The organism is Stenotrophomonas sp. YJH_SMC_101-4, from assembly GCF_059370395.1.
On the sequence record NZ_JCAFTP010000002.1, the window covers coordinates 54,771 to 503,817 of the forward strand.

General features: G+C 66.1%; 407 protein-coding genes, 15 tRNA genes, 1 other RNA gene and 3 pseudogenes (2 of these 426 only partly in view). 207 read left to right on the plus strand and 219 right to left on the minus strand.

Annotated elements, in window-relative coordinates; all coding sequences use genetic code 11:
• Positions 1 to 143: the 5' end (the start) of a T6SS phospholipase effector Tle1-like catalytic domain-containing protein gene (locus tag AC5P8D_RS06395; RefSeq protein ID WP_329761165.1), read on the minus strand. Its footprint begins 1,315 nt before the window's first position; 143 of the gene's 1,458 nt are visible here — the first part of the coding sequence; it begins with the start codon at positions 141 to 143; the stop codon falls past the left edge of the window.
• A 225-nt stretch (positions 144 to 368) separates the two neighbouring features.
• Between AC5P8D_RS06395 and AC5P8D_RS06400 the strand changes: the two genes are divergently transcribed.
• Positions 369 to 1,622 (plus strand): zinc-dependent metalloprotease, encoded by a 1,254-nt coding sequence (locus AC5P8D_RS06400; RefSeq protein WP_010483932.1) that lies wholly within the window; start codon positions 369 to 371, stop codon positions 1,620 to 1,622.
• Positions 1,623 to 1,709: 87 nt separating this feature from the next.
• Here the strand turns inward: AC5P8D_RS06400 and lpxH are convergent, their stop codons facing one another.
• The 8 genes from lpxH to AC5P8D_RS06440 all read right to left on the minus strand — a co-directional run bounded on the left by lpxH (position 1,710) and on the right by AC5P8D_RS06440 (position 12,229).
• Positions 1,710 to 2,456, minus strand: a complete 747-nt coding sequence (gene lpxH / locus AC5P8D_RS06405; RefSeq protein ID WP_010483930.1) for a UDP-2,3-diacylglucosamine diphosphatase — start codon at positions 2,454 to 2,456, stop codon at positions 1,710 to 1,712.
• A 65-nt stretch (positions 2,457 to 2,521) separates the two neighbouring features.
• Positions 2,522 to 3,061: a phosphatase PAP2 family protein gene (locus AC5P8D_RS06410; protein WP_010483928.1), complete on the minus strand. Its 540-nt coding sequence runs from the start codon at positions 3,059 to 3,061 to the stop codon at positions 2,522 to 2,524.
• Complete coding sequence (locus tag AC5P8D_RS06415; protein ID WP_010483926.1) at positions 3,042 to 4,187, minus strand: glycosyltransferase family 4 protein; 1,146 nt, start codon at positions 4,185 to 4,187, stop codon at positions 3,042 to 3,044. Before AC5P8D_RS06415 ends, AC5P8D_RS06410 begins: the two co-directional genes overlap by 20 nt.
• 223 nt (positions 4,188 to 4,410) lie before the next feature.
• Positions 4,411 to 5,937, minus strand: a complete 1,527-nt coding sequence (gene ppx, locus AC5P8D_RS06420) for an exopolyphosphatase (protein WP_010483920.1) — start codon at positions 5,935 to 5,937, stop codon at positions 4,411 to 4,413.
• A 309-nt stretch (positions 5,938 to 6,246) separates the two neighbouring features.
• Positions 6,247 to 8,334 (minus strand): polyphosphate kinase 1, encoded by a 2,088-nt coding sequence (gene ppk1, locus AC5P8D_RS06425; protein ID WP_019337026.1) that lies wholly within the window; start codon positions 8,332 to 8,334, stop codon positions 6,247 to 6,249.
• A gap of 4 nt (positions 8,335 to 8,338) precedes the next feature.
• Positions 8,339 to 9,670: a phosphate regulon sensor histidine kinase PhoR gene (gene phoR / locus AC5P8D_RS06430; RefSeq protein ID WP_005415460.1), complete on the minus strand. Its 1,332-nt coding sequence runs from the start codon at positions 9,668 to 9,670 to the stop codon at positions 8,339 to 8,341.
• Between the two features lie 106 nt (positions 9,671 to 9,776).
• Entirely contained in the window at positions 9,777 to 10,466 is a 690-nt protein-coding gene (phoB, locus tag AC5P8D_RS06435; RefSeq protein ID WP_005408258.1) for a phosphate regulon transcriptional regulator PhoB, read from the minus strand.
• A 116-nt stretch (positions 10,467 to 10,582) separates the two neighbouring features.
• Positions 10,583 to 12,229, minus strand: a complete 1,647-nt coding sequence (locus tag AC5P8D_RS06440) for a M48 family metalloprotease (protein ID WP_010483915.1) — start codon at positions 12,227 to 12,229, stop codon at positions 10,583 to 10,585.
• 142 nt (positions 12,230 to 12,371) lie between these two features.
• Between AC5P8D_RS06440 and grxC the strand changes: the two genes are divergently transcribed.
• The 6 genes from grxC to AC5P8D_RS06470 all read left to right on the plus strand — a co-directional run bounded on the left by grxC (position 12,372) and on the right by AC5P8D_RS06470 (position 17,054).
• The gene (gene grxC, locus AC5P8D_RS06445; RefSeq protein WP_010483913.1) at positions 12,372 to 12,662 is read left to right on the plus strand and encodes a glutaredoxin 3; all 291 of its coding nucleotides are present in this window, start codon (positions 12,372 to 12,374) and stop codon (positions 12,660 to 12,662) included.
• Positions 12,659 to 13,051: a carboxymuconolactone decarboxylase family protein gene (locus AC5P8D_RS06450; protein WP_004154542.1), complete on the plus strand. Its 393-nt coding sequence runs from the start codon at positions 12,659 to 12,661 to the stop codon at positions 13,049 to 13,051. The genes grxC and AC5P8D_RS06450 overlap by 4 nt, the downstream gene beginning before the upstream one ends.
• Positions 13,052 to 13,369: 318 nt before the next feature.
• Complete coding sequence (locus tag AC5P8D_RS06455) at positions 13,370 to 14,374, plus strand: isocitrate dehydrogenase (RefSeq protein WP_019659534.1); 1,005 nt, start codon at positions 13,370 to 13,372, stop codon at positions 14,372 to 14,374.
• 199 nt (positions 14,375 to 14,573) lie between these two features.
• Positions 14,574 to 15,317 (plus strand): cysteine hydrolase family protein, encoded by a 744-nt coding sequence (locus AC5P8D_RS06460; RefSeq protein WP_100447814.1) that lies wholly within the window; start codon positions 14,574 to 14,576, stop codon positions 15,315 to 15,317.
• A 53-nt stretch (positions 15,318 to 15,370) separates the two neighbouring features.
• Positions 15,371 to 16,279, plus strand: a complete 909-nt coding sequence (locus AC5P8D_RS06465) for a LysR family transcriptional regulator (RefSeq protein ID WP_241876895.1) — start codon at positions 15,371 to 15,373, stop codon at positions 16,277 to 16,279.
• A gap of 25 nt (positions 16,280 to 16,304) precedes the next feature.
• Entirely contained in the window at positions 16,305 to 17,054 is a 750-nt protein-coding gene (locus AC5P8D_RS06470; protein WP_049412689.1) for a sulfite exporter TauE/SafE family protein, read from the plus strand.
• Between the two features lie 60 nt (positions 17,055 to 17,114).
• Here the strand turns inward: AC5P8D_RS06470 and AC5P8D_RS06475 are convergent, their stop codons facing one another.
• Positions 17,115 to 17,873: a Bax inhibitor-1/YccA family protein gene (locus AC5P8D_RS06475; RefSeq protein WP_010483901.1), complete on the minus strand. Its 759-nt coding sequence runs from the start codon at positions 17,871 to 17,873 to the stop codon at positions 17,115 to 17,117.
• A gap of 180 nt (positions 17,874 to 18,053) precedes the next feature.
• On the opposite strand from AC5P8D_RS06475, the gene AC5P8D_RS06480 reads away from it, so the two are divergent.
• Together AC5P8D_RS06480 and AC5P8D_RS06485 are read left to right on the plus strand one after the other, a co-directional pair.
• Positions 18,054 to 18,130, plus strand: a tRNA-Pro gene (locus AC5P8D_RS06480).
• Between the two features lie 39 nt (positions 18,131 to 18,169).
• Positions 18,170 to 18,246 (plus strand) — tRNA-Arg (locus tag AC5P8D_RS06485).
• A gap of 326 nt (positions 18,247 to 18,572) precedes the next feature.
• Here AC5P8D_RS06485 and AC5P8D_RS06490 read toward each other — a convergent pair.
• Both AC5P8D_RS06490 and AC5P8D_RS06495 read right to left on the minus strand, forming a co-directional pair.
• A complete protein-coding gene (locus AC5P8D_RS06490; protein WP_065427980.1) occupies positions 18,573 to 18,995 on the minus strand; it encodes a hypothetical protein in 423 nt (140 codons plus the stop codon).
• Positions 18,996 to 19,070: 75 nt separating this feature from the next.
• Positions 19,071 to 19,991: a hypothetical protein gene (locus AC5P8D_RS06495; protein WP_049454898.1), complete on the minus strand. Its 921-nt coding sequence runs from the start codon at positions 19,989 to 19,991 to the stop codon at positions 19,071 to 19,073.
• 529 nt (positions 19,992 to 20,520) lie between these two features.
• Between AC5P8D_RS06495 and AC5P8D_RS06500 the strand changes: the two genes are divergently transcribed.
• The 17 genes from AC5P8D_RS06500 to AC5P8D_RS06580 all read left to right on the plus strand — a co-directional run bounded on the left by AC5P8D_RS06500 (position 20,521) and on the right by AC5P8D_RS06580 (position 31,805).
• A complete protein-coding gene (locus AC5P8D_RS06500; protein WP_256202542.1) occupies positions 20,521 to 20,652 on the plus strand; it encodes a hypothetical protein in 132 nt (43 codons plus the stop codon).
• A 168-nt stretch (positions 20,653 to 20,820) separates the two neighbouring features.
• Positions 20,821 to 20,897, plus strand: a tRNA-His gene (locus AC5P8D_RS06505).
• Positions 20,898 to 20,976: 79 nt separating this feature from the next.
• A tRNA-Lys gene (locus tag AC5P8D_RS06510) sits at positions 20,977 to 21,052 on the plus strand.
• Positions 21,053 to 21,249: 197 nt separating this feature from the next.
• Positions 21,250 to 21,325: transfer RNA gene (locus AC5P8D_RS06515), tRNA-Lys, on the plus strand.
• A gap of 420 nt (positions 21,326 to 21,745) precedes the next feature.
• Complete coding sequence (locus tag AC5P8D_RS06520; protein WP_057502917.1) at positions 21,746 to 22,054, plus strand: hypothetical protein; 309 nt, start codon at positions 21,746 to 21,748, stop codon at positions 22,052 to 22,054.
• Positions 22,055 to 22,195: 141 nt separating this feature from the next.
• Positions 22,196 to 22,280: transfer RNA gene (locus tag AC5P8D_RS06525), tRNA-Leu, on the plus strand.
• A 189-nt stretch (positions 22,281 to 22,469) separates the two neighbouring features.
• The gene (gene tig / locus AC5P8D_RS06530) at positions 22,470 to 23,765 is read left to right on the plus strand and encodes a trigger factor (RefSeq protein ID WP_010483893.1); all 1,296 of its coding nucleotides are present in this window, start codon (positions 22,470 to 22,472) and stop codon (positions 23,763 to 23,765) included.
• A 78-nt stretch (positions 23,766 to 23,843) separates the two neighbouring features.
• A complete protein-coding gene (gene clpP, locus AC5P8D_RS06535) occupies positions 23,844 to 24,470 on the plus strand; it encodes an ATP-dependent Clp endopeptidase proteolytic subunit ClpP (RefSeq protein ID WP_004146318.1) in 627 nt (208 codons plus the stop codon).
• Positions 24,471 to 24,596: 126 nt separating this feature from the next.
• Positions 24,597 to 25,886 (plus strand): ATP-dependent Clp protease ATP-binding subunit ClpX, encoded by a 1,290-nt coding sequence (gene clpX / locus AC5P8D_RS06540; protein WP_019336555.1) that lies wholly within the window; start codon positions 24,597 to 24,599, stop codon positions 25,884 to 25,886.
• A 142-nt stretch (positions 25,887 to 26,028) separates the two neighbouring features.
• The gene (gene lon / locus AC5P8D_RS06545; RefSeq protein ID WP_053442573.1) at positions 26,029 to 28,482 is read left to right on the plus strand and encodes an endopeptidase La; all 2,454 of its coding nucleotides are present in this window, start codon (positions 26,029 to 26,031) and stop codon (positions 28,480 to 28,482) included.
• Between the two features lie 217 nt (positions 28,483 to 28,699).
• On the plus strand, positions 28,700 to 28,972 hold the full coding sequence (locus AC5P8D_RS06550; protein ID WP_004146343.1) for an HU family DNA-binding protein: 273 nt from the start codon (positions 28,700 to 28,702) through the stop codon (positions 28,970 to 28,972).
• Between the two features lie 11 nt (positions 28,973 to 28,983).
• A tRNA-Val gene (locus AC5P8D_RS06555) sits at positions 28,984 to 29,058 on the plus strand.
• 26 nt (positions 29,059 to 29,084) lie between these two features.
• Positions 29,085 to 29,161: transfer RNA gene (locus AC5P8D_RS06560), tRNA-Asp, on the plus strand.
• A gap of 83 nt (positions 29,162 to 29,244) precedes the next feature.
• Positions 29,245 to 29,321: transfer RNA gene (locus AC5P8D_RS06565), tRNA-Asp, on the plus strand.
• 87 nt (positions 29,322 to 29,408) lie between these two features.
• A tRNA-Asp gene (locus AC5P8D_RS06570) sits at positions 29,409 to 29,485 on the plus strand.
• Positions 29,486 to 29,591: 106 nt separating this feature from the next.
• A tRNA-Asp gene (locus AC5P8D_RS06575) sits at positions 29,592 to 29,668 on the plus strand.
• Between the two features lie 181 nt (positions 29,669 to 29,849).
• Entirely contained in the window at positions 29,850 to 31,805 is a 1,956-nt protein-coding gene (locus tag AC5P8D_RS06580; RefSeq protein ID WP_010483883.1) for a peptidyl-prolyl cis-trans isomerase, read from the plus strand.
• Between the two features lie 197 nt (positions 31,806 to 32,002).
• Here the strand turns inward: AC5P8D_RS06580 and AC5P8D_RS06585 are convergent, their stop codons facing one another.
• Together AC5P8D_RS06585 and gloB are read right to left on the minus strand one after the other, a co-directional pair.
• The gene (locus AC5P8D_RS06585) at positions 32,003 to 33,202 is read right to left on the minus strand and encodes a lytic transglycosylase domain-containing protein (protein WP_010483881.1); all 1,200 of its coding nucleotides are present in this window, start codon (positions 33,200 to 33,202) and stop codon (positions 32,003 to 32,005) included.
• Positions 33,199 to 33,963 carry a hydroxyacylglutathione hydrolase gene (gloB, locus tag AC5P8D_RS06590; RefSeq protein WP_043398189.1) on the minus strand — a complete coding sequence of 255 codons (765 nt, stop codon included), beginning with the start codon at positions 33,961 to 33,963 and terminating at the stop codon, positions 33,199 to 33,201. The genes AC5P8D_RS06585 and gloB overlap by 4 nt, the downstream gene beginning before the upstream one ends.
• Positions 33,964 to 33,974: 11 nt before the next feature.
• On the opposite strand from gloB, the gene AC5P8D_RS06595 reads away from it, so the two are divergent.
• Genes AC5P8D_RS06595 through dnaQ form a run of 3 tightly spaced genes read left to right on the plus strand, consistent with a single transcriptional unit; the run spans position 33,975 to position 35,821 of the window.
• Complete coding sequence (locus AC5P8D_RS06595; RefSeq protein WP_010483877.1) at positions 33,975 to 34,619, plus strand: methyltransferase domain-containing protein; 645 nt, start codon at positions 33,975 to 33,977, stop codon at positions 34,617 to 34,619.
• A 13-nt stretch (positions 34,620 to 34,632) separates the two neighbouring features.
• Positions 34,633 to 35,085 carry a ribonuclease HI gene (gene rnhA, locus AC5P8D_RS06600; protein WP_010483875.1) on the plus strand — a complete coding sequence of 151 codons (453 nt, stop codon included), beginning with the start codon at positions 34,633 to 34,635 and terminating at the stop codon, positions 35,083 to 35,085.
• A gap of 4 nt (positions 35,086 to 35,089) precedes the next feature.
• Positions 35,090 to 35,821 (plus strand): DNA polymerase III subunit epsilon, encoded by a 732-nt coding sequence (gene dnaQ, locus AC5P8D_RS06605; RefSeq protein WP_010483873.1) that lies wholly within the window; start codon positions 35,090 to 35,092, stop codon positions 35,819 to 35,821.
• Positions 35,822 to 35,883: 62 nt separating this feature from the next.
• On the opposite strand, the gene AC5P8D_RS06610 is transcribed toward dnaQ, so the two are convergent.
• Positions 35,884 to 36,588, minus strand: a complete 705-nt coding sequence (locus tag AC5P8D_RS06610; RefSeq protein ID WP_049453595.1) for a protein phosphatase 2C domain-containing protein — start codon at positions 36,586 to 36,588, stop codon at positions 35,884 to 35,886.
• A 165-nt stretch (positions 36,589 to 36,753) separates the two neighbouring features.
• On the opposite strand from AC5P8D_RS06610, the gene AC5P8D_RS06615 reads away from it, so the two are divergent.
• Positions 36,754 to 36,844 (plus strand) — tRNA-Ser (locus AC5P8D_RS06615).
• A gap of 239 nt (positions 36,845 to 37,083) precedes the next feature.
• Positions 37,084 to 37,488 carry a DUF6165 family protein gene (locus AC5P8D_RS06620; protein ID WP_010483869.1) on the plus strand — a complete coding sequence of 135 codons (405 nt, stop codon included), beginning with the start codon at positions 37,084 to 37,086 and terminating at the stop codon, positions 37,486 to 37,488.
• Positions 37,489 to 37,506: 18 nt separating this feature from the next.
• Here the strand turns inward: AC5P8D_RS06620 and AC5P8D_RS06625 are convergent, their stop codons facing one another.
• On the minus strand, positions 37,507 to 38,553 hold the full coding sequence (locus AC5P8D_RS06625; RefSeq protein WP_010483867.1) for a glycosyltransferase family 9 protein: 1,047 nt from the start codon (positions 38,551 to 38,553) through the stop codon (positions 37,507 to 37,509).
• Between the two features lie 20 nt (positions 38,554 to 38,573).
• Between AC5P8D_RS06625 and AC5P8D_RS06630 the strand changes: the two genes are divergently transcribed.
• The 3 genes from AC5P8D_RS06630 to AC5P8D_RS06640 are packed head-to-tail and all read left to right on the plus strand — an operon-like array spanning position 38,574 to position 40,476.
• Positions 38,574 to 39,323, plus strand: a complete 750-nt coding sequence (locus tag AC5P8D_RS06630; protein WP_414614337.1) for a 3-deoxy-D-manno-octulosonic acid kinase — start codon at positions 38,574 to 38,576, stop codon at positions 39,321 to 39,323.
• The gene (locus tag AC5P8D_RS06635; protein ID WP_010483863.1) at positions 39,323 to 40,090 is read left to right on the plus strand and encodes an MBL fold metallo-hydrolase; all 768 of its coding nucleotides are present in this window, start codon (positions 39,323 to 39,325) and stop codon (positions 40,088 to 40,090) included. The genes AC5P8D_RS06630 and AC5P8D_RS06635 overlap by 1 nt, the downstream gene beginning before the upstream one ends.
• The gene (locus tag AC5P8D_RS06640) at positions 40,087 to 40,476 is read left to right on the plus strand and encodes a nuclear transport factor 2 family protein (protein ID WP_010483861.1); all 390 of its coding nucleotides are present in this window, start codon (positions 40,087 to 40,089) and stop codon (positions 40,474 to 40,476) included. Before AC5P8D_RS06635 ends, AC5P8D_RS06640 begins: the two co-directional genes overlap by 4 nt.
• Before the next feature lie 77 nt (positions 40,477 to 40,553).
• On the opposite strand, the gene ffs is transcribed toward AC5P8D_RS06640, so the two are convergent.
• Positions 40,554 to 40,650, minus strand: an RNA gene (gene ffs / locus AC5P8D_RS06645) — signal recognition particle sRNA small type.
• A gap of 300 nt (positions 40,651 to 40,950) precedes the next feature.
• Here ffs and AC5P8D_RS06650 point away from each other — a divergent pair.
• Both AC5P8D_RS06650 and AC5P8D_RS06655 read left to right on the plus strand, forming a co-directional pair.
• Positions 40,951 to 41,268, plus strand: coding sequence for a DMT family transporter (locus tag AC5P8D_RS06650; protein ID WP_010483859.1), 318 nt, complete (start codon positions 40,951 to 40,953; stop codon positions 41,266 to 41,268).
• 357 nt (positions 41,269 to 41,625) lie between these two features.
• Entirely contained in the window at positions 41,626 to 52,530 is a 10,905-nt protein-coding gene (locus AC5P8D_RS06655; protein ID WP_414614338.1) for an autotransporter-associated beta strand repeat-containing protein, read from the plus strand.
• A 57-nt stretch (positions 52,531 to 52,587) separates the two neighbouring features.
• On the opposite strand, the gene AC5P8D_RS06660 is transcribed toward AC5P8D_RS06655, so the two are convergent.
• Both AC5P8D_RS06660 and AC5P8D_RS06665 read right to left on the minus strand, forming a co-directional pair.
• On the minus strand, positions 52,588 to 53,031 hold the full coding sequence (locus AC5P8D_RS06660) for a GNAT family N-acetyltransferase (protein ID WP_049434303.1): 444 nt from the start codon (positions 53,029 to 53,031) through the stop codon (positions 52,588 to 52,590).
• A gap of 75 nt (positions 53,032 to 53,106) precedes the next feature.
• Positions 53,107 to 54,216, minus strand: a complete 1,110-nt coding sequence (locus AC5P8D_RS06665) for a DUF3667 domain-containing protein (RefSeq protein WP_053442576.1) — start codon at positions 54,214 to 54,216, stop codon at positions 53,107 to 53,109.
• Between the two features lie 683 nt (positions 54,217 to 54,899).
• On the opposite strand from AC5P8D_RS06665, the gene AC5P8D_RS06670 reads away from it, so the two are divergent.
• Positions 54,900 to 56,135 carry a tyrosine-type recombinase/integrase gene (locus AC5P8D_RS06670; RefSeq protein WP_231914951.1) on the plus strand — a complete coding sequence of 412 codons (1,236 nt, stop codon included), beginning with the start codon at positions 54,900 to 54,902 and terminating at the stop codon, positions 56,133 to 56,135.
• An 8-nt stretch (positions 56,136 to 56,143) separates the two neighbouring features.
• A complete protein-coding gene (locus AC5P8D_RS06675; protein WP_495203185.1) occupies positions 56,144 to 57,283 on the plus strand; it encodes a hypothetical protein in 1,140 nt (379 codons plus the stop codon).
• Positions 57,284 to 57,631: 348 nt separating this feature from the next.
• Here AC5P8D_RS06675 and AC5P8D_RS06680 read toward each other — a convergent pair whose 3' ends face one another.
• Positions 57,632 to 59,854, minus strand: a complete 2,223-nt coding sequence (locus AC5P8D_RS06680) for an AAA family ATPase (RefSeq protein ID WP_070426737.1) — start codon at positions 59,852 to 59,854, stop codon at positions 57,632 to 57,634.
• 68 nt (positions 59,855 to 59,922) lie between these two features.
• Between AC5P8D_RS06680 and AC5P8D_RS06685 the strand changes: the two genes are divergently transcribed.
• Both AC5P8D_RS06685 and AC5P8D_RS06690 read left to right on the plus strand, forming a co-directional pair.
• A complete protein-coding gene (locus AC5P8D_RS06685) occupies positions 59,923 to 61,629 on the plus strand; it encodes a DUF4113 domain-containing protein (protein WP_495203186.1) in 1,707 nt (568 codons plus the stop codon).
• Positions 61,630 to 61,884: 255 nt separating this feature from the next.
• The gene (locus AC5P8D_RS06690) at positions 61,885 to 62,634 is read left to right on the plus strand and encodes a MobA/MobL family protein (protein WP_004146441.1); all 750 of its coding nucleotides are present in this window, start codon (positions 61,885 to 61,887) and stop codon (positions 62,632 to 62,634) included.
• 102 nt (positions 62,635 to 62,736) lie between these two features.
• On the opposite strand, the gene AC5P8D_RS06695 is transcribed toward AC5P8D_RS06690, so the two are convergent.
• From AC5P8D_RS06695 to AC5P8D_RS06790, 20 genes are all read right to left on the minus strand, one after another.
• The gene (locus tag AC5P8D_RS06695; protein WP_004146440.1) at positions 62,737 to 64,194 is read right to left on the minus strand and encodes a YfjI family protein; all 1,458 of its coding nucleotides are present in this window, start codon (positions 64,192 to 64,194) and stop codon (positions 62,737 to 62,739) included.
• A complete protein-coding gene (locus AC5P8D_RS06700) occupies positions 64,191 to 64,535 on the minus strand; it encodes a hypothetical protein (RefSeq protein WP_070426734.1) in 345 nt (114 codons plus the stop codon). The genes AC5P8D_RS06695 and AC5P8D_RS06700 overlap by 4 nt, the downstream gene beginning before the upstream one ends.
• Positions 64,535 to 64,840: a helix-turn-helix transcriptional regulator gene (locus AC5P8D_RS06705; RefSeq protein ID WP_004146436.1), complete on the minus strand. Its 306-nt coding sequence runs from the start codon at positions 64,838 to 64,840 to the stop codon at positions 64,535 to 64,537. Before AC5P8D_RS06705 ends, AC5P8D_RS06700 begins: the two co-directional genes overlap by 1 nt.
• Before the next feature lie 319 nt (positions 64,841 to 65,159).
• Positions 65,160 to 66,047: a recombination directionality factor gene (locus tag AC5P8D_RS06710; protein ID WP_004146434.1), complete on the minus strand. Its 888-nt coding sequence runs from the start codon at positions 66,045 to 66,047 to the stop codon at positions 65,160 to 65,162.
• A complete protein-coding gene (locus AC5P8D_RS06715) occupies positions 66,041 to 67,030 on the minus strand; it encodes a YqaJ viral recombinase family nuclease (protein ID WP_049450097.1) in 990 nt (329 codons plus the stop codon). Before AC5P8D_RS06715 ends, AC5P8D_RS06710 begins: the two co-directional genes overlap by 7 nt.
• 122 nt (positions 67,031 to 67,152) lie before the next feature.
• A complete protein-coding gene (locus tag AC5P8D_RS06720; protein WP_004146430.1) occupies positions 67,153 to 67,662 on the minus strand; it encodes a JAB domain-containing protein in 510 nt (169 codons plus the stop codon).
• Positions 67,662 to 68,618, minus strand: a complete 957-nt coding sequence (locus tag AC5P8D_RS06725) for a DUF932 domain-containing protein (RefSeq protein ID WP_049450099.1) — start codon at positions 68,616 to 68,618, stop codon at positions 67,662 to 67,664. The genes AC5P8D_RS06720 and AC5P8D_RS06725 overlap by 1 nt, the downstream gene beginning before the upstream one ends.
• A gap of 341 nt (positions 68,619 to 68,959) precedes the next feature.
• Positions 68,960 to 71,068 (minus strand): BREX system Lon protease-like protein BrxL, encoded by a 2,109-nt coding sequence (brxL, locus tag AC5P8D_RS06730; RefSeq protein WP_032968948.1) that lies wholly within the window; start codon positions 71,066 to 71,068, stop codon positions 68,960 to 68,962.
• 5 nt (positions 71,069 to 71,073) lie between these two features.
• Positions 71,074 to 73,599 (minus strand): PglZ domain-containing protein, encoded by a 2,526-nt coding sequence (locus AC5P8D_RS06735; protein ID WP_004146427.1) that lies wholly within the window; start codon positions 73,597 to 73,599, stop codon positions 71,074 to 71,076.
• Positions 73,596 to 75,404 (minus strand): DUF262 domain-containing protein, encoded by a 1,809-nt coding sequence (locus AC5P8D_RS06740; protein WP_004146426.1) that lies wholly within the window; start codon positions 75,402 to 75,404, stop codon positions 73,596 to 73,598. Before AC5P8D_RS06740 ends, AC5P8D_RS06735 begins: the two co-directional genes overlap by 4 nt.
• Positions 75,401 to 77,290, minus strand: coding sequence for a BREX-1 system adenine-specific DNA-methyltransferase PglX (locus AC5P8D_RS06745; RefSeq protein ID WP_032968946.1), 1,890 nt, complete (start codon positions 77,288 to 77,290; stop codon positions 75,401 to 75,403). Before AC5P8D_RS06745 ends, AC5P8D_RS06740 begins: the two co-directional genes overlap by 4 nt.
• Positions 77,287 to 79,179, minus strand: a complete 1,893-nt coding sequence (locus AC5P8D_RS06750; protein WP_062607677.1) for an Eco57I restriction-modification methylase domain-containing protein — start codon at positions 79,177 to 79,179, stop codon at positions 77,287 to 77,289. Before AC5P8D_RS06750 ends, AC5P8D_RS06745 begins: the two co-directional genes overlap by 4 nt.
• A gap of 3 nt (positions 79,180 to 79,182) precedes the next feature.
• Positions 79,183 to 79,668, minus strand: a complete 486-nt coding sequence (locus AC5P8D_RS06755) for a hypothetical protein (protein WP_032968944.1) — start codon at positions 79,666 to 79,668, stop codon at positions 79,183 to 79,185.
• Entirely contained in the window at positions 79,661 to 80,992 is a 1,332-nt protein-coding gene (locus tag AC5P8D_RS06760; protein ID WP_004146423.1) for an AAA family ATPase, read from the minus strand. Before AC5P8D_RS06760 ends, AC5P8D_RS06755 begins: the two co-directional genes overlap by 8 nt.
• Before the next feature lie 2 nt (positions 80,993 to 80,994).
• Positions 80,995 to 84,618 carry a BREX system P-loop protein BrxC gene (gene brxC / locus AC5P8D_RS06765; protein ID WP_004146422.1) on the minus strand — a complete coding sequence of 1,208 codons (3,624 nt, stop codon included), beginning with the start codon at positions 84,616 to 84,618 and terminating at the stop codon, positions 80,995 to 80,997.
• A 29-nt stretch (positions 84,619 to 84,647) separates the two neighbouring features.
• Complete coding sequence (locus AC5P8D_RS06770; protein ID WP_004146420.1) at positions 84,648 to 85,223, minus strand: BREX protein BrxB domain-containing protein; 576 nt, start codon at positions 85,221 to 85,223, stop codon at positions 84,648 to 84,650.
• Positions 85,204 to 85,992 carry a DUF1819 family protein gene (locus AC5P8D_RS06775; protein ID WP_004146418.1) on the minus strand — a complete coding sequence of 263 codons (789 nt, stop codon included), beginning with the start codon at positions 85,990 to 85,992 and terminating at the stop codon, positions 85,204 to 85,206. Before AC5P8D_RS06775 ends, AC5P8D_RS06770 begins: the two co-directional genes overlap by 20 nt.
• Positions 85,993 to 85,994: 2 nt before the next feature.
• A complete protein-coding gene (locus tag AC5P8D_RS06780; RefSeq protein WP_032968954.1) occupies positions 85,995 to 86,495 on the minus strand; it encodes a BrxE family protein in 501 nt (166 codons plus the stop codon).
• Between the two features lie 62 nt (positions 86,496 to 86,557).
• Positions 86,558 to 87,469, minus strand: a complete 912-nt coding sequence (locus AC5P8D_RS06785) for a BrxR family transcriptional regulator (RefSeq protein WP_223224815.1) — start codon at positions 87,467 to 87,469, stop codon at positions 86,558 to 86,560.
• Between the two features lie 391 nt (positions 87,470 to 87,860).
• Positions 87,861 to 87,953: transfer RNA gene (locus AC5P8D_RS06790), tRNA-Ser, on the minus strand.
• Positions 87,954 to 88,097: 144 nt separating this feature from the next.
• On the opposite strand from AC5P8D_RS06790, the gene dnaX reads away from it, so the two are divergent.
• The 4 genes from dnaX (at position 88,098) to AC5P8D_RS06810 (ending at position 91,593) form a co-directional block, all read left to right on the plus strand.
• Positions 88,098 to 90,158, plus strand: a complete 2,061-nt coding sequence (gene dnaX / locus AC5P8D_RS06795; RefSeq protein ID WP_495203187.1) for a DNA polymerase III subunit gamma/tau — start codon at positions 88,098 to 88,100, stop codon at positions 90,156 to 90,158.
• Between the two features lie 6 nt (positions 90,159 to 90,164).
• Positions 90,165 to 90,485, plus strand: a complete 321-nt coding sequence (locus tag AC5P8D_RS06800; protein ID WP_010483846.1) for a YbaB/EbfC family nucleoid-associated protein — start codon at positions 90,165 to 90,167, stop codon at positions 90,483 to 90,485.
• Between the two features lie 82 nt (positions 90,486 to 90,567).
• Positions 90,568 to 91,167: a recombination mediator RecR gene (recR, locus tag AC5P8D_RS06805; RefSeq protein WP_032127775.1), complete on the plus strand. Its 600-nt coding sequence runs from the start codon at positions 90,568 to 90,570 to the stop codon at positions 91,165 to 91,167.
• Between the two features lie 66 nt (positions 91,168 to 91,233).
• Positions 91,234 to 91,593 (plus strand): histidine triad nucleotide-binding protein, encoded by a 360-nt coding sequence (locus tag AC5P8D_RS06810; RefSeq protein ID WP_014646179.1) that lies wholly within the window; start codon positions 91,234 to 91,236, stop codon positions 91,591 to 91,593.
• Positions 91,594 to 91,673: 80 nt separating this feature from the next.
• Here AC5P8D_RS06810 and AC5P8D_RS06815 read toward each other — a convergent pair whose 3' ends face one another.
• Genes AC5P8D_RS06815 through AC5P8D_RS06830 form a run of 4 tightly spaced genes read right to left on the minus strand, consistent with a single transcriptional unit; the run spans position 91,674 to position 96,040 of the window.
• Positions 91,674 to 92,201 carry a Slp family lipoprotein gene (locus AC5P8D_RS06815; protein WP_032127773.1) on the minus strand — a complete coding sequence of 176 codons (528 nt, stop codon included), beginning with the start codon at positions 92,199 to 92,201 and terminating at the stop codon, positions 91,674 to 91,676.
• The gene (locus AC5P8D_RS06820) at positions 92,198 to 94,147 is read right to left on the minus strand and encodes a transglutaminase TgpA family protein (RefSeq protein ID WP_312392000.1); all 1,950 of its coding nucleotides are present in this window, start codon (positions 94,145 to 94,147) and stop codon (positions 92,198 to 92,200) included. Before AC5P8D_RS06820 ends, AC5P8D_RS06815 begins: the two co-directional genes overlap by 4 nt.
• Positions 94,140 to 95,063: a DUF58 domain-containing protein gene (locus AC5P8D_RS06825; RefSeq protein ID WP_032952475.1), complete on the minus strand. Its 924-nt coding sequence runs from the start codon at positions 95,061 to 95,063 to the stop codon at positions 94,140 to 94,142. Before AC5P8D_RS06825 ends, AC5P8D_RS06820 begins: the two co-directional genes overlap by 8 nt.
• 23 nt (positions 95,064 to 95,086) lie before the next feature.
• Positions 95,087 to 96,040, minus strand: a complete 954-nt coding sequence (locus tag AC5P8D_RS06830; RefSeq protein WP_043398214.1) for an AAA family ATPase — start codon at positions 96,038 to 96,040, stop codon at positions 95,087 to 95,089.
• Positions 96,041 to 96,082: 42 nt separating this feature from the next.
• Here AC5P8D_RS06830 and AC5P8D_RS06835 point away from each other — a divergent pair, with 42 nt between their 5' ends.
• Positions 96,083 to 97,918, plus strand: coding sequence for a glycosyltransferase family 39 protein (locus tag AC5P8D_RS06835; protein WP_495203188.1), 1,836 nt, complete (start codon positions 96,083 to 96,085; stop codon positions 97,916 to 97,918).
• A 113-nt stretch (positions 97,919 to 98,031) separates the two neighbouring features.
• Here AC5P8D_RS06835 and AC5P8D_RS06840 read toward each other — a convergent pair whose 3' ends face one another.
• Positions 98,032 to 98,601, minus strand: a complete 570-nt coding sequence (locus tag AC5P8D_RS06840; protein WP_495203189.1) for a Maf family protein — start codon at positions 98,599 to 98,601, stop codon at positions 98,032 to 98,034.
• Positions 98,602 to 98,714: 113 nt separating this feature from the next.
• Here AC5P8D_RS06840 and AC5P8D_RS06845 point away from each other — a divergent pair, with 113 nt between their 5' ends.
• From AC5P8D_RS06845 to AC5P8D_RS06910, 14 genes are all read left to right on the plus strand, one after another.
• Positions 98,715 to 99,224: a YceD family protein gene (locus tag AC5P8D_RS06845; RefSeq protein ID WP_010483828.1), complete on the plus strand. Its 510-nt coding sequence runs from the start codon at positions 98,715 to 98,717 to the stop codon at positions 99,222 to 99,224.
• A 107-nt stretch (positions 99,225 to 99,331) separates the two neighbouring features.
• Entirely contained in the window at positions 99,332 to 99,526 is a 195-nt protein-coding gene (gene rpmF / locus AC5P8D_RS06850; RefSeq protein WP_005408308.1) for a 50S ribosomal protein L32, read from the plus strand.
• A gap of 91 nt (positions 99,527 to 99,617) precedes the next feature.
• Entirely contained in the window at positions 99,618 to 100,595 is a 978-nt protein-coding gene (locus tag AC5P8D_RS06855) for a beta-ketoacyl-ACP synthase III (protein WP_248854390.1), read from the plus strand.
• Between the two features lie 77 nt (positions 100,596 to 100,672).
• On the plus strand, positions 100,673 to 101,455 hold the full coding sequence (locus tag AC5P8D_RS06860) for a BUD32 family EKC/KEOPS complex subunit (protein WP_010483824.1): 783 nt from the start codon (positions 100,673 to 100,675) through the stop codon (positions 101,453 to 101,455).
• A gap of 168 nt (positions 101,456 to 101,623) precedes the next feature.
• Positions 101,624 to 102,568, plus strand: a complete 945-nt coding sequence (fabD, locus tag AC5P8D_RS06865) for an ACP S-malonyltransferase (RefSeq protein WP_010483822.1) — start codon at positions 101,624 to 101,626, stop codon at positions 102,566 to 102,568.
• An 81-nt stretch (positions 102,569 to 102,649) separates the two neighbouring features.
• Positions 102,650 to 103,393, plus strand: a complete 744-nt coding sequence (gene fabG, locus AC5P8D_RS06870) for a 3-oxoacyl-ACP reductase FabG (protein WP_005408312.1) — start codon at positions 102,650 to 102,652, stop codon at positions 103,391 to 103,393.
• Positions 103,394 to 103,545: 152 nt separating this feature from the next.
• Positions 103,546 to 103,785 (plus strand): acyl carrier protein, encoded by a 240-nt coding sequence (gene acpP, locus AC5P8D_RS06875; RefSeq protein WP_005415509.1) that lies wholly within the window; start codon positions 103,546 to 103,548, stop codon positions 103,783 to 103,785.
• 143 nt (positions 103,786 to 103,928) lie between these two features.
• Positions 103,929 to 105,191 (plus strand): beta-ketoacyl-ACP synthase II, encoded by a 1,263-nt coding sequence (fabF, locus tag AC5P8D_RS06880; protein WP_019338749.1) that lies wholly within the window; start codon positions 103,929 to 103,931, stop codon positions 105,189 to 105,191.
• Between the two features lie 92 nt (positions 105,192 to 105,283).
• Complete coding sequence (locus AC5P8D_RS06885; RefSeq protein ID WP_495203190.1) at positions 105,284 to 106,648, plus strand: aminodeoxychorismate synthase component I; 1,365 nt, start codon at positions 105,284 to 105,286, stop codon at positions 106,646 to 106,648.
• A gap of 164 nt (positions 106,649 to 106,812) precedes the next feature.
• On the plus strand, positions 106,813 to 107,874 hold the full coding sequence (mltG, locus tag AC5P8D_RS06890) for an endolytic transglycosylase MltG (protein WP_100447854.1): 1,062 nt from the start codon (positions 106,813 to 106,815) through the stop codon (positions 107,872 to 107,874).
• Complete coding sequence (tmk, locus tag AC5P8D_RS06895) at positions 107,871 to 108,536, plus strand: dTMP kinase (RefSeq protein ID WP_495203191.1); 666 nt, start codon at positions 107,871 to 107,873, stop codon at positions 108,534 to 108,536. Before mltG ends, tmk begins: the two co-directional genes overlap by 4 nt.
• Positions 108,533 to 109,489, plus strand: a complete 957-nt coding sequence (locus AC5P8D_RS06900) for a DNA polymerase III subunit delta' (protein WP_134958057.1) — start codon at positions 108,533 to 108,535, stop codon at positions 109,487 to 109,489. The genes tmk and AC5P8D_RS06900 overlap by 4 nt, the downstream gene beginning before the upstream one ends.
• Positions 109,486 to 109,839, plus strand: a complete 354-nt coding sequence (locus AC5P8D_RS06905; protein ID WP_005412452.1) for a PilZ domain-containing protein — start codon at positions 109,486 to 109,488, stop codon at positions 109,837 to 109,839. The genes AC5P8D_RS06900 and AC5P8D_RS06905 overlap by 4 nt, the downstream gene beginning before the upstream one ends.
• Positions 109,840 to 110,011: 172 nt before the next feature.
• Positions 110,012 to 110,086: transfer RNA gene (locus AC5P8D_RS06910), tRNA-Val, on the plus strand.
• A gap of 151 nt (positions 110,087 to 110,237) precedes the next feature.
• Here the strand turns inward: AC5P8D_RS06910 and AC5P8D_RS06915 are convergent.
• From AC5P8D_RS06915 to AC5P8D_RS06925, 3 genes are all read right to left on the minus strand, one after another.
• On the minus strand, positions 110,238 to 111,839 hold the full coding sequence (locus AC5P8D_RS06915) for an AAA family ATPase (RefSeq protein ID WP_197653889.1): 1,602 nt from the start codon (positions 111,837 to 111,839) through the stop codon (positions 110,238 to 110,240).
• 241 nt (positions 111,840 to 112,080) lie between these two features.
• The gene (locus AC5P8D_RS06920) at positions 112,081 to 112,644 is read right to left on the minus strand and encodes a hypothetical protein (RefSeq protein ID WP_495203192.1); all 564 of its coding nucleotides are present in this window, start codon (positions 112,642 to 112,644) and stop codon (positions 112,081 to 112,083) included.
• A 52-nt stretch (positions 112,645 to 112,696) separates the two neighbouring features.
• The gene (locus tag AC5P8D_RS06925) at positions 112,697 to 113,104 is read right to left on the minus strand and encodes a hypothetical protein (protein ID WP_329765852.1); all 408 of its coding nucleotides are present in this window, start codon (positions 113,102 to 113,104) and stop codon (positions 112,697 to 112,699) included.
• A 562-nt stretch (positions 113,105 to 113,666) separates the two neighbouring features.
• Between AC5P8D_RS06925 and AC5P8D_RS06930 the strand changes: the two genes are divergently transcribed.
• From AC5P8D_RS06930 to AC5P8D_RS06945, 4 genes are all read left to right on the plus strand, one after another.
• Positions 113,667 to 114,047 (plus strand): tautomerase family protein, encoded by a 381-nt coding sequence (locus AC5P8D_RS06930; protein ID WP_495203193.1) that lies wholly within the window; start codon positions 113,667 to 113,669, stop codon positions 114,045 to 114,047.
• A 140-nt stretch (positions 114,048 to 114,187) separates the two neighbouring features.
• Positions 114,188 to 114,607, plus strand: a complete 420-nt coding sequence (locus AC5P8D_RS06935) for a DUF2946 family protein (RefSeq protein WP_331271035.1) — start codon at positions 114,188 to 114,190, stop codon at positions 114,605 to 114,607.
• 129 nt (positions 114,608 to 114,736) lie between these two features.
• Entirely contained in the window at positions 114,737 to 116,875 is a 2,139-nt protein-coding gene (locus tag AC5P8D_RS06940; protein WP_495203194.1) for a TonB-dependent receptor, read from the plus strand.
• Between the two features lie 11 nt (positions 116,876 to 116,886).
• Positions 116,887 to 118,392 (plus strand): PepSY domain-containing protein, encoded by a 1,506-nt coding sequence (locus AC5P8D_RS06945; protein WP_495203195.1) that lies wholly within the window; start codon positions 116,887 to 116,889, stop codon positions 118,390 to 118,392.
• Positions 118,393 to 118,401: 9 nt separating this feature from the next.
• Here AC5P8D_RS06945 and AC5P8D_RS06950 read toward each other — a convergent pair whose 3' ends face one another.
• Positions 118,402 to 119,535: an MFS transporter gene (locus tag AC5P8D_RS06950; protein WP_495203196.1), complete on the minus strand. Its 1,134-nt coding sequence runs from the start codon at positions 119,533 to 119,535 to the stop codon at positions 118,402 to 118,404.
• 11 nt (positions 119,536 to 119,546) lie between these two features.
• Positions 119,547 to 120,323: a DeoR/GlpR family DNA-binding transcription regulator gene (locus AC5P8D_RS06955; protein ID WP_010483744.1), complete on the minus strand. Its 777-nt coding sequence runs from the start codon at positions 120,321 to 120,323 to the stop codon at positions 119,547 to 119,549.
• 160 nt (positions 120,324 to 120,483) lie between these two features.
• On the opposite strand from AC5P8D_RS06955, the gene smqnr reads away from it, so the two are divergent.
• A complete protein-coding gene (gene smqnr / locus AC5P8D_RS06960) occupies positions 120,484 to 121,131 on the plus strand; it encodes a SmQnr family pentapeptide repeat protein (protein WP_010483741.1) in 648 nt (215 codons plus the stop codon).
• A gap of 3 nt (positions 121,132 to 121,134) precedes the next feature.
• On the opposite strand, the gene AC5P8D_RS06965 is transcribed toward smqnr, so the two are convergent.
• Together AC5P8D_RS06965 and AC5P8D_RS06970 are read right to left on the minus strand one after the other, a co-directional pair.
• On the minus strand, positions 121,135 to 121,809 hold the full coding sequence (locus AC5P8D_RS06965) for a class I SAM-dependent methyltransferase (protein ID WP_019336923.1): 675 nt from the start codon (positions 121,807 to 121,809) through the stop codon (positions 121,135 to 121,137).
• An 86-nt stretch (positions 121,810 to 121,895) separates the two neighbouring features.
• A complete protein-coding gene (locus tag AC5P8D_RS06970; RefSeq protein WP_495203197.1) occupies positions 121,896 to 122,594 on the minus strand; it encodes a glutathione S-transferase family protein in 699 nt (232 codons plus the stop codon).
• A 115-nt stretch (positions 122,595 to 122,709) separates the two neighbouring features.
• Between AC5P8D_RS06970 and AC5P8D_RS06975 the strand changes: the two genes are divergently transcribed.
• On the plus strand, positions 122,710 to 123,654 hold the full coding sequence (locus tag AC5P8D_RS06975) for a LysR substrate-binding domain-containing protein (RefSeq protein ID WP_043398268.1): 945 nt from the start codon (positions 122,710 to 122,712) through the stop codon (positions 123,652 to 123,654).
• On the opposite strand, the gene AC5P8D_RS06980 is transcribed toward AC5P8D_RS06975, so the two are convergent.
• A complete protein-coding gene (locus tag AC5P8D_RS06980; protein WP_329831563.1) occupies positions 123,593 to 124,972 on the minus strand; it encodes an aminotransferase-like domain-containing protein in 1,380 nt (459 codons plus the stop codon). The two genes, AC5P8D_RS06975 and AC5P8D_RS06980, sit on opposite strands and share 62 nt — an antisense overlap.
• A 132-nt stretch (positions 124,973 to 125,104) precedes the next feature.
• On the opposite strand from AC5P8D_RS06980, the gene AC5P8D_RS06985 reads away from it, so the two are divergent.
• The 3 genes from AC5P8D_RS06985 to AC5P8D_RS06995 all read left to right on the plus strand — a co-directional run bounded on the left by AC5P8D_RS06985 (position 125,105) and on the right by AC5P8D_RS06995 (position 127,934).
• Positions 125,105 to 125,968 (plus strand): DMT family transporter, encoded by an 864-nt coding sequence (locus AC5P8D_RS06985; RefSeq protein ID WP_053442598.1) that lies wholly within the window; start codon positions 125,105 to 125,107, stop codon positions 125,966 to 125,968.
• A 167-nt stretch (positions 125,969 to 126,135) separates the two neighbouring features.
• Entirely contained in the window at positions 126,136 to 127,008 is an 873-nt protein-coding gene (locus tag AC5P8D_RS06990) for an SDR family NAD(P)-dependent oxidoreductase (RefSeq protein WP_495203198.1), read from the plus strand.
• Between the two features lie 38 nt (positions 127,009 to 127,046).
• Entirely contained in the window at positions 127,047 to 127,934 is an 888-nt protein-coding gene (locus AC5P8D_RS06995; protein ID WP_109814089.1) for a LysR family transcriptional regulator, read from the plus strand.
• A 44-nt stretch (positions 127,935 to 127,978) separates the two neighbouring features.
• Here the strand turns inward: AC5P8D_RS06995 and AC5P8D_RS07000 are convergent, their stop codons facing one another.
• From AC5P8D_RS07000 to AC5P8D_RS07010, 3 genes are all read right to left on the minus strand, one after another.
• Positions 127,979 to 130,072, minus strand: coding sequence for a TonB-dependent siderophore receptor (locus AC5P8D_RS07000; RefSeq protein ID WP_495203199.1), 2,094 nt, complete (start codon positions 130,070 to 130,072; stop codon positions 127,979 to 127,981).
• A gap of 98 nt (positions 130,073 to 130,170) precedes the next feature.
• Positions 130,171 to 131,547: a sensor histidine kinase gene (locus AC5P8D_RS07005; protein WP_495203310.1), complete on the minus strand. Its 1,377-nt coding sequence runs from the start codon at positions 131,545 to 131,547 to the stop codon at positions 130,171 to 130,173.
• Positions 131,534 to 132,217 (minus strand): response regulator transcription factor, encoded by a 684-nt coding sequence (locus tag AC5P8D_RS07010; protein ID WP_241876916.1) that lies wholly within the window; start codon positions 132,215 to 132,217, stop codon positions 131,534 to 131,536. The genes AC5P8D_RS07005 and AC5P8D_RS07010 overlap by 14 nt, the downstream gene beginning before the upstream one ends.
• Before the next feature lie 156 nt (positions 132,218 to 132,373).
• On the opposite strand from AC5P8D_RS07010, the gene AC5P8D_RS07015 reads away from it, so the two are divergent.
• Both AC5P8D_RS07015 and AC5P8D_RS07020 read left to right on the plus strand, forming a co-directional pair.
• A complete protein-coding gene (locus tag AC5P8D_RS07015; protein WP_495203200.1) occupies positions 132,374 to 133,549 on the plus strand; it encodes an efflux RND transporter periplasmic adaptor subunit in 1,176 nt (391 codons plus the stop codon).
• 4 nt (positions 133,550 to 133,553) lie between these two features.
• On the plus strand, positions 133,554 to 136,655 hold the full coding sequence (locus tag AC5P8D_RS07020; protein ID WP_495203201.1) for an efflux RND transporter permease subunit: 3,102 nt from the start codon (positions 133,554 to 133,556) through the stop codon (positions 136,653 to 136,655).
• Between the two features lie 274 nt (positions 136,656 to 136,929).
• On the opposite strand, the gene AC5P8D_RS07025 is transcribed toward AC5P8D_RS07020, so the two are convergent.
• Positions 136,930 to 137,334 carry a GFA family protein gene (locus tag AC5P8D_RS07025; protein WP_019336934.1) on the minus strand — a complete coding sequence of 135 codons (405 nt, stop codon included), beginning with the start codon at positions 137,332 to 137,334 and terminating at the stop codon, positions 136,930 to 136,932.
• A gap of 171 nt (positions 137,335 to 137,505) precedes the next feature.
• Here AC5P8D_RS07025 and AC5P8D_RS07030 point away from each other — a divergent pair, with 171 nt between their 5' ends.
• On the plus strand, positions 137,506 to 138,480 hold the full coding sequence (locus AC5P8D_RS07030; protein WP_495203202.1) for an Lnb N-terminal periplasmic domain-containing protein: 975 nt from the start codon (positions 137,506 to 137,508) through the stop codon (positions 138,478 to 138,480).
• Entirely contained in the window at positions 138,480 to 140,501 is a 2,022-nt protein-coding gene (locus AC5P8D_RS07035; protein ID WP_495203203.1) for an esterase/lipase family protein, read from the plus strand. The genes AC5P8D_RS07030 and AC5P8D_RS07035 overlap by 1 nt, the downstream gene beginning before the upstream one ends.
• A gap of 38 nt (positions 140,502 to 140,539) precedes the next feature.
• On the opposite strand, the gene AC5P8D_RS07040 is transcribed toward AC5P8D_RS07035, so the two are convergent.
• Positions 140,540 to 141,961, minus strand: coding sequence for an MFS transporter (locus AC5P8D_RS07040; protein ID WP_495203204.1), 1,422 nt, complete (start codon positions 141,959 to 141,961; stop codon positions 140,540 to 140,542).
• Positions 141,962 to 141,990: 29 nt separating this feature from the next.
• On the opposite strand from AC5P8D_RS07040, the gene soxR reads away from it, so the two are divergent.
• Entirely contained in the window at positions 141,991 to 142,425 is a 435-nt protein-coding gene (gene soxR, locus AC5P8D_RS07045) for a redox-sensitive transcriptional activator SoxR (protein WP_019336938.1), read from the plus strand.
• Between the two features lie 73 nt (positions 142,426 to 142,498).
• Here the strand turns inward: soxR and AC5P8D_RS07050 are convergent.
• Positions 142,499 to 143,125 (minus strand): annotated as a pseudogene (locus AC5P8D_RS07050) (short chain dehydrogenase); the annotation flags it as partial.
• Positions 143,126 to 143,199: 74 nt separating this feature from the next.
• On the opposite strand from AC5P8D_RS07050, the gene AC5P8D_RS07055 reads away from it, so the two are divergent.
• Positions 143,200 to 144,075 carry a LysR family transcriptional regulator gene (locus tag AC5P8D_RS07055; RefSeq protein ID WP_495203205.1) on the plus strand — a complete coding sequence of 292 codons (876 nt, stop codon included), beginning with the start codon at positions 143,200 to 143,202 and terminating at the stop codon, positions 144,073 to 144,075.
• Positions 144,076 to 144,134: 59 nt separating this feature from the next.
• Here AC5P8D_RS07055 and proC read toward each other — a convergent pair whose 3' ends face one another.
• Together proC and AC5P8D_RS07065 are read right to left on the minus strand one after the other, a co-directional pair.
• Entirely contained in the window at positions 144,135 to 144,956 is an 822-nt protein-coding gene (gene proC, locus AC5P8D_RS07060; protein WP_495203206.1) for a pyrroline-5-carboxylate reductase, read from the minus strand.
• A gap of 18 nt (positions 144,957 to 144,974) precedes the next feature.
• Complete coding sequence (locus AC5P8D_RS07065; protein ID WP_495203207.1) at positions 144,975 to 145,652, minus strand: YggS family pyridoxal phosphate-dependent enzyme; 678 nt, start codon at positions 145,650 to 145,652, stop codon at positions 144,975 to 144,977.
• Between the two features lie 87 nt (positions 145,653 to 145,739).
• Here AC5P8D_RS07065 and AC5P8D_RS07070 point away from each other — a divergent pair, with 87 nt between their 5' ends.
• From AC5P8D_RS07070 to AC5P8D_RS07080, 3 genes are all read left to right on the plus strand, one after another.
• Entirely contained in the window at positions 145,740 to 146,777 is a 1,038-nt protein-coding gene (locus tag AC5P8D_RS07070; RefSeq protein WP_006422551.1) for a type IV pilus twitching motility protein PilT, read from the plus strand.
• A gap of 99 nt (positions 146,778 to 146,876) precedes the next feature.
• Positions 146,877 to 148,019, plus strand: coding sequence for a PilT/PilU family type 4a pilus ATPase (locus AC5P8D_RS07075; protein ID WP_006422552.1), 1,143 nt, complete (start codon positions 146,877 to 146,879; stop codon positions 148,017 to 148,019).
• Between the two features lie 149 nt (positions 148,020 to 148,168).
• Entirely contained in the window at positions 148,169 to 149,152 is a 984-nt protein-coding gene (locus AC5P8D_RS07080) for an aldo/keto reductase (RefSeq protein WP_495203208.1), read from the plus strand.
• A 42-nt stretch (positions 149,153 to 149,194) separates the two neighbouring features.
• On the opposite strand, the gene AC5P8D_RS07085 is transcribed toward AC5P8D_RS07080, so the two are convergent.
• Complete coding sequence (locus tag AC5P8D_RS07085) at positions 149,195 to 150,091, minus strand: LysR family transcriptional regulator (protein WP_495203209.1); 897 nt, start codon at positions 150,089 to 150,091, stop codon at positions 149,195 to 149,197.
• A 380-nt stretch (positions 150,092 to 150,471) separates the two neighbouring features.
• Here AC5P8D_RS07085 and AC5P8D_RS07090 point away from each other — a divergent pair, with 380 nt between their 5' ends.
• Both AC5P8D_RS07090 and AC5P8D_RS07095 read left to right on the plus strand, forming a co-directional pair.
• Positions 150,472 to 150,684, plus strand: coding sequence for a DUF4287 domain-containing protein (locus AC5P8D_RS07090; RefSeq protein WP_014646220.1), 213 nt, complete (start codon positions 150,472 to 150,474; stop codon positions 150,682 to 150,684).
• A gap of 109 nt (positions 150,685 to 150,793) precedes the next feature.
• On the plus strand, positions 150,794 to 151,501 hold the full coding sequence (locus AC5P8D_RS07095) for a YitT family protein (RefSeq protein ID WP_029379885.1): 708 nt from the start codon (positions 150,794 to 150,796) through the stop codon (positions 151,499 to 151,501).
• Between the two features lie 85 nt (positions 151,502 to 151,586).
• Here the strand turns inward: AC5P8D_RS07095 and AC5P8D_RS07100 are convergent, their stop codons facing one another.
• Together AC5P8D_RS07100 and AC5P8D_RS07105 are read right to left on the minus strand one after the other, a co-directional pair.
• Positions 151,587 to 152,132 carry a DNA-3-methyladenine glycosylase I gene (locus AC5P8D_RS07100; RefSeq protein WP_043398320.1) on the minus strand — a complete coding sequence of 182 codons (546 nt, stop codon included), beginning with the start codon at positions 152,130 to 152,132 and terminating at the stop codon, positions 151,587 to 151,589.
• Complete coding sequence (locus tag AC5P8D_RS07105) at positions 152,129 to 153,916, minus strand: DUF4153 domain-containing protein (protein WP_235651984.1); 1,788 nt, start codon at positions 153,914 to 153,916, stop codon at positions 152,129 to 152,131. Before AC5P8D_RS07105 ends, AC5P8D_RS07100 begins: the two co-directional genes overlap by 4 nt.
• Before the next feature lie 91 nt (positions 153,917 to 154,007).
• On the opposite strand from AC5P8D_RS07105, the gene AC5P8D_RS07110 reads away from it, so the two are divergent.
• The 4 genes from AC5P8D_RS07110 (at position 154,008) to AC5P8D_RS07125 (ending at position 156,719) form a co-directional block, all read left to right on the plus strand.
• Positions 154,008 to 154,574 (plus strand): YqgE/AlgH family protein, encoded by a 567-nt coding sequence (locus AC5P8D_RS07110; RefSeq protein WP_005408377.1) that lies wholly within the window; start codon positions 154,008 to 154,010, stop codon positions 154,572 to 154,574.
• Positions 154,567 to 155,061, plus strand: a complete 495-nt coding sequence (gene ruvX / locus AC5P8D_RS07115) for a Holliday junction resolvase RuvX (RefSeq protein WP_312384445.1) — start codon at positions 154,567 to 154,569, stop codon at positions 155,059 to 155,061. Before AC5P8D_RS07110 ends, ruvX begins: the two co-directional genes overlap by 8 nt.
• A gap of 15 nt (positions 155,062 to 155,076) precedes the next feature.
• Positions 155,077 to 156,027, plus strand: a complete 951-nt coding sequence (locus AC5P8D_RS07120) for an aspartate carbamoyltransferase catalytic subunit (RefSeq protein ID WP_010483671.1) — start codon at positions 155,077 to 155,079, stop codon at positions 156,025 to 156,027.
• Positions 156,028 to 156,230: 203 nt separating this feature from the next.
• Positions 156,231 to 156,719 (plus strand): REP-associated tyrosine transposase, encoded by a 489-nt coding sequence (locus AC5P8D_RS07125; protein WP_495203210.1) that lies wholly within the window; start codon positions 156,231 to 156,233, stop codon positions 156,717 to 156,719.
• Positions 156,720 to 156,821: 102 nt separating this feature from the next.
• Here the strand turns inward: AC5P8D_RS07125 and AC5P8D_RS07130 are convergent, their stop codons facing one another.
• The 16 genes from AC5P8D_RS07130 to AC5P8D_RS07205 all read right to left on the minus strand — a co-directional run bounded on the left by AC5P8D_RS07130 (position 156,822) and on the right by AC5P8D_RS07205 (position 170,160).
• A complete protein-coding gene (locus tag AC5P8D_RS07130) occupies positions 156,822 to 157,619 on the minus strand; it encodes a carboxylesterase family protein (RefSeq protein WP_495203211.1) in 798 nt (265 codons plus the stop codon).
• Between the two features lie 71 nt (positions 157,620 to 157,690).
• Positions 157,691 to 157,957 (minus strand): hypothetical protein, encoded by a 267-nt coding sequence (locus AC5P8D_RS07135; protein WP_010483664.1) that lies wholly within the window; start codon positions 157,955 to 157,957, stop codon positions 157,691 to 157,693.
• 59 nt (positions 157,958 to 158,016) lie between these two features.
• Positions 158,017 to 159,378, minus strand: a complete 1,362-nt coding sequence (gene mgtE / locus AC5P8D_RS07140) for a magnesium transporter (protein WP_010483662.1) — start codon at positions 159,376 to 159,378, stop codon at positions 158,017 to 158,019.
• Between the two features lie 203 nt (positions 159,379 to 159,581).
• Positions 159,582 to 161,351, minus strand: coding sequence for a phosphoenolpyruvate--protein phosphotransferase (ptsP, locus tag AC5P8D_RS07145; RefSeq protein WP_010483659.1), 1,770 nt, complete (start codon positions 161,349 to 161,351; stop codon positions 159,582 to 159,584).
• Positions 161,352 to 161,353: 2 nt separating this feature from the next.
• The gene (locus tag AC5P8D_RS07150; RefSeq protein ID WP_005408385.1) at positions 161,354 to 161,623 is read right to left on the minus strand and encodes an HPr family phosphocarrier protein; all 270 of its coding nucleotides are present in this window, start codon (positions 161,621 to 161,623) and stop codon (positions 161,354 to 161,356) included.
• The gene (locus AC5P8D_RS07155) at positions 161,616 to 162,008 is read right to left on the minus strand and encodes a PTS sugar transporter subunit IIA (RefSeq protein WP_010483657.1); all 393 of its coding nucleotides are present in this window, start codon (positions 162,006 to 162,008) and stop codon (positions 161,616 to 161,618) included. The genes AC5P8D_RS07150 and AC5P8D_RS07155 overlap by 8 nt, the downstream gene beginning before the upstream one ends.
• 414 nt (positions 162,009 to 162,422) lie before the next feature.
• A complete protein-coding gene (gene rapZ / locus AC5P8D_RS07160) occupies positions 162,423 to 163,307 on the minus strand; it encodes an RNase adapter RapZ (protein WP_010483655.1) in 885 nt (294 codons plus the stop codon).
• 27 nt (positions 163,308 to 163,334) lie between these two features.
• The gene (gene hprK, locus AC5P8D_RS07165; RefSeq protein ID WP_005408388.1) at positions 163,335 to 164,285 is read right to left on the minus strand and encodes an HPr(Ser) kinase/phosphatase; all 951 of its coding nucleotides are present in this window, start codon (positions 164,283 to 164,285) and stop codon (positions 163,335 to 163,337) included.
• The gene (locus tag AC5P8D_RS07170; protein WP_010483653.1) at positions 164,282 to 164,734 is read right to left on the minus strand and encodes a PTS sugar transporter subunit IIA; all 453 of its coding nucleotides are present in this window, start codon (positions 164,732 to 164,734) and stop codon (positions 164,282 to 164,284) included. The genes hprK and AC5P8D_RS07170 overlap by 4 nt, the downstream gene beginning before the upstream one ends.
• Before the next feature lie 21 nt (positions 164,735 to 164,755).
• Positions 164,756 to 165,073 (minus strand): ribosome hibernation-promoting factor, HPF/YfiA family, encoded by a 318-nt coding sequence (hpf, locus tag AC5P8D_RS07175; protein WP_004147311.1) that lies wholly within the window; start codon positions 165,071 to 165,073, stop codon positions 164,756 to 164,758.
• A 58-nt stretch (positions 165,074 to 165,131) separates the two neighbouring features.
• On the minus strand, positions 165,132 to 166,556 hold the full coding sequence (locus AC5P8D_RS07180) for an RNA polymerase factor sigma-54 (RefSeq protein WP_010483648.1): 1,425 nt from the start codon (positions 166,554 to 166,556) through the stop codon (positions 165,132 to 165,134).
• Between the two features lie 40 nt (positions 166,557 to 166,596).
• Positions 166,597 to 167,316 carry an LPS export ABC transporter ATP-binding protein gene (lptB, locus tag AC5P8D_RS07185; protein ID WP_010483646.1) on the minus strand — a complete coding sequence of 240 codons (720 nt, stop codon included), beginning with the start codon at positions 167,314 to 167,316 and terminating at the stop codon, positions 166,597 to 166,599.
• Positions 167,316 to 167,867, minus strand: a complete 552-nt coding sequence (gene lptA / locus AC5P8D_RS07190) for a lipopolysaccharide transport periplasmic protein LptA (protein WP_049455548.1) — start codon at positions 167,865 to 167,867, stop codon at positions 167,316 to 167,318. Before lptA ends, lptB begins: the two co-directional genes overlap by 1 nt.
• 104 nt (positions 167,868 to 167,971) lie before the next feature.
• A complete protein-coding gene (lptC, locus tag AC5P8D_RS07195) occupies positions 167,972 to 168,547 on the minus strand; it encodes an LPS export ABC transporter periplasmic protein LptC (protein WP_478411950.1) in 576 nt (191 codons plus the stop codon).
• The gene (locus AC5P8D_RS07200; RefSeq protein WP_010483642.1) at positions 168,544 to 169,092 is read right to left on the minus strand and encodes a KdsC family phosphatase; all 549 of its coding nucleotides are present in this window, start codon (positions 169,090 to 169,092) and stop codon (positions 168,544 to 168,546) included. The genes lptC and AC5P8D_RS07200 overlap by 4 nt, the downstream gene beginning before the upstream one ends.
• 66 nt (positions 169,093 to 169,158) lie before the next feature.
• Positions 169,159 to 170,160, minus strand: coding sequence for a KpsF/GutQ family sugar-phosphate isomerase (locus AC5P8D_RS07205; protein WP_010483640.1), 1,002 nt, complete (start codon positions 170,158 to 170,160; stop codon positions 169,159 to 169,161).
• Between the two features lie 54 nt (positions 170,161 to 170,214).
• Here AC5P8D_RS07205 and AC5P8D_RS07210 point away from each other — a divergent pair, with 54 nt between their 5' ends.
• The 3 genes from AC5P8D_RS07210 to AC5P8D_RS07220 are packed head-to-tail and all read left to right on the plus strand — an operon-like array spanning position 170,215 to position 172,061.
• A complete protein-coding gene (locus AC5P8D_RS07210; protein WP_005408396.1) occupies positions 170,215 to 170,445 on the plus strand; it encodes a BolA family protein in 231 nt (76 codons plus the stop codon).
• A gap of 21 nt (positions 170,446 to 170,466) precedes the next feature.
• Entirely contained in the window at positions 170,467 to 171,738 is a 1,272-nt protein-coding gene (gene murA / locus AC5P8D_RS07215; protein ID WP_010483637.1) for a UDP-N-acetylglucosamine 1-carboxyvinyltransferase, read from the plus strand.
• A complete protein-coding gene (locus AC5P8D_RS07220) occupies positions 171,735 to 172,061 on the plus strand; it encodes a hypothetical protein (RefSeq protein WP_010483634.1) in 327 nt (108 codons plus the stop codon). Before murA ends, AC5P8D_RS07220 begins: the two co-directional genes overlap by 4 nt.
• A gap of 77 nt (positions 172,062 to 172,138) precedes the next feature.
• Here AC5P8D_RS07220 and AC5P8D_RS07225 read toward each other — a convergent pair whose 3' ends face one another.
• From AC5P8D_RS07225 to purM, 7 genes are all read right to left on the minus strand, one after another.
• A complete protein-coding gene (locus AC5P8D_RS07225) occupies positions 172,139 to 172,822 on the minus strand; it encodes a DUF3108 domain-containing protein (RefSeq protein WP_010483632.1) in 684 nt (227 codons plus the stop codon).
• A 2-nt stretch (positions 172,823 to 172,824) separates the two neighbouring features.
• Entirely contained in the window at positions 172,825 to 173,649 is an 825-nt protein-coding gene (locus AC5P8D_RS07230) for a DUF3108 domain-containing protein (protein WP_010483630.1), read from the minus strand.
• 68 nt (positions 173,650 to 173,717) lie between these two features.
• Complete coding sequence (gene purN / locus AC5P8D_RS07235) at positions 173,718 to 174,377, minus strand: phosphoribosylglycinamide formyltransferase (RefSeq protein WP_019336868.1); 660 nt, start codon at positions 174,375 to 174,377, stop codon at positions 173,718 to 173,720.
• Complete coding sequence (locus AC5P8D_RS07240; protein WP_010483625.1) at positions 174,374 to 175,036, minus strand: DUF2238 domain-containing protein; 663 nt, start codon at positions 175,034 to 175,036, stop codon at positions 174,374 to 174,376. Before AC5P8D_RS07240 ends, purN begins: the two co-directional genes overlap by 4 nt.
• A 41-nt stretch (positions 175,037 to 175,077) precedes the next feature.
• Entirely contained in the window at positions 175,078 to 175,500 is a 423-nt protein-coding gene (locus AC5P8D_RS07245; protein ID WP_478411952.1) for a hypothetical protein, read from the minus strand.
• Positions 175,497 to 175,985 carry a hypothetical protein gene (locus AC5P8D_RS07250; RefSeq protein WP_019336866.1) on the minus strand — a complete coding sequence of 163 codons (489 nt, stop codon included), beginning with the start codon at positions 175,983 to 175,985 and terminating at the stop codon, positions 175,497 to 175,499. The genes AC5P8D_RS07245 and AC5P8D_RS07250 overlap by 4 nt, the downstream gene beginning before the upstream one ends.
• Positions 175,986 to 176,007: 22 nt before the next feature.
• On the minus strand, positions 176,008 to 177,066 hold the full coding sequence (gene purM / locus AC5P8D_RS07255; RefSeq protein ID WP_049434457.1) for a phosphoribosylformylglycinamidine cyclo-ligase: 1,059 nt from the start codon (positions 177,064 to 177,066) through the stop codon (positions 176,008 to 176,010).
• 99 nt (positions 177,067 to 177,165) lie between these two features.
• Between purM and AC5P8D_RS07260 the strand changes: the two genes are divergently transcribed.
• The 3 genes from AC5P8D_RS07260 to hda are packed head-to-tail and all read left to right on the plus strand — an operon-like array spanning position 177,166 to position 180,178.
• On the plus strand, positions 177,166 to 178,305 hold the full coding sequence (locus tag AC5P8D_RS07260) for a DUF2066 domain-containing protein (protein WP_071306288.1): 1,140 nt from the start codon (positions 177,166 to 177,168) through the stop codon (positions 178,303 to 178,305).
• A complete protein-coding gene (locus AC5P8D_RS07265; protein ID WP_010483616.1) occupies positions 178,302 to 179,471 on the plus strand; it encodes an AI-2E family transporter in 1,170 nt (389 codons plus the stop codon). Before AC5P8D_RS07260 ends, AC5P8D_RS07265 begins: the two co-directional genes overlap by 4 nt.
• A complete protein-coding gene (gene hda / locus AC5P8D_RS07270; RefSeq protein ID WP_010483615.1) occupies positions 179,471 to 180,178 on the plus strand; it encodes a DnaA regulatory inactivator Hda in 708 nt (235 codons plus the stop codon). The genes AC5P8D_RS07265 and hda overlap by 1 nt, the downstream gene beginning before the upstream one ends.
• Positions 180,179 to 180,665: 487 nt before the next feature.
• On the opposite strand, the gene murU is transcribed toward hda, so the two are convergent.
• The 4 genes from murU to AC5P8D_RS07290 form a co-directional block, all read right to left on the minus strand.
• A complete protein-coding gene (gene murU, locus AC5P8D_RS07275; RefSeq protein WP_143994278.1) occupies positions 180,666 to 181,376 on the minus strand; it encodes an N-acetylmuramate alpha-1-phosphate uridylyltransferase MurU in 711 nt (236 codons plus the stop codon).
• On the minus strand, positions 181,373 to 182,398 hold the full coding sequence (locus tag AC5P8D_RS07280; protein WP_043398403.1) for an aminoglycoside phosphotransferase family protein: 1,026 nt from the start codon (positions 182,396 to 182,398) through the stop codon (positions 181,373 to 181,375). Before AC5P8D_RS07280 ends, murU begins: the two co-directional genes overlap by 4 nt.
• A 64-nt stretch (positions 182,399 to 182,462) precedes the next feature.
• Positions 182,463 to 182,732: a GlsB/YeaQ/YmgE family stress response membrane protein gene (locus AC5P8D_RS07285; RefSeq protein ID WP_010483608.1), complete on the minus strand. Its 270-nt coding sequence runs from the start codon at positions 182,730 to 182,732 to the stop codon at positions 182,463 to 182,465.
• A 70-nt stretch (positions 182,733 to 182,802) separates the two neighbouring features.
• A complete protein-coding gene (locus tag AC5P8D_RS07290) occupies positions 182,803 to 184,296 on the minus strand; it encodes a M20 family metallopeptidase (RefSeq protein ID WP_010483606.1) in 1,494 nt (497 codons plus the stop codon).
• Between the two features lie 216 nt (positions 184,297 to 184,512).
• On the opposite strand from AC5P8D_RS07290, the gene AC5P8D_RS07295 reads away from it, so the two are divergent.
• The 4 genes from AC5P8D_RS07295 to AC5P8D_RS07310 all read left to right on the plus strand — a co-directional run bounded on the left by AC5P8D_RS07295 (position 184,513) and on the right by AC5P8D_RS07310 (position 187,648).
• The gene (locus AC5P8D_RS07295) at positions 184,513 to 184,824 is read left to right on the plus strand and encodes a ComEA family DNA-binding protein (protein WP_224329378.1); all 312 of its coding nucleotides are present in this window, start codon (positions 184,513 to 184,515) and stop codon (positions 184,822 to 184,824) included.
• A 352-nt stretch (positions 184,825 to 185,176) separates the two neighbouring features.
• Complete coding sequence (locus AC5P8D_RS07300) at positions 185,177 to 186,262, plus strand: L,D-transpeptidase (protein ID WP_019337110.1); 1,086 nt, start codon at positions 185,177 to 185,179, stop codon at positions 186,260 to 186,262.
• A gap of 17 nt (positions 186,263 to 186,279) precedes the next feature.
• Complete coding sequence (locus AC5P8D_RS07305; RefSeq protein WP_197576696.1) at positions 186,280 to 187,005, plus strand: murein L,D-transpeptidase catalytic domain family protein; 726 nt, start codon at positions 186,280 to 186,282, stop codon at positions 187,003 to 187,005.
• Between the two features lie 34 nt (positions 187,006 to 187,039).
• Positions 187,040 to 187,648 carry a HutD/Ves family protein gene (locus AC5P8D_RS07310; RefSeq protein ID WP_260364170.1) on the plus strand — a complete coding sequence of 203 codons (609 nt, stop codon included), beginning with the start codon at positions 187,040 to 187,042 and terminating at the stop codon, positions 187,646 to 187,648.
• A gap of 213 nt (positions 187,649 to 187,861) precedes the next feature.
• Here the strand turns inward: AC5P8D_RS07310 and AC5P8D_RS07315 are convergent, their stop codons facing one another.
• The 13 genes from AC5P8D_RS07315 to AC5P8D_RS07375 form a co-directional block, all read right to left on the minus strand.
• Positions 187,862 to 189,466, minus strand: a complete 1,605-nt coding sequence (locus AC5P8D_RS07315) for a sulfite reductase subunit alpha (RefSeq protein WP_433897300.1) — start codon at positions 189,464 to 189,466, stop codon at positions 187,862 to 187,864.
• Positions 189,463 to 190,434 (minus strand): FAD:protein FMN transferase, encoded by a 972-nt coding sequence (locus AC5P8D_RS07320; protein WP_241885410.1) that lies wholly within the window; start codon positions 190,432 to 190,434, stop codon positions 189,463 to 189,465. Before AC5P8D_RS07320 ends, AC5P8D_RS07315 begins: the two co-directional genes overlap by 4 nt.
• A 54-nt stretch (positions 190,435 to 190,488) precedes the next feature.
• On the minus strand, positions 190,489 to 191,292 hold the full coding sequence (locus AC5P8D_RS07325) for a DUF4198 domain-containing protein (RefSeq protein ID WP_010483590.1): 804 nt from the start codon (positions 191,290 to 191,292) through the stop codon (positions 190,489 to 190,491).
• Positions 191,293 to 191,365: 73 nt separating this feature from the next.
• On the minus strand, positions 191,366 to 191,884 hold the full coding sequence (locus AC5P8D_RS07330) for a DUF2271 domain-containing protein (RefSeq protein WP_004147429.1): 519 nt from the start codon (positions 191,882 to 191,884) through the stop codon (positions 191,366 to 191,368).
• A 26-nt stretch (positions 191,885 to 191,910) separates the two neighbouring features.
• Positions 191,911 to 192,549 (minus strand): PepSY-associated TM helix domain-containing protein, encoded by a 639-nt coding sequence (locus tag AC5P8D_RS07335; protein WP_224329088.1) that lies wholly within the window; start codon positions 192,547 to 192,549, stop codon positions 191,911 to 191,913.
• Positions 192,550 to 192,828: 279 nt separating this feature from the next.
• Positions 192,829 to 195,249 carry a TonB-dependent receptor domain-containing protein gene (locus AC5P8D_RS07340; RefSeq protein ID WP_241885412.1) on the minus strand — a complete coding sequence of 807 codons (2,421 nt, stop codon included), beginning with the start codon at positions 195,247 to 195,249 and terminating at the stop codon, positions 192,829 to 192,831.
• A gap of 146 nt (positions 195,250 to 195,395) precedes the next feature.
• A complete protein-coding gene (locus AC5P8D_RS07345; RefSeq protein WP_049413405.1) occupies positions 195,396 to 195,806 on the minus strand; it encodes a hypothetical protein in 411 nt (136 codons plus the stop codon).
• Positions 195,807 to 195,969: 163 nt separating this feature from the next.
• Positions 195,970 to 196,647: a Fe2+-dependent dioxygenase gene (locus tag AC5P8D_RS07350; RefSeq protein ID WP_019336499.1), complete on the minus strand. Its 678-nt coding sequence runs from the start codon at positions 196,645 to 196,647 to the stop codon at positions 195,970 to 195,972.
• Between the two features lie 10 nt (positions 196,648 to 196,657).
• Entirely contained in the window at positions 196,658 to 197,377 is a 720-nt protein-coding gene (locus AC5P8D_RS07355; protein ID WP_495203212.1) for a tetratricopeptide repeat protein, read from the minus strand.
• 68 nt (positions 197,378 to 197,445) lie between these two features.
• Positions 197,446 to 199,752: a TonB-dependent receptor gene (locus AC5P8D_RS07360; RefSeq protein WP_159359873.1), complete on the minus strand. Its 2,307-nt coding sequence runs from the start codon at positions 199,750 to 199,752 to the stop codon at positions 197,446 to 197,448.
• A 150-nt stretch (positions 199,753 to 199,902) separates the two neighbouring features.
• Positions 199,903 to 200,307, minus strand: coding sequence for a hypothetical protein (locus tag AC5P8D_RS07365; RefSeq protein ID WP_004147497.1), 405 nt, complete (start codon positions 200,305 to 200,307; stop codon positions 199,903 to 199,905).
• Positions 200,308 to 200,510: 203 nt separating this feature from the next.
• Positions 200,511 to 200,843, minus strand: a complete 333-nt coding sequence (locus AC5P8D_RS07370; RefSeq protein ID WP_043398428.1) for a non-heme iron oxygenase ferredoxin subunit — start codon at positions 200,841 to 200,843, stop codon at positions 200,511 to 200,513.
• The gene (locus AC5P8D_RS07375) at positions 200,840 to 201,379 is read right to left on the minus strand and encodes a GNAT family N-acetyltransferase (protein WP_260364175.1); all 540 of its coding nucleotides are present in this window, start codon (positions 201,377 to 201,379) and stop codon (positions 200,840 to 200,842) included. The genes AC5P8D_RS07370 and AC5P8D_RS07375 overlap by 4 nt, the downstream gene beginning before the upstream one ends.
• 206 nt (positions 201,380 to 201,585) lie before the next feature.
• On the opposite strand from AC5P8D_RS07375, the gene AC5P8D_RS07380 reads away from it, so the two are divergent.
• Together AC5P8D_RS07380 and AC5P8D_RS07385 are read left to right on the plus strand one after the other, a co-directional pair.
• Positions 201,586 to 201,900 (plus strand): transposase, encoded by a 315-nt coding sequence (locus AC5P8D_RS07380; protein WP_495203213.1) that lies wholly within the window; start codon positions 201,586 to 201,588, stop codon positions 201,898 to 201,900.
• Positions 201,901 to 201,924: 24 nt separating this feature from the next.
• Complete coding sequence (locus AC5P8D_RS07385) at positions 201,925 to 202,236, plus strand: hypothetical protein (protein WP_227199488.1); 312 nt, start codon at positions 201,925 to 201,927, stop codon at positions 202,234 to 202,236.
• A 15-nt stretch (positions 202,237 to 202,251) separates the two neighbouring features.
• Here the strand turns inward: AC5P8D_RS07385 and AC5P8D_RS07390 are convergent, their stop codons facing one another.
• The 5 genes from AC5P8D_RS07390 to AC5P8D_RS07410 form a co-directional block, all read right to left on the minus strand.
• A complete protein-coding gene (locus tag AC5P8D_RS07390; RefSeq protein ID WP_010483557.1) occupies positions 202,252 to 203,508 on the minus strand; it encodes a cysteine desulfurase in 1,257 nt (418 codons plus the stop codon).
• Positions 203,505 to 204,767, minus strand: coding sequence for a Fe-S cluster assembly protein SufD (gene sufD, locus AC5P8D_RS07395; protein WP_495203214.1), 1,263 nt, complete (start codon positions 204,765 to 204,767; stop codon positions 203,505 to 203,507). Before sufD ends, AC5P8D_RS07390 begins: the two co-directional genes overlap by 4 nt.
• Positions 204,767 to 205,531, minus strand: coding sequence for a Fe-S cluster assembly ATPase SufC (sufC, locus tag AC5P8D_RS07400; RefSeq protein WP_032129235.1), 765 nt, complete (start codon positions 205,529 to 205,531; stop codon positions 204,767 to 204,769). The genes sufD and sufC overlap by 1 nt, the downstream gene beginning before the upstream one ends.
• Positions 205,532 to 205,605: 74 nt before the next feature.
• Positions 205,606 to 207,081: a Fe-S cluster assembly protein SufB gene (gene sufB / locus AC5P8D_RS07405; protein ID WP_043396952.1), complete on the minus strand. Its 1,476-nt coding sequence runs from the start codon at positions 207,079 to 207,081 to the stop codon at positions 205,606 to 205,608.
• 16 nt (positions 207,082 to 207,097) lie between these two features.
• Positions 207,098 to 207,553, minus strand: coding sequence for an SUF system Fe-S cluster assembly regulator (locus AC5P8D_RS07410; RefSeq protein WP_495203215.1), 456 nt, complete (start codon positions 207,551 to 207,553; stop codon positions 207,098 to 207,100).
• A gap of 209 nt (positions 207,554 to 207,762) precedes the next feature.
• On the opposite strand from AC5P8D_RS07410, the gene AC5P8D_RS07415 reads away from it, so the two are divergent.
• Together AC5P8D_RS07415 and AC5P8D_RS07420 are read left to right on the plus strand one after the other, a co-directional pair.
• A complete protein-coding gene (locus AC5P8D_RS07415; protein ID WP_010483549.1) occupies positions 207,763 to 208,230 on the plus strand; it encodes an SET domain-containing protein in 468 nt (155 codons plus the stop codon).
• A gap of 129 nt (positions 208,231 to 208,359) precedes the next feature.
• Positions 208,360 to 208,902, plus strand: coding sequence for a type 1 glutamine amidotransferase domain-containing protein (locus AC5P8D_RS07420; RefSeq protein WP_010483547.1), 543 nt, complete (start codon positions 208,360 to 208,362; stop codon positions 208,900 to 208,902).
• Between the two features lie 38 nt (positions 208,903 to 208,940).
• On the opposite strand, the gene AC5P8D_RS07425 is transcribed toward AC5P8D_RS07420, so the two are convergent.
• The 4 genes from AC5P8D_RS07425 to AC5P8D_RS07440 all read right to left on the minus strand — a co-directional run bounded on the left by AC5P8D_RS07425 (position 208,941) and on the right by AC5P8D_RS07440 (position 211,185).
• The gene (locus AC5P8D_RS07425; RefSeq protein ID WP_049413438.1) at positions 208,941 to 209,537 is read right to left on the minus strand and encodes a YceB family lipoprotein; all 597 of its coding nucleotides are present in this window, start codon (positions 209,535 to 209,537) and stop codon (positions 208,941 to 208,943) included.
• 82 nt (positions 209,538 to 209,619) lie between these two features.
• Complete coding sequence (locus AC5P8D_RS07430) at positions 209,620 to 210,168, minus strand: hypothetical protein (protein WP_049480150.1); 549 nt, start codon at positions 210,166 to 210,168, stop codon at positions 209,620 to 209,622.
• Positions 210,169 to 210,223: 55 nt separating this feature from the next.
• Positions 210,224 to 210,532 (minus strand): DUF3861 family protein, encoded by a 309-nt coding sequence (locus tag AC5P8D_RS07435; protein WP_010483541.1) that lies wholly within the window; start codon positions 210,530 to 210,532, stop codon positions 210,224 to 210,226.
• 254 nt (positions 210,533 to 210,786) lie between these two features.
• Complete coding sequence (locus AC5P8D_RS07440) at positions 210,787 to 211,185, minus strand: HU family DNA-binding protein (RefSeq protein ID WP_010483539.1); 399 nt, start codon at positions 211,183 to 211,185, stop codon at positions 210,787 to 210,789.
• A 372-nt stretch (positions 211,186 to 211,557) separates the two neighbouring features.
• On the opposite strand from AC5P8D_RS07440, the gene AC5P8D_RS07445 reads away from it, so the two are divergent.
• Positions 211,558 to 211,989 carry an OsmC family protein gene (locus AC5P8D_RS07445; protein ID WP_005408443.1) on the plus strand — a complete coding sequence of 144 codons (432 nt, stop codon included), beginning with the start codon at positions 211,558 to 211,560 and terminating at the stop codon, positions 211,987 to 211,989.
• Positions 211,990 to 212,088: 99 nt separating this feature from the next.
• Here the strand turns inward: AC5P8D_RS07445 and AC5P8D_RS07450 are convergent, their stop codons facing one another.
• Entirely contained in the window at positions 212,089 to 212,967 is an 879-nt protein-coding gene (locus AC5P8D_RS07450) for a PhzF family phenazine biosynthesis isomerase (protein ID WP_217015353.1), read from the minus strand.
• Positions 212,968 to 213,058: 91 nt separating this feature from the next.
• The gene (locus AC5P8D_RS07455) at positions 213,059 to 213,931 is read right to left on the minus strand and encodes a PhzF family phenazine biosynthesis protein (RefSeq protein ID WP_217015355.1); all 873 of its coding nucleotides are present in this window, start codon (positions 213,929 to 213,931) and stop codon (positions 213,059 to 213,061) included.
• A gap of 75 nt (positions 213,932 to 214,006) precedes the next feature.
• Between AC5P8D_RS07455 and AC5P8D_RS07460 the strand changes: the two genes are divergently transcribed.
• The 3 genes from AC5P8D_RS07460 (at position 214,007) to murD (ending at position 219,420) form a co-directional block, all read left to right on the plus strand.
• On the plus strand, positions 214,007 to 216,601 hold the full coding sequence (locus tag AC5P8D_RS07460) for a bifunctional aspartate kinase/diaminopimelate decarboxylase (RefSeq protein ID WP_495203216.1): 2,595 nt from the start codon (positions 214,007 to 214,009) through the stop codon (positions 216,599 to 216,601).
• Positions 216,602 to 216,677: 76 nt separating this feature from the next.
• Positions 216,678 to 218,030, plus strand: a complete 1,353-nt coding sequence (gene murL / locus AC5P8D_RS07465) for a UDP-N-acetyl-alpha-D-muramoyl-L-alanyl-L-glutamate epimerase (protein ID WP_313412030.1) — start codon at positions 216,678 to 216,680, stop codon at positions 218,028 to 218,030.
• On the plus strand, positions 218,011 to 219,420 hold the full coding sequence (gene murD, locus AC5P8D_RS07470; RefSeq protein WP_495203217.1) for a UDP-N-acetylmuramoyl-L-alanine--D-glutamate ligase: 1,410 nt from the start codon (positions 218,011 to 218,013) through the stop codon (positions 219,418 to 219,420). The genes murL and murD overlap by 20 nt, the downstream gene beginning before the upstream one ends.
• Before the next feature lie 60 nt (positions 219,421 to 219,480).
• On the opposite strand, the gene AC5P8D_RS07475 is transcribed toward murD, so the two are convergent.
• Positions 219,481 to 220,074 carry an SMI1/KNR4 family protein gene (locus AC5P8D_RS07475; protein WP_019337089.1) on the minus strand — a complete coding sequence of 198 codons (594 nt, stop codon included), beginning with the start codon at positions 220,072 to 220,074 and terminating at the stop codon, positions 219,481 to 219,483.
• A 133-nt stretch (positions 220,075 to 220,207) separates the two neighbouring features.
• On the opposite strand from AC5P8D_RS07475, the gene AC5P8D_RS07480 reads away from it, so the two are divergent.
• The gene (locus AC5P8D_RS07480; protein WP_049434513.1) at positions 220,208 to 220,993 is read left to right on the plus strand and encodes a dienelactone hydrolase family protein; all 786 of its coding nucleotides are present in this window, start codon (positions 220,208 to 220,210) and stop codon (positions 220,991 to 220,993) included.
• 114 nt (positions 220,994 to 221,107) lie between these two features.
• On the opposite strand, the gene AC5P8D_RS07485 is transcribed toward AC5P8D_RS07480, so the two are convergent.
• Positions 221,108 to 222,106 carry a polyprenyl synthetase family protein gene (locus AC5P8D_RS07485; RefSeq protein WP_495203218.1) on the minus strand — a complete coding sequence of 333 codons (999 nt, stop codon included), beginning with the start codon at positions 222,104 to 222,106 and terminating at the stop codon, positions 221,108 to 221,110.
• A 215-nt stretch (positions 222,107 to 222,321) separates the two neighbouring features.
• Here AC5P8D_RS07485 and AC5P8D_RS07490 point away from each other — a divergent pair, with 215 nt between their 5' ends.
• The gene (locus tag AC5P8D_RS07490) at positions 222,322 to 223,935 is read left to right on the plus strand and encodes an alpha-glucosidase family protein (protein WP_010483519.1); all 1,614 of its coding nucleotides are present in this window, start codon (positions 222,322 to 222,324) and stop codon (positions 223,933 to 223,935) included.
• A 183-nt stretch (positions 223,936 to 224,118) separates the two neighbouring features.
• Here AC5P8D_RS07490 and AC5P8D_RS07495 read toward each other — a convergent pair whose 3' ends face one another.
• Entirely contained in the window at positions 224,119 to 226,887 is a 2,769-nt protein-coding gene (locus tag AC5P8D_RS07495; RefSeq protein WP_049413531.1) for a TonB-dependent receptor, read from the minus strand.
• A 277-nt stretch (positions 226,888 to 227,164) separates the two neighbouring features.
• Entirely contained in the window at positions 227,165 to 229,231 is a 2,067-nt protein-coding gene (locus tag AC5P8D_RS07500) for a glycoside hydrolase family 97 protein (RefSeq protein ID WP_495203311.1), read from the minus strand.
• A 237-nt stretch (positions 229,232 to 229,468) separates the two neighbouring features.
• Here AC5P8D_RS07500 and AC5P8D_RS07505 point away from each other — a divergent pair, with 237 nt between their 5' ends.
• The 5 genes from AC5P8D_RS07505 to AC5P8D_RS07525 all read left to right on the plus strand — a co-directional run bounded on the left by AC5P8D_RS07505 (position 229,469) and on the right by AC5P8D_RS07525 (position 235,828).
• Positions 229,469 to 231,661, plus strand: coding sequence for a glucosidase family protein (locus AC5P8D_RS07505; RefSeq protein ID WP_495203219.1), 2,193 nt, complete (start codon positions 229,469 to 229,471; stop codon positions 231,659 to 231,661).
• Positions 231,658 to 233,145, plus strand: coding sequence for an MFS transporter (locus tag AC5P8D_RS07510; RefSeq protein WP_049455570.1), 1,488 nt, complete (start codon positions 231,658 to 231,660; stop codon positions 233,143 to 233,145). Before AC5P8D_RS07505 ends, AC5P8D_RS07510 begins: the two co-directional genes overlap by 4 nt.
• Positions 233,145 to 234,857: an alpha-amylase family glycosyl hydrolase gene (locus AC5P8D_RS07515; protein ID WP_495203220.1), complete on the plus strand. Its 1,713-nt coding sequence runs from the start codon at positions 233,145 to 233,147 to the stop codon at positions 234,855 to 234,857. Before AC5P8D_RS07510 ends, AC5P8D_RS07515 begins: the two co-directional genes overlap by 1 nt.
• Before the next feature lie 125 nt (positions 234,858 to 234,982).
• Complete coding sequence (locus AC5P8D_RS07520; RefSeq protein ID WP_010483507.1) at positions 234,983 to 235,369, plus strand: SseB family protein; 387 nt, start codon at positions 234,983 to 234,985, stop codon at positions 235,367 to 235,369.
• A gap of 141 nt (positions 235,370 to 235,510) precedes the next feature.
• On the plus strand, positions 235,511 to 235,828 hold the full coding sequence (locus tag AC5P8D_RS07525; RefSeq protein WP_010483505.1) for a hypothetical protein: 318 nt from the start codon (positions 235,511 to 235,513) through the stop codon (positions 235,826 to 235,828).
• A 133-nt stretch (positions 235,829 to 235,961) separates the two neighbouring features.
• Here AC5P8D_RS07525 and AC5P8D_RS07530 read toward each other — a convergent pair whose 3' ends face one another.
• From AC5P8D_RS07530 to AC5P8D_RS07540, 3 genes are all read right to left on the minus strand, one after another.
• Entirely contained in the window at positions 235,962 to 239,546 is a 3,585-nt protein-coding gene (locus AC5P8D_RS07530) for an ABC transporter permease/M1 family aminopeptidase (protein WP_495203221.1), read from the minus strand.
• Positions 239,547 to 239,558: 12 nt separating this feature from the next.
• Positions 239,559 to 240,461 (minus strand): ABC transporter ATP-binding protein, encoded by a 903-nt coding sequence (locus AC5P8D_RS07535; RefSeq protein WP_010483501.1) that lies wholly within the window; start codon positions 240,459 to 240,461, stop codon positions 239,559 to 239,561.
• A 131-nt stretch (positions 240,462 to 240,592) separates the two neighbouring features.
• Positions 240,593 to 241,624 (minus strand): LacI family DNA-binding transcriptional regulator, encoded by a 1,032-nt coding sequence (locus AC5P8D_RS07540; protein ID WP_019337078.1) that lies wholly within the window; start codon positions 241,622 to 241,624, stop codon positions 240,593 to 240,595.
• Between the two features lie 138 nt (positions 241,625 to 241,762).
• Between AC5P8D_RS07540 and AC5P8D_RS07545 the strand changes: the two genes are divergently transcribed.
• Together AC5P8D_RS07545 and AC5P8D_RS07550 are read left to right on the plus strand one after the other, a co-directional pair.
• Positions 241,763 to 242,158, plus strand: a complete 396-nt coding sequence (locus AC5P8D_RS07545) for a hypothetical protein (protein WP_171954000.1) — start codon at positions 241,763 to 241,765, stop codon at positions 242,156 to 242,158.
• Between the two features lie 170 nt (positions 242,159 to 242,328).
• Entirely contained in the window at positions 242,329 to 242,904 is a 576-nt protein-coding gene (locus AC5P8D_RS07550; RefSeq protein WP_010483495.1) for a single-stranded DNA-binding protein, read from the plus strand.
• A gap of 123 nt (positions 242,905 to 243,027) precedes the next feature.
• Here the strand turns inward: AC5P8D_RS07550 and AC5P8D_RS07555 are convergent, their stop codons facing one another.
• On the minus strand, positions 243,028 to 243,981 hold the full coding sequence (locus AC5P8D_RS07555; RefSeq protein WP_224329103.1) for a LysR family transcriptional regulator: 954 nt from the start codon (positions 243,979 to 243,981) through the stop codon (positions 243,028 to 243,030).
• A 57-nt stretch (positions 243,982 to 244,038) separates the two neighbouring features.
• On the opposite strand from AC5P8D_RS07555, the gene AC5P8D_RS07560 reads away from it, so the two are divergent.
• The 6 genes from AC5P8D_RS07560 (at position 244,039) to AC5P8D_RS07585 (ending at position 249,314) form a co-directional block, all read left to right on the plus strand.
• Positions 244,039 to 244,365, plus strand: a complete 327-nt coding sequence (locus AC5P8D_RS07560; RefSeq protein ID WP_049413474.1) for a nuclear transport factor 2 family protein — start codon at positions 244,039 to 244,041, stop codon at positions 244,363 to 244,365.
• A complete protein-coding gene (locus AC5P8D_RS07565; RefSeq protein ID WP_010483490.1) occupies positions 244,362 to 245,144 on the plus strand; it encodes an SDR family oxidoreductase in 783 nt (260 codons plus the stop codon). Before AC5P8D_RS07560 ends, AC5P8D_RS07565 begins: the two co-directional genes overlap by 4 nt.
• A gap of 212 nt (positions 245,145 to 245,356) precedes the next feature.
• Positions 245,357 to 246,262 (plus strand): hydroxypyruvate isomerase family protein, encoded by a 906-nt coding sequence (locus tag AC5P8D_RS07570; protein ID WP_049413475.1) that lies wholly within the window; start codon positions 245,357 to 245,359, stop codon positions 246,260 to 246,262.
• A 27-nt stretch (positions 246,263 to 246,289) separates the two neighbouring features.
• Positions 246,290 to 247,975 (plus strand): GMC oxidoreductase, encoded by a 1,686-nt coding sequence (locus tag AC5P8D_RS07575; protein ID WP_010483487.1) that lies wholly within the window; start codon positions 246,290 to 246,292, stop codon positions 247,973 to 247,975.
• On the plus strand, positions 247,975 to 248,556 hold the full coding sequence (locus AC5P8D_RS07580; RefSeq protein ID WP_197579143.1) for a gluconate 2-dehydrogenase subunit 3 family protein: 582 nt from the start codon (positions 247,975 to 247,977) through the stop codon (positions 248,554 to 248,556). The genes AC5P8D_RS07575 and AC5P8D_RS07580 overlap by 1 nt, the downstream gene beginning before the upstream one ends.
• Positions 248,556 to 249,314, plus strand: a complete 759-nt coding sequence (locus tag AC5P8D_RS07585; RefSeq protein WP_241885501.1) for a 3-keto-disaccharide hydrolase — start codon at positions 248,556 to 248,558, stop codon at positions 249,312 to 249,314. The genes AC5P8D_RS07580 and AC5P8D_RS07585 overlap by 1 nt, the downstream gene beginning before the upstream one ends.
• A gap of 10 nt (positions 249,315 to 249,324) precedes the next feature.
• Here AC5P8D_RS07585 and AC5P8D_RS07590 read toward each other — a convergent pair whose 3' ends face one another.
• The 5 genes from AC5P8D_RS07590 to AC5P8D_RS07610 form a co-directional block, all read right to left on the minus strand.
• Entirely contained in the window at positions 249,325 to 249,579 is a 255-nt protein-coding gene (locus AC5P8D_RS07590; protein ID WP_049413537.1) for a c-type cytochrome, read from the minus strand.
• Positions 249,580 to 249,649: 70 nt separating this feature from the next.
• Positions 249,650 to 250,513, minus strand: a complete 864-nt coding sequence (locus tag AC5P8D_RS07595; protein WP_197644082.1) for a sugar phosphate isomerase/epimerase family protein — start codon at positions 250,511 to 250,513, stop codon at positions 249,650 to 249,652.
• A gap of 19 nt (positions 250,514 to 250,532) precedes the next feature.
• The gene (locus tag AC5P8D_RS07600; protein ID WP_191862940.1) at positions 250,533 to 251,657 is read right to left on the minus strand and encodes a Gfo/Idh/MocA family protein; all 1,125 of its coding nucleotides are present in this window, start codon (positions 251,655 to 251,657) and stop codon (positions 250,533 to 250,535) included.
• Between the two features lie 12 nt (positions 251,658 to 251,669).
• Positions 251,670 to 252,887, minus strand: coding sequence for an MFS transporter (locus AC5P8D_RS07605; RefSeq protein ID WP_019337061.1), 1,218 nt, complete (start codon positions 252,885 to 252,887; stop codon positions 251,670 to 251,672).
• 27 nt (positions 252,888 to 252,914) lie between these two features.
• Complete coding sequence (locus AC5P8D_RS07610; RefSeq protein WP_331600736.1) at positions 252,915 to 253,967, minus strand: sugar phosphate isomerase/epimerase family protein; 1,053 nt, start codon at positions 253,965 to 253,967, stop codon at positions 252,915 to 252,917.
• 95 nt (positions 253,968 to 254,062) lie between these two features.
• Here AC5P8D_RS07610 and AC5P8D_RS07615 point away from each other — a divergent pair, with 95 nt between their 5' ends.
• The 10 genes from AC5P8D_RS07615 (at position 254,063) to AC5P8D_RS07660 (ending at position 264,376) form a co-directional block, all read left to right on the plus strand.
• Complete coding sequence (locus AC5P8D_RS07615) at positions 254,063 to 255,070, plus strand: LacI family DNA-binding transcriptional regulator (protein WP_143994044.1); 1,008 nt, start codon at positions 254,063 to 254,065, stop codon at positions 255,068 to 255,070.
• Positions 255,071 to 255,215: 145 nt separating this feature from the next.
• On the plus strand, positions 255,216 to 256,268 hold the full coding sequence (locus AC5P8D_RS07620; protein ID WP_495203222.1) for a sensor domain-containing diguanylate cyclase: 1,053 nt from the start codon (positions 255,216 to 255,218) through the stop codon (positions 256,266 to 256,268).
• 118 nt (positions 256,269 to 256,386) lie between these two features.
• Positions 256,387 to 257,412 carry an AI-2E family transporter gene (locus AC5P8D_RS07625; protein WP_143994045.1) on the plus strand — a complete coding sequence of 342 codons (1,026 nt, stop codon included), beginning with the start codon at positions 256,387 to 256,389 and terminating at the stop codon, positions 257,410 to 257,412.
• Positions 257,413 to 257,574: 162 nt separating this feature from the next.
• A complete protein-coding gene (locus tag AC5P8D_RS07630; protein ID WP_043396815.1) occupies positions 257,575 to 259,317 on the plus strand; it encodes a GGDEF domain-containing protein in 1,743 nt (580 codons plus the stop codon).
• Between the two features lie 229 nt (positions 259,318 to 259,546).
• A complete protein-coding gene (locus tag AC5P8D_RS07635; RefSeq protein WP_029379872.1) occupies positions 259,547 to 259,978 on the plus strand; it encodes a pyridoxamine 5'-phosphate oxidase family protein in 432 nt (143 codons plus the stop codon).
• Positions 259,979 to 260,072: 94 nt separating this feature from the next.
• Positions 260,073 to 260,657 (plus strand): NMCC_0638 family (lipo)protein, encoded by a 585-nt coding sequence (locus tag AC5P8D_RS07640; protein WP_010483462.1) that lies wholly within the window; start codon positions 260,073 to 260,075, stop codon positions 260,655 to 260,657.
• A 184-nt stretch (positions 260,658 to 260,841) separates the two neighbouring features.
• Positions 260,842 to 261,309, plus strand: coding sequence for a DUF2975 domain-containing protein (locus tag AC5P8D_RS07645; RefSeq protein WP_010483460.1), 468 nt, complete (start codon positions 260,842 to 260,844; stop codon positions 261,307 to 261,309).
• A complete protein-coding gene (locus AC5P8D_RS07650; RefSeq protein WP_010483459.1) occupies positions 261,309 to 261,533 on the plus strand; it encodes a helix-turn-helix domain-containing protein in 225 nt (74 codons plus the stop codon). The genes AC5P8D_RS07645 and AC5P8D_RS07650 overlap by 1 nt, the downstream gene beginning before the upstream one ends.
• A gap of 43 nt (positions 261,534 to 261,576) precedes the next feature.
• A complete protein-coding gene (locus AC5P8D_RS07655; RefSeq protein WP_029379871.1) occupies positions 261,577 to 263,118 on the plus strand; it encodes a TerC family protein in 1,542 nt (513 codons plus the stop codon).
• Positions 263,119 to 263,239: 121 nt separating this feature from the next.
• Positions 263,240 to 264,376, plus strand: coding sequence for a metallophosphoesterase (locus tag AC5P8D_RS07660; protein ID WP_032952464.1), 1,137 nt, complete (start codon positions 263,240 to 263,242; stop codon positions 264,374 to 264,376).
• A gap of 136 nt (positions 264,377 to 264,512) precedes the next feature.
• On the opposite strand, the gene AC5P8D_RS07665 is transcribed toward AC5P8D_RS07660, so the two are convergent.
• From AC5P8D_RS07665 to AC5P8D_RS07685, 5 genes are all read right to left on the minus strand, one after another.
• Positions 264,513 to 265,151 (minus strand): ferric reductase-like transmembrane domain-containing protein, encoded by a 639-nt coding sequence (locus tag AC5P8D_RS07665; protein WP_049413541.1) that lies wholly within the window; start codon positions 265,149 to 265,151, stop codon positions 264,513 to 264,515.
• Between the two features lie 83 nt (positions 265,152 to 265,234).
• Positions 265,235 to 265,969 (minus strand): HvfC family RiPP maturation protein, encoded by a 735-nt coding sequence (locus AC5P8D_RS07670; protein ID WP_495203223.1) that lies wholly within the window; start codon positions 265,967 to 265,969, stop codon positions 265,235 to 265,237.
• On the minus strand, positions 265,962 to 266,807 hold the full coding sequence (locus tag AC5P8D_RS07675) for an HvfB family MNIO-type RiPP peptide maturase (RefSeq protein ID WP_010483448.1): 846 nt from the start codon (positions 266,805 to 266,807) through the stop codon (positions 265,962 to 265,964). Before AC5P8D_RS07675 ends, AC5P8D_RS07670 begins: the two co-directional genes overlap by 8 nt.
• 52 nt (positions 266,808 to 266,859) lie before the next feature.
• On the minus strand, positions 266,860 to 267,336 hold the full coding sequence (locus tag AC5P8D_RS07680; RefSeq protein ID WP_010483445.1) for an HvfA family oxazolone/thioamide-modified RiPP metallophore: 477 nt from the start codon (positions 267,334 to 267,336) through the stop codon (positions 266,860 to 266,862).
• A gap of 99 nt (positions 267,337 to 267,435) precedes the next feature.
• Entirely contained in the window at positions 267,436 to 268,080 is a 645-nt protein-coding gene (locus tag AC5P8D_RS07685; protein ID WP_159359895.1) for an HvfX family Cu-binding RiPP maturation protein, read from the minus strand.
• 294 nt (positions 268,081 to 268,374) lie between these two features.
• Between AC5P8D_RS07685 and AC5P8D_RS07690 the strand changes: the two genes are divergently transcribed.
• The 5 genes from AC5P8D_RS07690 (at position 268,375) to AC5P8D_RS07710 (ending at position 273,270) form a co-directional block, all read left to right on the plus strand.
• Complete coding sequence (locus AC5P8D_RS07690) at positions 268,375 to 269,169, plus strand: alpha/beta fold hydrolase (RefSeq protein ID WP_010483441.1); 795 nt, start codon at positions 268,375 to 268,377, stop codon at positions 269,167 to 269,169.
• A gap of 3 nt (positions 269,170 to 269,172) precedes the next feature.
• A complete protein-coding gene (locus tag AC5P8D_RS07695) occupies positions 269,173 to 269,718 on the plus strand; it encodes a redoxin domain-containing protein (protein WP_159359896.1) in 546 nt (181 codons plus the stop codon).
• A 57-nt stretch (positions 269,719 to 269,775) separates the two neighbouring features.
• On the plus strand, positions 269,776 to 270,516 hold the full coding sequence (locus AC5P8D_RS07700) for a response regulator (RefSeq protein WP_010483437.1): 741 nt from the start codon (positions 269,776 to 269,778) through the stop codon (positions 270,514 to 270,516).
• Positions 270,513 to 271,826, plus strand: a complete 1,314-nt coding sequence (locus AC5P8D_RS07705; protein WP_053442656.1) for a sensor histidine kinase — start codon at positions 270,513 to 270,515, stop codon at positions 271,824 to 271,826. Before AC5P8D_RS07700 ends, AC5P8D_RS07705 begins: the two co-directional genes overlap by 4 nt.
• Before the next feature lie 184 nt (positions 271,827 to 272,010).
• Positions 272,011 to 273,270: an MFS transporter gene (locus tag AC5P8D_RS07710; protein ID WP_010483431.1), complete on the plus strand. Its 1,260-nt coding sequence runs from the start codon at positions 272,011 to 272,013 to the stop codon at positions 273,268 to 273,270.
• A 4-nt stretch (positions 273,271 to 273,274) separates the two neighbouring features.
• On the opposite strand, the gene AC5P8D_RS07715 is transcribed toward AC5P8D_RS07710, so the two are convergent.
• Positions 273,275 to 274,222, minus strand: coding sequence for a nucleoside hydrolase (locus tag AC5P8D_RS07715; RefSeq protein ID WP_010483429.1), 948 nt, complete (start codon positions 274,220 to 274,222; stop codon positions 273,275 to 273,277).
• A gap of 151 nt (positions 274,223 to 274,373) precedes the next feature.
• On the opposite strand from AC5P8D_RS07715, the gene AC5P8D_RS07720 reads away from it, so the two are divergent.
• A complete protein-coding gene (locus AC5P8D_RS07720) occupies positions 274,374 to 274,706 on the plus strand; it encodes a hypothetical protein (protein WP_312386324.1) in 333 nt (110 codons plus the stop codon).
• A 110-nt stretch (positions 274,707 to 274,816) separates the two neighbouring features.
• Here the strand turns inward: AC5P8D_RS07720 and AC5P8D_RS07725 are convergent, their stop codons facing one another.
• The 13 genes from AC5P8D_RS07725 to AC5P8D_RS07785 form a co-directional block, all read right to left on the minus strand.
• The gene (locus AC5P8D_RS07725; RefSeq protein WP_019336976.1) at positions 274,817 to 275,536 is read right to left on the minus strand and encodes a GntR family transcriptional regulator; all 720 of its coding nucleotides are present in this window, start codon (positions 275,534 to 275,536) and stop codon (positions 274,817 to 274,819) included.
• A gap of 56 nt (positions 275,537 to 275,592) precedes the next feature.
• Entirely contained in the window at positions 275,593 to 276,960 is a 1,368-nt protein-coding gene (locus AC5P8D_RS07730) for an SLC13 family permease (RefSeq protein WP_049455593.1), read from the minus strand.
• Positions 276,961 to 277,057: 97 nt separating this feature from the next.
• Entirely contained in the window at positions 277,058 to 277,978 is a 921-nt protein-coding gene (gene mdcH, locus AC5P8D_RS07735) for a malonate decarboxylase subunit epsilon (protein ID WP_495203224.1), read from the minus strand.
• A complete protein-coding gene (gene mdcB, locus AC5P8D_RS07740; RefSeq protein ID WP_217015410.1) occupies positions 277,975 to 278,832 on the minus strand; it encodes a triphosphoribosyl-dephospho-CoA synthase MdcB in 858 nt (285 codons plus the stop codon). Before mdcB ends, mdcH begins: the two co-directional genes overlap by 4 nt.
• Positions 278,829 to 279,470: a malonate decarboxylase holo-[acyl-carrier-protein] synthase gene (gene mdcG, locus AC5P8D_RS07745; protein ID WP_043396789.1), complete on the minus strand. Its 642-nt coding sequence runs from the start codon at positions 279,468 to 279,470 to the stop codon at positions 278,829 to 278,831. The genes mdcB and mdcG overlap by 4 nt, the downstream gene beginning before the upstream one ends.
• Positions 279,463 to 280,167 (minus strand): biotin-independent malonate decarboxylase subunit gamma, encoded by a 705-nt coding sequence (gene mdcE / locus AC5P8D_RS07750; RefSeq protein WP_049413545.1) that lies wholly within the window; start codon positions 280,165 to 280,167, stop codon positions 279,463 to 279,465. The genes mdcG and mdcE overlap by 8 nt, the downstream gene beginning before the upstream one ends.
• Positions 280,168 to 280,169: 2 nt before the next feature.
• Positions 280,170 to 281,078, minus strand: coding sequence for a biotin-independent malonate decarboxylase subunit beta (locus AC5P8D_RS07755; protein WP_329921596.1), 909 nt, complete (start codon positions 281,076 to 281,078; stop codon positions 280,170 to 280,172).
• Positions 281,075 to 281,395, minus strand: a complete 321-nt coding sequence (gene mdcC / locus AC5P8D_RS07760; protein ID WP_043396784.1) for a malonate decarboxylase acyl carrier protein — start codon at positions 281,393 to 281,395, stop codon at positions 281,075 to 281,077. The genes AC5P8D_RS07755 and mdcC overlap by 4 nt, the downstream gene beginning before the upstream one ends.
• A gap of 10 nt (positions 281,396 to 281,405) precedes the next feature.
• Complete coding sequence (gene mdcA, locus AC5P8D_RS07765; RefSeq protein ID WP_049455598.1) at positions 281,406 to 283,049, minus strand: malonate decarboxylase subunit alpha; 1,644 nt, start codon at positions 283,047 to 283,049, stop codon at positions 281,406 to 281,408.
• A gap of 156 nt (positions 283,050 to 283,205) precedes the next feature.
• On the minus strand, positions 283,206 to 285,398 hold the full coding sequence (locus tag AC5P8D_RS07770; RefSeq protein WP_053442664.1) for a TonB-dependent siderophore receptor: 2,193 nt from the start codon (positions 285,396 to 285,398) through the stop codon (positions 283,206 to 283,208).
• A gap of 325 nt (positions 285,399 to 285,723) precedes the next feature.
• Positions 285,724 to 287,418 carry a malate dehydrogenase (quinone) gene (gene mqo, locus AC5P8D_RS07775; protein WP_010483404.1) on the minus strand — a complete coding sequence of 565 codons (1,695 nt, stop codon included), beginning with the start codon at positions 287,416 to 287,418 and terminating at the stop codon, positions 285,724 to 285,726.
• A 192-nt stretch (positions 287,419 to 287,610) separates the two neighbouring features.
• Positions 287,611 to 288,057, minus strand: coding sequence for a GNAT family N-acetyltransferase (locus AC5P8D_RS07780; RefSeq protein WP_019336987.1), 447 nt, complete (start codon positions 288,055 to 288,057; stop codon positions 287,611 to 287,613).
• 169 nt (positions 288,058 to 288,226) lie between these two features.
• Positions 288,227 to 289,132, minus strand: a complete 906-nt coding sequence (locus AC5P8D_RS07785; protein WP_010483397.1) for a LysR family transcriptional regulator ArgP — start codon at positions 289,130 to 289,132, stop codon at positions 288,227 to 288,229.
• 138 nt (positions 289,133 to 289,270) lie between these two features.
• On the opposite strand from AC5P8D_RS07785, the gene AC5P8D_RS07790 reads away from it, so the two are divergent.
• The gene (locus AC5P8D_RS07790) at positions 289,271 to 289,906 is read left to right on the plus strand and encodes a LysE/ArgO family amino acid transporter (RefSeq protein WP_005408523.1); all 636 of its coding nucleotides are present in this window, start codon (positions 289,271 to 289,273) and stop codon (positions 289,904 to 289,906) included.
• A 167-nt stretch (positions 289,907 to 290,073) separates the two neighbouring features.
• Positions 290,074 to 292,057: pseudogene (locus tag AC5P8D_RS07795) on the plus strand (alpha/beta hydrolase family protein).
• A 57-nt stretch (positions 292,058 to 292,114) separates the two neighbouring features.
• On the opposite strand, the gene AC5P8D_RS07800 reads toward AC5P8D_RS07795, so the two are convergent.
• Positions 292,115 to 293,869 carry a peptide MFS transporter gene (locus tag AC5P8D_RS07800; RefSeq protein ID WP_329763834.1) on the minus strand — a complete coding sequence of 585 codons (1,755 nt, stop codon included), beginning with the start codon at positions 293,867 to 293,869 and terminating at the stop codon, positions 292,115 to 292,117.
• 7 nt (positions 293,870 to 293,876) lie between these two features.
• Positions 293,877 to 295,049 carry an acetyltransferase domain-containing protein gene (locus tag AC5P8D_RS07805; protein ID WP_197602071.1) on the minus strand — a complete coding sequence of 391 codons (1,173 nt, stop codon included), beginning with the start codon at positions 295,047 to 295,049 and terminating at the stop codon, positions 293,877 to 293,879.
• Positions 295,050 to 295,249: 200 nt separating this feature from the next.
• Here AC5P8D_RS07805 and AC5P8D_RS07810 point away from each other — a divergent pair, with 200 nt between their 5' ends.
• The 3 genes from AC5P8D_RS07810 to AC5P8D_RS07820 all read left to right on the plus strand — a co-directional run bounded on the left by AC5P8D_RS07810 (position 295,250) and on the right by AC5P8D_RS07820 (position 300,897).
• Positions 295,250 to 297,214 carry an OPT family oligopeptide transporter gene (locus AC5P8D_RS07810; protein WP_010483387.1) on the plus strand — a complete coding sequence of 655 codons (1,965 nt, stop codon included), beginning with the start codon at positions 295,250 to 295,252 and terminating at the stop codon, positions 297,212 to 297,214.
• 233 nt (positions 297,215 to 297,447) lie between these two features.
• Positions 297,448 to 299,526 (plus strand): alpha/beta hydrolase family protein, encoded by a 2,079-nt coding sequence (locus AC5P8D_RS07815; RefSeq protein ID WP_019336622.1) that lies wholly within the window; start codon positions 297,448 to 297,450, stop codon positions 299,524 to 299,526.
• A gap of 141 nt (positions 299,527 to 299,667) precedes the next feature.
• Positions 299,668 to 300,897 carry a DUF819 family protein gene (locus AC5P8D_RS07820; RefSeq protein ID WP_495203225.1) on the plus strand — a complete coding sequence of 410 codons (1,230 nt, stop codon included), beginning with the start codon at positions 299,668 to 299,670 and terminating at the stop codon, positions 300,895 to 300,897.
• Positions 300,898 to 301,017: 120 nt separating this feature from the next.
• On the opposite strand, the gene AC5P8D_RS07825 is transcribed toward AC5P8D_RS07820, so the two are convergent.
• From AC5P8D_RS07825 to AC5P8D_RS07845, 5 genes are read right to left on the minus strand one after another with little or no spacing between them, the layout of a single operon-like run.
• Positions 301,018 to 301,500 (minus strand): hypothetical protein, encoded by a 483-nt coding sequence (locus AC5P8D_RS07825; protein WP_057502711.1) that lies wholly within the window; start codon positions 301,498 to 301,500, stop codon positions 301,018 to 301,020.
• 46 nt (positions 301,501 to 301,546) lie between these two features.
• Positions 301,547 to 301,807 (minus strand): cell division topological specificity factor MinE, encoded by a 261-nt coding sequence (gene minE / locus AC5P8D_RS07830; RefSeq protein WP_004148073.1) that lies wholly within the window; start codon positions 301,805 to 301,807, stop codon positions 301,547 to 301,549.
• Between the two features lie 2 nt (positions 301,808 to 301,809).
• Positions 301,810 to 302,619, minus strand: coding sequence for a septum site-determining protein MinD (gene minD, locus AC5P8D_RS07835; protein ID WP_010483375.1), 810 nt, complete (start codon positions 302,617 to 302,619; stop codon positions 301,810 to 301,812).
• 37 nt (positions 302,620 to 302,656) lie between these two features.
• Positions 302,657 to 303,502, minus strand: coding sequence for a septum site-determining protein MinC (gene minC, locus AC5P8D_RS07840; protein ID WP_049455603.1), 846 nt, complete (start codon positions 303,500 to 303,502; stop codon positions 302,657 to 302,659).
• The gene (locus AC5P8D_RS07845) at positions 303,448 to 304,044 is read right to left on the minus strand and encodes a GNAT family N-acetyltransferase (RefSeq protein ID WP_010483371.1); all 597 of its coding nucleotides are present in this window, start codon (positions 304,042 to 304,044) and stop codon (positions 303,448 to 303,450) included. Before AC5P8D_RS07845 ends, minC begins: the two co-directional genes overlap by 55 nt.
• Positions 304,045 to 304,197: 153 nt before the next feature.
• Here AC5P8D_RS07845 and AC5P8D_RS07850 point away from each other — a divergent pair, with 153 nt between their 5' ends.
• The 4 genes from AC5P8D_RS07850 (at position 304,198) to AC5P8D_RS07865 (ending at position 307,824) form a co-directional block, all read left to right on the plus strand.
• Positions 304,198 to 305,400, plus strand: a complete 1,203-nt coding sequence (locus AC5P8D_RS07850; RefSeq protein ID WP_043396763.1) for a sensor histidine kinase — start codon at positions 304,198 to 304,200, stop codon at positions 305,398 to 305,400.
• Positions 305,400 to 306,041: a response regulator gene (locus tag AC5P8D_RS07855; protein ID WP_005408537.1), complete on the plus strand. Its 642-nt coding sequence runs from the start codon at positions 305,400 to 305,402 to the stop codon at positions 306,039 to 306,041. The genes AC5P8D_RS07850 and AC5P8D_RS07855 overlap by 1 nt, the downstream gene beginning before the upstream one ends.
• Before the next feature lie 234 nt (positions 306,042 to 306,275).
• Positions 306,276 to 307,349 carry a polyketide cyclase gene (locus AC5P8D_RS07860; protein WP_021203110.1) on the plus strand — a complete coding sequence of 358 codons (1,074 nt, stop codon included), beginning with the start codon at positions 306,276 to 306,278 and terminating at the stop codon, positions 307,347 to 307,349.
• 103 nt (positions 307,350 to 307,452) lie between these two features.
• Positions 307,453 to 307,824, plus strand: a complete 372-nt coding sequence (locus AC5P8D_RS07865) for a DUF423 domain-containing protein (RefSeq protein WP_010483366.1) — start codon at positions 307,453 to 307,455, stop codon at positions 307,822 to 307,824.
• A gap of 159 nt (positions 307,825 to 307,983) precedes the next feature.
• Here the strand turns inward: AC5P8D_RS07865 and AC5P8D_RS07870 are convergent, their stop codons facing one another.
• Genes AC5P8D_RS07870 through AC5P8D_RS07890 form a run of 5 tightly spaced genes read right to left on the minus strand, consistent with a single transcriptional unit; the run spans position 307,984 to position 310,682 of the window.
• Positions 307,984 to 308,793, minus strand: a complete 810-nt coding sequence (locus AC5P8D_RS07870; RefSeq protein WP_478406887.1) for a M15 family metallopeptidase — start codon at positions 308,791 to 308,793, stop codon at positions 307,984 to 307,986.
• A gap of 9 nt (positions 308,794 to 308,802) precedes the next feature.
• Positions 308,803 to 309,396 carry a PH domain-containing protein gene (locus AC5P8D_RS07875; protein ID WP_049434606.1) on the minus strand — a complete coding sequence of 198 codons (594 nt, stop codon included), beginning with the start codon at positions 309,394 to 309,396 and terminating at the stop codon, positions 308,803 to 308,805.
• A 3-nt stretch (positions 309,397 to 309,399) separates the two neighbouring features.
• Complete coding sequence (locus AC5P8D_RS07880; protein WP_010483360.1) at positions 309,400 to 309,579, minus strand: DUF4177 domain-containing protein; 180 nt, start codon at positions 309,577 to 309,579, stop codon at positions 309,400 to 309,402.
• Complete coding sequence (locus AC5P8D_RS07885) at positions 309,576 to 309,755, minus strand: type II toxin-antitoxin system antitoxin (protein ID WP_010483358.1); 180 nt, start codon at positions 309,753 to 309,755, stop codon at positions 309,576 to 309,578. The genes AC5P8D_RS07880 and AC5P8D_RS07885 overlap by 4 nt, the downstream gene beginning before the upstream one ends.
• Before the next feature lie 45 nt (positions 309,756 to 309,800).
• A complete protein-coding gene (locus AC5P8D_RS07890; RefSeq protein WP_043396748.1) occupies positions 309,801 to 310,682 on the minus strand; it encodes an SPFH domain-containing protein in 882 nt (293 codons plus the stop codon).
• Positions 310,683 to 310,819: 137 nt separating this feature from the next.
• On the opposite strand from AC5P8D_RS07890, the gene purT reads away from it, so the two are divergent.
• Positions 310,820 to 312,007, plus strand: a complete 1,188-nt coding sequence (gene purT, locus AC5P8D_RS07895) for a formate-dependent phosphoribosylglycinamide formyltransferase (protein WP_329921603.1) — start codon at positions 310,820 to 310,822, stop codon at positions 312,005 to 312,007.
• Positions 312,008 to 312,153: 146 nt separating this feature from the next.
• Here the strand turns inward: purT and AC5P8D_RS07900 are convergent, their stop codons facing one another.
• Together AC5P8D_RS07900 and AC5P8D_RS07905 are read right to left on the minus strand one after the other, a co-directional pair.
• Entirely contained in the window at positions 312,154 to 313,371 is a 1,218-nt protein-coding gene (locus AC5P8D_RS07900) for an endonuclease/exonuclease/phosphatase family protein (protein WP_053442671.1), read from the minus strand.
• 38 nt (positions 313,372 to 313,409) lie between these two features.
• Positions 313,410 to 314,165 (minus strand): arginyltransferase, encoded by a 756-nt coding sequence (locus AC5P8D_RS07905; protein WP_495203226.1) that lies wholly within the window; start codon positions 314,163 to 314,165, stop codon positions 313,410 to 313,412.
• Between the two features lie 156 nt (positions 314,166 to 314,321).
• Between AC5P8D_RS07905 and AC5P8D_RS07910 the strand changes: the two genes are divergently transcribed.
• On the plus strand, positions 314,322 to 314,882 hold the full coding sequence (locus AC5P8D_RS07910) for an EF-hand domain-containing protein (protein WP_191850874.1): 561 nt from the start codon (positions 314,322 to 314,324) through the stop codon (positions 314,880 to 314,882).
• A 51-nt stretch (positions 314,883 to 314,933) separates the two neighbouring features.
• Here AC5P8D_RS07910 and AC5P8D_RS07915 read toward each other — a convergent pair whose 3' ends face one another.
• The 4 genes from AC5P8D_RS07915 to AC5P8D_RS07930 all read right to left on the minus strand — a co-directional run bounded on the left by AC5P8D_RS07915 (position 314,934) and on the right by AC5P8D_RS07930 (position 318,674).
• A complete protein-coding gene (locus tag AC5P8D_RS07915; RefSeq protein ID WP_043396739.1) occupies positions 314,934 to 316,151 on the minus strand; it encodes an RNA polymerase sigma factor in 1,218 nt (405 codons plus the stop codon).
• Positions 316,152 to 316,375: 224 nt separating this feature from the next.
• A complete protein-coding gene (locus AC5P8D_RS07920; protein ID WP_099560427.1) occupies positions 316,376 to 316,885 on the minus strand; it encodes a pathogenicity-like protein in 510 nt (169 codons plus the stop codon).
• Positions 316,886 to 316,889: 4 nt separating this feature from the next.
• Positions 316,890 to 317,810 carry an acyl-CoA thioesterase II gene (gene tesB, locus AC5P8D_RS07925; RefSeq protein WP_005408551.1) on the minus strand — a complete coding sequence of 307 codons (921 nt, stop codon included), beginning with the start codon at positions 317,808 to 317,810 and terminating at the stop codon, positions 316,890 to 316,892.
• Between the two features lie 87 nt (positions 317,811 to 317,897).
• Positions 317,898 to 318,674 carry an enoyl-CoA hydratase/isomerase family protein gene (locus tag AC5P8D_RS07930; RefSeq protein ID WP_010483336.1) on the minus strand — a complete coding sequence of 259 codons (777 nt, stop codon included), beginning with the start codon at positions 318,672 to 318,674 and terminating at the stop codon, positions 317,898 to 317,900.
• 34 nt (positions 318,675 to 318,708) lie between these two features.
• On the opposite strand from AC5P8D_RS07930, the gene AC5P8D_RS07935 reads away from it, so the two are divergent.
• Positions 318,709 to 319,155, plus strand: a complete 447-nt coding sequence (locus AC5P8D_RS07935) for a copper chaperone PCu(A)C (protein ID WP_010483333.1) — start codon at positions 318,709 to 318,711, stop codon at positions 319,153 to 319,155.
• Positions 319,156 to 319,247: 92 nt separating this feature from the next.
• On the opposite strand, the gene AC5P8D_RS07940 is transcribed toward AC5P8D_RS07935, so the two are convergent.
• Both AC5P8D_RS07940 and gstA read right to left on the minus strand, forming a co-directional pair.
• The gene (locus AC5P8D_RS07940; protein WP_414614371.1) at positions 319,248 to 319,973 is read right to left on the minus strand and encodes an enolase; all 726 of its coding nucleotides are present in this window, start codon (positions 319,971 to 319,973) and stop codon (positions 319,248 to 319,250) included.
• A 111-nt stretch (positions 319,974 to 320,084) separates the two neighbouring features.
• A complete protein-coding gene (gstA, locus tag AC5P8D_RS07945; protein WP_049434626.1) occupies positions 320,085 to 320,687 on the minus strand; it encodes a glutathione transferase GstA in 603 nt (200 codons plus the stop codon).
• A 122-nt stretch (positions 320,688 to 320,809) separates the two neighbouring features.
• On the opposite strand from gstA, the gene AC5P8D_RS07950 reads away from it, so the two are divergent.
• A complete protein-coding gene (locus tag AC5P8D_RS07950) occupies positions 320,810 to 321,166 on the plus strand; it encodes a winged helix-turn-helix transcriptional regulator (protein WP_049434627.1) in 357 nt (118 codons plus the stop codon).
• Positions 321,167 to 321,237: 71 nt separating this feature from the next.
• On the opposite strand, the gene AC5P8D_RS07955 is transcribed toward AC5P8D_RS07950, so the two are convergent.
• Together AC5P8D_RS07955 and uvrA are read right to left on the minus strand one after the other, a co-directional pair.
• Positions 321,238 to 321,645 carry an acyl-CoA thioesterase gene (locus AC5P8D_RS07955; RefSeq protein WP_049434629.1) on the minus strand — a complete coding sequence of 136 codons (408 nt, stop codon included), beginning with the start codon at positions 321,643 to 321,645 and terminating at the stop codon, positions 321,238 to 321,240.
• Positions 321,645 to 324,638: an excinuclease ABC subunit UvrA gene (gene uvrA, locus AC5P8D_RS07960; RefSeq protein ID WP_414614372.1), complete on the minus strand. Its 2,994-nt coding sequence runs from the start codon at positions 324,636 to 324,638 to the stop codon at positions 321,645 to 321,647. Before uvrA ends, AC5P8D_RS07955 begins: the two co-directional genes overlap by 1 nt.
• Positions 324,639 to 324,975: 337 nt before the next feature.
• Between uvrA and rplU the strand changes: the two genes are divergently transcribed.
• The 3 genes from rplU (at position 324,976) to cgtA (ending at position 326,796) form a co-directional block, all read left to right on the plus strand.
• Positions 324,976 to 325,284, plus strand: a complete 309-nt coding sequence (gene rplU / locus AC5P8D_RS07965) for a 50S ribosomal protein L21 (RefSeq protein ID WP_005408557.1) — start codon at positions 324,976 to 324,978, stop codon at positions 325,282 to 325,284.
• An 18-nt stretch (positions 325,285 to 325,302) separates the two neighbouring features.
• Positions 325,303 to 325,566, plus strand: coding sequence for a 50S ribosomal protein L27 (gene rpmA / locus AC5P8D_RS07970; protein WP_005415704.1), 264 nt, complete (start codon positions 325,303 to 325,305; stop codon positions 325,564 to 325,566).
• Positions 325,567 to 325,743: 177 nt separating this feature from the next.
• On the plus strand, positions 325,744 to 326,796 hold the full coding sequence (cgtA, locus tag AC5P8D_RS07975) for an Obg family GTPase CgtA (RefSeq protein ID WP_495203227.1): 1,053 nt from the start codon (positions 325,744 to 325,746) through the stop codon (positions 326,794 to 326,796).
• A 216-nt stretch (positions 326,797 to 327,012) separates the two neighbouring features.
• Here cgtA and rpsT read toward each other — a convergent pair whose 3' ends face one another.
• Entirely contained in the window at positions 327,013 to 327,282 is a 270-nt protein-coding gene (rpsT, locus tag AC5P8D_RS07980) for a 30S ribosomal protein S20 (protein WP_005408560.1), read from the minus strand.
• Positions 327,283 to 327,399: 117 nt separating this feature from the next.
• Between rpsT and murJ the strand changes: the two genes are divergently transcribed.
• The 7 genes from murJ to AC5P8D_RS08015 all read left to right on the plus strand — a co-directional run bounded on the left by murJ (position 327,400) and on the right by AC5P8D_RS08015 (position 337,085).
• Positions 327,400 to 329,004 (plus strand): murein biosynthesis integral membrane protein MurJ, encoded by a 1,605-nt coding sequence (gene murJ, locus AC5P8D_RS07985; protein ID WP_029379866.1) that lies wholly within the window; start codon positions 327,400 to 327,402, stop codon positions 329,002 to 329,004.
• A gap of 75 nt (positions 329,005 to 329,079) precedes the next feature.
• Positions 329,080 to 330,027 (plus strand): bifunctional riboflavin kinase/FAD synthetase, encoded by a 948-nt coding sequence (locus tag AC5P8D_RS07990; RefSeq protein WP_010483316.1) that lies wholly within the window; start codon positions 329,080 to 329,082, stop codon positions 330,025 to 330,027.
• Positions 330,024 to 332,855, plus strand: coding sequence for an isoleucine--tRNA ligase (gene ileS, locus AC5P8D_RS07995; RefSeq protein WP_433897311.1), 2,832 nt, complete (start codon positions 330,024 to 330,026; stop codon positions 332,853 to 332,855). The genes AC5P8D_RS07990 and ileS overlap by 4 nt, the downstream gene beginning before the upstream one ends.
• Entirely contained in the window at positions 332,855 to 333,379 is a 525-nt protein-coding gene (gene lspA / locus AC5P8D_RS08000; RefSeq protein ID WP_010483311.1) for a signal peptidase II, read from the plus strand. The genes ileS and lspA overlap by 1 nt, the downstream gene beginning before the upstream one ends.
• A gap of 27 nt (positions 333,380 to 333,406) precedes the next feature.
• The gene (ispH, locus tag AC5P8D_RS08005; RefSeq protein ID WP_010483308.1) at positions 333,407 to 334,357 is read left to right on the plus strand and encodes a 4-hydroxy-3-methylbut-2-enyl diphosphate reductase; all 951 of its coding nucleotides are present in this window, start codon (positions 333,407 to 333,409) and stop codon (positions 334,355 to 334,357) included.
• A gap of 182 nt (positions 334,358 to 334,539) precedes the next feature.
• Positions 334,540 to 336,423 (plus strand): M61 family metallopeptidase, encoded by a 1,884-nt coding sequence (locus AC5P8D_RS08010; protein WP_049455612.1) that lies wholly within the window; start codon positions 334,540 to 334,542, stop codon positions 336,421 to 336,423.
• On the plus strand, positions 336,420 to 337,085 hold the full coding sequence (locus AC5P8D_RS08015) for a lysoplasmalogenase (protein WP_495203228.1): 666 nt from the start codon (positions 336,420 to 336,422) through the stop codon (positions 337,083 to 337,085). Before AC5P8D_RS08010 ends, AC5P8D_RS08015 begins: the two co-directional genes overlap by 4 nt.
• A gap of 82 nt (positions 337,086 to 337,167) precedes the next feature.
• On the opposite strand, the gene AC5P8D_RS08020 is transcribed toward AC5P8D_RS08015, so the two are convergent.
• The 5 genes from AC5P8D_RS08020 to AC5P8D_RS08040 are packed head-to-tail and all read right to left on the minus strand — an operon-like array spanning position 337,168 to position 343,213.
• Positions 337,168 to 337,887 (minus strand): hypothetical protein, encoded by a 720-nt coding sequence (locus tag AC5P8D_RS08020; RefSeq protein ID WP_049434649.1) that lies wholly within the window; start codon positions 337,885 to 337,887, stop codon positions 337,168 to 337,170.
• The gene (locus AC5P8D_RS08025) at positions 337,884 to 338,840 is read right to left on the minus strand and encodes a hypothetical protein (RefSeq protein WP_049434650.1); all 957 of its coding nucleotides are present in this window, start codon (positions 338,838 to 338,840) and stop codon (positions 337,884 to 337,886) included. The genes AC5P8D_RS08020 and AC5P8D_RS08025 overlap by 4 nt, the downstream gene beginning before the upstream one ends.
• 46 nt (positions 338,841 to 338,886) lie before the next feature.
• Positions 338,887 to 341,685 carry a TonB-dependent receptor plug domain-containing protein gene (locus AC5P8D_RS08030; protein ID WP_495203229.1) on the minus strand — a complete coding sequence of 933 codons (2,799 nt, stop codon included), beginning with the start codon at positions 341,683 to 341,685 and terminating at the stop codon, positions 338,887 to 338,889.
• 11 nt (positions 341,686 to 341,696) lie between these two features.
• Positions 341,697 to 342,665 carry a DUF4880 domain-containing protein gene (locus AC5P8D_RS08035; RefSeq protein WP_049482715.1) on the minus strand — a complete coding sequence of 323 codons (969 nt, stop codon included), beginning with the start codon at positions 342,663 to 342,665 and terminating at the stop codon, positions 341,697 to 341,699.
• Positions 342,662 to 343,213, minus strand: coding sequence for an RNA polymerase sigma factor (locus tag AC5P8D_RS08040; protein WP_265351262.1), 552 nt, complete (start codon positions 343,211 to 343,213; stop codon positions 342,662 to 342,664). Before AC5P8D_RS08040 ends, AC5P8D_RS08035 begins: the two co-directional genes overlap by 4 nt.
• Before the next feature lie 212 nt (positions 343,214 to 343,425).
• Between AC5P8D_RS08040 and AC5P8D_RS08045 the strand changes: the two genes are divergently transcribed.
• From AC5P8D_RS08045 to AC5P8D_RS08060, 4 genes are all read left to right on the plus strand, one after another.
• Positions 343,426 to 346,296 carry an autotransporter family protein gene (locus AC5P8D_RS08045; RefSeq protein WP_495203230.1) on the plus strand — a complete coding sequence of 957 codons (2,871 nt, stop codon included), beginning with the start codon at positions 343,426 to 343,428 and terminating at the stop codon, positions 346,294 to 346,296.
• A gap of 97 nt (positions 346,297 to 346,393) precedes the next feature.
• Positions 346,394 to 347,398, plus strand: coding sequence for a 2-hydroxyacid dehydrogenase (locus AC5P8D_RS08050; RefSeq protein WP_159359911.1), 1,005 nt, complete (start codon positions 346,394 to 346,396; stop codon positions 347,396 to 347,398).
• A gap of 50 nt (positions 347,399 to 347,448) precedes the next feature.
• Positions 347,449 to 347,524, plus strand: a tRNA-Thr gene (locus tag AC5P8D_RS08055).
• A 194-nt stretch (positions 347,525 to 347,718) separates the two neighbouring features.
• Entirely contained in the window at positions 347,719 to 348,153 is a 435-nt protein-coding gene (locus AC5P8D_RS08060) for a putative periplasmic lipoprotein (protein WP_100448047.1), read from the plus strand.
• A gap of 118 nt (positions 348,154 to 348,271) precedes the next feature.
• Here AC5P8D_RS08060 and AC5P8D_RS08065 read toward each other — a convergent pair whose 3' ends face one another.
• Complete coding sequence (locus AC5P8D_RS08065; protein ID WP_043396699.1) at positions 348,272 to 348,607, minus strand: hypothetical protein; 336 nt, start codon at positions 348,605 to 348,607, stop codon at positions 348,272 to 348,274.
• Positions 348,608 to 348,620: 13 nt separating this feature from the next.
• Positions 348,621 to 349,256: a GyrI-like domain-containing protein gene (locus AC5P8D_RS08070; RefSeq protein ID WP_043396696.1), complete on the minus strand. Its 636-nt coding sequence runs from the start codon at positions 349,254 to 349,256 to the stop codon at positions 348,621 to 348,623.
• A gap of 351 nt (positions 349,257 to 349,607) precedes the next feature.
• Here AC5P8D_RS08070 and cyoA point away from each other — a divergent pair, with 351 nt between their 5' ends.
• From cyoA to cyoD, 4 genes are read left to right on the plus strand one after another with little or no spacing between them, the layout of a single operon-like run.
• A complete protein-coding gene (gene cyoA, locus AC5P8D_RS08075) occupies positions 349,608 to 350,648 on the plus strand; it encodes a ubiquinol oxidase subunit II (RefSeq protein WP_049482726.1) in 1,041 nt (346 codons plus the stop codon).
• A gap of 2 nt (positions 350,649 to 350,650) precedes the next feature.
• Entirely contained in the window at positions 350,651 to 352,648 is a 1,998-nt protein-coding gene (gene cyoB / locus AC5P8D_RS08080) for a cytochrome o ubiquinol oxidase subunit I (RefSeq protein WP_329764292.1), read from the plus strand.
• Complete coding sequence (cyoC, locus tag AC5P8D_RS08085; RefSeq protein ID WP_005408583.1) at positions 352,645 to 353,283, plus strand: cytochrome o ubiquinol oxidase subunit III; 639 nt, start codon at positions 352,645 to 352,647, stop codon at positions 353,281 to 353,283. Before cyoB ends, cyoC begins: the two co-directional genes overlap by 4 nt.
• Positions 353,283 to 353,624 (plus strand): cytochrome o ubiquinol oxidase subunit IV, encoded by a 342-nt coding sequence (gene cyoD, locus AC5P8D_RS08090; protein WP_005408584.1) that lies wholly within the window; start codon positions 353,283 to 353,285, stop codon positions 353,622 to 353,624. Before cyoC ends, cyoD begins: the two co-directional genes overlap by 1 nt.
• 138 nt (positions 353,625 to 353,762) lie before the next feature.
• On the opposite strand, the gene AC5P8D_RS08095 is transcribed toward cyoD, so the two are convergent.
• Positions 353,763 to 355,820 carry a putative bifunctional diguanylate cyclase/phosphodiesterase gene (locus AC5P8D_RS08095; protein WP_099560448.1) on the minus strand — a complete coding sequence of 686 codons (2,058 nt, stop codon included), beginning with the start codon at positions 355,818 to 355,820 and terminating at the stop codon, positions 353,763 to 353,765.
• Positions 355,821 to 355,969: 149 nt separating this feature from the next.
• On the opposite strand from AC5P8D_RS08095, the gene radA reads away from it, so the two are divergent.
• The 4 genes from radA to AC5P8D_RS08115 all read left to right on the plus strand — a co-directional run bounded on the left by radA (position 355,970) and on the right by AC5P8D_RS08115 (position 362,350).
• The gene (gene radA / locus AC5P8D_RS08100; protein WP_049482731.1) at positions 355,970 to 357,346 is read left to right on the plus strand and encodes a DNA repair protein RadA; all 1,377 of its coding nucleotides are present in this window, start codon (positions 355,970 to 355,972) and stop codon (positions 357,344 to 357,346) included.
• A 239-nt stretch (positions 357,347 to 357,585) separates the two neighbouring features.
• Positions 357,586 to 359,442 carry an ATP-binding protein gene (locus AC5P8D_RS08105; RefSeq protein WP_049411354.1) on the plus strand — a complete coding sequence of 619 codons (1,857 nt, stop codon included), beginning with the start codon at positions 357,586 to 357,588 and terminating at the stop codon, positions 359,440 to 359,442.
• 48 nt (positions 359,443 to 359,490) lie between these two features.
• Positions 359,491 to 361,797, plus strand: a complete 2,307-nt coding sequence (locus tag AC5P8D_RS08110) for a tetratricopeptide repeat protein (RefSeq protein WP_043396683.1) — start codon at positions 359,491 to 359,493, stop codon at positions 361,795 to 361,797.
• Between the two features lie 94 nt (positions 361,798 to 361,891).
• Positions 361,892 to 362,350, plus strand: coding sequence for a YqhG/Tai3 family protein (locus AC5P8D_RS08115; protein WP_043396681.1), 459 nt, complete (start codon positions 361,892 to 361,894; stop codon positions 362,348 to 362,350).
• A 41-nt stretch (positions 362,351 to 362,391) separates the two neighbouring features.
• Here the strand turns inward: AC5P8D_RS08115 and AC5P8D_RS08120 are convergent, their stop codons facing one another.
• Complete coding sequence (locus AC5P8D_RS08120; protein ID WP_010483269.1) at positions 362,392 to 363,186, minus strand: cytochrome C assembly family protein; 795 nt, start codon at positions 363,184 to 363,186, stop codon at positions 362,392 to 362,394.
• 122 nt (positions 363,187 to 363,308) lie between these two features.
• Between AC5P8D_RS08120 and ffh the strand changes: the two genes are divergently transcribed.
• The 10 genes from ffh to AC5P8D_RS08170 all read left to right on the plus strand — a co-directional run bounded on the left by ffh (position 363,309) and on the right by AC5P8D_RS08170 (position 370,379).
• Positions 363,309 to 364,685: a signal recognition particle protein gene (gene ffh / locus AC5P8D_RS08125; RefSeq protein WP_010483267.1), complete on the plus strand. Its 1,377-nt coding sequence runs from the start codon at positions 363,309 to 363,311 to the stop codon at positions 364,683 to 364,685.
• Between the two features lie 144 nt (positions 364,686 to 364,829).
• Positions 364,830 to 365,906, plus strand: a complete 1,077-nt coding sequence (locus tag AC5P8D_RS08130) for an NAD(P)H-dependent flavin oxidoreductase (protein WP_057502589.1) — start codon at positions 364,830 to 364,832, stop codon at positions 365,904 to 365,906.
• Positions 365,903 to 366,685 carry an aminotransferase class IV family protein gene (locus AC5P8D_RS08135; protein WP_057502588.1) on the plus strand — a complete coding sequence of 261 codons (783 nt, stop codon included), beginning with the start codon at positions 365,903 to 365,905 and terminating at the stop codon, positions 366,683 to 366,685. Before AC5P8D_RS08130 ends, AC5P8D_RS08135 begins: the two co-directional genes overlap by 4 nt.
• Positions 366,686 to 366,815: 130 nt before the next feature.
• Positions 366,816 to 367,076 carry a 30S ribosomal protein S16 gene (gene rpsP / locus AC5P8D_RS08140; RefSeq protein ID WP_005415733.1) on the plus strand — a complete coding sequence of 87 codons (261 nt, stop codon included), beginning with the start codon at positions 366,816 to 366,818 and terminating at the stop codon, positions 367,074 to 367,076.
• 44 nt (positions 367,077 to 367,120) lie between these two features.
• Complete coding sequence (gene rimM / locus AC5P8D_RS08145; protein ID WP_043396669.1) at positions 367,121 to 367,633, plus strand: ribosome maturation factor RimM; 513 nt, start codon at positions 367,121 to 367,123, stop codon at positions 367,631 to 367,633.
• Positions 367,634 to 367,641: 8 nt separating this feature from the next.
• Positions 367,642 to 368,400 (plus strand): tRNA (guanosine(37)-N1)-methyltransferase TrmD, encoded by a 759-nt coding sequence (gene trmD, locus AC5P8D_RS08150; RefSeq protein WP_043396666.1) that lies wholly within the window; start codon positions 367,642 to 367,644, stop codon positions 368,398 to 368,400.
• Between the two features lie 154 nt (positions 368,401 to 368,554).
• On the plus strand, positions 368,555 to 368,956 hold the full coding sequence (rplS, locus tag AC5P8D_RS08155) for a 50S ribosomal protein L19 (RefSeq protein WP_005415736.1): 402 nt from the start codon (positions 368,555 to 368,557) through the stop codon (positions 368,954 to 368,956).
• An 82-nt stretch (positions 368,957 to 369,038) separates the two neighbouring features.
• Complete coding sequence (locus tag AC5P8D_RS08160; protein ID WP_099560464.1) at positions 369,039 to 369,419, plus strand: DUF6404 family protein; 381 nt, start codon at positions 369,039 to 369,041, stop codon at positions 369,417 to 369,419.
• Between the two features lie 79 nt (positions 369,420 to 369,498).
• Positions 369,499 to 369,933 (plus strand): DUF1801 domain-containing protein, encoded by a 435-nt coding sequence (locus AC5P8D_RS08165; RefSeq protein WP_043396661.1) that lies wholly within the window; start codon positions 369,499 to 369,501, stop codon positions 369,931 to 369,933.
• A 38-nt stretch (positions 369,934 to 369,971) separates the two neighbouring features.
• Positions 369,972 to 370,379 (plus strand): DUF1801 domain-containing protein, encoded by a 408-nt coding sequence (locus AC5P8D_RS08170; RefSeq protein WP_159359914.1) that lies wholly within the window; start codon positions 369,972 to 369,974, stop codon positions 370,377 to 370,379.
• 74 nt (positions 370,380 to 370,453) lie between these two features.
• Here AC5P8D_RS08170 and AC5P8D_RS08175 read toward each other — a convergent pair whose 3' ends face one another.
• Positions 370,454 to 371,914 (minus strand): MATE family efflux transporter, encoded by a 1,461-nt coding sequence (locus AC5P8D_RS08175; protein WP_159359915.1) that lies wholly within the window; start codon positions 371,912 to 371,914, stop codon positions 370,454 to 370,456.
• Between the two features lie 62 nt (positions 371,915 to 371,976).
• On the opposite strand from AC5P8D_RS08175, the gene AC5P8D_RS08180 reads away from it, so the two are divergent.
• From AC5P8D_RS08180 to AC5P8D_RS08190, 3 genes are all read left to right on the plus strand, one after another.
• The gene (locus AC5P8D_RS08180) at positions 371,977 to 372,216 is read left to right on the plus strand and encodes a hypothetical protein (protein ID WP_159359916.1); all 240 of its coding nucleotides are present in this window, start codon (positions 371,977 to 371,979) and stop codon (positions 372,214 to 372,216) included.
• 9 nt (positions 372,217 to 372,225) lie between these two features.
• Positions 372,226 to 372,633, plus strand: a complete 408-nt coding sequence (locus AC5P8D_RS08185; RefSeq protein WP_010483238.1) for an RNA-binding S4 domain-containing protein — start codon at positions 372,226 to 372,228, stop codon at positions 372,631 to 372,633.
• A 113-nt stretch (positions 372,634 to 372,746) separates the two neighbouring features.
• Entirely contained in the window at positions 372,747 to 373,934 is a 1,188-nt protein-coding gene (locus tag AC5P8D_RS08190) for a glycoside hydrolase family 5 protein (protein WP_159359917.1), read from the plus strand.
• A 72-nt stretch (positions 373,935 to 374,006) separates the two neighbouring features.
• Here the strand turns inward: AC5P8D_RS08190 and AC5P8D_RS08195 are convergent, their stop codons facing one another.
• The 3 genes from AC5P8D_RS08195 to mutS all read right to left on the minus strand — a co-directional run bounded on the left by AC5P8D_RS08195 (position 374,007) and on the right by mutS (position 379,103).
• Positions 374,007 to 374,609 carry a DUF937 domain-containing protein gene (locus tag AC5P8D_RS08195; RefSeq protein WP_010483234.1) on the minus strand — a complete coding sequence of 201 codons (603 nt, stop codon included), beginning with the start codon at positions 374,607 to 374,609 and terminating at the stop codon, positions 374,007 to 374,009.
• A gap of 108 nt (positions 374,610 to 374,717) precedes the next feature.
• A complete protein-coding gene (locus AC5P8D_RS08200; protein ID WP_425518135.1) occupies positions 374,718 to 376,361 on the minus strand; it encodes a catalase in 1,644 nt (547 codons plus the stop codon).
• Between the two features lie 186 nt (positions 376,362 to 376,547).
• Positions 376,548 to 379,103 carry a DNA mismatch repair protein MutS gene (gene mutS / locus AC5P8D_RS08205; protein ID WP_201448463.1) on the minus strand — a complete coding sequence of 852 codons (2,556 nt, stop codon included), beginning with the start codon at positions 379,101 to 379,103 and terminating at the stop codon, positions 376,548 to 376,550.
• Positions 379,104 to 379,455: 352 nt separating this feature from the next.
• Between mutS and AC5P8D_RS08210 the strand changes: the two genes are divergently transcribed.
• Together AC5P8D_RS08210 and AC5P8D_RS08215 are read left to right on the plus strand one after the other, a co-directional pair.
• Positions 379,456 to 380,718, plus strand: coding sequence for an O-antigen ligase family protein (locus AC5P8D_RS08210; RefSeq protein WP_235303970.1), 1,263 nt, complete (start codon positions 379,456 to 379,458; stop codon positions 380,716 to 380,718).
• On the plus strand, positions 380,718 to 381,710 hold the full coding sequence (locus AC5P8D_RS08215; RefSeq protein ID WP_143994541.1) for a glycosyltransferase: 993 nt from the start codon (positions 380,718 to 380,720) through the stop codon (positions 381,708 to 381,710). Before AC5P8D_RS08210 ends, AC5P8D_RS08215 begins: the two co-directional genes overlap by 1 nt.
• Before the next feature lie 30 nt (positions 381,711 to 381,740).
• Here the strand turns inward: AC5P8D_RS08215 and AC5P8D_RS08220 are convergent, their stop codons facing one another.
• Positions 381,741 to 382,133: a barstar family protein gene (locus AC5P8D_RS08220; protein ID WP_049451902.1), complete on the minus strand. Its 393-nt coding sequence runs from the start codon at positions 382,131 to 382,133 to the stop codon at positions 381,741 to 381,743.
• 282 nt (positions 382,134 to 382,415) lie between these two features.
• Between AC5P8D_RS08220 and AC5P8D_RS08225 the strand changes: the two genes are divergently transcribed.
• The 3 genes from AC5P8D_RS08225 (at position 382,416) to AC5P8D_RS08235 (ending at position 386,695) form a co-directional block, all read left to right on the plus strand.
• Entirely contained in the window at positions 382,416 to 384,638 is a 2,223-nt protein-coding gene (locus AC5P8D_RS08225) for a methyl-accepting chemotaxis protein (protein WP_029379860.1), read from the plus strand.
• A 166-nt stretch (positions 384,639 to 384,804) separates the two neighbouring features.
• Positions 384,805 to 385,173, plus strand: a complete 369-nt coding sequence (locus AC5P8D_RS08230) for a glycine zipper 2TM domain-containing protein (protein WP_005415760.1) — start codon at positions 384,805 to 384,807, stop codon at positions 385,171 to 385,173.
• Between the two features lie 145 nt (positions 385,174 to 385,318).
• The gene (locus tag AC5P8D_RS08235; RefSeq protein WP_329765903.1) at positions 385,319 to 386,695 is read left to right on the plus strand and encodes a hypothetical protein; all 1,377 of its coding nucleotides are present in this window, start codon (positions 385,319 to 385,321) and stop codon (positions 386,693 to 386,695) included.
• A 44-nt stretch (positions 386,696 to 386,739) separates the two neighbouring features.
• Here the strand turns inward: AC5P8D_RS08235 and AC5P8D_RS08240 are convergent.
• The 5 genes and pseudogenes from AC5P8D_RS08240 to AC5P8D_RS08260 form a co-directional block, all read right to left on the minus strand.
• A pseudogene (locus tag AC5P8D_RS08240) lies at positions 386,740 to 387,865 on the minus strand (ABC transporter permease).
• Entirely contained in the window at positions 387,862 to 389,049 is a 1,188-nt protein-coding gene (locus tag AC5P8D_RS08245) for an ABC transporter permease (RefSeq protein ID WP_495203231.1), read from the minus strand. Before AC5P8D_RS08245 ends, AC5P8D_RS08240 begins: the two are co-directional and overlap by 4 nt.
• On the minus strand, positions 389,034 to 390,047 hold the full coding sequence (locus AC5P8D_RS08250; RefSeq protein ID WP_495203232.1) for an HlyD family secretion protein: 1,014 nt from the start codon (positions 390,045 to 390,047) through the stop codon (positions 389,034 to 389,036). Before AC5P8D_RS08250 ends, AC5P8D_RS08245 begins: the two co-directional genes overlap by 16 nt.
• Complete coding sequence (locus AC5P8D_RS08255; RefSeq protein WP_241873788.1) at positions 390,040 to 391,446, minus strand: TolC family protein; 1,407 nt, start codon at positions 391,444 to 391,446, stop codon at positions 390,040 to 390,042. The genes AC5P8D_RS08250 and AC5P8D_RS08255 overlap by 8 nt, the downstream gene beginning before the upstream one ends.
• A gap of 78 nt (positions 391,447 to 391,524) precedes the next feature.
• Complete coding sequence (locus AC5P8D_RS08260) at positions 391,525 to 392,418, minus strand: LysR family transcriptional regulator ArgP (protein ID WP_329921653.1); 894 nt, start codon at positions 392,416 to 392,418, stop codon at positions 391,525 to 391,527.
• Between the two features lie 104 nt (positions 392,419 to 392,522).
• On the opposite strand from AC5P8D_RS08260, the gene AC5P8D_RS08265 reads away from it, so the two are divergent.
• Positions 392,523 to 393,143 carry a LysE/ArgO family amino acid transporter gene (locus AC5P8D_RS08265; RefSeq protein WP_019337575.1) on the plus strand — a complete coding sequence of 207 codons (621 nt, stop codon included), beginning with the start codon at positions 392,523 to 392,525 and terminating at the stop codon, positions 393,141 to 393,143.
• A gap of 175 nt (positions 393,144 to 393,318) precedes the next feature.
• Positions 393,319 to 393,987, plus strand: a complete 669-nt coding sequence (locus AC5P8D_RS08270) for a hypothetical protein (protein ID WP_197576684.1) — start codon at positions 393,319 to 393,321, stop codon at positions 393,985 to 393,987.
• Here AC5P8D_RS08270 and map read toward each other — a convergent pair.
• The 15 genes from map to AC5P8D_RS08345 all read right to left on the minus strand — a co-directional run bounded on the left by map (position 393,984) and on the right by AC5P8D_RS08345 (position 406,639).
• Entirely contained in the window at positions 393,984 to 394,766 is a 783-nt protein-coding gene (gene map / locus AC5P8D_RS08275) for a type I methionyl aminopeptidase (RefSeq protein WP_329921871.1), read from the minus strand. The two genes, AC5P8D_RS08270 and map, sit on opposite strands and share 4 nt — an antisense overlap.
• Before the next feature lie 10 nt (positions 394,767 to 394,776).
• Positions 394,777 to 394,989, minus strand: a complete 213-nt coding sequence (locus AC5P8D_RS08280; RefSeq protein WP_005412680.1) for a ParD-like family protein — start codon at positions 394,987 to 394,989, stop codon at positions 394,777 to 394,779.
• Positions 394,990 to 395,057: 68 nt separating this feature from the next.
• The gene (locus tag AC5P8D_RS08285; RefSeq protein WP_329921655.1) at positions 395,058 to 395,417 is read right to left on the minus strand and encodes a bleomycin resistance protein; all 360 of its coding nucleotides are present in this window, start codon (positions 395,415 to 395,417) and stop codon (positions 395,058 to 395,060) included.
• Positions 395,418 to 395,589: 172 nt separating this feature from the next.
• Complete coding sequence (locus AC5P8D_RS08290; RefSeq protein ID WP_010483195.1) at positions 395,590 to 396,474, minus strand: arginase family protein; 885 nt, start codon at positions 396,472 to 396,474, stop codon at positions 395,590 to 395,592.
• A gap of 3 nt (positions 396,475 to 396,477) precedes the next feature.
• Entirely contained in the window at positions 396,478 to 397,542 is a 1,065-nt protein-coding gene (locus AC5P8D_RS08295; protein ID WP_322547822.1) for a GNAT family N-acetyltransferase, read from the minus strand.
• A 28-nt stretch (positions 397,543 to 397,570) separates the two neighbouring features.
• Positions 397,571 to 398,971, minus strand: a complete 1,401-nt coding sequence (locus AC5P8D_RS08300; RefSeq protein ID WP_005408663.1) for an aspartate aminotransferase family protein — start codon at positions 398,969 to 398,971, stop codon at positions 397,571 to 397,573.
• 48 nt (positions 398,972 to 399,019) lie between these two features.
• Positions 399,020 to 399,736, minus strand: a complete 717-nt coding sequence (locus AC5P8D_RS08305; protein ID WP_049455638.1) for an MtnX-like HAD-IB family phosphatase — start codon at positions 399,734 to 399,736, stop codon at positions 399,020 to 399,022.
• 174 nt (positions 399,737 to 399,910) lie between these two features.
• Complete coding sequence (locus AC5P8D_RS08310) at positions 399,911 to 401,113, minus strand: DegT/DnrJ/EryC1/StrS family aminotransferase (protein ID WP_414614609.1); 1,203 nt, start codon at positions 401,111 to 401,113, stop codon at positions 399,911 to 399,913.
• Between the two features lie 10 nt (positions 401,114 to 401,123).
• Positions 401,124 to 401,522, minus strand: a complete 399-nt coding sequence (locus AC5P8D_RS08315; RefSeq protein ID WP_019337581.1) for a DMT family transporter — start codon at positions 401,520 to 401,522, stop codon at positions 401,124 to 401,126.
• Entirely contained in the window at positions 401,519 to 401,878 is a 360-nt protein-coding gene (locus tag AC5P8D_RS08320; RefSeq protein WP_012479558.1) for an EamA family transporter, read from the minus strand. Before AC5P8D_RS08320 ends, AC5P8D_RS08315 begins: the two co-directional genes overlap by 4 nt.
• 1 nt (position 401,879) lies before the next feature.
• The gene (locus tag AC5P8D_RS08325) at positions 401,880 to 402,716 is read right to left on the minus strand and encodes an alpha/beta hydrolase (RefSeq protein WP_049455640.1); all 837 of its coding nucleotides are present in this window, start codon (positions 402,714 to 402,716) and stop codon (positions 401,880 to 401,882) included.
• Between the two features lie 79 nt (positions 402,717 to 402,795).
• On the minus strand, positions 402,796 to 404,175 hold the full coding sequence (locus tag AC5P8D_RS08330) for a sensor histidine kinase (RefSeq protein ID WP_010483178.1): 1,380 nt from the start codon (positions 404,173 to 404,175) through the stop codon (positions 402,796 to 402,798).
• Positions 404,172 to 404,855 carry a response regulator gene (locus tag AC5P8D_RS08335; protein WP_019337583.1) on the minus strand — a complete coding sequence of 228 codons (684 nt, stop codon included), beginning with the start codon at positions 404,853 to 404,855 and terminating at the stop codon, positions 404,172 to 404,174. The genes AC5P8D_RS08330 and AC5P8D_RS08335 overlap by 4 nt, the downstream gene beginning before the upstream one ends.
• Before the next feature lie 133 nt (positions 404,856 to 404,988).
• Positions 404,989 to 406,116 (minus strand): metallophosphoesterase, encoded by a 1,128-nt coding sequence (locus AC5P8D_RS08340; RefSeq protein WP_495203233.1) that lies wholly within the window; start codon positions 406,114 to 406,116, stop codon positions 404,989 to 404,991.
• A 73-nt stretch (positions 406,117 to 406,189) separates the two neighbouring features.
• Entirely contained in the window at positions 406,190 to 406,639 is a 450-nt protein-coding gene (locus AC5P8D_RS08345; RefSeq protein WP_164191035.1) for a winged helix-turn-helix transcriptional regulator, read from the minus strand.
• A gap of 78 nt (positions 406,640 to 406,717) precedes the next feature.
• Between AC5P8D_RS08345 and AC5P8D_RS08350 the strand changes: the two genes are divergently transcribed.
• Positions 406,718 to 407,935, plus strand: coding sequence for an MFS transporter (locus tag AC5P8D_RS08350; protein ID WP_159359926.1), 1,218 nt, complete (start codon positions 406,718 to 406,720; stop codon positions 407,933 to 407,935).
• Between the two features lie 107 nt (positions 407,936 to 408,042).
• On the opposite strand, the gene AC5P8D_RS08355 is transcribed toward AC5P8D_RS08350, so the two are convergent.
• Complete coding sequence (locus AC5P8D_RS08355; RefSeq protein ID WP_329921664.1) at positions 408,043 to 409,458, minus strand: GGDEF domain-containing protein; 1,416 nt, start codon at positions 409,456 to 409,458, stop codon at positions 408,043 to 408,045.
• A gap of 286 nt (positions 409,459 to 409,744) precedes the next feature.
• On the opposite strand from AC5P8D_RS08355, the gene AC5P8D_RS08360 reads away from it, so the two are divergent.
• On the plus strand, positions 409,745 to 411,994 hold the full coding sequence (locus tag AC5P8D_RS08360; protein WP_171954044.1) for a FepA family TonB-dependent siderophore receptor: 2,250 nt from the start codon (positions 409,745 to 409,747) through the stop codon (positions 411,992 to 411,994).
• A gap of 142 nt (positions 411,995 to 412,136) precedes the next feature.
• Positions 412,137 to 413,117, plus strand: coding sequence for a cation diffusion facilitator family transporter (locus tag AC5P8D_RS08365; RefSeq protein WP_171954045.1), 981 nt, complete (start codon positions 412,137 to 412,139; stop codon positions 413,115 to 413,117).
• A 38-nt stretch (positions 413,118 to 413,155) separates the two neighbouring features.
• Here the strand turns inward: AC5P8D_RS08365 and nfi are convergent, their stop codons facing one another.
• Complete coding sequence (nfi, locus tag AC5P8D_RS08370) at positions 413,156 to 413,830, minus strand: deoxyribonuclease V (protein ID WP_019337588.1); 675 nt, start codon at positions 413,828 to 413,830, stop codon at positions 413,156 to 413,158.
• A gap of 94 nt (positions 413,831 to 413,924) precedes the next feature.
• Between nfi and gpmA the strand changes: the two genes are divergently transcribed.
• Positions 413,925 to 414,674 carry a 2,3-diphosphoglycerate-dependent phosphoglycerate mutase gene (gene gpmA, locus AC5P8D_RS08375; protein ID WP_004150217.1) on the plus strand — a complete coding sequence of 250 codons (750 nt, stop codon included), beginning with the start codon at positions 413,925 to 413,927 and terminating at the stop codon, positions 414,672 to 414,674.
• Between the two features lie 110 nt (positions 414,675 to 414,784).
• On the opposite strand, the gene AC5P8D_RS08380 is transcribed toward gpmA, so the two are convergent.
• Positions 414,785 to 415,246, minus strand: coding sequence for a hypothetical protein (locus tag AC5P8D_RS08380; protein ID WP_191863955.1), 462 nt, complete (start codon positions 415,244 to 415,246; stop codon positions 414,785 to 414,787).
• 137 nt (positions 415,247 to 415,383) lie between these two features.
• On the opposite strand from AC5P8D_RS08380, the gene AC5P8D_RS08385 reads away from it, so the two are divergent.
• On the plus strand, positions 415,384 to 417,477 hold the full coding sequence (locus tag AC5P8D_RS08385) for a M13 family metallopeptidase (protein WP_414614612.1): 2,094 nt from the start codon (positions 415,384 to 415,386) through the stop codon (positions 417,475 to 417,477).
• 199 nt (positions 417,478 to 417,676) lie between these two features.
• Here AC5P8D_RS08385 and AC5P8D_RS08390 read toward each other — a convergent pair whose 3' ends face one another.
• The 4 genes from AC5P8D_RS08390 to AC5P8D_RS08405 all read right to left on the minus strand — a co-directional run bounded on the left by AC5P8D_RS08390 (position 417,677) and on the right by AC5P8D_RS08405 (position 423,431).
• Entirely contained in the window at positions 417,677 to 418,294 is a 618-nt protein-coding gene (locus AC5P8D_RS08390; protein WP_495203234.1) for an HD-GYP domain-containing protein, read from the minus strand.
• Positions 418,295 to 418,340: 46 nt separating this feature from the next.
• A complete protein-coding gene (gene mfd / locus AC5P8D_RS08395) occupies positions 418,341 to 421,805 on the minus strand; it encodes a transcription-repair coupling factor (protein WP_414614613.1) in 3,465 nt (1,154 codons plus the stop codon).
• A gap of 127 nt (positions 421,806 to 421,932) precedes the next feature.
• Positions 421,933 to 422,478: a GNAT family N-acetyltransferase gene (locus AC5P8D_RS08400; protein ID WP_004150340.1), complete on the minus strand. Its 546-nt coding sequence runs from the start codon at positions 422,476 to 422,478 to the stop codon at positions 421,933 to 421,935.
• A 95-nt stretch (positions 422,479 to 422,573) separates the two neighbouring features.
• Positions 422,574 to 423,431, minus strand: coding sequence for a 23S rRNA (adenine(2030)-N(6))-methyltransferase RlmJ (locus AC5P8D_RS08405; RefSeq protein WP_049482780.1), 858 nt, complete (start codon positions 423,429 to 423,431; stop codon positions 422,574 to 422,576).
• A 35-nt stretch (positions 423,432 to 423,466) separates the two neighbouring features.
• Here AC5P8D_RS08405 and creB point away from each other — a divergent pair, with 35 nt between their 5' ends.
• The 7 genes from creB to AC5P8D_RS08440 all read left to right on the plus strand — a co-directional run bounded on the left by creB (position 423,467) and on the right by AC5P8D_RS08440 (position 431,289).
• Positions 423,467 to 424,192 (plus strand): two-component system response regulator CreB, encoded by a 726-nt coding sequence (gene creB, locus AC5P8D_RS08410; RefSeq protein WP_414614614.1) that lies wholly within the window; start codon positions 423,467 to 423,469, stop codon positions 424,190 to 424,192.
• A 3-nt stretch (positions 424,193 to 424,195) separates the two neighbouring features.
• On the plus strand, positions 424,196 to 425,656 hold the full coding sequence (gene creC / locus AC5P8D_RS08415) for a two-component system sensor histidine kinase CreC (RefSeq protein WP_329760806.1): 1,461 nt from the start codon (positions 424,196 to 424,198) through the stop codon (positions 425,654 to 425,656).
• 81 nt (positions 425,657 to 425,737) lie between these two features.
• Positions 425,738 to 427,057 carry a cell envelope integrity protein CreD gene (creD, locus tag AC5P8D_RS08420; protein WP_049455649.1) on the plus strand — a complete coding sequence of 440 codons (1,320 nt, stop codon included), beginning with the start codon at positions 425,738 to 425,740 and terminating at the stop codon, positions 427,055 to 427,057.
• A gap of 10 nt (positions 427,058 to 427,067) precedes the next feature.
• Complete coding sequence (locus AC5P8D_RS08425; protein ID WP_049482784.1) at positions 427,068 to 427,478, plus strand: hypothetical protein; 411 nt, start codon at positions 427,068 to 427,070, stop codon at positions 427,476 to 427,478.
• Between the two features lie 196 nt (positions 427,479 to 427,674).
• The gene (locus tag AC5P8D_RS08430) at positions 427,675 to 429,267 is read left to right on the plus strand and encodes a M28 family metallopeptidase (RefSeq protein WP_111189515.1); all 1,593 of its coding nucleotides are present in this window, start codon (positions 427,675 to 427,677) and stop codon (positions 429,265 to 429,267) included.
• A 92-nt stretch (positions 429,268 to 429,359) separates the two neighbouring features.
• Positions 429,360 to 430,763: a glutamate--tRNA ligase gene (gene gltX, locus AC5P8D_RS08435; protein WP_010483126.1), complete on the plus strand. Its 1,404-nt coding sequence runs from the start codon at positions 429,360 to 429,362 to the stop codon at positions 430,761 to 430,763.
• A 34-nt stretch (positions 430,764 to 430,797) separates the two neighbouring features.
• Entirely contained in the window at positions 430,798 to 431,289 is a 492-nt protein-coding gene (locus tag AC5P8D_RS08440; protein WP_004150412.1) for a Fur family transcriptional regulator, read from the plus strand.
• Between the two features lie 70 nt (positions 431,290 to 431,359).
• On the opposite strand, the gene AC5P8D_RS08445 is transcribed toward AC5P8D_RS08440, so the two are convergent.
• The 4 genes from AC5P8D_RS08445 to AC5P8D_RS08460 all read right to left on the minus strand — a co-directional run bounded on the left by AC5P8D_RS08445 (position 431,360) and on the right by AC5P8D_RS08460 (position 437,126).
• Positions 431,360 to 432,508, minus strand: a complete 1,149-nt coding sequence (locus tag AC5P8D_RS08445) for an HlyD family secretion protein (RefSeq protein WP_019659169.1) — start codon at positions 432,506 to 432,508, stop codon at positions 431,360 to 431,362.
• 10 nt (positions 432,509 to 432,518) lie between these two features.
• Positions 432,519 to 434,192 carry an MFS transporter gene (locus tag AC5P8D_RS08450; protein WP_495203235.1) on the minus strand — a complete coding sequence of 558 codons (1,674 nt, stop codon included), beginning with the start codon at positions 434,190 to 434,192 and terminating at the stop codon, positions 432,519 to 432,521.
• A complete protein-coding gene (locus AC5P8D_RS08455) occupies positions 434,192 to 434,758 on the minus strand; it encodes a TetR/AcrR family transcriptional regulator (protein WP_135272812.1) in 567 nt (188 codons plus the stop codon). The genes AC5P8D_RS08450 and AC5P8D_RS08455 overlap by 1 nt, the downstream gene beginning before the upstream one ends.
• Positions 434,759 to 434,921: 163 nt before the next feature.
• Complete coding sequence (locus AC5P8D_RS08460) at positions 434,922 to 437,126, minus strand: TonB-dependent receptor (RefSeq protein ID WP_495203236.1); 2,205 nt, start codon at positions 437,124 to 437,126, stop codon at positions 434,922 to 434,924.
• Positions 437,127 to 437,261: 135 nt separating this feature from the next.
• Here AC5P8D_RS08460 and AC5P8D_RS08465 point away from each other — a divergent pair, with 135 nt between their 5' ends.
• Positions 437,262 to 437,675 (plus strand): MerC domain-containing protein, encoded by a 414-nt coding sequence (locus AC5P8D_RS08465; protein ID WP_019338435.1) that lies wholly within the window; start codon positions 437,262 to 437,264, stop codon positions 437,673 to 437,675.
• A gap of 110 nt (positions 437,676 to 437,785) precedes the next feature.
• Positions 437,786 to 437,965 carry a 30S ribosomal protein THX gene (locus tag AC5P8D_RS08470; RefSeq protein WP_010483110.1) on the plus strand — a complete coding sequence of 60 codons (180 nt, stop codon included), beginning with the start codon at positions 437,786 to 437,788 and terminating at the stop codon, positions 437,963 to 437,965.
• 129 nt (positions 437,966 to 438,094) lie between these two features.
• On the opposite strand, the gene AC5P8D_RS08475 is transcribed toward AC5P8D_RS08470, so the two are convergent.
• From AC5P8D_RS08475 to AC5P8D_RS08485, 3 genes are all read right to left on the minus strand, one after another.
• A complete protein-coding gene (locus AC5P8D_RS08475) occupies positions 438,095 to 439,345 on the minus strand; it encodes an alkaline phosphatase family protein (protein WP_329840726.1) in 1,251 nt (416 codons plus the stop codon).
• 499 nt (positions 439,346 to 439,844) lie between these two features.
• Positions 439,845 to 440,336 carry a methylated-DNA--[protein]-cysteine S-methyltransferase gene (locus AC5P8D_RS08480; RefSeq protein ID WP_049455655.1) on the minus strand — a complete coding sequence of 164 codons (492 nt, stop codon included), beginning with the start codon at positions 440,334 to 440,336 and terminating at the stop codon, positions 439,845 to 439,847.
• Positions 440,333 to 441,811 (minus strand): DNA-3-methyladenine glycosylase 2, encoded by a 1,479-nt coding sequence (locus AC5P8D_RS08485; protein WP_049455656.1) that lies wholly within the window; start codon positions 441,809 to 441,811, stop codon positions 440,333 to 440,335. Before AC5P8D_RS08485 ends, AC5P8D_RS08480 begins: the two co-directional genes overlap by 4 nt.
• Positions 441,812 to 442,214: 403 nt before the next feature.
• Between AC5P8D_RS08485 and AC5P8D_RS08490 the strand changes: the two genes are divergently transcribed.
• The 4 genes from AC5P8D_RS08490 to ubiM all read left to right on the plus strand — a co-directional run bounded on the left by AC5P8D_RS08490 (position 442,215) and on the right by ubiM (position 445,642).
• Positions 442,215 to 443,378, plus strand: coding sequence for a COG3904 family protein (locus tag AC5P8D_RS08490; protein ID WP_010486407.1), 1,164 nt, complete (start codon positions 442,215 to 442,217; stop codon positions 443,376 to 443,378).
• Positions 443,379 to 443,436: 58 nt separating this feature from the next.
• Positions 443,437 to 443,982 (plus strand): DUF4019 domain-containing protein, encoded by a 546-nt coding sequence (locus tag AC5P8D_RS08495; RefSeq protein WP_143994054.1) that lies wholly within the window; start codon positions 443,437 to 443,439, stop codon positions 443,980 to 443,982.
• Positions 443,983 to 443,993: 11 nt separating this feature from the next.
• Entirely contained in the window at positions 443,994 to 444,383 is a 390-nt protein-coding gene (locus tag AC5P8D_RS08500) for an MAPEG family protein (RefSeq protein WP_010486403.1), read from the plus strand.
• Positions 444,384 to 444,463: 80 nt separating this feature from the next.
• On the plus strand, positions 444,464 to 445,642 hold the full coding sequence (gene ubiM / locus AC5P8D_RS08505) for a 5-demethoxyubiquinol-8 5-hydroxylase UbiM (protein WP_049455657.1): 1,179 nt from the start codon (positions 444,464 to 444,466) through the stop codon (positions 445,640 to 445,642).
• Between the two features lie 11 nt (positions 445,643 to 445,653).
• Here ubiM and AC5P8D_RS08510 read toward each other — a convergent pair whose 3' ends face one another.
• Entirely contained in the window at positions 445,654 to 445,875 is a 222-nt protein-coding gene (locus tag AC5P8D_RS08510) for an RNA-binding S4 domain-containing protein (protein ID WP_010486399.1), read from the minus strand.
• A 267-nt stretch (positions 445,876 to 446,142) separates the two neighbouring features.
• Here AC5P8D_RS08510 and AC5P8D_RS08515 point away from each other — a divergent pair, with 267 nt between their 5' ends.
• Together AC5P8D_RS08515 and AC5P8D_RS08520 are read left to right on the plus strand one after the other, a co-directional pair.
• Positions 446,143 to 448,077, plus strand: coding sequence for a DEAD/DEAH box helicase (locus tag AC5P8D_RS08515; protein WP_235652093.1), 1,935 nt, complete (start codon positions 446,143 to 446,145; stop codon positions 448,075 to 448,077).
• A 218-nt stretch (positions 448,078 to 448,295) separates the two neighbouring features.
• Positions 448,296 to 449,047 carry the start of a putative bifunctional diguanylate cyclase/phosphodiesterase gene (locus tag AC5P8D_RS08520; protein ID WP_495203237.1) on the plus strand. The gene runs 1,672 nt beyond the window's last position, so only the first 752 of its 2,424 coding nucleotides appear in the window; it begins with the start codon at positions 448,296 to 448,298; its stop codon lies beyond the right edge, outside the window.

Below are 449,047 nucleotides of genomic sequence, written 5' to 3' on the forward strand. Positions count from 1 at the left end.
TCCGCGCGCAGCTGTGCCGGGCGTGGCTGCGGAACCTGTGGGCGACCGCGTGCCAGGTTGTGTGCGTTGTTGCGGGTGCCATCGAAGAACAGGCCAATCCGCAGCATGCCGACATCTTCATCCGTGTCCTGCGATGGTGCCATGTGCATGTCCCGTCGTGACTGCGTCACGGTAGCGCGAAAGCGGTGTATTGACGAAGTGTAGTGACGCTTTTGACCTTACTTAACGCAGATGCGGTCGATCACAGTTCCTGATTTTCATTCCCATCTTCTATTGAATTCACACGACCCGCGCAGGCCATATGGCCAGACCCGGCAAACCCGGGCGTGCTGCATCAACGCTGTTCACATCATTCAAGGAGCGACGCAATGTTGTCCAGATCGATTGGCAAAGCGGCAGGTGGCCTGGTGTTGGGTTTGTCGGTGGCAGCGGCCGCGCATGCGGCACCGTTGTTCGAGCCGGTGACGGTCATCAGCCGGGCATCGGCAAACAGTGAGCCCGCGCTGGGCAAGCTGCTGGCCACCCCGTCCACCGCGACGGTACAGGAAGTGCGTGTCGACGCTGCTGCCACCGCGCAGCCGCAACTGGAGTTCGAACTGCTTGGCCAGCGCGTGCAGGCGGTGCGCAGCAAGGTGGAGGCCCTGCCCGATGGCGGCAGCATCTGGTACGGCCAGTTGCGCTCGCCGTCCGATCGGCTGACTGCCGCCACTTCGAACGGTCAGGATGATCCTGGCAATTCAGTGATCCTGGTGCGTTCGGGCAACACCCTCACCGGCTCGATCCGCAAGGACGGCAAGCTTTACCGGCTGCGTCCGCTGGGCAACCGCCATGTACTGGTGGAAGTGGATGAATCGCGGATGCCGGCGGATCATCCGGCCGACTACAACCAGCTGCCGAAAATCCCGATGGGCAACAATGACCGCATCGGCATCGCGCAGGCCTCGTCCGGCACCCCAGCCACCATCCGCGTGCTGGTGGTGGCGACCAATGCAGCGGTAACGGCCTATGGCGGCAACATGCAGTCGCTGGTGCAGCTGGCGGTGGCCGAATCCAACCAGGGTTACGTCAACAGCAACGTTGGCATCACCCTGCAGCTGGCCGGCTATGAAACCACCAACTACACCGAGTCCGGCAACTTCACCACCGACCTGACCCGCTTCCGCAACACCAGCGACGGCTACATGGACAGCATCCACACCAGCCGCAACAACACCGCGGCCGATGTCGGCGTCCTGCTGATCAACAACACGAGCTACTGCGGGTTGGCCTCGGGCATCGGCTCGACGGCATCGACGGCCTTCGCGGCGGTGTACTGGGATTGCGCGACCGGCTACTACTCCTTCGCGCATGAGATCGGCCATCTGCAGAGTGCGCGGCACGATATCGCCAGTGATCCCAGCACGTCGCCCTATGCCTATGGGCACGGCTATCGCTACGAGCCGTCCTCCGGTTCGCGCTGGCGCACGATCATGGCCTATGACTGCTCGGCCGGTTGCCCGCGCCTGAACTACTGGTCCAACCCGAACATCAGCTACAACGGCATCCCGATGGGCAATGCCAGTACCGCCGACAACCAGCGCGTGCTGGTCAATACCAAGGCCACCATCGCGGCCTTCCGCTGAAGCCAGTCGCCGACCGGGGTCGGCGTCTACCCGGGTGCGTGCACCTGCCCTGGTAGATGCCAACCTTGGTTGGCACCCTGCGATCCATCATTCGCGCGCGAGCGTATCCAGCGACCAGCCGCCGGCATCCACGCGCAGTACCGATCCCTGTTCGTACCAGTCGCCCAGCACGATGCGGTTGCAGGTGCGGCCACCGGCCTGCAGCGTGTGCACCGCCGGACGATGGGTGTGGCCGTGGATCATGGTGTCCACGCCATGGCGCACGAAGGTGGCGTCGACTTCGGCCGGAGCCACATCGGTCACGGTCTCGAACTGCGCACGATCGCCCTGCTTCATTTCCGACTGGCGGGCCTGGCTGGCGTCGCGTGCCTTCTGCGCGAACGCGATGCGTGCGGCCAGCGGCTGCGACAGGAACTGCGCCTGGAATGCCGGGTCGCGCGTCTGTGCACGGAACTGCTGGTAGGGGATGTCGTCCGTGCACAGCAGGTCACCGTGCTGCAGCAGCACCGGGCGACCGTACAGCTCGATCACGCACGGGTCGGGCAGGATGCGCAGGCCGGCACGGCGCGCATAGTCTTCGCCGAGCAGGAAGTCGCGGTTGCCGCGGATGAAATACACCGGCACGCCGCTGTCGGAGAGCACCTTCAGCGCGTCGGCCACTGCATCGGCGGCGGGCGAGGGCGTGTCGTCGCCGATCCAGGCTTCGAACAGGTCGCCGAGGATGTACAGCGCATCGGCGCCGGGCGCCTGTTCGCGCAGGAAGCGCAGGAACAGGTCGGTGATCTCCGGACGACTGGGGTCCAGGTGCAGGTCGGAAATGAACAGCGTGGTCATGCCTGCATTCTAGGCCATCAACGATGGCGGTAGCGCCGGGCCATGCGTGGCCGGCGCGGCGGCCATCACACCGGCAGCGGCAACCAGGCCAGGCTGGCCGATGCCAGCAGGATGGCAATGCCGGTGGCGGCCAGTACATCGGACGGGTAGTGCAGGCCCAGCACCACCCGCGACAGCGCGACGCCGAAGGTGAACGGGACCAGCAGCGGTGCCAGCCACGGGTAGTAGGCCAACGCGACGATGGTGAACGACACCGCGTGCAGGGTGTGCCCGGAGGGGAAGCTGAACTCGTCCAGCGGTGCCACCCAGGCACGGATGCGCAGATCGGCCGCATACGGGCGGGGACGCCGGGTCCAGCGCTTGAGGCCCTTGTAGAGCAGCAGCGCGGCCAGACCGGTGGCGGCCATGTGCACGGAGGCGCGCAGTCCGTCGAAGCCGTCGAGCAGCACCAGCGCGCCCATCAGCACGTACCAGAACACGCCATCGCCGAGACGGCTGATGACCGAGAACAGGCGACGCACGCGGCGACGCCGGCAGTAGTGGTTGGCCCGGCGGCAGAGCCGCGCCTCGCGGCCGGCCAGCAGCTCAAGCGGCGTGGTGCGCATGGCCGCTCCTCCGCGACTGGGCCAGCTCGGACAGCAGCGCATCGAACTCGGCAACCACCTGCTGTGGATGCAGGCGCTTCATCGCACGCGCGGCGCTGCTGCCGAATTCGCGGCGCCGTGCATCATCGGCGGCCAGCTGCACGGCTGCCTCGATGAACTGCTCATCGTTTTCCACGGCCGCGCCGTTCTCGCCATTACGCAGGTATTCGCGGGCCGCACCGTAGTCGAATGCGACGGTGGCCAGGCCGCTGGCCATGCTTTCCAGGGTCACGTTGCCAAAGGTCTCGCTGCGGCTGGGGAACAGGAACAGGTCACCGCTGGCGAAATGCCGCGCCAGGGCCTCGCCGCGCTGGATGCCGCAGAAGATGAAATCCGGGTTTTCATGTGCCAGTTTTTCGCGGGCCGGACCATCACCTACCCAGACGAAGCGGGCTTTGGGCCGGATCTGCTGCAGGCGCCGGAAGGCTTTCACCGCCAGGCCAAGGTTCTTTTCCGCGGCGATGCGGCCGACATGGATCGCGACCAGGCCATTGCCGTCCACGCCCCATTCCTCGCGCAGCCCCGGGTCGCGCCGGCCCGGATCGAACTGCTGGCTGTCGACCGCACGTGCCAGCAGGCGTACACGTTCGAAACCCTGTTCGCCGAGGAACTGCTGCAGTTCGCGGGTGGGTACCAGCGTTGCGTCGGCCTGGTTGTGGAACCGGCGCATCCAGCGCATCGCAGCGGCCTGCAGCCAGGCGACGCCGTAGTCGGGCAGGTACTCGTCGAAGCGGGTGTGGAAACCACTGGCGACTGGAATGCCAAGGCGGCGCGCGGTGCGCAGCGCCGACCAGCCCAGCGGGCCTTCGGTGGCGATGTAGACCGCATCGGGACGCTGCTGCTGCCAGTGGCGGTTGAGCCGGATCGGTGCAGGCAGGCCGAAGCGCAGGCCGGGGTAGCGCGGCAATGCGGCACCCGGAACCAGCAGCGTGCCTGGCGCCGAGTCCAGCGCTTCGCTGGTCTGGCGTGGCCGGATCAGGTCGATGTCATGGCCGGAAGTGCGCAGTCCCTGCTCCAGGCCCTGCACGGTCAGGGCAACGCCGTTCACTTCCGGCGGGTAGGTCTCGGTGACGATGGCATAGCGCATGGCGGGCCTCCGGGTTTCCGGCATGCTCGGGCCTGGCGATGTAGCGGATATGACCGCTTTGCGACCACGGGATGACGGCGGTCCGGTTCCCGTGGAGCCACGGCCCCGAAGGGCCGTGGCAGTGGTCCAGGAAGCGCGGTGGATCAGAAGCGCTGCTGGTATTTCATGTAGATGAAACGACCGATGTCGAAGCCACCGTAGTAGGAGAACAACGAGTTCAGCCTCAGGCCACGAACGGCCGGAACTGGATGCCCAGCCCGGCGATGCCGTCGGTCTCGCCGATCAGATCGGCGCGCAGCAGCGGCCGGGCATCGATGAAGGCCTGCGGCACGATCAGCGACAGGCGGTTGTCGTCGGCGGTCAGTTCCAGCGCGGGCAGTGGATCGTCCTCATGGGCACGATTGAGCAGCACCGCCAGGCGCAGCAGGGCGGCCAGCCGGCGAGCGGTCAGCAGCAGGCGCTCGGGCAGGGCGTCGAAGGCGGTCTTGGTCACGCTGCGGCGATGGCTGCGCACCAGCGCGGCCAGCATCTGCTGTTCCTGCCGCGAGAAGCCGGCGATATCCGAGTGTTCCAATACGTAACTGCCATGCACGTGGTAGCCGCTGTGCGCGATCATCAGGCCCAGCTCGTGCAGGCGCGCGGCCCAGCCGAGCATCCGCGCGTCGTCGGCATCGAGCCGCCAGCGTTCCTGCACCTGTTCCAGCAGTGACAGCGCGGTGTCCTGCACGCGATCGGCCTGCACGGTATCGATGCCGTAGCGCTGGCTGAGTGCGGACACCGATTCATCGCGCAGGTCGTTTTCGCCGGCGCGGCCGACGATGTCGTACAGGATGCCTTCGCGCATCGCCGCCTTGCTGACCAGCAGCTTCTGCAGGCCCAGTGCCTGGAAGGCGGCCTCCAGCACCAGGATGCCGCCGGCGATGATCGGGCGGCGGTCGCTGGACAGGCCCGGCAACTGGATGTCGTCGATCTTCTTGGCCTTCAGCAGTTCGTCGCGCAGCTGGGGCAGGGCCTCGGCGGTGATCGCGCCCTTGCTCAGCTTCATCGTGGCGCAGATCTCGCTGATCGCCTTGTGCGTGCCCGAAGAACCCAGTGCTTCCTGCCAGCCCAGCGCGCGGTACTTGCTGGCGAAGGGCTGGAACTCGCGGCCGATCTCGGCCAGCGCGTCCTTCCAGCGCTTCTTGCTCAGCTTGCCGCCGGGGAAGAAGCGCCGGGTGCTGGCGATGCAGCCGGCCTGCAGGCTTTCGCGCTCCAGGGTCTGCATGCCCATGCCGATGATGAACTCGGTGGAGCCGCCGCCGATGTCGATCACCAGCCGGCGCTGGCCGGGCTTGGGCGGTTGCGCGTGGGCCACGCCCAGGTAGATCAGGCGCGCTTCTTCGCGGCCGCTGACCACTTCGATGGCATGCCCAAGCGCGGTTTCGGCGGGAACCAGGAACGACTGCGGAGAGCGCAGCTGGCGCACGGTGTTGGTGGCCAGTGCGCGCACCCGGTGCGGCGGCACGTTGCGGATGCGCTGGCCGAAGCGGGCCAGGCATTCCAGCGCGCGCTGCCGCGCAGCGGAGGAGAGCCCACCTTTGCCATCCAGGCCATCGGCCATGCGCACGGTCTCGCGCAGGCGGTCGATCACCCGCAGCTGGCCGAGCGTGTAGCGCGCGATGACCATGTGGAAACTATTGGAGCCAAGGTCGATGGCGGCCAGCAGGTCGCCATCCTGCAATGCGGGCGGAGTCGTGGTGGTATGCGGCATGGACGAATGTTAGCCGAAGGGGCGGTGTGCTCGTCACCGCGCGGCCTTCACATTTTGGAAGAGGGGAGTGCGGCAGGGCTGCGCCCTGCACCCGCCGAATCAACGGCAACGGCTAAAGCAAAAGCAAAAGCAAAAGCGGGCTATCTGTAGGATGGCGGGGTGGGTCCGATGGCAGGGGACGCCGTTAACCCGTCCATGGGGGCTTGGTCGCCGCATCCATGCGGCTCACACCCCTGCCACCGGACCCACCCCGCCTTCGACAGAATTCCGCTGCTGTTGGTAGGTGTCGACCTTGGTCGACACACCGGGTTACAGCCCCTGCATCAATGCCATCTGCGCAGAATGCGGGGCTTCGTCGTGCGCCGGGGCACGCTTGTGGTAGATGCCGTCGGCATCCAGTTCCCAGGCGTTGAGGTTGTCGTCCAGGTAGTTCTGCAGGACTTCGCGGTACACGCGCTTGGCCAGCTCCGGGTCGAGGATCGGGAAGCACGTCTCGACACGGCGCAGCAGGTTGCGTTCCAGCCAGTCGGCGCTGGCGCAGTACATCTCCGGTGCGCCGTCGTTGCCGAACCAGTAGACGCGGCTGTGCTCCAGGAAGCGGCCGACGATCGAGCGCACGCGGATGTTGTCCGAGATGCCCGGTACGCCCGGGCGCAGGGTGCAGGCGCCGCGGATGATCAGGTCGATCTGCACGCCTGCCTGCGAGGCGGCGTACAGCGCGCGCACCACCTGCGGTTCGTTCAGTGCGTTCATCTTGGCGATGATCCGCGCCGGGCGGCCGGCGGCGGCGATGCGCGTTTCGCGCTCGATGCGGCCGAGGATGCCGGTGTGCAGGGTGAAGGGCGACTGCAGCAGGCGCTTGAGCTTCATCTTCGAGGCCAGCCCGGACAGCTGCTGGAACAGCAGGTGCACGTCGTTGCCGATGTCCGCATCGGCAGTGATCAGGCTGATGTCGGTGTACGCGCGGGCGGTGCCGCTGTGGTAGTTGCCGGTGCCCAGGTGCACGTAGCGGCGCAGTTTGCGGCCCTCGCGGCGCACGATCAGCAGCATCTTGGCGTGGGTCTTGTAGCCGACCACGCCGTACACCACCTGCACGCCAGCTTCCTGCAGGCGATCGGCCAGGCCCAGGTTGGCCTCTTCGTCGAAACGTGCGCGCAGTTCAACCACCACGGTCACGTCCTTGCCGTTGCGCGCGGCCTGGATCAGCGCGTCGACGATCAGCGAATCCTTGCCGGTGCGGTACAGGGTCTGCTTGATCGCCAGTACGTTGGGGTCGATCGCCGCCTGCCGGATCAGGTCCAGCACGGCGGTGAAGGCATCGAACGGGTGGTGCAGCAGCAGGTCCTGGCGCGCCGCCGTCTCGAAGATGCCGTCGCTGTCGCGCAGCGTGCGCGGGGTCATCGGCGGGTACTTCAGGTCCGGCTGCGCGATCAGGTCGTACAGCTGGATGATGCGGTTGAGGTTGACCGGGCCGTCGATGCGGTACACCGCGTTCTCGGTCAGGCCGAAATTCTGCAGCAGGGTGCGCACGATGTCGCGTGGCATGTCCTGCGCGATTTCCAGGCGCACCGCCGGCCGGTAGCCGCGGTCGACCAGTTCGTCGCGCAGTGCCAGCGCCAGGTTCTCCACTTCCTCCTCGTCCACCACCAGCTCGGAGTTGCGGGTAACGCGGAACTGGTAGGCCCCCTGCACTTCCATGCCGGGGAACAGCTCATCGACGAAGGTGGACAGCACCGACGACAGGAACACGAAGTTCTGCGATCCGCCGAGCTTCTCCGGCAGCTGGATGATGCGCGGCAGCGAGCGCGGCGCACGCACGATGGCCAGATGGCCGGCGCGGCCGAACGCGTCGGTGCCCTTCAGCACCACCACGATGTTCAGCGACTTGTTGAGGATCTTCGGGAACGGATGCACCGGGTCCAGGCCCAGCGGCGACAGCACCGGCATGATCTCGTTGCGGAAGTAGGCGCGCAGCCAGCGCTTCTGGCGGTCGGTCCAGGAATGGCGGCCGAGCACGCCGATGCCGGCCTCCATCAGCGCCGGGCGCAGCGTCTCGTTCCAGCAGCGGTACTGCTGGTCCACCAGTTCCGCGGCGCGGTCGTGGATGGCATTGAGGATGGCCTGCGGGCTCATCCCGTCCGGCGCCGGCGGCAGGCCGAATTCCTGCGCGTGGCGCACGGCGGCGGCGCGGATCTCGAAGAACTCGTCCAGGTTGGTGCAGGAGATGCACATGAAGCGCAGCCGCTCCAGCAGCGGCACCTGCGGGTCCATCGCCTGGGCCAGCACGCGGAAATTGAAATCCAGCTGCGACAGTTCGCGGTTGATGTAGAGCGCCGGGTCACGCAGCGGATCGTTGTCCGGGCTCACGGGGAGGGGGAGGGATCCGAGGCTGCTCATGGCGTCATTCTTCGATGGAAGTCAGGGGGGCGGACTCGCGCGGGCGCACGTGGTCGGCATCGAAATGGCAGGAAAACACCGAGCCCTTGCCAACCTCGCTTTCAATCTCCAGCCGCGCATGGTGCAGGCCGAGGATGTGCTTGACGATGGACAGGCCCAGGCCGGTACCACCGCTTTCGCGGGAGCGGCTGCTGGAGACACGGTAGAAACGTTCGGTCAGGCGCGGCAGGTGGGTGGCCGGGATGCCGTAGCCGGAATCGCGCACTGCCAGCACGGCGCCGTCGCCTTCGCGGCGGAATTCCACGGCGATGCGGCCACCGGCCGGCGTATAGCGCACCGCGTTGGTGACCAGGTTGGAGAAGGCGCTGTGCAGTTCCTTGGTCGAGCCCTGCAGGTCAACGCCGGCAAGATCGTCGATGCTGATCTGGTGGCGGCCCTGGCTGTGCGCTTCGGCTTCGCGGCGCAGGGTGGCCAGCATCGGCTGCATGGCCACGGTCTCTTCCTCGCTGTGTTCCTGCGACTCGAGGCGCGACAGCGTCAGCAGGTCTTCCACCAGCTGGGCCATGCGCTGGCTCTGCTTGCGCATTTCTTCCAGCATCGGACCGGTTCCCGGGAAATCCTCCGGGTCCATCATGTCCAGATAGCCGTGGACCACGGTGAGCGGCGTGCGCAGCTCGTGTGAAACGTTGGCGACGAAGTCGCGGCGCACCTGCTCCAGGCGCAGCAGCTTGCTGACATCGCGGGCGATCAGCAGCCAGTAATCGGAGGAATAGGGAATCAGGCGCAGGTTCAGGCGGATCGCCGGGTCGACCGGCGAGGGCACGTCCAGGATCGGCTCGGCATTGCGGCCACCAGCGAGCCAATGCGCCAGCGGCATCGGTTGCAGGCGTTCGACCAGGGCCTCGCCGAGGTCGCCCGGATGATGCAGGCCGAGCAGGGCGGTGGCCGCTTCGTTGAACCACTGCACACGCTGGCTGTTGCGATCCAGCACCACCACGGCATCGGGCAGCGCGGCGGCGGCGGCGCGGTAGCTGCGCAGCATGTCCAGCAGGCGGCGCTTGCGCACGCGCATTTCCACCTGGTTGCGGTACAGCAGGCGGTCCAGCTCGTTCCAGACGCCGGTGCCTTCTTCGGCGGTGTCCCAGCGCTGGCGCGCGGTCAGCCGGCGCAGCACGCTGCGCAGGCGCCAGTAATGCCATGCCAGCGTGGCCAGTGCGCCCAGTGCGATGCACAACCACAGATGGCCCGTGAACCACCCCACCAATCCGGCGAACAGCAGTACCGCGGCAACGGTGGCCAGGGTCTTCAACCAGGCAGAGCGGATGTGGCGGGGCATTGCGATCTCGTCGTTGAGGTGCGGCGGTTCACTGGGGTGAACCGAGGGTTATAGCAGAGTTGCCGGCGCCGGCACCCGCAGGTGCGTGGCGCCGGCACGACGAGACTCAGGTAGCAGTGGAGAAGCGGTAGCCGGCGCCGCGCACGGTCTGCACCATGTTTTCGGCGTTGAACGGTTCCAGCGTCTTGCGCAGGCGGCGGATGTGCACGTCGATGGTGCGCTCCTCCACGTACACGCTGCCGCCCCAGACATGGTCCAGCAGCTGGGCGCGGGTGTAGACGCGCTCGGGGTGGGTCATGAAGAAGTGCAGCAGGCGGTATTCGGTGGGGCCGATCGGCACCGGCTGGTCGTTGGCGAACACGCGATGGGCGGCACCGTCGATGCGGATCGGGCCGACGGCCACGCTGCCGTCCTCGTCATCTTCGCGGGCGCGGCGCATCACCGCACGGATGCGGGCCAGCAGTTCGCGCGCCGAGAACGGCTTGACCACATAGTCGTCGACGCCAGCTTCAAGGCCACCGACGCGATCGTTCTCTTCGCCGCGGGCAGTCAGCATGATGATCGGCACTTCGCGGGTCAGGGTTTCCTTGCGCCAGCGGCGGGCCAGGTCCAGGCCGCTGGTGCCGGGCAGCATCCAGTCCAGCAGGATCAGGTCGGGGACGCGGTCGGCGATGGCGGTCTGGGCCTCACGGGCGTCGCCGGCGTGGACCGGTTCGTAATCGCCCTTGCGCAGGGCGAAGGCGACCATTTCACGGATCGCGGGCTCGTCATCGACGATCAGGATGCGTTTCTGCACGAGGACACCGTAGGGCTCGGTTACTGGAGTGGTGCCAGTAGACTACGGTTTGATGACATGTTTGTGACTGCCTGGCCGGAACCGGCCTGGATTGCCATCGGCCGGTCATGCAGCGCTCAGCGGCGGTCCAGATCCGGGTCCTGCACGCCCTGGCGGCGCAGCTCCAGCACGGTGGGGGTGATCGCCTCGATGCGCGCATCCACCCGTGCCCGGCCGACATAGTCCAGCGCCGGGTTGCGCTTGAGCGCCTGCAGCTGCATCAGCGACTGCTCCGGGCGGCCGCTGAGGAAGGCCGCCTCGGCGTAGGCCTCGCTGGCACGCACGCTGTCGCCGGCCAGTTCGCTGGCGCGGGCGTACCGCTGCTGGAAGACCGGATCGTTACCGCTTTGCGACAGCAGGGGCCGCAGCATGGCCTGCGCGCGCTGGCCGGCCTCGCGGCTGCCCTGTTCGTTCAGGATCTCGGCATAGGTCAGCGCCACCGGACGGCTGTTGGGGTGCTGGCGCAGCAGCTGCTCGAAGCGGCTGTTGGCCTGGGCGGTCTGGCCCGCACGCGATTCGGCCTCGCCCAGCCCCAGTGCCAGCCACAGATTGTCCGGGCGGGTCTGCAGCAGGCCTGCCAGGGTCTGCCGGGCCTGGGCGGCGCCGGCGCGACCGCTGCGCATCACCGCCAGCGCCTGGCCATAGCGCTGGGCATCGTTGAGGCCGTCCTTCTGGCGCTTGGCCAGATCGGCGTACTCGCGTTCCAGCTCGGGGGTGGAGTCCGCGCTGAGCACGCGCAGGCGCTCGCGCGCCCAGTCGAAGTCGCCACTGGCGCCGCGGCTGAGCTGGCCCATCGGGATGCGCAGCACGCTGCTGGGCAGCAGCGGGTTGTTTCCGCGCAACAGGGGTTCGGCCAGGCTGGGATCGGTCGGGTCCACGCGCTCCCTGCGCTCGCCACTGGGGGTAGTGGTGGTCAGCAGCACCGTGTCCTTCTTCATCTGCTCGGCGCGGGCCTTGGCCTCGCTGATGCGGGTGATGTTGACCGGGTGAGTGCGCAGGAACTCGGGCACGCTGTAGCCGCCCTCGTTGCCGCGCATCGCCGATGCCATCCGCTCGAAGAAGCCGGCCATGGCATCCACGTCGTAGCCACTGCGCGACAGGGTGCGGATGCCGAGGCGGTCGGCCTCGGACTCGTTGGAGCGGGTGTAGTTGATCTGCCGCTGCTGCATCAGGCCCATGCCGGAACTGATCGCGGCCATCGTCGCGTTGCCGGAGGAGGTGCTGTTGCTGGCTTGCGCGGCCACCACCGCCGCCAGCATGCCGAGCAGGATCGGGATCTGGTCGCGCTGGGCGCGCTCTACCCCGCGCAGCACGTGCTGCTGGGTGACGTGGGCGATTTCGTGCGACAGCACCGCGGCCACCTCGTCCTCGCGCTCGGCGGTCAGCACCAGGCCGGCATTGACCCCGATATAGCCGCCCAGCGTGGCGAAGGCGTTGATCTGGCGGTCCTTCATCACGAAGAACGTGTAAGGCTGGCGCGGCTGGTCGCTGTTGGAGCCGAGGCGGGTGCCCATGGTCTGCAGCCAGTCGTTGACCAGCGGGTCGTCCAGCAGGTAGCCGTAGTTGCGCAGCTCGCGCAGCATCATCGCGCCGTACTCGGCCTGACGGGCCGGGGTCAGCAGCTCGCCGGCCGACGAGCCGATGTCGGGCAGTTTCTCCTGGGCCTGGGCCAGCGGCGTGGCCAGGGCCAGGGTGACGGCGGTAGTCAGCAGCAGGGCTCGCAAGCAGGAGGTCCTCGGGCGGGGCGCGCCAAGCGTGGCAGGGCAGGGGGCAACCATTCGTTAATCCACAGTGTTGCGGCCGTGGCGTGGAATTTCCAGCGCACCGGTACCATATGTAGACCGTCGATCCATCGTGGAGTTTCCCGTGACAGCCCAGACCGCCGGCGGTGCCCCCGCCATCACCATCTATTCCACCGCCGTCTGCCCGTACTGCGTGGCCGCCAAGAACTTCCTGAAGAGCAAGGGCCAGCAATGGACCGAGGTCCGCATCGACCTGGACCCGGTCGAGCGCGAGAAGATGATGGCCAAGACCCGCCGTACCAGCGTGCCGCAGATCTTCGTCGGCGACGTCCATGTGGGCGGCTACGACGACATGATGGCCCTGCACCGTGAAGGCAAGCTCGAGCCGCTGCTGGCCGGGCAGGGCCAGGCATGAGCGCGGCCGACGACGGCAGCAAGGACCGCATCGCCGAGTTCACCGAGTTCCGCAAGCGCATGAACGAGCGCATCCTGGGCGAGCCGAACCAGGTGGTGCGGCGCTTCTTCGCGCTGGACACGCAGACCTACCAGGCCGGTGCGCTGGACGTGAAGACCAAGGAACTGCTGGGCCTGGTGGCCTCGATGGTGCTGCGCTGCGACGACTGCATCAGCTACCACGTGGCCCAGTGCAAGGACGCCGGGGTGACCCGCGAGGAGTTCTTCGAGACCTTCTCGGTCGGCCTGGTGGTGGGCGGCTCGATCGTGATCCCGCACCTGCGCCGCGCGGTTGACTTCCTCGACCAGCTCGAAGGCGGCGCCGCCGCCCCGGCAGCGCACGAGCACTGAGGTAGCACCGGGCCATGCCCGGCGGAGACCTGAACGAAAAGCCGCCGGGCATGGCCCGGCGCTACCGGATCACGGCCGCGCGCCGGGGCATTTCCCGCGATCCAACCGCCCAAGAGCCCCTTCTTGTTGAAGGGGCGCGCCGACAGGCGGGGGTAGAGGAGGAATGCGCGGGCAATTATGCCTTTGCCGGGGTCAGGACCATGGTCTACTTGGGTAGCCGGGCCCGGCTAAGGCATAATTGCCGGTGAAACTTCCTTTGCGCCGGCGTTTCCGGGCACGTCCGGACGGCGTTTTTCCCCCTGTTCGGAACATCGATCAATGACGCAGAAAATTACGGTCATCCGCGGCGACGGCATTGGCCCGGAAATCATGGACGCCACCCTGTTCGTGCTCGACCAGCTCAAGACTGGCCTGGAGTACGAAGACGCCGACGCCGGCCTGGTGGCCCTGGAAAAGCACGGCGACCTGATGCCGGCGGTGACCCTGGAATCGATCGCGCGCAACAAGGTCGCGCTGAAGAGCCCGCTGACCACCCCGGTCGGTGGTGGTTTCACCTCGATCAACGTCAGCCTGCGCCGTCACTTCGACCTGTACGCCAACGTGCGTCCGGCCCACACCTTCCCGAACACCAAGTCGCGTTTCGACAACGTCGACCTGATCACCGTTCGTGAGAACACCGAAGGTGCGTACCTGGCCGAAGGCCAGGAAGTGTCGGCCGACGGCGAGACCGCCTTCTCCGGCACCCGCATCACCCGCAAGGGCTCCGAGCGCATCGTGCGCTACGCCTTCGAGCTGGCCAAGAGCACCGGCCGCAAGAAGGTCACCGCCGTGCACAAGGCCAACATCATCAAGTCGACCTCGGGCCTGTTCCTGAATGTCGCCCGTGAAGTGGCCGCGCAGTACCCGGACATCGAATTCCAGGAAATGATCGTCGACAACTGCTGCATGCAGCTGGTGATGCGTCCGGAACAGTTCGACGTGATCGTCACCACCAACCTGTTCGGCGACATCATCTCCGACCTGTGCGCCGGCCTCGTCGGCGGCCTGGGCCTGGCCCCGGGTGCCAACATCGGCAAGGATGCGGCGATCTTCGAAGCCGTGCACGGCACCGCGCCGGACATCGCCGGCCAGGGCAAGGCCAATCCGTGTGCGCTGCTGCTGGCAGCCGCGCAGATGCTGGACCACGTCGGCCAGCCGGAAAACGCCGAGCGCCTGCGCAAGGCCATCGTGGCGACCATGGAAGCCAAGGACTCGCTGACCGGCGACCTGGGCGGCACCGGCACCACCATGAGCTTCGCCAAGGCCATCGCCAGCCGCCTGTAAGCGGCCGGTCGGCCTCGGTTGGATCCCAGCGGGGCGCCTTCGGGCGCCCCGTTGCGTTTGCGGTAGATCCACGCCATGCGTGGATGACGGAATGATCGGTTGTGCGGTTTTCGCACAGGTCATGTGCCCCCGCACGGCTGGTTCGTGCGCCAATCGCTCCGCATCCTGTGCCCCACACCCACCGCACAGGAACCCTCCCATGAACCTCACCGCCTTCGGCCTGGCCAGCCTGATCGGCATGGCCGCCACCGCCCCGGTCGCTGCCGCCGAACCGTCCCATCCCACCATCCGCCACATGGCCGGCGCGCCGGTCGCGGCCTCGCTGGATGCAGCGAAGACCGCCGTGCTGGTGATCGACTTCCAGAACGAATACTTCGATGCCAGCGCCGCGCCCGGCTTTGCTGGTGGCCGCATGGTCATTCCCGATGGCGTGGCCGCACTGCGCCAGGCCAGGCGGGTGGTCGAGTTCGCCGATACTCACGGCATCCGCGTGATCCACGTGCAGCATGTGTTGCCGGCCGGTGCACCGCTGTTCGCGCAGGGCAGCGTCAATGCCGCCTTCCATCGCGACCTGAAGCCGCGCAAGGGTGAGACCGTGGTGCAGAAGGACAATGTCAGCGTGTTCGCTGGCAACTCGGCCGCGGTGCTCGACACGGTGCTGAAGGATGCCGGCATCGACACGCTGATCGTCACCGGCCTGCAGACCCATGCCTGTGTGGCCGGTGCTGCGCGCGACGCGGCGGCGGCACCGCGCGGCTACCGGGTGATCGTATCGTCCGATGCCAGCGCCAGTCGCGACCTGGACCTGGCCGGTGGCCAGCGCATCGATCATCGCGCGCTGCATGACGCCTCGCTGGCGCAGATCGAAGACGCCTTCGGTGATGTCATGAGCACCGACGCGATCCTGGCGCTGCCGGTGCGCAAGGCCGGCGACGGCGCTTGATAAGCTGGTGGGGCCCGCATGCCGTGGGCCCCGTCACCTGGAGTCGCTCGCCGATGGATCACTTCGCCGCCCTGCGTGCGCTGCGCGCCATCGTCGACGCAGGCAGCTTCACTGCTGCTGCCGAGCGCCTGGGGACCACCCACTCGGCGATGTCACGGCAACTGCGGCAGCTGGAAGAGCATCTGCAGGTGCGACTGCTCGATCGCAACAGTCGGCGGCTGTCGTTGACCGAAGCCGGGCGCGACTATCACCGGGAGGCCGGCGTGCTGCTCGATCGCCTGCAGGAAGCGGACGACCGCGCGCGCGCCGGGCAGGCGCAGCCCAGTGGCGCCGTACGCATCAGCGTGCCGCAGGTGGTCGCCAGCCAGGAGCTGCCCCAGTGGCTGCCGTCGTTCCTGCAGCGCTACCCGCAGGTCTCGCTGGACCTGTCGGCCGATGATCAACTGGTCGACGTGGTGGGGGGCGGTTTCGACCTGGCTCTTCGCATCGCGCCCTCGTTGCCGGACAGCCAGCTAGTCGCGCGCGAACTGGCCAGCTGCCCGCGCATCCTGGTTGCTGCGCCGGCCTATCTGGCACGTCGTGGTCTGCCGCGACAGGCTGCAGATCTCGAACAACATACGCTGCTGGGATTCAGTCCCACGCCGTCAATGCCGCCCTGGCAGCTGCAGGGGCCGCGCGGTGCCAGCGTGAGCATCGAGGCCGGCCAGCGCCTGCGCGTGGATGCCACGCCCGCGCTGTATGCCGCGGCGTTGGCCGGAATGGGCATCAGCCTGTTCACCGCACTGACCGTACAGGAGGACCTGCGCGCCGGTCGTCTGATCCGCGTGTTGCCGGCCTGGCATGCCGGGCAGCGCCGCTACTTCGCGCTGTATCCGCATGCACGTGCGCTGGCGCCGAAAGTGCGTGCGCTGGTCGAGCACCTCGCGGCGCACTACGCTGCACAGGTGGGCGCGGCAGGATAGTCGCGCGGCTGCAACCGAGGTGGTGATGGAGTCGGTGTATCTGCTGGTCGCGCTGGGCGCGATCGTCGCCGGATTCGTGCAGGGCCTGTCCGGCTTCGCCTTTGGCATGGTGGCGATGTCGTTCTGGGCATGGGGACTGGAGCCGCGGCTGGCGGCGACGCTGTCGGTGTTTGGTGCGCTGGTCGGTCAGCTGGTGGCTGTGTTCACCGTGCGCCGTGGATTCAACCTGCGCCTGTTGCTGCCCTTCGTGCTGGGCGGGCTGGCCGGCATTCCGCTGGGCGTGATGGTGCTGCCACAGCTGGACATGGACTGGTTCAAGGCGCTGCTGGGCGGCTTCCTGGCGCTGTGGTGCCCGGTCATGCTGATGGCGCGCTCGTTGCCTCCGGTCCGCGTCGGCGGCCGTATCGGTGATGCGATCGCTGGCATGGCCGGTGGCGTGCTCAGTGGCATTGGCGGCTTTGCCGGGCCGGTGCCGACGTTGTGGAGCACCCTGCGAGGCTTCGGCAAGGACGAACAGCGCGCGGTCATCCAGAACTTCAACCTGGCGATGCTGGCGGTGACCATGGCCACCTATGTCGGCAGCGGCCTGGTCAGCCGGCAGATGCTGCCGTATTTCGCCATCGTGGCACCGGCCATGCTCGTGCCGACCCTGCTGGGTGCAAGGGTCTACATCGGCATCAGCGAGGCGCGCTTCCGGCAGCTCGTGCTGGGCCTGCTGACCGCGTCAGGCATCGCGTTGCTGGCATCGTCGCTGCCGGTGCTGCTGGCGCGCTGAGGGAGGAACGACAAAGGGCGCCACGAAGGGCGCCCTTTGTCGTCTATTGCATGTTGCGGCTCAGCGCTGCTGGATTTTCGACAGCAGGCGCAGGAATTCAACGTACAGCCAGACCAGGGTCACCATCAGGCCGAATGCGCCATACCACTCCATGTACTTCGGTGCACGCTGGGCGACACCGGTCTCGATGAAGTCGAAGTCCAGCACCAGATTCAGCGCGGCCACGACCACCACGAACAGGCTGAAGGCGATGCCCAGCCAGCTGGAGTCATGGATCACCGGCACGTCGATGTTGAAGAAGCCCAGCACGAACGACGCCAGGTAGAGCAGGGCGATGCCGCCAGTGGCCGCGACCACGCCCATCTTGAAGTTCTCGGTGGCCTTGATCAGGCCGCTGCGGTACGCGAACAGCAGCGCGAACAGAGTGCCGAAGGTCAGCAGTACGGCCTGGAACACGATGCCCGGGAACTTGGCGTTGAACACGGCCGAGATGGCGCCGAGGAACAGGCCTTCCACCAGCGCGTACATCGGCGCGGTGACCGGCGACCATTCCTTCTTGAAGACGGTGATCAGCGCCAGCACCAGGCCGCCGATGGCGCCGCCCATGGCATACAGCCTGGCACCAGGCAAAACCTGACCGTAGTCGCCGATGGTCTGGTTCCAGGCGAAAGCGGCCGTCAGCACGGTCAACAGCAGCAGGAAACCGGTCTTGTTGACGGTGCCGTTGAGGGTCATTGCCTGGTCGGGGCTGGTCACCACCGAGCCGCTGGCGAGGTCGAGGAAGGTGGACTCGGAAAGAGCCGGGTTGCCGCTGCGCATGCGCGTTCTCCGTGCGAATGAGGGTCTGGACGGCCATCCGGCCGATGGGCGTGAGCATAGCCGATGACTGCTTTCGGCGTTGTGGCAGGCGCCGGATCTGCACATCCTGCGTTGACAGTTCCCAATGCGCTTGGCGACAATGGCCAACTCCCCGGGCATGGCCCGAGGGGATTGCAAGACCGGGGTATAGCGCAGTCTGGTAGCGCGCCTGCTTTGGGAGCAGGATGTCGGGGGTTCGAATCCCTCTACCCCGACCAATCCCACATCACGTCGGATTGGACACCGTTCCGGTTCGGGCGCCCGTAGCTCAACTGGATAGAGCACCGGCCTTCTAAGCCGGCGGTTACAGGTTCGATTCCTGTCGGGCGCGCCATTGGAATCAATGGTTTATGAACTCACGCCCGCGAACATCGGTTCCCATTCGATGGCTGGGCAATCCTGGGTGGCGAGCATTCCACCTTCCTCTTTTCCGATGAAAGATGCCCTTTGCCTGGGGGGCAGTCGCACGGCGTGATGCCAAGCGGGTTGCGGTGAACCTGCGTCTGGCGATGATCGGCTCACTCCGCAGGTGCTTGAGCAGCGCCGCCTGGGTTGGGGCAATGTGCCCGGCAACGAAAAAAAGCCAGCGCTATGCGCTGGCCTTTCCCAAGTCGCGATGGTCGCGATGGACGCACTCTGGTCGAGTGCGCCCTGGATGGATCACATCTGTTCCAGTTCGCCCACCCGGACCTTGCCGCCACCGCAGTTGCCGTGGCAGCCGCCGCTGATCGGACCGCTGCCACCGCCGCCGCCGCCACCACCACCGCCGCCACCACCACCGCCCCGGGAGTTGGGCGGGAGGACGGTCGAAATCACTTCGCCGGAGTCGAAACCTGCACCTCGCCACGTGTAGTTGACGCAGGAAATACCGTTGCAGACGGTCAGGACATCGCCGGTCTGGACTCGCGTCTGGGCTGTCCAGACGGTGGTCCGGCCGTCATTGAGCTTCTGGACCTCTTGGGAAAGCTGCTGGTTGGTCACCGGATCGGGATACGGGGTTGTCAGCGTGCATCCGGCGGTGCAGTTGATGACGCCAGGAAGCTTTTTCGCTTGAAGGCTCCCGGCTGCCATGAACAGCAGCACGCCTGCAATGGCGGGAATGGAGTTTCTACCAAGCGAAGGGATAATCCCAATCAGTCTAGCTTTCACAATAGGTCCTTATCGTGGGATGCAACAGTTCTTGAAGATTTCGTTCGATGAAATGCGGGCTTTCTCTTTCTCTTGGCTGCTCAGGTTTTTCTCATGGTTGGCAATGTCAGTGGTGGTGGCAAAACGTGGGTCCAGCCGGTTGAGGACGCGGGTGTACGCCAGGGCGGCAACGGGATCCGCAGGAACGATGCCGCCATACGTGTAGGCCATCGCCATGTCGCTGATGACATTGACGTTCCCTTGTGATTCCAGTTCGCGCAGATATCCGGTGGCGGTGTCCTTCCACGCCTCGAGCGCCGCGGGATCACGGATTGCGTCATCGAGCGAACCGATGACTTTCTCCGGCGATCGCGAGTAAGCGCGCATCGCTTCCTGCGAGCCCATGGCGGCGGCCTTCGAAAGCCAATCGGCGTGATAGATGTCCTGATCCAGAGCCAGCGACTCGCACTCTTTGAGGATTCGTTCCGATCGCTCCAGGAACCAGTTGCCGGACCCGACCGTGGTGGCTGAATCCGCCAGCTTGTCAGCGCGATCCGAGATGAAGGTCTGGCATTGCTCGATGGTTCGATAGATTTCGTAGGTTGCCGTGGCATCTCCGGATTCGGAGCGCAGCATCAGTTGCTTGACGTGGGCGAGCGCGTCACCGGGAGGCCGGAACTCATTGCCTCTTACGATCTCGTAGGCTTTGGGGCCCACCGCCTTGTACGAGCCCGGCGGGATCTTGTTGTCCCGCTCCAGCCTCTGCGCGGCCGCCGCACCTGACGCCGGAAGCTGCCTTCCCTGGTCGGGCCTTTCATCAAGGCTGCCACTGTTCCCGGATTCCTCTGCCGTGGCATCGGCAGCTGGCTGCTGCCGGTAGCCGTACATTGCAACGGCTGCCACTGCCAGCACCGCTGCCAGCGTGACGAATCCGATTAGCCGCTTGCTCATCTATTGATCTCACCTTCATTGCAGGAACCGGCATGGTTGCAAACGTGCGCCTCGCGTTCCATGTCCTGCAGCTAACGTTGTATGAATGGATCTCCCCCCATTCCCGTTTGAGATTCATTCACGATTTGTTCACCAATCATTCACGCTGTCGGGAGTGCGTCCGACCATGGCGAGCTGTTTGCCTGCGCCTGACCTTCGGCGCAGGCGGCACGCACCTTCTGGCGCTCGGCATGAGATGCAGTTTGGAAAGGCGCGGGAGAGGTAGAGCAGGTGCTGGCCGAAGTGCATCGTCTGCGCAGTTGCCAACGGCGGCTTACCCTGTACTGCGGCGGTGTCACCTCGCTGGCGTTGACTGGCCTGCTGACGGGGGCGACGGACCAACGCAGTGCGTCGATCGACGTGATCGAAACGATGTTGCCGATGGACAGCGGCGGCCGATGTTCTCGGCCGAAGATGAGCGCTTGCACGCGCAGGTGTGCAAGCCATTGCCCGTCGTGTGTTTCCTGGCAGGACGCAGTCGCACAATGCGATGTTTCAGCTGCTCGACGGAGCGGGCCAGTCGCGCCAGCAGTTGCAGGTCACGCCGAAGGGGGAGGCCACGCTGTCATTCCTGGACGAGCACGGGGACGCCGTGCGTGTGATCTCGGCCGAGCAGCTCTGATCTCCTGTTCCGGCCCCTGCACATCAATGTGAAGAAGTGCTTGCAATTCCTTCGCGACTCCCGGAAAATGCCGGACTCGCTTCGGGGGACGGACTTCTGGTTCCGCCCGGTAGCAAAGCATCAAGTTCCAACGTCAGCCTCATCGGCGGTGGAGCGAAAGTTTCAGTGGTGGCTGTAGCTCAGTTGGTTAGAGTACCGGATTGTGATTCCGGTGGTCGGGGGTTCGAATCCCCTCAGCCACCCCACTGATTCAACCGCATCGGCGCAGCCGAAACGGTATTGCAATAAACAGAAAGCACGCTACAATGTGCGTCTGAGTTTCACGGGCCGTTAGCTCAGTTGGTAGAGCAGTTGACTCTTAATCAATAGGTCCAAGGTTCGAATCCTTGACGGCCCACCAAGACAGAAGCCACCTGGTACCCCAGGTGGCTTTTTTCTTATAGGTGTGACTCCCATCGTTTCGATGGGTCACGCGTTGCAGAACCCGCTCGGCGCGGATCTGCAGCAGCAGCGGGACCGCAGTGCTGGTTTCAACCACGTTGAAAAAAGTGCTTGCACCCACCGAGCGGATCGGGTCATAATTCGCGCCCCGATTTCGGGCTGTTAGCTCAGTTGGTAGAGCAGTTGACTCTTAATCAATAGGTCCAAGGTTCGAATCCTTGACAGCCCACCAGACGAAAGCCACTTGGTTCGCCAAGTGGCTTTTTTCTTGCCTGTTCGCCGGGTGGCGTCTGCAGATACCAGCGGTGCTGGCTGGAGTGGAGCCCCCTTGAGTCAAGGGGGCGCGGCGAAGCCGCGGGGATGTGGGGGCTGGTGAAGTGGGGCCCGCACTTTGCCATGCAAAGCGTGGGGCTGCGGCGCGAATGCGCAGCAGCTTCCCCTTGGTTCGCCAAGTGGCTTTTTTCTTGCCTGTTCGCCGGGTGGCGTTTCATCCGCGCATGGCGTGGATCTACTGAAGCGATGCTGAAATCAGGGGCATACGCGTCATCAGTGTTTTCAATGCTGTGCGCTGCTTCTCACCGCGCTGCGCCCTTCATCGCACCCAATGGATCTTCCGCGCCGAGAGCGCATGCATGTACGAAGGAAGATCCTGATGGCCGATATGAAACGACTGCGCCGGGGGCTGTGGGTTTCATTTGCGTTGCTGGTGTTGGTGGCCTGCGCGCCGGAACGTGATCCGGCGCAGACCGTGGAGCGCGATGCAGGTACAGGGGCGGTTCCGGCGCGCCCGGTCGGTGACACCATGCAGATGCAGCCGGCGCAGCCGGTGGAGGGTGAGGCTGCGCCGGAGGCGATGGGGCTGCGTCGCACCGACAAGGGTGGCGTGGACATCCGCAAGGTGGATGTGGCGGCCGGGCAGGGCGCTGACGCACCTGCGTCCCCTGCCGAGGCGAAGCACTGAGTCGCCGCCGTCCCGAACGGTCGCACGACCTTCGGGGCGGCCTTTGGCGCGGGCAATGAGCGCGTGGCTGTCATGTTCAGTTTTGTGCAGGCCTTCCGATTCCCGCCGTCGCCTGCGACAATGAATGCCTGAGCCGGCCACGCGAAAGTGGCGGAATTGGTAGACGCCCTGGATTTAGGTTCCAGTGCCGCAAGGCGTGGGGGTTCGAGTCCCCCCTTTCGCACCAGTGCCGGCCTGTCCCCGCCCTGATCGGGCCATCGACGCCCACTTGACCGGCACGCGCTGGCAGTGCAGGCCGAATTGGGCGAAACTAAAGGGCTGCGGCAAGCAGGCGCGTCCCAGACGTCGTGTCCTTACAACCGTTTCATCCCAATCATCGAGCCGGGGGCGTGGGCCACCGGTGGCAGGAGTCAACATGCAAGCTTCGATCGAATCCACCGGCAACCTGGAACGCCGCCTGAGCTTCTCGCTGCCGGAAGAGCGTCTGCAGAGCCACATCGTCGGCCGCCTGGGCGAAATCGCCCGTACCACCCGCATCAAGGGTTTCCGTCCGGGCAAGGTGCCGGCCAAGGTGATCGAGCAGCGCTTCGGCGCGCAGGTCCGTGGCGAGGCGCTGGACGGCCTGCTGCGCGAAACCTTCGACGCGGCCGTGCGCGAGCACGACCTGCGCATCGTCGGCAGCCCGCGCATCGACAAGGGCGACGAGGGTGAGTTCTCCTTCGTGGCCACCGTGGAGGTGGTGCCGGACTTCGGCGACATCGACGTCAGCAAGCTGACCGTCGTGCGCCATACCGCCGAGATCACCGACGCCGACATCGACCAGATGATCGAGAACCTGCAGAACCAGCGTCGTACCTGGGCCCCGGTCAGCCGTGGCGCGCAGGACGGTGACCTGGTCGCGGTGGAAACCTGGTCGCAGGCCGGCGAAGAGCGCCTGCCGGCCGAAGGCACCGAGAAGGGTTCGATCGTGCTCGGCCAGGGCATGATGTTCGAGACCATCGAAAAGGGCCTGGTCGGCCTGGCCAAGGGTGAAGAGAAGACCCTGGACGTCGAGTTCCCGGCTGACTGGCGCGTGCCGGTGCTGGCCGGCAAGACCGTGCAGGTCACCGTCAAGGTTGCCGAAGTCTCCGAGCCGGTCGTGCCGGCGGTCGACGAAGCCTTCATCAAGAGCTTCGGCGTGAAGGGCGGCGACGTGGAGCAGTTCCGCAGCGACATCCGCGCCAACCTGGAGCGCGAGCTGAAGGGTGCCCTGATGAACCGCCTGCGCCGCGAGGTCGGCGAGCAGCTGATCGCCGCCTATTCCTCGGTGGAAATGCCGCCGCGCCTGGTCGAGAACGAAGCCCGCGCCATGCTGGCCCAGCAGGTCGAGCAGATCCGCCGCAACGGCCAGAACGTTGGCGAGATCCCGGCCGATGCCCACGAAGGCTTCAAGGAAGCGGCCGCCAAGCGCGTGCTGGTCGGCCTGCTGGTCGGTGAAGTGGCCCGCATCAACGACCTGCGCCTGGAAGCCAAGCGCCTGAACGAAACGATGCGTCTGATCGCTTCGACCTACGAAGAGCCGGAGCAGGTCATTGAGATGTACCGCAATGACCCCCAGCTGATGTCTGGCCTGCAGAACCGTGTGATGGAAGAGCAGGTGATCGACTGGATCGCCGAGCGTGCCCAGCACACCGAAGAGAAGCTGTCGTTCCAGGACGCGATCCGCCAGTAAGCCCGGGCGGATCACCGGATGCCTCGCGCCTTTGCCGGCGCGGGGTTGTTGCCCCCCCCAAGATAGGTACCTCACGTAATGGACAACCGAACCAAAGCCCTGAACCTGGTTCCGATGGTGGTCGAGCAGACCAGCCGCGGCGAGCGTGCCTACGACATCTATTCGCGCCTGTTGAAGGAGCGCCTGATCTTCCTCGTGGGCCCGATCGACGATCACATGGCCAACGTGGTGGTGGCGCAGTTGCTGTTCCTGGAATCGGAGAACCCGGAAAAGGACATCAACATCTACATCAACTCGCCGGGTGGCGTGGTCACCGCCGGCATGGCGATCTACGACACCATGCAGTACATCAAGCCGAATGTGAGCACCACCTGCATCGGCCAGGCTGCCTCGATGGGTGCCCTGCTGCTGGCCGCGGGCGAGGCCGGCAAGCGCTATGCGCTGCCGAACTCGCGCGTGATGATCCACCAGCCGCTGGGCGGCTACCAGGGCCAGGCCACCGACATCGACATCCACGCGCGTGAGATCCTGACCCTGCGTTCGCGCCTGAACGAGGTGCTGGCCAAGCACACCGGCCAGTCGCTGGAGACGATCGCCCGTGACACCGAGCGCGACAACTTCAAGAGCGCCTTCGAGGCGCAGGCCTACGGTCTGGTCGACCAGGTCCTGGAGCGTCGTCCGGATGAGTCGATCCAGGCCGGCTGACCGGCCTTCACGGGGCCATGGAGGCCCCGTTCCTGCAGGGTCGGGCGGGACTGGTGTCCCCTCGGCCCTGTGCTATTCTCGAATCGAACCCCCGTTCAGCGGGTGGGGTAACTGGGTAAGCGAAGCATGAGCGAAGACCGCCAAGGTCGTTCCACGGACACCGGCAAGATCCTCTACTGCTCTTTCTGCGGCAAGAGCCAGCATGAAGTGCGCAAGCTGATTGCGGGTCCGAGCGTGTTCATCTGTGATGAATGCGTGGAGCTGTGCAACGACATCATCCGCGAGGAACTTGAGGAAAAGGCGCAGTCGGCGCGCAGTTCGCTGCCGAAGCCGCGCGAGATCCTCGAGGTGCTCGACCAGTACGTGATCGGCCAGAACCGCGCCAAGCGCACCCTGGCCGTGGCCGTGTACAACCACTACAAGCGCATCGAGAGCCGGCAGAAGAACGACGACGTCGAACTGGCGAAGTCGAACATCCTGCTGGTCGGCCCGACCGGTTCGGGCAAGACGCTGCTGGCCGAGACCCTGGCCCGCCTGCTCAACGTGCCGTTCACCATGGCCGACGCCACCACGCTGACCGAAGCCGGTTACGTGGGCGAGGACGTGGAGAACATCATCCAGAAGCTGCTGCAGAAGTGCGACTACGACGTCGAGAAGGCGCAGCAGGGCATCGTCTACATCGATGAAATCGACAAGATCTCGCGCAAGAGCGAGAACCCGTCGATCACCCGCGATGTGTCCGGCGAAGGCGTGCAGCAGGCCCTGCTGAAGCTGATCGAAGGTACCGTGGCCAGCGTTCCGCCGCAGGGCGGCCGCAAGCATCCGCAGCAGGAATTCCTGCAGGTGGACACCAAGAACATCCTGTTCATCTGCGGCGGCGCGTTCGCCGGGCTGGACAAGGTGATCCAGGCCCGTTCCACCGACGTGGGCAGCATCGGCTTCGGCGCCAAGGTGAAGAGCAGCGAGCGCAAGCAGGAAGTGGGCAAGGTGCTGGCCGAAGTCGAGCCGGAAGACCTGATCAAGTTCGGCCTGATCCCCGAGTTCGTCGGCCGCCTGCCGGTGGTGGCGACCCTGGAGGAGCTGGACGAGCCGGCCCTGATCAGGATCCTGACCGAGCCGAAGAACGCCATCACCAAGCAGTTCAAGAAGCTGTTCGAGATGGAGAGCGTCGAACTGGAGTTCCGTCCGGACGCGTTGTCGGCCATCGCCCGCAAGGCGCTCAAGCGCAAGACCGGCGCCCGTGGCCTGCGCACCATCGTCGAATCGGTCCTGCTGGACACCATGTACGACCTGCCGTCGCAGGAAAACGTCAGCAAGGTGGTGGTGGACGAATCGGTGATCGAGCACAAGTCCGAGCCGTACCTGATCTACCAGACCCCGGCGGCCCCTGAACAGAAGGCCGCAGGCGCTGAGTGATCCTTCCAGGTTGTTGATTGGAAAGGATTTTCAAGGAATGCCTTGCATCTGAAAGCCGATGGCCCCATAACGGGGCCATCGGCTTTTTTTGTCTCCGGAAGATGCCCTCCCGGAGGCGGTTTTCCCCTTCCCTGGAGCCCCCATGGCCCGTTCCCCAAGTGAAACCCTCGACCTGCCGGTCCTGCCGCTGCGCGACGTAGTGGTGTTCCCGCACATGGTCATCCCGCTGTTCGTCGGCCGTGACAAGTCCATGCACGCGCTCGAACAGGCAATGGAGGCGGACAAGCGCATCCTGCTGCTGGCGCAGAAGTCGGCCGAGACCGATGACCCGCATGCGGCCGACCTCTACCAGGTCGGTACGCTGGCGCAGGTGCTGCAACTGCTGAAGCTGCCCGACGGCACCATCAAGGTGCTGGTCGAAGGCCTGTCGCGCGTGCAGGTCACCCACGTCGACGAGCGCAACGGCTCGCTGCATGGGCAGGCGGTGGAAATCGACGCCACCGACGAGCGCGAAGCGCGCGAGGTCGAGGCGATTGCCCGCTCGCTGATGTCGCTGTTCGAGCAGTACGTCAAGACCAATCGCAAGCTGCCGCCGGAACTGCTGCAGACGCTGTCGGGCATCGATGAGCCGGCGCGCCTGGCCGACACCATCGCCGCGCACATCAGCGTGCGCCTGGCCGACAAGCAGCGCCTGCTGGAAACGCTGGCCGTCGGCGATCGCCTGGAGATGCTGGTCGGCCTGGTCGATGGCGAGATCGACGTGCAGCAGATGGAAAAGCGCATCCGCGGCCGCGTGAAGTCGCAGATGGAGAAGAGCCAGCGCGAGTACTACCTCAACGAACAGATGAAGGCCATCCAGAAGGAACTGGGTGACCTGGACGACGCGCCGGGCGAGCTGGAAGAGCTGGCCCGCAAGATCGCCGAAGCCGGCATGCCGAAGGCCGTTGAAGCCAAGGCACGCAACGAACTGAACAAGCTCAAGCAGATGTCGCCGATGTCGGCCGAAGCCGCGGTCGTGCGCAACTACCTGGAGTGGCTGCTGGGCGTGCCGTGGAAGAAGCGCAGCAAGGTGCGCAAGGACCTGAAGGTGGCGCAGGACACGCTCGATGCCGATCACTACGGCCTGGAGAAGGTCAAGGAGCGCATCCTTGAGTACCTGGCGGTGCAGTCGCGCGTGAAGCAGATGAAGGGCCCGATCCTGTGCCTGGTCGGGCCGCCGGGCGTGGGCAAGACCTCGCTGGGCCAGTCCATCGCCAAGGCCACCAACCGCAAGTTCGTGCGCATGTCGCTGGGCGGCGTGCGTGACGAGGCCGAGATCCGTGGCCACCGTCGTACCTACGTCGGTTCGATGCCGGGCCGCATCGTGCAGAACCTCAACAAGGTCGGCAGCAAGAACCCGTTGTTCGTGCTCGACGAGATCGACAAGATGTCGATGGACTTCCGTGGCGATCCGTCTTCGGCGCTGCTGGAAGTGCTCGACCCGGAGCAGAACAACGCGTTCAACGACCACTATCTGGAAGTGGACCTGGACCTGTCCGAAGTGATGTTCGTGGCCACCTCGAACTCGCTCAATATTCCGGGCCCGTTGCTGGACCGCATGGAAGTGATCCGCATCCCCGGCTACACCGAGGATGAGAAGCTCAACATCGCCACCCGCTACCTGGTGCCCAAGCAGATCAAGGCCAACGGCCTGCAGCCGGAAGAGCTGGAGATCGGCAGTGATGCCATCCAGGACATCGTGCGCTACTACACGCGCGAATCGGGCGTGCGCAACCTGGAACGCGAGATCGCCAAGATCTGCCGCAAGGTAGTGAAGGAGATAGCACTGGCCGGCCCGCAGCCGGCGGTGAAGGCGAAGAAGGGCACGAAGAAGTCCAAGGCGCTGGTGAGCGTGTCCAGCAAGAACCTGGACAAGTACCTGGGCGTGCGTCGCTTCGACTTCGGCCGTGCCGAGGAAGAAAACGAGATCGGCCTGGTCACCGGCCTGGCGTGGACCGAAGTCGGTGGCGATCTGCTGCAGATCGAATCGACGCTGGTGCCGGGCAAGGGCCAGTTGATCCTGACCGGCCAGCTCGGCAACGTGATGAAGGAATCAGCGTCGGCGGCACTGTCGGTGGTGCGTTCGCGCGCCGTGGGCTTCGGCATCGACAGCGACTTCCTGCAGAAGCACGACGTGCATCTGCACGTGCCCGATGGCGCCACGCCGAAGGACGGCCCGAGTGCCGGTGCGGCAATGGTCACCTCGCTGGTGTCGATGCTGACCAAGGTGCCGGTGCGTGCCGACGTGGCGATGACCGGCGAGATCACCCTGCGTGGTCGTGTCACCGCCATCGGTGGCTTGAAGGAGAAGCTGCTGGCCGCACTGCGGGGCGGCATCCGCACGGTCATCATCCCGGAAGAGAACCGCAAGGACCTTGCAGACATTCCGGCCAACGTCACCCGCGATCTGGAGATCGTGCCGGTGAAGTACATCGAAGAAGTCCTGGACCTGGCGCTGGAGCGTCCGCTGGCACCGAAGAAGGCGCGCAAGAGTGCGCAGCGTGTCACGGTGCGCAGCAAGGCCAAACCGAGTGGAAGCGCGCGCGTCAAGCATTGACGCGCGCTGTCCGATGGCCCGAAACCCGCGTCGTTGCTGGCTTTCCAGCTTGCGTGGGGGTAGGGCCACTGGTATAAAAGCAGCACTCGCGAATGAGTGATCGCTGTCAGCGATGACTGAATCGGCGAACCGTTTCCACATGGCGGCCGCATGCAGAAGGCGTGCGGTTGCTTCCCTGTCGAATAAGCGGAACCCACCGCCAAAGGAGTTGTAGAGAATGAACAAGACCGAATTGATCGATGCCGTTGCTGAAGCTGCCGACCTGACCAAGGCCGAGTCCAGCCGCGCTGTCGATGCCGTCGTTGCTGCCGTCACCAAGGCGCTGAAGGACGGCGATGCGGTCACCCTGGTTGGCTTCGGTACCTTCCAGGTCCGCGACCGTGCTGCCCGCACCGGCCGCAACCCGAAGACCGGCGACACCATCAAGATCGCTGCTTCGAAGAATCCGTCGTTCAAGGCTGGTAAGGCCCTGAAGGATGCTGTAAACTAAGCGGCTCGCTGGGGTGCTTAGCTCAGCGGTAGAGCGTCTCCTTTACACGGAGAGGGTCGGGGGTTCGAAACCCTCAGCACCCACCACAGCACCGCGGTAAAAGTTTGAGTGTGGAGCGGTAGTTCAGCTGGTTAGAATGCTGGCCTGTCACGCCGGAGGTCGCGGGTTCGAGTCCCGTCCGCTCCGCCATTCAACGAGGCCTCCGGCCAAAAGCTGGAGGCTTTGTTTTCTCCCCGGTCCAGGCCAGTGGGAAAACAAAAAAGCAACAATGCGGAGCGGTAGTTCAGCTGGTTAGAATGCTGGCCTGTCACGCCGGAGGTCGCGGGTTCGAGTCCCGTCCGCTCCGCCACTACATCAAGGCCCCCGGCCCGAAGCCGGGGGCCTTGTCTTCTCACCGACAGGTTCGGGAAGAAGGCGAAAAGGTTTTTGCAAGAACGGAGCGGTAGTTCAGCTGGTTAGAATGCTGGCCTGTCACGCCGGAGGTCGCGGGTTCGAGTCCCGTCCGCTCCGCCATTGCAGAATTCTTAAGTCCCTGTGAAAAAACTTTGAAAAAAGTGTTCATCGGGCTGGGTTTCCAGGGAGTCTTCGGATATACTGGGCGCCTGCAAAGTTTCAGCGCGGAGCGGTAGTTCAGCTGGTTAGAATGCTGGCCTGTCACGCCGGAGGTCGCGGGTTCGAGTCCCGTCCGCTCCGCCAACTTTAAAAGCCCTCGGCGCAAGCCGGGGGCTTTTTCTTTGGGCCGTGCCGCAGGCCTGCCGATGTGCTGATGGTGCAGGTCCACGAAGATCGGCGCAGGCCGCGCCGGCGCTGCTTTTGGTCCCTGCGGCGAAGCGGGTTACACTGCCGGGCTCGCCAATCAGGCCTTGTGATTCTCACCATGCTGCAGAAACTCCGCGACAAGACCTCAGGCTGGATCGTCACCGTGATCCTGGGGCTGCTGATGATTCCGTTCCTGTTCGTGATCGACAACAGCTACCTCGGTGGCGTTGGCGCACAGAACGTGGCCAAGGTTTCCGCGCCGCCGACCTGGTGGCGTTCGGCGCCGTCGTGGTGGCCGGTACGCATGCTGTGGCAGCACCACGAGATCAGTGCGCAGGATTTCCGCACCCGCTTCGAGCAGGAGCGCATGCGCGAGCGCCAGCAGCAGGGTGAGAACTTCGACCCGCGCGCGTTCGAAAGCACTGAAAACAAGATGGCCGTGCTCGATCAGCTGATCGACGAGCAGGTCGTGCGCCTGGTGGGCGAGCAGGCCGGTGTCGTGGTGGGCGACGGTGCGGTGCGCGAGTACATCGCCACCATCCCGGCCTTCCTCGATTCGAACGGCAAGTTCAACGAGAACAACTATCGCCTGGCCCTGGCCGGTGGCAATCCGCCGCGTACGCCCACGCAGTTCCAGGAGCTGGTGCGCGAGAGCCTGCAGCAGTCGGTGATTCCGTCGGGCCTGCAGAACTCGGGCTTCGTCACCCAGGCCGAGACCGAGCGCCTGCTGAAGCTGCTGGGTGAAACCCGCGACGTCGAGTTGGCCGCGCTGCCGGAAGTGCCGGCCGATACCGCGCCGGTCACCGACGCCCAGATCAAGCAGTGGTACGACAGCCACGGCAAGGATTTCCGCCAGGCCGAGAGCGTCTCGCTGGAGTATGTCGAGATCAACGGCGCGAACCTGCCGGCACCGACCGCGGCCGACGAAGCGACCCTGCGCAAGCGCTATGAAGACGAGAAGGCGAAGTTCACCTCGCCGGAACAGCGCCAGGCTGCCCATATCCTGATCACCGGTGACGGCGCCGAAGCCAAGGCGAACAAGATCGCTGCCGAAGCCAAGGCGGCCGGTGCCGACTTCGCTGCACTGGCCAAGGCCAACTCGGAAGACCCGGGCTCGAAGGGGCAGGGCGGTGACCTGGGTTGGGTCGAACGCGGCGCGATGGTCAAGCCGTTCGAAGATGCGCTGTTCGCCGCCAAGGCCGGTGACGTGATTGGCCCGGTCAAGACCGAGTTCGGCTACCACATCATCAAGGTCGCCGCGGTGCGCGGTGGCGAAGGCAAGTCCTTCGAGGAAGTGCGTGACACGCTGGCTGCCGAGCAGCTGAAGGCCGACGGCGAGCGCGGCTTCAACGAACTGGCCGGCAAGCTGGTCGACGCCATCAACAAGAGCCCGAGCGATCTGGCTGCTGCGGCCAAGGAAGTGAACCTGCCGCTGCAGACCCTGGGCCCGATCACCCGTGCCACTGCCAGTGGCATCGCCGCTGACCCGGCCGTGCTGCGTGCCGCGTTCTCCGACGTGCTGGTGCAGGACGGGACCGCCAGCGACCCGATCGCCCTGGGCGGCGCGACCAACCACAGTGTGGTCATCCGCGTGGCCGCGCACACTCCGGAACAGGCCATGCCGCTGGACAAGGCGCGCGAACAGGTGATCGCCGCGATCCGCGCCGACCGCCAGCGCCAGGCCAGCGACAAGGCCGCCGACGCCGTGCTGGCCAAGCTGAAGGCCGGTGCCACCCTGCAGTCGCTGGCTGCCAGCGAGAAGCTGCAGCTGAGCCCGATGCCAGGCCTGCCGCGTAGCCAGCCGGTGCCGACTCCGGAAATCAACCGCGCGATCTTCAGCGCGCCGGTGCCGGCCGAGGGCAAGCCGAGCTACGGCAAGGTGGATGTCAACGGCCACGCGCTGCTGTTCGCGGTGAACAAGGTCAACCCGGGCGACATCAAGGAAGTGACTGCCGAGCAGCAGAAGCAGCTCAAGGACCAGCTCAGCCAGATCGATGGCATGGCCGCAGCCAAGGCCTACGTCGAGGCGATGCGCAAGAAGTTCGTGATCCAGACCACCGAAGAGAACCTGTAAGCCTCGCGGCGGGCAGGACGAGAAAGGCCCGGCAATGCCGGGCCTTTTTTATTGGGAGCGATGCTGGAAATTGAACTGTAGAGCCGAGCCCATGCTCGGCCTGTCATGAACCCCGGCAGGGCGCGAACATGAAAAAGCCGAGCATGGGCTCGGCTCTACAGGAAGCAGGGCAGGGCGCGGCCGGAACCGCGCCTGCTTCAATCCTCGACGCGCAGTACCGCGCCCGGCTTCAGCACGCTGCTGCCGCTCAGGCCGTTCAGTGACAGCAGCGCCTTCACCGGCATGCCGTAGCGACGGGCGATGGTCCATGCCGACTCGCCATCACGCACGGTGTGGCGGCGGCTGCGCGGGCGGTCGGCGATCGCGGCGACGGTCTTGGCCACCTGCGGCGTCGGCGTGGTCGTGGCAACCGGTGCGGTGCTGGCCACCAGTGTGGTCGCGGTTTCCGTCACAGTCGCATTGGCAGCCGAGACCGGGGCCAGCACCCGGGTGGTTCCAGAGGCGCGGTTGCCGGCGGCCAGGGCCGGGTTGAGGCGGGCGATCCTGGCAGGGTCCAGCGCGCGCTGTGCGGCCCACTGCTGGACGCTGGTGCCGGCCGGCAGGGTGTGGTCCTTCAGCACCGGCACGGTGCGGTCCAGCGAGGCCATCACGCCCGGCTGGTCTTCCACGTCTTCCAGCACGCAGGCCAGGGCATGCAGCTTCTCGACATAGGCATGGGTGACCGGCGACAGGCCCGGCAGGGCTGCCGGCTTGGCGTTCTGCGCGTTCATGCCAGCCTTGCGCATGGACTGCAGTACCCGGTACTCGCCGGCGTTGTAGGCCATGGTGGCCAGGCGCCAGTCGCCGCCGAACATGCCATGCAGGGTCTTCAGGTAGCGCACCGCGGCCTGGGTGGAATCAACCGCCGACAGGCGGCCGTCATAGCCGTTGGCCATCGGCACACGGTGGTTGCGCGCGGTGGTGGCGATGAACTGCCACAGGCCGGTCGGGCCGCTGCCGTTGCGGGCATTGGGCCGATAGCCGCTTTCCACGAACGGAATCAGCGCGAATTCGGTGGGCAGGTTGGCCTTGCGCAGCTCTTCGACCACATAGCCGAACAGCACCAGCGCATCGTCATCCTGGTTGGCCAGGCGCGAGGGGGCGTGGGCGAACTGCTTCTGCCAGCGCGGGCTGGTGGCCTCGGCATCGCAGCTGGGCTCGGCCAGGCCGTCGCGGAAGCTGGTGAAGATCTCCTGGCCGTTGCGCACCGAAGCGGCGGGCAGCGCTGAAGCGTCCAGCGGCAGGGCCGCAGCAGCGGTCAGGTTCTGGCTGATGCCGGCACCCAGCGACTGTGCGCCCGCGGTTCCGGCCAGCCCCAGGGCAAGGCCCAGGGCCAGCGGCAGACTTCGGCGCATCATGCGCGGAAGCCGTCTTTCCAGTGCCGGAGACCGGCCATCACGTCGACGTCGTCCACGACGTCACGGCCCAGGTGTGCCGATACCGACGCACGGATCGGTGCAGCGTGCACACGCAGGAAGGGATTGCAGTCGAATTCGTTGGCCAGGGTTACCGGCAGGGTGGAACGGTCATCGCGGCGCATGGCCAAAGCCTCCTCTTGGCGCTGCCACAAGGCAGCGTTGGCGGGGTCGACATGCCGCGCGAAGACGGCATTTGACACGGTGTACTCATGAGCGCAACAAAGCAGCAGTTGCGCGGGCAGGGCACCCAGCTTGCGCATCGACGCCAGCAGCTGGGACGGCGTACCTTCGAACAGGCGTCCACAGCCCAGGCTGAACAACGAATCTCCGCTGAAAAGATGTTCAGCAGTGTGAAACGCGATGTGGCTGCGGGTATGCCCGGGCACGGATAGTACGTGGAACGTCTGGCCCAATGCCTGAACGCGTTCACCTTCACCGACCCGCTCGGTCGCCGTGGGAATGCGCTCCTCGGCCGGCGCGACGACCCGCACGCCGGGGAATCGCGCCTGCAATGGCGGCACGCCACCGATGTGATCGTCGTGGTGATGGGTGAGCAGGATCGTGTCCACGCGCAGGCCCTGATCGGCCAGCGCGAGCACGGGCGCGGCATCACCGGGGTCGACGACCACGGCAGCACCCTCGTCGTCGATCAGCGTCCAGATGTAGTTATCCGCAAATGCGGGCAGGGCAGTCAGTCGCATAGAATTGGACCATGCCCGCGCTGCAGAGTACCCGTCAAGCGAGCCAGACCCCGTGGTTCGACAGTGAACCGGCGGAGGCCTTGCGCGTGCTGGAGCGACAGTTGCTGCTGCCGCAGCTGTCGGTGCTGCCGGCGCAGCCCTGGCTGTGGATCGCGCCGAGTGCGGCCTGGCTGGAGGATGCGCAGCTGGGTGGGCGCGGCCTGCGCCTGTATCGACAGGGGCCGGGCTATGCCGGCGACACCCGCTGCGCGCTGCCGTTGCCGCTGGCCAATGAAAGCGTCAATGCGATCGTGCTGCAGCATGTCACCGCGGCCGACGCTGATCGGCTGCTCGACGAGTGCGAGCGCGTGCTGATGCCGGGCGGCCACCTGTGGCTGAGCAGCCTCAATCCGTTCAGCCCGTACCGCACGCGCTGGCGCCAGCATGGGCTGGTGGTGCGCACGCCGCAGCGGATCCGCCTGCTGCTCGGCCGTCATGGGCTGGAGTGCGACGATATGCGTTACCTGGGCCCGCTCTGGCGCGGTGCGGGCAGCCGTCGTCCCGGAGGTTGGGCACCGCTGCGTGCGGCCTGCCTGTTCCATGCGGAAAAACGCACGCTGGCCCTGCCCGGGCCGAAACCGCTGCCGGTGCGCTGGCACGGCACCGTAGCTACCTGATTCTGGAGTTGTATTGAAAACCATCGAAATCCACACCGACGGTTCCTGCCTTGGCAATCCCGGCCCCGGCGGCTGGGCTGCGCTGCTGCGCTACAAGGGCCACGAGCGTGAGCTGAGCGGTGGCGAGGCGCACACCACCAACAACCGGATGGAGCTGATGGCGGCCATTTCCGGGCTGGAGTCGCTGACCGAGCCGTGCAGCATCGTGCTCTATACCGATTCGCAGTACGTTAGGCAGGGCCTGACCCAGTGGATGCCGGGCTGGATCCGCAAGAACTGGAAGACCGCCGGTGGCGATCCGGTGAAAAACCGCGAGCTGTGGGAGCGCCTGCAGGCGGCCACGCTGCGGCATCAGATCGACTGGCGGTGGGTGAAGGGGCACTCCGGCGACCCCGACAATGAGCGGGTGGATACCCTGGCCCGCAACGCGGCGATCCAGATCCGCGACGCCAGCCCGGTAAACTGAGCCCATGCGTCAGATCATCCTCGATACCGAAACCACCGGCCTGGAGTGGAAGAAGGGCAACCGCATTGTCGAAATCGGCTGCGTGGAGCTGTTCAAGCGCCGCCCGACCGGCAACAACTACCACCAGTACATCAAGCCGGACTGTGAGTTCGAACAGGGCGCGCAGGAAGTCACCGGCCTGACCCTGGAGTTCCTCGATGACAAGCCGGACTTCGCGCAGATCGCCGACGAGTTCCTGGCCTTCATCGATGGCGCCGAACTGATCATCCATAACGCGGCGTTCGACCTCGGCTTCCTCGACAACGAGCTGTCGCTGCTGGGGCCGCAGTACGGGAAGATCACCGACCGCTGCACCGTGATCGATACCCTGGTGATGGCGCGCGAGCGCTTCCCGGGCCAGCGCAATTCGCTGGATGCGCTGTGCAAGCGGCTGGGCGTGGACAACTCGCACCGTGCACTGCACGGCGGCCTGCTCGATGCGCAGATCCTGGGCGACGTCTACATCGCGCTGACCTCGGGCCAGGAGGAAATCGGCTTCGGCCTGGGCGATGACGATGGCGGTGGTGCCGGTGCGGCGCTGCAGGCCTTCGACACCAGCAAGCTGCTGCCGCGCCCGCGCGTGGTGGCCACGCCGTCGGAACTGGAAGCGCATGCCGCGCGGCTGGAGCGGCTGCGCAAGAAGGCTGGCCACGCGCTGTGGGATGGCCCGAAGGTGGAAGAGCCCGCCAGCGCATAAACATCCACGCGTGGCGTGGATCTACTGTAGAGCCGAGCCCATGCTCGGCTCATGCACCAGGTTCAGTGGCAGCGCACCAGGATGACGCTGATGTTGTCGCGGCCACCGCCGTCGAGCGCGGCCGCGACCAGCGTATCCACGCACTCCTGCGCGCTGGCATCGTCGAGGGCGAGGGTGCGGGCGATGCCGCGGTCGTCCACTTCCTCGGTCAGTCCGTCACTGCACAGCAGCAGCTGCATGCCCGGGCGCAGTTCACCGCTGGTGGTGGCCACGTTCAGATGCGCCGGATCGGTCACGCCCAGCGCCTGGGTGACCACGTTGCGATGCGGATGTGCGCGCGCCTGTTCGGCGGTCAGGTTGCCCTGCGCGACCAGTTCCTGCACCACGCTGTGGTCCTGGCTGAGCTGCGCAAGTTGGCCGTCGCGCCACAGGTAGGCGCGGCTGTCGCCGACCCATGCCACTTCATAGCGATTGCCCTGCACGCGCGCGGCAACCACGGTGGTGCCCATCGGCAGCGTGTCGTTGCGTCGGCGCGAGGCGCGGATGATCTCTTCGTCGGCGGTGCGGATGGCCTGCGCCAGCGGCGCGCCGCGGCGGATCTCGCGCACGATGGTCTCGCGTGCCAGCGCGCTTGCCACTTCGCCGCAGGCGGGTCCGCCCATGCCGTCGGCCACCAGCCACAAGGCCAGCTCGCTGTCACCGTAGTAGGTGTCCTCGTTGAGCTCGCGGCGCATGCCGGGGTGGGTGAGGTGTCCGAATTCGATCATGGGGGGCTGGGGCGGGGTGTTGCTGGGGAGACAGGCATCATCGGGTGACGGCACGCATCCGGCAAGGCATGCGCTCAGGAAATTTTCACTTCGTTGGCCGGAATGACTTGTCGTCGGCCTCACTTCCTCGTATGATGCGCGTCCCCGGTCCGCCGGGGACCACCCGGAGAGGTGGCAGAGTGGTTGAATGTACCTGACTCGAAATCAGGCAGGCGTTTATAGCGCCTCGGGGGTTCGAATCCCCCCCTCTCCGCCAGATAAAGAAAAAGGGCTGCCGAAAGGCGGCCCTTTTTCTTTATCTGGCGCGGGACGCGACGCGCGTTGCGCGTCGCCCCACGCGTTGCTGTGCAACGCGTGGGCCCTCCCTTTGCCGGCCTCTCCCCGCCCTGTCGGGGCAGCCCCTCAACAGAGGGGCTTGTTCCTCCAGATGGATCTACCTGTCCCATCGCGAGCTGCGGGTTAAACTGCACGCATCACCTGCTGGAGCTTTTCCCCATGACCGCTGAAATCCTCGTCCCCGTTTCTTTCGGCGAGCTGCTGGACAAGATCTCGATCCTGCAGATCAAGTCCGAGCGCATCAGCGACGAGGGCAAGCTGGCCAATGTGCGCAAGGAGCTGTCGGCGCTGGAGCAGACCTGGATGGCACACCCGGCGGCGGTGAAGGACATCGCCAAGCTGCGTGCCGAGCTGAAGACGGTCAACGAGCAGCTGTGGGACATCGAGGACGACATCCGCCTGAAGGAGAAGGCGCAGGCGTTCGATCAGGGCTTCATCGACCTGGCGCGCAGTGTCTACCTGCGCAACGACGAACGCGCGCGCATCAAGAAGGCGATCAACCTGGCGCTGGGTTCGGCGTACGTGGAAGAGAAGTCCTACCAGGATTACGCGCAGCGCGCGTAATCCCCGGCAGCCTGCCGCTCACCCCAGGTGGTCGGCGACGTAGCGTTCGAACGCAGCGATACCGTCTTCGACAGTGATCAGTTCCATCACATCGTCGAACTCGATCTTGGTGCCCCACTTCAGATCCGCGGCCTGCTTGGCCAGGTACTTGCGCGCCGCATCATCGTAGCGGTCCACGCAGTAGCGGCGGTCGGAATAGGGACCGCTGCGGTTCGGATTGCTGGCCGCATGCAGGCCCAGTACCTTGGCGCCCATCGCGTTGGCGATGTGCATCGGGCCCGAGTCCGGGGTCATCACCAGATTGGCGCGGGCCAGCAGTGCCGGCAGCTGCTTCAAGGTGTCCTTGCCGACCAGGTCCAGTGCCGGCGTGTGCAGCTGGGCCTGGATGGCATCGGCCATGCTGCGCTCCAGCTCGCTGCGGCCACCACACAGCACCACCCGCCAACCGCGCTGTGCGGCATGGTTGGCCACGGCTGCATAGCGGTCTGCATACCAGTTACGGCGCACGTGGCTGGAACAGGGCGAGATCATCAGCACCGGTCGGCCATCGTCCTGCCATTGCGCGGCGGCCCACTCATACGCGGACTGCGGCACCGCCAGGTCCCAGCTGACCTCGGCCTGGCGCAGGCCAAGGGGTTCACAGAAGCTGCCGATGGCGTCCAGCACATGGATGCCGGGGCGGTCGGGGATGCGCTCGTTGATGAAGAGACCGTGCAGATCCTTCGATCGGCTGCGGTCGTAGCCGATGCGACGCTCTGCTGGAATGAAGGCCGACAGCAGGTTGGCGCGGAACGCCACCTGCATCTGCAGCAGCGCTTCAAAGCGCCCCGGTGGCAGCTGCCTGCGCAGTTCCTTGACCCCGGCCATGCCGCTCTTCTTGTCGTAGGCATGGAAGGTGACGCCAGGCAGGCCGTCGAGCAGCTTGTGGCCGGCCTTGTCGATGATCCAGTGGATCGGCGTGTCCGGACGCGCAGCCTGCAGGGTGCGCACCAGGGGCACCACGTGGGTGACATCGCCGAGTGCGGACAGGCGCAGGAGGCACAAGGAGGAGGACGCTGATGCCATGTGTTGTTAGACTCAATGAAATGGTCGCATTCGACGCCAATGAAGCGCTGACGCCATGCCGCGAGGGTCGCGGCATCGGGGCCATTCTGTTCGACCGCGAGCGGCTGCGGCAAGCCGAGATCGGCCTGTTCTCGCCCCAGCACTGGGGAAGCAGGGCCCGGCCGGTGGGTGAGGGCGGCCGTGGCAGCGCTTGGTTGGTCGATGCGCCGTTCGGCCCCAGCGTGCTGCGCCACTACCTGCGCGGTGGCCTGGCGGCGAAGATCAGCCATGACCAGTACTTCTGGCGCGGCGCGGACCGCACCCGCAGTTTCGCCGAATTCCGGCTGATGCGCGCGCTGCGCGAGAAGAAGCTGCCGGTGCCACGGCCGATCGCCGCGTTCTACATGCGCGAGGGCCTGCGCTACCGGGCCGCGATCCTGATGGAGCGGATCGAGGGTGTCCGTTCGCTGGCCGACCGTGCGCTGGTCGCTGGCCGGGGCGCACCGTGGGAGGAAACCGGGCGGCTGATCGCGCGCTTCCACCGTGCCGGCCTGGACCATGCCGACCTCAATGCGCACAACATCCTGTTCGACGGCAATGGCCATGGCTGGCTGATCGACTTCGACCGCGGGGTGATCCGCATCCCGGCGACCGCCTGGCGCGAACGCAATCTCAAGCGCCTGCTGCGCTCGCTGATCAAGCTGCGCGGCGAGCGCAGCATGGAAGACGTGCGGAAGGACTTCGCGCGGCTGCGCCGCGCCTATGACATGGCCTGGAACCGGGGCACCTGATGGACTGGTCGTTGCGTTTCCTCGGCGTCGGCAATGCGTCGGCGGTCGAGCTGGGGTCGCCGATGTCGGTGATCGAGCGGGACGGGCGTCCGTGGCTGACCATCGACTGCGGCGGTGAAGGCCTGACCGCGTTCAAGGCGCACTACGGCCACATGCCGCAGGCGTTGTTCGTCACCCATGTGCACCTGGACCACGTGGCGGGCTTCGAGCGCCTGTTCGTCGATACCTTCTTCAATGCGCACCGGCGCGGCAAGGTGCGCCTGTATGTGCCTGCCACGGTGGTGCCGCTGCTGCACAAGCGCATCGGGGACTACCCGAACGTGCTGGCCGAGGGCGGCGCCAACTTCTGGGATGCGTTCCAGCTGATCGTGGTGGGTGAGGCGTTCTGGCATGAAGGCGTGCGCCTGGAGGTGTTCCCGGTGCGCCACCATTGGCCGGAGACGGCCTATGGCTTGCGTCTGCAGGGCGCGCTGACCTGGAGCGGCGATACCCGGCCGATTCCGGAGATGCTGGCCCGTTTCGCCAACGACAACGAACTGATCGCGCACGACTGCGGCCTGCACGGCAACCCGTCGCATACCGGTGTGGACGACCTGGAGCGCGAGTACAGCGCCGAGCTGCAGTCCCGGATGATGCTCTACCACTACGCCAGCGTGGCTGACGGTGCGGCGCTGGCCGCGCGCGGTCACCGCGTCGCCCAGCCGGGGCAGTGCGTGCGGTTGGCGAGCCCGACGGCGCCGCACGTGCTGGCGCAGGATCCGCCGTGAGCGGTGTTGGCCAGCCTGCCGACGCGGCGCTGGCGGCCGAACTGGAGGCGCTGGAACGCGCGCTGCATGCGCCGCAGGTGCGGGGGGATCGCGAGTCCCTTGCGGCCCTGCTGGACGAGGATTTCAGCGAGATCGGCAGTTCCGGCCGCTGTTACGACCGTGCAGCTGCGCTGGCGGAGATCCCGCTGGAACGGGCGCAGGTGCGGATCGAATCGGAGCAGTACGCGGTCTCGCTGCTGACGCAAGACCTGGCCCAGGTGCGTTATCGCAGCCGCTACTACCTGGATGGCCAGCCGCAAGGCTGGGTACTGCGCAGTTCGCTGTGGCGCCGGCATGGGGACGGATGGCGCATGGTGTTCCACCAGGGTACGCCGGAAGCGCAGTAGCGCGGGGCCATGCCCGGCAAAGGGCGCCAACCAAGGTTGGCATCTACCAGAGGCGGGCGTCGCCGGAAAAGGCGATGGCCCCGCCGGCTGACCTCGGCGCCCGCGTCGATCGATACCGTTGCTGCCTTCCGGCCCTGGCGGGATTTTCGACCTAGCGTCGCGAGGGGCCGACGGGGCCACCATAGAGACGTTGGCCGCCCAGTGGGCGGCCGGTTCACCGATCAGGGGAAGCAGCGCGCGATGCGCCGGAGACCACAGCCGGACTGCACATCGGCTGGCCGATGGCAGAACGCAACTATAGCGCAGGCAGGTACATCGACGCCAGCTTCGTGCACTGAATCGGCTGTAACCCGCGTCTGCTGGCAACGCCCCGGCGCGACCGGCGTTGCTAGAATGCCGGCCAGGAGGAACGACCTCCCCCACATCGGGAATCAATGACCAGGACGGCCTGGCCCTACCAAGAGGAGGGCTGTCATGGCCTGGATCTATCTGTTGTTCGCCGGCCTGCTGGAAATCGTCTGGGCCGTGTCCATGAAGCAGTCCGAAGGCTTCACCAAGCTCACCCCCACCGTGGTCACGATCATCGGCATGATCGCCAGCTTCTGGCTGCTGGCGGTGGCCATGCGCAGCCTGCCATTGGGTACCGCCTATACGATCTGGACCGGCATCGGTGCGGTAGGCGCGTTCGTGGTCGGCATCGTGTTCCTCGGTGAGCAGGTCAGCCCGATGCGGATCGGTGCAGCGGTCTTGATCGTGTCCGGGCTGGTGCTGATGAAACTCTCCAGCAGCTGAATGCATTTAGTTGAGCGGGGAATGGATTCCCCGCGTCCTGCAGGTATATGCATTTTCGGCAAAGCCATTTTGTCCGCTCGTTTTATTTGACGCACGTCATGAAAATAACGAGCGTGATTCACATGCCGCTGGCGCCATCGGACGCACAGTGCCGCCATTCGTCATGCGAAACCGGGGAGTTTTCGCCTTGACGGACACGCCGGCGCACCTTTTCCAGGGGGCGTCGCGTGAAGATGTGAAGATTTTCAGGAGTTAATGCCGCCAGGCCTTGTTCCCGTATCGGGAGCCGGGATGGACCGCATCGTCTTCAAAAAACCTGCCCGCAGTGCCATCCGGTCTTTTCATGGAGATTTACCGATGAACCGCATTTACCGTCTGGTTTTCAATCGTGCCCTCGGCGTAATGCAGGTTGCCTCGGAGGTCGCCCAGAATCCCGGCGGAAGTGCGATTACCGCGAAGCGGCCACCGCGATTGCGGGCGCATCAGCTGGCGGTCGCACTGGCAGCCACGCTGGCCAGTGGATCGGCATTCGCGGCGTGCACTACCGCAGGTACGACGGTTACCTGCGCCACCGGCTCCAATACCAATTCTCTGGCCAACAGCATCAATGGCGTGACGCTGGATATCCAGACCGGCGCCGAGCTCAGCGTGCCGCCGATCGTTGGCGGAAGTGCAGTGAATTTGAGTGGTAACGGCATCACCGTGAACAACCAGGGCACGGTCGATCCCACCATCAACGGTGGCCTGAGCCTGGCGGCGTCGGGCATGGTGCTGGGCAACAACACCGTTGGTGGAAACACCATCAGCGTCAACAATCAGGCAGGCGGGGCGATCAAAGGCCTGGTCAACATCGGTTCCATCTTCGGTTTCGGCGGACAGGCGCTGGTGGTGCAGAATGCTTCCGGCGGTGTCAGCAACATCGTCAACGCCGGTAGTGTGGACATGTCGATCTTTGGTGTAGGCCTGTTGACCACGGCTGATGCGGCATCGATCGTCAGCTACGGTGGTGCGCAGACCACTCTCGACAACACCGGCACCATTACCGGCCGCATAGGGTTCCAGGGTTCGGCCACGGCGGGGGCCGGCAATACCTTCCTCAACGCAGGAACCATCAACGGCAGTGTGAACCTGGGCAGTTCGGTCACCGGCAACACCTTCACCGCCGTGTCTGGTTCCAGCGTCAATACCGCCGGTATCGGCGTGGCCGGGCAGGTCGGCGCGCTTGCGGTGAATCTGGCCGCGGCCGGCATCGTCGACGGTGGTTCGGCGTCCAACAACAGCCTGGTGCTGCAGAACAGCGCCACCGGCCCGGGCAGCGGTACCGGTGGGGCGGTGACCACGCTGGGCTGGAACCAGTACATCAACTTCCAGAGGCTCACCGTCAACAGCGGTACCTGGAACCTGCAGGGTGCGTGGGCTGGTGCAGGCACGACCACGCTCAATGATGGCCTGGTCAATTTCAATAATGCCGGTTCCTTCGGCACAGGGCTGTTCACCGCCAACGGCGGTGCCATCGCCTCCTCCACGGCCGGTCTGAATCTGGCCAACGCTTTCAGCCTTGGTGGCAATCTGTCACTGGCGGGGACCAATGCGTTCAGCCTGGGGGGCGTGCTGTCCGGTACTGGCGGGCTGACGGTCAACAACACCGGCATCGTTACTCTCGGCGGCGCAAACCTGTTCTCCGGCGGCGTCAACCTCAATGCCGGCGGCCTGGTACTGGGGAATGCCGGTGCACTGGGCAGCGGCAACCTGACCGTGGGTGGCAGCGCTTCACTGGATACGACGGCGGGCTTCACCCTGGGCAACAATCTGGTGATCAATGGCGGGGGCTCGCTGAACCTGCTGGGCAGCAATGCGTTGTCATTGAACGGTTCGATCTCCGGTGCCGGCAACCTGACCAAGAACGGCGCCGGCACTCTCACCTTGAACGGCGCCAATGCGCTGACCGGCAGTTTCAACCTGGCCGGAGGCGCGTTGGCGCTGGGCGCGGGCGGCAGCCTGTCACCCACCGGTGCGATGACGCTGAGCGTTGGCACCACGCTGGACCTGACGGCAGCGGCCAACCAGACCATCGGCTCGTTGGCCGGCCTCGGCGGCTCGGTCAACCTGGGCAGCCACACGCTCACCCTCGCTGGGCTGGGCAATACCAGCTACAGCGGTACGTTCGGCGCCGGCACGGGTGGCCTCATCAAGCAGGGCATCGGTGTGCAGACACTGTCCGGCGTCAACAACCTCAGCGGCGGCGTTGCACTCAACGCCGGCGGACTGCTGCTGGGCAACGTGGCAGCGTTGGGCAGCGGCTCGCTGTCTGTTGGCGGCAATGCCACGCTGGATGGCACGACCGGGTTGGCGTTGACCAATGCCGTCGACCTCGGTACCGGGGCCAACCTCAATCTGCTTGGCGGCCAGGCGCTGACGTTCAACGGGGTGATCAGCGGCGCGGGTGGCCTGATCAAGGATGGCGCATCGTCACTGACCCTCAACGGCGCCAATACGTTCGGCGGCGGTCTGGCGCTCAACGCCGGCAGCCTGGTGCTGGGCAATGGCGGTGCACTGGGAACCGGGGCACTGAACGTGGGCGGTGCGGTATCGCTCGACGCCAGCGCCGGCCTCACCGTGGGCAATGGCATCACGCTTGGTGCCGGTGGTTCGCTCACTGTGCTGGGCTCGAATGCGCTGACGCTGGGCGGTGTCATCGGCGGGAGCGGCAGCCTGGTCAAGAACGGCGCCTCCACGCTGACGCTGGGCGGCGCGAACACGTTCACCGGTGGGCTGGCGGTGAATGCCGGAACGGTGTCATTGGCCAGTGGTGGCAGCCTGGCGGCGACCGGCGCGGTCAGTCTGGCCGGCGCGGGCAGCACACTGGATATCTCGCTGGGGGGCAACCAGACCATCGGTGCGTTGTCCGGCGTGGCTGACAGCACCCTGGCGCTGGGCAGCAGCACGCTGACCTTCGGTGATGCCACCAACCAGACCTTCGCCGGCGTGATCGGCGGCACCGGTGGCCTGATCAAGCAGGGCACCGGCGTGCAGACGCTGACCAGCGCCAACACCTTCAGCGGTGGGGTAAATCTTGCCGCCGGTGGCCTGGTGCTGGGCAACGCCGGTGCGCTGGGAAGCGGTGCGCTGACCGTAAGTGGCAACGGTTCGCTGGACGCCACTGCTGCGCTGAACCTGGGCAATGCGATCAACCTCGGCGCGGCGTTGACCCTGCCGGGCAGCCAGAACCTGACCCTGGCCGGCAACATCACCGGCGCCGGCAGCCTGGTCAAGAACGGTGCGTCGACATTGACCTTGAACGGTACCAACACCTTCAGCGGTGGACTCAACGCGAACGCGGGCAGCCTGCTGCTGGGCAACAGCGGCGCGCTCGGTACGGGAGTATTGGGCATTGGCGGTAGCGTCACGCTCGATGGCGGCGCCCCGCTGAACCTGGTCAACAATGTGTCCCTGGGCGCGGGTGCCGCACTGTCGCTGCCGGGCTCGCAGGCGATCACGCTGGGTGGCGTGGTGTCCGGTGCCGGCAGGCTGGTGAAGAACGGTGCCAGCACGTTGACCCTCAACGGCGCCAACAGCTTCGGTGGTGGGCTGACCGCCAACGGCGGCGGCGTGTACTTGGGGAACATCAGCGCATTGGGCACCGGTGCACTGTCGGTGGGTGCCAATACCACGCTGGACAGTTCGGTAGCGTTGAACCTCGCCAACAACCTCAACCTCGGGGCAGGCGCAGCGCTGGATCTGCTGGGCAGCCAGAACGTGTCGCTGGGCGGTCTCATCAGCGGCACTGGCAGCCTGGTCAAGAACGGTACGGCCACGCTGGCATTGAATGGACCCAATACGTTCAGCGGAGGGATCGGCCTCAACGCGGGCCTGTTGCAGCTGGGCAATGCGCAGGCACTGGGTACCGGCCAGCTGGACGTAGGCGGTAGCGCTTCGCTGGATGCGACGACAGCGATTGCGGTAGGCAACACAATCGGCCTTGCCGCCGGTGCCAACCTCTCCGTGCTGGGCAGCAATGACCTGACGCTCACCGGTCCGGTATTCGGTGCTGGCGGGCTGATCAAGGACGGTGCCGCGCGTCTCACGCTGTCCGGCGCCAACGTCTACACTGGTGGCACCACCATCAACGCCGGCACGCTGGCGCTGGGGGCAGGCGGCAGTCTTGCCGCGGCCGGTGCGGTGGATCTTGCTGGTGCCGGTGCGACGCTGGACATCTCCGCAGCCGGTGCAGCGCAGACCATCGGCGCGTTGAACGGCGTGGCGGGCAGCCAACTTGCACTGGGCGCGCAATCGCTGACCTTTGGCGGCGCCAGCAATGGCAGCTTTGCCGGCGTGATCGGCGGCACCGGCGGCCTGGTCAAGGCCGGTGCAGGCGTGCAGACGCTGTCCGGTGCCAATACCTTCAGTGGTGGCCTTGCGCTCAATGCGGGTGGCCTGATTCTCGGCAACGCCAGCGCGCTTGGTACGGGTGTGCTCGGTATTGGCGGCACCACCACGCTCGACAGCACCGTGGCGCTGAACCTGGCCAATGCGGTGAACTTCGGTGCCGGTACGCAGCTGACGCTGGGGGGCAGCACTGATGTCACCCTCGGTGGCGTGGTGGCCGGCAATGGCAGCCTGATCAAGAATGGTGCGGGCCTGCTGACCCTCAACAACACCAATACATTCGGTGGCGGCCTGACTTTGAATGGCGGCGGCCTGGTGGTTGGCGCGAATGATGCGCTGGGTACCGGCACGCTGGCGGTGAATGCCAGCACCACCCTGGATGCGGGCGCTGCGGTGACGCTGGGCAACGCCGTGAACCTGGGATCGGGCGTGGCACTGACCCTGCCGGGCAGCAACGCGCTGACCCTGGGCGGCATCGTGGCCGGCAATGGCAGCCTGATCAAGAATGGTGCCACCACGCTGACGCTGTCCGGTGCCAATACCTACTCCGGCGGTACCACCATCAACGCCGGTACGCTGGCGCTGGGCATGGGCGGCAGTCTTGCCGCAGCGGGTGATATCACGCTGGGCGCAGGTGCTGGCTTCGATATCTCCGGTGCCGGCAGCAGCCAGACCATCGGCGCGCTCAACGGTGCGGGCGGAAGCACGCTGACACTGGGCGGCAATTCGTTGACCTTCGGCACGACCGGCAATGCCGCGTTCGACGGCGTGATCAGTGGCGGTGGCGGTCTGATCAAGGTGGGCGCGGGCGTACAGACGTTGTCCGGCGCCAACACCTTTAGCGGCGGCGTGACACTCAACGCAGGCGGGCTGGTCCTGGGCAATGACGCGGCGCTGGGCAGCGGCGCATTGACCGTTGGTGGTGCCGCCACGCTGGATACCACCGGCCTGGCAGCGCTGACCAACAACATCGCGCTCAACGCCGGGCTGACCGTGCTCGGGACCAATGCACTGACGCTCAACGGCGTCCTGTCCGGGGCCGGCAGCCTGACCAAGAATGGCAGCGCGACGCTGACCTTGAATGGCATCAACACCTACACCGGTGGCACCAACATCAACGCCGGCACGCTGGCGCTGGGGGCCGGTGCCAGCCTGGCGGCGAGCGGTACCGTGAACCTCGCCACCGGCGCCACGCTGGATCTGTCTGCCGGCAGTGGCACGCAGCAGTTCGGCACGCTGGTCGGCAACGGTACGGTGAACCTCGGTGCCAACTCGATCGAGGTCGGTGGCGCCACCAATGGCACCTTCAGCGGCTCGATCGCAGGCACGGGTGGCCTGACCAAGGTCGGTGCCGGTATCGAGACGCTGACCGGTGCCAATACCTACACCGGCGGGACCTTCATCAATGCCGGCACGCTGGCGATTGGTCCGGGCGGCAGCCTGGCCGCCAGCGGCGCTGTGACGCTGAGCGCTGCAGGCACCGGCTTCGATATCTCCACGGCAGGGGCCAGCCAGACCATCGGGTCGTTGAATGGCGTGGCGGGCTCGACGGTGAGCCTGGGGGCACAGACGCTGACACTCGGTGGTGTTGGCAACAGCCTCTTCGATGGCGCGATTTCCGGCACCGGTGGCCTGGTCAAGAATGGCGCCGGCATCCTCACGCTGGGCGGCGCCAATCTGTTCAGTGGTGGCGTTGCACTCAACGGCGGTGGACTGGTGGTCGGCAACAACGCTGCGCTCGGCAGCGGTGCGTTGACGGTCGGAAGCAACGCGACACTGGATGCATCGACCGGCGTCAACCTGGCCAACAACATCAACCTCGCATCGGGTGCCAACCTTGATCTGCTCGGCAGCCAGGCGCTGGCGCTGGGCGGCGTGATCTCGGGCACGGGTGGGTTGATCAAGGACGGTGCGGCCACCGTAACCCTGAGCGGTGCCAACACCTACACCGGTGGTACCACCATCAACAGCGGCACGCTGGCGATCGGTGCCGGTGGCAGCCTCGCCGCGACCGGCGCGGTGAACCTGGCCGGCACCGGCACGCTCGACATCTCGGCGGGCAACCAGGCCATCGGTTCGCTGGCCGGCGTGGCCGGCAGCACGGTGGCACTGGGCGGCAGCACGCTGACCCTGGGTGGTACCGTGGACAGCACCTTCAACGGTGCGATCAGCGGCAATGGCGGCCTGATCAAGAACGGCGCAGGCGTGCAGACGCTCAATGGCGCCAGCACCTTCAGCGGTGGCGTGGCGCTCAACGCAGGTGGCCTGGTGGTCGGCAACAACGCTGCGCTGGGCACCGGTGCGGTGACGGTTGGAGGCGCGGCTACGCTCGATTCGAACACCGCGGTGACGCTGGCCAACAACTTCATCCTCAACAACGGATTGACCGTACTCGGCAGCAACAACCTCACCCTCAACGGCAACCTGAGTGGTACCGGCAGCCTGACCAAGGAGGGAGCAGCGACGCTGACCTTGAACGGCACCAATACCTATACCGGTGGCACCAACATCAACGCCGGTACGTTGGCACTGGGCGCCGGCGCGAGCCTGCACGCCAGTGGCATCGTCAACCTGGCCTCGGGTGCGACCTTCGATCTGTCGGCGGGTAGCGGCACGCAGCAGTTCGGTACCCTGATCGGCAGCGGTACGGTGAATCTGGGCGCCAACACGCTGACGATCGGAGGCGCCACCAATGGCACCTTCAGTGGTTCGGTGGCGGGCTCCGGTGGCCTGGTCAAGGAAGGTTCGGGCACCCAGACGTTGACCGGCACCAATACCTTCACCGGTGGCACCACCATCAACGCTGGTACGCTGGCGATCGGCGCCGGTGGCAGCCTGGCTGCCACGGGTGCGGTGAATCTGGCCAACGCCGGTACCGCCTTTGACATCAGCGCGGGTGGCCCGCAGGCCATCGGCTCGCTGGCAGGCGTGGCCGGCAGCACCGTGGCGCTGGGTGGCAGCACGCTGACACTCAATGGCGTGGGCAACACTACGTTCGCTGGTGACATCACCGGCACCGGCGGCCTGGTGAAGAACGGCGCTGGCATCCAGGGCCTGACCGGCAGCAATACCTTCAGTGGCGGCGTGGCACTCAACGCCGGTGGCCTTGCCTTGGGCAACAACGGTGCACTGGGAACCGGCACGCTGACCGTGGGCGGCAATGCCAGCCTGGACGGCACCACCGCGCTGACCCTGGCCAACACCGTGCAGCTGGCCAGCGGCACGCTGACCCTGGCCGGCAGCAACGCGCTGACCTTGAACGGCCCGATCAGCGGTGCTGGCGGCCTGCTGAAGGATGGCGCAGCAACGGTCACCCTGGGCGGTGCCAGCACCTATACCGGTACCACCACCCTCAACAGCGGCACGCTGGCGGTGGCGGCTGGTGGCAGCCTGTCCGGTGCCAGCACGGTGAACCTGGCCGGCGCCGGCACGTTGGACATCAGTGCCGGTGGCAGCCAGAGCATCGGAGGCCTGGCCGGCGTGACCGGATCCAGCGTGGTGCTGGGGGGGGCGACCCTGACCACCGGCGGCAACAACGGCAGCACCACCTTCGGCGGTGTGCTCAGTGGCACCGGCGGTCTGGTGCAGAGCGGTACCGGCACGCTGACCCTGAGCGGCGACAACACCTATACCGGTGGCACCACCATCAACGGTGGTAGCACGCTGCAGATCGGCAACGGCGGCAGCACCGGTTCGGTGCTGGGCGACATCACCAACAATGGCAGCCTGGTCTACAACCTCGGCACCACGGCAACCGTGGGCGGCGTGGTCAGCGGCAGCGGCGGCCTCACCCAGGCTGGCAGCGGCACACTGGTGTTGACCGGCAACAACACCTACACCGGCGGTACCACCATCAATGCCGGTGGCACGCTGCAGATCGGCAATGGCGGTGCGACCGGTGCGATCGTCGGTGACATCACCAACAACGGTGTGCTGGTGTCCAGCGTGGCCGGCAACACCACGCTGGGCGGCACCATCAGCGGCGCTGGTGGCCTGACCCAGGCCGGTGCCGGCACGCTGACCCTGACCGGCAACAACACCTATACCGGCGGCACCACCATCAATACCGGTGGCACGCTGCAGGTCGGCAATGGCGGTGCGACCGGCGCGATCACCGGCAACGTCGCCAACAACGGCAGCCTGGTGTTCAATGTCGGTGGCAACACCACCGTCGGCGGTGCGATCAGTGGCAGTGGCGCGCTGACCCAGGCCGGTGCCGGCGTGCTGACCCTGGTCGGCAACAACAGCTACACCGGCGGCACCACCATCAATGCCGGTGGCACGCTGCAGGTCGGCAACGGCGGCGCCACAGGTTCGCTTGCCGGTGACATCACCAACAATGGTGCGTTGATTTCCAACGTGGCCGGCAATACCGCGCTGGGCGGCACCATCAGCGGTACGGGTGGCCTGACCCAAGCGGGCAGTGGGTCGCTGGTGCTGACCGGCACCAACACCTACACCGGCGGTACCACCATCAATGCCGGTGGCACGCTGCAGCTTGGCAACGGCGGTGCGACCGGCTCGATCGTCGGCGACGTCACCAACAACGGCACGCTGGTGTCCAACGTGGCGGGCAACACCACGCTGGGCGGCACCATCAGCGGCAGCGGCGGCCTGACCCAGGCCGGCAGCGGCACGCTGACCGTGACCGGCAACAACACCTATACCGGCCCGACCACCATCACTGCCGGTGGCACCCTGCAGGTGGGCAATGGCGGCGCGACCGGTGCGATTGGCGGCAGCGTCACCAACAACGGCAGCCTGGTGTTCAACGTGGGTGGCAACACCACCGTCGGCGGTGCCATCAGCGGCAGCGGTGGCCTGACCCAGGCCGGCACCGGCACGCTGATCCTGGGCGGCAACAACACCTATACCGGCGGCACCACCATCAACACCGGCGGCACGCTGCAGGTTGGCAACGGCGGCGCGAGCGGATCGATTGCCGGCAACGTCAGCAACAACGGCAGCCTGGTGTTCAACGTAGGTGGCAACACCACCGTTGGCGGCACCATCAGTGGCAGCGGTGGCCTGACCCAGGCCGGCAACGGCACCATCACGCTGACCGGCAACAACACCTACACCGGCGGCACCACCATCAATGCGGGTGGCACGGTGCAGGTCGGCAACGGCGGGGCCAGCGGTTCCATCACCGGCAACATCACCAACAACGGTGGCCTGGTGATCAACACCGGTGGCACCACCACGCTGGGCGGCACCATCAGCGGTGGCGGCAGCATTGTGCAGGCCGGTCCGGGCGGTCTGAACCTCGGCGGCAACAGCGGTGGTTTCAGCGGTACCGGCCAGGTCACCGGCGGTGGCCTGAATGTCACCGGCAACATCGGCGGCCAGTGGACCATCGGCAGCGGCACCACGCTGTCCGGCACCGGCACCATCGGTGGCACCGGCGGTGGCGTGACTGTATCCAGCGGCGGTGTGCTGTCGCCGGGCAATGGTCCGGGCAACGGCAGCGGTGCGGGCAATGGCACCGGCACGATCACGGTGGGGGGCAACCTGACCCTGTCGCCGGGCAGCACGCTGGGCATCGATCTGGGTGCCACCGGCAGCGACACGGTGCAGGTGGGCGGCAGTGCCAACGTGGCTGGGAGCACCGTGCAGGTGAACACCATCTCGCCGAGCACCAGCTACCAGCAGGGCCAGCAGTACACCGTGGTCAACGCGGGCGGTGGGGTGAGCGGGCAGTTCGCCTCGGCCACCACGCCGTCGGCCTTCCTGACCATCACCCCGGTCTACACCGCGAACACGGCCAATCTGCAGATCGACGTGGCGCAGACCGCGGCATTCACCACGGCGGCGAAGACGCGCAACCAGTACAACACCGCCGCAGCGCTGGACAGCCTGCCGCAGAGTGGTTCGGCACTGGGCCTGTACAACACGCTGCTGATGTATGACGCGGGTACCGCGCGCGCTGCCTTCGACCAGCTGTCCGGTGAAGTGCATGCGGCCAGCCGCGCGGTGCTGCTGTACGACAATTACCTGGAAGAGGGTATCCGCCAGCGCCTGGGCAGTGAGCTGCCGACCGTGCGTGGTGAGCGTGCTTCGGCGTGGCTGGCCGGCAGTGGCAAGGTGTTCCGCCAGGACGGTGACGGCAATGGCGATGACATCCGCTCCAACCGCAATGCGCTGATGGCGGGCGTGGACTGGCAGCTGGGCGAGCACGTGGTGCTGGGTGCGGCCGCAGGCAACGAGCGGCTGGATACGCGCCTGTACGATCGCAGTTCGCGGGCCCGCCTGCGTGGCAACACGTTCGGCCTGTATGCACAGGGCCAGTGGAACAACGGCTTCGCGGTGGGGGGCAGCGTATCGCGCGGCGACTACCGTACGCGCACCACGCGTGAGGTGCCGCTGCTGGGCCAGACCTTGTACAGCCGCCAGGACTCGGACGTGACCATCGCGCAGGTGGAGGGCAGCTGGACCTGGACACATGGCAGGACCCAGCTGCAGCCGTACGTGCAGTTCACCAAGCACTGGGTCGACAGCGATCGCGCAGTAGAGCAGGGTGGCACTGCTGCACTGGAGCTGGAAGGCGGCAAGGACACGCTCAATGTCAGCACCGTGGGAGTGCGTGGACGTTGGGATGTGGGCAGCGGCGAGCGCTTCCCGGCACAGCTGACGGTCGGCCTCGGCTGGCAGCACGCCTCGGGTGACACCGATGTGGCCAGCCGCAACCGCTTCGCCGTCGGTGGCAACGCGTTCGACGTCTACAGCGCGGTGATGGCACGCAATGCGCTGGTCAGTCAGGTGGGCGTGGCGGTTGGGCTCGGCCGCAACAGCCAGCTGTCGATGTTCGTGCAGGGCCAGCACGGCGATGGCCGCCGCGATGTTGGCGGGCAGATCAACCTGCGCGTGGGCTTCTGAGGGGAGCGGGCCAGCGGTAGATCCACGCCCTGCGTGGATGGGGCCGGGGCGGGAGCGCTAGAGTTCCCGCTCCATTTCCACGGCGTCGATCCCGGCGCCGTGCCCATCGGGCACGATCCGCGTCACCTGGAAGCCCAGCCCGGCATAGAAGCCCTGGGTGTGCTGGCTGGTACTGAGCGCGATGCGCTTGATCGAGGGATCCGCTTCGGCCTGGCACAGGCGTGCCAGTGCCAGTTCGCGTCCCAGCCCCTGCCGGTGCAGCGCGCGCTGCACCATCCCCCAGCAGAAACCGGCACTGCCGTCGCCGCGTCGCGACAGGCCGCCACAGGCCACGATGCTGCCATCGCGCTCGATGACCTGGAATGCACAGTCCGTGGCTTGTTCGCGCAGGAAGCGTTCAAAGTCGCTGCGCTCTTCGGGCGCGAAGTAGGTGGGTACGTTGCTGTCGAAAATCGACAGGCAGGCGCTGGCATCTGTGGGGTAGTAGAGGCGGAGGTTCATGGGCCCACGATAGACGATCGCCAGTAGATCCACGCCATGCGTGGATTCATGGGCGTGATGCCGTGCGTGTATCCCTCAGGCCGAGATTCCCGCCAGCACCGCATACATCACCACGAAGCTCACCAGAAACAGGTAGACGCCGCCGATGGCCAGGTAGCGCAGTACGGTCAGCGCCTTGTTGCCGCCGTACACGCGTTGCTGCATCCACAGCAGATAGACCGGTACTGCCAGCCACAACAGTGCATACAGCCATTGGCTGACGGCGGCGAATGCGGGTGATGCGAGCGCGCTGCTGATGCCGGCGATGAGGAAGGTTGCCAGCAGCACCGTCATCAGCCAGCAATGGCTGTACAGCGCCACCACCAGGTGTTCCAGATAGCCCATCGCCCGCGGAATGTAGGCGACGCGCAGTACCAGTGCGAACACCGGCATCAGGAAGAACAGGGCGCCGGGCAATGCGGTCAGGATCGCCTGCATGTACAGATCGGTCTTGCCCCCCATGCGCTGGATGTTGGCGTTGCCGTTGTGCAGGCGCTTGTTGAGCCAGTTGTTGGCGAACCGGGGCCAGCCGGCCATCACGATGGGGTTGGTGTCAGCGTCCCACGGTTTGCCGTTGACGGTGTGGTTGAAGAAAGTGCCGTTTTCCGTCGTGGCGGCCTCCTTGCCGGCACCGGTGAGCTCGGCTTTGCGCTGCGCGGCTGCGGCATTCACTGCGGCCCTGGCCATGGCGAAGCCGGCGTTGCCGGTGCCGGGTGAGTTGGCCTGTTGTTGGTCGATCAACGCCAGCTGCGCCGCGCGGGCGGCTTCGACCTGCTCCACTGTCGTGGTCTTGGCGTACACAGAGTTGGTGCCACCGCCGATGCTGAAATCGTCGACGTGCACGAAGAGCTTGCCGACGAAGAACGTAAACAGGGTGAGGATGACGAACAGCCGCAGAGGCTGCACGTATCCGACCCGGCGGCCCTTGAGGTAGTTCAGCGCGATGCGGCCCGGCACCCAGAGATCGCGCAGCGTGCGGAAGATACGCCCATCGAGATGCCAGAAGGATTCGAACACTTCTTCGATGGCATGACCCACATGCTTGAGCGGGTTGTGCGCCGATTGCCCGCAGCGATGGCAGTAGTGGCCGTGCAGGGCGGTGTCGCAGTTTTCGCAGGCGGCGTGAGCGCTGTCGATCGAGCTCATGGGCAATGGGCCAAGCGTCGGTTGAAGGCGCCTACGATAGCGAATTTTCAGGATTCGTTCAGGTTTGTTTTGGGGTGCTATCGAGCGTGCGTAAGGCGATCAAACGCATCCACGCATGGCGTGGATCTACTGATGGATCTGGAGGAGCAAGCTCCTCTGTTGAGGGGCTGCCCCGACAGGGGCGGGGAGAGGCAGGCAAAGGGAGGGGCCCAAACGTTGCGCAGCAACGATTGGCGCGAAGCGCGCGCAGCGCACTTCGCGTCCCGCGCCAGCGTGTTTGAGGAGCATGTGGGGAAGCAGGGGGGGGCGCGCGAAGAGCATCCACGCATGGCGTGGATCTACCGACGTCTCTGGAGGAACAAGCCCCTCTGTTGAGGGGCTGCCCCGACAGGGGCGGGGAGAGGCAGGCAAAGGGAGGGGCCCAAACGTTGCGCAGCAACGATTGGGGCGAAGCGCGCGCAGCGCACTTCGCGTCCCGCGCCAGATAACTGAAAAAGGCTGCCCTTTCAGGCAGCCTTTTTCAGTTATCTGGCGGAGAGAGGGACTGCCATAGATCCGTCCAAGGAAATCCAGGGGAATCGATAAGTTCATATATTTGCCGTTTACTTTCAATGACTTGCATGAAACATATCCAGCACTGTCCAGCAACACCCATCATCACCCAACGCGAAATGGCATACTAGATGGCATACCAGATGGCATACCAGGCACGCATGGCACTGCTAACCGACATCAAAGCTCGAAGCATCACTCCCGGAAGCGCAGCACTGCCACACGGCGGAGTTACTGGCCTGAGTCTGCTTCCTTCACGCACAAAGAAGGGCCAAGGCAAGTGGGTCTTGCGCTACGTAAGCCCTGTCACTGGCAAGCGGCGCAACGCCGGCCTAGGCAGCTACCCGCACGTGGGCGTCGCTCTTGCCGGCAAGCTGGCTCGCGAGATGCGCGAAGAGATTGCATTGGGGCAAGACCCCCTGGAGATCAAGGAGACACCTGTAGCCGCGCCGGTGATGCCATCCTTCCAAGAGGCAGCAAAACAGGTACACGCCGAACTGAAGCCAGGCTGGAAGAACGCCAAGCACGCGCAGCAGTGGATCAACACACTTACCGAATACGTTTTCCCCAAGATCGGCTCCCTACCGATGGATCAACTTCAGCCTCGTCATATGGCCGATGTCTTGCGCCCGATCTGGCTGGAAAAAGCGGAGACCGCTTCCAGGGTAAAGCAGCGTTTGCATGCCGTGATGGCCTGGGGCTGGGCACACGGGTTCAACCAAGCCAACCCCGTGGATGTAGTCACACATCTGTTGCCGGTACAACCCAGCAAGACGGTCAGACAAGAGCATCAACCGGCCATGCCGTGGACCGACATCCCCGCATTTGTCAAAACCAGACTGGTGGATACAAACGAGCTAGATGTCACCAAACGTGCGCTGCTGTTTTTGATCTTGACCGCCGCGCGCTCTGGCGAAGTCAGGGGAATGACTTGGGATGAGGTCAATTTGCGCAACAAAGTCTGGATCATTCCTGCCGATCGCATGAAAGCCAGCCAGACCCATCGAGTCCCACTCTCTGAGCAAGCCATCACTTTGCTGCAGGTACAGGCAGGCAAGCACGATCATCTGGTCTTCCCATCGATCCAATCCCGAACAGTCCTCTCGGACATGACCCTAACTGCACTATTGCGCCGCTTGAAGGCCCACAGCGATAGCGATAAGCGGATAGCCACCGCGCACGGCTTCCGGTCAAGCTTTCGCGACTGGTGCAGCGAGGAAGGCTATGCCCGGGATCTTGCTGAACGCGCGCTGGCCCACACTGTCAAAAACAAGGTCGAAGCTGCCTATCACCGTACGGATCTGCTGGAGCAGCGACGCCCCATGATGCAGGCGTGGGCTGATTTCGTCCTTCCAGCAACAGCATGAGATAGGCAATGCTCTTCGCACTCCACATCGAAGTTGCTCACAAACTCGTTGGCATGGCCCCCGCAGCGTTCTTCGAATACGCGACGGGGCTGAGCCACATGAACTATCGACGAGGCCGCGGCTATACAGCTCTCATGGCCAAGCGTGAGCAAGTCGAAGCGCATTCGGATTCACTACTCCTGCGCATGCTCCAGAAACGAGGCATCCCAGACGCCGAATTTCGAGGATTCAAAGAGGATATCCCCCAAGGACATTCGGCGATCATGCTCTATGGGCTAGGTTTGCTCAACGAGCACACGTCCCCAGCAACCAGAGAACTGGTCGCCATGTTCGATGCGTCAGACAAACGACTTTGTAAGCTTTCAGACACTGACGTATACGGCTTTCTCGACGAGATCGGGCCACGGTCCCAACTGGGGCCAGCCTACTGCACCCCCCTGACGGTGGCAGACATTAGAGATCCCTCGCTGGAGCTGAAGCTGGAACTGACCGAACCGGAGCGCACCGCCATCAATCTTGCCCTAAACCGCCGTGCCAACATGGCGCTGTCATTCTTGGCAGCCGTAGATCACGAAATTGGGCATTGGATTGGACGGACCGGGGTACCAGATGCCTTTGCAGGCCTCCCAAGATTTGCCGTGCTGCTGGCACCACCTGGGCCTACTAATCGGCACCGCCATACCCCGGCTGACCCTACCGCGCGCCTCGTAGATTTCATCGGCGCCGTCGGCCACTACTTGCGAGAGGGCAGCTGGCCTCAGCGCCCGCTCCCTATCGCGGACATGGGCACCCAGGCAGATCTATCAGGGACACGGCTTGGCGAGGGCAATCGGTTCGTTCGCGGCTTGAGAAGTGGCAAGGCCCGGCTAACTCGAAAGTCATTCAGAACACTGGTCCACACCCAACTCTGGACCCCCAAAGCGAAGGCGTCTGATCTCGATGGCCAAGCGGACCTGCTTGAAACCTACCTGGTGGCCGCACTCTTGTTGAGCCTGCTCCTGCCAGACCACCCAACCACCGCGGGCCACATGGACCGCACGGGCTGGCGGGAGGCATATCTGGGATGGTGGGAGCGGCATAGACACCGCTACCCACCCCAGGCCCCGTCGACAGGCCCACTGCCCCCAGCTTGGCTGATCGATCCGTAATCAGCGCTTCGCAGGGGCGTTGGTGCGGTTGCCGCCAGACGGCATCCCAGGCTTGGTCGACGGCCACCCAGCGGGGCCTCGAGCGCCGCCAGCAGTCGAGCCGCCCTTCGAGCCACCACCTGCCTTCCCAGCCGATCCGCCATTAACCTTTGCCATGTTCCTCTCCTTGTTAGCCCCCACACGGGGCAAGGAAAGCTTGAACGTTAACGCGCTCCGATTAAGCCCTGAAAGTTCACAGGTGGAAGTTGCGCTGGTGAGACTGCCCAGCTTCACCAGGCTCAAAGCTCAGCATGGGTGAAGCTGTGCTCCGTTATCGCCAAGTACTCGGAAAGCGTCGCTAGTCGTGCATCAGGCATGTACTGGCTCCAAGGCATCCTCACCTATCTTCATGATGTAGTGTGGCTCTTGGCCGATGGCATTGAACATCGCGCGGAACTTGCCCAATAGATAGGACACGTCGTATTCGGTCCAGTCAATTGGCGGACCATTGATTGCATCTCGGTGGGAACCTCGATCGACGAAACGATCCAGCGCTGCGTACTTACTGGATGTATCTGCGTCGGCCAATTGCTGGACTGCCACGGGGAAGTCAGAAGACCCGGTGGTGAAGGTGAAGAATTGCTCCAGAATGTTACGCATGGCGTTGGGCACGATCTGGGTCGGGATCTTCCCGTCCTTGGCATCCCTGAGGATCTGCCACCACACGTCGTAATCATTTAATAGCTTGGTGGGATCCAGCGCTTCGACTTCCGAATACACGTTCTTGACCACGCGCAGCAATCCGCAGTGGTTGTGCGCCTTGGGCAGACTCACCTTGTGCTGACGGAGCAGCTCATGGAAGAAGTACAGGTTGTGCGTCAGGACGATCACCTGCTTCACGAGCTGGGGCCGTCCGTCTGGCTTGGCCAGCTCGCGGTGGATCATCGTGGCGATGTCATACACATAATTCTGGGACAGGCTGGAGATCGGATCGTCGATGACGGCGATAGTGCGGCGAGGATCCACATTCTCGTTTTCATCTTGCGACCCCTTGAGCGACTCCATGAAGTAGAGAAACGCGATCAGCGTTTTCTCACCCTCGCTCAATGACTTGGTCTCGCTGCTGGCTACCCCTGGGCGCGCCAGGCAGTACACGCGATCCTCGTCTACCTTCCGATCGATGCTAAACGCCGTGATCCCCAAGCTGCGGAGTCGATCGTTGATCGCATCGATTGAGGCATCAACGCCTTTCTGAAGCCGGCGCAGCTCACGTAATTCGGTGTTGAGGCCATCTCGCTCCTGCCTCTTCGCTTGCAGGCCTGCCTTTGCCTGTGTTTCGGCTTGCTGCAGCGGTCCGAGTAACGCATCATGGTGCGCGTAGGCGTCCATACGCTCGACATGCATGACCTGGAAAAACATGGCCTTGATCCGCTCACGCTCGCCCCTGCGATCCCGGATGCGCGCATTGAAGTCAGCGATCAGAGCGTTGAGCTTGGCCAATGCTTCGACCAATGCGTCTACATTGACAGGGGAGATGGACACCGCCTCCCCCGGCTGCGCTTCTTTCCGACGCAACGCCGTCAGTGTGTCGTGGAATGCCCCCCGAGCTTGGGTCCAGGCAAGCTCCACCCCTGCCTCTCTTGCGTCGGGGTCGGTCAAAATGGCCTGGGTACGCTGCTCTAACGCGTCGAGCTGGACGGCGTAGCTCTGAACCAGCAGCGAGATCCTGTCGACCTTCGCCTTGCGCTCGCCTTCCAGGAGTCTCGCCAACTCTTCGCGGAAATCGTGGGGCAACCCCTGCTGGCAAAACGGACATCGATCCTTATGCGTGTAAGCCTGTCCACGCGCGACCCAGTCCGCGTTGCCCAGTTCGGCAACGAATGGTGCTAGGCGACTCGAGGTCGACACCTCCACGACCTCACCCCAAATAGGGTCATTCTCGATCCGACTCAGCACACTGGTATCCAGGGACACCAATGCACGCTCACTTTCGATGCCAGAGACATCGGCCCAGCGCCTTTCAAGTCGCTCGATCGTGTCCAGCTGCCCATTCTCGGGCAGGGCATGTGTGCGCAGGTCGGTGAAGAATTTTTCCTTGTTCCGGCCGTAGCCCTCAAGCAAGGAAGCCAGTGCCGTCTTCTTGCCCCAGTCGTGGGCCTTCCAGATCTCGTCTTTGGCCCGCACCAGCTCCATGGCAAGGTTGCTTTCGGCTGCCTTGACACTTGTGGTGGCGTCGGCGATCAGAACGTCCAACTCGCCGTTTCGGGTCTCGATGTCCTGGATACGTTGCTGGCGGACAGTGTCGACTTCGCCGACAGTGAAGATGCCCTGGATGGGCTGGCCGATCAGGCGTTCAACGTAGTGGTGGTTGTAGACCAAGTATCGGTAGCGCGCATTGTCGGTTGTCTCGATCCTGCAGTGCGCAAAGGCGGGATCGTTGCGTGCCAGCCCGTCGACCACTTCACCGATAGAAGACTTTCCTGCTCCGTTGAGACCGTAGACGTAAGTCGCAGGTTTGTTCGGGATCTGGACCGAATGCGCGTTGGTGGGATGAAAGCTCTTGTGACGATGGATTGTGATTGTTCGGATCATGCTCACTGCCCCCCTATGTACTCTCTTTGTACCAGAGCATCAGGTCCGTTGAGAACGCAGAACGGGCCATGGCCGTACTGGACCAGATCAACACGAAATTCGGCAGAGGCACTGTGGGAGTAGACAGCGCGGGCTGGCGGGTTGGTGGAGCAAGGCCGGGGGAGAGGCTCCATGGTGCATGGCAACGCCCAATGGCGAGCAAAATTGCATTATTTGTCACCAAGCTATACAACGAAGTGGAGCAGCCTTCTGCAGGCACGCTGACAAAGATCTTTGAAATAGCAAACATCAAACACTATACACAACCAAAAGGATGGCGGTTGAAGATGGAAGAAAGCAACATCGAATCAGGAAAGTACAAACCGCGCTTCGATTTCGATAAAGATCACAACAAAGATCGTTCCGAGACTGGAACCATCAATGAGCTTTTGCAAGAGCTCAATTACGAGATGGCGCGCACAGAAAATGGCAAAGAAGCCGAACACTCCAATGCCTCAGGAAAAACAATAACCCGCAAGGAACTTAATGGAGTCATTGACTTCATCAACTCCACATTGGGACAAGAGATTCCTACCGGGAACTGCACACTTCCAATCTCCACCCTAAAAACAATCAAGCTCCTTTACCTCAAGAACGACTCCAGCGACACTCAGTTACTCCAAAGAATCTCGAAACCAGGAACCATCAAGGCCACTTTCGAGCACTGGACAGAACGCAACACCCCAAGAAATGAAAAGACCATAAAAGCAGCCTCCTATCTCATGTCCACGCTTGAGCTTGAGATCGACGAGGAGATACTTAAGCACATCCACATCAACAGACTCACACCATCGAAACTCCTTGAATACTACGCCAGACACATAAAGGAGCTTATAGAACCTATCTACATGGCTTTCGTCGGCAATGATGAAGCCATTGCAAGCGCCTTTATGTTTGGCGCACATCAAATAGAAAGCTATCAACCCTCAAATGCCTTACCCAGCAAAGAAGGCGCCCCCGTACACGAAAGGCTATACATCTATTTGCTGACTCTCCCATTCCTGCACTTCGTTGGAGAGTGTCAGCAGGTTGTCGAATCAGAAAACGACGAGTTGAGCAAATACAAGATAGAGCCACTCTTCGCTCACGCCATCTCCTCACCGACGGAGTGCGATGCCCTATTGCGACCTGTCACATCTCTCGCAGCTATTCACTCCTTCCTGCAAACCAATGCAAATGAGCTGGCACGCTTGGTTCACCAAGCCACTGGTTATGAGTTGAGATCCAGCGAGATCACAAACATAGCCGACGAAACGCAGAAGGTTCTGCATGCCTATGTCTTCCACGAATGGCACAGAACAGATCATGACGTCGTCAACATTTCAATGGCCGACTGCGTTGCAGCCCTTTCAGCCATTAAGATACAAAAGAAGATCAAAACGAAGTACACGCCCTACTGGAAAGGGCAGAGCTCAAGCGAGAAAGCTGTATCTCGCCTACTGAGTCACCTGGACACATCAAGAGACATCGAAGAGCTATATGAAGAGGATTACATCCCGCAAGGTGCGATGCTCACCCTCTATCATCGATATTGCATCGCCTACGCATTACTTTTCGGGCGCAGCAACCGCATGGAAGCATTTATGAGATTCCAGATCTCATATCTGAAGCACATGACCATAGCTCACTCTCATTTCGATCTTGAAGCAGGCAACGAATACGAGACAAAGATCAACATTTTTTGCGAAGACCTTATTCAATACATCGAAGATCAAGCCACTTCGCATTCAGTGTAATTTTTAACTTGCATCACCCTTATACATATGTAGAAACTCACTCACGTCCTTCGAAGCAGCAACACGAAGAACGAAAGGCATCGAAGGAAATAGAAATCAAATAGAACTGACGATAGATTACAGGCAGGGTGTGGTACGCGCACTTACCCTTTCTATCTAATCACAACACTCTTCGATCATGAGTATCTACCGGTAGCCGACAAGAATCACTCTTGTCGGCTTTTTTATTCTCCTTAGAGAAAGGGTGATACAGCAATGGCAAGCTTCCATTACAGCATCAAAAGTGGAAAGAAAGGCAGCGCACGCAGGCACGCCAACTATATCGATCGTAAAGGATCTCATAGTGACAAGAAGGACCTTATCCAAACAGGACATGGGAACATGCCCGAATGGGCAGGAGATGATCCGAAACGGTTCTGGAGCGTTGCTGACAAGCATGAGCGTGCCAACGGAGCAGTGTACCGAGAACACGAAATCACTCTTCCGAGTGAGCTCAGTACTGAACAGCAGGTCGAACTTGCCGACCGGCTTGCAAAGAATCTCGCAGGGATCAAACCCTACCAGTACGCGCTCCATGCACCTGAAGGAAAACTCGGTGGGGATCCCAACCCGCACATCCATCTGATGTGCTCGGACAGACTGCCTGATGGCATCCCCCGTACACCTGAACAGACCTTCGCCCGCTACAACGCCAAGAATCCTTCCGCAGGCGGATGCCGCAAGGATAGTGGCGGAAAGAGCCCAATGGAGTTGAAGCAGCAGGTGACTGCACAGCGAAAACTTGTAGCGGACACCCAGAATCAGTTCCTTGAAGAAAACGGTTATTCAACCCGCGTAGACCACCGCAGCTTGCGTGATCAAGGCATTGCCAGGCCCCCAGAGCGCCACCTCGGCCAACGCTTCGTCAAGGAGATGGCAGATGCAGAGAAGTCGCAGTATGCACAATGTCGTAAAGCCGTGAAGGCAGCTTCATCAGTTGAAAATCTGGGAGAGGTAAGTGCCTAACCCAGCGATTCTGCGACAAAGTCGCAGAATCGCAATGGCACCTACTGACCACAGCAGAAAAGCCCCGGCATATCGCCGGGGCCCCCTTGGCATCAAGACCGCTTACAGTGCCCTCCGGTCAAAGTAGTGATTCATCAAGCGCAGATACATCCTCTTGTCCCGGTACCCACTGCAGACCTGAATTGCTCCCTGACCTTCAAGAATCGAGATAGCTGCATTCAGCCTTGCTCGGTCACGTACAGGTCCATAGCGCAAAACCTGGTTCTTGGGAACGTACGTATCCGAATAAATCCCTTTCCACCACTTGGCATACAGATACCGATCCAAAGCTTGAGCATCGACCTGATCCTGCGATACCACGAACGCTGGTGAGAACAGATGCTTGTACTCATCAACATGCCACCGAACGATGTCGAAGGCACGATTGATCGTATCGAGGGTGATGTCACCTCCCTCTCCACTGAAGTACTGCATCGATGCAGCGAGTCGTGCCACGATCTCCATGATCTTTGCCGCGAAGTCATTGATATCACTCAAGTACTCCCCGTCGCGCAGCAAAGACTCAGTTTCTGATGCCAACTCTACCCAGCGTGCCCTGGCATCGATGGAGAAGGACACCACTTCACGAGCAATGGCGCCCGAGGCTGACCGCTCCTTGTACTTGAACAACAGCTCCGCGATTCGCTCATGGAATGCCGGCAAATGCTCCCACACCGGTTCTACGTCCTCGATTCGCCGGTAGCCCATCATGGAGCGAGGCCACGCAACCAAATAGCGTGCCCAGTGTCCACTCCCCTTTGCAACAGAGCCTCGCCTATTGAGGAACTGCTTGAACGGTTCGTACTGGGTCATGATGCTCACAGAAACGCGCGGATTCATCGCAATCAGATGCTCGTTCTCCGCACGATCCAACGGCATCATTCCTGGCGAATCCCAGAGACGATTGAGCAGGCCCACATTCGCCATTGCCTCGCTCTTGAACAGCATATGACCTTCGTCAGTCGTGATGGCGATGGACTCACCATCACCCTGAACGGCCTCCATGATGGCCTTGGCCGTGATGTCCTGCCTCAGGAAGCAACGCAGGCGGGGCTGCAGAGGTTTCTTTTCTGAAAACTCCTTCAGCTGTGCCTCGAGTGCTTCGACAGACTTGCCAGCAGCAACTGCTTTACTGATCGCGCTCCTCAGCCCCTTCATCTTGGCCGTCCAGAGTCCATAGTCGATCTCATAAGCCTCAGTCTGCTGCTTGAACGCAGCCATCTCCTTCGTGTCTGCATCGCGGAAAGGCGCCTGCAGTAGCTCGAACACCGTGGACTTGCGCTCACCAGACTCAGCCACAAGCATCAAGTTCTGGGTTACAGGCTTGATCTGTCCGGTCGGCAACTTGACATCAATCAGACCTTGGCACGCCATCGAAATGGCATTGATAAGACCCATGCCAACCATGGCGTCGGGAACTTGAACGTTGCGAAGGAGCTCAAGGCCTGCCTCACGAGCAACATGGTGAAAGGTTTCCAGGGGATATTTGGGGGCATAACGCTGCCAATTGGTTGTCATCATGCATCCTCCTCTGTCGAGCCAACCGCGGTCTGTTCTTCAACCTCAACCAACAGATGGCCACAGCTCTGGCACCGAGCAGCATCGCCCTCCGCATGGCGACGAAAACGCTCCTCCTTGAGCAGCTTGCGGAACTGAATCAGGTTCAGATCATGCTTGTACGCAGCATTGAACTGCTCTACCAAGATCTTCTTGCTCATCTTCTTTGCGATGTGCTGTTCCAGGATCGGATAGGCCTGCCTGAAGTCCTGCTCCAGCTTGCCCTTCCCCTTGGTCGACTGTTCACTCAAAGCGTGCGTGAGCGCGTCAAGCGGCGAAGAGTGGACTGCAAAATTAGCCATCATCACTTCTCCTCCTTCGCACGACGGAACTTCACTGCACGGCCTTCTACCCATGCCATTGCCTCATGCGTCCAGTAGAACTTCGGGGACAGTTCGCTGTCATAGAGCGGAATGCCCTTCGGGAAGTCCGGATCGGTCTTCATCAGCTCGTATGCCTTGCTCCTGCTGACGCGGAGCAGCTTGATCAGCTCCTTCAGACGCAGCGTCGGACTATCCGGCCAACCTGCTTTCCCAGCACTGTTGTTCTCTTCGGCCAAAGTCATGCTTTTGTCTACGCCCTGGCGCAGACTGGACGTCATGTGCTTCATTTGTTGATTCCTTCGTTGTGTTGAACGTTTCAGGAAGGAATCCGGCCGGTTTCCTATCGAAGGTGATTGGCCTCCGACGTGATCAGTGTCGATATGCTGCTGTTGGGGGTACAGGGAAAAAAAATCCAGGTTTTTTCCAGGGACGCGCACAACCGACCAGATCAAAGAAAAATCAAACACTTACATACCAGGGAGCTTTCGCTCCCTGGCATGTCTCGTCCTTTGCGCCCACAAACCGGTCCGTTCCATCCGATGTCCGCTCAGGACCTGAACTGCCTCTTGTCCGTACCTGATACAGATCCGTACCGGTACGGCTCTCCTACGACACCAACCGAGACGCTTGCGCTTTCAGTCTGTCCTTGAGACTTCCGTTCGCTGATACCTGCACAACTTCACCCTGGCCTGATGGATAGAACTCCTCGACCACGGCCGGCACGTCTTCGTCCAGGTCCTCGAAGGCCCCGTTAGCGAAGCCCTGTCTCGCCGCCTCATCCAGTGCAGCTTGGTCGATCCCCGCTGCAGCTCTTGTTGCGTGTCGCTCAATCGCCTCTGCGACAGCCTGTTCGAGCGTCAGCCCGCTCCGAACCACCAGATCGACGTAGTAGATCGCTGATCGGTAGCTCATCGTCGTGGACTTGCCCCGCAGCTTCAGCTCGAGCGGCAGACAAGACAGCCTTCCGCCCGACACTGCACTGAGGTAGTGCAGCCGTGCTGCCAGTGTGCGGATGGTGTTGTAGGAGGTGGTGCGCAGAACAAAGCTACCCATCACATCCCCCGCCCCGTCCCCAATGACCACATTCAAGCGGGCATAGGCTTTGCAGCCCCCACTGGCAAACTGACACCCATCCGGACCAGGACAAGGCAACGTCTCCATGCCTTCAGGCCCAGCACGCCGGCAGGTGTCTCCATTGCCTACACACAGCGGTCTTCCGTTCTCGCGATTGAACAGCGAATAGTCAGCCCGGAGGTTCAGGGTTGGATCGTCGAAGAGCAGGCGCACCGGGATGGATCGCAGCTTGTTACCCTCCGATGCCTTCCGCAGCTCTTCATCCAGCGGGTGCAGCACCCAGCCATCACGGTTCTGTACCTGGCTGGTGAGGGTGAACTGGTCGTCCTTTTCGGGCAGCCGCTTGCCATTGCGCTCTACTACCCGGCCGATGGAAATACGCCCAATCACGGGCGGCGTTATGGCCAGTCCCTTCAGCATGATGTGACCTCTTTGATCGTGGTGTTGATCCGGAATCGGCGCGACCCCGGACGGACTGCCGTGTAGGCCGCAGCGATCTCCGGGTGCTCGGCTGCGAGCCGCTTGGTATCCAGTGACGTGCCATCCTTACTACGGCGGTAGATGACTTCTCCCAGTGAGCCGAACCGGGCAATGGAAGCGTCCCCCATGGCTTGCTGCAGTGTCTGCTTGAGCAGTTCTACCTGCTGTTCCTGCTCTGCAACTGCCTCAGTGAACGAGACAAGGTTGGTGAAGGTCTCGACCAATTCCGGGTCCTGACTGAAATCGACAACGGTGTCCTTGCCTGGGTACAAGCTCCGCAACGCCCTGGCCGCTGACTCCGAGCCATCGGCTGGTGGCTCGATGTCATTGATGACGTGCTCCCAGAACCGGACCTCCAATACCACCAAGCGGCTGATGATCTCTTCGTCTCGCTCAATACGGTGGATCCTCAGCGCCTGGCCACACAGCAGCACTGCCACATCTGCTGCCTGCTTCCCCGTCACTGCCAACTGATGCTGTACCTGCAGCTGCACGTACTCGGGAACCCCGTCTTTCCACAACCGAGAGCCGAACTCCCCTGCTGTCTTGCACTCAAGGATTTGGACCCCCGGGGAACCAATTACCTCTCGATCGAGGTTGGCCAGCATGTGCGGAAAGGTCGGGTGCTGCAGAACGGCGTTGACCCGACGTACCCGGTTCCCCGTGCGCTCCTGGTAGGCCGTGGCCACCATGGGTTCGAGCAGGGTTCCCCAGTAGCGGGGATCCTCTTGTCCAGGGGGGATCTCTTCCATTGGCTTGCGGCCCGTCTTCTCCTGCCACAGCTCCAGCTGGCTCTTGTAGGGGTTCAACCCGACGGCGGTGGCAGCATCCGAACTACCGATGCCGCCATTGCGGACCTCCAGCCACTGCTGGCGATCCAGTGAACGCGTATCAACCAAACGCAACGCGGTGTGCTTGCTCATTGGCAATCTCCGGAATAGAAAAGGCCGCCTTGATGGGCGGCCTTGGTCAGGTCTTTCATTTCAAGCTATCGATGTGGGCAAGATGAATGGGCGAAGCGACAGCACTGATCGCTGCAGCTCTGTCAGACCATGCCTTGAGAGGCCATCGAGACCACCTCATGGCTGGTGACAACGAAATGGTCCAACAGCCTCACGTCCACGGTGTCCAAGGCAGCCTTCAGCCGCGCCGTGACTGCCCGATCTGACGCAGAGGGCTGCAAGCTACCGCTTGGATGGTTGTGAGCCATGAGTACCGCCGATGCATTGTGGGCAAGTGCCCTCTGAACCACGATCCGAGGATGGACCTCGGCTGCATCAATCGTCCCTGAGAAAAGCCGCTCAACTGCGATGAGCTGGAACTGCGTGTTGAGAAAGGCAACCTCGAAATGCTCGCGGTTTTCGCCTCCCAGACGTAGCCGGAAGAACAATGCACCCTGGGTTGCTCCTCCCAGCACCTCCCCTGGCAACGATGCCCGTTTCTGCAGGATCTGCAGCGCCCTCGCAATCGTCCTGTCCTCACGTACCCGGATCCTGCTCTCCTCCTCATTGGATCCGGCCCCTAATGTGGTCATGTGATAGGCCTGCGCTTCCATCAGGCCACCAACTTCATCACTTCATCCCACGCGCGCTGCTTGAGCTGAGCTCCAGCACCGAACCATGCCGCATCACGGCGGTGATCATCGCTACGAGCTCGTCGGTGGTGGTCAACGTACTCCGTGACGCTGTTGAGTACGCCCCAGGCCGTTGCACGGCTGGAAGGCAACAACGCGCCTCGACCGCCGCCCTCATACAGGGCACGGACACTGGCCAGCGCCTGCTCGTTGACGACCTCAGCGGTGGTGCCCTGGCCTTGGTAGGTAAGCACCCGTCGCAACAGACCATCGACCGTATCGGGGTCAACTGGACGGTCACAGATGGCTTTCATGCGAGACACGAAGTTGTCCCAGGTCGAGACGGTGATCCCCAACTGGCGCTTCACAGCATCCGGGTCGAACTGACTGCGGTGCGGGACCTTGATGGCTCCGCTGCTGTCTCCCAGAGCGATCTGTAAGGTGTTGTTGCACACCACCCGCACCGAGGTGAACTGCGCCGTGGTGGCCAACGTGCCGTCACAGGCAGTAGCAAGCAAAAGATAGCCATCCACCCGGTCACGCCCCTTCAGCGACGTGCTCTGGCCCGTACGAGCCATGGCCCAGAACTTCTTGCCACCCTTGAGCACACCCGCCGTCTCCAGTTCAAAGCCACTGTGCTGCGTCAGATTACGGTAGAACTCCAGGATCTCTCCCGGCTGGACCACCTTGAACCGCTTGGAGACGACTGCCAACGGCTCCCTGGTATCGGAGCGATAGAGCACTTTCTGCTCCGGGAAGGAGTGGATGGCACCGATGGCATTGCTACCCGTGATGAAGCGGACCTCGGAGTCCTCGATCTGCCAATCCATGCCTGCCTGACGCTTCCAGACCTCAATGGGCTGTTGCTGTTCAAGCTTATTGCCCAGACCGTGCCACGGCTTAGCACCGGCATAGGCCATTGTTTCAACCAGATGCATCGTATTTTCCTCGCTTCTTACGGCACAAACGCACAAGGCCCGGACGATGCCGGGCCTTGTGCGTATGCCAATGCAGTATCAATTAAAAGGGTCGATGTCTTCACTGCCCGAAGACAGAGCACATCGAGCAACCGCAGCGATGATGGATGCTGCGACGACCAAAACACAGTACAGACAATCGGATCTTTCTTTCATACAGCCATATCCAAAGCAGATGCATCATCGCGGAGCATCTACACGCGAAGCCAGCAGCCGCCAGCCTCATCAAAATGATATGTGCTTGAGATTTTTTACAATCATATTAATAAAATTAAACTGAATTTCTTTTATGGAAAATCAGGTCAAATATTTATTCCAACCCTGAATATATCAACCTTGGTCTCAAGACATTTACGCAAACTGAGATCATTTACGCCTACCTCGAACCACCCTCCGGGCTTTTGGAAGAAGTCCAACCCCCGGCCAATCTTGATCACCCAGCCGTTGTCGATACGAATCTCTCGGTCGTGCATGTTCGGGTTCAACTTCACTTCCAGCTCGACATCCAATTCCAGCAGGCTCTGCTTCAACTCATCGAGCTTCTCAGCGATGTCGGCCAACTGGGTCTTATCGTCGTAGCCGGTGATCAGGCTGATCTTCTTCACGGTTCCAGCCTTCAGCACCGTTTCGCAGAAGCGCACGAAATTCTGAATCTGGTGTTGCAGACGAATGTACGGATCTTCGATCACGACAGACTTCGCGCCTTGGAGGTAGGGGCCGAGGATCGACTCATAGCTGTACCCGGTGTCGCCATAGAGGATGGTGAAGTGCTGTTCCTTGAGCTCGATCGGTGACGGCCCAACCGCAATCGAAGCCGGGGCCGGTGATACCGGGGTCGGGCCCGCTGGAGTCTCCAGTGCAGCAGGTGCCGCTTGTGCAGTGGGTTGCACTTCGACTGCCTCAGTCGGCTGCCCATCCGCCTGATTCAAGCGACGGCGAGCTGGCTCCTGTGTTGCCGATGCATCTTTGGACTCAGGGCAGAAGACCACCACCTCCTCACCGCTGGCCTTGAAGTAAGACAGATTGATCCGGGCAAACTCGTCATCCGGTTTGCGCTTGTTCATCTGCTCCTTGACGCGGCGGCGGCACTCCGTGGCATAGGCCACGTATTCCTCGAACTCCTCATCCGTCGGCGGCCCGTTGGGGTGCAGCACCTTCAAGAATGCACAGACGGTCTTCTTGATACCTTTCTCGTCGCGCCCCTCGATTGATTTACCGAGCCGAATGCGCTTGCTCACTTCCTCATACCGATTCGTGTGCTTGAACTGGTAGTGGAAGGCCTCGGCCAAATAATCAGTGATGAAGCCGTAGTTGCTGGTCAGGAACTCGCTGCTGTTCTTCGGCATCTCCCAGCCTGGAATGTACGCGGCGAAACGGTCCATCACGGCCAAGTCGAGCTCTGGCGGCAACGGCTGGAAAAGATCGTGCTCGTTAGAGTTGACCACCTGCTGCACGGACACGTCGATGTTGCCAACGAAGCTCAAACTGGCATCAGCAATAACCTCAGCCCCGCGCGAAAAGCGCCCGTTGGCCATGAAGTCCTTCATGATCTGGATGGTGTCCGGATCGCGCACTTTGATCCCGCCAACCTCGTCAAAGGCAACCGTGTCCCAGAAGCCAACCAAGCCCACCTTGCGGCGCGCGTTGTTGTAGAACAGCGTTGCCTTGGTCGCTTGGCCGCCCGAGATCAAGGTGGCGTAGGGCGAGAATTCACTGAAGAAATAGGACTTGCCGGTGCCGCGTGGTCCCAGCTCGATGTAGTTGTAGTTGGGCTCAACCAGCGCAGCCAACCTGGCGATGAAGTGCATCTGCACGCGCTTCGAGAGCTTGCTGGGTTCCAGTCCCACAGAGCGTAACACCGCCGCGAGCCACTCATCACGCGTGAATGCCCCGCGCCCCTCTGCATAACGGTCGAAGTCAAAACGAGTCAGCTGGATCGGCCGCAGATCCTCAATGGAAAACGCATAGTCGTCTTCATCTATGTCGTTGTGCGCCAGGGTCACCTCCGCCCAAATGCCACCTTCCAGCAACCTGTCGTTGTCGCGGTAGAATTTTTCACCAATCGCGATGCGTTGCGAGTTGAAGTTCTCCAGCGATGCCCAGTGGCGCTTTTCTTTTTCGACGTAACGGACATGGACCTTGTCGATGAAGCGATGCTTGCCCTTGGTGGCGACCTTGGACTGCGCGGCGTTGGCCTCGTCCGGCCTAACGTAGTTCTCCTGCAGTGACGACAGCACGGCCTCCATGCCAGCATCCATCTCTGCCTGGTCATTGCTGGCGCAATACTTGGCAAGGAGGAACTCCAGGACGAACGTCGGGACGTTGGTGCCTTTTTTGATTCGATGCAGCAGGTCTTTGCGAAGCACCTTGCCGTCGAATGTGGCGTTTAGTTTTTGGTCGAGTTCGTCCATAGGGCTCATTCCGTATAGTCGGTTTCAAGCGCCAGATTGCTGTAGGCAGCCAGAGTCGTTGGGTTCAGCGCTTTGACCGAGAACTTGCCTCTGAACTCATCATCCATTCGCAGCGCAATCTGCTTGCGCTGGCCTGGCATCAGGGTCAAAGTTCTGGTCGCGGGGTTCACATCGCCACCTGGGCGCGGCTCTCCCACCACATTGCCCTTGCTGTCTTGCGCTTCCAGCAAGATCTCCACGCTCATGTCTTGCGAGAACATGTCGTCGGCCACCAGTATCACTTCGATGACCGGCAATCGCGTAGTTATTCGTTTGGCGCCGTTCTTGTAGCTCAACTCCACCACCACCTTGCGCAGTTCCGCATGAGCAGCGGTATCCAACCTGGCCACCAACACCGGCACAACGGCCTCGGCCAGGGATGCTCCGCCGTGGAAATACAGGTGCCCTGAGCGATAAGGCGCCATGCTGCGCGGTAGTGCCACTTGGGTGAAATCACCGCGAATGCCGACCTTCTCTGCACTGACAACCAAGCTGTGACCATCCGCTGTGCCGTCGCCCAGCATCATGCGGTCATGGGCATTCACCGGCCACTTGCCTTGCGGTTTCACGCATACATCGCCAGCTTCTGCTTGCGCGTTCAGGAAGAAGCCGTGGTCGGTGACGATGACCGCCTCTTTGAAGCCCATGCCACGCAGCTTATGCAGTGCCACGCGGATCAGCTTCAGCGTGCCAGGGATCAGCCCGAGCGTTGTCTCGGGGTTGCTTTCCAGTTGGCTGTCGATTTCCGTGGAGCGCAGCACCAGCAGGTCGACGGTTTCGGCAATCTTTGGCTTACCGCGAACAAAGTCGTTCAGCGGCATTTCCGCGAAGCGGTCGCCATACAGCTTGGCCAGCACACCCATGCGTTGCGGGACATTGCTCACCGGCGCGCCCGCCAGCTTGGGCACCAGGGAATCGTTCTCCAGTGATAGGGTCAGCCCCGTGCGTGCGCCAGGCAGCAAGCTCGCCATGCCCACCAGGGTGATGGTCGGAAGCTGCGCATAGGCCGCTTGCAGTTCGACGGGACCGTCTTCCGCCAGCAGCTTTTCGAGGGCCACGCCCAACTCGTAACGCAGGGCGTCCACCATCAGGTAGGCCACTTTGCGTCCGCTTTCCTTGAGTCGATCAGCCACCAGCCGATCAAAGGCATCGGCATTGGCCAGGCGCCCAGTGGGTGGCCAACCGGCGGACTCAACGTGCTTCACAAACACGCCCTGAACCTTCTCTGCCAAACGGCGATAACGCGCCCGAGCTTGGCTGATCACTTCATGCATCAAGCCATGCGGGTCGAGGAAGTCGCCCGCCGCTTGTTCGAACTCGCGCTGCAGACGATCTGCTTCACGCAGGCTGCCCAGGTAGAAGTCGATCAGCTCCGCTTGCGAGCGGGCGTGATCCGGTAGCTGGCGCTCAAAATCGTCGCAGGCCTCAACCAGGCTCAAGCCAGACCGCACCAGCTCCCACTGGGCCTGGCTTTCGCCCTTGCCGAGCCATACCGAACTCTTGTGGCGGGTCAGCACACGGCGCGTGGCATCGGTGTCACCGCTGATAATGCCCTTGATCGCAGTGCGCAGGAAGGTCCGCTCTTCGAAGGGGAAGGTGTCGCGCTCGCCCAGGTCTTCAATCGCACCGCACAGATCGGTCAGGTTGAGCTCCGCCTCGGTGGTCTCGGCGCGCTCGATGTATATCGCGCGTGACTTCGGGTCGCTGCGCAGACGGTCGCACACATCCTCGACGATGGGTTTGGCTTCCATCGGTGCGTGCGGCACCCCCTTCAAGGTGTCCGGCAATGCCACCGGCAAATCAAACACGAACTCGCTGAACAGCACGTAGCGCCACAGCTCATCCGCCAGGGCGGACCAGGTCTTGCCGCGCGTTTTCACGCTCAGGCCCAGAGTGGCTCGGAGGAAATCACGCGCCTCTTGCACCCAGCCTTCCTGCCCCTTGAGCGCCTCGGATTGACTGGCACTCGGGGCCAGCAATGCGGCCAGAATCTCGCGGCCGGACTCCACCCGCAGAGTGGCTCGCAACTGGGGCCAACTCACACCGCCGCCAATGGCGTCAATCACCGCATACTGCGGTCGTGGTTCGCGCACAAATAGGCTTCGAATTTCTGTCGCGTAATCTGGCTTAGCACGCAGGCACAGGCTCAGGTACTCGTCGCCATCGTCTTGCGGGAACACCGCGCCGCATTCTGCGTACAGCGCGAATGGATCAGCTTGCTTTTGCTCGTCTGTCTCTGGCCGCTTGGAGGGAACATAGATCAACACACCTTCCAAGGGCGCCTTGGGCTGTCCTACATCGCGCAGCGCCAGCAGCGCTGCCTCGCGGCTTTCGATGCTGCTTTCAGACGCATCTACCACCCGCACCTTGTCAGCCGCCAAGTCGAAACACAGCTCGCGGTAGCGCTTGTCGGCGTCATACACCACCAAGGCGCCAGCTTGCTTCAGACGCGGCCGCAGTACGCTTTCTCGAATGAATTCTGCAATCGTCATTTGTCACCCCGCAGGCTCAGGATGGACATCACCTCCTTGAGCATCTTGTCTGTTCGCGCCGTAATGGCGGCCTCGTTCCAATCATCTCGGCTGGCCAAGTCGGCATTCAGGTACAAGCCGTTGCGGTAGCCAATGAAATCACCCTGATCGTTCTTGCGATCGCGCTTCTTCAAGAATTCCATCGTGCCGAGCTTGGAGTTGTAGCCACTCAGGGTCAGGTTGCCGAGCTGGTGCGCACAGCGCTCGCGAATGGCAGCCGCAGTGCCTTTCTGGTTCCCTTCGAGCATCGTCACCCAGCCCGGCCCCAAGTTTTCGGTCTTCGGCAGGATGTGTTCGACGGTAAAAACGGGGCGATCATTGGCGTCATGCACCCCCAGGTCGCGTTTGTTTTCACGGGTTTGGTGTGTCTCTTCCAGCTTGCAGAGCATGAACCGCGTGGCGTCGTAATTCTCCAGGTACACATCGCCCTTGAGGCGCGACTCGCAAACATCCTGCGGGGCTGCCCGTCCCAGCAACCAATTACTGCTCTGCTGGATGAAGCCGTCCAGCGCCGTGATCTCGCAACTGCGAATCTGCGTCAGCAGGTGGCTGACCAGTTCCATGAACATCGGGTCGAGTTCACGGGTCGGCGGCATATCGGTGAGGTTCCGCCAAAAGAACCACTTGGTGAGCAAAGCGGCCAAGCGGCTCAATGCGTCGCCCTCATTCCACTTCTGGCTCTGCGCGACCTGGCTGGCCCACAACAAGAATGCGTAAGCCGGCGCGGCTCCTAGGCGCTGCAGGTCTTGCAAGGCCGCTGCGGCAGCGTCGCCCCATTCCGCGCGTGCAACCATGGGATTGAGCAGCGCCGAGTAGGTTTTGCCCTTGGCCTGAAGCGCACCGAACAGCCAGACCGGTCGCTTGCGCAGCAGGGTGTCGTAGATGGTGATCAGGTTCGAGCGCGTGGCGCGGGTACAACCTTTGACCTCGACCCGCTTGAGGTACTTGAACATGTTGTAAAGCTGGCGCAGGAAGCGCTCCTGCACCGCCGGGTCGGGCAACAGGTCGATCAGGTCTTTCCACTCGTCAAATGCCCGGTCGATGCCATAGTCCGGACGCTTGTCCAACTCGGCCAGCAGGTTGTTCTTGATGATGTCGATGGCCGAGAGCGGGATACCCCGGTTGTTAATCGACTCGAACAACATGAATGCGTCGGAATGGCTGCGCACCTCGATCTTGACCAGCATGGCCGCTTTGAGCTTTTCCAGCAGGGCCAGTGCGCTGTCCTGGCTCAGCCCTTCCAGTCGCTCACAGAAGTAGCGGTAGGCGCGCGCAATGCGGCGGTTTCCGAAATTGCTCAAGCCCTTCGGCGCTTTCACCTGCTTGGGAAACAGATCGCTCAGCACCTTCTGGAAATCTGTCTTGTTCTGCGCTTGCTCGCTGGGCTCCAGACGCCACTGGCCAGAAGTGCGGACGAAGATGCGGCTTTCCAGGTTGTCCAGCTCCACCAGCAGACGGCGATCCGGATTCGGAATGGCATTCAGCTTGTCGTAGAACGCACAGAACAACAGGCTGATGGTGGTAAACCGCTGCTGGCCGTCGATCAGCTCAAGTCGGCCACCGGCCATGCCATCTTGCTGGGTGTTCACGCAGATGATGGAGCCCAGAAAGTGCCCACTTGGCGACTCCTCCAGGTCGTTGAACAGCGCGTCCCAGTTCTTGCCGCCCCATACATACTCGCGTTGGTACTTGGGAATGAAGAACGACGTGGTCCCATCGGGGCTGAAGTAGAAGCTGACCGGCAGCGCTTTGACGTCCTGAATCATTCATCGCCTCCGGTCTTCTTTCTGCCGCGCGTCTTCTTCGGCGCTACCTCGGGCTCGATGTACAAATCCTCCAGGCCATGCGCGATGGCGAGCGACTTGTCGGTCTTGCACTTCTCGCGAACGCGCTCGGGCCAGTAGTTCATGGCGAGCATCGCCCAGTCGTAGTCGCCTTTTTCCAGCTTGGCCCAGGTGTCTTTGAGCACCTTCTGCCAGGGCTTGTGGCGGAACAGCGGCCACAGCGGCGCGGCGCTGATCTGCACGCCATCATCGTGATTGGGCTTGTAGGTTGGCGCGAGCTTGAGCAGGGTGTCACGTAGCTCGATCAACTCCAGCTCGAAAGCTTGCAACGTCTCGAACTGCTTTTCGTCGTCACGGGTCCGAGCAGAACCCTTGTTGCGCAGAGCCGTCACGTCAGCGCCGACTTGTTTGAGCTTGGGTTCGACGAAGTCGTTGATCGCCGTATACAGTGTCTGGCTGCTGAGGCTGGGGTAATAAACCCACAGCGTGTAGCTGCCAGATGCGGTGGACAGCGGCCAGTAGATAGGCGCTTTGCGGCGGCTCTTGGTGTAGCGCTGCAGGTGGAAAGCAAAGAAATCCCGTTGCAGCCAGCGACGCACGTCTTCCGGCACCGCGATATCCACGCGAGCCAATACCTCCTCCACCAGACGCGCGAGGTCATGCGGGTGCCCTTGGTCGTCCACCAGGATGCCTTCGTGCACATGGAAGGGCGCGGCCCCGCCCGGCAGCATGCCTGGGCTCTTGGCAGGCAGTGGCTCGAAGGGTTCCGGCTCGGCAGGTGCGGCGCGCTCGCCGATGGCCAAGCGCCAGTCGAAACGGCCAAATGCCACGCCGACAGTCCAACTTAACAGGCCCGCCGTGTGGTCGCCCGGCGCTACGCGGTCTTCGTCGTCGGCCTCCTCGTCGAGGAGTTCGTCCGCTGCGCTCGCCGCCCCCTGGCTGGCCTGTACGGCGGTGCGGTCGGTATCGGAAAAGCCATAGAGGTCGAAGGCGATGGCGTCGATCTCAGCCTGAATGCGGGCAAGCTCTGCTTCAATAGCGGGAGGGTCGTAATCGCCCAGGCGAGAGCGCAGCGCGGCAGGCAGCGCAAACGCATGAGAGGTCTCTTCGATGGTGTCCAATGTGCGCTTGAGGGACCAGGCGCGGCACGACAATCTTGCCAGCTGAGATGATTGTGCATCTCCAATCGAGGGCCAGGGAAGCAACTGCAAAATACCGACGATAAACTCGGGGAACCCAAAGCGACCTAGAGCAACCTTAAAGAGATAATCAAAGGCTTGACTATTAAATAACGCCAGCGCTATCAATTCATCTCCCTCTGGGAAGAATGCGCAGTATCCACGGGCTGAAAAGCTACTTGCGCTCGCCAGTGCTTGAGGTGAAAAGCTTCGCGATCGCAGCGGCCACGTCAACCCCTTGCGACCGAAATACTCATTACCGTCAAGCCGTGTGCCAGCGATCGCCTTTGTTTGATAGCCAGCCCGCAACTCGCCCCCTTCATCCACCCATTTCAGGAGGAGCTGTTGGTCCGCATAGTAAGGTGAATGACTGCCGCCTTTTGCAAACGGCAACCACCCATCAGGGTTCATAGATTCCCACCATGCCCGCAGGAAACGATCGTCGTTTCCAGTCGTAAGCCCGTGTTTTACAAACCGGCCATCACACTCAAATCTGTCAAATTGGCTGAACTTTTCACGTACCTCTCCGCTCACCCAATAAGCGAATGGCGAGCCCGGTACTGCCCGGAACGATTCCGGCGCCACCTGAAATGACCGCGCATCACTCTGTCCTGTACGCAAGGCGCTGCAACTGGCCAGCAAATTAGTGGCTTTATCTTTATCCGCTAGCAGGCGTAGAAAGATTGTCATGCCTGTTTCTCCAATACATAGGCAGCAGCCTCGACCATTGCATCGTCCATTACTCCAAGCCCAAGGTCGGCCATCACTTCGGGGCGGGCAACGCCCAGCACCACATCCTCCCGCCACTTCTGAAAACTAGAGAGGAAGAAGCAAGTGCGCGATGTAATGGCGCCAATGCGCCCTCCAGAGCGCAGCAGTTCCAGGCCACGCTCGACCATGATGGCCAGCAGGTCGTTCTTGCTGCGCGGGTAGGCTTTGGCGAGCTGGTTCTTTGTGTTGGCAGCCAGTGCGCCAAAAGGCGGATTCATCACCACGACATCGAACACTTCACGGCATAGATCGATGAGCCGGAGACCTTGCAATGCGTCCTGTGCAAAAAGCCGCCCTTGGTAGGTGGATTTCGCCGCCTGGGCAAACTCGGTCAGCGCCTCACGCAGGCGCGCCTCCGCTTGCTGCCAGTTCTCTTGCTCCTGCGCAGCAAACAGGCCGGTGCCTTTGCCGACATAGACCTGGCGAATCAAGTTCGGCAGTTCGCGCTCGACCTGGAGCAGCACACCCAGCTCCGGCAGGCCCTTGAGCAGTTGCAGCGTCTTCTCGAATAGCTCGGCGTCGCGCTGATCGAGGTTGGCCGCAAACTGCTGGCGCAACTCACGCTCTGCCGGCGGCGCAATGGCGGCCACCACATGGCCCCGCCCGATCAGCGGGCGGTCTTTGGCCTTCACTCCTGCGTCGTGCCAAGCACGTTGCGCCCGCAGCCACAGCGCCAGCGAGGCGATCTGCGCGGCGCGCGGGTCGATGTCCACGCCATAGATATTGTGCTCGATGATCAGGCGCGGCACGTCGCACAGGAATGCCGCTTCGTCCTCATAGGTCTGGCTCAGTGGTTTGAGCGCAGCCTGGGGCTGGGTCGAGACTTCCAGCGAGCCCGGCCCGTGCTGTTGTTCCCAGGCCCAGGCCTCGCGATAGATCTCGGCAAAGAGATCGAAGGCATACAGGCCGAAGTGCATGGAGCCGCAGGCCGGGTCCAGCAGTTTGAGGGTGCGCGGGTCGCGCAGCTTGGTGGCTGCTTGAAGCGTTTCGTCGGGCTTGACCAGCAGGTACTGGCAGCGCTCCCGAAGGCCGGTGACCCCACCGGTCGCGTTGAACCAGAGACGCCCGAGGGTGTTGTCCACCAGAAACTCCACCACGTAGCGCGGAGTAAAGAACTGGTTGCGCACGGCCAATTCGCGGCTGTTGCGCGGCGCCTGGCTGGCATCGCGCATGGCTTTGCGCTCTTCTTTGGAGTTGAAGTACTGGTAGATCCAGCCGATGGTTTCGTCCTCGCTCCACAGTGGGGCGATGTCGGCATCGTTGATCAGGTTCAGCACTTGCAGCAGTGCCGCCTCGCGCGGGAACAGGCGGCCCTGCGGTGAGTAGCGGTCGAACAGGCCCGGCAGGTCTTGCGCGAGTTCATCAAACACACTGAACAGGTACACACGGTAGGCATCGCCGGTTTCACCCAGGCCGGTGCCGGCCAGTCGCGCATAGAGCTGAAAGCCCTTGGCCTGGAAGCCGTTGCCCACCGACTCGATCAGCAGCCCCCGCGCTTCCGCCATGCGCAGCGCTGCCAGGCGGTTGAGCACGGTAAAGGCCTGCTCGCGCACGATGCGATCCAGCCCCTGCATGGCGTTCATGTCGCCGCTGGCTGTGTAGTGCGCCAGGGTGTCGCGCAGGATGCGGGCAGTTTCGCGCTGCGCGTCGTTGATATGGCGCAGGCTGGCTAGCTCCGCCACGGTGCCCGCGTTGGGGTCCATGCCGTAGTCGTTCTGCAGCTGGCGGGTGAATTCCTCTTCCAGCACGCGGCGCGCGTCGTTGACGAAGCGCTGGAGGCGGTTTCTTGTTGTTTGGTCGAAGGCCATGGATTAGCGCGCTCCAGTATCGTAGGCGGCGAGATCTCGATCCAGCGACCAAATCAACACACGCGACATGGCATGGCGGTCGCGAGTTTGCTCCCATTCTTTGATGATGGAGAGGTCACTGAGGCTGACGCCTTCACGAGTTTGACGGTCTGACTTATTGCGTTGCGCATAGCCAGGGAAATCGCCAAGCCAGCGTAGAAAGACTTCGCTATCGGGAAAATAAGTTGTTCTAAAGGGCGCCTTGTTATTGAACGCCTGTGTAACTTGCTCGACGAGTGACTGAGCAAACTGGCGACGCAGACGGCCATCGACCAGGTCGGCAATATGATCACCAGTCTCCCAAATGGTAGCCATTGGCAAAAGGAAATAATCGCCTTGCTCAACCCGGACTACAAATTCGTCCAAGATGTTGCCTCGATCTTGATTGAAGCCTGGCACGTCCAAAACATTCAGATACACCGACGTATCCAGCAAGACGATGTCACTCATTGCTGGCTCCCGAACGCATCTTGGCCAGCCAATCCAGCGCACGCTGTTTGCGTGCATCACCCGTTGGGTGATACTTGACGAAGCGCTCCAACGCACCAGAGGTCATCAGGTGGCCCAGGGTGCCTTGAGCTATCAGTTCTGGATAGTCAGGAACATCGGCCAGGCGCACCAGGCGGCTGGCGCCGTCTTCAGGGTGGCGATAGCAAAAAACCACATCAGGTACAGCACTGTCCGGCAACGCATCCAGCATGGCTGGATTGTGGGTAGAGAGCAGTACGCGCAGGTTGCGCTGGCTAGCGATGTTTTGAATTTGTTGCAGCAGGTGGTGAGCCCGGCTGGGGTGTACGCCATTGTCGATTTCTTCGATCACCACCAGACTGCCTTCCGGGGCTGACAACATCGCAGCGGCAATAGCCAGAACGCGCAAGGTGCCATCGGAGAGCAAAGAAGCATCTCGCTGATCTGTCCTGCCACCAAAGGTCTCGGTGAGCTGAACCATCACGCCACCGCGCGGCTCCTCTAGGAAGGACAGGCCGGCGATATCTTGCTCGGGCAAGCTCTGAATGAAACTTAGAATGGCGACACGGTTGCTGGCATGAGGCTCATTCTGAGCTTGTTCCTCACGCCCCCACAGATTGAATAACACCGCCGAGACGTTGCGGCCGTTGCCTTGCAAGTCTTTGTCAGAGGGAAACGCATACTCACGCATTTGTGCTGGCACGGGATCGAGAAAAAGAATGGCAGCAAGCAATTGCTCCAAGTCTTTAGTAATCGGAGGAATTCGCTCTCGCGATGTTTTGTGCGCCGCGTCGAAAGTAGCTGGGCTCGTTAGCTGCGTGAATATTGCCGCTTGGTCAGTGCACGTCACACGTGGCTTTCTGCCGCCTTTTGCGAAGTTGTTGTACGCCACTCTGGCGTCAGTGCCCTGGCCATTTGAGGGTTGATCCATTGTGTACAGCGGCACAGAAGCACCTGTGTGAGTCAGGGTTTCCTCTGTGATATGCAGACCATCCGTGCGGCGGCCAATTCGCATACTGAGCTGATTCCACTCGGTGGCATTCGTATACGCGCCCAAACCAAAGGACTCGCCACGGTGATAAGCCAAATCCTCAAGCTTACCGCGCACGACTTGATCACCGCTTTGCACAGCAAACCGGATAGCCGAAAGTTTTTGCCCTTGAGCCAGCCAGGACAAGAGTCGCAAGCATTCGATGACATTGCTCTTACCTGAGGCATTAGCACCGATCAGTACCGTCAGTGCAGACAGCGGTAATGTTGCCTGTCGGTAGCTTTTGAAGTCTTCCAAAGTGATGGCCGTGAGCATGGTCACTCTCCTTTGAGCGCAAATGACACTTCGATCTCGGCATACAGCGCGAGCTGAGCCTTGATCTCGTGGAGCTGTTGAATCAGCGCGTCGATGTCTGCCGCAGAGGTCATCTTCACCGGCACGGCAATTGACTTGGTGAGCTTGACCGGTCCTTTTCCGCCGGTCTTGGCGCGCTCTTCTTCCATGCGCTGGCGAAGCCGTTCCTGACCCTGGCGTTGAATGAAGCGCTTAAGGTCTTCGAGAGTGCTGTTGATGTCGTAGTCGCGGGCCAGTAGCTTCTTGAGTCCGGCCAGATCCTGTGTAGCAGCCAGGGCGAGTCCGTCCAGCCGGTTCACGGCGTTGCCGCGCTCCTCCTGGGTGAGCTCTTCCCACTCGGGGATGCGCTGCAGATCCTCGACACCTTCCTTCAAACGCAGTTTTTGCTGGTCGGAGAGCGTGATGACCGCATCGCGCACGCGGCCCTTCAGATGGGTGAGCTGCGAATTGAAGTCGGCGGTGTGTTTGTAGAAGTCTTCTTTGCCCAGGCGCTCTGACAGGGTTCCCAGATCTTCGGCAAGTTCGCGGCGCAGCTCCCCTGGCACACCGGTATCCGGCAATGCCTCGATGTCGCGGCGATGAGCTTGCAAATCACGTAGGGTGGCGTCGAGCCCGTTGTCGAGCACCCGCTTCACTTCGAGGGCCCACTTGAGATTGTCGTAAATGGCGGAGGTTTCGGCACCCAGGCGCTGCGGGGCGTCGGAGGCATCGGTGAACAGGACATCGGCAATGTCCTGGTTCAAAGTACGGATGCGTTCGCTACCCGCCAGCCCAAGGCCGCTGAGCTTTTCAGCCAAGGAGCCGTAATCGTGCTGGAAGCGCGGGAAGTGCTTGGCCGCCGCCTTGCTGATCTCTTGCTCAAGCGGGATCACCATGTCACCGACCAGTTCAGTGAGCCGCTCTGCCGCCCGACCGAGCATTTCGATGGACGGGCGCTCGTCGCGCAGGGCCACGCCGATCTGCTTGAAGGAGTTGTTGGTCTTCAGGGCATCGATGGCCTGTTGCCCAGCGGCCGTGACTTCGCGTCCCGAGACCTTGAGCTTGATCTCTCCAGCCATAAGCATGGCCGCGACTATGTACCGCGTGGTGTCCGGCGACCACCCGAACGGGGCGCTGCTGAAGTCGTCGAGCAGGCGCTTGCCATCGACCGTGCCGCGCTTGTCGATGTAGTCGCGGATGCTGATCATCGCTTTATGGTCGGTTTTGAACGAGGCACGACCGGCCACGGTTTGCACCAAACCGAGCGGGTCCAGTGCACTGCTGATGGCTGCGGGGTTGGCGACTTTCAGGAACTTCTCGGCGGTGTCGGTTCCGGCGCGTACTGGGGCTTCGACATAGCGGTCGAAGACTTGGTCGGCCACATCGGAGAGCAGCTTCTTGGCGGCCTCCAACAGATCAGCATCCAGCGCCGATACCGCCGTAGCCTGGCCCCGGAAGACAAACGAGCCCGCTTGCAGGGTTTGCTTGATCTTGCTCTGCAGTTGGGTCGCTAGCTTGGCGGCGCGGTCGAGCTGGCCGGTGCAGTAGTCCTTGACCTCTTGGTCGGGCTCGTTGCGGTGCAGTTCGGCGATGCGCTGGCAGCGATAGATTTCGTTTGCCAGATCGTCGAGTTCGGAATTGGCGCGAGCCAAGAGCCCGATGACATTCCGGCCCGCGCGGCTGCGGGAGTCATCCAGCATCCGGTTCTTGGCGGTCTCGTAGTCGCTGGCAGGCACCAACTCGACAACGGTCTGGATGGTGCTCTGATCACCGGCCAGACTGGTGATGGCGCTGCCGGCCTGGACCTTCAGGCCCGTTGCGACGGCCATCGTGCCGTGGAGGGTGACACGGGGCAGCGGATCGAAGGTCTCACGCAGTGCATCGTTGAAGATGCGTTTCACGTCGACAGTGCGCAGTGCAATGGCGCCGCGCTCCTGTTCGATATCTCGCAGCTTCTCGCTGAGGAATACCAGGCTGCCATCCTTTTCGCCCAGCGGCACATGCACGTCGCCCAGCATTTCTTCAACGGCCTTCTTGACCGTGTCGAGCTGCGAAGCTGCTGTGACGGAGGGATGCATCAGGCTGGCGACGTTCTGCACTGACACCGGCAGGTTGCCCAGAATCTGCAGCACGGCGACGGACTTGGCGATGTCCTGATGGAGCTGCGAATCCGGGAAGCGAATCTGGACCTTGCCAACCGCTTGATGAATAGACGTGAAGGCGCGGCGGATATCCTTTTCCAGCTCGTCGTACAGGGTGACCGTGGTGGCGAGCCAGCCCACGGGCTGATCGGCCATGGCCTTGGAGCCGCCTTCACCCTTGAGGACATCCTGGATCACCTTGATCGCAGAGCGCAGGCCGATACCGCCAGTGGACTTGGCCAGTGCACCCAGCAGGTGCAGCAGGATGTCGAAGTGAGCCGGCAGGAATGGGTAGAGATTGGTGAAGCTCTCTTTGCTGAAGTCCGCGTCGTAATACTTGGCGTCTTGCAGCTTGGTGTTGTGCCGCAGCGCCTGGCCGTGGGCTTCGAACAGCTTGCCCAGCTCAGTCTCGCCAGCCGGTGATTTGCCGAGCAGACGTCGGTAGCAGATCTCTTTGATGTCGCTCGATTCCAGGTCGATCTGAATCGGAAAGCGGTCTTTCAGCTTATAGAGCTTGTCCGAGTTCAGCGCTGCGCGAGGATCGTCCTCAGTAAGGGTCTGCTGCGCAGTGGAGATGATCCAGGCCTTGCCATCGCCCAGCCTCTTGAGGTTCTTGGCCAGACCATCGAGGTTTAGGATCAGGTTGTCGCGCGAGGCTACGTACTGCCCAACTTCGTCGACGATGAAGATGATGTTCTGCTTGCCGCTCTTCTCGCGGACGATGTCGATCATCTCTTGCACGCGCTGGTCTTCGAACTGGAAGAAGCCTTCGGTGCTGGACGAGAATGACTTGGCCTCCGGGAAGAGTGCCGGGTACATCTCATGGGCGATCTTCGGGATCAAGCCATCGATGGCCAGTGGGTTGTTCTGCACGCGAGCCCAGGTGGCACCTGGTAGCGCCTGGGCGATGCGCTCATGGAGTTCGGGCGTGCGGCCGTCCTTCTCGACCATACGCTCAAAAGCGGCAACCTTCAGGTTGCGCGAGTAGCCGGCCCACTGCAGCACCTTGAAGTAGAGGACGGTGGAGACGTCTTCCATGGTGGCGCCGGCGAGCATTTCACTGGCCAGGTCCAGCATGACCACGGCGGCCGGGAAGCGCTGCGCCACGGTGCTGAGGAGAGCCTTGGTCTGCGGCTTGTGCAGGCGGTCCTGCAGGTATTTGATGAACGGAGTGCCGTCGATGGTGCGCTGATCATCAAACGCCAAGCCGAGGTACTTGGTAAACGAGCTCTTACCGGAGCCGTAAAAGCCCGAGACCCAAACGCCCACCTCATTCTCGCCACCGGACTCCATCGCGAGCTGCATGCGATCGAGGAGCTTGCGAAACTGCTCCTCAATGCTCTCGGTGACCACGTACTCGGAGATCTCAGCCTTGAGGCGGCCTTCTTGCGAGGCGCCATAGGTGATGACCTTCTCGATGGTCCGGTAGATGTCCTTGCTTGGGTCGAAGAGTGAGCGAATGGTCATATGGTTTGTCCCAGGGTTCTTTTGTCTGTTCAGCCGCCGACGTGAACGGAGCGGTAATTGCCGTCTTCCGGGTAGAAGCCGAGAAACTTCAGGCGTGTCTTGCCGGTTCGCACGCCGGGGTACAGAAAAATCGTCGGCACGTGAAACTTGCCCTGGAGCTGGCTTTCGATGGCGCCGATGCGCATAAACGGATGCAGTGCCTCAAGATCCGTTACCAACAGCAGCGCGTTCTGCTGGCCTTCGAGCGGCTGCAGGGCATCCTCCAGCCGCTTCAGCAGGCCGTTATCCGCCGTCAGGATGTCCGCCAGCGCCTTGTTGGTACGTGGCCAATCCAAGGGCGCTGACTTGTCCTCCATCACGCACAGCGACCAGAACGGGTCGTCTTTCAGTAGGGCCCAGATCTGTTCAGCGATGGAGAACGTGTGCACATCCCAGCCTTCCTGGTGCAGCTTGGCCACCCAAGCGGGCGTTTGCCGCTTCACCTCGAGGATTTGTTCTGGCGGGAAGACGAGGTAATAGATCGGTTCGAAGCTCGCATGACCGAGCTCACGCCCGTGGCGGATGCGCTCGCGCAACTCGTCGAAATCAGCTTTGAGTGAGGACATCGCAGAGCGCCTCCATGTCTTGTTGTTTCCAGCTGATGCGAATCACGTCGCCAGCAGCCTGGACGATGAGCAACCCCTTCAGCGAGAGCCGTTTGATTTCCTCCAGCACGTCTTCGCGCGCCAAGCCAAATAACTGCCAGTCTTCGTGAGTCAGCAGGGCGTTATCACCGACACAGGAAAAATGCAGTTCGTAGGCCAAGTACGCGGCCACGGCTGGCGAAATACGGAACGGCAGGATGCGACGGCTTGAGCGCAGTCCACGTTCGAGCATTCCGTAGTCGGCGCAGCATCCGGTCAGATAGGCGGAGACACGCCGTACAGTGGTTTCCGACCAGCGCTTGATGGTCTTGCCGTCATCAATGCCGCGCTCGACAAAGGTCCGCGCGTCTTCATTGGTGATCTGTGTGTATCCACCGGCGTATCGAGCCCAGTAAACATGGCGCACGAAGTCGCCAAGGATCGGGTTGGCCCGACTCGTAAAAACGAGCATGAGCTGCGTCAGGTCAGCCGTGGATATCGTTGCGGACAGCCGCTTGAGATGTGCTGCTGGTGCACCACCTGCCACGAGATAGCGTGGAGCGAAGCATTCGACGACGATGTTGCGAAGTCGGCGCGCGGTAACGGTGGGGAATCGACCCGATTCCAGTGCGACCTGATGCAACTGGTTCGCCGACATGCCAGGCGACCACAGGTCGAGCAGCGTCTTGGTTTCGTTGACGAGCCCAAGGCCTGCTTGCAACTGAGTCGTGTAGGGCGTGTTGTCGGCCACGATCACCCCACCAGATACGGATAAGTTTTGGCGTTCTGTGTGAACGCCGATAGATAGGCCGCAGCGATAGCCTTCAGTGTGTCGGTGGAATCGAGATCCTTGATGCCCCCGACCGCCGTTGGACCCACGCTGGAAGTGCCGCCCGTGGCAGCCAATCGCTTCAACGCATCAAGCGCAGCCTCTTTGCTTTGTGGCGCCTGGCTGGCGAGTTCTTCTCCCACGCTACTTTGCACGGTCGCGTGCAGGTCTTGCTCGACCTCTTCGGGCAACCGGAACAGGTGGTAGCTACCCACGCTCAAATGCTCGTCGTGCAATCGTCTGGCTGCTTCCAGCACACCGTGGTACTGAGCGAGGCGAGACGTTTTCGAGAAGACCGGCTCCAGGAAGAGCTTGTTTGATGCCTCATAGAACGCCGTTGGCCACCAGGCGTACTGAGCACGCTCGCCAAGGAAGCCGACAAGCATCCTCATCTGCAGCAATGTCGGTAGGTAGGATTCTTTCATCTCAATTCTCGTCATTCGTTTGTTCTACCGACGCGACCGGCGCCGGCAGTGGTAGCTATTGTTCAGTCACATTCCGCTCCTGCTCGGGCCGCATCCAAGGGTGCATACCCTGGTGCCAGCACGGCGTTCTTGACGCCGTACAAGGCCAAGTGGTCCTTCAGCCATAGTCTGTACTCCGGCCCACGAAGGCTGTGGTCTGCGGTGCAGTCGACGCTCCACTTGCGCAGGATGTAGCCGGCAGTCGCTGCCCGAAGCTTCATCTTCACCATGCCGCCAGTCATGCCGTAATCCATCTCCGCGATCTCGGGACGGGGTTGATTGGGGTGCGGCACCAACTCCAGTTCCACGATCCTGGTCCACTGGATGTCCTGATCACTCATCTCGTGGGGCGCCACTAGCTGCGCCTTAAGCGCCACGGGGCACTTGATCCGGTTAATGACGAAATCCCGGAATTCCTGCGATTTGCGGTCGAAGGCGCGGACGAGCCAGCGCAAGCCGTTGTCGATCAACGCGAACGGGACGATCTCCCGCTCGGTGCGACCACTGGAGATGGAGCAGTACTCAATGCCGAGCGGACACTCCTGGTGGATCGCCCGGGTCACGCTCGCTAGCACGTCCAGATCCGGATGCGCGAGCCGTGACGGGCTCTCGCTCATCACCCATGCCTTGAGCCGCATAGGCTCACCGTCGCCAAAGCCCTGGGTCAACCACGACAGCACCCGCTCCGGAGGGAAGTCGAAGATGGGCTGGAAGTCCGGCCCCAATACGTAGGACTTGACCTTGGAGTCGTAGTCGATGTTGCCCGAGGCCAACTCCTTGTACAGCGCCAAGTCCCTGGATGCGGCGGCGGACTGGATGCCAAACCGCGTGACCAAGTCCTGACGGCGTATCTCCCCGATGAAGCGCACGCGCAATTCCACGAACGCGAGACGATCGCGCTGTGGCTGGGTCAAATCTGTGAAGCGTTCGTTCATCATCCGTGTGCACCCGGAAAGATCGCACATCCGGGTCAGCAATTCCTTGTGGATCCATCGGTGAAAGCCTGCTATCCATCAGCAACTACCCGGACACTAGCATGATGATCGCACAAGGGTTGCATTTTGATAACCATCTTCCTTCGAAGCCCATCTCTACCTGAATAAGCTCGACTAGCGGCCATCAGGCCACAACAGGTATCAAGATTAGCTGCCATAAGCACTGGCATGCGAACGCTTTGACCAGCAAGGCCGATGCGCGCCGCTTATAGGCTCCAAGATGTCCAGAATGGTCCAGCAGCAGCCAGCTTCCCATGGCATACCAGATGGCATACTAGCTAAGCCAGAAATGAAAAAAGCCCTTGAAACTCAAGGGCTTAGTTCAATTATCTGGCGGAGAGAGGGGGATTCGAACCCCCGAAGCGCGGTTTAGACGCTTACACACTTTCCAGGCGTGCTCCTTCAACCACTCGGACACCTCTCCGGATCCCTGCCGTCGGCAAACGCCTCAGCAGGGGCGCAGATTCTAGCGGGCTGCGCGGCACTTCACAAGCACCCCAGCCAGGAGCCTGCGAAGGACGTGCCGGAGGCGAGGGGGCTGGACAGGCATGGCACAATGGAACATCCGATGGAAAACGGTGGCCTGATGTCCTACCTCGTCCTTGCCCGCAAGTGGCGTCCGAAGCGTTTTGCCGAGCTGGTGGGCCAGGAACACGTGGTCCGTGCGCTCAGCAACGCGCTGGACAGCGGCCGGGTCCACCACGCGTTCCTGTTCACCGGCACCCGCGGCGTGGGCAAGACCACCATCGCGCGCATCTTCGCCAAGTCGCTGAACTGCGAGCAGGGCACCAGCGCTGATCCGTGTGGCCAGTGTGCGGCCTGCCTGGACATTGACGCCGGCCGCTACATCGACCTGCTGGAAATCGACGCCGCGTCCAACACCGGTGTGGATGACGTGCGTGAGGTGATCGAGAATGCGCAGTACATGCCCTCGCGTGGCAAGTACAAGGTCTACCTGATCGACGAAGTGCACATGCTGTCCAAGGCGGCGTTCAACGCGCTGCTGAAGACGCTGGAAGAACCGCCGGAGCACGTGAAGTTCCTGCTGGCCACCACCGACCCGCAGAAGCTGCCGGTCACCGTGCTCAGCCGCTGCCTGCAGTTCAATCTCAAGCGCCTGGACGAGGACCAGATCCAGGGCCAGATGACCCGCATCCTGGCGGCAGAAGAGATCGAGGCTGACGGCAGCGCCATCGTGCAGCTGGCCAAGGCCGCTGATGGCAGCCTGCGTGACGGCCTGTCGCTGCTGGACCAAGCGATCGCCTACGCCGGCGGCGCGCTGCGCGAGGACGTGGTGCGCACCATGCTGGGCACGGTCGACCGCACCCAGGTGGCAGCGATGCTCGATGCGCTGGCCGAGGGTGATGGCCCGCGCCTGCTGCAGGTGGTGGCCGCGCTGGCCGAATTCTCGCCCGACTGGAGTGGCGTGCTGGAAGCATTGGCCGAAGGCCTGCATCGCATCCAGGTGCAGCAGCTGGTACCGGGTGCCTCAGCGGCCGCTGAAGGCCTGGACGCGACGGTGTTCGCCGAACGCCTGCGCCCGGAAGTGGTGCAGCTCTGGTACCAGATGGCCTTGAATGGCCGCCGCGATCTGCCGTTGGCGCCGAGTCCGCGCGCGGGCTTTGAAATGGCCGTGCTGCGCATGCTGGCGTTCCGTCCGGCTGGGGCAGTACCGCCAGTGCCGAAGTCGGTGGACGGTGCAGGCAATGCGCCGGGCGGCAATGCTGCCGGGGGCGGCAGCGGTGCGGGTACCCACGAAGCGGCGCCGGCGACTGCCGCCGCTTCGGCAAGCCCGACCGTGGCAGCGCAGGTTGCCGCTCCGGTGCAGGCCGCGCCGCGCGAACCTGAACCCGAACCGGAGCCGGTCCCGGTCCCGCAACCCGACCCTGAGCCGACGCCGGAGCCCGAGCCGGTTCCGGTGGAGGAGCCGGTGTCGCCGCCGCCGGTGAAGGCCGAAGCAGCGGCGCCGCCATCCGTTGAAGCAGAAGCGGGCGACGACCTGCCGCCGTGGGCCACCGACGAAGCAGAGGCGCGTGACGAGGCGCTGGCGGCCGAGATGGCTGGGCCGGACGCCGCCATGGTGGCGCCCTGGCATGAACCGCCAGCTCCCGTCGCGGCTCCCGGCGAGCCTGCGCCGTCCGAGCGCCCGTTCCGCACTGAAGGCATTGCCATCGCGCCGGCCGAGCCCGCGCCAGTGCAGGGGACCGCGCCGCTGGAAGGTGTCAGCGACCTGGCCAGCGCCGAGGACTGGCTGGATCTGGTTGCCAACAGCGGCCTGAGCGGCCCGTCGCGGCAGCTGGCGGCCAACGCTGCCTTCATCAGTTGCCAGCACGGGACCTTGAAACTGGGCCTTTCGCCCGGATTTGAATACCTGCGCTCGGAGCGCGCGCTGGCCGCCCTGGGCGAGATACTGGAGAAGGCCCTCGGCCAGGCGCCGAAGATCGTGGTCGAGACCGTGGAAACCGAACACGTTCCGGCCGAGACCCTGCACCAGCGTGCCGATCGCCAGCGTGGCGAGCGGCAGCAGGTGGCAGAGGCTGTTTTCATGGACGATCCGGAAGTGCAGGTGCTGATCCAGCAGCACGGCGCCCGGGTTGTTTCCGATTCCATCCGTTCTTTTGACGAGTAAGACACTATGCGCGGCAACATCGCCCAACTGATGCAGCAGGCCCAGAAGATGCAGGAAAACCTGCAGAAGGCCCAGGAAGAAATCGCCAGGATCGAAGTGACCGGCAGCGCCGGTGGCGGCATGGTCAGCGTGACCCTGACCGGTGCCAAGGAATGCCGCAAGGTGCGCATCGACCCGTCGCTGGCCAGCGACCCGGAGATGCTGGAAGACCTGATCGCCGCCGCCTTCAACGATGCCTCGAACAAGATCGATGCCGAGTCGAAGTCGAAGATGGGGTCGGCCACCGCTGGCATGCAGCTGCCGCCGGGCATGAAGCTGCCGTTCTGATTTTCAGCGTGGCACCCGTGTAACCGGGTGCCACGGACCCTGTAGCCGTCGAGCCTGCTCGACGCAATGAAAGCCTGTCGCCGTGTCCGCACCCCTGCTTGAACAATTGATCGACGCGTTGCGGGTGCTGCCTGGCGTCGGCCAGAAGACGGCGCAGCGCATGGCCTACCACCTGCTCGAACGCGAGCGCGAAGGTGGCCAGCGCCTGGCCGAAACCCTGGCGCTGGCGGTGGAACGCATCGGCCACTGCGCGCAGTGCCGCGATTTCAGCGAAACCGAGCTGTGCCCGACCTGTGCCAACAGCAGCCGCGAGCGCAGCCAACTGTGTGTGGTCGAATCGCCGGCCGACCGCCTGGCCATCGAAAACGCCACCGGCTTCCGCGGTGTCTACTTCGTGCTGCAGGGCCGCCTATCGCCGCTTGATGGCATCGGCCCGCGCGAGCTGGGCCTGGAGCAGCTGGAGCGACGGCTGGCCGAAGGCGAGGTGCAGGAGCTGATCATCGCCACCAGCGCCACTGTCGAGGGCGAGGCCACCGCGCATTACCTCGCGCAGCTGGCGCGCGCACGCAAGGTGCAGCCCAGCCGCCTGGCGCAGGGCCTGCCGCTGGGCGGCGAACTGGAATACGTCGATCGTGGCACGCTGTCGCACGCGTTCGGGACGCGCAGCGAATTCCGCGATTGAGCAACGGCCGGCATGGCCGGGCGTGAGCGGCCTACAATGCGGGAGACATCCCCGCCGAGGCCGACCATGAGCAACGAAACCCTCTTCAGCAAGATCATCCGTCGCGAGATCCCGGCCACCATCGTCTACGAGGATGACGAGGTGCTGGGCTTCAAGGACATCGCACCGCAGGCGCCGGTGCACGTGCTGTTCATTCCGAAGAACGAGATCATTCCGACCCTGGATGACCTGCAGCCGTCGCAGGCGCACCTGATCGGGAAGCTGGCGCTGGCTGCCGCCGAGTACGCGCGCCGCGAAGGCTTCGCACAGGACGGCTACCGCATCGTGATGAACTGCCGCGAGGATGCTGGGCAGACCGTGTTCCATATCCACATGCATCTGCTGGCCGGTGCGCCGCTGGGGCACTTCGGTACCCCGGGACGTTGAGCGCCCGGTATCCACGCCGCGCGTGGATGAAAAAAGGCCGCCCGAGGGCGGCCTTTTCCGTCATGCCTGTGCGGTGATGATCACCACCAGCCCCAGCGACCATAGCCGCCCCAGTATGGGCCATACGGGCTCGGGCCCCACGGGCCATAGGGGTAGGGCACCACGTCGACCTGGCGCTGTTCCGGCCACAGGTAGATCACATCGGCCGACAGCTTCGGCAGGCGGTAGTCGTACTCGCCGATGCGGGTGTTCTGGTAGCCGTCGATCTTGCCGATGAAGGTCACGTCACGACCGGCTTCGAACACCGCCGGGTCGTAGAAGCCGGCACGGCAGGCAATGAAGCGGCCGTCGCTGGCGTCGGACGAGGTGGTGTTCGGGCGGCCACTGCCATTGAGCGGGCGCGAGATGATCTGGAAGCAGGTCTCGCCCTGGCCGGGCTTGGTTTCGATGATGCGACCGCCCCAACGGACCGGCGTGCCGACCTGCTGGGTAGCGACCGAGTCGCGAGGGGAGACCAGGCTGAACTGTCCCTGCAGCGGCTTGGGGGCCGTGGCGCAGGCCGACAGGGCCAGCGTGGCCACAGCGGTGAGAAGGAACTTGGTGTTCATGGGGAGGCTCCGGAAGTCGGGCGATGCCTGCGCAGGTCCCGCAATAATGAAGCGAGGTCGGTGCAAGTTCCAGCGTAGCGCGCGTCGGCGAAACGCTGGCTGAGTGCGAGCAGGACCGGGTCGGGGCGCTGCCGGTGTACCCGCTGTGCCCAGTCCTGTGCGGTTTCGTGCGGTTCGCGGGCCAGGCCGAGGCGGGCGTAGCGCCGTCCGAGCCGGTGCCAGGCGCGCAGCAGCGGGTCGCGTTCGCGCTCGCCACGGGCCAGCAGCCAGGCCATCCACGCCAGCGCCAGCAGTGCGGCCACCACGAAGCCAGCGACCAGCTGCCCGGGGCCCAGATCGTCCAGCCCGAACGGCTTGAGCAGCTGCTGCTGGCGGCGCGCATCGAAGGACAGCACCAGATCGTTCCAGCCGCGGCGCAGCCAGTCGCCCATCTGGCCCAGCTGCAGCCAACGCTGCTGCAGTGGTGTGTCCGTGCCGGCCTGCAGGCGGTCATCCAGGGTGTCCAGGATGCGTTCCGGTGCCACGGCTGCGGTCGGGTCAACCCGGACCCAGCCGCGCTGCGGCAGCCACACCTCGGCCCAGGCGTGGGCATCCATCCGCCGCACCACCCAGTAGTCGCCGATGCGGTTGCGGGTGCCACCAGCGAAACCGGTCACCACCCGTGCCGGGACGCCGGCGTTGCGCATCAGCACCACGAAGGCCGAGCTGAAGTGTTCACAGAAGCCGGCCTTGTAGCCGAACAGGAACTCGTCGATCGGGTCGCGCCCTGCCGCAGGGGTATCCAGCGTGTACGAGAAATCGGTGGTGATCCACTGCAGCGCGCGGCGCACGATGGCCTCGTCATCGCTGCCAGCGTCCTGCCGCCATTGCTGCGCCAACGTGGCAGTGCGCGGGTTGAAGCCGGCCGGCAGCTGCAACGTCGCGCGGCGCAGATAGGGCGACAGCGTGCTGTCGAAGCGCAGTGGCGGGGCCGAATGCAACCGCCAGCGGCTGAGCGAGGCCAGCGGGCGTTCGCTGCTCAGGCTCATGTCCGCATCCAGCCTGCTGCCCGCAGGTGCGCGGCTGGGCAGGTCCAGCGCCACCAGCTGGCGGCGGTCGGTGGGCTCGTAGTCGATCTGGTAGTCCCAGCCCTGTGTACCCGCTGCAACCGCTGCAGCAGGTCGCCGCGCGCTGGCACGGTCGCGTGTCCAGCGCCGTCCATCGAAGGCGGTCAGTACAGGGCCACGCCAGTAGCGCTGCGCGGGCTCGGGCGGAGCGCCGAAGAACTGCACGCGCAGCGCCGGGGTGTCGTCGGCCATCAGGTCCAGCCACTGGCCGGGTTCCATGCTGTCGGACAGCCCCGGTGTACCCACGGCGCGTTCGGGAATACCCCACAGTGGCGTGGCCAGTCGGGGGAACAGCCAGAAGCAGGCCAGTGCCAGCGGCAGGCCGATCGCCAGCAGGCGGCCGACACCACGCAGCTGCCCACGCAATGGCAGGCGGCCAGCATGGCCTTCATCCTGCGCCAGGCGTTGCAGTGCGATCAGTGCGCTGCCCCCGGCCAGCGCGGCCAGCGCTGTTGTCAGCGGCCCCTGGTCGAGCAGGAATGCTGCAAAGGGCGAGAACAGCGCGAAGCCGAGCAGGCTGCGGGCATCACGCAGGCTGCGCAGCTCGCTGGACTTGATCGCCAGCATCGCGGCCAGCAGCGCGCAACCGGTATCGCGTCCTGGGCGCACCACGCCCATCTGCCAGACGATGGCGCCGAGCATGCCCAGCACCAGCAGCAGGCGTACCGGCATCGGCAACACTGTCCGCCACGACAGGGCGGCAGTGATGATCGCTGCCAGCGCGATCACGCCCGCCAGCAGTGGTGGCAGCTGCAGCAGCAACGGCAACAGTGCCAGCGCCGCGCTGGCCAGGGTCCAGTTGCGGGCATTGCGGTCGAGCAGGGCCGGGGTCTCAGTCATGCGGCATCAGCGCCAGCGCGCGCAGGCACAGGTGATGATGGCTGGCGCCCTGGCCGGGCCCGAACGGCGGGTGCGCAGGCAGCAGCAGGGTGTAGCGGCGGCCCTCGCGTTCGGCCACATCCACCCAGCGCGCCAATCGAGCGATGCGTGCTTCATGGCCCAGCGGCGCCAATGAGCGCCAGTCGAGGATCACTTCGATGCCGACCGGCTTTTCGTACTCTCGCACCAGCAGGCTGTCGCGGCGCGCCGAGTGCTTCCAGGAAATGCTGCGCGGCGCATCGCCCGCCCGGTAGGGGCGCAGCTGATGCAGCTCCTCGCCGCTGGCATGGGCACGGGTATGCAGCGGATCGCTGCCGCTCTCCGGCAGTGCAGGCGCCACGGCCTCGGCCAGCGGGTAAACCAGCAGCGGCTGTTCCGGCCACACCCACGACCATGCCCGCACCAGGCCCAGCGGCTGGGTGGTGGACAGGCGGATACGCGGCAGTTCCAGCCAGCCCCGGCGTTCGCTGGGAACGTCCAGTTCCACTTCGCCACGGCCGTGCGCAGGCAGCGAGGTCCAGGCGTTGCTGTCACCCAGCTGCAGATGAAGGCCGTGCCGCGCACGCGGATCACGCAGTGAGAGGTCTACGCGCAGGCGCAACGGTTGCCCGGCCGGTACCGGCTCGGCCGAGATCGCATCGATCTGCACGCCGGACAACTGGAGATGCGCGGCAATGGCACTGGCGATGGCCGCTGCCGCAAGCAGCAGGGCCAGCAGCAGCGCCGGATTGTTGTTGTAGTTCAGTGCGCCCAGCAGCATGGCCACCAGCAGGGTGGCAACGAACAGGCCGAAGCGGGTGGGCAGCACATAGATGCGATGGCGGTCCAGCCGCTTCGGCAAGGCTTCGGGCCTGCGTGGCCGTGCCAGCAGCTGCATGCGTGCCCAGCGTGTGGCCACGCTCAATCCACCGCGACGGTCTGCAGGATCGCGCGCGCCAGTGCCGGTCCCGAACTGGATTCGGCTTCCGCCACCAGCCGGTGACCAGCCACTGCGACGAACAGCGTCTGCACGTCCTCGGGCACGACATGCCCGCGACCCAGCAGCAGGGCATGTGCCCTGGCCGCACGCAGCAATGCCAGGCCGGCGCGTGGTGACAGGCCGACGCGCACGCCGGCGTGCTGGCGGCTGCGGGTCAGCAGGGCCTGCACATAGTCGATCAGCGCGTCGCTGGCATGCACCTGGTTCACCGCGTCGCGCAGCGCGCGCACCTGGGTGTCATCCAGTTTCGGTACGGCGCGCGCGATCAGGTCGCGGCGGTCGCTGCCACGCAGCAGTTCGCGTTCGGCCTGGGCACTGGGGTAGCCCATCGCCAGCCGCAGCAGGAAACGATCCAGCTGCGAATCCGGCAGCGGGAAGGTGCCGGACAGGTCCACCGGGTTCTGCGTGGCGATCACGAAGAACGGGTCGGGCAGTGGATGCGTCTGTCCGTCCAGGGTGACCTGTTGTTCGGCCATCGCTTCCAGCAACGCGCTCTGCGTGCGCGGTGGTGCACGGTTGATCTCGTCGGCCAGCAGTACGTGGGTGAACACCGGGCCTGGGTGGAACTGGAACTGGCGGCTGCCGGCTTCATACACCGACACGCCCAGCACATCGGCCGGCAACAGGTCGGAGGTGAACTGCACGCGCTGGAAGCTGAGGCCGAGGCTGCTGGCCAGCGCATGCGCCAGCGTGGTCTTGCCCAGGCCGGGCAGATCTTCGATCAGCAGGTGGCCGCCGGACAGCAATGCGACGAACGCCAGCCTGACTTCCGGCACCTTGCCCAGTACCAGTGCGTTCACCTGATCCTGTGCCTCCCGCAGGGCCTGACGCAATTGATCGGTTAGCATGCTGGGATTGGGGGACGAAGCTGGCATGATCGTCTCAGATCTGGAATCCACTCGATTATCCATAGAGCAATGCAAGGCGAACAGCGCGCACGGACGATATTTCTCTGGTTATGGACGCTGGTCACAGCGGCCAAGCTGATCGTTGCCGCGCGCCTGCCGCTGTTCGTCGACGAAGCGTTCTATTGGCAGGAAGGCCAGCATCTGGCCGCGGCCTATTCGGATCTGCCCGGGCTGACCGCCTGGCTGGCCCGCCTGGGCGTGGAGATCGGCGGCCATCACGTGCTCGCGCTGCGCCTGCCGTTCCTGGCCATCGGTGCGCTGCTGCCGCTGCTGGTGGTGCGCACGGCCACGCGCTGGTTCGGCAATGTGGCCGGTTGGCAGGCGGGCAGCCTCACGCTGTTGATGCCGTTGTCGGCGACGCTGGGCCTGCTGGCGGTACCGGACGTGCCGATGGCGTTGGCGGCAGTGATCTGCCTGCACGCCGGTGCGCGCCTGCTGCACAACGTGGATGCCTCCTCGGCGATGAAGCTGGCGCTGGGCCTGCTGATCGGTGCACTCAGCCACTACCGTTTCATCGGTGTCATCGGCGTCGGTTTCATCGCGTTGCTGGCATTGCCGCAGGGACGTCGCATGCTGGCCGATCCGCGCGTGTGGGTGGCATTGGCGGTGGGCGTGCTGGCATGGCTGCCACTGCTGGCGTGGAATGCGGACAACCACGATGCCGGCCTGAAATTCCAGGTGATCGAGCGTCATCCCTGGGCGTTTGAATGGGGCGGGCTGTGGTTCCTGGTGATCCAGCCGATGCTGGTCACGCCGATCCTGTGCATGGCGATGTGGAAGGTGGCGCTGGCAGGAACCCGGAGCGGCGGCGGTGCGCGCGTGCAGTGGCGCTATTTCGGCCTGGTGGGCGGCGTATCCACGCTGGGCATTTTCGTGCTCGGCTTCTTCACTGACGTCGAGCGGATCAGCTTCCACTGGCCGCTGCCGGGCTACCTCGCATTGCTGGTGGCGGTGCCGGTGGTGCTCAACGGCTGGCCGCGCTGGCTGCGCCGCACCGGCTGGTGGCTGGCCGGCGCGGGCATGGTGCTGGCCTTCGGCTACTACCTGATGGCATCCACGCCGGCACTGCGCGAGCAGATGGCCGGCAGCAAGTACTATCCGCGCAATTTCGCCGGCTGGCAGCCACTGGCAGTTGCGGTCCATGAAGAGCTGCGGCAGATGCCGGAAGGAACGCGCGTGCTGGCCGGCAACTTCAAGGTTGGCGCCGAGCTGGGTTTCCAGCTGGGCAATGGCAACATCGAGGTACTGCCGCATCCGCTCAATGACAAGCATGGCCGCACCGCGCAGCTGGCGCAGTGGGGCCTGCTGCATGAGGGCGAGCGCACGGTGCCGATGCTGCTGGTGCTGTCACCCAGCGATCAGCGCTATCGCGAACTGCTGGCGCGCTATCACGCCATCTGCAATCAGGTGGGGCCGATGCCTGCGCCACGCGTGGTCAGCAGTGATCACGGGTTCCAGCGCTTCCTGCTGTTCCGGCTGCCGGTGCAGCGCGCAGAAGGGCCGTGCGTGACGCCGGCGATGGCGTGGCTGGATGCGCCGTCCAATGGCGAGAAGGTGTCCGGCACGCTCGCAATCAAGGGCTGGGCGTTCAAGGATGGTGTCGGCCTGGCGCGCGTCGAAGTGCTGGTCGATGGTCGCTCGATCGGTGACGCCCGCTATGGGCGTGTGTTCGACGTGCGCCACACCTGGCCGGACAGTACCGATCCGCAGCATCCGGCGGTGGGCTTTGATGCGTCGCTGGATACCGCCACGCTGGCTCCGGGCAAGCACTGGCTCGGGCTGCGCCTGCATGGCCGCGATGGCAGTGTGGAGGCGTGGCAGGAGCAGCCGTTCGAGGTTCGTTGAGGTCCTCTGGTCCTGTAGAGCCGAGCCGATGCTCGGCTGCTTCTGCTTCTGCTTCTGCTTCAGATGCAGGCAGCCTCGAAAAAAGCAACCGAGCATGGGCTCGGCTCTACAGTTCAGGGCACCGCGAAACCGGCCCTGCGCAGCAATCCGCATACCGCGATCAGCGGCAGGCCGACCAGCGCGGTCGGGTCGCGGTTGTCGATGGCGTCGAACAGGCTGATGCCCAGGCCCTCGCATTTGAAGCTGCCGGCGCAGTCCAGCGGTTGCTCGGTGGCCACGTAGCGGGCGATTTCGTCTGGCTCCAGTGCGCGGAAGCAGACTTCGGTCAGATCGACGGCCGTGAATGATTCTCCGTCACGGCTGAGACAGACGGCGGTGTGGAAGCGGACGGTCTGCCCCGACATCGCTGCCAGCTGCGCACAGGCGGCCTCGACCGTACCCGGTTTGCCCAGTGGCTGGCCGTTCAGGTCCGCGACCTGGTCCGAACCGATCACCCACGCGCCGGGGTGGCGGGACGCAACCTCGGCCGCTTTGGCGGCGGCCAGGCGGGTGGCCAGGGCCAGCGGAGCCTCCCCGTTCATGGGAGTCTCATCCACGTCCGGACGTGCGCAGTCGAAGGGCAGGCCCAGCCGTTCCAGCAGCTCGCGACGGTAGCGGGAGGTGGAGGCCAGGACCAGTGACATGCGAGAATACCGGGGCAGGGCATGGCAGTCTGGCGTGTCCGCAGCGCCAGCAGCAAGTCCTGTATGGCGGGCATTTGACAGTCGCCGCCCGGATCCTTAGTATTCAGCGGCTTATGTCCGCGAACGTGCCCGAAACGCTGGATGCTTGGCGGATGGTTGTAGCGCGAAGGCGCTTCGACGGTCAGGTGTCTCTGGCTGAATTGACCCGCCTGCAGGGGTTGGTCGCAGATACCGACGGTGAGTGCAATTACTCGCTTGAATTCGGTCGCGACGACGTCTTGCGGGTATCCTATGTGGAATTGACCATCGACACCGCGCTGCCGCTGACCTGTCAGCGCAGCATGCAGCGATTCCTGTTGCCGGTGAAGGTGACCCAGAGGCTTGGCCTGATCCGCGACGAGGACGAGGAATCGTCCCTGCCGGAGGAATACGAGGCGTTGCTGGTGCCGGAAGATGGCCAGCTGAAGCCGCTGGATCTGGTCGAGGACGAACTGGTGCTGGCGGTGCCGGTGGTACCGCTGTCGCCCGACGGTGAAGCAGTCGACAAGGACTGGGCGCCGAGCGAAGAAGAAACGAAGAAGGCCAACCCGTTTGCGGCGTTGGCGGCATTGAAGAAACAATAGCAGCCGGTTGTCGTCGGCGGCTGCGGCGAAAGCGAAAAGTGTGCTGGGCGCTGGCGTCCTGTGCGACGAAACGACGAAGCAAAACGAACCGAGTTTGGAGCAATCCCATGGCTGTCCAGAAATCCCGTGTTACCCCGTCCCGCCGCGGCCAGCGCCGTTCGCATGACGCCCTGAGCGCCAAGCAGCTGTCGACCGACCCGACCACCGGCGAAGTGCACCTGCGTCACCACATCACTGCCGATGGTTTCTACCGCGGCAAGAAGGTCATCCAGACCAAGACCTCGGCCGTCGAAGAAGATTGATGTGCCGGGAAGGCCGCTGCCTCCGGGCAGCGGCCTTTGCCTTCTTCCCCGGGTGTGCCGGTGATCGGCGGCCCGCGCAACAGGAAACATGATGAGCAAGCGGATCTACTCGAGGATCGCGGGCACCGGTAGCTATTTGCCGGAAAAAGTCCTGACCAACGCCGACCTGGAAAAAATGGTCGAAACCTCGGATGAGTGGATCCAGTCGCGCACCGGAATTCGTGAACGGCACATCGCGGCCGAAGGCGAAACCACCAGCGACCTCGGCTACAACGCCGCCCTGCGCGCGCTTGAAGCCGCAGGCATCGATGCCTCGCAGCTCGACATGATCGTGGTCGGCACGACCACCCCTGATCTCATTTTCCCGTCCACCGCGTGCCTGATCCAGGCCAAGCTCGGTGTTGCGGGGTGCCCTGCCTTTGACGTCAACGCAGCCTGCTCGGGCTTCGTGTTCGCGCTGGGCGTGGCCGACAAATTCATCCGTTCCGGTGACTGCAGGCATGTGCTGGTGATCGGCACCGAAACGCTGACCCGCATGGTTGACTGGAACGATCGCACCACCTGCGTGCTGTTCGGCGATGGCGCTGGCGCCGTCGTGCTCAAGGCCGATGAAGAGACCGGCATCCTCAGTACCCACCTGCATGCCGATGGCAGCAAGAAGGAGCTGTTGTGGAACCCGGTCGGTGTCTCGACCGGCTTCAAGGACGGCGCCAATGGCGGCGGCACCATCAACATGAAGGGCAACGACGTGTTCAAGTACGCCGTCAAGGCGCTGGACTCGGTCGTGGACGAGACCCTGGCCGCCAACGGCCTGGACAAGTCCGACCTGGATTGGCTGATTCCGCACCAGGCCAACCTGCGCATCATCGAAGCCACCGCCAAGCGCCTGGACATGTCGATGGACCAGGTCGTGGTGACCGTCGACAAGCACGGCAATACCTCGTCCGGCTCGGTGCCGCTGGCGCTGGACGCCGCCGTGCGTTCGGGCAGGGTCGAACGTGGCCAGCTGCTGCTGCTGGAAGCCTTCGGCGGCGGCTTCACGTGGGGTTCGGCTCTGCTGCGCTATTGATAGTGCAAGTTACGACAACGTGAAGCTTTGTCGTTGCGGCCCCTCTGGGGCCGTAACGCGTTTAAGGAGGACCTGTCATGGTTGAGCCCATCGTCATCGAAGGGCAACGTGCCTGGCTGAAGCAGTACGGCAAGGGAAGCCGGGCGCTGGCCCTTGGCCTGCTCAATTTTGTTGCCCGTCGTTTTCATCTGGACGCCCTGCGCCCGCCGCCGCACCGTGGCGGCGACGCCGCACGCGAAACCGAAGCCCGTCGCCTTGCAGAACTGCAGGCGCAGGGTGTGAACGTGCCCGACGTGCTGGGCACCGGCCATGCCGCGCTGGTGATCGGCGACAACGGCAGTTCGTTCAATACCTGCCTGCGCGAAGCCGACGACGCAGGTCGCGACCGACTGGTGATGGCGGCGATGCTGGCCATTGCCGCAGCGCATGCGCGCGGCGCCTATTTCGGCCAGCCGTTGCCGCGCAATCTCACCTGGGATGGCGAGAACGTCGGTTTCATCGACTTCGAGGAAGATCCGCTGGAAGTGATGGATCTGTCCGAAGCGCAGGCCCGCGACTGGCTGATGTTCGGCTATGGCGTGGCCAAGTACTACGCCGACCGCCCCGAGCACCTGCAGGCGATGATGGCCGAGGCGATGGGCGATGCCCAGGCGCCGGTGCGCGAGCACGTGCACGCGGTCAGCGGCCGCCTGCGCAGCCTGGCCCGGGTCTGCATGAAGCTGGGCCGCTCAGCGCGCGCGCTGGCCCACTCCATTTTCATCGCCCATGGCGCCAGCACCGCTGGCGTGCTGATGCTGGTGGGCCTGTGCGTGGATTTCCTCGCCGACGGCGACCTGGACGTCCTGCAGCTGTTCTGCTGATCAGCGGCTGGGGCCGGATCCCTTTTTTCCATGGAGAGGCATCCGGCCCCGGATCTCCAGCGTGTTGCGACAGCCATTCACCATACGCGTGCATACGCGCACGTACAGACGACACGGCATGTTCCCCCTTATCATGGCCCGCTTCGATTGCAACAAGCGGATGACCGCGTGACCCTATCCACCCTCGCTTTTGTCTTCCCCGGCCAGGGCTCGCAGTCTGTGGGCATGGTGGCCGAGCTGGCCGAACTGCACCCGCAGGTGCGTGACGCCTTCACCGAGGCATCCGATGGTGCCGGCGTCGACCTGTGGGCGCTGTCCCAGGGCGGCCCGGAGGAAATGCTCAACCGCACCGAATACACCCAGCCGGCCCTGCTGGCTGCAAGCATCGGCGTGTGGCGCGCCTGGAACGCCGTGGGCGGTCCGCGCCCGTCGGTGCTGGCCGGTCACAGTCTGGGCGAGTACACCGCCCTGGTTGCCGCTGGCGCGCTGAGCCTGCATGACGGTGCGCACCTGGTGCGCCTGCGCGGCCAGCTGATGCAGGAAGCCGCGCCGGCCGGTGTCGGCGCCATGGCCGCCGTGCTCGGCGCCGAAGACCAGCTGGTGCTGGACGTCTGCGCTGAAGCGGCAGGCAGCCAGGTGGTGGTGCCGGCCAACTTCAATTCGCCGGGCCAGATCGTGATTGGTGGCGACGCCGATGCGGTCGACCGCGCGCTGGCGCTGCTGGCCGAGAAGGGCGTGCGCAAGGCGGTCAAGCTGGCCGTGAGCGTGCCCTCGCACACCCCGCTGATGCGCGAAGCCGCCAACCGCCTGGCCGAAGTGATGGCCGGCCTGGCCTGGCAGGCGCCGCAGCTGCCGGTGGTGCAGAACGTCGACGCCAAGGTGCATGACGGCATCGACGCGATCCGTACCGCGCTGGTCCAGCAGCTGTACCAGCCGGTGCAGTGGACCGGCTGCGTGCAGGCGCTGGCTGGCCGTGGCGTCACCCAGATCGCCGAGTGCGGCCCGGGCAAGGTGCTGACCGGCCTGGTCAAGCGCATCGACAAGGCCATCGACGGCCGTTCGCTGGCCACGCCGGGCGACTTCGAAGCTGCCCGCGAGGCATGGTCGGCCTGATCCCCCTGTTCCTGCCGACCGTACCAGTGGCCGCTGCACGCGGCACGGGTGCGGCGGCCGCCCCAGCCTGAGGAAAACATCATGAGCAAGCCCCTGCAGGGTGAAATCGCACTGGTCACCGGCGCCAGCCGTGGCATTGGTGCCGCCATCGCCGATCTGCTGGCCGCCCAAGGCGCCACCGTCATCGGCACCGCCACCACCGAATCCGGCGCTGCCGCGATCGGTGAGCGCCTGGCCGCCCACGGTGGTCATGGCCGCGCGCTGAATGTCACCGACGCGGCTGCACTGGACAGCGTGCTGGACGGCATCGCCAAGGAATTCGGCCCGATCTCGATCCTGGTCAACAATGCCGGCATCACCCGCGACAACCTGCTGATGCGCATGAAGGACGAGGACTGGGCGTCGATCATCGACACCAACCTGACCAGCGTGTTCCGCACCAGCAAGGCCGTCATGCGCGGCATGATGAAGGCGCGCAAGGGCCGCATCATCAACATCGCATCGGTGGTGGGCGTGACCGGCAACGCCGGCCAGGCCAACTACGCTGCCGCCAAGGCCGGCATCATCGGCTTCAGCAAGTCGCTGGCCAAGGAAATCGGTTCGCGCGGTGTCACCGTCAATGTTGTCGCACCTGGCTTCATCGACACCGACATGACCAAGGCGTTGCCGGAAGAAGCGCGTACCGCGCTGATCAACGACATCGCCCTCGAACGCCTGGGTTCGCCGGAAGACATCGCCCATGCGGTGGCCTTCCTGGCCAGCCCGGCTGCCGGTTACATCACCGGCGAAACCCTCCATGTGAACGGTGGCATGTACATGCCGTAAGCAAGGGGCGCAGGGATTGCGCCGCAAGTGATTGATCTGCTGAGGTTTTTGCTGCGATGCAAGGCCGCGCCGGTTTCCACTACACTATCCCACGGCCATCGCCTTTGATGGCGACCACTTTTGAACCACAACTCCATCTGGAGCGAGATCCCATGAGCACCATCGAAGAACGCGTCAAGAAAATCGTCGTCGAACAGCTTGGCGTCAAGGAAGAAGAAGTCACCAACAGCGCATCGTTCGTCGATGACCTGGGCGCTGACTCGCTGGACACCGTCGAGCTGGTGATGGCCCTGGAAGAAGAATTCGAGTGCGAGATCCCGGACGAAGAAGCCGAGAAGATCAGCACCGTGCAGGCCGCCATCGACTACATCAAGGCCCACGTCAAGGCCTGATGTCAGACGGCAGTGCGCGCGCGGGTTCACGCTCGCCGCGCACCGCACCCCATGGGGCCGCTGTTGCGGCCCCGTGTGTTTGAGCATCACACCGAAGCAAACCGAGTTGCCCGTTGAAACCATCCGGGCCAGGAGAATCAGCAATGAAGCGTCGCGTCGTCGTAACCGGCCTGGGTATCGTCTCGCCGTTGGGCAATGATCTGGCCAGCAGCTGGGAAGGCATCACCCATGGTCGTTCGGGCATCGGTCCGCTGACCAACGTTTCTGATGCCTATCTGGATCGGTTCACCACCAAGATTGCAGGTGAGGTCAAGGGATTCGACATCACCGCCGACAATGAACTGTTCGGCAAATTCCGGGTCAGCGGCAAGGATGCCAAGAAGATGGACCCGTTCATCCATTACGGCCTCGGTGCCTCGTTCATGGCCCTGCACGACTCGGGCCTGGAGATCACCGACGCCAATGCCGAACGCATCGGCGCCATCGTCGGCGCCGGCATCGGCGGCCTGCTCGGCATCGAAGAGCAGACCATCGAGTTCCACGAGGGCAAGAAGATCTCGCCCTTCTACGTGCCCAAGACCATCATCAACATGCTGCCGGGCCAGCTGAGCATCATCACCGGCCTGAAGGGCCCGTCGTTCTCGGCGGTGTCGGCGTGCGCGACCTCGAACCACTCGATCGGCACCGCGATGCGCATGATCCAGTACGGCGATGCCGACGTGATGGTGGTCGGTGGTGCCGAGCGTGGCTCGTCGCCGACCGCGCTGGGCGGCTTCTGCGCGATGAAGGCCATGAGCACCCGCAACGATGCCCCCGAACAGGCCTCGCGCCCGTGGGACAAGGACCGTGACGGCTTCGTGCTGGGCGACGGCGCCGGCATCCTGATCCTGGAAGAGTACGAGCACGCCAGGGCGCGTGGCGCGAAGATCTACTGCGAGCTGGCCGGTTTCGGCGCCAGCTCCGATGCGTACCACATGACCGCACCGAGCGAGAACGGCGAAGGTGCCGCCCGCTGCATGGCCATGGCCATGAAGGACGCCGGCGTGACCCCGGAGCAGGTCGGCTACCTCAACGCGCACGGCACCTCCACGCCACTGGGCGACCTGGGCGAGACCATGGCGATGAAGACCGCCTTCGGCGACCACGCCTACAAGATGATGGTCAGCTCCACCAAGTCGATGACCGGCCATCTGCTGGGCGCTGCCGGCGGCGTGGAAGCGATCTTCTCGGTGATGGCGCTGCAGGACAACGTCATTCCGCCGACCATCAACCTGCAGCAGCCGGGCGAAGGCTGCGACCTGGACTACGTGCCCAACGAAGCACGCCAGGCCAAGGTGGACGTGGTGATGTCGAATGGTTTTGGCTTCGGCGGCACCAACGGCACGCTGGTCTTCAAGCGCGTCTGACCGGGTTGTAGCGTCGAGCCATGCTCGACTCCGCGTTCCATGGAGCCGCCGCAAGGCGGCTTCCGTGCATCTGATACCCCGAACTGGCTGCCATGACCCACGCACCGCTGATTCACCCGTTGCCGCATCCGATCGATCTGCTGGCCCTGCAGCAGCATGACCCGGCGCGCTTCCCGCTGCTGATGGAATCCACTGCCTCGGGCACCGCCCAGGGCCGCTGGAGCCTGCTGCTGGCCACGCAGGGCGAGGGCCTGCGGCTGGACGCCGATGGCCAGGTGCGCGACCTGCAGGGTGCCGTGCAGCCCGGCACGTTCCTGCAGGCGCTGGATCGCGCCTGGCAGCACGAACGTCTGCCGCACGACGGCAGCCACAGCCTGCCGTTCCGTGGCGGCTGGGCGCTGATGCTGGACTACGAAGTGGCCAGCCAGATCGAACCGGTGCTGCCGGCGCGCGCGCGCGCGGACGGCCGCCCGACCGCGCTGGCGCTGCGCTGCCCGGCCGCGGTGCTGCACGACCATCACAACGATGCCAGCTTCGTCATCGCCGAAGCCGGCGAGCAGGCGCTGCTGGACGCGCTGGTGGCACTGGCTTCGGCCGCGATGCCCGAAGCCGGGCAAGGCTGGCAACCGCCGCAGTCGGTCGGCGAGGATGCGCCACAGCGCTTCACCGATGGCGTGCGCCGGGTGATCGACTACCTGCGTGCCGGCGATGTGTTCCAGGTGAACCTGTCGCGGCGCTGGAGCGCGCAGTTCGCCGCGCCGGTCAGCCCGCAGGCGCTGTACGCGCAGCTGCGCCGTGCCAACCCCGCACCGTTCGCCGGCCTGTTCAGCGCGCATGGCCGGCACGTGGTCAGTTCCTCGCCGGAGCGGCTGGTGTCGGTGCATGCCGGCCATGCGCAGACCCGTCCGATTGCTGGCACGCGTCCGCGCTTCGAGGGCGACGATGATGCCGCGCGCATCCAGGAGCTGGTCGGCCACCCCAAGGAGCGTGCCGAGCACGTGATGCTGATCGACCTGGAACGCAACGACCTGGGCCGCATCTGCCTGCCCGGCACCGTGGTGGTCGACGAGCTGATGACCGTGGAGAGCTACGCCCATGTGCACCACATCGTCAGCAACGTCAGTGGCCATCTGCGCCCGGAGGTCACGCCCGGCGAGGTGATCGCCGCCACGTTCCCGGGCGGCACCATCACCGGCTGCCCCAAGGTGCGCTGCATGCAGATCATCAGCGAACTGGAGCAGGTGCCGCGCGGTGCCTATACCGGTGCCTTCGGCTGGCTGAACCGCGATGGCGACCTGGACCTGAACATCCTGATCCGCACCGCCGAAGTGGATGGCCACGAGGTGAGCTTCCGCACCGGCGCCGGCATCGTGGTGGATTCGGACCCGGACAAGGAACTGGACGAGACCCGCGCCAAGGCCCGCGGCCTGCTGCGCGCGCTGGGCCAGCAGGGCTGATTGACCGCCCCCGCCGGGCATGGCCCGGCGCTACCGACGCATCACCCTCCCGGTAGCGCCGGGCCATGCCCGGCGAGCGAAGCGGGGTTGGGTGCCACCCCGGTCATGACCCCACACCACCAGCACGGTATCCTGCACGACGGAATCGAGTTCAGAGGTAGTCCATGGCGGGAGCCAAGCGCGGGTGTCTGTTCGTGGTAACGCTGGTGGTGGTGCTGGCCGCTGTCGTGGCTGGCGCGGGCGCGTGGTTCTTCTACCAGCAGACCCGGTTCGCCGATGCCCCGATCACCCCGACTGCCGAGAGCATGGTCATCGCCAGCGGCGATGGCATGAACAGCGTGCTGCGCAAGCTGCGCGATGCCGGCGTGGACGAGGGCCAGGACACCCAGTGGCAGTTGCTGGCGCGCCAGCTCGATGCCGCCGGCAAGCTGAAGGTGGGCGAGTACGCGCTCAGTGGCGACCTGACCCCGCGCGAGCTGCTGTTGCGCATGCGTGCCGGCAAGGTGCTGCAGCACCGTGTCACCATCATCGAAGGCTGGAACATCCGCCAGCTGCGTGCCGCGCTCAAGCGCGCCGAGCCGCTGCTGCACACCACCGACAATCTTGATGACGCCGCGCTGATGCAGCGCCTCGGCTTCGGTGGCCAGCATCCGGAAGGCCGCTTCCTGCCGGAGACCTACGTCTACCAGCGCGGCGACAGTGATCTGGACGTGCTCAAGCGCGCCCACGCCGCGATGGAAAAGGCGCTGGATGAAGCCTGGGAAAGCCGCGCGCCGGACCTGCCGATCAACACGCCCTACGAACTGCTGACGATGGCCTCGATCATCGAGAAGGAAACCGCGTTGGCCAGCGAGCGCCCGCAGATTGCCGGCGTGTTCATGCGTCGCCTGAAGATCGGCATGCGCCTGCAGACCGACCCGACCGTGATCTACGGCATCGGTGCCGCGTATGACGGCAACATCCGCCGCCGCGACCTGACCACCGATACGCCCTACAACACCTATACACGTGCGGGCCTGACCCCGACCCCGATCGCCATGCCCAGCCGCGATGCACTGATGGCCGCCGCGCAACCCGCAGCGGGCGACGCGCTGTATTTCGTCGCCGTGGGCGATGGCAGCGGCGCGCACGTGTTCTCGCCCAGCCTGGACCAGCACAACGCCGCAGTGGCCCGCTACCTGCAGCAGCTGCGCCAGCAACGTACCAAGGAGACCTCGGCGCAATGAGTCCCGCGCTGCTTCGCCACCCGCGTTTCGTCAGCCTGGAAGGCGGCGAGGGCGCAGGCAAGACCACCGCCATCAACGCCATCCGTGACTGCCTGCGCAGCCACGGCCACGAGGTGGTGCTGACCCGCGAGCCGGGCGGCACGCCGCTGGCCGAGCGCATCCGCGGCCTGGTGCTGAAGCCCGATGCCGAGATCGCCGCCGAACCGCTCAGCGCCGAAGCCGAGCTGCTGCTGGTGTTCGCCGCACGCGCGCAGCATGTGCGCCAGGTGATCCAGCCGGCGCTGCAGCGCGGCGCCTATGTGCTGAGCGATCGCTTCACCGATTCCAGCTATGCCTACCAGGGCGGTGGCCGTGGCCTCGATCCGCAGTGGATTGCCGATCTGGAACGACGCGCGGTGGGCCTGCTGCCGGGCCTGACCCTGCTGCTGGACGTGGACGTGGCGGTGGGCCGCGCACGCGCCAATGGCCGCGACCTGTGGCCGGACCGCATCGAGAGCGAGCAGGACGATTTCTTCCAGCGCGTGCGCGAAGTGTTCCGCAGCCGCGCACAGCAGGATCCGCAGCGCTTCGCGCTGGTCGACGCTGGCCAGGTGCAGGAACGCGTGGCGGCCGACGTGGTCGCGCGTGTCGAGCGCTGGCTGCAGGACGGGGAGGGCGCATGAGCACGTTCTCGCCCTGGCAGCAGCGCGCGTTCGACCAGACCGTGGCCGCGTTGGATGCCGACCGGCTGGGCCATGGCCTGCTGATCTGCGGGCCGGCCGGGCTGGGCAAGCGCGAGGTGGCGCTGGCATTGGCCGATCACGTGCTGGCGCGCGGTGATGCCGCGCATGCCACGCGCACGCGCCAGCTGATCGCCGCCGGTACCCATCCGGACCTGCAGCTGGTCAGCTTCATCCCGAACAAGAGCGGCGACAAGCTGCGCACCGAGATCGTCATCGAGCAGGTGCGCGAGATCACCGACACGCTGGCGCTGACCCCGCAGTACGGCGTGGCGCAGGTGGTGATCGTCGACCCGGCCGATGCGATCAACCGCTCGGCGGCCAACGCGCTGCTGAAGACCCTGGAAGAGCCGCAGCCCGGCCGCTACCTGTGGCTGATCAGCAGCGACCCGGCACGCCTGCCGCAGACCATCCGCAGCCGTTGCCAGCGCCTGGAATTCAAGCTGCCGCCGCAGCATGAAGCACTGGCCTGGCTGCAGCAGCAGGGACACAGCGAGGCGTCGGCGCGCGAAGCGCTGGAGGCTGCACGCGGCCATCCCGGCCAGGCCGACAACTGGCTGCGCGAAGATGGCCTGAGCCTGCGCCGCGAGGTTGGCCGCGAGCTGGAACAGCTGGCCGCCGGCAAGACCGGTGCGGTGGAGCTGGCGCAGAAGTGGTGCGGCGACGACAACGCAGCGCTGCGCCTGCGCTTTGCCGCCGACCTGGCGCTGGCCCAGGCCAGCACCGATGCCTTGACCACGCCGGAGCGATTGCACAAGCTTGCAGCCTGGTTCGATGCGGCCAACCGCACCCGCGACCTGCTGCGCACCACGGTGCGCGCAGACCTTGCGGTGGTCGAGTTGCTGCTGGCCTGGAACAAGGTGAACGAGCGGCCTGCCGCAAGGGGAAATCGATGAGTGCCAGCAACGCCCGCCAGGGCATCCTGTCCCTGGCCGTGAAGGACAAAGCCGCGCTGTACAGCGCGTACATGCCGTTCGTGAAGAATGGCGGCATCTTCGTGCCCACCCCCAAGCGCTACTTCCTGGGCGACGAGGTGTTCCTGTTGCTGACCCTGCCCGATTCCAGCGAGCGCCTGCCGGTGGCCGGCAAGGTGATCTGGGTGACCCCGGCCGGCGCGCAGGGCAACCGCACCGCCGGTATCGGCGTGCAGCTGGCCGACGGTGCCGAAGGCGAGGGCGTGCGCCACAAGATCGAGACCCTGCTGGCCGGACTTACCGGCTCGGACAAGCCGACCCATACGATGTGATTCCGGTAGCGCCGGGCCATGCTCGGCGGAACCACCGAAACACGCGTACCCCGCTGTTCTGTAGAGCCGAGCCATGCTCGGCTGCACATCCCGAGACACCCGTGAACACGAATGTGAAAAAGTGTTGACGGCCTCTGAAAAGCCCCTATAATGAGCGGCTCAGCAACACACCGGGCGGTTAGCTCAGCGGTAGAGCATTGCCTTCACACGGCAAGGGTCACAGGTTCGATCCCTGTACCGCCCACCAAATAGAACCCTGATCTTTCAGGTGTTATGAAGAAGCCGGCCTTGAGCCGGCTTTTTCGTATGTGCAGAAGCGGCGAGCTGAGCTCGTCGCTTCCCGCGCCGCTACCCGAAGTGTGCGGGTATTCAATTGAAGTGCGCTTTCTGCCTTGTCCTCAACGTGCGGCACTCCAGGCTTTCAATAGCGCTTCGTGTAGTTTCGGCATGGCCTCAAATGCTTCTTTTGAAACGCGATCCCCAACTTCTTTGGCGAGGGATCGCTTTTCGCTTCCCTTCATGCCCGCCACTTCTTCAGATGTTCTCTTCCATCCCATTTGGTCGGGATAGCTTTCCTCTAGACTTCCAGTTGGCAGCACCATGATGTGACCTAGGTTCTGAAGATGAGCATGGGCTTGCAGGAAATTATCAAATCCGCGCCGCTTCTCTTCACTAGGGCTGTCGCAGAGAACCACGGACCTGTCTCGATAGAGCGACTCGCCCATGACAGAGTAGGCTTTCGCCACTGCATCAATCGTGCGCTTACTCTGCGACACGTCTCCATTGGCGGCGATGATCTGGATTGTGGGTTGATTAGAGTAAAAGCGCTTTATCACCCGAGTCAGAAGATCGACTTCGCTTGGGCCCTCAACGATAAGGAAGGAGCGAGGCAGCAACAGATCGGCGGGGCTTCCTCCGAGAAGGTCGTAAATGATGTACGGCCTGTCGAGGAGATGGGTGGCTGACAGCTCAGTCCTACCCTCAGTCTTCTCGCACTTGAGGATGGATTCGCTTGGCTCCGAGTCTGCGAGGAATACGGAAGAGTGGGTGCTAATCACCACCTGATCCAAAGTGGAACTCAGCTCGAGAAGAACCTGCTTAAGTCGGCGTTGCGCGGTCGGATGAAGATGTAGTTCTGCCTCATCTATGAAGAAAAGGAAAGATTTTCCTTGGTCATCACGAGCCCTTCTATAATCGGCGTACGCTTGAATTATGGCGAGCATAAGGGCACGTTGCATTCCGTCTCCCTTTTCACTCGCGTACGTCTCAATTCCATCATCAACAACTGTCTCGAATTTCTTCAGTAGGTCGCTGAATTCTGGCGAAAGCACCTCAAACTGGACCATAGAGCATTCGGAAAATTGCTTTTCGAGGTGCTTTCGTACGCTTTGTCCAATAGCTTTGAAGTGATTCCCTACTGCTGAATCCTCTGCGTTAAAAAGCGCCTCAAAGTTCTGCATGAAAGATCTATACGTAGGATCATCCATGAGGATTGCTTCGATGACAGAAGATAGCATTACGCCAACGGCGCTCTTCTGGTTGTATTTTGCGAATTCCTCGTAGAATTGCCGCGTATGAATGTACTCGAATTTTGGCAGGAAATCGTTTAGTGCTGTATCGAATCCCGTTGGGTTCTTTCTATCGGCGCCGTCTACTTGGACTGTCCGCTTTCTAGCGTCGGAGCTACGTCGAGTGACCGAGATGACGTCACTATCACCCAGGACGCTTAGAATTTTTGCCTTGTTGCCTTCGTTCAACATGTTGTTGGCGCCCTGCTGGGCGCCTGTGAAGTGGATTGTAACCACCACTTCCAAAGTCGAATCTTTACGGTACTTCATGGAATCAGCGGCGGTTGATCCTGAATAAAACCATGAGATGGCTTCGAAAAAATTAGTCTTCCCTGTGTTGTTTTGTCCAACAATAATGTTGAAGTCACTAAAGGAAACATCACAGGTCTCAATGGATCTGAAATTTTCGATATGTACTCTGCTGATTTTCACTACGCCCCCCCCGGATGTGATTTGCCAGCCTTACGTGGCGCCCCACTTTCACATGATTATTTAGCGTCGTGTATAGGGGAAATCTGACGCTAGATCGTCTCGCGCGTATTGGCTAGGACGCACAAATGCCAATGCTGAGATGGCCGGGCGTAGTTCGTGGTCGAACGGATGAGTCGCCGCCACCCAACTACGACTCAACTACACTGGATTCATGCGCGACAGAGCGCTCGCCTTGTAGAACTCAGCTGGGATTCGCCAACAGGCTCCGCGCGATCATCGCGGTCCCGTCCAGCAGGTCGTGGCCGCTACCGGCCTGCACTACTACCGCCAGAAGTTGGCAGCCCACCTCGGCATTGCCGCCGCGCAGTTCCATCTCCCCCTCGAAGCAAAGATCGCCCAGCCATTCGTGCGCCTGCGGCAGACCGCGCTTGCGGGCGCGGCGGAATTCCGCGAGCAGCTTCGCCTGGCCCGCTTCATGTTCGCCATCGGCAAGCAGGCCGATGGCACCGCCATGCGCCGCGCGCCAGATGGCCGGCAGTGGCCGGCCTTTTTCATCCAGCACGTCCAGTGCGAACTGTGCGCAGTACATCTCGTAGCGCTTGCCCGCCGTGCTGGCGGGCACGATGCCTGCCTCGGCCAGCAGGCGTTCGGCTTCATCTAGCTGATTGAACTTCAACCGCAGCAGCGCAGGGCGGCTCAACTGCTGCGAAAGCGCCTGCTGGTTGGCGGCAAACCACACGTTCCAGCCGATGGTTGCGCGGCCTTCCAGTGCGGCCTTGAAGTACTCCAGGTGTTCGGCGTCCATTGCGGCCTCCTGCGTTCCCTGCGCGATTGTAGCGGGAGCGTATCCGGGCCGGTCAGGCATCGCCGCCGGAGAGACAGTGATGCGCCTCGCGCACCAGTTGTCGCGCGGCCACGATCAGTCCATCAGTGTGGAAGGCGCCCAACTGCTGGTCCGAGCCACCCTCGGCGCGCGCTCGATCGCCCGCCTGCAGCAGATCGAGCAATGCACTGAGCCCGGACAGCGAGCGGCGGAGCGAGGCGTGATTGCTGGCGCAAAGGGTGAGGCTGCTGCACGGTTGTCCGTCATCGCCGTCGGCGCGGTTGATGGCATTGAGGCAAGTGAAGAAGGCAGGCGACTGCACGGGGAGATTCTGTTCGTGCAAGGCGCACTCGATCTCGCGTGCGACGCCTTCGGGCACGTCGGCGGCGATGTCGCCGATCAGGGCGAACAGGCGGGGATGGACGGCGGTGCGGTTGGTCATGGCGAAACCCTCACTGGCGTGGAGCCACCTTCCAGAGTGAAGGTGGCGGACGGTGCGGGTTGGCGTACCAAGGCACGAAAGCTCACTGGGAGAAAAAGCCTGGCGGATCTCGCGATCCCCACGCACCGCCCGCCATGGAAGGCAGTCGGTGCATTCTCTTTGCTGCGATCAGGATCGCAACTTCCAGTAGCTTGTTCGTTTATTCGAGACGCCAATCCCGACCAAGGCAACCTGCCTCGGCAAGGCGATCATCGATTCGTGCAAACACGGAAGTCAGTGAGGAAAGTTGCAAGTGCGCCCGGCAGGAGCCCGCGTTTCCGGATCTGTGCAGCTCAGCACTCGCTCCATGTGCGCCCCATCGTCCATGGCACAACCCGCCGCCCGCGCCTGAACCGGATTGCGCCGCTCCACGGTCGTCTCCACGTGGCAATCACGTCATCTGGCGTGGCCCTGCCGAATGTGCCATCCATGAGAGCAGACGTTCCATCCCTGCGCTGTCCCGCCGCCCCGGGCAGGCGTAGTCTCAGCCCGTTGCCGTGCCCATCCACTCTGGAGTGCCGCCATGCCGCTCGCCCGCATCGACCTTCGCAAAGGTAAATCCGCCGACTACCTGCAACGCGTCGGCGAAACCATCTACCAGGCCATGCGCGCGGTGGGTGTGCCGGAAAACGATCACTTCCAGATCTTCCAGGAACACGCGCCCGGCACGCTGATCTACGATCCCGGCTACCTGGGCGTGGACCGCACCGACGACTTCATCTGCATCCAGATCACCTGGAACGAAGGGCGCACGCTGGAGCAGAAAAAGGCGCTGTACGCCGGCATCGCCGATGGACTGCATGCGGCGGTGGGCATCCGCCGCGAAGACGTGTTCATTAATCTGGTGGAAGTGAAGCGGGAAAATTGGTCGTTTGGTAATGGTGTGGCCCAGTACGTGAGTTGATGGGCAAAAAGCATCCACGCATGGCGTGGATCTACTGGATGGAGGGCGTGCGCGGGGGAGGACAGTCCTGCGTCACCGTGTCGCAGGGGGCAAACCCTGAACTCGGTCCAAGGTTGGCCATCGCCCCGTAGAATGGTGGCGTGCGTCGTTCTGTCCTCCACCGCCGGTTCCAGGTCCTGGCATGGCTTGCCATGCTGCTGGTGCTGCTCGCCCCGCTGGTGAGCCGCTGGCTGGCGCATGACCACGTTGCGGCCACCGCACCGGTGGCAGCCTTGAATCACGCGATGCACGCAGAGCATGCACAGCACGCGATGGCAATGCAGAACGGGGAATCGACACCGAAGCCGGCTGCCGATCCACACGCCGACCATGAGATGGGTGTGGACTGCGATTACTGCCTGATCGCTGCACGGCTGATCACCCTGCTGGTGGCGGCAGTGTTGCTGTTGGCGCCGATGGCACCGGTGTGCCGCGCGCTGCGCGGTGCGGTGCAGACGTTGCCGCAACGGATCAGCGGCACATTGGGAGCGCGTGGGCCGCCGGCCTTGATGGCCGTCTGAGCCGCACGCGTGTTGCACTGAACGTTCTTCCATGAGGTTGCCGGCCACGGCCGGTGCCCGCACGCGCGTGTTTGCCCCTTTCTGATTGCTGCCCTGCCATTGCGGGGTGGCCTTGCATGCCGTGAACAAATGAAAACCAACCCCAACTCCGCGCGCCTGCGCAGGGCGACACTGCCTGCGCTGTGCATGTCCCTGTTGTACGCCGTGCCCGCCCTTGCCGCCGATGCGCCACCTCCGACCACGCTGGATACCGTGCGCGTGGTCGACACCCGCAGCGGTGAACTGTCTTCCACCGCCAGCGCCGGGTCTGCGCTGGGCCTGAGCGTGCTGCAGACACCGGCCAGCCTGACCGTGATCTCGCGCGAACAACTGGAACAGCGGGGCGACACCAACCTCAATGATGCGATCAGCCGGGCAGGCGCGATCAGTGCGATGCCGCACCCAGGCAACGGCCTGAGTGCGTTGTCCAGCCGTGGCTTCACCGATGGCGCCTCGGTGATGCGCCTGTACGACGGGCTTCGCCAGTACGGCGGCGTGGGCATCACCTTCCCGTTCGATACCTGGTCGACCGAACGCATCGAAGTACTGCGCGGCCCGGCGTCGGTCATCCATGGTGATGGCGCCATTGGCGGGGTCATCAACATCGTGCCCAAGAAGCCCTCGCGTAGCGCCATCGAGAACGAGATCAGCGTGACCGTCGGCAGCGAGGATACTGCGCGCCTGGGCTTCGGCAGCGGCGGTGCGTTGACCCCGGACCTGGCCTATCGGCTGGACGTGAGTGGCAACTACAGCGGTGGATGGGTCGATCGCGGGCGCAACAGGGACGCGACCTTCTCCGGTGCCTTGCTGTGGCAGCCGCGCACGGATCTGCAGCTGACGCTCACCCATGCGCAGGGCTACCAGAAACCGATGCGCTACTTCGGCACGCCGCTGGTGGATGGCCACCAGCTGGAAGCACTTCGCCATCGCAACTACAACGTGGAAGACAGCGACATCCGTTATCGCGACCGCTGGACCCAACTTGATGCGCTGTGGACGCCGACCTCGAACGTGGAATGGCGCACCCGCGTCTACCAGATCGACAGCCAGCGCGACTGGCGCAATGCCGAGGCCTATGTCTACAACCGCGCCACCGGTTTGATCGATCGCTCCGGCAACACCGAGATCACCCACAACCAGGACCAGACCGGATTGACCTCGACACTGCGGGTACAAGGAAACATCGCGGGCCTGACCAACCGCTTTGCCGTGGGCCTCGATGCCAATCGTGCGCACTTCAAGCACACCAACAACACCTATGCCGGCAGCTCGGGCCCGGTCGATCCGTTCGATCCGGAGCCAGGCCGGTTCGCCAGCGATGCGCCCAACCTGCCGCGCTATCGCAACCGCGCCGAGCAGTACGCGCTGTTCGTGGAGGACCGGCTGGCGTTGAGCGAACGCTGGTCGGTACTGGGTGGACTGCGCCACGACCGCGCGCGCATCGATCGCACCGATCTGATCAGTGGCCAGAACGCGTTCTCGAAGACCTACAGCAGCACCGGCTGGCGTGCAGGTACCGTATTCGCGCTGCAGCCGACGCTGAGCCTCTACGCGCAGTACTCACAGGCGGCGGACCCGGTCAGTGGACTGCTGATGATCAGCCCAGCCAACGGTGCCTTCGATCTGGCGAAGGGCCGGCAGATCGAGGTGGGCCTGAAGCAGGCCTTCGATGGCGGCGAGTGGACGCTGGCGGCGTATCGCATCCGCAAGACCGGTCTGCTCAGCCGTGATCCGCTGGTGCCGGATCGCCGGGTGCAGGTGGGTGCGCAGACCTCGCGCGGTATTGAAGCGTCCTTGAACTGGAACTTCGCGCCGCACTGGTCGCTCGATGCCAACGCGACGGTGCTGAAGGCCGAGTTCGAGGACTTCCTGGAAACCACGGGTTCGCCGGCGGTGCTGGTGTCGCGTGATGGCAACGTACCGCCGAACGTGGCCGAGCGCTTGGCCAACGCATGGTTGAGCTGGCAGTTCCTGCCGGACTGGAGCGCAGCGGCGGGTGTTCGCTATGTCGGCAAGCGCTACGCCGACAATGCCAACGCGTTGGAACTTCCCGGCTACAGCACCACCGACCTGGCGCTGACCTGGCAGGCGGCACCGCGCACGCGGCTGTCCGCGCGGTTGTTCAACGTGTTCGACAAGGCGTACTACGCCACCGCGTACTACACCAGCACGCAATGGCTGCTGGGTGCGGACCGGCGCGTCGAACTCACCGTCGACCATCGCTTCTGAGGAGGCCGGCCATGACGCTGCGATCCACCGCCAGGCGCTGGACCTACCTGGTGCATCGCTGGCTGGGCATTGGTGGGTGCCTGTTGATGCTGCTGTGGTTCGTGAGTGGCATGGTGATGCTGTTCATCGGCTACCCGAAGCTGACGCCGGGTGAGCGGCTGGCGGCGTTGCCGGTGCTGGGGGATGCCCGCGGCTGGCAGGGGCTGTCGGCATTGCCGGCCGCCGTGCAGGCCGAGCCGGAGGCCGTGGCACTGACGACGCTGCGCGGCGAGCCAGCGTATGTGGTGCGAAGCGGCGGCAACGTGGGCGCCTGGTCTGCGCGCACCGGCCAGGTTCTGCTGCCGGTGTCGGCACAGCGTGCCGAAGCATCCGCTGCGCAGTTTGCTGGCGGCCAGGCGTTCGTCGGCGCGATGCGCGTGGATGAGGATCGCTGGACGCACTCGCGCGCGCTGGACGCGCACCGGCCGCTGTACCGGGTGGAGGTAGGGGGCGCGCAGCCGGGTGACCTGTATGTGTCCTCGCACACCGGCGAAGTGGTGCTGGACGCACCGCATGTGCAGCAGCGTTGGAACTATGTGGGTGCCTGGCTGCACTGGCTGTACTTCCTGCGCATGCAGTCGGTGGACCCGGTGTGGACGTGGGTGGTGATCGTGTTGTCCGCGCTGTGCACGGTGGCCGCAGTCAGCGGCATCGTGGTCGGTGTGTGGCGCTGGCGTTTCCGTGGACACTACCGTTCGGGTGCGAAGACGCCATACGTCGAACCATGGATGCGCTGGCACCATCTGATCGGGCTGGTGGCTGCAGCGTTTGTGTTCACCTGGATCTTCAGCGGGCTGATGTCGATGAACCCGTTGGGCGTCTTGAGCAGTACGCGCGAGGCGATCGACAGCGGACGTTATCGCGGTGGTCCGGTGGTGGTGGATGGCGCACTGGGCGAACCGGCGGCGCTGCTGACGGCCGTCGAGGCCGAGCGGTTCAAGCCCGTGGAGATCCAGTGGCGACGCATCGGTGGCGAGCTGTTCGCGGTGCTGCTGGACGGACAGGGCGAGACCCGTATCGTGTCCGGCAGCAATGGGCATCTGCAGGTTGCGCGGTTGCTGCCGGCCGGGTGGCTGCAGCAGAAGGTGCGGGCGCTGTCGGATGCGCCCATGCAGGGGTACTGGGTCCAGCATGCAGCGGATGCGTACTTCTACCCACGTGCACCGGAAGCCATGAACGGCGCAGCGGTTCGCCGCTTCCCGGTGGCGGTGGTGGACTTCGGCGATGCCGAGGCGACGCGCGTCTACCTCGACCTGGCCACCGGCGATCCATTGCTGACGATGGGGTATCGCGAGCGGGTGGGGCGCTGGCTGTTCTACTTCCTGCACAGCTGGGACCTGCCTGCGATGCTGCGCTTCGACACCGCCCGGTTGGCTGTTCTGCTGCTGTTTAGCGTTGCGGGCACTGCGTTGTGTGCAACGGCCACGGTGATCGGCTACCGCCGGTTGCGGATGAAGCTGCGGCGCAGGCGGCGTTGATGCCTTGGGCTACACCCGCAGCCAACGCGTGGACATCGCCACCAGCAACAAGGCCGTGGCAACGCCGATGAATGCGGCGATCAGGCCGAAATGGTTGGCGGCGAAGCCGATCAGCGCCGGTCCGGCAAGGATGCCGGCGAAGCCCAGCGTGGAAACGGCGGTGATCGCCAGCGCACCCGGCATGCGGGTCTGATGGCCGGCCAGCGAGAACAGCGCCGGCGCGATGTTGGCGCAGCCAAGGCCGACCAGCACATAGCCCGCCAGCGACGCCTGCCATGGCGTGACCAGGGTCAGCACCAGCACGCCAGCGGCAGCAAGCAGAGCGCCGAGAACGATCGCGCGCTGGCGGCCCACGCGCGCCACCAGTGCATCGCCGAACAGGCGGGCGATGGTCATGGTCAGGGTGAAGGTCACATAGCCGATACCGGCGAGGCTGGCATCGACGCGACGCACATCGCTGAGGAACACCGCGCTCCAATCCAGCATCGCACCTTCGCCGAGGAACGCAACGAACGCCAGTACGCCGATGAACAGCACGATGCCGTGTGGCAGGGCCAGCATCGGTGTGTCGTGCGGCATCCGTTCGCTGTGCCAGTACGCCGCTGACAGCAGCAACGCCAGCAGCATGGCGCCGACGCCGATCAGCACCGACGCTATCGGCGGCAATTGCGCGGACAGCAGCACGGTCATGGTGGCCGCGCCGAGGAAGCCGCCGATGCTGAAGAAGGCATGGAAGCCGGACATCATCACGCGCCGTGCTTCGCGCTCGACGATGACGGCCTGTACGTTCATCGTGCAGTCCATCGCGCCCACGGCGGCACCGAACACGAACAGCACCAGTCCCAGCGTCCAGGCCGAACCGGCCAGTGCCAGGCCGGGCACCGTCAGGCAGATCAGCAGGCAGCTGGCCACCATCACCCGGCGGCAGCCGAGGCGCGCGGCCAGCACGCCGGACAAGGGCATCGCCAGCAGCGAACCGGCACCGAGGCAGAGCAGTACCAGGCCCAGCGTCGCGTCATTGATCTCGGTACGTGCCTTGGCGAAGGGCACCAGCGTGGCCCACAGCGCGGTGGCGAAGCCGGGAATGAAGAATGCAGCGCGGGTCGCGTGCTGTTCGGCACGCGCGCGGTTGGCGAGGGACATGAGCGGTACGGTCAGGGAGGAGTGGGGTGCACCGCAATACCGGCGGCGCGGAAGCGAGCTGCCAGTGCGGGCGGTGCGGTGGTGGTCAGCACCAGATCGTCGATCTCGTCGAGGCTGGCGATCTGCCAGTGGCCGCGGGCGCCGAGCTTTTCCGTGGTGGCGGCGACGATGATGCGACTGCTGCAGGCCACCATCGCGCGCTTGAGCGTGGCTTCCTCGGCATCCATCGCCCACACGCCGGTGTCGCCGTCCACCGCGCAGGGGCCGGGCAGGTACACGTCGGCACGCAGGCGTTGCACCTGGGCCAACGCTTCGGCACCGACCGCACCGCCGCCGCTGGCCAGGCGGCCGCCGATCAGCTGCACCAGGGTGCCTTCAAGCATGCTGGCGGCGGTGGCGATCTGCGGGGCATTGGTGATCACCGTCAGCCCGAGAGCGGTCGGCAGCTGCTGGGCGATCGCCAGGTTGGTCGAACCGGCATCAAGCAGTACGACCTGGCCGGGTTGCAGCAGCGCGCAGACGCGGGCGGCCAGCTCGGCCTTGTCGCTGCGGTCGCGGGTGAGCCGCTCGCGCAGCGGGCGCTCCTTCGGCGGTGGCAGCACGGCGCCGCCGTAGACACGCTGGCACAGGCCCTGTGCGGCCAGCTCGCGCAGGTCTCGGCGGATCGAGTCTTCGGAGACGGCATAGCGGCGCGCCAGTTCGGCGGCGACCACGCGGCCCTGCTGGCGCAGTTCCTCAAGGATCTGCCGGGTGCGCTGGGCGGGGAGGGGGCTGGGATCTGAGCTCATGCTGCAAGTCTGCACATTCGTGCATTAACGTGCAACAACGTGCAATGGGTGGAAGTGGACACAGGGTGGCTGGACTGCCGGTGAACCCGCCGGCGCCTGGGGTCTATGGATCGCCCTCGCGGCCCGGCATCATGGCGGGGCACCTGGCATGGAATCCCTGATGTCCCCCACCGTTCACCGCGAGCTGCGCATCGGCGCAGACCAGTACACCGGCCAGAAGGTGGTCGACCAGCAGTTCCACAAGTGCGATTTCTCCGGCGCGGACCTGACCGGCACCGAGTTCATCAACTGCAGTTTCTACGATGCCGACAGCCGTGCCGGCTGTCGCTTCAACGGCGCCACGCTGAAGGAAGCCAGCTTCCGCAGCTGCGACATCAGCATGTGCCACTTCAACTTCATCAAGGCACTGGGCCTGGAGATCAGCGAGTGCCGCGCGCAGGGCGCGGATTTCAGCAACGCCAGCTTCATGAACCAGATCACCACGCGGAGCTGGTTCTGCAGTGCCTTCATCAAGAAGTCGAACCTGCGCTACGCGAACTTCTCGCGGGTGACGCTGGAGAAGTGCGAGCTTTGGGAAAACCGTTGGGACGGTGCGAACGTGAGTGGCGCCAGCTTCGCCGGCTCGGACCTGTCCGGCGGCCAGTTCGAGGGCATCGACTGGAACAGCGCCAACTTCACCGACTGCGATCTGACCAACTCCGAGCTGGGCGAGCTGGACCTGCGCAGGACCAACCTGCGCGGCGCCACGCTGGACGTGCAGCAGGTGGCGCTGTTGATGCAGCGCATCGGCATCACCGTGGTGCCGTAGGCATCACCTGGCGTACGCCACCCAGCCCTTGAAGCTGAAGCCGGCATAGAACAGCTCCACGTCGTCGAAGCCGGCCTCCTGCAGCAGGGCGACCTCCTGCTCGGGCGCCAGCAGCGGCAGCCGCTCGGCAATGGCCTCGATCGCGCGCTGCGCATCGGCGCGGGCAACCCCCGAGGCTTCGGCGAACGCCGCGTAGCGCTGCAACCAGCGCAGCTTGCCGGCCGGATCCTGCGGCACGCTGTGGTGCGCCACCACCAGCGGCGCGCCGGGCTGCAGGCGCCGGTGCAGCTCGCGCAACGTGTGCAGGCGCTGCGCGGCGTCGAGGAAGTGCAGGGTCAACAGGCAGCTGGCACCGTCGAAGCGCAGATCGGGCGCATCGTCGATGTAGCCTTCCAGCAGCTGCACGCGCGACTTCAGCGGACCCAGTGTCTGTTCGGCCAGGGCCAGCATCGGTGCGGCCGGATCCACGCCGAGCAACTGCCAGCCCGGCTGTGCCTCGGCGAAGGCCTTCAGCTCAAGCCCGCCACCGGCACCGAGTACCAGCACGCGGCCCTGTGCGGGAACGCGTTCGGCCAGCAGCAGGCGGCTCATCTGCTGCAACGCGAGGAAACCGGGCACCTGGCGCAGCGGTGCTTCGGCATAGCGGGCCACCGCCTGCGGGTCGGAGAACGTGGACATGTGCGGATTCCTTCGACGGGGACAGACCACTGTAGCGCGGCGCGCAAGAGGCATTGCGCGCCGCTGCCGCAGAGACAGCACAGGGCTCAGGCCGCTGCGGCCTCAAGCACGTCTTCCAGCCTCACCTCGCCGAGGAAGCCACCACTGCTGGTTGCCGGCTGCTGCGCTTCGATGGCGTGGGCGAACTGCACGCCCGCGTCGTCCTGCAGGCGTTCGAACAGCTGCTGCACCCTGGGGAACTCGCGGCGGTCGACCACCTGGTGATAGTCGTTCCAGCGCGCGATGCCGGCGAAGTAGGCATCGGCGAAGCTGCGCTGTTCGCCCAGCAGCCACGGGCCCGTACCGATCATCTGCTCCAGCGCCTGGTGGGCGTGGCGCACCTTGGTCGTGCCATAGGCACCCAGCACCTCGGCTTCATCACCTTCCGCATGCTCCAGTGCGTGCCAGAGCGGCGCGTAGGCACCGAAGAAGCTGGTGTTGAGATAGGCCAGCCGGTGGTTGAGGCGATCGAAGCCAGCCGTGCCCTGTGCGAAGCCCAGCCCCTGCGCGATGCCCTTCGCGGCCAGGTGGTTGAGAATGGCCAGGCTCTCGCTGAGCAGCTCGCCCTGCGCGGTTCGCAGGGTCGGGGTTTCGCCCAGTGGATTGAGGCGGCGGTAGTCTTCGCCCTGCACTTGGCCGGGCATGTCGATGCGGCACAGCTGGTAAGGCTGGCGCAGCCACTCCAGTGCAACGATGGAGCCGAACGAGCAGCCCGAGGGCACGCCGTAGAAGAGGATCGGGGTCATGGCAGATTTCCGGTTCGAGCCGCGATGCGGCGGGTGAGGAAAGCGTGCCAGCATGGACATTGCCGCTGAAGCCGTCCGAATGGCATCCTGAAGTCCACACGTGTGGACGTTGCGCATGCTCAACCTCAATGATCTGGCCCTGTTCGTGACCGCAGTGGAGCAGGGTGGTTTCGCCGCAGGTGGGCGCCATCTGGGCCTGCCGCGCTCGACCCTTAGCAAGCGCGTGGCGCTGCTGGAAGAACACCTCGAAGTGCGGCTGCTGCAACGCAGTTCGCGCCGCTTCGCGCTGACCGAGGTCGGCCAAGAGTTCTTCGAACGCGCACGCGCGGCGTTGTCGGAGGTAGAGGCTGCGGAGGCCATTGTCCGCGACCGCCAGGCCGAACCCAGCGGCACCGTGCGCATCAGCGCTTCGATTCCGGTGGTGCAGGGCGAGCTCGCCGCGTGCCTGCCCGCGTTGGCCCGCCGCTATCCGCGGCTGCGCATCGAAGTTGAAGTGAGTGATCGTTTCATCGATCTGGCGCAGGAGGGCATTGACATCGCCCTGCGCAGCCACTTCGGTCCGCTGCCGGATTCCGGGTTGGTGCAGCGAATGCTCGGTAGCGAACGCATCGTGCTGGTGGCGTCCCCTGGTTATCTGGCAGCCGCGCCGGCAGTGGACACGCCCGAGCAGCTACGCGCGCATGCCGGCCTGCTGACCGCGCGCCATGCAACGCGCTGGACGCTGCACAGCGCCGACGCCGGCACCGTGCAGGTGGAGCCGCAGGTGGCGCTGGTCGGCAATGAATCGCAGCTGCTGATCGCGGCGGCAGAAGCGGGTCTTGGCATCACCGTGCTGCCCTGCAGCCTGTGTGCGGCGGCCATCGCTGCGGGCCGCCTGCAGCAGGTCCTGCCGGCGTGGCATGCCGGCGAAGTCACCACCAGCGTGCTGCTGCCGCATCGTCGCGGCCAGCTGCCGGGCGTGCGCGTGGTGGTGGATGCGCTGGTCGCGCATTACCAGCTCAACGCAGCGCGCGTGCCAGTACCTGCCAGATCCTCGGGTCCTGGCACTGCGAGACGTTGAAACGCACATAGTCGGCCGCGCGCTGCGATTGGCTGAACGCGTTGCCCGGGGCCAGCACGATGCCTTCGCGCAGGCACTGCCGTGCCAGCGCAGCAGCATCGCGGCCATCGGGAAGCTGGCACCAGAGGAACAGGCCGGCTTCCGGTTGCAGCCACGGCGTGATGCCCAGCGTGTGCAGCTTCCGCAGTGTGTGGCGGCGCGCATCGGCCAGGCGCGAGCGCACCGATTGCATGTGTCGGCGATAGCCACTGTCGGTCAGCGCGATGTGCATCAACTGCATCGCAAGATGGCCGCCGCCGAAGCTGGTGGCCAGCTTCAGGTCGGTCAGCGCTTCGATCCAGTCGTGGCGTGCAGCGATGTAGCCACAGCGCGAAGCGGCTGACAGGGTCTTGGAGAAGCTGCCGACGTGGATCACCCGAGACAGCCCATCCAGCGCAGCAAGGCGCGGTGCCGGCTGCAGTTCGAAGTCGGCGAAGATGTCGTCCTCGACGATGATCAGTTCGCTGCGTTCGGCCAGCCCCAGCAGCCGATGCGCGGTGCTGGCCGAGAGCACCGCGCCGGTCGGGTTGTGCAGGCCCGAGTTGGTGATGTACAGCCGTGGCGAATGCGCCTGAAGTGCTTGCGCGAACGCCTCCAGGTTCGGGCCGCTGTGCGTGTACGGCACGCCGATGGCCTGCACCTGGTGCGCCTTCAGCAGCGCGTGGTAGTTGAAGTAGCTCGGATCATCCACCAGCACGCAGTCGCCGGGCTTGAGCAGGAAACGGCAGAGCAGATCGACCGCGTGCGTACCGGATTCGGTCAGCAGGATCTGCTCAATCGGTGCATCAATGCCCAGCGCCGCGCAGCGCCGTTGCAGCAGCTGGCGCAATGCGGGCAGCCCGAGCGGACCGGCGTAGTCGACCAGCTGCATGGCATCGGCACGCGCCAGTCGACGCAGGCCTCGGCGCACGCCGTCGTGATACAGCCAATCACTGGGCATCCAGCCGCAGCCCGGCTTGAGGTGCCCGGGCGGCGTTTCCAGCGATTGCCGCGACACCCACAGCGGGTCCACCGCGCGGTCCAGTCGCGGTTCCATTTCGGCCAGAGCGAGCGGTGCGGGCGGTCCGCTGACATAGAAGCCGGAACCGGCACGGGCGCTGATCAGCCCTTCGGCGGCGAGGCGCTCGTAGGCCTCGACCACGGTGGAGACCGACACGCCCATCGCCGCCGCCTGCGCGCGTACCGAGGGCAGGCGTGAGCCGGGGCCATCCACCCGCGCGCCGATGCGGGTACGGACGGCCTGGATGACCGATTCGATGCGGGTAAGCGGGCGCGTCATGGCGAAAGTGTGCTGTAAGTGTGGGCAGTACAGTTATTTGAAACTGTACTGGATTGTAGCTGGGGGGCGCGGGCCGCAGGTGCTTCCATGGAGATCCCGCCGGGCACCGCCCGGCACCCCGGGAGTACAGACGTGGAACGGTCGGCGAGTGGTTGGATCAATGGCTTCATCGGTGTGGTGATCTTTGCCGGCTCGTTGCCGGCCACCCGCCTGGCCGTGCTGCAGCTGGACGCCGGGTTCGTTACCGCCGCGCGCGCCACCATCGCCGCCATACTCGGCCTGGGCCTGTTGCTGCTGTTGCGCCAACCCTTTCCGCGACGCAGCGACCTGCCCGGGCTGGCGGTGGTCAGCCTTGGCGTGGTGGTCGGCTTCCCGCTGCTGACCGCGCTTGCCCTGCGCCACGCCTCATCAGCGCACACCATCGTGTTCCTCGGCCTGTTGCCGCTGAGCACTGCGGTGTTCGGCGTACTGCGCGCTGGCGATCGGCCGCGCCCGGCGTTCTGGCTGTTCTCGCTGCTGGGCAGCGCCTGCGTGGTCGGCTATGCCGCGCGCAACGGCATCGAGGCCTCGTTGCAGGCCGACCTGCTGATGCTGGCGGCGATCGTGGTGTGTGGACTGGGCTACGCGGAAGGCGGTCGGCTTGCCCGTCATCTCGGCGGCTGGCAGGTGATCAGCTGGGCGCTGCTGCTGGCACTACCGGTGATGCTGCCGCTGACGGTGCTGATGCGCCCGCCCTCGTTCGTCGAAGTGGGGGCATCCGCGTGGTGGGCGCTGGGCTACGTGGCGGTGTTCAGCATGCTGCTCGGGTTCCTGTTCTGGTATCGCGGGCTGGCCCAGGGTGGAATCGCCGCGGTCGGCCAGCTACAGCTGCTGCAACCGTTCTTCGGCCTGGCGCTGGCTGCGCTGTTGCTGCATGAAGCGGTCAGCCTCAGCATGGTGCTGGTGACCGTGGTCGCGGTGATCTGCGTCGCCGGCGCGCGCCGCTTCAGCCGCTGAGCGAAAAAGGGGACGGAAGGGATTAAGTCGTAACTGGCCCTGCTGTGCCTGAAACGACTTAATCCCCTCCGTCCCCTTTTCCGGTGATAGCGAGGGCGTATCGTGGGCGGTGGTCAACGGTATTGGCCGGGGCGGTGAGCTTGGCTGAAGCTGTGCGTATGAAGCCGATGTCGCGTATTTCCTTCGAGGGTCAGGTGGGCCTGGTGACCGGTGCCGCGGGTGGGTTGGGCCTGGCCTACAGCCGCCTGCTGGCCGAGCGCGGTGCGCAGGTGGTGATGCATGACGTCGGTGCCGGTACCGATGGCCGCGGCGCCGATCCGCAGCGCATCGTTCGCAGCGTGGAAGTGCTGCAGGGGCAGGGTCTGCCGGTGCAGGCCGCAAGCGGTCCCATCGACCATCGCTCGGGTTGCCACGCGCTGGTGCAGGATCTGTTGCAGCAACATGGCCGCATCGATTTCCTGATCCACAACGCGGGCTGGGTCGAGTACCAGCCGCTGGAAGCGATCGAGGACGAGGCGCTGGATCAGACGCTGTGCCTGGCGGCGAAGACGCCGCTGTGGCTGGCGCAGGCGGTGTGGCCGGCGATGCGCGCGGCGGGCGGGGGCCGCATCGTCATCACCACCTCCGATCGCGCGCTGTATCCGCAGTACGCACAGCGCGGACTGTCTGCCTATGCGATGGGCAAGCTGGCCGCGCTTGGCCTGGTCAATGTGCTGGCCCTGGAAGGCGCCGAGCACGGCATCGTGGTCAATGCGGTTTCGCCGGTAGCGAAGACGCGCATGTGGGGCATCGAAGGCGAACCCGACGAACTGCATCCGGACGCCGTTGCGCAAGGAGTGGCCTATCTGGCATCCACGCGCTGCCAGGAGGGTGGGTGGGCACTGCGTGCCAGCAACGGGCAGTTCCATGCACTGCGCCTGCAGGAGGCCGAGCACGTGGCGTATCCGCGCGATCTGCGTGCGGTCAGTGCCGACAGCATCGAGTCGGTGGCGCTGCAGTGGCCGGCCATTGCCCGCGCCAGCGTGGACGCGCGCGGCTGAGGGCGTACCCTAGGCAGGTTTTCACTGCCTGCTCCCAGATGATCGATCTGCGCCTGCTTCGCCAGTTCGTGGCCGTGGCCGAAGAACTGCATTTCCACCGCGCTGCGGCCCGCCTGCACATGTCGCAGCCACCGCTGACGGCGGCAATACGTCGGCTGGAAGACGAACTCGGAAGTGAATTGATCGTGCGCGGCAACCGCACCCTGGGTCTGACCGTGGCCGGGCAGACGTTGCTGGTGGAGGCACGTGCAACGCTGCGGCAGGCTGAGCAGGCGTTGCAGCGCACGCGCGAGGCGGCAAGCGGACAGTCTGGCTGCCTGCGCGTAGGCTATGTCGGCAGTGCGCTGTATGGCCGCCTGCCAGGTTTGATCCGCCGCTTCCGCCAGCAGTACCCGCAGGTGCAGTTGCACCTGCAGGAAGCCACCTCGCGCCAGCAGCAGTTGTGGCTGCGTGAGCAGCGCATCGACGTAGGCGTGCTGATTCCACCGATTCCCGCCGCCGAGCTGGTGCTGCACGACTTCGACCACGACCGCCTGGCGATTGCGCTGCCGCGTGCACATGCGTTGGCCGATGCGGCGGAGGCCAGTGTGGCGATGCTGGCTGATGAACCGTTCGTTTCGTGGCCGGCGGGCGAGGGCATCGGCTTCCATGCGCAGGTGCTGGGCCTGTGTACCGCAGCGGGATTCACCCCACGTGTGGTGCAGGAAGCGCAGGGCATGCACGCGGTGTTGTCACTGGTGGCGGTGGACGCCGGCGTGGCGATCGTGCCGGCCAGCATGGCCAGCTTCCGCCCGCAGGAGATCGTCTATCGCGTGCTGGAGGGCGAAGCCGCCCGTTTCGCCCTGCAGTTCTGTATGCGCCCGGAACCACCGTCACCGGTGCTTGGCAATTTCCTGGACGTGGCGAAGCTGCCTGCCCGCGGCTGAGCCGCGGGTTCACCTGCTGAATCGGCGGCCAGCGTGATCCTCGGTCAGAACCGATAGCTGATGGTGCCGGTGACCACGCGCGGGTAGCCGGCGAAGCAGTCGCCAAACGTGCGGCACGGGGCGTAGTAGCGCTTGTCGGTGAGGTTGGTGATGTTCAATGCCATCGTCCAGTCGGTCACCTGCACTTCCACCAATGCATCGGCCAGCGTGTAGCTGGGCGTGATGATGCGCCCGCCATTGCCCAGCGATACGGTGTTGCCGACGTGGCGCACGCCCAGGCCCAGGCGCAGGCGTGCGGCATCGTCAAGCTGGAAGCCCTTGGATACCCAGGCCGAGGCCAGGTCCTGTGGGGTGTCGTTGAGGCGCTGGCCCACTTCCAGCGCGAAGTTGCTGCGGCTGACTTCGGCCTCGTTGCGGGCCACCGCGGCGGTGATGGTGAGGTCGTTGGCGAACTGGAACTGCCCTTCCAGCTCGATACCCTTGGAGCGGATCTGCCCGGTCTGCACCACGTTCAGCACGTTGTCCGGGTCGTTGGTCTGCCGGTTGGTTTCGGTGATGCGGTACGCCGCCATCGTCAGCAGCAGGTTGCGTGCCGGCTGCCACTTGATGCCGGCCTCGCTCTGGCGGCCACGCATCGGCTTGAAGGCCTGGCCGAACAGGTCCTGGCCAGTCACCGGCAGGAACGATTCGCTGTAGCTCAGGTAGGGCGATACTCCGGCGCCGAGGTCGCCGATCAGGCCGGCGCGGTAGGTGGTGGCGTTGTCGGTCTGGCTGGGTTGGCCTTCGGTCTTCGAGCGCGCATGGTCGCGGCGCGCGCCCAGCACCAGCGAGACGCGGTCGGCCCAGCGGATCTGGTCCTGCACATAGACACCCAGCTGGGTGGAGGTCTGGTCCGGCTGACGATCCCAGCCACGCACGATCGGTGCGACCGATACCGGGGTGTAGATGTCGATCGGCGTGCCGGTGGCATCCAGCCGCTGCAGCTGCTCCCTGTACTGGCTGTAGTCCACCCCGGCCAGCAGCAGGTGCTGGAAGGCACCGGTGGCGAAGTCGAACTGCAGCGCATTGTCGGCGCTGAAGATCTGCACGTCGGGGCGGGTGCCGTAGGCGGTGCGGTTGACCACGCGGTGGTCGGCATCGATGTAGGGATCTGCCGGATTGCTGTAGCTGTCCACGTACATCTGCTGCAGGGTGGTCCTGCCATCGATGTAGCGCACCGCCGAGCGCAGGCTGAGCACGTCATTGAAGCTGTGGTCGAACAGCGCGGTCAGGCTGTAGACGCGCGAATCGATGCGATCAAAGCCGGGGTGGCCGATGAAGGTGGAGGTGTCCAGGCGACGGTCTGGCGGCGCCAGCAGGGTCGCGGCCAGCGGCAGGAACTGCTGGCTGGAGCCGGTCCTGTCGTGCTGGTAGCCGGCCAGCAGGGTCAGCGTGCTGCGTTCGCCGCGCCAGCTGATCGAGGGCGCCAGGTAGATGCGGTCATCGTTGAGTACATCGGTCTGCATGTTCGATTCACGCACCAGCCCGACAAAGCGACCGGCAACCGTACCGGCATCGTTCAAGGCGCCGCCAATGTCACCCTGAAGCTGCCTGCGGTCGAAGCTGCCGAACTGCGCGCCGACCTCGCCCGTGAGGGCGCCGAAGGTCGGGCGCTTGCTCATCGCATTGATGATGCCGCCGGTGGCGCCGGCACCGTACAGCACCGAGGACGGGCCGCGCAGCACTTCTACCCGTTCCAGGCCGTAGATCTCCGGGCGGGCGAGCGGGCTGAACCCGTAGCTGCGGCGCAGGCCATCCTGGTACTGCACGGGGTCCAGCCCGCGCACCGAGGTCGCGTCGTTGCGGGTATCCAGGCCCCAGGCATCGGCGGTGACGCCGGCGCTGTAGCGCAGCACTTCCTGCAGGTTGTGCGCGCCGCGATCGGTGAACAGCTGCTGGGTGACCACGCTGATCGCCTGCGGCGTCTCGGTCAGGGCGGTGTCGGTCTTGGTCGCGGTGCTGGCCCGCTCGGCCACCACGGTCACCTTGTCCAGGGTGCGTGCCGCCGGGCCGTCCTGGGCCTGGGCGATGGCCGAGGCCAGCAGGGTGGGCAGGGCAAGCGTGTACAGCAGCGGGCGGCGCGGCGACAGGGCGGGCATCGTCAGGAATCCGGGAAGGCGGTGACGGCGGATTATCCGGATGCTCGACTGCAAATACAAATGATTCCCAAATGCGATTGAATCGCTCGGGACAGGCGTCAGGGCAGGCCGTCCGAGGCGCCGCGGATGCTCAGCCAGGCGCCACCGCCCGGGGCACTGCCTGCGCGCAGCCGGAAGCCGTGCAGGCCGGCAATGGCGGCCACGATCGACAGGCCCAAGCCGAATCCAGGTCCCTGGCCGGCACTGCTGCTGCCGCGGAAGAAGCGCTGGTAGATCAGTGTGCGATCCTGCGGCGGGATGCCGGGTCCATTGTCGATCACATCGATCCTCGGCGCGCCGTGATCATCGACCGCACGCAGCAGGATGCGGCCGTGCGCAGGGGTGAACTGCAGGGCGTTGGACAGCAGGTTCGCCACCGCTTCGAACAACAGCTCACGGTCGCCGCGCAGCAGGCCGGCCTGTGGATCCACCTGCAGCTCCAGCAACTGCTGCTTCTCTTCGGCCAGTGGCAGGTAGAACTGGTGCAGTTCCTGCAGCAGCTCGGTGACGTCGACCGCGTCGAAGGCCGAACGTCGCTGGTGGCTCTCCAGCTCCGACACCCGCAGCAGCGCGGCGAAGCGCGCCATCAGCATGTCGGTCTCGGCCAGCGCCTTGTCCAGAGGATCGGCATGCGGGTTCTGTTCGTCCAGGCCCACGCGCATGCGGTACAGGTGGGCACGCAGGCGGGTCAGAGGCGTGCGCAGGTCGTGGGCAATGCTGTCGCACACGCCCTTGACCTCGGTCATCAACTGCTCGATGCGCTCCAGCATGGCGTTGACGATGCTCGACAGCCGGTCGATCTCGTCGCGGCGGCTGGAGACCGGCAGGCGCTGGCCGAGGTCGCCGGCAACGATGCGGTTGGTGGCGGCTTCGATCTGCTGGATCCGTTTCAACGGCCGCCGGCGGAGCAGATGCCAGCCCACCAGGCCGGGAATGACGGTCAGCGACACACCCCACAGCAGTGCATCGAGAATGATGCTGTTGACCGCCATGAGCTTGCCGTTCTGGCGCACGAACACCAGCGTCCGCCCATCCCGGGTCGCTACGCCAAGCGCGCTGCCGCCGCTCTCGTGCTTTCCATCGACCAATGTCCAGCCTTCCACCGGATGCGAGCTGCCATCCAGCGGCAGTCCCGATGGGATGGCGGTCAGCGGTCCAGCCAATGGCGCGCCGTCGCCGCTGAACAATCCGTAGGTGTAGACCTGGTGCAGGTCGAAGCGCTGGCTGTCGCGCAGCGCGTCATCCAGCGCAGGACCGTCGAAGCTCATGAACAGATGTGCGCGCTGCTGCAGGCCCGACTCGGTCAGGTCACTCAGGTAATCGGAGATGCGCCAGTACATCACGCCCAGCAGCAGGCTCGACCAGGCCACGAACAGGATGCAGTACAACCCGAGCAGGCGGCTGCTGGATGAGCGCCACTGGTCAGGATTGCGCATCGAAGACATAGCCGGTTCCACGTACGGTGGTGATGGGTTGCGGGCGGCCCGGCTGCTCGATGCGCTTGCGCACGCGGCCGATATGCACATCGATCAGGTTGGTGCCCGGATCGAAGTGGTAGCCCCAGACTTCCTGGAACAGCATGCTGCGGGTGACCACCTGGCCGGCGTTGCGGACCAGGAATTCGAGCAGTTTGAACTCGGTCGGCAGCAGGCTGATCTCCTGCCCGCCACGCCGGGCCGAACGGGTCATCAGATCCAGTTCGAGGTCGCCGGCGCGCAGGACATTGTCAGCAGGGCCGGCCTGGCTCTGGCGACGGATCAATACCTCCACGCGGGCCGCCATCTCATCGGAGGCGAACGGCTTGGTCAGGTAGTCGTCGCCGCCCGCACGCAGGCCACGCACGCGCTCGTCCACGTCCGACAGCGCGCTGATCATCAGTACGGGGGTGACGATTCCTTCGCGCCGCAGCGCAGTGACCAGCGCCAGGCCATCAATGCCGGGCAGCATGCGGTCCAGGGTGATCACCGCGTAGTCGCCCGCACGCGCCAATGCGAGGCCGGCAGTGCCATCAACGGCAACGTCGACCTCGAAGCCATGGCTGCGCAGCTCGGTTGCGATTTCCTCCGCAGTGACAAGATCGTCCTCGATGGTGAGTACGCGCGGCATGGGCCAGTGTGCAGGTTGGATGGCTGCCATCCTCGCAACCGCTCGCGGTGACTGCAAATGAAAAATGTTTCATGCACGATTCGCAGGATTCCGCGCACGGGTCTTCTATATTCGGCGCCGAGCGTCTCCCCCCGGCGCGCGGAACCCCGGCACCCGATGAACCTCCTGCCCACCCCGTTGCCACACCACGCCCGGCCACCGCGGCTCCGACGGCCGCTGCTGCTTGCGCTCGTTCTGCTCGGCCTGCTGTCGGCCTGCGGCAAGGATGCGCCCAAGCCGGCCGGCAGGCTTCACGAGGTGGAGGTGCTGACCCTGCAGGAAAGGCCGCTGGCGATGGAACAGGAGCTGCCGGGGCGAACCATCGCATCGCAGGAGTCGGATGTGCGCCCGCAGGTGGATGGCGTGCTGGTGAAACGCCTGTTCGAGGAGGGCGAAACCGTGCGTGCCGGGCAGCCTTTGTTCCAGATCGAACCGGCCCTGTACCAGGCGGCGCTGAATCAGGCTCAGGCCAACCTGAAAACCGCCGAAGCGGCGGCAGTCACCGCACGCCTGCGCGCGCAACGGATGCAAGCGCTGGGCGGCGAGCAGCTGGCCGCGCGCCAGGACGTGGATGACGCCATCGCCAGTGGGCAGCAGGCCGCAGCCGCGGTGCAGGCGGCACAGGCGAGCCTGGATACCGCACGTACGCGGCTTGGTTTCGCCACGGTGACCGCGCCGATTGCCGGGCGCATCGGCCGTGCGCTGTTCACACCGGGGGCGCTGGTCACCTCTGGCCAGGCCGACCCGCTGGCGCGGATCCAGCAGGTCGACCCGATGAACGTGGACATCGCCCAGTCCAGCAACGAGTACCTGGCCTTGCGCCGCGCCATCGCCGACGGTGGCGTGCAGGCCACCACCGCTGCGGTGCGGCTGAGGCTGTCCGATGGCAGCGCGTATCCGTTGCCCGGCACTCTGGAATTTGCCGATATCGACGTGCAGCAGGAAACCGGCAGCATCACCCTGCGTGCACGTTTTCCCAATCCCGCCGGGCAGCTGCTGCCAGGCATGTACGTGCGCGCGCTGGTGGGGCAGGGCACCCGCCAGCAGGCGCTGCTGGTGCCACAGGCTGCGGTCGACCGCAGCCCGAAGGGCGAGGCGCAGGTGTGGGTGGTGGATGAGGGCGGCAAGGCGAAGCTGCGCCTGTTCCGCACCGCGCGTGCGGTGGGCGATCAGTGGCTGGTGCTCGATGGCCTGGCCGCCGGTGAACAGGTGGTGGTGGCCGGCACGCAGGGCCTGGCCGATGGCATGGCGGTACGGGTGAAGTCTGCGCCGGCACCGGCCGGGAAGGACTGAGCAGATGCTGCCGCGCTTCTTCATCCATCGCCCGGTGTTCGCCTGGGTGCTGGCGATCTGCATCATGGCGTTTGGCGCGATCGCCGTCAGCCAGCTGCCGGTCGAACAGTACCCGGACATCGCACCGCCACAGGTCAACATCACCGCGAACTACACCGGCGCCTCGGCGCAGACGGTGGAAGACAGCGTCACCCAGGTGATCGAACAGCAGATCAAAGGCATCGATCACCTGTTGTATTTCTCGTCGACCAGTTCGTCATCGGGGCAGGCGCGCATCACGGTCACATTCGACCAGAGCGCCAACCCGGACATTGCCCAGGTCCAGGTGCAGAACAGCGTCAACCAGGCCATCAACCGGCTGCCGCAGGAAGTGCAGCAGCAGGGCGTGACGGTCGCCAAGTCGCAGGGCGACTCGCTGATGGTGGTCTCGCTGTATGACACCAGCCGGCGCATGGAACGGGTGGATGTTTCCGACTTCCTGGTCAGCAACGTGCAGGATCCGATCAGCCGCATTCCGGGTGTCGGCGAGATCAATGTGTTCGGCTCGGCGTATGCGATGCGCGTGTGGCTGGACCCGCACAAGCTGCGCGCCTACGACCTGATGCCGGCCGACGTGCGCACGGCCATCCAGGCCCAGAACACCCAGGTCACGGCCGGCGAACTGGGCGCATTGCCATCCAGCGCAACGCAGAGCCTGAATGCCACCGTCACTGCCCAGTCGCGGCTGCAGACGCCCGAACAGTTCCGCGCGATCATCCTGCGCACGCTTCCCAGCGGCGCTGCAGTGCACCTGGGCGACGTGGCACGGGTGGAGATCGGTGCCGAGAACTACCAGACCAGCAGCTATCTCAATGGCTATCCGGCGGCGGGTTTCTCGGTCACGCTGGCCTCCGGGGCCAACGCGCTGGCCACCGCGGATGCGGTCCGTGAGGAGATCGAACGCCTGCGACCAACGTTCCCGCCCGGGCTGCAGGTCGCCTATCCGCGCGACAGCACACCGTTCGTGCGGGTCTCGATCGAGGGTGTCATCCATACCCTCATCGAGGCCATCGTGCTGGTGGTCGTGGTGATGTTCCTGTTCCTGCAGAACCTGCGTGCTACGTTGATCCCCGCGATCACGGTGCCGGTGGTGCTGCTGGGCACGTTCGGCGTGCTGGCGGTCGCCGGATTCACGATCAACACGCTCACCTTGTTTGCGATGGTTCTGGCGATCGGCCTGCTGGTCGACGACGCGATCGTGGTGGTGGAGAACGTGGAGCGCATCATCCACGACGAGCACCTGCCGCCACGCGAGGCCACCGAAAAATCGATGGGCGAGATCACCGGCGCGCTGATCGGCATCACCGTGGTGCTGGGCGCGGTGTTCCTGCCGATGGCCCTGTTCGGTGGTTCCACCGGCATCATCTACCGCCAGTTCTCGATCACCATTGCATCTGCGATGGCGCTGTCGGCGCTTGTCGCGCTGACGCTGACCCCGGCGCTGTGCGCGACCCTGCTCAAGCCATCTTCGGCGCAGAAACCGCAGGGCCGCTTCTTCAGGACCTTCAACCGGGGTGTCGAGCGCAGCCAGTTGGCCTATCAGGGAAAGCTCGGTGGCGTGGTCGCCCGGCCGCGGCGCTGGATGGCGTTCTACCTGCTGGTGGTGGTCGCCATGATTGCGCTGTACGCGCGCATGCCCACCGGCTTCCTGCCGGTGGAAGACCAGGGCCAGGTGACCTTCCAGTTCTCCACGCCGGAGGGCACGCCGATGGCGCGTACCGAAGCGCTGGGCGAGCAGATCAGCCGCTACTTCATGGAGCACGAGAAGCAGAACCTGGACGTGGTGTTCGTGGTGGTTGGCCGCAACAATGCCGGCACCGGCCAGAACGCCGGACAGGGCTTCCTCGCACTGAAACCCTGGGATGAGCGTACCGGCGACAACACCGCTGCGGCGATCATCACGCGTGCCAATGCCTACTTCCGCGGGTTGCCCGACGCCAGGGTCAATGTGCTTGCACCGCCGGCGGTGCGTGGACTGGGCCAGTCCAGTGGCTTCGAACTGTGGATGCAGGACACCAGCGCCGCCGGGCGCGTGGCCCTGCAGGCAGCGCAGGAACAGGTGGTGCGTGCGGCCGGCGAAGACGATGGGCTCACCTCGGTGCGCCTGAACGGCCTCGGCGACAAGGCCGAGCTGCGGCTGGACATCGACCATGCGCAGGCCAGCGCGCTGGGGTTGTCCCAGGCCGACATCAATTCCACCCTGTCCGCGGCCTGGGGCGGCAGCTACATCAACGATTTCCTCGACCGTGGCCGGGTCAAGCGGGTCTACATGCAGGGTGACCAGCCCTACCGCAGCGTGCCCGACGACATCGGTCAGTGGTATGTGCGCGGTGGCAACGGCCAGATGGCGTCGTTCGCCAGCTTCGCCAGCAGCCACTGGGCGCGCGGGCCCCAGCTGCAGCAGCGCTTCAACGGTCTGCCGGCGATGCAGATCCAGGGCAGTGCCGCCGAAGGACGCAGTTCGGGCGAGGCGATGCAGCGCATGCAGGCGCTGATTGCGGACCAGGCGGGATTCGACCTGCAGTGGAGTGGCCTGTCCTACCAGGAGCGGTTGGCCAGCAACCAGACGCTGTGGCTTTACCTGGCCTCGATTGCTTTCATCTTCCTGTGCCTGGCTGCGCTCTATGAAAGCTGGACGGTGCCGGTGGCCGTGGTACTGGTGATTCCCTTGGGCGTGATCGGTACCGTGCTGGCGACCACCGCGGCGGGCTTCGTCAACGACATCTACTTCCAGGTCGGTCTGCTGACCACCATCGGCCTGTCGGCGAAGAATGCGATCCTGATCGTGGAGTTCGCCGAGGCTCGCTATCGCGCGGGCAGTTCAGCGGTGGAGGCAGCGCTGCAGGGCGCACGCCTGCGCCTGCGGCCGATCGTGATGACGTCGTTGGCCTTCGTGGCCGGCGTGATTCCGTTGGCGTTGGCCACCGGTGCCGGTGCGGTCAGTCGCCGTGAGATCGGCATGAGCGTGATCGGCGGCATGGTCTCCGGCACGGTGCTGGCGGTGGTGCTGGTGCCATTGTTCTTCGTGCTGGTGCGCCGCCTCGGCCGGTCACGGCCGCAGGACTGAGGGGGGCGCGGCTGTCATCTGGCTGCCGCAGCACCATCACCCGTCCTTTGCCCAGGTGTCGCTAGCGTAGGTCGTCCCCGTCCCCCACGGAGACCTGCCATGTGGCTGCTCGATCATCTCTGGCCCGGCCGCAGACCTGTCCCTCCCCCGGTCGCTGCCGAACCACAGGCGACGCCCCGTCGGCCCTGGCTGAAACGCCCGGTGCGGGCCGGCCGCAGTGGCATGGCGCCGTGGCAGAAGGTCGCCGCACCGCCACGGCGGACGCGCCACTAGGCTAGTCGCCGCGGTCGGCCGGGTGGTTGACCCCGTCGTTGACCGGAATGATGCCCAGTGCGAACGGGTCGATGCCCTCCAGGCAGGCCACGTTGTAGCCGTACTGGTCCGGGTTGGAACGACGCCGGTGGTGGGTGTAGATGCCGCACACGCCGCAGAAATAGTGCTCGGCCACATGCGTGTTGAACTGGTACAGCTGCAGGTGGTTCTGCCCGCGCACCACCTGCAGGCCCGCGCGTGCGACGCTGGCGGCGATGGCGCCACGGCGGCGGCACATCGAGCAGTCACAGCGGCGCGGGTCGACGATGCCATCAGGCAGGTCCAGCAGCAGTTCGACCGTGCCGCAGTGGCAGGTGGCGCGATGCCGGGGTTGGACCGGAACGCCGGCCACGGAAGTGATGCCCATCGTTGCTCCTGTGAGGTGAATCTGGCCGCAGAGGCCGCCGCCGACGGTGCACCGGCCTGCCTGAACGGGCCGTAGATGCCACGGTGAACCCGCTTGTGGCTAACTATGCGGCTTCAAGACCGCGACAGGATGCCAGTGAACGCCGCAGGACGTTGGATGACAGGAAGTGCCATGGCGCTGCTGGCGCTGTGGGTGACCGGGCTGCTGGCCTATCAGTTGCCGGGGCCGGGCTGGCTGGCCACCGGCGTCGCCGGGCTGTGGCTGCTGGTTGCGCTGTGGGCGTCGTGGCGGGTCGCGCGGGGCCGTGCCTCGCGCCGCCTGGGTCTGGCGTTCGGGGCATCGCTGGCGCTGGCCGGCCTGTGGTGGCTGCTGCTGACCCCGCGCCAGGACCGGTTGTGGGCCGATGACGTGGCGCAGCGCCTGCACGTGGTGTCCTTCGATGGCCGCCACGTCGTGCTGGACAATGTGCGTGACTTCAGTTGGCGCACCGAAACCGACTACGACGCACACTGGGTGCGCCGCGAGTACGACCTGGACCAGCTGCGCTCGGCCGACCTGGTGCTGTCGTACTGGATGGGCCCGGCCATCGCCCACACCCTGATCTCGTTCGGCTTCGAGGACGGTCGCCACGTGGTGTTCTCGCTGGAGATCCGCAAGGAGCGCGGTGAGTCGTTCTCGGCGCTGGGCGGCTTCTTCCGCAAGTTCGAGATGACCCTGGTGGCGTCGGAGGAGACCGACATCATCCGCACACGCACCAACGCGCGTGGCGAGGATGTCTACCTGTACCGCCTGCATGGTATGGACCGCACGCAGCTGAAGGAACTGTTCGCTGCGTACATCGCGCAGGCCCGCGAACTGGATGCGAAGCCCGGCTTCTACAACACGCTGACCAGCAACTGCACCACCATCGTCTTCGACCTGGCCCGCCACATCGCACCGCGCCTGCCGCTGGATTACCGCCTGCTGCTGTCCGGTTACCTGGCCGAGTACGCGCAGGAGGTCGGTGCGCTCACTCCGGGGGTGCCGTACACCGAGCTGCATGCCAAGGGCCGCATCACCCGGCGTGCGCTGGACCTGGGCGATGGCCCGCACTTCTCCACCGTGATCCGCCAGGGCGTGCCCGGCACCGAGCAGGACCCACAGTAATGACCCAACTCTTTCTGACCCGCTGGCAGCGCATGCTGCCGGCGCTGCTTGCGGCCTTCCTGCTGCTGGGCAGCAGCGGCTGTGCGATGGTGACCGTCAAGCAGGTCAAATCCAGCGATTCGCTGGTCAACAAGCGCGCGGATGTGCTCAACACCGGCAAGCTCAGCCCAGCCGCGCGCGAGACGCTCAGCGCGGCGGGCCTGGACGAGTCGCAGTGCGAGAAGGACTTTCTGGTCTGCCGCAGCACGCTGCTGATGACCGATGACCTCAATGTCGAGCAGCGGCTGTCGGCGCTGTCCGAATTGTGGGTGAAGGCCGCGCTGGCGCTGACGCCGAAGAAGACCGCAGCGGGTGATCCGCCGATGAGCGATGCGGCACTGGATGCCTGGCTGGAAGCGGCGCGTTACGCGTATGCGTATCTGTTCTACAGCGGCAGGTCCCCATCCGACCGTGCCTTCGAGGACCGCCAGACGCAGGTGCGCGACTACTACAACTACGCGGCCGAGAAAGCAGCGGTGGTGCTGTTCGTGCGTGCGCGTGCGGCGGCACTTGCCGGCGAGGACTACACGAAGCCGGTCTCGGTCGGCAGCTGGTCGCTGGCCTCCAACTACCAGCAGTTGAACCTGAAGAGCATCCCGGCGCAGCTGGTGCCGGCCGGTACCGTCAGTTTCGTCGGCCTGCGCAGCACCTATCGCCGCGATGGTTTCGGCGCCGAGCTGGTGATGGTGATGGATCCGCCGAAGCTGGTCGCGCCGGTGATCGCAGCCGATGGCCCCAAGGCCGAGGCGCCGCAGGAGGATGAGGACGACGCACGCCGTGGCCGCCGCCATCGCCATGACGACTCGGTGCCTGAGTTCAGCGAGATGTCCTCGATCAACGTCACAGCGCTGCTGCGCTTCGAGGGCAGCAGCCTGGAAGACGTGATGCGCACACGCCGGGTCGAGCTGGATGCCTATTCGCCGGAAGCCACCGAGCGCATCACCCTGCACGGTGAGCAGGTACCGCTGGCCGGCAACTTCACCGCGGCCTATGGCCTGTGGCTGGCGCAGAGTGGCTTCGCCCGGCAGTCGCTGCGCACCCTGTTCGGCATGAGCGAGGGCATCGGCGAGCCGCACATCTACCTGATGCAGCCGTGGGACCCCAACCGCCGCATCATCTTCATGTTGCACGGCCTGGCCAGCAGCCCGGAAGCCTGGGTGAACCTGGCCAATGAGATCATGGGCGATCCCGAGCTGCGCCAGCAGTTCCAGGTGTGGCAGGTCTATTACCCGACCAATGCGCCGATCGCACTGAACCGCTACGAGATCGCCAATGCGTTCAACGACACGCTGAAGCATTTCGACCCCAACGGCAGCACGCGTGCATCGAAGGACATGGTCTACATCGGCCACAGCATGGGCGGTGTACTGGCGCGGCTGCTGGTGAGCGACTCGGGCGACGTGCTGTGGAATGACCTGCTGGCCAACTACGACCTGAAGGGTGAACGGCTGAAGCGGGTGCAGAACAAGCTGGGGCCGCTGCTGCATTTCAAGGCACAGCCGAACGTGGAACGCGCGATCTTCATCGCCGCACCGCACCAGGGTACCGACATCGCCGGCAACAAGGTCGGCCGCCTGATCGGTCGCCTGGTGCGCCTGCCGCTGACCATTCTCGGCAAGTTCGAGGACGTGTTCATGGCACTGGCGCAGGCCGAGCAGCAGGTCGATGGCACCGCCAAGCCGAAGATCCCGAACAGCATCGACAACCTCAAGGCCAGCGATCCGTTCGTGAAGGCCGCCGCACAGCTGCCGATCGAAGCGGGCCTGAAGTACCACTCGATCATCGCCCAGCGCAAACCGGAACTGCGGGTGGAGAAGTCCGATGACGGGCTGGTGCCGTACTGGAGCGCACACCTGCCGGGCGCATTGTCGGAGAAGGTGATCATTTCCGGCCACAGCGTGCAGGAGACCCCGCAGGCGGTGCTGGAGGTGCGGCGCATCCTGCACCGGGATATTGATGACATGGGGACTGGCACCCGGTAGTGCCGGCCGCTGGCCGGCAATCCCGCAATGCAGCGGCGTTACACCCGCCGCGCGATCACCGTGGCCAGCAGCGCCAGGCCGAAGGTGATCGCCAGGCACAGCACGTAACCGGTGTGGGGTGCGCTTTGCACGAACAGCGCGAACAGCGCGCCGGAAACCGCCAGCGCGGTGGTCACCGACAGGGCCTCGCTCAGCTGCAGTGCCGAGGTGTTGGCACCCTGCTCCTGCGGCGCCGACAACGACAGCGTCAGCACCGACAGGCTTGCGTAGATCATGCCCATGCCGAAGCCGGTCACGGCCCAGCCGAGCAGCGACACCGGCAGTGGCACCACGTTGAACAGCACCGCCAGCGTTGCGGCGATGCCGACCGTCATCATCGTCGTGCCCACCCGCAACAGCTGCTGGCGCGACCAGCCACGCTGCTGGTGACCCTGCAGCCATGAACCGGCGAACCAGCCCAGTGCGCCAAGACTGAGCGCGGCACCGGCCCAGCTGGGCGAGAGCCCGCGTTCGCGCTGCAGCAGCAGCGGCAGGTAGGCCTCGCAGGCGAAGAAGGCGGCCGCCGCGACGCCGCGCAGCGCGATCACGCTGGGCAGGCCACGGCGCAGGATCAGTGTTCCGGGCGGAAGCAGTCGATGCACGCAGAACAGCAGCGCCAGCATCGCCACGCCGATGCAGAGCAAGGCAGGCAGGCCCTGTTGCTGACCGCCGAAGTAGAGCAGCAGCGCCGCCAGCGAGGCACCACTGGCCCAGCGCACAACGTTGCCTCGCCCATCGTCGGCGAGGCCGCCATCGGTGGGCTGCATGCGCGTGAGTGCCGGGCGCAGCAGCAGCGCGGCCGGAATGGCCAGCAGTGGCACGGCCAGGAACACCCAGCGCCAGCCGAGATGCTGCACGATCAGCCCGCTCAGCGCGGGGCCGATCATGGACGGCACCACCCAACCGGCCGAGAAGGCGGCGAATACCTTCGGCCGCAGGTGCTCGGGGTAGCTGCGGCCGACCATCACATACAGCGAAACCGAGATCGCGCCCGCGCCGAGGCCCTGCAGCAGCCGCCCCGCCACCAGCATGCCCATGCGCATCGCGAAGCCGGCCAGCAGCAGGCCCAGCACGAAGCAGCCCAGGCCGTACCACAGCGGCCTGGCGGGCCCGTGGCGGTCGGCCCAGCGCCCGGCCAGGGTCATGCCGATCACGCTGGTGGCCAGGGTGCCGCCGAAGGCGAGGGCGTACAGGCGCAGGCCATCCAGCGCCTCGGCCACGGTCGGCATGGCGGCCGCTACCGCCAGGGCTTCGAAGGCATGCAGCGCCACCAACGCCACCATGCCGATGGTGGTGGCGCGGTAGCGCGGGGACAGGATCGACGTATCCGCCGGTGTACTGGCGTTGGCGGGGGCGAGCGTGGGGGTCATACGGGTCAGATGCGGGCCGCGCTTGTCAACTGGCGGCGAAGATAGCAGCATGACACCTCAACTGCAGTTGAGGTCAAGCAATGGTGTCCCAGGAACTGAGCGTTGGCGAAGTCTCCCAGCGCAGTGGCGTGGCGGTTTCCGCGCTGCATTTCTACGAGCGCAAGGGGCTGATCAGCAGCCTGCGCACCTCCGGCAACCAGCGTCGCTACAGCCGTGACGTGCTGCGACGGTTGGCCGTGATCCGTGTCGCGCAACGGGTGGGCATGCCACTGGAAGCCGTCGGCCGTGCCTTCGAAAGCCTGCCCGAGGGCCGCGCACCGACCAAGGCCGACTGGGCCAAGCTGTCCGCGCGCTGGCGCACCGAGCTGGAGGAGCGCATCCATATGCTGGAACTGCTGCGCGACGAACTGACCGGCTGCATCGGCTGTGGCTGCCTGTCGCTGCAGCGTTGCCGCCTGGCCAACCCCGGTGACGTCCTCGGCGAACGCGGCGACGGCCCGATGCGCTGGGAGTGACCCGCGAAAAGGGGACGGAGGGGATTATGTCGTTTGTGCATTAACGACTTAATCCCCTCCGTCCCCTTTTTTCTTACCAGACCGTGATCGTCTCGCCGCTCTGGATGCCCTCCACTGCACGCTGGAAGGCCAGCGCCGCGCGTTGCGCGCTTACCGCTTCAAAGCCCGGGAAGTAGGGGCCGTACGCCGCCATCGATTCGATCAGCACGTTCGGGCTGACCACGTTGATGCGCAGGCCACGTGGCAGCAGCTCCAGTGCTGCCGCACGCACGAAGCCTTCCAGTGCGGCGTTCACGGCGGTGGCATTGACGCCATCGCGGATCGGTTGGGCGCTGATGATGCCGCTGGTCAGGGTGATCGAACCGCCGGCGTTGAGGTGGTGCTGGGCGGCCAGTGCCAGCCGCACCTGCCCCAGCAGCTTGTCCTGCAGCCCGATGTTGAACTGTGCTGGCGTCATCTGCTGCAACGGTCCGAAGTGCACCGAGCCGGTGGTGGAGATCACCGCATCGACCGGGCCGGTACGCGCGAACAGTTCGGCGACGCTGGCGTCATCGGTCAGGTCCACGCGCAGTTCGCCGCTGCTGCGGCCGGCGGCGAGAATCTGATGCTGCTGGCCGAGCTGGTGGGCGACTGCCTGGCCGAGCGTGCCGCTGGCACCGACGAGGAGGATCTTCATGGCCGTTCCTTGGGTGAGGGGGTGAGCGCAGTCTGCGCCGTCACAGTGGAGTTAGGTAAGCGGCGTATGCTTCGCAGATTCCTAATTCTGGATTAGTAATGGATACCCTTCGCTGCATGCAGGCCTTCGTTGCCGTGGCCGAGCGCGGGAGCTTCGCCGGCGCCGCCGAACAGCTGCAGGTCTCGGCGGTGATGGTCGGCAAGTACATCCAGCAGCTGGAGGCGCACCTGGGCACCGCGTTGCTGCAACGGAACACCCGCCGCCAGCGCCTGACCGAAGCCGGCAGTGCCTACCTGGCCGGGTGCCGGCAAGTGCTGGAGCAGGTGCAGCAGGCCGAGGCCGATGTGGCCGGCCTGCAGATACAGCCACGCGGGCTGCTGCGGGTCAGCGCACCCACCACCTGGGGCAGCTGCGTGCTGGCGCCACAACTGGCCGGCCTGCTGCGCGCGCAGCCGCAGTTGAACATCGAACTGGATCTGAGCAACCGCCGTGTGGACCTGATCGAGGACGGCTTCGACGTTGCGATCCGGGTCGGGCCACTGCCGTCGCAGGAGGTGGTGGCGCGGCCGCTGCCACCGTATGCGATGAGCCTGTGTGCGGCACCGTCCTACCTGCGCCGGCGCGGCACGCCGCGTACGCCCGCGGATCTGCAGGGGCATGATTGCCTGAGCCACCTGGCCTGGCGCGGCGGGCATGGTTGGCAGCTGGCCAACGGCGAATACGTGGACTGGGAGGCGCGGCTCACCTGCAACGATGGTGTCGCGCTGCGCGAAGCCGCGGTGGCCGGCGCGGGGCTGGTGTTGCAGCCGACCGCACTGCTGGCGGCGGAGATCGCAGCAGGTCGGTTGAAGCCGCTGCTGCGCGACTACCTGCCCGAACCACGGCCGATGCACCTGATCTACCTGCCCGACCGCAGGCCGCGCCCGCGGTTGCAGTGCTTCGTCGATTTCGTCATGACCACATTGGGGCAATGAGCATCCACGCCAGGCGTGGATGACGGGGGGTGCCGACCGTTGGTCGGCACGCATCGGGATCAATCATTCGCCGCAGACAGTTCCTGCCCACGCACCTGTGCGGCACGCAGTGCGGTGTCCACCAGGGCCTCGAAGCCACCGGCCTGGAAGCTCTCGATCGCGGCCTGGGTGGTGCCATTCGGCGAGGTCACGCGGCGGCGAAGCTCGGCCGGGCTCTCACCGGCTTCATCAAGCATGCGCGAGGCACCCAGCAGGGTCTGCACCACCAGCGTGCGCGCGGCGTCGGCTGGCAGGCCCTGGGCAATACCCGCCGCTTCCATCGCTTCGGCCAGCAGGAACACATAGGCCGGGCCACTGCCGGATACGGCAGTCACTGAATCCATCAGCGCCTCGCTGTCGATCCACACCGTGCGCCCGGCACTGGCCAGCACCTTCTCGGCCTGTGCGTGCTGCTGCGTGTCCACCGACGGTGTGGCGAACAGGCCGGTCACACCGGCGCCGAGCAGGGCCGGGGTGTTGGGCATCGCGCGCACTACCGGCAGGTTGCCGCCCAGCCAGCGTTCCAGCTGCGCGCTGGTGATACCGGCGGCAATCGACACCACCAACGGCTGGTTTGCCTGGGCCAGTGCCCGCAGCGACTGGCAGACCTCACGCAGCACCTGCGGCTTCACCGCCAGCAGCCAGGTGCTGCCCTGCGCGGCGGCATCTGAGGCGTTGTCATGCACCTGCACACCGAAGTCGGCGGCCAGCGCCTGGCGCAGTTCGGCCACCGGTTCGGCGACGTGGATGTGCGCGGCGGGTGTGCCCTGGCGGATCAGGCCGGCGATCAGGCTGCGCGCCATGTTGCCGCCGCCGATGAAAGTGATGGAATCAGCTGCCATGGAAAGCTCCTTGGAAAGTCAGGCTGGGCGCGGGCGCGCGCCGAACAGTGCGGTACCGATCCGCACCAGGGTGGCACCCTCGGCGATGGCTTCGGCGTAGTCGCTGCTCATGCCCATCGACAGCGTGTCGATCTGCGTGTGCTGGGCAGCCAGCGACTGGAAAAGTGTGCGCATGCGCACGAATGCATCCCGACGGCGCTCGGCCTCGGGCCATGGCGCGGGAATCGCCATCAGTCCGCGCAGGCGCAGGGTGGGTTCGGCGGCAATTGCGGCGGCGAGTACGTCCACTTCCTCCGGTGCACAGCCATGCTTGCTGGATTCGTCGTCGATGTTGACCTGGATCAGCACGTTCAGCGGGCCGCGCGCGGCCGGGCGATGGCGCGCAAGCGCCGTTACCAGCTTGGGCCGGTCCAAGCTCTGCACCCAGTCGAAGTGGCTGGCCACGGCATCGGCCTTGTTCGACTGCAGGTGGCCGATCAGGTGCCACTCCAGCGCCAGGTGCTGCAGCGCCTGCATCTTGGCCAGCGCTTCCTGCACATAGTTTTCGCCGAAGGCATGCTGGCCCTGTGCGGCCAGCGCGGCCACGGCCTCGGCCGGCTGGGTCTTGGACACCGCCAGCAGGCGTGGATCGGGCCTGCCCGCGGTCTCGGCGGCGGCATGCAGGTTGCTCAGGATCTGGGGCAGGGGAGTGGCCACGTAACGCGTTCCGTTGAATCAGGAGGCTATACTGCCGCTCGGGGAAAGATCCTTCCAGTCGAAGCCGTTATTGGGGAGTAGCCGCTCATGGATATCGCCGAGCTGTTGGCGTTTTCCGTAAAGAACAAAGCGTCCGACCTGCACCTGTCCGCAGGCCTGCCGCCGATGATCCGCGTGGACGGCGACGTTCGCCGGATCAACATCCCAGCCCTGGACCACAAGCAGGTCCATGCGCTGGTGTACGACATCATGTCCGACAAGCAGCGCCGCGATTACGAGGAATTCCTCGAAGTGGACTTCTCCTTCGAGATTCCGTCGCTGGCGCGCTTCCGTGTGAACGCGTTCAACCAGAACCGCGGTGCCGGTGCGGTGTTCCGTACCATTCCGTCCGAGGTGCTCACCCTCGAGGACCTGGCCTGCCCGCCGCTGTTCCGCGAAGTGATCCAGCAGCCGCAGGGCCTGATCCTGGTGACCGGTCCGACCGGCTCGGGCAAGTCGACCACGCTGGCGGCGATGATCGACTACATCAACAAGAACGAATACGGCCACATCCTCACCGTCGAGGATCCGATCGAATTCGTGCACACCTCGCAGAAGTGCCTGATCAACCAGCGCGAAGTGCACCGTGACACGCATGGCTTCAACGAAGCGCTGCGCTCGGCGCTGCGTGAGGACCCGGACATCATCCTGGTCGGCGAACTTCGTGACCTGGAAACCATCCGCCTGGCACTGACCGCCGCGGAAACCGGCCACCTGGTGTTCGGCACCCTGCATACCAGCTCGGCGGCCAAGACCATCGACCGCATCATCGACGTGTTCCCGGCCGGCGAAAAGCCGATGGTGCGCTCGATGCTGTCCGAATCGCTGCGTGCGGTGATCTCGCAGGCGCTGCTGAAGAAGGTTGGTGGCGGTCGTACCGCTGCGTGGGAAATCATGGTCGGCACCCCGGCCATCCGCAACCTGATCCGTGAGGACAAGGTGGCGCAGATGTACTCGGCCATCCAGACCGGCCAGCAGTACGGCATGATGACCCTGGACCAGCACCTGCAGGACCTGGTCAAGCGCAGCCTGATCACCCGCAACCAGGCCCGCGACTACGCCAAGGACAAGCGCCTGTTCGAGTAAGGCGGGGCAGCCACGGGCGACGCGTGCAATGGCGCGGCCGCTCCGTGTTGTTTCCTCCACCGACCGTTACCTGGTAAACCGCTTTTCCGGGAGCCTGCTGTGAACACCACCGCGACCACCATCGATTTCACTTCGTTCCTCAAGCTGATGGCGCACCAGCGCGCCTCGGACCTGTTCATCACTGCGGGCATGCCGCCGGCGATGAAGGTCAACGGCAAGATCTCGCCGATCACGCAGACCCCGCTCACGCCGCAGCAGAGCCGCGACCTGGTGCTCAACGTGATGACCCCGGCGCAGCGCGAGGAATTCGAGAAGACCCACGAATGCAACTTCGCCATCGGCCTGTCCGGTGTCGGTCGTTTCCGCGTGAGCTGCTTCTACCAGCGCAACCAGGTGGGCATGGTGCTGCGTCGCATCGAGACGCGCATTCCGACCGTGGAAGAGTTGAGTCTGCCGCCGATCATCAAGACGCTGGCGATGACCAAGCGCGGCATCATCCTGTTCGTCGGTGCCACCGGCACCGGTAAGTCAACGTCGCTGGCGGCGATGATCGGTTACCGCAACCAGAACTCGACCGGCCACATCATCACCATCGAAGACCCGATCGAATTCGTGCACAAGCACGAGGGCTGCATCATCACCCAGCGTGAAGTCGGCATCGATACCGACAGCTGGGAAGCGGCGCTGAAGAACACCCTGCGCCAGGCGCCGGACGTGATCATGATTGGCGAAGTGCGTACCCGCGAAGGCATGGACCATGCCATCGCGTTCGCCGAAACCGGCCACCTGGTGCTGTGCACCCTGCATGCCAACAACGCCAACCAGGCGATGGACCGCATCGTCAACTTCTTCCCGGAAGACCGCCGCAACCAGCTGCTGATGGACCTGTCGCTGAATCTCAAAGGCGTGGTCGCGCAGCAGCTGATTCCTTCGCCCGATGGCCGCTCGCGCAAGGTGGCGATGGAGATCCTGCTGGGCACGCCGCTGGTGCAGGACTACATCCGCGATGGCGAGATTCACAAGCTGAAGGAAGTGATGAAGGACTCGGTCCAGCTGGGCATGAAGACCTTCGACCAGAGCCTGTTCGAGCTGTACCAGGCCGGTGAGATCAGCTACGAGGACGCACTGCGTTACGCCGATTCGCAGAACGAGGTGCGCCTGCGCATCAAGCTCAGCCAGGGCGGCGACGCGCGTACCCTGTCGCAGGGGCTGGATGGCGTGGAGATCTCCGAGATCCGGTGACCTGGCGATGTGTAAAGTCGACTGACAGTCGACTCTACCGGGCGCGCGGGCGATTGATGAATTCCGGTCATGACCGACTGCCGTCCAGCCGGTTCAATCCATCGCCAATGCAGGCGTATCGTCAGCGCTCCCCTCTCTGGAGCACGACGATGCAGACACGTGAACTCGGCCGCAGCGGCCTGAAGGTTTCCGCCCTGGGCCTGGGCTGCATGGGCCTGACCCATGCCTACGGCCAACCGGTCGAAACGGGCCAGGGCATTGCCCTGCTGCACGCCGCCGTCGAGCGCGGCGTGACCTTCTTCGACACCGCCGAGGTGTACGGCCCGTACACCAACGAAGACCTGCTCGGCCAGGCCCTGGCACCCTACCGCGACAGGCTGGTGATCGCCACCAAGTTCGGCTTCAAGGATGCGCGCACCGATGCTGGCCTGGACAGCCGCCCGGAGAACATCCGTGCCGTGGCCGAAGCCAGCCTCAAGCGCCTGCGTACCAACCATATCGACCTGTTCTACCAGCACCGCGTCGACCCGAACGTGCCGATCGAGGATGTGGCCGGCACCGTGCGTGACCTGATCGCCGAGGGCAAGGTCGGTCACTTCGGCCTGTCCGAGGCCAGCGCCGCCACCGTGCGCCGCGCGCATGCGGTGCAGCCGGTGGCCGCCGTGCAGAGCGAGTACTCGCTGTGGTGGCGCGAACCGGAGCGCGAACTGCTGCCGACGCTGCAGGAACTGGGCATCGGCTTCGTGCCGTTCAGCCCGCTCGGCCGCGGCTTCCTGACCGGCGCGATCAACGCCGATACCACTTTCGACGCCAACGACTTCCGCAACACCGTGCCGCGTTTCGAAGTGGAGGCACGCCGCGCCAACCAGGCGCTGGTGGATCGCATCAGTACGATTGCTGCGGCACGTGGCGCGACCCCGGCGCAGGTGGCGCTGGCCTGGCTGCTGGCGCAGGCGCCGTGGATCGTGCCGATTCCGGGCACCACCAAGATCCATCGCCTGGAAGAGAACCTGGGCGCGGCCGACCTGCAGCTGGCGCCGGAGGAACTGCAGCGCATCGCACAGGCGCTGGATGAAGTGTCGATCGTCGGCGAGCGCTACAACGCGCAGCGTGCGGCGCAGGCCAAGGGCTGACCACCCGGCGGGTGCGGACCGTTGGTCCGCACTCCTTGAGCCTCACCCCATCGGCCCACGCAGCGCATCAAGCACCGTGCGCATCGCCACGGTGACGTGGCGGCGCGACGGGTAGTACGCGTAGTAGCCATCGAAGTGGGGGCACCAGTCGTCCAGCACCGACTGCAGCCGGCCATCGTCCAGCATCGGCTGCACCTGGTCTTCCGGCAGCCAGGCCAATCCGCTGCCGGCCAGCGCAGCGGCGCGGGTCATGCCCATGGTGTTGAAGGTCCACTGGCCGGTGACGCGCACGCTCAGTTCGTTGCCATCCTGGCCGAAATCCCACGGCATCAGCCCGCCATGCGTGGGCAGGCGCAGGGTCACGCAGTTGTGGTCTGCCAGCTCGTCCGGATGCCGTGGCACCACATGCTGGCGGAAGTAGCTGGGCGCGCCGACCACGCGCATGCGCAGCGGCGGGCTGATCGGCACAGCGACCATGTCGCGCGCCAGCCGCTCGCCGAGGCGGATGCCGATGTCATAGCGCTCGGCCACGATGTCGGCCAGCCCGTAGTCGGCGGCCAGTTCCACCTTCAAATCCGGATACTGCTGCAGCAGCGGCGCCAGCCGTGGCCATGCGATGTACTCGGCGGCGTGGCCGGTGGCATTGATGCGGATGGTGCCGGCCGGGCGTTCGCGGTACTCGGCCAGCGCGGCCAACCCATCCTCGATCTCGGCCAGGCGTGGGCCCAGGGTATCGAGCAGGCGGGCCCCGGCTTCGGTGGTGGAGACGCTGCGGGTGGTGCGGGTCAGCAGGCGCACGCCGAGGCGCTGTTCCAGGCCGCGCATTGCATGGCTGAGCGCGGACTGGGATATGCCCAGCTGGGCGGCGGCCTTGGTGAAGCTGCCCTCGCGGGCAACGTGGACGAAGGCCTGCAGGTCGTTGAGATTTTCACGGGGCATGACGGGATGATACGGCCGGGCTGCGCCCGGCACCTGCCGAATCAACGTCAACGGCAACGTCAAAAGCTGGCTTCCCGTGGGAGGCGAGGTGGCTCAGGTTGCGGGGGACGGCGCAAGTACGTCCATGTAGCCTCGGTCGCGCTTGCTCGTGTGCGCTGTCCTGCGCACACGGCAAGACCGGGGTTGGGCGTCCTGCCCAACCCGCCCGAGGCATGCCTCGGGCCCATGGCGCTCACGCCCCCGCAACCTGAGCCACCCCGCCTTTGACAGTTTCCCGCGAGCTGTTGGAACGGCTTCGACCCCATTCTGTGTAGGCGTGTGGGGATGTCGATTTCAGGGACTGTGGTTCGTCGAATGAATGACTTCAACGGGAGCTGCACATGAGCACTGACACCAAGCCGAAAGGCCCGGCCTCGTATTTCCCCTCCATCGAGAAGACCTACGGGCAGCCGGTGGCGCACTGGTTCGGCCTGCTGGCGGGGAAGAAGGGCCTGAAACACATGGAGCTGGTCAGCTTCCTGAAAAGTGAGCATGGGCTGGGCCATGGCCATGCCAACGCGTTGGTGGCACATCATCTGGCCGGCAAGGGCTGAGCAGGGGCGGGCCGGGGCAGGGCAAGTCGCATTCAGCTGAACGATTTCATCTGCAACTGTCATGCAGATCGTGTCTAATACCGCTCCCCACCTGCTGTTCCCCACCCGTATGTCCCTTCCCTCCCATGGCCCCGCGCCGTGCGACGACGCTGACGGCCACCTGGTCACCGCCGGCCCGCTGACCCCGCCGCCCGATAGCGCCGGCACCACCGCCGACGAAAAAGCGCTGCGCCACTCGATCGCCGAGGATGTGCAGGGCATGGTGCTGGCCACGATGGTGGCCTCGCTGGGCCTGGCCATCTTCGCCAAGAGTGGGCTGATGATCGGCGGCATGGCCGGCATGGCGTTCCTGCTGCATTACGCGCTGGACTGGAACTTCGGCGTGGTGTTCGTGCTGGTCAATCTGCCGTTCTACTGGGTGGCGGTGCGGCGCATGGGCTGGGAATTCACCCTGAAGACCTTCGCCGCGGTCACCGCCTGCGGCGTGCTGACCGACCTGCTGCCGCGCTGGATCGACTTCTCGCACATCCACCCGCTGTATTCGGCGATCGTCGGTGGCGCATTGTCCGGCCTGGGCATCCTGTTCTTCATCCGTCACCGTGCCAGCCTCGGCGGTATCGGCATCCTGGCGGTGTACCTGCAGCGCACCCGTGGCTGGAGCGCGGGCAAGGTGCAGATGTCCTACGACGCCTGCCTGATGGTGGCCGCGTTCTTCGTGCTGTCGCCTTCCAAGGTGCTGTATTCGGCCATCGGCGCGGTGGTGCTCAGCCTGGTGCTGATGTTCAACCACCGCCCCGGCCGCTACATGGGCGTGTGATCGCGCTCTCCGCGTTCGCCGGGCATGGCCCGGCGCTACTACGTGGCGGTTCCGGTAGCGCCGGGCCATGCCCGGCGGCCGTCCTTCAACGTACGGCGGCCTGCAGCCACGGCGGCGACAGCGTCAGCAGCCGCGCATGCACCGGGCAATCCTCGGCGTGCGCGCCGGGCAGGTAGCCCAGGCTCATCAGGAATTCGCCGGTGATCTCGCCGCCGGTGAAGCGGAAGGTCTTCTTGAACAGCTTCACCCAGTCGGCCTTGCTGCGCGGGTGATGCGCATCCAGCCACGCCGCGAAGCTGCCATGGCTGGCCCGCAGCTGCTGGATCACCTGCGCGTTGTGGATCGCCGCCAGTACCTTCAGCCGGTTGCGGATGATGCCCGCGTCCGACAGCAGGCGTTCGATGTCCTGCTCGGCATACGCTGCCACGCGGTCCACATCGAAGCCGTCATAGGCCGCGCGGAAACCCTCGCGCTTCTTCAGGATCGTTTCCCAGCTCAGCCCGGCCTGGTTGATCTCCAGTACCAGCCGCTCGAACAGTTCGCGCTCGTCACGCTGCGGGAAGCCGTACTCGTTGGCGTGGTAGTAGTCGTGCACCGGATGGCCCGGGGCGATGAGGCAGTAGCCGCTCATGGGGAAGACTCGTTGGATTCGGGTTCGGGATCGATGGCCAGCGCAGGGCGCCCGCCGATGGACAGCATCGGCCAGCGCGGCGGTTCGAGAGTGAGTTCGCCATCGCGCAGGGCCTGGTTGATCGCCTCGGCCTGGCCGCTGACGGTGCCGAACAGCGAGCCGGCCCGGCGCCACTGGGCATCCCTGCCACGTGCGTACAGCACGCAGTCGGGGCCACGGTGGGTGTACAGCTCGCACAGCAGCACTTCGCCGGTGCCGTCGCCGTCCAGGTCGCGATGCACGATCAGGCAGTCGCGCTCGCTCTGGGCGCAGGATTCACCATTGATCGAACGTGTGGCCAGTGCCTGCCACCAATCCTCCGGTGGCGAGCTGGATCCCTTGGCCAGCTTCAGCGCGCGCTGCAGGGCGACGACGTCCTGCGGCCCCTTGTCGAGGCGCTGTCCGTCGTCCCAGCGTGACGTACGTGCCAGCGCGGCCGCGATCACCTGTGGCGCATTGGCATCGGCGGTGATGGCCGGATCACGCTGCAGCTCGCGCAGCGCCTGCACGCCACGGCGCCCAAGATCGAAGCGCAGCACGTTGACGTCGCTGCTGGTGATTGCCGGCGGGTCCGCGCGCAGCCGCGCCAGCTGGCTGGACAGGGTCAGCCGCACCGGGTCCAGCAGCGGCGAGTTGCCCAGCAATGCCAGTGCCAGCACCGCCCAGCACATCCAGCGGTTGACCGGCTCCAACATCTGCAACCAGCGCCCCTGCCGGCGCAGCACCGCCAGCGCGTAGCCCACGGCATAACCGGCCACGGCCAACGCGACGAGTACTGCCCAGAACCGGTCCACGGTCCAGCCGTACTGCACCACGCGCAGGCCCAGCGCGTACAGTGCCAGCGCCGCGTAGACCGGCAGCGCCAGCAGGCTGGCTTCAACAAGGCGGCGCAGCAGCAGGGGGTAGGGGGCGCTGTCTTCCCCCTGCTGGTAGACCGCATTGGTGAACGTCACCAGCAACAGCGACAGCACCAGCAGCAGGCTGGCCGCCGAACGGGTCTTCCACAAGGGTTCCAGCCCGGTAAGCGGCAGGCTCAGCACGAACAGCACGGCGATGAACGACAGCAGCGGCAGCAGCCCGCGGCAGATCGCGAACAGCACCTGGCGGGTGATCTGGATCGCGCGGTGCTGGGTGCGCCCGATCAGCACGCCGAACCCGGTCAGGCTGCCGGTGGCCAGCGCGATGAACGCGTCCTGCCGGAACAGGTCGCGGAAGAACGTCACCTCCAGCAGCTGGAACAGCGCCGCCCACAGCCACAGCAGCAGCCAGGTCAGCCCGGTGAACAGTGCGGCGAGAGCCAGGGTCAAACCGTTCTGCCAGGCGCGCTCGAACAACTCGGGGTAGCTGGCACGCCAATGCCCGTGCTGCAGCTGGAACTGCCACCAGGGCAGGGCCACGAACACCGCCACGGCCATGCCCAGGGTCAGCGGGAACTGCAGCGCGCCCGATTCCAGTGCGGTCTCGCCATTGAGGTTCCAGCCGATCCAGGCGGCCAGCGCCAGCACCACCGCCGAGCCGAGCGCGGCCTGCAGCCACAGGCGGCGCTGGCCCAGCTCGACCAGGCTCAGCGCCACCGCGCTGGGAATGGCCAGCACCCAGGCGTACCAGCAGTAGCGCCAGCCGATATCGCGGAAGGGCCAAGCATCGGACAGCTCCTGCGCGGCGTACAGCATCAGGCCCTGCAGCAGGGCGATCAGGACGATGGCGCTGCGTGCCGGCAGGCTCAGGGGCGAAGAGGGCTGCATCGATGACCTTCCATGGCAAAGCACCATCCTAGCCCATCGCTGCACGCGCCCATCGCGCGACCATATCGGCCCCAGCAGGTAGAATGGGGCCATGCCTGTAACGCCGACCTCCCTTGCCGATCACCTGCTCGTCGCGCTGCCGTCGCTGCTCGACGCGACCTTTGCCCGCAGCGTCGCGCTGATCTGCCAGCACGACGAGAACGGGGCGATGGGCGTGCTGGTCAACCAGCCTTCCGAGTACACGCTGGGTGAAGTGCTTGCACAGATGGACATCACCACCGGTGATGGCGACCTGCAGGCGCGCATGGTGCTCAACGGCGGCCCGGTGCATCCGGAGCGCGGCTTCGTCATCCATGACGACGCGCGGGCGTGGGATTCCAGCCTGACCGTGGGCGACGGCCTGTACCTGACCACCTCGCGCGACATCCTCGAAGCGATGGCGCGCGGCGAAGGCCCGGCCAATGCCGTGGTCACCCTTGGCTGTGCCGGTTGGGGCGCAGGGCAGCTGGAAAGCGAGCTGTCCGAGAACAGCTGGCTGACGGTGCCGGCCGATGCCGAACTGGTGTTCCAGCTGCCGCTGGAGCAGCGCTGGCAGGGGGCGGCCTCGCGTATCGGCGTGGACCTGTTCCGGCTGACGGATTACAGCGGCCATGTCTGAGCCGGTCGCGCCCGCACCGGTTCCTGCTGTCCCGGCGATCCGCCGTGATGGCACCGTTCTGGGTTTCGATGTCGGCTCGCGACGGATCGGCGTGGCTATCGGCAGTGCCTTCGCCGCGCATGCGCGCGCGGTGGCCGTGGTCGATGTGCACGGCAACGGCCCGGACTGGACCGCGATCGAGCGCCTGCTCAAGGAATGGAAGCCCGATGGCCTGGTGGTCGGCGACCCGCTGACCCTGGACGGCCAGGACCAGCCCAACCGCAAGCGTGCGCAGGGCTTCGCCCGCCAGCTGCGGGAACGTTTCAAACTGCCGGTGGTGATGATCGACGAGCGTTCCAGCTCGGTCGAGGCCGCCCGCCGCTTCGCCGTCGAGCGCGCCGAAGGGCGCAAGCGCCGCCGTGATGCGGCCGCCCTCGATGCCGTGGCCGCGGCGGTGATCATCGACCGCTGGCTGTCGTCCCCCGACGACGCCACCCCCATTCCCTGACTGCCCGACACCGCCATGACCGCCCAGCAAATCGATGCCTCCGGACGCCTGCGCCACCTGCTGACCCTGGAGGGCCTGCCGCGCGAGACCCTGCTGCAGCTGCTCGATCGGGCAGGGCAGATCCGCGATGCCGCAGTCGGCCGCGTCGGCAACAAGCGCCACGTATTGGCCGGTTCGGCGGTGTGCACGCTGTTCTTCGAACCGTCCACGCGCACCCGCAGCTCGTTCCAGCTGGCCGCACAGCGGCTGGGCGCCGACGTACTGAATTTTGATGCCTCGACCTCGTCCACGCGCAAGGGCGAAACCGCCTGCGACACGCTGCGCAACCTGGAAGCGATGGGCGTGCGCGGTTTCGTGGTGCGCCACCCGGATGATGGCGCCGTGGCCGCACTGGCCGACGCTGCGGGCGAGGGCACCGCACTGATCAACGCCGGCGACGGCCGCAGTTCGCACCCGACCCAGGGCCTGCTGGACATGCTGACCCTGCGCCAGGCCAAGGGCCCGGATTTCTCGAAGCTGAAGGTAGTGATCGTCGGCGACGTGAAGCACTCGCGCGTGGCCCGCACCGACCTGCATGCGCTGCGCACGCTGGGCGTGGGCGAGATCCGCGTCTGCGGCCCGCAGTCGCTGCTGCCGGACGACGAGACCCTGAAGGGCTGCGTGGTCGGCGATGATTTCGACGCGATGCTGGAAGGCGTCGACGCGCTGATGATGCTGCGCCTGCAGCGCGAGCGCATGGAAGAAGGCCTGGTGCCGTCGCTGGAGCAGTATCACACGCAGTACGGCCTGACCACCGAGCGCCTGGCCCGCGCCGGCAAGGATGCGGCGGTGCTGCACCCGGGCCCGATCAACCGCGGCGTGGAAGTGACCGACGAGGTGGCCGATGGCCCGCAGTCGTGGGTGCTGCGCCAGGTCGCCAACGGCGTCGCCGTGCGCATGGCCGTGCTGGAAACCCTGCTGGGCTGATCCCCGCTTGGTAGGTGTCAACCTAGGTTGGCACCCACTGCTTTGGTAGATGCCAACCTTGGTTGGTACTGCTGCTGTGGTAGGCGCCAACCTTGGTTGGCGCTGTTGTTCTGGTGGGTGCCAACCTTGGTTGGCACTGCCCTACCCGGGCGAAGGTGATTTCCCGATATTCAGGGAACATGCGCCCGTCCATGCTCTTCTGCATGAACAGCGCCCGCCTCCTGCTGGGCCGTCACTCCACTATTGGCCAGAGCTACATCCTCACAACGAACGTGCATGGCCGGGCGGCACTGTTCGCCAACGACGCCGTTGCGGATACCGCCATGCAGGAGTTCCGGCGTCTGGATCTGGAAGGTCTGACCCATTCGATTGCCTACGTGGTCATGCCGGATCACATCCACTGGTTGATGCAACTGCGCGCGGCATCGCTCGACGTTGTCATGAAGCGCTTCAAGTCGCGTACGGCCGTGCACGCAAACAGGGTACTGGGCAGGATGGGGCGCTTCTGGCAGTCCTGCTATCACGATCATGCAGTCCGCTCTGATGAATCGCTGTTCCGGCACGCGATGTATGTGATGGCGAATCCGATCAGGGTGGGGCTGGCAACGCAGCTTGGCCAGTACCCGCATGCGTGGTGTCAGTGGGAACTCGAAGGTTCTGCCAAGGCGGAGTTCATGGGGGCGGACAGATAGTGCCAACCAAGGTTGGCACCCACCGAAACCAGGATCCAACCAGGATAGACAGCCACTGGAGCCAGGATCCAACCCTGGTGGGCAGCTACCGGAAGCCGCGACTCACCGCTTCTGCGCGAACAGCCATTCCCACATTGCCGGGTCCGCATAGGTGGCATCCCAGGCGTTGTGGTTGCCGTCGGGGTACTCGGTGTAGCGCACGTCGCGTGCGCTGGCGCCCTGGAAGGCGGCGTGCAGCCTGCGGTCGTCGTCCGGCGGCACCACGTCGTCCAGCGCGCCGTGGAAGATCCAGATCGGCGTGTGCCGCAGGCGCTGCGCGATCACGGCATACGGATCGGTTTCCTGGGCGACCTGCTCGACGAACAGGGTCGGGCGCTTCGCGCGTGGTGCAAGTACCGCGCCGCAGACGGGGACGATCGCGGCAAAGCGGCGCGGGTCGTCCAGCGCGATGTTCCAGCTGCCGTAGCCGCCCATCGACATGCCGGTCAGGTACTGCCGTGCCGGGTCGGCGCCGAATTCGGCGATCGTGGCGTCCAGTGCGGCCACTGCCGCACGGTTGTTGCGGCCGCTCCACTCCTCATGGCCCGGTACCTGTGGGAACACCACCAGGGCGGGGAAGTCGGGATGCTCGCGCAGGTAAGGCCCCAGCCCGGCGTAGGTCTGCTTGACGCCATCGGCACCGCGCTCGCCGGAGCCGTGCAGGAACAGGATGACCGGGAGGTGGGTGGGAGCGGCGGCCTGCACGCCGGCCGGAATGAACACCTGATAGTAGGCGGTCTCCCCCTCCACCTTCACCGCACGTGCTTCGAAGCGACCACGCGCGCTGTCCGGCAGCGAAGTGCAACCGCTCATCATCAGAAGGGCCAGCAGCGGCAGCCAGCGCGACATCGAACGGACCATGGGGATTCCCGAGGCGGCAGGTATGACCGCATCGTAGTCCGCCACACGTCAATGCGGCATCGTGCGCCGCGTCACTGCGGGCGCGGGAAACTGGCGATGATGTCCAACTGCTCCTGTGCCTCGGCGTTGCCTTCGGCGGCAGCTGCCTGCACCTGTGCCATGTCCGGATGCAGCACCACCAGCAGCGGGTTCTCGCAGACCGGGCAGTCGTACTCGGTGGCGTCCTCGTCCAGCTCCATCTCCATGGCACGCGAGCTGCCCTTCCATTCGCAGGCCGGGCAGGTGTGCTGCTGGTCGCGCCAGCCGGGCTGGAAATAGTTTTCGATCGTTGTTGCCATGGGTGTTCCAGTTGGGTGGGGTCAGCGCCCCGCGTGGCGGGGGCCGATCCTCGATGCGGTCAGTGCAGCAGCACCAGCGTGGCCAGGCCGAGGAAAGTGAAGAAGCCCATCGAGTCGGTCACGGCGGTCAGGAAGATGCCACTGGCCAGCGCCGGATCGAAGCCGAAGCGCTTCAGTGTGAGCGGCACCAGCACGCCGGCCAGCGCTGCGAACAGCAGGTTGCAGGTCAGCGCGATGGCGATCACCGCAGACAGACCGGGTGAATGGAACCAGGCCAATACGATCAGGCCCAGCACCGAGCCGAGCATCACGCCGTTCAACAGCGCAACCCGGACCTCCTTCCACAACAGGGTGCGCGCGTTGGAGGCGCCCACCTGGCCCAGCGCCAGGCCGCGCACCATCAGCGCCAGCACCTGGGTACCGGCGTTGCCACCGAGGCCGGCAACGATCGGCATCAGCACCGCCAGCGCCACCAGCTTGTCGATGGTGCCCTCGAAGTGGCCGACCACGCTGGAGGCCAGGAACGCCGTGCACAGGTTGACCGACAGCCACATCAAGCGGCGGCGCATGGCGCGCCAGACCGGGCTGAACAGATCTTCGTCCTCGTCCAGGCCGGCGGCGCCCAGCGCCTGGTGCTCGGCCTGTCCACGGATGATGTCGACCACGTCATCGATGGTGATGCGGCCGACCAGGATGTTGTTGTCGTCCACCACCGGCGCGGAGATCCAGTCATGGTCGGAGAACTGGCGGGCGACCTCCTGGTCGCTTTCGCCGACATCGATCGCCGGCTGCTCGTCGTCGATCAGGCGGTTGATCGGGGTGGTGTCCTCGTGGGTCACCAGTGCCGCCAGCGACACCCGGCCGAGGTATTGATGGCGCCGGCTGACCACGAACAGGTGGTCGGTGTGGTCGGGCAGTTCGCCTCGCAGGCGCAGGTAGCGCAGCACCACGTCGACGTTGACGTCGGCGCGCACGGTCACCACGTCCGGGTTCATCAGGCGCCCGGCACTGTCCTCGGGGTAGGACAGCACCTGCTCCAGGCGCTCGCGGTTCTCGCGGTCCATCGACTTGAGGACTTCGTCGATGACCGTGTCCGGCAGGTCTTCGACCAGGTCGGCCAGGTCGTCGATGTCCAGGTCTTCGACCGCGGCGATGATTTCGTCCGGGTCCATGTCCGCGAGCAGGCTCTCGCGCACGTCGTCGCCGACGTGGACCAGCACCTCGCCGTCATCTTCCGGATCGACCAGGCCCCACACCACCTCGCGCTTGCCCGGCGGCAACGATTCGAGCAGGTTGCCGATCTCGGCCGGGGCCAGGGTGTTGACCAGGCGGCGCACCGGGCCCAGCCGACCGCTGTCCAGTGCGTCGGACAGCATCCGCAGTTGGCGTGCAGTCTTGTCGTGGCGTACAGCTTCAGCCATCGCAGCTCCCGCGGGATAAGAAAAGCCGCGATCCCGGCAAGGATGCGGCAACAGGGGTGTTCAGCGCGTCATTATCGCAAGGGGATGTTTCAACGCATAGCCGCCACGCATGGCGGCCGATGGTAGTGCCGGCCGCTGGCCGGCAACCTCACGGACCTCGATGGCGGCGATTGCCGGCCAGCGGCCGGCACTGCCCTTGGCGCTCAGGCCGTTTCGGCCACCAGCGCCAGCCAGCGCTCGATGGCGCGGCGGTCGCGTGCGGCCAGCAGCTTCGGTGCGCGCGCACGCAGCGTGGCCAGGTCGGCCTCGCGGATCGCGCGGCGCACCTCCAGCAGTGTGCCGGGGTGCAGGCTGAACTCGCTCAGGCCCAGCGCCAGCAGCAGCGGCGTCATCCGCGCATCACCGGCCATCTCACCGCAGACCGCCACCGGGATGCGATGCCGCGCACCGGTCTCGATCACCATCTGCAGCAGCCGCAGCACGGCCGGATGCAGTGGCGAATACAGCTCGCCCAGTGCCTCGTTGTTGCGGTCGGCGGCCAGCAGGTACTGCACCAGGTCGTTGGTGCCGATCGACAGGAAGTCGACCAGGTCGATGAAGCTCTCCAGTGCCAACGCCGCAGCGGGCACCTCGATCATCGCCCCCAGTGGCACATGGTCGGACACCATGTGACCTTCGCCACGCAGCTGTTCGGTCAGCTTGAGCATGCGCCGGCGCACCGCCAGCAGTTCCTCGCGGGTGCTGACCATCGGCACCAGCACGCGCAGCTTGCCGTAGGCCGAGGCCCGCAGGATCGCGCGCAGCTGGGTGTCGGCCACCTTCGGCCGTGCCAGCGACAGGCGCACGCCGCGCAGTCCCAAGGCCGGGTTCTCTTCATTGCTCAGGGTCAGGCCGGTACGGTCGGCCTTGTCCGCGCCCAGATCGAGCGTGCGGATGGTGACCGGTCGCCCGCTCATGCCCAATGCGGCATCGCGGTAGGTCTGGAACTGTTCTTCTTCGTCCGGCAGCTCGTTGCGCTGCAGGAACAGGAATTCGGTGCGGTACAGGCCCAGTCCCTGCGCGCCCAGCGCATGTGCCTGGGTGACGTCCTCCAGCGATTCGGCATTGGCCAGCAGCGCGATGTCGACCTGGTCGCGGGTACGGCTGGGCTTGCTGCGCAGGCGGCCGAGCTCGCGCTGCTCGCGCGCATGCTCTTTCAGGCGCGCGCGGTAGTCGCGCAGGTTGTCGGCCTGCGGGTTGGCGGTGATGCTGCCGTCGGCGCCATCGATGATCAGCACGTCGCCATCGGCGATGCGGCTGAGCAGCTGCGGCACGTTGACGATCAGGGGCAGGTGCAGGCTGCGCGCCAGGATGGCGCTGTGCGACAGCGCGCTGCCGGCGGCGGTGACGATGCCGACCACGCCCTGCGCCTGCAGCTGCGCCAGCTCGGACGGGGCGATGTTGTCGCAGACCAGGATCTCCCCGGCCAGGCCCTTCATCACCGGCGGCCGTTCGGGCTGCAGGAAGGCGTGGATGCGGCCGATCACATGGTCCAGGTCGTCCATGCGGCTCTTCAGATAGGCATCGTCCATGCCATCGAAGACCTTGGCCAGGCGGTCACGCTGCAGGCGCAGTGCATAGCCGGCGCTGTAGGGGCCGCTGCGGATCAGTTCGTCCAGCCCGAACAACAGCTCGGGATCGTCCAGCAGCAGGGCATGCAGGTCGAGGAACTCGCCCACTTCCTGGTTCAAGGCGCCATGCAGGCGCTGGCGCAGCTCGTGCATTTCCGTGCGCGCGGCATCCACCGCCCGGTGCAGGCGGGCCAGTTCGGCCTCGATCTGATGGGCGGCGATGCGCTGCTCGGCCACTTCCAGCGCATGCGGCAGGCGCACCCGTGCCCGGCCCATCGCCGCGCCACGGGCAGCACCGTGCCCGGCCAGCAGCTGTACCGGCCGCTGGCTGGAAGGGACCTGGGCGGCACGCGCGCGTGGCACGCTCAGCTGTCCTCGTCGAAGCGGCGTTCGAACAGGCCGACCACCGCTTCCATCGCGGCGGCTTCGTCCTCGCCGTTGATGCGCACCGTGACCGGGGTGCCCTGGCCGGCGGCCAGCAGCATCACGCCCATGATGCTCTTGGCGTTGATCTCACGGCCCTTGGCGGCCATGGTCACGTTGCAGCGGAACGGCGCCAGGGTCTGCACCAGCTTGGCGGTGGCCCGGGCATGCAGGCCCAGGCGGTTGCTCACGGTGAGTTCTCGTTCAAGCATCGTCGACTATCGCTCCATTACGGGTACCCGCCGCGGCTGTGGCGGGCAGTTGATCCAGTCCCTGTTCCGGATAATTCATCACCCGCAGCAACATCGGCAGGCTCAGCGCCGACACCCGGCGAACCGGGGTCCCCAGACGGGCCAGCTGCCCGGCAAGGTTGGCGGGGCTGGCGCCGTACAGGTCGGTCAGGATCAGCACACCTTCACCGCCATCGACCCGCCGCAGAGCGGCCGAGGCAAGCGGGAGAAGAGCATCCAGGTCTGCGTCGAACGGTACTTCGAAAGCTTCGGTTTTCAGCGGCAACTGCCGCAGGAGCCGGGTCGCCACGTCAAGCAGGGCGGTGCCGACCCCGGGATGTGTTACGAGGAGAATGCCACAGGTCATTACTGCACGTTAACAGGTCAAGGTGAATTGGCGATAGCAGCAGGAGAGGGGCACTGTGTCCCGTATTCAGTGTTGCCAGGGTCAGAGCCCTTTTCCCCTGGAAAAGGGATCCGACCCCATGCGTTTTTCTATGCCTGACCGAGATTCATCCACGCATGGCGTGGATCGTGTCGACCAAGGTCGACACCCACCAACAGCACACGGAATCTGTCAGAGGCGGGGCGGTGTGGGTAGGCAGGACCGTTGGCGCCATGGATGGCGCCATCGAGCCCCCAGGGAGGGGTTCACGGCGTGTCCTGCCTGCCCACATCGCCCCGCCATCCCACGGAATGCCGCTTTTGCTTTTGCTGTTGCTGTTGCCGGCCAGCGGCCGGCACTACCGGCGGGTGCCGGGCGCAGCCCGGCCGACCACCCTCAATCCTGTTCGCGGTGGTACGTGGCCACGTCTTCCCAGCCCATCTCGCGGGCATGCCGGGCCAGGCGCTCGGCGAGGAACACCGAACGGTGCTTGCCACCGGTGCAGCCGAACGCCACGGTCACGTAGCTGCGGGTGCCATCCCCCAGCTTCGGCAGCCAGGTATCGAGGAAATCCATCAGTTGGGCCAGGTAGCGCTGCACGTCCGGCTGCGCTTCCAGGTAGTCACGCACGCCAGGCTCACGGCCGCTGAGCGCGCGCAGGTCCGGGTCCCAGTGTGGATTGGGCAGCACCCGCGCGTCGAACACGAAGTCCGCTTCGGCCGGCACGCCGCGCTTGTAGGCAAACGATTCGAACAGCAGCGACAGGCCGGTGGCATGGTCCATCGTGAACTCGGTGATGATCCGCCGCCGCAGCTGATGCACGTTGAGGTTGCTGGTATCGATCACCGCATCGGCCTCGCGGCGCAGCGGTGCGGTCAGCTCGCGCTCGCGGGCGATCGCTTCGGGCAGCGACAGGCCCAGCTGGCTCAGCGGATGGCGACGGCGGGTGTCGGCATAGCGCTTGAGCACCGTTTCATCGCTGGCCTCGAAGAACAGCACCTTCACTTCCACGCCGGCGTCGGTGGCCAGCTGCCGCCAGTCGCCCAGCTGGCTCAGGTCGGCCTGGCCGCGCACGTCGATGCCCACCGCCAGCCGACGCGGCGCGCTGCCGTCGTGGTTGGCCAGCAGGCTGCGCACGAAGTCAGGCAGCAGGTGGATCGGCAGGTTGTCCGAGCAGTAGTAGTCCTGGTCCTCGAAGGTCTTCAGGGCGACGGATTTACCCGAGCCGGACAGGCCGCTGACGATGATCAGGGTCGGGGCGGAGGGGGTTGCGGTGCTCATGGACAGGCTCTTCGAAGGGCAGGGGAATCAGGGCGTTCGCCGTTCCAGCAGGTTGCTGTGGCGGGCGATGAACATCGCCGCCGGGTCGATGCCCTTGGTACGCAGGATATGCAGGCGGGTGGCGGCTTCGGTCAGCACGGCCAGGTTACGGCCAGGCATCACCGGCAGGGTGATCAGCGGAACATCCAGGTCCAGCACATGGCGGGTGCCCGAGTCGCCGGTCAGGCGCTCGTAGCCATGCGGGGTGGGTTCGGTCATCGGCTTGGTCAGGTGGACGATCAGCCGAAGGTACTTGTTCTTCTTTACAGCTGTGTCGCCGAACATCTCGCGCACGTTCAGTACGCCCAGGCCGCGCACTTCCAGCAGGTCCTGCAGCAGCTCGGGGCAGGTGCCGTCGAGTACGTCGGGCGCGATCTGGGTGAATTCGGGGGCATCGTCTGCGACCAAGCGATGGCCACGGCTGAGCAGTTCCAGCGCCAACTCGCTCTTGCCCGATCCAGCCTCGCCGGTGATCAGCACGCCGATCGAGTAGATCTCCATGAACACGCCATGCAGGATCACCCGCGGCGCCAGCGTACGCGCCAGGTGGTAGGACAGGTGGTTGAGCAGTTCGTGGCCGCGCTTGGGCGACAGCCACAGCGGCGTGCCGGATTCATCGGCGGCGGCGCGCAGGTCTTCCGGGCAGGCCTGGTTGCGGGTCAGCACCAGCGCCAGCGGGTGCGACTGCATGATCTTTTCGATGGTCTCCCAGCGCTGGCGCGGTTCCAGCGCATCCAGCCAGGACAGTTCCTCGGTGCCCAGGATCTGCACCTTGTTGGGATAGATGGCGTTGAGGTAGCCGGCCAGCGAGGGGCGCCGCGAGACCGTGTTGCCGGCCTCCAGCTCGCGCTTCTCGCCGGACTTGCCGGCAGCCCAGCGCAGCCCCAGCCGCTCGCGCTGCTGTTCGAACAGTTCACGGGCGGTGATGCTGGTATTCATGCGGCGCTCGCAGGTGGGGTCATGTCCAGCGCCTCGCGCAGGGCCCGGGCATCGCCCGCTTCGCGCAGGGCCTGGCGGATGTCCGGCGCGGAGAACAGCTCGGCCAGCTCGGACAGCAGCATCAGGTGCTGGTGGGTGTAGTGGGCGGGGACGGCCATGGCGAACACCAGGTCCACCGGCTCGTCGCCGCCGAAGTCGACCGGGGTGGCCAACCGCAGCAGGGCGCCGCGGGGGCGGTCCAGGGTTGGCGCGCGGCCGTGGGGAATGGCGATGCCGTGACCGATCACGGTGCTGCCCAGCGCTTCGCGCTGGCACAGGTTCAGATAGATCTGTTCGGCGTTGGCCTGGCGGCAGGCCAGCAACCCGGCGGCGGCCTGCAGGACGCTGTCGCGGTCGGTGGCCGTGCAGAGCTGGGTCTGCACGGCCGCCAGGAGGTCAGTCAGGGGCATGTCTGCGGGGAACGGTGGCGATCAGCCACCATTGTCGCCCACCGGCAGCGGCGCGTGCTGCTGTTTTTTCTCCTTGTGCTTGATCACCAGGCGGTCAAGCTTGTCCGCAAGCAGGTCGATCGCGGCATACATGGTCTGGGCATTGGCCTCGGCGTGCAGGGTCTGGCCGGGAATGTTGAGGCTGGCGTCGACGTGGTGTTCGGTCTTCTGCAGCTTGAGGGTCACCCGCGCTTCGCAGTGCTGGTCGAAGTGTTTGCCGATCCGGGCCAGCTTTTCCTCTACATAGGACTGCAGGGCCGGGGTGACTTCGACATCTTTGCCAAACGTTTCGATGCGCATCGGGTTTCTCCTGTGTTCGGATGTGCCAATGAACCTCTCCGCCGGGCGCGGCGGCGCGTCAAGCGATTCTGACCCTTTCGTGCGAGGCGGAAATGTTCATGGCTTCACGATACTTCGCCACGGTGCGCCGCGCTACTGGAATTCCCGATGATTTGAGCAGGTCAGCCAGCTTGGCGTCAGAAAGCGGCTTGCGCGGGTTCTCGTCGTCGATCAGGCGCCGGATCATCGCCTGGATGGCGGTGCTGGACGCCTCGCCACCGCCCTCGGTATCAATGCCGGAGGCAAAGAAGGCGCGCAGCGGCAGGGTGCCTCGCGGGGTACGCACGTGCTTGCGGGCGATCGCGCGCGAGACCGTGGATTCGTGCAGGCCGAGCTCGGCGGCGATCTCGCGCAGGGTCAGTGGACGCAGCGCCTGCTCACCGAATTCAAGGAAGCCGGCCTGCTGCAGGATCAGGCTGCGCACGACGCGCAGCAGGGTTTCGCCACGCTGCTGCAGCCCTTTCAGCAGCCAGCGCGCTTCCTGCAGCTGGGCACGCAGGTAGCCGGCATCGGCGTCGCCACAGCGTCGGATCAGCTGTTCGTAGCCGCGGTGGATCACCACCTTCGGCCCGGCATGCGCGGCCAGCGCCGCGCGCCACACGCCGTTCTGCCGCCACACCACCACGTCCGGCACCACATAGGTGTCCTGCGACAGCGGTGCGATCTGCGTGCCTGGGCGCGGGTCCAGCGAGCGCAGCAGCGCCACGGCAGTCTCGACCTCGTCCAGCGGCTGCTTCAACTCATGGGCAAGCCCGGCGACGCCGCTGCGCGGCAACCGTTCCAAGGGGCCTGCGGCAATCTGCCGCGCCAGGATCAGGCCGGGCGTGTCGCCGGCCAGCACATCCAGCTGCAGCAGCAGGCATTCGCCCAGCGTGCGTGCAGCCACACCCACCGGATCGAAGCGCTGGATGCGATGCAGCACGGCGAGGATCTCGTCCTCGTCGGCGTGGATCGCCGGCAACAGGGTTTCAGCGATGGTGGCCAGCGGCTCGCGCAGGTACCCGTCGTCGTCCAATGCATCGATCAGTGCCGCGCCGATGCTGCGATCACGCGAGGACAGATGCGACAGATGCAGCTGCCACAGCAGATGGTCGGCCAGTGTTTCGGTTTCGGCTACGCGCTCGGCAGCGCTGCCGTTGTCGTCGTCATCGTCGAAGCTGCCACCGCTGCCGGCCGCGCTCCAGTCCAGTTCGGCCGGCGCCCAATCGTCACCGGCATCGGTGCGTTCTGCGGGGGCATCACTGTCGTTGCCATCGCCGGCTTCGTTGGCGGTACTGCTGCTGTCACTGCTGTCGGCCCAGTCCAGCAGTGGATTGCTTTCCACCGCCTGCGCGATTTCCAGCTCCAGCTCGGTGGTGGACATCTGCAGCAGCTTGATCGCCTGCTGCAACTGGGGCGTGAGCACCAGGTGCTGTCCCAACGATGTCTGCAGCCGAGTCTTCATGCCTGTGCCGAAAGGAAGGAAAGGGACCCGGCGACCGCAGTCACAGCTTGAAGGAATCCCCAAGGTAGACCCGACGCACGTCGGCATTGTCCAGGATCGCCTCCGGCGAACCCTGGGCCAGCACGCTGCCCTCGGCGAGGATATACGCGCGGTCGCAGATACCCAAGGTCTCGCGCACATTGTGGTCGGTGATCAACACGCCGATGCCACGCTGCTTGAGATGGGTGACGATGCGCTGGATCTCGCCGACCGAAATCGGGTCGACACCGGCGAACGGTTCGTCGAGCAGGATCAGGCGCGGCTGCGCGGCCAGTGCGCGGGCGATCTCGCAGCGGCGACGTTCGCCACCGGACAGGCTGGCACCGAGCTGGTCAGCGACGTGGCCCAGCTGCAGTTCGTCGAGCAGGCTGTTCAATTCGCGTTCGCGGCCCTTCGAATCGAGGTCCTCGCGCAGTTCCAGCACCAGGCGGATGTTGTCGGCCACGGTCAGCTTGCGGAACACCGACGGTTCCTGCGGCAGATAGCCCACGCCCTGCTTGGCGCGGGTGTACATCGGGTCACCGGTGATGTCCTTGCCATCGAGCACGATGCTGCCAGCGTCAGCCGCAACCAGGCCGACGATCATGTAGAAGCAGGTGGTCTTGCCGGCGCCGTTGGGGCCGAGCAGGCCGACCACTTCACCGGCGTCGAGGGTCAGCCCGAAGTCCTTGACCACTTCGCGCTGCTTGTACTTCTTGCGCAGGCCCTTGGCGACGAGCATTACTTCCTGCTCCCGGCCGGCTGCGCCGGCGTGGTGGCCCTGGGCTGTGCCGCAGGCGCGGCCGGGGTCTTGTTCTTCGGCGGGATGACGGTGCGCACGCGGCTGCCGTCGCCACCGGAGTTCATCTCGCCGGTGCGGGTGTTGTAGACCATGCGCTGGCCGGCATTGGTGCCGCGGGCGCTGGTGACCTTGTAGTTGCCGGTCAGGGTGATGATCTCGGTCTTGATGTCGTAATCGATGCGATCAGCCAGCGCGTCCATCCAGGTGCCGTCATCGAGCTGCTGCTTCATCTTGGCCTGCTTGCCGGTGAACACCACGCGCACGGCCTCGCCGTCCTTGAGGTAGATCTCGGCCTCGGACGAGCGCAGGTCCAGCGTGCCCTGGGTGATGATCACGCCCTGCGACAGCACGGTCTTGCCGTCGCCGGTGAGCATGCCCGACTGGGCGCCGGAATCGATGTGCATGTCTTCGTTGCGGTCGGTGGACTTGGCGAAGGCGGCGCTGGGGACAAGAAGACCGAGCGCGAGTACGGCGGCAAAGGGAATCTTCATCGGGGTCCGTTCTACCGGTGGAGGCCGCCCGGGCGGGCCGGGGGCGGGCGGATGGGGCTGCCGGCCCTGCGCCTGTCCGGAGACGTCGCAGGCTGGCGGCGGAATCAGTGCTTGGGCGTGTAGCGGCCCTTGGACTGGCTGAGGAAATGATACGTGTTGTTCTTCGAATCCACTTCGAAGCCGACGCCGGACTGTTCCATGCCCGGGCGGGTCATGGTCACCAGGGCGTCGGTGTGGGCGCGGTTTTCCTTCGGGAACACGTCCAGATGATCGGTGCGGAAGGTGGTCGGCACCGTGCCCGGGCCGGCCGGGCTGTCGCCGGCGACATTGCCGCGCAGCTTCATCTCGTCGCCCTTGGCACTGAGCCAGCCGGTCTCGGCACGCAGGGTCCAGTGCTTGCCATCCTTGTCCGGCATCTCGAACAGCGGCGTGGCGATGTTGATGGTCTGGTCACCGCGCTGGCGCTCCAGCAGCGGCGCACGCAGGGTGGTCGATTCCTTGCCCTGCTCATCCAGGGCGACGATCTGGAAGTCATGCAGGACGTAATCCACGCCGACTTCCTGGCCGCCACTGGCCGGGCCCTTGTCACGGTTGCGCAGCGCCGCCCAACTGCTCAGCAGGGCGGCCAGCAGCAGGCCGATGCCGAGCACGGTGCGCCAGTTCAGGGTGGGCAGGTTCATGCGCCGAACCTCGCCAGCACGGCGTCCACATGGCCCTGGGCGGCCAGCAGGATGTCGCACAGCTCACGTGCGGCGCCCAGCCCGCCCTCGGCACGGGTCTGCCAGTGCACGCGCTCGGCGATCCACGGATGGGCGTTGGCCGGGGCCACCGCCAGGCCGACAGCACCCAGTGGCGCCAGGTCGGGCAGGTCATCGCCCATGAACGCCACCTGTTCCAGGCCGATGCCGTGCTGCGCGCACAACGCCTGCACGCTGGCCAGCTTGTCGCCCACGGCGATCTGGGTGTCGATGCCGAGGTCGGCGCCGCGCTTGAGCGCGGACTGGCTGTTGCGCGCGGTGATCAGCACGGGGTGGATACCGTGCTGCTGCAGCAGTTTCAGGCCCAGGCCATCCTGCACGAAGTACGCCTTGCTCTCGTTGCCGTCCTTGTCGTAGTACAGCCGACCGTCGGTGAGGGTGCCGTCCACGTCGAAGCAGGCCAGGCGGATACGGGCCGCGGCGGCATGCAGGTGGGCGGGGAAGGCGGGCAGGGGGGACCAGGGCATCAGGGCGGCAGACTCGTTGGGGGCAGGTGCGGCGTTACAGACTGAATGGGGTTGATGGACTCTCGGTTAAACCACCCGGGCCCGCAACAGGTCATGAATGTTCAGGGCGCCGACCGCGCGGCCCTGGCCATCGACCACGATCAGGCCATTGATTTTCTGGGTTTCCATCTGCCGGGCCGCCTCGACCGCGAGCTGGTCAGCACCGATGGTGCGCGGGTTGCGGGTCATCACATCGGCGATCTTTGCGGTGCGCACGTCCAGCGCGCTGTCCAGCGCACGGCGCAGGTCACCGTCGGTGAACAGGCCGATCAGCACGCCGTCGGCATCGACCACGGCGGTCATGCCCAACCGTTTGCGGCTCATTTCCATCAGCGCTTCGCTGAGGCTGGCGTCGGCGCCCACGCTGGGCAGGTCCTCGCCGGTGTGCATCACGTCGGTGATGTGCAGCAACAGGCGGCGGCCGAGGCTGCCGGCCGGGTGCGAGCGGGCGAAGTCATCGGCGGTGAAGCCGCGTGCGTCGAGCAGGGCCACAGCCAGCGCATCGCCCATCGCCAGCGAGGCGGTGGTACTGGAGGTCGGCGCCAGCGCCAGCGGGCAGGCCTCGGCCGGCACACTCACATCCAGATGGATGTCGGCGGCGGTGGCGAGGCTGGACTGCGGGCGGCCGGTCATGGAAATCAGCACGTTGCCCTGGCGCTTGAGTACCGGCAGCAGCATCAGCACCTCGTCGGACTCGCCCGAATAGGACAGGGCCAGCACCACGTCGTCTTCGGTGATCATGCCCAGGTCGCCGTGGCCGGCTTCACCGGGATGCACGTAGAACGCCGGCGTACCGGTGGACGCCAGGGTGGCGGCGATCTTGCGGGCGATATGCCCGGACTTGCCCATGCCGGTGGCGACCACCCGCCCGTGGCTGGCCAGGATCGCCTGGCAGGCCTGCTGGAAGGCCTCGCCAAGGCGGTCGGCCACGGCATCCAGCGCCTGCCGCTCGATCTCGAAGACGCGGCGGCCGCTGGCGACCAGGCCGGCAGGGTCGACGGAACGGGGGGGCAACAGGGATTCGGCCATGCGGACGCCACGCAGCGGAAGTAGAATGGACGCACATTTTATTAGGAAAGCCCGTTGGACGCCGACACCATCCGCAATCTGATCGAAACCGGCCTGCCTGGCGCCCGCGCCGACGTGCAGGGCGACGATGGCGTGCATTTCGAAGCGACCGTGGTCTGCGAGGCCTTCGCCGGCAAGATGCCGCTGGCCCGCCACCGCATGGTGTATGCCACGCTGGGCGACCTGATGGGGGGCGCGATCCACGCGCTGGCGCTGAAAACCGTGACCCCGGCCGAAGCCGGCTGAACCGCAGAAGATCCCGAATACATGGCCAAGATCGTTGTGACCGGCGGCGCTGCGCTGCACGGTGAAGTGAGCATCTCCGGCGCCAAGAACGCCGTCCTCCCCATCCTCTGCGCGACCCTGCTGGCCGATGCGCCGGTGGAGATCACCAACGTGCCGCACCTGCACGACGTGGTCACCACGGTGAAGCTGCTGGGCGAGCTGGGCGCCAAGGTCACCATCGACCAGGGCACGCTGTCGCGCGGCAGCGCGATCGTGGTCGACCCGCGCTCGGTCAACCAGCACGTGGCACCCTACGAGCTGGTCAAGACCATGCGCGCTTCGATCCTGGTGCTGGGCCCGCTGCTGGCCCGCTTCGGCGCGGCCGAAGTGTCGCTGCCCGGCGGCTGCGCGATCGGTTCGCGTCCGGTCGACCAGCACATCAAGGGCCTGCAGGCGCTGGGTGCCGAGATCGTGGTCGAAAACGGCTTCATCAAGGCCACCGCCAAGCGCCTGAAGGGCGGCCATTTCACCTTCGACATGGTCAGCGTCACCGGCACCGAGAACGTGCTGATGGGTGCGGTGCTGGCTGAAGGCACCACCATCCTCGACAACTGCGCGATGGAACCGGAAGTGACCGATCTGGCGCACTGCCTGATCGCGCTGGGCGCGAAGATCGAAGGCCTGGGCACCGCCCGCCTGGTGATCGAAGGCGTCGAGCGCCTGTCCGGTGGCCGCCATGAAGTGCTGCCCGACCGCATCGAGACCGGCACCTTCCTGGTCGCCGCAGCGATGACCGGTGGCAAGGTCACGGTCAACCGTGCGCGCCCGAACACCATGGACGCGGTGCTGTCCAAGCTGGTCGAGGCCGGTGCGAAGATCGAGACCACCGACGACACCATCACCCTGGACATGCAGGGCAAGCGGCCGAAAGCGGTCAACCTGACCACCGCGCCGTACCCGGCATTCCCGACCGACATGCAGGCGCAGTTCATGGCGCTCAACTGCGTGGCCGACGGCGTGGGCGTGATCAACGAAACGATCTTCGAGAACCGTTTCATGCACGTCAACGAACTGCTGCGCCTGGGCGCGGACATCCAGGTCGAAGGCCACACCGCCATCGTGCGTGGCAGCGAGCACCTGAGCGGTGCACCGGTGATGGCCACCGACCTGCGTGCGTCGGCGTCGCTGATCCTGGCCGGCCTGATGGCCAGCGGCGACACCACCATCGACCGCATCTACCACCTTGACCGTGGCTACGAGAACATCGAAGAGAAGCTGTCTTCGCTCGGCGCCACCATCCGGCGCGTGCCATGATCCTGCGCGGCAAGTTCAGCCCGCGTCGCAAGGCGCTGCTGGCCCTGGTGCTGATCGTGCTGGCGTGGCTGGGCTATGCCTGGTACGCCAACATCGCCATCACCCGGGGCATCGAGCAGAAGGACATGGACTGGAATGGCGATGGCACGGTCTCGCGTGATGAAATCATCGAGTCGTTCTATGCGGTCGCAGTGAACGACAGCCAGGACGGCAACCGTCATTGCCGCACCTTCGTCTGGCGCAGCACCGGTGAGCAGATCCGCGTGGACTGCCGCACCGAGTTCAAGGCGGCCGAAGACAAACCGGCCGAAGCGAAGAAATAAGAAAACGCCCGCGAAAGCGGGCGTTTCTTTTTGGGATACACCCATCCGCGCCATGCGTGGATGACGTGGATCTCCGGTCAGTTCATCGCCTTGATGGTCAGGTCCAGCGCATCGCGGCCGCTCTCACGCTGCAGCATGCGCGCCGGCACCGGAAACTCCGGCACGATCCAGGCGATCAGTTCCTTGTTGCCGTCGGCACGCGAGACCTTGGTGGCCTCGTAGCTCTTGCCGCCCACGGTGATCGATTCCTTGCCGATCACGCGGTATGTCATGTTCTTGATGCGGCCTTCGTCGACCATGCGATAGGTCAGCGGCTTGCCGGCGGCCAGGTCACGGGCGATCGCCAGGTTGATCAGCAGCGCGTCCATGTCGCCCGCCTTCAGCGCGATGGGGCCCGCACGGTCCGGCTTGATGTCGCCGGTCCAGGTGGCCTGGTTGCTGGTCCAGTTGTAGTTGGCCTGCACGTTGCGCTTCTTCACCAGCAGCGCCGAACGGTCCTGGCTGCTGAGCGGGCGCAGCTGGCCACGGACTTCCTCGAACACCGTGCTCTGGCTGAGGTCGGCCAGCTGGTTCTTCACCTGCAGGCTGTAGCGCCACTTGTTGCTGCCTTCGCTGGCCAGGGTCATGGTGCCGTTGGCCTGCATGCCCATGTAGCTGGCCAGGTAATCCGCCTTGAACGGTTCCAGGGCCATGGCCGGCAGGCTGGCCACGGTCAGGGCAGCGGCTGCGATCCAGGTGAGGGGGCGGGTCAGGGTGTTCATGCTCAGACTCCTTGGTATTCGATCAGGCGCAGATCGACGCGATCTTCGCCGTCTTCGCGTTGCAGGATGCGCACCGGGGTGGGGACACCGTTGGCGATCCAGAGAATGGTTTCGTTTCTGCCGCCGTTGGTCCGGTAGACCCGCAGCGCGTTGTAGGACAGGTCGCCGACCTCGACGTTCTCGGTCTGCGGCGCGGCCTGGTAGTCGTGTTCGCGGACCTTGCCCATGTCCACGTAGCGGTAGTGCATGGCGGCGCCCGGGCGGGCATCGCGCATGATCGCCAGATTGATCAGCAGCGCGCTCTGGTCGCCCGCCTGCAGCGGGATCGGCTGCGCGCGTTCCTTCTTGACGTCACCGGTCCATTGCGCGGTGCCGGCCTGCCAGTTGTAGGTACCGACCGCCTTCTTGCCCAGGAACAGGCCCTTGCGCACCGTGCTCTGGCTGAGCGGCGCATACACGCCGCTGCGCTCCTCGAACACTGTGCTCTGTTCGATGTTCAGGCCCAGCACGCTGGCAAAGCCGCGGCGGCCGACCACCTGCATGTCCACCCGCCACTGGCTGCCGCCGGTGTGGGTGACCTGCATGCTGGCATCGCCCGCTTCCTTGCCCTTGTAGAAGGCCTGGTAGGTGGCGCTGAACGGCTGCAGCGGCGGTGGCTCCCAGGCCAGTGCCGGTGGCATCGGTACGACCGGCGCCTCGGCAGGCGGCTGCGCTGCGGGCACCGGTGCCGGCGGGGTTGCGGGCGCCGGTGCCTGTCCCCAGCCCACGCCGGGGAACACGGCAAGCGACAGCAGCAATGAAGTGGACAGCAGGGTCGTGGTCTTCATGGAGGACAGGGACCGCAGGAGGGGGGCAGGATGCCAGCCCCGCAGTCAGCAGGGCGTGTGCAAGGGCGTTACCGGTTCAGGTTTCCGGCGGAATCTAGGGCCAAGGGGCTAAACAGGGGGTGACCGTCCAGCCAGGGCTGACCCTCCCGTTCAGCCAGGCGGCCCTCGCACAACAGCTGCAGGGTGGCGATCAGCAGCGGATGCTCCACCGCCAGCACGCGCTCGGCCAGGCTGTGCGCGTCATCACCTGGCTGCACCGGTACACGTACCTGCGCCAGCACGGCTCCGGCATCCAGCTCCGGCACCACCAGGTGCACGCTGGCGCCGTGCTCGGCATCGCCGGCCTGCAGCGCCCGGGCATGGGTGTCCAGGCCCTTGTGCAGCGGTAGCAGCGACGGATGGATATTGACCAGCCGGCCATCGAAGCGCTGTACGAAGGCCGCGCCGAGGATGCGCATGTAGCCTGCACAGACGATCCAGTCCGGCTGTACTGCGGCAAGCGCATCGCCCAGTGCCTGCTCGTAGCTGGCGCGGTCACTGAAGGACTTCGGTGCGTGTGCCCAGCGCAGGTTCGGTGCGACGCGCTGCAGGGCCTCCGCGGCGGGGCGGTCGGAAAACACGCCGACCACCTCGGCCGGCAGGCGGCCGCTGCCGATCGCGTCGAGGATGGCCTGCAGGTTGCTGCCGCGGCCCGAGGCGAGCACGGCGATGCGGGTTGGGGCGGTCATTGCAGGGAACTCCGGCGGATCAGTGGCCACGTCAGCAGGCTGCCGACGGTCGCCATCAGCATGTCGGCATGCGCATCCCACATGTCACCCTGCTGGCCGTTGTAGGCCTCGGCGGCATCCGGCGACAGCGCCAGCGCGATGGCCCACTCGAACCATTCGTAGACCAGGCTGGCACACATCACCGTCATCACCGCCAGGGTGAAGGCCTGGCCCAGGCGCAGCGCGGGCCACGCATGGCGCGCCAGCTGCAGCAGCGCGGGAGTGAAGCAGACGCCGAACAGGAAGTGGATGAGGCGGTCGAAGTGATTGCGCTGCCAGCCGAAGGCCGCATTCGGCGACCAGCCGGTCAGCGCCTGCGCCCAAGCGTCGTAGGGCACGTTGGAATACAGCCAGCGCGCCGCCACGCAGTGCAGCGCGATGAAGCCACAGATGGCGATGAAGGCGCCGTTGCCCAGCCAGCCGCCGCGACGGTCGACCCACAGCAGCGCGGCCAGCCCGATCACGGTCAGGGTGCTGTGCAGGGCCTGTTCGGTAGGCCACAGCGGGTGGACCCAGCTGATTGCGAACACCGCCAGTACGGTGGCAAAGGCCAGCTTCTTGGGCCCCGAGAAGCGGTGGGTGGTGGGTGAAGTGGACGTCGGGAGGGCAGGCGCGGACATGGGAAATCGATCAGGAAAGGACGGGGCGTCTGCCGGCAGGTTCAGACACTGAGGTGGTCGCCGCGGTCGAACAGCGCGGCCATTTCAGGCTTGGACAGGAACACCCAGGCATAGGCGGCCAAGGCCATGCCCAGCGGGCCGGCCAGCACGCCCAGCCAGGCCGCGCGCTGGCACCAGGCCAGCCCCGTGCGATGTGACAGCTGGCGCGCGGTGTGCAGCTGCACGAACCCCAGCACGGCGGCCAGCAGGGCGATGGAGGCATAGATCGAGGTCAGCATCCAGGCGTCGTCCAGCCCGCGTGAGTGGGCCACCCATCCACTGAGGCCAAGGAACGCCACTGCGGCGACCCAGTGGAAACAGGCCAGTGCATGGAACAGCACTCTCAGTGTCTGCAGATGGCTGGTCAGCTGCAGCTGCGCCAGGGTCTGATGCGGCAGCGGCGGCGGATTGCCGGAGGCAGTCATGCGGTCGTGGCGGGAAGGTCGAAGGCGGCCTTGACCTGCGGGCGCAGCAGGGTGATCAGGCTGAACACCCCCAGTGCGGTGCCGATCGGCGTGAACAGGCAGGCCAAGCCGGCCACGATCAGGCACAGCAGGTAGCGGCGGCGACGGGTCAGGCAGCGGCCGGCGTAGGCCACGAACGCGCCCAGGGTCACGCCGCCGAACACGATGACGCAGCCGACGATGGTGAACATCCAGCCGAACAGGCGTTCCTCGGCCGGCGATGACGGCTGGCCGCCGGAATTCATCGGCAGGTTGCCGGTGAGCGCGGTGATGCCCAGCACGATGTGGATGATGAAGATCAGCGAGAACAGCGCGATCAGGGCGCCGACCACGTAGTGCGCGATGGCCAGCATGCGCAGGTGATCGGCATCCTGCGCGCTGAACACCGGTACCGTCGCCAGCGGCGGCGGCACGGGGGCGGGCGACAAGGGGGGCGTTGCGTCCATGCGGGCTCCTGGGTTGCCGGGATCAGCCGATGTGGACGCGCTCGGCGCCTTCGGCGGTGACCACCTGGCCGATGGTCCAGTGCTCCAGGCCCTGCGCCTTGACCGCGTCGGACACTGCAGCCACCTGGTCCGGCGCCACGATCAGCACGAAGCCGATGCCGCAGTTGAAGGTGCGCCACATTTCACTGTCGGCCACCGCGCCTTCCTTCTGCAGCCACTGGAACACCGGCGGCAGGGTCCACGACGAGGCCTGGATGTCCAGGCCCAGGCCTTCGGGCACCACACGGATGATGTTCTCGGTCAGGCCGCCACCGGTGATGTGGGCCATGCCATGGATGGCCTCGCCGTGCGACTTCAGCAGCGACAGGATCGGCTTGACGTACAGGCGGGTCGGCGCCATCAGCGCATCGACCAGCTTCACGCCGCCTTCCAGCTCCAGATCGGCCGGGCGACCGGCGCGGTCGTAGATGCGGCGCACCAGTGAGTAACCGTTGGAGTGCGGGCCGGACGAGGCGATGCCGATCAGCACGTCGCCGGCGGCCACGCTGGCGCCGTCCTTCAGCTCGCTCTTCTCGACCGCAGCGACCGTGAAGCCGGCCAGGTCGTACTCGCCCGGGGCATACATGTCGGGCATTTCAGCGGTTTCGCCGCCGATCAGCGCGCAGCCGGCCTCGGTGCAGCCGTTGGCGATGCCGCCCACGACCGCCGCGGCGGTGTCGATGTCCAGCTTGCCGGTAGCGAAGTAGTCCAGGAAGAACAGCGGTTCGGCACCCTGCACCAGCACGTCGTTCACGCACATGGCGACCAGGTCGATGCCGATCGTATCGTGGCGGTTCAGCTGGTGGGCCAGCTTCAGCTTGGTGCCCACGCCGTCGGTACCGGACACCAGCACCGGCTCGCGGTACTTGTTGGACAGGTCGAACAGGGCGCCGAAGCCACCCAGGCCACCCATCACTTCCGGGCGGAAGCTGCGCTTGACCAGGGGCTTGATCCGCTCGACCAGCGCGTTGCCGGCGTCGATGTCGACACCCGCGTCACGATAGGTGAGGGGGGAGGGGGCGGAAGACGGGGTGTTGGTCACGGGCGTCGGCGCTGGCAGGGGTTGAACGGGCGATTTTAACAGGCCGCATTGGCGCAAAGGCCGTATTCGGGCAACAATTCCCCCGGATACGTCGAGCCAATGGATGTCCTGATGCGCCGCAGCCTGATTCTGACCCTGCTCCTTGCGCTGAGCCTGCCGGTGGCCACGATGGCCCAGAGCGGCCTGCGCACCGAGGGTGATGTTGCCACCGCCACTGGCGCGTACGAGGCCGAAGTGCCCGTCAACAGCCAAGCCGAAGCCGACCGCAACGGCGCCCTGGCCCGCGCCTTGAGCGTTGTACTGGGCAAATTGTCCGGCGATCGCAGCGTGATGTCGCGCCCTGGCGTGGCGCAGGCGCTGCGCAATGCCAAGGATTACGTGGCCAGCTACGACTACAAGCAGGACCAGAGCGTGAGCGCCAGTGGCGCCCCCAGCTTCCGTACCCTGCTGGTGGCCCGCTTCCGCGAGGACGATGTCGATTCGCTGGTGTCGGCGCTGGGCCTGCCGCTGTGGCCGCAGCCGCGCCCGAAGCCGGTGCTGTGGCTGGCCGTCGACGACGGCAGTGGTCCGCGCCTGGTCAGCGTGCAGCAGGCCAACGCCGCCCGGCCGTTGCTGAACCGCGCCATCGAGCGCGGCTACAAGCTGGGCCTGCCCAGCGGTGGTGCCGCCGAACAGGCACTGGCCGGTGCCATCTGGCGTCAGGACAGCGCCGCCGTGGCCCGCGCCTCTTCGCGCTACTCGCCGCCGATGCAGCTGATCGGCAAGCTCTACCGCGCCAACGGTGGCTGGCAGGCGGACTGGGTGTTCGTCGACAACGGCCGTGAGCTGAACAAGTGGACCAGCAAGGACGCCAACGCCATGCGTGCGATGGCCGCCGGTGCCGATGGTGCCGCCGATGCGCTGGTCAAGCGCTATGCCAAGGCGGGCGCCGCCGTCGGCCAGGCCGGCACCTACCGTGTAGTGGTCACCGGCATCAACAGTGCCGATGACTACCTGCGCCTGGCTGCCGGCCTGCGCGAGGTGCCGGTGGTGCGCAACGTCACCCCGCTGCACGCCTCGGCCGGCCAGCTGGAGCTGAGCCTGGAGATGACCACCGGCCTGGCCGGCTTCAACCGCATGCTGGGCGACAACGGTGTGGTGGTGCCGAGCGCACCGCTGCCGGCCCTGCCGACGCCGATCGATGACACCACCGGTACTCCGGTGGCCGCCCCGGTCAGCAACGAGTACCGCCTGCGATGACTCTGACCCCGGAAGCGGAAATCGCGCAGTTCCTGCGCCGCCTGAAGTACATCCTGTTCGCCGGCCTGGTCGGCTGGGTGGTGTGGCTGCTGGCGCCGATCCTGACTCCCTTCGTGCTGGCGCTGGCGCTGGCCTGGCTGGGCGATCCGCTGGTGGACCGCATCGAGGCCACCGGCCGCTCGCGCATGACCGGCGTGGTGCTGGTGTTCGCCGCGATGGTGCTGGTGATCGTGGCGCTGCTGCTGGTGCTGGTGCCGATGATCGAGCGCCAGATCACCACCCTGATCGCGGTCGCGCCGCAGGCACAGGCGTGGTTGATGGAAAAGGGCATTCCCTGGTTCGAGCAGAAGACCGGCCTGGAAGTGATGCAGTGGCTGGACCCGGACCGCCTGATCGAATGGGTGCGCAGCCACTGGCAGCAGGCCGGCGGCTTCGCCACCACGTTCATGGGCTACGTCTCGCGCTCGGGCTTCGCGATGGTGACCTGGGTGGTCAACATCCTGCTGCTGCCGATCCTGGCGTTCTACTTCCTGCGTGACTGGGACAAGCTGGTCGAGCGGGTCGCGTCGGTGATTCCGCGCAACCAGATCGGCACCATCAGCGCGCTGGCGCGCGAATCCAACGAGGTGCTGGGCGCGTTCATCCGCGGCCAGTTCCTGGTGATGCTGGCGCTGGGCGTGATCTATGCCGGTGGCCTGTCGCTGGTTGGCCTGAAGCTGGGCCTGCTGATCGGCCTGATTGCCGGCCTCATCAGCTTCATCCCTTACCTGGGCGCGACCACCGGCATCCTGATGGCGATCATCGCCGCACTGGTGCAGGCGCAGGGCTTCGACCTGAAGCTGCTGATCCTGGTCGGCGTGGTGTTCACCGTGGGCCAGCTGCTGGAAAGCTACGTGCTGACCCCGCGCATCGTCGGCGACAAGATCGGCCTGCACCCGGTGGCGGTGATCTTCGCGGTGATGGCCGGCGGCCAGCTGTTCGGCTTCCTCGGCATGCTGCTGGCGCTGCCGGTGGCGGCGGTGACCAACGTGCTGCTGCGCTACGCGCACCAGCGCTACCGCCAGAGCGAGCTGTACGTGGGCGAGAAGCCGGCGATCGTGCTTGATGGCGTGGTCGATGCCCCCCATATCATCATTCCGAACGACAAGGGCCCCGACCTGAAGTGATGGGTGTGCCGCAACTGCCGCTGGCCCTGCATTACCCGCGGGACCAGCGCCTGGAGACCTTCATCGGCGCGCCGGATGGCGCGCTGGCGCAGCTGCGCGCGATCGCGGTGGGCGCCAGCCACGACTGGGTCTACCTGGAAGGGGCGGCGGGCACCGGCAAGACCCATCAGGCGCTGGCGATGTGTTCCAGCGCCGAGCAGGCCGGCCGCCTGCCGACCTACGTGCCGCTGGCCAGCGCCGCCGGTCGCGTGCGCGCGGCGCTGGATGGGCTGGAGGTGCGCGAACTGGTGGCGCTGGATGGCCTGGACGAGGTTGCCGGCAACCGCGAGGACGAGATCGCGCTGTTCGATTTCCACAACCGTGCGCGCGCTGCGGGCGTTACCGTGTTGTACACGGCGCAGAAGGCGCCGGAAGAGCTGGGCCTGGTACTGCCCGACCTGCGCTCGCGCCTGGGCCAGTGCGTGCGCGTGCTGCTGCAGCCGTTGGATGAGGAAGGTCGCGCGGCGGTGCTGCGTGAGCGTGCACTGCGGCGTGGGCTGGCGATCGACGAGGCGGCCATCGAGTGGCTGCTGTCGCACACCGGGCGCGAGCTGGGTGGATTGATCACGCTGCTGGACTGGCTGGACCGCGAGTCACTGGCGGCGAAGCGGCGGATCACCGTGCCGTTCCTGCGCCAGGTGCTGGAAGAAGGCCGGCCTCGTTACTGAGGGTGGGGTTTGTTTGCAGGGCTGCGCCCTGCACCCGCAGAAGCAACGTCAACGTCAAAAGCTGGCTATCCGTGGGATGGCGGGGTGGGTCCGGTTGCGGGGGACGCTGCAAGTACGTCCATGTAAGCTCGGTCGCCGCATCCATGCGGCTCACGCCCCCGCAACCGGACCCACCCCGCCTTCGACAGGTTCCCGCGATCTGCCGGGACTGCGTACTGCACTACTGACGGCTGTTGGTGGGTGTCGACCTTGGTCGACACCAGAGCAAGCGCAGCGAAGCGACCCGCTTTTGCTCTTCTTTCTTTTCTTCCGTGGCTGGACGCGCAAGGAAACTGTCAGAGGCCGGGCGGGGTGGGCTGCGCAGGGGCGTGAGCCGCATGGATGCGGCGACCGAGCTTACATGGACGTACTTGCAGCGTCCCCTGCGCAGCCCACCCCGACCGGCCAAGCACGGCTTCTGCTTTCAATGAGTCCAGCCACGAGGGGCTCAGCCGTTCGCCGCCAACTCAACATCCAGCGCGCGCAGGCGATCCACGGTACCCACGTCGGTCCAACGCCCGCGATGGTGCTGCCCCGTCATCAACCCCTGCGCCATGAAATGCTTCTGCAGCGGCACCACCGAGAACTTCGGCGGAACACGCTCGCTACCCGGCGCATCGCCGATCACCGTGCGCCAGTCGGCCACGATCGAAGGGCGGTAGATACCGATGCCGGCATAGGTCAGGCACGGTCCTTCGCGGTCGTGATGCAGCAGCCCCTGCGCATCGAGGCGGTAGTCACCTTCGGGGTGTTGCGCCGGGTTGTCGACCAGCACCAGGTGCGCCTGGCCCTGTGGTTCGCGCGGCAGCGTGGCGAAATCGAAGTCAGTCCAGATGTCACCGTTCACCACCAGGAACGGGGCGTCGCCCAGCACCGGTAGCGCGTTGAGGATGCCGCCGCCGGTTTCCAGCGGGGTCTGCCCTTCGTACATGAAATGCAGGCGCAGGCCCCATTGGCTGCCATCGCCCAGCATCGTCGGGAACTGCTCGGCCAGCCATGCGGTGTTGATCACCACCTCGCGCACGCCAAGCGCGGCCAGGCGTTCCAGGTGCCAGACGATCAGCGGCTTGCCAGCCACTTCCAGCAGCGGCTTGGGCGTGTGCAGGGTCAGCGGGCGCATGCGCTCGCCGAGGCCAGCGGCAAAGACCAGCGCCTTCATCGGGCCACGCGCAGCGGTGCGGCCAACTCGGCCAGTGCTGGCTTGATGCGGTCGTCCAGCAACCGCTGCAGCGGCGCCAGTTCGCGATAGCGCGGCAGCACTTCATCCAGATAGGTGATGAAGCGCGGCGCATCGTCCAGGTAATGGCCCTTGTTGTCGCGGTAGCGCAGGCGGCAGAACAGGCCGAGGATCTTCACGTGGCGCTGGACACCCATCCAGTCGGCGTCGCGCAGGAAGGTGGCGCGGTCGGGCACCGGCAGGCCGGCATCGCGCGCGCGCTCGTGGTACTGCGCGAGCCACTCGTCCACGCGCTGCAGCGGCCAGCTCAGGAAGGCGTCCTTGAACAGGCTCACCGCGTCGTAGGCGATCGGGCCGCGCACCAGGTCCTGGAAATCCAGCACGGCGGGACCGTCGTCGACCGGCATCAGGTTGCGTGGCATGTAGTCGCGGTGGGTCATCAACTGGGCCTGGCCCAGCGCGTTGTCCATCAACCGGCGATGCACCAGCTGCAGCCCTTCAATCTCGCCGCAGTCCAGTTCCAGGTTCAGGTGGCGCTGCAGGAACCATTCGTCGAACAGGCCGGCATCACGCTGCAGCAGCGCTTCGCCGAACTGGCCGAAGTCGGCCGGCACCGGAATCGCCTGCAGGCGCAGCAGCTGTTCGATCGAACGGCCGAACCATTCGTCAGCGTTGCGCTCGTCGAGGATCTTCGCCAGGGTCGGGCCGCCGAGGTCTTCCAGCAGCAGGAAGCCGGCCTCCAGATCCTGTGCCAGCAGCGCGGGCACACGCAGGCCGTTGTCGTGCAGCAGGCCGCGCATGCGCAGCCACGGCCGCGGATCTTCCAGCCCCGGCGGGGCATCCATCACGATGTGGCTGCCACCGGTGCTGGTGGTGCGCCAGTAGCTGCGCATGCCGGCATCGACCGAGGCGCGTTCGACCACCGCGCTGGCATCATCGAGCTGGGTACGGGCCCACCGCAGGCGCTGCGCGCTGCGCTGGGGATCGGAGGCGGGTTCGGTCATGCAGGCATATCCGGGCGCGCCGGGCGCGCCAACGTCGGGAACAGGAAGGGAAGGGGATGCGCGCTCAGCGGCGGCCGCTGAACAGGCGCAGGACGGCCAGCACGGCCACCGCGCCCACCACCGCACCGAGGAAACCGGCCGGCTCACCGGGGGCGTACCAGCCCATGTACTGGCCAAACCAGCCGGCCAGCAGCGCACCGAGGATGCCCAGCACGATGGTCAGCAGGCAGCCCATGCGGTTGTTGCCGGGCATGAAGAAACGCCCGAGCAGGCCGACGAAGAAGCCGACCAGGATGATGTAGAGCCAGCTGCTGCTGCCGAACAGACCATTCATGCGCGCGATTTCCAGCAAGGGTGGACGCAGCCTAGCAAGGCCAGACTGCGTCCGTCACGGTGTGACGTAATCAGCAGCAGCCGTGGTCGCCGTGGCGGGTGCCACTGTCGGCAGCCACCGGCGAACCGCTGGTCTCGCCGCGCAGGCTGGCGGCGTAGTGCTCGCTGATCACCTTGGACACGCAGGCGGTGACCTTCTTGCCCATCGGGATGTGCAGGAACTCGTTCGGGCCGTGCGCGTTGGAGTGCGGGCCAAGCACGCCGGTGATCATGAACTGGGCGCCCGGGAACTTCTCGCCCAGCATGCCCATGAACGGGATCGAGCCGCCTTCGCCCATGTACATCGCCGGCTTGCCGAAGAAGGCCTGGCTGGCGTCGTCGATGGCCTGGGTCAGCCACGGCGCCATGGCCGGGGCGTTCCAGCCGGTGGAGGCCTTTTCCAGATCCAGGGTGACCTGCGCGCCGTTCGGCGGGTCGCGCAGCAGCGCTTCCTTCAGCAGCTCACCGCAGGTCTTGCCATCGGCGGTCGGCGGCAGGCGCAGCGACAGCTTCACCGAGGTCTGCGGGCGCAGCACGTTGCCGGCCGATTCCAACGCCGGCATGCCACCGACGCCGGTGACCGACAGCGCCGGGCGCCAGGTGCGGTTGAGCACCAGCTCGGTCAGGTCCTCGTTCATCGGACGCAGGCCGTCGACCATCGGGAACTTCTCGAAGATTTCGGTATCGACCACTTCGGCGGCGCGCTTGGCCTGTTCCTGGCGCTCGGCCGGAATTTCAACGTTCATGCCGTCGATCAGGATGCGGCCGGTGTCCTGGTCCTCGATGCGCGACAGCAGCTGGCGCAGCAGGCGGAAGCTGGACGGCACCACGCCGGAGGCATCGCCGGAATGCACGCCTTCGTTGAGCACCTTCACGGTGAAGTTGCCGCCGGTCAGGCCGCGCAGCGAGGTGGTGCACCACAGCTGGTCGTAGTTGGCGCAGCCCGAATCCAGGCAGACCACCAGCGACGGCTTGCCGATGCGGTCGGCCAGGTGGTCGACGTAGGCTGGCAGGTCGTAGCTGCCCGATTCTTCACAGGCTTCGATCAGCACCACGCAGCGGGCGTGCGGCAGGCCCTGGGCCTGCAGCGCCAGTACGGCGGCCAGCGAGCCGAAGATGGCGTAACCGTCGTCGGCGCCGCCGCGGCCATACAGCTTGTCGCCGCGCAGGACCGGGGTCCACGGGCCGAGGTCGTCGTCCCAGCCGGTCATTTCCGGCTGCTTGTCCAGGTGGCCGTAGAGCAGGATGGTGTCGTCGCCGGTTTCGGCGCCGGTAGCCGGAATTTCCAGGAAGATCAGCGGGGTACGGCCTTCCAGGCGCACCACTTCAACCTTCAGGCCGGGCAGCTGCTGGGCCTTGGCCCAGTTCTCCATCAGCGTGACCGCCTGTTCCATGTAGCCGTTCTGCACCCAATTGGCGTCGAACATCGGCGACTTGTTGGGAATGCGGATGTAGTCGACCAACTGCGGGACGATCTCGCTGTCCCACTTGTCATTGACGAATTGGCCGAGCTTGGCGCTGTCCATCTGAAACTCCGATTGCATGGGCTGTGATCGCGACATTCTACGCCTGTGCCGTGGGTAGGGTTTTTCCTACATCACGTCGGGTATTTGGCTGGCTTTTAGAAATCCAGGAAACCGATAGGCTGTGTGCATGTGGTGACGGACACTGTTCCTACCGACGGGATTGCCGGTCGGGACGGTCAGAACCACAAGGAGATACACGTCGTGCCTTGGAGTGTCGTGTTGAGGGCACTGGTGCTGGTCGTGTGGATCGCTGGGGCGCATGCCGCCGAACCGATCGACATCAACCGCGCCGATGCCCAGGCGCTGCAGCAGGGATTGACGATGGTCGGAGCCGCCAAGGCCGAGGCGATCGTCGAGCACCGACGCAGACACGGCCCGTTTCATCGCGTCGAGGACCTGGCGCAGGTGAAGGGGATAGGGAAAGCAATCGTCGAACGGAATCGACAGCGGATCACCGTAGGCAACAGGTTGTTGCCGGCGGATCCGGTACCCGGATCGGTACCGGTGCGAACCGTACCGAGGCGCTGACAGCAGGAATCGTCGGAACCGGCAGGAGGCTGGTTCACCGGTCACGGACAGGAAGGCCGTGACCACCGACCGCCGCAGGACGCGGCACCACTCACCAGGATGGTGGCATCACAGACCTGTGGAAGGGGCTGAGATACAAACAGGACAGACGCGGCCGCGTGCAGGATGCAACGCTACCCCCACAGCGCAGGATGCGAGGGGGCGGCAGCAGGCCGACAAGGACGTAACGATTGCCCGGTACGACACATGGCTGTGTCGCCGGGCAGTTTCATTTCCGGCGCCTGGTTTTGCCGCGGCCACCACGGGCCGATGGTGTACGGTGGCCGCTCCGCATGGAAAGGACCCCCGCTGGATGCTTCCGCACCGCCCCACGACCCTGATGCTCGCCCTTGCACTGGCCCTGCCGCTGCTGGCCCATGCCGCTGCGCCTACGCCGGCCGCCAAGCCTGCAGCTGCCGCTGCGGCCACCGCCGAGGTACGCGGACCGACCGACCTCAAGCCGGGCGAATACCTGTGGCATCCGGAAATCTCGCCGACCGGCCCGATCGTGCTGGTGGTCAGCCTTGATGAGCAGCGCGCCTATGTCTACCGCAACGGTATCGCCATCGGCCTGACCACGATCAGCTCGGGCAAGGCCGGGCACGAGACGCCGACCGGTGTGTTCACCATCCTGCAGAAGGACAAGGACCACAAGTCCAACCTCTACAACAGCGCGCCGATGCCGTACATGCAGCGGCTGACCTGGGACGGCATCGCCCTGCATGGCGGCAGCCTGCCCGGGCATCCGGCCTCGCACGGCTGCGTGCGCCTGCCGCAGGCCTTCGCGCAGAAGCTGTTCAGTGAAACCCAGCGCGGCGATACCGTGGTCGTGGCCGATGCCAAGAGCTCGCCGATGACCCTGGCCTATCCGTCGGTGCTGGCGCCGGTGAACGCGCGCGGCCAGGCCCTGCCGGAGACCGAGGGCGGAGCCCCGGCACAGGCCTGGTGGGACGACGCCGCGGCGCCGGCCGGGCAGGTCGGCATCCTGGTCAGCCTGCACGACCAGCGCCTGTACGTGCTGCGCGACGGCGTGATGATTGGCGAGTCGCCGCTGAAGGCCGACGCCTTGCCGGCCTTCCAGGGCACCACCCTGTTCGTGATGGGGCAGGGTTACAGCGATACCCCCAGCCCGCTGGACGTGAACCAGCGCCTGCACCAGTGGACGGCCTACCCGTTGCTGGGCCAGGACCGCGCCCAGGCCACGCCGGACCTGCTGGCCACGCCCTCGCTGCCGATGGCGCTGCCGACCGATTTCGCTCGCCAGCTGTACCAGGTGCTGGTGCCGGGCACGACCCTGCTGGTCACCTCGCTGCCGGCGGTCCGCCCAAGCCCGGCTGAATCCGGAATGCAGCCGGTCTTGGAATCCGAGCCGCCAGGGTCCACCCTCAAGGGCAACTGAGTCCCCTCGTTGTGCCCATGACTGCATCCCGCCTGTGCCGGCTGGCCGCGTTCGGCCTGCTGGCGACCTCGGCCAGCGCCCCGGCGCTGGCACAGACGCCCGCCCTCGCCACCTCTGCCGATGATCTGGCTGCCCTGCTGTCGCGCAGTGCGCCCAAGGCCGACCGCCGCGTGCTGCAGCTGGCGGCGCACGCCATGCGCTGTGCGTTGCAGCGGCCGGAACTGGGCATCAATGGTGATCGCCTCAGCGTGATCGATTACTCGCGCCCGTCCACCGAGCCGCGGCTGTGGGTGTTCGACCTGGCCCATCAGCGCCTGTTGTTCGAGGAATGGGTGGCGCATGGCCGCAACAGCGGCGAGAACCGCACCGAGCACTTCTCCAACCGCGACGGCAGTTTCATGTCCAGTCTCGGCGCGTTCACCGCGCAGGAGACCTACATGGGCGGCAATGGATATTCGCTGCGCCTGGCCGGCCTGGAACCGGGCTTCAATGACCGCGCGCGTGACCGAGCGATCGTCATCCATGGTGCGCCGTACGTGAACCCGGCTACCGCGCAGCTGCAGGGGCGGCTGGGACGCAGCCTGGGTTGCCCGGCGGTGCGGCTGTCGGTGGCCAAGCCGCTGATCGATGCGTTGCGTGGTGGCACGATGGTGTTTGCTTACTACCCCGACCAGGATTGGCTGAAGCACTCGCAGCTGCTGGCCGGCGGGTGCGGTGGCCAGGGCACGCTCGCCACGCGGTGATGCACGACGGCGCGCGGCATGATGCAATGCGCGGATGAACATCGACTCCCTGCTGCACACTCCGAGCCAGGTCATTTCCAGCCTGGACTATCGCCGCGAGCGCTGGCGGAATGGACTTGGCTGGACCCGCGAGATCCTGCGCCTGCCTGCGCAGGGGGATGACTGGGCGCTGCGCCTGTCGGTGGCCGAGATCGAGCGGGACGCCGCGTTCTCCGCCTTCCCCGGCGTGGAGCGCGAGTTGGTGCTGCTGCAGGGCAATGGTGTGCGCCTGCGCTTCGACGATGGCCGTGTGGCCGAGGTGCTGCCGCCGCATGGACGGGTGCGCTTTGCCGGCGAGGAAACCCTGCACGGTGAACTGGTCGATGGCACCACCCACGACTTCAACCTGATGTGGAAGCGCGAGCTGCTGCAGGCCGAACTGCTGCACCGGCCACTGGTCGGCGCGATGTTCTTCTTCTGCGAACCGGGCGTGGCCTGGGCGCTGCATCTGCTGTCCGGTCAGGCAGAGTTCGGTGCCGACAGCGGCCTGCCCGCGCTACGGGCCGGCGATACCGCGTGGTTGGCGGCCGGCGAACGTCAGCGGCACGCGTTGCAGGGCGGTGGCGAGTTGTTGGCGATACGGGTCAGTGCAGCAGCGGGATGATTCCTGGGCGCCGGTGGCTCAATCCACGCATGGCGTGGATCTACTGGGGTGTAGTTGCCATGCCTGGACACGCCGCGCAGTAGATCCACGCCATGCGTCGATACGGCCGCCAATGCTGCGTCATGGTGCGAACCAAGGTTCGCACCCACCAGATGGCGGTTCGCAGGCGTCGGTGCGTTCAGTAGATCCACGCCATGCGTGGATGCGGCAACCTCAATACACATCGCGCCGGTAGCGACCGGCCAGCAACAGCGCTTCCTTGCCCGCAACACCCAGCACCTGTTCGATCACCGCATCCACCGCCGGGGCCATGCCCTGCAGGCTGCCGCAGACCAGGATCGTGGCGCCTTCATCCACCCACTGCCGCAGCGTTGCCGCTTCGGCCAGCAGCCGGTCCTGCACATAGCGATGCGCGCCGCCGTCGCGGCTGAACACGGCATCCAACCGTGCCAGTGAGCCGTCGGCCAGCATTGCCTGCAGTTCTTCACCGAAGTGGAAGTCGTGGGCGGCGGTGCGCTCACCGAACAGCAGCCAGGTACGGCGTGCGCCACGCTGGGCACGTTCGTGCAGATGTGCGCGCAGGCCGGCGATGCCGGTGCCGTTGCCGATCAGCAGCAGCGGTACATCGAAGGGGACGCCATGGAAATTGTCGTTGCGGCGCAGGCGCAGCTGCACCGGTTCGCCGATGGCCGCGTGGTCGCACAGCCAGCCGCTGCCGATGCCAGGCGTGCCGTCCGCGCGCAGCTGTCGGCGCAGCAGCAGCTCGACCGCACCGTCGGCCATCACCGAGGCAATCGAGTACTCGCGATGGGGCAGCGGTTGCAGGGTCGCCAGCAATGCGGGCAGATCACCCGGGGGAACCAATGAGGGCAGGTGCGAGCGCGCGACGCGTGCCAGCAACGTCTGCCCGTCATCCAGCACGGTATCCGCATCGAAGCGTTGTGCGTCCAGCCAGGCACGCGCGGTGTGCGGTGCGTGCTGCGGGCCGATCTCGGCGATGTCACCGGCCTGCCACTGCGCATCTGCATCGGCCGGGGGCTGCAGGCGCAACCAATACACGGGGCCGCCGGGGCTGCCCGGGTTCAGATGCTCACGTTGCAGCAGCGTCCACGGCTGGTACTCGGCCGGGCTCCAGTCGGGCAGTTCGCTGGCGCCGCCGCCGAGCTGGCCCAGCAACTGCTGCCAATGGCGCAGCGCGGCCGGATCGGCGTTGTCGACGTCGATCGCATCGAACAGCGGATGCGCACCGTGCTGGCGCAGCCACTGGTCGAGCTGGTGGCCGAATCCGCAGAAGTGGCCGTAACTGCGGTCGCCCAGTGCGAGCACGCCGTACTGCAGGTGCTGCAGCGCAGGCGGTGAGGTCATCACGCCGCGCAGGAACGGCAGCGCATGATCGGGTGGGTCGCCTTCGCCAGTGGTGCTGGCGATGAACAATGCACGCTGGCTGTCGGCCAGCAGCGTGGCGTCGACCTCATGCAGGCCGCGCACACGCACCGGCACGCCGGCACCGCGCAATGCCTCGGCACTGCGTTCGGCCAGTTCGCGGGCAAAACCGGTCTGGCTGGACCAGACCATCAGGATCGGTGCGACGTCGCCACAGGCAGCATCGTCGCGCGGTCGCCCACGCCACCACAGTGCGGCGCAGGCCAGCGCATACAGCGCGGTGGCGATGATCGCAATCTGCGTTCGCCGTGCCGGCGGCGCGCCCTGCCACCAGGCTTCGCCGAGATGCAGTCGCAGCAGCGCCCAGGCGATCAGCGCCAGCAGGAGCAGGGCCAGTGCGTTGCCGAGCCACGCGCGCGATGGACGTGAGCTCATGCGTCCTGCTCGTCGAGCAGGCGCTGGAAGGCGCTGCTGAGAAATTCCCGCGGGCCGGCTGCTGCACGCTGCAGGTAGCGTGCAGCCAGGCCTTCGCGTTCGGCCAGCGCCATGCCCTGTTCGTGGCCGAGCACGGTCAGTGCGGTGGCCCAGGCATCGGCGTGCATGGCGTCGTCGGCGACCACGGTGACCGCTGCGGCGACCTGGCGTACCGGTCTGCCAGAGCGCGGGTCCAGGCTGTGACTGTAAGCCTCGCCATCGGCCTGGTACTGGTGCCAGCGATCACCGGAGGTGGCCACCGCCTTGTCCTCCAGTGCCAGCACCCGCGGTGGTGTTTCGGTGTGCGCGTCTTCTTCCGGTGCGGACTCCACCAGCACGCGCCACGGCTGGCCGTCCGGTTTTCGGCCGTAGCCGGCCAGTTCGCCACCGACCTCGATCAGTGCAGCAGCGATGCCCTGATCGCGCAGCCAGGCGGCCACGTGATCGACGCCGAACCCCTTGGCGATCGCAGAGAGATCCAGTTCCAGTCCTCCCGGTTGCAGCAGCGCATCGCTGCGCCATTGCAGGCGCTGCCAACCGCAGCGCTCGCGCGTGGCCTGCACGGTGGCGGCGTCGGGTTGGCGGCGTTCGCCGGCATGTGCACCGAAACCCCACAGTGCCACCAACGGGCCGACGGTGGGATCGAATGCACCATCGCTGGCGGCGGCGATGGCCTGTGCGCAGGCCACAACGTGGCGGGTCTCGGCCGGCAGCACGCACCATTGGCCCGCGTCGGCGCGGTTGTAGCGGCTCAGGTCCGAGCCGGGCTCCCAGGTGCTCATCTGCGCGACCACCTCGTCCAGCCGCGCCTGGATGCCGGCATGCAGCGGGTGCAGGTCGCGCTGGCGCGGCGCGACCAGCGACACGCTCCAGGTGGTGCCCATGGTGGTGCCACCGAGGCGGGCGATGTCGAGCAGGGGATCGGTCATGGTGGTGTGCTGCAGATGCGATGCCGGGGCTGCCCGGCATCGCGGTCCACGTCATTACTGCGGCAGCACTTCCAGCGTGGCCACGTAGCTCAGGCGGCGCTTGGCGGCCTGCTTCACCGAGGTCTTGTTGTCCTCGGTGCCGGTTTCCAGCCAGTACATGCCAGCTTCCGGCCAGGTCACCTTGATCTCGCCCTTGGCATCGCTGGTGACCTTCAGTTCGTCCTGCGCGTTGCGGTAGCGGGTGGCGCCACGCACGATCTCGAATTCCAGGCCGGTGGCCGGCTTGCCGTCGACCAGCACGCGGAAGGTGGCTTCCTCGCCGGCGAACAGGTCGTTCGGGTGGCCGACGGCGACCAGCTCGATGCCACGGTTGGTGGGCTTCAGCGCGGTGTCGTTCGGCGCACCGTTGGTGACGAAGGTCTCCACGCGGCCGACCGACTGGCTCACTTCCAGCTTCTTCGCATCCTTGGGCAGCTCGCCGAAGGTGGCGACGCTGCCGCGCCAGCGCTTGCGCTCGCCGTTCTGCTCGTAGGTGGCGAACAGGCCGTCATTGACCGACGCGATGCGGTAGGTGCCCGGCTGCTTCAGTTCGATGTCGAACACGCTGCGGTACTTGCCGGTGGAGGCGTTCTGCGGCTGCACGGTGCTGCCGTCCGGCGCGGTGATCACCAGCGATTCCAGGCGCAGCGGCACGTGGTTGAAATAGAACAGGTCGTTGGAGACCGCACCGTCGACAGTGATCCACGGCGCGTTGCCGGCGATCACGGTCTGCGAGGGCAGCAGCCAGGCCTTGTGGGCCAGGGCGGAGAAGGGAAGGGCAGCGGCCAGGGCGGCGGCGAGGACGAGCGTGCGCTTCATGCGGAGGACTCCAGTGGATGCGGGTGATGCGGCAAGGAAGAGGGGGCTACGACTTGATCCCCTCCGTCCCCTCTCAGGGTTTGACGGCGAGGGTGACCTGGCCCAGTTCGGTGGCGCCCTGCGCCTTGCCGTTCTGTGCGGCGGTGGCCGGCCAGGTGAAGGGAATCTTCAGCAGTTCACGGCCGCCGACTTCGCGCACCGCTTCCACCACCAGGGTGTAGTTGCCCGGGGCCAGCTGCTTCAGTGCCGGCTGCTTGTCGTTGAACGACAGCGCGTGCTTGCCGGCCGGGCGGGTCGGGCCGGTCACGCCGTCCACCGGCACCTGCAGGGTGCGGCCGCTCTTGCGCCACCACTGGCGCAGGTCGGGCAGCCACTTGGTGCCATGGCCTTCGCTGTTGCTGGTCTGCTGGTACCAGACCGACAGGTTGGCCGCGACCTTCTGGTCGGCGCCTTCCAGCCACACCGCCACGTACGGGCGGTGGTACTCGGCGACGTTGAGCTTGGGCACTTCGACGTTGATGTCGAGCGTGGTGGCATAGGCCGGCGAAGTGGCCAGCAGGCCGCTGAGGGCGATGGTCAGGGTGACGCGCATGGGGCGGCTCCAGGAACGAAGGAAAGTCAGTGGATCAGCAGCAGGGCGATCAGCAGCGGGATCATCAGGCCGAGGCCGACCAGCGGCCAGGTCATGCGCCGCTGCCGCGCATGCAGGTGCAGCAGGAACAGGCCGGTGATGCAGAACACCAGGCAGGCCACGGCGAACAGGTCCAGGAACCAGCCCCACGCCGGGCCGGCATTGCGGCCCTTGTGCAGGTCGTTGAGGTAGGACACCGCGCCGCGCGAGGTTGATTCGTATTCCACTGCGCCGGTCTCGCGATCGATGCTCAGCCAGGCATCGCCACCGGGGCGCGGCAGCGACAGGTAGATCTCTTCGGCCGACCATTCGGCCGGGCGGCCGCCAATGGCGATGCCCAGCTGCGTATCCAGCCATTGCCGCGCCGGGCGCGGGATCGGCGCGTTGCCGTCTTCGCGGGTGCCCAGTTGGCCCAGCAGTTCGGCCGGCAGCTCCAGATGCTGGTTCTGCACCTCGGGCTTGGCCTCGATCTTCGCGGCATGGTTGAGGGTCAGGCCGGTCACCGCGAACAGCAGCATGCCGATCAGGCACACCGCCGAGCTGATCCAGTGCCACTGGTGCAGCGTCCGCAGCCAGAAGCCACGGTTCTGTTGCTGCTGCACGGTGGAAGAGGCAGGACGGCTCACGGCACGGTTCGGGGCGGACGGGGACTGCCCATTACATCATTGATGAGAATAGCTCGCAATTGCGTGTCGTTCTGTATCCCGGAGGGGGTGTTACCGGCTGCCGGCCGGCGGCAGGCACTACCGCTACCGCGGGTCGGTAGATCCACGCCATGCGTGGATGAAGCGGTGCCGACCAAGGTTGGCACCCACCAGAGCAGGGCGGTGCCGACCCAGGTCGGCCCTCACCAGATCAGGGCGGTGCCAACCAAGGTTGGCACCCACCAAGGCGGTGCGCGGCGATCAGAACTTCGCGTTGAGCGAGATCCAGTAGCTGCGGCGCTGGTCCTTGGTCGCATAGTCGTCCACGCAGTTGAATTCGCTCTGGCTGATCAACAGGCACGACTGCGAGACGAAATCCTTGTCGAGCAGGTTGTTGACCCGTGCGTTCACCGTCAGCCAGGGCGTGGCCTTCCAGCTGCCACCGAGATGGAAGATCGTGTAGTCCTCGTAGTAGCGGGTGTGGCTGGCGCCGCTGGCATCCAGCAGCGTGTCGCGGTAGCGGTCGTAGCGGCCCTCACCGATCAGCGACAGGCTGACCGCTTCATTGATCTGCCAGTTGAGGCTGGCGTTGGCCATGTGTTTTGCCGGCATGGTGCCGCTGATCGGCAGCCCCTTCTGTGCGCCACTGGTCTGCTCACTCTTCGTCCAGGTGTAGTTGCCGCGCAGCTGCAGGGTGTCGAGCAGGTCGACATGACCGGCCAGCTCGGCACCGCGGGTCTCGGCCTTGTCGATGTTCACGCTCTGGGTGAAGGTGCTGTAGCCCAGTGCTGCCCAGCCTGGGCCGATGCCCACGCAGTAGCCGCTGCCGGCGCGGGCCACTTCGCAGTTGGGGAAGGTGCCGCCGCTGGCGATCTTGTCCTCGAATTTGTTGAAGAAGCCGGTCACGTTGAAGCCCCAGCGCTGGCCCTCGTAGTAGGCGGCCAACTCGTAGTTGGTGCTGGTTTCAGGCTTCAGGTTCGGCGAACCCACCAGCGGCAGCACGCCCTGGCCACCGAAGCCGGTGATGCCCGGGAACAGCTGGTCCGGACGCGGGGTCTTGTAGCCGGTGCTGACGCCGCCCTTGAAGGTCCACGCGTCGCTGGCGTTCCACACCAGGTAGCCGCGCGGGCTGACGTGGCTGCCGAACACGTTGTGGTCGTCGTAGCGCAGGCCGAAGGTGGCGGTGAGGGTATTGGTCAGCGCCCAGTTGTCCTCGGCGAACAGGGCCCACATGCGGTGCTTCTGCTTGGTGTTGCTGCGGTAACCGGCGCCATCCATGCCGAACACGCCATCGATCATGTCGGTGTCGTTGTACTGGCCGCCGACGGTCAGCTTGTGCGCGCCGAAGTCGAGGTCGAGCATCGTGTCGAGCACGTAGCCTTCCAGTTCCATCGTGCGCAGCGGGCGCGGCAGGAACGCCTGCAGGCGCGCCATCTCGCTGGGATTGAGTGCGGTCAGCGCATTGCCGCGGCCGGCCGCACAGTTGTTGGCGGCACCGGTGCGGCGGCAGACGTCATTCCACAGCGTCTGCAGGTTGGCGCGCTCGTCCAGGGTCAGCGGCAGCGAGCGGCCGAGGTTGCTGCTCTTGCTGTGGGTCAGCGAGGTCTGCCAGGTGCCGAAGCTGTAACGGCCCTGGTGGGTCAGCGACAACTGATCGCGCTCGTAGCGCTGGTAGGCGGTGTAGCCGACGCGCGGCTGCACCACGCGGCGGGTGACGGTGCCGCTGCCGTTCGGGTTGGGGATGACCGCGTTGCCGACGCGCCAGAGGCTGGCCAGGCTGTCCAGCGTGCCGGTCTGTCCTTCGCTGTTGTCGTACTTCTGCCGCGACACGTCGTAGTCCAGCCACAGTTCGTGATCATCGTTGACGCGGAAGTCCAGTCGTACGCCGGTGTTCCAGTTGGTGTTGGCCACCGACTTGCCACCGCCGCCGAAGCCGATGCTGCGCTCCCACAGGCTGCCGTCGGGCAGGGTCAGTGCATCCCACTCCGGATTGGAGGCCTTGGCGTCGTAGTAGCTGCCGCGCACCGCCAGGCTGAGGCGGTCCTTCAGCAGCGGGCCGCTGAGGTACAGGTCGGTGGTGCGTGCATCACCGAACTGGTCATCCTGCTGCACGGTGAAGCCCTGGGTCACGGCGCCGTGCCAGCTGTCCTGGTTGCGTCGGGTGATGATGTTGATGACGCCGCCCATCGCATCCGAGCCGTACAGCGTGGACATCGGGCCGCGCACCACTTCGATGCGTTCGATCGCGTCCAGCGGCGGCAGGTAGGCGAACTGGCCGCCACCGAAGTTGTTCGGGTACAGCTGGCCGACATTGCTCTGGCGGCGGCCGTCGATCAGCACCAGCGTGTACTCGGACGGCAGGCCGCGCATGGAGATGGTGGCACGACCGTTCTTGTCGCTGGCTTCCAGGCCGACATCGATGCCTTCGACGTCGCGCAGCGCGTCGACCAGGTTGGTGTAGGGGCGCTTGCTCAGTTCTTCGCGACTGACCACGCTGATGCTGGCCGGTGCATCGACCACCTTCTGCTCGAAGCCGGAGGCGGTGACCACCACCTTGTCCAGCGTCTGCGGCGCGCCGGAAGCGTCACCGTGGGCGAGGGCAGGGGCGGTCATGGCCGCCAGCACGGCGCTGGTCAGCAGGGTACGGGACAGGGATGAACGGACACGATGGCGCTGGGCCATGGCAGTAACCTCGAAGGATGCAGGGTGGTGCAATGCCAGGCGCGAGTGGCGCGGCATGCACGGGGAGGCCCGGTCAGGGGCGGCAGGGAGGAAGCAGGCAGCGGCGTGCTGACGCGACCGCGCAGGCGGTCACGCGGGGCCGTGGATCAGGCGAGCGGCGGCGCCTGGCCGCGTTGCTGGCGGCGCCCGGGCGCGTCGGCCCAGGGCGTGTCCGGAGCGGCCAGCGGCCAATCCGGGCGCACACCGGGCATGGCCGGCGTGGCGGGTACGAGTTCACGTTCGGTACGCAGCCACTGGCTGGCCAGCAGCAGCGGCGGGTGTGCCTTCTCGGCTGATTTCACCGGCGCGGCAGCACAGCGACGCAGCTTGGCCGGGGCTTCTTCCTGCAGCGGGGCTTCGCCGCCACGCTCTTCCAGCGGCGGCTGCACTGCCTGCGCGGCGTTGCCGGCGTGGGCCTCTGGGAGCAGCGGCAGAGTACCCATCAGCAGTACCAGCATCGCCACCCACGCCAGCAGGCTGGCCAGCGCAGGACGCTGGCCGCGCATGGCGGTGCCCATCTTGCGATGGATGAGTGGGCGAGGGCGAAGCGGGCGCAGCAAGCAGGGGTCCCCAGGGGTCTGCCGGCAGCGGCCGGCATCAACGGGGCGTGATTGTAATGAGAGCTGTTAGCTGTTGCAAATGAGAATGATTGCCAAAACGTCTCAAGCTGGCCATTGGGGCTCAGACCTCGCTCCAGCGCCGCAGCAGGTTGTGGTACACGCCGGTCAGCTGCAGCACCGCCTCGGCGTCGCCGCCGGTCTGCCGCAGGCGCTCGATCGAGCCGTCCATTTCCCACAGCAGGCGGCGCTGCACATCGTCGCGGACCATGCTCTGCACCCAGAAGAACGAGGCCACGCGCGCACCTCGGGTCACCGGCCGCACCTGGTGCAGGCTGCTGGACGGGTAGACGATCAGGTCGCCCGCCGGCAGCTTCACTTCATGCTCGCCGTAGGTGTCGCTGATGATCAGTTCGCCGCCCTCGTACTCGTCCGGCGCCGAGAGGAACAGGGTGCAGGAGATGTCCGAACGCAGCTGTTCGCCGTTGGCCAGGTTCATCACCGCGCCGTCGACGTGGAAACCATAGGTGCCGCCGCCGCTGTAGCGGTTGAAGCGCGGTGGCAGGTACTTCAGTGGCAGCGCGGCGCTGAAGAACAGCGGATGCCGGGCCAGCGCGACGAGGATGATCTCGCCCAGTTCGCGGCGCAGCGGTGAGGCCTCGGGCAGCTGCTGGTTGTGCTTGGCCTGCGCGCCCAGATGGCCGACGGTCTCGCGGCCATCGGTCCAGTCGGCGGCATCCAGCCGGCGGCGGAAGTCGGCCACCTGGTCGGCGCTGAGAATGTCGGGGATGTGCAGCAGCATGCGGGACTCCTCAGAGGGACGGCGGTGCGACCAGGGCGCGCACCTGTGGATGCGGCGATGCGGCCAGTTCCGGCACGAGGTGCGCCATGAACGCCGGGCTGCCGTGGGCCAGTGCAAGCCGCAGCCAGTGCACGGCCTGCTCGACCTGGCCGGCCTGCAGCAGGATCGAGGCGTAGTTGGCCTGGCCGCGGAAATCACCGGCCTCGGCCGCGCGCTGGTACCAGTCCAGCGCCGCCTGCGGATCGCGCTCGATCTCCAGTCCGTCTTCGAGGTGGCGGGCCAGCAGGTTCATCGATTTGGCGTGGCCCAGGTGCGCGGCGCGCGTGTACAGCGCCAGCGCCTGCGCGCGGTCCAGCGGCACGCCGCGGCCGGTGGCCAGCAGGTTGGCCAGGTTGTAGAGACCCCAGTCCAGGCCGGTATCGGCGGCGCGCCGGTACCAGACGGCTGCCAGCGTCGGGTCGGCGACGGTGCCCTGGCCCAGTTCGTGGCAGCGGCCCAGCATGTTCATCGCCATCGGCGCGCCGTTGTTGGCGGCGGTTTCGTACCAGAGCAGTGCCGCCGAGGCGTCCTGCGCGGTGCCTTTGCCTTCCATGTGCATCTGCGCGAGCAGCAGTTGTGCCTCGACCTGCCCGGCCTGCGCAGCGTCGCGCACGCGTGCGAACGCGGCTGCCGGGTCGTGCTGCAGCAGTTCGGCCAGGGCGTCGCTGTCGATGGGGGTAAGGGTCGCCATGGGGTGAGTATCGCCGGAAACAAAAACGGCGGCAGGAGAGCCTGCCGCCGTGGTGGAGCGAAGTTACATCAGAACTTCACGTTCAGTGCCAGGGTGGCCGAGCGACCCGGGGCGATGCTCGCGTAGTGCGAGGCATAGGCCTTGGTGAAGTAGGTCTTGTCGGTCAGGTTCTGCACGTTGAGCTGCAGGCTGATGTTGTCCTGGATCGCGTAGCTGGCCATCGCGTCGAAGCGGGTGTAGCTGGCAATCCACTTGGTGTTGGCCACATCACCGTACTGCTTGTCCGAGTAGAACGCACCAGCGCCGATGGTCAGGCCGATCGGGAAGCGGTAGGTGGTCCACAGGTTGGCGCTGTGCTTGGCGGTGTTCGGGAACACGTTGCCGTTGTTCGGCGACGGCACGTAGACGTTGGACGGGCAGGTGCGGCCCACCGGTGCGCCACAGACAAAGCCATTGTCCTTCAGCTCGGAATCGAGGTAGGTGTAGCCGCCGTACAGGCTCCAGGCGTCGGTCAACTGGCCGTTGAAGCCCAGCTCGAAACCGTTGATCTCTTTCTTGCCGGCGTTCTGGCTGGTGCCGTTGTCGACGGTCACGCGCGCGTTGTTCATCACGGTGTGGAAGATCGCAGCAGTCAGGTTCAGGCGGTTGTCCAGCAGGTCCCACTTGGTGCCCAGTTCGAGGTTCTTCGTGTCCTGCGGCTTGAGGTCGGCAACGGCCGCGCTCAGGCCGTCCGAACCGTCACCACCGTCCATGCCCGGCGGAGTCGAGGAGGTGCCCCAGGACAGGTAGATGCTGCCGTTGGTGGCCGGCTTGAACACGACGCCGGCCTGGTAGTTCAGGAAGTCGTTGCTGTTGCGTACGCGGGTCGGTGCCTTGCCGGCCACCGGAGTGGTCAGGGTGGTACGGAAGTCGTCGTAGCGCAGGCCGAGGTTGATCATCCACTGCTCATTGAGCTCGATGGTGTCGAACACGTAGGCCGAGGTGGTCTTGGTGCGCTGCTCGACGTCCAGCGCCTTGTCGCTGCGATAGACGATCTGACCGGCCGCCCACGGATCGTTCGGGTTCGGATTGTTGAAGTCGGTGCAGTTGTAGCCGGTGGCCGCGCCGGACACCTGGCAGCGAGTGCTGTTGGCGCTGTTTTCAAGGGGATTGGCGGTGCCCGGCGACATCAGGTAGCTGCCACGGGTCATCTTCTCGTCGCTGTACTCCACGCCCGCGCTGTAGCTGTGCTTGAGCGCGCCGGTCTGGAAGGCGCCGGTCAGGCCCAGCTGGTCCGCGAAGCTCTTGACGTCGACGGCGCGGCTGTTGGTGCGGCGCCACAGGGTGCCGTAGTTGTTCGGGTTGCCCTTGCTGTCGTCGGGCTGGGTCCACAGGTAGTCGTTGCTGGTGTTGCCCAGGCGCGCGATGTTGCGCAGCTTGTGGCCGCCGAAATCGTAGCTGGCGTCCAGGGTGCTGATATCGGCGCGGGTACGCTGGAAATCACGGTCGACCAGGCCGTAGTAGTTGTTGCGGTCCGGCACCATCGGGCGGCCGTCGCCGTTCTTGGCCACGTTCGGGCCGCTGGTGAACGGGTTGTTGTACGGGAAACCACCCGCGTCCGGCAGGTCATCGCTCTGCATGTGGTAGTGGCTGGCGATCAGCTGCGCCGGGCCGTTCAGGCCGAACGCGATCGACGGCGCGATGCCCCAGCGGCTGACGTTGGCGGCGTCGCGGCCGGCGATGTCCGATTCGTGCTTCATCAGGTTCAGGCGGGCGGCGATGCCATCGCCCAGCACGTAGTTGGCGTCCACGGTGCCGCGTGCGTAGCTGTCGGTACCGATGCCCATGCTGGCGCTGGTCTCGTTCTTCAGCTTCGGCGTCTTGCTCACCAGGTTCAGGCTGCCACCACCGGAGTCACGGCCGCCGTAGGCCGAGCTCGGGCCCTTGACCACTTCCACCTGCTCCAGGTCGAAGATCTCGCGGGTCTGCGAGCCGACGTCGCGCAGGCCGTCGACGAAGACGTTGCTCTGCGAATCGAAGCCACGGATGAAGGGGCGGTCACCGGTCGGGTTGCCGCCTTCGCCGGCACCGAAGGTGATACCCGGGACCATGCGCAGCGCATCCTGCAGGTTGGTCGCACCGGTTTCGGCGATCAGCTTTTCCGACACGATCGACACCGACTTCGGGGTGTCCAGCAGCTCGGCGGTGAACTTCGGCGAGGACGGATTGAACCAGCTGCCGCGCACCTGCACCTTGTCCAGGTCGGTGGCGTTGCGGGAGCTGGCATCGGCGCTGTCGGCGGCCTGTGCGGCCAGCGGTGCGAAGCCGGCGGCCAGGGTGGCGGTAGCGAGCAGGGAAACGCGCGGGGCGTGCTTGCGGGACGTGATGTGGGTCATGGTCTGGGTGGCGGTGGCTTGGATCAGAAAAGGGCACGGGCCGAAGCGCAGGCAGCGCGACGGCATGTAGAAGGCGATATCTGTAGAGCCGAGCCGACGCTCGGCTGGCAGGAAACGTAAACAGGCGCACGGCAAAAGCCGCAGGGCGCCTCAGCTGGCGTGCGGTGCGGGCGGTGCGTGGCCGGGGTTCAACCGCAGTGCGGGATCGTGCAGCTGCCAGCGCAGGGCGTTGGAGCGCCACAGCGGAACATGCGCGACCAGGACGGCGCGCGGGGGAGCCAGTCCGGTACAGGGCGTGGTGCCCTCGCCATCCAGCGGCGGCTCCGGTGCTGGCGCGGCATGGTGCGGGCACTCGTCCGCCGGCGGGGCCGGCATCGGCATGACCTGCTGCAGATCTTCAGCCTGTGCCTGCCAGCCGTGGGCAGCAGGGCCGTTGTCGCGTCCTTCGTGCAGTGCCGACCAGCCCAGCAGCAGCGTCAGCAGCACGGCCACAAGCAGCGGCCACCCTTGACGGGCAAGCTGGCACAGCGTGGCGGTGGGCGCGGGCGAAGCCATGGCGCGGAGGCGGAGTCGTTACGAAGATGTTACGTAGAATAACATCAACGATAATGATTCGCATGTGCGGGGCGTGGCGGCCTCCCGAGGCGGCCACGGGGCGCCCTGGAAGGGGCCTCATGGCCTTCCGGTAGATCCACCCCATGGGTTGATGCTCTCTGGCGGGGCGCCCCGTGGATGATCTCTCCGGGCGGAGCGCTGCCTCAATCCCGGTCGTCGCGGGTCCAGACAGCGTCGTGCTCGCGCTTCACCGGAAACTTGGGCACAGGGCTGTAGGCCGGCGCGCACAGCGCGCGCCCGTCACGCACGTCGAAGCGCGCGCCGTGCAGCACGCACTCCACGCTGCCTTCGGTCGTGTTGAACTCGCCGGAGGACAGTTCGAACTCTTCATGCGTGCACTGGTCTTCCAGGGCGTACAGCTCGCCGTCGAGGTTGAACACCACGATCGGCGTGCCGGTCACCTCGTCGAACACACTCTTCATTTCACCCGGCAACAGCTCGGCGCCGGCACAGACAAAGGTCCAGGCCTCGCTCACGCGACGGCTCCGGTCAGCGGCTTTTCCAGGATCTCGAAGCGCAGGTCGTCGCGCTTTGGAATGCCGAAACGCTCGTCGCCATACGGGAACGGCTTCTTGATGCCGGTGCGGCTGTAGCCGCGACGCTCGTAGAAGGCGATCAGCTCGTCGCGCACGTCGATCACCGTCATCTGCATCACCGGCACCTTCCATTCGCGTGCGGCGTGCGCTTCGGCGGCGTCCATCAGCTGCTTGCCAACGCCGCCACCCTGTTGGGCCGGGTCGACCGAGAACATGCCGAAGTAGCCCTTGCCGTCGACATCGGCGACATGGGCGCAGGCCACCAGCTGATCCCCGCGCTCGGCCAGCAGAATGGTGGAGCGCGGGCGGTCCAGGTCGGCCTGGATGCCTTCGGCGTCGATGCGGGCGCCGTCCAGCAGGTCGGCTTCGGTGGTCCAGCCGACGCGGCTGGCATCGCCGCGGTAGGCCGAGGTGACGAGGGCAATAAGGGCGGGGATGTCGGCCGGCGTGGCGGCGCGGAAGGTCAGGGTGCTCATGGGGACATTTTAGTTGGGCCGTGGGTGGGCGCAAATGGGGGAGGAGGCAGATCCCTTTCGCAACGCGGAGGAGCTCTGCCCCCGGTGTCTACCGACTCAACGGAAGGCCATGGACCGACTGGCACAGGCGCGGAATCGGCAGATGCTCGGGGTCAGATTCCTTTGCGCAGCGAAGGGCTCTGACCCCCTGCTACCAGGTGCAGCCCATGCCGAGGCCACGACGGGTCGATGCGCCCGGATATCCGCAACATGTCGTCCAGCGCGGCAACAATCGTCAGCCCGTATTCTTTACGGATGGAGACCGCGCCGCCTACCTGCGCCTGCTGTGTCATCACGCGGACCAGCAGTATTGCCGGGTTCACGCCTATGTGTTGATGAGCAATCACATTCACCTGCTGGTGACGCCTGATGCATCCGGCGGGTTGTCCCGGATGATGCAGGCAGTAAATCGCGCCTACGTTCGGCGGGTGAATGAACGACAGCAACGTTCGGGAACCCTGTGGGAAGGGCGTTTCCATTGAACGCTGGTCGACACCGATCGGTACGTGCTTGCCTGCCAGCGCTACATTGAACTCAACCCGGTCCGTGCGGGAATAGTGGCGCGCCCAGGGGACTATCGCTGGTCGAGCTATCGGGCCAATGCGTGTGGCAAACCCAATGCGCTGCTCGAGCCGCACTCGGCATTTGAGCTGATGGCTTCTGATGCTGATGAACGGCGTAGGCGCTATGTGGAGTTCATCAAGACGGGTATTCCGGCGGGCGATCTGCTGGCGATCCGGCGGGCATTGCAGTCGCAACGGCGGCTTTCGGGAATGCTGATGGGGTCAGAGCCCTTTCGCGATGCGAAAGGGCTCTGACCCCGATGTGCTGTGTTACCCCAGCAGCTTCCGTACCTTGGTCAGCGCGGTCATGAACCGCTCGATCTCGGCATGCGTGTTGTAGAACGCCAGCGAGGCACGGCAGGTAGCCGCGACGCCGAAGTACTGCAGCAGCGGATGCGCGCAGTGCTGCCCAGAGCGCACGGCCACGCCTTCCAGATCCAGAAGGGTGGCCAGGTCGTGCGCATGCGCGCCATCGATCAGGAACGAGACCACGGCGGCCTTCTCCGGCGCTTCGCCGATGATGCGCAGACCGTCGACGCGGCGCAGCTCTTCGGTGAAGTGCGCCAGCAGTTCGGCTTCGCGGGCTTCCACGTTCTCCTGGCCAAGCTGCTGCAGGTAGTCGGCAGCCACACCCAGGCCGATGAAACCGGCGATGTTCGGGGTGCCGGCTTCGAATTTGTGCGGGGCATCGTTGAACACGGTGCCGTCGAAGCTGACTTCCTTGATCATTTCGCCGCCGCCGAGGAACGGCGGCATCGCATCCAGATGCTCGCGGCGCGCCCACAGTGCGCCGGTACCGGTCGGGCCGCACATCTTGTGGCCGGTGATGGCGTAGAAATCGCAGCCGATCGCGGCGACATCGACCTTGCGGTGCGGTACCGCTTGCGAGCCATCGACCACGGTGATGATGCCGCGCTTGCGCGCTTCGCGGCAGATCTCGCGCACCGGATTGACCGTGCCCAGCACGTTGGAGACGTGGGTGACGGCCAGCAGCTTGACCTCCGGGGTCATCGCCGCGCGCAGCGCATCCAGATCGAGTGCGCCGTCAGGCGTGATCTCGGCCACGCGGATGGTGGCGCCGGTACGCTGCGCGACCAGCTGCCACGGCACGATGTTGGCGTGGTGCTCCATGCGCGTGATCAGGATCACGTCACCGGCCTTCAGCCGCGGCAGCGCCCACGAATAGGCCACCAGGTTGATGGCGAAGGTGGTGCCACTGCACAGCACCAGGTCGCTGGGGCGCACGTTGAGGAAGCGGGCCAGCGTGTTGCGCGCACCCTCGTAGGCGTCGGTGGCTTCGCTGCCCAGTGCATGCACCGCGCGGCTGACGTTGGCGTTGTAGCGGCGGTAGAACTCGTCCACCGCGCCGATCACCTGCACCGGCTTCTGGCCGGTGTTGGCATTGTCGAAATAGACCAGCGGCTTGCCGTGCACTTCACGCATCAGCAGCGGGAAGTCGAGGCGGACGCGGTCCCAGTCGGGGGCGCCGGTGCGTTCTTCGATCGGGCGCGGCGTGGACAGGTTCATGCCACACCCGCCTCGGCGAGGGCCTTGTCCAGGCGGCGTGCCAGCTGCGCACGCAGAGCGTCCGGCAGAATCTTCAACGGCTCGTGGCAGAACGCGGCGCTCAGCAGTGCCTGCGCCTGTGCCTGCGGCAGGCCGCGCGAGCGCAGGTAGAACAGCGCGTTGGCATCGAGCTGGCCGACAGTCGCACCGTGCGCGGCCTTCACTTCATCGGCGTCGATCACCAGCGTCGGCTGGGTGTCGATCTCGGCATCGGCCGACAGCAGCAGGTTCTTGTTGGACAGGTTCGCGTCGGTGCCATCGGCGCCTTCGCGGATCTGGATGCCACCATGGAACACCACGCGGCTGCGGTTGGCGGCGACGCCGCGCCACAGCAGTTCGCAGGCGGTATCGCGTGCGATGTGGTCGATGCCCAGGCGGGTTTCGACGTGGCGGCGGCCATTGCCAAGCAGCACGCCGTTGGCGGTCAGCTGGGCGTTGTCACCTTCCAGGCGCACGTTCAGTTCATGGCGGCTGAGCGCGGCGCCCAGTTCCAGGTCCACGCGGTGGTACTGCGCGTCGCGGGCCAGCACCGCGTCGGTGCGCAGGAAGCTGGTCTGGCGCGCGCTGCCGGCCTGCACGCGGGCGTGCTTGAGCACGGCATCGCGGGCGACATGGGCATGCAGCACGGTATTGTCCAGGTGGGCGGAGTCGCCCACGCTGAAGCGATGCTCGACCACGCCCAGGCTGGCGCCGGCACGCAGTTCGATCAGGTGGCGGTGATGCCAGGCCAGGTCGGTGTCACCGGCGACGCTGGCGAACACCAGCTGCAGCGGCACGTCGACCTGCACGCCTTCATCCACGCGCAACACCACGCCTTCATCGGCCAGCGCGGCATTCAGGCGGGCGAAGATCTCCTCGCTGCGCTCGTAGCGGCGGCCAAGGAAACGCACGGCATCTTCGCCGGAGGCCAGTGCGGCCGACAGTGGCTGCAGCTGCACGCCGGCCGGCAAGGCCTGCACGTCGCTCAGCGCGGCGTCCAGGCGGCCGTTGACGAACACCAGGCGCGGTGCCGGGATGTCCTCCAGCAGGGCGGCGTCCAGCGCCGGGCCCTGCGGCGGTGCCGCCGCGAACGCACGGCGTTCCAGCTGGCGCAGCGAGGTGTACTTCCAGGCTTCGTTGCGGGCGGCCGGCAGGCCGTCACGCAGGGCCGCATCCAGCACTTCGCGGCGCGCATCGCTGCCGCAGAAGGCTTGGGCCATCGAATCAAGCAGGGCGCTCATCAGACCGCCGCCTCGGGCACGACCCGGTCCTTCAGGAAATCATAGCCGTGCGCTTCCAGCTCCAGTGCCAGCTCCGGGCCGCCACTTTTGACGATGCGGCCATCGGCCAGCACGTGCACCACGTCCGGCTTGATGTAGTCCAGCAGGCGCTGGTAGTGGGTGATGACCAGGAACGAGCGATCAGCAGCGCGCAGTGCGTTGACACCATCGGCCACGCTCTTCAGTGCATCGATGTCCAGGCCCGAGTCGGTTTCGTCCAGGATCGCCAGCTTCGGTTCCAGCACGGCCAGCTGGAAGATCTCGTTGCGCTTCTTCTCGCCACCGGAGAAGCCTTCGTTGACGCCACGGTGCAGCAGTTCGTCCTTCAGGTGCAGCACGGCCAGCTTCTGGCGCACCAGCTTGAGGAACTGCATGGAATCGAGTTCCTCCTCACCGCGCGCCTTGCGCTGGGCGTTCAGTGCCGCGCGCAGGAAGTAGGTGTTGTTCACGCCCGGGATTTCCACCGGGTACTGGAACGCCAGGAACAGGCCGGCAGCGGCGCGCGCTTCCGGGTCCTGCTCCAGCAGGTCGACGCCGTCGAACTGCACGCTGCCTTCGGTGACTTCATAGCCGTCGCGGCCTGCCAGGACATTGCCCAGGGTGGACTTGCCGGCGCCGTTCGGGCCCATGATGGCGTGCACCTGGCCGGGCTTAACATCCAGCGACAGGCCCTTGAGGATTTCCTTGTCGCCGATGCGGGCGTGGAGGTTTTCGATCTTCAGCATGGTGGGGGTTTCCGTGGGGCGGGCCGCGGCCCGCCGGTAAAGAGAATGCGTTTGCGAGGGGCGGGGGCGGGCGGTCAGCCCACCGAACCTTCCAGCGAGACTTCCAGCAGCTTCTTGGCTTCCACCGCGAACTCCATCGGCAGTTCGCGGAACACCTGCTTGCAGAAGCCGTCGACGATCATCGACACCGCGTCTTCCTGGCTGATGCCACGGGCGCGGCAGTAGAACAGCTGGTCGTCGGAGATCTTGGAGGTGGTGGCCTCGTGCTCGACGGTGGCGCCCGGGTTCTTCACCTCGATGTAGGGGAAGGTGTGCGCGCCGCACTGCTTGCCGATCAGCAGCGAATCGCACTGGGTGTAGTTGCGCGCGCCATCGGCATTGCGGTCCACACGCACCAGGCCGCGGTAGGTGTTCTGGCCGCGGCCGGCGCTGATGCCCTTGCTGACGATCTTGCTCTTGGTGCGCTTGCCAACGTGGATCATCTTGGTGCCGGTGTCGGCCTGCTGGCGGTGATGGGTCAGCGCCACCGAGTGGAACTCGCCCACCGAGTCGTCGCCCAGCAGCACGCAGGACGGGTACTTCCAGGTGATCGCCGAGCCGGTTTCGACCTGGGTCCAGGTGACCTTGCTGCGCGCGCCACGGCATTCGGCACGCTTGGTGACGAAGTTGTAGATGCCGCCGACCCCGTTCTCGTCGCCCGGGTACCAGTTCTGCACGGTGGAATACTTGATCTCCGCATCTTCCAGCGCGACCAGCTCGACCACGGCGGCGTGCAGCTGGTTCTCGTCGCGCATCGGCGCGGTGCAGCCTTCCAGGTAGGACACGTAGGCCTTGTCCTCGCACACGATCAGGGTGCGCTCGAACTGGCCGGTATGGCCGGCATTGATGCGGAAGTACGTGCTCAGTTCCATCGGGCAGCGCACGCCCTTGGGAATGAACACGAAGCTGCCATCGGAGAACACTGCCGAGTTGAGCGCGGCGAAGTAGTTGTCGCCGACCGGCACCACGGTGCCCAGGTACTGGCGCACCAGCTCCGGGTGTTCCTTGATGGCCTCGGACATCGAGCAGAAGATGATGCCCTTCTCGGCCAGTTCCTTGCGGAAGGTGGTACCGACCGACACCGAGTCGAACACCGCATCCACCGCCACGCCGGCCAGCTTGGCGCGCTCGTGCAGCGGCACGCCCAGCTTGTCGTAGGTGTCCAGAAGCTCCTTGGGCACGTCATCCAGCGAGGCGTACTTCGGGCCCTTCGGCGCGGAGTAGTAGCTGAGCGCCTGCAGATCGATCGGCGCGATCTCCAGCTTGGCCCAGTCCGGCATCGGCATGGTCAGGAAGTGGCGGTAGGCGTCCAGGCGCCACTGCGTCATCCACTCCGGCTCTTCCTTCTTGGCCGACAGGGCACGGATGGTGTCCTCGTCCAGGCCCGGCGGCAGGGAGTCCGATTCGATCTCGGTGATGAAGCCGGCCGAATACTTGCGGCCGAGCTGCTCGTGGATCTCGCGGTTGGGGGTGTCGTCGTGGGCGACGTTTTCGATGGTTTCGGTGGCCATGGGGGCTGCCTACGGATCAGGAGACGACGTCGACAGCGATGGTGCGGCGCTGTTCGTCATCGGCAAGGGGGCGAGGGGGCAGGATCTGGGCGAGGGTGACATCGCGCAGGGCCTCGGAGACCACGTCGTTGATCAGCCGCCAGCTGCTGCGCGCGCCGCACTTGGGCGCCATGCCGCACTGGTGGTGGTCGTGGCTGCATTCGGTCAGGGCCAGCGGCCCTTCCATCGCTTCGACCACTTCGAACAGCGAGATCTCGATGGCCGGGCGGGTCAGGCGGTAGCCGCCACGCACGCCGCGCAGGCCTTCAACCAGGCCGGCCTGGGCCAGCGGCTTGAGTACCTTGCTGACGGTGGGCGGCTCCAGACCGGTGAATTCGGCCAGCTCGGTGGCACTGAGCACCTCGCCCGGACGGGCGGCGAGCACGGTCAGTACGACGGTGGCGTAATCGGTGAGTTTGGTGACGCGCAACATGGGGATGCGAGTGGTTCTTAAAGCGGACTGAAATTGTACGCTTTTCTTCGCCGCCATCCAACCCGGGCATTCAGCCGGCGCTGGGGCCGGGCCGGGAGAACACACCGGGGCCGTTGCCAGGGCGCAATGCTGCGCCAACGGGGTGATTTTCGCAATCACCCGGAATGGGCGAGAATCAACGTTCCTTTCGCTGCAGACTTCCCTTGCCGATGCCCAAGAAGATCCAAGCCCGCAAGTCCGCCATCCACGGCAACGGTGTGTTTTCCGTGGCCCCGATCAAGCAGGGCGAGCGCGTGATCCAGTACAAGGGCCTGCTGCGCAGCCACGGCGACGTTGATGCCGATGACAGCGGCGACGTTGAAAGTGGCCATACCTTCCTGTTCACCCTCAATGACGACTGGGTGATCGATGCCAACTACAAGGGCAACGACGCGCGCTGGATCAACCACAGCTGCGACCCGAACTGCGAGGCAGTGATCGAGGAAGACGAGGACGGCGACAGCCGTGGCGACAAGGTGTTCATCGAGGCGCTGCGCGATATCAAGGCCGGTGAGGAACTGACCTACAACTACGGCATCACCCTGGCCGAGCGTCATACCGCCAAGCTGAAGAAGATCTGGGAGTGCCGCTGCGGCTCGCCCAAGTGCACCGGCACCATGCTGCAGCCCAAGCGCTGACCGGTACCGGGGACTGCCGGCCACTGGCCGGCACTACCCGGAGGCTCTCCACCTGCCGTGCACGGCAGGGTCACCGCCGTGCAAGGGCCGTTCTTCCATTCTGTCGGCTCCCCCAACCGGAGTGCACCCATGGCAGAGCGATTGAAGGGCAAGCAGATTGCCATCCTGGCCACCCACGGCTTCGAACAGTCCGAATTGACCGAACCCAAGCGGCTGCTGGAAGCCGAGGGCGCGCGCGTCAGCGTGGTGTCGCCCGCAAAGGAGGCGACGATCAAGGGCTGGAAGGAGAAGAACTGGGGCGACGCCGTCGCGGTGGACATTCCGCTGGATGAAGCGGATCCGGCACGCTTCGATGCCTTGGTCCTGCCCGGAGGCGTCATCAATCCGGACACGCTGCGTACCGACGAGGTTGTACTCGGCTTCATCCGGGCAGTGGATGAAGCCGGCAAGCCTGTGGCGGCCATCTGCCACGGCCCGTGGTTGCTGATCAACAGCGGCCTTGCTGAGGGGCGCGACGTGACGTCCTGGCCGTCCCTGCAGCAGGATCTGGTCAACGCAGGTGCGAAATGGCGCGATACCGCGGTTGTGATCGATGGAAACCTGATCACCAGCCGCAAGCCGGACGACATTCCCGCCTTCAGTGAGGCGGTGGTCAAGGCACTTGCCGCCTGATGCGCTACGGGTAGTGCCGGCCAGCGGCCGGCACTACCTCATTTACCCAGCACGCCTGCCGGCACCAGGTTGCCCAGGTTCTGGTTGAAGGTGACCACCAGCTTGCCGTTCTTCACCTGTGCCGACTGCACCTGCAGTGCGCCGAGCAGGCCGGCCACGGCCGGGTCCAGCTTGTAGATCGGTTCGCGCTGGGCGTAGTCGCTCAGCCAGGCATTGAGCAGGCCGCGGGTGCGCGAATCGAGGCGACCGCCCTGGTTGGCCGGGGTGAAGTCATCCACGCTCGGCTGCTGCAGGTGGAAGCCCTGGGTCTGCGCGTCGTAGCGCAGGCCGCTGCTGAGCTTCACCGTTCCCAGCTTGGACGGGTTGCCACCGGCGGTGGCCAGTGCGACGTCCATGCCCAGGTTCAACCGTTCGCCGGCCGGAAGGCTCAGCTGCGGATGGCTCATGGTCAGGGCGATCAGGCCCCCCAGGGCGTCCTGGGTGCGCGGGAAGCTGCCATCGAGGTACTGCTGCACGTCGCTGGCACCGACCGACAGTTCGCGGCCGGAAATGGAAGGGGCGGCCTGGGCGCCGATCGCAGCAGCGATCAGCACGGTGGAGGCCGCGAGGCGGGTCATCAGGGAACGCAGGCGCATGGCGGTGACCGGTGAATGCGGAATGGATGGACCAAAGAGTAGCCTTGCCGGCTGAATCGCGCGTGCATGCCGCTGCAACGGTTCAGTCCAGCGATGGCCGCAGTTGCGCCGACTGGATCTGCCACGCACGGCCATCGGGGCTGGGCTGCACGCGGTACCAGCCGCCGAAGCGGAAGGTGCCCTCAGCGGTCACCGCGCGGATCTGCACCGGAACCTCCAGCAGCTGCGGCGGCTGGTGACCGTCGCGCGCGACTGGCAGTTCGCTGGTCAGGCGCAGGCTGCGCACGTCCGTGAGCTGGCGCAATGCGGCATCGTCGGCGTGTCGTGCATCGCTGGGCGGGAAGGTCCATGCGGCGTCGATGGCCTTGCGATCGCGATTGAGCAGGGCCATGACATAGGCATTGAGCATTCCCGCTGGCAGCTCGGCCTCTGCCGCGACGGCGGCAAACAGGGGATCGACATCGATGGCCTGCACGGCCGCTGCATCGCCTTCTGCGGCGGCCTGTGGCTTCGCGCGGGCAGCCGCCTCGGTCGTGGCCGGCGGAGCGGCATCCGCAGGATGAGGTTGCGATGGCGGCCGGGAACAGGCCAGCAGCACCAGCGGTGCGATCAGTATCAGGAACCTGCGCATGTCTGCCTCCTCCCCGAGGCGAACGGAAGGAGGCAGTGTATCGGCTGTGCCGCGATCAGCGGGAGGAGGGCAGCTGTTCCAGTGCATCCAGCGCCGGCAGCACCTGCGCGGCGATGGCGGCCAGGGCATGGCCTTCGGTTTCGGCGTGGCGCTGCACGATGTCGCGCAGCAGCTGGGTGGCGATCACCAGGGTCGCGCGCTCGTCGCCGCTGATGCCTGCGGTGCGCGGCGCCGCTTCCAGCAGGCGCATCAGGTCGCGGCTGGCGCGATGTTCCAGTTCGATGGTGCAGCGCCCGGTGCACTGCAACCCGTCCTTTTCGATGGGGGTCACCGAGATCCGGTAGCGGGTGGAGGGGCTGGCCATGAGGGGACGCTCGCCGTAGCTGTGGAGGATGTGCCCACCTTAGGCAAGGCCGTGCCCGGCGGCGATGGCCGGGGCTGCACGCAGTGTTCCACCCGGTACGTTCCGGGGCCGCAACGGACCACGGCCAGCCAATGGCGACGGGCCTGTACGCGCATTCCCGGGGATGCGGCAACGCTGTGTTGCGGACTGTGGTTGGGACAAAAAAAACGGGACGGCCAGAGCCGTCCCGTCGGAATCCGCGTTGGGGCGCGCGCTTACAGCGCGGCGTCCTTCAGCTTCTTCAGCGGACGCACCTTCAGCTTGGTGGTGGCCGGCTTGGCAGCGAACCACTGCTCTTCCTTGGTGAACGGGTTGATGCCCTTGCGCTTCGGCTTGGCCGGCACATTGACGGTGGTGATCTTCAGCAGGCCCGGCAGGGTGAACGAGCCAGCGCCCTTCTTGTGCACCGAGGAGGCGACGGCGCTTTCCAGCGAGGCCAGCACAGCGCGGACGTCCTTGGCGATGACGCCGGAGGCTTCAGCGATGTGTGCAACCAGGCCGGACTTGGTCAGCACTTCCTTGATCGGCTTCGGAGCGGCCGGCTTGGCGGCTGCCTTCGTCGCGACTTTCTTCACTGCCTTCTTCGGGGCAGCCTTCTTAGCGGTCTTTGCCATGGTTTCCTGTTCCGTGAACGGTTGGTTGTTTGGTCGGCGCCGAACCCCGTCGGCAAGCGCAATGTAGGGCAACTCTCGGGCGCCGCCAATAGCCCGAAGCGCGGAAAGTGCATGTTTTTTCATATCCAGGCCGATTCAGTACATGGCCGGCAGTGGGGGATGGGGGTGTGGCAGCGCGCGCGATGGCCCGCGCCCGCCCATCGTCGGAATGCGCGAAACCACTGAAAACAAGAGGGAAATGCGTTTCCGGTTGGCGAGGAAGTGTCCACGCGCCGGGTTCGGAAGACGACCTCCAGCGTGCGTCGGAGCGACGCAGGGCTAACGCCTCCCGTGCGAGGGTGACCGTTCATCACCGTCACGCAGGAGCAGCACATGGGAATCTCGCGACACGCCACCGCGCACTGGGAAGGCGATCTGAAGTCGGGCAAGGGGCAGTTGAGCACGCCGCAGAGTGGCCTGCTGGACAAGACCCGCTACGGCTTCAACAGCCGTTTCGGCGACGAAAAGGGCACCAATCCGGAAGAGCTGATCGCTGCCGCGCACGCCGGTTGTTTCACCATGGCGCTGTCGGCCAAGCTCGGCGAAGCCGGCTTTACCCCGACCTCGCTGGATACCGAAGCCAAGGTCGATCTGTCGCTGGAAGGCGGCCCGCAGCTGTCGCAGATCCGGCTGAAGGTGAAGGCGGTGGTGCCGGGCATCGACGCCACGCAGTTCCGTGCGATTGCCGATGACGCCAAGCAGAACTGCCCGGTGTCCAAGGCACTGAGCGCCGTGCCGATCAGCCTGGAAGCCGAGCTGGGCTGAGCCGGCGCATCTGTAGAGCCGAGCCCATGCTCGGCTTCTGCAGGTCCCGTGATCTGGCCGAAGAGCAGCCGAGCGTGGGCTCGGCTCTACAGTGTCCCTTTACCAATCGATGGTGCCGGTGATGACGGTCTGCACCTGGCCGCCCGACCAGACCTCGCCGTCCTCGTCGACCAGCAGCGTCAGGCGCGCATCGTGGCCCACTTCGCGGCCCTGGCTGACTTCGAACGGTGCGCGGCCGCGCGGCAGCGCATCGCGCAGGTCCAGCCATGCGGCCAGCACGGCGTTGGCGGCGCCGGAGGCGGCGTCTTCGAAGCGGCGTCCATTGCCGACGAAGGCACGTACCGCCAGGTCGAAGCCCTCGCTGCCATCGCTGAAGGCATAGGCGAACACGCCCATGCTGTCGGTGGTCTCGGCCAGTGCGGCCACCGCATCCCAGTCCGGCTGCAGCGCGCGCAATGCGGCCTCATCGGCCACCTGCACCACCCACCAGCTGCGCCCGCCCTGCATGCGTGCCGGTGGCAGCGTGCCCAGCGGCCAGCCCTTCAGTGCGGCCTGCAGGCGAGGATCGGTCGCCTCGGCAGTCTCGGCCAGCTGCGCGCGCGGGGTGCGGATGGCGATGCGCTGCTGCGCGCCTTCACCGCTGACGCGCAGCGGCAGAGCACCGGCAATGCCGTCCTGCACCAGCACGCCCTCGACTGGTGTGGCGAGGCCCTTCTGAAGCACCGCATGCGCGGTACCGACGCTGGGGTGGCCGGCGAACGGCACTTCCTTCTGCGGGCTGAACATGCGCAGCCGGTAGCTGGCACCGGGTGCCTGCGGCGGAAACACGAAGGTGGTTTCGGGCAGCCGCGTCCAGCGGGCGATGGCCTGCATGCTGGTGTCATCCAGGCCCTCGGCATCGAGTACCACGGCCAGCGGGTTGCCGGCGCCGGCGCGCGGGGAGAACACGTCCAGCTGCAGGAAACGGCGGGTGGTCATAGGGGGCAAACTCCGTAAAACGAGAGGGGATACGGTAGCGCCGGGCCATGCCCGGCGTCCGTGTGCGGCGTTCGCCGGGCGTGGCCCGACGCTACCAACGGATGCTGCCGTCGATCACGCACTGCACCTGGCCGCCGATCCACACCGTGCCCTGCGCGTCGACCTGCACCTGCACGCGGCCATCGCGGCCCACTTCGCGGCCCTGGCTGGCCACGTAGCGGCCTTCTCGGCCGGGCAGGGCATCGCGCTGCCGCAGCCAGGCGCCGATCAGCGCATTGGCGCTGCCGGTCACCGGGTCTTCGGGTACGGCGGCCGCGTCAGCGGGGCAGAAGGCGCGCACCACGCGGGCGTGGTCGTCGCCGGGCTCGTCGGCGAACACGGCCAAGCCAGTAGCGTCGGTGGCCAGGCTCCAGTCGCGCAGGGCCGCCATGTCTGGCGCCAGTCCGCGCACGGCGGCGGCGTCGCGCAGCGGCAGCAGCCACCAGCGTGCACCGTTGTCCCACAGTTCGGGTACGTGCCCACAGGCAGCCAGCGCCAGCAGCTCCTTCGGCGCGGCGTCCGCGCTGGTGTCCAGTTGCCGCGCCGGGGGGCTGGCCAGCTGGATCTGCAGTGCCACGGCCGGACCGCTCACCCGTACCGGCAGCAACCCCGCCGCGCATTGCTGCAACAGGGCGCCGTCGCGCGGTTGCGCCAAGCCGCAGGTCACCGCCGCCCAGGCGGCGCCGACGCTGGGGTGGCCGGCAAACGCCAGCTCGCGGGTCGGGGTGAAAATGCGGATGTGGTAGTCTGCGCCCGGCGTGCTGGGGCGCAGGAAGAACACCGTCTCGGACAGGTTCAGCCAAGCGGCAAGGGCCTGCATCTGGCTACTTGAGAGCCCGTCGGCGTCCAGGATGACGCCCAGTGGGTTGCCGGTGCCGGGGCGGGGGGCGAAGACATCGAGCTGCAGGTAACGGAGGACGGCCATCTACGGTGATATTGCGCTTAGAATCAAAGGTTCCGCCCCCGAGGGCGGCTTCCCCACATTCTACATAGCCAATCCATGTCAGCTTCCCCCCTTGTCGATCGTTGGATCGTACTGAAGTTCGGCGGCACCTCGGTGTCGCGTCGTCATCGCTGGGACACGATCGGGAAGCTGGCGAAAAAACGTGCGGAAGAGACCGGCTCGCGCGTGCTGGTAGTGGTGTCGGCGCTGTCCGGGGTCACCAACGAACTGACCGCGATCGCCGATGGCGCGCCGGACAGCCGTGATCGCGTGGCGGCGCTGGTCGAGCGCCACGAGGGCTTCCTGGTTGAACTGGGCCTGGGCCGCGAAGTGCTGGCCGAGCGCCTGGCGGCGCTGCAGGGCCTGCTGGACGACGCGCGTGCGGCCACCCGTCCGCTGGACTGGCAGGCCGACGTGCTGGGCCAGGGCGAGCTGTTGTCCTCCACCCTGGGCGCGGCCTACCTGCACGCCTCGGGCTTGGACATGGGCTGGATGGATGCCCGCCAGTGGCTGGATGCGATGCCGCCGCAGCCGAACCAGAGCGACTGGTCGCAGCGCCTGTCGGTGAACTGCCAGTGGCGTGCCGATGCGGAGTGGATGCAGCGCTTCCGCGCGCAGCCGACCCGCCTGCTGATCACCCAGGGCTTCATTTCGCGGCATGCCGATGGCGGCACCGCCATCCTCGGCCGCGGTGGCTCGGATACCTCGGCGGCGTACTTCGGTGCGCTGCTCGGCGCCAGCCGCGTGGAGATCTGGACCGATGTGCCGGGCATGTTCAGCGCCAACCCGAAGGATGTGCCGGACGCGCGCCTGCTGACCCGCCTGGACTATTACGAAGCACAGGAAATCGCCACCACCGGCGCCAAGGTGCTGCACCCGCGCTCGATCAAGCCGTGCCGCGATGCCGGCGTGCCGATGGCCATCCTCGATACCGAGCGCCCGGAACTGCCGGGTACCAGCATCGACGGCAGCGCCGCACCGGTGCCGGGGGTGAAGGCGATCAGCCGCCGCAACGGCATCGTGCTGGTGTCGATGGAAGGCATCGGCATGTGGCAGCAGGTCGGCTTCCTGGCCGATGTGTTCAACCTGTTCAAGAAGCATGGCCTGTCGGTGGACCTGATCGGTTCGGCCGAGACCAACGTCACCGTGTCGCTGGACCCGTCCGAGAACCTGGTCAACACCGATGTGCTGGCCGCGCTGTCGGCCGACCTGTCGCAGATCTGCAAGGTGAAGGTGATCGTGCCGTGCGCGGCGATCACCCTGGTCGGCCGTGGCATGCGCTCGCTGCTGCACAAGCTGTCGGACGTGTGGGCCACCTTCGGCCGCGAGCGCGTGCACATGATCTCGCAGTCGTCCAACGACCTGAACCTGACCTTCGTCATCGACGAAGCCGATGCCGATGGCCTGTTGCCGGTGCTGCACGCCGAGCTGATCGACAGCGGTGCGATGCCGGTGGAAGAGACCGAGGTGTTCGGCCCGCGCTGGCGCGAAATCGCCGGCACCGTGCGCCCGCGTGGCACGCCGTGGTGGCGGGGCCAGCGTGCCCACCTGTTGCAGCTGGCTGATGCCGGTACGCCGCGCTACGTCTACCACCTGCCGACGGTGCGCGCCCGCGCCCGCGCGCTGGCCGCGATCAAGCCGATCGACCAGCGCTACTACGCGATCAAGGCCAACAGCCACCCGGCCATCCTGCAGCTGCTGGAAGCCGAAGGCTTCGGCCTGGAGTGCGTGTCGCACGGCGAGCTGAAGCATGTGTTCCAGCACCTGCCGGAACTGTCGCCCAAGCGCGTGCTGTTCACCCCCAGCTTCTGCCCGCGCAGCGAGTACGAGGCGGCGTTTGCGCTGGGCGTGACCGTGACCGTCGACAACGTGGAAGCGCTGCAGCGCTGGCCGGACCTGTTCCGTAACCGCGAGCTGTGGCTGCGCGTCGATCTGGGCCGGGGCGAGGGCCACCACGCCAAGGTCCGCACCGGTGGCAAGGAGTCCAAGTTCGGCCTGCCGATCGCCCGCGTCGACGAGTTCGTGCGCGCGGCCACCGAACTGGGCAGCCGCGTGGTGGGCCTGCATGCGCACCTGGGCAGCGGCGTGGAAACCGCGCAGCACTGGCGCCTGATGTGCGATGAGCTGGCCGGTTTCGCCCGCCGCATCGGCAGCGTGCAGACCATCGATATCGGTGGCGGCCTGCCGATTCCGTACAGCGACGAAGACGAACCCTTCGACCTGGACGCCTGGGCCGAGGGCCTGGCCGAGGTAAAGGGACTGCACCCGGCATTCCGCCTGGCGATCGAGCCGGGCCGCTACCTGGTGGCCGAATCGGGCGTGCTGCTGACCCATGCCACCCAGGTGGTGGAAAAGGACGGCGTGCGCCGTGTCGGCCTGGACGCCGGCATGAACGCACTGATGCGCCCGGCGCTGTACGACGCCTGGCACGACATCGAGAACCTCAGCCGCCAGGGCGGTTATGCCGAAGCGGCGTTCGATGTGGTCGGCCCGATCTGCGAATCCAGCGATGTGTTCGGCAAGCGCCGCAAGCTGCCGGTGTCGACTGCGCCGGATGACGTGATGCTGATCGCCGATGCCGGCGCCTACGGCTATTCGATGGCCAACACCTACAACCAGCGGATGCTGCCGCGCGAAGACGTGATCGAATGATCGCCGCGCGCGCCCTGCACCCGCCCACCGACACGCCCCGCGCCCTCGCGCGGGCCCGTGCCTGACCGGATACACCATGACTGCTTTCGACAAACACCAGGTTTCCCGCTTCCGCTTCGTCCGCTGCGAATTCGCTGCGGAAACCGGCGTGGCCAAGCTGGTCTACGCCTTCGATGACGGCCCGGAGATGGTGGAAACCATCACCGTGCCGGGCGCCCCGTTCGTGCTTGACGAGGCGCGTACCGCCGCCGTGCAGCGCGCGCTGCAGCTGCTGCACCTGATCGCCGGTGTCAGCTACTACAAGGCGGGCGTGCCGGAGACGGTCAGCATCGACAGCTACGCCATCGATGCCGATACCGCGGCGCTGGTGGAGACGGTCTACCTCAACGGCCTGGGCGAGTTCGCCTACCGCAACGGTCTGAACCTGCGCGGGCGCTTCCGCCTGCCGGTACAGGGCGAAGCGGCGCAGGCGCCGGTGCTGGGCCTGCAGGCGCATGCGCTGGTGGCCATCGGTGGCGGCAAGGATTCGCTGGTCAGCATCGAAGCGCTGCGGCGTGCCGGCGTGGACGAAACAGTGACCTGGATCGGTGGTTCGCAGCTGATCCGCGCCTGTGCCGAGCGCACCGGCCTGCCGACGCTGAACCTGGGCCGCGCGCTGGCGCCGGAACTGTTCGAGCTCAACCGCCAGGGCGCGTGGAACGGGCATATCCCGGTTACCGCGGTGAACTCGGCGATCATGGTGCTGGCCGCGCTGTTGCAGGGTGTGGATCAGGTGGTGTTCTCCAACGAGCGTTCGGCCAGCTACGGCAGCCAGATTCCGGGCACCGGCGAAGTGAACCACCAGTGGTCCAAGGGCTGGGCGTTCGAGCAGGCGTTCGGCAGCCACGTGCAGAAGCACGTCGCGGCAGACCTGCAGTACTACTCGCTGCTGCGCCCGATGTCGGAGCTGGCGGTGGCCCGCCAGTTCGCCAAGACCGATTTCTACGACGCGCATTTCTCCAGCTGCAACCGCAACTTCCACATCCTCGGCGAGCGCCCGGTGAACCGCTGGTGCGGCGTCTGCCCGAAGTGCCATTTCGTGTTCCTGGCGCTGGCCCCGTTCATGCCCAAGACGCGCCTGGTGCGCATCTTCGGCCGCAACCTGCTGGACGATGCCGAGCAGGCCGGTGGCTTCGATGCGCTGCTGGAGTTCCAGGACCACAAGCCGTTCGAGTGCGTGGGCGAAGGCCGCGAATCGCGTGCGGCGATGGCGACCCTGGCGCAGCGCCCGGAGTGGAAGGAAGACGTGCTGGTGAAGCGCTTCTGCAACGAGATCCAGCCGCAGCTGGATGCCGCCGAACTGGAACTGGCGCCGCTGCTGCAGCTGCAGGGCGAGCACCGCGTTCCGGCTGCGCTGTGGGAACGGGTGCGTGAAGATTTCGAAGCTTGAGGGAAAGCGCGTTGCGCTGTGGGGCTGGGGCCGTGAGGGCCGCGCCGCGTTTGCGGTGCTGCGTGAGCGCCTGCCAACGCTTGGCCTGAGCCTGTTCTGCCCGGCCGCTGAAGCCGAAGCCGCGCGTGCGGAAACGCAGGGCGCGCTGCAGGTGCTTGGCGAACCCTCGGCCGAAGCGCTGGCCGCGTTCGATGTGGTGATCAAGTCGCCCGGCATCAGCCCTTACCAGCCGATCGCGCTGGCGGCGGCAGAGCAGGGCACCACCTTCATCGGCGGCACCGCGCTGTGGTTTGCCGAACACGCGGCCGACGACGGCATCGTGCACGACACCGTGTGCGTGACCGGTACCAAGGGCAAGAGCACCACCACCGCCTTGGTCGCGCACCTGCTGCGTGCCGCCGGCCATCGCACCGGCCTGGTCGGCAACATCGGCCTGCCGCTGCTGGAAGTGCTGGATCCGAAGCCGGCACCCGAGTATTGGGCGGTGGAACTGTCCAGTTACCAGACCGGTGAAGTGGCGCGCAGTGGCGCTCATCCGCAGGTGGCGGTGGTACTGAACCTGTTCCCCGAACACCTGGACTGGCACGGCAGCGAACAACGTTACATCGAAGACAAGCTGCGGCTGGTGACTGAAGCTGCGCCGCGCATCGCCGTGCTCAATGCCGCCGATCCGCATCTGGCCGCGCTGTCGTTGCCCGACAGTGAGGTGGTCTGGTTCAACCAGCCGCAGGGGTGGCACATGCGCGCTGACATCGTGCATCGCGGCGAACAGGCGGTGTTCGATACCCGCAACACGCCGCTGCCGGGCCGCCACAACCGCGGCAACCTGTGCGCGGTGCTGGCTGCACTGGAAGCGCTGGGCCTGGACGCGGTGGCGCTGGCACCGGCGGTGCAGGATTTCCGCCCGCTGCCGAACCGCCTGCAGCGGATTGGCGTGGCCGATGGCCTGACCTACGTCAACGATTCGATCAGCACCACGCCGCATGCCAGCCTGGCCGCGCTGGAATGCTTCGCCGGGCAGCGCATCGCGCTGCTGGTGGGCGGGCACGACCGTGGCCTGGACTGGACCGACTTCCTGCAGCACATGGCGCACGATGTGCCGCCGGTGGAGATCGTGACCATGGGCAGCAACGGCCCGCGCATCCACGCGATGCTGCAGCCGCTGGCCGACGCCGGCCGCTTCGGCCTGCACGCTGCGGGCGATCTTGCCGAGGCGATGGCGTTGGCGCGCACGGCGCTGGGCGCGCAGGGCGGGGTGGTGCTGCTGTCGCCGGGTGCGCCGAGCTTTGGTGCTTACCGCGACTACGTGGCGCGTGGCCGCCATTTCGCCGAACTGGCCGGGTTCGATCCGGACAGCATCAGCGCGATTCCGGGGTTGGGCATCGCCTGAGGGTAGTGCCGGCCGCTGGCCGGCAACCCAGCGGGGAATTCATCCACCCATGGCGTGGATCTACTGGTCTTCGTCGATGAACGCGTAATCGCCATCGATCAGCTGCTGCAGGTACGCATCGAAGCTCGGTGCGATCACCGCGTAGCTGTCCGGATCGTGCAGGTAGCGCACCACCTGGCCGACGGTGCCGCCCGGTGCCGGATCGAAATCCAGATACAGCATCGAGGTGCCACCGTTGTTCATGCAGTGCGAGAAACACAGCCGGCGGCTCATCGGCAGATCCGCATCGATGCCCTCGCCGAGAATCTCCGGCTCGTCATCCAGCCACTCTTCGTAGATGGAACGGATGCTGTCGTCCCACCGCTGCTGGTCCTCGAAGATCTGCGCGACCGATCGCAGGTAGTACGGATAGCCGCCGTCCTCGACATCCGAGCCGAGCATCAGCACGCAGACCTTGCCCGCGGGGTACTCCCGGTAGTGGGTGCCATCCACGCGCGACAGCAGCTCCACCAGGCTGCCCGGCACCTGCGGCCACTGCACACGCAGGCGCTGCAGGTCTTCGGCGCTGGCGCCCTGGACATGTGCCCACTGCGGGGCATCCTCGGCAGGCAAACGCGGGATCAGGCCAGACAGAAAGCGATCAACAAGATTCATGCGAAAAAAGGGGACGGAGGGGATTAAGTCGTATCCAACCACACCTGCGTCACGCCGCCAATGCAGAATGCGACGCGGGAGGGGCGATTACGGCTTAATCCCCTCCGTCCCCTTTTTCTTGCGGAGCAGGCGCATGAATCGTTGGCGATGCGGTGTGGCGGTGATCCTGGGGCTGGCGGCGATGCCGGCGTGGGCGGCGATGAAGACGCAGCCGGTGGAATGGAAACACCAGGGCACGACCTTCAGTGGCGTGCTGGTCTATGACGACGGCGAGCATGACAAGCGCCCTGGCCTGGTGATGGTGCCGAACTGGAAGGGCGTGAACGAATCGGCCATCGAGAAGGCCAAGCAGCTGGCCGGTGACGACTACGTGGTGCTGGTGGCCGATGTCTACGGCAAGGGTGTGCGGCCGAAGACCGATGCCGAGGCCGGGCCGGTGGCGACCAAGCTGCGCAACGACCGGCCGTTGCTGCGTGCCCGCGCGCTGGAGGCGGTGAACGTGCTCAAGGCGCAGGCCGGCAAGGTGCCGCTGGATGCCAGCCGGATCGGCGCGGTGGGCTTCTGTTTTGGCGGCACCACGGTGCTGGAGCTGGCCCGGGCCGGTGCGCCGCTGGCCGGTGTGGTGAGCCTGCACGGTGGATTGGGCTCGCCGTTGCCGGCGCAGGCCGGTGGCAGCCATCCGTCGGTGCTGGTGCTCAATGGCGCCGACGACAAGAGCGTGACCGCCGAGGACATCGCCGGTTTCCAGAAGGAAATGAACGCGGCCAAGGTCGATTGGGAGTTCACCAACTACAGTGGTGCGGTGCACTGCTTTGCCGAGCGCGATGCCAACAGTCCGCCGGGCTGCCAGTACAACGAACGGGCGGCCAAGCGCGCGTGGAAGGCGCTGGATGAGTTCTTCGAGGAGCGGTTCCGGTAAACAAAGGCGTGCCGACCAAGGTTGGCACCCACCGATGTTCCAGTGCCGACCAATGGTCGGCATCCACCCACAGCCACGGTAGGTGCCGACCGTTGGTCGGCACACCTCAACCGATCAATGCGAGCGCTGCACCGCGTAGCGGGCCAGGCCGCGCAGGGCGGCGACCGCGTCGTTGTCGCCCAGACCATCGAGCGCGCGCTCGGCGGCTTCGGCATATTCCTCGGCACGCGCGCGGCTGTACTCCAGGCCGCCGGTAGCACGGATCGCAGCCAGCACTTCCGGCATCGCCGAGGCATCACCGTCCTGCACGATGGTGCGCAGGCGCTCACGGGTGGCGTCGTCGGAGTTCGCCATCGCGTGGATCAGCGGCAGCGTCGCCTTGCCTTCGGCCAGATCATCGCCCAGGTTCTTGCCCAGCTCGTCGGCGTTGGCCGAGTAGTCCAGCACGTCATCGGCGATCTGGAATGCGTAGCCCAGGTGCATGCCGTAGTCGAACAGGGCCTGTTGCTTGGCTTCGTCCACGCCACTGGCCAGCGCGCCCAGGCGGGTGCCGGCGGCGAACAGCACCGCGGTCTTGCGCTCGATCACGCGGAGGTACGCGGCTTCGTCGGTATCGGGGTTGTGCACGTGCAGCAGCTGCAACACCTCACCCTCAGCGATGCGGTTGGTGGCATCGGCCAGGATCTGCATCACCGACATGCGCTCCAGTTCGACCATCAGCTGGAAGCTGCGCGAGTACAGGAAGTCGCCGACCAGCACGCTCGGTGCATTGCCCCACAGCGCGTTGGCGGTGCTGCGGCCACGGCGCAGGCTGGATTCGTCCACCACGTCGTCATGCAGCAGGGTGGAGGTGTGGATGAACTCGATGATTGCCGCCAGCTGGTGGTGATCCGGGCCGGCCTGGCCGACCGCATGGCCGGCCAGCATGACCAGCATCGGGCGCAGGCGCTTGCCGCCGGCGGAAATGATGTGATCGGCGATCTGGTTGATCAGCACGACGTCCGAGGACAGCCGGCGCCGGATCAGGGCGTCGACGGCGGCCATGTCGGCCGCAGCAAGCGACTGGATCTGGGGCAGGCCCAGGGCGGGACGGGTGTCTTCGGTGATGGTCATGCGATCAGGCTTTCAGGCTCGCCGTTGATTATAGGCGTTGCCCGTGAACTCCGGGCGCAAACCGGACTGGCACGCCGCTGCGGCGCGGTCACGCCAGCGGCCAGCGTGAATACGTATGCAGGCTGCGCCATGCCCCGGAGGCCACCGCTAAGCTTGCCTGAACAGGATTTCGGCCCGCTTCCGGTGGGCCCTGCATGCCCGGAGGGGGGCTGTCGATGTCGCACTATCCATGGTGGCGCGGAGCCGTCATCTACCAGATCTACCCGCGCAGCTACCTCGATGCCAACGGCGACGGGGTGGGTGACCTGCCGGGCATCATCGAGCGGCTGGACCACATCGCCGCGCTGGGCGTGGACGCGATCTGGATTTCGCCGTTCTTCAAGTCCCCCATGGCTGACTTCGGCTACGACATCGCCGACTACCGCGACGTCGACCCGCTGTTCGGCAGCCTGGACGACTTCGACCGGCTGCTGGCCAAGGCCCACGGCCTGGGCCTGAAGGTGATGATCGACCAGGTGCTGAGCCATACCTCGATCGAGCACGCCTGGTTCCGCGAGAGCCGCCAGGACCGCAGCAATCCGAAGGCCGACTGGTACGTGTGGGCCGACCCGCGCGAGGACGGCACCCCGCCCAACAACTGGCTGTCGCTGTTCGGCGGCGGCGCCTGGCAGTGGGAGCCGCGCCGTGAGCAGTACTACCTGCACAACTTCCTGGTCGACCAGCCGGACCTGAACTTCCACCACCCGGACGTGCAGCAGGCCACCCTGGACAACGTGCGCTTCTGGCTGGACCGCGGCGTGGACGGCTTCCGCCTGGACGCCATCAATTTCTGCTTCCACGACGCGCAGCTGCGCGACAACCCGCCAAAGCCCGCCGACAAGCGCGTGGGCCGCGGCTTCAGCCCGGACAACCCGTACGCGTACCAGTACCACTACTACAACAACACCCAGCCGGAGAACCTGCCCTTCCTGGAGCGCCTGCGCGCGCTGCTGGACGAGTACCCGGGCGCGGTGAGCCTGGGCGAGATCTCCTCGGAGGACTCGCTGGCCACCACCGCCGAGTACACCCGGGACGGCCGCCTGCACATGGGCTACAGCTTCGAGCTGCTGGTGGACGACTACAGCGCGGCCTACATCCGCGACACGGTCTCCCGCCTGGAAGCGGCGATGACCGAAGGCTGGCCGTGCTGGGCGGTTTCGAATCACGACGTGGAGCGGGCGGTCAGCCGTTGGGGCGGGCACCCGGCCGACCCGCGGCTGGCGCGGATGCTGGTGGCGCTGCTGTGCTCGCTGCGCGGCTCGGTGTGCCTGTACCAGGGCGAGGAGCTGGGCCTGGCCGAGGCCGAGGTGCCGTTCGAGGCCCTGCAGGACCCCTACGGCATCACCTTCTGGCCGAACTTCAAGGGCCGTGATGGTTGCCGCACGCCGATGCCGTGGACCGATGCGCCGCTGGCCGGTTTCACTTCCGGCCAGCCGTGGCTGCCGATCCCGGCCGAGCACCGCGCCGCGGCCGTGGCGGTGCAGGAGCGCGACCCGGACTCGGTCCTGGCCGCGTTCCGGGGGTTCCTGGCCTGGCGGCATAGCCAGCCGGCGCTCCTGCATGGCAGCATCCGATTCATCGAAAGTGCCGAGCCAGTGCTGCTGTTCGAGCGTATGCTTGCAGATGAAACCCTCCTGCTGGCCTTCAACCTGTCGGCCGAGGCGGTGAGCCATCCGCTGCCGCCGGGCAACTGGCAGCAGGTGACGGTACCGGGCCCGGATGCGGGCACGGTGCAGGGCAATGAACTCCAGCTGCCGCCGCGCGCGGTGTATTGCGCCCGACGCAGCTGACCGTTTTCTCCGGTGGCGGTACTTGCGGGGACGGGGCCGAAGCGCCCCGTCCCTTTTTTGTGGGTGGGCCTGGCCGACCAACGGCCGGCATCCGCGCAGAAGAAAACCCGCTGCCTGCGCAGCGGGTTTCCGGTCCTGCTCCCCATGGGTTGCCGGCCAGCGGCCGGCACTACCCGGTCGTGATCAGAACTTGTAGTTCACGCCCAGCATGTAGGTGCGGCCCCACTCGATGTACTCCAGCGGGCGGTCCTTGCTGCCGGCATAGGTGCGGTACGGCTCGTTGGTCAGGTTGCTGCCCTGCAGCAGCAGGGTCAGCCCGCGCAGGCTGCTGCTGTCGCTGAAGGTGTAGCTGACCTGTGCATCGGTTACGTTCTCGCCCACCACGTAACGCAGCGTGCGGTTGCCGTTGAAGTTGCCGATCTCACCAATGAAGTCCGAGCGGCGGCGCTGGCTCACGCGTGCTTCAAAGCCACTGCGCTCGTAGTAGGCGGTGAAGTTGTAGACACGCTTGGACAGGCCGGGAAGGCTGATCGGGTCACTGCCCACGCTGGAGGCGCTTTCCGGATCCAGAATGGTGATGTCGCTCTTGTTGAAGGTCGCGCTGGCCTGCACGCCGAAGCCGCGCAGGCTGTCGGTCAGCATCTCCAGCGGGAACGACCCGGTCAGCTCCAGCCCCTTCAACGTGCCGCCCTTGCCGTTCTGCGGCGTGGAGAAAGTACCGGTGGTCAGCACCGGTGCGGTCATGCCCGGCGGCGGCACGTAATTGCCCAGCAGGCCGCTGAAGTCATAGTTGTCCACCGACTGCGTGTAGACGTAGCTCTTCAGATCCTTGTAGAAGATCGCCGCAGCCACGTAGGCCTTCTCGCCGAAGTACTTCTCGTAGGACAGGTCCAGCGCGGTCGCGCGCCACGGATCCAGCAGCGGATTGCCGCCGCTGCCACCGGGGCGGCCGTTGTTGGTATCCACACCGAATTCCAGGCCGGCACGCATCTGGTCCACGCGCGGGCGCGCGACCTGCTTGGCGGCGGCGAAGCGCAGCGTCTGCTGGTGCGGGAACATGAACACCAGGTTCAAGCTCGGCAGCCAATCCTTGTAGGTCTTGCCGGCAGAGAAGGGCTGGATGTTGCTGCCCGCCGGCTGCGAGCTGTCCCAGTAGCGCGAATCCGAGCTCTGGTCGGTGTGCTGCATCTGCACGCCGATATTGCCGCGCACGCCGACCACGCCGATGTCGGTGTTGATGTTCAGGCGTGCCCACGCGGTGGTGATCTTCTCCTCGACCGTCCACGACTTGGGAATCAGGTAGTCCAGATTGTCGACCGGGTTGAAGGTCATGTAGCGACCCACCGCTGCCGGAACGTTCCACGACGGGATGTAGCCGATGCCGGCGAAGCCGAGGTTGACCGGGCGGTACTGCAGGTCCGGGGCGATGGTGGATTCGCCTTGGGCGCCGAGCAGGATGTTGCCTTCGGCCTGGGCCTTCTGCTTGCGGCGGTCGGCATAGTTCACGCCCACGTCCACATCCGAGAACCAGCTGGACATGGCCTCGGGAACCGGCAGCGTCGCCGCCAGCTTGGCGCCCTTCAAGCGGTCTTCAACTTCCGGCACCTTGCCGTAGCCGGAACCATAGATCGTATTGGTCAGGAACAGGCTGTCCGGATTGGAATAGTCGCGCCCCGGCGTGATCTGCGAGAAGCTGTTGTTGTTCACCACCAGGCCGATCGTGTCGAACTGCGGGCGCGGCACCAGCTGCAGGTTGTTTTCCAGGTTGATCTCGCGGCGGGTCGCCTTCGAGTAGTTCAGGTCGGCGACCAGCTTCACGCCACCGACGTTGAACTCGTTGTTCCAGCCGAACGCGTCGATCTTGTCCTTGCGCTTGTTGTACATGCCGCGGACCAGCGGATACGCATTGCTGATCGTGCCACCGGTGAAGCTGCCATCGGCATTGCGGCCGACATTGCTGAACACCGGCAGGATCGCGTTGGGATTGTTGCTGTCCTCGCCATTGCCACTGAGGCTCAGCTCGAACTGGTTGGCGGTGTCGATCTGCTCGGCTTCGGTGTGGAATGCGTCGAAGGTGCTGGTCCAACTGTTGCTCGGGCGGAACTGGATCGTCGCCATCACGCCGTCGCGCTTGTTGTTGCCGGTACGGCGCAGCGCCTTGATGCCATCGGTGAAGTAGGTGCCTGGTGCGATTCCGCGACGCTCGCCTTTGTCGGTGTGTTCGGTGGTCCACGGCTCGTACAGGCCGACCTGGTTCTCCTGGATCGGCATGTCGCTGTGCGCGTAACCGATGGCGATGCCCAGGGTGTTGTCGAAGAACTGGTCGATGTAGCTGGCACTGAAACGATTGCCGTACGGATCGATGTTGGCGGCGCGGCCCAGGGAGCTCTTCTGGTAGCGGCCGCTGACCGCGATCACGCGCTCGCCGAAGCTGAGCGGGCGTGCGGTCTGCATGTCGATGGTACCCGACAGGCCCTGGCCGACCAGGGCCGCGTCCGGGGTCTTGTAGACGGTCACGCCGTTGACCAGCTCGGACGGGTACTGGTCGAACTCGACACCGCGGTTGTCGCCGGTGCTGACCACTTCACGGCCATTGAGCAGGGTGGTGGCGAAGTCGGGTGACAGGCCGCGCACGCTGATCACCTGCGCACGGCCGGCAACGCGCTGGGCGGCCAGGCCGGGAAGGCGCGAGATGGATTCGGCGATGCTGACGTCGGGCAGCTTGCCGATGTCTTCGGCGGAAATCGCCTCGACCACCGAGGTGGCGTCCTGCTTGATCGCGATCGCGTTTTCGATGCCGCGGCGGATGCCGGTGACCTGCACCGTATCCAGGTTGGTGGCGGCGGTGGCGGCCGGCGTGGTGGTGCTCTGCGTGGACTGTGCAGACGCCAGCGTCGGCGCCAGGACAACGGCCAGCGCGATGCTCAGCGCGCTGCGCTTGTGGTTCAACATTTTCCCCTCCCAGGCAATGTTGCAGATCGATTCGTGAACGTCCCGGAGTGACCGTGGACGTGCGACGCGGTGGCCGCTGTCGTCGCCGCTATGGTAGGCAGCGCGTTCTTCGCGGGAATCACCCTGCATACGTATTCAATGCCGTTTGCAGGGGTGTAATCGCTTTCAGGTGCATCGTTCTGTAGAGCCGAGCCCATGCTCGGCTGCGTTCCGGTGCTGCGCACCGCCGCCCGAGCGTGGTCTCGGGCGCTACAGCGGCGCGCAGGCAGGAAGACGTTCAACGGATAGGCGTGAAGCGAATGGCCTGCCCACCGCCCGGTGCCAGTACCAGCGTCACTGCATCGGCACTGGTCACCTCGCGGGTTTCGCGTGCGAACGCGAACGGGTTGCTGCGGAAATCAGCGCCCTCGCCATCGCGGTAGATCTCGGCGCGATAGCGCACGCCGGGTTCCAGGAAGCCCAGCGACACCGGCAGCACGCGGCCGTGTTCATCGGTGATGCTTCCGAGGAACCAGTCGCGGCTGTTGCGGTCGCGGCGCACGATCGTCACGTAGTCGCCCACCTCGCCATCGAGCACGCGGCTCTGCTCCCAGTCCACCGCCACGTCTTCGATGAAGCGGAACGCCTCGCGATGCTGCAGGTAGTGCTCGGGCAGGTCGGCGGCCATCTGGATCGGGCTGTACAGCACCACGTACAGCGCCAGCTGGCGCGCCAGCGTGCTGGGAATGGCCTGGCCGTGGCGGCCCTTCAGGCTGAGGATGCCGGGGGTGTAATCCATCGGCCCGGCCAGCATCCGGGTGAACACCAGGTTGACCTCGTGCTCCGGCGGGTTCGGCGGCTGGCCCCAGGCGTTGTACTCCATGCCGCGTGCGCCTTCGCGCGAGATCCAGTTGGGGTAGGTGCGGCGCAGGCCGGTGTCCTTGATCGGCTCATGCGGGTTCACCGACAGGTGCCGGCGCGCGGCCTCCTGCACCACCTTCAGGTGATGGCGGGCCATGAACTGCCCGTCGTGCCACTCGCGCCAGAGCGAGCCGCCAGCCGGATTTCGCCGGTCGACCTGGCCATCGTCGCAGACGTAGCCGGTCTTGAACTGGTCCACCCCCAGCCGTGCGTACAGGTCCAGCGCGGCGCCCAACTGATCCTCGTAGTGCTCGATTGCACAGCCGGTTTCGTGGTGGCCGATCAGGTGCACGCCCTTTTTCAGGCCATACGCCGACAGCGCTTCGATATCGAAATCGGGCGTGGCGCGGGTGAAATCAAAGTTGTAGCCATTACCCACCCACATGCCGTCCCAGCCCGGATTCCAACCTTCCACCAGCACGCCGCGGAAGCCGTGCGCAGCAGCGAAGTCGATCACCTTCTTCGTCTTGGCGGTGGTGGCCGCATGCTTCGGCCCGGTCGCCCAGCTCTCGTTGTCCAGGTGCATCGACCACCACACCCCGAGGTACTTGGCGGGCTTCACCCAGCTCACGTCGCCCAGCGCATTGGGTTCGTTGAGGTTGAGGATCAGGTCCGATTCGATCAGGCCACCCGCGCGGTCAGCAACCTGCAGCGTGCGCCAGGGTGTGGCGAAGGGGAGGGCACGGCGCACCTTCCAGCCTTCGGCCGAGGGCGAGAGCTGCGCGCGCAGGCGCTGGCCCTCGGTGCGGCGCAGCCACATGCCGGCGTAGTCCACCAGCGCAGCCTCGTGGATCGCCACGTGCAGGCCATCGCGGCTGCGCAGGGTCATCGGCGTATGCACCTGCGGCACTTCGCGCAGCGGGGTACGCTGGTACAGGTACTCGTAATGGATCGGTTCGCCGGCGGGAATCCACCAGGCGGTGGAATCCTGTGCGATGGCAAACTCGGTCAGCTCGTCATCGATGATCGCTTCGCGCAGGTTCGGCTGCTCGGGGAACACGTAGCGGAAGCCGAGGCCGTCGTCGTAGACGCGGAACACCACATCCAGCCGCCGCTTGCTGCCCGTGGTCTCGGCCAGCTGCACGGTCAGCTCGTTGAAGTGGTTGCGGGTGAGCCGGCGCTCGCCCCACGGCTGCTCCCAACTGTCGTCGACGCTGCGCCGCTGCTGGCCGAGCAGGGCGAAATCGCGGTCCAGGCGGCCATCGCGCAGGGCGAAGCCGAGCTTTGAATCCTCCACCACGGGCTCGCCGAAACGCTCGACGCGGTAGCGGGCGGTGCCGCCGTCCAGCACCAGGCTGACCTTCAGCACCTTGCCGGGTGATTCGATGCTGGCGACCTGTGGCGCGACCTGTGGCGCGGCCTGTGCCAGCGTGGCCCAGGCCAGCAGGGCCAGGCCGAGCAGGTGCGCGATTGCCGCGCGTACAGCAGTGGGTGACATCGGCAGTTCCCCTCCCAAGGCGCCGTTGGCAGACCCGGACCATAAGCCAGCGCGGCAGGCGCGCTACCGCGTGACGCCATGAATACGTATGCAGCTGGACGCAGCCGACAGCCCCGCGTCTACCATGGGGCCAAGGCACCTTGAGGGAGGGGCCGTGCCCGCCCGCCGGCAACGACGGTGCGGACCTACAACGCGTGCAGAGAGGGAGGGAGGCCGACGGGCGCAAGCCGGTCCGCCGCTTCGATGCTGAAGATCATTTGCCTGACCGCTGCCCTCGGGGCAGCGCTGGGATCGACCGCGCAGGCGGCCGACCTGCAATTCGACGGCCGCCAAGCGCGCGCCGAAGCCGCTGCCAACGGCAGCTTCGTGCTGCATGCGCCGAAAGGTGAGGTGCGTATCGCGCCCATGCCGATGCGCAGCCAGACCGGCAGCGTGATGTTCGACGCGTTGTTCGCGCTGGCCCAGCAGGAGATGGACCAGGACCGTGTGGACGCGATTCGCGATCCCGCGTTCGACGAAGGCCGGCCGGTGCCGTGCGAGTGCTTCCAGACCGGCGCGCGCTGGCCCTATGTGTGGACCCGCGATGTCAGCTTCGCTGCCGATCTGGCGCTGGCGCGGCTGGACCCGCAGCGCACCCGGCAGTCGCTGCAGTTCAAGCTGTCGGCGGCGCGCGACGGGCACACGCCCGGCCTGTTCGTGGCGCAGGACACCGGGTCCGGCGGCAGCTGGCCGATCAGCAGCGACCGCGTGGTGTGGTTCCTGGCCGCGCGCCACCTGCTGGAGGACCTCGCGTTTGCCGAGCAGGTCTGGCAGGCGCTGCAGGGCACGCTGGCGCAGGACCGCGCGATGGTGTTCGACGCGCAGATGGGCCTGTACCGCGGTGAGACCTCGTTCCTGGACTGGCGCGAGCAGACCTATCCGGACTGGACCCGCGAGGACGTGCGCTTCATCGGTGATTCCTACGCGCTATCCACCAACGTACTGCACTACCAGGCGCTGCGCCTGGCCGAACGCCTGGCCGGCCAGCGCGGCGATGCCCGCGCGGACGAGTACAAGGCGTGGGCCGATGCGTTGGCGCAGCAGATCGATGCGCGCTTCTGGCGGGAGGACATGGGCCAGTACATGAGCTACGTCGGCGAAGCGGCGCACCCGGTGCCGTACGCCAAGGTCGATCTGCTGGGCCTGTCGCTGGGTATCCTGGCCGACGTGCTGCCGACCGGGCGTGCGCGCCGTGCGCTGGCGGCGTACCCGATCGGGCCGGCCGGCAGTCCGGTGGTCTGGCCGCAGGAAGGGCAGCAGCCGATCTATCACAACCGCGCGATCTGGCCGTTCGTCAGTGCCTACTCGCTGCGTGCGGCGCGGCAGCTGGACGATGCGCCGCGCATCGCCGCAGAGATCCGCTCGTTGATGCAGGGCGCCGCGCTGGCCGGTTCCAACATGGAGAACTACGAGCTGGTCAGCCAGGCAGTGCATGTCGAGGAAGGCGCACTGAGCGGACCGGTGGTCAATTCCGAACGGCAGCTGTGGTCGGTGGCGGGGTACCTGTCGATGGTGGTCGAAGGTGTATTCGGCGTGCAGGACGATGGCCGCGTGCAGCCCAAGCTGCCGGCAGTGCTGGTGCCAGAACTGTTCGGCACGCATCCCCGCATCACGTTGGAAGCCAACGGCAAGCGCTATGTGCTGGAGCGCCCGCAGAACGTGGGCGATGGCCTGCTGGTGGCCGGCAGAACCACCACGCGTGGCAGCACCACGACGGTGCAGCTGGTCGCCGCCCCGGCAGCAACCGGTTTCGCTGCCACGACTGCGGATGCCAACGCGCGTGCGCCGGCCACGCCGGTGGCACCGCAGGCCCTGCGCAAGGGCGCGGGTTGGAACGTTGCGGTGGCAGCCGATCAGGTGCTGTGGAAGGACGGCAAGGCGGTCACCGACAGCAACGGCGTGGCGCGCATCAGCGACGATGGCCTGCAGCATTGCCTCAGCCTGACCCGGCGCGAAGGCACGTTGGAATCGCTGCACAGCCCGATGCTCTGCGTCGGTCCGCAGCAGGTGCTGAAGGGCGAGGATCGCTGGCAGTTCACCTCGGCCAAGGCCGGGCAGGTGCGCCTGCGCCTGCAGTACCGCAACCCGAACGGGCCGATCAACACCGGCGTCACGGCTGCGGTCAAGCAGCTGGCACTGCAGTGCCCGGGCCAGCCATTGCAGCGGCATACGGTTGCGATGCCGCACAGCGTGGCCGTGCAGGACTCGACCTCGGCAACGTTCGCTGTGCCCAAGGGGCCGTGCACGGTCGCGCTTGAAGAAGGCTTCAACATGAGCGCGCTGCAGCATTTCGCGCACTACACCGGCGGAAAGGGCGGGCGCGACGGCGTGCTCAACCAGGCGCAGGTGCAAGCGTTGAAGGTGACGCAGGTGGCGGCGGAAGAGGACGCACGATGAATCGTCCCGCCAAGCCACAACTGTCGTTCTGGCAGATCTGGAACATGTGTTTCGGCTTCCTCGGTATCCAGTTCGGATTCGCCCTGCAGAACGCCAACGCCAGCCGCATCTTCGAGACGCTGGGCGCGGACATCGACGCGGTACCTGGATTGTGGATCGCCGCGCCGCTGACCGGCCTGCTGGTGCAGCCGGTGATCGGTTACCTGTCCGACCGCACCTGGACCCGCTGGGGGCGCCGTCGTCCATACTTCATGATCGGTGCGGTGCTGACCACGCTGGCCCTGCTGGTGATGCCGAATTCGCCGACGCTGTGGATCGCCGCCGGTACGCTGTGGGTGCTGGATGCCTCGATCAACGTATCGATGGAGCCGTTCCGCGCCTTCGTCGGCGACCAGCTGGCGCCACGCCAGCGCCCCACCGGCTATGCCATGCAGAGCTTCTTCATCGGCGTGGGCGCCATCGTCGCCAGCTTCCTGCCGTTCATCCTGGCCCACTTCGGCGTCGCCAATACGGCCGCCGCAGGTGAAGTGCCGGACACCGTGCGCTATGCGTTCTACTTCGGCGCGGTGGTGCTGCTGGCGGCGATCACCTGGACGGTGGTCAGCACCCGCGAATATTCACCGGCGGAGCTGGCCGGGTTCGATGATGCCGAGCCGCCGGCACATTACGCGGCGGCGACGATCAGCGGTCCGGCGCCCTGGACGCAGGTGGCCGTATGGCTGGGGCTGGGCGTGCTGCTGGCGCTGCTGATCGCGTGGCGGCAGGGCGACCGGATGCTGTACGTGCTGGCCGGCCTGTGTGCCGGCTACGGCCTGCTGCTGGCCGTGGCCCGCGCGTTGCCTGGCACGCATATGCTGGCCGCCATCGTGGGCGACCTGCGGGCGATGCCGGTCACGATGCGGCGGTTGGCCTGGGTGCAGTTCTTCTCGTGGTTCGCGCTGTTCGCCATGTGGATCTACACCACTGCCGCAGTGGCCGGTGTCCACTTCGGTTCGGACGACCCGAAGACGGCGGCCTACAACGAGGGCGCCAACTGGGTGGGCGTACTGTTCGGCGCCTACAACGGCTTCGCTGCGCTGGCCGCGGTACTGATTCCACCGATGGTGCGTGCCATCGGCCTGCGCTGGAGCCACCTGCTCAACCTGTGGTTGGGTGGCGCCGGTCTGGTCTCGCTGATGTTCATCCGCGACCCGCACTGGCTGCTGCTGTCGATGGTCGGCGTCGGCTTCGCCTGGGCGTCGATCCTCTCACTGCCCTACGCACTGCTGTCCGACAGCGTGCCGGCGTCGAAGATGGGCGTGTACATGGGCATCTTCAATTTCTTCATCGTGATCCCGCAGCTGGTCGCGGCCAGCGCGCTCGGCTTTGCCCTGCGCGCCTGGCTGGGTGGTCAACCGATGCATGTGCTGGTGCTGGGCGGCTGCAGCCTGTTCGTCGCCGGCCTGTGCGTGCTGCGGGTTCCGTCCCGTCCGGAGGTGGTGTGATGCGTGGTGCGCTGTCTGTTGCTGTTTCCCTGGTGCTGGCTGGTCAGGCGGTGGCCGCGCCGCGTCCGGACTACGTCGGTACCACCGAACCGTTCGCCAGTGATGCGGTGTATTTCGTGGTCACCGACCGCTTCGTCAACGGCGATCCGTCCAACGATCACCGCGACCAGGGCGGCAAGCACCGCACCTTCGATATCCCGGTGCCGTGCCCGGACAAGGTGGATGGCAACATCGGCTACCTGGGCGGTGACTTCCGCGGCGTGCTGGACAACGCGCAGTACATCCGCAACCTGGGCTTCGGCGCGGTGTGGATCACGCCGATCGTGGACAACCCGGACGAAGCCTTTACCGGCAGCAAGCCGATCAGCTGCACCAGCACGCTGACCGACCGTGGCAAGACCGGCTACCACGGCTACTGGGGCATCAACTTCTACAGACTCGATGAGCACCTGCCCAGCAGGGACCTGGACTTCGCCGGACTGACCAAGGGCCTACACGGTGCCGGCTTGAAGGTGGTGCTGGACATCGTCGGCAACCACGGTTCGCCGGCCTGGACCATGCCGACACGGCAACCGCAGTTCGGTCAGATCTTCGACAAGGATGGAAAGTTGATCGCCGACCACCAGAACCTGCCGCCGCAGAAGCTGGACCCGAAGCACAACCCGCTGCACGCGTTCTACAACAACATCGGTCCGGTCGACAGCAAGGACGGCTCGATCTTCGACGGCAATCTGGCCGAGCTGTCCGACTTCAACCAGGACAATCCGGCGGTAATGGACTACCTGGTGGGTGCCTACCTGCAATGGACCGCGCAGGGCGTGGACGCGCTGCGCATCGACACCATCGGCTGGCTGCCGCACCCGTGGTGGCATGAATTCGTCAAGCGCATCCGCGCCGAGCATCCGGGCATGTTCATGTTTGGCGAAGCCTTCGACTACAACGCGGCGACCATTGCCGAGCACACCTGGCCGGCCAACGCCAATGTCAGCGTGCTCGACTTCCCGCTGCGCGGTGCACTGGAGCAGACCTTCGGCACCGCCGGCAAGGGCTTTGAAACGCTGACCGAGCCGCTGCACCTGAGCGGGGGGCCGTACGCCAACCCGTACGAGCTGATGAGCTTCTACGACAACCACGACATGCCGCGCCTGCAGGCCAGCGACAGCGGCTTCATCGATGCGCACAACTGGCTGTTCACCGCGCGCGGCATTCCGGTGGTCTATTACGGCTCGGAGACCGGTTTCATGCGTGGCCGCGCCGAGCACGCCGGCAACCGCGCCTACTTCGGCCAGCCACGTGTGGATGCTGCGCCGAAGAGCCCCATCTACGCGCCGCTGCAGCGCATCGCACGACTGCGCGAAGCCACCCCGGCGCTGCAGCGCGGCCTGCAGGTGAACGAGCGGCTGAAGGGTGATGAGGCGGTGTTCTTCCGCGTGCTGCAGCAGGGCGAGGTGGCGCAGACCGCGCTGGTGCTGCTGAACAAGGGCGACCAGGCCAGGAGCTTCACCGTGGCGCGTTACGTCCAGGCTGGCCGCTGGCGTGATGCGCTGGACGGCGGTTCGTTGCAGGTGGATGCCTCCCTGAAGGCCGAAGTGCCCGCGCATGGCGTGAAGGTGTACGTGCTGGATGCCGCCGTGCAGCAGCCAGCGCTGCAGGCCGAGCTGGACAAGGCGATGACCGACCAGAAGGCTCGGGACCAGCGTCTGGGACGGTGAGGGCGCCGCCGGGCATGGCCCGGCGCTACCGCTCTGGTGGGTGCCAACCTCGGTTGGCACGCTCTTCGAGCAGTCCAGCAGGCTCGACCCTACAATAGGCCCCCCTCACGCCCTGCCGTACCGCCATGACCGACCTCGCTCCGCAGACCCCGATCGAAACCCTGCTGAAGGCGGCGATGGACGGGGCGGTGCCGATCCGCGCCTTCATGGAGGCCTTCGTCGCTTCCGAGGTCGTGCTGCTGACCGGCAGCCTGGTCACGCCCGACGGCAGCGGCTTCGACCCGCTGCTGTTCGACAAGCAGGGCATCCTGCACGTGGCCGTGTTCACCGATCCATCGCGGGTGGGCATCTACAGCCAGCAGGCCCAACACCAGATCCGCTGGTTGATGCTGGACGTTCTGCGCCGCGTGCCGGGGGGCTACGGCGTGGTGATCAACCCAGGCACTCCGCTGGGCTTCGAGATCTCGCCCAGCGGCGTCGGCGAGATCCTGAAGGACTTCGCCCAGGGCTGATTGTCCTGTAGAGCCGAGCCCATGCTCGGCTGCCGTTCGCGCAATGCCGGATCAGTCGAGCACGGCCCGACCCTACAGAACGCTTCCCTTCGGGTGCCGTACGTGATCCCCTTTGGTTGACACCAGGATCGAGGCTCTGCCATGGAATTGAGGGAACTACCTGCCGGCTCACCAGCACGATCACGCCATTCCCGCTCCGCACTGATCTTCCTGATCTCAGCGATCGTTGCCGCGCTGGTGTCCATGCCCCTGCTGCGCGCGGTAGGCATGGTGCTGTGGCCGGTGTTCGTCATTGCCTGGCTGATCAACCTGGGCGCGGCCTGGCATCTGGCCCAGTGGGCGCGCCAGCAGGGCCGTTCGGCGTGGGCGTTCGGGTTGCCGGCAGCGTTCGGCACCGTCGCCTCGATCGTGGTCTATGTGCTGCTGGCATTGTTGGGGCCGAAGGCCGCGGTGCACTGAGTTTTCGCGGCTGCCGTGGACAATGTGCCGAGCATGGCTCGGCACTACAGCAGGGCCAAGCCAAACAGAAAGGCCGAGCCAAGCCCGCACGTGTTGCGTGGAGCGCCGGCGCACAGGCCGGCGCCCCGTTGCCTCACATCGTCACCTTGCGCCGGTTGTCGTCGCTCACCCGGTCGATCAACTTGTTATACGGATCGAAGCCCGCTTCATCCGGCTTTTCATCCACGGTCACCGTGATCTTCGGATCGGCGCTGGTGATGTGATGACGCTGCAGGTACAGCACTCTCTGGTCGCGTTCCTTGCCTGAAGGCCCGTTGGCGAACACGCCGATCTCGATCCAGTCATCCATCTTCCCGTCGCTTTCCTGGCCCTTGCCGTTGGCATATTGCTTGGCAGCATGCAGGTCCAGGGTCACGTCGTAGCGGCCGTCATCGCGCTGGCGGGCGCTGGCGGCCATCACCCGGTTGTCGTAGAAGCTGATCTTCTCGAACAGGTCGGTAACCAGCTGCTGGCGGTCGGCCGGGGTCTCGGCGCGGATGTAGGCCAGCAATTCGCGCGAGGTGGTGTAGGGCGGTTGCTGGTAACCCTTGTCCTGCAGGAAACGCTTCAATGCCCGGTTAAGCGCCTGCTCGCCGATCTCCTCGCGCAGCCGGTAGAACACCAGCGAACCCTTCTGGTAGTGGATGTACTGCTGGTTCTCCACACGTTCCAGCGGCTGTTCCTCGATGGCCTCGCCACCGCGCCCGGACAGGTAGCCGTCCAGCTCGCGCTTGAGGAACTGGCGCATGTGCTGGCGTCCGTACTCCTGCTCCATCACCATCAGTGCCGAATACTGCGACAGTGATTCGGACAGCACCGTGGCGCCCTGTACGTTGGCGCCGATCACCTGGTGCGCCCACCACTGGTGCGCGATCTCGTGTGCGGTCACATAGAACACGTAGTCCACCTTGTCCGGGTCACGCAGGTCGGCGATGAAACCGATGGCCTCGGAGTAGGGGATGGTGTTGGCGAACGACTGCGCGAAGCGCGCATAGCCCGGGAACTCGATGATGCGTACCTGGCGGTGCTGGTACGGGGTGAAGTTCGCTTCGTAGTAGGCCAGCGACTTCTGCACCGCCTCGATCATCCGGTCCACGTTGTAGCCGTGCGCCGGGTCGAAGTAGACCTCGATCGGGATGTCCTTGTACTTTGCCTTGCGCACCTCCCAGCGTGCCGACAGATAGGCGTAGAAGTTCAGCATCGGCCGGTCCATGGCATAGCTGAAGCAGCGCCGGCCGTTGACCGTGGTCTCATGCTGGAGGTAACCCGGGGCCAGCGCCACCTGGTCCGGTGCCGTGCAGACCGTGGTGCGGAAGTCGAGCCAGTCGGCATCGTTGGCTATGTACGTGTTGGCACGCGCGGCTTCGTCTTCCAGCTTGGGCATGCGCCGCGGCTCACCCAGGTCGCGCTTGCGGCGTTCGTTGCGGTCGCTGATCTCGGCGCCTTCGTTGTAGCCGAAGGAAGGCAGCACGCGGCTGTTGAAGAACGTGCCGTTGTCCACGATGTTGCTCGGCGCCTGGCCGGCGGTGATGCCATTAGGCTTCTGCACCACCCGGAAATGCACGCTGCGGTTTTCACCCGGTTGCAGCGGTTTCTGCAGGCGGTAGATGCGGTAGCCGAGATCGGCGTCATGCATCGACAGGGTCTGTCCGCCCAGATCGAGCGCAACCAGCTGTTTGTCATCACCCATCGAGACGTGCACGTCCTGGATCGGTGTGGCGTGGGTGTTTCGCACCGTCCAATTCGCATCGATCACCATCGACTGCGATTCCGGGAACAGGTCCACGCGGTTGTCCACGGCGACAATGCGTGGTTGCGGCAGGTTGCGGTATTTCGACAGCTCGCGCTCGTAGCGGGCCTGCAGATCCAGCTGCTGGTCCGGAGAAAGGAACTCGTTGCGGATGTTGGTGCTCCAGTACAGCCAGCTCCCCACGCCGACGAACGCCAGCGCGGCCACCGCGGCAAAGGCGCCGGTCGGACCGCGCAGGCGGCGGCCGGCCAGGGCCAGGCGCTGGCGCAGGCCCTGGCTGACACCCCGTACCCAGAAGGCCGACGCCAGGCACATCAAGGTCAGCAGGAACAGCGCCCAGTAGCCCTGGAATGCCAGTTGCCCGGTCAGGAAGTGGCCGTAGCCGTTCATGTCCGAATAGGGTGCGTTGGGCCAGCTGCCGAAGTTGTACAGGTTCTGCGTGTAGTCGAGCATGCCCAGCACACCCTGACCGATCATCACCACGATCAGCAATGCGTAACCGACGAACTTGTTGTTGGTGAGCACCTGCAGCACCAGCGCCAGGCCCCCCATGAGGATGTAGACCACCGAATCCAGCGCCAGGCTGCGCAGGTACAGCAGCGGCTCCAGATGCGTGTAGCCCTTGGCCAGCTGCACGCCCATCGCCGCCAGCGCGCCGGCGGCCTGGAAACAGACGATCACGGCCAGCAGTGCGGTGAACTTGGCCAGCAGCGGCACCCAGTTCGGCACCGGCATGGCATCGGTCACTTCATTGATGCGCGCGCTGCGTTCCTTCCAGACCAGCTCACCGGCGAAGAACAACACGATGATCACCAGCAGCCAGCTGAAGGCGCCCTGCAGCCCCATGATCATCTGCGAGGTGACCGGCCAGATCGAGGTGCCGTACAGGGTCTGCCGGAACAGCGCGCTGGGCAGGAAGTTGGCCAGGCCCAGTACCAGCAGCACGATGAACGGCACGCTGCGCAGGACGCCGCGTGTATCGAAGCGGACCTGGCGCAGGAACTGCTGCCACGCGGTGGTGGCAGTGAACGCCGGTACCACGCGCGGCAGTGTCGCGCGGCTGGGGCGGATGCCGGTGGCATCGGCAACCGGTTGCGCCTGCCTGCGGCCCCAGCGCCGACGGCCACTGCCGCTGCGTTCGGTGCGGAACAACGCGAAGGTGGCGGCGAACAGTACGGCAGCCACACCCAACCACAGGGCGCGGTTGGCCAGCAGGTAACCGGCCAGCTCGGGGATCCCGTTGTTGCGTTCGGCGGTGGACCAGTAGCGGATCGTGCGGCCCAGTGCGCGCATGCCCAGCGGCTCGCTCAGCACCGCGATCCAGGTGTTGTCGATGTCGCGCAGCAGGGCCGCGCTGGCGCCGTACAGCACCAGGTAGGCCACCAGGCCGATGTAGACCCACAGGATCGAGCGGGTCAGCGCCGCCAGCAGCGACAGCAGCGCGGTGGTGAACAACAGGTTGGGAATGACGATGACTGCGAACGTCCACGCATAGCCCTGCCAGCTGATCGGGCCCATGCGTTCGGGATCGACCCACGGCATGAACGGTGCCAGCCATAGGCCGAACGCGATCAACACGTAGACCAGCAAGCCTGCCGCCAGGGCGGCGGCGATGCGTCCGGCCAGGTAGTCGCGGCGTTTCACCGGGCTGGCGAAGATCAGTTCGGCGGTGCCGAGTTCGAAGTCACGCAACAGCGCGTTGCTGACGAACAGTGCGGTGACCAGCATGCCGAGCAGGGTGAAGATGCCCAGCATCTGTGCGATCACGGTGGGCGCGTTGCTGTGCACGTTGCCGGCGCCACCGCCGATCTGCACCGCGTCGCTGGACGCGGCGGCGAAGGCGAGCAGGGCGAACAGCCCGGCCAGCAGCCACAACAGCGGGGAGCGCAGCTGCTCGCGCAGCTCGAAGCGGAAGAAGTTGAGGATCATGGTGTGCTCCGCTCAGGCTGCCGCGCGGGCACGGGCCTGCAGGCGCAGGCGCTGGAAGTACACGTCCTCGAGGTCGGGGGCTACGGCGGCGAAGCCGTCGCCGGGGTCATTGGCGCTGTGTACGTGAATCACCGGGCGACCACCGACCAGGCGGGTGGACAGCACCACGTAGCGTGCCTCGTGGTCGGCCAGTTCCGAAGGATCGACCTGCTTGCGCCAGACCTGGTGCTGCAACGCGTCGATGGCCTCGGTAGGCCGACCGGTCAGCAGCACCTGGCCCTTGTTCATGATCGCCATCGTCGGGCACAGATCGGTCACGTCCTCGACGATATGGGTGGACAGGATGACCGCCACGTTCTCGCCGATGGCCGCCAGCAGGTTGAGGAAGCGGTTGCGTTCTTCCGGGTCGAGGCCGGCGGTGGGTTCATCGACGATCACCAGCCGCGGGTCACCCAGCAGCGCCTGGGCAATGCCGAAGCGCTGGCGCATGCCGCCGGAGTACGTGCCGAGCTTGCGCTTGCGGGCGTCCCACAGGTTCACCTGCTGCAGCAGCCCATCGACCACCTCGCGGCGCTGCGCGCGCTGGGTCAGGCCCTTGAGCACCGCGAAATGTTCCAGCAGGTCCAGCGCGCTGACTTTCGGGTACACGCCGAAATCCTGCGGCAGGTAGCCCAGCCGGCGGCGCACCGCGTCCTTGTCGCGCAGTACGTCGATCGGCGCCTCGCCTGGAATGGTGAGGGTGGCCGTGCCGCTGTCGGCTTCCTGCAGGGTGGACAGCGTGCGCATCAGCGACGACTTGCCGGCGCCGTTCGGACCGAGCAGGCCGAACATGCCGCGCGGGATGTCCAGGGTGACGTTGTTGAGGGCATGCACGCCGTTGGCGTACGTCTTGGACAGCGAATCGATCTTCAGCATGCGACGTACACCTTTCCATGGGCGATGTCTGCGCGTTATCCGCGCATCGGCTTCCGTGCGCATCCGCCGTTGGTCATGGGGGGAGAATTCCGCCGTCGCACGTTGAGGCGTGGCGGGAGGTCTGGTGGCGCTTACCGGCGCAGCGACGATTCCCGCACCACCAGCTTCACCGGGATGCTCTGGCCCTCCACCGGTTGCCGGCCGATCAGCGTCAGCAGGCGCTCCACCAGCAGCTGGCCGGCCTGCTTGGTGTCCTGCTGGACCGTGGTCAGCGCCGGAGACACCGAGGCCGCCAGCGGGATGTCGTCGAAGCCGGTCACCGCCACGTCCTGCGGCACCCGTAGCCCGGCCTCGCGCAGGGCGCGCATCGCACCGATGGCGATCAGGTCGCTGGCGGCGCAGATCGCATCGATCGGTTCGCCGCGCGCCAGCAGCGCCTGGCAGGCCTCCTGGCCGGAAGCCTCGGTGGTGATCGCATCGTGCTGCAGCGCCGGTTCGGCGGCCAGGCCGTGGTCCTGCAGGGCCGTGACATGGCCGCGGTAGCGCTCCTGGAATTCGGGGTAATGGCTGGAGGCATGGCCGAGGAAGGCGATGCGGCGGCAGCCCTGCTGCAGCAGGTGGGTGGTGATGTCATGCCCGCCCTGGAAGTTGTCGCTGCCGATCGAGACACCGGGCTGGCCGGGCAGGGCGGCGCCCCAGCGCACGAAGTGCGTGCCCTGTTCGACCAGCCGCTGCAGGCGGTCGCGCGATTCGTGGTAGTCGCCGTAGCCGAGCAGGATGATGCCGTCGGCCTTGTTGCTGTCCTCGTAATCGGCCTGCCAGTCGGTGGACAGTTGCTGGAACGAGACCAGCAGGTCCTGCCCGTGCAGCGCGCAGGCGCGGGTGATCGAGCCCAGCATCGAATGGAAGAACGGGTTGATCAGCGAGTCGTCGTTGGTCGGGTCCTCGAAGAACAGCAGGGCCAGGGTGCCGGCGTTGCGCAGGCGCAGGCTGGAGGCGTTCTTGTCGACCTTGTAGTTCAGCTCGCGGGCGATGCGCAGGATGCGCTCGCGGGTCTCGGCATTGACCATCGGGCTGCCACGGAGCGCCCGCGACACGGTCGGCTGGGAGACCCCGGCCAGATGGGCGATGTCCAGGGAGGTGGCTTTGCCTTTGATCGTCATGGGCGCGCGGAAGGGGCTGGGGAAAAGGTGCCTGGGCATGATGCCATGGGGGGGCTGCAGGCAGTCCCGCCCGATGCTGCTTGTGGTCAAGGTCGCAGGCATGCGACGGTCAGTGCCACAGCCTGATGGAGCCAAGCGGTGTCTTTTCGCCTGTACCCGGATGTTCCGGATGATTTCGAGGCGCGGATCCGTATCCTCGCGCCGGAGGAGGGCGGGCGGCGCAGCCCGGCCCGGAACGGTATCCGCTGGGACTTCGCCTACGCCGCTGACGCCGGGGCGCCAGAGCTGTTCATGATCTGGCCTGACTTCCGGCACGCCGAGGGCGACAGCTGGGCGACCGAGCTGCCGCTGCCGGTGGGCGAGCCCCTGTTGGCCGGGCTGACCGTGGTCAATGAGGTGCTGAGGGCTGGGCTGCACCGGGAGCGTATCCGGCCGGGCGTGCGCTTCCACTGCCATGAAGGGCCCAAGGTGGTGGCGGTGGGGGAGGTCACGCGGGTCACCGGCCTGCTGCTGGATCGCCCCCTGCTTCGTTGAGGTCGGTTCCGACCCGGATCGGCCGGATTCCCGACGGGCCGGGGGCGAAGGGAATGGTAAGATGCCTCGTTCCGATATCCCCCATTCGCAACCGTGGGAGGTCCAGCGTATCGGCACCCCGTCGGGTGTGCTATCACTGGTCCAGCCCCGGACAACGGAAGAATCCATCTATGGCGCGCGGCATCAACAAAGTCATCCTGGTCGGCAACCTCGGCAACGACCCGGACGTGAAGTACACCCAGAGCGGCATGGCGATCACCCGCATCAGCCTGGCTACCACCAGCGTCCGCAAGGACAAGGATGGCAACCAGCAGGAACGTACCGAATGGCACCGCGTGGTGTTCTTCGGCAAGCTCGGCGAGATCGCCGGCGAGTACCTGCGCAAGGGCAGCTCGGTCTACGTCGAAGGCAGCCTGCGCTACGACAAGTACACCGGCCAGGACGGCGTGGAGAAGTACTCCACCGACATCGTTGCAGATGAAATGCAGATGCTGGGCGGCCGCGGTGAAGGCGGTGGCGGTGGCGGTGGTGGCAACTACGGCGGCGATCGCCCGCAGCGTCAGCAGGCGCCGCGCCAGGAGTACGGCGGCGGTGGCGGTGGCCAGCGTGGCGGCCAGGGCGGTGGCTATGGCAACCAGGGCGGCAACCAGGGCGGCGGTTACGGCAACCAGGGTGGCAACCAGCGCCCGCAGCCGCAGCAGGCTCCGCCGATGGACGACTTCGCTGACGACGATATTCCGTTCTAAGCGCACCTTCGGTGCATCCCGACAAGGGCTCCTGGCATGCCTGCCTGGGGCCCTTGTCGTTTTTGAGGCCCTGCCGGGATCCTGTTGTCCGACGGCCGCCGATGCAGACGTTCCTCGATGTTGTCACCGATTGCCGAACACGCCCTGGTCCAGCAGGCAATCAATGAACGCCCCCAGCAGGGCGGGGCGATGCCGCCTGTTCGGGTAGTAGAGAAAAAGCCCGGGGCGCGAGACCGACCAATCCGCCAGTACCCGCACCAGCAATCCCTGGGCCAGCAGTTCCCCCACGCGATCCTGCTCGAAGTGATAGGCGATTCCAAGGCCGGCCAGTGCCGCCGCAATCCCGACGTCAGCGTGATTGGTGACGACAGGACCGTCCACGGCGACCTCCAGGTGGCGACCTCGCTTCTTGAACTCCCATCGGTACTGCCTGCCGTCACTCTGCAGCCGCCAGTTGATGCAGGCATGGTCCTGCAGTTCCGTTGGAGATCGCGGCGTTCCACGGCGTGCGACGTAATCCGGTGACGCCACGGCGACCATGTTCAGGTCGGGAGTGAGGCGGATGGCCACCATGTCCTTCTCGAGCTGCCCGCCCACGCGGATGCCTGCATCAAACCGCCCACTGACGATGTCGCTGAGCGCGTCGTCGACCACGATGTCGACAACGACATCAGGGTAGGCTTGGTGGAAGCGGGCAAGCCGCGGGGCAATCAGTGTTCTCGCGGCGATGCCCAGCGTATTGATGCGCAGCGTCCCATTCACCCGCCCGGTCGCCTCGCGGGTTTCAGCGACCGCTACGGCCAACTCCTCGAACAGCGGCGCTATGCGCGCGTACAGTCGCCCGCCACTTGCTGATGGCGCGACGCTTCGGGTCGTGCGATTGAGCAGGCGGGTGCCGAGGCGGCCTTCCAGTTGGCGGATGGTCTGGCTCAGCGCCGAGGGCGATACCCCCAGATGTTCCGCAGCCCGCGCGAAGCTCTGGCGTTCCACCACCGCCACGAAAGCCTTCAGTTCAGTGAACTCGGATCCGCGCATTAGGTAGACTTTTCGACATAACCCATTCGGATTATAGGGCATTCACTTAACTGGCCTGCGTGCACATCCTGAGCGCCTCACCACTGCAGGAGCCCAGCAATGAATGCACTGACCCTCCCAGAGCCCATTGCCGCGTACTTCGCGGCCGAGCATGACCCCGAAGCCCTCGGGCGTTGCTTCACCACCAAGGCGATCCTCAAGGACGACGGGCACACGCTCACCGGCGTCAACGCGATCAAGGCCTTCCTGGCCGAGGCATCGGCCAAGTACCGTGCTACCAGCGTGCCATGCGCCATCGCGCGGCAGGAACACTGTCACGTTGTCCGCGCCACTGTCAGCGGCAATTTTCCAGGCAGCCCGATCCTGCTGACCTACCGTTTCGAACTGCAACGAGGCCTGATTGCAGCGCTGGAGATCACTGCATGAGCTTCGATCTTCAACTCGGTGGCCTGCGGGCCGTGGTAACCGGCGGCACGTTGGGTGTGGGGGCTGCGGTGGTCAGGACCCTGGCCGAGGCCGGGGCCCGGGTGATGACGTCTGCGCGCAGCTTGCCGGCACGGCCGGTCGAAGGGGTCGCGTACGTGGCAGCCGATCTGTCGACGGCCGAGGGCACCGGCATCTTCGCCCAGGCCGTTCTGCAGGCGTGGGACGGTGCCGACATCCTGATCAATGTGCTTGGGGGATCAAAGACACCAGGCGGCGGCTTCGCGGCGATCAGTGATGCGCATTGGTTTGCCGAGCTGAACCTCAATCTGATGCCGGCGGTTCGTCTGGATCGCGCCTTGCTGCCGGCCATGCTCGCGCAGCGCGCTGGCGTGATCATCCATGTCAGTTCGATCCAGCGCATGCTGCCTCTGCCGGAGTCCACCACCGCGTACGCCGCGGCCAAAGCGGCACTTACGACGTACAGCAAGTCGCTTTCAAGAGAGGTCACCGCCAAGGGCGTGCGCGTGCTGAGCGTTGCGCCGGGCTGGATCGAGACAGAGGCTTCCCGGGAATTTGCAGAACGGATCGCGGCAGAAGCAGGAACCGATTATGAAGGGGGCAAGAGGCTGGTCATGGACTGGCTTGGGGGGATCCCGGTGGGGCGCCCCGCGGCACCGCAGGAGGTGGCCGATCTGATCACGTTCCTGGCGTCTCCCCGGTCTGCCTCGATTTCCGGAACGGAGTATCGGATCGACGGCGGCACGGTCTCGACCCTGTAGCCAACAGGCGTCGTCCCGCTGCCACCGCCCAGAAAGAAAGCCCCGCTCATGCGGAGGCTTTCCTTTGTCCGCGATTCCTGCGGAGTTGTGCCCCGCAGCATCAGCTTTCGTGCACCGCGACTTGCAAACAGACAATTTCCTCCCCTATGGTGCAATCGATTGCATTGCAGTGAATCGTTGCGTTTGATACCGGTTGGGAGGCCGGCAGGTGGATGTCCGTCCATTCGATCAGACCGGCCCCGCCGACGGGGCTCACGCGGCGCGATGCGCTGCGCATCGCAGTTGCCGGCAGCATTGGCCTGGGGGCCGCGACAATCGCGGGCACGCTGCCCGCATCCGCCGCCACCGCGCCGCTCAAAGGCAACCTGAAGCACTCCGTCGCCCGCTGGACCTTCCCGCAGCTGTCCGTCGCCCAGCTCTGCGCGACGGTGAAGGACATCGGCTTCGCCGCGATCGACCTGGTCGGCCCGGAAGACTGGCCGACGTTGAAGGCCCATGGTGTGTACAGCTCGATGTGCAACGGCGCGGAGCTGGGCCTGACCAAGGGCTTTGCCGGGCGCCAGTTCCATGACCAGTTGGTGGAGCGCTACACGCGGCACATCGATCTGGTCGCCGATGCCGGCTATCGAAACCTCATCTGCTTTTCCGGCAACCGCAACGGCATGGACCCCGCCGAAGGCATGGCCAATGCCGAGGCTGGCCTCAAGCGCATCCTCGGGCATGCCGAGAAGCGTGGCGTGGTGCTGGTGATGGAGCTGCTCAACTCCAGGGTCGATCACCACGACTACCTGTGCGACCACTCTGCCTGGGGCGTGGAGCTGTGCCAGCGGCTCGGCTCGGACAACTTCGGCCTGCTCTACGACATCTACCACATGCAGATCATGGAAGGCGACATCATCGCCACCATTGGAAAACACCACGCCTGCTTCAAGCATTACCACACCGCAGGCGTGCCAGGCCGGAACGAGATTGGAGACCAGCAGGAGCTCCACTATCCGGCCATCTGTCGCGCGATCCGCGACACTGGTTTCAAGGGGTATCTGGCGCAGGAGTTCACGCCTGCAGCGCCCGATCCCGTTGCCTCATTGCGCGAGGCGATCCGCCTCTGCGACGTCTGAAACGATATCCACCCAGGTGAGAAACCCATGGCAGATAATCACTACGACGCCATTGTTGTTGGCTCGGGAATCAGTGGCGGTTGGGCGGCGAAGGAGCTGACTGAAAAGGGCCTGAAGGTCCTGATGCTGGAACGTGGCCGTAACATCGAGCACGTCAAGGACTACGTCAACGCGATGAAGGAGGCGTGGGACTTCCCGCACCGCAATCGGCCAACGCAGGCGATGAAGGCCGACTTCCCGGTGCTGATGCGCGATTACGGCCTGGCCGAAAATCTGGAAGGAATGTGGGCCAACGAACAGGACTCGCCCTACATCGAGACCAAACGTTTCGACTGGTTCCGTGGCTATCACGTCGGCGGCCGCTCGCTGCTGTGGGGGCGGCAGAGTTATCGCTTCTCCGATCTGGATTTCGAGGCGAACCTCAAGGATGGCATCGCTGCTGACTGGCCGATCCGCTACGCCGACATCGCGCCGTGGTACGACCATGTGGAGAAGTTCGCCGGCATCGCCGGCACGCGCGAAGGACTGGACGTGCTGCCGGACGGTGAGTTCCTGCCGCCGGTTCCCTTGAACATCGTCGAGAAGGATGTGGCCGCGCGTATCAAGAAGGCCTTCGGCGGAACGCGCCATATGATCCACTCGCGCACTGCAAACATCACCCAGCCGATGCCCGAGCAGGGGCGCGTCAACTGCCAGTACCGCAACAAGTGCATCCTGGGCTGTCCCTTCGGTGCCTACTTCTCGACCCAGGCGGCGACGCTGCCAGCGGCGATGAAGACCGGCAACCTGACCTTGCGTCCGTTCTCGATCGTCAAGGAAGTGCTCTATGACAAGGATCGCAAGCGTGCGCGTGGCGTGGAGGTCATCGACGCCGAAACCGGCCAGACCTACCAGTACACCGCCAAGGTGATCTTCCTCAATGCGTCGTCGTTCAACTCGACGTGGCTGCTGATGAATTCGGCGACCGATGTATGGGACGGCGGGCTGGGCTCTTCGTCCGGTGAGTTGGGGCACAACGTGATGGATCATCATTTCGGTGCGGGTGCCTCGGGCCGGGTCGAGGGCTACGAAGACAAGTACTACTTCGGCCGCCGTCCCTGCGGTTTCTACATTCCGCGCTTCCGCAACGTCGCAGCCGACAAGCGTGGCTACCTGCGCGGGTTCGGCTACCAGGGCGGTGCCAGCCGAAACGGCTGGTCGCGCGAGATCGCCGAGCTGAACATCGGCGCCGACCTGAAGGAAGCGCTGACCGTGCCGGGTGACTGGCGCATCGGCATGACCGGGTTCGGTGAAATGCTGCCGCACCACGACAATACAATCCGCCTGGACCACGACCGCAAGGACAAGTGGGGGCTGCCGGTGCTGGCGATGGACGTTGCCATGCGTGCCAACGAACTGGCGATGCGCAAGGACATGGCCGCCGATGCTGCCGAGATGCTGGAGGCGGCCGGCGTCAAGGACGTGAAGATGCACGACAACGACTATGCCCCGGGCAAGGGCATCCACGAGATGGGGACCGCGCGCATGGGACGTGATCGCAAGAGCTCGGTACTGAACCAGCACAACCAGGTCTGGGATGCTCCCAACGTCTATGTGACCGACGGTGCCTGCATGACCTCCAGCGCCTGCGTGAATCCCTCGCTGACCTACATGGCGCTGACCGCGCGCGCGGCCGACCACGCGGTACGCGAACTGAAAGCGGGGAACCTCTGATGGATCGTCGCGAACTGCTGAAGATGATCGTCGCCGCCACCGGCGCGGCCATGGTTGGATTGCCTGCGCTTGTGCAGGGGCAGGCACCGGCACCGGCGGGCGCCACGAAGATCCATTTCTCCGATGCCGATGTCGGCACGCTGGACGAGATCGCCGAGACCATCCTGCCGCGGACCCGGACACCTGGCGCGAAGGACGCCGGTGCCGGGTTGTTCATGGCGACATTCGTCAGCGATTGCTACACCGCCCGGCAGCAGGCGGCGTTTCGTGCCGGCCTGGCCGACATCGACAAACGCGCAGGTGGCCGCTTCGTATCGCTCACACCGGAAGCCCGCACCGGGTTGCTGCGAACGCTGGACGCCGAAGCCAAGGCACGCCCTGCCGATGTGACCGAAACCGGCACGCCTGAAGAGGGCGAGGCGATGCCGCATTACTTCACGATGATCAAGCAGCTGGCCATCTTCGGCTTCTTCACCTCCAAGGTCGGCGCGACCGGGGTGCTGCAGTACGTCGCCGTGCCGGGGCGCTACGACGGCGACCTGGCCTATGTTCCCGGCACGCCTGCGTGGGGGACCAATTGATGGACACCACCCTGATGATCCGTCCTGCGTTGATCACCGCCAGCCTGCTGGCCGCTGCAACTGCATTCGCCCAGGACAGTGCCGACGCTGCGCGTGACCCGAAGAAGACCGAGGTGTGGACGCCGGTGCCTGCAGTCGTGGCAACGCCCGCGGGCAAGGCGCCGTCCGACGCCATCGTGCTGTTCGATGGCAAGGATGTCTCGGCGTGGGAGGCAGAGCAGGGCGGGCGCGTGCCCTGGACCGTCGCCGATGGCGCGATGACCGTGGTGCCGGGCAGCAAAGGCATCCGCACCCGACAGCGCTTCTGCGATGTCCAGCTGCATGTCGAATGGCGTACCCCCACCGAGACGAAGGGCTTCGACGGCCAGAACCGCGGCAACAGCGGTATCTTCCTGCAGGAACTGTATGAGCTGCAGGTGCTCGACAGTTACAACAACCCCACGTATGCCAACGGCCAGGCGGGTTCGATCTACAAGCAGGCCATGCCACGGGTGAACGCCTCGCGTGCACCGGGCCAGTGGCAGGTTTACGACATCATCTGGAAGGCGCCGCGCTTCTCGCAGGGCAGCGGCCTGACCTCGCCCGCGCGCATCACCGTGCTGCATAACGGCGTGCTGGTACAGGACGACACCGTGCTGGCAGGCAAGACCGAGTACATCGGTGCGCCTTCGTACGCGCCCCATGCGTGCGCGCCGCTCTATCTGCAGGAGCATGACTCCAAGGTCAGCTACCGCAACATCTGGGTGCGCGAACTGTAGCGCCCACCCGCTATTTCGCCAGGTAGCTGGCGATGTCATCGATTTCCTGTTGCGACAGCTGCGCGAAGGGCGGCATCAATCCGCCGCCCTTTCTGATCTTGTCCTTGATCTGCGCGGGCTGCAGCCGCTTGCTGATGTCGGTGAGCGCAGGAAACGCGCCCGGCATGCCAGCGCGATCGGCACCGTGGCAGGCCGTGCAGTTTGCGCTGTAGAGCTTCGCACCGGCCGCAGGGTCGTCCTTGCACCAGGCCGTGGTCGCAAGCATCGCGCCGCACAGGACCGCGGTCAGGGTGAAGCTCAATTTCAGGCGAGTGTTCAAGCGAGGCTCCTTCGCATCAGCGCGGTGCGCGAGCAGGTTGGTCGATGGCCAGGTGTTCACGCAGGTAGTCCGCGCCGGTCTGGATGACCTTGGCCGGGTTGCGCGGCTGGTCGTGCTCGATGATGTACCAGTGCACGCCCGCGGCGGCCGCGGCTGGCAGGATCGCGTTCCAGTCCAGTACGCCCTGGCCGACGGCGGCGAATCCGCCTTCGTCTTCAGCCTGGCCCTTGGGCGCATTGTCCTTGGCGTGCACCGCGAACACGCGATCACGGAATTTTCCCAGCATCACCGCCGGGTCCAGGCCCGCACGTGCGACCCAGGCAAGGTCCAGCTCGGTCTGCAGGTCGGGGCCGGCCGCTGCGAACAGCAGCTCCAGTCCGGTGCTGCCATCGAAGTCGACCAGTTCGAAGTCGTGGTTGTGATAGGCCAGGTGCATGCCCTTGGTTCGTACCTGTTTCGCGATCCTGCCCAGCTCCTGGCCCAGTGCGGTCCAGCCCGCGGCGTCTGTCGGCCGATCCTTCGCATCCAGGTACGGCACCACCAGCGTGGTGTTGCCGATCGACCGGTTGAAGGTCACCACCCCATCCAGATTGCTGCGCAGCTCGGCCAGCGGCACATGCGATGAAATGGCCTTGATCGAGTACCGGTCCAGCAGCTGCTTGAGTTCGGCGGCGCTGGTGTTCTGCGTACCGACTGTTTCCACCGCGTGGACGCCCGCGTCGTGGACGATCTTCAGCTGCTGGTCGAGCGACCCGGCGTTGCGCAGGGTATACATCTGCACCGCGATCGGTTTCTGCGTGCTGGCGGCTTCGTCTGCGAAACCCGGCAGGGCAGCGAACAGCAGGATGAGGCTTGCACTTCTACGGAAAAGGGCTTTCATCAACAGATCCTCCCGGGTTTCAACCGATGACGGTCCAGGCACGCGACCTGGCCGATGCAATGACACGGTCAACGATCTGCGCCGAGCGCAGGCCGTCTTCGAAGGTGGGCAGGCCCTGCGGCCGCTCGCCTTCAATGGCGCGATAGGTGTCGGCGACAAACGCCTCGAAGCACTGGGCGTAGCCCTGTGCATGCCCGGCCGGCAGCACGGAAAGGCGGCGTTGTTCGGCACTGCCGGCGGCTGGCCCGCGCACGAAGATCTCCTCGCGCTGGTCGGGTCTTCCGATCCACAGCCGTTCGGCATCCTCCTGGTTGAAGGCCACGCTGGCCTTTGCGCCATCGATCTCGAACCAGAGGCGGTTGTGGCGTCCGGCCGAGACCTGGCTGACCGTCAGTGACGCCAGCGTGCCGGCGCCGGTCCTGAACATCGCCGCGGCCACGTCCTCGCTCGTGACGGCCTGCATCGTGCTGGCGGCCGTTGGCGTGCTGAAGCTCTGTCCGCTGACGGCGCCGCGCTCGGCGATTACCGTGGAGAACGCCGCGCTGACCTCGGCGAAACGCTCGCCGCTGATCCACTCCACCAGGTCGCACCAGTGCGAGCCGATGTCGGCGAACACACGCGAAGTGCCTCCCAGCGCGGGGTCCACGCGCCAGTTGTTGCTGGCCGGGTCCAACAACCAGTCCTGCAGGTAGCTACCGTGGATGAGGTGCAACGGCCCCAGTTCACCGTGGGCGATACGGGCGCGCGCCTCGCGCACCACCGGGTGGTAGCGGTAGACGAAGGGCACCGTGGCCACAAGGCCACGCGAGGCCGCCAGCGCAGCCAACGCCTGTGCATCTTCCAGCGAGGTGGCCAGCGGCTTCTCGCAGATCACGTGCTTGCCGGCTTCCAGCGCAGCCTGGGCCATCGCGCGGTGCAGGTGATTGGGCGTGCACACGTGCACGACCTGCACCTGCGGGTCGGCGATGACCTCCTCGATATCCCGATAGGCACGCGCGACATTCCAGGACTGCGCTGCCTCATGTGAACGCTGCGGTGACGAGGCGGCCACGCCGCGTACCTCGGCACCCGCCAGCAGTGCCGCACGACGATGCACTGCGCCGATCATGCCGGCGCCGACGATGGCGATTCCAAGCTTGGGCATCGACTGGGATCCTCAGGGCGTGGAGGGCGCGGCCGTGGCCGCCGGCCGGTCGCGGAACAGCAGCAGGAAGGCGACCAGCACCACCAGTGCAACGCCTGCCGGGAACAGCCAGATCTGCTGCCAGTCGGGGCCGGCCGCAGTGGTGAAGTGCTCCACCACCGCGCCGGACAGGAAGGTGCCGATCAGCATGCCCACGCCGTAGGTGGCCAGGGTGATGAACCCCTGCGCGCTGCTGCGCGCGGCGGGACCGGCATGTGCATCGGTGTAGATCTGGCCGGTGACGAAGAAGAAGTCGTAGCAGATGCCGTGCAGCACGATGCCGATCACCAGCAGGGAGAAACCGCCGCCCGCATCGCCGAAGGCAAACATGGCGTAGCGCACCACCCACGCGGCCATGCCCACCGCCAGCATCGTCTTCACCCCCAGCCGGACGAACAGGAACGGCATGGCCAGCATCAGCAGCACTTCGGAGACCTGGCCCAGCGACTGCAGGCCCGCGGCGCCGCGCACGCCCAGGTCGTTGAGGTACGGGTTGGTGAAGTTGTAATAGAACGACAGCGGGATACAGATGGCGATGGATGCCAGGAAGAACACCAGATAGGCGCGCGACTTCAGCAGCCGCAGCGAATCCAGGCCGAGGATCTGCCCGAGGCCGGCATCGCGCTGCTGCGCCAGCGGCGGCGTGTGCGGCAGGGTGAAGGCATACAGGCCCAGCAGCAGTGATGCCAGCGCCGCCATCCGGAACGTCAGTTCAAGCCGATGCGCCTGTTCCCAGCCCAGCCAGCCGATCAGCACACCGGCCACGATCCAGCCGACGCTGCCGGCCACGCGCACCAGCGGGAACTGCTTCTCCGGCGACTGCATGTGCCGCATCGCCACGCTGTTGGCCAGTGCCAGCGTCGGCATGAACAGCAGCATGTAGCCCATCACGCAGGCGGAGAACGTGCTGAAGCTGTCTGCTGTGGAGGCCAGCCACAGCAGCACCGCACCGGCCAGGTGCAGCACCGCCAGGATGCGCTGCGCGGCGAAGTAGCGATCCGCGATCAGGCCGACCAGGAACGGCGCGACGATGGCGCCGATGGACTGGCTGAGGAACGCCGTCGCCACCTGGCTGGCGCTGGCCTGCAGCGGGCCCTGCACCAGATAGGTACCCAGGGTGACGAACCACGCCCCCCAGATGAAGAACTGTAGAAACATCATCGCGCCCAGGCGCGACATGGCGTGCGTCATGGCTTGCCCTCCCGGGGCGGTGTCGGCTCAGATTCCCAGCATGCGGTGCAGTGATCCGGCGTCCGTGCCGCTGTCGGCAAAGTCGTCGAAGGCGCGCTCGGTCACGCGGATGATGTGGTCGCGGATGAAGGCGGCGCCCTCGCGTGCGCCGTCTTCCGGGTGCTTCAGGCAGCACTCCCATTCCAGTACCGCCCATCCGGGGAAGTCGTACTGGGCGAACTTGGAGAAGATCGCCTTGAAGTCGATCTGGCCGTCGCCGAGTGAACGGAACCGGCCCGGGCGATCGATCCAGTCCTGGTAGCCGCCATACACGCCACTGCAGGCGCTGGCGCGGTACTCCGCGTCCTTGACGTGGAAGATGCCGATGCGCGCGTGGTAGCGATCGATGAACCCCAGATAGTCCATCTGCTGCAGCAGCAGGTGGCTGGGGTCGTACAGGATCTTCGCGCGCGGGTGGTGATCGACCACGTCGAGGAAGCGTTCGAAGGTCGCACCGTCGTGCAGGTCCTCCCCCGGGTGGATCTCGAAGCACAGGTCCACGCCGCAGGCGTCATACGCATCGAGGATGGGGCGCCAGCGGCGGCCGAGTTCGGCGAAGGCTTCTTCCACCAGGCCGGGCGGGCGCTGCGGCCAGGGATAGAAATAGGGCCACGCCAATGCGCCGGAGAACGTGGCATGCGCGGTCAGCCCCAGGCGCTGGCTGGCCTTGGCCGCCAGCAGCAGCTGCTCCACTGCCCAGGCCTGGCGCGCGGCGGGGTCGCCGCGCTTGTCCGCTGGCGCGAAGCCGTCGAACAGGCCGTCGTACGCCGGATGGACCGCGACCAGCTGCCCCTGCAGATGGGTGGACAGCTCGGTGACCTGCACGCCATGCCCGGCCAGCATGCCGGCAAGGTCGTCGCAGTACGCCTGGCTGCGTGCGGCCTCGGCCAGGTCGAACAGGTGGGGCGCGCTGGTCGGCACTTGTACGCCAGAATAGCCCAGGCCTGCGGCCCAGCCGGCCAGCGTGTCCAGCCGATCAAAAGGAGCTGTGTCGCCGATGAACTGCGCCAGGAACAGCGCTGGACCCTTGAGCGTCTTCAACGTGATTCGCCCTCGATGCAATCGATTGCATTATCCTAGCAGGGGCTCACGCAGGACCTGTTGTGCAGTGCACAGCGGGCAGGAGATCTAACGCCATGGCCACCATCTACGACATCGCAAAGCACGTCGGCGTCTCCGCAGGCACAGTGTCGCGGGCGCTTTCGCGGCCGGACAAAGTCCTGCCGGCGACCCGCGCGCGTATCGAGCAGGCTGCCGCCGCGCTGGGCTATGTGCCCAACACGGTGGCCCGCACGCTCAAGACCCAGCGCAGCGGCAAGATCCTGGTCACCGTCCCGGACATCGCCAATCCGTTCTTCGCCCAGATCCTGCAGGGTGCGGAGGACGCCGCGCAGGCCGTTGGCTACGCGGTCCTGCTGGGCGATACCCAGCATCAACCGGATCGCGAGGAGCGCTATGCGCAGATGCTCCGGCGCAACGAGGCCGACGGCATGATCGTGCTGGGCCATCGGCTGCCACCGACGGCGCGCGAGATTGTCCAGCAGAGGGGGGCTGCTGCGCCGGTGGTCAACGGCTGCGAGTTCGATCCTTCGCTGGGCATCCCCAGCGTCCACATCGACAATGCCGCCGCCGCGCGCGCGGTGATGGAACACCTGTATGGGCTGGGACACGAACGCATTGCGGTGGTCGGTGGCCCCCCCGACAATCCGCTGCACCAGCAACGGCTGGAAGGGGTGCGGGCAGCCGGCAAGGCGCGTGGACGCCTGCGCCAGCTGAGCATCGTGCCGGGTGACTTTTCGGTGGAGTCCGGCCATGCCGCCGCGATGGCGATGTTGGCCGCCGCGCCGGTACCGACTGCGGTCTTCTGTTTCAGCGACCAGATGGCGCTGGGCACCCTGGCGGCCTGTCGGGAGCTGGGCCTCCGAGTGCCGGAGGATCTGTCCATCGTCGGCTTTGACGACCTGGCCTCCTCGCGCTACCTCACGCCGCCACTGACGACGATCAGACAGCCGATGCGGGAGATTGGTGAGCGCGCGGTCAACCTGCTGCTTGCCATCATCGAACACGTGGATGTGCCGCTGCAGCAGACGCTGGATTTCAGCCTGATGCTGCGGGGTTCGACGGCTGCACCCAGGGCCGGGTGAGGGCAGGGCAGAGCTCGCTGCCTCATGAGTGTCGCCAGATGGCTTCTGCAACCTTGATCCCGAATTGACGCAAAGCTGTCAGACTCACCGCAGGCAGCCCGGCAAGGGCCTTGGTGGCAGCTGCGATCGCTCAAGGGGGTCGGCAATGCCGTTCTTGACGGACTCGACCGAGGTCTCGGTCGAAGGCATCGGCGCGGCACGGCGCATCGGCTGGATGCGTTTCGTGGGCAACGGGTTGGGGGCGATCCCCATTGCTTCGATCATGCTCGAACGCCAGGACGGTGCGCTGGCGTGGAGCCTGCTGCTGCTCAATGCGCTGGCTTGGCCGGCGCTCGCCCTCGTGCTGACCCATCGCTCACGGCAGCCCGCGGTGGTCCAGTTCCGCTGCATGGTGATCGATTCCTTCTTTGGCGGTGGCTGGATCGCCTTCATGGGGCTCAGCGTGGTGCCCAGTGCGTTGTTCGCCGCGCTGCTGGTCGCCGACAAGATCGCCGCCGGCGGGGTGAAGCTGGCGGTACGGGCCACACTGGCGCTGGCAGTGGGGTTCGCGCTCACCTGGTGGGGACTCGGGTTTCCCTATCAGCCGGTGTCATCGCAGCGCACGATCGTACTCAGTGTGCCGTTCCTGTTCGTCTACGGCATCGGCCTCAGCATCCTCAGCTGGCAGCTGGCGCGGCGGGTGAAATCGCAGAACCGCCAGTTGAAGCGGCTGAGCCGGATGGACCCGCTGGTGGAGCTGGCCAACCGCGGCTTCCTGATCGTCCGCGCGCAGCAGGCCCTGGACAAGGCGCAGGGGCAGGGTGGTTTCGCCTGCCTGCTGATGCTTGATGTGGATGACTTCAAGCGCATCAATGACTCGCATGGTCATCGTGCCGGGGACGAAGTGCTGCGCCATATCGCCTCCACCTTGCGCGCCTTCGCCCGGCCCGGCGATACCCCTGCGCGGCTGGGAGGCGACGAGTTCGTCGTGCTGCTGCAGGACTGTGCGCCCATCGATGCGATGCATGTGGCAGAGCGGGTTCGTCTGCAACTTCTGGAAGCAGCACGGCAGGTAACGCCGGGCATCGAGTTCAGCGTCAGCATCGGCATTGCTGCCACCCCGCGCGGCGGCAGCGTCGAGGACTGGCTGGCATTGGCCGACCGCGCGCTCTACCACGCCAAGCGCCAGGGCAAGAACAACGCCAGCTATGGCGAATGAGTCGGCGCGGGCTGCAGCAGTGCTGTCGCAGCACGAGGCCTGATGCCCGTTCATCCTGCACCCGGAATCGTCGTCGCCAATCCTCTACCATGGGCCACCCCGCCCGGACGCGCCGCCCATGCAAGACGCCCTCGTTGCCCAGCCCAAGCCCCCCGTTCCGAGGATCGCGGCCTGGCTGATGATGCTGCTGGGCATGTGGCTGGCGTTGAAGCTGGGCCTGGTGGTGACCCTGCTGTCGGGGCTGCTGGTGTTCCAGCTGACCCACGTGCTGGCGTCGACCGTGGAAGGCAGGCTGCCGCCGGGAAGGGCGCGGGCAATCGCGGTGATCGTGCTGTCGGCGATCATCATCAGCGGACTGGTGCTGGCCGGCATTGGCGTGGCGTCGTTCTTCCGCAACGAGACCGGCGGGCCGGACGCGCTGCTGGCGCGGCTGATGGACATCCTCAATTCTTCGCGCCACCAGGTACCGGCGCTGCTGCAGCCGTATATCCCCGAAGACATGCCGGCGCTGCGTGCGGCGCTGAATGACTGGGCCGCCGAACACCAGCGCCAGCTGGGCGTGGCCGGCACGTCGGTGGTGCAGGTGGGCGTGCGCGTACTGATCGGCATGGTGCTGGGGGCGATGATCGCGCTGTACGACGAACTTCCGCTGCCGAAAATGGGGCCGCTGGCGCAGGAACTGATCGGGCGCACCAGCCGCCTGGCCACCGCGTTCCGCCAGGTGGTGTTCGCGCAGGTGAAGATCTCGCTGCTCAACACCGTGTTCACCGCCATCTTCCTGCTGGGCGTGCTGCCGCTGTTCGGCGTGCATCTGCCGCTGTCCAAGACGCTGGTACTGATCACCTTCATCGCCGGCCTGCTGCCAGTGGTGGGCAACATCATCTCCAACACGATCATCACCATCGTCGCGCTGTCAGTCTCGTTCTACGTGGCCGTGGCCGCGCTGCTGTACCTGATCTTGATCCACAAACTGGAATACTTCCTCAACGCGCGCATCGTCGGCGGTGAAATCCAGGCCCGCGCATGGGAGCTGCTGCTGGCCATGCTGGTGATGGAAGCGGCGTTCGGCCTGCCCGGGCTGGTGGCGGCACCGGTATTCTACGCTTACGTGAAACGCGAACTGGTCGACCAGCGCTGGATCTGACCCGGCGTCACCTGTCTCATCTGACCGGCTGGACGGGGGGCGCTGGCGTTGTCGGCGCGTTCGCGCGCGCTGCGCTATATCCACCCCGGCGGATCGTACGGCGCTGGCTTGGCGCCGCCGGAGCCGCTCGCTACAGTGAGCCGCACTTCAGGGGAATTCTGCATGGCCGGCAAGGCATCGCCCATCAGGTTGCGGACCTGGGTCTGGATCCTGGCTGGGCTGTTCGTGGTGTGCACGCTGCCGTTGATGGCCATCGCCCTGGTCCAGGGCACGCTGCGCTACACCGGCGCCGAAGACAACCTGGCCAGCCTGCGCCAGCTGCGGCAGACCTTCGATCTCGCCAACCTGGCTTCGGCCGAGCGCGGTCCGGCCAACAGCCTGCTGGGGGCTGACCCGGCCGACGCCGCCGAACAGGCGCGGCTGGCCGCGCAGCTGGCGGCCGCGCGCAAGCGGGTCGACACCGCCATGCTGCAGCTGGAGACCGTGTTCAAGAACGACCCGGGCGTGCTGGATGAGCGTGGCCTGCTGGCCGACGCGCAACGTCGCCTGCAGTCGGCGCGGGCTGCGGTGGACCGGGTGGTGGCGCAACCGCACGATGCGCGCCGGGTGGAGGCGGTGGAGCGTGCGATCAGTGGCATGTTCGCCGTGGTTGATCGCCTGCACCTGCTGACCTCGGCACAGATCAACGTGCTGGTCAGCGCCGACCGTGAAGCGGCGATTCCGGCGATGCAGGGCCAGGTGCTGATCGATCTTCGCGAACATGGCGGCCGCCTGGCCTCGAACGTGATGGCGCCGGTCGCGGTACCGGGGGCATGGCGCGAGGAGCAGGTACGCGCTGCACTGCAGACCGAGGGCCGCCTGCTGGAGCTGTGGCGGTTGGCGGGTAGCCATGAGTCGGTGTTCCGCAGCGACCCGGAACTGTCATGGCACTGGGACATGGCACGACGGCAGTTCTTCGGCGAATCGCTGCCGATGATCGAGCAGTTGATCGAGGATGGCCGCCGTGGTGTACCACCGCCGTGGACCGCTGCCGAGTTCACCACGCGCTACGTGCCTACCCTGCAGTCGCTGGAAGCCCTGCGTGATGGCTACCTGAGCGTGTCCATCGCCCGCTACGAACGCACCCGCAACCGCGAGGCCATGCGCCTGGCTGTGCTGGTGGCGACCGCGCTGGGCACGCTGGTGGTGCTGGGCGTGGCCCTGCGCATCGCCCACCTGCAGATCCTGCAGCCACTGCTGCAGGCGCAGAAGCAGGTGATCCAGCTCGCCACGGATGCACCTGGCCCGGAGCAGCATGTCACCCATCCGCTGGCCGAGATGCAGCGCCTGTTCGACGCCATCGAAGTACTGCGTGAGAAATCGCGCGAGCGCTCGGCACTGACCAGCGAGCTGCGCCAGCTCGCCGGCACCGACGAGCTGACCGGACTGTTGAACCGGCGCGCGCTGGATGAGGTGGTGCAGCAGAGGCACGCCGGAGGCGATGCAAGCGCCGTGGTGATCCTGCTGGATGTGGATCGCTTCAAGGCGATCAACGATGGCCATGGCCATGAAGCTGGCGACGAAGTGCTGGTGCAGGTGGCGCAGTTGCTGCAGCGCCACCTGCGCCGCAGCGACAGCATCGCCCGCTATGGTGGTGAGGAGTTCCTGGTGCTGCTGGCCGACGGTGATCTGGCCGGTGGCCGCCAGCTGGCCGAGTCATTGCGATTGGCCCTGCAGCAGATGGACATCGAGCTGGCCGGTGGCACCGTGCTGCGGGTGACCGCCAGTTTCGGCGTGGCCGAGGGCGGCACCGACGCGCTCGGCTGGCGCACCCTGCTGCGTGCCGCCGATGCGGCCATGTACCGGGCCAAGGCGCAGGGGCGCGATCGGGTACGGGTGGCGGGGGGCGGTCGCATCACGCGCTGATGGCACGCGTCAGCCAATGCGTGCATGCACCCGTCGCAGCGTCTGCTGGATCGCCCGGCGCGCGATGGGGCGTGCAGCTGCTGCAAACGCAGGTGGGGTGGTGAGCAGCGCGTCACGCACGCGCCACGCGCCCTATCTCGCTTTCTGTGAAGAAGCCGACATTGACCTTCCACGCTTCGGTCACCACTCTGCGCAGACGCTGGGATTCCACTTGATGAAGGACGACACCATGACCCAGCTCACACTGCCCGAACTGGCCAAGAAGATGGCCGACATCGATTTCACCATGCTGCAGACCCGCGCCGGCGGAGAAATTGCCGGTCGTCCGATGAGCAACAACGGTGACGTGGACTACGACGGTGACAGCTGGTTCTTCACCACAGAAGACACCGACATGGTGCACGAGATTGAGGCTGACCCCGCCGTTGCGCTGGGTTTTTCCGGCAGCAGGTCACTGCTGGGCAAGCCGCCGTTGTTCGTGCACGTGCAGGGAAGGGCGGCGCTGGTGCGCGATCGCGCTGTGATGCGCGAGCACTGGGTGAAGGATCTTGAGCGCTGGTTCGAGCAGGGCGTGGATACACCGGGGCTGGTACTGATTCACGTGCGCGCCAGCCGCATCCACTATTGGGATGGCGAGGACCAGGGCGAAATGGCAGTCTGACCCGGCAGCGGGAGGCTGGTGGCCATCGCGGCCATTGCGCGGCGCGCCAGGCCTTTGCCATCCTCCCTGCTGTTTTCCGTAGCGTGGAATCCCGATGCGTCCTGCGTTCTTCTGGCTGGCTTTGGCCCTGCTGCCCACCCTGGCGGTGGCGCAACCCGCGCGTACGCCCAAGGCCAAGGCCCCGGCGCAGGATCCCTTCAGCGAGCTGTTCGACACCGCCTGCATGCAGCACATCGGTGCGCCGGCGCGGTTGCAGTCGTTGATGGAATCCAACGGGTTGTCGCCGCTGCAGCCCGCCGAAGCCGCCACGCTGTTGCAGGGGCAATCGGGCGTGGCGTGGATGGTGCCTCTGGCCAGTGGCCGCTATGCGGTGAGCTGGGCTGACGATGGCACGTGTACGGTCTACGCCGAAAAGGCCGACGCGGCGGTCGTGCAGAAGGGATTCGCCCGGTTGGTGCAGGCCGCACCCAAACCGTTGCAGGTGCGATCGCTGCCAGGGCGTGGGCCACTGTCGGCCGATCAGGTGGCCATCCAGTACGGCTGGGCCACGCCGGGGCAGGGCAAGCTGCAGGTGCGCTTCCGCCTGGTCACGCGGCAGGCGGCCGATGCAGGCGTGCAGGCGATGGCCTCGGCGGCCCCGGGCGAAGCGATGCTGGAGCAGGGCGCGCCTGGGCCCTGACAGGGGCCACGCGCGCGATTCAGCCTTTCACGTGGCGTGTGGTATATCGTTTATCGATAAATCCACTCCGGGGCGGCGAGGCCACCCCAATGCCGGAGGCCGCTTGACCGCTCGTCCCGCCCGCGCCAGTCCCGCGCGAGGCCTGTTCACCCTGGCCCAGGCCGCCGTACAGGCCGTCCGGGCGATGTGCTGGCTGGGCATCCTGGCCGCACTGCTGGCCGTGCCGCTGGTCGCCCATGACCGCCGCTGGCTACTCGACAGCGTCCATGATGCCGGTGCTGTTGCCGCGCACGGCAACGACCTGTTCCTGCACTTCTGCCTCGGCCTGGGCGCGATCGTCGCGCTGCTGGTGCTGTGCCTGCTGTTCCTGCGCCATCTGCTGCGGCTGCTGAAGTCGGCGGCGCGCGAGCGGCCGTTCACCCACGCCAACGCGCAGCGCCTGCAACGCATGGCGTGGTTGATGCTGGCGATGGAGCTGCTGTCGATCCTGATCGGCGCTTATGCGGCCTGGATGGGGCCCGACTTCACTTGGATGGAGGTGGGCGGCGGCATGTCGATCACCGGCCTGGTGGCGGTGCTGATGCTGTTCGTGCTGGCGCGCGTGTTCGCCGTGGGCGCAGCGATGCGCGATGACCTCGATGGTGTCATCTGATGGCGATTGTCATCACCCTGGACCGCATGCTGCAGGAACGGGGCATGACCCTGTCCGAGCTGGCCGGGCGCATCGACATCACCCTGGCCAATCTGTCGATCCTGAAAACCGGCAAGGCGCGTGCCATCCGCTTTTCCACCCTGGATGCGATCTGCCGTGAGCTGCAGTGCACGCCCGGTGATCTGCTCGGGCATGACCCGACGCAGGCGCAGGACGCTGACTGAGTGCTTTCCCTTTTTCCCTACCTACTGACGAAACGGACCTGAAATGGAATGGTTGGCTGACCCCTCGATATGGATGGGCCTTGCAACCCTGGTCGTGCTGGAGATCGTTCTCGGCATCGACAACCTGGTGTTCATCGCGATCCTTGCCGACAAGCTTCCGCCGCACCAGCGTGACCGCGCGCGGGTGATCGGCCTGGCGCTGGCCCTGCTGATGCGGCTGGTGCTGCTGGCCGCGCTGGCCTGGATCATGAAGCTGACCGAGCCGCTGTTGACGCTGTTCGACCACAGTTTCTCCGGACGCGACCTGATCCTGCTGGGTGGCGGCCTGTTCCTGCTGTTCAAGGGCACCATGGAACTGCATGAGCGGCTGGAAGGCCGCCAGCACGAGGACAATGGCAAGAAGGTCTACGCCAGCTTCGCGATGGTCGTGGCACAGATCGTGGTACTCGACGCGGTGTTCTCGCTGGACTCGGTGATCACTGCGGTCGGCATGGTCGACAACCTGGGCGTGATGTACGCCGCGGTGACCATCGCGATGGCATTGATGCTGGTGGCCAGCAAGCCGCTGACCCGCTTCGTCAACAAGCATCCCACGGTGGTGGTGCTGTGCCTGGGCTTCCTGCTGATGATCGGTTTCAGCCTGGTGGCCGAGGGCCTGGGCTACAAGATCCCGAAGGGCTACCTGTACGCGGCCATCGCTTTCTCGATCCTGGTCGAGGCATTCAACCAGTGGGTACGTTTCAACCGCGAGCGCAACGAGCGCCGCCAGCCGTTCCGCCAACGTACTGCGGATGCGGTGCTGCGCATGCTGGGCGCGCGCCCGACCAATGGCCACGACGACGAAAGTGCTGACGAACACGTCGATGCCGAAGAGCGCCTGCAGCCGGCCGAGCACGAGATGATCCGCAGCGTGCTGGGGCTGGCGGATCGCCCGGTGTCGAGCGTGATGACTGTGCGCGCCGACGTGCAGTGGATCGACCTGGCGCGTGGACAGGACGACGTGGTGGCACGCCTGGTGGCATCGCCGCACACCCGCCTGCTGGTCGGCGACGGCGACCTGGACAGCCTGCGAGGCGTGGTGCAGAGCCGCGACCTGCTGGCCGACCTGCTGCAGGGCAAGCCGCTGCAGCTGGAAGGCAACCTGCGTGAGCCGCAGTACGTGCTGTCCAGCGCCAGTGCGCTGCAGGCGCTGGAACTGATCCGCCAGCACCCGGTGCCGCTGGCGGTGGCGGTGGACGAGTACGGCAGCGTGGAAGGCCTGGTGACCGCCAACGACCTGTTGGCGGCCATTGCCGGTGACCTGGTCGACACCCAGGACGAGCGCTATGGCGTGGTCATGCAGGGGGAAGGCCAGTGGGAGGCCGACGGTGCGCTGACCCTGGACGATCTGCAGCGCCTGGCGGGCGTATCGCTGCCGCGCAGTGCCGACTACATGACCATCTCCGGCCTGGTGCTGGAGCGCCTGGGACGCCTGCCGGACATCGGTGACGCAGTGGAGATCGCGGATGTACGCATCACCGTACTGGCGATGGAGAAGCGTCGCATTGCCCGCCTGCGCGTGCAGCGCCTCGACGGAATGGCCTGACCCGCCTGTTGATGTAGAGCCGAGCCCATGCTCGGCTGCATGTTGAGAAGCCGAGCATGGGCTCGGCTCTACACAACACGGCCCGCAACCGTCACCATGGCGGGCCCGCTTTCTGTCATGGATGGTTGCAGTGCTGAGTACGATCGGTTTGTTGATGGGCCTGTATGTGGCCTGGCGCCTGTTCTGGCCACTGCGCATGCCCACCTGGATGAAAGTCGTGCTGTCACTGCTGTTGGTGGGCGTTGCCGTGCAGCTGCGCATCGTCGCCATGTTCTGGGGCACGATGGCCTCGCCCGAGATTCCGAAACTGGCCATCGCCACGCTGGCCACCGGCTCCACGGCGGTGTTGCTGCTGGCGTTGCTGATGCTGGCGCTGGACGTGAGCCTGCTTGCTTCCCGCCTGCTGCGCTGGCCACGCGCGGTAGCCGCATTGCGCACGCGGAGTCTGCGACCGGCGGCCGGCTTGCTGGCCCTGCTGGTCAGTGGTTATGGCATCAGCCAGGGCATGGCGGTGCCCCAGCCTCGGCAGATCGACGTGGCGATCAAGGATCTGCCGGCCGCGTTCGACGGCTATCGCGTGCTGCAGCTGACCGACATCCACGCCAGCCGCCTGCTGACCGGTGACTGGGTGCGCAGGGTGGTGGACCAGAGCAACGCACTGACGCCGGACCTGATCGTGATCACCGGCGACCTGATCGACGGCAGTGTCGAGGCCCGCCGTGACGACGCGCGTCCACTCGTGGACCTGCGGGCGCCGGACGGCGTCGTCGCCATCACCGGCAACCACGAGTATTACGCGCAGTACCAGGCGTGGATGCAGGCGTTTCGCGCGCTGCACATGCAGGTGCTGGAGAACAGCCACATGCAGGTGCGGCGTGGCGATGCGGCGCTGACCATCGCCGGTGTCACCGACCCGGTGGCGGCACGCTACGGCCTGCCGCTGCCGGATATGGACGCTGCATTGGCTGGCGCCGATCCCTCCGCGCCGGTGATCCTGCTCGATCATCGCCCACGCAATGCGCGTGAGGCCGCTGCGCGCGGTGTGAAGCTGCAGTTGTCCGGGCATACCCACGGCGGCCAGATCATCGGCATGGACCAGCTGGTGAAGCGGGCCAACGGTGGCTATGTCTCCGGGCGTTACGAGGTGGACGGGATGACACTGTACGTGAGCAATGGCGCTGGCCTGTGGGCCGGATTCCCCGCGCGCATCGGCGTGCCGTCGGAGATCACCCTGATCACCCTGCGCCGCGCCCCGTGACCTGAAGTGGGGTCAGATCCCTTTCCGCAGGGAATTCGCTGCCTTTCGTGCTGGGATCCCTCTGTAGAGCCGAGCCCAAGCTCGGCTGAACCAGAGGCAGCCGAGCATGGGCTCGGCTCTACAGGTAACCGCCTCCTCAAGAACTCCGCAGCGGCGGCCGCGCATGCGCATCGCGCCGCAGCGACTGCGCCCGCTTGGCGATCGCACGCACCACGACGGCGGTGAAGAGCAACGCGGAGGGCACCGCGTACCAGAAGTTGCCGGGCACGCGCTTGAAGTACGAATAGGTGAACACTGCGGCGATGATCCACATGCCGGTCACGTGCAGGCGACGCCACGCAGTGGGACCCATGCGGCGGGCGATGCCACGATGCGAGGTGATGGCCAGGGCGAGGATGGCTACATAGCCGATCGTGCCCGGCAGGTTGGCCAGGGCTGAGCGCGCCGGCCAGAACGCGGGGTTGAGGATGCCGAAGGCGGTGATCGCCACCGCATGCAGCAGGTGCGAGAACGCGAACGACAGGCCGACGATGCGACGCTCGCGCAGCAGGAAGCGGGTGAACGGGCCGGGCAGCAGGCTGGCGAACGAGGATGCGGTGAAGGCGACCAGGAACAGCAGGAACGATGTGCGTGCCGTCACCCGGATCGCCGCGCGGCTGCCCTCGACCACGTCGGGCTGCAGGGTGAACGCCGCCAGTGCGAAGGCGATCAGGACCACGGCGATGGCCACGAACAGGCGCCAGCCGTGCAGGGAGGACGTATTGGAAACAGCCATGATCAAACCTCGAATCAGGAAATGGGTGGCACCGGCCTCTGGCCGGCCAAGGAATGGGGAGTACCGGCCGCTGGCCGGCGCCTTCAACAGTCGTTCGGCACAACCAGCACGCCGGCCGCGCACAGCTCGCCCAGCAGCGGAATGCAGGCTGTGCGTAGTTCGTCGGCGGCCACGCCATGCAGATCGGCCAGTACCTGCAGCGCGTCTTCCGCACGGGCGCCGTCATCGCCGAACGCCGACAGCAGCGCATATGCCAGCGGTGAAAGTTCCTGCACCTGCAGGCTGAAGTCACCCAGGCGTCGCAGCAGCAGCAACGTCGGCATCGCGGTAGGCGCACCGTTCTGGCCGGCGTCCTCATGCACAGGCCACTGGTAGCCCAGCACCCGCACCAGTGGAGACAGCGCCAGCACGCTGCCTGCCTGTGGCGCATGCAATGGCTGCTGCCCGGTGTCCCGCGCTTCAATGTGCAGTGCCTGCTGCGTGCTTTCGTAATGCGCCAGTTCCGCCACCCAGCCCGGCAGCGCGAGGTCTGCCTGCACGCCCAGCCACGCGGCGAATTCGCCGGCGATCTGCGGGAACAACGGGGTATGGCAGGCATGCCGCGCGTAGTAGTGCTCCACGGTGTCGCGCCAGCAGGCATCACCCAGTTGCGCCTGCAGGCGCGGCAGGCTGCCTGCCAGCAGGCTGTCCAGGCTGTCGATGCAGAGGCGGCGGTAGACCGCCATCCGCCGTGCATCGATGTCCTCAGGCGCGGGCATCGATGGGTCGCGTACATGGTCGGCCCAGCGCTGCTGCAGGGTGGCCAGCGGCTCAGCCATGGGCCACCTCGGGCGGCAGCACATCGGCCTGCGCGTGGCGGATCTGCTCCACCTCGGCCAGCAGCTCGGCCAAAGGCGGGAAGTTGAAATCGCGCTCCAGCAGGGTGGGGCGCACGCCGACACGCGCATAGGCCTCCCCCAGCAGCGCCCAGACCACGCCCTTCACCGGCGCGCCGTGGGTGTCGATCTTGAAGCCATCGTCTTCATCGAAGTGGCCGGCCACGTGCAGCGAGGCGACGCGATGCGCCGGCACGCGTGCCAGGAAATCGAAGGCGTCGTAGCCGTTGTTGCAGGCGTTGACGAAGACATTGTTGACGTCCAGCAGCAGGTCGCAGTCGGCCTCGGCCAGCACTGCAGTGATGAAGTCGATCTCGCTCATGTCCGCGCCTGGCACGGCGTAGTAGGAGATGTTCTCCACGGCGATGCGCCGGCCCAGTGTGTCCTGCACCTGGCGGATGCGACCGGCAACGTGATGCACGGCCTCGGTGGTGAACGGCAGCGGCAGCAGGTCATAGACATGGCCGCCGGCGGCGCAGTAGCTCAGGTGTTCGCTGTACAGCTGCACCTGGTGCAGGTCGAGGAACGCGCGGGTCTGCGTCAGCAGGGTGCGGTCCAGCGGGTCCGGCCCTCCCAGCGACAGCGACAGGCCGTGGCAGGTCAGGCGATGGCGCTCACTCAGCTGGCGCAGCGCGGCGCCGTGGGCACCGCCAACTCCGATCCAGTTGTCCGGCGACACTTCGAGGAAGTCGATGGCATCGGCCGGCATCGCCAGCAGTTCATCGATCAGGCCACGGCGCAGGCCGAGACCGGCACTGGCGGAAGGCAGGGGCAAGCGCATGCGACGGTACTCCAGGGCAGTGGCGCCGCCGTGGCGGCGCCGGGGGGAACGATCAGTCGTTGACGCGGGAGAACAGGCCCTTCGGCATCGGTTTGCCGTTGGCGGTGTAGACACTGCGCAGGTAGTCGTGCGCCTCCTGTTCGCTGATGTAGCCGTCGTGGTCGGTGTCGATGCGGTCGAATTCAGCGGCGCGCTTGGCCGCCACGGCGTTGAACTCGGCACGCGAGACCCGGCCGTCGTGGTCACGGTCGGTGCGGGCAAACGAAGCGTCGCCGCACTTGCCTTCGCCACACTGGCCTTCGGCCACCTTGGCCTTGGCGGCAGGCTTGCCAGTGGCGGCCTTGTTGGCGCCGCACTTGCCTTCACCGCACTTGCCTTCGGCGGCGGCGCTCATGGCCACGGCACCGATGGCCAGTGGCTGGATCGCGGCCGCCTGGCCGGCCAGCAGCAGGCCACCGGCCAGGGCGATGCCGATGGCGCCGATGCGCGGCAGACGGGAAGCAGCGGTGTTCTTGGTCGAGACGGACATGGTGATGACTCCTTGGATGGGCACGCAGGGCGTGCGGGATGGACGCCGCTTGAAGGCGACGGAAACGAAGGGAAGAAGCGCGGGAAGGGGTTAAGCGGATCAGGCGTTGCGGCGACGGCGCAGTCGGTAACCCAGCAGCAGGGCGCCGCCGAGTAGTGCGCCACCGAAACCGATACCGGGCAGCAGCGCGGCGACCGGCAGCAGCAGGGCGATCAGGCTCACGCCCCAGCCGAGGCCGTCGTTGCCCGCCGCGGCGCGCTGCGGGCCGGCCAGCAGGCGGTCCAGGCTGAGTGCACCGCCGCCGTTGAGGATCAGCGGCAGCAGCATGGCCAGGAACAGCAGCGGCAGCTTGAAGTTGCCGTAGCCCTGGTCGGTGATTGCGTAGCCCTGCCACAGCTCACCCAGGCTGTTCCATTGGTCCGGCCAGTGCACGGCAGCGATGGCAACAAGGGTCAGCACCCAGAAGATGTAGGCCACCGAGCGCGTGGCCAGGCCCAGCAGCAGCATCACCGCGCCCACCAGTTCCAGCCAGGTGGCCAGCTGCCAGTTGAGTGACGCAGGCAGGGTGGAGAACGGGAACGGGAAACGCCCTTCCAGGTCGGCGAACCAGTTCTGTCCGCCCAGCTTCTCGCGGCCCGATTCAAAGAACTCCCAGGCCAGCAGGGCGCGCGGCGCCAATGGCGAGAGCCAGCGGCCGACGGCGTCCAGGCGGGGTGTATACACGGAAGAAGCGGAGCTGATCATGGGAGTGTCCTGCGGGCCAGTGGTCGATGGAGGCCATTCCGAGCCACGCAGGTATCGGCAACGTGTGCTGTTGCCCGGGGTTTTGTCAGCGACTGTGGCTGTGTCAGGGGGTTCGTACAGTCAGATACAAAGACGCCGCGTCGGGCGTTCGCCGGGCCATGCCCAGCGGCCGAATGTATCCAACTGTAGAAATCCGCCGCCGCCCTACAGTCCGGTACAACTCTGCCTCGCAGCGAAACAGCGCCGATACACCCCCAGGCGGAAATGGACACTCCCAACACCGGAGTGCCACCCATGATCCGCACCACCCTGCTCGCCGCTGCCCTCGCCCTTGCCGGCGTCGCGACGCCGGCATTCGCCGCCGAGGCCGATGCCGGCGCCGCGCCCACCGTCATCCTGGTCCACGGTGCCTTCGCCGATGGCTCCAGCTGGAACAAGGTCATCACCACCCTGCATGACTGGAAACTGCCTGCGGTGGCCGTGCAGAACCCGCTCACCTCGCTGGCCGACGATGTGGCCGCCACCCGTCGCGCGATTGCCGCCGCACCGGGCAAGGTCGTGCTGGTCGGCCACAGCTGGGGCGGCACGGTCATCACCGAAGCGGGCAACGATCCCAAGGTGCAGGCGCTGGTGTACGTGGCCGCATTCGCACCGGATGCCGGGCAGTCATCGGCACAGCAGGGCGAGGGCTATCCGGTCGGCCCGGGCCTGACGCGCCTGCAGGAGAAGGACGGCTACCTGACCCTGCCAGCCGACGCCATCGCCCAGGACTTCGCACCGGATGTGATGAAGAAGACCGCTGCACTGTTGTACAGCACGCAGGTGCCATTGAAGGCCAGCGCGCTGGGTGAGTCCGTCACTGTGGCCGCGTGGCGCAGCAAGCCGAGCTGGTACGTGCTCAGCCGTGACGACCGCATGTTGTCGCCGCAACTGCAGGCGGCCACCGCAAAGCGCATTGGCGCGCAGCTGCAATCGATCGGCAGCAGCCATGTGTCGCTGCTCTCGCACCCGGCTCAGGTGGCTGACAGCATTCTGGAGGCCGCAGGCGTGAAGCCGGCCGAACTGCCGCTGGCCGAGCAGGGAGGCTGAACGATGGGCGCGCTGCGTGTGTATGTACTGCCGTTGCTGCTGGGCCTGCTGGGTGGGGCTGCGCTGCTGATGGCCTGGCCCAGCCCGGAGGCCGGTGCGCATCCGGCGCAGGCCGCTCCTGCTGTCGGGTTCGATGGCGGCGGGCCCTGGCACAACAGCCCACCGCTCGCGTTGAATCAACTGCGTGGGCAGGTGGTGCTGGTCGAGTTCTGGACCTACGCCTGCAGCAACTGTCTCACCGTGGCACCGCATGTGCACCAGTGGCATGCACGTTACGCGCGGCAGGGGCTGCAGGTGATCGGCGTGCATACTCCGGAGTTCGCCTACGAAGGCCTGCCCGGCAATGTGCGCAAGGCCATCGCGCGGCTGGATATCACCTGGCCGGTGGTGCAGGACAACCAGTACCGGATCTGGAACGCCTGGGGCAACCGCTTCTGGCCGGCGCTTTACCTGGTCGACCGGCAGGGCAGGGTGGTCTACCGCCACTACGGTGAAGGCGATTACGCACGTACCGAAAGCGAGATCCAGCGCCTGCTGGCCAGCCCCTGAGCCGCGCTACCATGGCCGCGCCGCGCGGCCTTGACCTCCGTCTTCATCGAGAACGCAATGAACCACGTACCGCACATCCTTGTCGTCGACGATGACAGCGAGATCCGCCAGATGCTGGCCGACTACCTGCAGCGCAACGGCCTGCGCGTCAGCCAGGCCGATGGCGGCCGTGCGATGCGCGCGCTGATGGACACCCACGCGGTGGACCTGGTGGTGCTGGACGTGATGATGCCCGGCGAGGACGGGTTGAGCCTGTGCCGCAACCTGCGTGCCGGCAAGCATCGCGCGGTGCCGGTGGTGCTGCTGACCGCCCGCGACGACGAAACCGACCGCATCATCGGCCTTGAAATGGGCGCCGATGACTACGTGACCAAGCCGTTCTCCTCACGCGAACTGCTGGCGCGCATCAATGCGGTGATCCGGCGCACGCAGATGCTGCCGCCGAACCTGCAGGTGAGTGAAGCCGGCCGCCAGTTGGCCTTCGGCGACTGGCGCCTGGATACCACTGCCCGCCATCTGCTGGATGCGCAGGACACCGCCTATCCGCTCAGCGGTGCGGAATTCCGACTGCTGCGCGTGTTTCTCGACCACGCCAACCGTGTGCTCAGCCGCGACCAGCTGCTCAGCCTTACCCAGGGCCGTGATGCAGAACTGTTCGATCGTTCCATCGATCTCCTGGTCAGCCGCGTGCGCCAGCGCCTGGGCGATGACGCGCGTGAGCCCACCTACATCAAGACCGTGCGCAGCGAAGGCTACGTGTTCAGCGTGCCGGTGCAGCTGCTGGGGCCGGAGGAATGAACGCCCGCGCGCGCCGCCTGCCGTGGCCGCGCACGCTGTCGGCGCGCCTGCTGCTGGTGCTGCTGGGCGGTTTGATCCTGGCCCATGCGCTGTCCTTCGGCCTGTTGTTCTACGAACGCTACCAGTCCACCCGCAGCATGATGCTGCGCAACCTGGACGAGGATGCAGCAGTGAGCGTGGCCCTGCTGGAACACCTGCCGGCCGACCAGCGCCAGGCCTGGGTGCCGCGGTTGGAGCGGCGCACGTACCGTTACCTGTTGCGCCCGGCACAGGCCGGCCCGGCGTTGGAAACCGATCGTGCGCGCCAGGTCACCGCCATCATCGATGACAGTCTGGAACACCGCTATCCGCTGCAGGCGCGGCAGGTGGCACGGCTGCCGGAACGTTTTGAAGTGGAGCTGCGCCTGCACGACGGTTCACCGTTGACCATCGAAGTCACACCGTCGGGCCTGCCGCTGGCGCGCTGGCTGCCGGCCGTGCTGCTGGTGCAGCTGGCCCTGCTGCTGGTATGCGCCTGGCTGGCGGTGCGGCTGGCATTGCGCCCGCTGCGGCAGCTCTCGCACGCCGTCGAGCAACTGCAGCCTGGCAAGGACGCACCGATGCTGCCCGAAGACGGCCCCGCCGAAGTGGGCACGGCCGCAGCCGCGCTCAATGCACTGCAGGCGCGGATCCGTGGCCATGTCAGCGAGCGGCTGCAGATCCTGGCCGCGATCTCGCATGACCTGCAGACCCCCATCACGCGCATGAAGCTTCGGGTGGAGACCCTGCCTGAAGACAGCACCCAGCAGCGCCTGCTGGCCGACCTCGATCACCTTGGGCAGCTGGTGCGTGAGGGCGTGGCCTATGCGCGCAGCAGCCACGTTGCCGCTGGCGCGCCGGTGTCGATGGACCTGGGCGCGTTCCTCGCCAGTGTGGTCGGCGACTACGAGGACATGGGCAAGCCGGTCACTGGCGGTGCGCCCGCTGGACTGGTCGTGCAGACCTGGCCGCAGCCGCTGCGCCGCGTGGTCGGCAATCTGGTCGACAACGCATTGCGCTACGCCGGCGCCGCCGAGATCGAGGCGGGCCGCGATACGGCCGGAAGGGTGTGGATCAGCATTTCCGACCGTGGCCCCGGCATTCCCGAGGACCAGCTGCAGGCAGTGCTGGCACCGTTCCACCGGCTGGAGAGCTCGCGCAACCGCGATACCGGAGGGACCGGTCTGGGACTGGCCATCGCGGTGCAGCTGGCGCAGTCGCTGGGTGGTTCGCTGAGGTTGCACAACCGCGAGGGTGGCGGGCTGCGGGCGGAACTGCAGCTGCCGGGCTGAGTTGCCCGGCCTTGTGTTCCAGCAAGGATGCTTCTGCTTCGGCCCTGGCGGTGAGCGCTTCACCGGTCATGAAACCCAGTGCATGCACGCAGTCGACAGCCGATGACCGGCATTTCACCCCGTCCATGCCACGCTGCGCGGAACCTGCCCAACCGGGACCGAGGCTGTTGAAGGCGAACACGCAATGACCGCGGCGCGGCAGCGCTCGATGTGGGTGGCCGGCCTGTCCACGGTGGTGGAGTGGTACGACTTCACCCTGTACCTGTACTTCGCCACGGTGTTGTCGCGGGTGTTCTTCGGTGGTGGCGAGCAGGCGCTGCTCGTCACGCTTGCCGGCTTCGCGGTGTCCTACCTGATGCGTCCACTGGGCGCGCTGTGCTTCGGCCACCTGGGCGACCGCCTGGGCCGGCGCTGGATGCTGCTGGCTTCGATGGCGTTGATGGCGGCGGCAATGCTGGCCACTGCGCTGCTGCCAACCGCGGCCACCGCAGGCACCACGGCGGGCGTGCTGCTGCTGGTACTGCGCTGCGTGATGGCGTTTTCGGTGGGCGGCGAATACACCGGCGTGGTGGCCTACCTGCTGGAAAGCGCACCCGTGCGGCGACGAGGCCTGGTGACCTCGTTGGCGTCGGCAGCCAGCGAAGTGGGGGCGCTGCTGGCGGTGGCGATTTCCGCGCTCACTGTCGCGCTGCTGCCCACCGCGCAGCTGGACAGCTGGGGCTGGCGCATTCCGTTCTTCTTCGGTGCCGCGCTGGCACTGGTGATCCTGGTTGCGCGGTCGGGCATGCGTGAATCGCCTGAGTTCGAGCGCCAGCAGCGCGAGGGCAGCATTCCCGCCACGCCGCTGCGGCATGTGCTCCGCAACCATCCCGCAGCAGTGGCGCGCACCTTCGCGATCTCGGCGCTGGGCTCGATCACCTACTACGTGGGCATCACCTACGTGCCGTCGTTCCTGCATGCGCAGGGTCATGACGAAGCCGATGCGCTGTGGCTGTCGACGATTGCGGCAGTGGCGGTGATCGCGATCACGCCACTGTGCGGCGCATTGTCCGACCGCGTCGGACGACGGCCGGTGCTGCTGGGCCTGACCGTGCTGGCAGCGCTGCTGCCGCTGTCCCTGTTCGCGTGGATGGCGCAGGCGACGGCGCTGGGCATCGCGCTGGCCGCCGTGCTGCTGGCCTGCGTGGCCGGTGGTGTCAGTGCGGTCGCGGCCCCGGCCACGGCCGAGCAGTTCCCGGGCGAAGGCCGGGTCAGCGGGTTGGCACTGGGTGTGACCATGGCCACCGCGGTGTTCGGCGGCGCGACGCCTTGGCTGGCGCAATGGTGGGTGGAACGCAGCGGCTGGGCGGCGGCACCGGGCGCGATGATCGCGCTGGTGGCAGTGCTGGTGCTTCCGGTGCTGTGGACCCTGCCCGAGACCGTCCCAGGCAGGGCCAGACGCTAGCCGATCAGACCTTCAGGGTCTGCTCGATGTCGGCCAGTACCGCGGCCGCATCCACGCCGATGGCGACGGACTGCAGCACGTGGCCATCCCACACGCTGGGGCCGAAGCCCATGCCTTCCGGCTTCGGAATGGTCATGCCACGGGCAACGCCGTCGGTGGCCACGCGCACGCTGGCACGCTCGAACTGGAACAGCTCCGGACGGGTCAGGGCAATGCAGGCGCAGCAGTCGTGCACGACCATGCCCTTGTGGCCGGCCTGCAGGTAGAAGTCCACGTAGTCCTGCGACAGTGCACGGACCAGCTCGGCGTCGGCGCCGCCGAGTGCGGCCAGCTTATCCAGGCCATCACGGTCCATTTCCACGCGGGTGGTCACGTCCAGGCCGATCGCGGTGACCGGCCAATCGGTGGTGAACACCACGTCGGCCGCTTCGGCGTCACCCCAGATGTTGGCCTCGGCGGCCGGGGTGATGTTGCCGTTGACGTGGAAGGCGCCGCCCATCAGCACCACGCCGCGCACCAGGCTGGCGATGTCCGGCGCCTGCTGCAGGGCCAGGGCCAGGTTGGTCATGCGGCCGACCGCGACCAGGGTCACCTCGCCCGGATGGGCGCGGACCAGGTCGATGATCAGCTGGTGGGCGGGGCGCGCGTCGGCGGTCACGTCCAGTTCGGCCGGCACCGGGTGGTTGCCCAGGCCGTTGTGGCCATGGATGTGCACCGGCCAGGCTTCCGGGGTGGCTTCCGGCTGCAGCGGGCCACCGGCACCGCGCGCGACCGGTGCGGCAAAGCCCCAGGCCTGCTTCAGGTACAGCGCATTGTGCGTGGTCGACTCCACCGAGGCATTGCCGAAGGTGGTGGTGACGCCGATCAGGTCGATCTGGGCGTGCTTGTGCAGGTACAGCAGGGCCAGGGCGTCGTCGACGCCCGGGTCGGTATCGAAAATGACTTTCAGCATGTTGTTGTTCTTCTTCTTCCGTGTGGTGCGGGGGGCGCCGGCGGCCCGGAGACAGGCCGGCGCGCCCTACATTGTCCCATCTTCATGACAGGCAGGGCCATTGCCGGGGTGGCAGGCCATAATGCCCCCAGTCCAGGCACGGAGTCGCCGCATGCTGATCGTTGCCCTTCTGCTGGTCCTGCTGGTGCTGGGCCTGAACGTGGTGGCTACCGTGGTGATCGTCAAGCGTGATGGCCTGTCGGCGGGCGGCCGGACGGTGCAGTTGCTGCTGATCTGGCTGCTGCCGCTGGTGGGCGCAATCCTGTGCATGGCGGTGGCCACGGCCGATGGCTCGGGAAGCCGGGGGGACAACGGTCTCGGCGGTGCCTACGATCATTCGGGCGGGTATTCCGGCGACAACTACAGCCAGCACAACCACAGCAGCTCCGACTGTGGAAGCGACGGCGGCAGCAGTGACGGTGGTGGTGGCAGCTGCAGCGATTGAGGTCTCTGTAGAGTCGAGCCTTGCTCGACTGCACTTCGCTCCAACGCCGCGGTGCCTGGTCGAAAAGCAGTCGAGCATGGCTCGACTCTACAAAAGCGACGACGGCCCGCTCAGCCGCCGCCTTCGGTCGGCAGCGGCGCCGGCACATTCAACAACCCGCCTGCCGCGACATAGGCGGCCAATGCCTGACCCTGGCTGAGCAGGTGGCGCTCCATGGTGCGTTCGGCGGCAGCGGCGTCACGCCTGCGGAAGCACTCCATCAGTTCGCGGTGCTCTGCCAGCGACTGCGCGGTGCGGCCCGGAGTCAGCAGCTGGCGGCCACGGTGCATCTTCAGGATGCGGTGCAGGTCGTGGGTGATCCGGATCAGCCACGGGTTGCCGGCGTAATGTTGCACGGTCTCGTGAATGAGGTAGTTGTTGCGGTAGTACTCGGCGATGTTGCCTTCGGCCGCTGCCGTCTCCATTGCTGCATGCAGGTCTTCCAGCTGCTGCACACCGGCATCGTCGATGTGCTTCACCGCCTCGTGCGCGCAGCGGCCTTCCAGCATCGCCATCACCGGAAACAGCTGGTTGAGGTCTTCCAGCGTCAGTCGCGTGACCCTGCTGCCACGACCCGCATCGATCTGCACCAGGCCTTCAGCGGCCAGCAGCTTCAGGGCCTCGCGCAGCGGTGTGCGGCTGATGCCCAGTTCTTCGCACAGCGCGGGCTCGTCGATCCACTCGCCCGGCGGCAGGCGATAGTCATAGATGCGTTCGCGCACGTGTTCGGCCACCTCTTCGTACAGAGGTGCGCGCTTCTTCGGTGACCGCGGGGCAGGGGCAATAGCCATGCGCAGAGTGTAACGCCAGGTCGTGCCGACCAGTGGCCGGCACGACCGTTCGACGGTTACATCCAGCCGGGCACCACGAACACCAGCCAGGCCAGCAGCGGCCCCAGCGCGACCACCAGACCGCTGTACACCAGGAAGCGGCGGAACAGGGTCTCGCGCTCTTCCTTCGCGGCCGAGGCCACCACCAGTGCGCCATTGGTGGAGAACGGGCTGACATCGACGATGGTGGACGACACCGCCAGCGCGCAGATCACGCCGGCGGCGCTGAGGTGGCCCTGCATCAGAAACGGCACCGCCAGCGGAATCGTGGCGCCCAGTACCGCCGCCGAGGAAGCGAATGCGGAGACGATGCCGCCGACGTAGCACACCAGCAGCGCGCCCAGCAGCGGAATGCCGATATCGGACACGCCGTTGCCGATGAAGTCCACCGCGCCGGCATGTTCCAGCACGCCGATGTAGGTCACCACGCCGCAGATCAGCAGCACGGTGGACCAGCTGATGCCATCGACCGCACCCTTCTGGCTTTGTGGCGACAACAGCGCCAGCCCCACCGCCACGGTGATCGAGACCAGGCCGACGTTGAGGTTGTAGATCAGTGCCGCCACGCCCAGGCCGAGCAGGCCGATCAGGGTGAACAACCGCTCGCGGGTCAGGCCCACCGCGTCCAGTGCCGCCGGATCATTGCTGAGCGTGCCGCCGCCTGCTGCGACCAGCGCGCCATGGCCTTCGATCGCGAACTGGCGCGACGACGCCTGCGGGCCGCCGGCCATCGCCAGTTCGGCAGTGCCGATCATTCCTGCTGCGGTGATCGAGCCACGCCGCAGCAGGGCGACGCCACCGAAAGCGAAGAAGCAGATCGTGGCCATCATGAAGTTGAAGCCCAGGCTGGTCAGGAACACCGCCATCTCGGTCACTTCCAGCCCGGCCTTCTGCACCACGCCGTTGGTGATGCTGCCGTACACGCTGATGGGCGAGAAGCCGCCGGCCTGCGCACCGTGGATGACCAGCAGGCCCATCATCAGCGGGTTGATGTTGTACTGCTTGGCAAAGCGCAGCGCGACCGGCCCGATGATCGCCACCGCGGCGGGGCCGAGTGCGCCGAAGGCGGTGAGGACCGCGGTGATGACGAACATCACCCACGGAATGGCCACGATATGGCCGCGTACCGCTTTCACCGCCCAGTGCACCAGCAGGTCGATGGTACCGTTCTTCTGCGCGATGGCGAACAGGTAGGTGATGCCAACCAGGGTCAGGAACAGATCGCCGGGAAAGCCGGCCAGGACCTCCTTGCCGCCCATGTCGACCCACAGCCCACCGATGATGAAGGCCAGCGCGAAGGCGACGGCACCCATGTTGATCGGTAGAGCGGTGGCGATGATGAACATGATCACCAGGCCGATGATCGTTGCGATTTGTGGACTCATGCGCCCTCCCAGACACGTGACTCACGTACAGCGCGGATGGAGACCCGCCATCCCGGGGTAAGGCGACGTACTGCGTGTTGCGTACTGCTCGAACCCGTTACTGCAGCCGCTCCAGCGCGTTGCGGACCCAGCCCGCCGCGCCGTCGAGGCTCTGGAATTCCTCCACCGCGCGCACCTCGCAGCACGGATAATCGGACGCGACCATGCGGGCCAAGGCATTGCCCGGGCCCAGCTGCAGGAACACCCGCGCACCGCGCTCGTAGGCCTGGCGCATCACCTGCGCCCACTCGATGGTCTGCGCCAGCTGCAACGACAGCGTGTGGACCGCCGTTGTGCGATCCCGCACCGGACGCGCATCGATGCCGGCCAGCAGCGGCAGGCGCGGGGCCTGTAGCGCGGAGGCATCGAGGGCCGCAGCGAACGGTGCGACCGCCGCTGCCAGCAGCGGTGTGTGCGCCGGAACGTGCACCGGCAGCGGCCGGATGCCTGCACCGCGTGCACGCGCTGCATCGGCCAGGCCCTGCAGCGAGGCGTGCGTGCCGCCCACGATGAAATGGTCGTGCCCGTTGGCGATGGCCACGTACGCACCGTGCAGATCGCACAGCGGCTGCAGTACGTGGCGTTCCAGGCCAAGCACCGCCTGCAGACCTGCATCGGCGGGGCTGGCGCTGTCCATCAACCACGCGCGCCGAGCGGCGAGAGCCAGGCAGGTGGCGGCATCAACGCTGCCGGCGATCGCATGCGCGGCCAGTTCACCGATGCTGTAGCCGGCCACCAGCACCGGTGCTTGCACCGCTTCGCGAAGTCCCTGCCAGTGCGCGAGGCTGGCTGCACACAGCAGGGGCTGCGCGAGTGCATTGCCGAAGCGCGATTCGTCAGCGGCCGCCGCGAACACATCGCGTCCAAGCACTGCGCTGGCAGCCTCCAGTACGTTGCGCGCGGCAGGCAGATCGCGCACGTGCTCGAACATCGCGGCGTGCTGCGCGCCTTGCCCGGGGCAGAGCAGGGCAAGGCTCATACGCCCTCCTGCTGCAGCAGGAACCAGCTGCAGGCAAGCAGATCAGCACTGCCACCAGGGCTCAGGCGGCGTGCGACGAAGCGCTCACCGATGCCGTGCAGGCGTGCCTGCCAGCCGGGTACGAAGGTACCGCCGCCCTGCAGAAAACGGCGCGCCTGCCGCTGGGCCCAGCGCAGGCCGTCGGCGCCGCCACGGTGCAGCAGGTTGAGGTCATCCACGCACGCGATCAGCTGCATCAGGGTCTGGCACATCGCGGCCTCGCGTGGCAGGCCGCTGGCCAGTGCGTGGCGCAGGGTAGGCAGTGCCACATCGCGCAGCAGCGGGTAGCCGGTGGCCGCTTGTTCGCGCACACCTTGCACGCCGTGCCGCGCGCGCGCGCGCTGGCCAGGGCTGTTCGCATCCAGAGGTGCGCCGGCGAGCTCGGCAGCCCAACGGCGCACTTCCTGGCAGACCTGTTCGGCTGCGATGGCATGGCCCGCGCGGCCCTGGCAGGCAGCGGACGCGGCCACCAGCAGCCCAAGGCTGAAGATCGCACCGCGATGGGTGTTGATGCCCGCGGTGGCGTGCAGCATCGATATCTCAGCGGCGATGCCATGCGCCCGCAGTGTCTGGAACGGCGCCGCGCTGGCACCGGCGTCGGCCACGGCGATGAAGTAGTGGCGCAGCGCGAACAGACTTCGCAGGAACGTGCCGGCGTCCATGTCGCGATGGCTGCCGGTGTCGAAGGGTGTGACCAGTCCGGGCTTGGGCGCCAGTGCCAGTTCCGCGTGCAGGCTGGCGATGGCGAGGCGCCCCAGTCGCGCGCTGTTCACGGCAGCGACTGGCCTGAGTGCAGGTTGCACGACGGCGTTCATGCGCTCACCCCGGTGGAAGCGAACAACGCCTCGCGCAGTTCCAGAGCGGCACCATCGAGGCGCTTGACCAGTACCTCGCGGCTGCGTCCGGCGTACTCGCGCCAGTTCACGGCGGCGTCGCCGCCCAGGCACAGCTCGCCATCGACCCGCCGGTCGTGTTCGGCTTCCCATGCCTGTAGCCGTGCAGCCAGGGCATCGGCCTGCGCGGTGGTGTCGATCGGCCACAGCAGATCGACGTCCGAGCGCGCGTGCACATAGCGCAGGCCAGTGAGGTGCTGCCACGCGAAGGCACCGATTACGCGCGCCCCAGCGATGTTCTGCAGCACTTCAAGGGGCCGCTGCCAGTCCTGTGGAACGTCGCCTTCCAGCACCGTCTGAAGTGTCGGCGGCGGCGCGGTGCGCAGCACATCGTGTGCTCGTACGCGCAGGGCCAGGCGCAGTTTGCCCTCGGCGGGCGGTAGCGGCACGCCCAGACGCAGGCGGGGGTCCGCATCATCGGCGGCACGTCGCGCGACGATGGCCGGCCGGCCCTGCGCAAACCAATCGGCCAAGCGCGACTCATGCGCGGCAATGTCCGCCTGCCAGCCGGCGTGCGCTGACAGCCAGACCAGCGTATGGCGGGGCAGCCGCTCAGGCATCGCCCTGGCTCACGGCAGCAGCCACGCGTGCGGCCAGCATGCGCCCGCCACGTTCGGCTCCGCGCACGGCGCGGCGGTCGCCATCGGCGGGCGTGCGCAGTGCCTGCAGCAGGTGGGCGGCCAGGTTGCCGTTCCAGATCGAGTCCACCGCACCCATCGCTACGTAGTTTTCCACGCCCGGCGCGAACACCGGTGAGGTCTGGCTGAGCGACTGCAGTTTCTCCAGCGGCTGCTTGGTCACCCGTGCCATCGCGCGCAGGTCCATCACCCGCACCTGTGCATCGGGCAGGGCGTGGATGTGGTCGGCCATCAGACCGAATGAGAGGAAGCCGCCACTGACGGATTCACCGTAGACCAGCGTGACCAGTTGCGCACCACGGCGGCGTGCCAGATCGAGCGTCTGCGCGAGATGCGCAAAGTAACCATTGATGCCAAGCAGTTCGTCGCGCCGCGCCAGGCGCTGGCCGGCGGTATCCACCAGCATCACGATCGGCCGCTGAGGATGTGCGCGGGTGCTGGCCAGCACCATCCCGGCCAGTGCCAGTGCGTGGTCCACGCCGACTTCGAGTTTGTCGGCGGTACCGATCACGGTCACCTCGCCGTCCTCGGTGGTAGCGCTGCCGGTCAGCACCGAATCGTTCACCGCAATCGCATGCCCCTGCGGGAACAGGGCATCGAGCAGGCTCTGCAGTTGCATGCTCATGGCAGGCTCCGGTCGGCGGTGGCGATGAGGAACTCATCGGTGTCGAGCAGTGGCAGGCGTTCGGGGTGGGGAATGCCCAGCCGCGCCCAGATCTCCAGGCCATCGCGGCAATCGCTCCAGGCCTGCACGCGCGTCTTCAATGCCACATGGCGTTCCTGCAGCGCGGCCAGTGCAGTAACTGGATCGATGCTGCGGGTATCGGGCTGCAGCGCATCGAATGCCGCATGCGCGAAGGCCTCGATGGCATCGGGTACCAGCACCTGTGCCTGGTCGATCAGGTAGCGGTGCTTGCCACCGGTCACGCGCCAGACCAGTGCGCGGTCGCGGGAATCGAACTCTTCCACGCCACGCACGGTCTCGATCACTTCCGGCCCGGACAGCGACAGGCGTCCTTCTTCGGACATGATGACCGTGCTGCAGCAGCGGGCCACGATGCCCATGCCGCCGAAGGCGCCGTTACCGCTGCCGATCAGCGCGATCACCGGCACGCCCGCTGCACGCGCGGCCAGGGTGGCGCGCATGATCTCGGAAATGGCGATGAGCCCTGCATTGGCTTCGTGCAGGCGCACGCCGCCGGTGTCGAGCAGGAGCAGCACACCGTCAGGGCGGGTTGCCGCCGCACGGCGCAGCAGCCCGGTCAACTTGGCGCCATGCACCTCGCCCACGCCGCCGCCCATGAATTCACCCTGCTGTGCGGCCAGCAGCACGCGTCTTCCCTGCAGCGTGGCTTCGCCGACGACGATGCCATCGTCGAAGGCCGCAGGCTGATCGAGCTGCGCCAGGTGGGGGCTCATCATCCGCCGCGCCGGGCCGAGGAATTCGCTGAACGAACCCGCGTCGATCAACCCGGCGATGCGCTCGCGCGCATCGGCTTCGTAGTAACTGTGGCGCTGCGTCCGGTTCATCGTGCATCTCCACTGAGCAGGGTTTCCACGGCCTGGTCCAGTCGCAGGCTGACCACCGCCGGAGTTGCACCCGCATCGTTGATCGAGATGCGTACATCGCGCAGCGGATGACGCTCTGCGAAGTCGCTGATCACCGCTTGCCACACGTTGCCGAAGCCCTGTGCGGCGGTGATGATGCGCACCGTCATCGCGCCGTCCTGCGCCGCCGGCTCCAGCAGGATTTCCAGGTTGCCCGAGGCCAGTACGCCGACCAGCACCGCATCGCGCGGAAACTGCACCGCAGTGTGTCCTTCGAATCGATAGTCGAGGGTTTCCATGCTCAGCCCTTTACCAGTTGCGGAAGCGCTTGGGCGGGTCGTACAGTCCGCCGGACCAGCGCACCAGGTCCTTCACCGAACGCGCCGCCAGCAGGTCACGGCTGGCATCGCGCACAGAGATGCCCAGGTCATCGGGACGGCGGATCACGCCGCGGTCGCGCAGGTTTTCCACCATCGCGCGGTCGCGGCCGAGGCCGACGGCGGTGTAGCCGGCCACGCCGCGGATCGCCTGTTCGCGTTCCTCCGGCGTGCGGCACAGCAGCAGGTTGGCGATGCCTTCCTCGGTCAGCACATGGCTGACGTCATCGCCGTAGATCATCACTGGCGGCAGCGGCATCTGTGCGCGCTCGGCCAGGTCCCAGGCATCGAGGCGATCGACGAAGGCCGGTGCCATGTGCTCGCGGAAGGTCTCCACCATCTGCACGACCAGCTTGCGGCCGCGTGGTATTTCACCAGGGCGAGCGGCCTGTTGGCCGGCCTTGATCCAGGCGTCGCTGGCGTGGCGGCGGCCGCGTGCATCCGAGCCCATGTTCGGCGCACCGCCGAAGCCGGCGATGCGGTCGCGGGTGGCGGTGGAGCTGTTGCCCTGCAGGTCGACCTGCAATGTGGAACCGATGAACATGTCGCAGGCATACAGGCCGGCGGTCTGCGAGAACGCACGATTCGAGCGCATCGAGCCATCGGCACCGGTGAAGAACACATCGCCACGGGCGGCGATGTATTTCTCCATGCCCAGTTCCGAACCGAACGAGTGCACCGACTTCACGAAGCCCGATTCAATGGCAGGAATCAGTGCCGGGTGCGGGTTCAGTGCCCAGTGCTGGCAGATCTTTCCCTTCAGCCCCAGCGATTCGGCATATGTGGGCAGCAGCAGTTCGATGGCTGCCGTATCGAAGCCGATGCCATGGTTGAGGCGGTTCACGCCGTACTCGGCGTAGATGCCCTTGATGGCCATCATCGCCATCAACACCTGGATCTCGGAGATCTGCGCCGGGTCGCGGGTGAACAGCGGTTCGATATGGTTCGGCTTCGGTGCCTGCACCACGAAGTTGACCCAGTCAGCGGGAATGTCGACGCGGGGGAGGGTGTCGACGATTTCGTTGACCTGGGCAACGACGATGCCGCCACCGAAGGCGGTGGCTTCGACGATCACCGGCGTGTCTTCGGTGTTCGGGCCGGTGTAGAGGTTGCCGTGGCGGTCTGCGGCCTGCGCGGCGACCAGGGCCACGCGCGGGGTCAGGTCGATGAAGTAGCGGCCGAACAGTTCCAGGTAGGTGTGGATGGCACCGATCTGGATGCGCCCTTCAGCCACCAGGTTGGCCAGCCGCACCGACTGCGGGCCAGAGAACGAGAAGTCCAGTTTCGAAGCGATACCACGCTCGAATACATCCAGGTGCGAGGGCAGCGACAGCACCGACTGCACCATGTGCAGGTCGTGCACCCGTGCCGGGTCGAGGTCGGCCAGGGCCTGGGCGAGGAAGTCGGCCTGCTTCTGGTTGTTGCCCTCCAGGCAGACTTTGTCGCCTGGTTCCAGCAGTGCGTGCAGCAGCTCGCCCACATCGGTGGCGGCGACCTCGCGTCCCCGGGCCCACGGCGCGGCACGTTCCAGGCGGGCCTGGCGGCTGCGTTCCAACGTATCCCAGCTCGGGTTCATCGACCGGCTTCCGATTGGTGTCGATGTAATTACGGCATAATTACGACGAGGGGTGCAACCTGCAGTGCAGCAAAAAGAAGGGCCCGCACGAAGGCGGGCCCATTCAGGATTGCGGTGTGCCGACCAACGGTCAGCACCCACCGGTTTGCGGGTGGCTCAGAACTTCCAGCGCAGGCTGGCCGACACGAAGCGCGGTTCGCCGTAGTTGTTGTAGTCCAGATTCGCCCAGTAAGTCTTGTCCAGTGCGTTGCGCACGCTCAGCGTTGCGGTCCAGCTGTCGCTGATGCGGTAGTTGGCATTGAACTGCACCAGCATGTAGGCCGGCTGGTTCACCGTGACCGTGCCGCCCAGCGGGTAGGCGATGTTGTAGCCCTGCACCTTGCTCTGCCACTGCAGGCCGCCGCCAACGCTCAGGCGTTCCAGCGCGCCGCGCAGCTGCAGCTGGGTGTTGAGCTGCAACAGATCCTTCGGCGGATTGGCGTACAGCAGGTCGGTAGCCGCTCGGGTGACCTTGACGTGGGTGTAGCCGGCATTGACCGTCCAGCCCGGCAGGATCTCGCCGTTGACGTCCATCTCCCAGCCGCGCGCCTTGGTGCCGTTGACGCCGACGTAGGCGGAGGTGCCATCGCTGAGCGAACCTTCCGGCACGCCCATGTCGCGCACCGCGTAGTTGTCCTGCTTGGCCTCGAACACGGCGGCATTGGCGGTCAGGCGGCCATCCAGCCACTGGGTCTTGATGCCTGCTTCCAGGTTCGAGCCCTGCACCGGTGCCAGCAGGTTCTCGTTGCGGTCCTTGAAGTTCTGCGGGTTGAAGATCTCGGTGTAGCTGGCATAGGCCGACACGTTCGGGGTGATGTCGTAGACCAGGCCCACGTACGGGGTGACTTCATCGCTCACCTTGTACGCACCGCTGGTGCCGGTGTAGGCGCCTGCGGCGTTGTACGAGCGGCTGAGGGTTTCCCAGCGGCTCAGGCGCGCGCCTGCAATCAGCGACAGCGGATCGGCCAGGCGCAGGCGGGTGGCCAGGTAGACACCACTCTGCGTGGTCCTGGCCACGCGGCGCGCGCCGGTGCGGCGGTAGGTCACTTCGGAGATGTCGCCGTTCCAGCTGTACACATTGGGGATGTAGTAGCAGCGTTCGCTGCCACAGCGCGCCCAGTCGGTCGGGTAGTTCAGCGCGAGGGTATTCGTCGTGCCTTCCAGGTCCGACCACTGCGCGCCAACGGTGAGGTCGTGCTCGCGGCCGAACAGGTCGAAGCTGCCGGACAGGTAGGCATCGACATTGCGACGGGTGTCCTTGGAATCGCCGGCGGCCGCGCGCAGGAAGATGCCCGAGCCGGTCACCGGGTCCGGGTTGCCGGTGCCGTACAGGCGCACGTTCTGCACGTTGCCACGGGTGTAGGCGGTGTTGATCTTCAGCAGCCAGTTGTCACCGAAGCGCTGTTCCAGGTTGGCGAACGCGGTGTTGCTCTCGCGCTTCCAGTAGCTCCACTTCGGCGACAGGTTGGTCGAACGCGGCAGGTGGGCGAAGTTGCCCTGGTTGTCGAAGAACGGCACGGTGCCCCAGGTTGAACCGGTGGGATTGTTGTCCTGGCTCTGGTAACCGAGGGTGATCGTGGTGCTGTCGGTGACGTCGCCTTCCAGCACCGCCATGCCGGCCATCTTGTTCTCGTCGTAACGGTCGTAATACAGGCCACGATCGGTATAGGCGGCGACCACGCGGCTGCGGAAACGGCCGTCATCGGTCAGCGGCGCGGTCACGTCCGCCTCCATGCGCCGATAGTCCCAGCTGCCGGCGCTGACCGCGAACGAGGCATCGAACTCCTTGCCCGGGCGCTTGCGCAGCAGGTTGACCGTGGCCGACGGCACGCCGGCGCCACTGAGCAGGCCGTTGGCGCCGCGGATCACTTCGATGCGGTCGTAGAAGGCGGTGTCGTATTCCTGGTTGGTCGAACCGCTGTAGGTGGGAATGCCATCGACCTGGAAGTCGGTGATGGCAAAGCCACGCGCGTAGTACAGCGGGCGCTGGGTGTCATAGAAGGACACGCTGACGCCGGTGACGTTGCGCATCACGTCGTTGATGCTGAACAGCGATTCGTCCTGCAGGCGCTTGAGGCTGATCGCCGTGGCCGACTGCGGGGTTTCCTGCAGCGTGATCGGCAGGCGGGTGGTGCTGGATGGCGGAGCGGACTGCTCGGCACGGACGCTGACCCGGTCCAGGGTCTTGGCATCGGCGGCGCCATCGGCGGCGGCGAACGCGCTGGGCGCGGCCAGCAGGGACAGCGACGAAAGCAGGGCAGCCGGCAGCAGCGCGCGGCGGGGCAGGCGGTTACGCAGGGTCAGGGACATGGTGGGCTCGAGGCTTGGAAGCGGGGAAGGGCGGCAGCAGTCGTCCAGTACCCGGGGCGGCGGCTTCGGGCACATCAGGTCCATCTGGGAGGGGGCGGTCACTGCGTAGGATGCAAATGTAAATAATTCTTAACAACATTACAATTCGCGTCATCGTGCATCGGCTTTCCGGCACCAGGCATCGCCTTCTGTAGAGCCGAGCCCATGCTCGGCTGCTTTTTTGCTGGAGCCGAGCATGGGCTCGGCTCTACAGCAGGGAGCCGCCCCAAAAACGAACGGCCACCCAAAGGTGGCCGTCCGTGTGCGTCGAAAGGAAACGGCGGGCTTACAGCGCCTGCAGTTCCTCGTTGGCGTTGCGCTTTTCCTTGACCGGAGCCGGAGCCGGAATTGCGGCCGGTGCAGGTGCTGCCGCGTTGGCATCCACCGGCACTTCCAGGTAGGGAAGGTGCAGGGTCTGGCTGGTCAGCGTGCGGATCTCGTTGACCAGCGCGGCACTGTCGTTGAGCTTGCGCCCGTACGACGGCACGATCTCGCGCAGGCGGGTTTCCCAGCCGGCCTTCATCTGGTCCGGGAAGGCCTTGGCCATCAGGTCCAGCATGATCGGCGGCGAGGTCGACGCACCCGGCGAGGCGCCGAGCAGGGCCGCGATGGTGTGGTCCTTGTCGGTCACGATCTCGGTACCGAACTGCAGCACCGGGCCCTTCAGCGGATCACGCTTGATGATCTGCACGCGCTGGCCGGCGGTGACCAGCTTCCAGTCACCCGGCTTGGCATTGGGGAAGTACTTGACCAGCTCGGCCTGGCGGTCGGCATCGTTCAGGCGTGCCTGGCCCATCAGGTACTGCACCAGGTCCAGGTTGTCCTTGCCCACTTCCAGCATCGGGCCGACGTTGTTGTGGGTGACCGAGGAATACAGGTCCCACCACGAGCCGTGCTTGAGGAACTTGGTGCTGTACAGCGCGAACGGCCCGAACAGCACCACCGGCTTGCCGTCCAGCTTGCGCGCATCCAGGTGCGGCACCGACATCGGCGGCGAACCGGTCTCGGCCATGCCGTAGGCCTTCACGCCATGGCGCGAGGTCACGTCCTGGCCCTGGAAGGCGAGGAACTGGCCACCGACCGGGAACCCGGCGTAGTCCTTCGATTCCGGAATGCCGGACATCTGCAGCAGCTTGAGCGCGGCGCCACCGGCACCGATGAACACGAAGCGGGCGTGGGTGGTGGATTCGGTGCCGGCCTTGAGGTCCTTCACCGTCACGTTCCAGCTCTTGTCGGCGTTCTGCCGCAGCGCGCTCACTTCATGGTTCAGATGCAGGCTGAAGTTCGGGCTGCGCTGCAGGCCGGTGGTCAGCTGGCGGGTGATCACGCCGAAGTTGACGTCGGTGCCGAGCGGCATCCAGGTCGCGGCAACCTTCTGCTTCGGGTCACGGCCTTCCATCAGCAGCGGGGCCCACTGCTTGATCTGCGCCGGATCTTCCGAGTACTGCATGCCGTAGAACAGCGGATTCTTCACCAGGGCCTGCTGGCGCTTGTGCAGGTAGGCGATGTTGTCATCGCCCCAGACGAAGCTCATGTGCGGGGTCGGGTTGATGAAGTCGCTGGGCTGGCTCAGCCGGCCTTGCTTGACCTGGTGCGACCAGAACTGGCGCGAGACCTCGAACGATTCGGCGATGCCGACCGCGCGCTTGGTCTCGATGCTGCCGTCGGGCAGTTCCGGGGTGTAGTTCAGTTCGGCGAACGCCGAGTGGCCGGTGCCGGCGTTGTTCCAGCCATCGGAGCTTTCACCGGCGACGCCGTCGAGGCGTTCGTAGACCTGGATGTTCCAGTCCGGCTGCAGTTCCTGCAGGTAGGTGGCCAGGGTGATGCTCATGATGCCGGCGCCGACCAGCACAACGTCGACGGGCTTGTCGTTGCTGGCGGCGGGCACCGAGCGCTGGGTCAGCGGCCAGTACAGGAACAGCGCGGCGGCCAGCAACAGCAGCACGAGCAGGGCGAGCAGGGCCTTGCCAAATTTCTTCATGGGGGCGGGATCGTTGGCGGAGGGGAGGAGGTCAGGATGCGCATGAAGCAGGGAAAGGGCGTGAAGAAACAACGCCTTGCAACATCCTGGCGCGATTCTAACCGGTTCCGGTCCTTTTTTGATGCAACGCAGCATCCGGCCTTTCGCGGCCCGTCACCCATAGCGCCAGGTCATGCCTGGCGACGCCTTCAATCAGACCAGCTCCAGAATCTCGTCTCCGGCGTCGTCGATCTCGCCGGTCGGGCGCCAGCCCAGGCGGCGGTAGAAGCCGTGCGAGCGCGATCGCGGGTCGGCCGAGCAGGCCAGGAACAGCCGCCGGTGGCCGGCATCGCGGGTCAGGCTCACCACGTCCTGCAGCAGTTGGCGGCCGATGCCGCGGCCTTCGTAGTCCGGCAGCAGGGCCAGCACCAGCACCTCGCCGCTGTCGCGGTCGGCGAAGCAGTAACCGGCCATGCGCTCGCCCTCCCAGGCGACGCGGCCGATCGAATCGCCTTGGGCGATGCCGGCGGCCCAGCTGTCCTCGGTGATGCCCAGTTCCGCCAGTTGGGCGGCACTGAAGGCGTTCTCGCGGGTGCGCCCGCGCAGGTCGATGCAGGCGGCGGCATCTTCGGGGCGCGCATCGCGGACGAATACAGGCATGCAGGGCATCCTTGCAGTGATCGGCCGACCAGTATCCGCATCACGCATGGACCCGGTGTGGAGGTTGCGTGGAGATTGGATGGAGCAAAAAGGGGACGGAGGGGATTAAGTCGTCTTTGCCCGATATGTCGTTTGGGTCTTGAACGACTTAATCCCCTCCGTCCCCTTTTCAGCGCTTGCGCCGGACCAGCGCGGAGGAGGCATCCAGCACCGCGCGGGTCAGCAGGGCCATGGTCTGCACGTCGCCCTTCCAATGCTGCCAGTACAGCGGCACGTCTTCCCACGCGCGCTGGCGCACGTAGACCAGTCGCCCGGCGTCCAGATGCCGCTTGACCAAGGGCAAGGGGTTCATGGTCCAGCCCATGCCGCCCAGGTTGGCCTGCACGAAGGCGCGGGTGGACGGAATCCACCAGGTCGGCGCGGTGCTGGGCAGGTCGTCGCCCGCCATGCGCCGGGCGAAGCGCGACTGCATTTCGTCCTTGCGGTTGAATACCAGCACCGGGGCCTGCGCCAGCGCCTGCGCGGTTACGCCCTTGGCGAAATGGCGCTCGCGGAACTCGGGGGTACAGGTCGCCGCGTAGCGGATGCTGCCCAGCGCGTGGATCTGGCAGCCCTGCACCGGCTCATCCAGGGTGGTCACCGCGCCCAGCACCGTGCCCTGGCGCAGCAGTTCGACGGTGTGGTCCTGGTCTTCCACGCGCAGGTCCAGCGTGGTGCCGGTGCTCTGCGCGAACTGCGAGGCGGCCTGCGGGAACCAGGTCTCCAGGCTGTCGTGGTTCACCGCCACCGGGATGCTTGCCTGGGGCAGGTCCTCGTCGGCCAGGCCCATACGGTGCAGGGCATCGTGTTCGAGCAGGGCGGTCTGCTCGGCCAGCTGCACCAGCACCTGGCCCTCGGCGGTGGCGGTGGCCGGAGTGCCGCGCTTGACCAGCAGGCGACCGACCCGGTCCTCCAGCGCCTTGACCCGCTGCGAGATGGCCGAGGGCGTGACATTCAACGACTGTGCGGCGCGGTCGAAGCTGCCTTCGCGGATCACCGCGGCCAGGGCGCGCAGCTGGGCATGGTCGATACGCATCGAATTAAGTTCCGCTAATGTTGGTTTAGGAAGTTTAGCTCGTCTTTTTCATGTTGCGGCGCGACAATGGCGCCCGTTCCGGTGCTGTCCGCCTTCGCGAGGCACCGTCCCCCCAAGCAAGTAAAGGCAGTGAATCCCATGTTCTCGGTCATCTCCGCCAGCACCGGCCTCGGTGCCTGGTTCTCTGGTGCAGCTACCGGCATCGGCCTGTTCGCCGTGGTCGGGGCCCAGAGCGCCTTCATTCTGCGCCAGGGCATCCTGCGCAAGCACATCGTGCCGGTGGTTGCCACCTGTGCGGCCATCGATGCGATCTTCATCTTCGCCAGCGTGGCCGGCCTGCGCACGCTCACCTCGGCACTGCCGTGGCTGACCACCGCCGTGCTGTGGACGGGTGTCGCGTTCCTGGCCTGGTACGCAATGAAGTCGGCACGCCGTGCGATCGCCGGTGGCGGTGGCATGGGCGAGGCCGACAGTGACGACGGCAGCCGCCGCGCGGTGCTGATGGCCGCGGTCGGCTTCTCGCTGATCAACCCGCACTTCTGGCTGGACATGATGGTGATCGGTTCGATCGCCGAGAACTTCGGCAACGCCCGCATGGCCTTCGCCGCTGGCGTGGTCACCGCCAGCTGCCTGTGGTTGACCGCGCAGGGCCTGGGTGCACGCCTGCTGGCGCCGCTGTTCACCAAGCCCAGTACCTGGCGAGTGCTCGACGGCACCATTGCCGTGATCCTCAGCATCCTGGCCCTCACGTTGGCGGTGCGCGGGGTCCACTGACCCGGCGCACGCCCCCCGAACCCACGTCCTGACTCTCTCTCCAAGGTAGTGGTAACGACGGCACCGGCAACGGTGCCGTCGTTTTTTCTGCCGATGTGGCGCGGCAATCGGTCACGTGCCTGGAATCGTGCATCCGGACAGGGTGTCCGGTTTTCCATGGGGGAAGGATGCGCAGGATTGTGCTGGCTGTACTGTTGGGAGCGGTTGTGGGTGGGGCATCGGCCGCAGCGCTGGACCTGGATCGCTATCTGCGGCAGGAGTCGTTTACCGACATCAAGATTTCGCCGGGGGGCGAGTACATCGCCGCGACGGTTCCGCTGGAGGCGGGAACCGCCTTGGCGATCTATCGCATTGCCGACATGAAGATGGTCGGCAGCTTCCGCCCGCCCCGCAACGATCACGCCCACACCTTCGACTGGGTCAGCAACGAGCGGCTTCTGGTCGGCATGGCACAGAAGTTCGGGGTGCTGGAGCGGCCGACGCCGACTGGCGAATTGTTCGGCATCAATGCCAATGGCAAGGGCGGCGAGCTGCTGGTGGGTTACCGGGTTGCCGACCAGAGCCTGGGCACCAACATCAAGGTCAAACCGGCAGGTCTGGTAGCCGCGTACCTCAGCGACGAACTCAAGGATGACGATCGCAACGCACTGGTGACGGTGATCCCGCTGGTCGGCAGTTCGCATGCCCAGGTCGAGCGCATGGATGTGATCACCGGTCGCCGCAACGCGGTGGCACGGGCTCCCATCCCCGATGCGGACTTCACGATCGATGAGCAGGGTGAGGTGCGTTTCGCGCGCGCTGTCGTTACCGATGGCACGCAGAAGCTCTACTACCGCACAGGCAGCAACAGCGACTGGATCCTGCTCAACGATGAATCCCTGAGCAAGCGCATCGAGCTGCCCCTCGGCTTCTCGGCCGACGGTCGCCTGGCGTACCTGCAGGTCGAGCAGGCAGACGGACCCGATGTCATTGTCAGCTGGGACCCCCAGAGCAATGAACGACGCACCGTGCTGCGCGATGAGAGCGCCGACCCGGCGCGCATCATCCGGCGCCCCGGCAGCCGCGTGCCGGTCGGGGCACTGTTCCTTGGCAGTGCGCCGCGAACGGCATTCTTCGATGACGCCTCGAACGAAGCCCGCCTTTACCGCAGCCTCGAAGCGGGCCTGGGCGGAGCGGCTTACATCACCTCCAGCACGCGCGATGGCAGGACGGTGCTGGTGGAAACCTGGTCAGGCAGCAATCCGGGCGATTTCTATCTCTATGACACGGTTGGCAAGAGTGCACGGCACCTGATCAGCCGCAGCGACTGGATCGACCCCGCGCTGGCGGCGGAGGTGCGTCCGATCAGCCTGAAGGCGCGCGATGGGCGTCCGCTGCATGGCTTCCTTACCGTCCCGCACGGCCGCGAGGCCCGTGCGCTGCCGATGGTGGTGGTGCCGCACGGAGGTCCGATCGGTGTTGCCGACGACGGCGCCTATGACGCCGAGGCGCAGATGCTGGCGGCGGCAGGTTACGCGGTATTGCAGGTGAATTTCCGCGGCTCTTCCGGTTATGGCCGGGCCCACATGCAGGCCGCGCGCAAGCAAATGGGGACTGTCGATGCAGGATGACGTCACCGATGCCACGCGCTGGGCGATCGAACAGGGCGTGGCCGACAAGAACCGCATCTGCATCTACGGGGCAAGTTACGGTGCCTATGCGGCAATGATGGGGGCGGTGCGCGAGCCGGGCCTCTACCAGTGCGCGGCAGGCTATGTCGGCATCTACGACCTGCCGTTGATGTACGCCCGTGGAGACATCCAGAGTGATGAGTCAGGCCTGGCCTATCTGCGCAACTGGCTGGGATCGCCCAAGGATCTGGCAGAGCGTTCCCCGGTGAATCTGGCCGCGCAGGTGCGGGTGCCGGTATTCTTGGCCGCGGGAGGGCAGGACCAGCGTGCGCCGATCGTGCACAGTGAACGCATGGAAGCTGCGTTGAAGAAGGCCGGCTCGCCGGTGGAAACCCTGTTCGTCAAGAACGAAGGGCATGGTTTCTATTCTCCTGCCAATCAACGCACGTACTACAGCAGGTTGCTGGCCTTCCTCTCGCGCAGCCTGGGGGGACAGGTGGCCGCGCAGGCCACGCCTGCGGAAAAGAGCAGCGCGCCCTGAACAAGCCGGGGGCGGCGGATGATCGATCCGCCGCCCCGGATTTCGCCTGCAGCGGGCTTACTTGACCCCGTGCATCATCTTCTTCAGCAGCGGCGCGGCAATGAAGGCGGCCAGCGCACAGCCCAGGCCGATCCACATCAGCAGCCAGAACAGGTGCGCATAGGCGCCGGCGGCGGCCACCATGTCCAGCGATTCGCCTTCCGGCACCTCGATCGCGGCCAGCTTGCCGAACAGCGCGGCCAGCGTCTCCGAGAATGCGGTGGCCAGGAACCAGGTGCCCATCATCAGGCTCATCACCCGCGGCACGGCCAACTGGGTGACCGCCGACAGGCCGACCGGCGACAGGCACATCTCGCCACTGGCCAGCAGGAAGTAGGCCAGCACCAGCCACCACACACTGGCCATCTCGGCGGTAGCGCCGACCTGCTGTGCGGCCAGTGCCAGCGGCACGAACGACAGCGCGCCGATCACCAGACCCCAGGCCGATTTGACCGGCTTGCCCGGTTCCCAGCCGCGGCGGTCCATCCACGTCCACAGTGCGGCGAAGGCCGGTGCCAGCAGCACCAGGAACAGGCCACCCAGGTAGGTCAGCGAGCCTGCGGTCTGCGGGATCACCAGGCAGTCGCGCACCAGCAGCACCAGCATCAGCACGACGATGGCGGCGAAGAACGTGCGCGGCGCAGCCGAACCCGGGCGCCGTTCGGACAGGCGCGCGCTGACCACGAAGCCCAGCGGTGCCAGCAGCAGCGAGATGATCGACCACGGCAGCGGCGTACCGCCGGTGATCACCAGCGAGGGCACGATGTCCTTGGTCAGCAGGCGGTCGGTGAAGGTCACCCACGAGCCGTAGGACTGCTCGTACATCGTGAAGAACACCAGCGCCATGAAGATCAGCACCATCAGCGCGATCATCTGCTGGCGCTGCACCGGTGTGCACTTGCTGCCGGTGAACCAGGCGAACCAGACCAGCACGCCGCCCAGCACCACCAGCATCAGCATCAGCGCCAGGCTGATTTCACCGCCCAGCGCGAATGCGCCATTGCCGGCGGCCCACATCAGCCACGCCACCGGCAGCACACCGAGCACCGCGCACAGATAGATGAGCCATTCGCGCGGCAGGCCCAGCACCTTCTGCTTCAGTGCCGCCGGTTGCGGCGGTTCGGCATGGCCCTGCAGGTACTTCTGGCCCCACAGGAACATCGCCAGGCCGGCCAGCATGCCGATACCGGCTGCTCCGAAACCGTACTTCCAGCCATAGGCCTCGCCGAGGAAGCCGCACACCAGCGAGGAGAACAGCGCGCCGAGGTTGATGCCGGCGTAGAACAGCGAGAAGCCCGAATCGCGGCGCGGATCGTCCTTGGCGTACAGCTTGCCGACGATGGTGGAGATGTTCGGCTTGAGGAAGCCGACGCCCATGATGATCAGTGCCAGCGACAGGTAGGTCACCGCCAGTGCCGAGGTGTCGCGCACCACTTCGCCGTTCACCCGGTACGCGGCGTGGCCTTCGAAGGCCATGCCAAGGTGGCCGAGCACTAGCAGGATACCGCCGAACAGCACCGCCCGGCGCATGCCCAGCCAGCGGTCGGCCAGCATGCCGCCGAATACCGGGATGCAGTACACCAGGCCGCCGTAGGCACCGAGCAGGTCCAGGCCGGCCTTGTCGCCGAACAGGTGGTATTTGGTGAGGTACAGCAGCAGCAGCGCCTTCATGCCGTAGAAGGAGAAGCGCTCCCACATTTCGGTGAAGAAGCAGACGTAGACGCCCTTGGGATGGCCCAGGAAATCGTCGGAAGCGATAGCAGTGGAATTCATCGCGGAATTATAGGCGCGTGCCGCAGGCACGCACCGGGTAGCGCAGCCAAGCCAGGTCACGCCTTCGCGCCTTGAACCGCGCGAACGCCCGCGTCGGCGGGTACAGCACCACCGCCAGCGCACAGGCCACCAGCAGCAGGCCGGCCACCGAATCCAGGGCGTACAGGTCACCGTGCGTCGGTCCCCAGATTGCCAGCGCGGCCAGGTACAGCCCCTTCAGCACATACAGGTGCAGCAGGTAGAAGAACATCGGCGCGGCGCCGATATCGGCCAGCGGGCGCAGCGCACGCGCCAGGGGTGGCCATTCGTACAGGCGTAGCAACAGCACGCCCACGCCCAGGGTCAGCAGCAGGAACTGCAATGACGGCGGGTACTTGGTGATGTTGAACACGCTCATCCATGTGCGCAGCGTGCTGCTTTGGTACTGCCACGGTGCATCCCCGTACTGGTTGGCGAACCGCAGCAGCGCGAACAGGGCAAGCGCACCGATGCCTGCCCACAGCAGCCAGTGCTGGCGCTGCTCCGGCGCGCGTTCGCGGGCGAACCAGGGACCCATCAGATAACCCAGGGCGATCACCCCGATCCACGGCAGCACCGGATAGGAGGTGCGCAGTCGCAGCACGCCGGCCTCGATCCAGTCGCGCTGGTGCAGCACTTTCCACAGCACCGGCAGCGGCCCGTTGCCTTCCGTCCGCACACCATCCAACACGTTGTGCCCGGCCACCACCGCGACCGCGGCCACCAGCAGGACGGGACGGGGCAGCCACAACAGGCCGCCCAGCGCGATCATGCTCAGGCCGATGGCCCAGATCACCTGCAGGTACAGCGTGTCCGGTGGCAGCTGGAAGGTCCAGGCGAAGTTCACCAGGGTCAGTTCCAGCACGACCAGGAACAGGCCGCGCTTGAGCAGGAAGGCGGACGTGGCCCGGCGCGGATCCGCCTGGCGCTGGCCGTACAGCCAGGCCGAAAGACCGGTCAACAGGACGAACACGGGCGCGCACAGGTGGGCCAGCAGACGGCAGGCGAACAGCGCAGGGGAGACCGTCGCCGCGTCCATCGGGTCGCTCACCTGGTGCTGCAGGAAGAAGGTCTCGCGCACGTGGTCCAGCAACATCAACAGCATCACGGTGCCGCGCAGCTGGTCGATGGAGGCCAGGCGAGGGGAGGGGGAAGGGGGCATGCGATGCAGTAACAACAAGGTAGCATTAAGATATAACATATCATTTGCTGTGTGCCCAACCGGACTTTGCCGGGTCGGTCGATTGCCGGTCCACGTACTGGCCCATTGCGCTGCAGCACACGCCCCCATCCTTTGGCACGCTGGACTTGATCTGTCCTGAACGCTAGCGTGGCAGGGATTTTTTGCCAGCAGGGGCTTCCATGAACCACGACGCTGCGCCCAAGCAGCTCACCTTCCGCGCAGTGGCCCTGGCCATCGTGCTGGCGGTGGTGCTGTCGGCCGCAAACGCCTACCTCGGTCTGTTCGCAGGCCTGACCATCGCCACCGCCATTCCCGCCGCGGTGATTTCCATGGGCGTGCTGCGCCTGCTGGGCGGTGGCTCCATCCTTGAAAACAACATCGTGCAGACCGGCGCTTCGGCCGGCTCGTCGATCGCCGCCGGTGTGATCTTCACCATTCCGGCGCTGGTGATCATGGGCTACTGGCCGGACTTCAAGTACTGGTGGGTGCTGGGCATCGCCGGCCTTGGCGGCCTGCTGGGTGTGCTGTTCTCGGTGCCGCTGCGCCGTTCGATGATCGTCGAAGACCCGCTTCCGTTCCCGGAAGGCAAGGCCGCGGCCGAAGTGCTCAAGGCCGGTGAGAACCCGGGCCCGGGCCTGAAGATCCTCGGCCTGTCGGCGGTGATCGGTGCCTTCGTCAAGCTGGCCGCGGAAAGCGGCATGCGCCTGATTCCCGATGCCTGGGCCACTTCGGCCTACGTCGGCAGCTCCAAGGTCACCGCCTTCATCGGCACCAACCTGTCGCCGGCACTGCTGGGCGTGGGCTACATCGTCGGCCTCAACGTCGGCATCGTGGTGGTGTCCGGCTCGATCCTGACCTGGCACATCGCCATTCCGATCTACCAGGCGTTCTTCATGAACACCGATCCGGCACTGGCCGCGTCGGTCGCCACCGCTTCGTCCACCGAAGCCGCGTTTGCCATCTGGGGTGCGAAGATGCGCTACCTGGGTGTCGGCGCGATGCTGATCGGTGGTATCTGGACCCTGATCTCGCTGCGCAAGTCGCTGCTCAACGGCGTCAAGAGCGGCTTTGCCGCCGCCCGCAAGAGCGGCGGCCCGGTGCTGGCGCACACCGAGCGCGACCTGCCGATGAAGTGGATGCTGGTGGCCCTGGTGGTCTTCGTGCTGCCGCTGCTGGCCCTGTACCAGGCCATCGTCGGCCAGTGGCACGTGTCGATCCCGATGACCCTCATCATGATCGTCGCCGGCTTCCTGTTCGTGTCGGTCTCGGCCTACCTGGCCGGCCTGATCGGTTCGTCCAACAACCCGGTCTCGGGCATCACCATCTCCACCATCCTGTTCGCCTCGGCCGTGCTGGTCGTGCTGCTGGGCGCCGATGGCCTCAAGCCGGTCGGTGCCGGCGGTGCGCCGCTGGGTGCGGTGGCTGCGATCATGATCGGCGCGGTGGTGTGCTGCGCTGCGGCGGTCGGCGGTGACAACCTGCAGGACCTCAAGGCCGGCTACATCGTCGGCGCCACCCCGTGGAAGCAGCAGTTGATGCTGGGCATCGGTGCGTTCTCGTGCGCACTGATCATGGCCCCGGTGCTGAACCTGCTGGCTACCGCCTACGGCATCGGCGTGAAGTCCGAGCTGCACCCGAACGCGCTGGCTGCACCGCAGGCCAACCTGATGGCCTCGGTGGCCAAGGGCCTGTTCGGTGGCGAACTGCCGTGGACCTTCATCGGCATCGGTGCCGTGGTCGGCGCCGCCATCATCGCCTTCGACAGCTGGCTGAAGTCGCGCAACGCACGCTTCCGCGTGCCGGTGCTGGCCGCCGCCATCGGTATCTACCTGCCGCTGGAACTGATGGTGCCGATCTTCCTCGGTGGCCTGATTGCCCACCTGGTGGAGCGCTTCCACAAGGTGCGCGCCGATGACGAAGAAGGCCGCGACCGCGTGCACAAGCCGGGCGTGCTGTTCGCTGCCGGCCTGATCACCGGCGAGGCGCTGATGGGCATCGCCATCGCGATTCCGATCGTGGTCAGCAGCCGCGCAGACGTGCTGGCCGTGCCGTTCCACCTGCCGGGCGCACAGTGGATCGGCCTGGCCGTGCTGTTCCTGGTCGGCTGGCTGATCTACCGCACTGGCAAGTACGCCAAGGCGTAATGCAGGGGGTCGGATCCCTTCCCGGAGGGAAGGGCTCTGACCCCACGCTGACAGCGTCTGGGGTCAGAGCCGATTCCGCCGGAATCGGATCCGCCCCCCGTGTCCCCACAAACCGCGCTACGGCGCGGTTTGCTGTTTCTGGCGATTGCCCGCCCGCAGGCATGACCGATGGCCTTGGCAGCCCCGGCCGCACGGGCCTAACATCGGTTTTTTGCCGTCCTGCGGAGACCCCGATGAAACTGCGTCATGCCCTGCTGCCACTGAGCCTGCTGGCCGCCCTGCCCAGCGTTGCCGCTGCCCGTGGCCTGGAAGTCCGCGACATGGTGGCCATGGACCGCGTCTCCGCGCCGGTACTGACCGCTGACGGCGGCACCGTGGTGTTCGCCAAGCGCAGCGTCGACGCCAACCTGAAGGCCTCCACCGCGCTGTTCGCACGCAACCTGCGCACCCGCGATGCGGCGCCGCCGAAGCAGATCACCCCGGCTGGCTGGAGTGTCAATTCCGCTTCACTGTCGGCCGATGGCCAGACCGTGTACTTCCTCAGCGCCAAGAACGGCAGCCAGCAGCTGTACGCGCAGCCGATCAGCGGCGGTGCTCCGCGCCAGCTGACCGACTTCCCGGTGGACGTGGACAGCTACCACGTGTCGCCGCAGGACGACCGCGTGTTGTTCAGCGCCGGCGTGTTCCAGGCCTGCGCCTCGGACCTGACCTGCACCGAGAAGAAGCTGAAGGACGTGGCCGGCGCCAAGGCCAGCGGCAAGGTCTTCGATTCGCTGTTCGTGCGCCACTGGGATACCTGGAACGACGGCCGCCGCAATACCCTGTTCGTGGCGCCGCTGCCGTCGGCCAAGGCCGGCGCGGTCAAGGGCGCTTCTGCACTGAGCGCGACCATCGATGGCGACGCGCCGTCCAAGCCGTTCGGTGGCAACGATGATTTCGCGTGGTCGCCGGATGGTGCCAGCGTGGTGGCCAGCATCCGTGTGGCCGGCAAGCAGGAGCCGTGGTCGACCAACTTCGACCTGTACCGCTTCGACGCCGCGGGCAAGCAGGCACCGGTCAACCTGACCGCGTCCAACCCGGCCTGGGATGCCGGCCCGGTGTTCAGCGCCGACGGCAAGACCCTGTTCTACCGTGCGATGAAGCGCCCGGGCTTCGAAGCCGATCGCTTTGGCCTGATGGCGATGGACGTTGCCAGCGGCAAGACGCGCGAGATCGCCCCGCAGTGGGATCGTTCGGCTGGCGGCATCGCCCTGTCCGCCGACGGCGCCAGCATCTACACCACCGCCGATGACCTCGGCGAACACCCGCTGTTCCAGATCGACGTGGCCAGCGGCAAGGCCACCAAGCTGATTGGCGATGGCAGCGTTACTGCTGTCGACGTGGCCGGCAACAGCGTGGCCATCACCCGCAACAGCCTGAAGAGCAACGACCAGGTACTGGTCGGCCTGCTGCCGGCCGCGGGCGAAGCCATCGGCGAACTGCGCGCGCTGACCCCGGCTGCTGGCGACGTACTGAAGGACGTGACCTTCGGTGACTACGAACAGTTCGAGTTCAAGGGCTGGAACAACGACACCGTGCACGGCTACGTGGTCAAGCCGCACAACTACCAGGAAGGCAAGTCGTACCCGGTCGCGTTCCTGATCCACGGCGGTCCGCAGGGCAGCTTCGGCAACGGCTGGAGCTACCGCTGGAACCCGCAGACCTACGCGGGCCAGGGCTACGCGGTGGTGATGATCGATTTCCACGGTTCCACCGGCTATGGCCAGGCCTTCACCGATGCGATCAGCCAGCACTGGGGCGACCGCCCGCTGGAAGACCTGCAGAAGGGCTGGGACGCGGCGCTGAAGAAGTATTCCTTCCTCAACGGTGACAAGGCCTGTGCGCTGGGCGCGAGCTACGGTGGCTTCATGGTCAACTGGATCGCCGGCAACTGGAACAGCCCGTTCAAGTGCCTGGTCAACCATGACGGCGTGTTCGACCAGCGCATGATGGGCTACGCCACCGAAGAGCTGTGGTTCACCGAGTGGGAGCAGGGCGGTACCCCGTACCAGAAGGCCGCGAACTACGAGAAGTTCAACCCGGTCAACCACGTGGCGGACTGGAAGAAGCCGATCCTGGTCATCCACGGCCAGCAGGACTTCCGCATTCCGGTCGAGCAGGGCCTGGCTGCGTTCACCGCTGCACAGCGCCAGGGCATCGAATCGAAGTTCCTGTACTTCCCGGACGAGAACCACTGGGTGTTGAAGCCGAACAACAGCATCCTGTGGCATGACACCGTCAATGCCTGGCTGAAGCAGCACATCGGCAACTGATGGTTGCAGCGCCGCCCTTCGGGGCGGCGCTTTTGTTTTCGACGGTGGGTGCCGATGTTCCCGCCGGTGGGTGCCGACCGTTGGTCGGCACACCTTCGCCAACAGCAGCCGAGCATGGCTCGGCTCTACAAGAGCCCCTGCATGATCCAGAACGACATCGTCGTCTTCGGCTTGATCGCCGCCACCCTCGGCGCCGTGTTCTGGACCGCCTCGCGCGAGCAGGGCCTGTGGAAGCGCTTCTACACGTTCGTGCCGGCGCTGCTGCTGTGCTACCTGATTCCCGGCATCTACAACACCGTCGGCCTCATCGATGGCCAGAACACCAAGCTCTACAACCCGATCGCACGCGACATCCTGCTGCCGGCGGCGCTGATCCTGCTGACGCTGGCGGTGGACATCAAGGGCATCCTGCGGCTGGGCCCGAAGCTGGTGCTGATGTACCTGGGCGCGTCGGCCAGCATCATGCTCGGCGCGGTGGTGGCGTTCCTGTTGATGCGCGCGGTGCATCCGGAAACCGTGGCCGGTGACACCTGGGCCGGCATGGCCGCCCTGGCGGGCAGCTGGATCGGCGGCGGCGCCAACATGCTGGCGATGCGCGAAGTGTTCGACGTCAACGCCACCACGTTCGGCCAGTTCGCGGTGGTCGACGTGGGTGTCGGCTACGTGTGGATGGCCGCGCTGATCTTCCTGGCCGGGCGTGCCGCGAAGATCGATGCACGCAGTGGCGCCGATACCTCGGCCATCGATGAACTGAAGGAGCGCATCGCGCGCTTCCAGGCCGAGCACGAGCGCATTCCCAGCCTTACCGACCTGATGCTGATCGTGGCGGTGGCCTTCGGTGGCGTGGGCCTGTCGCACGCCATCGGCGCGCCGCTGGCGGCGTGGTTCAAGGCCAACGTCAGCTGGGCTTCGCAGTTCAGCCTGGATGCGCCGTTCGTGTGGGTGGTGGTGCTGTCGACCTCGCTGGGCCTGAGCCTGAGCTTCACCCGTGCACGTACCCTGGAAGGGGCGGGCGCCTCGCGGCTGGGCTCGCTGCTGCTGTATTTCCTGATCGCCTGCATCGGCATGCAGATGGATCTGCTGGCGCTGCTGGATCGCCCGTGGCTGTTCCTGCTCGGCCTGATCTGGATTGCCGTGCACATCGTGCTGCTGTGGTGCCTGGGCAAACTGCTGAAGGTGCCGTTCTTCTATTTCGCGATCGGTTCGCAATCGAACATCGGTGGCCCGGCCTCGGCGCCGGTAGTGGCGGGCGCGTTCCATCCGGCGCTGGCGCCGGTGGGCGTGCTGCTGGGCACGATGGGCTATGCGACCGGCACGTACCTGGCCTACATCGTCGGTATTACCCTGCGCGCGCTGGCCGGGCAGGGTTGATCCTGTAGAGCCGAGCCCATGCTCGGCTGCTTCTGGCTTTGCATTCGCGCTCGTGACAGCGAAGAGCAGCCGAGCATGGGCTCGGCTCTACAGTAGATCCACGCCATGCGTGGATGGCGGTTACGCCGCCTGCAGCAACCCGCGTTCGATCAACCACGCCCGCGCATCCTCGGCGTCCTGTTCAAACCACGCCTTGGTGGATCCCAGCCGATACGTATACCCCCAGGCATCCATGTCGGCCATCAGCCGCGCAGTGCCAACACCCGGCAGCTGCCCGGCCAGCACGATCTGCAGGTAGCAGGTGGCATCTTCCTCGGCCACCGAGTCGGTGGCGTCGGTATGCACCCGCGCACGCCGCTCCGGCGGCAGCACGATCAGGTGGCAGGCTTCGTGCAGCATCGAATGCACGGGAGTGTCGTCGCGCACGTATACGTTGCTGGCGATGATGCCGGCCTCGGGCTCGCCCCAGTAGCTGCCGGGAATCGCTTCACCGGCCGCGACGTGGTGCAGCCGCAGGCCATGCGCGGCGAGCAGGCGCTGCGCATCGGCGAAGGCGATGTCGCCCACGCAGGTGATGTCCACGGCGGTTGTCGTATCGGTCATGCGGTTCGGGCAGCCCCGCCCATGCAGGCACGGGCGGGGCAGGAGATCAGGGTTTGTCCGGGCCTTCAGGCAGCGCCACGGAGATGTCCAGCACGTCGTGCTGGCCATCCTTCACCAGGTCGACCTTCACCGCATCGACGTCGATGTTCACGTACTTCTTGATCACTTCCAGCAGCTCACGCTGCAGCAGCGGCAGGTAATCGGGGCCGCCACGGTTGCTGCGTTCCTGCGCGATGATGATCTGCAGGCGGTTCTTGGCGGTTTCGGCGGTGGTCTTCTTCGCTTTGAGGAAATCAAACAGGCCCATGCTTACCCTCCGAACAGCTTGCTGAAGAAGCCCTTCTTCTCGACGTTGGTGAAGCGCATCGGGCGTTCTTCGCCGAGGATGCGCGCGACGGCGTCGTCGTAGGCCTGGCCGGCAGCGGACTCGACATCCAGGATGACCGGCTCGCCCTTGTTGGAGGCGTTGAGCACGTCACCCGACTCGGGGATCACGCCAATCGCCTTCAGGCCGAGCACTTCCTCGACGTCGGCGATGCTGAGCATCTCGCCACTTTCCACGCGCAGCGGGGTGTAGCGGGTCAGCAGCAGGAAGGCCGGCACGTCCTGGCCGGACTCGGCCTTGTGGGTCTTCGAATCGAGCAGGCCGATGATGCGGTCCGAGTCGCGCACCGACGACACTTCCGGGTTTACCACCACCACGGCGCGGTCGGCGAAGTACATCGCCAGGAAGGCGCCCTTCTCGATGCCGGCCGGGGAATCGCAGATGATGTAATCGAAACCGTCGGCGGCCAGGTCCTTCAGGACCTTGCCCACGCCTTCCTGGGTCAGTGCGTCCTTGTCGCGGGTCTGCGAGGCGGCCAGCACGTACAGGTTCTCGAAGCGCTTGTCCTTGATCAGGGCCTGCTTGAGGGTCGCTTCGCCGTGCACGACGTTGACGAAGTCGTACACCACGCGGCGTTCGCAGCCCATGATCAGGTCGAGGTTGCGCAGGCCGACGTCGAAGTCGATCACCGCCACCTTCTTGCCGCGCCGTGCCAGGCCGCAGGCCAGGCTCGCGCTGGAAGTGGTCTTGCCGACGCCGCCCTTGCCGGAGGTGACTACGATGATTTCAGCCAAAGGACTTCTCCTGGTTCTGCATGAGTTTGGAGCTGCGTCAGTCCAGCGCAGCGATCTTGATCTGGTCCTGTTCCAGCCACACCTGCACGGCTTTGCCGCGCAGGTTGTCCGGGACATCGTCCAGTACCTTGTAGTGGCCTGCAATGGCCACCAGTTCCGCATGGAAATCACGGCAGAAAATGCGTGCCGCGGTGTTGCCCTGGGCCCCTGCCAGCGCGCGGCCGCGCAGGGTGCCGTAGATATGGATGCTGCCGTCGGCGATGACTTCGGCGCCGGCACCGACGGTGGCCATCACGGTCAGGTCGCAGTTCTCAGCGTACAGCTGCTGGCCCGAACGCACGTTGCCCAGCTGCATGCGGCCGGGTTGCGGTGCGGCGGCGTCGGCGACCTTGGCCACCGGCGTGGCCGGCGCCGGCTTCGGTTCGGCACGGGCCGCGCGACGCGGTTCAGGCGCGGACGGCGGCGGAGCCGGCTCGGCCTCGGCACGCTCGTACTGGGCGCGGAATTTGGCCAGCAGGGGCAGCCCGAGCTGCTGCGAGAGCAGGTCGACCGCGCTGGTGCCATAGGCCAACGCCACCGGCAGCACGCCGGCACTGCGCAGGCCATCGACCAGCGCCTGCGCGGTAGCCACGTCCGGCACCTGGCTCAGGCCGCCGAAGTCGAGGATCACCGCCGCGCGGCCGAACAGTTTCGGCGCACGGGTGACGCGTTCACGCATTTCCTGCACAAGGCGCTCGACATCAAGGGTGCGGATGCGCAGGTTGGCGACGCCCACCTGGCCGATCTTCAGTTCACCGGCCTGTTCGTAATCGAAATTCACCGCCACGCTCAGGTCCCCGTCGGCCGCTGTGCCTGTGCCGGCAGCTGCCGGGCACGTGTCCATGCCACATCCGGCAGCTTGCCGCCGTAGGTCTCCTGGACCCACGGGTAGCTGCACAGTTCCTTGGCCAGCATGCTGGCGCGCACATCGACCTGCGGCATGGTGTTCTGGCCCAGCTCGCGGAAGCCGAAGCTGCCGTGGAAGAGCAGGGCGGCATCGGCGCCATGGTCGAGGAAGACTTCGCAGGTCATCTGCGGGTAGCGCAGCTCGGCGAAGCTCTGCGCGTCGGCATAGAACGCACGGCCGACGCCACCGCCACGACGGCGGCTGGCGACCACGATGCGGTCGATATAGAAGAACGGGGTGTCCAGCTGCTGCTTGAACCAGGCGAAGTTGCTGCTGTCGTGCTGGCTGTCGCTGCCGAAGCCGATCAGGAAACCGGCCAGGTTGCCGTCGCGCTCGGCGACGCGGAAATACTCAGCGGTTTCGTAGAACAGGCGCAGGCGGGCCGCATCCAGGGGAAGGATGGCCAGGCCAGCGTTGTTGTTCAAAGCCAGGACGGAATCGAGCTCGTGCTCGCGCACGTCGCGGATGACAATCGACATTGTGACTCCGTGGGGTAACGCGGTTGGTCCGTCAAATTGGACCCTGCGCACGATTATTGCATGCCCGGGGTGGGCTGCGGCATGAACAGGGGGCCGCAGATGCATGACTTCCGTGGGAGTGCGCGACGCAGGCCGGGCCCGTAGAGTGCTGGCATGTTGGGAGTCCTCAGCCATACCCGCGTCCTCCGTCTGGCCGGCCTGTTTACCTGGGTCATGGTCGGCCTGCCACTGGCGTACTCGCAGTTCGAGAACCTGCACAGCCGCAGCGATATGGGCAGCTGGGCGATCCTGCTGTTCGTCGCCTACCTGTCCTTCGGCGCCGCGTACTACTGGCTGACCCGCCTCCTGCGCAGCGACAGCGACAGTCACACCACCTGGCTGGACCGCGGCCTGCTGCTGCTGCTGACGGTTTCGGCGCTCGGCGTCAGCTACCTCAGTGGTTCCGGCCTTGGCAGCATCCTGATGATGGTGGCTGCCGGCGTCATTCCGTGGATGCTGTCGGCGCGCCTGTGCGTGCTGTGGCTGCTGGTCAGCCAGCTGGCGGTGGCCCCGGTCTATTACATGCTGCTGCACTTCCCGCTGTTCGAAGCCGTGATGCAATCGCTGCTGTATGGCGGCTTTTCCATGTTCATCTTCGTGACCAGCCTTGTCGCGCGACAGCAGACCCAGGCCCGCGACGAGCAGCGAAGGCTCAATTCGGAGCTGCGCGCCACCCGCGCCCTGCTGGCCGAAAGCGCCCGGGTCAATGAGCGAACCCGCATTTCGCGTGAGCTGCACGATCTTCTGGGGCATCAGCTGACTGCGCTGACCCTGAACCTGGAAGTGGCCGGCCACCTGGCCGAGGGCCAGGCGCTGGACCATGTGAAGCGCTCGCACGCCCTGGCCAAGCTGTTGCTGGGCAACGTGCGCGAGGTGGTCAGCCAGCTGCGTGAGACCGGCGCCATCGATCTGGCCGCGGCACTGCGCCCGCTGACCGAGAATGTGCCTTCGCTGGACATCCAGCTGGACATCGAGGATCCGCTGAACGTGGAGGACCCGCAGAGGGCCCACGTGCTGCTGCGCTGCACCCAGGAGATCATCACCAACGCGGTGCGCCACGCCGGCGCCCGCCACCTGTGGATCAAGGTGTACCGTGAAGCCCCCGACCGGGTGGTGGTGGAGGCCCGCGACGACGGTGTCGGCGCGGATATGGTCAATGTGGGCAATGGCTTGCGCGGCATGCGCGAGCGCCTGCAACAATGTGGTGGCCAGCTGCAGGTCGAAACCCGGCCCGGTGAAGGCTTCCGGTTGCGGGCGACGGTGCCGGCAACGGTGCTGGTGGCCGCCCTTACCAAGGTTCCTGAAGGAGTGCGTTGATGATTCGCGTCTGCCTGGTCGACGACCAAACCCTGGTGCGGCAGGGAATCCGCTCCCTGCTGGCGCTCGACGACGGTATCGAGGTGGTGGCCGAGGCCGGCGATGGCCGGCAGGCGGTCGAGCTGATACCGCAGGTGCGTCCCGACGTGGTGCTGATGGACATGCGCATGCCGGTGATGTCCGGGCTGGAGGCGCTGCAGGTGCTGTCGCGCCAGGAGCAGCTGCCGCCGACCATCATCCTCACCACCTTCGACGACGACCAGCTGGTGCTGGCCGGGCTCAAGGCCGGTGCCAAGGGCTACCTGCTCAAGGACGTGACCCTGGCGCAGCTGGTCGGTGCCATCCGCACCGTGGCCGAAGGCGGTTCGCTGGTGCAGCCGGCCGTGACCCAGCGCCTGCTGTCCGGCCTGGAGCACATGCGCAACGAGTTCGTCAGCCTGGACCGGCCGGACCCGTTGACCGACCGCGAGACCGAGATCCTGCGCCTGATGGCCAGTGGCTTCTCCAACAAGGAGATCGCCAATTCGCTGGGTGTGGCCGAAGGCACCATCAAGAACCACGTGTCCAACATCCTGTCCAAGCTGGGCGTGCGCGACCGTACGCGTGCCGTACTGAAGGCGTTCGAGCTTCAGCTGGTCTGAGGAAAACCTTTTCAGGACAATGACTTGAGGCCCAGGCATGGCCCTCGGGTGGGGTTGCCCCCTACTTCACGGGTATCGGTATGCGGTACCCTTCGAATTCTTTGTCCATACAAATACGCAGCCGGCAGGGAAACCGGTGCGCCAATCCCGATAAACAATGCCCGCGAAGCCTGCTAGGATTGGCGCTTCGCTTCAATCAACCCGGCCGTGGGATCGGCCCCGGAGACTCTCTGAATGACCCGTATTATCGAGTTCCTGATCGCCTTGGGGATCGTGGCTGGCCTGTTCGTCATCATTGGCGTATGTCTGCCGGGCGAGCGTCACATCACCGAAAGCATCGAGACCAACCGCAAGATGACGATCGTGTACGACACGGTCAGCAGCCTGCGCCGCTTCAAGGACTGGAACCCGCTGGTACTGCGCGATCCCGCCGTTGAACTGAAGCTGTCCGGCCCGGCCTCCGGCGTCGGTGCCACTCTCGACTTCACCTCCAAGGACCTGGGCACCGGTTCCTGGAAGATTACCGAAGCCGAAGAGAACAAGCGCGTTGCGATCGCCATCGATGACGCCACCAAGGGTCACGACAAGATCACCACCTTCACGCTGGAGCCGACCGGCAAGGGTGGCCGCAACGTCAAGATCACCCAGGACTATTCGGTGAAGTACGGCTTTGACCTGTTCGGCCGTTATGCAGGCCTGTATGTCAGCCGCCAGATCGGCGACGACATCAAGATGGGTCTGTCGCGCATGGCCAACATGCTGGCCACCGTCCCGAACGTGGACTACCGCACCCCGGAAGCCCCGCTGACCGATCTGGGCATCGTCGACGTGCCGGCTGAAGACCTGCTGGTCGTCAACGCCGGTAACGTGGACCGTGGTCAGGACACGATCACCAAGTCCATCAAGGACAACCAGGAGTGGATCAAGCGCGTGATGGAGGCCAATGGCCTTGAAGCCGCCGGTCCGTTCCGCATCATCACCACCGACTTCGGTCAGGAAAAGTACGCCTTCGACATCGCCCAGCCGGTGAAGAAGAAGGGTGCTGAAGGTGCCACCGCTGAAGAGCTGACCGTCAAGATCGACGGTGGCGCCCCGGTCAAGTACGTGCATGTGGCTCCGCACCGTTCGGCGCATGCCGCCTACACCGGCCACATGGCGGGTCTGGACGTGGCCCGCAACGGTCTGCGTGCCTGGGCCGTGACTTCCGGCAACGAAGTGATCGACCGTCCGTACGAAACCTGGAAGGACGGCATCGACAAGTCGTTCACCCCGGAAGGTACCTACGACATCTACTGGGCCGTCAAGTAAGCTTCGGCTGACCCATGTAGTGTTGGACACGAAAACGCGCCGCTCATTGCGGCGCGTTTTTTTTCATCTGGCGCCCGGCAAGGGCGCTGCGCAAGGAGCCCACATGTTCAATCTCGAACGTCGCGCACGTAAGCCTTCGCTGCTGGCCTGCCTGGGTGCGCTGCTGGCCGCCGCCTCGATCGGCCTGTCGGCCTACGCCTCGCACGGTGTGGCCGACCCGCTGGCGCAGCAGCATCTGAACATGGCGGCGCTGTATGCGTTCGCGCATGGTGCGGTACTGGTGGCGCTCGGACCGCGCGCGCAGGGAGCGATCGCGCACCTGGCGCTGTACGTGCTGCTGCTGGGAGTGCTGCTGTTTTCCGGCAGCCTGGTGGGCGGCGCGTTGTGGCAGTGGCCGACGCGGATGGCACCGATTGGCGGCACCAGCATGATGGCCGGATGGGTGTTGCTGGGGATCAATGCGTTGAGGCGGTGACGGCAGCGGAGATCGGCCAAGCACGACACCGCTGCGCCGTCAGCTTCTGTAGAGCCGAGCCATGCTCGGCTTCGAGCGAAGCGACCCGCTTTTGTCTTTGCTCTCTTGTTCCATCCTGCGGCCATGCACTGATTGCCCCAGGCTTTCGCCACGAGGGGCTCAGCCGTTGGCCGGCTTCCAGCACCAGTGCCACGGTTCGTAGACGATTCCGTGCGGGTTGTCGCGGGGGTAGCTCAGATGGAAGCCGTGTTCACCGGCATGGGCCTGCAGCCACGCGAACGCGTCGGTGGCTTCGAACGATTCTTCGGCCGGCGCGTCGCCCGGCGTGCCGATGTCCAGCGCGTGGCCGCTGTGGTGTTCGCTGAACCCCGGTGCGGCATTCACCTTCAGGATCTCTGCCACGCTCAAGCCGCGCGCCAGCTTCCGTTCGAAGATGCCCAGCTGGTAGGCATGGCTGCGGAAGCCGGAGATCGCGTCCAGCGCAATTCCGTCCTGTGCCGCGTGCAGTTGCATCCGCCGCCAGCCCTGCGCGGCGCCACGGCGCAGCCACAATGGGCGGGCGAAGCGGTCGCGACCGGCGAAGTGCAGCAGGCACGGTTCGGATTCCAGCGGCAAGCCGCTGCCGTCTGCGTAGCGCTGTGCATCCAGGCCAAGCTGCTGCAGGCGCTGCTGCAACCCGGCCAGCGGCAGCCATTGATCTTCCAGTCCGGCGCCGAACGGCCGCGCTGCCGCGGCATCCAGCAGCGCCAGTGCTTCCTCGACCCCGGGCTCGCGTGGCAGGTGCGGCACCATGGCGTGCACACCCTGCGCCAGTACCGCCGCCAGGTAGCGGCCATCGCGCTTGCGCCGCAGCACCCAGTGCGCCTGCGACAGCAGGCGTGCATCCAGGTTGCTGCGTGCACGCAGCAGGTGGGCGGGCCACAGCTCGATGGCCTCGGTATTGATCAGCAGGGGGGCGCGTCGTTGCATCGCCGCAGCTTACTGCCGTGGCGCCGACGCGGCCACCTTGCGCAGTGCATCGAGCAGCGCCTGCGGCCGGTCCACGCTGAGCAGCAGCGTGCTGCCATCACTGACCGGCAGGGCGAGGACGCGCGCACGGTCGGTGACCAGGGCGAAGCCCTTGCCGCCGCCCTGCAGGCGGAAGTGGCCCGAGTAGAAGCCCGGCATTGAATAGCCATTGGTTTTGACACGGATGCCGTAGCGGCGGTCACGCTGCAGGTCGACCACCTCGGCCTGGTCCAGCCGCAGCTGCGCCACTGGCACGCGCCGCCGATACATCGTCGAGCGCACGTCCAGCACGTTGCCGGCCAGCGCCACGCGGCGGCGGAAGAATGCGGCTCCCAGCCCGACAGCGAGTACAGCGATGACGATCAGGCTCCATGCCGCACTGCCGCCCATCCGGAACCAGGGCGGCGACAGCGTCACTTCGATCCAGGGTGCGCTTGCCGGTGCCTTGTACAGCTGTGCGTACAGGCAGGCCACGAAGGCAGCCAGCAGCGGCAGCACGATCCAGAGCACGCGCAGCGGCGAGCTCTCGGCCACGTCAAAGGGTTTGGGGTCGCTGCCGCCCATGGTTCAGGCCTCCTTCTTGAACACCAGCATCGCCGGGCGCATCGGGGCCGGGATGATGACGTTGACCAGTTCCCAGCCAAGCTGGCCCTGGCGGGTCAGTTCACTCTGGATGTCCTCGGCCTTCAGGGTGCCCATCATCGTGGTCTTCACTTCGATCGTCTGGTAACTCCAGCGCGTGCTCATTCCTTGTCCTCCGGCGATGGCGTGGGTTTCGGCAGGCGTCCTGCCCTGCGCAGGGCGTCGCGCAGCACGTATTCGATCTGCGCGTTGAGGCTGCGCAGCTCGTCGTCGGCCCAGCGCTGCGCCGCGGCCAGGACCTCGGCGTTGATGCGCAGCGGATAGGCTTTCTTCTCACTCATGGGGGCTCCTGGCGGGGCGGTGGGGCGCCCCGTTGCGAGTGTGGCTCAATACAGCGAGCCGGCATTGACGATCGGCTGGGTGCCGCGGTCCGAGCACAGCACGGTCAGCAGGTTGCTGACCATGTGCGCCTTGCGCTCCTCGTCCAGCTCAACCACCCCGTTCTTCTGCAGTTCGGCCAGGGCCATCTCGACCATGCCGACCGCACCGGCCACGATGCGCGTGCGCGCGGCGATCACCGCGTTGGCCTGCTGCCGCTGCAGCATCGCCTGGGCGATTTCAGCGGCGTAGGCCAGGTGGCTGATGCGCGCGTCGATCACCTGCACACCCGCATCGGCCAGGCGCTCGGCCAGCTCGTTCTTCAGGTGCTGGGAGATCTCGTTGGCATGGCTTCGCAGGGCCAGCTGGCCGTCCTCGTGCTGGTCGTAGGGATAGCTGGTGGCCATCGCGCGCAGCGCGGATTCGGACTGGATGTGCACGAAGCTCTCGTAGTCGTCCACGTTGTAGACCGCTTCGGAGGCGTCGACCACCTGCCAGACGATCACTGCGGCGATCTCGATCGGGCTGCCGTCCAGCTCGTTGACCTTCAGCTTGCCGCTCTCGAAGTTGCGCACGCGCTGGCTGACCCGGCGCTTGGCGTAGAAGGGGTTGTTCCAGCGCAGGCCGTTGTCCTTGACGGTGCCGACGTACTTGCCGAACAGGCTCAGCACGGCCGCCTGGTTGGGCTGGATGGTGTACAGGCCGGCCAGGATGAAGACCGCGGCAGCGACCACCAGCACGCCGGCCAGCATCAGCAGCAGGTTGGGCGAGCCGGTGCTGGCCTTGGCCGCCACCCCCAGCACGAACAGCGCGCCGCCGGCCAGCGCAGCCAGCAGGGATCCGGCCAGGGTGCCGAGGCCGTTGAGGGAGGCAAGCGACTTCTCTTTCATGGCGGTACGTCCTTGAGGGTTCGAAGTGAAGATATCAAAGTGATATCACTTGTCGACTACCGTTCGTCGGATGCCATGGCCCGGGTGCCCGGCCAGCTAGAATGCCCACCCGCCTTCACATCGCTGCTGGAACTGCCATGGCCAAGCTTGGAACTCCGTTGTCCCCCTCCGCCACCCGCGTGCTGCTGCTGGGCTCGGGCGAACTCGGCAAGGAGGTGGCCATCGAGCTGCAGCGGCTGGGTGTGGAGGTGATCGCCGCCGACCGTTACGCCGACGCGCCGGCGATGCAGGTCGCACACCGCTCGCACGTGATCGACATGCTGGACGCGATGGCCCTGCGCGCGCTGATCGCCCAGGAGCAGCCGCACCTGGTAGTGCCGGAGATCGAGGCCATCCACACCGAGACCCTGGTCCAGCTGGAACAGGAGCAGGGCCTGCGGGTGATCCCGACCGCGCGTGCTGCACGCCTGACCATGGACCGCGAAGGCATCCGCCGCCTGGCCGCCGAAACCCTGGGCCTGCCGACCTCGCCGTACCGCTTCGTCGATACCGAGGTCGAGTACCGTGCTGCCGTGGCCGCCATCGGCCTGCCGTGCGTGGTCAAGCCGGTGATGTCGTCCTCGGGCAAGGGCCAGAGCACCCTGCGCAGCGAGGCGGACATCGCCCCGGCCTGGGAGTACGCGCAGACCGGTGGCCGTGCCGGTGCGGGCCGCTGCATCGTCGAAGGTTTCATCGATTTTGATTACGAGATCACCCTGCTGACCGTGCGCCACGCCGGCGGCACCTCGTTCTGCGCACCGATCGGCCACCTGCAGAAGGACGGCGACTATCGCGAAAGCTGGCAGCCGCAGCCGATGTCGAGCGCGGCACTGGCGCGCGCGGAAGAGATCTCGCGCGCGATCACCGACGACCTCGGTGGCTGGGGCCTGTTCGGTGTCGAGCTGTTCGTGAAGGGTGATGAGGTGTGGTTCAGCGAAGTGTCGCCGCGCCCGCACGACACCGGCCTGGTGACGCTGGTATCGCAGGAGCTGAGCGAGTTCGCGCTGCACGCGCGCGCCATCCTCGGCCTGCCGATTCCGGTGATCCGCCAGAGCGGCCCGTCGGCCTCGTGCGCGCTGTTGGCGCACGGCGAGGGCGTGCCGTACTTCAACAACGTCGCCGCCGCCCTGCACGTGCCGGACACCGCCGTGCGCCTGTTCGGCAAGCCGAGCGTGCACGGCCATCGCCGCGTGGGCGTGACCCTGGCGCGCGCGGAAACCATTGACGAAGCACGCGCCATCGCGCGTGATGCCGCCGACGCCATCGGCGTCGAACTGCGCCCGTAAAGCGGTAGCGCCGGGCCATGCCCGGCGGCTTTCCCTGCGCTGCGTAAGTTTCCTGTAGAGCCGGGCCCACGCTACGCTCGGCTGCTTTTCAATCCGTGCCGCGCGCGAGAGCCGAGCGTGGGCTCGGCTCTACAGCGCAATCTGCCTTACGGCTTCACGTCCACCCACACCAGGTGGTGGTCGCTGCCGTCGGCGATCTTCGCCTCCGGGCTTTCATTGGCCGGCCAGAAGATGCCGCTGCCGATGTACTCGAAACCGGTCGAGGGCAGTACGTAGTCCAGGCGCATGGTGCCGGACTTTGGGCCGAAGTCGCCGGTGGCGTGGAACGGTGCGCCCTTGCGCTCGATGCCCTTGGCCGCATAGGCCAGGCTGGTCTGCTCACCGCCGACGCTGCGCGGGGTGGGGTAGCGCAGCACGCGGGCGTTTTCGATCAGCTCGACGATCGCCTCATGGCGGCCATCGCCGTCGACCGGGTCGTTGTTGAGGTCGCCCAGGATCACGAAGCGTGCGTCCTGCGCCAGGCCACCGCACTGGCCCTTGTCGTCACACAGCCACGGCTTGTCACCCTTGGAAAGGTACTCCTGCCACAGGCGCAGCTCGTCGTGGTTGCGCGCTGCGTTGCGCTTCTCCGGGCCGTCGAACACCGGCGGGGTCGGGTGCGAGACCAGCGCATGCACCACGCCGGCCGGGGTCTTCACCGGCACGTCCCAATGCGACTTCGACGACAGGCGCAGCTGCGACCACACCTGGTCGTTGTAGAAGCTCTGGCCGGTACGCGGATCGACCGGGCGGATGGCACCCGGCATCGCACTCCATTTCAGCAGCTGGAAGCTGCGTACCTTGGCTTCATCGATCGGGTAACGCGACAGCACCAGCATGCCGTACTGGCCCGGGTGCAGGCCGTAGCCCCACGCATCGTTGCCGCGGCTGCGGCCTTCGCCGCCGACCACGCCGTTGTTGTCCAGGTCCAGGCCACTGGGCACGCCGGTATTGACCGGGGCCAGATAGCGGTAGGCGAAGTGCAGCGGCTTGCCGCCGCCGGGCTGGGCGACTTCCAGGTAGCGCTTCTGGAACAGGTCGGCGGCGCGATGGGCGTCGTCGAAATCGAATTCGTTCAGCAGCACCAGATCCGGGCGCACCTGCTGCAGTACCGCGGCGATCTTGCGTGCGTGCTCGCTGTCGCCTTCCAGTTCCTTGATCAGGCCACCGGCGTCGTCGGAGTACAGCGAGGTGTTGTAGGTAGCCAGGCGCAGCGCAGTGGACGGCTTTTCGGTCATCGCGGGGGACGTGGCGAAGGCAGGGGCGGTGGCGCCGCAGAGCAGGGCCAGGGCGAGGATCAGGGGATGGCGGCGGGTCATGTTCATGGGCCGTATTGTGCACCTGGCCTGGTGTCAGCGGTTTGTCAGCGCCCGTCCAGTTCGTTGTCGAAATCGTGCCAGCGGCGGCCGTCGTACGCCTCCAGCGGATGGAAGCGGCGCTTGTAGTCCATCTTCTGGTGGCCGCGGATCCAGTAGCCCAGGTACACGTGTGGCAGGCCCTCGCGGCGCGCCCATTCAATCTGCTGCAGGATCGCGAAGGTGCCCAGCCCGCGCGCGGCGTGGTCCGGGTCGAAGAACGTGTAGACCGCCGACAGGCCGTGCTCGGTGACGTCGGTCACCGCCACCCCCAGCAGTTGGCTGGGCTGGCCGTCGTGGCCGGGCAGGCGCATTTCCATGAAACGGGTGTGCGACCAGCTGCCGATCAGGAACTGCTCGAATTCGTGCGGGCCGTGGTCGTCCATGCCGCCATTGGCGTGGCGGTGGGTGAGGTAGCGGTGATACAGCGCGAACAGGTCGTCGCGGGCGGTGGCGGCGGTGATCCGTACCTCCAGGTCGGCATTGCGGGCGGCGCAGCGGCGCTGGCTGCGGTCCGGAGCGAAGCGCGCCACCGGGATCCGCACCGCCACGCAGGCCTGGCAGTGCGCGCAATGGGGCCGGTAGACCAGATCGCCGCTGCGGCGGAAGCCCGAGCTCAGTGCCAGCGGATAGAGCGCACCGAGGCGGCGGTCGTTCGGGTCCAGCACCAGGTCGCGTGCCACCCGGTCCGACCAGTACCCGCAGGGGTGCTCGCCGGTCTGGAAAAGTCGCAGTTCGTCGTCTCTGTCGCCATGCATCGCCATGGGCACAGCATAGCCCCAGGTTGTCGCAGTGGCGGCGACTGTCCGCCGGATGAATGGCACCGGCAGCGGCGTCAACCGATGTCGCGCCCGGGCGTTGTTGTCCCCCGAGGGTGAAGTGATCACCCCGACGCTGTTCCCATCCCCAGGAGTGACCTCATGATCCGTACCCCCCTGCTGCTGGCCCTGCTGCTCGGCACCTCCGCTTCCGGTATCGCGCTCGCTGCCGACACCCCGGCCACGCCCGCGCAGCGTCCGGCCAAGCTGGACACCAACGGCGACGGCGTCATCGACCGCGGCGAAGCCGCTGCCAACCCGCGCCTGGCCGCGAAGTTCGACGAGCTGGACAAGAACAAGGACGGCAAGCTCTCGCGCGATGAGCTGCCGCGCTGGAAGCATGGTCGCCGTGGCCACGGCGGTGAGCGCTGGGCCAAGCTGGACGCCAACAAGGACGGCCGCATCAGCCGCGAGGAAGCCAAGGCCGATCCGCGCCTGGCCGCGCGCTTCGACCAGCGTGATCTGAACAAGGACGGCTACCTGGACAAGGCCGACCGCGAGCTGCGCATGAAGCAGCATCGTGATGCCTGGTTCGCCGCCGCCGACACCAACAAGGACGGCCAGCTGAGCAAGGCCGAGTTCGACGCCGCCAAGGGCCCGATGCACGGTGGCCCGCGCCATGGCGGTCCGCGCGACGGTGGCGCACCGGCGCCGCAGCGCTGAGGGTCGACGCAGTGAATGACGACAACGCCGGCAGACTGCCGGCGTTGTCCGTTATACGTTTCCGCTGCGCATCAATGCATACACCACCAGGGCGATCACGAAGACGTTCGCGCCGATGATGCCGGTGCGCCCGTAGACGGATTCGTATTGCCAGTTGGTTCCGCTGCGGCCGCGCCGCGCCGAATCACGCGCGATCATGGGGGCCATCACGCGCTGCAGCGGCACCAGGCACTGGTAGTTCACCGTACCCAGGCCGATGACGAGAATGGCAAGTTGCAGCCACAGCGGCACCTGCAGCATCAGCGAAACCAACAGGCTGGTGCAGACGACCATCGCAGTGAACGTATTGAGGTGCACGAACCGTCGCACGGCCGCCCGTTCCTGCGGGGTGTCTGCGAAGCGCAGCAGGAAGCGGCCCCCCAGATAGCTGCCGATGATGCCACCGACGACGCCCCCGGCAACGGCGGCCCAGTTGCTGGCGGGTATCAGGTGCAGCTGGCTGGCGGCGGCCGTCAGTGAACCCATGGCTGCGCCGCCTGCGGCACTGACGCCGCCCAGGCCCAGCTTGCTGCCGCCCACGCCGACGCCGGTGCTGAGCAGGATCGCGGCACTGGCGGTGCCGGGTGCGGCCACCAGGACCATCGACACCACGGCGGTGGCGAATGCAGCGCTCGGCGCGCTGCTGCGTGCGAACTCACCGAAGCGCTGCAGCAGGCCGTCGCGCACCAGGGTGCGGGCGCGCGACAGGCGCTTGCGCACCGCCGCGTCGCTGAGACCGAGCAGGTCGGCCACTTGCTGCGAGCGCTGGCCTTCGCGGTAGTACAGCAACAGCACTTCGCGGCTGTCGGCGGGTAGGGTGGAGATGATGTCCTCGGCGGCGATTTCTTCCTCCACCCGCTGCAGGCGATCGGCGGCGCCCGGCGACGGATCTGCGGCCATCCCCATCGCCACCTCGGCCGCCTCGCCGGTCAGTGGACGGCCACGCTGGGCGCGCAGCCAGTCGCGGGCCAGGTTGCGGGTGATCTGCCGCAGCCACGGCAGGAAGCTGGTCGCGCTGCGCAGCTGGTGCAGCTGCTGCCAGCCCTTCACAAAGGCTTCCTGGGCAATGTCCTCGCTGGCCTGGCGGTCGCGGGTGATGGCCAGCGCGATGGCGGTGACCGTGTTCTGGCAGGCCAGCACGATGCGGCCGTAGGCGTGCTGGCAACCGCTGGCGGCAGCGGGCAGTTCGCGTTCCAGGGTCTGGTCGATCGATGCGGCGAACGTCGTCATGGCGGCGGCTCTCCTGCTGGGATTGTGTCCCATGACGGAGCTGCGCGCCCAATGTGACCGCAGATGCTGATGCATCTGCGGTCCGCGCATTCCACCTCATCCCCGCGCCGTTGGCGCACCCCCTTGAACAACAAGGGGGCTCCAATCCTGACGGGTTACGGTGAAGTCGCGGCCCTGGTGCCAGGCCGCTGTGCTCGCCGGGCATGGCCCGGCGCTACCGCCTCTTACTTGGAGGGCTGGATACGGACCCGGATTTCTTCCTCTTCCGGCGCGGCCTGAGGGGCCGGTTGCGCCTGCTGCGGCTGGGCCTGCGGGGCAGGGGCCGGTGCGGCAGGTGCCGGGGCGCCGCGATGGCGCAGGCCGATCACCAGCGCCACGCCGGCGATCACCACCAGCAGGGCGATACGGATGCGCCAGGCCCAGCCGCGGCCGCTGCCGCTCGTTTCGGCGGTGTCGCGGAAGGCGAACTCGGCGGTTGGGTGGTCGCGGCGGGTGGTGTCGAGCAGGCGGGCCTCGCGCAGGATTTCGCGTGCGCGCGGCTGATCGTCGGCGCGCACGATCCAGACTGCCGGGTAGGCGTTGGCGTTGCCCAGGTCGGTATAGCTGAACTGACCGCGGCGGCGGGTCTTGTACGAGCGCCCGTTGGTCACCTTGACGTCGATGCCGTGCTCGCGCAGCAGGTCGGCTACGCCTTCGACGGTTTCCACGCGCTGGCTGCTGAAGATCTGGCGCATCGGTTTACTCCTTGGCCGGCACGGCGGCGGCCGCGGCCTGGTCGGGAACCACGCGGATCAGGCCCTCCTGCGCGGTACTGGCCACCAGCACGCCGTTGCGGGTGAAGAACTGGCCGCGGGCCAGGCCGCGCGAATCCTGCGCGCTGGGGCTGTCCAGGGAGTACAGCAGCCAGTCGTCGGCGCGGAACGGGCGATGGAACCAGATCGCGTGGTCGAGCGAGGCCATCTGCACGTGCGGGTGGTAATAGCTGATGCCGTGCGGGAAGGTTGCCGTTCCCAGCAGGTGGAAATCGGAGGCATAGGCCAGCAGCGCCTGGTGCAGTTCCGGGGCGTCGCCGACCGGCTCGCTCAGGCGCAGCCACACCTGGTGGTAGGGCGGACGCTTGGGCGGGTTCAGTTCGTCACGCGGGTAGACATGGCGGAACTCGAACGGGCCGCCGCGCGACAGCCAGCGCTGCACCTTGATCGGCAGCCGCTCCAGCACTTCGGCCGGCAGCGGACGGTTCGGTTCGATGTCTTCCGGCTGCGGCACTTCGGGCATCTTGTGCTGGTGCTCGGCGCCGGTCTCGGCCTGCTGGAACGAGGCCGCGCAGAAGAAGATCACCTTGCCGTGCTGGATCGCAGTGACCCGGCGTACCGAGAAGCTGCCGCCGTCGCGGGTGCGGTCCACGTCGTAGACGATCGGGTGGTCGATGTTGCCGGCGCGCAGGAAGTAGGCGTGCAGTGAGTGCACGTGGCGGCCGTTGTCGACCGTGGCCTGGGCCGCGGCCAGCGCCTGGCCCAGCACCTGCCCGCCGAACACGTACTTGGTGCCGATGTCGCGGCTCTGCCCGCGGAACAGGTTGTCCTCCAGCCGCTCCAGGGTGAGCAGGTCGATCAGCTCGGAGACGACGGGTTCGGGCGTGTCGTTCAAGGGGGCGGCCACGGCAGTGAAAGAGGGCCTGATTATACCGGTCAGGGGTCAGTTCCCTTTCGCCCGGCGAAAGGGATCTGACCCCGGGCGAGGCAACCGCTATTTGCCGAGGCGGGCCACGAGCGCCTGCAGGGCGTTCTGTGCGTCCGGCGCAAACCAGGCCTCGACGAAGCGGTCGAGCTGGATCAGGTCCGGTTGCAGCGCCACGTGCAGGTCCGCGCGGGCGATGGCGCGGGTCAGCAGCATCGGCTGGCGCGGCTGCTTGAGCAGGTTCTGCAGCCAGGCCACGGCACGCGCGACCACCAGGTCACCTTCGGCCAGTTCGTCGACCAGGCCGATCTGCAGCGCCTGTTCGGCCGGCACCAGCGAACCGGTGGTCAGCAGGACACCGGCGCGGTGCACGCCCACCGCACGGCGCAGCAGGCGCTGGATGCCCTCCGGTGCGATCAGGCCGACCTGCACTTCGTTCAGGCCGATGGCATACGGTCGCGACGGATCGGCGCTGCGCGCCATGACGCGGTAGTCGCAGCACAGGGCCAGCACGCAGCCACCCGCCGGGGCGTGGCCGGTGATCGCCGCGACCACCGGAATGCGGCTCTCGGCCAGCGTGCGCACGGCGCCAAAGAAGGCGTTCCAGGTGTCCAGCAACTTGTGCTTGTCATCTCCATGCGAGAGCAGGTGCGGCACGTCCATGCCGCCGGTGAAGATGCGCTCGCTGCCCGACAGCACGATGCCGTGCGCGTCTTCGGCCATGGCCAGCTCGATGGCATGGATCAACTGCCGGCACAGTTCGGTGTCCAGTGCGTTGACCGGCGGCCGCGCCAGGCGCAGTTCGCGAATGGGGCCATGGTTGATCACCTCGATGAGCGTCGTCATGCTGCGGTCTCGTTGCGAAGAAGGAACCTGGACGATGATAACCAAACCATTCGTTGGCGTACTGTTGGTTCTGTGTGCGGCCGCAGCATCGGTTTCGGCGGCGGAACCGGCCTGCGTCACGGTGGAGCAGGGCTGGGCGCGGTTGCCACCGAATCCGGCGATGCCGATGACCGCCGGCTACGGCGTGATCCACAACGGCTGCAGCAAGGCGGTGGTGATCACCGGCGCAAGCAGTGCGGTGTTTGGCGATGTGTCGCTGCACGAAACCACCATCGTCGATGGGGTCAGCCGGATGCGCGCGATCGAGCGCCTGCCACTGGCACCGGGCGCGCGTGCCGAGCTCAAGCCCGGTGGCCTGCACCTGATGCTGATGCAGGGCAAGGGCCCGTTGAAGGAAGGCCAGGCGCTGCCGCTGCGGCTGCAGCTGGAAGGCGGTGGCGAAGCGAGTGCGGCGCTGACCGTGCGCAAGGCTGCGCCGTAACGCGTCACCCGTTCCGCCGGGCATGGCCCGGCGCTACCAGTGATGATCCGGCGGTCATGCCTGGGTAGCGCCGGGCCATGCCCGGCGGGATGCTACGTCCAATCGTACGAGAACAGCACCGTGCGGCTCACCGGCTCATACAGCATCACTATCGCGTCGGCGCCGGTGGCGCACCAGTTGTAGCCAGCGACTTCGGCCACGGCGAAGAACTTGTGGCCACCGTGGCGGATGATCGCCAGTTCGGCATCATCTGGAGCATGCCGGTCGTTGGCGGCGTCGGTGAATTCCAGGGTGAAGGCGGCCGGAATATCGGCTGTTTCGATCCAGTTGCCACAGGAAATCCGTCCCCCCAGCGTATCCAGGTAATCGCGCTCGCTGGCCTCACCGTTGCCGTAGCGCGAGTAGCAGGCGAGACGGCCGTGCGCGGCATGGTAGTCGCGGGCCTTGGCGTAGCTCTCGCGCATCTGTGCGATGTGTTCCTGCGCGTGCTTGTCCTGCACCGCGTCGCCGATGAAATAGCCCTCGTTGCCGAGAAAGCGCATCTCGTTGCCGGCGGTCAGTTCGAAGGCGATCCAGTTGGTGCCGGTGAAATCGTTGTGGTGTTCTTCGGTGGTCTCGCCGATGCAGCCGTCATACGGCTCGATCGGGCACAGCATCGTTGCCACCTGGCCGGCCAGTTCCGGGCGCAGCAGGCCGAGGTCGATCTTCAGCAGCGGCAGCAGATGCTGGCCAAGCCAGGCCTGGTCGGCAGGGAAGACGTCGGTGGGGAAGGGGACCATGCCGGGTAGCAGGTCGCGCAGTTCAGTCTGGTGGATCATGTCAGTCCTTTGCACTTGTGCCGGCCATGAATGCCAGCGGCGTGCAGCAAGGATAGACCACCGCTGCACTAATGCGGATGGGGACGTACAGTGGACGCCCCGGGTGGTGCCTTACAGCAGCCCTTCGAAGGTCATGGCCTCCTTCACCGCAGGCCGTTCACTGACTCGCTGCAGAAGTGCCTGGGTAAAGGGCCAGGGGGTGAGATCGATACCAAGATGCCCTGTCCAGTTGACCACTACGAACAGGTAGATGTCGGCAATGGAAATGGACGAGCCCAACAGGTATCTGCGGCCATCGGACAAGCCGGATTCGACAATGTCCAGCTTCCGGTAGAGTCGCTGCTTGGACCGTTCCAGCACTGTATCCGACTCGGGATGGAACAGCGGACCAAATGTCGGGTGTAGTTCGGCGGCGATGTAGACCAGCCATTCGTGCAAGCGCGCCGCGCCGATTGCACTCACCGGAACCGAAAATTCAACACCCGCCACATCGGCAAGGTAGAGAAGGATCGCCGCGCCTTCGGTCAGGACTTCACCGTTGTCCAGCCGCAGCGCGGCAACGTAGCCTTTGGCGTTGATCTTGAGGAAATCCTCGCCGCTTTCGGTGCGCTTGGTGGCGTGGTCGACTCGATCCATATCGAACTCGATTCCCAGTTCGCGCAGCAGGATATGAGCAGCCAGCGAACACGTTCCCGGTGTGTAGTAGAGCTTCATCGTTGTTTCATCGTGGGGGAGGGGCTGGCCAGTATGCTGGCGACTGCAGGGCGCAGGAGCTCCCGGCAGCAACGCGACGCGAGAATCGGGTTTCCAACTGGAAACCACTTGGAGCAAATGACATGGGCTTGAAGGTGCGAAAAAGCCAAGCGCAGGATCCGGGCAGCATCTGTCCGTTGACCAAATGCATGGCACTGTTGGCGGGTGCCTGGACGGCCGAGATCGTGTGGTCGCTGAGCGCGGGGCCACGACGCTTTGGAGAGTTGCGCATCGATCTGGCGCCGGTGACGGCCAAGACATTGACGGCGCGCCTGCGCGACATGCAGCTGAAGGGGATGATCACCCGGCACGAGCGCGATACCTCGCCGCCTTCGATCGAATACGCACTCACCGCCCTGGGGGCGCAACTGTTGCCGGCGATCCACGCCATCGCACGCGTTGGCAATGCACTGAAGTTTGGAGAGCCGGAGGTGGGCTGAGTTCCTGTGCGGAATGGCAAGGAAAAAGCCGCTCGAGAGCGGCTTTTTCCAAGGTGCGGCAGCGTTGCTGTTCAGCTCGACGCGCTGCGGATCGCCTCCGGCAGCGGTGCGCTCTTGCCGGTCTGCGTATCCATCCACACCACCACCACGTTGCCGTCGGAGTACAGCTTCGAGTCGTCCTGCTGGTCGACGATGCGATGGCCGATGGTCACGCTGCTGTTGCCCAGGCGCTCGACGAACAGCTCGACCAGGATGTCGTTGGGCCACACGATCGGCAGCCGGTAGTTGACGTTGGTCGCGGCCACCACCGGTGCGATGCGGTCGGTCATCGACACGCCTTCAACGCCCAGCATCCAGCGCACGCGCGCTTCCTCCAGATAGGAAATGTACTTGGCGTTGTTGACGTGGCCCATGCTGTCCATGTCACGCCAGCGCACGCTGATCGGGATGCGGGCCAGGATCTTGTGTTCGCTGCTCATCAGGCGTCCTTCTTCTTCTTGCTGGCAGTAGCGGTCTTGCTGGACTTGCCGGTGCTCTTGGAAGCCACCGCCTTCTTTGCCGGCTTCTCCGGCTTCACCTTGCGCGGCGGGCGGGCGTCGGGCTTGTTGGCCACGGCGGCGGGCTGCTCCGGGCGTGCGTTGGTGGAGGGCAGCATGCGCGCCAGGAACTGGCCGGTATACGACTGCGGGCAGGCCGCCACGTCTTCCGGCGTGCCGGTCACCAGGATCGTGCCACCGCGGTGGCCGCCTTCCGGGCCAAGATCGACGATCCAGTCGGCGGTCTTGATCACATCGAGGTTGTGCTCGATCACCACCACCGTGTTGCCTTCGTCGCGCAGCTTGTGCAGCACGCCCAGCAGCGCTTCGATGTCGTGGAAGTGCAGGCCGGTAGTCGGCTCGTCCAGGATGTACAGGGTGCGGCCGGTATCGCGGCGCGACAGTTCCTTGGACAGCTTCACGCGCTGCGCTTCACCGCCGGACAGCGTGGTCGCGCTCTGGCCCAGCTTGATGTAGCTCAGGCCGACGTCGACCAGCGTTTCCAGCTTGCGCGCGATCGACGGCACCGGCTCGAACAGCTTCAGTGCATCCTCGACGGTCATTTCCAGCACGTCGTTGATGTTGAAGCCCTTGTACAGGATCTCCAGCGTCTCGCGGTTGTAGCGCTTGCCATGGCACACATCGCAGGGCACGTACACGTCCGGCAGGAAGTGCATCTCAACCTTGATCAGGCCGTCGCCCTGGCAGGCCTCGCAGCGGCCACCGCGCACGTTGAAGCTGAAGCGGCCCGGCGAGTAGCCGCGCGCACGCGCCTCGGGAACCTGTGCGAACAATTCGCGCAGGGGGGTGAACAGGCCGGTGTAGGTGGCCGGGTTCGAACGCGGGGTGCGGCCGATCGGCGACTGGTCGATGTCCACCACCTTGTCGAACAGGTCCAGGCCATCGATCTCCTTGTAGGGAGCGATCGGGTGCGAGGCGCCGTTGATCTCGTTGGCGGCCAGCGAGAACAGGGTGTCGTTGATCAGGGTCGACTTGCCCGAGCCGGACACGCCGGTCACGCAGGTCAGCAGGCCCGACGGAATCGCCAGGTCCACGCCCTTCAGGTTGTTGCCGGTCGCCCCGCGAAGGTGCAGGGTCATCTTCGGGTTCGGCGTGTGCCGGCGCGCCGGGATCTCGATCGCGCGCTTGCCCGACAGGTACTGGCCGGTCAGCGAGCGCGGGGCTTCCAGGATGTCCTGCAGGGTGCCCTGGCCGACGATCTCTCCGCCATGCACGCCCGCGCCCGGGCCGATGTCCAGCACATAGTCGGCCAGGCGGATCGCATCCTCGTCGTGCTCGACCACGATCACCGTGTTGCCCAGGTCACGCAGGCGGGTGAGGGTGCCGAGCAGGCGTTCGTTGTCGCGCTGGTGCAGGCCGATCGACGGCTCGTCGAGCACGTACATTACGCCGACCAGGCCGGCGCCGATCTGGCTGGCCAGGCGGATGCGCTGCGCCTCGCCACCGGACAGGGTGTCGGCCTTGCGCTCCAGGGTCAGGTAATCCAGGCCGACATCGACCAGGAAGCCGAGGCGTTCGCCGATCTCCTTGACGATCTTCGTGGCGATCTCGCCGCGCCAGCCCGGCAGGCTCAGTTCGCTGAAGAACTTCAGTGCCTCGTCGATCGGCAGCACCACCAGCTCCGGTAGCGGACGATCGGCCACGAACACGTTGCGTGCCGCCTTGTTCAGGCGCGCGCCGTTACATTCCGGGCACGGTTGTTCGCTGATGTACTTGGACAGCTCCTCGCGCACCGCCGGTGACTCGGTTTCCTTGTAGCGGCGTTCGAGGTTGGGAATGATGCCCTCGAAGCGGTGCTTGCGCTGGGTGCGGCCACCGGCTTCGGTGAAGTAGGTAAAGGTGATCGTTTCGTCGCCGCTGCCGTACAGCACGGCCTGCTGCACCTTGGCCGACAGCGAGTTCCACGCGGCGTCCACGTCGAACTTGTAGTGCTTGGCCAGCGAGGCGATCAGCTGGAAGTAGTAGGCGTTGCGACGGTCCCAGCCACGCACCGCACCAGCGGCCAGCGACAGCTCCGGGTGCACCACCACGCGCGAAGGGTCGAAGAACTCGGCGATGCCCAGGCCATCGCAGCCGGGACAGGCACCCATCGGTGCGTTGAACGAGAACAGACGCGGTTCCAGCTCCGGCAGCGAGTAGTCGCAGACCGGGCAGGAGTACTTGGAGGAGAACAGTGCCGGCGTGGCGTCGGCGGTGTCCAGGCTCTGCACCGAGGCCATGCCATCGCCGAGCTTCAGCGCGGTCTCGAAGCTCTCGGCCAGGCGCTGCTTGATGTCCTCGCGCGGGCGGAAGCGGTCGATCACCGCCTCGATGGTGTGCTTCTGGCGCAGCGCCAGCGGCGGCACCGCATCGATTTCATGCAGCTCGCCGTCCACGCGCACACGCACGAAGCCCTGCGCGCGCAGCTGGTCGAACACCTGGGCGTGTTCGCCCTTGCGGTCGCGGATGACCGGGGCCAGCAGCATGTAGCGCTGTTCCGGGTCCAGGGTCAGTACCTGATCGACCATCTGGCTGACCGTCTGCGCTTCCAGCGGATAGCCGTGGTCCGGGCAGCGCGGAGTGCCGACGCGGGCGTACAGCAGGCGCAGGTAGTCGTAGATCTCGGTGATGGTGCCGACCGTCGAACGCGGGTTGTGCGAGGTCGACTTCTGCTCGATCGAGATGGCCGGAGACAGGCCTTCGATGTGGTCCAGGTCCGGCTTTTCCATCACGCTCAGGAACTGGCGCGCATAGGCCGACAGCGATTCGACGTAGCGGCGCTGGCCTTCTGCATAGATGGTGTCGAACGCCAGCGAGGACTTGCCCGAACCGGACAGGCCGGTGATCACGATCAGCTTGTCGCGGGGCAGGTCGAGGTCGAGGTTCTTCAGATTGTGCGTCCGCGCGCCGCGGATGCGGATGAAATCCATCGCCATGGGGGATCCGGTTGTGGGGGCGTTGGCTGGGTGCCGGGCCAGCAGGGAACGGCAATCGGTCAGCCTACCGAGGTGACCAGATGGGGGCAATGGGCGACAATGCCAGCCCGATGTCTCACCTGATGAGACAGGCCGACAGCTTTGTGTAGAGCCGGGCCATGCCCGGCTGCCTGGGCCCCGGACCGTTCAGCCGGGCATGGCTCGGCCCTACAGGGCCGGCCCCGGGCTGTGCAGGGGTTGACTTGACCCGCGCCCGCTGATCTGCGTACAATTCCGCTCCTGTCCGCCCTCGATGGCGGCAGCTCAGACCACAATAACTACAGAGGAAGGCCTGGTCATGTACGCAGTACTGGTCACCGGCGGTAAGCAATACCGCGTGGCGCAGGGCGAAAAGCTCCGCATTGAAAAGCTCGAAGTCGAAGTCGGCAGCGAGATCAAGTTTGACAACATCCTGATGCTGGGTGACAGCGACGGCGTGAAGCTGGGCGATGCGCTGAAGGGCGCTGCCGTCACCGCCAAGGTCCTGTCCCAGGGTCGTGCTGACAAGGTCCGGATCATCAAGTTCCGTCGCCGCAAGCACCACATGAAGCGTCAGGGTCACCGTCAGTACTACACCGAAATCGAGATCACCGGCATCGCCGGCTAAGCATCAGGAGAAGCAGTCATGGCACATAAAAAGGGCGTAGGCTCCTCGCGCAACGGTCGCGACTCCAACCCGAAGTACCTGGGCGTCAAGATCTTCGGCGGCCAGGCCATCGAAGCCGGCAACATCATCGTGCGTCAGCGCGGCACCCAGTTCCATCCGGGTTCGGGCGTTGGCCTGGGCCGTGACCACACCCTGTTCGCCCTCGTGGACGGCAAGGTGGAGTTCTCGGTCAAGGGCGCCAAGAAGCGCCGCACCGTCAGCATCGTCTCGGCCGACGCCTGATCCAGGCATCGCCGGCACCCGTGCCCCGGCATGGGAGTGCTGCATGAAGAGCCCCGCTTCGGCGGGGCTTTTCGTTAGAGTTGAAGCAAGACCGGCTTGGCCGGGTTACCGGCCCGCGGCCGGCATGACATTCAAGGTGGCGGCCAGCAGGCCGCGCCCATCGCAGGCATCGAAACAATGAAACTGGTAGACGAAGCAGAAATCGAAGTGTTCGCCGGCAACGGCGGCAACGGCTGCATTGGCTTCCGTCGCGAGAAGTTCATTCCGCTCGGCGGCCCGGACGGCGGCGACGGCGGTGCGGGCGGCAGCGTTTACATCCGCGCCGACGAAAACCTGAACACCCTGGTCGACTTCCGCCATGAGCGCATCTTCAAGGCGCAGCGTGGCGAGAACGGCATGGGGCGCCAGGCCTATGGCAAGGGCGGCGAAGACCTGACCATCACCGTGCCGGTCGGCACCGTGGTGATCAACGTCGCCACCGATGAAGTCATCGGCGACCTGACCCAGCACGGCGATCGCCTGCTGGTGGCCAAGGGCGGCCGCGGTGGCCTGGGCAACATGCACTTCAAGAGCTCGACCAATCGCTCGCCGCGCCAGGCGCTGCCGGGCGAGCCGGGTGAGGAGCGCACGCTGAAGCTGGAGCTGAAGCTGCTGGCCGACGTCGGCCTGCTGGGCTTCCCCAATGCCGGCAAGAGCACCCTGATCCGTGCCGTTTCGGCTGCAACGCCGAAGGTGGCCGATTACCCGTTCACCACGCTGTACCCGAACCTGGGCGTGGTGAAGGTGGAGAACCACCGCAGCTTCGTGATCGCCGACATTCCGGGCCTGATCGAAGGCGCTGCGGACGGCGCCGGCCTGGGTGCGCAGTTCCTGCGCCACCTGCAGCGCACCCGCCTGCTGCTGCACCTGGTGGACATCTCGCCGATGGAAGGCGGCGTGGAGGGGATTTCGCCGGTGGAGCAGGTGCGTGCGATCGAACGCGAGCTGGAGAAGCACGATCCGGAGCTGCTGAACAAGCCGCGCTGGCTGGTGCTGAACAAGGCTGACCTGATGTTCGAAGACGAGGCGAAGGCCGCGGCCGAGCAGATCGTCGCCGAGCTGGGCTGGAAGGAGCCGTGGTTCCTGGTCTCGGCGCTGGGCCGCGAAGGCACCTTCCCGATCATGAGCCGGATCATGGCGTTCTTCGATCGCCAGAAGGAAGACGAGCTGGAAGCCCGCAACGCGCAGTGATGCCGTTGTGGTTCCGTGCAAAAACCCGGCTTCGGCCGGGTTTTTTGTTGGGACTGCTTTTTCTGTAGAGCCGAGCCATGCTCGGCTTTCCGCGCAGACGGCAGCCGAGCATGGGCTCGGCTCTACATAAGCTGGATCGCAGGCAACAAAAAACCCGGCCGAGGCCGGGCTTTTGTCTGCAGCCCAAGCCCCGAAGGGCAGGGCGGCAACGCCGGATCAGGCGGCCTTGAGGGCCTTGATGCGGTCGTTCAGGCGGCTCTTATGGCGAGCAGCCTTGTTCTTGTGGATCAGGCCACGCGCGCTGAAGCGATCCAGGATCGGCTGGGCAACGGCGAAGGCGGCTTCGGCGCCGGCGGCATCGTTGGCGTCCAGCGCCTTGATCACTTTCTTGACAGCGGTGCGCAGCATCGAGCGCTGAGCCACGTTGCGCGCGTTGCGCACGACGGTCTGCTTGGCGCGCTTCTTGGCGGACTTGATATTGGCCACGGTGGTGGTTTCCTGAAAAAATCGGTGTTATGGGAACAGCAAGCTAGCTAGTATGATGGCCCGAGAAATGCACGTCAAGTCGATTGTCAAGAGGGACGCTGAGTGAGTTCACCGAAGATGTTGCGAGGCCTGCTGTCGTTCAGCAGCATGACCATGGTCTCGCGGGTGCTCGGACTTGTCCGGGACCAGGTGATCACCACCACGTTCGGCACCAATGCGGTCACCGATGCGTTCTGGGTTGCCTTCAGGGTACCCAATTTCCTGCGCCGGTTGTTCGCCGAAGGCTCTTTCGCCACCGCTTTCGTGCCGGTGTTCACGGAAGTGAAGGAAACCCGCAGCCACGCCGAACTGCGTGAGTTGATGGCCCGCACCGCCGGTACCCTGGGTGGGGTGCTGATGCTGGTCACCGCCGTGGCGCTGATCTTCGCACCGCAGCTGGCCTCGGTCTTCTCAAGCGGCGTTGATACCGACCCGGTGAAGCAGGGCCTGCTGATCGACCTGTTCCGCCTGACCTTCCCGTTCCTGTTGTTCGTCTCGCTCACCGCGCTGGCCGGCGGTGCGCTGAACAGCTTCCAGCGATTCGCCATGCCGGCGCTGACCCCGGTCATCCTCAACCTGTGCATGATCGCCGGTGCGCTGTGGCTGGCCCCGCGGCTGGGCGGCACTCCAGAGAAGCAGATCCTGGCACTGGGCTGGGCGGTACTGGCGGCCGGCATCCTGCAACTGCTGTTCCAGCTGCCCTCACTGAAGGGCATCAACCTGCTGACCCTGCCGCGCTGGGGCTGGAGCCACCCGGGCGTGCGCAAGGTGATGACGCTGATGGTGCCGACCCTGTTCGGCTCGTCGGTGGCGCAGATCAACCTGCTGCTGGACACCGTCATCGCGGCCAAGCTGACCGATGGCTCGCAGTCCTGGCTTTCGCTGGCCGACCGCTTCCTGGAGCTGCCGCTGGGCGTGTTCGGCGTGGCGCTGGGCACGGTGATCCTGCCGGCGCTGGCCCGCCACCACGTGAGTACTGACCGCGAGGGCTTCTCGCGCTCGCTGGACTGGGGCCTGCGCATGACCCTGCTGATCTCGGTGCCGGCCATGCTGGGCCTGCTGCTGCTGGCCGAGCCGCTGATCGCGACCATCTTCCAGCATGGCCAGTTCAGCGCCTTCGACACCCGCATGACCGCGCTGTCGGTGTACGGCCTGAGCTTCGGCCTGCCGGCGTTCGCCCTGTTGAAAGTGGTGCTGCCGGCGTTCTACGCCCGCCAGGACACCAAGACGCCGGTCCGTGCCGGTGTGGCCGCGCTGGTGGCCAACATGGTGTTCAACTTCGCGCTGCTGGCCGTGCTGTACCAGGTGATGGTGCCCGATGAGCTGAAAGCGCAGGGCGTAATGGCGGCCATCGGCAAGCAGCCGGGCCTGCACCTGGCGCTGGGCATTGCCAGCGCACTGTCCAGTTACCTGAACCTGGGCCTGTTGTGGTACTGGCTGGGCAAGACCGACGTCTACCAGCGCCGGCCGGGCTGGGGCGGCTATCTGCTGCGCCTGCTGCTGGCCTGTGCGGCCATGGTTGGTGTGCTGCTGGCCCTGTTGCACTGGCTGCCAGCGTTCTCCGCGATGGGTGTCTGGGAGCGGATCGGCAGCCTGTCGCTGCTGGTCGGCGGTGGCGGTGCGACCTACGCGGTGGCCATGCTGGCGATGGGCTTCCGCCCGCGCGACCTGCGTGGGCATTGATCGCGGCCCGTGGCGGCTATACTTCAGGGTTACACCATTGAAACGGCGGCCCCGGTCGGGCCGGAACGAGAGTTGATGAGCAGGCTGTTCAGAAGCGTCGAGGGCGGGGAGCTGTTCCCGAACGGAAGCGTGGTCTGTATCGGTGCATTCGACGGCCTCCACCTGGGTCATCGTGCGCTGGTCCGCCACGCGGTTGCCCGCGCGCGCGCCTTGGGCGTGGCCGCGGTGGCCGTGGCGTTCGAGCCGCTGCCGCGTGAATTCTTCGCCCAGGGCACGCCGCCGCCGCGGCTGACCCTGGCCCGCAGCAAGGTCGAGATCCTGCGCGAGCTCGGTGTCGATGCGATCGGCCTGCTGCGTTTCGACGCGGCAATGGCGGCGATGCCGGCCGAGACCTTCGTGCACCAGCTGCTTGTCAATCGCCTGAGTGCGCGTGAGGTCTGGATCGGGCCGGAGTTCTGCTTCGGCAACCGCCGTCGCGGCGACCTGGCCCTGCTGCAGAAGATGGGCGCCGAACTGGGCTTTACCGCGGGTGAAATCGAAGCGGTCGACCTGCATGGCGAGCGCATCTCCAGCACCCGCATCCGCCAGCTGCTGCAGGAGGGCGACTTCGCCCGCGCCAACGATCTGCTGGGCCGACCGTACGCGATCAGCGGCCGGGTGGTGCGCGGGCGCCAGCTCGGCCGTACGCTGGGCTTCCCCACCGCCAACCTGCGTTTCCCGAAGACCCCTGCGCTGTCGGGCATCTACGCGACCTGGGTGCACGGCGTGTTCGACCAGCCGTGGCCGTCGGTGTCCAGCTTCGGCACGCGGCCGACGGTGGAGGGCGTGGAGCCGCTGCTGGAAGCCCACCTGTTCGATTTCCAGGGCGACCTGTACGGTCGACACATCGAAGTGGAATTCGTCGCCAAGCTGCGCGACGAAGAGAAATTCAATGATCTGGCGGCCCTGACCGACCAGATGCACCGCGACGCCGAACAGGCGCGCGCCATCCTTTCCGAACATAGATTGCGAGCCACTGCGTGAGCCAGGACTACAAGACCACCCTGAACCTGCCAGCCACCGAATTCCCGATGCGCGGCGACCTGCCCAAGCGCGAGCCGGGCATTCTGGCGCAGTGGGAAGCGCAGGGGCTCTACCAGCAGCTGCGCGACAACGCCGCCGGCCGCCCTCTGTTCGTGCTGCACGATGGCCCGCCGTACGCCAACGGCCGCATCCACCTCGGCCACGCGGTCAACAAGATCCTGAAGGACATCATCGTCAAGTCGCGCTACCTGGCCGGCTTCGATGCGCCCTACGTGCCGGGCTGGGACTGCCATGGCCTGCCGATCGAGATCGCGGTCGAAAAGAAGTGGGGCAAGGTCGGCACCAAGCTCGACGCCGTTGAATTCCGCCAGAAGTGCCGCGAGTTCGCCGAAGAGCAGATCAACATCCAGCGCGTGGACTTCAAGCGCCTGGGTGTGACCGGCGACTGGGACAACCCGTACAAGACCCTGAGCTTCGACTTCGAAGCCAACGAGATCCGTGCGCTGGCCAAGGTCGTGGCCAATGGCCACCTGGTCCGCGGCGCCAAGCCGGTGTACTGGTGCTTCGACTGTGGCTCGGCGCTGGCCGAGGCCGAGATCGAGTACCAGGAAAAGGAATCGCCGGCGATCGACGTGGCCTACGCCGCGCGTGATGCGCAGGCCATCGGCCAGGCGTTCGGCGTGAGCGTGCCGGCCGACGTCGAAGTGGCGGTGCCGATCTGGACCACCACCCCGTGGACGCTGCCGGCCTCGCTGGCGGTATCACTTGGTGCGGAGATCAACTACATCCTGGCCGAAGGCCCGGCGCACAACGGCAAGCGCCGTTGGCTGGTGCTGGCTGCCGCGCTGGCCGAGCGCGCACTGCAGCGCTACGGCGTGGACGAAGTGGTGCTGCACGGTGAAACCACCGGCGCGGCGCTGGAAAACCAGCTCCTGGCGCATCCGTTCTACCCGGAACGCGGGATCCTGGTGCTCAACGGCGACCATGTGTCCGACGAGGACGGTACCGGTGCGGTGCATACCGCCCCCGGCCATGGCCAGGAAGACTTCGTGGTCAGCCAGAAGTACGGCCTGCTGGACAAGTACAACGCCGGCCAGGTGACCCCGATCGACGGCCGTGGCGTGTACCTGGAATCGACCCCGCCGGCCGGTGACGTGGTGCTGGCTGGCCAGCACCTGTGGAAGGCGCAGGAGGCCATCGTCGGCGTGCTGCGCGACAACGGTTCGCTGCTGGCGTTCCATCCGATCCGCCACAGCTACCCGCACTGCTGGCGCCACAAGACGCCGGTGGTGTTCCGCGCCACTCCGCAGTGGTTCATCTCGATGGACAAGGCCAACCTGCGCAACGATGCGCTGGCCGCCATCGACACCGTCGGCTGGTTCCCGACCTGGGGCAAGGCGCGCATCCAGAGCATGGTCGACGGTCGTCCGGACTGGACCATCTCGCGCCAGCGCACCTGGGGTGTGCCGATCGCACTGTTCACCCATCGCCATACCGGCGAGATCCACCCGCGTTCGGTGGAACTGATGCAGCAGGTCGCCGACCGCGTCGAAGCCGAGGGCATCGACGTGTGGTATTCGCTGGATGCTGCCGAACTGCTGGGTGCCGAAGCGGCCGACTACGAGAAGGTCACCGACATCCTCGACGTCTGGTTCGATTCGGGCGTGACTCATGAGGGCGTGCTCGCCGCGCGTGGCTTCGGCAAGCCGGCCGATCTGTACCTGGAAGGTTCCGACCAGCACCGTGGCTGGTTCCAGTCTTCGCTGCTGACCGGCGTGGCGATCGACAAGCGCGCCCCGTACAAGCAGTGCCTGACCCACGGCTTCACCGTGGACGAGCACGGCCGCAAGATGTCCAAGTCGCTGGGCAACGGCATCGAGCCGCAGGACATCATGAACAAGCTGGGCGCGGACATTCTGCGCCTGTGGATCGCCTCGGCCGACTACAGCAACGAGATGTCGCTGTCGCAGGAGATCCTCAAGCGTAACGCCGACGCCTACCGTCGCCTGCGCAACACCGCACGCTTCCTGCTCGGCAACCTGGACGGTTTCGATCCGGCCCAGCACCTGCAGCCGCTGGATCAGATGGTCGCGCTGGACCGTTGGATCGTGCATCGCGCGTGGGAGCTGCAGGAGAAGATCAAGGCGGCCTACGACGGCTACAACATGGCCGAGATCGTGCAGCTGCTGCTGAACTTCTGCAGCGTGGACCTGGGCTCGCTGTACCTGGATGTGACCAAGGACCGCCTGTACACGATGCCGACCGATTCGCACGGTCGCCGTTCGGCGCAGAGCGCGATGTACCACATCGCCGAAGCGTTCACCCGCTGGGTCGCACCGATCCTGACCTTCACCGCCGACGAGCTGTGGGGCTACCTGCCGGGCGAGCACGCCGGCCACGTGCTGTTCACCACCTGGTACGACGGCCTGGCGCCGCTGCCGGCCGATGCGCAGCTCAACGCCGCCGATTTCGACCAGCTGCTGGCTGTGCGCGAGCAGGTGGCCAAGGTGCTGGAACCGATGCGCGCCAACGGTGCCATCGGTGCCGCGCTGGAAGCGGAAATCACCATCGCCGCCAGCGAAGAGCAGGCCGCGCGCTGGCAGCCGCTGGCCGATGAACTGCGTTTCCTGTTCATCAGTGGTGACGTGCAGGTGCGTCCGGCGACCACCGACGAGGTGTTCGTCAGCGCCCAGCCGACCACCAAGGCCAAGTGCGTGCGTTGCTGGCACCACCGCGCCGACGTCGGCAGCAATGCCGATCATCCGGAGCTGTGCGGTCGCTGCGTGAGCAACATCACCGGTTCCGGTGAAGTGCGGAGCTGGTTCTGATGGCCGCGCCCCGTCCACATCCGAACGCCCTGGTCTGGCTGCTGCTGTCGGCGGCCATCATCGGCCTGGACCAGTGGTCCAAGGCCTGGGTCCTGTCGAGCCTGCCGGAGTTCCAGCCGGTGGTGGTCATCGATGGCTTCTGGAACTGGTACCGCACCTACAACACCGGTGCGGCGTTCAGTTTCCTGAGCGACGCCGGTGGCTGGCAGAAGCACTTCTTCACCGTGCTGGCGATCGTCATCAGCGGCCTGATGGCCTGGTGGCTGCGCGGTACCGCCCGTGGCAACTGGAAGGCGGCCGTGCCGTATGCGCTGATCATCGGCGGCGCGATCGGCAACGTGATCGACCGCCAGGTGCATGGTCATGTGGTCGATTTCATCCAGTGGTACGTGGGCAGCTACACCTGGCCCTCGTTCAACATCGCCGATTCGGCCATCGTGGTGGGTGCCATCGGCATCGCCCTGTTTGGCCTGTTCGACGGCAAGTCCGCCAAAAAGGCGGATAATGCCAATCCGAAACCGTAAGCCGGCCGCTGCCGGGAGATTGAACTGATGGATGTGCTGCTCGCCAACCCGCGTGGTTTCTGTGCCGGTGTCGATCGTGCGATCGAGATCGTCAAGCGCGCGATCGAAACGCTGGGCGCGCCCATCTACGTCCGCCATGAAGTGGTGCACAACCGTTTCGTGGTCGACGACCTGAAGCAGCGCGGCGCGATCTTCGTCGAAGAACTCGATGAAGTGCCGGACAACAACACAGTCATTTTCAGCGCCCATGGCGTGTCCCAGGCCGTGCGCCAGGAAGCCGATCGCCGTGGCCTGAAGGTGTTCGACGCCACCTGCCCGCTGGTGACCAAGGTGCACTTCGAGGTCGCCCGCCACTGCCGTGCCGGCCGTGACGTGGTGCTGATCGGCCACGCGGGTCACCCGGAAGTGGAAGGCACCATGGGCCAGTGGAACCGCGAAGCCGGCACCGGCCAGATCTACCTGGTGGAGGACGTGGAACAGGTTGCCACGCTGCACATCAACCAGCCGGAAAACTTCGCCTACACCACCCAGACCACGCTGTCGGTGGACGACACGCGCGGCATCATCGATGCATTGCGCGAGCGCTTCCCGGCGATGCAGGGCCCGAAGAACGACGACATCTGCTACGCCACGCAGAACCGCCAGGACGCCGTGCGCGACCTGGCCAAGCGCTGCGACCTGGTGCTGGTGGTCGGTTCGCCGAACAGCTCCAACTCCAACCGTCTGAGCGAGCTGGCCCGCCGTGAGGGCGTGGAGTCGTACCTGATCGACGGCGCGCACGAGATCGATCCGGCGTGGGTGGCAGGCAAGCAGCACATCGGCGTGACCGCAGGTGCCTCGGCGCCGCAGGTGCTGGTCGACGGCGTGCTCGCGCGCCTGGCCGAGCTGGGCGCCAGCGGCGTGGGCGAACTGGACGGCGAACCGGAATCGATGGTGTTCGCGCTGCCGAAGGAACTGCGGTTGCGGTTGGTCGACTGACCGCGGAAGCGCCTCATCCACGCATGGCGTGGATCTACTGAAACTGCTCTGGCGGGTGCGAACCTGGGTTCGCACGCTTTTTCGCATGCAAGGATGGGCGGCCTGCCCATGACCTTTGGCCATGGGGCGGGGCACCTTACAGGCCTAGCATCGGAAGATTCTCCGTTGTTGGAAGTTGCCCGATGAAGACCCGAGCCTTGGCGATGTCGTTGCTGTTCGCGCTGGCGGCCACGCCTGCACTGGCGCAGACCTCGCCACCGGCGAACGCGGCGGCTGCCGGCCTGCTGCGCATCGAGGTCGACGCGCGCGATCTGGCCCGTCGCATCTTCAAGGTGACCGCCACGGTGCCGGCCAAACCCGGCCCGATGACCCTGCTGTACCCGCAGTGGATTCCCGGCAACCATTCGCCCACCGGCCCGATCGATAAATTGGCCGGCCTGCGCGTTACCGCCAACGGCAAGCCGCTGGCCTGGCAGCGCGATCAGTACAACGTCTATGCGTTCAAGGTGAACGTGCCGGAGGGCGCCAGCGAGATCGTCGCCCACTTCGACTTCCTGTCCTCGCAGGGCGGCAGCCAGGGCCGGGTGGTGATGACCCCGGAGATGCTCAACCTGCAGTGGAATGCCAATTCGCTGTATCCGGCCGGCGTCGATGCGCGCCAGCTGCAGGCGCAGGCCAGCGTGACCCTGCCCAAGGGCTGGTCATTCGCCACTGCGCTGGAAACCGCGCGCCGCGACGGCGACACCGTGGTGTTCAAGCCGATCTCCTACGACCACCTGGTCGATTCGCCGCTGTTTGCCGGCGAGCACTATCAGCGCATCGATCTCGATCCGGGCGCGAAGGTACCGGTGTACCTCAATGTGTTTGCCGACGACGCCAAGTCGCTGAAGCCGAGCGAGGCGCAGATCACGATGCACCGCGCGCTGGTGCAGCAGGCCGACAAGCTCTACGGTGCGCGCCACTACAACCACTATGAGTTCCTGCTGGCATTGACCGACCGCCTCGGTGGCATCGGCCTGGAGCATCACCGTTCCAGCGAGAACAGTGCCGATCCGGGCTACTTCACCGAGTGGGACAGCAACGCGTGGATGCGTGACCTGCTGCCGCACGAGTACACCCATTCCTGGAACGGCAAGTACCGTCGCGGCGCCGACCTGGCCACCGCCAACTTCAACGTGCCCATGGGCGACAGCCTGCTGTGGGTGTACGAAGGGCAGACCCAGTTCTGGGGGCAGGTGCTGGCAGCACGCTCGGGGTTGTGGTCGGCTGCGCAGGCGCGCGACATGCTGGCCAATGTGGCCGCGACCTATGACCGTGGCCGCCCGGGCCTGGCCTGGCGTCCGCTGCAGGACACCACCAATGACCCGACCATCGCCCAGCGTCGCACGCTGCCGTATCGCAACTACCAGATGAGCGAGGACTACTACTCCGGCGGCCAGATGCTGTGGCTGGAAGTGGAGGGCAAGCTGCGCGAACTGAGCGGCAACCGCCGCAGCTTGGACGACTTCGCGCGCGCCTTTTTCGGCGTCGGCAATGGCGACTGGGACGTCAATCCGTACACCTTCAATGACGTGGTCGCGACCTTGAACGGCATCGCGCCGTACGACTGGGCCACGTTCCTGCGCGGGCGCCTGGACGGCCACGGTTCGTTGACTGGCGGCCTGGAGCTGGCGGGTTGGAAGCTGGTCTACCGCGATACCCCGAACGATGCCTACAAGGCGCAGGAGAAGCGCGCGAAGGCGGCGCTGCTGGCGTACTCGCTGGGTGCGACCGTGCTCGACAACGGCACGGTCGGTGATGTGATCTGGGACAGCCCGGCCTTCAACGCCGGTCTTGCACCTGGCATGAAGGTGATCGCGGTGGGCGGGCGCGAGTACAGCAGCCAGCGCTTGAAGGACGCGGTGGCTGCGGCAGCGAAGGACAAGGCGCCGATCATGTTGCTGGTGAAGCAGTTCGACCGCATTGAAACCATGAGCATCGCTTACCACGGTGGCCTGCAGTACCCGGTGCTGGAGCGCATCACCGGCAAGCCCGACCGCCTTGCAGATCTGTGGAAGGCGCGATGAAGTCGCGCGCCCGCGATGGCGTGGTCCTGTTGATGGCGATCCTCGCCATCGTCGGCGCGTTCCTGCACGGCGATGGGCGATGGCTGCACTGGCTGGCCAAGCCCGCGACCACGCTGCTGATCGCGGCCATAGCCTGGCGTGTGCATGATCCGGCGCAGCCGTTCTACCGCCGTGCGGTGCTGGCCGGCATGCTGCTTTCGTGCGTGGGCGACATCGCGCTGATGCTGCCGATGGATGCGTTCGTGCCGGGACTGGTCGCGTTCCTGCTGGCGCATGTCTGCTACATCGTCGCCTTCCGCGATGGCCTGCGTGCCGGGCGCGGGCTGTTCGGCGCCGCTGTGCTGCTGGGTGCATTTGCCGTGCTCAACGTGATGGGCCTGTGGCCGCACCTGCCGGTGCCGATGCGTGTGCCGGTGCTGGCCTACGTGGTGGTGCTGGCGTCGATGGCGGTGCTGGCCCTGGCACGGCAGTGGCGCAGCCCGCAGCCCGATGCCGTGGACGCCCGAAGCGCCCGCTGGGCCGCGGCAGGTGCATTGCTGTTCGTGGCCAGCGATTCCCTGCTGGCCTGGGACCGCTTCGCCGTTGGCCTGCCGTTGGCCAGCCTGCTGGTGTTGTCCACCTACTACGGCGCGCAGTACGCCATCGCCCGCTCGGTGAAATAGAAAAAGGGGACGGAGGGGATTAAGTCGCAATCCGCACCAAGGCACATACGACTTAATCCCCTCCGTCCCCTTTTTGTGTGGCCTATCGGCGGTGCACGCCGCGCAGGGTGCCCTGCGCATCGAACTGCAGGCGCACGGATTCGCGGTCACCGGCGACGTCATCCGGCAGCCACACCAGCTTGCCGCCCTTGCGTACGATCACATACACGTGGCCGACTTCGGATGCGGGGTTCTGCAGGGCATTGCGTTGTTCCTGCAATGCCTGCGCCACGCGCGGCACGGCCTCGAAATCGATGCTGGCCAGGGATGTGCTGCTGCGCTGCAGGCTGATGGTCGGCGCGAACTGCTGCGGGTTCACCGGATTGCCCTTGCGCCACTGGCCACGTTCAAAGTGATAGCTGTCAACGTGGCCCGGCTGTTGCGGATCGACCAGATCCAGGTTGATGCGGCCATCGTCGTAGAAGTGGATGCTGTGGAAGACCGTCAGCCGCTGACCGGCCAGTGCCGGCAGCTGCTCCAGTGCCTGACGGGCAGCCAGCAGGTAGTCCGCATCGAACAGGCGATTGTTGCGCTCGGGCGCCGCAGCGGTACTCGCCGCGGGGAAGGGCGCCGGGGACGGCACAAGCGATACGGGTTGTTCGCGCGGCAACTGTGACGAGACGGAGGGTGGCAACCGGTCCGGCTGTACCGAATGCCCCAGCGTTTCGCTGATGGTCTGCACTGCGCCGCCGGCAATGGCCGCGCCCGCCAGAACCAGCAGCACTACCAGGAACACCGTGCGGGTGGAGGGCGGCTGTTTCATATTCCCTCCAGCCGCACGTTGCTGCGGTCATCCGGGTCGTACAGCAGCGTCACGTGCTCGCGCGGGATGTTGGCCAGTTCAATCAGCGGGATGAAGCGGCGCACGCGGGCCTGTTGCACGCTGCCTTCGCGGTCGATGTATTCCAGCTGGAACTCCACCTGCGGCTGTTCGTTGAGGTAGGTGCCGGTCTGACGCACCTTCAACACCCGGGCCTCAACGCCGATGCCGCGATACTTCAGCGAATCGCCGCGGGCATCGGCGTGCAGCAGGCGGCCGAGCAGGCGCAGGCCCAGCGCATAGCCACATAGCACCAGCGGGCACACCAGCAGCGGGTGACCGAACGACAGGAAGGTCCAGCCCAGTCCCTCGTTCTGCAGCCGGTAGGCCAACACATAGGCAGCGGTAACGGCTGCGATGCCGAGTGCTGCACCGATGCCACGCCGCCACAGGCTGGCAACATTCAGTTCGGGCTGGGCGCCGTCCAGCACGATGTTGGGGAATGCCCCGGGCGTCCGGCCCAGGCGCGCATCGATGTGCCTGCCCACCTCGAAGCGATGCAGCTGGGGTTTGCTGTCGACCACCAGCATCTGTTCGCGGATCGGCGTACCGGACAGGTTCTTGAAGGACAACTGCAGTTTCCACTGCGCGAAGCCGCGCACCTGCACGCCGGTCTGTTCGGCCTGTTCGATCAGCGCACTGCGCGGTTCACCGTCGGCCAGGATCGACTGCACCCGGTGCAGTGCGCGCAGTGGCCCCAGCAGCAGGTAGTGCAGGAAGGCGAACAGCAGCGTCAGCCACAAGGCCATCGACAGTGCGAGCAGCAACAGTGCCGGCCACGGCGCGCTGCGGTCGACCAACGCCACCGGCCACGAGGTGCCGAAATAGAGAATGCAGGGAAAAGGCAACGCGAAGAACAGCAGGAACGCGCCCCAGAACCAGAGATAGGCTTTCATGGGGGAAGGGGACCGCGGTGGAACAGGGCGCGTAGATTACTACGCTTCAGCGGAACTGCAGGGTAAGCAGGTAGTAGCGGCCGAGCGGATCGTCCAGCCCCGGCATCTGCCCGCCATTGCCGACCAGATAGTTCACCGGTTGCGCATCGAGCACATTGTGCACGTCCAGTGCTGCGACGATGCGTGGGCCGAGGCGGCGTGCCAGGTGCAGGTTCCAGCGCAGCTGGCGTGGATTCATGCAGTGGTTCTGTTCGACCTGATCCTGCGGGCACTCGGCCCCGGGCAGCCAGGCACGGGTGCGACCGACCTGGTTGCCGCGCAGGGCGATGTCCCAGTTGCTGTTCTGCCATTGCACGTTCAACACCGCAGCCAGCTCGGGTGTCACATGGCCGCGCAGGTCCACGGCGGCCTCGTGGTCACGGCGGCGACGCAGCTCCTGCTGTTTCAGCGCATCGAGCGACAACAACCACTGGCCGTTGCTGCCGCTGTCGATGCGGTACTCGCCACGCAGCACCCAGTTACGGGACGTGGTGCGACCGATGTTGTCGAACGACAGGCGCAGGCTGCTCAGGTGGCCGTCTTCATCCAGTTCCCAAGTGCTGCGATTCCACACCGCATCGTTGGGTTGCAGGGCGAGGATCTCGTTGCGCAGTTCCACGATGTTGTGGGTCAGCGACAGCGAGAACGTATCGCTGGGTGTCCACGTGGCTGCCAGCGAATGGCTGCGCGATCGCTCGGCCTTCAGTGCATCGTTCTCTACGACGTTGGCCGTGACGCTGCAGCCGCCACCGCGGGTGGCGATTGCACATTCCGGAAGGGCATTGGACACCGGAAGCGTGATCGAGCCGAAGTAGCCGGGAGGCCGACGTTGCTCGAACAGGCTCGGTGCACGGTAACCGCGCCCGCTGGCCAGCAGGAACGACCAGTGCGGCGTCGGGCTCCAGCGCAGCCCGGCACGAGGCGAGAACGCCATGAAGCCGCCGTCGCGGTCCCAGCGTGCAGCCAGGTCCGCGCGCAGCGTGGGTGCCAGCGGCAGGCCCAGCTCGGTATAGACGCCACTGCTTTGTCGCGACAGGCGGCGTTGCTGCTGCGGCAGGCCCAGCGCAAGGTCGCCCTGGCTCAGCAGCGCATCCGGACGCGAGACCCAGCGTTCATGGCGCAGGTCGATGCCGGTGGCCAGCTGCGCATTGCCCCCGGGCATTGCCATCAGTTCACGCTGCACACCCCACCAGCCCTGCCATTGTGCGGTGCTGCCGCGGTTGCGGATGGACGGAAACAGCGTGTCCGCCTCGGCCGCCGGCGGCGCGTCGAAACCGGGAGTGAACCTGCGCGCCTGCGTTGCTTCAAGCAGGCGCGTCGTACGCACGGTGCCGGCAGTGGACAAGGTGACTTCGCTGCGCTGCGCGCTGATGCCCGCCTCCCAGCTGCGCCGGCCCTGGTCACGGCCGATGCCGACGGTGACGTCCGCATCGGTGGCGCGGACGCTGGGGCGCACGTTGCCGGCCTCGCGCAGCACACTGTTGAAGGTGATTCCGCGCGAGACTACGGCAACGGCAGTCGGGCCCAGGTCGAAGCGCTGACGGTTGTGACTGGCCCGTGCCTCGACATAGGCATAGCGTCCCTCGCCACGTTCATGCCGGTAGTGCAGGTAGGCCGACGCGGTATCCGAGGCGGGCTGCAGCGAACGCGGGCGCGCGCTGTCAAACCAGCAGCCATCCTCGCGCCGCTTCAGGGGCGGCTCGCAGCGTCGGGCGGGCACGTACCAGTTGCCGAAGATCGCGCCGATCGGATACAGCGAGGTTTCCGCATGCCAGTCACGCTGGTCACCGGCGACATGCTCGACACGGTGCAGATCCAGGCCGGCAAACCAGCGGTCCCCATTGCCACGCGCGCCGCCCGTGGCGGCCTGCAGGCGGTACTGGCCCGCATCGCCGCGGCTGCTGAGTCCGGTCTGCAGCATGGCTTCGGGCCCATCGGCCTGGTCGCGCAGGATGATGTTGACCACGCCGGACATGGCATCGGCCCCATAGATGGCCGAGGCACCGCCGCGTACCAGTTCGATGCGGTCGACGAAGCTCAGCGGAATGCCGCCGAGGTCGGTGAGCCCACCCTGTTCCAGCGACACCATGGGATAACGCGGCAGGCGCCGGCCGTTGACCAGGAACAGCGTCGCCCGCGGGCCCATGCCGTCCAGGCTGGTGGTGGCCGCTGCACCCACCGGCAGGTACTGCGAATCGCCGCCGCGCGAGGTACTCATGGCGGGATGGCCGTTCATGCCGGGCAGGTGCCGCAGCAGGTCGAACAGATTGCCGTAGCCACTGCGCAGGATGTCGTCGCGATCGATGGTGGTGACCGGCAGTGTGGTCTGCACCGAAGAGCGCGGCAGCCGGCTGCCGGTGACGTGGATGGGTGCCAGTTCCACCTGGTGTGGCGTGTCGGCGGACCTGGGAGCCGGGTGCGGCAGGCGCGGGGCTGCGACCGCTTTCGGTGGCGTGGCAGGTGGCTCGGGATGGACACGTCGCACGACAAAGGCACCCGAGGACGTGCGCAGGATGTTCACCGGCAGGCCGGCGACCAGCAGCTTCAGGGAGGCCCCCGTATCGCGTTGGCCACGTGTGCCAGTGGTGCGCAGATCATCCAGTTCACGTGCGTCGAACAGCAGGGCGGTGCCACTCTGCCGGGCCCATTGCTGCAGTGCCGGCACCAGTGGGCCCGCACCCACGTCGATCTCCAGCGTGCCGGCGGGCTCGCCGGCATCGGCCATCGGTAGTGCGGCAACACCCAGTGCAAGGCATAGCAGGGCGCGGAGCAGCCCCCACTGCAGCGCACCCGGACCTGCCGTCACTGCCGGTCTCCTCAGTAGGTGCGGCGCAGTTCCAGCGCGCCATCCGGACGCGTCTGGCCAGCCACGGACCAACCCAGTTCCAGCGCCGACAGCAGCTCCTGTGCATCACCGGCGCGGAAGGTGCCGCTTACAGCCAGGTCGGTGATCTCCGGATCGACGATCACCAGCGGCGTGCGGCCATAACGGTTCATGCGCTCGACCACGATCGACAGGGGCGTGGCATCGAACACCAGTTGCCCCCGCAGCCAGCCTTCAGCGGCTGCGTTGGACGAGAGGGCAGGGCCCGGCTGGATGCGGCCGGAGGGCAGTACCTGCAGCTGTTGGCCAGGCGCCAGCGTGTGCTGCGCTGCGCCGTTGCTGACTTCCACGGCACCTTCCAGCAGCGCGACCTCGACCAGGCCGTCGCGCAGGCGTTCCACCTGGAAGGTCGTGCCGATGTCACGGATCGTACTGTCGCCGGCGTGCAGTTTCAGCGCCTTGTTCGACGGTGCGACCTGCAGTTGCAGCCGGCCCCGCTCCAGCACCAGATCACGATGGCGCCAGCCGAAGCGGGCGCGGAGGGTGGTGCCGGCATCCAGCATGGCGACGCTGCCATCGGCCAGCGTCTGCTGCTGTGGCTGGTGCGAATCATTGGCGTAGACCTGCGGCGTCGGGTTGCCGTCGATGGCAACCATCCAGCCGATGCCGATCGCCATGCAGACACCGGCGGCAGCGGCCACGCCCGGCAGCCAGCGCCGGCGCGGCGGACGCGCCGCCCGTGCCGCGGCGGTGCGCAGCCAAGGGTCAGCCGCAAGCGCCGCACCCTGCTGGAACAGGGCTTCGGCCTGCACCCAGGCTTTGACGTGGGCCGGATCTTCGGCCAGCCAGTCCTCGAACGCCTCGCGTTCGACCGACGTGCAGTCCGGGGCTTCCAGGCGGGCTACCCAGGCGCTGGCGCGTTCAAACAGCTGTGCATCATCCCTGTGCGGGGTGCCACTCATTGGCCGTCCCTGTCGTTGTGCAGCGGATCCGATCCCAACTCCTGACGCAGGCCCTGCAGGGCCCGGGCGATATGTTTTTCCACGGTCTTGGCAGTAATTCCACAATGCCGCGCGATCTGCGTGTAGCTCATGCCGGTGATGCGGTTGAGCAGATAGACCTCGCGTGCGCGTTCGGGCAGCTTGAACAGGGCCTGCCGCAGCAGGGACAGCATCTGCCCTGACTCGGCCTGGCGCAATGGATCGGGCGAGGAACTGGACGGTTCGTCGCTGCCATCGTGTTCGGCCAGCGGCAGATGCGGCCGCGACTGCGGCGAGCGGCCGCGGTCTGCCAGGCGGTTGCGGGCGATACGATACAGCAGCAGGCGCAGTTCGTCCGGGCCCTGTGCGCGGTAGCGGATCAGCCGCTCCATGCAGTCCTGCGCGATATCCTCCGCATCCTCAGGCCCGACCCCCCGCGTGCGCAGGAACGCGCACAGCGGTGCGCGCTCTTCGCGCACGAACGCGATGAAGGCATCCGCAGGTGCGGGTAGCTCCGGCGCGCGATGGATCAGGGGAGACGGGGTGGACAGGGCTGGCCTCGACTGTCGGTGGCGAATGCGTCATCGAGTTTTACGCGACGATGACCGGATGGGGAAGAGTGTGCATCGATCGGATTCTCATTGTGAATGTATTCATTTTTCAGGATCCGTTCCACTGGGGGAGATCACCCCGCTGTGGCGTTGATCGTTCTACCCGCGTGTTGCGGGTGGAGAGAGAACACATGAAGTATTCGAAGTTGAGCCTGGCCCTGGCCGGGCTGATGGGCGTTGCCGCCATATCCGTGGTGGATGACGTCATGGCAATGAATTATCACGTGCAGGGCGATCGCATCTTCCTGAGTGGCGATGTGACCTACGCCGACGTGGTGTCCCTGCCGGCACTGCTGGCCAAGGCGCAGGCCGAAGGCCGGCCGGTCCGTGAGGTGGTGCTGCGCACGTCCAATGGTGGTGCGTTGATCGCCGGCGAGTGGCTGCAGGGCATCATCCGCACCTCCGGACTGAACACCATCGTGTCCGGCAATTGCATCTCGTCCTGCTCGATCATGCAGTCCGGTGGCGTCGAACGCTATCTGGCCGGCGATCTGCCGCTCATCGACTCGGTGCAGATCCACGCGGCCAGCAGCGGCGGCAAGGTGATCTACACGCCGTCGCCGCGCATGACCCAGATCTACACCGGCAACTACGGTGGTGGCATGGATGCCGGGCTGCTGCACAAGGCCATGTACGAAGTGGTGAAGCCGAATGGCCTGCTGGTGTTCCGCGATCCGGCACGCAGCACCGGTTCCTCGGTCACCTTCGACCCCGATGGCAGTGGCAGCAAGCTGGAGTCGTTCCCCGGCCAGGACATCTACAGCAACAGGATCATCACCGCGAACGGGTACCGTGATCCGGGCGACACCTTGAATGTCACCGCCAACGTGACCGGCGACATCAACCCAGGCTACCTGCGTACCGGACGCCAGTTGCAGGCGTTCGTCGATGATGATTTCGCGCGCTGGAATACCGACTGGCGATCCACCTACATCAATCTCGCGCAGAGCATCTACAACGCATCCAGCAAGGGTCCGCAGGGCATCGGTGCGCTGTCGGTGCAGGGTTACCTCAGTGACCCGGACATCCAGGACCTGTTGCTGTCCAAGCTGCGGCTGGCTGATCTGGATGTCTCCACGCTGGACAACGCCATGGGCGTGATCCGGGTGAGCAACGGCGCCACCTGGCGTACGTCCGCGACGACGGGTGCGGATTTCATGCTGGTCGACAATGGCACCATCGCGCTGGAAGGCGGCGCCCTGCGCGCATCGGAAGTGCGCGTGCTCGGCGCAGGCATGCTGGTCGGCCATGGCGACGTGGCGGGTACTGCGATGGACCGCGCTGCTTTGCTGGACGGCACCGGCCCGTCGTACCGCGAAGACGGGTTCAACCGCCTGCGCGTGTTCGGCACGCTGATGCCGCGCGGTGGCGACCTGGTCACCCATGGCTACGTCAACATCATGCCGGGCGGCAAGGTGCTGTTCGACGTTACAGAGAATGGTGGCACCACCGCCGGCCGCCTGCGCGTGGGCACCTTCTTCGATGACGAGCAGACCGAGGGGGCACTGGTGATCTCCAAGGGTGCCTTCCTCGAACTGAACGTGGCGCAGGGCTACTACGGCCAGGACTTCCGTCGTGACCTGGTTGAGGGCCCGATCTACCAGGGCGGCTTCGAAGAGGCCGTGCGCCTGGGCGACACCAGCTACAGCGCCAGCATCAGCGGTGATGTGTTCCGTCCCCGCCACAATTCGCTGTTGAGCTTCAACGTGAAGCAGACGGCCGATGGCCTGTGGCTGACCGCCAACCCGGGCTTTGACCAGCTGGGCCTGTTCGCCAACGGTACGTCCGGCGACGGCCTGGGCCGTGCGCTGGCGACTGCTTCCGATCGCCAGGACAAGGGACTGAGATCGCTGCTGGGCGCACTGCAGTTCGCCGACCGCGATGTGATCGCACAACAGGCCGGTGCCCTGCGCGGTGATGCGCACGCCAGCCTGCGCCTGGCCGACACCGCGCTGGTGGGCAGCATCGGCAACGTCGTGCAGCAGCACCAGTCGGCCATGCGCAGCGGCGGCGATGCCGATGGCCTGGCCTCGCAGGTGGCGCAGTCGGTCTCCTCCCAGCCGGGCATGCGCCATGGCAGCCTGTTCAACCAGCTGGCGATGCACCTGGTCGAGCCGGCGCCGGGCAGCGTTGCGGGTAGCGGTGATGCCGGACGCAGCCATGGCATCTGGGCACGTGGTTTCGCCAGCCATGGCCGCATCGATGCCGACGGTGGCGTGGCCGGCCTGAGCCACAACATCGGTGGCATCGTGGTCGGTGCCGACACCCGCGTGGCCGATGACCGCGTGACCCTGGGCGTCAGTGTGGCCGCGGCGGACATGTCGACCAAGGCCAGCGATGGCTCTGGTTTCACCGGAGATGTGCGCGCGCTGGACGTGGGCGGCTACCTTGATGCGACGTACGCGCGCGGCTATCTGTCGGCGGCCGTGCGCTACACCGATCTGCGGCATGACACCCGTCGCAGCATCGGTGGTATCGATGGCCTGCAGCAGCCGCTGCGCGCCAAGTACAGCAACGATGCGATCTCCGCGCGTGTTGAACATGCGTTCTCGTTCACCACCGGCAAGGGCCTGGTGATCCAGCCGTTGCTGCCGGTGGTGGACTACGCGCGTACTTCGGCCACCCGCTTCAACGAAGGGCAGGGCGCTGGTGCGCTGGTTGGCCGCAGTGGCAGCCTGGAGAGCATCCGCGTGGGTGCGGGCCTGCAGCTGTTCAAGACCTTTGAGGGCAACAACGGTGAGCGCATCACGCCGCGCGCCCGGGTGGTCTGGCAGAAGGAGCTGGGCGATTCGCAGGCCCGCTACAGCACCGGCTTCGCCGCAGCTCCGGATCTGGTGTTCGGCGCCAGCAGCCAGGCGGTGGGCGAGCAGGTGCTGGCCTGGAACCTGGGTGTGACCAGCCGTGCCAGCGAGCGGCTGTCGATCATGGCCGATTACGTGGGCGAGCGCCGCGACGGGCAGATCCAGAACGGCGTGATGCTGGGCCTGGGCTACAGGTTCTAAGTGGCACCCGGCACCGGCGATGACGGCATCGCCGGTGCCATCCCAACGCGGGCGCTGCTGCGGTATGGTCGGTATGGCATTCCACCCAGGCCCATCCATGCAGATCGCCGTCTTCAGTGCCCGTCCCTACGACCGCCGCTTCCTTGATGAGGCGAACCAGCGCGATGCGGCTGGGGACGGCTTTGCGTTCGTGTACTTCGATGTGGCGCTGGACGTGCACACGGCGGCGCTGGCGCAGGATTGCGCAGCCGTATGCGTGTTCGTCAACGACCGCCTGGATGCGCCGGTACTGCACGCCCTGCATGCGGTGGGGGTGCGGGCCGTGCTGCTGCGATGCGCAGGTTTCAACAACGTGGATCTGGCGGTTGCAAAAGCGCTGGATCTGTTCGTCGCACGCGTACCGGCCTATTCGCCGGAGGCGGTGGCCGAGCATGCGCTGGCGCTGGTGATGACCCTCAACCGGCAGACCCATCGCGCCTACAACCGGGTGCGCGAAGGCAACTTCATGCTCGATGGCCTGCTCGGGCGCACCCTGCATGGCCGCACCGTGGGCATCGTCGGTACCGGCAAGATCGGCCTGGCCACTGCGCGCATCTTCAAGGGCATGGGCTGCATCGTGCTGGGGCACGACCCGTACCCGTCGCCGGCCTTCGCCGGCGTGGGCGACATGGTTGGGCTGGATGAACTGCTGGCGCGCGCCGATATCGTGTCACTGCATTGCCCACTGACGCCCGATACCCAGCACCTGATCAACGACGCCTCGCTGGCGCGGATGAAGACCGGCGCGATGCTGGTCAACACCTCGCGCGGCGCGCTGGTCGATACCCATGCGGTGATCCGCGCGCTGAAGTCGCGGCGGCTGGGTCATCTGGCCATCGACGTCTACGAGCAGGAAAGCGCGCTGTTCTTCCAGGACCTGTCCGGCGAGATCATCGATGATGAGGCCTTCCAGCGCCTGATGACCTTCCCCAACGTGCTGGTGACCGGCCACCAGGGGTTCTTCACCGTAGATGCGCTGCAGGAGATCTCGGCAATCACGCTGGGGAACCTGCGGGATTTCGCCGAGGGGCGGGTGTGTGCGAACCGGGTGGAGGCGAGCTGAGCCGGGTGGATTGACCGCCGGGGCGCCCAGCCCGTAAAATCGCGGGCTCCGCCGGAATAGCTCAGTTGGTAGAGCGGCGCATTCGTAATGCGTAGGTCGCAGGTTCGACTCCTGTTTCCGGCACCAGTTGTAATGAAAAGCCCCGGCCTTGGCCGGGGCTTTTTGTTTGGGCTGTGCTGGCGCGGCCCGGCCCTGGCGGAAGCGTCCGATGGAACTGCAGGCATGTACTGGCTCAGTCGGGGTCATTACCATTGCCGTCGTGGATTGCTTGCGGCCCTGGGCTGGATCGGGCAAGTCAGTTTCAATCAACAGGGGGTGTCATGAAGAAGATCGTGGTGAGTCTGATGGCGTGCGTCGTTCTTGCCGGCTGTGCAACCCGTCAGATCAGCTCCGAACAGGCGCAACCGGTGCCTGCCGAGCGGGTTTTCGCCTTCAATGGGATAGGTGACAGTGCTTCCGGACAGGTAATCGTTACGCGCGACGTTGGCGCGGTTGGTGGGGCGTGCCCGCTTGCACTGTATATCGACGGCACCCTGGCAGCCCATCTGCAGCGGGGAGAGTCTGTCTCGCTGTCTGTTCCCTCCGGGAATCGCATTGTCAGCGCAAGTTTCGCGGGCAAAGGGCTCTGTTCGTGGGGGGATGAATCGGCGCATAGGCGCGAGATTTCCCAAATGGTCACGGCGGGTGGCAGGACCAAGATCCGTCTCGCGTTGGCCCATGATGGCGTGATTCAGATCGGTCCGACCGCGTTCTAGGCGCGCTCCACGCAAGGCGAGCAGGTCCATCAACGGAACGCCCCAGCCCTTGCGCGGGCTTTCTGTTTCTGCCCAAGGGAAGGGGGCGGTCTGCAACGTCACCGATGGGAACACACCTTCATTTACGTCCAGCGATCACCGCGTCCCGCGCCAGCCACCACGCGAGCTGCCGGAGATAACCACCTGCTGCTCCCGCCGATGCGGCGATCAGCAGGCGTGCGAGCACTCTGGTTCCGCACGTGGCCCGCTCCCGCACCCAAGGCAGGACCGCCACCACCTGCGCAGCCAGCAGCAGCATCAGCACGTCCAGCCCCAGCGCATCCACGACCGGCAACAACGGCAGCAGATCCGGATTGCAGGCCAGCACGATCACCAGCGCGGCACCCAGCACGGCCATCAGGCGGCGCCCGGCGGGCAGGGTGGTCCAGTGCAGCAATCGGTTGATCAGGCGCATGGCATTCCTTGTCTCATATGCGGGAATCCTCATCAGGCCCGATCGGCCGCACCGGCTGTCGCAGCACGGTTTTCAACCGCGCTGCGTCGGTCCTGCGCGGGTCGCTCAGGTAGATCTCATGATGGGGGCCGGCAAAGGTGTATCCCAGTGCGGGCATCACTTCGTCATGCATCTGCGCCAGGGTGGGGCCTTCGTCGTCGTAGGCGCCCACGTGCAAGGTCTGCAGGCTTGGGCCCTCGGCAAGGATCTGATGGCGAAGGCTGGGTGGAGCCTCTCCCAGCTTCGTGCGCGCCTTGCTGATCGCGGCCTGCCACTGTGCAGGGTCGATGCCCTCGGGCGTGCGGATCATCACCGTCCAGACCCACTCATCCTTCCGCCGCGCGACGAAGCTGGCCGGGTCCTCGGCGCTCCACAGTGCTTCCAGCGGTGGCACCACGTAGTCCTGGCCCGTGGCCTTCAGTGCGAACTTCAGTGCATAGCTCACCGAATACAGCCACTGCACGGCCTGCAGGTAGGCGGGGGCCGTGTTCGGGTCGCCGCGACCATCGACCATCACGTAGGGCAGGGGCGGCACATCGACCCGTACGAACTTGCCGGCGGGCGGTTGATACAGCGCCCGGTCGCGCTTCTTGAAGTCGATCTTGTCCATGGGCTTCCTCCAGCGCCGAGCATCCCATGCCGGGCACCCGTCAGCACGCCTGAACAGGTTCAGATGACTTTGCCGAACGAGGGCGGACCGCCGGCCAGCACCCGATGCTAGGATGCCGCCCTCGGGTGTTCTGCCCGCCGCGCCCGTGCGGTGCGACAACGTGTCGCAGCCAGAAACGGGCCTTTCCTGCGCTCGATCATTGTCAATGCCTTTCTTAAATGGTGGGTGACGGCCTAAAATTGAAAGGCTGACTCGACCCCACCTCCCTACCTGTCTTCCGGACCGGTGGGACCGGCTTTGGCCGGAACAGGCAGGACGGGGAACGGCATTCCCTCGCAATTGGATCGACCGATGATTCCGTTGAAAACCCTTGGGCGCTGGTTGCGCCCGGGCCTGCTGCTGTCGTTGCTGGTGATGCTCACCGGCTGCGATGCCGTGGCCATCCTCAGTCCGAAGGGCCAGATCGGCCAGGATGAGAAGACCCTGCTGATCACGGCCACCGTGCTCATGCTGCTGGTCGTCATCCCGGTCATCATCATGACCCTGACCTTCGCGTGGAAGTATCGCGCCTCCAACACCAAGGCCCGTTACGAGCCGAAGTGGTCCCACTCGACGGCGATCGAGGTGGTGGTGTGGTCCATTCCCTGCATGATCGTGCTGGTGCTGGCGGTCCTGACCTGGCGTTCGTCGCACGCACTGGACCCGTACAAGCCGCTGGATTCGGACGTCAAGCCGGTCACCATCGAGGCGATCTCGCTGGACTGGAAGTGGCTGTTCATCTATCCGGAAGAGAAGGTGGCGGTCGTCAACGAAATCAAGTTCCCGGTCAACACGCCGCTGAACTTCAAGATCACGTCCGACACGGTGATGAATGCCTTCTTCATCCCGCACCTGGGCAGCATGATCTACTCGATGGCTGCGATGGAGACCAAGCTCCATCTGATCGCCAACGAGACCGGTGAATTCCCGGGCATGTCCTCGCACTACAGCGGCGCGGGCTTCGCCAAGATGCACTTCACCGCCTACTCGGTCACCGATGCCGAATACCGCCAGTGGCTGGACCAGGTCCGTGCCGGCGAGCAGACCCTGGACAAGACCTCGTTCAAGGCGCTGGGTGAAGCACGCAACGCCGAGTGGTACCCGGTCACCTACTTCGGCAAGACCGAAGAAGGCCTGTTCGACTGGGTCATCGCCAAGCACATGGGCGACAACAAGCACTACGGCATGAAGCACTCGCACGCTGGTGCCGCCGCTGCCGATGCCGCCAGCCATGAAGCGCACGAGGGCCACGCCCCCAGTGACGCACATGATTCCAAGGAATCGGGTGAAAACCTGGATGCCAACGAACACGAACACGCGGGCCATGCCGGCCACGCGGGTTCGGGAGAATGAACATGTTGGGAAAACTCTCTCTTGAGTCGATCCCCCACGATCCAATCGTGCTGACCACCCTGGTCGGCGCGGTGCTGGGTGGCCTGGGCGTCATGGCCCTGGTCACCAAGTTCAAGCTGTGGGGCTATCTGTGGAAGGAGTGGTTCACCTCGGTGGATCACAAGAAGATCGGCGTGATGTACCTCATCGTCGCCTTCGTCATGCTGCTGCGCGGCTTCTCCGACGCCATCATGATGCGTACCCAGCAGGCGCTCGCCGTCGGCGGGTCCGAGGGTTACCTGCCGCCGCACCACTACGATCAGATCTTCACCGCCCATGGCGTGATCATGATCTTCTTCGTAGCGATGCCGCTGATCACCGGCCTGATGAACCTGGCCGTGCCGCTGCAGATCGGTGCGCGCGACGTCGCGTTCCCGTTCGTCAACTCGCTCAGCTTCTGGCTGTTCGTGTCGGGCGCTGTGCTGATCATGCTGTCGCTGTGGATCGGTGAGTTCGCTGCCACCGGCTGGCTGGCGTTCCCGCCGTTGTCGGGCATCGAATACAGTCCAAGCGTCGGCATGGACTACTACATCTGGGGTCTACAGGTCGCAGGCCTGGGTACCACGCTGAGCGGTATCAACTTCTTCATCACCATCCTGAAGATGCGTACCCCCAGCATGAAGCTGATGCAGATGCCGGTGTTCACCTGGACCGCCCTGGTGACCAACGTGCTGATCGTGGCTGCCTTCCCGGTGCTGACCATCACCCTGGTGCTGCTGACCCTGGACCGCTACCTGGGTACGCACTTCTTCACCAATGATGGTGGCGGCAACGCCATGCTGTACATCAACCTGATCTGGATCTGGGGTCACCCGGAGGTGTACATCCTGGTCCTGCCGGCGTTCGGTGTGTTCTCCGAAGTCATCGCGACCTTCTCGCGCAAGGCGCTGTTCGGCTACAAGGGCATGGTCTACGCCACCGCCTGCATCGGCGTGCTGTCGTTCATCGTGTGGCTGCACCACTTCTTCACCATGGGCTCGGGTGCCAACGTCAATGCCTTCTTCGGCATCACGACGATGATCATTTCGATCCCGACCGGCGTGAAGATCTTCAACTGGCTGTTCACCATGTTCCGCGGCCGTGTGCACTTCACCACTCCGGTGCTGTGGACCATCGGCTTCATGGTCACCTTCGTCATCGGCGGCATGACCGGCGTGATGCTGGCGATCCCGGCCATCGACTTCGTGCTGCACAACAGCCTGTTCCTGATTGCCCACTTCCACAACGTCATCATCGGCGGCGTGGTGTTCGGCATGTTCGCCGGCATCACCTACTGGTGGCCGAAGATGTTCGGCTTCCGCCTGAACGAGTTCTGGGGCAAGTGCGCGTTCTGGTGCTGGTTCATCGGCTTCTACGTGACCTTCATGCCGATGTACGTGCTGGGCTTCATGGGCATGACCCGTCGCCTGCAGAGCACCGTCAACCCGGCCTACGAGCCGCTGCTGCTGATCGCCGCCGCAGGTGCCTTCATCGTTGGCGCCGGCATCCTGTGCCAGATCATCCAGGTGGCCGTGTCGATCCGCGACCGCAAGAAGACCGTCGACCTGACCGGCGACCCGTGGGATGCCCGTACGCTGGAGTGGGAAACCTCTTCGCCGCCGGCCTTCTACAACTTCGGCACGCTGCCGGAAGTCACCGAGCTGGACGATTTCTGGGAGCGCAAGCAGCGTGGTGAAGCCTGGCCGAAGCCGGCCAAGTACACCGACATCCACATGCCGCGCAACACCGGCACGGGCGTTGTCATCGGTGCCTTCAGCCTGGTGTTCGGCTTCGCGATGATCTGGCACATCTGGTGGCTGGCCATCGTCGGCTTCGTCGGCATGATCGCCACGTTCATCTACCGCACCTTCGACCAGGACGTGGACTACTGGGTCCCGGCCGCCGAGGTGGAACGCATCGAGAACGAACACCGCAAGCACCTGGAAGCCCAGGGCCTGGTGAAGTCGGAGCTGAAGGCATGAGCACCAATACCTCGACCCTGAGCCACGGGCACGCCGCGCACGCGGCGGCCCATGGCCATGACGACCACGAGCACCACGACACCGGCGGCAATACCGTCTTCGGTTTCTGGGTGTACCTGATGAGCGACTGCCTCATCTTCGCCTCGCTGTTCGCCACCTACGTGGTGCTGGCGGGCGGCACCGATGGTGGCCCCACCGCGAAGGACCTGTTCGAACTGCCGTTCGTTGCATGGGAAACCGCGCTGCTGCTGACCTCGTCGCTGACCTTCGGCCTGGGCATGATCGCCATGCACCGCAAGCAGATGGGCCAGATGTACCTGTGGCTGGGCATCACCTGGCTGCTGGGCTTCGGCTTCATGTGCATGGAAGTGTGGGAGTTCCAGCACCTGATCCACCAGGGCTACGGTCCGGACCGCAGTGCCTTCCTGTCGGCGTTCTTTGCCCTGGTCGGTACCCACGGCCTGCACGTCAGCGCCGGCCTGCTGTGGCTGCTGGTGATGTTCGTGCAGCTGAAGAAGTACGGCCTGACCCCGACCAACAAGACCCGCATGGCGTGCCTGAGCCTGTTCTGGCACTTCCTGGACCTGATCTGGATCGGCGTGTTCTCCGTCGTCTACCTCAATGGAGCCCTGTAATGGCACATGACAACCATGCACACGACCACGGCACCGGCGGCGAAAGCCATGGCACCGTGAAGTCGTACCTGATCGGCTTCGTGCTGGCGGTGGTGCTGACCGTCATCCCGTTCTGGATGGTGATGTCGGGTGATTTCTCGCGCACCGTCAACGGTGTGGTGATCGCGATCACCGCGGTGCTGCAGATGCTGGTCCACCTGGTGTTCTTCCTGCACCTGGACCGCTCTTCGGAAAGCCGCTGGAACGTCAACGCTGCGGCCTTCACCGTGGTGGTGATCGGCATCATCGTGGTCGGCACCCTGTGGGTCATGCACAACATGAACGTGCACATGATGCACTGACGTCTTCGCGACGTTGCCACGCAGAAAGGCCGCCCTCGGGCGGCCTTTCTGTTTGCCGTGGGGGGGGCGGCGAGGAACATCCACGCACGGCGTGGATCTCCTGATGAGGTGGGTGCGGAGCTTGCTCCGCACATCGGCTCAGCCCACCCGGCGCAGAAATTCCTCGGCGTCCATCGGTCGGCCCAGGTGGTAGCCCTGCAACTGGTCGCAGCCCAGTTCGCTCAGGTACTCGCGCTGCGCCTGCGTCTCCACGCCTTCGGCCACCACCTGCAGCTGCAGGGTGCGTCCCAGCGCGATGATCGAGGAGACGATGGCGGCATCCTCTTCATTGCATTCCAGGTCATGCACGAACGCGCGGTCGATCTTCAGTTCGGTGGCCGGCATGCGTTTCAGGTACAGCAGGCTGGAATAGCCCGTGCCGAAGTCGTCGATGGCAATGTGCACGCCCATCGCGGTCAGGTCGTTGAGGATCGCCAGGCTGGCGTCGACGTCCTTCATCGCCGTGGTCTCGGTGATCTCCAGGGTCAGCCGCGCCGGCTCGATGCGGTGCCGTTCGAGCACCTCGCGCACGCTGTCCAGAAGGGCCGGGGAGGAGAACTGCAAGGGCGACAGGTTCACTGCCATCGACCATTCGGCATGTCCGGCATCGTGCCACGCACGCAACTGCGCACAGGCGCGGTCCAGCACCCAGTCGCCGATCGGCAGGATCAGGCCGCTGCGTTCGGCAATGGGGATGAACACGTCCGGCGCCAGCAGGCCCAGCTCCGGATGCTGCCAGCGCAGCAGCGCCTCGGCGCCGGTGGCTGGCGCGCCCGCGGCCGGGAACTTGGGCTGGTAATGCAGGATCAGTTCATTGCGCATCACGGCCTTGCGCAGGTCCTGCAGCAGGCGCAGCTGACGGTTGGCGCTGAGCTGCATCGATGGGGTGAAGAACGTATAGCCGTTCCGCCCGGTTTCCTTGGTGTGGTACATCGCAGCGTCGGCGTGTGCCATCAGCTCGCGCTCGTTGCCGGCGTCATCCGGGTACAGGGCGATGCCCAGGCTGGCGCTGACCTGCAGCTCGGCTGCATCCAGCAGGAACGGTTCGCCAGCCGCCGCGATGATCCGCTCGGCCACCACCACCGCATCGTCGGGAATGTCGATGGCCAGCACGATCACGAACTCGTCGCCGCCGAGGCGGGCGAAGGTGTCCTGCGGACGCAGCAGGCCGCCGATACGCTGCGCCACCGCCACCAGCAGGCGGTCGCCCAGCTGGTGCCCGTAGGCATCGTTGACCGCCTTGAAGCCGTCCAGGTCGCAGAACATCACCGCCACCGCATGGTTGCGGCGCCGCGCCTTCTCGATGGCCTGCTCGATGCGGTCCTGCAGCAGCATGCGGTTGGGCAGCTGGGTCAACGGGTCGTGCAGGGCGGCCTGGATCAGCTTGTTGTTGGCATGCGCCAGCGAATCGGCCAGCAACCCGGTGCGCACGCGCATCTGCCGGTCGAACAGCGAGGCGACCAAGGCGATACCCAGGGTGGCCACGGTGGTGACGATCACCAGTACCGCCAGCCAACGCGTGTCGATGCCACCGCTGCCGACCGCGCCGCAGATGCTGCCCTCCGGGAAGCGCGCCGCGGCCATGCCGGTGTAGTGCATGCCGACGATGGCCAGGCCCATCACCAGCGAGGCCAGTGCGCGCAGGCGCATGGTGTTGCGCTGCTCGGCACGCAGGCGGAATGCGATCCACAGCGCAGCACCGGCGGCGCCGATGGCCACCGCAATGGAGGCGGCGAACCAGCCCGGGTGATAGTCGATGCCCGGCTGCATACGCATCGCGGCCATGCCGAGGTAGTGCATGGTGGCGATGCCCAGCCCCATCAGTACGGCGCCGGCCAGCAGCCGGCGCCAGGGCAGGCTGGGCCGTGACACCAGCCACAGTGCGTAGGCCGAAGCGCCGATCGAGACCGCCAGCGAATACAGGGTGATGCCGAGGTCGTAGCCGACCGGGATCGGCAGGTCGAAGGCCAGCATGCCGATGAAATGCATCGACCAGATACCCAGGCCCATCGCCGCTGCACCGCCGGCCAGCCACCAGCGGGCCACGCGGCCCTCGGCCGTGGCCAGGCGGCCGGCCATGTCCAGCGCTGTGTACGAAGCAAGAATGGCCACCAGCAGGGAGATGGCGACCAGGCTCTGACTGTAACTGCCAGTCATGTTGAATCCAGAGGGGGAGGGAGGGGCGCCCGCAAGGCGCACGCCCGCGACCCCTATCGGCGCGGGTGGGCAGGACTTGAGCGGTCGCAGCACCTGCGACCCGGCTCGGCTATCCTGCCACGCCTGCTCCCGTTGCTGGAAATCATCCAATGGCAAAAGCCCGCATCGCCTACGTCTGCAATGAATGCGGCGCCGAATTCAGCAAGTGGCAGGGCCAGTGCACCGAGTGCAACGCCTGGAACTCGCTGTCGGAAATCGTGCTGGAGAGCGCGGCGGCGGCCAAGGCGCCAACGTCGCGCCGGGCCGGCTGGGCGGGCAAGATCGACCCGCCGAAGATCACCGCGCTGAAGGACGTGGAGCAGACAGAGCACCGCCGGGTCAGCACCGGCATCGGCGAGTTCGACCGCGTGCTCGGCGGCGGTCTGGTCGAAGGCGCGGTGGTGCTGGTCGGTGGCGACCCCGGCATCGGCAAGTCGACCCTGCTGCTGCAGGCGGTGGCGAAGATGGCTGCCGAGCTGCCGGTGCTGTACGTCACCGGCGAGGAGTCGCTGGCGCAGGTGGCTGGCCGCGCGCATCGCCTGGAGCTGCCGCTGGATGGCGTCAATGCGCTGGCCGAGACCGGCGTCGAGTCGATCCTGCAGCATGCGTCCAGGGCCGGCCCGCGGCTGATTGTGGCCGACTCCGTGCAGACCCTGTGGACCGAGAGCCTGACCGCCGCGCCGGGCTCGGTCAGCCAGGTACGCGAGAGTGCTGCGCGGCTGGTGCGCTTTGCCAAGGAGACCGGCACCGCCGTGTTCCTGGTCGGTCACGTGACCAAGGAGGGCGGCATCGCCGGCCCGCGCGTGCTCGAACACATGGTCGATGCGGTGCTGTATTTCGAAGGCGAGAGCGGCAGCCGCTTCCGCCTGCTGCGCGCCTTCAAGAACCGCTTCGGTGCAGTCAACGAGCTGGGCGTGTTCGCGATGGGCGACAAGGGCCTGAAGGAGGTCTCCAACCCATCGGCGATCTTCCTGTCCGGTGGCAGCACCCATCAACCGGGCAGTTGCGTGATGGTCACCCGCGAGGGCACCCGGCCGCTGCTGGTGGAGGTGCAGGCGCTGGTTGATGCGTCGCCGCTGTCGAACCCGCGCCGTGTCGCGGTTGGCCTGGAGCAGAACCGGCTGGCCATGCTGCTGGCGGTGCTGCATCGCCACGGCGGTGTGCTGGTCGGCGATCAGGATGTGTTCGTCAATGTGGTCGGTGGCATTCGCGTGCAGGAGACCGCGGCCGACCTGCCGGTGCTGCTGGCGGTGCTGTCCTCGCTGCAGGATCGGCCGCTGGCGGAGAAGACCATTGCCTTCGGCGAAGTCGGCCTGTCCGGCGAGATCCGGCCGGTGCCCAATGGCGAAGACCGCCTGCGTGAGGCGGCCACCCATGGCTTCAAGCGCGCCATCGTGCCCAAGGCCAATGCGCCGAAGGGCGGTTCGGTGAAAGGCATGGAAGTGATCGCGGTGGAGCGCCTGTCCGAGGCCATCGACGCGGCGTGATGCCAGCACTGTAGAGCCGAGCCCACGCCCGGCTGCTTTCTGTAGCGTCGAGCCATGGTCGACGGGTGGTCGAACAGCAGCCGAGCATGGCTCGACGCTACAAAGAGCGAACAGCAGCCGAGCATCGGCTCGGCTCTACACATGTCCAATGCAGCAACGGTCAGCTTCCCTGTGCTAGTTTTTCCCGCTCGACGAAGACGCCCTCTGGCGTCTTTCCGTGCCCAGGAGTAAACGATTACATGCAGGACACCGCGCTCACCGCCCCCAACGCCGAAATCCGTCGCGCCGGGGTCGATCTCAATGGACTGATGACGGTGCTGGGCAAGCACCTGTATTCCACCCCGGTGGTGGCGCTGCGTGAGCTGGTGCAGAACGCGCACGATTCGATCATCCGTCGCCGCATCGAACAGCCCGGCATCGAAGTGCCTTCGCGCATTTCGGTGCAGGTCGATGCCGCCGCTGGCGTACTGCGCATCACCGACACCGGTGCCGGCCTGACCCGTCAGGAAATCCACGATTACCTGGCCACCGTCGGCGTCGGCTACACCCGTGGCCTGCGCCAGGGCGGCGAGGACGATGAAGGCCTGATCGGCATGTTCGGCCTCGGTTTCCTGTCGGCCTTCGTGCTGGCGCGCCGGGTCAGCGTGCGTACCACCTCGTACCAGACGCCGGAACTGGGTCACCTGTACGTGTCCAGCAATGCCGAGCAGTACACCGTCAGTGAGGTGCCGGCACGTGCGATCGGTACCGAGGTGGAACTGGAGCTGCATCCGGATTTCCTGCCGCTGGCCAACGAAGCGCGCCTGCACGAGGTGCTGGGCCGTTACTGTGCGCTGCTGTCCGAGCCGATCTTCATCGGCGCTGCGGGCGAGGCGCTCAATCCCGAGCCGCCGCCGTGGCGTGGGCAGGGGGATGTTGCTCTGCATCCGGTGCAGGCGCGCCGCCAGGCGCTGCAGTTCGCAGCGCGCTTCGAGCATGATTTCGAGCCGATCGTCACCGTGCCGTTGCGTGCCGATGGCAACAGCGATGCCACCGGCCTGCTGTGGGTGCAGGACGGCGCTACCTACGGCACCAGCGACAACCGCAACCTGTCGGTGTTCGTGCGCGGCATGCTGTTGGATGACGATGCGCGCGACCTGCTGCCGCCCTGGGCTGGGTTCATTGGCGGGGTGATCGAATCCTCGCGGCTGACGCCTACCGCCAGCCGCGAAGATCTGCAGCGCGACGACCAGTACCGCGCCGTGCAGCATGCGCTGCTGGAAGCGCTGATTGATGGCCTGGCCGACGTCGCGCGGCAGCAGCCGGAGGCCTGGCGACGCGTTCTCACGCGCCACAATGAGGCCTTGCTGGGCGCAGCGCTGTGCGATGATCGCCTGTTCGACCTGTTGCTGGAACACGTGCGCGTGCCGACCTCGCAGGGCGACCTGCCGGCCAGTGCGCTGCCCGCACGTGGCGCCGTGCACGTGATCCTCGACAACGGCGGCGGCTTCGAGGAAATGCTGTTCCGCGCGATGGGCGTGCCGGTCGCGCACGGCCATCGCTATGCGGTAGTGCCGTTCCTGCGCCGTTGGGCCCAGGCCAAGGGCCTGCGCTTGGTTGAATTGGGGACCGAACAGGGCAACCGTGCACTGTTCCGCAGCGATGACAGCCTCGACGAGGCGCAGCTGGCGTGGCTGCGCGAGCAGCTCGGTGACGGCGAACAGCTGCTGCCGGCACGCTTCAGCCCCGAGTCGCTGCCGGTGGTGGTGGTGCCCGACCGCGAAGCCGAGCTGAAGCAGCGCCTGGAAGACGACGAGAACGACAAGCGCGTTTCGATGGCCGCGCTGCGCCTGGCCCGGCAGTTCACCGCGCGCATCGAATCGCGCGCACCGTCGCGGCTGTACCTCAACCTCGACAACCCGGCCGTGCAGGCGCTGTTGCGCGCCCAGCGCGAGGGGCATCCACAGGCCGAAGCCGCAGCCCGCCTGCTGCGCTCACTGAAGATCATCGTCGCCGCGCAGGGCCGCCCGCTGGCACGCGCGAACACTACGCCCGGCCCGGATCTCAACGGCGCCTTTACCGATATCGCCGGTGCCCTGCAGCAGATGCTGCGCTGAGCACCGTGCCTTCTCATCCAGCCTTCGCTAGACAGGAGCACTTACCCCATGGACATCTGGAACTGGGTCGAAAAACTGCAGGGTGACCTGCGCCAGGCGGGCCAGGCGCAGAACGCGCACCTGCTGAACCGTCTCGCCGACGAGGTGAGCGAACTGCGTGTCGACCGCGTCGACGCGCTGCTGCCTGAAGCGCGTGCGCTGGGCAAGGCGCTGGACAACCCGTGGGTCGACGTCTACGTCGGCCACTGGGCGCTGCGCAATCGCGTCGGCAACCGCGTCGAAGGCGAAAGCGCGCTGGGCGAAGCCGTGGCGCTGTTCGAGCGTGCGCATCGTGAGGACACGATGGAGTGCCCGCAGTCGATCTGCGTGACCCAGGATCTGGCTGCCTGCTACGGCAACATCGATGGCCCGGGCTGGGTTCCCGAACGTGTCGAGGTGTGCGATGAAACGCTTGCACGCATCGATCCAAGCTGGGCCTGCTTCCAGTGCCTGAGCTGCGAAAAGGCCGATGCGCTGCTGGATGATGGCCGCGGCCAGGATGCGCTGGATTACCTGAAGGTGCAGTCGGATGCGATCGAGGCCTGCGGCAAGGAAGTGTTCGACAGCTTCCCGGAAATGCAGATCAAGATCCTGCTGGGCATGGGCCGCGCCGAAGAAGCGCTGTTGCTGATCGAGAAGCGAGAGGCCGAAGTGGCCGCGTCCGGCGAGTACGAGCCGGCCAACTGCACGGTGCCGCGCCGCCTGTCCAAGGCATGGGCGCTGGCCCAGCTGGGCCGCGACGAAGAGGCCGTGCAGCAGCTGGTGCCGTGGAGCGAACTGACGCCTACCTACTGGCGACTGTGGGCGAACACGGCCGCAGCGCTGTGCCGGCGCGATCCTGCACGCAATACCTGGGATCTGGGCACGCGCTTCAACACCATCATCGAACACTTTGCCGAGGTTGGCTCGCACCGCCTGCTGATCGAAGTCGCTGCGCTGAGCCTTGAACTGGCGCTGCAGCGAGGTGCACGCTGGGTGGCGCTGCGCCAGCTGGAACTGGCGCGTACCCATCTGGCGCAGCTGCGCCAGGACCGTGGTGCGGCAGCATTGGTGGCCGACCTGGCCGCGCGTATCGATGCATTGCCTGACGTTGCGCCGCTGCCGGTGCCGGCCAGCGAACTGCTGGCCTGGCTGAGCGAGCAGGGGGAGCAGAACCAGTCGCGCGATCCGGAGCGCGAGGCCCAGTGGCTGCTGCAGGCACAGGCGCAGCTGCCCGATGACGAGGCGCTGGCTGAGATGGCTGCCTCGGCATTGAGCGCCTGTGGTGCGCAGGCGGAAGCGCGCGCATTGCTGTGGCGATTCGTGCGCGCACACGATCAGGATGATGGCCCGGCCGCCTACACGCTGATGCGCTGGCTGACCGAGCAGGGCGACGACGAGGGCCTGCGTCAGCTGGCCCGGATCTACTGTGGCAGCGTGCCGGTGTTCGCGCACTGGTGCGAGGTGCAGCGTGCACGTCGCGTGTCCGATTGGCCGGCGCTGGAGCAGGCCGCGCAGGCGCTGCTGGCCGCCTCGCCGGGTTCGCACGGCGCGCGGGGCACGCTGGCGCGCATGTACATGGAAACCGGCCGTTTCAGCGAAGCACAGGCCTGCTATGCGCAGCTGGTGGAGCTGCTGGAGGAACCCAACGCCGCGCACTGGGACCACATGAGTGCGGCCAGCGCGGCACGCGACTGGGATGCGGTGCGCCGCTCGGCGGCGGCGATCGGCATGGAGTTGTCCAGCCAGGATGGCGTGGTCGAGGAGCCGTGGGGCTGGGTGATCATCCGCAGTGAAGAGAATGGCGAGCCGATGGAGTACTACGCCCGTCGCAGTGGCCCGGTGACCGCACGCATCGTCGAGAACGCACCGGCCAACCGTGCCCAGCAGGTCGGCGACTGGGTGGTGTTTGATGCCGCGCTGGTGCACCCGGCGCCGGAGGAAGAAGAGGCCCGCGAGCACTTCATTCCGACCTATGCGCAGGTCCATGTGCTGGAACGCGGTGGTTTTGCCCGCAGCTGGCTGGTCGATGGCGCGCACCCGGGCGAAGAAGCCTGGAATGCCCTTGTCGAAGCTGCCGAAGCACAGGGTTGGAAGGTGTGGTCGCACAGCCGCGCGGACTACACCGTCACCGACCCCGACATGGAGGGAGGCACCCTGCCGGGCGTGCTGTTCACCGTTGCGCAGCCGCAGGACCACGCACCGCTGGCGCTGCACCGCTTCCTGCAGCAGGAGACCGCGAAGTGGCCGCACCCACACTGCTGGCTGCGGCTGGCCGAAGCCTGCGACCAGGACCGCCAGCCGCATCTGGATGTGATCGAGCGTTACGGGTTGTAAGTAGAGCCGAGCCTGCGCTCGGCTTATGCTGGAACGCAGCCGAGCATGGGCTCGGCTCTACAACAGATCGCCATCACGACCAAAGGGATTGGACATGCGAAAGACAGGGATGTTGATGATTGCCGGCCTGCTGCTGGCGCCAGCCGCACAGGCCGCGCCCGCCTGCCAGGAACCAGTGGTTGTGGCCCGCGCGTTCTACGAAGCGACGACGGGCGATGGCGACCTGCTGGAACCGCCGCCCGCGCTGGTCAGCCCCGGCTTCGGCAAGGCCCTGCGCGGCGAGCGCGCCTGCCAGCAGCGCGAAGAGGGCATCTGCACGATCGATTCCGATCCGTGGCTGGATGCGCAGGACGGCGACATCGAAACCCCGGTGCGTTACAGCTGGAAAGAGGCGTCGGCCACCGCCGGCGAGGTCGAGATGCGCTATTCGGTTTGGAAGAAGGCCTACGTGACCCGTCTATCGATGGTGCGTCAGGGGCAGGGCTGCTGGCAGGTCGATGACATCCTCACCAACAGCGGCCGTTCGGTGCGGAAGATCCTGGCCCAGCCTTGACGTTAGCGCCGGTGGGTGCCGACCGTTGGTCGGCACACCGCCTATCGCGAATGCCCGAACACCAGTTCGATCACGAACTGGCTGCCGAAGAACGCCAGCAGCAGCAACAGCATCGCCGCCAGCGTCCAGTGCACCGCCTTCATGCCTCGCCAGCCATAGCGGCGGCGGCCGATCAGCAGCACGCCGAACACGATCCACGACAGCACGCTCAGCACGGTCTTGTGCACCAGCTTCTGTGCCAGCAGGTCGTCGACGAACAGCACACCTGTGACCAGGGTCAGGGTCAGCAGCGCGAAGCCGACGGTGATGACCCGGAACAACAGCGATTCCAGGTCGGCCAGCGGCGGCAGCGCCCGCAGCCACGGGCGGAACTCGCGGCGGCGCAGTGCGCGCTCCTGCAGCCACAGCATGATCGCCAGCAGCGCGGCGATGCTCAGCGTGGCGTAGGCCAGCAGCGCCAGCCAGGCGTGGCTGGCCAGGCGCCAGCCCAGCACCTTGCTCGGTTCGTGGCCGTAGCCGTGGTAGGCCAGCAGCAGTACTGCGGCCAGCGGGAACACCACCACGCCCAGTGCCGACATCCGCCCGCGCGCGCCGACCAGCGAGGTCAGCCAGGCCATGCCCAGTCCGACCAGCGACAGCGCGGCGAAGAAGTGCATGTCCGGCCCGCCGTTGGTGCGCATCGCCACCATCACGTGGTAGCCGCCATGCAGCAGCATCGCCGGCAGGGCGGGCCACAGCCAGGTGGGGGAACCGGTGCTTTCATCGCGGCCGAGCGCGCGCACCAGCAGGGCACTGGCAGCCAGGTAGAGCAGGACGGCGATGAGAACGATTGTCATCGTTGCAGTTTCGCATACCCCTGCGATAGTGGCGACGGCCCCGTGGTCGCAGTCCGGGGAGGCGAGCGGACCCGTTATACTGTCTGCCTTATTGTCCCCCGCTTTCAGACAGGTTGCGCCGCATGTTCGAGTCCCTGACCCAGCGCCTTTCCGGCACCATCGAGCGCCTGCGTGGCCGCGGCCGCCTGACCGAGGAGAACATCCGCGAGGCGACCCGCGAAGTGCGCATCGCGCTGCTCGAGGCCGACGTGGCGTTGCCGGTGGTGCAGGCCCTGATCGAGCGCATCAAGGTGCGTGCGGTCGGCCAGGAAGTGCTGAAGTCGCTGACCCCGGGCCAGGCGCTGATCAAGGTCGTGCGCGACGAGCTGACCGCAGTGATGGGCGCCGAAGCCAGCGACCTGAACCTCAATGTGCCCGCGCCGGCCATCATCCTGATGGCGGGCCTGCAGGGCGCCGGCAAGACCACCACGGTGGGCAAGCTGGCCAAGCACCTGAAGGAAAAGCGCAAGAAGAAGGTGATGGTGGTCTCGGCCGACGTCTACCGTCCGGCCGCGATCGAACAGCTGAAGACCCTGGCCGAGCAGGTCGGCGTGCTGTTCTTCCCGTCCAGTGCCGACCAGAAGCCGGAAGCCATCGTCCGTGCCGCCATCGACGACGCGCGCAAGTCGTTCGTCGACGTGCTGCTGGTCGATACCGCCGGCCGCTTGGCCATCGACGAAGCGATGATGGCCGAGATCAAGGCCCTGCACGCTGCGGTGAACCCGGCCGAAACCCTGTTCGTGGTCGACGCCATGACCGGCCAGGACGCGGCCAACACCGCCAAGGCCTTCGGCGACGCCCTGCCGCTGACCGGCGTGGTGCTGACCAAGACCGACGGTGACGCCCGTGGCGGTGCCGCACTGAGCGTGCGCTACATCACCGGCAAGCCGATCAAGTTCGTCGGTGTCAGCGAAAAGCCGGAAGGCCTGGACGTGTTCCACCCGGACCGTATCGCCAGCCGCATCCTCGACATGGGCGATGTGCTGTCGCTGGTCGAGCAGGTCGAACAGCAGGTCGACAAGGACAAGGCCGCCAAGCTGGCCGAGAAGGTCGCCAAGGGCAAGAAGTTCGACCTGAACGACATGCGTGACCAGCTCGAGCAGATGCAGAACATGGGCGGCATCGGCGGCCTGATGGACAAGCTGCCGGGCCTGGGCAACATCCCCGACCATCTGAAGCAGCAGGTCAGCCAGGGCAAGGAAGTGCCGCGCATGATCGCCATCATCAACTCGATGACCAAGAAGGAACGGCGCAATCCGAACCTGCTCAACGGCTCGCGCCGCGCGCGCATCGCCAAGGGCTCGGGCGTGACCCCGGCCGACGTCAACAAGCTGATGAAGCAGTACATGCAGATGGAAAAGATGATGAGCAAGATGGCTGGCGGCGGCATGAAGGGCATGTTGCGCAGCATGAAGGGCATGATGGGCGCCATGGGCGGCCGCGGCATGCCGTTCCGTTGATGACGGCCCGGTCGCAGTCTGATGTAGCGCCCGAGCCTGTGCTCGGGCGGCGGCGCGCAGGCGACGCAACAAGCCGCCGGGCAGGCTCGACTCTACCCCCGCCCTGCGCGCACCATGGGGGCCTGTCCGAAACGATGGGCCGTCATGCAGAGTTCCGCTGTATCTTCCCGCGTCGAGGCGTTCTGCCGGCGCTTTGACGTTTCCGTTCCGATCCTGCTGGCACCGATGGCCGGCGCCTGTCCGGTGCCGTTGTCGGCCGCGTTGGCCAATGCCGGCAGCATGGGTGCGATGGGCGCGGTGCTGTCGTCATCTGCCGATATCGGTCGCTGGATGGAGGACTTCCGCGCGACCTCCACCGGCCCGGCACAGGTGAACCTGTGGGTGCCTGACCCCGTGCCGACCCGTGACGTTGCCGCCGAGGCCGCCAGCCGCGCCTTCCTCGCCCAATGGGGCCCGGACGTGCCAGCCAGCGCCGCCGATGCCACGCCCGCCGACTTCGAAGAACAGTTCGCCGCGCTGCTGGCGGCGCGTCCTGCGGTGGCCTCGACCATCATGGGCGTGCTGCTGCCGCGCCACGTGCAGCAGCTGAAGGACGCCGGCGTCGCCTGGATCGCGTGCGCGACCACGTTGTCTGAAGCACGCGCTGCCCAGGACGCCGGCGCCGATGCCGTGGTGGCGCAGGGCGTGGAAGCGGGTGGGCATCGTGGTTCATTCGATCCGGCGATGGCCGAGCGCCAGCTGGTCGGCCTGTTCGCGCTGCTGCCACGGCTGGCCGATCACCTGCACATCCCGGTGATTGCCGCCGGCGGCATCGCCGATGGCCGTGGTATCGCCGCCGCACTCACCTTGGGCGCCAGCGCCGTGCAGATCGGCACCGCGTTCCTGCGCACGCCGGAAGCGGCGATCGCCTCGGCGTGGGCCGATGGGCTGGCCGCCAGCGAACCGGAAGACACCTGGCCGACCCGTGCCTTCAGCGGTCGTCTGGGCCGTGGTCTGGCGACACCCTACGTGCGCGCCGCCGCCGCAGAAGGCGCCCCGGCGCCGCGTCCGTACCCGGTGCAGCGCGGCCTGACCGCGCCGATGCGCAAGCAGGCCGTGCAGGAAAACCGCCTGGCCGCGATGCAGGCCTGGGCCGGGCAGTCGGCATGGATGGCGCCGGCACAGCCGGCCGCAGACGTGCTGCGCGGCATGTGGAGCCAGGCGCAGGCACTGCTGCGATGACGCTGACCTGCAACGGCCAGCCGGCGCAGGTGGAGGATCTGCTGCCGGCGCTCGTCAACTACGGCCACTTCACCTCGCTGCAGGTGCGCGACCACGCGGTGCAGGGACTGGACCTGCATCTGGCGCGGCTGTCGCATGCCACGCGCGAGCTGTTCGGTAGCGAGCTGGATATGGCGCAGGTGCGGGCTTGGATGGTGCAGGCGCTGCGGCAAGCGGGGCAGGGCGATGCCTCGTTGCGGGTGACGGTGTATTCGCGCCACTTCGATTTCCGCAATCCGCTGGCGGCGGTGCCCGTGGACGTGCTGGTGGCGGCGTCCGCGCCGGTGACGCTGACCGCCTCCAAGCGTGTGCGCAGCGTGGCCTGGCAGCGTGAACTGCCGCAGATCAAGCACGTCGGCACGTTTGGCCTGTTCGCCGAGCGCCGTGCGGCGATGGCGGAAGGATTCGACGATGTGCTGTTCGTGACCGTCGATGGCGAAATGAGTGAAGGCAGCACCTGGAACCTGGCCGTGCACGATGGTGAACGGCTGCTCTGGCCGCAGGCGCCGGCCCTGCGCGGGACCGCCGAGGCGCTGCTGAAGCAGCATTGGCCGGGGGCGCAGGCCACGCAGCCATTGCGGCTGGCGGATATGGCCGGCGTGAAAGCCGCTTTTGCCTGTAACGCCAGCGGTCTGTGGGCGCTGGAGGCCATCGACGGGCATGTCCTGCCCGGCTCGCAGGCACTGGCTGAACAGGGCAGAGCGGTGCTTGCGGCGGTGGCTTGGGACGGTTTGGGGTGAAAAGCCCGCCGGGCATGGCCCAGCACTACCGTGAAGGCTGGTCACCCATGGGGTTGGCTCGGCCGGGCTCTGCCGCTATAATCGCCCGCTTACCTCGCCATCCTGGCGACTGGGCAATAGGAAAAACACCATGGTCAAGATTCGACTGACCCGCGGCGGCGCCAAGAAGCGTCCGTTCTACCACATCATCGTCACCGACGTGCGCAGCGCGCGCGACGGCCGCAACATCGAGCGCGTTGGCTTCTACAACCCGGTCGCCCAGGGCGCCGAGAAGCGCATCGAGCTGGACCTGGCCCGCGTTGACCATTGGGTCAAGAACGGCGCCCAGCCGACCGACAAGGTCCGCAACCTGATCAAGGAAGCGACCAAGTCCCAGGCCGCTGCGGCCTGATCCTGACGGGCCACGCTTCGGCGTGGCCCTCTTGGTTGAAGCAGATGAAAGATATCGAGCGCCGCATCCTGCTGGGCAGGGTTGTCGGCGCTTTTGGTGTGCGCGGCGAGATCAAGCTCGAGTCCTGGACCGAGCCACGTTCCGCCATTTTCCGTTACCAGCCGTGGATCGTGCGCAGCCCGTCCGGCGTGGAAACCACGATTCAAGGTGTACGCGGCCGCGACAGCGGCAAGCACCTGGTCGCCCGTTTCCCCGGCGTCGAGGACCGCGATACCGTCGAAGCGATGCACGGCACCGAGATCTACGTGGCCCGCAGTGCATTGCCGCCGCCGAAGCCCGATGAGTATTACTGGGTGGACCTGGAAGGCCTGGATGTGAAGACCACCGAGGGTGTTGCCCTGGGCCAGGTCTCGCATCTGTTCAGCACCGGCGCAAACGACGTGGTGGTGGTCCGGGGTGACCGCGAGCGGATGATTCCGTTCGTGCAGCCGGACTTCGTCAAATCGGTCGACTTCGAGGCCAACCTGGTCGTGGTCGACTGGGATCCCGAGTTCTGAGTGTGAGCATGCGTTTCGACGTCATCACCCTGTTCCCCGAGTTCCTCGCCCAGTCCGCTGGATTGGGCGTGGTCGGGCGCGCGCTGGAGAAGGGGTTGTTCAGCCTGCATGGCTGGAATCCCCGTGATTACGCTGAAGGCAACTACCGCCGGGTGGACGACCGTCCGTTCGGTGGTGGCCCGGGCATGGTGATGCTGATCGAGCCGTTGCAGGCCTGCCTGCAGGCAATCCGCGATGCTGATCCGACCCCAGCGCGGGTGATCTACCTCAGCCCGCAGGGTGCTCCGTTGACCCAGGCCAAGGTGCGGGAACTGGCGGCGCTGCCGCGCATGGTCCTGCTCTGCGGCCGCTATGAAGGCATCGACGAGCGTTTCCTGGAGGCCAATGTCGACGAGGAGATTTCCCTCGGCGACTACGTGCTGTCCGGCGGCGAACTGGGTGCGGCGGTGATCATCGACGCCGTGGCCCGCCTGCAGGACGGCGCCCTGAATGACGCTGAATCGGCGGCGCAGGACAGCTTCGAGGGTGACCTCGGCCTGCTCGACTGCCCGCATTACAGCCAGCCGGCCCAGCATCCGCTGGGTGACGTGCCGGATGTGCTGCGCTCGGGCAACCACGCGGCCATCGCGGCCTGGCGCCGCCAGCAGTCGCTGGTCCGTACCGCGCAGCGGCGCCCGGACCTGCTGGATGAACAGGCGTTGGGCAAGGCCGACCGCAAGCTGCTGGAGCAGGGCCGTCAGGCCCAGAAACACAAGGCCAGCCCCTAGCGCAGGGCTGGCTTTATCGGCTATCATGGCCAATTCCCGCCGGCCCCGGTCGGCGCGCGCAGTACCCAAAACAAACGTGCAGCACAGTCCGGTGACTGCATGAGCCTACGTTGTCGATACGACACGCCCACCCGAACAAGAATCGGTGTAACCCATGAGCAAGCTGAACAAGTCCATCGTCGCGGAATTCGAATCCGCCCAGATCACCCGTGAACTGCCGAAGTTCAGCCAGGGCGACACCGTTGTCGTCAACGTGAAGGTGAAGGAAGGCAGCCGCGAGCGCGTGCAGGCCTACGAAGGCGTCGTCATCGCCACCAAGAACGCCGGCCTGAACTCCTCGTTCACCGTCCGCAAGATCTCGCACGGCTACGGCGTCGAGCGCGTGTTCCAGACCCACAGCGCCATCATCGACTCGGTCGAAGTGAAGCGTCGTGGTAAGGTCCGCGCCGGCAAGCTGTACTACCTGCGTGGCCTGGAAGGCAAGGCTGCCCGCATCAAGGAAGACCTGGCTGCCGCTGCTGCCGCCAAGGCTGCCCGTCTGGCCGACAAGGCCTGATAAACAACTTCGGTTGTTGCCGCAACGGCCACCTTCGGGTGGCCGTTTGCGTTTCCGGCATCGCATCGGCCACGATCAGCTGATGAACGACATCAATCCGCGCTATCCCGCCGTGATCCAGTCGGCGTTGCGCTTCCTCGACGGCAAGGGGATGGCGCGCGTGCAGTCGGCACCGCTGCTGCATCGTCTGCTGTGGCGCATGGGCATCGCACTGCCGCCGCCGATCCTGGCGGGCTTCGGCACGAACGCGCTGGTGCAGGGCCTGCTGTTCGGGCTGTTCTGGACCGCGCTGATGTGGCTGATGCTGTGGCAGGGCAGCGAGCGCCCGCTGGCGCTGTTGCTGGTGGCCGGGCTGTTGGCCGGTGCGCTGTTCGGCGTGGTGATGGCGGCCCTGATGCGCTCGCTGCGCCGCCACCGCAAGCTGCCGGACTGGCGGCAGTTCCGCGCGCGGCAGGCGGACTGAGCCGATGGCGCACTGCGCCGTGACCGCCAGGTAAGGGTCGCGCTAGGCTGCGGTTCCATCCCGATGGACGTGCCGTGCGATGCCTGCCAAGCGAACCGCACCTTCCGCCGCGCCCACGCTGTTGTCCGGCGGCAATCCGCAGATCGCCAAGGGCGAGGGCAATGCCCCGGTGCAGGCGTATATCGCGGCGATGCCGGACTGGAAACGTCTGATCGGCGAACAGCTGGATGCGCTGATTGAACAAGCCGTACCCGGGGTGCACAAGGCGGTGAAGTGGAACTCGCCGATGTATGCGGTGGCCGCGGGCGAAGGCTGGTTTCTCAGCTTCCATTGCTTCACCCGCTACATCAAGGTGGCGTTCTTCCGCGGCGCTGCACTGACGCCCGTGCCGCCGGAGCCGTCCAAGAGTGCCGATACGCGGTACCTGCACATCCCGCAGGATGGCGCGCTGGATGAAGCGCAGTTCCTCGACTGGGTGCGCCAGGCCGCCGCGCTGCCCGGTGAGCGCATGTAACCCCGACGTTCTGGTTTCCTTTCCGACGAGAGCTGCTGATGGCCACGCATGCACCGAACCCTGCCGATGCCGGAACCCCGGCAACTGAACTGATCGATGCGCGCATCGCCGAGCTGGGCGACTGGCGTGGCGAAGTGCTGGCACGCGTGCGTGCGTTGATCCATGAAGCGCTGCCGGACGTGCAGGAAACCTGGAAGTGGCGCGGTACACCGGTGTGGGAGCACAACGGCATCCTGTGCACCGTCGAGACCTACAAGCAGGCGGTGAAGCTGACCTTCGCCAACGGGGCGGCGCTGGCCGATCCGAAAGGCCTGTTCAACGCCAGCCTGGAGGGCAACACGCGGCGCGCGATCGACATCCATGAAGGTGCGATGCCGAATGCCGCTGCGTTGAAGGCGTTGCTGCGCGCGGCGGCGGCGTTCAACGCGGCGAAGAAGAAACGCTGACCGCCTCCTGTAGCGCCGAGCCCATGCCCGGCTTGGAGGGCCGCGCCTGTGCGGACCAACGGTCCGCACCCACCTCAGCGCGGCGGAGTGGCATCCGGGTCGGCCACCGGTGACGGTGGGCAGGCCGGAATTTCCGACGGCGTGGCCAGTTCTTCGGCGTGCGAAGGCTTGCCCATCATCTTCGCCTTGCGCCAGCCACCCCAGCGGTAATACGCCAGCGACAGCAGCATCGACACCAGCGAACTGACCGGGAAGCTCCACCAGATCGCATCGGCGCCCCAGTACGGCTGCAGCAGCTCGGCGAACGGCACGCGCACGCCCCACAGCGAACCGGCCAGGATCAGCAGCGGCGGAATCACCGCGCCGGTGGAGCGCACCACGCCGGAGATCACGAAGCTGACGCCGAAGAACAGGAACGAGCCGATCACCACGTGGTTGAGGTGGCGGGCGATGTCCAGCGCCTGGCTGGCCGGCGGCAGGAACAGGGCCAGCAGCTGGCGATCGAACACCACCAGCGGCAGGATCAGCGCGCCGGTCAGCAGGAAATTGAACAGCACGCCCTGGCGCGCGGTGCCGCGCACGCGGTCCCAGCGCTGCGCACCGACGTTCTGCGCGGCCATCGACGAGCACGCGGCGCCGATCGCCATCGCCGGCATCTGCAGGTAGTTCCACAGCTGCAGCGCGGCGCCGTAGCCCGCGCCGGTGTCGGTACCGTACTGGTTGACCATGGTCATCAGCAGGATCACCGACAGCGAGATCAGCACCATCTGCAGGCCCATCGGTACGCCCTTGACCACCAGCGCCTTGAGGATGGCCAGGTCGAGCTTGAACAGGCGCATGTCGGCACGGCCCAGCCACAGCGTGTGGCGCTTGTGCCGCATGTACAGCAGCAGGCCGGCCAGCGACAGCGTCTGCGCGACCAGCGTGGCCCAGGCCGAGCCGGCAATGCCCAGCGCCGGGAACGGGCCCATGCCGAAGATCAGTACCGGGTTCAGCACGATGTCCAGTGCCACCGAGACCATCAGGAAACGGAACGGCGTGCGCGAGTCACCGGCACCGCGCAGCGCGGCGGTGAGGAAGGCGAACGCATACAGCGTCGGCATCGCCAGGAAGATGATCTGCAGGTAGGCCTCGGCCAGCGGCAGCGAGGCGGCCGGCGTGCCCATCGCCGCCAGCAGCGGATGGGCCATGAACCAGCCGGCGATGGCGATGATTACCGACAGGCCGATGAAGAAGGTGGCGCTGGTGCCGACCACGCGCCGCGCCTGCGCGATGTCGCGCGCGCCGATCGCCTGGCCGATCAGGATGGTCGAGGCCATGCCGAAGCCGAACACCGAGCCGATGAGGAAGAACATGATGTTGTTGGCGTTCGCGGTGGCGGTCAGTGCCGCCTCGCCGAGGAAGCGCCCGACCCAGACCGCATTCACCGAACCGTTCAGCGACTGCGCGATGTTGCCTGCCAGGATCGGCAGGGAAAACAGCAGGAGATTGCGGCCGATCGGGCCGGAGGTCAGGTCAATCGGCGCTTTGGCCATGGAGTGGTGATCGAATCCCGGGAGGCGCACACTAGCACCAAGCCGGTTTGCAGGATGTGGCAATGCATCAACGACTGCAGATGAAGCGGAGCGTGGCGCTGGCCTTGATCGGCGCCGCACTGGCCGCATGTTCGACAGGTGACCGGCTGGGCGATACCCAGGTGCGGCCAACCGACCGCCCCGAGTGCCTGGTCGGCAGCCAGCGCCAGGATCTTTCCGCCGGCGTACCCAGCCTGATCGGGGGCAGCGGCTGCCGCACCGATCCCGACAACCCGCGTCCCCTGAACAAGCGAACGGAGTAGTCCCTGCCGATGACCGAGCTTTCCCCGCTGTCGCCCAGTGTCCGCCTGGACATCTGGTTGTGGGCGGCCCGCTTCTTCAAGACCCGCAGCCTGGCCAAGCAGGCCATCGAAACCGGCAAGGTCAGCGTCGCGGGCCAGCGTCCGAAATCCTCGCGCGCGGTGCGTGTGGGTGAGCAGCTGCAGGTGGATCGCGGCGAGGAGCATTTCGAGATCCGGGTGCTCGGCCTGAGCGACCAGCGCGGGCCCGCACCGGCGGCGCAGCAGCTGTATGCCGAGAGCGAGGCCTCCAAGGCCCGTCGTGCCGAACAGCGTGCGCTGCGCATCGCCGCACGCGATGGGTTCCAACCGCCAGAGCACAAACCGGACAAGCGCGCGCGGCGGTTGATCCGCGCGTTGGGCGATATCGACGCGCTCTGACCGAACGGCGATTCCGGTGCATGGTTCCTATCGCGGCGCGAAAGGAGGCGTGAGTCACGGTGCATTCGGAAAGGGCGGGGCAGGCTGGAAGTCCACCTTCTGGAAGCCTGCCCATGCATCGCATGCTGTTGTGCCTGTCCCTGCTTGCCGCCGCGCCATTGCACGCGGCCGACATCACGTTCTGGGACACTCCGCAGCGCGGGGGCAACAGCATGAACATGTCGCCTCCGGACCGGAGCTACTTCGAGGCCCTGCGCGCGACCGGTGCGACCTGGGTACGGCTGGTACCGGACAAGTGGAAGGGGCAGGGCGGGCGTGACTTCCTGATTGGCAACGCCGACGACTACCGTAGCCTGGTTCCGGCCGACCTGGCCACGCTGCGGCGGGTGCTGGATGATGCCGACGCGGCTGGGCTGAAAGTGGTGCTGACTCCTTTGTCGTTGCCGTTGCTGCGCTGGAAGCAGCACAACGGCGACAAGGTCGATCCGCGCCTGTGGCAGTCCTTCGACAATCACGCGCCGGCCCGGCGCTTCTGGAGCGACCTCGCCACGGCATTGAAGGGCCATCCCGCACTGGCCGCCTACAACCTGATCAACGAGCCGGTTCCCGAGTATGGTGCTGGCCTGGCCGAGCATGCCTCGGCCGCGGCCATGCAGCAGTGGTACGCCGGTGTGGAAGACGGTCCACGCGATCTGCGCCGCTTCTATTCGGACCTGATCGCCAGCATCCGTGCGGTCGATGCGGACATGCCGTTGATGCTGGATGCCGGCTGGTACGCCGCTGCCGACGGTTTCAACTACTGGCCGGCGCCGCTGGCAGATTCGAAACTGCTGTACAGCGTGCACATGTATGAGCCGTATGCCGCAACCAGCGCGCCTAACCAGAAGCGCACCACGCCGTATCGCTACCCAGGCGTGGTGCCGTTTGGCGAACACAGCGAACGCTGGGATGCCGCGCGGGTCCGCAGTTACCTGCAGCAGCCGATGGACTGGGCGAAGACGCACGGCGTGAGGGCCAACCGCATGGTGGTCGGCGAGTTCGGCTGCATGCGGCGCTGGCCCGACTGCGGCCGCTACCTGCAGGACGTGCTGCAGGTGCTGGAGCAGGACATGGTGCACTGGGCCTTCTACGCGTTCCGCGAGGATGGCTGGGATGGCATGGACTACGAGCTGGGCGACAGTCCGCTGCCGTGGTCGTACTGGCAGGCGCAGGAGAAGGGGAAGACCGTGGCGCCGCCGCGTTCGATGAAGGCACCGCTGTTTGCGCCGATCCTGGAGCGGTTGAAGGCGGGCAACCGGTAAGACGCCGGGCATTGCCCGGCGCGTCCCATGGAGATGCCGATCACGCCGGGCCACGCCCGGCGGCGGCATCGTTCAGCGCTTGCCACCCAGCAGGCTGCCGCCGATCTTGAGCAGATCGCCCACGCCGAGCTGGCCGTCACCGTCCTGGTCCAGCAGGCTGCCGAGCAGGCCACCGGCAAGACCGCCCTGTTGCTGCACCTGCTGCTTTTCTTGGCCCAGGGCCTGGCTGAGCGAGCCGGCATCGGCCTGGCCGCCACCGAGGCGCTGGGCAAGGAAGGCCATCACGATCGGCGCGAGGATCTGCAGCAGCTGGCTGGTGCGGCCGCTGTCGAGCTGGGTGGCCTGGGCCAGGCCGGTTTCCACCTTCTGCTGGCTGCCGCCGAAGATGTGGCCGAGGATGCCGGCGCCATCGCTGGCGGCACCGCCGCCGCCGCCACCCAGCACCGAGCCGAGCACGCTGCCCAGGTCCAGGCCACTGTGGTTGTTCTGCAAGGCGCCGAGCAGTGCCTGCGCGCCCTGCGGCTGCGAGGCGTTGTTGCCCAGCGCGCCCATCAGCACCGGCAGCGCGGCACTGATCGCGCCGGAAGCCTGGGTATCGCTGATGCCGAGCTGCTGCGACACCTGCTGCAGCGGGGCGCCCTGCAACTTGGCGAGAAGTTCATCGGTCAGGCTCATCTGCGGGATCCTTGATTGGGGTTGGGCGTGCAGAAGGTACGACGCGGACCGTTAAAACGGCGACGCCGCCTCGCAGGGAGGCGGCGTGCCGTTCACGGGGGAGGGCGATCAGAGCTCGATGTCTTCGGCGCCCGGGGTGGCGGTGGGGAAGTCCGCTTCCGGCTGGGCCGGCTTGAACGGATCCGACGGCTGGCTGGCCAGCGCCTTCAGCGCCGCGGCCACACCAGCACCGTAGGCCGGGTCGGCCTTGCTGCAGTTGTCGATGTGGCGCTGCTTGATGAAGTCCGGCGCATCGCCCAGGGCACGGGCGGTGTTGGCGAACAGGCGGTCCTTCTGTGCCTGGTTGTAGCTACGGAACAGCGCACCGGGCTGGCTGAAGTAGTCGGCGTCGTCCTCACGGAAGTTCCAGAAGTCGGCGTCGCCGCGGATCTTCATCGGCGGCTCGCGGTACTCCGGCTGCTCCTGCCACTGGCCGTAGCTGTTCGGCTCGTAGTGCGGCAGGCCGCCGTAGTTGCCGTCCACGCGCATCGCACCGTCGCGGTGGTTGCTGTGCACCGGGCAGCGCGCTGCGTTCACCGGAATCTGGTGGTGGTTCACGCCCAGGCGGTAGCGCTGCGCATCGGAGTAGGCGAACAGGCGCGCCTGCAGCATCTTGTCCGGCGAGGGGCCGATGCCCGGCACCAGGTTGCTCGGTGCGAACGCGGACTGCTCCACGTCCTGGTACCAGTTGACCGGGTTGCGGTTCAGTTCGAACTGGCCCACTTCGATCAGCGGGTAGTCGCTCTTCGGCCATACCTTGGTCAGGTCGAACGGATGCACGCGATAGGTTTCCGCCTCCAGCTCCGGCATGACCTGGATGAACAGCTTCCACTTCGGGAAGTCACCCTTCTCGATCGCGGCGAACAGGTCGCGGCCGTGGCTTTCGCGGTCATGGCCGACCAGGATCTGTGCCTGCGCATCGGTCAGCGATTCGATGCCCTGCTGGCTGACGAAGTGGAACTTGACCCAGAAGCGCTCGCTGTCGGCGTTGGTGAAGCTGTAGGTGTGCGAGCCGAAGCCGTGCATGTGGCGGAAGCTGCGCGGGATGCCGCGGTCGCTCATCACCACGGTCACCTGCAGCAGGGCTTCGGGCAGCAGCGTCCAGAAATCCCAGTTGTTGCGCGCGCTGCGCAGGTTGGTGTGCGGGTCGCGCTTGACCGCCTTGTTGAGGTCGGCGAACTTGCGCGGGTCGCGCAGGAAGAACACCGGCGTGTTGTTGCCGACCAGGTCCCAGTTGCCTTCTTCGGTGTAGAACTTCAGCGCGAAGCCGCGGATGTCACGCTCGGCGTCGGCGGCGCCACGTTCGCCGGCCACCGTGGTGAAGCGGGCGAACATCTCGGTCTGCTTGCCGACCTTCTCGAACAGCTTGGCGCGGGTGTACTTGCTGATGTCGTGGGTGACGGTGAAGGTACCGAACGCGCCCGAGCCCTTGGCGTGCATGCGGCGCTCGGGAATGATCTCGCGGTTGAGGTTGGCCAGCTTCTCCAGCAGCCAGACGTCTTCCATCAGCAGCGGGCCACGCGGGCCGGCGGTCTTGCTGTTCTGGTTGTCCACCACCGGCGCGCCGAAGGCCGTGGTCATCGGCGTGACCGGATCATCGCCATGCTTCTGCTTGGGCGTGGTGCTCAGCTCGCGCTGCTGCTGGGCGCCTTCCGCAGGCGACGGCGCGGTGTGATACGGGCATTTGGGGCTGTTGTTATCGGACTGGCTCATGGCTGGCTCCTGCGGGTGAAGACGGGGTGGAACATCTTCACTCGACTTTAGCTAGCGCCAGATGAAATGAATAATCGAATGATTCGTTCAGGTTGATAGATTCTGTCAATTGAAACTCAGAATCAGATTTGCGAAATCTTTCGATGGGCCTCCTGCGAGGCAGGAGGCCAAGCGCTTGCGCTGCGGCTACAGCAGCGCTTTCAAGCGATACAACGCTTCCAGCGCCTGCTTCGGCGTCAGTTCGTCCGGATCGATGGCGGCCAGTGCTTCCTGTGCCTTGTTCGATGGCGCCGCGAACAGGCCGAACTGCTGCGGTGCATCCAATGCCTGTGGTGCCAGCTCGGCGGCATAGCTTTCACCGCCGCGCTGTTCCAGCTCGGCCAGGCGACGGCGCGCCTGCGCTACGGTGGCGCGCGGCAGGCCTGCCAGGGCCGCCACCTGCAGGCCGAAGCTGCGGTTGGCCGGGCCGTCCTTCACCGCGTGCATGAACACCAGCGCCTCACCATGCTCGACCGCGTCCAGGTGCACATTGGCAATACCGCTGCGGCCGCCTTCGTGCTGCTCATCGGCCAGCGCGGTCAGCTCGAAGTAGTGGGTGGCGAACAGCGTGTAGCAGCGGTTCTGGTAGGCCAGGTGGCGGGCCACCGCGTCGGCCAGCGCCAGGCCATCGTAGGTGGACGTGCCGCGGCCGATCTCATCCATCAGCACCAGCGAATGCGCGGTGGCGTGGTGCAGGATGTAGCTGGTCTCGGCCATTTCGACCATGAAGGTGGACTGCCCGCGGGCCAGGTCATCGCCGGCGCCGATGCGGGTCAGGATGCGGTCGATCGGGCCGATCAATGCGCGGCTGGCCGGCACGAAGCTGCCGATGTGGGCCAGCAGCACGATCAGCGCGTTCTGCCGCATGTAGGTCGATTTACCGCCCATGTTCGGGCCGGTGATGACCAGCATCCGGCGGTCCGGATGCAGGTCCAGGTCGTTCGGTTCGAACGGCTGCTCGCGTACCGCCTCGACCACCGGGTGGCGGCCGCGTTCGATCTTCAGGCACGGCTCGGCCTGCAGTTCCGGCCGGGCCCAGTCCAGCGCCTGCGCGCGTTCGGCGAAGGCGGCCAGCACGTCCAGTTCGCTGAGTGCGGCGGCGCACTGTTTCAGCGGCTCCAGCTGCCCGCCGAGGGTATCCAGCAGCTGCTCGTACAGGTACTTCTCGCGCGACAGCGAGCGGTCGCGCGCGGACAGCACCTTGTCCTCGAACGCCTTCAGTTCTTCGGTGATGTAGCGCTCGGCATTGGTCAGCGTCTGGCGGCGGGTGTAGTGCACCGGCGCGCGGTCGGACTGGCCCTTGCTGATTTCGATGTAGTAGCCATGCACACGGTTGTAGCCCACCTTCAGGGTGGCAATGCCGCTGCTTTCGCGCTCGCGCTGTTCCAGGTCGACCAGGAACTGGTCGGCGTGTGTGGACAGGCGGCGCAGTTCGTCCAGCTCTTCATCGAAGCCATCGGCCAGCACGCCGCCGTCGCTCAACTTCAGCGGCGGCATCTCGGCGATGGCGCTGGCCAGCAGCTGCGCGCACTCGTCGTGCTGGCCCAGCGCCGCATGCAGGGCCTGCAGGCGTGGTGAGTCCAGCGGGGCCAGCACGTCGCGCACCGCCGGCAGCAGGCCCAGGCCGTCGCGCAGGGTGGAGAAATCGCGCGGGCGCGCCGAGCGCAGCGCCACGCGGGTGAGGATGCGTTCCAGGTCGCCAAGGCGGCGGAACTGCTCGCGGATGTCAGCGTCGCTGCCGCGATCGATCAGGGTTTCCACCGCATGGTGGCGCTGTACCAGCACCTCGCGCAGGCGCAGCGGACGATGCAGCCAGCGCCGCAGCAGGCGGCCGCCCATCGGCGTCACCGTGCTGTCGAGCACGCCCAGCAGCGTATTGCGGGTGTCGCCATCAACACGCGTATCCAGTTCCAGATGGCGGCGGGTGGCGGCGTTCATCGCGATCGCCTCGCCGGCAGTCTCCATCGCGATGGAGGTCAGGTGCGGCAGGCGCTGCTTCTGAGTTTCCTCGACATAACCGAGCAGGGCGCCGGCGGCAGCGGTCGCGCGCGGCTTGTCATCGATGCCGAAGCCGCTCAGGTCATGCAGTTTGAAGAAGTTCAGCAGCTGGCGGCGGCCACTGTCGGCATCGAACAGCCACGGCGCGCGGCGACGCACGCCGGTGCGCTGGCGCAGGAACTCCGGCCAGTTTTCTTCGTCGGGCACCAGCAGCTCGGCCGGCTCCAGCCGTGCCAGCTCGGCTTCCAGGGCGTCGTCGGTTTCCACTTCGTTGACCAGGAAGCGGCCGCCAGCCAGGTCGGCCCACGCCAGGCCGTAGCCCTGCTTGCTGCGCGACAGGGCCATCAGCAGGGTGTCGCGGCGTTCATCCAGCAGCGCCTCGTCGGTGACGGTGCCGGGGGTGACGATGCGCACCACCTTGCGTTCGACCAGGCCCTTGGCCAGCGCCGGGTCGCCGATCTGTTCGCAGATCGCCACCGACTCGCCCAGTGCCACCAGCCGCGCCAGGTAGCCTTCATAGGCATGTACCGGCACGCCGGCCATCGGGATCGGTGCGCCCCCGGAGCTGCCGCGCTGGGTCAGGGTGATGTCGAGCAGGCGCGCCGCCTTGCGGGCGTCGTCATAGAACAGTTCGTAGAAGTCGCCCATGCGGAAGAACAGCAGCAGGTCCGGGTAATCGGACTTGGCCGCGAAGAACTGCTTCATCAGCGGGGTGTGTTCCTTGGACGCCTTGGCGTTGCTGGTGTTGTCTTTTGTATCAGTCACTTGGGGCGTTTCGCGTCTTGGCAGGGCGTCGGGGCGTGGCCACGCGCAGGCATGGCCGGAGAGATCATTAGTGTAGCGACCTGGGGCGGTCGATGATCCCCGGCACCCGCGCCAGGCCCGAGGCTGTCCGTGCGCCAACGCCTGCGCCCCGGCGCGGGCACTTTGGTTGATTTCCCCAGGGGCCCACGGTAGTGTCAGCCCCGGCGATTTCCGCCAAGCGGCCTCCATGGAAACCGGGGCGACTCACCCCGGGCGGGCGTTGATGGAAAGAACAAGCATGACTGCAGCCTGCATGGCCGCCGAACCTCGTTACACCTGGCGTACCGTCCTGCTGAGCATCCTGGTCGCCATCGTTCCGCTTGCCGGCTCCGCACCCTACACCTTGCTGAAGGCGGTGCTGCTGCTGGCCCTGCTGGTCACCGGCGTGGTTCTGATCCGCCGCCAGCCCGATGTCCGCCTGCGCTACCGCATCGCCCGGTTCATCGTGATCGTCTGCTTCCTGCGCCTGGCCTATGCCTTCTACAGCATCCTCTGGCACGGGCTGCGCTGGAACGAACTGGACCTTCCGGCACAGACACTGCTCTACCTGGGCACCGCTGCGGTGTTCGCCACTGCGCTGGACTGGCGCCTGATCTGGAAGATCTTCGCCCTGTCCACCCTGGTCTTCGGCGGGTCGTGCATCGTGCAGCACCACGTGATGGGCCTTGAACGCGCGCACGGTTTCAGTGGCGGCGAATGGACCGCCATCGAGTTCACCATGGTGACGTTGTGCATGGCGCTGTTCTCGGTCATCCGGTTGATCCAGCCCAATGTCCATCCGGCCGAACGCTGGCTGCACGGCGTGGCCATCGCCGTCGGCGTCTATGGTTCGATCCTGGCGCAGAGCCGCGGGCCGATCCTGGCGTTCATTCCCGCCATGCTGATGGTGATTGCGGTGCACGTCCGGCGCACCCGGCGCTGGCGGGGGGCACTGGCCTTCGTCGGTGCCCTGGTCATTGGCGTGGTCGGCGCCACCTCGGTGCTGAACCATGAGGTGATCCAGCGCTTCGGTGAGGTCAGCGGCGAGATCTCCGGTTTCAACCAGGAAAACGAGGTCGGCTCGGTCCGCGAGCGCATCGCCATGTGGGGCGTGGCCGTCGACGCCTTCGCCGAGCATCCCGTGGCGGGGGTGGGCCTGAACCAGTTCGGTACCTATGCACGTGAGGGCATCGCCCGCGGCGAGGTGTCCGAGTCGATCTTCCGCTACAACCACCCACACAACGAGTACCTGGAAGCGGCGGTGACCGGTGGCGTGCCGCTGCTGCTGATCATGCTGCTGGTCTTCATCCTGCCCGGCATCCATTTCGTGCGACGTCTCGGCCACGCCGACGACATCACCGCGATGATCGCCACCGCCGGACTTGCCGTGGTCATCGTCTATGCGCTTTCGGCGTTCACGGACAACGTGTTCTACCGGGCGATGCCGCATTCGTTCTATTTCTACCTGGTGCTGGGTTTCATGCTGGCGACCGCCTTGCCGGCGCGTGACCTGCTCCGGCCAGGGAGTCCCTCCTGATGGCGCATATCCATCTGCTGGCCGCCGACAACCAGCGTGGGCTGTCCCATGACATCCAGGTGATCGAGCGCTCGTTGCAGCAGCTCGGGCACACGGTGACGGTCAGCCGCCTGGACGCGGTCCGCAATGGTGGCGCCTGGAAACTCCGCGGAATGCGCCTGCGCAGGCTGCTGGCCTCGTGGCTGAGCCTGGGGCGCACGCCCGCCCGGTTCGACGTCAACATCTCGCTGGAACATGTCCGGCCGACGAGCTTCGGACTGGCCAACGTCAATCTGTTGATCCCGAATCCGGAATGGGTGTCCGCACGCAGCCTGCGGATCCTGCCGCGGTTCGATGCGTTGCTGACCAAGACCGAAGAAGCCACGCGCATCTTCAACGCGCTGGGCATGCGCGCGCTGGAAGTCGGTTTCTGCAGCCGTGACCGCTACGACCCGGCAGTGCCGCGCAGGCCGCGCAGCTTCCTGCATGCGGCCGGTACCAGCCGTATGAAGGGAACGGCTGCACTCGTCAATGTCTGGAAACGGCACCCCGAATGGCCCTTGCTGACCATCCTGCGCGGCGGCCCTTCGGACGAAGATGAGGGCGGTGCCGCGAACCTGAGAATCGTCCGCGAGCGGCTGCCCGACCAGGAGGTGCAGCGCCTGCAGAACGAACATGCGTTCCACCTGTGCCTGTCGCAGACCGAAGGCTGGGGCCACTATCTGGTGGAAGCGATGAGCTGCGGGGCGGTGGTGATCACCTGTGACGGCGCGCCGATGAATCAGATGATCGACGACAGCCGCGGCATCCTGGTTGCCGCGCACGAGGGCGAGCCCTGCCATCTGTCCAGGACCTGGCATGTGGATGAGAAGGCGCTGGAACAGGCCGTCGAGCGCGCGCTGGCGATGGATGAGGCCGAGTGGACCCGGCTGGGCGCCAATGCACGCGCATGGCACCTGGCCAGCGAGGTGGCGTTCCCGCGCCGTCTTGGCGAGGCCCTGGCCAAGCTCTGAGCTGATGTGGGGCTGGTCGCTGCAGCCCGCTCAGCCAGGCACCAGGGTGATCTGCGGATGGCTGCCGAAGATCTCCATGACGATCTCGAAGTAGGTCTGTCCCTGGCCAAGCGCCAGTGCCGTCAACTGAGCGTGGATGGCCGCACCGTTGAACCTGCCGCCCTGAGCGAGTTTCGACTGCAGCCAGGCGCGCGTGGTCTCGCGGCCCAGTGCATCGCGGCTGTGGGCGATGTCACGCCACACCACCGTGGCGATGGCATGGCCTGCGAGAGCGCCGTAGCCGCCGTGAAGCAGGTCATCAAGCGCATCCAGGCTTGCGCCCAGTTGCCAGTCTTCGTCGGCCATGAACACGCGATTGATTTCCACGTAGAGGCTGGCGATGTCGTTGATGGACGCGCCTTCGATGTGCAGGATCCGTGTCATCTGCAGACTGTAGCCCTCCCGGGCTGCGGTTGTGTCCGGCGCAGATAATCCAGGGCCGCTTCGGATGGAGCTGGCATGATTATGGTGTTAAACCTGCGTGATTTTCATCGGGCGCTGGCGTGTCAGCGGTATTCGATAATGATATGGCGCCATTATCTGCCGCCTTGTTTTCTGACTGCCTGCACAGTTCCATATATTTGGATCGGTCCATATATAAAGTCCCGTAAAGTTTCCCTTCGCTGCGCCGCCATCGAACGTACGGCCACGATCAAGGGAATTGAGATGCTTGCCTTACGTAATCTCCGTGTGGGATCCCGGCTTGGCGCCGGCTTCGGTCTGCTGCTGCTGTTCATCATGGCCATCGTTGGCCTGGTGCTGTATGGGAATCAGCTGAAATCCGCCCAGTTCGAGAAAGTGGTGGACGTCAACATGGTCAAGATGCGTTTGTTGAATGACATGCTTGATACCAACAACGCGGTGCTGATGCATCGCCGCCTGATGGTGATCAAGCGGGGTGATGAGTTCGACAGGGATTACCAGCGTGCCCAGGAGTTGTCGCGGACCTATGACGGTATCTGGGCCAAGTACATCAAGATTCCGCGTGACGCCACCGGCGATACCCTGGTCGCGCGCATCGAGGCGGCACGAAAGGCCACCGATGCATCAACCCAGCAACTGCATGAGCGCATGAAGGTGGGGGATTTTGATGGGGCAGCGAAGGAGCTGCTGGCCGAGCACGGTCTGGCAACGGCCTGGAATGAATCCATCTCGGCCCTGCTGCGCCACCAGGAAACACTGACCGAACGCAGCCGCGAAGAGTACCGCGCAACCGAATCGTGGACCGGCACGCTGTCGATCGCGTTCGGGGCACTGAGCCTGCTGCTGGGCACGTTGGCGGCCTGGGCGATCACCCGCAGCCTGACCCGTCCGCTGGAAGGCGCGGTGAAGCTGGCCGACGGCATTGCCAGTGGCCGCCTGGACAGCAGCATCGACGCCACCGGCAACGACGAGGTGACCCAGCTGCTGAAGTCGATGCAGCGCATGCAGGCACAGCTGCAGTCGGTGATGGCGGCGCAGGGCGAGCTGGCACGCCAGCACGATGCCGGCAGCCTCAGCTACCGCATGGACGAGAGCGCATTCCCCGGCGACTACGGGCGCATGGTGCATGAGACCAATGCGCTGGTTGGATCGCACGTGCAGGTACAGAACCGGCTGATCGAGGTGATGAAGCACTACGCACGCGGCGATCTGTCGGTGGACATGGACCCGCTGCCCGGCGAGAAGGCGGCGATCACCCAGGCGATGGACGAAACCAAGTCCAGCCTGTCGGCGATCAACAGCGAGATCCGCCGGCTGGCGACGGCGGCCGCGGCAGGCGACTTCAGCCTGCGCGGTGATGAAGATCGCTTCGCCTACGATTTCCGCGACATGGTGGCAGGGCTCAATCGCCTGATGCAGACCACCGACGAGAACCTGGTGCAGGTCTCGACCCTGCTGCAGGCCATCTCGCGCGGCGACCTGACCGTGCGCATGCAGGGGGATTTCCACGGCGTGTTCGCGCGCATGCGTGATGACTGCAACGCCACCGTCGATCAGCTCAAGCAGATCGTGGGCCGTATCCAGGCCAGTGCTTCCAGCATCAACCTGGCAGCGGGCGAGATCGCCTCGGGCAACACCGACCTGTCGCGGCGTACCGAACAGCAGGCGGCGAACCTGGAAGAAACGGCAGCGTCGATGGAGGAACTGACCTCTACCGTGAAGCAGAACGCCGAGCATGCACGCCAGGCCAACCAGCTGGCCATCGGCGCGCATGGTGTTGCCTCGCAGGGCGGTGAAGTGGTCGGGCAGGTGGTCACCACGATGTCGGCCATCGAAGCCGCGTCGAAGAAGATCGCCGAGATCATCTCGGTCATCGATGGCATCGCCTTCCAGACCAATATCCTCGCGCTGAACGCGGCGGTCGAAGCTGCGCGTGCCGGGGAACAGGGCAGGGGCTTTGCCGTGGTGGCCAGCGAAGTGCGTACGCTGGCGCAGCGCTCGGCGGGCGCGGCCAAGGAGATCAAGGGCCTGATCGAGGATTCGGTCGGCAAGGTCGCAGACGGCTCGGCGCTGGTCCGCCAGGCCGGCACCACGATGGGCGAGATCGTGGCCTCGGTGCAGCGCGTGACCGACATCATGGCCGATATCTCTGCTGCCTCCCAGGAGCAAAGCTCGGGCATCGAACAGGTCAACCAGGCGGTGGTGCAGATGGATGAGACCACCCAGCAGAATGCCGCGCTGGTCGAAGAAGCCAGTGCCGCAGCGCGCTCGATGGAGGAGCAGGCGAACCTGCTGGCCGAAGCCGTGTCGGTGTTCCGCACGGGGGCGGTGACCGCCGCCGCCGCAGTACGCCCGGCGCTGGCAGCCGTGGCGGCATCGGTTGCGCCGGTACGCCGGCCTGCGGTGCTGTCGCCGCGGCTTGAGCCGACGCTGGCCGCCAATGCGGGTGGTTGGGAAGAGTTCTAGCAGAGGGCAATGCCGGCAGGGAGACGGCGCCCATCGCGACGGCTGGTCGCGATGGGCGCGGATTTTCTTCCTGAACGTGCGATGGCCGATGAAGTGGCGGACACGCGCATTTCACTTCCGGTTGCCAACCGCGGGAGGACACTGGTGCCATACCGGAACTCAGGAGATGGCCATGAAGACCTCGACCCGATTGCTTGTGCTGGGCACCCTGCTGGCGGCTTCGTCGGTGGCCGGCGCGCAGACCTATGGGCCGCGCGATGAGGGACGCAAGTTCAATGACGGCAGCCGCGTGGTCTGCAAGAACGTGGAAGTGCAGCGTAATTCGCGCGATCCCAACCGCATCGCCGGTACCGCCACTGGCGCCGTGATTGGTGGCCTGCTGGGCAACCAGGTGGGCGGTGGCAACGGCAAGAAGCTGGCCACCGTGGCCGGTGCCGTGGCCGGTGGTGCGGCCGGCCGCCAGATCCAGGGCAACAGCCAGCAGAAGAACGGCGACCGCGTGGTCGAACGCCGCTGCGAGCGCGTTTACCGCTGACCGATGATGCCAACAGCGTAATCCCCCTTCCGCAACGCAGTTCCTCGAACGCCGGCCCCGTGCCGGCGTTCCTCGTTGTGGGGCCCCGTATCGCCGGCCGCCGTGTCGCGCCTATACTGCGCCGACCTCCAAGGATGAATGCCCTGTGAACGAATTGCCCGTCGCAGAGTCGCACGTGCCGGTTGCCGACCGCGAGCCCGGACCCGAGGCGAGCACCCGCTTCGGTCGGCTGCGCGAGCGTACCGATGAGTTGGAACTGTTCATTTCCGGCCTGCTGGCGTTCGCACTGTTGGCGGTGCCTGGGTACCTGTTCGATGCGTGGGCGCGCAGCAGCCTGCACACGGAAGGCATGTACTTCCAGGTGCTGTGGTTTGGTTTCAGCATCAGCGTGGGCATGTGTTACGTGCTGGCGGTAGCGCTGATCGCGCACCTGACCGTGCGCGGGTACTGGATAGGCCTGATCGGGCTGAAATCGCACTTTCCCAAGGGCATCGACTGGGAACGGCTGCCGCAGATGGGCCCGGTATCGCGCGCTTTCCTCAAGGCGCGCGACGGTGGCCTGGACGGCAGCATCGAACGCGCTGATCGTTTGGCCACCATGCTCTTCTCCACCACGCTGCTGGCGGTACAGACGCTGGCCGGCACCCTGGTGATGGCCGTGCTGACGTTGTGCGTGGCGATGGCGATCAGTGCGCTTGCCGGCGGTTCCGATCGTGTGGCCATGATCGTGGTCGGTACCGTGCTGGCCAGCCTGCTTGTACTCGCACTGGTTCCTGCACTGCTGGAGCGTGTCATTGCGCGCCGGCAGCGGCGCGACCAGCCCTATGACGGCCTGCAGCGGTGGCTGCAGCGCTTCCTGGCGGGCCTGCAACGGATTCCCCTGCTGCGCCTGATGCAGACCATGCAGTTGACCCTGCAGAGCAACCTGCGCTCGCGTTCGTTCATGGCGGTCTATCTGCTGGCGGTGATGGTGGCCATGGTGCTGGGCGGGGTGCAGGTGCTGGGTTCGGTGAAGTTCTCGCTGTTCAACCGCTACCAGGTGATGACCGACGAGGCCGTCGAACACGGCATGTTGAGCGCGCATTACGAATCGATGCGTTCGGCGCACGATCAGCTGCTGCCGTACCCGATGATCCCGTCGGACACTATCAGTGGTTCACGCCTGCGTGTGTTCATTCCACACCGCCCCCAGCGCGACAACCCGCTGGCGCGCCAGCACTGCACCGCCTTGCCCGCCGCACGCAATGAAGCGACTGGCGCAAAGGCTGCCAGCGCAGCGGTGGAGTGCCTGTCCCGGTTGTGGCGGGTGCAGCTGGATGGCACGCCGGTTGACCTGCACGCCTTCATGCCGATGGAGCGCCGCGATCTCGACATGCGTGGCCTGGTGGGCTATCTGCCCATGGCGACGCTGGCACCGGGTCGCCATGACCTGAGCCTGGTCTGGAATGCCGAAGGGGGCGAACGCGGCCCGGAGCGACGCCGCGAGTACCGCATCCCGTTCTGGTACGCGCCCGACCCCTGAAAAGGGGGCGGAGGGGATCGAGCCGCATCCCCCGACCTTGCCGTTTACGACTCAATCCCCTTGGCCCCCTTTTTCGAGGAGGCGCCAGGCGGCGAGGCTGCCGTAGAGCAGCAGCAGGACGGTGAGAGTGATCAGTTCGTGGCCGACTTCAGCCAGGTGGGCGTCCATCTGGTTCAGGCGCACCATCAGGTTGATGCCCGAGGTGGTCGGCAGCAGCTGCGCCAGCCAGACCAGCGGTTGCGGCGTCATCACCGCCGGCCACGACAGGTTGGCCAGGAAAAACAGTGGGATCGAGGTGGCGATGATGTACTGGAAGGCGCGTTCGCGGGTGCGGAAGAAGCTGCCGACGAACAGGCCGAACGCCACCGTGGCGGCGATGAACAGCGTGCCGCCCAACAACTGGCCCAGTGGATTGCCGCCGCGCGGATAGTCCTGCACCCACGCGGTGAAGCCGGCGTACCAGAACAGACCGAACAGGCCGATCAGGCTGAAGCCCAATGCCATGCCCGCCAGCGTTGGCAGGTCGAAGCGCAGGCGCCGGCCCAGCGCGAGTCGGCGGCCACCGAGCAGCACGCCGATGCCCATCAACAGGGTCTGGTGGACGATCAGCTCAGCCACGCCGGGCACGATGGCGCTGCCATAGCCTTCCTGGGTGTTGTACAGCGGGCGCTGCACCAAGGTGACCGGTGGTGCCTGCGGCGCGCCCATGAAGGCGGCCTGGCCGACCACCGCGTCACGCCCGAACGCGCCCAGCGCGTCGGCCACGCTGCCCAGCACCCAGCTGGCGCGGCCCAGGTAGGCGCCGTTGCCGAGCAGTACCAGCTTGGCCGGGTGCCCACGCAGGATGTCACGCTCCAGGTTGGCCGGGATCAGCACGATGCCCTCGGCATGGCCGGCTTCCAGCTGCTGGCGCGCGCTGTCGATGTCGGCCGGTTGCCCGACCACGCGCGCGACCCGCAGCGCGTCGAGCTTGCGCAGCAGCTCGCGGCTGGTGGCGCTGTGGTCTTCATCCACCACCAGCACCGGCAGGTTGCCGGCCACCTGGTGGCGGTACGCGGCTGGGTAGAAGAACGAGTACAGGATCACCGCACCGACCATCACCACGATCGCGTAGCGGTCGCACAGCACCGCCATCAGGGTCTGCCGCAGGCTGCGCCACAGTGCGCTCATGCGTCGGCTCCCGCAGGCTGCGCGGCTTCAGGCGTACGCGCGAAGGCGATCAGGCGCAGGCCGCCAATGCCTCCCGCCACCACCGCCATCAGCAGCAATGTGGCCAACGGCCACACCGAAACCGACAGCGGCGAACCGATGAACTGCTGCTGGGTCTGCAGCTTGATGTAGGCGCTGAGTGGCAGCAGCTGGTGCCAGACACGGGTGAACAACGGGCCGTCCAGCACCGGGAAGGTGGCGCTGGAGAACGCCAGTGCGGTGCCGATGCTGAGGCCGACCGCGGACAGCGCGGTACCCATGTCGCGGGTGACGCCGACGAAGAACAACGCGTAGGCGGCCGTGGCCAGGTAGAACAGTGGCTGTGCGAGCAGCAGCACGAGCACGCTGCCGGCCACGCCGTCGCCGCGCAGCCAGGCCAGGTACCCAATGCCGAGCGCGCCATACAACGAGAACAGCAGGGTGTACGGCGCGACCTTGCCGGCAATCGCAGCCCACGGCGTGCGGCCCAGCCGGGCGGGCAGGGTGCCGTCGCGGATCTCGCGGCCAAGGCTGCCGGCCACTGCCAGCGCCAGTACCAGCGACAGCACCGCCGGGAAGATCAGTGGCAGCAGGAACAGTTCGTAGCTGCGTGCCGGGTTGTAGAGGATGTCCGACTGCACCGCGATCGGCGCCGCGCGCAGCTTGCCCGGGCCGACCTGCAGGCCGATGCGCTCGCGCAGCAGGCGTGCGTTCCACGCGGAAACCGCGTCGCCGATGTCGCGCGACGCCGACTGGCCGGTGGTCATGTAGGTGGCGTTGTAATAGGCGAACACCGTGCCCTGGCGCCCGCGCAGCGCCTGCCGGGTGACATCACGCGGCACCAGTACGATGGCGAACACATCCAGGCGGCGCAGCTGCGAACGGGCGTCTTCCATGTCCACGGGCTGGCTGGCGATGCGCACGCCCGGGCTGGCATCGAGCATGCGCAGCAGCAGGCGGCTGTCACTGCTGTGGTCGAGGTCGACCACAGCAATGGGGATATCGCGCATCACCGACGGCGTGAACATCCACGCCATCACCGCCAGCATCAGCAGGGGCAGCAGGGTCACCAGCAGCAGGTCGGCACGGTTGCCGCGCAGCGACTGCAGCTCGCGCCGCCACGAAGCGGCGAAGCCGTTGCGGTCGGGGCTCAGTGCTGGGGCCATGCGAACAGCACGCTCATGCCGGGGCGGAAGCCCTCGATGCGGCGTACCGGGCGCACCCGCACCTCGAAGCTGCGGACGTCGTAGCCGGACGACTGGCGGGTGGTACGCCAGGTCGCGTAGTCGCCGGCCGGGTTGATGAAGTAGACCTCGAACTCACCGTCCTGGCCGAGTGCCGGCACGCTGCCCTGCAGCTTGCTGCCGACTTTCAGGCCTTGCATCTGCGATTCGCGCAGGTTCATCGCCACCCACATGCGGTCGATGTCGACCAGGGTGAACACCGGGTAGCCGGCCGGCACCAGTTCGCCGGGGTCGGCCATGCGCTTGTTGATCTCGCCGGCCACCGGCGCGCGCCCTTCGACTTCGACACGCGCGGCGTTGACTTCGGCCACCGCGCCCTGTGCCTGCTGCACCTGGCCCTGCGCGGCACGCTTGTCCTGTTCGCGTGCTCCGGCCAGCGCCATGTCGTACTGCGCGCGGGCGGCACGGGCCAGTTCGCGCGAACTGGTCGCCTGGGCATGCGCTTCATCGCGCTTCTGGCGGGTCATCACCCCTTCGTTGAACAGGTTCTGCACGCGCTGGTAGGTGGCCTCGGCCAGCGTCGCACCGGCTTCGGCCCGCTTCCAGTTGGCTTCGGCGGCGCGGATGTCCTCTCTGCGCGCGCCTTCGTCAGCCTTGTCGGCCACCGCCTGTGCGGCGGCCAACGCGCCGTGCGCCTGCTGTTCCTTGGCGGCCACTTCGGGGCTGTCGAGCAGGAACAGCACCTGGCCGGGCTGTACACGGTCGCCCTCGCGCACCTTCAGTTCGGCCACGCGCGCGGTGATCTTGGCGGCCACGTTGATGGTGTCCGCATCGGCCATGCCCTGGATCTGGTCGGCCGGGCTGCGCCAGGCCAGCCACAGGCCGAGCACCACCACGATCAGCAGCACCACTATCAGGATCGGGCCCAAGCGGCGCTTGCCGGGGGGCGTTTTCGCTTCGTCGTGCAGCACATCACTCATGGTCGATCACCTCGTCCGCACGCCGCCGGAACTCTTCGAAACGGTCCATCTGTCCACTGACCTCCAGCAACTGTGCCAGCGCAATATCGTATTGGTAGGCGGCCTGCGCACGCTCGACACGGGCACCGCCCAGGCCGAGCCGCGCGTCGATTACATCAAGCGAAGTCGCCTGGCCTTCGCGGAACGCCAGCTCCTGCAGGCGCAGGTTTTCCTGTGCCTGGGCGATGCTGCTGTCGAGCAGTACGAACTGCTGCCGCGCGGTTTCCAGTTCGTTCCAGGCCTTGCGCACGCCCAGTGCGACCTGGTTTTCGGCCTCGCGCAGGCCGGCTTCGGCCTGCTCCTGCTGCGCACGTGCGGCACTGATCTGCGCCGGCCGCGAGTTCGGCGACAGGAAGGTGTACTTCAGGCCGATGCCGAACGCCCAGTCCGGATCGGTCAGCATTTCGTCGCGGCGGCGGAAGTCGTACTGGCCGAAGGCGAAGATCTGCGGTTTCAGCTTGGCCTGCTGCACGCGCACGCCCTGTTCGGCCTGCGCCACCATCGCCCGCAGGCGTGCGATCTGCGGCTGGCGCGCCTGCGCGGTGCGCTCGAAGCTGGCCACCGGCTCCAGCGGTACGCGCTGCACGAACAACGGCGATACGGGCTGTACTTCGCCACCACTGCGCAGCAGCGTGGCCAGCGCAGCCTTCAACGTGGCCAGATCGTTCACCGTCTTCTGGTACTCACGCTCGGCCTTGTCGCGGGCCACGGTGGCCTGCAGGCGCTGCGCACGGGTGGCGAAGCCCTCGCGCTCCAGCTTCTCCGCATCCGACAGGTGGCGGTTGAGGCCATCACGCACATCGCGGCGCACGTCCACCGCCTGCTCGGCCAGACGCTGGCCGAAATAGGCCTGGGCCAGCTGCACGGTCAGCGACTGGCGCTGTGCTTCGCGCTCGGCGCTGGCCTGTTCGTGGGCGGCGCTGGCGGCCCGTTGCGCGGCCGGAATCACGCCGCCGGTGTACAGCGGCAGCACAGCCGTCACCACCGGTCGCGTTCTCCAGTCGCGCTCGGTGAACGACAGCGGCGAATCGATGCCGAAGGCTTCAGCCACGGGGGCCAGCGAGCCCAGTGGCAGGGTGAGGGTCTTCTGGAACTGCAGGCGGCGCACTTCGCCGGTGATCTCCGGCAGGCGCAGCAGGCGGGTGGCGTCCTGCAGGTCCTGCTTGTTGCGCACCGCTGCATCAGCGGCCGCCAGTGCATCGGAGACCTGCTCCAGGCGTTGCCGCGCCTGTTCCCAGTCCAAGGCAGGTGCGTCGGTGTTGTTCTGCGCGGACGCAGCGAACGGCAGGCAGGTCGCCAGCGCCAGCGCCAGCGCGGCCTTCGCGCGGTGCATCCTTGTACGTCGGCCGATCACGCCCATGCCGTCCCAGTGGTAAAGAAGTGCGCAAACGGTAGTGCGCGCGGCGTGAAGCCCGGGTCTGCGGTCATCGGATTGTCCTCAACGAAGGGTGCCGCTGGCCGCAGTGCGCAGCGCCTGGGTGATGTGCTGCAGCGTGCTTGAACGCACGGCGGCATGCTGCCAGTACAGCGGCACATCGAGCCAGCGGCGGGGTTCCAGTACCACCACGCGGCCGGCGCGCACGGCGGGTGCGACCAGCGTTTCCGGGGCCATGCCCCAGCCGAGTCCGCACGCGGCGGCTTCGACGAAACCGGTGGAGGAGGGCAGGTAGTGTAGCGGTGGCTGCAGCCGCGCGCGGGTCAGGCTTCGCACGAAGCGCCATTGCAGTTCATCCTTGCGGTTGAACACCAACATGGGGGCGTGCGCCAGGGCCGCGGCCTGCATGCCGTTACTGAAGTATTGGCGGGCGAAGCCGGGCGAGGCGATGGCGTGGTAGCGCATCGCGCCGAGCGGGTGTACGTTGCAGCCCTTCACCGGCTGGCCTTCGGCGGTCACTGCACCCAGCACACTGCCGTCGCGCAGCAGCTGCAGGGTGTGGTCCTGATCGTCCATGCGCAGGTCGAACAGGTAGCCATGGCGTTGGTGCAGGTCGGCGATGGCCGGCACGAACCAGGTATCGAGCGAGTCGTCGTTGACCGCCAAGGGGATCGGCGTACGTGCGGCGTCGCTGCCGCGTTCGGGCAGCAGTTCGGCCACTGCCTCGGCCTCCAGCGCCTGCATCGGCCGTACCCGGCGCAGCAGTGCCTCGCCGGCGGCGGTGGGCCGGCACGGTGCCTGGCGCACCACCAGCACCTGGCCAAGCCGGTCCTCCAGGGCCTTGATCCGCTGCGACAGTGCCGACGGACTGATCGACAGCCGGCGCGCCGCAGCCTCGAAGCTGCCTTCTTCCAGCACTGCGGCAAATGCGGACAGTTGCGGATGTACCAGGTCCACCAGTACCTCTTCAGTATTTCTGCACAGGATAAAGAAAAATCAGTTTGTCTTAACGTGTCCGGTGGCCGCACCCTGCGCGTCCCCCCGCTGCCTGGCCTGTCCTGATGTGGATCGCCGCTACCGCCGCCGGCCTGTTCGCAGGTGCCGGCCTGATCATCGCCATCGGCGCGCAGAACGCCTTCGTGCTGCGCCAGGGCCTGCAGCAGCGTCATGTGGGGAGGGTGGTGCTGGCCTGCGCCGGTGCGGACATCGCGCTGATACTGGCCGGTGTCGGCGGCATGGGGGCGCTGGTGCTGCAGTGGCCGCTGCTGCTGCAGGTGCTGCGTTTCGGTGGTGCGGCCTTCCTGCTCTGGTATGGCCTGCAGGCAGGCCTGCGCGCGTGGCGCGGTGGCAGTGCGCTGGCCGCCGCCGAGGCGCAGGGCGGCAGTGGGCGCCAGGTGCTGCTGACCTGCCTGGCCTTCACCCTGCTCAACCCGCACGTCTATCTGGATACGGTGGTACTGCTGGGCAGTCTGTCCACGCGCTACCCGGGCGATCTGCGCTGGGCCTTTGCCGCCGGTGCGTGCGTCGCCAGCGTGGCCTGGTTCTGTTCTCTTGGTTATGGCGCGCGCCTGTTGCAGCCGGTGTTCCGCAGACCGGGCGCCTGGCGGATGCTGGACGCCGGCGTGGCGGTTTTCATGTTCTGCCTGGCCACGCTGCTGCTGTTGCGTCCTTTATCGCCATGAGTGCGTGACGCACGCCGGTGTTGCGTATGTGTTCCACCGATACGGTTCACGTGGCCGGATACAGCGCGGATAATGCGCGCCTGGTCGCGACCCCGCCGCGCATGCCGTTGTTCGGCAGCCCCCCGGTCGCCTGTGTTCTCGTTGTACGACCGCCACGGCGCGGCATCGGTGTTGCATGAAAGACAATCTACAGCTGCTCCTGTCCCACCTGGGGCGCACCTCCCTGTTCGGCCTGATGATGGCGCTTCCGCCTGCGTTGGCCTGGCTCGACATCCATTGGCTGGGCAATGCCGTCGGCGAGTGGTCGCTGGTCGAACTGACCCAGGAAGGCTTCCTGGTCGCCAGCGTGGCTGCCTTCGTCCGGCTTGCGTTGCGGCGTGCCGATGATCGGGCCTTTGCCGTGCTGGCGGCAGCGGTGTTCGCCTGCATGCTCCTGCGTGAGATGGATGAGGCGCTGGACCTGATCGCACACGGCTTCTGGAAGTATCCGGTGGGTGTGCTGATCATCGGCTCACTGGCCTGGGCCAGCCGCGACTGGCGCCGGGCCATGCAGGCGCTGGTGCGTTTTCTCGTATCCCGGCCGGGTACCGTGATGACGATTGGTCTGGTCCTGCTGCTGTTCTATTCGCGCCTGATCGGCATGACGTCGTTGTGGACCGGACTGTTGGGTGATCAGTACATCCGTGTGTTCAAGAACACCATCGAGGAGACCACCGAGCTTCTTGGTTACACCTTCATTCTCGCAGCCAGCGTCGGCTATGTGGCACATCGGGTGCGCGAGCCGCTGACGGCGCGCAAGCGCACCGTGCATGAGGACGCCGGGATGCAGCAACGGCCACTCTAGGCGCCATCCACCGCGCATAACGGCGTCTCGCCGGGGCGCAGGGTCAGTACGCGCACGCCGCTGCGGGTGACTGCCACGGTGTGTTCGAACTGCGCCGACAGCTTGCCGTCGCGCGTGTAGACCGGCCATGCGTCCGGCTGCTGGCGGATGGCCGGCTTGCCCTGATTGAGCATCGGCTCGATGGTGAACACCATGCCTTCTTCCAGCACCATGCCGGTGTGGGGATGGCCGTAGTGCAGGATCTGCGGTTCCTCGTGCATTTCCTGGCCGATGCCATGGCCGCAGTATTCCTTCACTACGCTGTAGCCGTGGCTGCGCGCGTGGCGGGCGATGGCGTGGCCGATGTCGCCCAGGCGTGCGCCGGGGCGCACCGCGGCGATGCCTTTCCACATCGCCTGGTAGGTGGTCTGCACCAGCCGGCGCGCGGCGTAGTCGACCTCACCGACCAGGTAGGTGGTGCTGGAGTCGGCGATGTAGCCGTTCTTCTCCAGGGTGATGTCGAGGTTGACGATCTGACCGTTGTGCAGCACGTCGGTGGTGCTGGGCACGCCGTGGCAGATGACGTTGTCGATCGAGGCATTGAGCACGTACGGGAAGCCGTACTGGCCCTTGCTGGCCGGCCGCGCCTGCAGCTCATCGACGATCATGCGTTCGACGAAATCGTTGATCTCCATCGTGCTGCGGCCCTGCAGCGGCAGCTGGTCGAGTGCGGCGAACACCTGCGCCAGCAGGCGACCCGATTCGGCCATCAGCGCGATCTCGTCGGGGCGCTTGATGATGCCCATCGGCTCAGACCTGGCCCGGGGGCAGCAACGGTGGCTGCACGCCGGCCGCGCGCAGCTCGCTGGCGACGATGTCCTGGAAACTCAGCGTAGGGTTCAGCTCGCACAGCATGCCGACCCGGATCCAGAAGTTGGCCTGGGCGTTGATCGAACGGCTGGAGACGGTGCAGGCACGGCGCAGCTGGTCGTGCAGGGTGTCATCGATGTTGACGATGCCCATGGGCGGTCCTGGAGGTTTCAATATACGAAGCGTATATGTTTCGTATATTCATCTCAACCCGGCGTCGTTCAGTCCACGCGTGTGGCGAAGCGCAACCGGTTGTCGTCCGGGTCGCGCAGCAGCATTTCGCGGCTGCCCCATTCGGTGTCATGCGGGGGCTGCTCGATCGGCACGTTGGCCGCGCTGAAGGCGCGGTGCAGGTTGTCGACGTCGTCGACGATGAAATACACCGCGCCGCCGACCTCGCAGTCGCCGCTGTGTTCGGTGAGGAAGATCGTCTGGCCGTCGCGGGTGAGCTGGGCGAACAGCGGGAAGCCGGGTTCGAAGCGATGTTCCCAGTCGACCACGAAACCCAGCCCCTGCACGTAGAACGGCAGGGTGGTGTCGGCATGGCGCATGCGCAGTTGCGGGATGACGGTCTGGGGCATGGCGAGGGCTCCGAGGTGGGAACCCAGTGTAGAGCCGAGCCATGCTCGGCTGCTGTTCGCGGTGCCCGCAGTCGAGCATGGCTTGACTCTACAGAAGGCGCCAGCCGAGCGTGGGCTCGGCTCTACCCGGCTCTGGTAGTTGCCAACCTTGGTTGGCATTGCCGGACAGTGGTCAGCAGGCCGTCGGCACGGCGGCCATTGCCGCCAGCAGTTCGCGGTTCACCTGCTGGTGCCGGGCCTGCCAGGCAGGAAGATCATCGGCGCTGACGTCCGGCTGGCCATCCAGCGACGACAGCCAGCGCTTGAAGCGGCTCTGGTAGTTGGCCAACGACACTTCGCCGGTGATGTCACTGCCGACCAGGCCGCCGGCGCGCAGTGCTTCGATCACCACCAGCGCGTGTTCCAGCTGGAAGCGGCCCTGGTCCCAGTTGCTGCGGGCCACGTCTCCGGCGAACACGTCCTTGTCGATCGACAGATAGGTCGGCTGCGGCGACTTGGCCTGCTCGGCGGCGAACGTGGCGACCAGGGCCTCGGGATGCTCGAAACGGCGGAAGGCATGGCCCATGCCGAGGCGATGGCCCCAGCCGACATCCACGTCCATGCACCAGTAGGTGAGGCGACCGCCCATCAGCGGACGCCAGTGGTTCTCCCAGGCATGGCCGAGGCCGATGTCGCTGGAGGTGATGCCGAGCACGTGGATGTGCGAGATCTGCGGCAGCTTGCTGGCGGCGTTGACCCACGACCCGCAATGCATGCCGAACGGGAATCGCATGTTGTCCGGATGGTTGTCCAGCACCACCAGCTGGAACGGCGCCTGCGCGCGCATGCGGCGCAGCAGCGGCAGGCTGAGGTGATGGAAGTCACCACTGCCGAGCATCACTGTGCCGAGCAGGGCCGGCAGCGGCGCAAGCACCTCGGTGCTGAAGCGATCCAGGGTGCCGTTGCTGCAGGCGAATCGCAGCGTGTCGTGCCACTGCGGCAGGGACAGGGTCTGCGCTTGGGGCAGTGGCAGCACGCCACCGTCCAGGTCCAGGATCAGCGGGGAACGCACCAGCATCGCTCAGCCGCCTCCATCAGGTTCGCCCTGCAGGTACGGGGCCAGCCGGCGCAGGGCGGTACGCAGCAGCGGGGAACGGGCATGGATCGCGTGCCGGGTGGAGGTGAAGCGCGCCCCCAGCTCGGCCTTGATCCGCGAGTCGGTCCAGCCGGCCACGTAGTGGCTCAGGCCGTGCTGCAGGGCGTACTCGAGGTTGTGCATCCAGCTGACCGCGTACAGGTTGTGCTCGCGCGACTGCGGGTAAGCCAGGCCGATGTACTTGTCCACCAGCTTGCCGGCATGCACGTAGCACAGGTTCCAGCCGATCAGCTGGCCCTGGTGGCGGTACAGGAACATCCGTCCCTGGCCCTGGCTGTCGGCCAGCAGATGCTGGAAGTAGGGCAGGCCGAGCTGGTCGAAGTGCACCGCGCTCTGCGCATACACACCCAGGTACAGCGCATGCAGTTCGGCCTGCAGCCGTGGGTCGGCCAGGGCCGGATCACCGGTGGCGATACAGTCGATCTGCAGGTCATCACGCGAGCGCAGCTTGCGCCGGATGTTCTTGCGGCGCGAGGACGACAGGCGGCCGAGATAGCCGTCGAGCGAATCGAAATCGATCGCCACCCAGGCCAGCGGCATGCCTTCAAGTTCAACGAAGCCGCGCGCCAGCAATGCCTGCAGGAAGGCAGCACTGTGCGCGTTGGCCGCATCGTCCAGCAGTGGTGAATCGATCGCCAGGTCCTTGACCACCAGCAGCCGGGTATCGCCGATCGCGTGACGCGTCACGTCCTCGGCCAGCGCCTCCGGCGCGACGTGTGCCGGCAGCGGGGTGTACTCGGTGCTGGTGGCGCCAACGAAGCGGGTCTGCCAGGTGATCCACGGCCGCCATAGGCGCGACAGCGGGAGGCCGAGCAGCCTGCCGCGCAGTTCGTCGTCCATCGTCGTGGTCAGGTCCAGCGGTGCACGGAAGGACGGCAGGCCGCTGGGAAGGCGGCCTGCCTCGAATCCGAGCGGCGGGTGGGCCAGGAAGCCCTCCAGCAGCGCGGCCGGTTCCAGCGCGGTGCTGGATGCGCGTGACGTCATCTCCATCGGCACGGGAACCGGCAGCGCATCGACCTCAGCCCTTGGCCTTGGTCAGCGCCTGGTCGAGCAGGGTGATCGCCAGGTCGATTTCTTCGTAGCTGATGTCCAGAGACGGCGCAAAGGTGATCACGTTCTTGTACCAGCCACCCACGTCGAGCACGAGGCCCATGCGCTTGCCGTCGTGCAGCAGGTCACCGGCCAGGCCGATGTCGACCATGCGGTCCAGCAGTTCCTTGTTCGGGGTGTAGCCGTCGGCCTGGCAGATTTCCGCGCGCAGGGCCAGGCCCAGGCCGTCGACGTCGCCGATTTCCGGGTGGCGCTTCTGCAGGCCACGCAGGCCGTCGAGGAAGTACGCGCCCTTCTCCGGCACGGTGCGCTCGTAGTCCATTTCCTTGCCCAGCTTCAGCACTTCCAGGCCCAGGCGGGTGCCCAGCGGGTTGGAGTTGAAGGTGGAATGGGTGGAGCCCGGCGGGAACACGGTCGGGTTGATCAGCTCTTCGCGAGCCCACAGGCCCGACAGCGGGTTCAGGCCGTTGGTCAGCGCCTTGCCGAACACCAGCACGTCCGGGGTGACACCGAAGTGCTCGATCGACCACAGCTTGCCGGTGCGCCAGAAGCCCATCTGGATTTCATCGACGACCATCAGGATGCCGTACTTGTCCAGCACGCGCTTGAGCCCGGTGAAGAAATTGCGCGGCGGAATGACGTAGCCGCCGGTGCCCTGGATCGGCTCGACGTAGAACGCGGCGTATTCGGCCTGGCCGACCTTGGGATCCCACACGCCGTTGTACTCGCTTTCGAACAGGCGCTCGAACTGCCATACGCAGTGGTCGGAGTACTCATCCGGGGTCATGCCCTTCGGGCGACGGAAGGGGTACGGGAACGGGATGAACATCGCGCGCTCGCCGAAGTGGCCGTAGCGGCGACGGTAGCGGTAGCTGGAGGTGATCGACGACGCGCCCAGGGTGCGGCCGTGGTAGCCGCCCTCGAAGGCGAACATCAGGCTCTTGCCGCCACGCGCGTTGCGCACGATCTTCAGCGAGTCTTCAATGGCCTGCGCGCCGCCGACGTTGAAGTGCACGCGGCCGTCGAGGCCGAACTTCTCGTGCATGTCCACGGCAATGGTCTTGGCCAGCTGCACGCGGGTCGGGTGCAGGTACTGGCTGGCGACCTGCGGCAGGGTGTCGATCTGGTCCTTCAGCGCGTCGTTCAGGCGCTTGTTGCTGTAGCCGAAGTTGCAGGCCGAGTACCACATCTGCAGGTCGAGGTAGGGCACGCCCGCACCGTCGAACATGTAGCTGCCTTCGCCGCGCTGGAAGATCTTCGGCGGGTCGACGTAGTGGACGGTGTCGCCGAAGGAGCTGTAGCGGGCTTCGTCGGCCAGCAGCTGCGCGTCGGAGGCAGCGGCGTCGGCGTTCTTGTCAAAAATGTTCATGCAGTTCGGTTCCGTGAAGGACGTTCGAAAGAGGTGGCGGGGGCATGCTCAGGCGGTGGCCAGCAGCAGGGGCAGTGCGGTGGGCTGCGGGCTGGCGTCGATGCGGCGTGGCTGCAGCAGGCTGCCATCGAGCAGGCGCGGCAACAGCGCGATTGCATCGTGGAAGGTAGCGATGGCGGCATGCCCGATGCCGGCATTGGCGCAATGGGTGATCAGGCGGCGCTTGGCGAACACGAAGTCGGCATCTTCGGATACGCAGAAATCCGAGCTGCCGTCACCGATCATCAGCACGCGCGGTGCTTCGTTGGCGCGCGCCTGCGCGGCGCAGGTGCATTTGCAGGTGCCACTGCGGCAGCCTTCGGCCTGGTAGGGCGATTCCAGTTCCCAGTGGTCCCCGCACCAGCGCAGGTGGTTGGCCACCACCGGCAGTCGCGACAGGCCATGGTTGGCGAGGATGCGGTGGATCGCATAATCCAGGCCGTCGCTGACGATGCGCAGCGGCACGCCCAGCTGCTCGGCGCGGGCGACGAAGGCGACGAAGCCCGGATCGATCTGCACCTGGTCCAGGTGCGCATCGAGCGTGGCCGGGTCCAGCTTCAGCAGCCGCACCTGGCCCTGCATGCATTCACGCGAGCCGATCTTTCCAGCCTTCCATTGGTCTTCCAGTTCCTGCCAGCCCGGCTGGCCGTACTTTTCCAGCAGCGAGTCGATGACATCTTCGAGGCTGATGGTGCCATCGAAGTCACACAGGATGCTCCAGTGCATGGGCAGGTCCGTCGATGAAAGAAACGCCCGGCCCGATGCCGGGGCAGAATCAATGTAGGCAGGCCGCCTTTCTCGTTCCTTTCCTGTTGAAAGGCTTCATTGACGGGCTGGGAAAGCGTTCAGGAAGGTGCATGGATGAATGCGTGAGGTGCAGTCCATCCGTGGGTCTTGAAGTCACGCGCGGGCCAGCACCTGCAGTATTTCGGCCGTCTCTTCACGGGTCTGCCAGGCACTGTTGCCAAGGGTAAGCATGCGTGCGGCGAAGTCGCGTGCGTTGGGCATGTCGTCCTGCGGCACGATGCCGCGCAGGTACGCGTAGTCGGGCAGGGCATGGATGAACATGCGGCTGGCGCCGAGCCCGCGTGGCCACAGGTCTTTCAATACGGCATCGCGGGCGCGCTGGCTGGGCAGCAGCAGCATCAGCATCGGCCAGGTGCCACCGCTACCGGCAAGGCCGTCGACCACCTCAACGGCTGGCAGCTGTGCCAGCTGCACGCGCAGCTGCAATGCACGCAGGCGCCCTGCCTGCAGGAAGGCCGGCAGGCGCCGCGCGGCATGGGCACCGATGTTCTGCCGCCACTGGCTGACCCGGTGCTGCGGAATCTGCAGCGGGAAAATGTCACCGACCGCTTCTTCCAGGTCGCCACGCTGCAACGCACTGCGCAGCGGATTGCCGTACACCAACGACAGCAGCGATGGCCGATAGCAGGCGGCCAGGCCAAGCAGCTGCAGACTGCGCAGCAGTTCCCAGCGCAGGCTGGAACGCACGTGTTCGGCGGCATGTCCGGCCAGCGCGGCACGCAGCTCGTCATCGCGGCTGACCAGCAGGCCGCCTTCGTGCAGGCTCAGGCCCTTGCCGGCGGCCAGGCTGAAGAATCCGATATCGCCACGCAGGCCGACACTGCTGCTGCCGACCCGTGCACCGAGCGCCTGCGCGGCATCCTCGATCACCCAGGCGCCAGCGCCGCGCGCAACCTCGCAGGCCAGCTCGACATCGGCGATGCGCCCGCCCAGGTGGGTGGGCAGGATTGCCAGCGTGCGTGCGTCGGCCAGGCGCTTGAGCTGGCCGGGGTCGAAGTCGAAATGGCCGTGGCGGGTATCGCACAGCTGCACGCGCAGGCCCAGGCTGTGCACCGCGATCGGCACCAGCGGGCAGGTATAGGCCGGCAGGATCACGGTGTCGCGCTTGGGCGCACGCTTGCGCAGCGTACGCAGCGCGATCAGCAGCGCGTGTGTGCCGGAACAGGTCAACTGCAGCGGCGGTGTGCCGAGCTGGCTGGCCAGGATCGCGCGCAGGTCGCCACCACCGGGCAGGAAATCGCTGGCCTGCATCGGCAGGCCAGCCGTCGGTGGCAGTTCGCGCGCGAACAGGCTCATCGCAGGGTGCTCACGCGGCGCTTTCGGCGGGGCTGTGCGGGTCGTCGGCTTCCGCGCGGCCGAGGCAGACGATGCCGGCCACGATCAACACCGCACCGAGCAGATGGTGCAGCGTCAGCGGCTCGTTCAACAGCCACGCCGACAGCAGCAGCACGCTGATCACTTCCAGGTGCGAGGCGGCGAATGCGGGGCCGATCGGCGCATGCCGCAGCAGGCTCATCCAGGTGAAGAACGCACCCACGTAGCCGAGGATGGCGCCGTACACCCACGGCTGCGACAGCACGCGCAGCAGCCACGCAGTGTTGGCCTCGACCGGCAGCGCGGCATCGCCGGCGTACTTGAAGCACAGCTGGGCCAGCGTGTCGAAGGCCATCAGCAGCGGGAAGCCGATGACATACAGGCGCCTCATGAGCCGGCCCCCACCACCGCCACGCCCGCCGTGACCAGCAACATGCCGGTCACCCGCAGCGGCGTGAGTTTCTCGCGGAACAGGAAACGGCCGGCGATCATCAGCGCGACGATGTTGATCGAGCCGAGCAGCACGCCCTTGGACAACGGCACCAGCGACAGGAACGCGATCCAGGCGACAAACTCAAGCACGTAGCAGGCGATGCCGATCCACAGCCAGGGGCGGCTGAGCATGTGTTTCCAGCGTTGCAGTCCTTCGCCTTCCTGCGGATCGCTGGCGGCGGCCTTGAAGGCGAGCTGGCCACCGGTATCGAGTACCACATTGGCCAGCCACAGCAGCGTGGCAAGTGCCCCCATTTCAGGCCACCGCCTTGAGCACGCCTGTGCGTTCACCGATCTCGGTGAAGAAGCGCGCGCTGCGGCGGATCACGTCGCGGCGTTCGCGGTCGATGGTGATCATGTGGTAGCTGTCTTCCAGCACCACCAGTTCCTTCGGACCGCTGACCCGCGACATCACCAGCTCGGCGTTGCCCATGCTGGCCACGTCGTCTTCGCGGGCGTGCATCACCAGGCACGGTGCGGTGACCTGGTGCAGATGGCGTCGGGTCCAGTTGCTCAACGCACGCATCTCGGCCAGCGCATGCCAGGGGTTGCCCGGTAGGCCGGCGGCGGCGCTGTCGCCGGACAGCATGGCGGCGCTCACCTGCGCACGCAGGCGCTCGTCACGCAGGCCGTACGGCGGTTCTTCCATGAACATGCGGTCGCGGCCGATGTTGAAACGCTTGAACCACGGCAGCAGGAACGAGAAGCGGGCTACGGCGGGAATGTTCCAGCCGTCGTAACGGAACGTGGCGCCGTACACGCCGACCCCGGACACCCATTCCGGGCGCCGGGCAGCCAGGGCCAGCGACAGCACCGCGCCCATCGACAGGCCACCGACGTACAGCTGGTCGACCTTGCCGCGCAGGGTTGCCGCCGCATCTTCCACGCCCTGGTACCACTGTTCCCAGGTGGTCGCCAGCAGGTCATCCACGGTGCCGCAGTGGCCGGGCAGCTGCACGCCGTGCACGGTGAAACCGGCGTTGTTCAGCCCTTTGCCCAGCATGCGCATTTCCGCCGGGGTGCCGGTCAGGCCATGGACCAGCAGCACGCCCTGTGGGCCACCGGGGAGGAAGAAGTCGTGCGATTCGGTCACCTGGCGGCTCCGGGACGGCAGTGGGGATGGCAGGATCGCAAGCGCGATTTTCGCCAGCCTTTCAGCGCCCCGGGCCGGGTCAGGGCGCCTTCAGCAGCGGCAGCGTGATGGCGACCTTCAATCCGCCACCGGGGCGGTTCAGGAAGCTCAGGCGGCCGCCGAAGTGCTCCACCGCCTCATGCGCGATGGCCAGGCCGAGGCCGGTGCCGCTGGCAGCGGTGCCCGGCGCCCGGAAGAAGCGCTCGCCCAGCCGTGGCATCACGTCGTCGGGCACGCCGGGACCGTTGTCTTCCACATACAGTTCGACATCATTGTCGTCCAGCGCATGCACGCCCACCGTGACCGTCGCATTGCGGCCGGCATAACGAAGGGCGTTGTCGATCAGGTTGTCCAGCGCCTCCTGCAGCATGGCGCCGTTGCCGAGTACACGCAGCGGATGGGGGCTGCCGCGGTAGCCCAGATCGATGCCATCACGGATTGCTTCCGGTACCCGCATGCCGACCCACTGCGGTACCAGAACGCCCAGATCCAATGCCTCGACCGTTTCCGGCACGGTCTGTGCCCGGCTCAGCGCCAGCAGCTGGGTGCTGACCCGTGCCGTGCGCTGGTTGAGCCGGCGGATGTGCTGCAGTGCCTCGCGCACCGTGTCCGGGTCGCCGTGCGCCAGCGCCTGGTCCACGTGCAGTGCCATGCCCGCCAATGGGGAGCGCAGCTGGTGCGCGGCATCAGCGATGAAGCGGTTCTGCAGGGTGATCATTTCCGCCTGGCGCGCGAACAGATCGTCGATGGTGCTGATCAGCGGCTGGATCTCTTCCGGTACGTCGGCATCGGAGATCGGCGCCAGTTCGCCGCGGCGCTGCGCCAGGCGGGTCCTCAGCGGGGTCAGGATGCGCAGGCCGTACGTCACGCCGAACCAGACCAGCGCCGCGGTACCCAGCGCCAGCATGGTCATCAGCGGGATGATGATCATCAGGATCTCGCGCGCACGCTGCCGGCGGTCGGCCATGCTCTCGGCCACGGTCACCGCCAGCTGGTCCTGCGGATCGTTCATCGCCTGCGTGCAGACGGTGGCCATGCGCACCTGCTGGCCATTGAGGTTGCCGTCGTACAGCGCCGGATGCACGCCGGTGCAGTCCTGCGAAGGGGCATACGGGCTGAAGTCTGCATTGCCGCTGAGCGTACCCATGCGGCTGCTGTCGACGTTGAAATAGCGATGGCCGTCGGGGTCGTACTCGATCAGGAAGCGCGCCTGCGGAGACAGGTCGCTGGTCACCGGCATGGTGCTCAGCATCTGTGCGAACGAATGCGTGTCGTCGATCAGGTTGCGGTCGTGGATGCGGTTGGAATAGTCCAGCGCAACGTAATAGGCCAGGATCGTGTTGAAGGTGAGCAGGCCCAGCATCGGCAACGCCAGGAAGGCGAGCAGGCGCCGGCGCAGGCTGGGCGGTCCACTGATCACGGGGTGCCGTCGTCCTGCGCGTCTTCCAGCATGTAGCCCAGCCCGCGCACGGTGCGGATGCCCATGCCGCCGGGCTGCAACTTCCGGCGCAGGCGGTGCAGGGCGATGTCCAGGCCGTTGTCGGTGAGGTCCTGGCCCCAGTCGCACAGCGCTTCCACCAGTTGCGCGCGCGACACGATGCGCTCGGCGCGTACCGCCAGTGCCGACAGCAGGCCGAACTCGCGCGCGGTCAGTTCCAGCGACTGGTCGTCGATCCACACCCGATGCCCGGCCAGGTCGATGCGCAGGCGGCCGATGCGCAGGTCCGGATTGCCATTGCTGGTGACCCGGCGCAGCTGCGCACGCACGCGCGCTTCGAATTCGTCCAGTGCGAACGGCTTGACCAGGTAGTCATCGGCGCCAAGGTCGAGCACGCGCACGCGCTCGGCCAGGCCATCGCGGGCGGTCACCACCAGCACCGCCAGGCCATCGCCGCGCTGGCGCAGGCGTTGCAGAACGTCGCGGCCATCCAGCTGCGGCAGGCCCAGGTCCAGCACCAGCAGCGCGTACTGGGTCGAGCCCAGCGCGGCGTCGGCGTGCGCGCCGTTGTCGACGTGGTCGACCACATGGCCCTGCCGGCGCAGCGAGGCGCACAGGCCGGAGGCGATATCCGGGTCGTCTTCAGCAATCAGAACGCGCATGCGCGGGGGCTCCTGTAACGGTCTGGCCCGCCGGATGGACGGGGGGGCCTCTCTCGGCTGCCGAGGGTAGCCGCAAACCGGGTGAAGGTGGAGCGCGCCGGCGCCGTCGGTCACGGTCGCGCTTTCCGTCCATTCAGTCCTGCACGCCCGGCTCGCCCTGCGCCAGCGGCACCCGCGAACCGTCCAGCAGGCCACGGCTGAGTTTGCCATCTTCGATGAACAGCAGTTCGCCGTTCTCGCCGTTCTTGATGCTGCTGTCGATGGCGATCACGCGGTCGCCATGGAAGCTGCTGACGTGCGGCATCGAAGTGTGGCCGACCACGATGCGCGCGAGCTGCAGGCGGTCGAGCACCTTCTGCACTCCTGCGGTGTCGAGGCGGCCATCGAAGTAGCCGCGGTACCAGATCGGGCTGGTCTTGCCGTCATACAGCGGTGCGGTGGCCGGGTCGGCCTTCACTTCGGCCTTGGGCAGGCCGAGCGAGGCCTGGTAGGCCGCATTGGTGCGCGCCGGGTCCAGCGCCAGCTGTACTGCTTCGGGCGAAATTCCGCCGTGCAGGAACAGGGTGTCGCCGATCTTCAGCAGCACCGGGCGGGTGCGCAGCCACTGGCCGATCACCGAGTCGGCGCCATACAGCTGCGGGTAGCTGCGCCCCAGCAGCTGGGCACTGCGCAGGTACTTCGGGTTGACGTAGCGCAGGTCGTCGTACAGCACCATGGTCTCGTGGTTGCCAAGCACGAAGTGCACCGCGCCACCGGCGGCAGCCGCCTGTTGCTGCAGGCCATACAGCAGCCAGAACGCTTCGGTCACCTGTGGGCCACGGTCGAACACATCGCCGGCGATGACCAGGGTGTCCTTGCCCAGCGCCCAGCGGTCCTGTGCGTCGATCACCTTATTGGCGCGCAGCAGGCGCACCAGCAACCCGTACTGGCCGTGGATGTCGGACAGCGCAACGATGCGCGGCACGGCCGGCAACACGGAGATCGAAGGTGCATTGGGTGCAGCCACGTGCACGCTGTGTTCGTAGCCGCAACGCGGTGCGATGTCGGTGCCTGAGGCCTGCGTGGCAAGCGTGTGCGACTCGACCTTGTCGTCGCAGATCCATCTGGCCTGCAGCTGGTTGCCCTGGCGGAACACATAGGGGCCATCGGCCTGCACGTGGTCGGCGGGCGCGGCAACCTCGCGGGCCTGCGTGGTTGCTGTGACGCAGGCCAGCAGGGGTAACAGCAGGGCGGTCAGCAGGGAAGGGCGATCGCGCGACATCGGGGGCATCCAGCGGCGGAAAAAACCGATGCTAACCGGCGCGGGCGTTCGTCGGTGTGCGCGAATGGGCGGGTCAGGTGTCGCGCCCGTCGTCCTTGAGTTTGCGTACGCGGGTGGCGGCGGGCTGAAGCGGCTGGCCGTCGCGCCCGCGCGGCTGCATGTAGGGCAGCGGCCGCCGCGTCGCCAATTCGATCAGCTGTGAATGGGCTTCCCCCATACCGAAGCGATGGCGCTCTCCCCACTGGCGCAGCGCGACCAGCAGCGGGAACAGTTCCTGGCCGGCGACGGTGAGCACGTACTCCTGGTAGACCGATCCATCGGAGGCCGGCCGCAGCTGCAGGATGCCGGCCTCGACCAGCCGGCGCAGGCGGTCGCTGAGGATGTTGCGCGCCGCGCCGAGGCTGCGCTGGAAATCACCGAAGCGGGTGATGCCGTCGAACGCGTCGCGGATCACCAGCAATGCCCAGCGGTCACCGAGCAGGTCGGCACTGCGGGCTACAGGACAGGGACTGTCGGCGTGCATGCTGGGTACCTCCGAATGTGGTTGCAGTTTAAAACCAATGGCGATAGCCTGCATCTGGTTTCAAATTGCAACTACAAGATGAGTGCCGCATCTCTTCCCCGCCCGCTGCTGGTCCTGCTTGCGGTTGCCGCCGGCGCCAGCGTTGCCAATGTCTACTACGCGCAACCGCTGCTGGATCAGCTTGCACGCGCCTTTGCACTGGACCGGGCCGTGGCCGGCGCGGTGCTGGCTGCCACCCAGGCCGGCAGCGTGCTGGCGTTGCTTGGCCTGCTGCCGCTGGCGGACCGCGGTGACCGGCGACGCCTGCTGCGGCTGCAGCTGATCGCACTGGTGCTGGCCCTGTTGTGGCTGGCGGCGTCGCGCACGGCGAGCTGGCTGTTGTCTGGCATGCTGCTGGCCGGATTGCTGGGCACGGCGCTGACCCAGGGCCTGATCGCCTACACCGCCACGTTGGCACCGCCCGAGCAGCGCGGTCGCATGGTTGGCGTGGTGCAGGGCGGAGTGTTCATCGGCCTGCTGCTGGCGCGCGTGGTGTCGGGTACGGTGGCGGCGGCCTTTGGCTGGCAGATGGTCTACCTGCTGTCCGCGGTGGTGATGGCGGCATTGGCGGCGCTGCTGTGGCAGCGCTTGCCCGCAGTACCGGTGCCGTCGGTCCCTCCACGCTGGCATGAGCTGCTGGGCTCGATGCTGGACATGTTGCGCGAAGATCGAACGCTGCGCGAGCGCGGTCCGCTTGCGCTGCTGCTGTTTGCCGGGCTCAACGTGTTCTGGGCGGCGGCACCCTTGCCGCTGTCGGCCCCGCCGCTGCACTGGTCGACCGCAGCCATCGGCGCGCTCGGCCTGGCCGGCGTGGTCGGTGCGTTGATGGCGGCGCGGGTCGGGCACTGGATGGACTGCGGTTTCGCACATCGGGTCAGCCTCGGTGCGCTGTTGTTGATGCTGGTCGCGTGGTGGCCGCTGCTGGGCCTGCCGCAGTCGCTGTCCTTGCTGCTGCTGGGTGTGATCGTGCTCGACCTCGGCGGCCAGGCACTACATGTCTCGAACCAGGCATTGCTGCTGCGTGCACCGGCAGAACAGCATGGGCGCCTGGTGGCGTTGTACATGCTGTTCTATGCGGTGGGCAGTGGTGCAGGAGCGGCGGCGGGGCCCTGGATGCAGGTGCGGCATGGCTGGCCTGCCGTGTGCCTGCTGGGGGCAGGCATCGCGTTGCTGGCGCTGCTGTGGTGGGCAGCATGGCGGGTGGTGGCGGTGAAAGCAGCGGCTGGCGCTGGTGTCGGTGGCGTCGGCTGTCGGTAGCGTCGACCGTTGGTCAACTGCTCTTGCCGCGGAGCGCGAAAAGCCCGCGCTGCGCGTGATAGTCGACTGGCAGTCGACTCTACACATGGGTTGCCTGCCGCGCAGCGTTACCGCTGCAGCGCGCGCCGCCCGGGGGCCTCCTGCAATGCCTCGCTGGCCACCACCACGCGGTTGCGGCCGCTGCGCTTGGCCTCGTACATCGCGGCGTCGGCACGTGCCATCAGCCGCTCGTAATCCGGATGACCATCGTGACCGGCCACGCCGATGCTGGCGCTCAGTTCCAGCACCTGGCCATTGGCCAGCGCTACCGGCGACTGTGCGATCTGCCGGCGCAGGCTCTCGGCGATCACGGTCGCCTGCGATTCGCTGGCGGCCACCAGCACCACCACGAATTCTTCGCCGCCATAGCGGAACAGGTAGTCGCTGCCACGCGTGAGCTGGCCGAGCAGGCCGGCCACATGCTGCAACGCGCGGTCGCCGGCATCGTGGCCATGGCCGTCGTTGATTGCCTTGAAATGATCCAGGTCGAGCAGCAGCAGCGAGAACGGTGTGCGGTTGCGCGTGGCCAGCTCGATTTCCCGGCGCAGCACGGTGGGCAGGAAGCGGCGGTTGAGCAGATTGGTCAGGGCATCGCTGCCGGCATCCAGTTCGCCGATGCGCTCGAACAGCAGTGTCATCAGGGTGCGGATGGCGGCCAGGTCCTCGCGTATGGCCGGCAGCACCGCCAGTCGCTGTGCCGGGGCATCGCCGCTCGCGCGCTGCAGGTGGCCGTCAATGCGGGCCATCAACTGGCCCACCTGCTGCGTTTCGCTGCTTTCGCCGAAGCTGGGGATGCCCTTGTGGGTGAACCACAGGCCGAACTCCGAGGTGGCCAGGCTGGCGTTGTCGCTGGCCTGCACATGACCGGCGAGTGCGTAGAGCAGGGCGTTCTCCCAGTCCAGCAGCAGTGCGCGTTGACGCTCGCGTTCCGTACCGACGTTCTGTACCAGCGAGAACAGCCGGTAGGCGGCGTCGGCACGGGTGGAGCGCTCGCGCGCATGGGTGTAGGCCAGGGTCATGCCTTCCATGGCGATGTCCATGATCGCGCTGAGGCAGTCGATGGCGGCGAACGCGGTCGCGCTGTCGGGCGCGTCGTCGCGCAGGCGCACGAACAGCTCGTGCTTGAGCACGCGCGCACCGCGGGTGACCAGGTCGACCGGGATGCCGACCCGCGCGTGTACGTCGCCGATCACCCGCTGCGAGGCGACGGTGGTGGCGATGCCGGAGGCGTCGGTGGTCAGCAGTTGCACCAGCCAGCGCTGCATGGCCGGCTGCAGGCGCTGCTTGACCTGGTCGTGGGACAGGAAGCGGCGTGCACGCCCGTCCTGCAGCAGCACTTCGTAAAAGCGCTGGGCCAGCGCGGGTGGGGCATCGGTGGCAGCGGCCCCGAGCAGCGCGGTGGCGGCAGGGCCGGCCTGCAGCAGGCAATGCTGCCAGGCCTCGGCCAGCGGCTGGCTGGCATCGTCCAGTTGGGGTGGTTCCACGTCGATCTCTGACTGCGTACGGCAAACCACGGGTATCGGCCGCGGCGGCGTACGGTTGATGGCAGGTTGGCCGGCCAGTTTACGCGCGGTGCAGGGTTGCACGGTGCGCAAACCACATCGGCGCCGCTGCGGCAATGAGTGAACGCATTTGAGAATCACTCGCATTGGTGGGAGAATGCGCGCACGGAACGGGCTGCAGGTGCCTGCAGCCCTTTCCGCCTCCCCCCTCGTCGTTGCCTCAAGCCCTTTGCCAGAGGCCCCGTAGCCCTGCCAGAAGGTCCTGATCATGTCTCCTGCCGTTGTCCTTTCGCCGCGCCCGCTGGCGCTTGCCGTTGCCGCCCTGCTGGCGGGCAGCGCCCTGACCGCCCAGGCCGAAACCGACGCCACCGATATCGACACGGTGCACGTCACCGCCTCGCAGATCGCGCGCCAGGCACTGGGTACCTCGACCATCACCGCCGAGGACATCGCCCGGCGCCCGCCGGCCAACGACATCGCCGAACTGCTGCGCACCATGCCCGGCGTCAACCTGACCGGCAACAGTGCCTCGGGCCAGTACGGCAACAACCGCCAGATCGATCTGCGCGGCATGGGCCCGGAAAACACCCTGATCCTGGTCGATGGCAAGCGCGTCGGCGCACGCGATGCTGTGCGCATGGGGCGTAGCGGCGAGCGTAATACCCGCGGTGACACCAACTGGGTGCCAGCGGAAATGATCGAGCGCATCGAAGTGCTGCGCGGACCGGCAGCGGCACGCTATGGCTCGGGTGCTTCTGGCGGCGTGGTCAACATCATCACCAAGCGCCCGACCGGTGACCTGACCGGTGCGGTCGACCTGTATGGCCTGGTGCCCGAGCACAGCGCCGAAGGCGGCAGCGAGCGCGTCGGCCTGCAGCTGAGTGGGCCGATGACCGACACCCTGTCGTTCCGCCTGTACGGCAATCTCAACAAGACCGACGCCGATTCGCTGGAACTCAACCGTGACTTCGCGACCAATCCGAACGCGGTGCCGCCGGCCGGCCGCGAGGGCGTCAAGAACCGCGACATCAACGCGCTGCTGCGCTGGGACGTGACCGCCAACCAGGTGGTCGAGTTCGAAGCCGGCACCAGCCGCCAGGGCAACATCTATGCAGGTGACCGCGCGGTCAGCACCACCGGCACCTCGACACCGATCGATCTGGGGGCCTTGGCCGAGCAGCAGGCCGAGACCAACCGCATGTACCGCAACACCGGCGCGATCACCCATCGCGGCCGCTGGGGTGATGTGACCTCGCGGGTAACGGCGGCAGTGGAGGCGGTGAACAACTCGCGCATCAACGAAGGCCTGGCCGGTGGCCCGGAGGGCAGCTTCAACGGCACCGACTGGTCGACCTCGCGCCTGCGCAACTACCAACTGGACGGCGAAGTGAGCTTCCCGACCACGCTGGGCGGCGCCGAGAACATCTGGACGCTGGGCTTTGAATACCTGGACAGCCGCCTGACCGACCCGTACTCGATGAGCCAGTCCAGCAGCAGCGGCGGCGGCATTCCGGGGCTGTCGGCCGATCGCGCGCGCGGCAAGTCCGATGCGCAGACCACCGCCGTATTCGTCGAAGACAACATCTACCTGGGTGAGCGCTGGATCGTCACCCCGGGCCTGCGCTTCGATCACCACAGCCAGTTCGGCAACAACACCAGCCCCAGCCTCAATGCGCAGTTCCGCATCAACAGCGACTGGGTGGTGAAGGGGGGTATCGCCCGTGCATTCAAGGCACCGAACCTGTACCAGTCGAATCCGGACTATCTGTATTACACCCGTGGCAATGGCTGCCCGAATGCACTGCCGAGCCTGGGCGCCGGCTGCTACATGCGCGGCAACGCGGACCTGAAGGCGGAAACCAGCCTGAACAAGGAACTGGGCATCGAGTGGGCACCGCAGAGCGGCTGGCAGGCGTCGTTGACCTACTTCCACAACGACTACAAGGACAAGATCCAGGCCGGCTACACCCAGATCGGGCTGACCGCCGACACCAAGGGCCGCATCTTCCGCTGGGAGAACGCACCCAAGGCGATCGTGCAGGGGCTTGAAGGCAACCTGGTGATCCCGCTGCTGGGCGAGCAGGGCAGCCGCCTGAAGTGGAGCAACAACTTCACCTACATGGTCGAGAACGAGAACAAGACCACGCGCCAGCCGCTGTCGGTGATCCCGAAGTACACCATCAACACCATGCTGGACTGGCAGGCCACCGACAAGCTGTCGCTGCTGCTGACCGGCACGTTCTACGGCAAGCAGGAACCGGCCACCACCAACATCAACAACGACCCGCGCTGCACCGGCACCTGCGACCCGTCGATCGCACTGCAGGATCGCGGTGCGTACAACATCTGGGGCGTGAGCGCGCGCTACAAGGTGACCGAGACGGTCAGCTTCGGCTTTGGCGTCAACAACCTGGCCGACAAGCGCCTGTTCCGCGAGGCCAACAGCAGCGATGCCGGTGCGGCGACCTACAACGAGCCGGGTCGCGCGTACTGGGCCAGCCTGCGCTTCGGGTTCTGACCCCAGGCCGGCGTCGTTCCACGGGGCTCGCCAGGCATGCCTGGCGGCTCCGGACCGGTACGCCTGCAATGTTATAAACATCGTAATAGTCTCCCCCGCCAGCACGGCGTAGCCTGCACCGCATCGCAAAGGAGCTGTTGCCATGGGCCACGACCACGATCACCTGCCATCCGAGATCCGCCACGAGAAACCCTTGTGGTGGGCGCTCGGCCTGACCTCCACCTTCCTCGTCGTCGAGGTGGTGGGCGCGTTCTGGACCAACAGCCTGGCGCTGCTGTCCGACGCGGCGCACATGGCCACCGATGCGCTGGCGCTGATGATCGCGCTGGTCGCGGTACGGCTGAGCCGTCGCCCGCCCGACGCGCGCCGCACCTACGGCTATGCGCGCCTGGAAGCGCTGGGCGCGATGATCAACGGTGCGATGCTGTTCGTGGTCGCCGGGTACATCCTGTGGGAGGCCATTGGGCGTTTCCGCGAGCCGCAGGAGATTGCCTCGTCGGGCATGCTGGTGATCGCCGCGGCGGGCCTGGTCATCAACCTGATCTCGATGCGCCTGCTGCAGGCCGGCAGCGGCGAGAGCCTCAACGTGAAGGGCGCCTACCTGGAAGTGTGGGCGGACATGCTTGGCTCGGTGGCGGTGATTGCGGGTGCGCTGTTGATCAAGTGGACCGGCTGGAAGCCGATCGATCCCATCCTGGCGGTGCTGATCGGCCTGTGGGTGCTGCCGCGCACCTATGTGTTGATGCGTGAGGCGATCAACGTGCTGCTGGAAGGCGTGCCCAAGGGCATGGACGTGGCCAGGGTACGTGACAGCCTGTCCGGCCACGCTGCGGTACTGGATGTGCATGACCTGCACGTGTGGGCGCTTGCTTCCAGCACCCCAGCGCTCACCGCGCACATCGTGATGCGCGACGGCACCGATGCCGATGCGCTGCGCCGTGAACTGGGCGGGCGCCTGCACGATGACTTCGGCATCGAGCACGTGACACTGCAGATCGAATCGGACCACTGCGGCGAAGCCTGTGGTGAGCCGGTGCCGGCCAAGGGCGGCGAGCACGAGGGCCATGAGGGCCATGACCACGGCGAGGACGCGCAGGGCCATCGCGGTCACGTGCATCGCTGATCGAAGGTGACGCGCGTGCCGGGAGATGCCCGGCGCAGCTATTCGTCCCGTCGCGAGGCGAGCCGATCCGCCAGCCGGGTCGGCTCCGGCAGCCGGTAACCGCGCAGGGTACGCTGCACCCAGGTCAGCGCGGTATCGGCACTGACCCGATGGCCACCGGCCACGAACAGCGGCTTGCAGCGCACCTTGCTGCGCAGCACCCAGCCCAATTGTTCATCGCCCTCCAGCAGCGGCGTATGTGCACCGGCCTCGGCGCCCGGCTCGACGAACCGGCCCACCAGCTTCGACTTTGCGACACCGATGCTCGGCAGGTCGGTGACCACGCCCAGATGCGCGGCCACGCCCAGCCGGCGCGGATGGCTGATGCCGTGGCCATCGACGAACGCCAGGTCCGGCGTGCGCGGCAGCAGCGCCAGCGCGGCCAGCAGCGCCGGCAGCTCGCGGAAGCTGAGCAGACCGGGGATATAGGGCATCACCGTAGGAATCCGCGCGATCTCCTGCGCCACGGGCTGCAGCGTCTTCGCGTCCAGCAGCACCGCCGCGGCGCGGGTGATGGCGCCGTTGTCCTCGAAGCCGACATCCAGCCCGGCCAGCCAGCGCACGTTGCGTGGCAGGCGGTCCTGGCGCTCCACGCGGCCGGCCAGCTGCAGTTGTTGCGCGCGAGCGGCGGCGACGCTGCCTTCCCAGCGTCCGGGATCGATCACCGTATTCATTGGCCGCAGCATCGCATGCGCGGCGCCACGGCCCGGTGAGTGGCGCCCGGGGCTACAATGGCGGCCTGCCTTTCCTCGCGTTGGAGACCCTGCAGTGACCCGTAAACTCGTACTGTTGCGCCATGGCCAGAGCCAGTGGAACCTGGACAACCGCTTCACCGGCTGGGTCGATGTCGACCTGACCGAACAGGGGCGCCGGGAAGCGGCCGCCGCCGGTCGCCTGATGCGCGAGGAAGGCCTGCAGTTCGACGTCGCCCACACTTCCGTGCTCAAGCGCGCCATCCACACCCTGCAGGGTGCGCTGGCCGAGCTGGAGCAGGACTGGCTGCCGGTGAACAAGTCCTGGCGGCTCAATGAGCGCCACTACGGCGGCCTGCAGGGCCTGGACAAGGCAGAGACTGCTGCCAAGCACGGCGAAGACCAGGTCAAGGTGTGGCGTCGTTCGTACGACATCCCGCCGCCGGCCATGGACCTGGAAGATCCGGGCCACCCGATCCACGACCGCCGCTACGCCGGCCTGGACCGCAACGCGCTGCCGGGCACCGAATCGCTGGCCACGACCCTGGACCGCGTGCTGCCGTACTGGCACGACGCCATTGCGCCGCAGCTGAAGGACGGCAAGACCGTGCTGGTCACCGCCCACGGCAACTCGCTGCGCGCGCTGTACAAGTACCTCAACAATGTCTCGCGCGAGGAAATCCTCGAGCTGAACATCCCGACCGGCATCCCGCTGCTGTTCGAACTGAACGACGATCTGACGGTGAAGTCGTTCCGCTACCTGGGCGACCCGGAAGCGGCGCGCAAGGCCGCCGAAGCCGTGGCCAACCAGGGCAAGGCGAAGTAAGGCAGAAGGCCGGCGCAAGCCGGCCTTCGCTTTTTGTAGAGTCGAGCTATGCTCGACTGCTGTTGCCGCACACCCGGTAGAGCCACCCCATGGGTGGCTGCATCTGTCCGCTATGAATGACTCAGCAGGCGCACCTTCGGCGGCTGCAATGCAGCAATGTCGATGACGTGGTCCTGGCATATCACCTGAAAGTGCGTGAATGGGCCCGGGTAACTGACATCGGCAAAGGTGGCACGGTCCAGATAATCGAGGAACTTCGAACGGCTGTAGCGGCGGAACAGGTTGCCGCTCCAGGCTTCGGAGTCGTCCCAGCTCTGGTAGGACTCGTTGTGCACGGCGTAGCTGATGTAGTGGTCCCAGATCAGTTCAAACCGCTGCGAGTGGGGCACCACCTCTATTGCACGCACACCATCGATTGAACGTCCATGACCGAGCTCCACGCGGGAGGGCTTTCCGACCACCTGGCCTTCCTCGACGACCAGACGCAGACGATTCGCTTCCGGCTCGCCAATCTCAGTCAGGAACAGAAACTCACAGGTGTCGAGGGCCAGCAGCAGCGCGGGTTCGTCCATGGTCTTGAGGTCCAGTGATCGCAGAGGCCAGAGCATACCGGCGCGCGGCGGGAGCTGCGCCGTGGGCTCGTGACCTTTGGCCGGTCCCCAACCCCGCTCCCCCGGCTACCCTGTGAAATTACCCGCAGGAGAGCCACATGAACGTCCGCAACCTGGTCCCGCTGGGCCTGACCATCGCCATCGCTGCCTCGCTGGCCGCCTGTGGCAAGAACGAAACCGCTCCGGCGGCCAGTGCCGACGCCAAGCCGGCCTTCGACCTGTCGCAGATCAAGACGCCGCTGATCTCGCTCAACAGCGCCGACCTGGATCCGGCCATCTCGGCCTGTACCGACCTCAATGGCTTCGTCAACAGCAAGTGGCTGAAGGCCAACCCGGTGCCGGGTGACCAGACCACCTGGGGCAGCTTCGAGATCCTGCGCGAGCGCTCGCTGGAAGTGCAGCACGCGCTGGTCCAGCAGGCCGCCGCCAGCCAGGCCAAGGCCGGTTCGGTGGAAGCCAAGATCGGTGATATCTGGAAGACCGGCAACGACGAAGCCAAGATCGAAGCCGCCGGCCTGGCGCCGCTGCAGCCGCAGCTGGACAAGATCACTGCACTGAACGACACCGCTGCCATCACCCAGTACCTGCGCGACAGCCAGGCCGAGGGCAAGGGCGTGCTGTTCTCGCTGTTCGCCAATGCCGACTACAAGGATTCGGCCAACGTCATCGCCTACGTCGGCCAGGGCGGCCTGGGCCTGCCGGAGAAGGGCTACTACTTCGACGATGCGCAGGCCAAGATCCGCGACGCCTACGTGGCCTACATCGCACAGGTGCTGACCCTGTCCGGCGTGGACGCGGCGCAGGCCGCCGAGCAGGCCAAGGCCGTGATGGCCTTCGAAACCCGCCTGGCCAAGGCCTCGATGTCGCGCATCGAAATGCGTGACCCGGCCAAGCGCTACAACCCGCTCAGCGCCGCAGACGCCGACAAGCTGACCCCCAACTTCAGCTGGACCGCGCTGTTCGACACCCTGAAGGTGCCAGCCGCACAGAAGTTCTCGCTGGCGCAGCCGGGCTTCTTCGGTGAAATGGACAAGATGCTCGCCGATGTGCCGGCCAGTACCTGGCAGGCCTACCTGCGCTTCCACACCATCGACGATGCCTCGCCGTACCTGAGCAGCCAGTTCGAGAAGGCCAACTTCGATTTCTACGGCACCACCCTGCGTGGCCAGAAGGAAATGCAGCCGCGCTGGAAGCGCGTGCTGGAGTCGGTCAACGGTGGCATGGGTGAGGCCCTGGGCCAGCTGTACGTCGACGCCGTGTTCCCGGCCGAGTCGAAGGTGGCCATGCAGCACCTGGTGGAAAACCTGTCACAGGCGCTGAAGGCGCGCCTGGAACAGCTGCCGTGGATGGGCGAAGAAACCAGGAAGAAGGCACTGGAGAAGTGGGCCAGCTTCACCCCGAAGATCGGCTACCCGGACAAGTGGCGTGACTGGGCGGGCCTGCAGACCAACGGCGACAGCTACCTGGGCAACATGCAGGCGGCGCGTGCGTTCAACTACCGCTACATGCTGGACAAGATCGGCAAGCCGGTGGACAAGACCGAGTGGGGCATGACCCCGCAGACCGTCAACGCGTACTACAACGCCACCAAGAACGAGATCGTGTTCCCGGCGGCGATCCTGCAGGCGCCGTTCTTCGACGCCAAGGCCGATCCGGCACTGAACTACGGCGGCATCGGTGCGGTCATCGGCCACGAGATGATGCACGGCTACGACGACTCGGGCAGCCAGTTCGCCGCCAACGGCAACTTCGACAACTGGTGGACCGACGCCGACCGCAAGGCCTTCACCGAGCGTACCGACCAGCTGGTCGCACAGTTCGATGGCTATGAGTCGGTGCCGGGCGTGTTCGTGAAGGGCAAGCTGACCCTGGGCGAGAACATCGGCGACCTGGGCGGCCTGACCGTGGCCTATGACGCGCTGCAGATGGCGCTGAAGGAAGACCCGAAGGCGAATGTCGAGGTCGATGGCCACAGCCAGGACCAGCGCTTCTTCATGAACTGGGCCACGGTGTGGCGCCGCAATTTCACCGATGGTGAGCTGCGCGTCCGCCTCAACACCGATCCGCATGCGCCGGCCAACTTCCGTGCCAACGGTGCACCGTCGAACATGCCTTCGTTCGCGGCCGCCTTCCAGTGCAAGGCCGGCGATGCAATGGTGCGTGCCGACGACAAGCGCGTGGTGATCTGGTAATCGATCACCCGTGATGCGTGGAGCGAAAGGCCCGGCGAACGCCGGGCCTTTTGTCTTCCAGGCCGGCAGCGCAGCGGCGGCTGGTAGAGTCGACTGTTAGTCGACTATCGCGCGCAGCGCGGGATTTTCGCGGTCTGGACGAAGAGCAGTCGACTAACAGTCGACTCTACCGGCGGGTCGTCTCACCGTCGGGAAGATCTCAGGCCAGCTCGGGTTCCCGCGCCAGCATGCGATGGAAGCGCTGCAGCACGTAGGGATCCACCAGCCCGCCGGACTGCGCTTCGATGATCCGCAATGCGGTTTCATGCTCCATCGCATCGCGATACGGGCGCACGCTGGTCATTGCATCGTAGGCATCGACAACGGTGACGATACGTGAGCCCAGCGGAATGCTCTCGCCACGCAGGCCGTCGGGGTAGCCGCTGCCATCAAACGCCTCGTGATGGGCGCGGATCAGTCGTGCGACCGGTGCGGCGTCGCTGCGGCCGGTGGCCAGGAAGATGTGTTCGCCGTGTACCGGATGCTCGCGCATGATCGCGCGCTCCTCATCGGTATGCCGGCGCGGTGCCAGGAGCACATCGTCGGGAATGCCGATCTTGCCGACGTCGTGGAAGCGCGCGGCCAGGCCGATCTGCGCACAGGCATCGTCGTCGAGATCGCAGTGCGTGGCCAGGCGCTGCGCGAGCAGGCCAACGCGGTCGCAGTGGTGGCGGGTGTAGGCGTCGCGCATCTGCAGCGACATCGAGAGGGCATCGATCAGGCAGGCCTGCGCGTGCAGCAGGTCGGGGGCGGGTACGGCGTCAGGGAACATGGTCATCCGCCCGCACCGGGTGGGGACCGGTGCGGGGTGTTCGGGGGGGCGATCAACCCGGGGCGAGGGTGGTCAGAAGGGCACGGGCCGCATTGAAGCGGTCTTCCGGCAACGGCAGCGGGTGCTTGATGCGCAGCTTGTCGGGCCCTTCCATGGCGTAGAGGTTCGGTTGTTTCTGGATCAGCTGGATCACCGCCATTGGATCGATGTTCGGCTTGGACTCGAACACGATGCGGCCACCGTTCTCGCCCAGGTCCAGCTTGCGGATGCCCAGCGTGTTGGCCTTGAGCTTCAGCTCGGCGATGGCGAACAGGTGCTTGGCCGCATCCGGCAGCAGGCCGAAGCGGTCGATCATCTCCACCTGCAGCTCGCGCAGCGCATCGGTGTCGCGCGCGCTGGAAATACGCTTGTACAGGGTCAGGCGCGTGTGCACGTCCGGCAGGTAGTCTTCCGGGATCAGCGCCGGCACATGCAGCTCGACCTCGGCACCGCGCACTTCTTCACCGGCATCCAGGTCGGGCAGCTTGCCCTGCTTGATGCTGCGTACCGCGCGTTCCAGCAGCTCGGTATAGAGGCTGAAGCCGACCTCGGCCATCTGCCCGCTCTGGTCCTCGCCAAGCAGTTCACCGGCGCCGCGGATTTCCAGATCGTGCGTGGCCAGGGTGAAGCCGGCGCCCAGCTCGTCCATCGAGGCGATCGCTTCCAGGCGCTTCTCGGCGTCGGGTGTGATCGCGCGACGGTCGGGGGTGATCAGGTAGGCGTAGGCACGGTGGTGCGAACGACCGACGCGGCCGCGCAGCTGGTGCAGCTGGGCCAGGCCGAAACGGTCGGCACGGTTGATGATGATGGTGTTGGCGTTGGGGATGTCGATGCCCGATTCGATGATCGTGGTCGACAGCAGCACGTTGAAACGCTGCTTCTGGAAATCCAGCATCACCTTTTCCAGTTCGCGCTCGGGCATCTGCCCGTGGGCGATGCCGATGCGTGCCTCCGGCACCAGCTCGGACAGCTCGCGCTGCATGCGGCCGATGCTTTCCACGTCGTTGTGCAGGAAGTACAGCTGGCCACCGCGCGCGAGCTCGCGCTGGAAGGCCTCACGCAGCAGCGCGTTGTCCCACTGGGTGATGAAGGTCTGCACCGCCAGCCGGTTCGGCGGCGGCGTGGCGATGATCGACAGGTCGCGCAGGCCGGCCATGGCCATGTTGAGCGTGCGCGGAATCGGCGTGGCGGTCAGGGTCAGCAGGTGCACGTTGGCGCGCAGCGCCTTCAGCGCTTCCTTCTGGCGTACGCCAAAACGCTGTTCCTCGTCGACGATGACCATGCCCAGGTCCTTGAACTTCACGTCCGGCTGCAGCAGGCGATGGGTGCCGACGATGACGTCGATGGTGCCGGCAGCGACCTTTTCCAGTTCGGCCTTGATTTCCTTGCTGGTCTTGAAGCGCGACAGCACCTCGACCTTCAGCGGGTAATCGGCGAAGCGGTCGCGGAAGTTGCGGTAGTGCTGTTCGGCCAGCAGCGTGGTCGGCACCAGCACGGCCACCTGCTTGCCGGCACTGGCGGCGGCGAACGCGGCGCGCACCGCCACCTCGGTCTTGCCGAAGCCGACGTCGCCGCAGACCACGCGGTCCATCGGCTGGCTGCTGGCCAGGTCGCGCAGGGTCGCATCGATCGCGGCCAGCTGGTCCGGGGTCTCCTCGAACGGGAAACCGGCCGCGAACGGCTCGTACATCGCGCGGTCGACCTGCAGTGCCAGGCCGGCACGCGCCTGGCGGCGGGCCTGGATCTCCAGCAGCTCGGCAGCAACGTCGCGTACTTTCTCGGCGGCCTTGCGCTTGGCCTTGCTCCACTGCTCGCCACCGAGCGAATGCAGCGGCGCGGTTTCCGCCGACGCACCAGAATAGCGGCTGATCAGGTGCAGCTGGGCGACCGGCACATACAGGCGGTCGCCCTTGGCATATTCGATTTCGAGGAACTCGCCGGGCATGCCGCCGACGTCCATCGCGATCAGGCCACGATAGCGGCCGACGCCATGATCCTCGTGCACGATCGGCGCGCCCTCGGTCAGTTCACCGAGGTCGCGGATGATCGCTTCCGGCTCGCGGCCGGCACGGCGCGTGCGCCGGGTGCTGCCGGCGCGCTCGGGGAACAGCTGGCGCTCGGTCAGCACCGCGATGCGCGGATCGTCCAGCGCGAAGCCATCCTCCAGCGGCGCCACGGCGATCGCAAAGCGCGCATCGTCGGCGAGGAAGCTGGGCAGGTCGGCCACCACCGGCGGCTTCAGCTCGGCGGCCTGCAGCACTTCCAGCAGGGCCTCGCGACGCCCGGGCGAATCGGCGGCGATCAGCACCCGGCCCGGATAGTGGCCGAGGAAGGATTTCAGCGCGTCGCCTGCGGGGGCCTCGCGTGCGGCCACCGGCAGCGGCGGCAGCGGCTGGTCACCCAGCGCATGGGCATCGGCGATGCGCGCGTGGTCAGCCGACCACACCTCGATGCGCGGGGCATCGTTCAGGCGCTCGCGCAGCAGCTCCGGCGACAGGTACAGCGCCGACGGCGGCAGCAGCGGCCGTTCGACGTCGTGGCGGCGTTGTTCGTAGCGCTCACCGGTCTGCGCCCAGAACGCGACGGACGCTTCATACGCACCGGCGCAGACCACCGGCAGGCTGCCGTCGGGCAGGTAGTCGAACAGGGTGGCGGTGCGTTCGAAGAACAGCGGCAGGTAGTACTCGACGCCGGCCGGGGCCAGCCCGGACTTCAGATCCTGGTACAGCGAACTGCGCCGGGTATCCACATCGAAACGCTCGCGCAGCGCGGCCAGCACGCGGGCGATGCTGGCCTCGTCCATCGGCACTTCGCGGCCGGGCAGCATGTGCACGGACTCGACCTTGTCCAGAGAACGCTGGCTTTCCGGATCGAACGCACGGATCGAATCGATGTCCTCGTCCAGCAGTTCCACCCGCAGTGGCTCGTCGGAACCCATCGGGAACACGTCGAGCAGGCCGCCGCGCACGGCGAAGTCGCCGGGGTCCATCACCTGCGGCACGTTGCGATAGCCGGCACTTTCCAGGCGGCGCTTCTCGGCCTCCAGATCCAGGCGCTGGCCGACCTTCAGGTCGAAGCTGCCACCGATCACATAGCTGCGCGGGGCCAGCTGCTGCAGCAGGGTCTGCACCGGCACGATCACCAGGCCGCGCTTCAGCGTGGGCAGGCGGTGCAGGGCGGACAAACGCTGCGAGATGATGTCCGGATGCGGGCTGAAGCGGTCGTAGGGCAGGGTTTCCCAGTCCGGGAAGGCGACCACCGGCAGGGCCGGGTCGCCGCCGAGCAGGGTCTGCAGGTCGGCTTCGAGCTGGTTGGCACCGTGGTTGTCACGGGCGATCACCAGCAGCGGCGCGTCGTGCGCGCGCGCGGCCTGGGCCAGATACCAGGCCAGGGCGGTCGGCGAGGCGGGGGCGCGCCACCAGGCGCGGAGCTGGCCGGCACGCGGCAGCGGCGGGGCGGGGTATGAGGTACGCGACATGGACCCCGGATTTTAGCAGAAGCCCCTGCCGGGCCCATGATCGTGACGTGAGCGGGTGTAGCGCCGGGCCAAGCCCGGCGAGCGCAGCGGTTGAATCAACGTCGCCGGGCATGGCCCGGCGCTACCTTCAGTTGTCCAGCTCCAGCACCATCCGCACCAGGCCTTCGGCACCGGTCGGGTGCGGCACCGGCTTGAAGCCCAGCGAGGCGGCCAGCTGCTTCATCGGCTCGTTCTCGGCGGCAACGTCGCCGTACAGGCGGTCCAGGTACTTGCCGCGGCCCCACTTCACCAGCTTGCGCATCAGCTGCCGGCCCAGGCCCTGGCCGATCAGGAAGCGGCTGATCAGGATCGCGTACTCGGCTTCACGGGTACCGGGGATGATCGAGGCCCGGGCGACCGCACCGACCACTGCTTCGCCAGCAGGCAGGGATTCGGCAGCGACCAGGGTGATCTCGGTCTTGGGATTCGGGTGGGTCAGGCGCTGGGTGGTTTCCGGCGACAGCTCAGTCACCGCCTGCAGGAAACGATCACGGATTTCTTCCGGTCCGAACAGGCTGAACGCCGCTTGCAGCGGTGCGCCATCTTCCGGGCGGATGGGGCGGATCAGCAGCTCGTGGCCGCTGGGAGCCTTGAAGATCTCATGCCAGGGCGGCATGCGGTTGCGAGTGGCCATACCGGGTGATTCCTTGGTGGTCCATCGATTGTGGCATCACCGGGGCTGCATTCCGTGAACGGAAGGCTCACGGCGGTACAGCCTCGTGAAGGCCGTTATTCGGATGCTTTGAGCCAATCCAGGCGGGTGCTGGCCCCCGGTTCGCCCAGGTGCTGGCGCAGCGCCGGCAGGGCCGGGCCGACCACCCGGTCGAACTGCCAGGGCGGGTTGAGCAGCAGCATGCCACTGCCGTTGAGGCGCAGCGGCGAGTCGTCCGGGCGCACCAGGAACTCGATCGTCATCGCCGATTTCACCGGCAGGGCGGTGGCCTTGCGCAGGAAATGCAGGATGGTGCGGCGCTGCTTGATCGGGAACCAGACGGCACACGTGGCCTGCGGCCAGCGCGCCAGGGTTTCGGCCAGGGCGGCCAGCACCGCCTGGTACTCGGCATCCTGGGCTTCGTAGGGCGGGTCGATCAGGACCAGGCCACGGCCGATCTTGCTGCCGTTGAACTTCGGCGGCAGCAGCGAGCGCAGCAGCGCATAGCCATCGCCAGAGCGCACATCGACGCGGCTGTCATGGGCGAACAGGGCCTTCAACGTGGCCGTTTCGGCTTCCTGCAGCTCACAGACCGCCATGCGGTCCTGCGCACGCATCGCCTGTGCGCTCAGCAGCGGCGAACCCGGATAATTGGTCAGCGCGCCGACCGGGTTGTCGGCCTGTACCGCCTTCAGGTAGCGCTCGACCACCTCCGGCAGCTTGGGCTGGGCCATCAGCCGCATGATTCCGGATTCGGCCTCCAGGGTCTTGCGGCTCTCTTCGCTGGCCAGCAGGTAGCGGCCGGCACCGCCGTGGGTGTCGAGCACGAAGAACGGGCTGTCCTTGCGCTTGAAGCTGTCGATCAGGGCCAGCTGCACGATGTGTTTGAGCACGTCGGCATGGTTGCCGGCATGGAAGGCGTGGCGATAGTTCATGGGCGGCAGTGTACGGGGCGGCGGCCGCAGCGGCTATGCTGCGCGCCATGACAGCTCCTGTTGCCCATGTCCTGGTGGTCGAGGACGAAGCCGCCATCGCCGAAACCGTGCTCTATGCGCTGCGCAGCGAGGGCTATGCCGCCAGCCACTGCCTGCTGGGCGGCGAGGCCCTGCAACGGCTGCAGGCCGGCGATATCGATGTGGTGGTGCTGGACGTGGGCCTGCCCGACCTGGGCGGCTTCGAGGTGTGCCGGCGGCTGCGCGCGCAGCCCGGGCCGTCGGCGCAGCTGCCGGTGATCTTCCTGACCGCCCGCAACGACGAAGTGGACCGGGTGCTCGGCCTGGAGCTGGGCGCCGACGACTACATGACCAAGCCGTTCTCGCCGCGCGAGCTGGTGGCACGGGTGCGTGCGCGCCTGCGCCGCGTGGCACCGGTCGTGGCAGCACCCGGCGCCGATGCGGGCTGGCAGGAACATGGCGCCTTTGCCATCGACCGCGAAGGCCGGCGCATCCGCTTCCGTGGCCAGGCACTGGACCTGACCCGCTACGAGTACGCGCTGCTGGAAGCGCTGCTGCTGCGCCCGGGCGCCATCCTCAGCCGTGCCCAGCTGATGGACCGTGGCTGGGACAGCAGCGCCGACAGCGCCGACCGCACCGTTGATACGCATGTAAAGACGCTGCGCGCCAAGCTGCGCGCGGCCGGTGCCAGCGACGACCCGATCCGTACCCACCGTGGTCTTGGCTACGCGCTGGAGGTCTAGCCGATGCGCCTGGTACTGAAGCTGTTCCTGGGCTTCTTCCTGATCACCGGCATCGCGGCGTTCTTCGTGATGCGCGTGTTCGTCAACGAGGTGAAGCCCGGTGTGCGCCAGGCGATGGAATCGACCCTGGTCGATGCGGCCAACGTGCTGGCCGAAATGGCCGCCGCCGACGTCAAGGCCGGCACCATCCGCAGCGGCAGCTTCACCCGCAACCTCGCCAAGGCACGCCAGCGCGACCTGAAGGCGATGGTCTGGCGCTTCCCGAAGCGCTCGCTGGATTACCGGGTGACCATCACCGATGCCAAGGGCATCGTCATCTACGACTCGCTGGGCCGCGACCTGGGGCGCGACAACTCGCGCTGGAATGATGTCTATCGCACCCTGCGAGGTGAGTACGGCGCGCGTTCCAGTCCCGAGATTGCCGGCGAAGAGGGCGACACGGTGATGCATGTGGCGGCGCCCGTATATGACCCGGCCGATGGGCGCACCCTCATCGGCGTGCTCAGCCTGGCGCAGCCCAACCGCAGCATCGATCCGTTCATCGCCGCCAGCCAGCGCGCCATCATCGAGCGCGGGGCCTGGCTGATCGGCTTGTCGGCGCTGGTCGGTGTGCTGGTGACGATGTGGCTGACCACCGGCCTGGGCCAGCTCAGCCGCTATGCGCGTGCGGTCAGCGCCGGCGAACCGGTGCCGCCGCCGCGCCGCCGCCGCGACGAGATCGGCGATCTCGGCCAGGCGCTGGAAACCATGCGCCGCAAGCTGGAAGGCAAGGCCTACGTCGAGCAGTACGTGCAGTCGCTGACGCATGAGATGAAGAGCCCGCTGGCGGCCATCCGCGGTGCCGCCGAGCTGCTGCAGGAGCCGCTGCCCGAAGCCGATCGCGTGCATTTCGCGCACAGCATTGTCGACCAGCAGGAGCGGCTGACCGAGACCATCGACAAGCTGCTGGCACTGGCTGAAGTGGAACAGCACGGCTGGCTGCAGACCCGCGACCGGATCGCGCTGCCGGCATTGCTGGCCGATGCGGCCGCTGCCGCGCAGGTGCGCGCACAAGCGGCGGGCGTGCAGGTCCGCATCGGCAGCGTGCCCGACCTGCAGGTGCAGGGCGACGGCTACCTGCTGCGGCAGGCACTGCACAACCTGATCGACAACGCGATTGCCTTCTCGCCGGCTGGCGCGGAGATCGCGCTGCAGGCCGAGGTGGACGGGCAGGGCGTGCGCCTGCAGGTGGCCGACCGTGGCGCCGGCATTCCCGACTACGCGCGTGAGCGGGTGTTCGAGCGCTTCTATTCGCTGGCCCGCCCCGGCAGCGGGCGGCGCAGTTCCGGCCTGGGCCTGCCGTTCGTGCAGGAGGTCGCGCGCCTGCATGATGGCCGCGCCAGCGTCGATGCCCGCGACGGCGGCGGTACCGTGGCCAGCCTGTGGTTGCCGCTGGGTACACCGGGCCAGCGTCCCCGCCGCTGACTTCACATTCGCTTCAAATTCGCCACAAACCCTGCTCACTGCAGCGGTCCATCCTGCAGCCCTCTCCAACGAGGATGGACCATGAAATCCCTGAAGATGCTGCTGCGGTTCGCCATTGTCGGCGGGCTGATCCTGCTGCTGCTGGTTCCGCTGACGATGATCCGCGGGGTCATCAACGAACGCAGTGCGTACCGCGATGAGGCCTTCTCGCGGGTGGCCGACAGCCGCGCCGGTGCGCAGCAGCTGGTCGGGCCGGTGCGGGTGGTGCCGTGGGTGGAGCGCAAGCAGGTTGAACTGGTCGATCCGCTGGGCGTCAAGAAGACCGAGGTGCAGGTCACCGAGGGGCACTGGTTGCAGATGCCGGCGTCGCTGGAGGTGGGCGGTGAGATGCTGCCGAGCCAGCGTGAGGTCGGGCTGTTCAAGGTGCCGGTCTACAGCTGGAACGGCCAGATGAAGGCGACGTTCGCCGAAGACGACTATCCGGTGAAGGCCGGCCGCAGTTACGGCCAGCCGTATGTAGCCGTGGGCATTTCCGATGTGCGTGGCCTGGTCGGTACGCCGAATCTGCGCGTGGATGGCAAGCAGCTGCGGCTGCTGCCCGGCGTGGGCGCTGCCAGCGAAGTCGGCCGCGGTCTGCATGCACCGGTGACCGGGTTTGCCGAAGACCACGGCGGCACGCTGGCCGCCAGCACCGTGGAGCTGGAACTGCGCCTGGACGGCAGCCGCATGCTGTCGGTGGTGCCGGTGGGCGACGATACGCATATCGCGCTGCGTTCGAGCTGGCCGCACCCGTCGTTCAGCGGGGCGTTCCTGCCCAATGAGCGACGCGTTGATGCACAGGGTTTCGATGCGCGCTGGGCCGTGTCCTCGCTGGCCTCCGACGCACAGCGACAGCTGCGCAATGACGGTTCGGTCGATTCGCAGGCGGTGACGGTATCGCTGGTCGATCCAGTCGATGCTTACACCCAGGCCGATCGCGCCTCGAAGTACGGCGTGCTGTTCGTGCTGCTCACCTTCGTCGGCTTCATCCTGTTCGAACTGATCAAGTCGCTGCGCATCCACCCGCTGCAGTACCTGATGGTGGGCCTGGCGTTGGCGATCTTCTTCCTGTTGCTGATCAGCCTGTCCGAGCACATCGCGTTCTGGAAGGCCTACCTGGTATCGGCGGTGGCCTGTATCGGCCTGCAGGCGGTGTACCTGGCCAACGTGCTGGGCCATTGGAAGCGCGGTCTCGGCTTCGCTGCGCTGCTGACCGTGCTGTACGGCGCGCTGTATGGCCTGCTGGTGTCGGAGAACAACGCGCTGCTGATGGGGTCGCTGCTGCTGTTCGTGATCCTGGCGCTGGCGATGTGGGTGACGCGCCGGGTCGACTGGTACGCGCTTGGCGCGGAACTGAAGTAAGGAGTACGTCATGGGCTGGCGCCAGGGATTGCGGCAACGGGCACGGCAGGGCATTCCGGCCCTGCTGGAAGTGGACGCACTGCTGCAGGCACATGGCGTGCTGGCGGCCCTGCCGGGGGCACGGATCGCCCCCGGCCTGGTCCGCTTCCAGCTGGCTGCGGTGACCTGCGAGGGATTGCAGGGGCAGGGACTGCGCTGGCTGCAGGACGCGCGGCAGGGACGCGGCGCGGTGGCCGGCCGGGTGCCGCGCTACCGGCCATGGAAGGCCGGGGCGGAGGCGCTGGCCGAGATCGGCATCGGCGGCCTGCCGGATGACTGGCCGGCACACGCGTCGGTGTATGGCTGCAGCAGCATCGATCGGCGGCATTGGTTGTTGTTGCTGCCGGAGCGGGCGCAGTTGTGGTTGGGGTGGAGTGGGTGATCGGGTTGTTCATCCACGCAGGGCGTGGATCTACTGGCGGGAACCCAGCCCTCTGGTGGGTGCGAGCTGACCGGTCACCTGTGGGTGCGAACCTTGGTTCGCATGCTCCTGCCCATGACCGATGGGACGGTATCGGCGCGCCCCTGCTGGCTAGACTCGATGGGTTGATGATCGAGCCGAAGGGCAGGGGTGCGATGTGTTGAAGTGGGGCGTGCTGGCCGTAGCGCTGGCGATGGGTGGCAATGCAATGGCGCAGCAGCGCGAGTCGGTGGACCTGGACATGGTCAGCCGCATCCGCCAGGAGGCCTTCCACCGTTCGCAGGTGATGGATACCTTCAGCTACCTCACCGAACGCATCGGCCCGCGCCTGACCAATTCGCCGGCGATGGGCCGCGCCAACGCGTGGACCCGCGGCAAGTTCAGCGAATGGAAGCTGGACAACGTGCACGACGAAGCCTTCGATGACTTCGGCCGTGGCTGGGAGTTCACCTCGGCCAGCGTGGAAATGCTGGGTGACCGCGTGCAGCCGCTGCATGCGCTGCCCAAGGCCTGGACGCCAGGCACCAAGGGACCGGTTGAGGGCGAGCTGGTGCACGTGGAGATCAAGAAGCCCGAGGACATCGAAAAGTATCGCGGCAAGCTGCGCGGCAAGATCCTGCTGCTGGGCGAGGCGCGCGAGTACAAGCGCGGCACCGAGCCGGACTCGCACCGGCATGACGCCACCTCGCTGGAGGGCCTGCAGGAATTCACCCTGCCCAAGGACGTCGCCGCCGAGCGGGCCAAGCGGGTGAAGGAATACAAGGAACGCCAGGAGCTGGCCGCCAAGGTCAACGCCTTCTTCGTCGAAGAGGGCGCGCTGGCCGCGATCAGCATCAGCAGCTGGGACAACGGCATCATCCGCGTCGCCGGCGGCGGTTCGCGCAAGGCCGGCGAATCGGTGGGCATCCCGGAACTGGCGATGATCGCCGAGCACTTCAATCCGCTGGTGCGCGCGCTGGATGCCAAGCAGCCGGTACGCCTGCGCGTGGATGTAGCCGCGCGCTTCACCGACGAGGCTGACCAGCCCGGCTACAACACGCTGGCCGAGATCCGCGGCAGCAGCAGGCCCGACGAAGTGGTGATGATCGGCGCTCACCTGGATTCCTGGCACAGCGGCACCGGCGCGGCTGACAACGCGGCCGGCGTGGCGGTGATGATGGAGGCGATGCGCATCCTCAAGGCCACCGGCGCCAAGCCGAAGCGCACCATCCGCGTGGCGTTGTGGAGCGGTGAGGAGCAGGGCCTGATCGGCTCGCAGGCCTATGTGGCCAAGCACTTCGGTCGTTTCCCGGAACCCACCGACCCGGCCCAGAAGGCGCTGCCGGCCTCGCTGCGCGAGCCGACCGGTGCATTGCAGAAGACCCGCGACTACAGCAAGTTCCAGGTCTACTTCAACATGGACAACGGCTCGGGCCGCTTCCGGGGCATCTACGCGCAGGAAAACCTGGCGGCGATGCCGATCTTCGAAGCCTGGCTGGCGCCGTTCCATGACGTGGGCGCCACCACCGTGGCCACCCGCAACACCGGCAGTACCGACCACATCAGCTTCGACCGCATCGGCCTTCCGGGCTTCCAGTTCATCCAGGACCGGCTGGACTACTTCACCAACGTCCACCACAGCCACCTGGATACCTGGGACCACGCCGAACCGGAAGACCTGAAGCAGGCCGCGGCCATCGTCGCCTCGTTCGCCTACAACGCGGCGATGCGCGAGCAGTCGTTCCCGCGCAAGGCTGAACCGCAGCCCTGAAAAACCTGGCGGGAGGGCGGGATGCGTCCGCCCCTCCTTGCCTTTCCGGGGCTGGTGGTAAAATCGGGGGATTCCCGTTCCTCGAGCCGTCCATGACCTGCCGCACCCGCTTCGCCCCCAGTCCCACCGGCTACCTGCACATCGGTGGTGCCCGCACTGCGCTGTACTGCTGGCTGGAGGCCCGCCACCGTGGCGGCGAGTTCGTGCTGCGCATCGAGGACACCGATCGTGAACGCAGCACCCAGGGCGCGATCGACGCCATCCTGGAGGCGATGGAGTGGCTGGGCCTGGACTACGACGAGGGCCCGATCTACCAGACCGACCGCGTCGCCCGTTACCAGGAAGTGGCCGAGCAGCTGATCGCCGACGGCAAGGCGTACTACGCCTACGAAACCCGCGAAGAGCTGGATGCGATGCGCGAGGCCGCCATGGCCAGGCAGGAAAAGCCGCGTTACAACGGCGCTGCACGCGAACTGGGCCTGCCGTACAGGGACGACCCGAACCGCGTCATCCGCTTCAAGAACCCGCTGGAAGGTACGGTGGTGTTCGACGACCTGATCAAGGGCCGCATCGAGATCGCCAACAGCGAGCTGGATGACATGGTCATCTTCCGTCCGGACGGCTACCCCACCTACAACTTCGCGGTGGTGGTGGACGACTGGGACATGGGCATCACCGAGGTCATCCGCGGTGACGACCACATCAACAACACCCCGCGCCAGATCAACCTGTACGAAGGCATCGGTGCGCCGGTGCCGAAGTTCGGCCACATGCCGATGATCCTGGACGAGCAGGGGGCCAAGCTGTCCAAGCGCACCGGCGCGGCCGACGTGATGCAGTACAAGGACGCCGGCTACCTGCCCGATGCGCTGCTGAGCTACCTGGCCCGGCTGGGCTGGTCGCACGGTGACCAGGAGCTGTTCAGCCGCCAGGAACTGATTGACCTGTTCGACGTGAAGGACTGCAATTCCAAGGCCTCGCGCCTGGACATGGCCAAGCTGGGCTGGGTCAACCAGCATTTCCTGAAGACCGAGGACGTGGCCGCCATCGTGCCGCACCTGGTCTACCAGCTGCAGAAGCTGGGCCTGGACGTGGCCGCCGGCCCGGCCCCGGAGGACGTGGTGATCGCCCTGCGTGAGCGCGTGCAGACCCTGAAGGAAATGGCCGAAAAGGCCGTGATCTGGTACCAGCCGCTGACCGAGTACGACGAAGCGGCGGTGGCCAAGCACTTCAAGGCCGGTGCCGAGGTGGCGCTGGGCAAGGCCCGCGAGCTGCTGGCAGCCCTGCCGGAATGGACCGCCGAGTCGGTGGGCGTGGCCCTGCACGACGTCGCCGCCGCGCTGGAGATCGGCATGGGCAAGGTCGCCCAGCCGCTGCGCGTGGCGATCACCGGCACCCAGGTCAGCCCTGACATTTCCCATACCGTGTACCTGGCCGGCCGCGAGCAGGCCTTGAAACGCATTGATGTGGCCATCACCAAGGTAGCAACGGCCTGAGGCATCCTTGCCAGGCCCGAACCGGAGAACACGCATGCCCGCCAAGACCGCCACTGCCTGTACGGCCCCGCACCACCACGTCCACGATGCATCGGATTTTGTGGCGGTGGTCGAGCGCGTCTCGCGCGAACGCGGGCTGCGCCTGACCCCGATCCGCGCCAATGTGCTGAAGCTGATCGCCGAGGCCGGCAAGCCGGTCAAGGCCTACGAGCTGCTGGAATGGGTGCGCAACGGCAAGGGCGTGGGCGCTGATGCCCCGCCCACCGTGTACCGCGCGCTGGATTTCCTGATGGCCAATGGCTTCGTGCACAAGCTGGAGTCGGTCAATGCCTTCGTGGCCTGCCACCATCCCAGCAGCGCCGCGCATTCGGTGCCGTTCCTGATCTGCAACAGCTGCCACAGCGCGGTGGAGCTGGAAGACCGCGAAATCGTCACCCAGCTGGAGAAGCGCGCCAAGGAGCTGGGTTTCCAGCCGCAGGCGCAGACTCTGGAAGTGCACGGCCTCTGCGCGCGCTGCGCGGGCTGAGCAATGGGTCCTGGGGTCAGATCCCTTTTGCCTTGGCAAAAGGGATCTGACCCCCGTTTCATGACAAACGCTAGTCCATCGGCTTGCTTGCGGTATCCACCCGCACGATCACCGACATGCCGGGCCGCAGTTGTGCCGCCAGCTTCTGGCCCTCGTTGATCGAAATCCGTACCGGCAGCCGCTGCACCACCTTGGTGAAGTTGCCGCTGGCATTGTCCGGGCGCAGCACGCTGAATTCCGAGCCGGTAGCCGGCGCGATCTCCTGCACGCGGCCCCGCAGCACCTGCCCCTGGAACGCGTCCACCGAGAACGTGGCCGGCTGGCCGATCGCCATGCCCCAGGTCTGGCCTTCCTTGTAGTTGGCCACCACCCACAACGTGTCAGGTACCAGGAACAGCAGCTGCGAACCGGCAGCGACGTACTGGCCCACGCGCACGCTGGCCTCGCTGATCTGGCCGTCGCGCGGTGCGTGGATCACCGTGTTGGCCAGATCGATGCGGGCCAGTTCCAGCTGCGCCTGCGCGCTCTCCACCTGCGCCTCCAGGCTCTTGCGCGCCACCTGGGTCGATACCAGGGTTTCCTCGGCAATGCGGATCTGCGCCTGTGACTGCTGGACGCTGGCCTGTGCCGACGCCTGGGTGGTGCGGAACTTGTCGCGGTCGTTGACTGACACCAGTTGCTGCGCGGCCAGCTCCTCGTAGCGCTTCAGCTCGTTGCGTGAGCGTTGCAGCTCCGCCTGGCCGGCCGACAACGTGGCGTGTGCGGAGGCGATCTGCGCACGGTTCTGCGCCTGCGACTGGTCCGAGTTGGCCAACGCCGCGCGTGCGCTGTCCAGCGTCGCCTGCGCCTGGGCGACGCGCTGCGCGTAGATGCGGTCATCGATGCGCAGCAGCGGCTCGCCCTGCTTCACGTGCTGGAAGTCCTTCACCAGCACTTCGGTCACGTAGCCGTTCACCTGCGGCGCCATCACCGTGATCTGCCCGCGTACATAGGCGTTGTCGGTCACCATCACGCTGCTGGTGAATGGCCACAGGTGCCAGGCGCGCAGGATCAGCGCAATGCCCAGCAGGGCGACCACCACCATCACCACTACACTGCGCGCGCTGGGCTTGAGGTACTTCGGCGCGACCGCCGGCTCAACGGGCGTGGGCGCAGGTGCCGCGTCGGTCGGCGGCGGAGGGGTCACGTTGTCGTCGGGTCGGGGCGGGACGGGAGGCATGGCGGAGGACTCAGCGGGGCGCGGCCGGCGTGGCCGCAGCGGGGGAAGTGGGGTGGCGCTTGCGCCATTGCTTGAGCACCGCGGTGCGCAGCGACAGCAGCAGCAACCAGCACAGGAAGCCGATGGCCAGCCAACCGCTCAATGTGAACACATCATTGAATCCACGCACGTTGGCTTCGCGGCGAGTGGTCTGCGCCAGCTGCGCGCTGCCCTGCGCACTGCGCAGCACCGGGTCGGTGATCTGTGCGCTGTACAGCTGCTGCTGGATGCGCAGGCGTTGTGCCACCACCGGGTCGGCCGGGTCGAGCTGGCTGGTCAATGCGCTGGAGTACAACTGCTCGCGATGCAGCTGGAAGGTGCCCAGCACCGCCGAGCCGGCCAAGCCACCCAGCGTCTGGGTGATCGACAGCGTCACCAGGAAGGTGATCATGTGATCCACGCCCTGTTTCAACGCGGCAGAGATGCCGAGCATGATCAGCGGGCCCATGAACATACCGGCACCGACCGAGGCCAGGAACTGGCTGGCGTAGAAATCGTGTGGCCGGTCCAGGCTGGTGCGGTGCTGGTCGAAGAACGCGGCGGCGCCCAGCAGCAGGATCGCCATCAGCAGCTGGGGGATCAGCCGCTTCGGGCCGAAGGTCAGCGATGCACCGGCGATGCCGGTGACCACGCCCGCCAGGATCACTACGAACAGCGGGCGCATCTGGTCAGGCCCCATGCCCAGCGTGCGCATCAGGTTGATCACGCCGTAGGACTGCTCGGTGGTGAGGAATCGGATCAGGAACGCACCGACGATGAAGTGCAGTACCGGCAGCTTCGACAGCCAGCGGATCTGCAGCAGCGGATTGCGCCGGTAGTGCTCGATGATGAAGGCGGTGGTGGACAGCGCGATCGAGGCGACCAGAGCCCAGCCCAGCCATGGCGTGTTGAGCCACCAGCGGGTGTAGCCCTGCGCCAGCACGATCACCAGCAGGGCGACGGCCGGTGCGAGCAGGGCGAACGTGAGGAAGTCCAGCGGCTCGAATGCCTTCACCTGGATGCCGGGCGGCAGCTTCAGCACCACCACCGCCGCGAACGCGCACAGTGCCAGCCCGGCCTCAAACGAGTAGAGCTGGTGCCACTGGCCGGTATCGACCAGGCCCGGCGACACGATCCAGGCGATCGGCACCGCCAGCTGCGAGAGGCCGACACCGACGACCAGCAGATTGCCGGTGAAGCGACGCGGCAGCGCCTGCAGCATGTACAGCGTGCCCAGTGTCGAACAGGCCGCACCCGCGAAGCCGCTGGCGGCGCGGGTCAGCATCGTGGTCTCGAAGCTGCCGACGAACAGGTGCAGTACCGCCAGCGCCGCATACAGGCCCAGCCCGATCTCGGCGAACAGGCGGATGCCGTACTGCTGGCGGAACTTGAAGGCCAGCAGGTTGGCGGTGACATTGACCATCGCATACGCGGCCACCAGCCAGCTGCTCTGGGTCGGGGTCAGTGCCAGTTGGCCCTGCAGGAACGGCAGGTTGGCGGTGACCAGCGCATTGCCGAGGCCGCCGGTGATCGCCACCAGCAGCGATACCAGTGCATAGGCCATCCGACGGTACGGTGGGTGCCAGGGCATCGAAGCCGAACCGGGCATGGTCGGCTTCTCGTGCTCCTCCCAATCCGGAACCGGCTTCAGATACGGCTGGACCATCAGCGGGCCTCGCTGGTTGCTCCCTGGAGACCCCCGCGCAGCAGCTGCAGGGCGCGCCCGGCCAGGTGGGCGCGCTCGTCGCGGGTCTTGCCGCGCAGGGCCGCGCCCAGCATGCCCGAGATCAGTGAAATGTCCGTCTTTTCCAGGTCGGCCCGGCACAGGCCGGCCGCCTTGGCACGCTCAATCGGTGCTTCCAGCAGGTCGCGCACGGTCTCGCGCGCGGTGCGCATGGCCGGCACGTCCGAATCGACCGCACGCCAGTAATCGGCCAGTGCCGGCGAATCGATGATGCGCTGGGCCATGCCCTCGAACACCTCGAACAGGGCGTCGTCGCGGTCGCCGAGCTGTTCGACCTGGCGCCGGATGCGATCAACCGTGCGCTGCAGCAGCGCCTGGATCAGCGCGGTGCGGTCGGGAAAGTTGCGGTACAGGGTGGCGCGGCCCACCTGGGCGCGTTCGACCACCAGGTCCAGCGGGGCGGTGACACCGTGTTGGCCGAACACATGATCGGCGGCGTCGAGGATGAGGGCACGGCGGGCAGCAGCATCGGCACGTTGGGCAGTCATGGAATTATGTTCGGACAAAAATGTCCGATTGGCGAGACTTTGAGTGACGGGATTGTCCGCTTGTTGTGGTACGCACATCTTTGTGACGAGTGCGTGATGGTGCGGATCGAAATGAAAACGGGGGCCCGAAGGCCCCCGTGGGATCCGACCCCGCCTTACGCGATCAGAAGAACGCGCGGATGCCGAATGCGACACCACGGCCCGGCAGCGGCGAGTAGTCGCGCAGCAGCGAGGTATGCGGACGCACTTCGCGGTTGGTCAGGTTGCTGCCATCCAGGAAGACTTCGTAGCTGTTGCTGGCGTTGCGATCCCAGCGGTAGGCCAGGTGCGCATCGACCAGGGTGTAGCCGTCGCTCGGTGCTTCGTTCTGCGCGACGTCCTTCTGGCGGCTGTAGCGCACCGCACCGACCGAGGCGCGCCAGCCGTCCTTCGACCAGCGCAGGTCGGCACCGACGCGGGCCGGGGCGATACGCGGCAGGTAGCCGGTGTTGGCCAGTTCCACGTTGTAATTGTGGTTGTGGTCGCCGTGCGGCACGGCGATGTCGAGGTTGCGGCTGCCGCTGCCATCCAGCTTGGCCTTCACGTAGTCACCGAACAGGCGCAGATCCCAGTCACCGGCGCCACCCTCGAACAGGTGCACCAGCGCTTCGGCCTCGGCGCCGCGGAACACCGCGTCCTGCTGGGTCCAGGCGCGGACCGGCAGGCCTTCGGTAACACCGGTGTCGGCCAGGTAGATGAAGTCCTTGAACCTGGTCTGGTAGACCGACGCGGAGAAGTCCAGGCGCTCGCTGTGGGTGTGGATGCCCAGTTCCACGCGCTGGCCGCGCTCGGTCTTCAGGTTGGCGTCGCCGGTTTCCAGCGAGCGGGTGGCGATGTGTGCGCCGGCGGCATACAGCTCTTCGTTGGTCGGTGCACGCTCGGAGCTGTCCACGCCGATGCGCAGGTCAACGGCGTCGTTGAGCTTCCAGATACCGGCGGCAGACAGGTTGGTGGCACCGAACGTACGGCGGCGGTAGTCACCGGTCGGGTCCAGCTTGACCTGGTCGTGGCGGCCGCCCAGTTCCAGCTTGAACGGGCCGAACTGCTTTTCCTGCAGTACGAACAGGCCGATGTTCTTCGTGCCGGTATCCGGCACGAACGCCTCTTCGCCCTTGGCGCCGAAATCACTGTTGCCAAACTGCAGGCCGAAGGCACCGTCCCAGCCACCGATCTGCTGCTGTACGGCTTCCAGACGCGCTTCGATGCCACGGTTGGTGAAGCGGGTGGACGGCGTGCCGGCTTCCAGCTCCACGTGTTCGTAGTCGGTGTAGGCCACGCGTGCGTTGATGTTCTTCAGGAACGAGACCGGGTCGTAGATGCCGGCCTTGGTCTCGAAGCGGTTCTGCACCATGTCGATGCGCACGTCGTGCTCGTCGCCGCCTTCTTCTTCATCGCCATGGTCGTGACCGTGGTCATGGCCATGATCTTCACCATCGGCGTGCACGTGCGCGCCATTGGGAATACCGTAGTTGGTGCGGTAGGTGCTGGCCGATACGCCGAAGTAGCCGCCGTCGCCCAGCCACGTTGCGCCGACGCCACCGGCGCGGGTGCGGATCGAGCTGTTGTCCAGGCGGCCGCGACGCGGCTCTTCACCCTCGGCCGCGTCATGGTCGTGATCGTGGTCATGATGATCTTCAAGGCTGTCGATCACTGCATAACCGGGGATGCGGTAGTCGTCGCCATTGCGGACCAGGCCATCCACGTGCAGCACGACATTGCCGCTGACGCCGTCGAGGCGGAACATGCCGCTGCGTTCGTTGTTCACCGAATTGCCGCGCAGTTCTGCGCGGCCGCTCAGCGGGCGCTCCGGCAGTTCGCGCGCGATGCGGCCATCGACCACATTGACCGCACCACCGATGGCGCCGCTGCCGAACAGCAGCGTGGCCGGACCCTTCAGCACTTCGATCTGGTCGGCCAGGAACGGCTCGATGCTGGTGGCATGGTCGGCGCTGACGGTGGATGCATCCATGTTGCCCATGCCGTTGGACAGCACGGCCACGCGCGGGCCTTCCTGGCCGCGGATGATCGGGCGGCCGACGCCGGGACCGAAGAAGGTGCTCTGTACGCCGGGCAGCTTGGCCACGGTATCGCCGAGGGTGCCGGCCTTCTGCTCGTCCAGGCGTTCACCGGCCAGAACCTCCACCGGGCGTGCCAGCGATTCTGCGTCGCCCTGCAGCGGCGACGCGGTGACCTGCACCGACGACAGTTCAGTCAGGTGGCGGTCACGATGGGAATCGTCTTCGCTGGCGGCGAAGGCAACGGTCGGAAGCAGGGCGGTCAGGGCCAGGGCGAGGGAATGCGGCTTCAACCGCGGGGTACGGGCGGGCATCGGTGGGTCCTTTGTTACACTGTATCAATCGCTGGGCGCACGCATCCCGTCAGCGGGACAGGGGGAGGGAAACCGTGCGGGTCGGGAAGGGATGTTATATTATTCCATAACGATTCGCCGACCCTGCTGGAAGTCATGTCCCTGTCCTCACGCCTGCGCCACCTGCTCGACCGTTTCGGCGCCACTGGTTCGATGCTGTGCGCGGTGCATTGCGCGGTGATTCCGGTGCTGCTGGCCGCAGCGCCCTCGTTGGGCCTGTCGTTCTGGCTGAGCGACGGCGTGGAACAGGCGCTGGTGGTGTTCGTGACCCTGCTGGGGCTGTTCAGCCTGGTCTGGGGCTACCGTCGCCACGGTGCGCTGCGTGCGCTGGGCTTCCTGATTCCCGGCCTGGTGGCGTTGTGGGCCGGCGTGCTGTACGACCCGTTGCACCACAATGCGGTGCCGCACGCGGTAGTGATGACCGTCGGCGGCCTGCTGGTGGGTGTGGCCCATCTGGTCAACCTGCGCCTCAACCACGGTCACGTGCACGACGCCAGCTGCGCGCACTAGGCGCTCCATGGTAGGATTTTCGATCGTGCGCGGGGGCGCCCAGCAAGGCGGCCCCGCCGAACCCGTGTCAGTACGGGGTAACCAGATTTCACATTTGAGGAGTTGAAGACATGGGTAAGGGTGACCGCAAGACCGCCAAGGGCAAGCGCTACAACGCCAGCTACGGCAACGCCCGTTCGCACACCGCGAGCAAGGTCGCCGTAGGCGCCGCCGCTCCGGTTGCCAAGAAGACCGTGGCCAAGGCTCCGGCGAAGAAGGCTGTGGCGAAGAAGACCGTCGCCAAGGCCTGATCCGGCCCAGACCGGTTCAACGAAAAACGCGGCGCCTGGCGCCGCGTTTTTTTATGCACGTTTTTGTAGAGCCGAGCCCATGCTCGGCTGGCGCAATGCAGCCGAGCGTGGGCTGGCTCTACAACCGGATCAGCGCAGGGTGTTCTTCAGCGTTTCCGGATTGCCGTCGTTCGGCGCGGCCGGCACCTGCAGCAGGTGCGCCAGCAGCGGGTAGACGTCGACATTGTCGAAGCCATCGATCACCAGGCCCTGGCGGAACGACGGACCGCTGGCCACGAACACGGCGCGCATGGAGGGCAGGGCGTTGTCGTAGCCATGCGAGCCTCGATCCTGCCTGGCGCGCTTGGCGATCTTCTCCTGGTGAAGGGCGTCCCAGCCTTCATCCATGGCACAGACGATGGCCGGAACCCGCGGATGCGTGCCGTAGTGCCAGCGCGCCGGCAGGTTCTCCTTCTTCCAGCACTCGTAGTGCGTATGGCGGCCGAGCAGGGCGCGTTCCGCTTCCGCTTCGCGGCCCGCGACCGGCGCAAAACCTACCGACTGGCCCTGGCTGACATTGCGCGCGATGGCCGGATCGGCCATTGATTCGGTGGCGATCACGTGGCCGTCGGCGACACTGGCCATGCCGTGGTCAGAGACCACGATGATGTTGGTGGTCGCGACCAGGCCGCGCTGTTGCAGTCCATCGAGCACCTGGCCGACGATCTGGTCGGCGCGCACGATGGCGTCGGCGTACTGTTTCGACTCGGGGCCGTAGTTGTGGCCTGCCTTGTCCACGTGTTCCATGTAAAGCGTGGTCAGGCGCGGTGCATCGGCATCGGTCTGCGCCAGCCAGTCGAGCACGATGCCGGCGCGCTGCTCCAGTGGTTCCTTGCCATCGTAGACGCGCCACTGGCTGGGGCGCACGCCACGGATTTCCGACTCGCTGCCCGGCCACGAGGTGGTGGCGGTGCGCACGCCGACGTTCTCGGCGCCGACCCAGATCGGTTCGCCACCCCACCAGCCGCTGGTAGTGACCGCGTCGCGGTTGCTCAGTTCGAAACGGCCCAGGGTTGCATCGTCCATGCTGTTGTTGACGACGCCGTGGTGGTCCGGGCGCAGGCCGGTGACGATGGTGTAGTGGTTGGGGAAGGTCAGCGACGGGTACGAAGGCGTCATCCAGCGCGCGCGTACCCCGCCGTCGATCAGTCGCTGCAGATTCGGTGTCAGGCCGCGATCCAGCGCATCGGCGCGCAGGCCGTCGATCGAGATCAGCAGCAGCTTCGGCGGTGCAGCCGTTGCAACAGGGGTGGGAACAGAGGCGGAAGGGGTGGGCGCGGTGGTGCAGGCGGCCAATGGCAGCAGCAGCGCCAGCGCGCAGGTCAGGCGTACGGAAGTCATCCGTCCATCATAGTGCGAGGTAATGACGCGCCCAAGACACGGCGCACTATCGCGCGCCGTGTCCGCGCATTTTTCCTTATCCCCGCACCTGTCGGCGCGCCCCCTTCAACAAGAACGGGGCTTTTCTCCAGACAGCTTACAGACGCTTCCATCCACGCATGGCGTGGATCTACCGTGTCGACCAAGGTCGACACCTACCAGCAGTTGCGCAGAATGACGTTCGGACAGATCGCCGAAACCTGTCGAAGGCGGGGTGGGGCCGGTTGCAGGGGCGTGAGCGCCATGGGCCCGAGGCATGCCTCGGGCGGGTTGGGCAGGACGCCCAACCCCGGTCTTGCCGTGTGCGCAGGACAGCGCACACGAGCAAGCGGCGACCGAGCTTACAGGGACGTACTTGCAGCGTCCCCTGCAACTGGACCCACCCTGCCTCCCCGCAGGAAGCCCGCTGTTGCTGTTGCTCTAGCCTCTGCGGGTGCCGGGCGCAGCCCGGCCAGCCCTCTCAGGCGAACAGCGGTGCCTGGCGTTGTTCCAGCCGCAACAGCGCGGCCTTGGTTTGCAGTCCGCCGCCGAAACCGGTCAGCGCGCCGTTGCTGCCGATCACACGATGGCAGGGCAGGATGATCGGGAGCGGATTGCGGCCGTTGGCCGCACCCACCGCGCGGGTCGCGCTGGGTTGGCCCAGGTGCTGCGCCAGCTGCAGGTAGCTCCAGGTCTGGCCGAACGGGATCAGCGCCAGCGCCTGCCACACGCGCAGCTGGAACGGGGTGCCACGTGGCGCAAGCTGCAGGTCGAACTGGTTGCGCTCGCCGTGAAGGAACTGCAGCAGCTGATCGCGTGCTTCCGGCAGTGCATCCGGGGCGTAGTGCCAGTCTTCGCGGCCGCGTGCCGGATGGCGGTTTTCCGGGAACAGCACATGCGACAGGCCACGCTCGTCACCGGCGATGGTCAACACGCCGATCGGGCTGTCGAAACGATCGAACAACAGGGTCATGTCGGTTCTCCAACGAAGGTGCCGGACAGGTGCCACAGATGCAGCACGGCATAGGCGCGCCACGGGCGCCACGGTTGCGAGCGGGCTTCGGTCGCACGCTCGCTCAGGCGCTGGCCTTGGGCGTGGCCGAGGACCTGCTGCAGCACCAGGTCACCGGCGGGGAAGGCATCGGGCTGGCCAAGTCCGCGCAGCGCGATGTACTGCGCGGTCCACGGGCCGATGCCGGGCAGTGCCACGCAGCGCGCAACGAATTCCTCCAATGCCTGACCGGGCCCGAAGTCGAGCTGGCCGCTGGCGCAGGCAGCGGCCAGCGCACGCACGGTGGCGGCGCGGGTGCGCGGCAGGCCGATCGATTCCAGCGGCGCCTCAGCCAGTACCTCGGGCGCGGGGAACTGGCGATCGAATTCCGATGGCATGCCCGGCAGGTGTGCGCCATAGGCATCGACCAGGCGCCGCGCGAAGGTGGTGGCCGCGGCCACGCTGACCTGCTGTCCGAGCACGGCGCGTACGCCCACCTCGAAGCCATCCCAGCCACCGGGCACGCGCAGACCGGGACGTTCGGCGATGCCTCGCGCCAGCAGCGGTTCCTCGCCCAGCGCGGCATGCACCTGCTGCAGGTCGGCATCCAGATCGAACACGCGACGCACGCGGCGCACGATGTCGGGGATCAGGCGCGGATCGACCGCGCCCAGCTGCAGGCGCAGTTCCGGGCGTTTCGGGTCGGCGGTGACGCGCAGCAGGGTGGGGCGCTCGGGTGTGCCGAGCACGCGCTGGTAGCTGTCTTCGCCGATCAGTTCGATGCCGGGCAGGCTGCGCTTGCGCAGGAAGGCCAGCATGCGCGGGAAATCCAGCGGTGGACGGTACACCAGGCGCAGTACCAGGCCGCCGTCATCGGCGGCCGGCGGCTGATGCTGGCGACGCAGTGCCGTCGGTGCCATGCCGCAGCCCTGCAGGAAGGCGGTATTGAAGCGGCGCAGGCTGTTGTAGCCGGCGGCCAGCGCAACATCGGTCACCGGCAGCGTGGTCTCGGTCAGCAGCTGCTTGGCCAGCAGCAGGCGATGGGTGGCGTGGATCTGCCCCGGCGTCGCGCCCAGGTGTTCAACGAACAGGCGCTGCAGCTGGCGCGCGCTGAGGCCGATCTTCTGCGCGAGGTCGGCAACGGGCTGCTCCTGCAGGAAGCCGCCATGGATCAGGGCGAGGGCGCGCTGCACGATCTGCCCAGCCAATGCCTGCTGTGCCTGCGGCGCCAGTTCGGGACGACAGCGCAGGCACGGGCGGTAGCCGGCGGCGGCGGCCGCAGCGGCGGTCGGGTAGTAGGTGATGTTGCGCGGCTTCGGTGGCGGTGCCGGGCACACCGGGCGGCAGTAGATGCCGGTGCTGCGCACGGCGGTGAAGAACACGCCGTCGAAGCGTGCGTCGCGGGCCAGGCGGGCGCGGTCGCAGGCGGCGGTGTCGAGGGCGAGGGCGGTATCCATGGCGCCAGTCTAGGCGTGTGCGGGTGGAGATACTCGCCACATTCGGACATGGATGCTGAAGGGCGTCAGGTCGGGCTGTGCCCGGCACCCGCGGTAGTGCCGGCCGCTGGCCGGCAACGGCGACGGCAACGGCAGAAGCTGGTTTCCTGTGGGGAGGCGGGGTGGGCCCGGTTGCGGGAGACGCCGTAAACCCGTCCTTGGGGGCTTGGCCGCGGCATCCATGCCGCGGACACTCCCGCAACCGGACCCACCCCGCCTTCGACAGGTTCCTGAGGCTGTTGGTGGGTGTCGACCTTGGTCGACACGCTTTCCCAAGGGTCAGAAGGGGTTCAGTACCACGCGCTGAATGCGCGCCCCGGACGGGTAGACTGTGGCCCTTGCTCCCTTGAAATCCGGTTGCCCGATGTCCGCCAAACTCCGCTGGTTGCCCCTGTTGTGCCTGGCCCTGGCGGGCTGCAGTCAGCTGGAGAATCCGGGCAATGTGACCGCTGCCGACAAGGCGGCGCGGGCACCGGCCAGTGATGGCGAGAACATGGTGTCGATCAACGCCGCCGATGCGCCACCGCCGCCGGCGCCGCCGCGCAGCCGGGCGGATCGGCCGTGGCCGCAGGCGCAGCTGGAGAACGGGCGTGCGTGGGTCAGCTGCAGCACCGAATATGCCGGTGACGCGGGCGACGGTGTCGAGCTGGAAGGCCTGCAGCGCGAGCAGATCAGCCAGGCGCTGGCGCCCTGCGCCGAACGTGGCCTGATGCGCGTGCGCTACGCCGGCAAGATCAACCCGGGCTTCGCCGAGATGATGTGGCGGTTGGCCGTGGTTGCCGACCAGCAGAAGATCCACAAGCGCATCCTCGACCTGGATTCCAGCGGGGGCCAGGTGGAATCGGCGATCGTCGCCGGTGACAGTATCGGTGAATCCGGCTGGACCATCTGGGTGCGCGAAGGCTCGATCTGCCACAGTGCCTGCGTGTTCGTGCTGGCCGCCGGTGACAACCGCCTGCTGTCAGGCAAGGTCGGCATCCACCGCATGATGCGCATCAGCTCCAAGGCCACCTCGCGCGCAGAACTCAACCGCGAGCTGCACGAGGTCTACGACAACGTAAAGGACTACCTGCAGCGCAACGGCGTGGCGGTGGGCGTGGCTGATCTGATGATGACCGTGCCCAACCGCAGCCTGCGCCTGCTGACCGCGGACGAGCTGCGCCAGTACGGCCTGGATGGCACCAACGCGGTGCAGGACGATCTGGAACGGATCAAGCAGATGCGGGCCTGCGGCGATGATTTCGTGCAGCGCAAGGACGCGTTCCTGATCGCCTTCGACCAGCAGTGCAAGCGCGAAGGCGCCGACATGGAATCGATCAACAGCTGCGGCCAGGCACTGAAGCAGCGCTTCGGTTTCCCGGATGCAGTGTGCCCGGAAGAAAGCCCGCTGTCGGAGATCGACGTGGCAACGCTGCCGCCGGCACCGTCGGAGCCGCCGCCGGTGGCCGAACAGGCGCCGGCAGATTCCGGCACGCCTGCCGCGCAGGCCGATGCCGCCACGGTGGAAGGCAGCGCCAACGCGCGCTGACGAACAGCTCACCGCGCTGGCGTAGACTGCGGTTCTTTCCCGAGAACCGGCGGTGTCCATGAAGCGCGTGCTCCTGCTGCTGTCCCTGCTGCCCCTGACCGCATTGGCGCAGGCACCTGCGCCGGCCACGCCCGCCCCGGCACCCGCGCGCCCGGCACCGGCCTCGCCAGCGGCTGCAAAACCGGCTACCGCCGACGCTCCGGTGTTGACCGCCGCGCAGCAGGCGCAGGTGCAGAAACAGGACGCGGAAATGGGTGCGGCCGCAGTGAAGGCGGCGCAGCTGGTGGATGCCAACCGCGCAGGCGAATTGTGGGACGGCGCTTCGGCCGTCGCGCGACGTGCGGTACCGAAGGCCGCCTTCGTCAGCCAGTTGACCAGCGAGCGCACGCGCCTGGGTGCGTTGGCCGGCCGCGGCCAGCCGACCATTACCCGGGTCAAGTACAGCGCCGGCGCTGCGGTGCCGGAAGGGTTGTACATCAACGTCAGCTTCCCGACCCGTTTCGCCAACAGCGCGCAGCCGGTGCGCGAGCTGGTCTCGTTCCGTTTCGACGAGGACCAGGTGTGGCGCCTGGCCGGTTACAGCCTGCGTGCGTCGGCACCCTGAGGAGATGCATGATGGCAACTGAACTGACGATGCTGGCCTGGTCGGTGCTGCTGGGCTTTGTCTACATTTTCGCCACCTCCACCGTGGTCACCCGCGAGCGCGGGATGAAGTGGAATGCTTCGGCGCGAGATGGCGAAGCGAAGCCGGTCAGCCCGCTGGCCGGTCGCCTGCAGCGGGCCCAGGCCAACTTCCTGGAAACCTTCCCGTTCTTCGCCGCCGCCGCGATCGCAGTGGTCGTGGCTGGGCGCGGCAACGACACCACCGCGCTGGCCGCGCAGGCCTACTTCTGGGCGCGCGTGGCCTACTTGCCGCTGTATGCCGCAGGCGTGCCCTACGTGCGCAGCCTGGTGTGGCTGGTGTCGCTGCTGTCGATCCTGGCGCTGGTGTTCGCGTTGTTGTGACCCGGGCCTGATCCAGATCAAGGCCGGTCAGGTGTGTGGCGCTATGCTGGCCCGGACTGAATCAACGGCAGGAGGCGCGCATGCGCAGGATGGACGTGGTGGTGGTCGGCGCCGGACCGGCAGGCCTGTGCTTCGCTCGCGCGCTGGCCGGCAGCGGGCTGCAGGTCGGGCTGGTCGAAGTGCAGCCGCGCCAAGCCTTGGCCGAAGCCGCCTTCGATGGCCGCGAGATCGCGCTGACCCATGCCTCGCGGCAGAGCATGGAGCAGCTGGGGTTATGGCAGCGCCTGCCGCACGCCGAAGTCGCTGAACTGCGCGATGCCAAGGTGATGAATGGTGGCTCGCCGTTCGCGCTGACCTTCGCCAGCAGCCAGGTCGACGGCCAGCCGCTGGGCTGGCTGGTGCCCAATCATCTGATCCGCCGTGCTGCATGGGATGCCGTGCAGGGCCAGGACGGCCTGGAGCTGTTCGACGGGCGCAAGGTGCAGGGCGTGCAGGCCGATGCACAGGGCCATGTGGTCAAACTCGATGACGGCAGCCAATTGCATGCGCGGCTGCTGGTGGCCGCTGACAGCCGCTTCTCCGCCACCCGCCGCATGCTCGGCATCGGTGCGCAGATGCGCGACTTCGGCAAGTCGATGCTGGTGTGCCGCATGCAGGTCGAGCGCGACCATCACCACACTGCCTGGGAATGGTTCGGCTACGGCCGCACGATGGCGCTGCTGCCGCTCAACGAGGGCCAGGCGTCGGCGGTGATCACGCTGCCGCCGCGGCAGATTGAAGAACTGCTGGCAATGGATGAGGTGGCCTTCGGTGAGGCCATCAGCGGTTGCTTCGAACATCGCCTGGGCCGCATGCAGCCGGTGGCCACGCCGCAGGCGTATCCGCTGGTAGGTGTGTATGCGCACCGCTTTGTCGGCGGGCGTTCGGCACTGATCGGCGATGCCGCAGTCGGCATGCACCCGGTCACCGCGCATGGCTTCAACCTGGGACTGGCCAGCGCACAGCGGCTGGCGCAGGGCATCGTCGAGCAGCAGCGTCGCGGTGCCGACATTGCCGCGGCCGGCATGCTGGCCAGCTACCAGCGCGGTCACCGGCTGGCGTCGCGGCCGCTGTACGAGGCCACCAATGCGATCGCCAGCCTGTACACCGACGATCGCCGTCCGGCGCGCCTGCTGCGGGCGGCCGGCCTGCGCCTGGCGCAGGGCGTAGCACCGTTCAGGCAGCTGATTGCCTCGCACCTGACCCAGCGCGTGGCCTGAACAGCTTCAGGTCAGCCGGCAGCCAGCACCCGGATCTGGCTGTCGGCGAATTCGACCACCTGGCCTGCGCGGATCTTGCAGGCCTTGCGCAGTTCGACTTCGCCATCGACCCGCACCTGGCCGTCACCGATGACCATCTTGGCTTCGCCGCCGCTGGTGACCAGGTCGGCCAGCTTCAGCAACTGCTTGAGTTCGACGTAGTCACCGTCGAGGTCGAATTCGAGAATCTGCATGGAGCGGGTTTCCTGGGAAGGGGCGCGGGCCAGCGGCCGGGCCGGGGAAGAGGGCGCGTATTGTGCGCCAGCACGGGGCATGACGACACGCGCACGGCAAGCTGTACGCCTTGTTCAGGATCAATGCGGTATGATTCCGCTCTGAGCGAGTGAAATCTCCTCCAACCGAGCAGCGCCAGGGCACGCGATAAGAAGGGCGCCCAAAGCGCGGACCATCACCTTTTTTATCGCACTGCCAGGAAGACGGCAGTGTCTTCGGAGTTCCCCATGTCCCAAGATTCCCAAGCGCCGCTGCAGTTTGCGCAGCTCGGCCTGTCCGAGCCCGTGATGCAGGCGGTCACCGCCATCGGCTACGAAACCCCGTCGCCGATCCAGGCCGCCACCATCCCGGCGATGCTGGAAGGCCGCGACGTGCTGGGCCAGGCCCAGACCGGCACCGGCAAGACCGCCGCGTTCGCGCTGCCGGTACTGTCCAACATCGACCTGCAGCAGATCAAGCCGCAGGCCCTGATCCTGGCACCGACCCGCGAGCTGGCCATCCAGGTTGCCGAGGCGTTCCAGTCCTATTCGTCGAAGATCCCGGGCTTCCGCGTGCTGCCGGTGTACGGCGGCCAGCCGTACGGCCAGCAGCTGTCGGCCCTGCGCCGTGGTGTGCACATCGTGGTCGGTACCCCCGGCCGCGTGATCGACCACCTGGACCGCAGCACCCTGGACCTGTCCGAGCTGAAAACCCTGGTGCTGGACGAAGCCGATGAAATGCTGCGCATGGGCTTCATCGACGACGTCGAAGCCGTGCTGAAGAAGCTGCCGGAGCAGCGCCAGGTGGCCCTGTTCTCGGCCACCATGCCGCCGCAGATCCGCCGCATCGCGCAGACCTACCTGCAGGACCCGGTGGAAGTGACCATCGCGGCCAAGACCACCACCTCGGCCAACATCCGCCAGCGTTACTGGTGGGTGAGCGGCATGCACAAGCTGGATGCGCTGACCCGCATCCTGGAAGTCGAGCCGTTCGACGCGATGATCATCTTCGCGCGTACCAAGGCCGGCACCGAAGAACTGGCCAGCAAGCTGCAGGCCCGTGGCCTGGCCGCTGCCGCCATCAACGGTGACATGCAGCAGGCCCAGCGTGAGCGCACCATCGCCATGCTGAAGGAAGGCAAGCTGGACATCCTGGTGGCCACCGACGTGGCCGCCCGTGGCCTGGACGTGGAGCGCATCAGCCACGTGCTGAACTACGACATCCCGTACGACACCGAAAGCTACGTGCACCGCATCGGCCGTACCGGCCGTGCCGGCCGCAGCGGCGAGGCGATCCTGTTCGCCACCCCGCGCGAGAAGGGCATGCTGCGCCAGATCGAGCGCGCTACCCGCCAGCCGATCGAAGAGATGCAGCTGCCGAGCGTGGAGGCGGTCAACGACACCCGCATCAACAAGTTCACCTCGCGCATCAGCGAAACCCTCGGCGCCGGTGGCCTGGACTTCTACCGCCAGCTGCTGGAGCGCTTCGAGAACGAGCAGAACGTGCCCGCCATCGAGATCGCCGCCGCGCTGGCAAAGCTGCTGCAGGGTGACACCCCGTTCCTGCTGCAGCCGCCGGTGCGCGCCCCGCGTGAAGAGCGCGCGCCGCGCGAGCGCTTCGACCGTGGCGACCGTCCGGAGCGTGGCGATCGATTCGACCGCAACGAGCGTGGTCCGCGCTTTGAGCGTGGCCCGCGTCGTGACGACGCCGAAGGTGGTTTCGAGCAGCGTCCGCGCCGCGAGGTTCCGCCGCGTGGTGCACCGGAGCAGGGCATGGAGACCTACCGCATTTCGGTGGGCCACCAGCATGGCGTGAAGCCGGCCAACATCGTCGGCGCCATTGCCAACGAAGCCGGACTGGAAAGCCGCTTCATCGGCCGCATCGACATCCACGACGACTTCTCGCTGCTGGACCTGCCGGCGCAGATGCCGCCGGACGTGCTGTCGCACCTGCAGAAAGTGTGGGTGTCCGGCCAGCAGCTGCAGATGCGTGCGCTGGCCCCGGGTGAAGACACCAACCCGGCCCCGCGTCCGTTCAAGCCGCGCTTCGACAAGCGTGGTCCGGGCGGCCCGGGTGGCCCGCGTCGTGGCGGTCCGGGTGGTCCGGGTGGCCACGGCGGCGACCGCGACAGCCGCCCGCCGCGTCGTGACGGCTTCAAGCCGCGCGGCCCGCGCAGCTTCTAGGCCGCACCCGCAGCCGTCCTGATCAACGCCAGCCTCCGGGCTGGCGTACAGGAAAAGGGGACGGAGGGGATTAAGTCGTAAATGGCAGGCCGCGCGCTTATGCCGAAAACGACTTAATCCCCTCTGTCCCCTTTTTCGCATGGCCCACACATGGCCGGTCATAGGCTGGGCCGGTTCCAAGGGAGGTTGTCACCGCAGCACATTCGGGGGGATCCGGGATGGGTAGAAGTGGCACGGACCAGCAGAGCCGGCGGGTGCCGATGACCCGTGGCCTGGGATTGCGCTTTGCGTTGTTGACGGGCATGGCGATCGGGTTGGTCGCGCTGTCCGCCTTGATCCAGGAGCTGCAGGCGGCCTCCACCGCATGGATCGCCGGCCAGGGCTACTGGTCGCGTGGTCAGCAGGATGCGACCGCCGCACTCAGCCGCTATCTGGCGCGCGGTGATGCCCAGGACCTGGACGACGCGCGCCAGGCGCTGCGGATTCCGTTGGGGGATCTGCAGGCCCGGCTGGCGCTGGAACAGGCGGTACCGGACGAGGAGAAGGCCAGGCAGGGCTTCCTGCAGGGCGGCAACGCGCGCGCCGATATTCCGCGCCTGGTGTTCTCGTTCCGCTATGCACGCGACATCGGTGCATTCCGGGAAGCAAGCACGCTGTGGCGACAGACCGATGATGACCTGTTGGCCGTGCAGCGGCTGGTCGCCGAGCTGCAGTCGGGGCATGCCCAGGGGGCGCTGCCAGTGGCGGACCGCGACCGGTACCTGCAGCAGCTGCGTGATCTGGACCGGCGGTTGCAGGTGCAGGCACAGGCATTTTCCCAGGCGTTGCTGCGCATGGCCACGATGGTGCGGATCGCCACGCTTGTGGTCGGTGGGCTGTCGGTGCTGGCGATCAGCCTGATGGCTGTCGCGCTGGCGCGCCGCGTCGGCAAGGACCTGACCGAGCACGAAAGCCGCTTCCGTGCGGCCTT

Coding starts and splice junctions, on each gene's coding strand:
- AC5P8D_RS06400 (WP_010483932.1), top strand. CDS start 369: ATGTTGTCCAGATCGATTGGCAAAGCGGCAGGTGGCCTGGTGTTGGGT.
- lpxH (WP_010483930.1), bottom strand. CDS start 2,456: ATGACCACGCTGTTCATTTCCGACCTGCACCTGGACCCCAGTCGTCCG.
- AC5P8D_RS06410 (WP_010483928.1), bottom strand. CDS start 3,061: ATGCGCACCACGCCGCTTGAGCTGCTGGCCGGCCGCGAGGCGCGGCTC.
- AC5P8D_RS06415 (WP_010483926.1), bottom strand. CDS start 4,187: ATGCGCTATGCCATCGTCACCGAGACCTACCCGCCGGAAGTGAACGGC.
- ppx (WP_010483920.1), bottom strand. CDS start 5,937: ATGCCGCATACCACCACGACTCCGCCCGCATTGCAGGATGGCGACCTG.
- ppk1 (WP_019337026.1), bottom strand. CDS start 8,334: ATGAGCAGCCTCGGATCCCTCCCCCTCCCCGTGAGCCCGGACAACGAT.
- phoR (WP_005415460.1), bottom strand. CDS start 9,670: ATGCCCCGCCACATCCGCTCTGCCTGGTTGAAGACCCTGGCCACCGTT.
- AC5P8D_RS06450 (WP_004154542.1), top strand. CDS start 12,659: ATGAGCGCGGCCGACGACGGCAGCAAGGACCGCATCGCCGAGTTCACC.
- AC5P8D_RS06455 (WP_019659534.1), top strand. CDS start 13,370: ATGACGCAGAAAATTACGGTCATCCGCGGCGACGGCATTGGCCCGGAA.
- AC5P8D_RS06460 (WP_100447814.1), top strand. CDS start 14,574: ATGAACCTCACCGCCTTCGGCCTGGCCAGCCTGATCGGCATGGCCGCC.
- AC5P8D_RS06465 (WP_241876895.1), top strand. CDS start 15,371: ATGGATCACTTCGCCGCCCTGCGTGCGCTGCGCGCCATCGTCGACGCA.
- AC5P8D_RS06470 (WP_049412689.1), top strand. CDS start 16,305: ATGGAGTCGGTGTATCTGCTGGTCGCGCTGGGCGCGATCGTCGCCGGA.
- AC5P8D_RS06475 (WP_010483901.1), bottom strand. CDS start 17,873: ATGCGCAGCGGCAACCCGGCTCTTTCCGAGTCCACCTTCCTCGACCTC.
- AC5P8D_RS06495 (WP_049454898.1), bottom strand. CDS start 19,991: ATGAGCAAGCGGCTAATCGGATTCGTCACGCTGGCAGCGGTGCTGGCA.
- AC5P8D_RS06500 (WP_256202542.1), top strand. CDS start 20,521: ATGTTTCAGCTGCTCGACGGAGCGGGCCAGTCGCGCCAGCAGTTGCAG.
- AC5P8D_RS06520 (WP_057502917.1), top strand. CDS start 21,746: ATGGCCGATATGAAACGACTGCGCCGGGGGCTGTGGGTTTCATTTGCG.
- tig (WP_010483893.1), top strand. CDS start 22,470: ATGCAAGCTTCGATCGAATCCACCGGCAACCTGGAACGCCGCCTGAGC.
- clpP (WP_004146318.1), top strand. CDS start 23,844: ATGGACAACCGAACCAAAGCCCTGAACCTGGTTCCGATGGTGGTCGAG.
- clpX (WP_019336555.1), top strand. CDS start 24,597: ATGAGCGAAGACCGCCAAGGTCGTTCCACGGACACCGGCAAGATCCTC.
- lon (WP_053442573.1), top strand. CDS start 26,029: ATGGCCCGTTCCCCAAGTGAAACCCTCGACCTGCCGGTCCTGCCGCTG.
- AC5P8D_RS06550 (WP_004146343.1), top strand. CDS start 28,700: ATGAACAAGACCGAATTGATCGATGCCGTTGCTGAAGCTGCCGACCTG.
- AC5P8D_RS06580 (WP_010483883.1), top strand. CDS start 29,850: ATGCTGCAGAAACTCCGCGACAAGACCTCAGGCTGGATCGTCACCGTG.
- AC5P8D_RS06585 (WP_010483881.1), bottom strand. CDS start 33,202: ATGATGCGCCGAAGTCTGCCGCTGGCCCTGGGCCTTGCCCTGGGGCTG.
- gloB (WP_043398189.1), bottom strand. CDS start 33,963: ATGCGACTGACTGCCCTGCCCGCATTTGCGGATAACTACATCTGGACG.
- AC5P8D_RS06595 (WP_010483877.1), top strand. CDS start 33,975: ATGCCCGCGCTGCAGAGTACCCGTCAAGCGAGCCAGACCCCGTGGTTC.
- dnaQ (WP_010483873.1), top strand. CDS start 35,090: ATGCGTCAGATCATCCTCGATACCGAAACCACCGGCCTGGAGTGGAAG.
- AC5P8D_RS06610 (WP_049453595.1), bottom strand. CDS start 36,588: ATGATCGAATTCGGACACCTCACCCACCCCGGCATGCGCCGCGAGCTC.
- AC5P8D_RS06620 (WP_010483869.1), top strand. CDS start 37,084: ATGACCGCTGAAATCCTCGTCCCCGTTTCTTTCGGCGAGCTGCTGGAC.
- AC5P8D_RS06625 (WP_010483867.1), bottom strand. CDS start 38,553: ATGGCATCAGCGTCCTCCTCCTTGTGCCTCCTGCGCCTGTCCGCACTC.
- AC5P8D_RS06630 (WP_414614337.1), top strand. CDS start 38,574: ATGGTCGCATTCGACGCCAATGAAGCGCTGACGCCATGCCGCGAGGGT.
- AC5P8D_RS06635 (WP_010483863.1), top strand. CDS start 39,323: ATGGACTGGTCGTTGCGTTTCCTCGGCGTCGGCAATGCGTCGGCGGTC.
- AC5P8D_RS06650 (WP_010483859.1), top strand. CDS start 40,951: ATGGCCTGGATCTATCTGTTGTTCGCCGGCCTGCTGGAAATCGTCTGG.
- AC5P8D_RS06655 (WP_414614338.1), top strand. CDS start 41,626: ATGAACCGCATTTACCGTCTGGTTTTCAATCGTGCCCTCGGCGTAATG.
- AC5P8D_RS06660 (WP_049434303.1), bottom strand. CDS start 53,031: ATGAACCTCCGCCTCTACTACCCCACAGATGCCAGCGCCTGCCTGTCG.
- AC5P8D_RS06665 (WP_053442576.1), bottom strand. CDS start 54,216: ATGAGCTCGATCGACAGCGCTCACGCCGCCTGCGAAAACTGCGACACC.
- AC5P8D_RS06670 (WP_231914951.1), top strand. CDS start 54,900: ATGGCATACCAGATGGCATACCAGGCACGCATGGCACTGCTAACCGAC.
- AC5P8D_RS06675 (WP_495203185.1), top strand. CDS start 56,144: ATGCTCTTCGCACTCCACATCGAAGTTGCTCACAAACTCGTTGGCATG.
- AC5P8D_RS06680 (WP_070426737.1), bottom strand. CDS start 59,854: ATGATCCGAACAATCACAATCCATCGTCACAAGAGCTTTCATCCCACC.
- AC5P8D_RS06685 (WP_495203186.1), top strand. CDS start 59,923: ATGGCCGTACTGGACCAGATCAACACGAAATTCGGCAGAGGCACTGTG.
- AC5P8D_RS06690 (WP_004146441.1), top strand. CDS start 61,885: ATGGCAAGCTTCCATTACAGCATCAAAAGTGGAAAGAAAGGCAGCGCA.
- AC5P8D_RS06695 (WP_004146440.1), bottom strand. CDS start 64,194: ATGATGACAACCAATTGGCAGCGTTATGCCCCCAAATATCCCCTGGAA.
- AC5P8D_RS06700 (WP_070426734.1), bottom strand. CDS start 64,535: ATGATGGCTAATTTTGCAGTCCACTCTTCGCCGCTTGACGCGCTCACG.
- AC5P8D_RS06705 (WP_004146436.1), bottom strand. CDS start 64,840: ATGAAGCACATGACGTCCAGTCTGCGCCAGGGCGTAGACAAAAGCATG.
- AC5P8D_RS06710 (WP_004146434.1), bottom strand. CDS start 66,047: ATGCTGAAGGGACTGGCCATAACGCCGCCCGTGATTGGGCGTATTTCC.
- AC5P8D_RS06715 (WP_049450097.1), bottom strand. CDS start 67,030: ATGAGCAAGCACACCGCGTTGCGTTTGGTTGATACGCGTTCACTGGAT.
- AC5P8D_RS06720 (WP_004146430.1), bottom strand. CDS start 67,662: ATGGAAGCGCAGGCCTATCACATGACCACATTAGGGGCCGGATCCAAT.
- AC5P8D_RS06725 (WP_049450099.1), bottom strand. CDS start 68,618: ATGCATCTGGTTGAAACAATGGCCTATGCCGGTGCTAAGCCGTGGCAC.
- brxL (WP_032968948.1), bottom strand. CDS start 71,068: ATGGACGAACTCGACCAAAAACTAAACGCCACATTCGACGGCAAGGTG.
- AC5P8D_RS06735 (WP_004146427.1), bottom strand. CDS start 73,599: ATGACGATTGCAGAATTCATTCGAGAAAGCGTACTGCGGCCGCGTCTG.
- AC5P8D_RS06740 (WP_004146426.1), bottom strand. CDS start 75,404: ATGATTCAGGACGTCAAAGCGCTGCCGGTCAGCTTCTACTTCAGCCCC.
- AC5P8D_RS06745 (WP_032968946.1), bottom strand. CDS start 77,290: ATGACAATCTTTCTACGCCTGCTAGCGGATAAAGATAAAGCCACTAAT.
- AC5P8D_RS06750 (WP_062607677.1), bottom strand. CDS start 79,179: ATGGCCTTCGACCAAACAACAAGAAACCGCCTCCAGCGCTTCGTCAAC.
- AC5P8D_RS06755 (WP_032968944.1), bottom strand. CDS start 79,668: ATGAGTGACATCGTCTTGCTGGATACGTCGGTGTATCTGAATGTTTTG.
- AC5P8D_RS06760 (WP_004146423.1), bottom strand. CDS start 80,992: ATGCTCACGGCCATCACTTTGGAAGACTTCAAAAGCTACCGACAGGCA.
- brxC (WP_004146422.1), bottom strand. CDS start 84,618: ATGACCATTCGCTCACTCTTCGACCCAAGCAAGGACATCTACCGGACC.
- AC5P8D_RS06770 (WP_004146420.1), bottom strand. CDS start 85,223: ATGTCCTCACTCAAAGCTGATTTCGACGAGTTGCGCGAGCGCATCCGC.
- AC5P8D_RS06780 (WP_032968954.1), bottom strand. CDS start 86,495: ATGAAAGAATCCTACCTACCGACATTGCTGCAGATGAGGATGCTTGTC.
- AC5P8D_RS06785 (WP_223224815.1), bottom strand. CDS start 87,469: ATGAACGAACGCTTCACAGATTTGACCCAGCCACAGCGCGATCGTCTC.
- dnaX (WP_495203187.1), top strand. CDS start 88,098: ATGGAAAACGGTGGCCTGATGTCCTACCTCGTCCTTGCCCGCAAGTGG.
- AC5P8D_RS06800 (WP_010483846.1), top strand. CDS start 90,165: ATGCGCGGCAACATCGCCCAACTGATGCAGCAGGCCCAGAAGATGCAG.
- AC5P8D_RS06810 (WP_014646179.1), top strand. CDS start 91,234: ATGAGCAACGAAACCCTCTTCAGCAAGATCATCCGTCGCGAGATCCCG.
- AC5P8D_RS06815 (WP_032127773.1), bottom strand. CDS start 92,201: ATGAACACCAAGTTCCTTCTCACCGCTGTGGCCACGCTGGCCCTGTCG.
- AC5P8D_RS06820 (WP_312392000.1), bottom strand. CDS start 94,147: ATGACTGAGACCCCGGCCCTGCTCGACCGCAATGCCCGCAACTGGACC.
- AC5P8D_RS06825 (WP_032952475.1), bottom strand. CDS start 95,063: ATGCAGCTGCTGGCACGGCCACGCAGGCCCGAAGCCTTGCCGAAGCGG.
- AC5P8D_RS06830 (WP_043398214.1), bottom strand. CDS start 96,040: ATGCCAGCTTCGTCCCCCAATCCCAGCATGCTAACCGATCAATTGCGT.
- AC5P8D_RS06835 (WP_495203188.1), top strand. CDS start 96,083: ATGCAAGGCGAACAGCGCGCACGGACGATATTTCTCTGGTTATGGACG.
- AC5P8D_RS06840 (WP_495203189.1), bottom strand. CDS start 98,601: ATGTCACTGGTCCTGGCCTCCACCTCCCGCTACCGTCGCGAGCTGCTG.
- AC5P8D_RS06845 (WP_010483828.1), top strand. CDS start 98,715: ATGTCCGCGAACGTGCCCGAAACGCTGGATGCTTGGCGGATGGTTGTA.
- rpmF (WP_005408308.1), top strand. CDS start 99,332: ATGGCTGTCCAGAAATCCCGTGTTACCCCGTCCCGCCGCGGCCAGCGC.
- AC5P8D_RS06855 (WP_248854390.1), top strand. CDS start 99,618: ATGAGCAAGCGGATCTACTCGAGGATCGCGGGCACCGGTAGCTATTTG.
- AC5P8D_RS06860 (WP_010483824.1), top strand. CDS start 100,673: ATGGTTGAGCCCATCGTCATCGAAGGGCAACGTGCCTGGCTGAAGCAG.
- fabG (WP_005408312.1), top strand. CDS start 102,650: ATGAGCAAGCCCCTGCAGGGTGAAATCGCACTGGTCACCGGCGCCAGC.
- acpP (WP_005415509.1), top strand. CDS start 103,546: ATGAGCACCATCGAAGAACGCGTCAAGAAAATCGTCGTCGAACAGCTT.
- fabF (WP_019338749.1), top strand. CDS start 103,929: ATGAAGCGTCGCGTCGTCGTAACCGGCCTGGGTATCGTCTCGCCGTTG.
- AC5P8D_RS06885 (WP_495203190.1), top strand. CDS start 105,284: ATGACCCACGCACCGCTGATTCACCCGTTGCCGCATCCGATCGATCTG.
- mltG (WP_100447854.1), top strand. CDS start 106,813: ATGGCGGGAGCCAAGCGCGGGTGTCTGTTCGTGGTAACGCTGGTGGTG.
- tmk (WP_495203191.1), top strand. CDS start 107,871: ATGAGTCCCGCGCTGCTTCGCCACCCGCGTTTCGTCAGCCTGGAAGGC.
- AC5P8D_RS06900 (WP_134958057.1), top strand. CDS start 108,533: ATGAGCACGTTCTCGCCCTGGCAGCAGCGCGCGTTCGACCAGACCGTG.
- AC5P8D_RS06905 (WP_005412452.1), top strand. CDS start 109,486: ATGAGTGCCAGCAACGCCCGCCAGGGCATCCTGTCCCTGGCCGTGAAG.
- AC5P8D_RS06920 (WP_495203192.1), bottom strand. CDS start 112,644: ATGGACGCCGAACACCTGGAGTACTTCAAGGCCGCACTGGAAGGCCGC.
- AC5P8D_RS06925 (WP_329765852.1), bottom strand. CDS start 113,104: ATGACCAACCGCACCGCCGTCCATCCCCGCCTGTTCGCCCTGATCGGC.
- AC5P8D_RS06930 (WP_495203193.1), top strand. CDS start 113,667: ATGCCGCTCGCCCGCATCGACCTTCGCAAAGGTAAATCCGCCGACTAC.
- AC5P8D_RS06940 (WP_495203194.1), top strand. CDS start 114,737: ATGAAAACCAACCCCAACTCCGCGCGCCTGCGCAGGGCGACACTGCCT.
- AC5P8D_RS06945 (WP_495203195.1), top strand. CDS start 116,887: ATGACGCTGCGATCCACCGCCAGGCGCTGGACCTACCTGGTGCATCGC.
- AC5P8D_RS06950 (WP_495203196.1), bottom strand. CDS start 119,535: ATGTCCCTCGCCAACCGCGCGCGTGCCGAACAGCACGCGACCCGCGCT.
- AC5P8D_RS06955 (WP_010483744.1), bottom strand. CDS start 120,323: ATGAGCTCAGATCCCAGCCCCCTCCCCGCCCAGCGCACCCGGCAGATC.
- smqnr (WP_010483741.1), top strand. CDS start 120,484: ATGTCCCCCACCGTTCACCGCGAGCTGCGCATCGGCGCAGACCAGTAC.
- AC5P8D_RS06965 (WP_019336923.1), bottom strand. CDS start 121,809: ATGTCCACGTTCTCCGACCCGCAGGCGGTGGCCCGCTATGCCGAAGCA.
- AC5P8D_RS06970 (WP_495203197.1), bottom strand. CDS start 122,594: ATGACCCCGATCCTCTTCTACGGCGTGCCCTCGGGCTGCTCGTTCGGC.
- AC5P8D_RS06975 (WP_043398268.1), top strand. CDS start 122,710: ATGCTCAACCTCAATGATCTGGCCCTGTTCGTGACCGCAGTGGAGCAG.
- AC5P8D_RS06980 (WP_329831563.1), bottom strand. CDS start 124,972: ATGACGCGCCCGCTTACCCGCATCGAATCGGTCATCCAGGCCGTCCGT.
- AC5P8D_RS06990 (WP_495203198.1), top strand. CDS start 126,136: ATGTCGCGTATTTCCTTCGAGGGTCAGGTGGGCCTGGTGACCGGTGCC.
- AC5P8D_RS06995 (WP_109814089.1), top strand. CDS start 127,047: ATGATCGATCTGCGCCTGCTTCGCCAGTTCGTGGCCGTGGCCGAAGAA.
- AC5P8D_RS07000 (WP_495203199.1), bottom strand. CDS start 130,072: ATGCCCGCCCTGTCGCCGCGCCGCCCGCTGCTGTACACGCTTGCCCTG.
- AC5P8D_RS07005 (WP_495203310.1), bottom strand. CDS start 131,547: ATGCGCAATCCTGACCAGTGGCGCTCATCCAGCAGCCGCCTGCTCGGG.
- AC5P8D_RS07010 (WP_241876916.1), bottom strand. CDS start 132,217: ATGCCGCGCGTACTCACCATCGAGGACGATCTTGTCACTGCGGAGGAA.
- AC5P8D_RS07015 (WP_495203200.1), top strand. CDS start 132,374: ATGAACCTCCTGCCCACCCCGTTGCCACACCACGCCCGGCCACCGCGG.
- AC5P8D_RS07020 (WP_495203201.1), top strand. CDS start 133,554: ATGCTGCCGCGCTTCTTCATCCATCGCCCGGTGTTCGCCTGGGTGCTG.
- AC5P8D_RS07025 (WP_019336934.1), bottom strand. CDS start 137,334: ATGGGCATCACTTCCGTGGCCGGCGTTCCGGTCCAACCCCGGCATCGC.
- AC5P8D_RS07030 (WP_495203202.1), top strand. CDS start 137,506: ATGGCGCTGCTGGCGCTGTGGGTGACCGGGCTGCTGGCCTATCAGTTG.
- AC5P8D_RS07035 (WP_495203203.1), top strand. CDS start 138,480: ATGACCCAACTCTTTCTGACCCGCTGGCAGCGCATGCTGCCGGCGCTG.
- AC5P8D_RS07040 (WP_495203204.1), bottom strand. CDS start 141,961: ATGCTGCTATCTTCGCCGCCAGTTGACAAGCGCGGCCCGCATCTGACC.
- soxR (WP_019336938.1), top strand. CDS start 141,991: ATGGTGTCCCAGGAACTGAGCGTTGGCGAAGTCTCCCAGCGCAGTGGC.
- AC5P8D_RS07055 (WP_495203205.1), top strand. CDS start 143,200: ATGGATACCCTTCGCTGCATGCAGGCCTTCGTTGCCGTGGCCGAGCGC.
- proC (WP_495203206.1), bottom strand. CDS start 144,956: ATGGCAGCTGATTCCATCACTTTCATCGGCGGCGGCAACATGGCGCGC.
- AC5P8D_RS07070 (WP_006422551.1), top strand. CDS start 145,740: ATGGATATCGCCGAGCTGTTGGCGTTTTCCGTAAAGAACAAAGCGTCC.
- AC5P8D_RS07080 (WP_495203208.1), top strand. CDS start 148,169: ATGCAGACACGTGAACTCGGCCGCAGCGGCCTGAAGGTTTCCGCCCTG.
- AC5P8D_RS07085 (WP_495203209.1), bottom strand. CDS start 150,091: ATGCCCCGTGAAAATCTCAACGACCTGCAGGCCTTCGTCCACGTTGCC.
- AC5P8D_RS07090 (WP_014646220.1), top strand. CDS start 150,472: ATGAGCACTGACACCAAGCCGAAAGGCCCGGCCTCGTATTTCCCCTCC.
- AC5P8D_RS07095 (WP_029379885.1), top strand. CDS start 150,794: ATGTCCCTTCCCTCCCATGGCCCCGCGCCGTGCGACGACGCTGACGGC.
- AC5P8D_RS07100 (WP_043398320.1), bottom strand. CDS start 152,132: ATGAGCGGCTACTGCCTCATCGCCCCGGGCCATCCGGTGCACGACTAC.
- AC5P8D_RS07105 (WP_235651984.1), bottom strand. CDS start 153,916: ATGCAGCCCTCTTCGCCCCTGAGCCTGCCGGCACGCAGCGCCATCGTC.
- AC5P8D_RS07110 (WP_005408377.1), top strand. CDS start 154,008: ATGCCTGTAACGCCGACCTCCCTTGCCGATCACCTGCTCGTCGCGCTG.
- ruvX (WP_312384445.1), top strand. CDS start 154,567: ATGTCTGAGCCGGTCGCGCCCGCACCGGTTCCTGCTGTCCCGGCGATC.
- AC5P8D_RS07120 (WP_010483671.1), top strand. CDS start 155,077: ATGACCGCCCAGCAAATCGATGCCTCCGGACGCCTGCGCCACCTGCTG.
- AC5P8D_RS07125 (WP_495203210.1), top strand. CDS start 156,231: ATGAACAGCGCCCGCCTCCTGCTGGGCCGTCACTCCACTATTGGCCAG.
- AC5P8D_RS07130 (WP_495203211.1), bottom strand. CDS start 157,619: ATGGTCCGTTCGATGTCGCGCTGGCTGCCGCTGCTGGCCCTTCTGATG.
- AC5P8D_RS07135 (WP_010483664.1), bottom strand. CDS start 157,957: ATGGCAACAACGATCGAAAACTATTTCCAGCCCGGCTGGCGCGACCAG.
- mgtE (WP_010483662.1), bottom strand. CDS start 159,378: ATGGCTGAAGCTGTACGCCACGACAAGACTGCACGCCAACTGCGGATG.
- AC5P8D_RS07150 (WP_005408385.1), bottom strand. CDS start 161,623: ATGCTTGAACGAGAACTCACCGTGAGCAACCGCCTGGGCCTGCATGCC.
- AC5P8D_RS07155 (WP_010483657.1), bottom strand. CDS start 162,008: ATGACCTGTGGCATTCTCCTCGTAACACATCCCGGGGTCGGCACCGCC.
- rapZ (WP_010483655.1), bottom strand. CDS start 163,307: ATGAGCACCGCAACCCCCTCCGCCCCGACCCTGATCATCGTCAGCGGC.
- hprK (WP_005408388.1), bottom strand. CDS start 164,285: ATGAATACCAGCATCACCGCCCGTGAACTGTTCGAACAGCAGCGCGAG.
- AC5P8D_RS07170 (WP_010483653.1), bottom strand. CDS start 164,734: ATGCCCCTGACTGACCTCCTGGCGGCCGTGCAGACCCAGCTCTGCACG.
- hpf (WP_004147311.1), bottom strand. CDS start 165,073: ATGCGCATCGAAACGTTTGGCAAAGATGTCGAAGTCACCCCGGCCCTG.
- AC5P8D_RS07180 (WP_010483648.1), bottom strand. CDS start 166,556: ATGAAGACTCGGCTGCAGACATCGTTGGGACAGCACCTGGTGCTCACG.
- lptB (WP_010483646.1), bottom strand. CDS start 167,316: ATGCTCGTCGCCAAGGGCCTGCGCAAGAAGTACAAGCAGCGCGAAGTG.
- lptA (WP_049455548.1), bottom strand. CDS start 167,867: ATGAAGATTCCCTTTGCCGCCGTACTCGCGCTCGGTCTTCTTGTCCCC.
- lptC (WP_478411950.1), bottom strand. CDS start 168,547: ATGAACCTGCCCACCCTGAACTGGCGCACCGTGCTCGGCATCGGCCTG.
- AC5P8D_RS07200 (WP_010483642.1), bottom strand. CDS start 169,092: ATGCCCTGGTCCCCCCTGCCCGCCTTCCCCGCCCACCTGCATGCCGCC.
- AC5P8D_RS07205 (WP_010483640.1), bottom strand. CDS start 170,160: ATGGCCGAATCCCTGTTGCCCCCCCGTTCCGTCGACCCTGCCGGCCTG.
- murA (WP_010483637.1), top strand. CDS start 170,467: ATGGCCAAGATCGTTGTGACCGGCGGCGCTGCGCTGCACGGTGAAGTG.
- AC5P8D_RS07220 (WP_010483634.1), top strand. CDS start 171,735: ATGATCCTGCGCGGCAAGTTCAGCCCGCGTCGCAAGGCGCTGCTGGCC.
- AC5P8D_RS07225 (WP_010483632.1), bottom strand. CDS start 172,822: ATGAACACCCTGACCCGCCCCCTCACCTGGATCGCAGCCGCTGCCCTG.
- AC5P8D_RS07230 (WP_010483630.1), bottom strand. CDS start 173,649: ATGAAGACCACGACCCTGCTGTCCACTTCATTGCTGCTGTCGCTTGCC.
- purN (WP_019336868.1), bottom strand. CDS start 174,377: ATGACCGCCCCAACCCGCATCGCCGTGCTCGCCTCGGGCCGCGGCAGC.
- AC5P8D_RS07240 (WP_010483625.1), bottom strand. CDS start 175,036: ATGTCCGCGCCTGCCCTCCCGACGTCCACTTCACCCACCACCCACCGC.
- AC5P8D_RS07245 (WP_478411952.1), bottom strand. CDS start 175,500: ATGACTGCCTCCGGCAATCCGCCGCCGCTGCCGCATCAGACCCTGGCG.
- AC5P8D_RS07250 (WP_019336866.1), bottom strand. CDS start 175,985: ATGGACGCAACGCCCCCCTTGTCGCCCGCCCCCGTGCCGCCGCCGCTG.
- AC5P8D_RS07260 (WP_071306288.1), top strand. CDS start 177,166: ATGGATGTCCTGATGCGCCGCAGCCTGATTCTGACCCTGCTCCTTGCG.
- AC5P8D_RS07265 (WP_010483616.1), top strand. CDS start 178,302: ATGACTCTGACCCCGGAAGCGGAAATCGCGCAGTTCCTGCGCCGCCTG.
- hda (WP_010483615.1), top strand. CDS start 179,471: ATGGGTGTGCCGCAACTGCCGCTGGCCCTGCATTACCCGCGGGACCAG.
- murU (WP_143994278.1), bottom strand. CDS start 181,376: ATGAAGGCGCTGGTCTTTGCCGCTGGCCTCGGCGAGCGCATGCGCCCG.
- AC5P8D_RS07280 (WP_043398403.1), bottom strand. CDS start 182,398: ATGACCGAACCCGCCTCCGATCCCCAGCGCAGCGCGCAGCGCCTGCGG.
- AC5P8D_RS07285 (WP_010483608.1), bottom strand. CDS start 182,732: ATGAATGGTCTGTTCGGCAGCAGCAGCTGGCTCTACATCATCCTGGTC.
- AC5P8D_RS07290 (WP_010483606.1), bottom strand. CDS start 184,296: ATGGACAGCGCCAAGCTCGGCCAATTCGTCAATGACAAGTGGGACAGC.
- AC5P8D_RS07300 (WP_019337110.1), top strand. CDS start 185,177: ATGCTTCCGCACCGCCCCACGACCCTGATGCTCGCCCTTGCACTGGCC.
- AC5P8D_RS07305 (WP_197576696.1), top strand. CDS start 186,280: ATGACTGCATCCCGCCTGTGCCGGCTGGCCGCGTTCGGCCTGCTGGCG.
- AC5P8D_RS07310 (WP_260364170.1), top strand. CDS start 187,040: ATGAACATCGACTCCCTGCTGCACACTCCGAGCCAGGTCATTTCCAGC.
- AC5P8D_RS07315 (WP_433897300.1), bottom strand. CDS start 189,466: ATGAGCTCACGTCCATCGCGCGCGTGGCTCGGCAACGCACTGGCCCTG.
- AC5P8D_RS07320 (WP_241885410.1), bottom strand. CDS start 190,434: ATGACCGATCCCCTGCTCGACATCGCCCGCCTCGGTGGCACCACCATG.
- AC5P8D_RS07325 (WP_010483590.1), bottom strand. CDS start 191,292: ATGAAGCGCACGCTCGTCCTCGCCGCCGCCCTGGCCGCTGCCCTTCCC.
- AC5P8D_RS07330 (WP_004147429.1), bottom strand. CDS start 191,884: ATGCGCGTCACCCTGACCATCGCCCTCAGCGGCCTGCTGGCCACTTCG.
- AC5P8D_RS07340 (WP_241885412.1), bottom strand. CDS start 195,249: ATGGCCCAGCGCCATCGTGTCCGTTCATCCCTGTCCCGTACCCTGCTG.
- AC5P8D_RS07345 (WP_049413405.1), bottom strand. CDS start 195,806: ATGGGCACCGCCATGCGCGGCCAGCGTCCTGCGCTGGCCAGCCTGCTG.
- AC5P8D_RS07350 (WP_019336499.1), bottom strand. CDS start 196,647: ATGCTGCTGCACATCCCCGACATTCTCAGCGCCGACCAGGTGGCCGAC.
- AC5P8D_RS07355 (WP_495203212.1), bottom strand. CDS start 197,377: ATGGCGACCCTTACCCCCATCGACAGCGACGCCCTGGCCGAACTGCTG.
- AC5P8D_RS07360 (WP_159359873.1), bottom strand. CDS start 199,752: ATGACCCACATCACGTCCCGCAAGCACGCCCCGCGCGTTTCCCTGCTC.
- AC5P8D_RS07365 (WP_004147497.1), bottom strand. CDS start 200,307: ATGGCTTCGCCCGCGCCCACCGCCACGCTGTGCCAGCTTGCCCGTCAA.
- AC5P8D_RS07375 (WP_260364175.1), bottom strand. CDS start 201,379: ATGAGCACCCTGACCTTCCGCGCCGCCACGCCGGCCGACATCCCCGCC.
- AC5P8D_RS07380 (WP_495203213.1), top strand. CDS start 201,586: ATGCCGAGGCCACGACGGGTCGATGCGCCCGGATATCCGCAACATGTC.
- AC5P8D_RS07390 (WP_010483557.1), bottom strand. CDS start 203,508: ATGAACCTGTCCACGCCGCGCCCGATCGAAGAACGCACCGGCGCCCCC.
- sufD (WP_495203214.1), bottom strand. CDS start 204,767: ATGAGCGCCCTGCTTGATTCGATGGCCCAAGCCTTCTGCGGCAGCGAT.
- sufC (WP_032129235.1), bottom strand. CDS start 205,531: ATGCTGAAGATCGAAAACCTCCACGCCCGCATCGGCGACAAGGAAATC.
- sufB (WP_043396952.1), bottom strand. CDS start 207,081: ATGGCCACCGAAACCATCGAAAACGTCGCCCACGACGACACCCCCAAC.
- AC5P8D_RS07410 (WP_495203215.1), bottom strand. CDS start 207,553: ATGTTGCGCGTCACCAAACTCACCGATTACGCCACCGTCGTACTGACC.
- AC5P8D_RS07415 (WP_010483549.1), top strand. CDS start 207,763: ATGCCCAAGAAGATCCAAGCCCGCAAGTCCGCCATCCACGGCAACGGT.
- AC5P8D_RS07420 (WP_010483547.1), top strand. CDS start 208,360: ATGGCAGAGCGATTGAAGGGCAAGCAGATTGCCATCCTGGCCACCCAC.
- AC5P8D_RS07425 (WP_049413438.1), bottom strand. CDS start 209,537: ATGCGCCTGCGTTCCCTGATGACCCGCCTCGCGGCCTCCACCGTGCTG.
- AC5P8D_RS07430 (WP_049480150.1), bottom strand. CDS start 210,168: ATGCGCAGGTTCCTGATACTGATCGCACCGCTGGTGCTGCTGGCCTGT.
- AC5P8D_RS07435 (WP_010483541.1), bottom strand. CDS start 210,532: ATGGCCAGCCCCTCCACCCGCTACCGGATCTCGGTGACCCCCATCGAA.
- AC5P8D_RS07440 (WP_010483539.1), bottom strand. CDS start 211,185: ATGGCAAAGACCGCTAAGAAGGCTGCCCCGAAGAAGGCAGTGAAGAAA.
- AC5P8D_RS07445 (WP_005408443.1), top strand. CDS start 211,558: ATGGGAATCTCGCGACACGCCACCGCGCACTGGGAAGGCGATCTGAAG.
- AC5P8D_RS07450 (WP_217015353.1), bottom strand. CDS start 212,967: ATGACCACCCGCCGTTTCCTGCAGCTGGACGTGTTCTCCCCGCGCGCC.
- AC5P8D_RS07455 (WP_217015355.1), bottom strand. CDS start 213,931: ATGGCCGTCCTCCGTTACCTGCAGCTCGATGTCTTCGCCCCCCGCCCC.
- AC5P8D_RS07460 (WP_495203216.1), top strand. CDS start 214,007: ATGTCAGCTTCCCCCCTTGTCGATCGTTGGATCGTACTGAAGTTCGGC.
- murL (WP_313412030.1), top strand. CDS start 216,678: ATGACTGCTTTCGACAAACACCAGGTTTCCCGCTTCCGCTTCGTCCGC.
- AC5P8D_RS07475 (WP_019337089.1), bottom strand. CDS start 220,074: ATGAATCTTGTTGATCGCTTTCTGTCTGGCCTGATCCCGCGTTTGCCT.
- AC5P8D_RS07480 (WP_049434513.1), top strand. CDS start 220,208: ATGAATCGTTGGCGATGCGGTGTGGCGGTGATCCTGGGGCTGGCGGCG.
- AC5P8D_RS07485 (WP_495203218.1), bottom strand. CDS start 222,106: ATGACCATCACCGAAGACACCCGTCCCGCCCTGGGCCTGCCCCAGATC.
- AC5P8D_RS07490 (WP_010483519.1), top strand. CDS start 222,322: ATGTCGCACTATCCATGGTGGCGCGGAGCCGTCATCTACCAGATCTAC.
- AC5P8D_RS07495 (WP_049413531.1), bottom strand. CDS start 226,887: ATGTTGAACCACAAGCGCAGCGCGCTGAGCATCGCGCTGGCCGTTGTC.
- AC5P8D_RS07505 (WP_495203219.1), top strand. CDS start 229,469: ATGCTGAAGATCATTTGCCTGACCGCTGCCCTCGGGGCAGCGCTGGGA.
- AC5P8D_RS07510 (WP_049455570.1), top strand. CDS start 231,658: ATGAATCGTCCCGCCAAGCCACAACTGTCGTTCTGGCAGATCTGGAAC.
- AC5P8D_RS07515 (WP_495203220.1), top strand. CDS start 233,145: ATGCGTGGTGCGCTGTCTGTTGCTGTTTCCCTGGTGCTGGCTGGTCAG.
- AC5P8D_RS07520 (WP_010483507.1), top strand. CDS start 234,983: ATGACCGACCTCGCTCCGCAGACCCCGATCGAAACCCTGCTGAAGGCG.
- AC5P8D_RS07525 (WP_010483505.1), top strand. CDS start 235,511: ATGGAATTGAGGGAACTACCTGCCGGCTCACCAGCACGATCACGCCAT.
- AC5P8D_RS07530 (WP_495203221.1), bottom strand. CDS start 239,546: ATGATCCTCAACTTCTTCCGCTTCGAGCTGCGCGAGCAGCTGCGCTCC.
- AC5P8D_RS07535 (WP_010483501.1), bottom strand. CDS start 240,461: ATGCTGAAGATCGATTCGCTGTCCAAGACGTACGCCAACGGCGTGCAT.
- AC5P8D_RS07540 (WP_019337078.1), bottom strand. CDS start 241,624: ATGACGATCAAAGGCAAAGCCACCTCCCTGGACATCGCCCATCTGGCC.
- AC5P8D_RS07550 (WP_010483495.1), top strand. CDS start 242,329: ATGGCGCGCGGCATCAACAAAGTCATCCTGGTCGGCAACCTCGGCAAC.
- AC5P8D_RS07555 (WP_224329103.1), bottom strand. CDS start 243,981: ATGCCCTATAATCCGAATGGGTTATGTCGAAAAGTCTACCTAATGCGC.
- AC5P8D_RS07560 (WP_049413474.1), top strand. CDS start 244,039: ATGAATGCACTGACCCTCCCAGAGCCCATTGCCGCGTACTTCGCGGCC.
- AC5P8D_RS07565 (WP_010483490.1), top strand. CDS start 244,362: ATGAGCTTCGATCTTCAACTCGGTGGCCTGCGGGCCGTGGTAACCGGC.
- AC5P8D_RS07570 (WP_049413475.1), top strand. CDS start 245,357: ATGTCCGTCCATTCGATCAGACCGGCCCCGCCGACGGGGCTCACGCGG.
- AC5P8D_RS07575 (WP_010483487.1), top strand. CDS start 246,290: ATGGCAGATAATCACTACGACGCCATTGTTGTTGGCTCGGGAATCAGT.
- AC5P8D_RS07580 (WP_197579143.1), top strand. CDS start 247,975: ATGGATCGTCGCGAACTGCTGAAGATGATCGTCGCCGCCACCGGCGCG.
- AC5P8D_RS07585 (WP_241885501.1), top strand. CDS start 248,556: ATGGACACCACCCTGATGATCCGTCCTGCGTTGATCACCGCCAGCCTG.
- AC5P8D_RS07590 (WP_049413537.1), bottom strand. CDS start 249,579: ATGCTTGCGACCACGGCCTGGTGCAAGGACGACCCTGCGGCCGGTGCG.
- AC5P8D_RS07595 (WP_197644082.1), bottom strand. CDS start 250,513: ATGAAAGCCCTTTTCCGTAGAAGTGCAAGCCTCATCCTGCTGTTCGCT.
- AC5P8D_RS07600 (WP_191862940.1), bottom strand. CDS start 251,657: ATGCCCAAGCTTGGAATCGCCATCGTCGGCGCCGGCATGATCGGCGCA.
- AC5P8D_RS07605 (WP_019337061.1), bottom strand. CDS start 252,887: ATGACGCACGCCATGTCGCGCCTGGGCGCGATGATGTTTCTACAGTTC.
- AC5P8D_RS07615 (WP_143994044.1), top strand. CDS start 254,063: ATGGCCACCATCTACGACATCGCAAAGCACGTCGGCGTCTCCGCAGGC.
- AC5P8D_RS07620 (WP_495203222.1), top strand. CDS start 255,216: ATGCCGTTCTTGACGGACTCGACCGAGGTCTCGGTCGAAGGCATCGGC.
- AC5P8D_RS07625 (WP_143994045.1), top strand. CDS start 256,387: ATGCAAGACGCCCTCGTTGCCCAGCCCAAGCCCCCCGTTCCGAGGATC.
- AC5P8D_RS07630 (WP_043396815.1), top strand. CDS start 257,575: ATGGCCGGCAAGGCATCGCCCATCAGGTTGCGGACCTGGGTCTGGATC.
- AC5P8D_RS07635 (WP_029379872.1), top strand. CDS start 259,547: ATGACCCAGCTCACACTGCCCGAACTGGCCAAGAAGATGGCCGACATC.
- AC5P8D_RS07640 (WP_010483462.1), top strand. CDS start 260,073: ATGCGTCCTGCGTTCTTCTGGCTGGCTTTGGCCCTGCTGCCCACCCTG.
- AC5P8D_RS07645 (WP_010483460.1), top strand. CDS start 260,842: ATGTGCTGGCTGGGCATCCTGGCCGCACTGCTGGCCGTGCCGCTGGTC.
- AC5P8D_RS07650 (WP_010483459.1), top strand. CDS start 261,309: ATGGCGATTGTCATCACCCTGGACCGCATGCTGCAGGAACGGGGCATG.
- AC5P8D_RS07655 (WP_029379871.1), top strand. CDS start 261,577: ATGGAATGGTTGGCTGACCCCTCGATATGGATGGGCCTTGCAACCCTG.
- AC5P8D_RS07660 (WP_032952464.1), top strand. CDS start 263,240: ATGGTTGCAGTGCTGAGTACGATCGGTTTGTTGATGGGCCTGTATGTG.
- AC5P8D_RS07665 (WP_049413541.1), bottom strand. CDS start 265,151: ATGGCTGTTTCCAATACGTCCTCCCTGCACGGCTGGCGCCTGTTCGTG.
- AC5P8D_RS07670 (WP_495203223.1), bottom strand. CDS start 265,969: ATGGCTGAGCCGCTGGCCACCCTGCAGCAGCGCTGGGCCGACCATGTA.
- AC5P8D_RS07675 (WP_010483448.1), bottom strand. CDS start 266,807: ATGCGCTTGCCCCTGCCTTCCGCCAGTGCCGGTCTCGGCCTGCGCCGT.
- AC5P8D_RS07680 (WP_010483445.1), bottom strand. CDS start 267,336: ATGTCCGTCTCGACCAAGAACACCGCTGCTTCCCGTCTGCCGCGCATC.
- AC5P8D_RS07685 (WP_159359895.1), bottom strand. CDS start 268,080: ATGATCAGCTCCGCTTCTTCCGTGTATACACCCCGCCTGGACGCCGTC.
- AC5P8D_RS07690 (WP_010483441.1), top strand. CDS start 268,375: ATGATCCGCACCACCCTGCTCGCCGCTGCCCTCGCCCTTGCCGGCGTC.
- AC5P8D_RS07695 (WP_159359896.1), top strand. CDS start 269,173: ATGGGCGCGCTGCGTGTGTATGTACTGCCGTTGCTGCTGGGCCTGCTG.
- AC5P8D_RS07700 (WP_010483437.1), top strand. CDS start 269,776: ATGAACCACGTACCGCACATCCTTGTCGTCGACGATGACAGCGAGATC.
- AC5P8D_RS07705 (WP_053442656.1), top strand. CDS start 270,513: ATGAACGCCCGCGCGCGCCGCCTGCCGTGGCCGCGCACGCTGTCGGCG.
- AC5P8D_RS07710 (WP_010483431.1), top strand. CDS start 272,011: ATGACCGCGGCGCGGCAGCGCTCGATGTGGGTGGCCGGCCTGTCCACG.
- AC5P8D_RS07715 (WP_010483429.1), bottom strand. CDS start 274,222: ATGCTGAAAGTCATTTTCGATACCGACCCGGGCGTCGACGACGCCCTG.
- AC5P8D_RS07720 (WP_312386324.1), top strand. CDS start 274,374: ATGCTGATCGTTGCCCTTCTGCTGGTCCTGCTGGTGCTGGGCCTGAAC.
- AC5P8D_RS07725 (WP_019336976.1), bottom strand. CDS start 275,536: ATGGCTATTGCCCCTGCCCCGCGGTCACCGAAGAAGCGCGCACCTCTG.
- AC5P8D_RS07730 (WP_049455593.1), bottom strand. CDS start 276,960: ATGAGTCCACAAATCGCAACGATCATCGGCCTGGTGATCATGTTCATC.
- mdcH (WP_495203224.1), bottom strand. CDS start 277,978: ATGAGCCTTGCCCTGCTCTGCCCCGGGCAAGGCGCGCAGCACGCCGCG.
- mdcB (WP_217015410.1), bottom strand. CDS start 278,832: ATGAACGCCGTCGTGCAACCTGCACTCAGGCCAGTCGCTGCCGTGAAC.
- mdcG (WP_043396789.1), bottom strand. CDS start 279,470: ATGCCTGAGCGGCTGCCCCGCCATACGCTGGTCTGGCTGTCAGCGCAC.
- mdcE (WP_049413545.1), bottom strand. CDS start 280,167: ATGCAACTGCAGAGCCTGCTCGATGCCCTGTTCCCGCAGGGGCATGCG.
- AC5P8D_RS07755 (WP_329921596.1), bottom strand. CDS start 281,078: ATGAACCGGACGCAGCGCCACAGTTACTACGAAGCCGATGCGCGCGAG.
- mdcC (WP_043396784.1), bottom strand. CDS start 281,395: ATGGAAACCCTCGACTATCGATTCGAAGGACACACTGCGGTGCAGTTT.
- mdcA (WP_049455598.1), bottom strand. CDS start 283,049: ATGAACCCGAGCTGGGATACGTTGGAACGCAGCCGCCAGGCCCGCCTG.
- AC5P8D_RS07770 (WP_053442664.1), bottom strand. CDS start 285,398: ATGTCCCTGACCCTGCGTAACCGCCTGCCCCGCCGCGCGCTGCTGCCG.
- mqo (WP_010483404.1), bottom strand. CDS start 287,418: ATGAAGAAATTTGGCAAGGCCCTGCTCGCCCTGCTCGTGCTGCTGTTG.
- AC5P8D_RS07780 (WP_019336987.1), bottom strand. CDS start 288,057: ATGCCTGTATTCGTCCGCGATGCGCGCCCCGAAGATGCCGCCGCCTGC.
- AC5P8D_RS07785 (WP_010483397.1), bottom strand. CDS start 289,132: ATGCGTATCGACCATGCCCAGCTGCGCGCCCTGGCCGCGGTGATCCGC.
- AC5P8D_RS07790 (WP_005408523.1), top strand. CDS start 289,271: ATGTTCTCGGTCATCTCCGCCAGCACCGGCCTCGGTGCCTGGTTCTCT.
- AC5P8D_RS07800 (WP_329763834.1), bottom strand. CDS start 293,869: ATGAATTCCACTGCTATCGCTTCCGACGATTTCCTGGGCCATCCCAAG.
- AC5P8D_RS07805 (WP_197602071.1), bottom strand. CDS start 295,049: ATGCCCCCTTCCCCCTCCCCTCGCCTGGCCTCCATCGACCAGCTGCGC.
- AC5P8D_RS07810 (WP_010483387.1), top strand. CDS start 295,250: ATGAACCACGACGCTGCGCCCAAGCAGCTCACCTTCCGCGCAGTGGCC.
- AC5P8D_RS07815 (WP_019336622.1), top strand. CDS start 297,448: ATGAAACTGCGTCATGCCCTGCTGCCACTGAGCCTGCTGGCCGCCCTG.
- AC5P8D_RS07820 (WP_495203225.1), top strand. CDS start 299,668: ATGATCCAGAACGACATCGTCGTCTTCGGCTTGATCGCCGCCACCCTC.
- AC5P8D_RS07825 (WP_057502711.1), bottom strand. CDS start 301,500: ATGACCGATACGACAACCGCCGTGGACATCACCTGCGTGGGCGACATC.
- minE (WP_004148073.1), bottom strand. CDS start 301,807: ATGGGCCTGTTTGATTTCCTCAAAGCGAAGAAGACCACCGCCGAAACC.
- minC (WP_049455603.1), bottom strand. CDS start 303,502: ATGGACACGTGCCCGGCAGCTGCCGGCACAGGCACAGCGGCCGACGGG.
- AC5P8D_RS07845 (WP_010483371.1), bottom strand. CDS start 304,044: ATGTCGATTGTCATCCGCGACGTGCGCGAGCACGAGCTCGATTCCGTC.
- AC5P8D_RS07850 (WP_043396763.1), top strand. CDS start 304,198: ATGTTGGGAGTCCTCAGCCATACCCGCGTCCTCCGTCTGGCCGGCCTG.
- AC5P8D_RS07855 (WP_005408537.1), top strand. CDS start 305,400: ATGATTCGCGTCTGCCTGGTCGACGACCAAACCCTGGTGCGGCAGGGA.
- AC5P8D_RS07860 (WP_021203110.1), top strand. CDS start 306,276: ATGACCCGTATTATCGAGTTCCTGATCGCCTTGGGGATCGTGGCTGGC.
- AC5P8D_RS07865 (WP_010483366.1), top strand. CDS start 307,453: ATGTTCAATCTCGAACGTCGCGCACGTAAGCCTTCGCTGCTGGCCTGC.
- AC5P8D_RS07870 (WP_478406887.1), bottom strand. CDS start 308,793: ATGCAACGACGCGCCCCCCTGCTGATCAATACCGAGGCCATCGAGCTG.
- AC5P8D_RS07875 (WP_049434606.1), bottom strand. CDS start 309,396: ATGGGCGGCAGCGACCCCAAACCCTTTGACGTGGCCGAGAGCTCGCCG.
- AC5P8D_RS07880 (WP_010483360.1), bottom strand. CDS start 309,579: ATGAGCACGCGCTGGAGTTACCAGACGATCGAAGTGAAGACCACGATG.
- AC5P8D_RS07885 (WP_010483358.1), bottom strand. CDS start 309,755: ATGAGTGAGAAGAAAGCCTATCCGCTGCGCATCAACGCCGAGGTCCTG.
- AC5P8D_RS07890 (WP_043396748.1), bottom strand. CDS start 310,682: ATGAAAGAGAAGTCGCTTGCCTCCCTCAACGGCCTCGGCACCCTGGCC.
- purT (WP_329921603.1), top strand. CDS start 310,820: ATGGCCAAGCTTGGAACTCCGTTGTCCCCCTCCGCCACCCGCGTGCTG.
- AC5P8D_RS07900 (WP_053442671.1), bottom strand. CDS start 313,371: ATGAACATGACCCGCCGCCATCCCCTGATCCTCGCCCTGGCCCTGCTC.
- AC5P8D_RS07905 (WP_495203226.1), bottom strand. CDS start 314,165: ATGGCGATGCATGGCGACAGAGACGACGAACTGCGACTTTTCCAGACC.
- AC5P8D_RS07910 (WP_191850874.1), top strand. CDS start 314,322: ATGATCCGTACCCCCCTGCTGCTGGCCCTGCTGCTCGGCACCTCCGCT.
- AC5P8D_RS07915 (WP_043396739.1), bottom strand. CDS start 316,151: ATGACGACGTTCGCCGCATCGATCGACCAGACCCTGGAACGCGAACTG.
- AC5P8D_RS07920 (WP_099560427.1), bottom strand. CDS start 316,885: ATGCGCCAGATCTTCAGCAGCCAGCGCGTGGAAACCGTCGAAGGCGTA.
- AC5P8D_RS07930 (WP_010483336.1), bottom strand. CDS start 318,674: ATGACGACGCTCATCGAGGTGATCAACCATGGCCCCATTCGCGAACTG.
- AC5P8D_RS07935 (WP_010483333.1), top strand. CDS start 318,709: ATGATAACCAAACCATTCGTTGGCGTACTGTTGGTTCTGTGTGCGGCC.
- AC5P8D_RS07940 (WP_414614371.1), bottom strand. CDS start 319,973: ATGATCCACCAGACTGAACTGCGCGACCTGCTACCCGGCATGGTCCCC.
- gstA (WP_049434626.1), bottom strand. CDS start 320,687: ATGAAGCTCTACTACACACCGGGAACGTGTTCGCTGGCTGCTCATATC.
- AC5P8D_RS07950 (WP_049434627.1), top strand. CDS start 320,810: ATGGGCTTGAAGGTGCGAAAAAGCCAAGCGCAGGATCCGGGCAGCATC.
- AC5P8D_RS07955 (WP_049434629.1), bottom strand. CDS start 321,645: ATGAGCAGCGAACACAAGATCCTGGCCCGCATCCCGATCAGCGTGCGC.
- uvrA (WP_414614372.1), bottom strand. CDS start 324,638: ATGGCGATGGATTTCATCCGCATCCGCGGCGCGCGGACGCACAATCTG.
- rplU (WP_005408557.1), top strand. CDS start 324,976: ATGTACGCAGTACTGGTCACCGGCGGTAAGCAATACCGCGTGGCGCAG.
- rpmA (WP_005415704.1), top strand. CDS start 325,303: ATGGCACATAAAAAGGGCGTAGGCTCCTCGCGCAACGGTCGCGACTCC.
- cgtA (WP_495203227.1), top strand. CDS start 325,744: ATGAAACTGGTAGACGAAGCAGAAATCGAAGTGTTCGCCGGCAACGGC.
- murJ (WP_029379866.1), top strand. CDS start 327,400: ATGTTGCGAGGCCTGCTGTCGTTCAGCAGCATGACCATGGTCTCGCGG.
- AC5P8D_RS07990 (WP_010483316.1), top strand. CDS start 329,080: ATGAGCAGGCTGTTCAGAAGCGTCGAGGGCGGGGAGCTGTTCCCGAAC.
- lspA (WP_010483311.1), top strand. CDS start 332,855: ATGGCCGCGCCCCGTCCACATCCGAACGCCCTGGTCTGGCTGCTGCTG.
- ispH (WP_010483308.1), top strand. CDS start 333,407: ATGGATGTGCTGCTCGCCAACCCGCGTGGTTTCTGTGCCGGTGTCGAT.
- AC5P8D_RS08010 (WP_049455612.1), top strand. CDS start 334,540: ATGAAGACCCGAGCCTTGGCGATGTCGTTGCTGTTCGCGCTGGCGGCC.
- AC5P8D_RS08015 (WP_495203228.1), top strand. CDS start 336,420: ATGAAGTCGCGCGCCCGCGATGGCGTGGTCCTGTTGATGGCGATCCTC.
- AC5P8D_RS08020 (WP_049434649.1), bottom strand. CDS start 337,887: ATGAAACAGCCGCCCTCCACCCGCACGGTGTTCCTGGTAGTGCTGCTG.
- AC5P8D_RS08025 (WP_049434650.1), bottom strand. CDS start 338,840: ATGAAAGCCTATCTCTGGTTCTGGGGCGCGTTCCTGCTGTTCTTCGCG.
- AC5P8D_RS08035 (WP_049482715.1), bottom strand. CDS start 342,665: ATGAGTGGCACCCCGCACAGGGATGATGCACAGCTGTTTGAACGCGCC.
- AC5P8D_RS08045 (WP_495203230.1), top strand. CDS start 343,426: ATGAAGTATTCGAAGTTGAGCCTGGCCCTGGCCGGGCTGATGGGCGTT.
- AC5P8D_RS08050 (WP_159359911.1), top strand. CDS start 346,394: ATGCAGATCGCCGTCTTCAGTGCCCGTCCCTACGACCGCCGCTTCCTT.
- AC5P8D_RS08060 (WP_100448047.1), top strand. CDS start 347,719: ATGAAGAAGATCGTGGTGAGTCTGATGGCGTGCGTCGTTCTTGCCGGC.
- AC5P8D_RS08065 (WP_043396699.1), bottom strand. CDS start 348,607: ATGCGCCTGATCAACCGATTGCTGCACTGGACCACCCTGCCCGCCGGG.
- AC5P8D_RS08070 (WP_043396696.1), bottom strand. CDS start 349,256: ATGGACAAGATCGACTTCAAGAAGCGCGACCGGGCGCTGTATCAACCG.
- cyoA (WP_049482726.1), top strand. CDS start 349,608: ATGATTCCGTTGAAAACCCTTGGGCGCTGGTTGCGCCCGGGCCTGCTG.
- cyoB (WP_329764292.1), top strand. CDS start 350,651: ATGTTGGGAAAACTCTCTCTTGAGTCGATCCCCCACGATCCAATCGTG.
- cyoC (WP_005408583.1), top strand. CDS start 352,645: ATGAGCACCAATACCTCGACCCTGAGCCACGGGCACGCCGCGCACGCG.
- cyoD (WP_005408584.1), top strand. CDS start 353,283: ATGGCACATGACAACCATGCACACGACCACGGCACCGGCGGCGAAAGC.
- AC5P8D_RS08095 (WP_099560448.1), bottom strand. CDS start 355,820: ATGACTGGCAGTTACAGTCAGAGCCTGGTCGCCATCTCCCTGCTGGTG.
- radA (WP_049482731.1), top strand. CDS start 355,970: ATGGCAAAAGCCCGCATCGCCTACGTCTGCAATGAATGCGGCGCCGAA.
- AC5P8D_RS08105 (WP_049411354.1), top strand. CDS start 357,586: ATGCAGGACACCGCGCTCACCGCCCCCAACGCCGAAATCCGTCGCGCC.
- AC5P8D_RS08110 (WP_043396683.1), top strand. CDS start 359,491: ATGGACATCTGGAACTGGGTCGAAAAACTGCAGGGTGACCTGCGCCAG.
- AC5P8D_RS08115 (WP_043396681.1), top strand. CDS start 361,892: ATGCGAAAGACAGGGATGTTGATGATTGCCGGCCTGCTGCTGGCGCCA.
- AC5P8D_RS08120 (WP_010483269.1), bottom strand. CDS start 363,186: ATGACAATCGTTCTCATCGCCGTCCTGCTCTACCTGGCTGCCAGTGCC.
- ffh (WP_010483267.1), top strand. CDS start 363,309: ATGTTCGAGTCCCTGACCCAGCGCCTTTCCGGCACCATCGAGCGCCTG.
- AC5P8D_RS08130 (WP_057502589.1), top strand. CDS start 364,830: ATGCAGAGTTCCGCTGTATCTTCCCGCGTCGAGGCGTTCTGCCGGCGC.
- AC5P8D_RS08135 (WP_057502588.1), top strand. CDS start 365,903: ATGACGCTGACCTGCAACGGCCAGCCGGCGCAGGTGGAGGATCTGCTG.
- rpsP (WP_005415733.1), top strand. CDS start 366,816: ATGGTCAAGATTCGACTGACCCGCGGCGGCGCCAAGAAGCGTCCGTTC.
- rimM (WP_043396669.1), top strand. CDS start 367,121: ATGAAAGATATCGAGCGCCGCATCCTGCTGGGCAGGGTTGTCGGCGCT.
- trmD (WP_043396666.1), top strand. CDS start 367,642: ATGCGTTTCGACGTCATCACCCTGTTCCCCGAGTTCCTCGCCCAGTCC.
- rplS (WP_005415736.1), top strand. CDS start 368,555: ATGAGCAAGCTGAACAAGTCCATCGTCGCGGAATTCGAATCCGCCCAG.
- AC5P8D_RS08160 (WP_099560464.1), top strand. CDS start 369,039: ATGAACGACATCAATCCGCGCTATCCCGCCGTGATCCAGTCGGCGTTG.
- AC5P8D_RS08165 (WP_043396661.1), top strand. CDS start 369,499: ATGCCTGCCAAGCGAACCGCACCTTCCGCCGCGCCCACGCTGTTGTCC.
- AC5P8D_RS08170 (WP_159359914.1), top strand. CDS start 369,972: ATGGCCACGCATGCACCGAACCCTGCCGATGCCGGAACCCCGGCAACT.
- AC5P8D_RS08175 (WP_159359915.1), bottom strand. CDS start 371,914: ATGGCCAAAGCGCCGATTGACCTGACCTCCGGCCCGATCGGCCGCAAT.
- AC5P8D_RS08180 (WP_159359916.1), top strand. CDS start 371,977: ATGCATCAACGACTGCAGATGAAGCGGAGCGTGGCGCTGGCCTTGATC.
- AC5P8D_RS08185 (WP_010483238.1), top strand. CDS start 372,226: ATGACCGAGCTTTCCCCGCTGTCGCCCAGTGTCCGCCTGGACATCTGG.
- AC5P8D_RS08190 (WP_159359917.1), top strand. CDS start 372,747: ATGCATCGCATGCTGTTGTGCCTGTCCCTGCTTGCCGCCGCGCCATTG.
- AC5P8D_RS08195 (WP_010483234.1), bottom strand. CDS start 374,609: ATGAGCCTGACCGATGAACTTCTCGCCAAGTTGCAGGGCGCCCCGCTG.
- AC5P8D_RS08200 (WP_425518135.1), bottom strand. CDS start 376,361: ATGAGCCAGTCCGATAACAACAGCCCCAAATGCCCGTATCACACCGCG.
- mutS (WP_201448463.1), bottom strand. CDS start 379,103: ATGAAGCAGTTCTTCGCGGCCAAGTCCGATTACCCGGACCTGCTGCTG.
- AC5P8D_RS08210 (WP_235303970.1), top strand. CDS start 379,456: ATGGCCGCCGAACCTCGTTACACCTGGCGTACCGTCCTGCTGAGCATC.
- AC5P8D_RS08215 (WP_143994541.1), top strand. CDS start 380,718: ATGGCGCATATCCATCTGCTGGCCGCCGACAACCAGCGTGGGCTGTCC.
- AC5P8D_RS08220 (WP_049451902.1), bottom strand. CDS start 382,133: ATGACACGGATCCTGCACATCGAAGGCGCGTCCATCAACGACATCGCC.
- AC5P8D_RS08225 (WP_029379860.1), top strand. CDS start 382,416: ATGCTTGCCTTACGTAATCTCCGTGTGGGATCCCGGCTTGGCGCCGGC.
- AC5P8D_RS08230 (WP_005415760.1), top strand. CDS start 384,805: ATGGCCATGAAGACCTCGACCCGATTGCTTGTGCTGGGCACCCTGCTG.
- AC5P8D_RS08245 (WP_495203231.1), bottom strand. CDS start 389,049: ATGGCCCCAGCACTGAGCCCCGACCGCAACGGCTTCGCCGCTTCGTGG.
- AC5P8D_RS08250 (WP_495203232.1), bottom strand. CDS start 390,047: ATGAGTGATGTGCTGCACGACGAAGCGAAAACGCCCCCCGGCAAGCGC.
- AC5P8D_RS08255 (WP_241873788.1), bottom strand. CDS start 391,446: ATGGGCGTGATCGGCCGACGTACAAGGATGCACCGCGCGAAGGCCGCG.
- AC5P8D_RS08265 (WP_019337575.1), top strand. CDS start 392,523: ATGTGGATCGCCGCTACCGCCGCCGGCCTGTTCGCAGGTGCCGGCCTG.
- AC5P8D_RS08270 (WP_197576684.1), top strand. CDS start 393,319: ATGAAAGACAATCTACAGCTGCTCCTGTCCCACCTGGGGCGCACCTCC.
- AC5P8D_RS08280 (WP_005412680.1), bottom strand. CDS start 394,989: ATGGGCATCGTCAACATCGATGACACCCTGCACGACCAGCTGCGCCGT.
- AC5P8D_RS08285 (WP_329921655.1), bottom strand. CDS start 395,417: ATGCCCCAGACCGTCATCCCGCAACTGCGCATGCGCCATGCCGACACC.
- AC5P8D_RS08290 (WP_010483195.1), bottom strand. CDS start 396,474: ATGCTGGTGCGTTCCCCGCTGATCCTGGACCTGGACGGTGGCGTGCTG.
- AC5P8D_RS08295 (WP_322547822.1), bottom strand. CDS start 397,542: ATGGAGATGACGTCACGCGCATCCAGCACCGCGCTGGAACCGGCCGCG.
- AC5P8D_RS08300 (WP_005408663.1), bottom strand. CDS start 398,971: ATGAACATTTTTGACAAGAACGCCGACGCCGCTGCCTCCGACGCGCAG.
- AC5P8D_RS08305 (WP_049455638.1), bottom strand. CDS start 399,736: ATGCACTGGAGCATCCTGTGTGACTTCGATGGCACCATCAGCCTCGAA.
- AC5P8D_RS08310 (WP_414614609.1), bottom strand. CDS start 401,113: ATGAGCCTGTTCGCGCGCGAACTGCCACCGACGGCTGGCCTGCCGATG.
- AC5P8D_RS08315 (WP_019337581.1), bottom strand. CDS start 401,522: ATGAGGCGCCTGTATGTCATCGGCTTCCCGCTGCTGATGGCCTTCGAC.
- AC5P8D_RS08320 (WP_012479558.1), bottom strand. CDS start 401,878: ATGGGGGCACTTGCCACGCTGCTGTGGCTGGCCAATGTGGTACTCGAT.
- AC5P8D_RS08335 (WP_019337583.1), bottom strand. CDS start 404,855: ATGCGCGTTCTGATTGCTGAAGACGACCCGGATATCGCCTCCGGCCTG.
- AC5P8D_RS08340 (WP_495203233.1), bottom strand. CDS start 406,116: ATGTCGCGCGATCGCCCTTCCCTGCTGACCGCCCTGCTGTTACCCCTG.
- AC5P8D_RS08345 (WP_164191035.1), bottom strand. CDS start 406,639: ATGCACGCCGACAGTCCCTGTCCTGTAGCCCGCAGTGCCGACCTGCTC.
- AC5P8D_RS08350 (WP_159359926.1), top strand. CDS start 406,718: ATGAGTGCCGCATCTCTTCCCCGCCCGCTGCTGGTCCTGCTTGCGGTT.
- AC5P8D_RS08360 (WP_171954044.1), top strand. CDS start 409,745: ATGTCTCCTGCCGTTGTCCTTTCGCCGCGCCCGCTGGCGCTTGCCGTT.
- AC5P8D_RS08365 (WP_171954045.1), top strand. CDS start 412,137: ATGGGCCACGACCACGATCACCTGCCATCCGAGATCCGCCACGAGAAA.
- nfi (WP_019337588.1), bottom strand. CDS start 413,830: ATGAATACGGTGATCGATCCCGGACGCTGGGAAGGCAGCGTCGCCGCC.
- AC5P8D_RS08380 (WP_191863955.1), bottom strand. CDS start 415,246: ATGGACGAACCCGCGCTGCTGCTGGCCCTCGACACCTGTGAGTTTCTG.
- AC5P8D_RS08385 (WP_414614612.1), top strand. CDS start 415,384: ATGAACGTCCGCAACCTGGTCCCGCTGGGCCTGACCATCGCCATCGCT.
- AC5P8D_RS08390 (WP_495203234.1), bottom strand. CDS start 418,294: ATGACCATGTTCCCTGACGCCGTACCCGCCCCCGACCTGCTGCACGCG.
- mfd (WP_414614613.1), bottom strand. CDS start 421,805: ATGTCGCGTACCTCATACCCCGCCCCGCCGCTGCCGCGTGCCGGCCAG.
- AC5P8D_RS08400 (WP_004150340.1), bottom strand. CDS start 422,478: ATGGCCACTCGCAACCGCATGCCGCCCTGGCATGAGATCTTCAAGGCT.
- AC5P8D_RS08405 (WP_049482780.1), bottom strand. CDS start 423,431: ATGAACTATCGCCACGCCTTCCATGCCGGCAACCATGCCGACGTGCTC.
- creB (WP_414614614.1), top strand. CDS start 423,467: ATGCTGCGCGCCATGACAGCTCCTGTTGCCCATGTCCTGGTGGTCGAG.
- creC (WP_329760806.1), top strand. CDS start 424,196: ATGCGCCTGGTACTGAAGCTGTTCCTGGGCTTCTTCCTGATCACCGGC.
- creD (WP_049455649.1), top strand. CDS start 425,738: ATGAAATCCCTGAAGATGCTGCTGCGGTTCGCCATTGTCGGCGGGCTG.
- AC5P8D_RS08425 (WP_049482784.1), top strand. CDS start 427,068: ATGGGCTGGCGCCAGGGATTGCGGCAACGGGCACGGCAGGGCATTCCG.
- gltX (WP_010483126.1), top strand. CDS start 429,360: ATGACCTGCCGCACCCGCTTCGCCCCCAGTCCCACCGGCTACCTGCAC.
- AC5P8D_RS08440 (WP_004150412.1), top strand. CDS start 430,798: ATGCCCGCCAAGACCGCCACTGCCTGTACGGCCCCGCACCACCACGTC.
- AC5P8D_RS08445 (WP_019659169.1), bottom strand. CDS start 432,508: ATGCCTCCCGTCCCGCCCCGACCCGACGACAACGTGACCCCTCCGCCG.
- AC5P8D_RS08450 (WP_495203235.1), bottom strand. CDS start 434,192: ATGGTCCAGCCGTATCTGAAGCCGGTTCCGGATTGGGAGGAGCACGAG.
- AC5P8D_RS08455 (WP_135272812.1), bottom strand. CDS start 434,758: ATGACTGCCCAACGTGCCGATGCTGCTGCCCGCCGTGCCCTCATCCTC.
- AC5P8D_RS08460 (WP_495203236.1), bottom strand. CDS start 437,126: ATGCCCGCCCGTACCCCGCGGTTGAAGCCGCATTCCCTCGCCCTGGCC.
- AC5P8D_RS08465 (WP_019338435.1), top strand. CDS start 437,262: ATGTCCCTGTCCTCACGCCTGCGCCACCTGCTCGACCGTTTCGGCGCC.
- AC5P8D_RS08470 (WP_010483110.1), top strand. CDS start 437,786: ATGGGTAAGGGTGACCGCAAGACCGCCAAGGGCAAGCGCTACAACGCC.
- AC5P8D_RS08475 (WP_329840726.1), bottom strand. CDS start 439,345: ATGACTTCCGTACGCCTGACCTGCGCGCTGGCGCTGCTGCTGCCATTG.
- AC5P8D_RS08480 (WP_049455655.1), bottom strand. CDS start 440,336: ATGACCCTGTTGTTCGATCGTTTCGACAGCCCGATCGGCGTGTTGACC.
- AC5P8D_RS08485 (WP_049455656.1), bottom strand. CDS start 441,811: ATGGATACCGCCCTCGCCCTCGACACCGCCGCCTGCGACCGCGCCCGC.
- AC5P8D_RS08490 (WP_010486407.1), top strand. CDS start 442,215: ATGTCCGCCAAACTCCGCTGGTTGCCCCTGTTGTGCCTGGCCCTGGCG.
- AC5P8D_RS08495 (WP_143994054.1), top strand. CDS start 443,437: ATGAAGCGCGTGCTCCTGCTGCTGTCCCTGCTGCCCCTGACCGCATTG.
- AC5P8D_RS08500 (WP_010486403.1), top strand. CDS start 443,994: ATGGCAACTGAACTGACGATGCTGGCCTGGTCGGTGCTGCTGGGCTTT.
- ubiM (WP_049455657.1), top strand. CDS start 444,464: ATGCGCAGGATGGACGTGGTGGTGGTCGGCGCCGGACCGGCAGGCCTG.
- AC5P8D_RS08510 (WP_010486399.1), bottom strand. CDS start 445,875: ATGCAGATTCTCGAATTCGACCTCGACGGTGACTACGTCGAACTCAAG.
- AC5P8D_RS08515 (WP_235652093.1), top strand. CDS start 446,143: ATGTCCCAAGATTCCCAAGCGCCGCTGCAGTTTGCGCAGCTCGGCCTG.